Here is a 461373-nt window from a genome sequence, read left to right on the forward strand (position 1 = left end):
TTCCGTCCTCATCGGTAGCCAAAGTTCCATCCTCATTTGTTTGGTAAATAGGTGGAGTTGGTACGAGGAGTTTATTGAAATCAAGAGAAAAAGTCAGCGTATTAAACTGGTCAAGATTTAAAGAATAAGAAGTTCCGAGTCTGAAGTTTGTAGGAATGAAATCTAAATCATCCGCGCTGTTGTATGTGATTTTTGGGCCGATATTGGAGATATTCATACCCCAAGACCACATTCCATCTTTATTTCCAGTGTAGATTTTTTTCTGATAGTATAGCCCTACATCAGCCCCCACACTTACGCCAGGTCTACTTTCGCTTCCGCCCACTGAGGAAATATTTCCAGAGAGATTAGAATGAATAAATCGTGCTGAAATTCCTAAACCAAAGTTTTGTGATAGTTTTCGTGAGTATGTACCCCCAATGGCAATGTCTCTTGGATTGAATTCACCCAATTCATTTCCTAGCCCATCCGTCAGTTGAATATCCCCCATATTGAAATAGCGGAGGTCAAAACCTACTGCGGAAACTTCGTCAATTTTAAAATAACCTGTCAAATAGCTCAGTGACATGTCATTCACCAATTTGCCAAGCCATGGAGAATAGGAAAGGCTAAAGCCCATGCCATCCTCTACGAAAGCCAACTTTCCTGAATTCCAGTGGGCACTATTCGCATCAGGAGTGGTGGCCACACCCACATCTCCCATGCCCGAATGACGGCTGTCAGGAGCGAAATTCAAGAAGGGTACGGCAGTGGTAATCACTCTCCGGTCAGGATCTTGACCAGAAATGATCGTGCTATTTTGAGCAAAAGAGGAAAAAGCCCCTAGTGACATGAGTGTCAAGAGAATCGTATTTCCTAAAAATGATGCCTTAAAATTCATTCAACGATGATTTTTCCGCTAACCGAAGCTTGGGTGTTGTCCACTTCTGAGAATAGCGATAATTTGTAAATATAAGTCCCTTTTGCTGGATATTTCGTTTGGTTCTGCAAAAATATCCATTTGATTCCCTCGATGGTTGAACTCACGCCCACTAAACGTTGAGATTCGCTAAATAGTATATTCCCACCTGTACTATAAACTGAAAGTATGAGCACTAAGTTTTCATCAGGTCTGTTGTGGGTAATCTTGAAATTCGACTCACTAGCGGCTGGGTTCGGGAAAACATGATGCGAAAGGATTTGAATATGCTCACTCCCACTTACAATCACAGTTTGCTCAAGACTCGAAGAGTTTCCAAGATTATCCCAAGCTCGAATCAAGATTTTGTTTTCGCCTTCTTTCAATCCTTTTACCGTGGTGGTTAAGGTGCCCTTTTTAAAATTTTCAGCATCTGCCAGGTAAAGGCCACTGATGATTTGTGGCAGTCCTCCATTTATAATAATCTGCAATTCTTGTCCGGGTATAATTCCTGAAATATTGATTCCGCTTTCATCTTCCAAGTCTAAATCAAGGATGATTTGAGAGGAATTAAATGAATTAGTGGGTTTGGAAATTCCGTTAAAGAGAGCTCGAATAACTGGGCCTTCGGTATCCAAAGGTGCCGTATCTGATCCGCCGACGATAGGAACCTTCCCTCCGAATGCTTCATCGATCCCATTCGCATCACTTCCAAAAATGCGAAGGGCACCATCTCCATATTCATAGTTGATATTGGATGAGATTACAAAATTGGCTCGTAGCATGCCTGATTTGATTTTTCCTTTTCCACGGAAAAGAAGAGCCTTTTCTTCCTGAAATTCAAATGTGGAACTTTCGTCTCCCAAGGTTTTTGAAAAGACTGGCTTATCTCTTAAGTCAATTAAAAAATCTCCATCAAAGCCATTTTGTACAGCGCCCGACAAAGGATCAATTACCTGTGCTAGAAGTTCAATTTCTTGAAATGCAGAAAGCGTGTCGGTCTCTAAACCAGTGCGAACATTTTTTAAAGAAGTAATTTCTATCCCTAAATCAGGGTCGGCAAGCTTCATGCTTGGATCGCCTAAAAGTGAAAAATTGCGATTCAATGCTCCATTTAGACTTTTGTTTTTTGTATTTCGAAAAATGGTCCCCAAATCTTGACTCTCTCCATTGGGTCGAGCAAAGACTTCTTCGATAAAGGCCTCGTTTAGCCTGAAATTCACACTACTGAAAACAGGTCGTCCCGTGGTGAGCAGTCCGATTGCTCCTTTTTCTGGAGCTATCAATAATTCCTCCGCAGCAGATCGTATAAAAGGGCTATCATGTCGTCCAAATTCACAGGTGGCTGTGACCCAAAGCGCCAAATTTTCCTGGGGACCCCAATCTCGTAAATCTTCTAACTGAAAAACTTCTTCTGCTGTTAGGGTAGTTTCATTCCCATGACCGATATAATTCAGCAGCAAGGTTCCGCGGTCTAGCGTCTCTTTTAACGCTTCTTCAGCTTGAGGAGAGTTTTGTCCTGAACCCTGACTTATCTGTTCGAATCGGTCTAGATAAAGTTTGTCTTGGAAATAACTGCGGTGATTTTGATACAGGTATTCGCTATGAGCCTCTGCATCTCTCATGTGGATATTATTATCAGCGTCATCAGCAAAAAACGAGAGGGTTCGCTTCCAATCCCCAGGTGAAGGATTGGATTCATATTGGATTATTTTGTCCACTGCGGCATTGGCTTCAGCCAAGGTGATCACAGGAAGCCTGCCAACTCCAAGTTGCATGAGTTCATCGCCTTCTCTTGACTCGAGCCATTCGCCCTGACCAAAATCTACGAGCCCATAAAAATCGTCTGAGCTAAAAGTTGCCAAGGGATTTAGACTTTCTCTGCTTGTGTAAATGGGGACAAGACTAGGTCTTCCGCCAAGAAGAGACTTCCCATCAAAAGTTCCCTTGCCCAAAATCAGTACATTCTTTAGGCTTTGACCATTTTGAAAGCGTGATGCGATGAAATTCCGAATCCCAACCACATCTCTATTTCCGTAAGAAAAGGAGTCGAATACCTCTTCAACGTCAACGGTCTCTACCTGAATTCCCATTTGACTTTTGTGAGCAGCGAGACGGTTTGCGGCAGGAAGAAGTGATGGATGACTGATAATCAAAAGCTCAGGAGATGCAATGTTATGCATCAAATCCATCTGCACTTCATCACCCAAGGTCAAGGCTTGGACGGATTGAAATTCAAAAACAGCAAGTTTTACAGATGGAATAATGGCCTGATTTTCGAAGTATATTTGTTTGGGATTGAAAAAATCAGTGACATCCCAAACTTCTTTTTGATTGGGGTTTTGCACGAAAACCTGATCTTCCGATTCGGTGTACCAAATACCGTTTTCTAAATTCTCACTTGAGGAAGGTATACCCAAAGTCAAATATTCCATGTAGCCTGAAGAGTTAGGCGCATTGGCAGTGTAGCTCACGCTAACCTCACTAACGCTTTGATCATTAGGGGTAAAAAGTTGATTTAGTGTTTGCGTTCTTCCTTTGATCCCATAAATAGCATCTGGGATTGGGCTGAAAGTAAGGTCTGAGATTCCCTCTGAATCCACCGCAACACTCATTTCCGAGCTGGATAGGGACTGAGCCATAAAGCTCCCTTTGAGCAGCCAAGGGAGGTTATTGCTGCTAGTTTCTTGGAAAGTAAAGACTTGACTCGCTCCAGAGGAAAGTGCCGGGCCGTACCAAGTGCGGCCTGAATTGAGTAGATTTGTTTGCTGATCTCGAATGCTTTTCCATCGATAAAGAGTAGATCCTTGTCCAGTCTGATCTTCTAATTCTAGATGAGCTACTCTTTTTGGATTTTCGGCTATTCCGATTAAATATGTTAAGGTATCTGTCCATTGATGGGCTTCTTGACTCCAGCCTGAGTCTCTCTTTTCCCATCGATTGGGTCCACTGAGGAAGACTAAAATACCATCCTCCGTTTCTAAAATCGGGATTTGGTGAAGTCGAAGATCCTCTGGAGAAAGTTTTTGTGGAAGGCTTCCTGGATATCCAAAAACGGCTATTTGGGAAAGATCAGAGCTAATTTGGGAGAGTTCATCTCGTTCGATTTTGTAGATACCTTCTTCTACAACTTGGATTTTTCTGAAGCTATTTTGAGCATTCAAATCCAGGGCTGTAAAGCCTAGCAAGACCAAACAAAACCAACATCTCCAATTCAAAATCATTTATTTTCTAATCGATTCTCAATAATCGAAAGCAGGATGTAAGCAAGGATTACAAATGGAATTCCAGCCAAACCTAGAAAGACGGCCATCCCTATTCCGAGTGCTATCAATAGATACCTATATACATTGTCTCGGAGGGAAAAGTTTTTGAATTTCAGGGCGATGAGTGGGATTTCTGCAATCAACAGGTAGGACAGGACTACTGCGAGGATTGCTAAGAAGAGAGGAGAGGTGAGCCATGTACCAAGTCTAACCCATTCAGTGGCTAGGAAAGGGAGAGTGGTGATCAAAAGTGCATTTGCCGGTGTAGGAAGCCCGATAAATCGGTCCGTCTGACGGGTATCTAAATTAAACTTTGCTAATCGATATGCCGAAAATGCAGGAACAGCAAGCGTAATGTAAGTAATCCAAGAAGGCTCTGCTGCACTTTCGGACATGGCGTAAAGCACAATTCCTGGTAAAAGTCCGAAGGAAATCACATCTGCTAAGGAATCTAATTGCTTCCCCAATTCTCCTTGAACCTTCAGGATTCTTGCTACAAATCCATCGAGAAAATCCAAGGCTGCACTGATTAGGACAAAATAAGCCCCCCAGTATATTTGTCCGTCGAGGACGTAGATAATTCCTATTGCTCCTGAAAGTAGATTCAAAAGCGTCAGGGAGTTTGGTATGTGGGCCTTGATATTCAATAGCGAGCATTTAACCCGACGAAGGGATTGTTCATGATTTCATAGCCAATGGTTGTCTCAGGTCCATGTCCCGGATACATCACTGCGTCGTGCGGCAATTTGAACAAAACTTCTTTGATTTTTTGCAAAAGTAAATTATGATTTCCTCCTGGCAGATCGGTTCTACCGATACTACCTCGGAACAAGGTGTCTCCGCAGATTCCTTGCTTGCTTGGTTCGTGAAAGAAAACCACATGCCCCGGCGCGTGCCCTGGGACAAATAGGACTTTTAAGGTTTCCTTACCCACTTTGATTTTGTCTCCTTCCTGAAGAAATTGATCTGCCTCAGTTGAACGATAGCCAACAAAACCATAATTAGGAGCATAGACTTCCACTGATTTTAAAACCGATTTTTCATTCGGATGAATCCAGAGGTCCAATCCATATTTATTCTTTGCCCAGGCATTACCTAAAACATGATCCACGTGGCAGTGTGTGTTGAGTAAGTGTGTCAGTTTTATGCCTTCACTTTCAATAAAATCAGCGAGTTCTTGTTGTTCAAACTGGTCGGAGCATCCCGGATCAATCAATACTCCTTTACCCGATTCATCGTAAACCACGTAAGTGTTTTCCTGAAAAGGGTTGAAGGTGAAAGACTTAATTTTTAGCATATGAATTCTGTAATCGAAGCGGACAAAATAAGGAATATTAGACTTAATTTGGGTGATGAAATTTGATTTTTTACTTATTGGACATGGCCTCGCAGGAAGTATTCTTGGCTATCGTTTACTTCAGGAAGGGCAAAGCATACGGATTATTGATTCCTCCGTGGATAATACATCCAGCAGGGTGGCTGCAGGACTTTATAACCCAATCACAGGAAGAAAAATGGTGAAAACCTGGATGGCAGATCAATTATTTCCAGAGATCAAACCACTCTACCAAGAACTTGAAAAGGTCACGAGAAAGACTTTTTTGGAAGAAATACCCATCTATCGCCCTTTTTTGACAGTAGAGGAACAAAATGAGTGGATGGGCAAAAGTGCCGAGGCTACCTTTGTGGATTATGTGAGTCAGGTATTTCAAAAATCAAAAAACCCAGCGATCAAAGATCCATTTGGTGGGGTGATGTTGAGGAATTCTGGCTGGCTCGCCACAGCGAAATTTCTGGAAGCTATGACCGAATTCTATGGTGATATTCTCCGAGAAGAAAAATTCGATGAGACTGACTTAATTCCAGAAAAAGAAGGGTGGACCTACAGAAATGACCTATTTAAGAACGTTATTTTTTGTAACGGACTTGGTGCGCTAGACTCCCGCTTTTTTTCTTGGCTCCCATTTTCCCCTGTGAAAGGAGAGATTTTAGAAGTTTCGCAATCCTTCGAGCCATCATTTATTGTCAATAGAGGAGTGTTTCGGGTAGGCCTCGGGAATAGGCTTCACCGTGTAGGATCCACTTACACCAAACACGATCTGGATCAAGGGCCAACTGAATCTGCTAAAAATGAACTTATCGAGCGCTTGGATGATTTGATCAACGAACCAATTATCCAGATTCAAAGCCATAAATTTGGGATACGCCCAGCGACTCGTGACAGAAAACCTTTTTTGGGTAAACATCCTAGCCATCAAAGCGTTTATTGTTTTAATGGTTTCGGAGCCAAAGGAGTTTCTTTGATTCCATATTTTAGTAAGAAAATGACCAATTATATCTTGAAAAGTGAGCCGTTGGAAAAGGAGGTGGACATCGCAAGGTATTTTAATTATATTTAGACAAATCTATCTTTATCGAATGCGCGATCAGTTTTTACGTTTTTGCTTGCTAGCTGGACTCCTCTTCGCTCCTTTTATCACCCAGGCTCAATTTGATCAGGAAAGATTTGGGAAAAATCGAGTACAGCACAAGCAGTTTGAATGGTATTTCTACTCTTCGAATAATTTCGAAGTGTATTACTACGATCGTGGTGGTGCAAATGCCAAAATGGCGATTGATTACCTAGAAAGTGAGTTCGATCGACTCACCCAAATGATTGGCTATGTGGCTTACACGAAGCCCAAGATCTACATCTATAACTCGCCGGAAGAATTGCTTCAGTCCAATCTGAATTTGAATAAGGATTCATTTAGCGAAGACGGTCAGACGACGTTTAATCGATTAATCGCAGAAATTTCCTACAAAGGGCGCGTAGACCTTTTCAAAGAGGATTTGATTTATGCGACTTCAAAAGTGATTATCGAGGAGATGCTTTATGGATCATCGGTATCAGACGCTTTTCAGGCCAATTTGATTAATAGTTTTCCTGAGTGGTATGTGGATGGAGTGGCTCTTTACCTAGCCAAAGGCTGGGGGAGAGAAATGGACGACTATGCGAGGCATTATTTTGCCGAAACAGAAAATCCAAAGTTGCTCAAATTGAAGCAGCGGGAAGCTGCACTCATTGGGCAATCGGTATGGAATTACATTGCTGAGCGCTATGGCCGCAGGTATATTTCTAGTATTCTTAATTTATCTCGAATTAATAGAAACGAGGAAAATAGTATCGCCAATACCGTCGGTTTGAACTTCGAGACTTTTAAGGAACAATGGCGAGAATACTACACCAACATCAATAAGCAAGTATTTGCAACTTTTAAAGATATTTCCGAGGACAGAGGGATTGTGACTACCTCGCCAAAGGTCATCGGCGCAATTAGTGACATTGAGTTTAGTCCAGATGGCTTGAATCTGGCTTATGTCCTAAATAATGGGGGTAAGTATAAGGTCATTGTCAGAAACCTGTCCAACGGGGATGAGCAGACCATTTATCAGGGAGGGGCGGCTTATGAAGATCAAAATCCCAATTTGATTTCTCCGGTGATCGCTTGGAGAGATTCGGCAAATGTTGCCATTGCATCTTTTAAAAGAGGATTTACCACACTCAGGTTGCGATCAATAGATGGCACTAGTCAGGATAAAATTTTTCTTCGAAATATTACGCAAATTCTCAGCATAGATTTTAATAGTACTGGTCGAAATATGGTGATTTCGGCGATTTCAAATGGCAAGTCTGATGTCTACACCCTAAATACTAGAGGAGCCGGAAAGCGGCTTACGAATGATCGCTTTGACAATGTGACCCCAACTTTCCTGAATGATTCCACGATCATTTATTCCTCGAATTTTGTAGCACTGCCAGACTCCATCACCGATAAAAATCTTAAGCTCTCGGATCTCCCTGATTTTTATAATTTGTATAGAGTAGATGTAGGAGACTCTATTGTGACCACACAGCTAACAAATCTCAACAGCAAAAATTTAAGACCAAAGCGTGTAAACTCAAATTCACTCCTTTTTCTAAGTGACTTGAGCGGGGTGAATAACCTGATGAGGCTGAGTATTGGAAACAATGTCGCCAACCAAATTTCTGCATGGAATAAAAGTGTTGAGGTGTTTGATGTGAGCGGTCGGATGAATAAAATAGCATATGCCGTTCGGGATGGTCGCCAAAGCTTTCTTGTCGTAGAATCGCTTTCCACTGCAGATCAATTCACCCCTAGTACGCCAAGAGTACAGCTCGCCCAAGCCAAAGACCTGAATGAACGAATTGCCGCTAGACGAAGGATAGAAGAGCAGCAAAAGCAAGAGGAGCTAGCTAAAAATCTTCCAGCTGCCAAACCTCTGGAAGAGCTGCCAGAGCTGCCTGCTGTGATTGACACTACTACTAACACTAATACAAGTTCTTCTATCAATGTAGGCCGACTTAGATTTGAAAATAGAAATGGGATTGATACGGATAATTATTCTTTTGATTCGCTCCCAAATCCTGTAGTCAATCGTGAGACATCCTCAGGGTCTTCCAATAAGATCAACCTTCTAGAATCATTTAGAAGGCAGAGTCTTCGCAAACGTGTGGTTGGACCACGTGAAATGGAACCTCAGTTTTTTACCAATAATATAAATACCCGTTTTGTGGTAGATCCTCTCAGAGGTTTTGGGATTATGATGACCGGTAAGATGACTGATCTACTGGATAACCACTCCTTTTATGGTGGTATTATGACTACGTTGGATTTCAGATCGGGAGGGGATATTTTCTTTGAGTATGAATACCTGAAGAGTAGACTTGATTTTAGAGCAAGATTTGATCGTAGGACCATCGAGATAGACGAAGGAGATATCACATTTCAGCGTTATGCCCTGACCAAGATGGAACTTGGAGTGTCTTATCCATTTAACATAAATACAAGGTTTACACTTGCTCCATTTGTTGCCAAAACACAATATTTCAATTTGAATTCTGATTCCTTGATTTTGGGACAAGACCCAGATCAGAATCGCTTTGATGTGAATTATATTGGTGGTAAGGCAGAATTGGTGTATGACCGCACTACTCAACTCGGGCTTTATTCACAAGCTGGCTTCAAAGGAAAAGTTGGATTTACGCATTACCAAGGTTTAAATCATGGGGATCGATCCTTTAGTAATTTCTATGTGGATTTGAGAAATTACCAAAGAATCCATAAAAACATAGTTCTAGCATCAAAACTCTTTGTGGGTTCATTTATGGGGAATAATCCACAGACTTATTTGGTCGGAGGTATGGATAATTGGCTATTCAATGAATTCTATAACCCACCGTCAAATCGACCTGAAGCCTCTCCAGTGAGAAACCCAACGGGTGCGGAAAACTCAAATGTCCTTTTCGCTGATTTTGTAGATCTGAGAGGATATGACTACGATGAAATCCGAGGAAGAAATGTGATCACGTTTACTACTGAATTGCGGATTCCACTCTTTTCTTATCTGACTAGGGGAAATATTACTTCAAATTTTGTTAGAAATTTCCAGCTGGTAGGCTTCTACGATATTGGATCCGCTTGGAATGACGCGGCACCATGGGAGCGTGTAAATGATCAAAATACAGAAGTGATTGATACTGAGGGTTCTCCATTTGAGATTACTTTGAATAATTTCAATAATCCTTGGCTTCAAAGTTATGGAGCCGGTTTAAGAACAGTTCTGCTGAATTACTACGTGAAGTTTGATATGGCTCGACCAATTCGAAATTATGAACGAGAAGATCTGAGATACTATGTAACTTTGGGCTTCAATTTCTAAACTTTTCCCAGATCCATGATCAAATCAATGACAGGGTTCGGTATCGCCGGACATGAGGATGAACATAAGTCCATTCAAGTAGAAGTAAAAACGCTCAATTCGAAATTTCTAGATTTTTCTTTTCGAGCTCCTCGACAGTATTCAGAAAAGGAGACGGAGGTTCGTGCTTTGGTGCAATCTGTTCTTGAAAGGGGTAAAGTGAGTCTGTCTTTGGAGGTGATCAAAAAATCAAGTGATCAGCTTCCTGTTTCAGTGGATGAAAAATTGTTTCAAGACTTTTATAAGCTTTATAAGGGGTTATCAGATTCTGTTGGCTCGGGTGATTCTGAATTATTTAAGCTCGCCTTACAGTCCCCCAATGTGATTACAAACGTGGTGAGGGAAACTGAAGAGACTGAACAGGACTGGATCGAAATTCTTAAAGTGATCAAAGCTGGCCTAAATCAGTGTGATAGCTTCAGAAAAGATGAGGGTAACTCCCTTGAAGAAAAATTGATCGGGAATATTGAGGCAATCCGAGCAGGTTTGACTCAGATCAAACTTGATGAAGGCAGTCGCAAGTCTCGGATTAAGGATAAAATTCGAAATCATTTTTCAGAATGGCTCGATGAGAATCAATTTGATGCCAATCGATTTGAGCAAGAGCTAATCTACTATTTCGAAAAGCTAGATATCACTGAGGAAATTGTCCGACTTGAAACCCACTTGGATTACTTCACCAAATGTCTGAAGGAAGACTCCAATCAAGGGAAAAAATTGGGTTTCATCAGCCAGGAGATTGGCCGAGAGATAAATACCATCGGTTCGAAAGCCAATGATGCGACCATGCAGAAGCAGGTAATCTTAATGAAAGATGAACTCGAGAAAATTAAGGAGCAAACAATGAATGTGCTTTAATCTAGCTTAGATTTTCTGATTAATTTTCCTGGGGTTTTACCCAAAAATTTACCCTGATCTACAACTTTCTCTCCATTTATTATCACAAAATCAATTCCTTCAGGGTATTGATGCGGGTTTTCAAATGTGGACTTGTCAAGAATAGATTTTGGGTCAAAGACTACCAAGTCAGCCATATTGCCAATTTGTATGGTCCCCCTTTCTTGTAGACCAAGCCTTTGGGCGGGAAGACCAGTCATTTTATAAATAGCTTCCTTTAATTCAAGAACCTTCTTTTCTCTTACATAATATCCCAAAACACGGGGGAAGGTTCCGTATGCTCTTGGGTGTGGATGTCCGTCTCCCGGCCTAGAGAGCCTTCCGTCCGAGCCAATCATGGTCATTGGGTGGCGCATGATGTTTTCTACATCTGCTTCATCCATAGCGTGATAAATGGTGCCCGTACCTCCGTTCAATTGAGCTTGAATGACATACTCTGCTCCGATATCGACAGTAGGTTCTTTACCCTCCATTACGATCCAATCATGAAGTGTTTTGCCCTCTAATTCGGGCATCCATTCTACCCTCGAAAATTGAATTCTTCTCAAGTCACTGCCTCCTCGATCATTCAAAATATTCCAAATGATGCCTGATTTGATACTATCGTAGAGTACCTGATTCTTTACTCTTTCAGCAAAATTACCTCCTTCTCGTGCCCAACTTGGAATTAGTACGCTTATTCCGGTGTGACTTGCAGCGTATGGATATTGATCCATCATGACATCAATTCCAAGTGCTCTGGCCGAATCTACCATTGCCAGTGTTTTATTGCTAGCGCCCCACATTTTTACGCCTATGGCTTTATGGTGGGTGAGCACAATAGGGATAGCAGCTTCTTTACCGATTTGAATAGCTTCATCTACTGCCTCCAAAAGCCCGATTCCTTCTTCTCTCAAGTGACTGGTATATATGCCTCCTTCGGCCGAACTGGTCCTGGCTAAAGCAATGATTTCATCCAATTCTGCGAAAGTACCCGGTAAATATTTCAATCCAGTTGAAATACCGAAAGCTCCCGCTGCCATACCTTCCTTTACGAAAGCCATCATTTGAGCTAACTCCTCGTTTGTCGGTGCTCGATCTTCCAGTCCAATTACCTCATTTCGAATAGAATTGTGTCCGATCAAATAGCCCACATTAATTCCAAGGGGAGTTTGATCCAAGGAATCCAAATAGGGGATAAAAGGCCAGGGACTTGATCCATCTGGGCCACCCAAAGCGAAAGTAACTCCTTGCCGTGCATGACTTTCTGCCAATGGCATCTCCAAAAGAGGTTCCAAATGAACATGCATGTCAATAAATCCAGGCGTAACAGCTTGATCCTTGGCATCAATCACTTCTATCCCTTGATCCTCATCAAAATCTCCGATTCCGACTATTTTTCCGTCTGAAATTGCCAGGTCAACTTGGGTAGGATCATTTCCCATACCGTCATAAACCTCTCCATTTAAAATTATTAAATCATACTTATCCGGAGTACATGAAAAAAGTAAAGGGATAAACAGGATGATGAGATAGACTTTTCGCATGATTTAGAAGTTTGGACCATGAAAAATAAGTAATTGTTTCTATTTCTAAAGCCTATGGAGAATTGGCTGATATACAAGCAAAAAGAATTGGACATAAAAAAGGCCCGAATTATCGGGCCTATGTATTTATCTCTTCTGAATTAGCTCAGTTTGAATCGAATTGGAAGTCTCATTCGTGTTCTTACAGGCTTACCTCTTTGCTTACCTGGTTCCCACTTAGGAGCGTTCTTTACTACTTCGACTGCTTCTTCATCACAACCTCCGCCGATACCTCTAAGGACATCAACGTCTTGGATACTACCGTCAGTATTCACAACGAATACCACGATCACAGTTCCTTCAATACCCATTCTTCTCGCCTGAGTTGGGTACTTTAGGTTCTTTCGAAGATATTCATTCCAACCTGCCATTCCCCCTGGAGGGTTAGGCTGAGTTTCCACCACGTCAAAGATCTCATCTGCTTTCTCCACAACCGGAGCTTCTGCAATAACTACTTCTTCGATTACAGTCTCTTCTTGAACGTCAACATCAAAGTTTACTTCGATTTTCTCTTCAATTTCTACTTCATCAGGAATCTCCTGAATGATAGGCTGCTCCACTGGTGGTGGAGGTGGTGGTGGCTGCTCTGTAATTGGAATATCCAATAGCTCCTCAAAGTTATCAGTCACCATTCCAAGGTCCTTTAAAGAACCATCATCAAATGACTTGTACTCAAAGGCAAAAAGAGTAGCTCCCACAGCTACGGCCAATCCCAAATTCAGGAACATTCCTGACTTTTTGGTAAGATCAGCACTTGGAGTCTTTTTTGCTTCCATGATGATTTTGATTAATTATAAATTTCTTCTTTAATCTGAATAACAATTTTAAGTATAATTGATCAGTTATCCAATACTATTTTCTTCTGCGGATGTTTAAAAATGTCAAAAAACCGGCTAGACCTCCGAGTTCGTTGGCTAAAATATCATAAACATCAAATGTGCGAAAGGGAACGAACAATTGTCCCAATTCTAAAACTACCCCCATTAGGATCCCAAAGATGATATAATTCAAACGAATCATTTTGGGGGATAATTCTTTACTAGAAGAATAATTGACTCCAGACCAGATTAGACTTAACAAGCCAAAGCATGCAAAATGAATAGCTTTGTCCTGAAAATCGAAATAATCTACTTCTGGAAACTGATCGCCTGGCGTCAACATGGCCAAGAGTAAGATGACTAACCAAAGTACTCCTAGCAAGAGACGAAGCCAGCGGAATTTATTTCCCAATTAACTCTGTGTATTGATCTGCTGAAAGTAAGCTATCAGCTACACCTTCTGTAAGTTTCACTTTGATCATCCAGCCGCCTTCGTAAGGGGACTCATTGACCAATTCAGGAGTATCTTCTAAGGCTTCGTTGAGTTCTAGAATCTCACCCGTCACAGGCATAAATAGATCCGAAACAGTCTTTACTGCCTCTACAGACCCGAAAATCTCTCCACTGGAAAGGGTCTCGCCCACAGTCTCTACTTCTAGATAGACAATGTCTCCTAGCTCTCCAGCTGCAAATTCTGTAATACCGATTGTTGCGATGTCACCATCGATTCTAACCCACTCGTGGTCTTCTGTGTACTTAAGGTCTTTAGGAAAATTCATTTGTTTGATTTTATAAGCTTTCAAAAATAAAAGGAATCCCTTTAGGATAAAATCTATTGGGATAAATTAAATCTGACTTGTCCACCAAAGGCTGTAGATGACCTGCGGAAGGCTGTAGTGACTTTTGGATCGTTGATCGTTCGATCAAAATAAAGCGTTACACTCAGGTTTTGATTCACAAGGTAGCTGATGGTAGGCCGGATTTGAATATTCAAATTACCATTTGTGATCGTGCTTCCTTCTTCAATTTTTCGCTGCACCTGAATAGTGTTCCCCACTTTTGCGTCCAATCTGAAATCCAAGTCATTTTTCAAAATGGCTTGTTGTCCTCGGATTTTAAAGGGTACCCGCACACCCGCTTTTGTGTAACCAATATTGATTCCAAAGTCTGAACTCTTTTGCTCAGTGACTTGGGAGTTGGAGAAGTTAATTCCCAAATTCCGCTCCTTATTATACTGAATAGCTACATTTAAGCGCTCTTTTGTCAATAAATCGATGCCGATTAGTGGGGAAAAGCGCTCTGATAAAATCACATCATTCAATACATAAACTGGGATGAATTGCCCTGTTTCGTTGACTTCGGTTGGAAGTGGAATGTTTTGTAACGTATTAAATAATTCAAGTCCTTGCTGATATTGGAGTGAACTGCTGAAGTTACTCGCATCATAGGTAGAGGCGTAACCGTGTGTGATATTGATACTAGTGAAAATATCTCGCAACCCCTCAAGCCGTGAAAGACCTCTGTATTCTAGACGCCAGTTAGGTAGAGGCGTTTTTGGGAATGGATTGAGGTTGACTTCAGAAGCGTCTTGCCCTCTGTATGCCGCTAGGAATGAAGGAATAAGTACGTCTTGTCCATTGATCCCATATTGACCACCTCCATTTTGTGCTTCAAGGCGCCCTTGGACAATGGCTCGATTTGATTCAAATTGATCGAAAAGAGGAGAGTTATTTTCCGTATCGTCTGTGGCGAAGGTTGTACCTATCATGATGGTGGTAATCGAATAGGACGATAGTCGCGTTGGACTTATTGAAACGTATTCACCTGGGTTATCCGTAGAGTTTCTAAATATTTCTCTATAGTCTCCTGTTTCTCGTTTCTCTGCATTTAAAGTGATTCTAAAATCTTGAAAAGGCTCCACAATACTTCCAAATCTCAAATTCATAGCTCTAGTTTGAGAGAAGGGTTGTGTGAGTTCAGGGCTAGGCGCCATCAGACCATTATTGGCAAGTTGATTTCGGATAGAAGGGTCTTGACTACCAAACAGGAAGGCAAGGCCCGGATTGGCAAATGCACGGTCCATTCCCAATAATCCTGTGTTTGGCATATAGCCAGGTAAGAAGGTGCCTTCTACGATTCCATAATTGTAGGTGATTTCCTTCACCATCATTGCGAGCTTCATGAGCTTGCTGGTGAATGGTGTACCAATTGTGTCCTCAGCTACGGTTTGACTTCTTCCAGGAATAGGAGGCCTTTTAGGAGCATTGAGAGCGGCGAGTTTTTTGTTTTTGTTATATAATTTCATCAGGTCAAGTTTCCCGATGATACTCTGCTCTCTGGTGTTTTGTATGGTGTTACCGAGTGTATCGCGCTGACCAATAGATCCAGTCAACCAGGTGTAAGTGGTGTTGTATTGATAGTCTGCACGTATCCAGTCTGTAATTGGGGATTTATCAAATGGAATGGCATAGTTTAGGTTTACGCGGTGATTGTAATTTGTTCTTCTTCCAAAACTCCATGCATTGCTTCGTACTGAGTCTTGCTTTTCTTGAGTATCAAGGTCGCCGGTGGGTTCGTCCACGACAGCAAGCACAGACCCAGTGTAATCCATTCGTAAGTTTCTAGTTAAGTCCCAGTTTAAGGAATAAAAACGGTTCATAAAGAAGCTCTTCTGGAAAAGTGGATCTACTCCGGAAGTACTCAGTTGATCATTTCTATACTGAGACCGCAAAAGCCTACGATCCACGTCTAAACGCGCCAGTACCTGAGTAGGGGCGAGATTCAAATTAAAATCCTTGATCAAAGCCAAATTTGGAGAACTCAGCCATTCACTATTTTTGAATGGTTCGATATTTAGCGGCTTTAAGCCATAGCTATACGTGACGTTGGCATTGTAGGTCTTGAAGGTGTAATCTTGGATCTGAGCATTTGTCTGTTTGACCACTCCATAGGAATAAGAAAAAGACAGGTTGCTAAAATCGTAGAAATGCTTTTTTGTCTCAGGATTAGTCTTAACCTTACGAACGTTGGTAAAGGAGATATTTTTACGATTCGTTTGATCCAAGGCCAATTGTCTATAGGCTTCACGCTCTGCATCGGTCTCAAATTTGCCTAAAGCAACCTCAAAAGGAACATCCGGATTTAAGGGATCATATTCTGGTTTCGTCGTTGAGTTGGCCACACTGAAATACATAGGAATACTTACTCCAAGCCCCTCTGGAAGTAATTTATGGATATCCACATTGGTGGAAATATCATACTGTGTGGTGGCTTGTCGGTCTCTTTGAGAAAGTCGGGTTTCTAAGCCTCCAAAGCCTATAGAACTGTGGCGAACAGATGCAGAAACCACGGCGACATCAGCAATTTTAGCATTTACAAAAGCATTCGCCGCCCATCCATTCGACTTTGTAAATCCAGTAACTCTAAGCTCATTGGCCCAAATACAAATGCTTCTGCTTCCTCCTATGCCTGTTCCAGGATTTCTTACCCCAATCATCATGCCTTGGATCTGATTTAATTCGGGCCTTCCCACCACGGTTACTTTGTATTGTCGCACTTGCTGGGAGAATGGGAGGTTTTGGGGAACTTGATTATTGTCTCGTTCCACTTTTACTCCTACAATTTCTTGAATGGCAATATCTATTTCATTTTCAAGTGGCCAAATGGCTCTCGGGTCTCTAGTACCTTTTGGAGTGATGGTCAGAGGAACTTCGATTTCGTAGTAGTTGTCGGTATAATCCGTCCCCAGTCTTAAGAAAGCGGTAATTTCCCCATCCAATGCGTCCTGGCTATCGGCGTGAAGGAACATTTTGATCCGCTCAAACTGTACAATATCTTGGCTGATGTTTCTGAATACAGCGCGGGCATCCTTAGCTCCTAAATCTTCGACGCAGACGCGAAGGGATTGCTCATTAAGTCTTCGTTCCACCGTTGAGGTATTGTCGCGATCTCGATTTATTCCAGGAGGAAGGACGTAAGGACTTTCTGTGTCACTTCCTTGGCTATTCTCCTCAATAGATACCACATCCACAGTTACATTGGAGTTGTCAGGCTCAGGGATTTCGAAAAAGCCTTTTTCAAAAAGAGATTCTTGAAAAACTCTCCACTGGCTACCGATCATTCGGAAGTTAGCCATTCTAAGTACCACCGGCTGCTCAAATTCAGTGAGGTAGGTACGAATCCATCGGATGGACTTGAAGCCTGTGATATCTCCTTGTACACGATCTGGCTGTCTAATTGGAATTCTAAAGAGGTACCAGTCTACATTTTCGCCATTTTCGGTATGAGTGGTTTTATCCACGATATAATTTTGACCTACCACAAGATTACCGGGCTTTAAATCTATTTCGTACTCGTAATAGTTTTCGAGCTCATTGATCGTGTTGTCGGTATTCAAATCTTCATTGTCTGGATTGTTTGAGCCAGATGGAGTGTAGGGGAGATTTTCGTTTGCGGTGACTGGAGTATTGCCTTCCATCCCGTTAAATTTTTTGTATCGCTCTAGGATTTTAATGTCTTGATTATCAAAATTCTCATCGAGATAATACTCAAATCTATCGGCCGAAACGTCAGCCAAAATGTTAGCTCGCGCTTCAGGCGAAACGTTAAGTCGATCTAGAAATCGTTGTTGAAAATAAGTAGCTTCATCGTCATTTCTAAGGCCATCCATACCCACATCTTGATTTACACGAGATTCTTCTGAATTGTCAAAAGCAGGAAGTAAAAACTGTTCACGGGTGATTCGTCCCCATTCATTTTGAAGCGTTTCCGTAGGGTCACCGTCTGCAGGTAGCCCATTTTCGAAAGCGTGACTACCATCCTTGATTACGTCTTCTGAAATATCTCCAAGGTTAAAGTATAGCTTTCCACCCGTAGTGTTGTTTTCATTAAAGATTCCATCCAAGACTCGTCCGTTTTCTCCTTCAATAAAGGGGTCTAAAAGCCAAAACTCGAGATATTCAATATTTGTCCGATCAAAGTCTACCTCGGTTGTTATCGCTCGGGTGACACCGCCATAGTTTCTTTCCGGATTTCGTAGAAGACCATTGAAATCCAACTCAGGGTTGTAATTAAACATACCCCGCTCTGACGGGAAATAAGCCAATTCAAACAAAGGCTCTGGTGTAATGATTACATCCCTATCTTGCTGAGGGAAAATCTCTTGAGGAACTACCCGCCGAACGTAGTGATTTCTACGATCTTCCCTCGTGATATTTGAAGGAACTCCAGGGCCGTTTTCGCGATAAAAAATATTGTCAATATTGTACCAAGCCAAGCGGGCTCTTCTATACGCAAAGCCGAGATTGTCTTCAGTTTGATTGCTCAGGTCGAATTTGTTAGTCGGAGTGGCAGGAGTGGAGGATAACTTCCAGTTTTGATTTGCTGCTCCTCCCAGATTAAAGGGAGTGATAGCTGCCTCAAAATCATCAATGTATGAGGCTTGATCTCCATCCACTTGATTTGAGGTTCCCGGGATCAGGTGCGCAAATTCTCCACTCATGGTGACTATAGATGTTTCCTTAGTATCTGTAAAGGGGAGGGCATCCGCCAATTTGGTCAGCCATCTGGACTCATCTTTATAATTCGCGTCAAGACCCCAAAGGCTGTTTCTCAATGTTTCACTTCCAGTAGCAATCCTTGTGACGTTGGGCCGTTCATTTAAATAAAGAAAGGTACCTCCAAGGTTGAACTTATCACTGGCCAAATAGTCCAATCGAGTCCCTAACAGACTTCTCGTTTGAAAGGAAACCAAGTCAGCTTTTTCAAAACTGATTGATACTTGCTTTCCAGACTGAAGAATGGCATCGTTGATAATGACTAGACGTCCACTATTGTAATCCACGGTAAAGTCCACACCTTCTGTCAAAGGAATATTTCCGGCAGTCACAATCACAGAACCTGGTGAAATATTTAATCCTGGCAATTGGATTTCACTCGCCGAGCCTGCTGTGAATCTGCCTTTTATGAAGTATTTATTCAGGCGAGTTACCAATTCGGCATCTGCCTGCGTGGTTTTATAGAGTGTATCGTAGACATATTTATCCTTCAAAACAGCCTCTGTCGGTAGAAATTCTTTCTCAAGGTTGGAACCGAAAGGTTCTAGAACAGGAAAGATCAAAAGTCCCCTGTTAGAAACAATCGTAAGTCCTTCCACAAAGTCAAAATTCCCGTCAGGGGCAGGGTCATTTTGGGGGTTGAGATTATCCAGACCGGTCAGCCGGATCAGTGGAACGTCTTTGACGTTTTGCCCCTCAAGGAGAGAGGGATTGTCTAGACCAGTACGATCATCTCGGTAGATTACTTGGAGTTGAAAGCCATCTCGAAGAATTTGATTAGCATTTAGGCTGTAAACATTTTTCATCATCAGATCCCAAGTGGGGATTCTGGTGTTGATTCGTGCTGGCCGAAGAAGTTTCATAAAGATCAATTGATCTTCTGCTCTATCCTGATAGTCTTCAGTCAGCTCACCCACTTTATACACTTGACCGTTGTAAGTGTACTCATACGATACCGCAAGGACTTCATCATTCTGGAGTCTTCGGAAAAGTGAGAGATAACCGAGTTGAGGATTGAAAAAGTACTCAGTGGGCTCGAGTTTTCTAGCTCCGTTGATTTGTTCAAAATCGACTCCTTTTCGGATGCCCAAGGAAGATTCCATGGTTCGAGAACCTGTATCAAATGGGCGAAATGCTGGATTTGAAGAGATACTTTGATAAAGATTGTTTGCGCCATTTCCAGCTGGTGCACCGGGGTTTCCACTCCCAATATTTGGGTTTGTAGGATTGGCAATCACTCGACCCTCACCCAAATCAAGAAATGCAGCAAAGTTTCGTAAGGTTTCCGTATTGGAAGCCCGGTTCATGATGTATACCTCAATACGAGTGACATTCACTCCGGAAAGTACTTGTGGAAGTCCTCGGAGCCATCGCTCATAGTTGTCTCTGAAGAAATGCCCTAGAAAAAAGTGTCGATTTTCATCGTATTTCGATGCTTGGATATCAAAAGTCCTTCCTTGTCCATTCGCATCAATTACTAGATTGTCCCTTCGGCCTCGTTGTGTGGAGGCCACGGCGGTGACATTAAGTTTACCAAATTGCATTTGGGTTTTCACCCCAAATAGGTTTTGAGCCCCTTGGATTAGTCGGTTTTGCACCGGCATACTCACGTTTCCGATTTCCACTGATTGAAGAATATCCTCCTCAAAACCGTCATATTCCAGCTTCAATTGGTTTTGAAAGTCAAAGGAATTATTGGAGTCGAAGTTTGCTCCGATCTTTACTTTCTCACCTAGTGATCCATTGACGGCCATCTGGATTTGCTGGTCAAAGTTGAAGCCTCCATTTTGTTGCTGGCGAATGGGTAGAGTGGGGTTGTCTACTCTTCTGAAAATGGCACCAAAATCTAAATTCACATATCCAGTGGGGATAATATTGATATCACTTCCGCCAAAAATCCGATCGAAGGATGGACTCACTGTCAGTGGTGGGATAAGACCTCTGCCTTCTACGGCGCTTTCCCCGTCACCACCTCGGGCTCGTGATCTCCAGTAGTCTTGTCTTACTTTGTATTCTTGGGTTTTAGAAAAAAGGTCAAAATCGTATTCCTGCTCATTGCCTACCCTTGTGCTGTCTAGTTCATCAATTATTCTGTATCGCAAGGTGCTATCTACCTCGACCTTTACATTTTGGTCAATGAGTGGAGCGGGTGAAAAAGGCGACCGAGGCTGTAGAAAGGGATTTCTGTAGGGGAAAAGTGGATTGGTTCTAAGGCTATTCCATAACAAAAAGGAAGGCGATATCCTCCTCAAATTGAGAGAATCAAGTTTGGTGGGAATGGTGTCGGTATTCGTTTCCTGGGCTTGGGAAGTAGAATAGGCAAGCAAAAGCCCAAAAAGGATGAAGCATTTGAGCCAGTTACCGCGAAACCACCTCCTACAAAAAGTCAGTAACTTCCGAAAGTTCAATGCAACTTTATGTTATGGTGTCTTTAAAGATGCCTTAATTAAATCTTCTAACGAAATTTCTCCGTCTGTTTTTTTAAGGACTTGTGCTAAATTTTTTTCTGCTGCTGCTTTCGGAAAACCTAGCGTAATTAACGCTTGTAACGCTTCCTGACGGATTTTATTGTTCGAGTTCAAAAATCCTGTATTCAATTGGGCGTCCGCAGAATTGCTCTTTCCGATTTTGTCTTTGAGCTCTAAAATTATCCGTTGAGCGGTCTTGGCTCCTATGCCTTTGACCCGCTGGATTGTGCCCACATCTCCACCTAAAATTGCAAGTTCGATTTCTTCCGTACTCAGGGATGAGAGAACCATGAGCGCTGTATTTGGCCCTACTCCATTAATGGAAAGCAAAAGCAAAAACATACTTCGCTCTTCTTCTTCCTTGAATCCAAAAAGAGTATGTGCGTCTTCTTTGATATGAAGATGAGTGAGGAGTCGTATTGACTCCTCACTTTTGATTTTAGTATAAGTTTGTAGTGAAATTTTCACCAAATATCCCACACCATTTACGTCAATAATAACGTAAGTCGGGTCTTTAAAGGCGAGCTTTCCTTGGAGGTAAGCGATCATAACTCACTCTTGCTTTGAGCATCCACTACAGCGATTGCCACCATATTCACTATTTCACGAATTGAGCTACCGAGCTGCAGGATATGCACAGGTTTATTCATGCCAAGTAATACCGGCCCAATAGCTTCGGAATTCCCTAATTCTGCAAGAAGCTTGTAGGCGATGTTACCGGATGCCAAATCTGGGAAAATCAGCGTATTTGCTCGTTTATTTTTAAGACTACTAAACGGGTAAATCTCTTTCTGAATTTCTTCATTGATTGCTACATTGGCCTGCATTTCCCCCTCAATTACCAAGTCTGGATAGCGCTCTTTGGCCATTGCCGTAGCTTTGGCGGTTTTTGCTGGAACATCTCCAAGCGCCGAGCCGAAATTCGAATATGAAAGAACCGCAATTCGTGGCTCCACATTAAAGAATCGAACCGCATCCGCCGTTTGGCCAATGATATCTACCAATTGCTCCGCAGTTGGATTTAGATTCACCGTGGTGTCTGCGAAGAAATAGGGTCCTTTTGGCGTATTCATGATGTACATCCCAGCCACTCTGTTGATTCCTGGTTTTACACCAATTGTGTGAAGGGATGGAAGAATGGTTTTGGGGTAATCACGAGTCAATCCAGAAATGAAAGCGTCAGCCTCTCCGGTTTCCACCATTAGGGCGCCAAAATAATTTCGCTGAGTTACCAAACGGTGCGCCTCTGTTTTGGTCATGCCTTTTCGCTGCCGCTTCTTGTAGAGAATATCTCCAAATTTGCTGAGCATCGCAGTCTCTTCATACTGATCGATGATAGTCGCTTGGGTCAGGTCCAATGAATTTTCCTCGATAAGCTCCAATATTTTCTTCTTGTTTCCAAGTAGGATTGGGAATCCAATGCCCTCATCTTTGATGATTTGGGCGGCTTTCAGAATCTTTGGATTATCTGCTTCCGCAAATACCACTTTCTTAGGATTTTTCTTGGCTCTTGCTATCACTACAGACATCAAGCGCTGATCGATTCCTATTCGCTCCTGGAGCTCAAGTTCGTAGGCAGTCCAATCTTTGATTGGGTTTTTCGCCACTCCAGAATCCATGGCAGCTTTGGCAACAGCAGGAGCAATGGTCGTGATTAGCCTTGGATCCAAAGGTTTTGGGATTAAATAAAATCGACCAAATCCTAAACTGTCTGATCCATAAGCCTTATTTACAATATCTGGAACGGGCTCCTTGGCAAGTTTGGCTATCGCTTTGGCGGCTGCCAGTTTCATTTCCTCATTAATGGCCGTAGCTCTTACGTCAAGAGCCCCTCTAAAAATATAAGGGAAGCCCAATACATTATTGACTTGATTAGGATGGTCTGACCGCCCCGTAGCCATGATTAGGTCTTTTCTGGCCTCAATGGCTAGATCGTAATCTATTTCTGGGTCAGGGTTAGCTAGCGCAAAAACGATAGGATTGTCTGCCATCAATTTCAATTGATCTTGAGACACCACATTACCGGCGGAAAGACCAAGGAATACGTCGGCACCTGTAAGTGCATCCGAAAGGGTTAAAATATCTCGATCTGTCGCAAATTCTCCCTTGATATCATCTAGGTTTTCGCGGTCTTGACGAATTACTCCTTCCTTGTCACACATCACAATGTTGGCGCGCTGCACACCTAGAGACATGTAAAAGCGTGTGCATGATACTGCTGAAGCACCAGCACCGTTCACCACCAACTTGATTTCGGAAATGTTTTTATCTACCACCTCGAGAGCATTAAGTAATGCTGCTCCAGAAATGATTGCCGTGCCATGCTGATCATCATGCATCACAGGAATATTCATTTCTTTTTTGAGGGTAGTTTCAATTTCAAAGCATTCAGGAGCTTTGATATCTTCCAGATTGATGCCTCCAAAAGTTGGCTCAAGCGATCTAATGATTTCGATCAGTTTTTTAGGATCCTTCTCGTTGATTTCAATATCAAAAACATCGATTCCGGCAAATTTCTTGAAAAGGACTCCCTTTCCTTCCATCACTGGTTTTGATGCACTTGGCCCGATATCTCCTAGTCCAAGGACGGCAGTTCCGTTACTGATTACTCCGACCAAATTACCTTTGGCAGTGTATTTATAGACGTTTTCTTCATCAGCTTCGATTTCTTTACATGGCTCGGCGACTCCAGGAGAGTAAGCAAGTGCCAGATCCATTTGACTGGATAGAGGTTTGGTGGGTACCACTTCGATTTTGCCCGGACTACCTTGAGTGTGGTAATTCAGCGCATCGGCTTTACGAATTTTGATGGCCATTTTTGGTCAGTTTGTTGGGTTTATTAAGCTCCTTTTTCTTCAGTCCAGTTGATATCGGTTTTCAGTAAAATCGTTTCTATTTCACGCAAAGCATCTCGGTGTACCTCGTTAGGGTAGTACACAAAGCCTTCCATGTAATAAATCCTTCCTTTTTCCTCATCCACCATAAAATATCCCAAGTAGGAACCTCCCATACTTAGGTTATTGGTCTTCCAAGGAGCTCGTAATTCGACCGTAAAATTATCATTTATCACCATGTTTCTGAACCCTGGGATAATTTGTTTTTCAGTCACTACGTACGAGGTGGGGTCTTCCGGATCACCGAAGATATGCTGTCTTGCCACAGAGTCTCTGAGCTTCAGGATGTTCGCTGGGAAAGTTTGCTCCTCACTGACATAGGGTTCTGAGTAAAAAAATAGACTAATGTCTGCACGGTTGGCGCTAGGAGTCGGCTGTCTCAACCACACAAAGTTGTTTTCTGCTTTGGCAATCTGATAGGAGGCGGGAACTTCGATCTGGATACCGAGTAGATCTTTGGTGATTGAAGAGGCTTCAGAGTTTTTCCTTGCCAGAATTGCTTTTTCCAATCGTCCTCTAGCACGAATCTGGAAGAGATTTTGAATTCTGCCTTTATTTTCACGGAGGTTGGTAAGTAGCTCCTCTTCATTATTTCCGAAAAGATACAGTACTTCTTGGCCTATAGCGTATTCATCTTCTACGCGTAAAGTATAGAGGTTTTTATCGGCAAGGGCCCGCTCCTTAGATTCCTTAGTAAATTGAGAATTAATGACCTGAGAACTGGCACTTTTATCATCAAAAGTGGTCACATAAACCAGGTTGGTGGACATTTTCAACATTCTGTTCAGTGCTCTAGGGTCTACCCGGTGAACATTGAACATGCTTTCAGAACGTATCATTCCTGGAATATCTTCCATGAAAATCTCACGTAATTCATCTCCCACAGGTCCAGCCCACTTAGTGGAGTCTATCGCCAAAATAATTTCTCCAATATCCCCTCTCGCCTTTGGTTTGCTGCTATCTGGCCGATCAGATGCATCGCAGGCAAACAATAAAGCCGCAAGAATAAAGCTTCCAATGATGTTTTGTAGAGTTCTCATAGTATTTTGATTTAACAGCTTCTAAAATAACTTAAATATTCCTGAGATGGAGGTCTCATGAGTTAAAGCTTATAAAAAATAGAAGGGCTGTCCTTAGAATTAAGTTAACCGATCACAAGTGTTTGACCCGGTTTGATACTGTTAGATCGGAGATTATTCAACCGTTTCAGATCTTCTACGCTCAGTCCAGCGTGTTTTCTTGAGATCACCCAAAGAGAATCACCTGGCTGTACAACGTATGTTTTTTTGCCATTTGTGGTGCTGGTTTGGGCAATAGTTTGATTTTGAGGAATCGTAGCCTCGATGTAGAGTTTTTGACCCACTCGGATCAAATTTGAGGACAAATTATTCCAGTATTTCAACTCGGAGACTGTTACTCCATGTCGCTGTGCGATGGAGCCTAGCACATCACCTGATCGCACGCTGTAGGTCACAGGCTCTGTGCGAGGGGATCCGTTACTGTCTAGGTTTTGAAGTGAAGCAGAGGCAATAAGGTTGGTTGGCTGATTGTTCAATGAATCACTAATCCAAGCAAGATTTTGATTCAAATAGGCTGCTCGAGTCTTTGGGATCCGGATTGCCATACTTTTATTTTGCTCGGGGACTCTACGGTTTTTGATCGAAGGATTCAATACTTCAAGGTCGGCTACGCAGAGATCTGTAAGCTCAGCAAGCTTCTCCAAATTGAACGCCCTGTTTAATCGTACTTCTGTGGAGGCCATAGAATAGCTTGGCTCTTCCAGATGAAAATTATGATACTCAAGGTGATTTAGGAGATAAAGCATCGCTTGAAACTGTGGGACATACCCGCGGGTTTCACGGGGGAGATAATTGTAGATTTCCCAAAAAGTGGTTTTACCTCCAGATCTTCGGATTGCTTTTCTCACATTACCTGGCCCGCAATTATAGGCGGCCATTGCTACTTCCCAGTCCCCAAACATCCGATAAAGTGATTTCAAATATTTTGCTGCGGATTCTGTCGCTTTGGCTGGCTCCATACGATCGTCTATATCCTGATTGTATGTCATCCCATACATTCTACCTGTCGCTGGCATAAATTGCCAAAGTCCCATGGCACCCACTCTAGATCGGATTTGGGGATCCAATCCCGACTCGATAATAGAGAGATACTTGATCTCAAGTGGCATTTCATGCTGTGCCATGATGGAATCAAACATAGGGAAGAACAGGTCTTTTCTACCCATCACCATTTTCGTGTAGTCTCGATTCCTTACTGCAAAGTATTGGATGAATGAAAAAATACGGTCATTCAGTTCAAAGGCCATTTCCGAATCCATGGCGTCAATTCGTTGTTTTACCTCTTCGTAGGTGAAATCGGGCACGTATTCGTATTGGTAATTGGCGTGGATCACATCAGCTTCTGGATCCACGAGTGGCTTTTCGATGCTTTGACCAAAAACAGAAAACAAAGGCAAAATGAATAGGATTAAACCGAACACTTTGGTGATGTCTCTAGTCTTTTTCATCGTTTTCATGCAGTTAGTTTTGTTAAATAATCGCTGAATGCATATAGTTCGGCTTCTTTGAATGAATTAGAAATCACTTGAAGTCCGATAGGCATTCCATTTTTATCAGCTCCATTCGGGATGGAAATAGCCGGCACCCCAGAGACTGAAGCCTGTACAGTATACAAATCCTCGAGATACATTGCAACGGGGTCTCCACTATGTTCCCCAAACTTAAACGCTGAAGTAGGAGTGGTCGGCATAATAAAGTAATCATATTCCGAAAGCAGACGTTCAGTTTGCTCCTTTATCATACGTCTCACTTTTTGAGCCTTGGTAAAATAAGCATCATGATAGCTTGCACTCAGAACGAATGTGCCGAGCATAATCCTTCTTTTTACCTCCGCTCCAAAGCCTTCACTTCTGGTAAGCTTGTACATACTTTCAAGATTGACTGCATTTGGAGTACGATAGCCATATTTGACCCCATCAAAGCGCGATAAATTTGCACTGGCTTCGGCCGTAGTCAAGATGTAGTAGGTCGGAAGCACATATTTCAAAAGTGGAAACTCTACTTCTTCTACAGTATGACCCTCATCCTTGAGTTTGTCTAAAACAGATTGTGTATTTGATTTAATCTCAGGAGATAAGGCCTCTGATTCGAGGGTTTCTTTGAGATAAGCAATCCTCGTATTCTTGCTAAAATGTAGAAGTTCGCTGAATGCAGGTACAGGCTTTCGGCTGGATGTGCTGTCTTGCTCATCATAGCCTGCCATCACTTCCATAATCAAAGCATTGTCTTTAACCGTATTGGAAAAAACGCCGATCGTATCAAAAGAAGATGCGTAGGCAATTAACCCCCATCTCGATACTCTGGAATAGGTAGGCTTCATACCGACCACGCCCGTAAAGGCAGCAGGTTGGCGAACAGACCCGCCTGTATCTGTGCCTAAGGCGGCAGTAACCATATTGGCTTGAACAGCCACGGCCGAACCTCCTGAGGATCCGCCTGGAACCCGGGATTCATCTGCAGCATTCAGTACACGGCCATGTACAGTATTTTCATTGGAACTTCCCATTCCAAATTCATCACAGTTCAATCGCCCAATGATGATTGCATCTTGGTCGATGAGTCGTTGTATTGCAGTGCTAGTAAATTGGGATTTAAATCCTGAGAGAATTTTGGACGAAGCATTGACTTCATGGCCATCAAAGCAAAGTACGTCTTTGATACCAATTACCATTCCGGCGAGTTTACCGGCTTTTCCTATAGAAATTTTTTGATCTATTTCCTCGGCTCGAGCTAAGGCATAGTCCCTATAAACCTCGACGAAGGCGTTGAGATGCGCCTTCGTCTGAATGGTTTGAAGATATTTTTCGACAATCGACCGACAATCACTCTCCTTATTTCGGAGAGATTTCGAAATATCGTCGAATGTTTCGTTTGTTTCCAATGAGAGGAAAATTATTTATTTCTTCTTGTCTTTTAGACCTTCTTCAAGATCATTTTGAATGTCTTTGGTAGCATCTTTAAATTCTCTGATGCCTTTTCCAAGACCTCTGGCTAGTTCCGGAATTCTTTTGGCTCCGAAAAGAAGTAGGATCACGAGAACGATCAATACGATCGATCCTCCACCCATGTTTTGAAAGAAACCCAATGTATGCATAATCAATTTGTTTTTATGGGATAAATGTAAGGCAAAGATAGAAGACTACTAGGCTTAGACAAAGATATAATGTCTAGCGGTTCATCTTTTTTATGAATATACGACTTTTTGAACTATTTGGATGAAATCCATGAGGAAGGATTCATGATTTCAAGTCCTTTCCAGGTTTGAAAATGAACTTCTGCCTGTCCATCCGGCTGAGTAGCCACCTGACCGATCACATCCTTGGCATTAACCTTTTGGCCTGATTTTACACTCACAGTTTTCAATTTACTGTACATGGTATAATACTCACCATGCTTTATAATGACCGTTCCGCCATAGCCTGGCATGGTCGTGATTTTTGTGACTGTTCCGTCAAAAACACTTCTTACGCTGGATTCGGGCTGTGTACGGATGTCGATTCCGTCATTGTCGATTGTGATTCCCTTTAGCGTTGGGTGAGGATGTGTGCCGTAAGCCTGAGATACAAAACCCGTTTCGACTGGCCAGGGTAATTTTCCTCTATTCCCGGCAAATGAACTGGACAAGGCCGCCGCCTCGGGAGTCATGGGCATGGTGCTACCCGCACTTTTGGTGGTGGTGCTATTTTCTTTTTTGGCAGCGGCCTCTGCAAGTCGAATCTCCTCTTCGATGACTTGCTTGATCATCTTGTTCAATTGTGCCTGCTGCTTTTTGGTTTCGGCTATTTGACCCTGAATCTGCCGCTCTTTAGATGTTAGTGTATTCACGACGCCTTGCTGCTGCTTACGCATTTGTTCTAACTTTTGGCGCTCCTGCTGTGCTTCTGCCAGTACGGCCACTTTCTCCTCCTTTTTGGCATCAAGTACTATTTGTTGAGCGGCTAACTCAGCTGTCAGTTTCTCGATTTGAACGGCCTGTTGTTTTCGACTATCTGCGTACTGTTTGAGGTACTTTAGCCTCATGTAGAGCTGATTGAAATCTGATGAGCTAAATACGAATGCTACGATCGAAAGACCCCGATTCATTTTGGAGGCATTGTAGATCATTCGTGCATACTCTTCCTTCAGTTCCTTCAGTTCTTGCTGATAATCCTTGATTTTGGTTTCGGTCTCATCAATTTCCTGATCGATCAGTTTTACTTCCCGATCAAGAGTATTCACCAGTCTGTTTTGAGTTTGATATTGCCTCGTGAGCGCATTGAGCTCTCCAATGGTCGCGTTTTTTGTTTGAGTAGTTCGCTTAAGAATCAAATCAAATTCCTTGAGCCTTTCCTGAACCTCAAGTTTTTCCTTTTCGAGTTGCTCTCGTGTTTTTTTGGTTTGAGCAAATCCATCCATGCTCCAAGCAAAGAGCGTGAAAAAAAGTATGAAGGCAACTTTGTAAACGCTTCGGCTATGCATTAAAATCTAAACGGAAAGGACATGGGATCATTGTATGGGGAAATGGAAACCCATTCTAAGTTGATGATGGTATTCTGCTGACCGAAGTCAGTTTGGTAAGCCAGTTTGAACAGCACATCGATTGGGAATGGCTGTGACTCCACATCTTGAAAGGTGGGGAAACTGGCTAAAAGCGAGCCTCGATCGTCAATGGAATTACTGACCAACTCGGTGACTTTGCCATGGGTAACGTCCACTTTACTGAAATACCGGACTTCATTCCTTACTTGAGTGAGTTCAAAACTACTGCCTACTCGAGCTAGTCGATCTTGGTAATCGAAAGCGTAAGGAGGGTTGGCCCAAAGTATATTTTGGAAAAGATCAAAAGAAAGCGTCAGACCAAAAATAGTTTTGAATTCGGCATAGGTCATATTGATATCGTCAGTTCCAATCCGATCTTTAATCATGATTTTTTCCTGAGTAATGAGACCTCTGATGGCTTCAACACCCATTCCAGGAGAAACTGTAAACCAAAGTACGGAGTCTTTTTTCGCTCTGAAATTTACCGTGCCACGGGTGATTTTACCTGATTCTTCTTCGATGACTATTTTAGCTTTGGCACTCAAATAATTGTATTCCGCCATTACAGGATCGAAGTCATCCATTTTGGTGGAGCTGGAAAAAACAGTCGCCTTTTTCGAGCATGAGCCGAGAATAAGCAATAGAAAAATAAAGCTTGCACCAAAAAATAGTTTATTCATGGTACTTCTGGTCTTGAATTTTCAACGATAGCTTGTCCGATGCTTCAGGGCTTCCTTCCGCTTTTTTCCAATAGGCCAATGCTTCATTTTTATTGCCTAGATGATATAAAATATCTCCATAATGCTCTAGCATTACGCCGCTAGGCTCATCTTCACTATCAATGGCTCGCTTCATGTATTTTTCTGCCTCAGTATATTCCTTCATTTGAAAAAGTATCCAAGCATATGTATCAAGGAAAGTGCCATTATCAGGAAATCTTGCAATTACCTTTGCCGCCATTGTTCGAGCTTTTTCTAAATTCCGATTTTCTAGGGATAAAAAGTAGGCGTAATTATTCAAAACTTGCTCGTCATTGGGATTGAGTTGGAGCGCTTCCTCAAAATTTTCAAAGGACTCATCCTTCTTGCCAAGGTTGTAAAGCGAGCTACCGAGTGTACCTCTGGCCGCCTGCTCGAGCTGATCGTTTTGTCCAGCGTTGATTTCTATGGCTTTTTCCAAAGACAGCACAGCCGCTGAGTCTTTCTTGATTGCTGACTTTACCACCCCATCATAAAACCAAAAGTCAGGTCTTTTTGGAAATTCATCCACTCCCATGATGGTATATTTTTCAAGGGCATTCAGATCTGCAGATTCACCAAAAGACCCCAAAATTACATCCTCGATTAGCTTTTCATTTTTGGCATTCAGGTTTAGGGACTTTTTATAAAGCTGAATACTTTCGTCTCCTTTATTTTCTTGTTTGGCTCGATCTCCCAAAGCTTTGTAAACCGCCGCGTTCTCAGGGTGCAACAGGGTCATCGAACTTGCCAAGGTGTCCAACAATCGGTTCCGATCGGAACTGGGAATATCAATCAGAATACCTTCAAAAGCCAAGGCTTTGGATTCACCCTCTAAATCTGGATGTGCGAAGCCTCGCAATAAATAGGGCTCTGCTTTTTCTTTTTCCCCTTGATCATTGTACAGCGTGTAAGCTGCCATCTGAAGTTCCGGCTGATTAGGATATTTCTTGATTTCGTCTAATACTACTTCCAAAGCGGCATCAGCGCGGTTGTTGTTGAAGAGAATTTCTACCAAGTTAAGCACGTACTTGGGATTTCCTGGCCGTGCTTCGATCAGCCTTTCACCCTCATTTATTGCACTTTGAAGGTCATTTTTAGAAAGGTATATTCTCTGTTTTTGAAGAGTAATGGGCTCCAAAACCCCATAATATTCTTCAGCTCGATTTAATACTACGAGAGCCTTATCAAATTCCCCTGCTTTCAGATAAAGGGAAGCGAGATCTAAGTTGTATTGCTGATTGTTTTCTCCATCCGCAGTTAGTTGATCGAGGATTTCAGCAGCTTTTAGTGGTTGCTGAAGTCCGGTGTAAATTTCTGCAACTAGTAGCGCGTAATATTTATTTTCGCTGTCCAACTCAACTGCCGTCATGGCATATGGAAGGGCCTCTTTGGGGCGATTTGCCCGTGTAAGAACTTCAGCAATCTTGTATTGGATGGCTGGTTCCTGGGGGCTGAATTCCCTTGCTTTTTGCAGATAAAAATAAGCCTTGTCCAAGTCGCCCAACACCAATTGTTTTTCTCCCTCGAGATAGTATCGACTGGCATTGGCAAAGGCCTCTTTTTCTTTTCTTTCTTTTTTAGAAAGTTTGGTCTGGCCTTGCACATGGCTGAGTGTGCAGAAAAGGGAAAGGATTAGGACTATTGAATATCGAAATTTCACTTATTTCTAGGGTAAATAACTTAAGTGCAAACATAATGCCTTTTGCGGAATGGATTTGGATTTTCTCCATTTTGAGAAAAGCACATAATACTTTTCATGCAACTCAAAATGAATGCGATTAGTGCGTTTTGATCCTTATTTTTTCTTAAACAGAAAAGCCAAGAGATCATTTTTTTCTATCCAAATAATAAGGACTAGGAATAGAATGGCAAGAAGGTTTTTGACAACAAAATCCAGTGCAAAAGACTCCAACGAAAGGTAGAAGCCAACATAGCTAAGTGCAAACCCTAAGATCAGATAAGTTATGAGTTTGCCAGTCGGGTAAGGAATGGGGTAATACTTTTGACCAAAAAAGTAACAAATGAAAACCATTAGAGAATATGAGGCTAAAGTACTCAGTGAGGCTCCCAAAAAACCCATTTTTGGAACCAAAACATAGATTACTGCTAAACTCATTACGGCCCCAGCTAGGGTAATCCATAAGCTGTAGGAAGTCTTGTCTGTAATTTTAAACCAGATGGAAAGGTTGAAATAAACTCCCAAAAGTAAGTATCCCATCAAAAGGGTAGGCACGATGAAAAGACCCGCTTCATATCCATCACTTCGTAAGAAAAGAGGGCCGATCCACTGGAGGTTCACCGAAATAGCGACCATAAGAACAGTGGTGAAAATCACAAAACCATGCATTACCTTGGCATAAAGCGCTGGCGAATTTGGATCCACGGCTTTTTTGAAAAAGAAGGGTTCTGCTGCATACTTGAAAGCCTGAATGACTAGATTCATCAAAATGGCCAATTTGAAATTTGCGCCAAAAATACCAGCGGCTTCACGAGAGCTAAGACCCGGATAGAAATTTTCTGGAAGCAAATACTCAAAAAGTAATCTTGAGACCAACTCATTGGTCACTCCTGCCAAGCCCATAAACAGTAGCGGGAAGGAGTACCTCCACATGGGTTTGACGATTTCCGGGTCTAGACTTAATTTAAAGAAGCCAGCTTGCCACCAGACAAAAGGAATGATTAAACCATTGGCTATCAAATTGGCCAAGAGAATATATTCCACTCCCCAATCTAGGCGATAGCCCATAAATCCATCTGAAATGACTCCTGATTCAATCCACAGTGGAAAGAAAATGATCAGTAGGAGATTAAGCCCGACGTTCAGAAAAATGTTGATGAGCTTTGCGCCAGCAAAAACAAAGGCCTTGTTTTCCAGCCGCAGTCTGGCAAAGGGAATAGCGAGAATGGCATCAAAGCCCAATATAAGGGCCGTCCAGCGAAAGAGATAGGCTTGTCCCGGATAATCCATCCATTCTGCCAAACTCGGTGCGAGCAAATAAATGCTACTGCCTAAGATGAGTGAAGAAAGGCAAAGTAAAGTTTGTGTACTAGAATAGACTTTCTCCGGATCCAGATTTTTTCCTGTTGAAAATCTGAAGAATGAGGTCTCCATCCCGTAGGTGAAAACGATATTCAAGAATCCAATAAGCGCGTAAATTCCTGTGAATGAACCTAGATCATCCTTGCTGAGGTAGGCCGTATAGACCATGATGAGCAGAAAATTGATCGATCGACCAAGGATGCTGCTCAATCCGTAAATGGCGGTTTGCCCGGCCAGACTTTTCAGGTTGCTCATTCGAGGTGGGTATACTTATTCCCCTCGGAAGACTGGCTTTCTTTTTTCCAAAAATGCAGAAGTTCCTTCCACGTAGTCGCCAGATTTTACACATCTAGCAAAACTATTCGCTTCAGTTTGATAGCCGTTTTCCTCCGAAAGGTAGACAGCATTCACACAATCAATAATCATCCCAATTGCTAATGGAGCTTTCTCCATGATGGTTTTCAGCAGGGATTCAGCCATAGCAATAGCTTCATCTTTGGTGGATAGGACATGATTCACTAGGCCCAGCTCCTTTGCTTCCTGTGCATCGATGAGGTTACCCGTCATCATGAGCTCATTTGCTTTACCGCGACCCACTAGCATGGTCAGACGCTGAGTCCCTCCATATCCAGGGATGATCCCAAGATTCACTTCAGGTTGTCCAAATTTTGCATTTGCGGTGGCAATTCGCATGTGGCAAGCCATGGCCAATTCACAGCCTCCTCCAAGAGTATAACCATTGGTAACCGCGATAACTGGCTTGTTGCAGTTTTCGATCATGGAGAAAATTTCCTGACCGTTTTCTGCAAATTTTCTCGCATTCAACTCATTTAATTCGGCGATTTCTCTGATATCGGCACCAGCCACGAAGGCTTTTTCTCCCGCTCCAGTCAGAATTACAGCCTTGATTTCTTTGTTGTCGATGACCTCTTCAAACACGGTTCTGATTTCCTCCAAAGTGGCGAAATTCAGGGCGTTAAGACTAGGTTCTCTATTTATAGTGAGGTACAATACCCCATTCTTGATTTCGGTAAGAATATTCTGAAAGTCGTTCATATTTTATGCTTTCTGTTGCGGACAAATATAAGGTTAGGGTAGTCATTCTCAAATGATGCTCTTAGAAATATCCAAATTCATCAATTTTGTCCAAAGTTTTTTTATGATATCTATAATTCAAATTTAGGATTCCTCATCTATCCGATCCGGCTTTTTTTCTTACTTTTGCACCATCAAATTTTAACCAAATCATCTAAGAAATATGTCTTCCAAAAGAAAAATTACAGTAGCCTATGGTGACGGTATCGGGCCAGAGATCATGAAAGCCACACTGAAAATCCTCGATGCTGCTGGAGCTGATTTAGAATATGACGTCATCGAAATCGGTGAGAAAGTTTATCTCAAAGGTATCAGCTCAGGAATGGAGCCAAAGTCCATCGATTCTTTAAGGGAGACCAAGGTATTTTTGAAATCACCAATTACTACTCCTCAGGGTGGCGGATTTAAATCTTTGAATGTGACCACACGGAAGTCATTCGGGCTTTTTGCAAATGTGAGACCTTGTCGAGCTTTCTCTCCTTTTGTGAAGACGCATTTCCCAAAAACTGATCTTGTGATCATCCGTGAAAATGAGGAGGATTTATATGCAGGTATTGAGCACAGGCAAACAGACGAGGTATACCAGACTTTGAAGCTTATCTCTGAGCCAGGCTCTGAAAAAATCATCCGCTATGCATTCGAATTTGCAAAGAAGAATGGAAGAAAAAAGGTGACCTGTATGACCAAAGACAACATTATGAAGTTGGCTGATGGTCTTTTCCACAAGAAGTTTGATGAGATCGCGAAGGAGTATCCTGAAATCGAAAATGATCACAAAATCATCGATATAGGAACGGCATTGATCGCTGAGAGACCTGAGATTTTTGACGTGATCGTGACCCTAAACCTTTACGGAGATATTATCTCTGACGTGGCGGCTCAGGTGACTGGTTCTGTAGGTCTTGGTGGCTCTGCTAATGTTGGTGCTGAAGTCGCGATGTTCGAAGCAATTCACGGTTCGGCACCAGATATTGCTGGTCAAGGAATTGCCAATCCATCTGGCTTGCTGAATGGCGCGGTGATGATGCTTGTGCACATCGGAATGCCAGAGAAGGCAGAAATGATTGCCAACGCTTGGATGAAGACTCTTGAAGATGGAATTCACACTGGTGATATTTATCAGGAGGGATTTTCAACAAAACGAGCATCCACTCAAGAATTTGCAGATGCTGTGATCGAAAGACTAGGTCAATTGCCAGCGACCATGACTCCAGTTCATTATGATAAGGAGGATTCGAAACCGATGAATATTGTGCTGAAATCTAAGCCTAGAGCCAAGAAAGAATTGATCGGAGTGGACGTTTTTATTGACTGGAATGAGTCAGATCGAGATCCGAATGTCATCGGAGAAGGATTGAGAAAAGCCAATGCTGATGGACTTCAATTGCAATTGATTACCAATCGTGGGGTGAAGGTGTTTCCTGAGGGAATGAGAGAAACCTTCTGTACGGATCACTGGAGATGCAGATTCAAGACAGCAGATCAGAAAGTGATTACGCACGACACTGTTTTGGACCTTTTGAAGCAAATTGAGCAGTTGGGCTTTGATTTCATCAAAACAGAGCATTTATATTTATTCGATGGTGTGAGAGGGTATTCTTTAGCCCAGGGAGAATAAATTTTAGATAATTAAGAAGAAGAAAGGAGTCACCATCGTGGCTCCTTTTCTTTTTCATGGACTAAATGGTAATTTGACCCAGAATGAAAAAAAAGGTCCTCATCATCACCTATTACTGGCCCCCAAGTGCGGGCTCAGGGGTACAGCGTTGGCTGAAATTTGCCAAGTATCTACCTCAGTTTGATTGGGAACCTGTCATTTTCACTCCCGAAAATCCAGATTTTGATTTACAAGATGAGTCGCTGCTTGCAGAAGTTTCGGGGGATTTAGAGGTGATCAAATTCCCAATTTGGGAGCCTTATCAACTCCTAAATAAAATTAGAGGCAAGAAAGAAGCACACCCGGCCCGGGTGATGGATCAGAGTGCAAAGTCCTGGATTGAAAAAGCTTCCATTTGGGCAAGGGCCAATCTTTTGGTTCCTGACCCTAGAGTTTTTTGGGTGAAACCCTCGGTAAAGTTTCTGTTTGAATTGGTGCGGCAAGGGCAATTCCAAGCTATTATCACCACAGGACCTCCGCATAGCATGCATTTGATAGGTAAGGCCCTGAAAGAGAAATACCAAATCCCTTGGATTGCGGATTTTCGGGACCCTTGGTCTGAGTGGGAGTTTTTGGATACTCTCCCTATGAATGCCCGCATCCGAAAAAAGCATCAAAAGTTAGAGCAAGAAGTTCTTCAGCAATCCGATGCTGTGCTCACTATTTCTCCTACTTTTCAGGCGAATTTATCTCGGCTTTCAGGTCGAGAAATCAAGCTTTTGACCAATGGCTATGATCCTAGTGATTTGCCTGTTGGATTCGAAAAGAAAAAGAAGGAGCCAAAGACCTTTCACTTGGTTTACACAGGGATTATTGATGCCATCCGTAATCCCATTCCTTTGCTCAAAGCATTCAAAGAGGAGTTTGGTGAGACTGGTGAAGAAGTTAAATTCTCTTTCGTTGGCCGCGTGAGCGATACTGTTCGAGATTACGTCAAAGCAGATGACTGGCTATCGCAAAAAGTTGAATTCCCGGGTTATGTTGCTCATGAAGAGGTTTTTTCTTTTTATGCCCAGGCAGATGCATTGGTTTTGATTTTGACCAATACAAAAAATGCCAAGGGAAATATCCCAGGTAAACTTTTTGAATACATGTCTACAGGAATCCCCATTCTTGCCTTGGGAGACCCAAAAGGAGATAGTGCCAAAATTCTAAAATCTGCCAAGGCTGGAGCGGTGTATGCCCATTCGGACTTTGCTGGTATTCAAGTCGGGCTTCGCAAAATGGCCGAAGGAGAATCAGGGGAATCCAGCCAGCATGAAATCAATCAATATTCCCGCGAAAATCTTGCAAAATCTTTAGCTCAAATTTTGGATGAAAGTACCCTTTCTTGATCTGAGTAAAATGGATGATTCCTTGAAAGAGGAATTGCAAAAGGCCTTCAAATCCAGTCTTGATTCTGGGATTTTCTCTGGTGGGAAAGAGGTTCAGTCTTTTATTGAAAATCTTAAAAAACAACTTGGGGAAGGGTATTTACAGCCCTTAGGGAATGGGACAGATGCCTTAGAGCTTGCACTGCGGGCCTTGGATATTCAACCTGAGGATGAGGTCATTGTACCTTCCCTTACTTGGGTTTCTACTGCCGAGGTTGTTCACCTCTTAGGAGCCAAACCTATTTTTTGTGACACCGATAATCAAGGTTTGATTTCCACAAATTGGGTGGACTTAGTGACTCCAAAAACTCGGGCGATCATGCCTGTGCATCTCTATGGGAAAATGGTGGATATGGCACCAATGTGTGGTACAGCAAGTAAATTGGGGCTGGCAGTTGTGGAGGATGCAGCCCAGTCCTTTGGAGCTAGTCAAGGAGGTAAAGCTTCTGGAACTTGGGGAGATGTAGGGGCATTCAGTTTTTACCCAACAAAAAATCTTGGGGCCTTAGGCGAGGCTGGAGCTTGCTTCACCAAAAGTCAAGACTTGGCCGAAAGGATTTCCCTTTTTTCAAACCATGGTCAAATCAGAAGGGATGAGCATTTGAGCTGGGGTCGAAATGCCCGGATTGATACCATACAGGCTAGTTTTTTAAATGTTTTTTTGGCCCGTTTTGAGTCATTTCAGAAAAGGAGAAAAACCCTAGCCAAAAACTATCTAGAAGCTCTTGAAGGATATGAGGGATTGTTGCTTCCTGGTGGGGTTTTGGAAGAAGATCACAATGCGCATTTGTTCGTAATCCAAACTACTCGAAGGGATGAATTGAAGGAATATCTTCATTTGCAGGGGATAGGGACTGCTATCCATTACCCGAAGATTCTGCCTGATCTCATTTCTTTTCAGGCTAAAGGGGATTTCTCTATTTCGCGAAAAATCACGGAAACCTGTTTGTCCTTGCCTCTAAATCCCAACATGTCGGATTCAGATCAGGCTTATGTGATCGAAAAAATTCAAGCCTTTTTCAAATAAAAAAGCACCACCTTCTAAAGAAAGTGATGCTTTGTTTTAGTTAATGAGAATTTACCATCTCACGGGGCCGCCACCGTAGACGCCCACGTTCATCGTGGGTGTAAGTCTAGGGCCATATGGACCACCAGTAAAACTCATGCCAACGCCACCGGATACATGCATATTTGAGCAAGCGTGGTATAAGAGACTACTTCCGACGACTAGTGCGATTACTAATATTTTCTTGATCATGATTTCTTAATTAAGGATTATAAACTTGAACAGCCACAGGAGCACCTGTAGGATCTAAAAATAGTGCTGCAGTACCACCTCTGATCTCTGGAGATGGCTCGATTAAGATCGTTGCGCCAGCTGCTTTGGCCTTCGCCACTACATCGTTGACGTCATTTACTCGGATATAGGGAACCCAATGAGATCGTACATTTTCGACCGGGTTCTGCATCACTGAAGCACAGTTTTTTCCATCCATTTGAAGCATGGTGTAGTCAATCCCCATTCCATCCATTTTGGCTGTGCTATATCCGATTAAGTCCGAGTAAAAGCCAATAGATTCCTTGGGATTGTTTGACCAAAGCTCTAATCCAAGAAAAGAATTGATTTTGGCCAAGCCAGCTTCTGGATCTCCATTAGCGAATTTGATAAAGGAAATATTGGCTCCTTGAAGGTCTTGGATAAAGGCGATGGTACCGAGATTTTCAGTGTCGGTGGGGGTTTCCAAAACCGCAGCTCCTCTACTTTTTGCCTTTGCGACAGCTGCACTTACATCAGGAACGGAAATAGAACCAATCCATTCTCCTGTTCCGGATTTGGTTTGATACTTGGCCATGAGGGCTAAGGGTTGATCTCCGTTTTTGAAAATCCAAACTTGTCGATTTCCTTCGCCGTAAGGGACAGTGGTCCAGCCAAATACGGTCTCATAAAACTGGGCAGAGCTTTCAGGATCGGGAGAAGCTAAGTCATGCCACACTACCTTTCCATGGGTGTACGAACTGGTGCTGATCTCACTTTCAATAGGAGGAGAAACTCCAGGGGTGCAAGCAAATCCGACTACGGATATGGCGAGCATGAGTAAAAGTTTTTTCATGAAATTAGAATAAATAAAGCCTAATATAATTTTTTAACTCTGTAGTATCAAGCGAAGCCAATCTTGGCTGTACCGCTTTTCGAAAGGCTTTGCGGAGGCTCGGCAAATCCATTTTTTTTTCTAATTTCCCCAATGAACTTTACCCAAGATCCTGTGTACGTCGCGGGAATGCTTTGTTTGTTTGCTTTTTTAGCAGTGTGGCTCGGCAAATTTAAATGGGGTAAAACTGTAGGTGCACCCATCTTGGTGATTCTAATTACGGCCATAGCTGCAAATCTAAATTTGGTGCCTACCGCCACTTCAGGGCATCCCGTTTATACTGGAGTTTTTTTGTACTTGGCACCTTTGGGTATATTCATCACCTTGCTTGAGGTAGATTTGAAAAGCTTGAAAAACGCAGGTTTGCCCATTTTAATGATGTTTTTACTGGGTGCAGCCGGGACCATTATCGGGGTTGCAGTCTCTTGGTTTTTGGTCCGACCTGAGCAACAAATTGGTGCGCTCTCACATGTAATTGCGGGGATGTTTACAGGGACCTACATCGGCGGAAGTATTAATTTCAATGCTGTGGCTATTCATTATGAATTGAATGAAAATGCTAATCTTTTTGCAGCAAGTACAGTGGTGGATAATTTGATTGGGACACCTTGGATCATAGCCACCCTGATTTTGCCTAAATACTTGCAGTCATTTTTCCCGAGAAAGAAAAAAATCAACAAATCTGCGGAAGATGCACACAAGGTAGAAGAAGAGCGGGTTTCCTTAGCGGGACTCGGGGCTATATTCGGTATGGCTTTTTTGTCTTTGGCGGCCGCCAAAGGTCTTCAGGTATATTACCCCCAAATTCCTGAAATAATCATTTTGACCACATTTGCCTTGATTTTCGCGCAGATTCCGGCTGTGAAGCGATTGAAAGGAACCCAAACGATCGGCTTTTTTCTGATCCTGATTTTTCTTGCCGCGATAGGTAGCCTTTGTGACCTAGGTACCTTACAAGGCTTAGGAGATCTCGCTCCCACCTTGTCCTTATTTGTTGGATTAATTGTCCTGATTCATGGCCTAGTAATTTTTGGGATTGGGGCGTTGTTTAAGGTGGATTGGGATATTATTGCAGTGGCTTCGCAGGCCAATGTGGGTGGAAATACTACCGCCTTGGCAGCAGCTGAAAGTTTGGATCGACCCGACCTCTTGATTCCCGGTGTACTAGTTGGGAGTTTGGGTAATGCTTTAGGTACTTATGCCGGATTTATGGTCGCGGCGATGTTGGGTGGATAAGTTGATTCCAAATATCCCAAACTTGGAAAGACCGCTTCTAAATCCCTATCTTCCTTTTTTTAAACCCAAAAAACTATGGAGGCAAATGCTCTAACTCAAATTTTTTTACCCCTTTCCTTAGCCGTAATTATGTTTGGGATGGGGATTACTTTGAGGACGGAAGATTTCAAAAATATTTTCATCTATCCCAAAGCCGTGACCTTGGGACTGGTGAACCAACTGCTCATTCTGCCGGCTTTGGCTTTTGTCTTGGTGATAGCTTTTCAGCTTTCTCCAGAACTAGCAGTGGGAATGATGATTTTAGCCGCATGTCCTGGTGGTGCCACCTCTAATTTGATCACATTTTTGGCAAAAGGGGATACGGCTTTGTCCGTTTCGCTAACGGCTTTTTCATCGCTAATCACGGTGATAACTATACCGCTTTTGGTCAATTTTTCTATTATTTACTTTATCCCAGGAGGGGAAGAGCAACAATTGAATGTGGTGGGTACGGTGATCGCGGTGCTTTTTATTACCATTATTCCAGTGGCTTTGGGAATGCTTGTGCTAAGAAAATCGCCTGAGCTTGCAATCAAATTACAACGACCATTTAAGATTATTTCCACAGTATTTTTTATCATCATAGTCGTAGCCGCTTTACTAAAGGATCGCGAAAACATTATTTTATTTTTCTCTCAAGTGGGACCTGTCGCTTTGATTCTTAACCTTGGGACTTTGGCCATTGGCTATTTCAGTGCAAGGTTCTTGGGCTTGAGTATCAAGCAAAGTAAAACTATTTCGATTGAGTCAGGGATTCAAAATGGCACCTTGGGAATCACTGTGGCTGCCACACTTTTAGTAAATCCAACCATGGCGATTCCTTCCGCAGTCTACGGACTATTGATGTTTTTGACCTCTTGGGTACTGATTTACATTGGAAATAAACTTGCGGTTTGAGTTCAAACCGTACCATCTTTCTCTCTCAGAATTAGGACTCAGGCTTATTTTGGGCTTTCCCTAAGAAAAATAAAACCGTACCCACTGCGATCAAGACCGAAGTAAGCCAGATGGAGGTCCAACTCACCTGAAGCATTAGCCAAAGACAGGCAAGAATGCCTAAAATCGGGATAAGATACCCTCCCTTTAGAATGAAAAATCCTTTGCCAACAAATCGGGGTCTCAGCACTGGGACAGTGGCGCAGGTCATGATAAATAGGAATAAGCGAGACAACACCGTCATGGCCGCCAAGAATGTAAATGATCCAAAGGCCGCCATCAAAAAAGCAGAAACGCCGAAGAATAAAACCGAATTTGCCGGGGTTAAAAATTTAGGGTTTACAGTTCCAAACCAGGCAGGTAGTGAGTTTTCAATCGCAAGGGCGTAAGTGACCCGAGAAGCAGAAAACATTGAAGTGATAAGATTGGCGATCACAGAAGTCAAGACCCCAATCATCAAAATTATAGCACCTGTATTACCGAATAGTGCAGAGGAGGCATCCAAAAGTGGGGCTGTACTTTCTGCTAAATTTGGAACGGCAGCTTGAGCCACTAATTGAATCAGCATGTATAAAACCACCACAACGACCAAGCCCAAAATCAGGCCTAAAGGCATATCTCGCTCTGGTTTTTTGGCTTCTCCCGCCGGTACCACAGCTCCTTCAAATCCAACAAATGCATAAATCAGAAGCAAGGCGGCAGCTCCTAGATCAGAACCAGGAGGTATAGGCTGATCAAAAGATGGTATTACACTAGGACCCAAAAGAACGAATCCTCCGAAAATCAGTCCGAGCAAAACAGCAAATTTGATGATAGTGAAAAGGGTCATCGACTTGATAGATTCCGACGAACCAAGAATATTGATTAGACTCAAGCCCCCACAAGTCAAAGCCAGGGAAATCAATCTCCCATTTCCTTCCCCTAGTGATGGAAAGAAGTAGGCTATGCTATCGGTCAACAAAACCGTATTTGCAGCAAAAGAAATTAGCCGCGCCAGATAGTAAAGCCAGCCGCCTTGGAACCCCACGAAAGGTCCAAAAGCCATTTTTCCATAACGAATCGGCCCGCCTGTGCCTCGGAAATAACTCCCTACCTCCGCAAAACATAAGATCACTGGAAGCATCAGCAGCGCACAAAAGGCATAAATCCAGACGCTGTATTCACCGGCCAAAGCAGCTGCACCAGACGGCAAGCCAAATATTCCTGCCCCGATTAAGCCATTCACCACCAGCATCCAAACTCCCCAAAGTCCGAGGTTTCTCGGTAATTTTTCGACGATTTCTTGAGCAGAGTTTGTTGGCACGAGGGATTGATTTTTTGAGAATGGGAAGATAATTTAAAAAGGGAAACTACGAAATTTTAAAAATTCGAATCTTATTACGTTTCTAACCAATTCGGAAGTAATCATTTGGGTGGTGAGAAAAATTTAGACGCAGGAATGATCTGATCTGAGATTTACTTAACTTAAGAATCATCACTTTTTTAACCCCATGAATCGAACTTCAACCTATTTAATTCTTGTAACGGCTTATCTATTATTTTCCTGTGCAAAGGAAATCGATAGAAAGGGTCAATTTGAATTGCTACCTAGTCCTAGTGTTCTCACCATGGCTGAGACATCGGGAATTTCACCAGATGATTTAATCGACGAGTTTGAATCGGCAAAGAATCATTTTACCGGAGGTAATAATTTATCTCAATTTCAAGGTGAATGGATTGATTTTGAAATAGATGACCAGCTACAGATCAAGTCAGAAGGCTATGAAATGACTATCACTGAGAAGCAGGTAAGGATTCGGTCCAATGCCAATGAAGGTCTTTGGTACGGGCTCATGACTCTGGGTCAGTTGCTTGAGGATGCCACAGATCAAGGGATAAAAATTCCTTTGGTCCAGATTCAGGACGAACCAAAATTAGATTTCCGAGCTGTTCATTTGGATGTAAAACATCATCTTGAGAAAAAGGAGTATTATTTTGAACTTATGGACCGGTTTGCCGCTCTGAAAATCAATGGAATAATAATCGAAATTGAGGATAAGCTGGGCTATCAACGACAGCCTACCGTGGCCGCACCTGATGCTTTTTCTGTGGCAGACTGGAAAGAAATTTCTGACTATGCAATGGCCAGAAATATACGGATGAGTCCTCTTGTACAAGGGCTTGGTCATGCATCTTTTATCCTAAAGCATCCCGAATTTGCCGATCTAAGAGATGATCCGGCTAGTGATTGGGCTTTCAACCCTCTTGACGAAAAAACTTATGAAGTACAATTTGATCTGTATGAAGATGCTTTGCAGACTTTTAGTCATGCGGATTTTCTCCATGTGGGAGGAGATGAAGTGAATACGACAGGTCGGGGCAGCGGAAAGTCTCCTCTGGAGCTTCAATTGATCTGGCTCAATCGAGTGAGTGAATATGCTGAAAATAAGGGAGTGACTCCGATCTTTTGGGATGACATGCCACTGCAAAATGCAGGGCTTTACAGGACTATTTATGATAGTAATCTCAGTAGCGCTCAGGTGGATAGCATCTGGCAGGAAAGAGAACAAAATCTAAATCAATACGTGGAGATGTTTCCTAAAAACTGCATCTATATGCGATGGAATTATAGCATGCCTGAGTCTCCTGGCAATGCTAAGGCCATGACTTGGTTTACCGAAAATGGCTTTCAAGTCATGGGTGCTACCGCAGGCCAAACCCGCTGGAACCTAATGCCACAGGAGCAGAGCAATGCCCAAAATATTCTGGATTTTGCTAAAAGCTCCATTGCTCAAAATACACGAGGCTTACTACTGACCCTCTGGGATGATGACTCCCCGCACTTTGAGTTATATCAGCGCGGCATTGCGACTTTTGCCGAATTCGCTTGGTCAGGTGATCAGCGATCCATAGAGCAGATGCAGCAGGCATTTAGGCATAGATTTTTTGGGTATGAGCTTTCAGAAAATGAAAATGCTTTCATCGATCTCTTAGAATCTCCCGTGGCGGACTGGAAAAATCTTTTACTCGATCAAAAAGACAGGAATCGACTCAAAAGATTTCCTGAGCAAATAGATGAGGCCTTAATTCCATTTCCAGATTCAAACTCTCCAGGCGAATGGACTCAAAGTAATGCTGAAAAAATAGCCTTGGCTCAAAAGAATTTTGAAAGAGTCGAAGAGGTTCTAGCCAAGATTCAATTTGCGAAACAAAAGGCCAGCAGGAATACCTATGCGCTTGAAGTCTATGAGCAAGTAGCACAGGCAGTTCAATTTTCTAATCGAGCTATACTGGCACTTGCCGAGCTAGATGATCCTTCAGGAGAAAAACAAAACATGGCCAAGTCCAAGCTTGCTGGAATGAATGCCGAGTGGGCTTCCATTGTGTCTAATCTTGAAGAAGTATATGGTAAAACCCGGATCTTAAACAAGCCGCCGAATTATGTGCTGGATCAGGATCATCACATTCACCTGGCCAATCAGGCTCGGGAATTTGCGGATTGGCAATTTTTTGTGGAGCAACTTTTTCTTGAGAAACTTGAAACCGAATTAGCAAAGTAAGATACCGAAAGTATTTCTGGCTTAGATTCAGTTTTGCATTTGGCAAGGTTTAATTAGAGAATTATCTTCACGCCGGGTTAAGGGGATTTCTTAGCTAATCAAAAAACACAATAGCATGGCTTCAGGAATATTTGCGCTTCTAGACGATATCGCTACACTGATGGATGATGTGGCTGTGATGAGTAAAGTGGCGGCAAAAAAGACAGCAGGAATTCTTGGAGATGATCTAGCTGTGAATGCTGAAAAAGCCTCTGGCTTTGTGACAGACCGTGAGCTTCCCGTCCTATGGGCCATTACCAAAGGATCCTTTTTGAATAAGCTGATCATTCTTCCTTTTGCTTTTTTGCTGAGTGCCTTTGTACCGGTGGTAGTCACCGGTATCCTGATTTTGGGAGGGCTTTATTTGGCTTACGAGGGAGCTGAAAAGATTTACGAATATCTCGTGCCTCATGAACAGGCCAAGGCGATTAAAACGGTCAAGGATTTAACCAAGGAGGAGATTCAGGCAGCTGAAAAAGCAAAAGTTAAATCGGCCATACTTACGGACTTCATCCTATCTGTGGAGATTGTGATCATTGCATTGGGCACCGTGGTAGAGGAGCCTATTTCTACCCAAATTATCGTGGTTTCCATCATCGCATTGCTTGCCACAGTCGGTGTTTACGGTATCGTTGCCCTTATCGTAAGGATGGATGAGTTCGGTGTAAAGCTGATTAATCTGAATGAAGAGGATAATAGCATTTCGGATAAAATTGGGCGACTCTTAGTTAGCGCTTTACCGAAAATCATTAAGAGCATGGGAGTGATAGGAACTATCGCTTTACTGCTGGTTTCTGGAGGGATTTTTACCCACAACATTGACTTTTTCCATCATTTGCTAGAAAGCTGGCCATCCCTGATCAAAGACTTCCTGATGGGTTTAGTGATTGGTTTTGTCGTCCTTTTGGTAGTGACTCTGGTTAAAAAAGTGTTTTTCAAAAAGAAACACTAACTCATAGGAAAACCTAAGACTATTCTTCTTTCCGAGTACCCACAAATGTGCCGGTAGCCATACCTCCTAGATTGACAGTGCCCTGGAGTTTTCCATCAATAAATTCTCCGTCATAGACGATAGCATTTCCCTGAATAGAAAACTCTAGATGAAATTTCCCTTCTAGGAAAGTTCCTGTTACATCAGAGCTTCCAAGCTGGCCTTCGTAGGTACCTGAGATTTTACCTTCGGAATCTTGCTTCAGATCGAAAGTAGGGGCTCCACTTCCCATATCAGTTTCCACATTGAAAACCCATTGACCTGAAAGATTGTCTTGTGCCAAAGCAGGAAGCGACAAAATCAAAAGCGTAAGGAGGAATAAGGATGACTTTTTCATGATCTATTTGAGTTAGATTTTTCACTTAATCTAAGAAAGAATCCCGATAAGTATTAGAGTCCTTTGTAGGAATTACTTTTGAATCCTAACTCGGGTAGAATGGGCTAAGAATTATTTGGTAGTCTCACCTCCCATTTCGGTAAATACATGATCTTTTGGCTCCCAAAGTTCAATTTTATTTCCATCCATATCCATAATGTGGACGAACTTCCCGTAATCGTAGGTTTCAATCTCATCGCAGATTACTACACCATTAGCTTTCAAGTTTTCCACAAGCTGTTCAATGTGCTGGACACGGTAATTGATCATAAATTCTTTTCCGGAAGGGTCAAAATACTTCGTGTCTTTGGAGAAGGGACTCCAACTTAAATAATTGATTTCATCAGGTCGATGCGCATTTCGGAATTCGAATGCAGATCCATATTCATTAACAGCTAGTCCCAGATTTTTGGAATACCATTCCTTAGTTGCCTCGGGATTATTTGTTTTGAAAAATACACCTCCTATGCCGGTTACTTTTGGTTTTGAATTGTCCATAGTGTTAAGGTTAGATTGAATATTGCGTTTTATGATGTTTAAGTGTCTTTCTTTAATTCTAAAGCATTTTCACCATTAATTCTTTCATCAATTTATAGCCTACCATCGCAGTCATAGAATTGGTATCTCTCATGGGATTGTATTCCACCAAGTCGGCGCCAATTACTCTCAAAGGAACTTTTTGAATAAAACTGATAAGCTCGCGAGTACTCATGCCTCCCGGCTCATGATGTGAGACACCCGGCGCAAAAGCGGGATCCAAAACATCCAAGTCCAGCGAAATGTATAAAGGGCCTTTGAGCTGATGTAAAAATGCTTCATTAAGATCTTTCATCTCGATTATCTTGACACCATATCGATTGGCTTGGTCACGCTGATGAGTACTGAGTGTCCGTAATCCAACTTGCGTGAGCGAATTGATCCGACCAGTCTCCATAAGCCGTGCGAACGGCGATGCATGGGAAAAGGGATTGTTGTCGAAGTTTTCATAAAGATCCGCATGTGCATCAAAGTGAAGGATATTCAGTCCTTTGTGCACTTCAGAATGCGCGTCGATAATTGGAAAGCTCACAGAATGATCTCCGCCAATTGAAAGCAATCTTTCGCCTGAGGAAATCTCCTTGAAGACTCGAGTACGAATCAATTCAAAGGCCTTTTTGGGGTCGGTACTTTCAAAGGATAAATCTCCTAAATCGGCATAAGTCTCACCAGGAATAACTTCAATTCCATTTTCAGCAAATCGATTCGCTGAGCCTTCCTTATCCATGAGTCGAATTCGATCTGGCGCGTAGGAAGGGCCTTTGAGGAAAGAAGAGTTGGCGTCGAAAGGTATTCCGAGTAGTTTGAGCATGTTTTAAGATAATTGATTAAACTTTCTGCATCTCAATGGGAATCCAGATTTCTTCCTCCGACTCGCTTGAGCCATTTTGATAGTTAGGTCCCAAGACTTCAAAATGGGGCCGATCTGCAAGCGTAAACCCCAACTTGGGTAACCATTCTTGATAAATGTATTGGAAAATAGACGAGTCTCCCGGCATCCCGCGGTAATCAAACACAGCGTACAATCCTTTCTCAAGGATTAACAACCTCAAACCGTTTTGTTCCTTTTCTTCCACCACTGGCACTGCGGCCCATTTGGTGAAAACCTTCATTGGATCGAAGTGTTGAAAATAGTCTTTGGGATAAATCTGAAGCGAAAATCGTTCTTCACCTTTCCGATTTTCAATGTTTTTTATTTTGGGGCCAAAGGATGTCCAAAGCTCCCTAGTTCGATTTTGAACAACACTCATTTCGAGATATTCACCAAGGAGTACTTGTCGATTTAAGGTTTGTATTCGTGGGCTAGGGAATTTCAAAAGAGCTTGTTTTCAAATTATAATTTCTAATCAATCACTTTACTTCCCCACCAGTCGACATTGGGTTGGAAGTCAGGCGCTAGCATTTGCTTTCGCTGATTTTCCAGTCTTTCTAGCAGGGTAGTGCGAAACCTTTCCAATACCATTGAAGATGAGTCTGGACTAAATTCAGGATCGGGATAGGCATAGCGAGCTTGATCTTCCTGCAGACGTTTCATTAATTCCTCCGAAAGTGCTTTGGCTATGTCAGATTGGCTCGCAATTAGGTCTTTTTTCTCGCTAAGATCATTTTCCAGATCGTATAGCTCCTCGCGTCCATCTTCCCAGTAATGAATCAATTTCCACTTACCTTTTCGAATGGTGGAATTTGGTTCTCCTCCTTGATTTCCATAGTGGGGATAGTGCCAGATTAGCGCTCGGGTCTCGAGACTCTGGCCTTGCAATACTTTACTCAAACTCACTCCGTCGATATTTTCGGTGACAGGGTTCTGCCCAGTCAGATCTAGCAAAGTGGGTAAAAAATCAACTCCGCTGGCAGGAGTGTCCAACCGCTCGCCTTTTTGATCCAACCAAGGGACGTAAATCAAATAGGGAACTCGTGTCCCGCCTTCCCACTGATAGCCTTTGCCTCCTCGAAGTGGAGCAAGGTTGGTGGAGTAGTTGTCTCCTGAGACCACGCCTCCATTGTCCGATGTGAAAACAATGATGGTGTTTTCCATTAAATCCAACTCCTTTAATTTATCTAAAACCAAGCCGACGGCATCATCCATGTGCTCTACAAGTCCAGCATAGACAGGATTGTCTTGAGCCTTTCGATAAGGAAGGATTCGCTCCATTTCAAAGCCAGTTTCAGCTATTCCCTTCTGTTCCGCTTTGGCTCTATATTTCTTCCATTTTTCCTCAGTGGTCTGAATAGGCCCATGCACAGCATAAAAGGACATGACGGCCAAAAAGCTTTCAGATTGGTGCTCTTGAATAAATTTGCTCGTTTCCTGAGCCAATCGCATAGAGAGATTCAGGCCTTTTTCCTCGGGGTAATCTTCCATTTGGGGATTGGAAAATGGGGCAAAATAGCGTCCGTTTGCCGGGCTTCCTGCATGAAATCCTCCAACATTGATATCAAAACCATGGGCGGTGGGAAGGGATTGATCTTCTTCCGAACCCAAATGCCATTTTCCTGCAAAGAAGGTTTTGTAGCCAGCCTGCTGAAAAAGCTCTGGAAATGTATTCAACTCTGCCGGCAATGCATGAATATACTCTGGGGGAAGCAATCGTGTATGTCGATTATATCGCCGCCAATCTTCCTTTTCCGGGGCCCCAATCCAATCGGTGATGCCATGTCCAGATACAAAGCGTCCTGTCATGATGCTCGCCCGAGATGGAGAGCAAACGGCGCTGGCCGCATATCCTTGGGTGAAAATGGCAGATTTAGAGGCCAGTTCATCCAAATTGGGTGTTTCATAAAACTCACTACCCATAAAGCCCACATCGGTATAGCCCAAGTCATCCACAAGAATGAAAAGTACATTGGGTTTTGTTGGAGCTTTTTTTTCCTGAGAACCACAAGAAATTAAAAGGGAAACTGCAATGCAGATGATTAGGAAGGTAAAGTTGGCTTTCAAAGGAGGTTTGGGGTAGGTTGTGTTTATGTTTTAAATTACTGAAAATTAGTGACCTGTCTCACGAAACTCTTAAAGCCTATGGGCGTTTAGTATCTCACCATCTGAAACTCGCTTCAAGGCGGTTCTGACTACTCCCATTTCATCTATCTCCACCACGCGGTAACTAGGGAAGGGATTTCCCCAATTGCCTCCAAAATGCCCGGACCAGAAATAGGGTTTCTTTCGGTTCCACATGACTCCATCCACATCATGATCATGCCCGTGAAATACTGCTTTTACATTGTCATAATCAGAAATCAGTTTCAAGAAATCCTCACAAGCCACACCATGTCTTGTCCAGTCATTTTGAGAAATATGGATAAAGACAAAGACATGTTGTAGCATAAAAAGGCTATCCAGCGTTTTGATGGCAAAGTCCATATCAGCACATAGATAATCTCCTGCCACATTCGAGCAATTCAACAAGACAATCCCATACTGGTTGTCAAAGATTTGAAAAGAATTAGGATCTGAGCCCCAGAGAAATTTCCACTCCTCATCACTGATCCGATCATGATTTCCCTTGGATACAAAGTAGGGCAAGCGAAGCCGATCGTACATGCTTTTCACTTGAGGCATAAAGACCGGTTCATCATGAATCAAATCTCCATTGAATACCACAAAATCTAAATTAGCTTCTTGATGAAGCGCTGTGATCAGATTTGTATGCGAGGTCATGAAATCTGTGTCTGGCTGGCCAAAATGACCATCCGAGGCGGTAGCAAATTTGTAGACAGTCTTGAATTCGGAACTATCCTTTTTAAATTCTTCAGCAGATAATTTAGCAAAACTACCCAAGGACAAAGTTCCTCCAAGTGCAGTAAGGCTTTTCAAAAAAGGTCTTCTTTTCATGCTATTGACTTAAATTGATCAACTAATCTTGAATTATAATTTACTCAAAGCCTGGCGGTTTTTTCAAGTGAAAATCAGTTTTTTCTTGAATCAGGGTACCAAATTCCAAAAGAGCTTGCTCCTCAAAGAGGTTGCCAAGCAAGGTGATACTGGTTGGATGATTTTTTGAATCCAAACCAGTGGGAATCGTCAAGGCGGGATGCCCGCTCAAATTAGTGATGACCAATTGCTTGGAGTAATTCGTGGGACTAAGGATCACATCTACAGATGAAAAAACGGGATGAATCGCCTCAATCATCACTCGACGCTGACGATTGGCTTGTAAATATTCCACAGCAGGAATAAATCTTGATTGCCTTAACGAATTTGCACGTGAGCTTTTGCCTTGCTCCACCATACTTGAGGTCTCACCTGATAGTACGAGCTCATCAAAGAACGCCCCTGCTTCTGCTCTCAATATAATATCAAAACCTCGGGTACTGATGGTTTTTGGAAGTTCTAGCTCGATAAGCTCAAATCCCATGTTGCGAATGCTATCCAGCATCGCCAGATTGTTGTCCTTGGATAGAGAGCTATCATTTTCGAAGACTTCTTTGAAATACCCAATTTTTGCCCCTTCCAATTTCGATGTGTTAGAATAGGAAAAAGGAGCAGCGATGGTCATAGGGTCTTTCGGGTCAGTGCCGTGGATGGCATCAAAAACCAAAGCGCAGTCTGCAGCTGATCTGCAAAGTGGCCCAATCTTATCCATGCTCCAAGAGAGTGACATTACGCCTTTTCTGCTTACTCTTCCATAAGTGGGGCGGAGGCCTGTGACTCCGTTTCTATTCGCAGGTGAGGTAATGGATCCCAAGGTTTCGGTTCCCAGTGCAAAGGGTACAAGCCCTGCTGAAGTTGCCGATCCTGAGCCTGCAGATGAGCCACTCGCACCTTGAGTTAGGTCCCAAGGGTTTTTGGTTTTGCCCCCAAACCAAACGTCCCCTCTAGCCAATGCGCCGGATACGAGTTTAGCGATCAAAACTGCTCCCGCGTCATCAAGCTTCTCCACGACCGTTGCAGTCTCATCAATCACCTGATCCCGGTATGGCTCGGCGCCCCAAGTGGTAGGATAATCCTTGACGGCCATTAAATCCTTGGTGCCGTAAGGTATCCCGTGGAGAGGTCCTCTGTACTTCCCTTGAGCCAGTTCTTCGTCCATTTTAGTGGCTTGCGCCAAAGCTCGCTCTTCGGTAATGGTAATTACCGCCTCGAGCTTTTCATCATATTTCTTGATTCGATCCAGAAAGAATTGGGTCAATTCTACTGAGCTGATTTGCTTGGTTTTGATCAAAACCGAAAGGTCGGCTACAGTATAAAAAGCCAAATCTTCACGGTTTTCCGGCAGGAGGACCTTTTCATTAAAGTCGAAATCAACCACAGAGGGACTATCTTTTATTTCAAACCCACTCGGCATAGGGCTGAAAGTTAATGCTGGGATCACTTCATACCTAGGAGGATTAAGTCGCATCGAGTCATAGCCTTCAAGATTGGAATTAAGATAGTCCTGCATGGTAGAGATCTGCTCTGCAGTGAATTCCATACCAAAAATCTTTTGAGCATGCCGGATATCTGACTTGGTGATTCTCGGACTGGAGCAGGAGGCCCAAATCAAAAGTAGAACTGGGACTAGGAAGTGTTTTTTCATAAAAATAAGGATGGATAGGTTTTATTCCTGCTCGGGAACAGCCATGGTGTGGTTGGAGAGCAGGAAGCATTTACCTTCGACTTCCACATAAGTTCGCATGAAATTATAAACAGTGGGGCTTGGGCCTCGGTCTACAATCGTGGTGCCCGTGACCACAGCTGTATTTGCTAGAATAATGACCTTTACATCTTGGGATTTTCGAGATCGAGTATTGTTTTCACCAGTTTCCTTTTGGCGAGTGGCGCGTTGGATGACATCCGACTTATCATCGGTGAGAGAGGCGTGATTGTGAATCCAGATAAAATCCTCGGCAAGCAAAGATTCTAAGAATTCAACATTGGCTTCCAGTTGGGCTCTTTCCCAATCTAGATCAAGAGCTCTTAACGAATTTTCATTCAGACAGGCACTTTGTGAAAAACCGTAAATACTCCAAAACAGAAGTAGAAATAAAACCAAGAAATTTTTTTTCATGGACTGGGGTCGTTTTAAACTTTTGCCAGACAACAGGCCACCTAAAATATAGATTTTGGATCAAGAATCCTCAGTCGCTTTCAAAACCACCTTGCCAATGTGCTTGCCTTCACCAAAATATTGAATCCATTTTCCAGCTTCTGCTAGAGGGTAGGGGCCGTCAATAGTACACTTTAAGGTGCCATTGGTATATCGCTCATTCAGTTTTTCTAAGCCTTGATTTGTTTTAAGAGGAAGAATTTTAAGAGATTTCCCAGAGCCGAGCTCAGCAATTTTGCCTGCGAATAAAAACTGAAGCATTACACCCACAGTACCGCCTATGACTATGCAAGTTCCATTTTGGGTGAGAGATTTTGCAATAGCAAATGGAGATCTGGTAGCCCTACAGTCAAGAATCAGATCGTATTGCTTACCTGTTTTAGTAAAGTCCACCTTTCTATAATCTATACATGTATCAAAACCAAGAGCATTCATAGATTCGAATTTATCCGCCGAATCCACTCCTGTGACCTGGCAGCCAAAGCTTTTGGCGATTTGTACTCCAAAACTTCCGACACCACCGCCACCGCCGTTGATCAGTACCTTTTGGCCGGTTTGGATTTTTCCCAGATCCACTAAGCCTTGCCAGGCTAAAAGTCCTGCATGGGGTAAGGATGCCGCATGCTCAAAGCTCATTCGATCCGGCATTTTTGCCAAAGCTTTTTCTTTCACGCAGAGATACTCTGCAAAACTTCCGAATCCGAACTCGGAGATGTCACCAAACACTCGGTCCCCAATTTTCAGATCATTCACCGACTCCCCAACTTGCTCAATAACTCCTGAAACTTCCATCCCAGGAACTGGGAATTTAGGCTTAGAAATCCCAAAAAACAGACGATAGGCACGTGGCTCTCCACGAACATAGCTCCAGTCAAAGTCATTGACCGCTGTGCACATAACCTTGATCAAGACCTCATCTTTTTTGGGAATAGGTTTGGGGATTTCTTCCCATTTTAGATCGATGGCTTGTCCGTATTTGGAAATCGTGATGGCTTTCATAGCGGGGTTGGTTTAGAATGATCAATTGGCTACCAAGGCATCTAGATCTCTGAGATATATTTTATCCATCTGCACCACGTAGGGATCAAACATTTTCATCCCTGTTGTGTATTTTTCTTTTGCCTTTTTGAGGCTTTCAGAAGAGGCTTTTTGGTCACCTTTTTTGGCATAGGCCAAAGCTAGATAGTAGTTGTTTTCAGCTAGGTCGTTGATTTTTTCCTGCTTTTGCAAAGTTTCAATGGCGGCATCCAAATCTCCCTTTTCAAGATACAGCACACCCAAATGCAGGTAGATGTAAGGGCCAGGTGAATAGTCAGTGTCTTGTAGTTTTTCCTCGATTATTTCTATTGCTTTTTCGCTTTGTCCCAAACCCTTGTAACAAAGTGCTCGAGCGATTTCTAGGTGATAATAGCCATTTTGAGAGGAGCCAATATCGTAGTTCACCAAACTTTTTAATCGCTCAATATCTTCAATCGCCCCTTTGTAATCCCTAAAAAACTGAAATCTACACCAGCCTCGATAATCTAGGTGAGCAGCAGGATCGAGGGACACAGCCTGATCCATCAGCTTTTTCCAAGTGATAAAATCCCCACTTTTGAGGTAAGCTGTGGATTTGTATCGATAGGCCCATGAGAAAGTAGAATCCACAGCCAAAGCGCGATCAAGCGCATCTTGGTATTCAAAGCTAAATTGGTAGTGACCTGCTCGTTCTTCGGCGATTTTACAAGCTTCATATTTTTTCAAGTCGCCTGAATTTTTGTATACCTCGCAGTTGATTTGTCCGTAAAGTTGATTGGCAAAAAGGAGGCAGAAACCTAATACTAGTAATGTCTTCATGGTAAAATCTCTTTGATTTGTCCCTTTTCCATTACAAAGATCAGGTATTGATAGTAGTTGATTGGGCCGTATTCATTTTCTCGAATTGCCCAGCCGCTTAGGTTCTTTGTGATCTCTAGAAGCTGTGCCGTAATGGCTGGATCAAATTCCAGTGGTTGGTAATTTTCATTTGATCCAGTGATTCGAAATCGTCCGGTGTCACCTTCACAGTTTACGATAAATCGAATTCGAATCCAGCCGCTCTGATCAGAATCCACCGGCTTATAGTTATTGTAAAATGCGTCAGCGATGGCTGGCTGCTCACCATCGATATGTAGACCCTCACCAAAATGAAAATATTGGGCAACGTTGTCATCCCCACCGCAAACTTTGAAGTTGGGATCGTCTAGTTTCGGATCAGCATTAATGTCTCCAACCATCCTGTATTCTGGAGATTCAGAACCCCATGCAGTAAGTAGTTGATTGGTTCTTTTGGAATTACATCCTAGACCTAAGGCAAGTAAACCAAATATGAAAAGTCGCTTCATTTCTTAGCTGATTTACAATGGGCGATTATTGATTTTGCTTTTTTCAAAGTCCTCGGTACGTTTGAATTTCTCCTGTAACCCCCAAGTTATTGGGTTCCTTCTATTCTCCAAAAATTCTTTGATGTGGCCAAAGCCAATTTTTACTCCCTGTTTATCCATATTTTTTGGTGGCAAAATAGGCCAAACATTGAACGTCTTTGATTCTGGATGGTTTTATGTTCATCCTTTATAAATCTGCAAGTAGCCCCTATCTATCACGATCGAATCTTTAGCTCTTGCCGATTATCGAGTAGGTAATTCTTTATTTTTAAACGCTTTTTTCATCAATGGAGGATAAGTTTCTCTGACTCCCATTTCTGAATGTTTAAGCACATTAGAAATGGTGAAATTTCCCTGTTCTCTTATCAACTTCCTTCTCGGCCAGCCAATAGAATAGGCCCCCGCTTAATGATCTATATGGTTTTAAGTAATTCGGTTAGATAGCCTTGATCAATCATTTTTTCGGTTTAAAATAGCTTTTCAAGATTTTCCTTTTTGTCGTGTTGAAAGGCAGAAACTGTTAAAATGATGATGAATGGGATGCTTAAGTTTACCATTCTTTGAACAATTAATATTCTACTATTAAAAGTCAAAGGGTGTTAGTTGATTTTTTAATGATTTGAAAAGTTCTGGTTTCTATGTTAGCCCATTTTGTATAAGGCGAATTTTCAAATAATGGCGAGCTAGGAGCACTGATGTCTTTTATCTACTATTATTTTAAAATAAAAATTATTGAAAAAACTAAAAGGCCCAATGAAAGCAAAATGATGCCAAAGATTATTGCGTTTTTCCGCTTTCTTTTTTCCGCTTCAGTCAATAATCTTATTCTTCCATCCCTTATGTATTTGTTTTCGATTGACTGTCCAATTGAAAATCCGAATGCTGTTCCAATTGCGGGTCCAATTCCAATCAAACCAAAATTCTCAGTTATTGCGCTATAAGTGATGCTGAGTCCAGAAAAAATTACGATTCCTAAAACAGTCCAAATTCCAATAAAATGGCCTTCAGGATAGGTTTTTTTGTCTTGCTTAGTATGATTGTCCATGTTGGTAGATTGTAATTAATATTTCAGAGCACCAGCTTTCGTTTTGATTGCTGCTTTCATTTTTTGGTTGCTACTTTTTAAGCATCGGGTTCTATATGAATGGAGATGTGTCCCAAATTCGGTATTTTTCTTTTCAGGAAATCCTTCAAATTATGAGCAATATCATGTCCCTGGGTTACGGAAATTTCACCATTTACAATGGCATGTAAATCCACATGGTATTTCATCCCTGCTTTCCGGATAAAACATTTTTCCGTACCTAATACGCCCTTAACCTTTAGGGATTCAATTCGAATTTCTTCCAATAAATCATCATATAGATGTTCATCCATAATCTCTCCCAAGGCTGGTCTGAAAATCAAGTAGCTATTATAAAGGATAAAACCGGAAGCGAATAAAGCTGCCCAATCATCAGCCGTTTCGTATCCCTCTCCAAAAATCAGGGCAATCGAAATTCCAATAAATGCCATAATAGAGGTGATTGCATCACTTCGGTGATGCCATGCGTCTGCCTTTAGAGAAGAGCTATGAGTTTCTTTGCTTTTTTTAATGACCAGTCTAAATGAAATTTCTTTCCATAAAATAATCCCGCCCAAAACAAATAGGGTCCACGGTTTAGGACTAGTATGCGGCGTTTGGATGTTTTGGATACTTTCGTAGGCGATAATCGTAGCTGATGTGACAAGAAAGGCAACCACCAAAAATGTAATCAGTGGTTCAATTTTGCCATGGCCATAAGGATGATTTTCATCTGCCGGTCGCTTGGCATATTTCAAACCGAATAGAACAAGCAGAGAAGAGAAAATATCCGTGGTTGATTCTATTGCATCCGCTATGAGTGCATAGGAATTACCGAAGAAACCCGCAAATCCTTTAATTAAAGCCAAGCTGGTGTTTCCAATGATGCTAAAATAAATGGTACGGATAGCAGATTGTTCGTTAGTCATTAGTCTTGGGAGGAAGCACAAAACAGCAAAACCTAGTAATTTTAAAGTTAAGGTTTATGTCATTTGTATGTTTAAATCCTTGGCATCCATTTCAGTCTCAATTAAGTTTAAAAACTCCAGAATTCTATCACATCACCCTACTCAAACAATTTTCTGCCCGTGACTATGGCAGTCAGTAAAACCTGTTAGTACCCCTTGTACTTTGAGACGCTTTAGTCCCAGTAGTTAATAACTTTTCAGAATACTGTAATCATTTTAGTTTCTATCGCGATATACTTTTCTATTGAATAGTCTTAATCAGTATGATTCTCCAAATCAGTTAAAAAATCAATCATTTCATTCGTCTTTTGAAACAATTGTCTCTTGGAGTCAAAGAGAAAATTATACATTAAAATTTTTCCTGACAGTGTAGAAAGCATTCTGTCAAGAAACTCATCATCTCTTTTACTGGCCCAGTATTTTTCTAGAAGTGGCCCTTTAATCACCGCTGATTGCATTAATGAATTTTCGCTTTGCATTACCGGGCCTTTTGGATATTGAGAACCTAAAAATATCGAAACGTTTTGATCCATAACTTTTTGTAATTCCAGCTGATCAGCATTGTGCTTTAATATTCTGGACTTAATGTTTTCGTCAAAATATTCAATATTTCCTGTGTTCAATAGCGAAGTGATGGTACTCTTATTTAACTCGTTACTTGGGTTGAAAAATGGAAGATATTCGTATCTCGCTATTTTCACTACTGTATCCATGGTAGCATTAGGATTTGATAATCTCTCATTAAATGAATAAAGTCTAGCCAAATCGCTTTCGATATATTCAATGTCTTCTGCTAATCGAGTGCTATCTAGTTTCAAATCATACAGAAGAGCCTGCTTTGATTATTTCAGAGAATTGTTAATGATCCGATTTTCATTCCAGGTATTAATTTGTAAGGCAATCAATATTCCGATGACCACTAGGATGATTTCTCCTATGGCATAGGTCAAGTACTTGCTGAACTTACCTGCCTGCCCGTCAGATATGTTTTGAGTGAGTAGCTTTTGTCGAATTTTTCTAAAAAAATTTAGCATAGCTTATTGGTTGGTCATAATCAGCGATATCGGTCTTCATGGAATCCGAATCATTTACCTTGCAATAGACCCCGCATTGATACCAGTAATGAGATCAAAACTATCTCCTACAGATCCAACAACGGCATCCTTGCGGCTTAGATCTAGCAAGTCCCTTAAAGTATATAGCGCATTAATTCCTGTACAGTGAGCTCCAATTATTTTCGAAACTCCAAAATTCTTCAGTTTACTTGCTGTCCATTCCAAATGCTCGTCTGAGGCATTGAATAAATGGAATCCCCCAATGATCGCAAAAACCTTTTCTCCTTCGCTATTTGTGGTAATATGATCCAGCGTATTCACCAGACCTGCATGCCCGCATCCTGAAATCAATACTAGTCCATCCCGTGTGTCAATTACCAAGGATTGATCTTCAGCTATAGTATCTTCCACTATACCGCTATCCGTTTCTATTTTACCATTTCCAGACCAGTTCCGCTCATCGTGGATCCGATCTATTGGACCGGTGATCCATACGCCAGGGAATAATTCCTGCTGATTTGAATAAACTATAAACTCAACGCCATCGGCTTCTAATTCTTCTCTAATTGCCAAAATAGTGTTTTCGGAATTTATCCTCTTACTAAAAATGCCTTCCCCTACATGGATTCTTTTGAGCGCATTGGGGTTTTGCTTTTTCAACTCCTTTCTAAGGGTGAGTAGACCCCCAATATGATCCCAATGATTATGACTGAGAAAAACATCTTGGACATCCGATAAATCAATGTTCATTTCTTGGGCATTTTGAAAAACGGTTTGAGGTTTTGCGCCTGTGTCAAACAGAATTTTCCTTCCGTCTACCTCAATTAATGCCGAATAACCCCATTCTCCGACACCTTTTCCATTGACCAACATAGTGGACAATGTGGTGACCTTTAATTTAGAAACAGGTTTATTTTCCTGCTGCGCAAAAAGAATGGTGCTGTTTAATACCATCAGGAAACCGAGCAAAAAATGTTTTCCAATTGTCATGAATTCTATGAAGTTTAATAGTTTCCGGATTTCGCTAGTTTAAGGATTCTGCACGTAATTTTCCCCTCAATTGCGGTTTTAATTATTGTGGATGGATTCGCTTTAGCTGACTCCTATGCAATCAAAGGGAAGCGGGGTTCGTTATTCGTCGAAATTTTTCAGTTTAAAGCTTCAATAGTTCTATCAATATCTTCTATAATTCCATTCAACCAACGCACATCTACTTCTGTGCTTACATAAATGTCGTTTAGCTTTCTGTAAGTCTCTTTATCTTTTAAAAATGAGAGAAATTCATCATCAGATAAATTGTAGTCAGGATGTTTTACTAGGTCGTTTTCTTTCACTAAAACATCGAAGCTATTAAGATAGAGAAAAAGAGTCCTGTTTTCTTCCTTAAAAACAGAATTGATTCTTCTAGCTTCTTTGTAGTTCTCTAAGACTGTCTCATACTCTGCTAAAGCATTAATCTCTTCAGAATTTAATAGTTGAAGTAATCCAGCGGATTTGGCGGAATTTCGTCTGGATTCATCGATTGACATGGACCGAAAAGGCATCATATCAATTGCATATTTTCGGAGGGTATCTGTAGGTAATTTGGTGTTATCACCTGCCGATAAATTTAATATATGGATTACTTTCTTGCGACATGCTTCGGCATATGCCTTATAGTTTTTGAAGAATTCTTTGTTTTCGGATAATTCTGAAATTAACTCTGCTTTCAGTTTCTCCCTTTCCTGCGCATTAACCTTTTCTTGATTGAGATTATTTAACCACAGTGCGATTAAAATCCCAATAACTACAAGAATTATTTCCCCAACAGCGTAGATAAAATATTTACTCAATTTATTTTCAGTCATTAGTTTCTGTCTAATTTTTCTAAAAAAGTTTAGCATTGGTTAGCGGTTAGTCTTAGTAGCTATCGGGATGAAGCATAATACATGTATTCAACAACTCTCACTATTTTAATGTCTGAATTTGGCCTTTTCCACAGGCTAGTGGACTGGTGTTGAACACAAATTATGAATTTCGTCCATTCCATCTAGTGGACTTTGAATATTTTATTGCAAGGAAAAGGATCGAGAAAAGCTATTTCACAAAAAAATCCCCTAGATCGATCTAGGGGATTTGGTGATTAGTATACCTTTTCAGCTTTCTGAATTCAGCCTTCAGAATTCGTTTCTACCCATTTGCAATAAGCTGTACTTCAGTAATTTTCTTCAATTACGGATTTTCGATTATTGCTAAAGTCCTGGATATAGCACGTTCCTGTGAACTTTCAAATATCACAAAAGTTAGGCATGCATTCTGACAATAATAATGCTAAGTCAAAGCATATGTTATAGCGCTTGTTAGCAACTGGGAGCTCTTTAAATGAAAATCATAGCCAAGGTCAGCACCGTACCTGCCAATGCGAAGTAAACTCCTTTTTTGAATATTGACATTTTAGGTGCATACATCCAAAATGCAGAGATGACAAAGAATAGAAGTGATAAGCCAAAAAAGATATTTAGAAAATATAAAGGACTATTGGTAGTTGCCTTATGTAGCCTTTCCATTTTTTCTAATAGAAAAGGGAGTTCCATTTTTTTTACAATGGCTAAACCTGTTTTCTGATTGTAGGATCCATCTTTAAAGAAAAGAACATCACCTTGTTTATCGTCAATGACAACGGCCATCCTCAGTTTTGGGCTTAGTTCACCTCCGCTCAGGTTTGGCTCAAGTTGAGTTTCAACTATATTTTCCGATTTAAGAAAACTAGTTTCTCTAAAAATCATAACGATACCACTCAAAGCGTAGACAGACATGATTCCCGCTAGGAAGAACCCTAAATATCGATGGATAACGCGCATTGAGTTTCTTATTTCTTGGTTACTTTTCATTTAATAGTTATGTTTTCCCTTTTCGTTAAAAGTCCCAGCCTATAAAAAGGCCGTAATTATCAGTGAAGTTTTTATCCGGACCATATTGATCCAAATTGGCCCCAAGACCATAATTTAAGTTTCTCTTTTTCAAGCCAATTCTTAAATACATAAAACTTCTATTATGTCGGCTTTCACCAATACTCTCATTCAATAGTGCCTGAAATCTTGTATAAAGTGACAGGTTTCGGTTTAGAGGTGGCTTAAATTCATACGAGCCAAAGAAGCTCAGGTCATGCTTTCCATCTACCGAATATGATAGGATGGATACTGCCAAAAATTTACGCGAAGCATAGACATGCTTGGGGCCAATAACAGGGGTGAGGCCAACTGCTGCATTAACATTTATTCCACCCATAAAACCAAATCCTTTTCCCAAATCATAAGTAATTTGATTGATAAGGGCGAGGTCATTTTCATATCCATCTTGGTTATAACCAGATGTGTAGGTCGTTAAACTGAAAAGCGAAAATTTGCTTTCCGGACTAAAATCTCGATTTATAATTAGCTGTGAAAACACTGCCTCATTACCAAAAAATATTTCAAAAGGAATAGGTGGTTGCTTATGCTGAGCAAAGCTGTTCAGGGTACTTAATAAAAAGGCTATTAAAACAATTATTAGCTTCTTAAGCTCAAAACTAGCATTCCTCATTGTTGGATTCATTTGAATACAAAGGACAGGAATGAGACAGATAAAAGTGTTGCCATATAGCAACGTTTTGAAAAAGTGATTAGAGTTCAGATTTCAATCTGCTTAGCGTGTATTGTGTAACTCCTAGATAGGAGGCAATGACTTTACTAGATAACTTAGTTAAAATTTTTGGATGATGGGCCATCAGCCATTTAAGTCTCTCAAGCGCAGAATAGCCTTGAAATCCATAGATTTGTTGTTGTGACATGATATAGGCCTGTTCCAGCATGTTTCTATAAATAGAGCTGATCTCTGGTATAGTATTCACTAGAGTATAGAAATCTTGTCTTTTGATCTTCAAAACTTCAGTACTAAGAGCAGTCTGCATAAACTCCTCAGAAGGCTGCTGATTAATAAAACTGGTTAGGGCCGTTCCGAATTTGTTTTCAAAAGCGAAATAGCGGGTCATTTCATCTCCCTCAGGATTTGTTGTATAAAACCGAATGCATCCTGTAATGACAAAATACATATAGTTACAAGTTTCCCCCGCGCGAAGAAGAAATTCATTTTTCTTCAAAATGCCTGGTTCAAAATTTCTTTTTATCGAATCAAATTGCTTTGGGGTTATACCAGCGCCATCGCTTAAATAATTATGTAGTTGTTCAAACACTTACTCTGGATTTAGAAAATGGCGGTTGCTGTCATTTATTTTTCATGCAGCTTGTGAGCAATAATTTTATTCAACTGTAAACCGAACGATAACCTCATTGTCCAAAACAACATTTGTTGACCAAATGAACTCCGCACCAGCACCTTTAAATTTCTCTATGAAATTCATATATGCCATTTTGTTATCTACACCTATTATTTCCTCGGTATAAGTAGTTGCATTTGGCCAATTACTGTCATCGAAAGATGTTTCAAAGGAGTTGGAAGGAATTTCCCAATGTACACCATAAAAAGTAGTTCCATCGTCTACCCCTGTTTCATCGCAGTTTGTAGATAATCTTTTTTCTCCGACTTCTGATAAACAATTCAAATCCTTTATTGGGGAAGCATAAAAGGTTTGCGCTTTCCATTGATTATTGGTTATTGTTCCATCGCTGAAACTCGCTATAAAACCACCATCTCCTGGCTGAAATGATTTCCCCTGTAAATTTTCAGATCCCAACCCTAAGTTTTCTTCCCAGTCAATCAACTTAACAGCAATAGTATATGGCTTATTTACTTTAAATCTAACAACACTAGAGTTGAAAGGTGTGTAAGGAGCGGGGTCAACGGCTATTAGTTGACCATTGATATAGAATTCAAAATAATTATCAGCAAATAAATAACCTGTAATTATTTCACCCTCTGGATCAATTTCGGAAACAGGAATGCTGCTCAAATCCACATCTGAAAATGTACTTGGTGTAACATCATTACATTCATTATATAAATCTGATGCTTTTGTTGCTGTGGTAAAACTATTCTGGGCTGGAACTATCCAAACTTTTCCGCTTTGGTCTTTAATTTCGCCCATAGCAACTACTCTTGTTCTAGGCTGATCACAGGTGAATATACCTTGTACTGTTGTTTCAGCTAAACCTTGAGTTATACTTCCTGTTCCTTTATAGTCTTTAATTTCAGAAATAGGGGCACTGCTTTTTGTGCTACTTTCTTTACAAGCGCTGCATAAAATTGTTCCAATAAGAAAAAGTAGATTGAAGTTAAATTTCATATTTGTTACTTTTTATACTGGTCCTATTATTCTCTAAGGACTATTCAAACCTGCTAAGGACTTGACAAAAGGAGTACAAGGTCAAATTCCTAGGAAACCATAAGCTTAGCATTTCTAATGACCTTTACAATAATGAATTAGCATTTTCAGGGTTTGTTAGCAGACCATCCTTCAATACTCTTTTACCCTAATGGTTTTTACCTATATTTTTCAGTTCTAGCATCTTCAATTTGACCACTCCAATTGAGACCAAAAGCAAAGTCATAAGTATGGCCTTCGGAATCCGAGTAAGCCGTCATGTCTCTTGGGACGTCTTCAAACTGGGCCTCTACGGTTAGCATATTGGCTGGCATCTGAAAAGGTAATAACCCTGAGGGTTCTTTCTTGCCCGAAATGATATCCATTAAAGCTTGATCTTGAACACCCATATGAATCAAGATGGCAAATGCACTCGGTTCAATTTCAGAGAAAATCATGGGTTTAGATATATTTATAACTACAATCACTGGTTTTTCACCCATTTTACTTTTGGTTGTAGTTACCAAGTCCATGTCTGTACTGTTTACAGTTTTTACCGATTTGTCTTTGTAGGTTCTATTCGTGAAATCCTCTAAGGGGCTACCTCCTGCAAGACTGACTTCCCTAGCGGTTGAAGCAGTATACGGACCGTACTGCAGACTAATAGGAACATAACCATTACCTCCTTTTGCTAAGTCTGCTGCATCGTAACCTACACCACCATTTGGGCTTTGGATACCTACCAGTGCAAAGTCAGCATCATTCGGATCATCAACCACATCATAATACTGAGCGATCACCGCCATGTTAAAAGGAGATTCAGTTTTTGCAGGCGTTACATTGCCAAACCAATTAGTGGTTGAGGCTACATAGCGCTGAGGAACATAGACTTTTCGTTTTTCTTTTATGGGTAGTGTGCTTGATTGATTTTTGAGCATCACTATCGAACGTAACTGGGCCTCGAAGCCGGCTTTCATGTATTCTGGGTTTCCAACTATTGTCTTGGTTAATTCAATATTTAAATAGGGATTTTCAAAAAGACCTACTCTAAAAATATTTTTTAATAAGCGTATGGCAGAAGTTTCAAATCGCTTACGCATGTATTCCTCACCATGTTCTTCAACCCCCAATTTGTATGCAGCTATTACAGGCTTCATGTCGTTGTTCCCTCCGAATTGGTCCATACCAGCTTCAATTGCCTTGTAATGACGCTCAGCAACGGAGAGATCTTCTACACCCCAGGGCTTTCCTTGAAATTGGTCAACAGCAGCAGCATCACCGGTTATACCCCAGTCTGTACATAACACACCATCGTAGCCATATTTTTCACGTAAAAGATCGGTGATTAAGTATTTATTAAAACCATTGGCAACGGCTTCTCCTTCACCATCAGAAATAGTGTAATAAGGCATTACAGCAGATGCCATTTTTGTGGCACCATCTAGATTAAAAGCACCTTCAGTGAAGGGTTGTAAGTGATCGCCAATGTTTTTACCTGGATAAACGGCATATGCACCATACCCGAAGTGCCCATCACGTCCACCTTCTTCAGGTCCTCCTCCTGGCCAATGTTTTACCATAGTGTTGACACTTTCAAAACCCCAATCACCTCCTTTAGAAGATTGAAAACCATCTACATAGGCTTTGGCTAAATCAGTTGCTAAATCTGGATCCTCGCCCATTGTACCATCAAAACGGCTCCACCTTGGCTCGGTAGCTAAGTCAATTTGCGGTGATAAGGCAGTAGTAATCCCTAGGGCGCGGTACTCTTTAGAGGCAATATCTCCAAATTGTTTCATCAGTTCAGGGTCGAATGACGCAGCAATCCCTAGTGTTCCAGGCCACATAGAAATGTCACCACCTGCTCCTTCATTGAACTCTGCATATGTATCGCTTCCATGTCTTGGGTCAGAACTTGTATTTACGGGTATCCCGAGCCCCATGCCTTCTACAAAAGCTTGCGCATTGTTGTTCCATTGAGCGGAAACAGCAGCACTTTCAACGCTGGTAATTAACACATGTCGAAGGTTGTCCTCAGTTAAAAATTTCTTTTGGGTGTCAGAAAGGTCACTTGGTAATGCACCACTTTCTTCATAGGATTTACCCCCGTAGCTAGATCCGCGTCTGCCCGTAGCGGGGATTGACTGATGCCCACTATAAAGCATCAACCCCGCAATTTGTTCTATAGACATTTTGGACGCTAAGTCTTCCGCTCTTTGCTGAACCGGTAAACGCCAATCCTCATAATCATCCAATTCACCATTTTGATTAAGGTCTTTGAAGGCATATCGGTCTACAGTCAATAGGCTCACTCCAGAATTGGGGTTATAACCTAACGTGCTTCCGTTTTCATTAATAACGCTGATGAATCCGTCTTTCGACTCTGTGGTGAATCTTTCGCCACAATTGGTGAGCAAAAGGAGAGGTGCAAAGGCAAACAGTATTTGAAATAGATTTTTGGTATTCATAGTTACTTAATTTAAACGGCGAGACCTTAAATTGTCATTATGACAAATTAAAGATATGTATTATTTTGTTACTTTGAAAAATTAGAAGATTTAAGAATCCGTTTTGAGTAAATTTTTAAGAGAGTTAGTAGAAAAGTGTGTCCCAGGTGTATCCCTGGATTGTGTGGTGTTGGGCTATCAGAACAACGTGCTTAAGGTCCTATTGCTCAAGTATAAGGAGCATAATGCATGGGCCTTACCAGGCGGGTTTTTACCACAAGGGCAGGAAATGGAAGAGGTGATAGGTCTGGTGCTGAAGGAAAGGACTGGGCTCGATGGGGTTTATTTGGAACAGTTTAAAACCTACAGTTCCATCAATAGAGGTTGGAATTGTAATGAAATCAGTCAAGAGGGGTTTAATAAACTCAGATCAACTTGGAGTACTGCAGATCGAACTGTTCTTGATCAATGGTTCAATCAGCGGTTTATTTCTACTGCGTATTTTGCGCTAATCAATTGTAATAAAGCTGAGCCGACGCCGGATGCTGTGAGTGAAGAGTGCGCATGGGTTCCAGTGAATGAATTACCCAACCTTGTATTGGATCATAAGAAGATGATTTCAGAAGCGCTGAGTCAGTTAAAAAGACAAATCAATTTTTTACCTATCGGCAAAGAACTTTTGGATCAAAAATTTACCATGTTGGATTTGCAACGGCTGTATGAATCAATTCTTGACCAAAAACTTGATAGGGGGAATTTTCAGCGAAAAATGATGAAGTTAGGTATTTTGACTAGACATGAGAAATTGATGACTGGAGCGCAGAATAAGGCTCCCTATTTGTATAGTATAGACCTTAAAGTATATGATCAACTCATAAAAACGGGGATTAGTTTTGTCTAATAGTCTTATCGCGAACGTTTAGTATAGGCGTATTAAAGGATAAAATCCAACTACTTTCAGGTGCTGCTATACTGAATTAAACACAAAAACGGTTTGAGTATTCACCCAAACCGCTGTTGCTTTTATTTATAATTGAATGCCGTATTATTCAATCACAAAATTTATGAAGAGATTGATTTATCATTAACTTTTAGCAAGAATAGGTGCTTTTTTGCTTCTTCCCCATGCGATGAATGCAGCCACGGTCATCAATATAACGTTCATTCCAATCGCTGAAAATTCACCACGTGTAGCGTGAAAACCTGCTGCCAGTACCATTACTGCGACAAGACCTAAGGCCGCCCAGACGGTTAGAGTGGGCTTGATGCGAAGAAATGAAGGTAGCAATAAACCTAAACCACCGAGAATTTCACAAAATCCTATGAATCTTACCAAGCCGAGTGGGGTTGCTGTAACCCATGGCAGAGCTTCTGCCAATGCCTCCACAGGTTGAGAAGCTTTCATAAACCCAGCCATGATAAACATCGCTGCTAATAATCCTTGTGCAATCCATAATGTGATATGCATTGCTTTGTTTTTCTTTTGTTCCATGTCTTAAAATTTTATAAGACAAAAGTTCAAAAGGCTCGATGGATAAAAAATAAGATATCTTAAGAAATGTTGCTACTTCTTTTTGGCTAGTTTACCACGGGTATAACTGAGGTGTTCAGGTGTCATTCCAAGGTAAGAGGCGATGAGCTTTTGTGGTAGCCGTTGAACCAGGGCAGGGTAAGTTTGTGTGAACTCCAGATATTTTTCTTCCGCTGTTCCGCTTAGAAGGGAAATCAATCGGTTATTTGCAGCAATCAAATTATTGCGAAACTTAAGTCCAAATTCTACCTGCCATTGATGATCCAATTCCTCAAAACTCGGTAGTTCTTCTTTGCTAATCATTTGAACTACTGAATTTTCTATGGCGCTAATGAATATTTTGCTAGGAGTATCTTTTGTGAAGCTTTCTAAATCAGAAATGAACCAATCTTCTGGGGCAAACTGTAGGATGTGCTCTTTTCCAGAACTATCTAACACATAACTTTTCAGACAGCCACTCACTACTCTGTAACCATAATTGCATTTTTGCCCGGGACTTAAAAGCAAAGTTCCTTTCTCTAGATTTTTTGTTATAAGATTTTTAAAGTCCATGTTATGAGGTTGAACTTATGTGCTTAGCTAGAATGAAATTCAATAGTCTCACCTTTGACGAGTTGTGCAATGCCTCCGACGAGCTTAGCGATAAGAAGGCAGAGTAACTCAACTTTGCAAGGCCGCCTGCGGGTACGCACCAAACTGAAAATCCGGAGGAATTCTCAGAAGTAGGCGAGAACTTGGCTGCCAAAAGGCAGGCAAGCAATTACTTATACCCATCCTAAGGCAAGGTTATTTTTCATTAAGAAATTCAATAACCGATTCGGCGAAATCCTCAGAAAAAGGTGTACTCATATGGTCTCCATGAACAAGACTCAATCTACTATTGGGTAATTGTTCTTGTAATTCTTTCGGATTCCCATTATCTAAATCCTCGTCTCCACAAATCACCAAAGTCTCTACCTTAATTGTGTTAAGTTCTGCGATAGTTGTTTCAGGTTGATGGTCCTGCAAATAGCCCATTATTTTAAAGTTCACATCAAGATCTTCTGCAAATTCTACAGCTTCTCTTGTCATTTCATTAGGCTCAGTGCGCCCAGAAAAGACATTTCCAAATTCAACTCGTCTGTGCCAGTTTGGATCAGTAAATCCAATTCCCATTCCCCCAAATACCGCCTTCGTTATCCGCCTGTCTTTCGTAAGTAAGTTCGCAAGCACTATTGAACCTCTTGAGTATCCAACAGCCATATAGTTGTCGGCTCCTAAATGGTCAATTAGAGCTATTAAATCCTTCACTTCCGCATTATTTCTATAGGAATCTTCATTTTGTGGTTTATCAGAATCTCCATTACCTCTTAAATCTGGAATAATAACCCTGTAGCCTTTTTTAATCAGTTGTTTTTTTAATTCTGATTCCTTCCAATTCCAATTTCCATCGACTATAAAACCATGAATTAGTAAAACAATTTCTCCGCTTCCTTGGTCAGAATACGCAATTTTTGTTCCGTCAAATGAGATGAAATCATCTTTGCTTTCCTCTTGTGATTTACAAGAGGCTAAAAATAAAATGGGGATAATTAATAATTTATACATTCTCATTTTTAAAATTGTGGCTAACGGTTTTGTATATGAAAAGTAGCGTGTTTTACTCACGAACTGTTCGAGTTTACCCCGACCTTAAATTTATAAAACATTTTTTCGCTTAAGCCCTTAAATCGTTATTTTTTATATACGTTGTTAGCCTTTCGTTATTTTATTTCATTTTCAATTAGCTTCAAAATAGAGTTCAAATCCTCCATTAAGGGTTCATAATGCGCTTTTTCCATTGCGTTAGTTGTTAGAATAAACATCAAAATATTATTTTCGAACTTCCTTGAATTTAACAGCTCCAGATTGCTAATATTCTGCTCCATTTTTTGCACACCTATTTCTTGGTTTACACCTGTTAGGTCAAATATGGTTCGTAAACTGTTATCATTTGTTCTAAAAATGTCAAGCACTTTTTCTCTTTGAATTCCAAGTTCGTTTTCCTGTTTTGAGACATCTTCTATAGTTGAAATCCAATTTGTCAATTGTATCCTTAAGTCTGTATTTGAAATATCTTTTAAACTCCCAGAGTTTATTATTTCGTTTAAAAGTGAGTTATTTGGATTAAAAGAAATATCAGAGGAAAAAGTATTGAACAATAATTCAGAAAACTGCGTTTCGGATGGTGACTCTATTTTATTGGAAATATATTCTAATAGCTTTTTTGCTCCGTAAAAATTACTCTTGTTTACTTCAATCAATTCACTTAATTTAAGTTTGCTGATTTTAAATTCCGCTCTTAAACCATTCAAATAAGTTTGCTCTTTTTCTTGAATAACCCGATTTTGATTACTGTTATTGATGGCAAGTGCAATCAAAATTCCAATTACGACAAGTACAATTTCTCCGATGGCATATTTCAAATACTTTCCAGTTTTGCCTTCTGAAAGCAAGCTTTGTCTAATTTTTCTAAAGAATCTTATCATTGGTTAGCGGTTTCTGATAATGAAGCACGACCATCTAGTATATAATTTATATCCCAAAGGGTATGGCATATATACCTTGTTGTGCTTCCGTTATCAATTAATTTTTTATAGTATATGGTTCGGTCAAAGTGATTATAGAACTAATAAGCGACATGAGTTCTTCGGACTCTTGGTTTATTTTCCATCTGCTTGATATAAGCCCGAGTTCAGTTCTTCTTCGTTTCATTAACTGTTCTAGTTTTAGCTTTAGATTGAAAGGAATCGATTGGTCGGTGTTTTCCCTGTATTCATCAAAATATGGTTCATTGAGCACAATCTCATTCCAATTATCCCAAAGTTTTTCCAGGGCGTATTCGCTTTCCTTATAGTCTTCGTACTTGTCATTCCAGGTTAAGATCTTTTTTTTCAGAAAGTCATTTTGAATAATATCTATTCTACCAGAATTGATTAAGGCATTAATACTGCTCCTGTTAGGGTCAAAGGTGCTTGGTAAGAATACGCTACCATATATTTTTTTACATCCTTCCAGTTGCTGTCTGTAATGGGGAAAACGTACCTACCCAAACTATCGGCCGTTTTAAATTGATTTCTAAAATATTGTAATCGCTCTTCGAATTGCTTTTTGTTGTTGACAAAATCCGCGTATATATCCGATAGATATGCTTTTTCTATTGCCCTATTTTTTCGTTCTTCATTTGCATTATTGACTTGAAGAGCCAATAATATTCCAATCATAACAAGTGCTATTTCGCCTATTGCATAGAATAAATATTTCTTGAGTTTATTTTCGGATAATAGCTTTTGACGGATTTTTCTAAAGAAATTTATCATGATACAGCGGCATTGATTAATGCATTTTTTAGGTTAATTTAATATGGATAATTCAGTTTCTAGTAATTCAAGGACTTGCTTATTTATGAAGAGAAAATCTCTTACTCTATTTTTTTTTCTGTCCATGCTACTTTCCAATCCCTTTAAAATGGAGTAATAAAAGGGATCATCTAAAAGACTTTGATAACTGTGAGGGATATGGCCCTTATCATCTAATCTGAAGTTCTTAGCTATGTATTCATAGTAGAAACTACCGTTATCAATATCTACCTGATTATTTGTAGCCGAGAGACGCGACAACCTTTGTTCAAATAAATTAATTATCTCTTTTCTAAGTTCGGGGTTTCGTATTAAATGATAACCTCTGTTTTCGAGAGACTTGTATCCCGAAAAATTTAAACCATTCAAGTTATTTCCTCTTTTCCTGTGTGCCTCTTTAAAATATCCTGCAAGAGAATCAGCATAAGGAAGACGTTGATCTATAATTTGTATAATAAGATTTAAAGATTTAGTGGTAGATTCCCAACTTTTCAGACCTTTTAACAAGGATTCATGGTTGCTTTTAGTAGTTGCAATTAGCTCAGTTAATATTTCTTTTTCTATTATTCGATCTTTACGATTTTCATTCCAATTATTAATTTGAAGTGCAATCAAAATTCCAATAACTACAAGAACAATCTCTCCAATAGCGTATTTAAAATACTTTCCAGTTTTATTTTCTAACAGTAAGTTTTGTCTAATTTTTCTAAAGAATTTAATCATTTGCTGGTGGTTTCAGATAATGAAGCACAACGGTCTCACCTATGAGAAGCTGCGTGGGTTAGGGCTTTACTTTGCAAGTACACACCAAGCTGAAAATCCTCGCGGATTTTTAGAAGTAGGCGAGAACAAGCAATTACTTATAGCCATTGTTGTGTATGGTGTTTTATTCAATTTTCGTTTCCATTTTTTATTCTCCAAGGTGGATTAAGACGGTTTTCTCCACCATAAAATAATATGAGTTGATTTCCGTCAAGGTCTTTTAGTCTAGCTTCTCTCCACAACCACATTTGGTCGGTTGGCTCTTGGTCAAATTCAATTCCTTTACTTTTTATTTTATCAACTTGCTCGTCAAGATTTTCACATTCAAAATACACGTAGATTCCATCCCCTTTTGGTAATTCGTCCGTTTGATGAATTGAAAAAGTTGAGTTTCCATTTGGGCATTCAAATCGTGCGTAATGCGGTAGTGATTTCACAATTAATTTAAGTCCCAATTTTTCATAAAAAGGGATTGATTTTGTCAAATCCAATGAAGGAACTGTTATTTGGTTTAGATTCATATTATCTCGGTCGGTTCACGTTACACACGACATCCGTATTTACACAACACCTGCTAGTCTGTTGCGTCTATATCGCCTTTGTCCAGAGTCTTGTGGACTGGTGTTAATACCAAATTAAGAATTCCCTCCATTCCATCTTTGGGACTTTGAATATTTTATTGCAAAGAAAAGGATGGAGAAAAGCTATTTCACAAAAAAAAATCCCCTAGAGCGATCCAGGGGATTTTGTGTTTAGTATACATTTTCAGCTTTCTGAATTCAGCCTTCAGAATTCGTTTCCACCCAATTCTTCGCATTCACAAAAGCCTCCATCCAAGGAGTAAAATCGTCTTTTCGATCACTTGGCCAGTGTGCCCAATTCCAAGGCTTTAAGCTTCGCTCGATATGCGGCATCATAGCAAGATGTCTTCCGTCCTTTGAGGCGAGAGCTGCCGTCGCATAGTCCGATCCATTTGGATTGCCTGGGTAGCTTTCATAGCTGTAGCGCATGGCAAAGTGATAGTCCATAGGATTGGCTGGCAACTGAAATTTACCCTCTCCGTGTGCGACCCATACTCCGAGTCGCTGTCCGCTTAGCGAACCGAGCATCACAGATTGGTTTTCTGGGATAGTCACGTTCACAAAGGCTGACTCAAACTTTTGACTTGCATTGTGTAGCATTTTGGGCTGTACAGGATGCTCCGGATTGACTAGACCTAGCTCGATCATCAGCTGGCAGCCGTTACATACTCCAAGGCTAAGGGTGTCTGGACGTGCATAGAAGTTGTCCAAGGCTTGTTTTGCCTTAGGATTGTAAAGAAAGGCACCTGCCCAACCCTTTGCAGATCCCAAGACATCAGAATTGGAGAATCCACCCACAAATACGATCATTTGAACATCCTCTAGATTTTCTCTGCCCGAGATCAAATCGGTCATGTGTACGTCTTTCACTTCAAAGCCAGCTAGCCATAATGCATAGGCCATCTCACGGTCTCCATTCACCCCTTTTTCTCGGATTATTGCGGCTTTGGCTTTTCCTTTGTTGGCGCGGAAAGGATCGAGTCCAGCTTCTGCAAAACTACCTTTCCAGCCTTCGGCAAATTCATAGGAAAGAGGTTGCAGCTTGTAATTATCAAATCGATTTTTCGCTAAGTCCTCACCACTTTGCTTTCTGTCCAGCAAATAAGAAGACTTAAACCAAATGTCTCGTAGTTCGTCCACGTCGAGGCTGACAGCACTACCGAGCAATTCGATTTTGCCCGAATCAGTGACCGCTGCCAATTCCACATAGTCGATATTGGCCTCGGTAAGGAGTTCTTCCACCGCATGATCGGATGGCACTTGAAGTACGATTCCGGGGTTTTCCGCAAACAAAGCCTTGACCAAATCCTTTTCACCTATCCGGTCGAGATTTACGTCTAGCCCAATTCCTGGGGTAGGGAAGCACATTTCTAGCAATGTAGTAATCAAACCTCCCGAGGAGATGTCGTGTCCTGCCAGGATCCAAGTTTGATCGATCAGGTCTTGCACTGCGGTAAAGGCTTTGGCAAAATACCGTGCGTTTTTCACCGTCGGGGTCTCTTGCCCGATTTTATTGAGACTTTGGTAAAAGCTTGATCCCGCCAGCTTAAGCTCGTCTTTTGAAAAATCTATGTAGAGCAGTCGGCTTCCTAAATCAGGCGTAATCGCTGTTTTTACTGTTTTCTTGATATCACTACATTCACCCACGGTGGAGATAATCACCGTTCCTGGAGAATAGACTGTTTTTCCGTCAGGGTATTTCTGCGTCATGGAAAGTGAATCTTTTCCCGTAGGAATATTTACTCCCAGTTCTATCGCAAATCGAGAAACTTCCTCCACCGCACGATAGAGTCTATCGTTTTCTCCTGGATTTTTGGCGGGCCACATCCAGTTTGCAGAGAGAGAGATTCCAGCCATCCCGTCAGCGATAGGGGCGAAGATCAAATTGGTCAAGGCCTCGGCAATGGCCAATCTGCTGCCAGCTTCTGGGTCTGCCAAAGCAGCCACAGGTGCATGTCCAATGGAGGTAGCAATTCCTTTTTCTCCGGTAAAGTCCAAAGCCATGACGGCCACATCATTGAGTGGAAGTTGGATTTCACCCACGGTTTGCTGAGTGGCTACGCGTCCTGTTACAGATCGGTCCACTTTATTGGTGAGCCAATCTTTGCAGGCCACCGCTTCCAGCTGCAGCACCTCTTTGATATAGTCTTTTATTTGTTCGGGATCATAGCTGCCTTCAGCAAAATGGGCCTCGGAATGACTGTCTTCAAGTATAGTTTTTGGCGAGGAGCCAAACATGTAAGCGAGGTTCCAGTCTACGGGCTTTTCTCCTGTCTTCTGATTTTCAAACTTGAAGTGCATGTCCCCTGTTGTTTCTCCCACGACATAGAAAGGCGCACGCTCACGTTCCGAGATGGTCTTCAGGGTAGCGATGTCTTTTTTTCCTATGACTAGTCCCATTCGCTCCTGTGACTCATTTCCTACAATTTCCTTGGCGGATAGGGTAGGGTCTCCCACAGGGAGTTGATCTATGTGAATGGTACCACCAGTACTTTCTACAAGCTCAGAGAGGCAATTCAAATGGCCTCCTGCGCCATGATCGTGAATAGAAATGATCGGATTGTTTTCATCTTCGGCCATTGCACGAATCACATTCGCCACTCGCTTTTGCATCTCTGGATTGGATCGCTGAATGGCATTGAGTTCGATGGCATTGGAAAGCTCGCCCGTGTTCAAGGAAGAGACGGCAGATCCGCCCATTCCGATGCGATAGTTATCACCACCCATGATGACGATCTGATCACCTGCTTTTGGCTCGGATTTTTTTGTGTACTTGGCATTGGTAAAACCTACACCACCGGCGAGCATAATCACCTTGTCAAAACCATGCTGTTTCCCATCTTCCTCGTGCTCAAAAGTGAGCACAGATCCACAGATCAAAGGCTGACCAAATTTATTTCCGAAATCTGAAGCACCATTGGAGGCTTTGATCAAAATATCCATAGGAGTTTGATACAGCCAAGGTCTAGCGGGTAGATTTTTTTCCCAGCTCCGCCCTTCTTCCGTACGTGAATAGGAGGTCATGTATATGGCCGTTCCGGCCAAAGGAATAGAAGCCGTCCCCCCAGCCATTCTATCTCGGATTTCTCCTCCTCCACCAGTAGCGGCACCGTTGAATGGTTCTACTGTGGTAGGGAAGTTATGAGTTTCCGCTTTCAGCGAAATAACGGTATCAATATCTCGAGTCTCAAAGAAATCGGCCTTATCCTGCGTTTTGGGAGCGAATTGCTGGGCTTTTGGTCCATTGACAAAAGCCACGTTGTCCTTGTAAGCAGAGGCTATTCGATTCGGATTTGCCTTAGAGGTTTCTTTGATCAGTTGAAAAAGAGTTTGTGGTTTTTCTTCCCCATCGATGATAAAGGTTCCATTGAAGATTTTATGTCGACAATGCTCTGAGTTGACTTGGGAAAAACCAAATACTTCAGAATCTGTCAATGGTCGATCCAGTTGCTTCGCCACACCGATCAAATAGTCCACTTCCTCATCGCTTAGGGCCAGGCCTTCAGATTTGTTATAAGACGCGATGTCTTCGATCTGCTTGATGGGTTCTGGCTCCAAATGAATATCGAACAGATCCTGATCGAGTAGGGTATAGGCTTTCTGAAGCATGGGGTCGATCTGCTCACCTTCAGCCATGGGTGTGAATTCTTCGATTCGGATGATTCCATTGATTCCCATGTTGACCGTGATTTCCACGGCATTGGTCGACCATGGTGTGACCATTTCCTTGCGGGGGCCAGCGTAATTTCCAGTGACGGAAGATTTTTCTATTGGGCTTGCTTCGCCAAAAAGCCAGGTTAATTTTTCTTGATCCTCAGCGGTGATGGGATGTGAGGTTTGAACAGCAAAAATGCGTTTTTGGGGTGATTCAAAGAAGAAAATCATGCGTCTGATCTGGTAAGTTGCAAAGGTAAGGATTTGTCCTATGAGATGGAAATGAGGAGCTTTATTTTGCGCTGCTTAGGGCTGCTTTTTCAGGTCCTCGGCCACAGTCGCTTGGATAAGTTGCCCATGCCCCACGGGGAATAAGGTCAAGGTAGCATGAGGAAGTTTTTCCAGAAAGCGATTCATATTGGCTTTAGTGATCATGGCATCGTATTCACCAATGCAAATCCGGATCGGAGTTTTCGTTTTTCTAGCATTTTTAATGATTTGCCCAAGGTCCAATTGAATTCTCCCGAATACTTTCCAAACAAAAAAGATTTGCGCCCGTTTGGACCGTGTTTCCATTTGTGTGGTGATAAACTTATGAATGCTTTTCTCGACCATGCCAGCTTTTTGTAGGCCTTCAAAGATTCTGAATACTCTTTTGGGTTTAAAAATCAGCCTCTTAAATAAAGGTGAAATGAAGGTCGGATAATTGGCTGTGCTGTACCATTTGCCTGTCTTGATCCCATCAGGACCGATGAGGAGTAAGCTTTCCACTCGCTCGGGCATCAGCTCGAAAGTGAGAAGACTGATTTTTCCGCCCATACTGAATCCTATCAAATGGAATTTGCTGAAGGACTCTTGCTCCTGGAGTAGGGTGATGATTTTGACCCAGATAGTTCGAGTGAGTTCAACCTCAGGATTGTTCCAAACGCTACGTCCATGATAGAACATGTCTATGTAGATAAATGTATCGGCCTCGGAGCGGATTTTCCCGAATTCCAGCATATCCTCATGGCTTTGTCCAAAGCCATGAAAAAGTAGGGTTACGTTTTGACCTTGACCTTCTCGCTCATAAAAAAGTTTGCCCCAAGGGCTACTCAAAAAACTCATTCGAACAATTTTGATTTCATACAAAAGTAGAGAGTTTTAAAAATTTTTGAAAATCAGAATCCTGAGTGTCAGAATAATATTTTGCTATATATCTTCATTACACATACATATTTCTGTTTTACGTCATATTCTAATGTTACCTCAATATAAAATTTTTGAAAAAAACTGCGGAAACTTTGAACTCTTTAGTAGTTTCCATAGTTTTGCTCCCGAATATCGACAAGAGATGAGAGACAAAATTTTAGATCATGCGATTGAGCAATTCACACGTTTTGGCGTGCGAAGCGTTACGATGGATGATATTGCTAGGAATTTAGGTATTTCGAAGAAGACCATTTATCAAGATTTTACAGATAAAAAAGACTTGGTGAATTCGGCATTTCGAAAAATGCTTTCCCAAGATCATCAGCACCTTTCTGCTATGCTTGATGGGGAGGATGGAGTCATCGAAAACTTGCTCTATACTTCCCAAGCCATGCGCGAGCGCATGACGGATCTGAACCCGATGGTGATCATTGAAATCCAAAAATACTACCCAGAGACCTGGGGGATTTTTCAGGATTTCAAAGAAAATGTGATCCGCAGAGATATTTTCAACGTGCTGGAGAAAGGAAAGAAACTGGGCTATTTCAGACCGGAGATTGATAGCGATATCCTTTCCAGAATTCGGGTCAATCAAATAAACAGTGTGTTTGAATCTCAGGAGTTTAGAGATGGTACGATTAAGATAGTGGATGTGCAGCTAGAGATGATGGACCATTTCCTTCATGGGATATTTACTGAAAAAGGCCGAGAGGCTTACAAGTCGAAAAAAGAAAACAACCCAACTGACAGAGTACTATGAAAAACCTATTTGCCCTCCTATTGGTCTTGTTGAGCTTTGGGAGCTATGCACAATCACAACAGGAAGTTATCCCACTCACATTAAGTGAGAGTTTGCAATATGCGTTAGAGAATAATGTAAATGCAAAGAATGCCAGATTGGAAGTGTTGGTCGCAAAGGCTACAACTAAGGAAGAAACATCCAAAGGTCTTCCTCAGATCAATGGGTCTTTCAATATCAATTACAATCCTCAGATTCCTGTTGTTTTCCTTCCAAACGAACCTCCATTCGGCGATCCTAGTATCCCTGGCGATGTTATTCCGGCTAGATTTGGCGTGAGCTATCAGTCTGGGCTTGGAGTGACAGTCAGTCAGATGATCTTTGACGGGTCCTTCTTTGTAGGACTGAGAGCAGCAAAAACCTTTGCAGAATTGACTGAGTTTGACCAACTCAAAGTGGAAAACGATGTGATTGAAGCAGTGAAGAAAGCCTATTATGGGGTTTTGGTAAATGAGCGAAGAATCGAGCTTTCGGAGGCTAACCTTGCTCGTATAGATTCTTTGTTAGAAGAAACCAAAGCATTGAATGAGGCAGGTTTTACGGAAAAAATTGACGTGAGCAGAATTCAAGTCCAAAGAAATAACACTAGTACAGCACTCTCACGAGCAATAACTGCATATGAAATCAGTAAGCAATTGTTGAAAATCCAAATGGGTCTACCTAAGGAGTACGACATTCAAATCACGGAATCTTTGGCCGAATTAAACCCGGAAGAAGAACTGAATGAAATTCTTACGATGGAAGGGTTGCGCAGGGTAGAAGAGGATCAAGTGCAAAAAAGCCTTGAGTTGACCAATCTGGACCTCAAGTACAATCAATCACAGTACATGCCCACCTTGTTTTTCAATGGAAACTATCAGAGAAGTGGTGCAGGGAATTCCTTAAGCACCACCTTTGAGTCGATCAATTGGTTTGGTAGCTCCTTGTTAGGAGTGACATTGAATATCCCGATTTTCGATGGATTGGCCAAGAGTGCAAGGATCCAGAAAAACAGGGTTCAAATGCAGCAGTTGGAAAACCAGCGGTCTTTCCTTCAAGATAATATTGCATTGGAGATTTATCAGGCAAGACAGACTTTGGCAAATGACCTAGATATCCTTAAAGTCCAGCAAGATAATATGGCGCTTGCCCAAGAGGTATTTGATATAGCAAAAATAAAATATAACGAAGGCGTGGGGTCCAACATAGAAGTGGTGGATGCTGATGCAGCTTTGAAAGAAGCAGAGATCAATTTTCTCGCCGCCCTGTATGATGGATTGATCGCCAAGGTAGATTTAGAGAAAGCTTTGGGGATTTTAAAATCAAATTTGAATTTCTAACCAACAACCTAATCCGGAGGAATCATCTTCCGTTGTAGATCACAAACATTATGAAAAAGTCTTTAACTATTTTATCTGTACTCGCACTTTCTTGGGTTGTTTATTCCTGTGGAGGTGCTTCAGAAGAATCTCCTGCAGAGGCGAAAATTACACAGTTGAATGAATTGAAAAATCAGGTAAATGCGCTCAATACGCAAATTCAGGATTTGGAAAAAGAGATTGCTGCTATTGATCCAGAATTTGCGAAGGCAAATAAAAAGTCCATCCTCATTACCACTGCCAATGTAGAGCAGGGAAACTTTGAGCATTTCGTAGAGCTTACGGGATCTGTGCTTTCTAAAAAGAATGTCAGCATCAGCTCAGAAACAGCAGGGACAATCCTTGAGATCCCGGTGGTAGAAGGTATGCGAGTGGACAAAGGTCAAGTTTTGGCCAGAGTAGATTCGGAGTCGATCACTAGAAATATCGATGAGTTGAAGAATAATCTAGATCTCGCTACCACTTTATTTGAGAAGCAAGCGAGACTTTGGGAGCAAGAAATTGGTACAGAGATCCAGTATTTGGAAGCTAAAAACAGAAAAGAGGGCCTAGAGCGAAGCTTGGCTTCTCTAGAGACTCAACTCGCTAAAACCATCATCCGGGCGCCTTTCGCAGGGACGATAGAAACGGTCAATGTTCGGCTGGGTGAATTGGTGCAGCCAGGTATGGCTATGATCCAATTTGTGGGAGATAGTGACCTGTATATCGAGGCTGATGTGTCTGAGAGTTACATCGGGGTTTTAGACAAAGGCGACTCAGTAATGGTTTACTTCCCAAATCTTGATCGTCAGGTAGCCACCAAAGTTTCTTCTGTGGGAGCGATAATCAATCCAAATAACAGAACATTCAAAGTTGAGGTGTACTTGCCAAAAATCGAGAATGTAAAGCCTAATATGATTTCTGTTCTTAAAATCAAGGATTACGAAAACGTTAATGCTACGATTGTACCTAGTCATTTGATTTTGAGTGACAATCGTGGTGATTACGTCTTCGTGGTGGAGGACGACATGGCAAAGAAGAAATATGTGAAAAGAGGGCAGACCTTTGATTTAAAAACCGAGGTGCTTTCAGGCCTTACTCCAGGCCAGATTTTGGTAGACAAAGGTTTCAGAGAGGTAGGAGATAATTTTAATGTAAACATTGCACAGTTGTAATTATGGCTGAATCAACTAAATCAAAATCAACCAGAGAGTTTGGACTGTCCAGTTTGAGTGTGGACAATGCCACCTCTGTGGTGATTTTAACTTTAATTATTTCTGTTTTGGGTTTGGGTGCTTACCGCACCATGCCCAAAGAGAGTTTTCCTGAGATCGTCATCCCAACGATCTATGTGGGTACTCCCTATCCCGGCAACTCGCCGGTGGATATGGAAAACCTGATTACACGACCTATCGAAAAGGAGCTCAAGTCTTTGAATGATATCAAGGATATTAAGTCTACTTCGGTTCAGGATTTTTCTTCTGTGGTAATTGAGTTTAACCCGGGTATTGAGATCACAAAGGCGCTTCAAGACGTGAAGGACGCGGTGGATAAAGCGAAGAGCGAGTTGCCTTCTGATCTAGATCAGGATCCAAATGTGCTCGAGGTAAACACTTCTGATTTCCCAATTATGAACGTGAATATTTCGGGGGACTACTCGGAAGCTGAGCTCAAAAAGTTTGGAGAATATCTTGAAGATGAAATTGAAAAACTGAGTGAGATTTCTAGTGCTGACCTAGCGGGTACCGTGGAGCGAGAGATTCAGATTAATGCCAATCCTTACAAAATGGAGGCAGTAGGCGTGAGTTTTAATGATATCTCTCAGGCTATTCAAACTGAAAATGTGACCATTTCTGGAGGTAGCATCAAAGCAGGTGATTTCCAGCGTACTTTAAGAGTGGATGGGGAGTTTTCTGACCCGATGCAGCTCAACGATATCATTGTGAAGACAGATCAACAAAAGATCGTTTATCTCCGTGATGTGGCTGAGGTCAAAGACACCTACAAGGAGCGAGCTACTTATGCACGAAGCAAAAACTTGCCCGTGGTTACGATTAATGTGGTGAAACGTTCTGGTGAAAACCTATTGAACGCTGCGGATAAAATCAAAGAGCTGATCGACGAGACCAAGCTCAATCGATTCCCGCAGGACTTGGAAATCACCATCACCAATGACCAATCCAAGCAGACTAGACTTCAAGTAAGTGATTTGGAGAACTCCATCATTTTTGGTGTGATCCTCGTGGTCTTGGTCTTGATGTTTTTCTTAGGCTTTAGAAATGCATTATTCGTGGGTATTGCGATTCCGCTGTCCATGTTTATTTCTTTCTTGATTCTGAATTCCTTTGGAATCACCCTCAATCTAATGGTGCTATTCTCTTTGATTTTGGCACTGGGGATGTTGGTGGATAACGGGATCGTGGTTGTCGAGAATATCTATCGACTCATGTCAGAGGGCAAATCTGCAGTCCAAGCAGCAAAAGAGGGTGTAGGCGAGGTAGCCTGGCCTATCATCACATCTACGATGACCACTTTGGCGGCCTTCTTGCCCTTAGCATTTTGGGATGATACCATTGGGGAGTTTATGAAATTCCTTCCCATCACCCTGATTATCGTTTTGTCCTCGTCTTTATTCGTGGCTTTGGTGATCAACCCGGTATTGACCTCTCTTTACATGAAAGTAGAGGATATTACCAAGGTGAAGCCAAAGCAAAGAGGGATTATTGTTTCTGGTGTATTTCTGGTACTTTCTACTTTGTTTTACCTAGTGGGTTGGACTGCATTTGGGTCATTGATGGCTATTGCATGCGTTCTGACCTTGTTCAACCTCTTTGTACTCCGAAGTGCAATTAGATGGTTTCAAACCATCTTTCTGGTGAGGTTGGAGAATATGTATGAAGGTATTCTTACTTATGCTTTAGCAGGTAGAAAACCGATTGTATTTTTTACCGGAACCTTCGTGATGTTGATTGCCACTTTGATGATTTTCTTCGTGAGATCTCCAAAGGTTCTTTTCTTTCCAGATAATCAGCCACAGCTCATCAATGTCTTTGTGGAGTTTCCAATTGGAACAGACATCGAGGCTACCAATGACTTTGTGGATATCATGGAAGATGAAGTGATGGCGGAGTTAAGTGAATATCAAAATATCATTGAGTCCGTGATTACCCAAGTAGGGGAGGGCACGGGTGATCCTACTGAGGGTCCATCCAATGAAGCAACTCCTCACAAGGCTAAAATTACTATCGGTTTTGTGGACTATATCGACAGACAGGGTATCAATACCAACCTAGCCATGGAGAAGATTCGGACTTTGGCTGAAACTTATCCCGGAGTATTGATTACTGTGGATAAGCAGCGAAATGGCCCTCCAGTAGGAAAGGCGGTAAACCTTGAATTTGTTGGAGAAGATTACGAGCAGTTGATTGCATTTGTAAATCAGACACGTGAGTATATCGAGCAGCAAAACATTCCGGGTATTGAAGAATTGAAGACTGACCTTTCATTGGGAAATCCAGAATTGATACTCAATGTGGATCGAGATAAGGCCCGAAGATTTGGACTTTCTACTTCTACTATCGCCACGGATTTGCGAACCTCACTTTTTGGTCTCGAAGTATCCAAATACAAAGAGGGAGAGGACGATTATCCGATCCAGCTGAGATTGGATGAGGATTATCGATATGACATCAATGCTTTAGTCAATAAAAAAATTGGCTTTAGAGATAAATTTGGCACCAAGCGAGAAGTTCCAATTTCGGCAGTAGCTAACATTGAATACGGATCTACTTATGGCTCTGTCAAAAGAAAAGATCTAGAAAAAGCGGTTACGGTATATTCTAATGTTTTGGATGGGTATAACCCAACTGAGGTGAATCAGACCATTCAGTCTCTATTGTCTAGCTATCCTGTTCCTGATGGGATTTCATTGAAATTTACTGGAGAACAAGAGGAGCAGGCCAAGTCAATGCAGTTTTTGGTGAGGGCGCTTTTGATTGCAGTTTCTTTGATTTTCTTGATCATCGTGGCTCAGTTCAACTCTGTGACCACTCCATTTATAATTATGGCTTCTGTAATTTTGAGTACTATAGGGGTATTCCTAGGCTTGACCATATTCAATATGGAGTTTGTGGTGATTATGACTGGAATCGGGATCATTTCCCTTGCAGGTGTGGTAGTGAATAATGCAATTGTTTTGATTGACTACACCAATCTTGTCCGAATTAGAAAGCGTGAGGAGTTGGGGATAGCAGATAATGATACACTTTCTTATGAAGATTTGATGGCTAGTATCATTGAGTCTGGAAAGACAAGACTACGTCCTGTGCTCTTGACGGCTATTACTACAGTACTTGGATTGATCCCGCTGGCGATCGGTATGAATATTAATTTTGGAAGTTTGTTGTCTTCTTTTGACCCTCAGTTTTACATCGGAGGAGATAACGCAGATTTTTGGGGCCCAATGGCATGGACTGTCATTTTTGGGTTAACCTTTGCGACCTTCCTTACGTTAGTGATCGTACCAGTTATGTATTTGCTAGCGGATCGAATGAATATGAAAATTCGTAAGCTGAAAGCTTAACTGAATTAAGGTTGGTGGTTTTTTTTATTAACCTCCGGGACATTGTTCCGGAGGTTTTTATTTGTCTCAAACTTCAATTTGAAGGGTTTATTCCATAATTTCGATGTCCCAAATATATCAAAAGATGGAAGAACAAAAATGGTACGTGATGTATACCACATCGCGCTCAGAGAAGAAGGTGGCTGATCGACTGGAGGAAAGAGGCTGGGAAGTTTATTTACCTATCGTGGAGGAACTTCGGCAGTGGTCAGACCGAAAGAAGAAGGTGAAGAAGGCTCTCTTTAATGGGTACGTTTTTGTGAAGACTAGGAGAAATCAACTCTGGGAATGTCTTCAAGTACCGGGCGCCGTCAAATTTGTGCATTTTTCTGGACAGCACGCCACGATGCGGGATGAAGATATAGAAGTGATCAAAAGAGTAGTATCCACCGGGGTAGATGTGGAAACTGATGGGACGGAGATCGAGCCAGGAGAACAAGTAAAAGTGATTGCTGGTCCCCTTCAGCACATGACTGGGGAGTGTATAGAAAAAGGAAATAAGGACTACTTCGTCATTCGAATCCCAGGGATTTATCAAAATATGCTGATAAATGTCCCTAGAAAATACCTAGAAGTACTGCCTGCTAAGAAGCAAGTGAGCTGATTATCGCTATCTGGTTTTTGGGATAAAATATCTGCGGTAAACGATCTGGGCTTGGAAAAGATGGTCTCCAAACCTATTGAAACCAATATTTCCGTCTAGATTATCTGTAAAAGTAAAGAGCATGGTGCCCTCGCCTGCAATGTCAGAATAAGGTCCTATTTTGAGGCTTAAGCCAGCACGAACTGGTACAAAACCCGTTGTGATGTTATTGCTCGTGGGTCGCTCTTCTTCACTAAAAGATTTTTTCTGATCCGTTTGGGTGTACATGATTCCCAAACCGGCTCCACCGTAAAAATTGACTTTGCTTCTGTAGATGTGATTATCGAAGGAAACTAAGTTAAATGTGGGCATCACATCAAAATAGATGGATGAGCCCTTGGCAGTGAAAGAGGATCCGGTAGCAAACCAAGCATCGCGGATTTGAGTAGATGGATTTCCTCCGTTTTCGATCCATTGAACCCCCAAAGTAGCTCGAAGGTCGATTACAGAGGTCATTTTCTTGATCAAGGATGCCGATATGGAGGGTTTTATCGCAAAGTTTAAAGCCCGATATTGACCACCATTATCCAAATAGGCAAAAGAAGGTCCCACCCCAAACGAAATAATATGATCTCGTGAAACACGCTCCTTGTAAAAATTCTGTCCGAAAGACGGTAATGCACCAAGGAACAAAAAGCCAAGCGTTAATATGAGGAGGAGTTTTTTCATCTTTTGAGCCAGAATGTGGCCTATGCAGTGGTGCGAGAAAATCGCAATAAATATGCCAGCAAAGGTAAGTTTCTTTTTTCTAAAACTCGATTACTGCCTGTTTATTGTATTTCAGCTTTCCTCAAATGCTTTTTGAATTTCATCTTCTGTAGTTTTGAGTTTGTCCTTGCAAAACTTAACGAGGCCTGAGGCTTCTTTCACCATACTGGAAAGTTCGTCCACACCTTTTTTGCCTTCTTCCAGCTCAGATAAGATCTCTTCTAGTCGAGCCAAAGCTTCCGAATAACTTCTTTCAGCCATGATTTTCAATGCTTTTAATGATACTCTTAATTTTATTTTTTGAAGTATAGGTGTCCAGTTCTTGACCTACTTCAAGTGGCAGGTTGTCTACCGGGACCCCATTGATTTCTGTTCGTGAATAGCCTCGCTTCAAAATAGATCTGGGATCCAGCTGGGATAGACTTTTTTTGATCTGTGTGAGTTGGAGTGCGGACCTCTGCTGAAGTCCAAGAGCACTTTTCTGCAGATTTTTTTCGAGGTGTGTCAAAGTGCTTTTTTGGGACTCAAGATTTGACCGCATGGTTGATTTTAGCCGCTTTTCTAAGCTTTGCAATTTATCCGTGGAGCTAGAATTTAGTCTTAAACCAAGTGATTTTAAGCGCTGAAACTGACCCTCCAAAAGTGTTTGCTCTTGTCGCAACTGACCCTGAATCATTCTCTCGAGCCGCGTCCATTGTATTCTCAGATTATCTTCAAATTCGCGGAAACTACTCAGAATAAATTCTGCAACAGCCGTGGGCGTCTTCAGTCGTGTATGGGCCACCAAATCTGCAATAGTCTCATCCCGTTCATGACCAATCCCCGTCAGTACCGGGAGTGAAAAAGTAGCGATTTCGCGAGCTAGATCATATTGATCAAAACAATCCAAATCTAATTGTGCACCACCACCTCGAATAATCACTACCGCCTCAATGCCCAAACTATTTTTCTGAGCTCCAATGCGCTTAAGAGCTTCAGTGATGCTAGCACTGGCGTCATTACCCTGCATAGCAGCCGGATAGAGCTTATGATATATTTTAAATCCTGATGAATTGCGATCAATCTGCTGCACGAAATCTCCATAGCCAGCTGCGGTTGGGCTGGAAATGATGGCGATTTTCTGCAAAACTTCTGGTAGAGTCTGGCTTGCGTTCAAAGTGAGCAGGCCCTCTTGGGTAAGTCGATCAATAGTTTCCTGCCGTAATCTAGCTCGCTCCCCAAGAGAAAAAGAGGGGTCGATATCTTTGACATTGGCACTTAGGCCATAAAGTGGATGAAAGCTTACTGCCACCTGAGCCAACACTTTCATTCCTGTTTTCAGATGAGTACCCGTAGCGGATTGAAATCGTTCAGCTATTTCACGGTAAGCAAAAGACCAGAGATTTCCGCGGATTTTTGCTAGAACGGTATTCCCTGCCTTTTCTACTAATTCAAAGTAAGCATGCCCCGCACCAGCTACTCGAAAATCAGTCAATTCTCCCACCACCCAGTAGGTCGGCTCGAGTTGGGTTTCGAGTGCCGATTTGATGAGTTGATTTAACTCAGATATGCTGATGGAGGAATGCAAGATTTAGGCGAGAGCTTTGATTTTTTGATCGAGACCTTCACTGGCACGGAGCATAGGTGAGCGGACCTGATCCCCACAAATCCCTAGATGCTTCAACAGATTTTTAATACCTACGGGATTCCCTTCCTGATACATTAGCGCATTGAGATCCACCAGATCAAAACTTGCTTCCTTTTGCTCTTCAGCATTTCCATGCGTTAATTTCTTAAAGGTTTGTGGTAAGGCATTGGCCAAAACAGAAATAATTCCTGCTCCACCTATGCTTTGCAATGCCACAGTCATTACATCATCTCCTGAGATCAGCAGAAAGTTCTCCGGCTTTTTTGCGGCAATTTTCAAGCATTGCTCCCAATTTCCGCTGGCTTCTTTGATTCCAAAGATATTTGGATGATTAGCCAAGGCAAGGGTGGTGTCCGCCTCCATGTTTGACATGGTTCTTCCAGGAATATTGTACAATAAAACTGGAACCGGAGCTGCATCTGCGATCGCTGTGAAGTGCTGAATTATCCCTTGCTGTGTGGGTTTGTTGTAATATGGACTTACGGAAAGGATAGCAGAAATGCCCTCAAAATTTGTGGATTCAATTTCACTCAGAACTGCTGCAGTGCTATTGCCACCAAGTCCAAGCATCACAGGAACTCGCCCAGCACAGAATTCCACGCTTTTTCGAATGACTTCTTTTTTTTCGGCTGAGGTCATAACTGGAGCTTCACCTGTGGTGCCAAGCACTACCAGATAATCCACACCACCCTCAATGGTATGGTTGATCAGTTTCTCTAATCCATCAAAGTCAATGGAAAAATCCTTATGAAAGGGAGTGACCAATGCCACACCAGTACCTCTAAATTTATTCATTTCAATTATTTTCAGTTCGAAAGATAAGCCTTCGAATTCATTCTAAAATCTCTTCTATTCACAACAAACAAGTAGGATTAATCCCTGTTTGGTAAACTTCTATTTCTTTAAATTCTCAGAAAGGAATTTGGTTCAAATTTATCGTAGAAATCCTCAGGACTCGATCATTTTTAGAAAATCAGCTTCCGAAACCAAAGGAACGTTCAATTTTAGCGCTTTTTCTTTTTTGCTTGGGCCCATATCTGCCCCTTCAATGATGAAATCCAGATTTTTGGAGACTGAACTAATGTACTGGCCTCCATGTGCCTCAACAAATTCCTTGATTCCATCACGTGAGAAATTCTCTAGCTTTCCACTTGCAAGTATTCGTTTGCCTGCGAGTTGATTTCCGAGCTTTTCATTTTCTTCTCCGCTCATTTCGAAGTTCAAACCATGAGCCCGCAGTTCTTCCAAAATTCTCAAGTTGTCAGCATCTGCAAAGAACTCCTCTAAGCTTTGAATGAGAGTTTCGCCCACTCCGTTGATCTCGAGTAACTGCTCCTTGCTAGCCTTTTTCAAGTCTTCTAGATTTCCGAAATGCTTTGCTAAAAGCTTTGCTGTATTTTCTCCAATATTTCGGATTCCGATGGCGAAAAGCACTTTGTCAAAAGGCTGAGCCTTTGAGGCTTCGATCCCCTCCAGCATATTTTTGATTACTCCCTCTTGGAAAGTGTTGGCTTTCAGTTTTTTGATTTTTTCCCTAAGCTCCTCGCTGAGAGGAAGGTCCAGCTCGAGCATGATTCCGTGGACTGTTCCTTTTACTTTACTGAGTGAGATCAGCTGATCCAAGGCAGCGCGTCGACCGAGTAAGAGATCTAGAATCAGAGCTACAGGCACAAAATCTTCCAACTTCGGAAATTCCGGATGGCTTTGAAGATGGGAGATCAAATAATCAATCATCCCTGTATTGCTCGGGACTTTCTTTTTCCAGACCCGGATTGCCTGCTTGAATTCCAGCAATTTAGCATTTAGGGGAACATCTGCTTTCGCTTGAAGGAAGTCATTGATCTGCTTGAGCGAAATCTGATCCGTCAGGGCAAATAGGGCTTTTTCTAAACTAATATAAAGCAATCCTTCACCTTCTTTTTCGTATTGATCCTGAGACATTTCAAGCCCCAAAAGATCTGATTTTTTATCCTGAAGGGTGTACAAGTCTGCATAGCTTCGGATGAATTTCCGCTCTAGCAAAGCCCGAATACGCTCGGTACCCATGGAGTCAATATCCATAGCCCGCTTGCTAACGAAATGCTCTATTCTTCCTAAAACCTGTGGGGGGCAAGCTTTTGCATTCGGGCAAAAGTGTTTGGCTTCGCCTTCCTTACGGATCAATTCAGTCTGACACTCCGGACAATGCGTGATGTAGGAAATCGGTCGGGCATTGGCTTGCCTAGACTTAAGCTCCACACCTGTGATTTTTGGAATGATTTCTCCACCCTTTTCCACATGTACAAAATCACCTGTGTGAAGATCGAGCCGCTCGATTTCATTGGCGTTGTGAAGCGAAGCTCGCTTGACGGTGGTGCCAGCTAAGGAAACAGGAGCGAGATTGGCCACTGGGGTGATAGCTCCAGTTCTCCCGACTTGATAGCTAACTGATAGAAGTTGAGTCACGGCACTTTCGGCCTGATATTTATAAGCGATAGCCCAGCGTGGGTTTTTGGCAGTGAAGCCCAACTCCTCGCGCTGATCGTAGCTGTTTACCTTCAGTACTACTCCATCAGTCTCAAGTGGAAGATCAAAACGTTTTTGATCCCATTCTTCGATATACGTGATGACTTCGTCTATGCTCGAGACTTTTCGATAAGTCTGGGACACATTAAATCCCCATTTTTCAATCAATGAAATGGCCTGATCATGGGTTTCTACGCCAAGATCATTGCCGAGCAATTGGTAGAAATAGCAGTTTAGTCGCCGCTTTGCTACCACCGAACTATCTTGCATTTTGAGAGTCCCGGAGGCAGTATTTCTTGGGTTAGCGAGCAAAGCTTCACCTGCAGCAGCTTTTTCAGCATTGATTTTTTCAAATTCAGAAACTGGTAGAAAAATCTCTCCACGGACTTCAAACTTCGTAGGAATATTTTCTCCCTTTACCTTCAAAGGAATATTTCGAATAGTTTTGACGTTTTCGGTGACATTGTCTCCCTTAAATCCATCCCCACGTGTGACTGCACGGATCAATTCTCCATTTTCATAGACCAAGGATATTGCGACTCCGTCAAATTTCAATTCACAAAAGTATTCGTAATCCGAGCTTCCGAGGCCTTTCTCCACACGCTCGTCAAAAGCCTTGAGATCTTCAACGCTATAGGTGTTTCCCAGTGAAAGCATGCGCGTTTCATGCGCCACAGTTTCAAATTCCTTGGTAATCGTACCACCCACACGTTGCGAAGGGCTATCAGGCTGAAGAAGATCGGGATAGGCTGTTTCTAGAGCGATGAGCTCATTTAGAAGTTGATCGAACTGAAAATCCGAAATTTCAGTTTTACTTTCCTGGTAATACAGGTGATTATGGTGGTTGATTTCTTTGCTCAACTCAGCAATCCGAATTTCGGCTTCTTGTTTTGTCATGAGGAATAAACTTGGGCGGTAAAAATACAATTTGAGCCAGCAAGGAACAATTAATCAAACACTCAAATTTCCGCTCCTGCAGGATTAGATTCCATACCCTGTGATTTCCTATATTTGAATTGAAGATTTCATCTATGGTCAATAAAAATAGTATCGAAACCAAGGTTTTGTCCCAAGCATATGAGCTCTTCTTGAGCAAAGGGTATAGACATACCACTATGGATGATTTGGCTTTGGCACTTGGGATGAGCAAAAAAACGCTCTACAAGTACTATCCCGGAAAACTCGAGCTTTTAGCTGCTTCCTTCGAAATGCTCAAAACCAAGCTTTCTTCGAAAGTAGAAGCCATTTCGGATAATAAATACATCCCATTTCCTCTTAAGTTGAAATCTACGCTGACTACCATTGCAACGTATTTGGCGCCGATCAATCCTGAGCTTTTTGAGGATCTTCGAGAAGTGGCTCCGGAGGTGTGGGAAGGACTCAGTGAATACATTAACGAGTCTGCTTACGTTCGTTTTCATCAATTGATTCTTCAAGGAGTGGATCAGGGCTTTGTCAATCCCCAGCTGAATATTAGCCTAGTGGTCATGCTTTATGCCTCGGCGGTGCAGTCTTTGATTGATCCAAAATTCAGGTCTCAATTCCCTCAGCTAATCCAGGATGGAATGAACCTTTCAACGGCTGAAGTCTATGATCAGGCGGTTTCCATTATTTATAAGGGGATCTTGACGGATGAGGCCCGTGAGGAATTTATGAATGGCTAACCAAGCCTTTGGCTGAAATTTCTATCTTTGCAAGCGAATTTAAGACCCTCACTCGCCGCAGCAGGCGATACATTTTCCTATGAGTACAAAAAATTTTAAGCGGTATACCGTAACATCGGCTTTGCCCTATGCCAATGGTCCTTTGCACATCGGGCATTTGGCTGGTTGCTATATTCCTTCGGATATCTACGTTCGGTATTTGCGAAGCAAAAAAAGAGACGTGGCCTATATCTGTGGGTCCGACGAGCACGGAGTAGCCATCACGATCAAAGCCAGAAAAGAAGGTAAAACACCTCAGGAAATCGTGGATCGCTATCATGAGATGATGAAGGCGAGCTTTCAGGAGTTTGGGATCAGCTTTGACGAATACTCAAGGACCTCTGCGCAAATCCACCATGAGACAGCTCAGGAGCTTTTCAAGGATTTGTATGACAAAGGGGAATTTCTAGAGCAGACCACGGAGCAATACTTTGATGAGGAAGCAGGACAGTTTTTGGCGGATCGATATATCGAGGGCACTTGTCCACGATGTGGTTTTGAGGGTGCTTACGGAGATCAGTGCGAACGATGCGGAAGCTCACTCAGTCCCACTGAGCTGATCAACCCCAAGTCAAAATTGAGCTGGTCCACCCCAGTTTTAAAGGAAACCAAACATTGGTTTTTGGACCTCGCACGCTATGCGGATTTTTTGAAAAAATACATTCTCGAAGAGCATCAGGAGGATTGGAAAAATAACGTGCTTGGACAGTGTAGATCTTGGCTAGAGGCGGGAGATGGACTTCAGGCTAGATCCATGACTCGGGATATGGGCTGGGGAATCCCCGTGCCGGTCGAGGGAGCAGAAGGTAAAGTGCTGTATGTATGGTTTGATGCACCGATCGGTTATATTTCCGCCACCAAAGAATGGGCTTCTCGTACTGGAAAAAACTGGGAAAGCTACTGGAAAGATGAGGATACCAAGCTGGTGCATTTCATCGGCAAGGATAATATTGTGTTTCACTGTATTATTTTCCCTGCCATCCTAAAGACTCACGGGGAGTTTATTCTCCCGGACAATGTACCGGCCAACGAATTTTTGAATCTAGAAGGGGACAAAATCTCAACCTCCAGAAACTGGGCCGTTTGGTTGCACGAATATTTGGAGGAGTTTCCGGGCAAGCAGGATGTTCTGCGCTATGTGCTTACGGCTAATGCGCCTGAGACGAAAGACAATGATTTCACTTGGAAGGATTTTCAATCCAGAAATAATTCTGAGCTAGTGGCCGTATTCGGTAATTTTATCAATCGTGCCGTTGTGCTGACTCATAAGTATTTTGATGGAGTGATTCCAGGCAAAGGAGAGCTTGTAGGAGTTGATGAGGAGGTATTGGCCGAGCTTCAGGCCTTCCCTGAAAAAATTGCTAGTTCCATCGAGCGATACCGATTTAGAGAAGCATTGGGCTTGATGATGGATTTAGCGAGGTTAGGAAATAAATATTTGGCAGATACTGAGCCTTGGAAGACGATCAAAACAGATCGAGAGCGTACGGGCACCATCTTGAATATTGCTTTGAATATCGCTGGAAGCCTAGCCATTGTAGCAGAACCATTTTTGCCATTCACAGCCCAAAAGCTCGTGGATCTTTTTGGGATGCAGGAGATAGACTGGGAAAATGCGGGAGATGCAGATTTACTGAAGAATGGGGTGGCTCTAGGTCAGATGGGCTTATTATTTGAAAAAATCGAAGACGAAGTAGTAGACAAACAAGTACAAAAACTCATGGATGCGAAAAAAGAAAATGAAGCGGCCAATGCACCAGCTGCGCCGACGAAAGAGATCATTACCTACGACGATTTTGCTAAGCTGGATATGCGTGTGGTGACCGTGCTAGAGGCTGAGAAAATGCCGAAATCCAAGAAGCTGATCAAGTTAAAGGTGGATACTGGTTTAGGTCATCGAACCGTCTTGAGTGGTGTGGCGGAGCATTTCGAGCCAGAGTTCCTGATCGGCAAGCAAGTAACCATGCTGATCAATCTGGCTCCTCGTAAGATGATGGGCATCGACTCCGAAGGCATGATCCTGATGGCTGAAGATAAGGATGGAAAGCTTAAGCTGTTGACGCCACATGAGGCGACATCAAGTGGTTCAACGATTTCGTAGAATGATCGTCACTGCGAGCAAAGCTTGGTAGTCTGAATTTTTAGAAACAAGAAACAAAGACCTGTCTACGAGTGATCGTGGGACAGGTCTTTTTGTTTTTAGGAAGGATGGAATTCTTCCAATTTTGAATGATTAATTGATCCTGCTTTCATCAATAATTGCCCAATGTCAATGCAGTGGTCGTTTCTTAATCATTCCTCCCTTGGTGTCTTTTATGGGATATTGGATCACAAATGCTTTGGGATCGAGTTTATCAATCTCCGACAGCATTTTGGTCACCTCTAGTCGGGTAATTACACAAAAAAGCACCTTCCGATCCGGGAGTAGTTTGGCGTTAGCTCCATAGCCTCCATCGGATTTGAGCACAGTTACCCCTCGACCTAGATCGTGAGAAATCATAGATTTGATTTCTTCCGAATACTGTGACATGATCATCACTCCTAGATATTCTTCGACACCATTGATGATAAAGTCCACGGTCTTGGATGCCGAAAAGTAAGTAAGCATGGAGTACATGGCTGTTTCCAAATTCACAAAAAAAGCGGCTACGATAAATAAACAAACGTTGAAAACGGTGATAAAATCCCCTACGGTAAGACTGGATCTTCTGCTTACCGAAATTGCCAAAACCTCCGTACCATCAATCACTGCTCCCCCTCGGATGGCAAAGCCTATTCCACTACCCAAGAAGAATCCACCAAAAACGGCGATAAGCAACTTATCGGCTGTGATAGTGGGGAGTTCTATAAAGTGAACCAAAAGAGCCAAGCCGAAAATGGCAAGAGTGCTTTTTACGGCAAAGATGACGGATACTTGCCTTGCTCCAAGGAGGATAAAGGGTAGATTCACCAAGATGATCAATACGGAGAGATTGACTGGCGTAAGCAACTCTAGGAGCAGGGACATACCCATGGCCCCTCCATCAAAAAAGCCATTGGGTAGTAAAAATGCTTTTAGGCCAATACTGGCCATCACCACTCCGATCATGATGAAAAGAGCATCTTTGACATGCCTCCATAAAGTCACGCGCTTTACCCAATTGGCATCTTGTATTTTTAGTAATCGCTTTACCATTCCTTAAAGGTATTAATCTCAAGTCAATTTTATCGCAAAAAACTTAGCCTTCAATTTTTGAAGAAAACACAAATTCTCGTCTGATTTATTGAATAGCTTATAAAAATTGGCCTCTAGTTTTTATTTTTAACTAATAAGTATATCTTTTCTTCCCTAATAATTGAGACAGACTATATGAAGACAGAGGGATATAAATCAGGTGAACATCACGATGAAATGTTTACCCCAGAAGGAGAGATTAGGCCACACTACCTAGAGTTTTGTGAGACCCTGAAGAAGACTTCGCCAAAAAAAATGAAGCACTTGCAATTTTCTGCCAATCAAACCCAGCGGGCCATGGGAATGACTTTCAATGTGTACCATGATAATCAAGGTTTGGAGAAAATACTGCATCTGGATATTATCCCCCGAATCATCCCAAATTCCGAGTGGAGAAAACTAGAAGCAGGGCTAAAGCAGCGAACCAAAGCACTCAATATGTTTCTCCAGGACATTTACAATGAACGCAAAATCTTGAATGATGGAATTGTTCCCTCCGAATTGATTTTGCAGAGCAAAGACTACCTGCAACCTTGCGTAGGTCTTACTCCCCCTAAAGGCATTTGGTGTCATATTACAGGGACCGATTTGGTAAAAGCTAAGGATGGAGAGTACTATATTTTAGAGGATAATCTCCGATGTCCTTCCGGCGTGTCCTATATGCTGGAAAGTAGAGAAATTATTAAAAGGGTATATCCTCAACTCTTCAATTCTCGCGGTGTTATGCCCGTATCGGATTATCCGGCAAAACTTCTGAAAATGCTTCAGAATCTTTCTGACAAACCTAAGCCTGTGGTTGGAGTATTGACCCCTGGAATTTACAATTCGGCTTACTATGAGCATTCCTATCTTGCCTTGCAAATGGGAGTGGAGCTGGTAAATGGGGTGGACTTGATTGTGGAAAACAATATTGTTTACATGCAGACCACTCGTGGGTTGGAGCAAATTGATGTATTGTACCGTCGCATCGACGACACATTCTTAGATCCCTTGGCATTTAATCCAGATTCCATGCTGGGTGTTCCAGGACTTTTTGAAGCCTATAAGGCTGGGAATATTGCTTTAGCAAATGCGCCTGGAACAGGTGTGGCAGATGACAAGGCGGTCTATGCTTATGTACCAAAAATTATAGAGTATTATCTGGGTGAAAAGCCCATTTTGAATAACGTGCCCACTTTCCTCTGTCGTGAGGAAAAAGATAGAAAATACGTTCTGGACAATATCGCCGACCTTGTGGTCAAAGAAACCAACGCGGCCGGTGGCTACGGGATGCTTATTGGTCCAAAGGCTACGAAGGAGGAGCATGAGAAATTCAAGAAATTGATTGCGGATAATCCGACCAATTACATTGCCCAGCCCACTTTGTCCTTATCTACTGTCCCCACACTTACGGAAGAAAAAATTGAGGGAAGACATGTGGACTTACGCCCCTATATTTTGTACGGTGAAGAGATTGAAGTGATTCCAGGGGCATTGACTCGGGTAGCCTTGAAAAAAGGCTCACTTGTGGTGAATAGCTCCCAAGGTGGAGGAAGTAAGGATACTTGGGTTTTATATTAATATTTAAATCAGAAAAACATGCTAAGTAGAGTAGCAAACCATATTTACTGGCTAGGAAGATACCTAGAGCGGGCTGAGAATTATGCACGTTTTATCGATGTGAATTTTAATCTAATGCAAGATCTGCCTGTAGATTTGAAGGAGCAATGGAAGCCATTGGTAGCAGCCACAGGAGATCTTGACCTTTACCTAAGGTCGCATGATACCTTTGAGAGCAAACAGGTGCTTCATTTTTTAACATTTGATCAGGAAAATCCAAACTCCATATATTCTGCGGTGAAAAGCGCCAGAGAAAATGCGCGGATCATTCGAGAAAATCTTAGTAAAGAAACTTGGGAGAAGGCAAATGAGCTGTACTATCTGCTGAAAGAAGGAGAGGAGAAAAAGATCTGGAAAAAAGAGGACCCTCGTGCATTTTACGAGAAGGTGAAAAATCAAATTTTATTGATTTATGGCATTGCAGATAGTAGCGTGGCGAGAGTGGAGGGTTGGTATTTTCGTCAGCTAGGGCAATATCTGGAGCGCGCAGATAAGACCTCCAGAATGCTGGATGTCAAATACCATATCCTATTGCCTTCAGAGCAAGAGGTTGGGACACCGCTTGACTTTTTGCATTGGATGGCCTTGCTAAAGTCCGTCACTGCATTTAATACCTATCGTCGCGTCTATGGCAATATTGAGCCATCGAATGTGGTGGAGTTTTTGGTCTTGAATAAGTTTTTCCCCAGATCAATCTATTTCTGTCTGCGCGAAGCGGAAAAATGCCTACATCAAATTTCTGATAACCTTGGTGATGGATATAAAAACAGTGCAGAACGAGCTATTGGAGAGCTTCGGTCCAAATTGGAATTTGCAGAAGTTGGAGAGATTATTGACTTTGGCCTGCATGAATACTTGGATAATCTTCAAGTAAAAATCAACACAATCTCTGATGAAATAAATCGCAACTTCTTCACGATAAGGGATAACTTTGCGCAGCAATCAAATCAACAAGAATGACATTTTGCCTCGGGATAAAAACCAAGGAAGGAATAGTGGGGCTTTCCGACACACGAATCACCACTGGAAGTGAGACCACCTCTTCAAAAAAGGTCTATACGGTAAATAGAAAAAAGCATTCGTTTTTTATCATGACTTCTGGTTTGAGATCTGTAAGAGACAAGGCCATTACCTATTTTTCTGAAGTGATCCAGCGAAAGGATGATTCCTTTACAAAACTTTACCATGCGGTAAATGAATTTGGGAATCAGGTGCGGATCGTGGCCAAAGAGGACAAACAGTATCTAGAAGATTCCGGCCTTAGTTTTAATGTATATTCTATCATTGGAGGACAACTAGAAGAGGACACCGAACCCAAACTATACCTACTTTACCCACAAGGCAATTGGATCGAAATCCGAAGAGGGACTCCCTTTGTGATCATAGGAAATGGAGGCTTTGGTAACCCTGTTTTGCGAAGGTCGCTCTCGTACGACAATAGCCTTGAATACGCCTTAAAATGTGCTTTTCTAGCCTTCGATGCCACGAGGATTTCTGCAAATGATGTGGATTTTCCCATTGATACGGTGGTTTTGGCGAATGACTCTTACCACATCGCTGAGCAACGCTTTGAGCAAAAGGAATTGGAGCACATCTCAAGTTTCTGGAACGATCGCCTAAAAAAAGCAATTGAGGAACTGCCTGCAGAGGTGTTAAAACAGGCATTGGAAGGAAGCTCCATCTCAGTGCCCCAAGAATAAACTAAATGAAACTCGCTATACAGCATCTTACCCGATATACCTATGGAGGACCAGTGGTGTTGGGCATGCACAAGCTGTTTTTGGTTCCGCAGTACCGTTCATTTCAGAAGGTCCTAAAAAGAGATTTGATCATTTCACCAATCCCTCAGGGTAAGGCCGTGAGAACCGATATGGTCGGGAATTCCTTTGATTTAGTTTGGTTCGATCAACCCTGCTCAGAACTGGAGATTCGAAGTGATCTACTTATTTCTTGTCAAGAATTTAACCCTTTCGCATTTATCATTGATCCAGAGTTTATTCTCACCTATGATCAGAATTCATCTGGCTTATTTTCCTATTCTGATGAGACCGTTGAATTAATCTCGGCTTATGTGCATTCGGAGATTGGGGACAATGGGAAACAAATAGCCAAGGAGTTTTTTTCGAAAGCCTCAGATTTGCTGAGCTTCTTGGTTGACCTTACCAGCTATGTGCATACCGATTGGGAGCACTTGATCCGAGAGGAGGAAAACCTTTGGACAGCCGAAAAAACTTTTAAATCCAAAACAGGCTCCTGCAGGGATTTGGCTTGGATGCAGATGAACTTACTTGGCACTTTAGGCTTGGCCAGCCGATTTGTAAGTGGGTATGCATTTAACCCAGAACTTTCCACTGGTCATGAACTTCACGCTTGGCTGGAAGTCTATTTGCCCGGGGCGGGCTGGGTAGGAATGGATCCTAGTTTGGGATTATTGACCGACCATAGCTACGTCCCACTGGCGTTTCATCCAAGACCAGAAAATACTTTGCCTGTTCAAGGCAAATACGGAGGGCAAACAGATTCAAAGCTTTTCACCGAGGTATCTATCCAAAAGGTAGGAGATTAATCTGCAAATACTCCATTGGTTGGCTTTTCGAATAGGGACTCATCAAAGCCCTCATCGAGTAAGAGTATGTCTGCGAAACTCACCTGATATCGAACTTTAGTGGTCTCATTATTTTCTAGAGTATAGCCTGTGAGAATTCTTGGGAAAATAAGTCCATTTGCATTTCGATAGTCGTCATATTTCAATGCACTTAGACTTGGATTTGGATTGCCAAAAAAGGTCACCGTGTAAAGTAAATATTCGAGTCTATTCGTCTCTGGATTGATGAGCATAAAATATTGGTCTTCTGGGCTATCCCCTTTGTCAGAGTCAAATTTTGCTGCAAAAGTTGGATAGGAAATGCCGTTAAGGGCGCGATTTTCAACCTTAGTCACAGTCACTCCCGGATCCGTGAATACGTAAGGAATGGCATAAAAATAGAAATAAAGGTTGTGGTAAAAGCGAACAGAATTCCCGCCGAAGGACTCTCGATTTGGGCTGATCCATGCCTGTTCTCCATCAAACCCAATCTGGAAATTGTCCGCATCTATTCGCGTTTTACGAGTATCTAGATTGATGAAATGCGTTTCCTTAGTCAAGTTCGTTTCATGGATCATTTGATAACTCATCGCTTTCGCCTGATAAAACTGTTCCCAATCTCCATGGGCTTCAAGAACTTTTTCGAATTCAGGATCCAAAGTGGGTAAGGTTTTTTTCTCTTGAGAACATGCAGATAGAGTGACGAGTAGAATGAAAACCGGGATGAACTTTCGCATAGCTTAAAGGATTGAAATCGAAAGATAAAAAGACTTCAGATGCCAAGTAGAGTTGGGCCGACTTTTACCTTAATTAAAATTGATCTAAACAAAAATTATTCTTAGAATTGATCTAAATAGTAATAATTCTTTTTTAATTTTGACTCGAATTAATCAGAACTTCAAACCGATTTCACTATGTCCACTAGTTCTTCTGGCCTCTGGAAAAAAGTACGAAACATCTTCAATCAAATTCACCTTTATGCCGGACTGGTTTGCGGACTTATTGTTGTCGCAGTTTGCTTCAGTGGCACGCTTTACGTGTACAATACTGAGATTCGTGAATTTTTTGATTCTGAACTTTATTTCGTGGAGCCTAGCGGAGATCGGATGTCGGCAGAAGAGATCAAATCCAATTTGGAATCGGAATTAAATAAATCCGTCACTCAGGTTTTTTGGATGGAAGATGCAGATCGGGCTGCTCAATTTACTTTACTCGGCGAAGGAGAAGAGGGGAGAGGAACTACCTTCTATGTTAATCCCTTCACAGGCGAAATTCTCGGCGACAATACTACGAGAACGGCTACCCAAGAGTTTATGAGTTCCATGTTTAGCCTGCATCGCTGGTTACTTTTGGACCGCGTGGAGGCGCCAATTCTCGAAAGCATGGGCAATCGAGATTTGGGTAGATTGATCAATGGTATTTCCACGACACTTTTCTTACTAGGAGTGCTTACAGGGATTGTGATTTGGGTTCCCAATAAATTAAAAAACTGGAAGCAGGGTCTGAAAATCAAATGGTCGGGAAATTGGAAGAGAGTGAATCACGATCTGCATAATTCATTGGCATTTTATTCTCTTATCGCTTTGTTTTTGATGTCGGCTACGGGGCTTTTTTGGTCCTTCAACTGGTATCGAGAGGGCTGGCAAAAGACTTGGGATACTTACCAGAGTGAAGCCGAGCGAGAGGCGGAGCGAAATAAGCCGCAGCCTGTCTTTGAAAACCCCAAATCTTTTACCCTAGATGAGATCATCGCCGCGACAGAAAGTCACTTGGGCTATGTGGGTAACACCCGCATTTCAATTCCTTCGGATTTGACTAAAACTATCGACGTCCGACAATACAAAACCAATTTGACGGCATCTCCTGGTTCGGATAATCTAAGTTTATCTCCCGAAGATCTTGATTTGGTTGAGGCTAGCCTATTTAGTGAATTGCCAGTCAGACAACAGATTGGCAGATCAGTTAAGTACCTGCACACCGGCGAAATTTTTGGTCAAGTGTCCAAGTTCATTTGGTTCTTGGCTTGTTTGATTGCCACCTCTTTGCCGATCACCGGGACTTTGATTTGGTGGAATAAACGAAAGAAAAAGCCATCTTCTTCCCGAAGAAAAGTAGGACGTTCCTCAACAAGGAAAATGGAAATGGCTTGAGGCTACTTTTCCGCCAACTTGCCCCTTTATTTAGTCCATTTTTGAATAGCGATTCATTCGTGTAAAAGTGACTTTTGTCTTAGTACGCCAGTGATTTTTCATTCAACTTTAAGATTGTAACTCAGTCTTATGTTGGAAAGAATCATTTCTTGGAGTCTAAAAAATAAACTCATCATCTTTTTGCTGATCGCAGCGTGGGTAGGGTTTGGAATATATGCGCTTACCAAACTATCTATTGGAGCGGTCCCTGATGTGACCAATAACCAGGTCCAAGTCATCACCACTTCTAGAAATTTAGCCACAGAGGATGTAGAAAAGTATCTCACTTATCCAGTGGAATTGGAAATGGCGAATTTACCTGGAGTGAAGGAAATCCGCTCCATTTCTAAGTTTGGTCTTTCTGTGGTGACTATTGTTTTTGAGGATGATATGGGGACTTATCTCCCTCGTCAGTTAATTGCAGAACGAATCAAAATTGCCCAAGAACAAATTCCTGCCGGATTTGGTCAGCCATTTATGGGTCCGATTTCCACCGGTTTGGGAGAAATCTATCAATATGTGATCGATGTCAAGCTGGGATACGAGGATCAATATTCTATCACTGATTTACGCACCATTCAAGATTGGGTAGTTCGTCGTCAACTCTCAGGAATAGAAGGAGTGGTGGAGGTCAATACCTGGGGCGGATTTCTCAAGCAATATGAAATTGCAATCAATCCAGAACGGTTGAAAGCTATGCACGTGAGTTTGACAGAAGTTTATGACGCCTTACTCAAAAATAATTCGGTAGCAGGTGGAAGCTATATCGAAAAATCCAACGAGAGCTTTTTTATCCGAGGGGAAGGACTTGTAGAAAGTCTGGAGGATATCGGAAATATTGTGGTGGAGGTAAGAGATGGGGCACCCATTTATATTAGAGATCTCGCGAAAGTAGGTTTTGGTCATGCTAATCGCTTTGGAGCAATCACAGCAAATGGAGAGGGAGAAAAAGTCCTAGGTCAGGTGATGATGTTGAAAGGAGCTGGGTCAAAAGCCACCATTGATCGAGTGAAAGAACGTATCGCAGAAATCGAGCCTACCCTGCCTGAAGGGGTCATCATTAATGGGTTTTTGGATCGATCTGAATTAATTGGACGTACTACTTTTACCATAGCCGAGAATCTGATTTTAGGCTGTTTAATCGTGATTTTTGTAGTGGTCCTGCTTCTTGGAAATATCCGCTCAGGATTGGTCGTAGCATCTGTGATACCCTTGAGTTTGTTATTCGCGATTTCCCTCATGTACATTTTTGGAGTTGATGCGAATTTGATGAGCCTTGGGGCAATTGATTTTGGAATTATAATTGACGGTGCCGTAATCATTGTAGAGTTTATCGCCTTCCAATTCACAAAAATTGGTGGTGATTTTAAAAACCTGAGTGCTGAACAGATTCGATCCAAGAAAGACGGAGTGGCACTCGAAGGCGCATCCAAAATGATGCACTCAGCAGTATTTGGCCAGATCATAATTATCATCGTATTCATTCCGATTTTAAGCTTAAGTGGGGTGGAGGGGAAAATGTTTAGACCCATGGCTGAGGTTTTTAGCTTCGCGCTGATTGGAGCCATGATCCTAGGATTGACCTATATCCCCGTAGTCTCTTCCTTGTTTTTGAAAACCACACCTCCCGGACCAAAGAATATCTCAACGCGAATTATCAAGGCAATTAATAAAGCCTATGAGCCTGGAATTAAATGGGCATTAGATCATTCTAAGGCTGTTTTAATCGGGGCGTTTGGCTTATTGCTCGTTACGGTTTTTGTTTTTTCTAGGATGGGTTCTGAGTTTGTTCCTACGCTGGATGAAGGTGATTTTGTGATCCAACCTGTATTAAAAACAGGTACTACACTTACGAACACGGTGGAAACAATGACGCAGATTGAAACTATTTTGAAACAGTTTCCAGAAGTAAATCAGATCGTGACGAGAATTGGGGCAGCGGAAATCCCAACCGATCCCATGTCCATGGAGGAGACCGACGTAATCGTCACATTACACCCCCCGTCTGAGTGGACAACTGTGGAAACCAAGGATGAACTTGCAGAGGTCTTCAAAGAAGCACTTGAAATTATACCTGGATTGGAATTTGAATTCACTCAGCCCATCGAAATGAGATTTAATGAATTGATTACGGGGGTGAGGGCTGACTTGGCGATCAAAGTGTTTGGGGAAGATCTGGATATTTTGCTCCAGACTGCTGAAAAAATTGAAGCAGCCATACAGAACGTCGAAGGCGCAGCAGATATCATTCTCGAGAAAGTCGATGGCTTACCTCAGATGAAAATAGAATACGATCGATCTAAAATTGCCCGATATGGACTGAATATCGAGGATGTAAATCAGGTCGTCACCATGGGATTCGCTGGCCAAACAGCTGGAAAAGTTTTTGAGGGTGAGCGACAGTTTGACTTGGTGGTACGCTTTGAAGAAGATTTCCGTAAGGATATCAGCAATCTAGACAATGCGTCAGTTCAAGTGCCTTCGGGTGGTTTTGTTCCACTTTCTGAATTGGCCAAGATTACGTACACTAAAGGCCCAGCAAAAATTTCCAGGGACGATACGCAAAGGAGAGTGGTAATCGGGGTAAATGTTAGAAACCGTGATTTACAATCCGTGGTGAATGATGTTCAGGAAATAGTGACTACTCAGATCGATATTCCCGAAGGTTACCGGGTGGATTATGGCGGACAGTTTGAAAATCTTGAGCAAGCCAGAAATCGTCTGCTCATCGCTGTTCCGATAGCTCTGGTCTTGATCTTTTTGCTTTTGTACTTTGCTTTTTCTTCAACGCGGGATGCCATCATGATTTATTCGGCTATTCCACTTTCAGCAATTGGCGGGGTGTTTTTGCTTTGGTTCCGAGATATGCCATTTAGTATATCGGCTGGAGTTGGTTTTATTGCCCTTTTTGGTATTGCAGTATTGAATGGGATCGTGCTTATCGAACATTTCAAATCCATGGAATCAAAATTCACCAATCTCAAGGAACTTGTGTTTGTCGGAGCCAAGGAAAGATTACGCCCTGTTTTACTGACTGCATCGGCTGCGGCAATGGGATTTTTGCCTATGGCGATTTCTACGTCTGCAGGGGCTGAGGTACAGCGTCCTTTGGCCACGGTGGTAGTTGGAGGTCTATTTACAGCTACATTTCTCACGCTTTTTGTCCTACCTGTCCTTTATGTGATGTTTAAAAAATCGGATTCAAAAGGTGATTCTCTCTCAAGTGCAGGCACGAGCAAAGTCGTAGTAACCCTTCTTCTTTTGCTTTGCGGAATTCCAGCTTTGGCACAAGAAAATGCGGAGTCTATTACCTTAGAAGAAGCTTTGGAATTGGCTGAAAGTCGAAACCTTAAAATTCAGGCAGCAGACAAAGCCATCGAATCTGCCATGGCCCGACAGGGCGCAGGATGGACTCTGGACAAAACCCGTGTTTATTACGGTTTTGACCAAAATGATATCGCTGAGAATGGTATCTACAACCGTGTTTGGGGAGTCACCCAAAACTTCGCTTTTCCAAGTCTGTACAGTGCCCAAAAGAACCTTTTACAAGATCAGGCCATGATTCGAGGGTATGAATCAGAATTGGAGAAAAGAAAAGTGAGAGCAGCAGTAAGCAAGGCTTATCTCACCGTTCAACATTTCCAGAGTTTGGTGGATCATTATGATTTTTTGGATAGTCTCTATTCGGTGTTTGCCAATGCAGCAAATCGCAGATTCGAAACAGGGGAGACCAATTACTTAGAAAAGTTGACAGCTCAAGGAAAGCTGCAAGAGATCAAGCTGAAAAAGTCAGAGGTTGCCCAAAACTTTGAGGTTGCCCTAGACGAATTGAAAATGGAATTGAATTGGGAAGATGAGCTTTCTGTCAGCCGGGAATTAACTGATCTCCAACTACAAGAATTGCAGGATTGGGAAGAGCATCCCGGGGTGAAATACTATGAGGGGATTACAGCTCAGGCATATCACCAGACGACTATAGAAAAGCGAAAACTGCTTCCAGATATTTTTGTTGACTATTTTCAGGGTACCAATCCGGGTGCTGGGGCTGCGACCTATCCTGGATTTCAGGCGGGTATAGCTATTCCTCTCTTTTTTGGAGCACAAAAATCAGAGATAAAATCTAGCCAACTTCAGCAAGAGCAAATTATGCTTGAAGCAGAAAGCTACCAAAATAGCCTTCAGACCAAGTATGGCCAGCTGCAGGCACAACTTGCTCAGCAAGAAAAAGTCATTGACTATTTTGAGCAAGAAGGAAATGATCTCGCTGCGCAACTTATCCAGCAGGCCCAACGATCCTATCAGGAGGGACAAATTGATTTCCTCGAATACGCTATGCTTCTGGAAAATTCCAGAAATATCACCCTACAGTATCTTGAGAGTCGCTACGACTATCAACTCAATATTTTAAAAATGAATTATCTGATCGACTAATGAAAACCAAGCAATTATCCCTCCCAGCACTAGTTCTGCCTTTGGTTTTATTCCTAAGTTTTGCCTGTGGCGAAGCCAAAAATGAAAATGAATCGCTTGTATTAACTGAAGTTGATGGCACCTATATCGAGCTGAGTACAGCACAATTCGAAACCATGAAAATGCAGTGGGGTAGGCTGGACTCTGGGCAATTTTCAGAATCGATCACCGTTCAGGGTTCCGTTCAAGTCCCCGTTGAAAGCATGCAGGAGGTCAGCGCTTTTTATGGAGGGTATGTAAGTGGAATGGAATTACTTGAGGGCCAAGAAGTCAGAAGAGGTCAGGTTTTATTTTCGCTGGAGAATCCTGATTTCATTCTTTTACAACAAGATTACCTGGAAGCTAAAAGTCAATTGGCTTACCTCCAATCAGAATACGAGCGGCAAAAGACCCTTTACAGTGAGCAGATTTCTTCGCAAAAGAGCTATCTCAAAGCAGAGGCCGATTATCAGGGGACAAGAGCCAAGGCCGAGAGTCTCAAGCGTCAGCTTCAACTTTTGAATATCAATGCAGATGAATTGAAGCCTGAGACCATGCGGTCAAAAATCCCGATTTATTCACCCATTTCTGGATTTGTCACCAAAATCAATGCCGTGCCAGGGATATTCATCCAGCCAACAGATATTGCTGTAAGCCTCATTAGCAAGGAGCATTTGCACATGGAGTTGATGGTTTTTGAGCGAGATGCTACCGTGATCAAAAAAGGGCAACAAGTAAAGGTCAGGATTCCCGAAGTTTCCTCCGAAGTGATGATGGCCGAAGTTTTTATGGTGGGTCAGTCCATCAATGAAGCTCGTCAAATCAATGTTCATGCACATCTAAAAGATGAATCCAAAGAATCACTTTTGGTTCCTGGGATGTTTTTGGAAGCTGAAATCCAGAAAGATGCCAAGGCTGGATGGGCTATTGATCAATCCGCGGTGCTGGAGTCCGAGGGTGAAACGGTAGTTTTGGTACTTCGTGAAAAGACGGCTGATTCATATCGACTTGAGCGCGTACAAGTGGTCACTGGGCAAAAAGAAGGAGATCGAATCGAAATTTTATCCATGGAAACCCTATCGCCAAAGGATGACATTTTGATAAAAGGAGGCTTTAATTTATTGTAAATTCAGGCTGCATGGTTGAGTGTAACCTACAAAACACTTACTTTATGGTGGATGAAAAATAAATACCCACTGTTCTGCTTATTTCTTTTGGGAATAATTGTGACGTCTCAAGCGCAGAGTCATAAAACAGAAAATATTTTTCTCATCACTTTGGATGGGATGCGTTGGCAAGAAGTTTTTGCAGGTATCGATCCGCTGCTCTTAAATGATACCACGGTTCTGGCAGACCCTTCAGAATTGACCAATCTGTTTTGGGCAAAAGACAAGGCAGGGAGGAGAGAAAAGCTCATGCCCTTCTTATGGAACGTATTTAAAAAAGAGGGCCAAATCTATGGGAATCGAGCCTATGGTAACCTCGTAGACAATGCCAATAAGCTTTGGTTTTCGTATCCTGGGTATAATGAAGTTCTTTCTGGATTTGCTGATGACGAGCGAATCACGAGTAATGACAAGATCAATAACCCCAATGTCACCTTTCTGGAATACCTTAATCAAAGAGATGAATATAAAGGAAAAGTTCGTGCATTTGGCTCTTGGGATGTTTTTCCCTACATCATCAATGCCGAAAGAAGTGGAATTCCTGTCAATGCAGGCTTTACGACAGCAACTAATCCTTCTGAAACCGAAAAACTAATAGCTAGACTTCAATCTGAAATCCGCGGTCCTTGGGGCGAGGTAAGATTGGACCCATTTACCCATCACTTTGCACTTGAGACTATCAAAGATGAAAAGCCGAGCATCGTGTATATTGCCTATGGCGAAACGGATGACTGGGCTCATGGAGGGAATTATGAGCAGTATATTTTAGCAGCTAGGCAGACCGATCAGTATATTCAGGAACTCTGGGAATATATTCAAAGGGATGCAAAATATGCAGATAAAACTACGATGATTATCACCACAGACCATGGTCGGGGTGTTGACGCATCTAGCTGGACGGGTCACGGGGCTAGAATTCCTGAGGCTGGTCAGATTTGGATGGCTGTAATAGGCCCTGATACCCAAGCCCAAGGAGAGATGAAAAAGAAAGGGCAATGGCAATCTGCGATGCTGGCTCGCACAATTTTTACACTTTTAGGATTGGAGTATCCAGACGAAAGTGCTGCGCCAGAAATAAAGGAAATGATAAATTAAGTGCTACAGTATATTTTGAATCAGCGTCTATTTTCCCGTGAGACATTACTTTTGGTTTTTCTCACCTTTTCGGCTTTTGGAGTATTGGCCCAGAACTCATACAGAAATGAACTGGGAGGAAGAATCACTAAAACTCAATTTGAAGAGCAAATTTTGACAGGGCCCTATTTTGGAGTACCGGGTGATCAGGAAGGAGAGATGGTTTTGGTATACCGAATGCCTGTGGGCAAAGTAGAAAACCCGGAAATTTTTTACGAAAAAACGGGTAATCAGGAAGCTTTTTCCCAAAGCAAAAATCTGATCGTGGTTTATTATCCAGGTCCAGATGAATGCAATTCCAATAGCGGTGACTTTGATGCAAATGCCATGAAAAAAGCAGCTAAAAGTCTAGATAAGTGGGCCGAGAAGCACAATGCTGTTGCGCCAATCTATGTTTATAAAAATTACGGGGGGTTGTTGGCATACGAGGAGTTTATGAATTGGCAGGCTGACCCTGATGGGGTTTTTGAAGCAGAGTTTTTCAGCTATCCTTACCCTTGCAAAAGCTTTGTAGTGCTCCATCCCAGTGGGGAGTATCGAGCGATTTTTGGTGATTTCCCCCTTTCTCAAATAGAGGTGGCTTTAAAGAAATTGAACCGTGCCAATCGATAAGACAGGAATCAGACTAAAGAAGGCTCATAAAGAAAATTTAGATTCTCTTTTGGAATTAGCTAGGCTCGCTTTTTTACAGGCATTTACAGAAAATAACAAGCCTGAAAATGTAAAATCCTATTTAGCTACTGCTTTTTCCATAGGTCAATTATCGAAAGAATTGGACGAAAAGGCCTCTTTATTTATGCTGGCAGAGCTTGATGATGAAATTGTCGGATATGTGAAGGTGAATTTGACACCAGCTCAAACTGATATCCATGATCCGGAAAGCTTAGAGATTGCGAGGTTATATGTTTTGGAGCATTATTTGGGTTTGGGTGTTGGAAAGATATTATTGGATTGGGCCATAGACTTTGCAAAGCAAAATCAAAAGAGATACGTTTGGCTCGGAGTCTGGGAGCATAATCCTCGTGCCATCCGATTTTATGAAAAAAATGGTTTTTCTAAATTTGGAACTCATCCCTTTCCCTTTGGGGATGAAATACAAACAGACCTTTTGATGAAAAAGACTTTATGAGAAACATTAAGGCAAACTTTTGGGTGGTCCTTATCGCGATTTTTGGATCTATGCTTTATGTTCATACCCATGATTTTGGGTATAGTGGTGACGATGGGATTTATTCCCATTTCAATCGAGTCACCAAGGAGGGCTTGGATAATTGGCAGGAGCTTTTTGAGTATGGCTCTATGAATTTTATCCAAATCAATCCTGTAAATTCCAGTATTTACCGACCACTTACTTTGCTGACATTTGGCCTCGAAAATGAGCTGGCAGGTGGTTTTTCGGCCCCTATTGGGCATCGCGTAAATATTGTTCTTTATGCATTGGTCTTGATGGTGATAGGCTGGCTGTTAGTTCGGCTGGTGCAAATCAGAAACCTTCCCATTTGGCTCGCACTAATGATTTTGTTGCTTTATGCGGTACATCCTATCCATTCTGAAGTGGTGGCATCGGTAAAAAGTAGGGACACCTTGTTATGTTCGCTTTTTGCTTTTTCAGCTATTCTCATTTGGGTGAATAGTGGTCCCAAACCGAAGGTTTTTCAGCAAATTATTGTTGCTGTTTTCTTTTTTTTGTCCTTGATTTCAAAAGAAGAATCCATTCCATTAATGGCTCTAGTAGCTGCAATCAGCTATTTCTTTTTTCAGAAAAGTCTGAAAGATTCGATTTTTTCAGTAGCTCCTTTTTTGATTCCTGTAGTGACTTACATGGGGATCCGCGCGGTAGTTCTTGACGAAGCTATCACCATTTACAATTCGATGATCAATAGCATCCTTTATGGGACTACTCCTGGGGAATTGCTAGCAACCAACTTCTACATTTACATACAGTACATCAAGCTGTTATTCTTTCCACACCCGCTTTCTTGGGATTATTCCTTTAGCCAGTTCACCGTTCAGAGTTTTGCAAATCCGCTGGTTTGGTTTAGTGTTTTGTTCTTCGGAGGGTTACTATTTGTGGCTTATAAAGGTTTCAAAACGCGTAATTTATTCAGTTTTGGAATTATATTTTACATCGCTACTTTTTCCATTTTTGCCAATTTAAGCAGAGCCTTAATTATCGGTTCTAATTTGGGTGAAAGGTTTCAGTTCATTCCTTCACTCGCATTTTGTTTTCTAATTTGCTATGGACTTTTCAAACTCAGTGATAGATTTTCGACTTTTAAAAAGCCACTATTTATAGGGGTCGTTTTACTTCCGATTGTCCTCGCATTTTCATGGAAAACAGTGGATCGAGCCAAGGTATGGGAAAGTAATCTAACGCTTTCAGCCTCAGGAGTGAAAACATCGCCAAAAAGTTGGCGAACGCATATGTTTTATGGCGATGAACTTCGTCAAAGAGGAAGCAATGTGCTCAGGTCTTATCCTGATTCTGCTAAAATGTATTTTGCTGAGGCGGTGAAGGAATTGGACAAAGGCTATGAGATTATTGCTGGAAAGGTGGGTGTGTCCCAATTTTTAGGATCATTAGCCGAATCATATCTGGGGCTGGGTGATTCTACAAAGGCTATTTCAATATTAGAAAGAAGTACGATAGAAAACCCTAATTCATCCTTCGCATTTATCAAGCTAGGATATGTGGAATTAGCACGAAAGAATGTTCCTCGAGCCGAGGAATGGTTTATTAAAGGCTTAAAGGCGCCTAATCCTGATTATTTCGGTCTATATAAGGCTCTTGGGACGCTCTATGATAGGGAAAATGAAAATTTGAGAGCCATTGCAGCTTTCAAGAAAGCTTTAGAATACAGTGATGATAGGGAAGTAAAACGGGCATTAGGCTTTTTGTATTTCCAAGAAGGTGACGAGAAAACCGCAAAGACTTACTTTCCTGAGGACGAGGACATAGATATGGATGAGGTCCGTTTCATTAAGGATTTGAAATTGGCAAACCTTGCTTTCAAAAAAGAGAATTATCAAGAATCTGTCGTCCTTTATGCCTCTATACTAGATCGATTTGAGGAATATGGTGGATCAGAAAAATATCCAAAGTTTTATGGTGCCTATGGCGAATCCCTGATTGAAACAGGGGATACCATTCAATCAAAAAACTACTTGCTGAAGGCATATGATTTAAATCCGATCGAACCGGTGATTTGTATGAATCTAGGGGTTATATCATTTTTTCACGATAAGGATTATAATGAAGCTGCTAGATATTTCAAGGAATCAATTGATGCAGGAATTGGTGATCTTTATTCGGCTTGGGTAAACTTAGGTTCAAGTCAAATAGTGGCTGGAAAGGAAGCCGATGCCGTTGAGTCTTTCGAAAAGGCATTGGAAATTAAACCCACAGTCTTAGCTGTGAAGAACTTATATCTTTTGAATAAAAACCTAGGGAACCAAGAGCAGGCGAAATATTACTTGAGCTTATTACAGCCTTCGACTGTTACCCAATAACTTTCCATTTCAAGAAAAGATGGATTTCACAATAGTCCTTTGATGGGCTTTTTCAGAGTTGAGAAAACTAAGGCTTATGATAAGGGTCTAAGCTAAAAGAATGATTCTTTTTTAGATAGAACTGTGGTTATATTTTCAGTTTGCCACCAATCTCCAGTACTTCGTGGGAGATTCCTTCTTTAGTGGCAGCTTTTCTAAAATTCTCAGGATCCTCGGTGTTAAATTCAAACATGTGATAATGATGTGGGATCACCATGCCGCCTACTTCTTTTCCAAAAGCCGCGGCCTCGGATGCACTCATGTTTCCAGCCACTTTTCGTTCAGGTTTATTACCATTGATGGGCAGGAGCAATACATCTGGTTTGAAGCTAGCTACTCTTTTTTCCAAACCCTCATACCAAAGGGTGTCTCCTGAATGATAAATGGAATAAGGGCCAATCTGAATCACATAGCCAAGATATTTATGAAATCCATCTTCGTTTTTGTCCAATTCATTGTGAGCCGAAGGAATCGCATTTATAGCGGTGGCTTCATTTAGGAAGTAGCTTTGCCGATCAGTCAGTCCAATTGGGAAGTTTGGATCGCAACCTAGTCTTTCGACTACGAAATCTCGATTCGCCTCTGGAATCACGAATCGAATCTTTGGATTTGCTTTCAAAATTGGCTTTAAAGTTTCTGCATCCAAATGATCGGTATGATTGTGTGAGGAGGTCACCAAATCGATGAAATCGAGCTTCTCCGGCGAAATCACCAACTCACTCATGCGCACATGAGGTTTATCCGTCTGCGCGTATTTTTTGGTAAGGCTGCCGGAAAGGTAAGGGTCTAGCAGGAGATGAACGCCACGCCATTGAATCAAGAATCCGCTTTGCCCTAGCCACCAAATTCGTAAACCTTCGACTTCTTCAGCCGTTGCCTTAATTTCTGCCAGTAGCTCGTCGTCTTTTTTGATGGGTTGAATCATATCAATAGCCAGATGGATCTTCTTTGGATTGTTTTTGCCCTGAACTCAGTCCTAATCGTGTTTTAGCCTCTTCCAAAATAGCTACGGTGGCCGATGCACCCAGGCGAGTGCAACCCATTTCACGGACTTTGAGTAATCCGTCTAGCGTACGCACACCTCCGGCTGCTTTGATCTGCACTTTTGGTCCACTGTATTTCCGCATGAGGTTGAGGTCATGTTCGGTGGCGCCTTGATAGCCGTATTTACCATCCGGACCTTTGACAAAGCCATATCCTGTACTTGTTTTTACAAAGGCTACACCGATTTTACTACATATTTTGCAAAGCTTGATTTTGAATTTGTCCTCAGGGAGAAAGTCATTTTCGAAGATCACTTTCAGGATTGCTCCCTTTTTTTCGCATTCTTTATTGACGGCTTTGATTTCCTTTCGCACATACTTCCAGTCTTCGCCAAGTACTTTTCCACAGTTGACTACCATGTCGATTTCCGTGGCTCCATCCTTGCAGGCCTGCCGAGTTTCTAGAACCTTCAGCTTGGTGGTGTTATTTCCATGAGGAAAACCAATCACTGAGCAAACTTTGACCGTTGAGCCCTTGAGAATTTTGGCGGTTTCTTTTACGAAGTAAGGTTTCACACAAACAGCCGCCACATTGTACTCCAAGGCAAGCCTACACCCCTCTTCCAATTCCCGATCTGTCATAGTCGGATGAAGCAAAGAATGGTCGATCATTTTTGCGACTTCTTTTAAGGTAAAGTTCATGGGAAAAATTTAAAATTTGAAAATTAATAATTTAAAATTAAGTGGTTAAAGCTCATTTGAAAGTCTAATTCCTTGCTATTTACTTTGGGATTTAGAATTCTGGAATTCAAGCACCTGAATTTTTTTCTTCCAACATCCAACATCCAACATCCAACTTCCTACCTCCTCATCTCCTTCGCTCCTTGGCACATTGCCGCAAGTTTGCGTTTGGCCGCCCAGCGGGCAGTTTGACTAAGTCCGCAATCAGGAGCCACTGCTAGTTTTTCGGCAGGAACATACTTCAGACAAGCTTTAATGCGCTCTTTTACATCCTCAACCGTTTCGATGTAGTAGTTTTTCACATCAATTATTCCCACGGCCACGTCCATTTTTTCTGCGAAAGCAGCCAAAAGCTCAATTTCATCAAACTCGCGATTGGCCATTTCTACATGGATTTCGTCCACATTAAAGTCTAGAAAATCAGGAAGCATGGGGTGCAATTTTCTATATCCCACTGGCCTTCCTTTGAAGTTCCCAAAGCAAAGGTGAGTGGAAAGTCTTGCCTTACCCACAGCAGCAGCTACAGTCCTGTTGAAAATATCTACAAATCGCTTGGTGTCCTCCTTGTAGGCATAGCATGACATCGAAGGTTCATCCACTGTGATTTCGGTGCAACCTGCCTGTACTAGATTTGCTATTTCTTCATGTACCAAAGGCAAAATTGCCTCAGCAATATCAAATCTATCTTTATAGATTTTGCCGTCTGGGATCATTCTGCCGGCTAGCGTGTATGGGCCTGGGATGGAGGCTTTCAACGTTGGACCAGCTGGAGCAAGTCTTGCCAATCGCTTAAATTCTTCCACTGCGCCGAGGCCATTTGGTGCGGAAAGTGGCTCGATGATGGAGTGCTTTCCTCGCTGATCGTGTGCGGGAGGGCCAAATTTTCGGGTTTCGTCATGATTGGCTTGAAGGCCTTTGAGAAACCCATAAAAGGAAAGATTGAAATCCAGTCGAGTTTGTTCTCCGTCGGTGATCACATCTAATCCGGCATCTACTTGATCTTTGATAGCAATACTTACCGCATCATCGATCATCTCTTCTATGTCTGCTTTGCCAAATTGATTGAGATTTTTGGAACCAAACTCTAGCCATCCTGGGAAAGGATAGGAGCCGATGACAGTGGTGCGAATTGGGTTGGGTTGCATTTTGAATTTTGAAGTTTAAAATCTGAAGTCTGAAATTTTTTAATACTGTGCTGCTTTTGCAGAAGCAGTCGTAAAGATGAAGTTCAAAAGTCCACCTACTGGTGAAGCGGGATAACACGGAGCACCGGGCATCCAGCACCTGCCACCTCTCACCCCACTATCTCTTTCACTTTTCCGCTTTCTTTATGTCTGACGATGGTCACTTGGTCGCCATTCGGGAGTTTTTCGGTTTTGATTAGCCAGTGGTCTGCATCATATTCCTGAAAGACGGAAGGTTTAGTAACACCTGTTTTCCCACGCCAAACCTTCAAGTCTACCGGTTCCCAAAGCTTGGTTTTTGCAGATTTATATGCGGCATCGATTACAGCATTGACCACATAGCCATCGTAGAAAGTTTCTTGAGGCTGAGTGCCTTTTTCAATCGCATCAAACATGTCGATAAACATATTGGGATAGCCCAATTCATGAGCTTCATCGCCCACTGGGAACTGCCAGCCTTTATCCACTTCCGCTTTTTCAGCTACATAGCCTTTGCCTTCGCCGGAGGTGAATATTTCAAAGCCCGTACGCAGCCAGGAATTCACCCAAATCGTGCCCTCTGTACCCATGACTTCGTCTCGCAGGTCCATTCCACCTCGGAAAGTCCAACTGACTTCAAATTGCCCGATCGCGCCATTTTCATATTTCACCAATCCTATCGCATGATCTTCTGCATCGATCGGCTTTACCTGCGTATCTGCCCAGCACATGACCTCAAGAGGTCGGATGTCTTTGCCAATGAAATTCCTGGAAATCTCAATACAGTGACAGCCCAAATCTACAATGGCTCCACCCCCCGCAGCCTCCAAATCCCAAAACCAGTCTGCATGCGGACCCGGGTGAGTTTCCCTAGATTTCGCCCACAGCACGCGGCCAATCGCTCCATCCTGAACAGATTTTAATGATTTTTGAAATTTTGGGGTGTAGCAAAGATCTTCGAGATATCCTCCAAAAATTCCTGCTTTCTCCACGGCTTCCAGCATGCGCAAAGCTTCTTCCGCCGTTCGACCCAAAGGCTTGGTGCAGAGTACAGACTTTTTGTGTTTTACACAAAGCATCACTGCTTCTTCATGGAGATAGTTTGGAAGTGCGATAATCACAATCTCCGCATCTTGATGCGAAACTGCGGCTTCCATGTCTGTGAAGGCTGCTGGTACCTGATAATCTTTTGCGAAGCGGTCCACAGTGGTCTCAGATCTAGAGTAGACTACTTTGACCTTGTCCTTGGATCGTCTGCCTACAAGTGATTCAGCATAAAACCTTCCGATAAACCCTCCGCCGAGGATGCATAAGTTTGCCATAGGTTTAATTTTTTGGGTTCAAGTCATTGAATATATCTTTCTTATGCTAAAAGATGAAGTTCAATTGAAATTCATTTTGCGGAATTTGGATCAGAAACGTAGGAGGGAACACCATTTTCCGCATACATTTTGGCGATTCGGTGGCCGTGTTCGTCATAAGCCGCTTGAAAAAGTGAAGCCGCCTTTTCAGCTCCGACCACGGCTCCTGCAGTCAAAACTTTTGGTGGGTATCCAGCCTGAGTCAATAGACTTGCCACTTCAGCTTTGATGCTGTTGATCAGCATACAAGATCCCACGGTAGATCCAGGAGCCACAGGTGTTTCCAATCCATCTATCTGCACCATCGCATCACCAATCGGAGCGCCAGAGTCTAGGACAAAATCACAAAAGTCTTGTAATTTTTTTCCGTCCGATTTTTTAGAAGTGGAGGCTTCTGAGTGTTTTTTAGAGATTAAGCCAACCGTTTTGATGCCCTTGGACTGGAATATTTCAGCCATTTCAATGGGCACGATATTACAGCCTGAGGAAGAAATGACTAAGGCTGAATCATTTTCTGATAGATCGAAATTTCTTAGGATTTGTGAGGCAAAATTTGGTACGTTTTCTAGAAACATGGCTTGCCGCTGTCCGTTGGCACCTACGACCAGGTTATGAAAAGTCAATGAAAGCTCCACAATGGGATTGAAGCCAGGAAAAGAACCATACCGAGGCCACATTTCCTCAACCATAATTCGGCTGTGACCAGAACCAAAAACATGGACCATTCTGCCCGCCAAAATGGATTTAGCAAAGTGCTCTGCCACTTGTTGAATAGTTTTTTCCTGTTGGCGAACTCCGTCCAAAAGCTCTTGGCATCGATCTAGGTAGGTTTGTGTATAACTCATAAAGTGTGGTTTTAGGTTTAGGCCTCCAAAAGTGCAAATCCAGCAGCGCCTATGGCTCCTGAGAAATCCGAGAATTGAGCCTTAAGAATTTCAGTTTTTTTGCCCTCTGGGCGAAATTCAAACTTATCGATAAACTCGCCTAATGGTACAAAAAGGGCATCATTTGCGTGGGTGAGTCCACCAGCTAATACGATGGCTTCGGGAGAGAAAATATTGGTCAAGGAACAAATACCAAGAGCCAAGGTACGCATCATATCCAGCCACATCCATGTGGCAAAGGTATCTCCGATTTTATAGGCATCTAGTAGCTCATAGGTACTTTTGAAAGTGCCATGACTCCGTTTGGAGATAGAATAGTTGCCTAGTGCATACTCCAAACTCCCTGGCATCCCCAAAATACTCAGGTCATCTCCACCAGATTGGATAGCGGTATGTCCGATATGGCCTGCCATCTGAGCCCTTCCTTGGTAGAGTTTTCCGTCAAGGAGAATACCTCCGCCAACGCCAGTTCCTAAAGTAACTAGAAGGGCATTTTTCATTCCTTTCATTACACCAAAAGCTGATTCTGCCATCAAGGCGGCATGCGCATCATTCAAAACTTTGGTTTCTACTTCGAGGTATTTACTCCAGTCAAATCCCTCCAATCCAGGTAGTTTGTTTGGGAGGAAGCTAATCTGTGAATTGCTTGCATTGGCCAATCCGGGAGCGGAAAGACCAACTTTGAGCGGAGTGTCCTTTACAAAGCCTTGTAATTGTTCGTGAACCTGCTTGATATTTTTTTGCCATACTCCATCAGTCTCTCCTTGAGTCGGTTGACGAACTTGATGGAGAATTTTTCCCGTTTCATCGATGATTACTCCCTTGATATTGGTACCGCCAAGGTCAATGCCTATTGCTTTTTTCATGAATATTGTCCCTCGGTCAGGTGCCAGCCTCCATCGATATGCAGGATCTGACCCGTTGTAAATTTAGAATCATCGGAAAGAAAAAATACGGCTGCTTGGTCCAGATCGGAAGGCTTTCCGACCCTTCCTCCATCCAAAGGCATTTTAGATGCCGAGAATTTCAAGATTTCTGGATTTGTCATTGCCCGCTGGGACATAGGGCTTTCGACTAGGGCTGGCGCCAAAACATTGATGCGGATATTTTGGCTGGCATAATAGGCTGCGGTACTTACAGTCAGACCTTCCACAGCGGCTTTTGCTGCAGCATAAGCGTGGGTAACAAAGTACTTCGGTGATGGCGAAAAGGATAAAATCGAACCCAAATTCAAAATTGATCCTCCATACCCAAGTTCTTGAAATGCCTGAATGGCAGCTTGATTTGAAAGCATAAGAGAGGTGAGGTTGAGATGAAGTGTTTCATTCCAGCCATCTAAAGTCAGCTCATGGAGCGGACCATCACCAAACTTTCTCCCACTTCCCCCAGCCACATGATAGATCCCATGAAAATCCCCAAACTTTTCAATACAAGCTCGAATGGCTGATTTTGCTGTGTCCTCTCTTCGCGCATCTGCGCAAAGTACAATGGTGTCTGGCAGCGTCGAAGTGGCTTGTTCACAGCTATCTTCATCCAAACCTACTAAGACCAATTGAGCTCCTTCTTGTGCCAAGGCCTTGGCAGCAGAAAGTCCAATACCCGATGTGCCGCCGATGATTACTAAGGTTTTGTTTTTAAGTTTCATTTGAGATGATGAAGAAAAGAAAGCAGTGACCTCATAAATGGATCACTTTCTAATTTAATGGAATAAAATTTCTCATCAAGTTCATCAAGGGATTACCGAAGTGGTATTTCAAAAAGTATCAGTTGAAGATGCCAGAGGATTAGAGTTAATGCTGATAGGCTTTCCCTTCCTCTAGCTCTTGCTTTGGATAGCCTTCGAAATAATATGGGATAGCTATACCTCTTTCTTTTGTAACAAAAAAATGCAAGTGCGGTCCAGTTGCGTAGCCTGTCTGCCCCGAAAAACCAATATGTTGGCCCTTATTCACAAAATCGCCCTCAAGGACCACAGAGCCTTGGTATTGCAAATGAAGGTAGGAAGCAAATGTTCCGTCTTCATGGAGTATGATAATTTCATTCCCTGAAGCCCCATATTTCGGTCCCCCACGTTTCGTAAACCAATCGATCACTTTTACTACTGTGCCTTCACGGGCAGCAAATACTTTTTCTCCTTCATCCATCTGAAAATCTATGGCAAAGAGGGATTCAGAAGTATTGTGAGTTGCTTTGCCTCTCCACCCTTGACTGACAGAGACAGCTTTTCCTTTTTCAAATGGAAATCGGTAAGGGTAATCCAAATCCACTTTTGTGAGATCAGGATGTCCCATGTGATAATCAATCCGATAATTTATTTGTATGCTTCCTGATTTCTTACCAATAATGATTTTAGGATGAGACATCAATACCGCGCTATCCAGAGGTTCAATCAAAAAGGACTTTTCATCTTGATTTTTGACATCTAAAATCACTTCTAATGGTGCGTAAAGTTGATTCACAGCTACCAGAAATGCCGTATCTCCTTGATCAACCCACCGGATTACTAGATCATCTTCAAAACCTTGTGGCTCATCTTTTTCCTTTTGTGCGAAAGTAGAAAAGCTGGAAAAAAGAATGCTGAGAAGTAGAAAAGGCAATCTATAATTCAAGGACAAATGGGTTTGATTCAGAGTACAAAGAATTTAACGCTAAATCTCCTCAGCTGGTATGGACTAGTAGAAACCCAGTCTATCCAATCCCACTTGAACTTCGGGTGCAGCCATAAATAGATTCCAACCTAATCCACTTCGGTGATTTTCTATCATGGTCACCATAGGTCCCTGATCGATGGCCAAGTATCTCTGGGGAAAAAAATCATGATGAGGGCTCATGGCGTCGTAAAAGCCATATTTACCAAACACTTTTTCTCCATAATTTTCATAGAGATTTCTAATCACTTTCATGCTCTCCTCAGGAGTATAAACGATCGAAGATACAGCGGCCGTGGGTGAAATCACACCTGTGTCATTTCCAGGTCGATGGGCATCGTAGAAATTGATGGAGTAAGATGCCGTCAAGCCCCACAGATCTTCTCCATACCCTTCGAAATTGCCCGAGTTATTAATGCACCAAGCACGATTGATAAGGGTGTGATTTCGATTCTCCTGCCAGTAGTCGGCATATTGATCCTTTAGGTTTTTGGGATTGAGGCTCAAATAGGAGTAATGGGCCCAAAAAAGTGGTCCTCCATATTCCTCAGCACCGTTATGTTTGAGCTGCAAGGGAAATCCAAAAGGTGAAACTCCAGTAGCCTTGATTCCACCACTACGCGCCCATCCTTCATGGTAGGCAGCGGGATCAATGGGATGAGTAGGGGAGGCTGCCGCCAAAATGTATACGATCAGGGCTTCATTGTACCCCTCAAGAGCAAAGTTCATTTCCCAATCAAAATTTGGTGACCAGTGCCAATAAAGTACATTTTGGCCACCTTGAGTGTGAAAATTCCAGTCCATTTCTCTCCAAAGGAGATCTATTCTATTTGCCAGTTCTTTTTCTTCGGCTGACCCATCTTTGAAATACTCTCTAACCGTAAGCAGGCCTTGGATTAAGAAGGCTGATTCTACCAAATCGGCACCATCATCTTTGGGTGAAAACGGCTTTACTTTCCCGGTTTTGCCATCTAGCCAATGTGGCCAGATTCCATGCCATCGATCAGCCTTTTCCAAAAAGCTGACCATTCTTTCAAATCGATTCCTTGCCTGATCTCGTGTGATCCAACCTCGCTCAATGGCCCCCAGAATACCGATCATCCCCATGCCGGTTCCTCCTGTGGTGACGATATGCTGATCGTTTGCTGGATAGATTCCATCAATGTGGATTCGCTCGGGCGCCATTCCCGAATTGGGCTCAGCCCCATCCCAGAAATACTGAAAAGTGGCGTAAGCAACCGTATCTAAAAGCTGTTCATCGCTCAGAATTGGCCTTGGAGTTTGATCTTGAATGGGATTTCCGGCAGATTGGCAGGAAAGTAAAATCACGGAAAGCAGAAAGAGGTAGGCTGAATTGAGCATTATACTAATCGAGTTTTATGCTTAAGGTAAATAATTGATTTGAATTCGAGTGAGGGACTAGTACTTTTAGAAAAAAAACATGAGGTTAAAACTGTTTTTTCTATCACTATTGATATCTGTCCAGGGCTTTGCACAGCAGAATTCTGAGCCAGCTGTAATTCTAATTTCTTTAGACGGGTTTAGGTACGATTATGTTGAAAAATTCCAACCTGAAAATCTCACTAAGTTTATTCAGAATGGAGTGGCGGCGAAATCTTTGATCCCGTCTTTTCCTACCAAAACTTTTCCCAATCATTACACGATCGCTACTGGCCTTAGACCTGAGCATCATGGAATCGTCGATAATTCTTTCTATGATCCTACTAAAGATCAAACCTATGCTATCAGAAACAGGGAGGCGGTAGTGGATGGCACTTGGTATGGAGGTACACCCCTTTGGGTACTTGCGGAACAAAATGGAATAAAGGCTGCGAGTTATTTCTTTGTTGGTTCTGAAGCAGATGTGCAAGGCGTCCGACCAAGTTATTATTATGATTACGATGGAAGGATAAATAACCTCACTCGGGTTTCTGAAGTTTTCAAATGGCTTCAAATGCCTGATTCCCTCCGTCCTCGGATGATTACCTTGTATTTTTCGGATATGGACGATGAGGGGCATGCTTTCGGTGCATCCAATGATCAGAAAATATCTGATAAGCTGGAAGAACTTGATCGGGTTCTTGGGGCTTTGTTTGAGGGAGTGAAGAGTCTGGATCAAGATGTTAATATTATTATCGTCTCCGATCACGGGATGGCAGATGTGACGGTGGATAGCTATTTACCTCTTGACCAAATCACCGAAGGAGTAAAAGGGCGAGTGGTGAATAACGGTGCATTGGCGCATATTTATTTAGAAGATCCTTCCCAAAAAGAAGCTGTAATCCGAAGTGTTGATAAAAAGGCAAAGGGTTTCCGGGTATTTGATCCTGCTGAAGGAGATTATTATGGTGATGTCTCAAAACATGGTGACCGCATTGGAGATGTGGTCGTCTTAGCAGATTTGGGATATTATTTTATGGAAAATGAGGAATATCGTGAAGTAATCGCACGTCGGATGCAGATAGATGGGACCGCTATAAGAGGAACTCATGGATTTAGTAAGGAGTATGAAGAAATGCACGGTATTTTTTATGCTCAAGGTCCGCAGTTGAAATCAGGTGTAGAGATCGATTCCTTTGATAATATCCATGTTTTTCCACTGATTTGTGAGATTTTGGGATTGCCTGTTCCCGCAGATATTGATGGCAAAATCGAAGTTTTAGAGCCACTTCTCAAAGATTAAAATGGACAGAGCTACGATAAAAAGTAGGAAAGAGGTTGATTTCTTGGTTCGCCGATTTTATAAAGCAATTCGAGTTCATCCCACGCTAGGGCCTATTTTTAATAGGGTTGTTCAGGATTGGGATCATCACCTAGTGCATCTGTCGGATTTCTGGGAAATGATTTTGCTCAAATCTGGCCCTGGTGAGGCAAAATTTAACCCTACGAAAGTTCATCGAGAAGTAGATGCTAAGGTGGATCACAGCATAGACCAAGTCCACTTTGGGAATTGGCTGGAGCTTTGGTTTGCAACCATTGATCGGTATTTTGAGGGTGAAGTTGCCGACTTTGCAAAGGAGCATGCTCGCAGGATGGCTCATATGCTTTTTATGCGAATTTGGGAAGCTCGCTAAAACTAAATCTCTATGTACTCTATACTAAGAATTCTAATTCTAATATGCCTTTTTAATCCTGTGTATTCCGGATTGGCACAAGGTGACATCTCGCTCTTCAATGGTTCAGATCTGAGTGGCTGGTATATGGACGTTCCTGACCTGGAGGTCGATAGTTCATTGCGAATCCCATTTATTGTTCGGGAAGGTTTATTGGTAAGTTTAGGCACACCGCAAGGCCATCTTATCACCGAAAGTAGCTTTGAAAATTATGAACTTGAATTGGACTATAGGTTTGCAGGAGAACCTGGCAATTGTGGGATTCTGGTCCATGCTTCTGAGCCCCGAGCTTTGTATAAGATGTTTCCTAAATCAATCGAAGTCCAGCTGATGCATGCAAATGCAGGGGATTTCTGGTGCATTCAGGAAAATATAGAAGTGGAAAACATGGAAGCCCGAAGGGGCCCAAAAGAAAATTGGGGTGTAGTCGAAGGCAAGGAAAGAAGAATTCTAAACCTAACCGATGATTCCGAAAATCCACTCGGTGAATGGAATCACGTTCGGGTGCGGTGTGAAGGACGAGAGGTTACGGTTTGGATCAATAATGAATTGGTTAATCAAGGGTTCAATGCCACAGCCTTACGGGGCCAAATTGCATTGCAGGCGGAAGGAGCGGAGGTAGAATTCAAAAACATTCAACTGAGAAAAATTCAGCTTCCTTAAGTCGTCGGAGCGGGGCTTTCTTCAGGCGAAGCTGGTCCGGTGCCAGGAATAAATCGAGGTACTTTTTTCTGGTAATTTGCATATTCTGGATATTTCGAAGCTGAGATTTCCTCGCTGAAATTTGAGCTGCCTTGAAAAAGTATCAGCAAAAGAAGACAACCTACAACAGACCAATTGAGAATTTGTCCAGAGGTAATCACCGAGAAAAAGTAAAAGCAAACCCAAATTCCTTGTTCGCCTAGATAGTTTGGGTGTCTGGAAATGGCCCAAAGTCCCTTGTCCAGAAAGCCTTTCGCAAAATCCCCATGCAATAGTTTTCCTTCACGTATGAGTTTCCACTTTTCAGACTGATACTTCCAGTGCTGTTCATCGGAGATGGTTTCGATAATCAAAAACCCAAGGAAGCCCAAGGAAACCAATAAGTCGGTCCAGCCAAGAGTTTGATCATCAAACTGAAAACTGACGAGCATCGGCAAAGTGAAAAGCAAAATCAAAACATTCTGATAGCCCGAAATGAAAAACAGATTAAAAAGCGTCCATTTCCATTTGGGCTGAAATTCTGGTTTTTTACGTAAGATCTCCCATCGATAATCCTCTTCTCCTTCCCAAAACTTCCAGCGATAGGCTCCCTTTCGGGCAAAGTTATACGTAAGTCTTGTGCCCCAAGCAGTTACCAAAAGTGCCATCAAAATCATTCTTGGGGTAAAGTCCCCATAAAAAGCCATTACCCAAGCATAAATAATCGGCAGAATACTCCAATACTTGTCGACTTGGCTATTATTACCGGTAAGCTCTCCCACGATGAAGCAGTATGCGATGGCAAATCCGCAAATCCAGATCAGTACCTTGAGGGCCTCCCATACTTCGGGGCTTAAGGGTGTTCCAAAAAGATAGGTGAAAACTGGGACTACCAGTAAAGTGAAAATTAAGATAATGGCGGTTTGAAGGATTTTCATTCTCTTTCGGAGTCAAAATGGGTTAAATAGAAAAGAAGTTAAATTTAGAAAAGACAAAATTTAATTCCTTCCTTTTCGAAGGATAGGATTTTTGTCTATAGAACTTGGGAATAATTAAGTATCTTTCTTCGTCTTTTTCAAAGAAAGTCTGAACCAAAGTTTTTATTGTTACTCGCAATTTTTTAAAATTAAAAATGGAGAAATATCTATCGATCATCAACAAACGTACTTTTATTGCTTTAGCGATCACCTCAGTTGCCGCTTTTATCACGATTACCTTTGAATTTGAGTACAATTTTGATCTGACGATGATCAGTATTGCTATTATTTTCCCTTTGGTCTTTACGATTCGAAGTGCCTTTAAAAGGAGAGAAAAGGCCTTAGAGTTTCTGTCTCGATTCAGAACCGGTTTGATTACAACGGATGCGAGTATTCAGGCTAACACCAAAATCACTTTAGCAGACAGAAAGGAAATTCGAAGCTATATCCTTGAATTGTCCAAAATGCTTGTGTTGTATCTTGGGCCTGAGCCCTTGCCTATGGAGAAGGTGCGAGCCGCAGCGACTAAAATCACCAATTTTATAGACCTGAGAAGGGAGATTTTTAAAATGAGTCCATCATTAAAAATACATGGATTTATGCGGGACGTTTACATGGGGCTGGAAGCTACGGCAGGCATCAAAGAGCATCATACTCCGACAAGTATTCGCGCTTACTGTTTGGTTTTTATTTACTTATATCCCATTATTTACATCCCATCTTTGTATTTTAGGATGAACTCGGGAAATGCAGACTTTGATCATTGGGTTCTGTACTTCCTAGCCATGTTTTCTACGTTTATCTTGATTTCGCTTTTCAATGTTCAGGAACAACTCGAAAATCCATTTGATCAGCAGGGTCTTGATGATATTTTGCTTGATGAATTTGAGATCAAAGAGGAAAACCTTGTAAGTATCAAGTGATCAGTTGATTGAATCTTTAAATTTTATAATTATGAAAAAGTACTTTTCTTCGATTTTCGCCGTTTTTTTAGGAGCCTTGTTTTTTCAGCTCCAAGTTTCTGCCCAAGAAATGCCCGAATTGTTTTCCACAGAGGTGCCTCTCGAAATTCAGATGAAATTTTCCATCAAGGACTTGAGAAAGCAAACAAACGATTCGGTCTATATGGATTCTTTTATGTCCTATAAAACTGAAGATGGGACTTGGGATTCTCTCGAAATAGAGATTCGAACCCGTGGAAATTTCCGATTGAATAATTGCTTCTACCCTCCGATTCGATTGAAAGTGAAAAAGGGTAATAAAAAGGGAACCCCATTCAAAGGTCAGAAAGGCCTGAAGGTGGTCTTCCCATGTACCAAAGTGAAAAATGCAGGCGACTTTGTGGGTAAAGAATATCTGGCCTATAAGCTCTACGAACAAGTAACCCCATATTACTTTCCAACACGACTATTAAAAATCAGCTACATTAATGAGGACGACAGAAAGCCTGAAGTGCAGGAGCTGATCGGTTTTATCATTGAGGATGATGATCTGGTGGCAGAGCGATTTGGTGGGACGATCTATGATGAAAAGAAAATAGGCCCCAGTTTTATGGAGGACTCCGCCTCTGTGCGTCATGATATGTTCCAATACATGATTGGGAATACTGATTGGTCCAGTTTATTTGGTCACAACCAGAAAAATCTTCGATTGGAAGGGGATGTATTCGTGCCTTTAGCTTACGATTTTGATATGTGTGGCTTGGTGAATCCACCTTATGGTCAGGTGAGTAATCTAGTAGATATAGAAAAAATCACGGACCGACTATATCGAGGGTTTTGTAGAGATCCTGAGCTGATGCAAACCGTAAGGCGAGAATTTTTGGCAAAACAAGAACCTATTATGCAGTTGGTCCAAGATCAAGTCTATATGGATGATGGGGATAAGAAATTGGCTACGTCTTACCTAAAAGATTTCTTCCGAGTATTGGAGTCTGATGCAAGATTCGAAAATGAGATTTTAGGAAATTGTAGGAGCTATTAGGTTCAAGTCAGACGTAATCTGTATTTGCTAAGTAACCCAGAAAGATTACTCAATTCAAAATTAGCTCCGCGTATTCGGTTTATTTCTGGATCAATATCGAAGTTTTGAGCGTTTCTAAAATCGGTTTTTTCTAAAACGGTGCGATCAAATATAGCCCCAGTCAAGTCTGATCCCTGGAAACTTCCCTGACTCAGATCAGCTTGGGTGAAGCTCGCTTCTCGAATTCTACAATTTTCCATCTTGGTTCCTTTGATGCTCAAATTGAAAAAACTACAATAATCAAGTTGACAAGTATCGAAGTTGAATTCCAATAAAAAGGGATTGCAGGTGTGAAAGTGAATGCCCAGCATCTTACAGTCTTTGAAGGAAACTTGCTGAAAACCTGTTTTGAAAACCTTGATATTGCTTAAGTCACAGCTCACAAAAGAGCAATGTTCAAAGCGGAACCCACTGAGATCTAAACCTGAAAAATTGCATTGGGTAAACTGGCATGACTCATACTCACTTTTTTCTAAGGGCTCTTTAGAAAAGTCTTTGTTTTTAAAGCTTTGGTTGGAATGGTAAGACATTAAAGTGATAAGTTCTTAGAAAAGTGGTCGAGATTTTCAGTATCTCGTAAATCGTATTTCGTAATTCATAAATCTACAACCCAGCTAAATCCCACTTACGAATCGTATCTTGAATTAAGGCTAAAACTTTTGTATTGACTTTTTCAAAATATTCTTTGGCTTGAGCTTCGTCAAAATTGGGAAAGCCCTGTCCTGCCTGATACAATCCAATACTTGAAGGAAAGGGGACGGCTGACCAGCTTTTATTTTGGGGATAAGCTGTGGTCATATCTTCTGTGTATTTTTCTGGATGTACCAAACTTGGATCTATGGCTTGGATGTACGCGGTTTCATTCAGTCCGGCATGACCTCCATCTTCGCCAAAGACCTCCATTGTGACATCTGAGGCATAGGACCACCAATTGATCACCAAAGTTCGGACTCCCAACTCATTTGCGACTTCGCCCGCCACCTCTTGCAAAACGGCCGTTTGTCCTCCTCCGTGCCCGTTGAGGATAATAATGTTTTTGAAGCCGTTTCGACTCAGTCCTTTCAGTATATCTCGGATAAAGGGTCGGTAAGCTTCTTCGGTGATTTGAAAAGCTCCAGGATAATTTGCCATAGAGCCAGTGATTCCATAATTCAGCGTAGGAGCTATCAGTGCATTGAGTTCATCTGCAAGCTCCAGAGCCATGGCTGTAGGGGTGGTATTGTCTGCTCCGTTATTAGCCACTCCGTGTGGTTCTAATGTGCCAGTAGGGAGAAGCACGGTATTGATTTTTTCAGGTACAAACTCCGCAAACTCCATCCAATTGATTCGATCCATTTCCCGTGTGGAGGGATTTTGTTGTGCAAAGCAGAAGGAATTTAGGGAAAATAGTAAAAGAAATGTTTGGATCACTTTCATAAAAAAGGGTTAGAATGGCACTACTAGTGGAAAGGTAAGAAATGACAGCAACTTAGGCGAATTTGATATAGTAAAGCGCGCAAGGATTTAATTCCTCGCTTCGTACCAGATCTGGGAGATCAAAGTCTTTGAGATAGCTTAAACCTATCTTTTGCATGACTCGGATGGAGGCAAGGTTAGAAGCTGTAGCTAAGGAATAAATGGTTTTGACCCCAATGGATTCTCCAAATTCCAGACAGCGTTCGGCACCTTCGGATGCATAGCCTCGATTCCAAAACCGCTTGTCCAATCTCCAACCGATGTCTACACAGGGAGTGAAATCTGCATCAAAGGTCTTCCAGCCCAAGCCAATCATGCCTATGAATTCACCGGTTTCCAACAAATCCACCGCAAAATAGCAGAAGCCTCGATCGGCATAAGTTTGATTCATTCGATCCATCATAGCTTTGGACTCTTCTTGGGAGAGTGGTTTATCAAAAAAGCGCATGGTTTCCTCATCAGCATTCATTTCTGCGAATTGAGGTAGATCTGATTCTTGCCAAAGGCGAAAACCAAGTCTGGGAGATGTGAAGAGGTAGGAAATGGACATTGCTTTTGGTTTGGTTCAATAAACTGATTCTTTAATCTATTAACAAAAAAATGTCATTTGAAATAGAATGGGGAATTCATACCTTTTCCAAATCTCCCCTTACTCTGGAATTTTTGATCCTTTAATTTATGACTTGGGAACTATTCAAAATCGGCCTCTTTGGCCTAGGGCTTGTGCTCACAGGCTATGAAATACTTTCGAAATGGAGAAAGAAAAAAAGGCCTTTGTATCGTGAGATTGTCTTATTTGTCCTGTTTTTTAGTTTGATATTGGGGGATACCCTATGAATTTGAAGTAACGGTCACGAAGTGAGTGTCCTAATATGATTCAATTACTTCTCCTCCTTTAATGCCTTCCCCTTACCTATTGGGATTGTCACATTCAAAAAGAAAGAGCTGTTTTTTAAATTTGGTGCGGGTTTGTAAATATCTGTGAGTCCTAGATAATATTTGACCCCTATACTCATGCCATTGCCTTGCTGAAGCTGATAGCCGGTGCTGGCAGTCAGCCCAAAATCCAGGGTACTGAAATCGTCTTTATTGTTTTCGCGAATTCTGATTTCCCGTCCTGCTTCATCCGAGTTAAACTCAACCCACGTTTTATTCCTCAACCCAACTTGTGGTCCAAAGGCCGCATAGATATGGTTTTTGAATTTGTACTTGACTAAGGCAGGAACATAGAAGTAATTGATCACTTGTTTGTATTCGCCTGAGGTTGACTCAGGTAGAACGCTCAATAAAGTCAAGTTTTCGTCGGTCAATTGATCGGCCCCCACTCTGGATTTTACCAACACTCCAGTATTCAAGAACCATTGGTTTTTCATCCGAATATCAAAGTAGAATCCAAGATTGAAGTTTCGGAGCGAGGAACTGCCCTCCAGACCATTTAGATTGGACCAGTTAAACCCTCCATCCAATCCAAACTCTAAATCCTCTGAGTTTAATTTATCTCCCAAGAGCAAAGAGATTAAAACTTGAGATTGGGCTTGATAGCTAAAACAATAAGCCAGTAGGAGTATTGCTAATTTTTTGAACATCAATCCTTCAATTCTACGATGACTTCAATTTCCACGGCAATATTATTTGGCAAGGCTGCTACGCCCACAGCTGATCGCGCATGTTTACCAGTTTCGCCAAACACTTCCACCATCAAATCTGAAAAGCCATTGATTACCTTGGGATGATCGGTAAAGTTAGGTGCAGAATTGACCATTCCTAAGACTTTTACAAACTGCTTAATCCGACTTAGATCACCACCTGTGGCTGCTTTGAGTACAGCAAGGATTTCTACGCCGGTTTCCCGAGCAGCCTGATAGCCTTCATCTAAGCTGAGATCCTCACCCACTTTTCCATAGACATCTGGTCCATTCCCTGCTAAGTATAGAACATTTCCTACTTGTCTCCATTTTACGTAGGTCCCCATAGGCTGCCCGACTTCCGGTAGATTCAGTCCGAGCTCCTTGATTCGCTGGTCTGGAGTCTGGGCTTGGGAAAGGGAAATCAACCCAAAAAAGAAAAGTGGCAGGAGGGCAAGTTTAAGATTTTTCATGAGTTCTTTGGTTTTAGATAATCTAAGCTAAGATTTTCTCTCTATTTTTAATTTTCTGTAGATTAAATTATCCATGTTATGTCTACCAAAGTCGAAATTTTAGAGTTTACCAAGGACTTAAGTCCCTTTTTCAAAGAAATAAACCTACCCTGGGTAGAAGGTCTTTTCTCGGTGGAACCTGTTGATCAGGCACAGTTTGATCATCCTGAGGAGGTTATCATTGGGAAAGGGGGGACCATTATTTTTGTAAAAATAGGAGAGAATATTGCGGGTACAGTGGCTTTACAAAAAGTGGAGGATGGTGTTTTTGAAATGATCAAAATGGGTGTAAAGCCAGAATTTCAAGGGCACGGATTAGGAAGGGTTTTGGGAGAGACGATCATCGAACGAGCCAAAGAACTGGGAGGACATAAACTTGTGCTCTACAGCAATACGAAGCTAAAAACTGCTTTGAACCTTTACGAAAAACTAGGGTTTCAATCTGTCGTTCCAGAAGATGGTAAATACTGCCGATGCGATGTGAAAATGGAGATGGACATAGGATCACGTTAATTGGGTGATTTTTTTCATTGTTGTACCTGACAATGATCATAGTGTTTCAAGGTGGGTTTTTTGATTTTGAGGCTGAAACCATCCCAGAAAACTTATGAAAACGATAGTAGTTCCTTTCGATTTTTCCAGCTATTCGCTAGAAGCAGTTAAAACTGCTCAGAAATTAAGTGCTAAGTCTGGAGCGGAAATAATTTGTGTCACGGTAATCCCATCTGAAGTTGATTGGGAAAAACTGTCTGAAGAAGCTAAAACCAAATATCCAGATCTTTTGGAGCAATATGAGGAAGCCAAGGAGTTACTACCTGGTTATATTCGCGACATAGCACCGGCTAAAGTTCCGATCCTTCAACAGATTAGAATTGGAATGCCACATGAACTCATTCTCCGGGTAGTCGAAGAATCAAAGGCTGATCTATTGGTTTTGGGGGCTCATGGTAAGGGATATACCGAGGGGAATTTTATCGGCTCTACTCTTCAGAAAGTTTTAAGAAAATCCACTTGTCCGGTTCTCGCTGTCAAGGAGGCGATGAATGGTAATGATTTCAAAAAAGTTGCTTTTGCTTCGAATTTTGGTCCTTCTTCAAAAAATGCTTTTGACAAAATTAAATCCTTGATAAAGGTATTTAGAACCAGTGTACACTTGCTTTATGTGAATACCCCTGAGCACTTTGCCTCTTCTGATGAGATTGCTCAATCAATGAATTCATTCACTCATGGTAATGAAGAGATAGTTTTTCATCAACATGTATTTAATGACAAAGAAGTTGAAAATGGTATCATCCACTTTACTTCAAATCATGACATTGCTTGGGTTGTTCTGGTTTCAGGGAAAAGGAGCTCTTCTTCGTCCTATCTAATTGGAACTACAGAGACCTTACTTTATAAAAGTAAGCTTGGCGTTTTAAGTGTAACTGTTTGATTTACCAGAATCGGAAAGCCTTTTCGTACACTCGGTTTCGAAAGATAAAGTTGTCCCAGATATCTTTGGAGAAATAAATTTCAACACCCAGGTTTATCGTTAGATATCCATCAAAACGCTCCTCAAGTCCAGAGCCTCTACGGACTCTACCACCATTCCTTAGGATTTTATCCACATCAGGTTCTCCGTTGTCATCCAGGAAATTTGGATTACGGATTGCCAATCGGAGTCGGTCTGGATTATTACCAGTAACGTAATCATCGACAAGGTCGAGATAGAATTCACTGACATTATAGGCAGAGATGTCATCCATATAGTCTGTGAATGTCCATCTGTAGCTTCCCTCTAGGGTTAAATCCATGTAAACATTGAGTTTGTATTTAAACCCCAGTCCTGTGGGGATAACAACAATATATTTTTCGTATGGATTATTTTCCAATTGGTAGGGGCGCAAATCTACCCATTCACCTCGGAGCTGGGTTTCTGGATTGTTGGTGGACATGCCTAGTCCAGCAAAAAGATAGATATTCCAGAGCTCTCGGGTAATGTTATTCACCTTCACAGGCTTAAAATAATACTCGATAGTGCCATTAATTTCCCAGTTCTGGGCACGGAAATTTAGATTTCGTGGATTTCTATTACTTCTAGGATCAGCAGGAGGGTCCTGTCCAGACATCTTGATGTACGAAAAATTCCCCTTGGCACGGAGCTTAGTACCGAAAGTATAACTTATGTTGACGTTGGCATTCCAATCAGGTTGAATCCCTTCTTGGTACTTCCAAAATGAATATAACTCTCCAAGATATTGGGTGGGACCAATGCTCGCCCCAAATGACCATGGCTCTTCAAATCTAAACCGGTAAAAGCTTTGAGAGTATGCCGACGCTGATGCCAGAAATATGACTAGAAAAACAAATTTTTTCATTATCCGAAGACCGTCGGGGGGTATTAATGCTCAATAAAGTTGAAAATTATACTATTTCTCCCACTTTTCAAATCCTGACTTCAAGTGAATATCGCGCTGTGGGAAAGGTATTTCCACACCTTCTTCACCAAAGCGTTTGAAGATTTCAAAATAAAGTTGACTCTTCAAGACCTTTGGTCGATCTATAAACTCAGAGGTCCAAACTCTCAAGGTAAAATTGATACTACTATCTCCATAGTCGTTAAAAAGCACGTCGGGCTGAGGGTTGTTTAGGACTCCAGGATTTCCTTTGGCCACCTCCATTAAAATCCGTTTTACCTTCTCAGGATTCTCTTTGTAGGATACTCCTACAGGAAAATTAAATCTGATATTTCGGTCATTATGAGACCAGTTAATAACCTGGCTATCAATGAATTGAGAATTAGGTACAATAATACTGATATTATCATTGGTCACGATCATAGTGGATCTTGCTGAGATTTTGATCACATCACCCGAGACATCTCCTACTTCGATTCGGTCTCCGATTTTGATCGGTTGCTCAAAAAGGATGATCAGTCCACTAATGAAGTTGTTGGTGATATTTTGCAGACCAAAACCTATACCCACACCTATGGCACCGGCTAAAATACCGAAAGCACTAAGGTCTATTCCGTTGGTTTGAAGTATCGAAAAGACACCTGATAGGATCAGCACATACTTGATCATGATGCCGATCGTTTGTCTGGTACCTGTCTCGAATTGGTAGCGGCTTAGGACTTTATTGACTATAAATCTCCTGATCCATTCAGAGATCACGAAAAGGGCAACCAAAGAAATAACCAAGGTCAAAATCAACCCAATGGTCAGTTCGGTATCCCCAAGATGTAGCAGACTGTAGTTGAAAATCCCGCTCAGCCAGTCCATGACACTTTCGGCTTTTTCACCTGCGATCTCATTGATATTTTGCTTCATGTACTCCTTCCTTCTTACTTTTTCTTTGCTAAAGCTACCGAATATAATGCCAATTCCATATTTCAAGGTGCTTTGAAAATTCAATCATCCAGCTTTCCCAAAATATTTGGCTAATTAATCTAAATTTGAACCATGAGTAAACAATGGGAAGATATAGAGCATAGGCTCAAGCTCCGCAACTTAAAGCTATCGGATTATCAAGATGTTCTTGAGATCATGGTTTCGATTTATAAAACCGAAGAAGGTGTTTGGTCCAAGAGCGAATTTCGTAATCAATTGAAGGTTTTTCCGGAGGGACAAATCTGCATTGAGGATAATGGAAAGGTCGTAGCTGCTGCGATGAGTTTGATCGTGGATTATGGTAAGTTTGGCGACAATCACACCTACGATCAGATCACAGGTTTTGGAAAATTTGACACTCATGATGAAGACGGTGACACGCTTTACGGGACGGATGTTTTTGTGCATCAGGACTACAGAGGCATGCGAATCGGTCGTCGACTTTATGATGCTAGAAAGGAACTTTGCGAAAATCTAAATCTTCGATCAATTATCGCAGGAGGAAGAATTCCAGGCTTTGCCAAATATGCCGATCAGCTCACTCCGAGAAAATATATCGACCAGGTCAAAAACAAGGAAATTTACGATCCTGTGCTTTCATTCCAGCTTGCGAATGAGTTTCACGTGAGAAAGGTGATTACCAAATACTTGCCTTCAGATGCTGATTCCCGTGCTTATGCCACGCTTTTGGAGTGGATCAATATTTACTTTGACAAGGATGAAAAGCTCATCGGTAATACCAAGTCCAGCGTACGACTCGGTCTTGTACAATGGAAAATGCGGCGGTTTGCCAATGTGGATGAGTTGATGCAACAAGTGGAATTTTTTGTGGATACCGTGTCGGGATACAAATCTGATTTCTGCCTACTTCCAGAGTTTTTCAACGCTCCATTATTGGCGGAGTTCAATGACATGGATGCTTCTGAAGCCATCCGAAATCTAGCCGATTATACGGATGAGATCGTCTCCAGAATGAGTGAGTTGGCTGTTTCCTACAATGTCAATATCATAGGAGGTTCTATGCCAGAATATGATGGTAAAAAGCTGCGAAATGTGAGTTATCTCTGCCAAAGAGATGGAAAAGTTGATAAGCAGTACAAACTTCATGTGACCCCAGATGAGGCTTCGTATTGGGGACTTCAAGGAGGAAATGGTATTCGAGTTTTTGATACAGATGCAGGAAGGATAGGTATTTTGATCTGCTATGATGTAGAGTTTCCTGAATTGGGTAGAATTCTCGCAGAGCAGGAGATGGATATTCTTTTTGTGCCTTTCTGGACAGATACCAAAAATGCCTTCCTTCGAGTCAGTACCTGTGCAAAATCCAGAGCCATAGAAAACGAGTGCTACGTTGCCATCACTGGCTCTGTAGGCAATCTTCCAAAAGTGGAAAATATGGATATTCAGTATTCACAGGCAGCGATCTATTCGCCATCTGACTTTTCCTTTCCCCATGATGCGGTAGTCGCTCAGGCTTCTGAAAACGCAGAGACCACGATCGTAGCAGATGTGGATCTGGGGCTTTTGACTAAGCAGCGTAAGGCTGGAAGCGTTCGAAACCTGGAACAAAGACGATTAGACTTATATTCGGTTCAATGGAAGCAGAAAAAATAGTAAATCAATATTTCGAGTCCGTTTCATCCGAAGTTTTGGCTCGAGCCAAGCAAATCAAACTTCTGATTACGGACATAGATGGAGTCCTCACTGATGGTGGGATCATTTATGACAACGAGGGGATGGAATTCAAGAAATTCAATGTAAAGGATGGCCTCATTGTTAAGCATCTACGGAACAACAAAATACTAGTGGGAGCAATCACTGGAAGGAATTCACCCGTTGTTGAGAATCGATGTGAGGAATTGAAATTTGATTTTCACTATCATGGAGTAAAACAAAAAGGGGCAAAGCTCAAAGAAGTACTGGAAACTTTAGAAATTGAATACGAAGAGGTGGCTTATATTGGTGATGATTTAATTGATCTGCCGATTTTGACTCAGGTCGGTCTGGCCGTATCGGCCAGAGACGCCATGGATTACATCAAACCTGCGGTCCATTTTGTATCAAATTTTGATGGGGGAAAAGGGGTTTTCCGTGAAGTAGGCGATCTGATTTTGCATGCAAAGGGGCTTTTGATTCCTATCTTACAATCCTACCAAAACCAAGGAAAATGAATAAAACAACACATGAAATGATCATTGCCGACAAGTATAATCTTGGCGGCGATAAGCCAGTTCTTTTCTCAGGACCATGCGCAGTGGAGAGTTTTGATATTTGCATGGAGATTGGTTCCAAAGTAAAAGGCTGGGCCGATCAGTACGGATTTTCCTATGTTTTTAAAGCGTCTTTCGACAAAGCCAATCGAACTTCATCGGGTTCATTTCGATCTATTGGGATGGATAAATCCTTGGCTGTACTTGAGCGAGTGGGGAAAGAACTTCAGGTACCCTTGGTTACAGATATTCACGAAAGCTATCAAGCCAAAGAAGTGGCCGAGGTAGTCGATGTTCTTCAAATCCCCGCTTTCCTTTGTCGGCAAACAGATTTGCTACTGGCAGCAGGAAATACTGGCAAAGCAGTTAAGATCAAAAGGGGACAATTTATGGCGCCCGAAGACATGAAATTTGCTGTGGACAAGGTGCGATCCACTGGAAATGACAATGTCTGCCTGACCGAGCGCGGTTTTTCTCTAGGCTATCATAATTTGGTAGTGGATATGAGAGGCTTACCGATCATGAGACAGTTTGCACCAGTTGTTTTTGATATTACGCATTCCGTTCAGCAGCCTGGCGGACAAGGCGGAAGTAGTGGAGGACAGCGTGAATTTGCACCCATTCTGGCCCGAGCAGCGGCCGCAACGGGCATCGATGGATTTTTCATCGAAACCCACCCAGAACCTGCAAAAGCACTCAGTGATGGACCAAATTTGATTCCTCTAGATCGTATGGGAGGATTTTTGGAAATGCTCCATGAAGCGTGGACGTTAGGAAGAAAATATCAAGATTTTAAAGTTCAATAGTTGTGAAACATTCAGTCATTCTCTTCGCTGTATTTATATTTTTTGCTGTCCAAAGTTATGGTCAAGTTAACCTTGAAGTGGAGCTTCGAGCCCGCTTAGAGCATGTTTTGCCAGAGGAAAAAATTCGAGTGAATTCGGATATTCTTGAGTATTCGAATCAGATTCACGGCTTTTATGCTAATCAAGCATTTCAGCCTGTTTGGCTTTCCAATGGGCAATTGAGGAGTAATGCCAAAGAATTTATTCAAATATTGGACGAGGTGAAGTATGATGGCTTAGATCCTCGATTTTATCATCAAAACTTGATTTTGGCCCTAGTTCAGTCCATCCAAAATGGAAACGAAGGAAATTTAGTTGATTTAGAGCTGATTTTAACTGATGCATTTTTTCAAGTCACCAAGGATTTGCATCAAGGAAAAGTAAATTATGAGCAATTTGAAAAGGATTGGGAAATCAAACCTAAGGTTCCTCGATTTAATTATTCGGATTTGCTCCTTCAAGCCAAAAATGGTGCTTCTTTTCCATCAATTTTTGAGAAACTTTACCCTGATTTCAAAATGTATTCCCATGGTCGCGAGATCATCAAGAATCTTTATGCATTGGATCAGAAATATCCCGACTCTTGGAAAGATATCTCCTTGAGAGGAGCTATTCGCGTGGGTGAGGAAAACAAAATTTTACCAGACATGCGACAAAGGTTGGCATTTTGGGGCTACATGAATGATGAGCATTTGACCCAGAATTTGCTATATGATTCTACTGCGATGCTGGCGATTAAGGCCTTTCAGAAGCGAAATGGGATGGAACCAGATGGAGTGGTGGGTAAGCTGACTATCAATGCACTTAATCAATCTCCAGCCGACCTGATCGATAAGGCTGCAATCAATATGGAACGCCTTCGGTGGCTTCCTGATACTCTTAAGACGGGCCCTATGGTCTTGGTAAATATTGCTAACTATCAATTGGACTTCCTCAATGATCTAGACACACTTTTGAGTGAAAGGGTAATCGTGGGTAAGCGCTTTCATGAATCACCGATTTTTCAAGGCGAAATGAGCTATATCGTTTTTAGTCCATATTGGAACTTACCCACATCTATTACAAGAGGTGAGATTCTTCCCAAAGCTCGAAAGGATCCTGGGTATCTGGCTTCGAAAAACATTGAAATCGTCGACAATTCTGGTCAAGTCGTTAGTCCTGAAAGTGTGGATTGGAATTCCAAAAGCTTCCCCTACAGGCTGAGACAAAAGCCTGGAGAGACTAATTCACTGGGGTTGGTCAAGTTTATGTTCCCCAATAGTCACAGTGTCTACATCCATGATACCCCTGCAAGAAGTTTGTTTGCAAGGGAGGAACGAGCAATGAGTCATGGCTGTATTAGAGTTCAAAATCCATCGGATTTTGCTGCTTTGCTATTGAGAGATAAGCCAGAGTGGACTGCCCAAAAAATCGATGAGGCGATGCATCAAAGCACCGAGAAAACAGTCTATCTTAAGGAGAAAATACCTGTGGTTTTGCTTTATCTTACTTTTTGGGCAGATGGTGCAGGGAACGGTCACTTTCGCCCGGATGTTTATGAGCGGGATGAGGAGCTTTTGGCTGCCCTTCGTAAATAATTAGGAATTTAAAACTTCAGAGCCTGAAAGGTAATTTTCGTCATTCCCATAGGCGAAAAGAAGGCTTCCTTCCTTGATGAGGTCAATCAAATCTCTGGAAATTTCATTTGGAACAGCTGGACAGCCCAAGCTTCTCCCTAGCCTTCCGGTGCGACTAGCAAACTCCTCGCGAGCATAATCTGAACCATGGATGACGATGGCTCGGTTACGCGCTTGGCTATTGAATTTTTCTTCCAACCCATCAAGTTTTAAGGAATACCCGTGTTTTCCGTAATAGGTTTCAGCTGTTTTGTAGAACCCTAAACTGCTTTGGTAGGACTCAGGTCGGTTGGAAAAGCGGGTGGCCATAAGATCACCAGAGTTTCGCCCATGTGACACTACGGTATGGCTTAATATTTTCTCCGCAATAGGATCAATTACCCACATCCTTCTTTCTGTGGATGGCAGGCTGAAATCAATAATCGTCAAAATTTCTGATTTTAAATCCTTTTGAAGTTTGGTCCAGCCAGCATAGGCCAAATCAAATACTTCCTTGTTTGGCAAAGGATATTCGCTGACTTGAAGGTTTTGATAAAGAATCTCTCCCATATTCAAAGGTTCGGCTTGAATTTCCATTTGATCTTTGGAAGTGATAGGAAGAACGGCAAAGCCAAATAATGTGGTAAATAGAATAAATCGAAGCATCATAATTTTTCAATGTGCAAATTTAAGACCCATTTGATGAGAATAAAATTGCTATATATCAATAAGTTAGGCTGTCGGAATGGGTGATTGGCAGAGTCCATTTGGGGTAAATTGAACTCTGAGCCGCAGCTTCGTTGTTTTAACGGAAGAGACGAAATTTTATTTTGTAACTTCGCCTTTCAAATTTTAACAACAATTCACTGGTCCAGAGAGATTTGTAAATTTTGTTTAAAGAAAAATGAAAATAATTAAACAAAAGTTCAAAAATCTCTGTTCAAGAAAGCAATGAGAGTATCAGTATTTCGAAAAGAGCATTTTAACGCCGCCCATAGGCTTCACAATCCAGCTTGGTCTGATGAAAAAAATAAGGCGGTTTTCGGGAAATGCAATAACCCAAACTATCATGGTCACAATTACGATATGATAGTTGAACTGATTGGCGAAATCGATCCTGAAACAGGCTATGTGTACGACATGAAGCTTTTGAGCGATCTGATCAAAGCCGAGATATTAAATAAATTTGACCACAAAAATTTAAACTTAGATACCGAAGAATTTCGAAATCTTAATCCAACTGCCGAAAATATGGCGGTGGTAATTTGGAAAAAATTAAGAGCGAAAATTGACGATAAATTTGAGTTGAAAATCAGACTCTATGAAACAGAAAGAAACTTTGTTGAGTACAATGGACATTGAGTTATCCAAGGAACGAATGGAAGAACTAGGAGAGGAGCATGTAGGCACAAGCCTTGAGACTCCCTTAAGAGAGGATGCATTCGAAATGGATGACGACCTTAAAATCGAATTGATCGAAAAGCATTTTCGCGAAATAATGAATATCATGGGCTTGGATCTTTCAGACGACAGTTTGAAGGGTACGCCGCACCGTGTAGCTAAGATGTATGTGAAGGAAGTTTTCAGTGGACTTAATCCTAAGAATAAACCAGCTGCCAAGCTTTTTGAAAACAAATACAAGTATAAAGAAATGCTTGTTGAGAAGGACATCACGTTCCATTCCCATTGCGAGCACCACTTCGTGCCGATTTATGGAAAGGCACACGTGGCATACATTTCCAACGGTGATGTGATTGGCTTGTCCAAGATCAATCGAATCGTACAGTATTACTCCAAAAGACCTCAAGTTCAGGAGCGGCTTACCATGCAAATCGGGAATGAGCTGAAGGAAGCTTTGGGAACTACCGATGTGGCTGTGATCATGGATGCCTATCATATGTGTGTAAGTTCACGAGGCGTGCAGGACACTAACAGTTCTACTGTCACATCATTTTACTCAGGAAAATTTGAGCATGATGAGCAGGCTCGCAACGAATTCTTGAAGTACATCAATTTAGAAAAGTAACAAAAACTCATAAGGACTAAACCAACATGAAAAAACCGGGTCGATGACTCGGTTTTTTTGTGTATTGTCAAACAATAGCCTGCAACAAAAGCTTTATAAATCAATGAGTGAGATAATGAAAAATAAGAATTTTGTAATTGTAGGAGGGAACTCTGGGATCGGTAAAAGTATCTCAGAAAACCTCAGAAATGAAGGAGCAACCTTGTATTTGTATTCGAAAAGTGGGGAAGGTACACATCCTTTGGATGTGACTCAAGAACCCTTTGAAATGGAGGGATTACCAGAGGTGATCGATGGGGTAGTTTATTGCCCTGGGACCATCCAACTCAAACCTTTTCACAGAATAGGACTCGATGCTTTCAAAGAAGAAATGGAAATCAATTTTTTTGGGGCGGTTCGAGTATTGCAAGCTTGTTTGAAAGGTCTTAAAAAATCTGAAAGTGCTTCAGTAGTTCTTTTCAGCACAGTTGCTGTACAGATGGGTATGGGTTTTCATTCTGGTATTGCCTCGGCAAAAGGCGCAGTGGAAGGTTTGACACGTTCTCTTGCTGCCGAATGGGCACCTCAGAAAATCCGAGTGAATGCAATAGCTCCCTCTTTGACGGATACTCCTTTAGCTAATCAACTTTTAGCGTCGCCAGAAAAACGAGAGGCATCTGATAAGCGACATCCTCTTGGCAGAGTGGGGACTCCAGAGGACATTGCCGCAGCGAGTCGATATCTTCTTTCGGAAGAATCTTCCTGGATGACCGGCCAAATTTTGCACCTAGATGGTGGGATGTCGGTAATTCGTTAAACAATTTTGGTTGAAAATGGTAGTTTAATCGGGTATTGTCCCGAGATGAAAGATTCGTGAATAATGAAGACACCGCCTGAGTCATTCCTTCTTTTTAAGGAAGAGTTAAAGAAAGTCCAGCTTGAAAAAGTTAGACTCAAGAATCAGTATGAGTCAAAGCTGGCAGAAATGAATCAAGAGCTATGTCGGCTCAAAGAGCAAATTCAATCTCAACAAGCAATGCTCCGTACCACCCTGGAGTATGCAGAAAATCTTGAGAACAGTTTGGGTAAGTTTAAAGAGGAGTTGAATACTACTCAAGCCCACCGTAATAATGGAGTTTACTAACTAATTCTGACGAAAATGACAGATGTACTTACTCATTCAGAAATCGATAATTTTGATTTAGTGCTCGATTTGAGAGATGCGAGCGTCTATACTAGTCAGGGTCACAAAATTATTATTTGTCGCCTCAACAGGGATTATGTGGCCATCGAAGAGTTTAAAAATGTATTTCAGCAAATCGCGGAAATAGTGAAGGCTGGAGACTATGAAAAATTCATCTTCGATAAAAGGGCACTTCGGGCCTTTCATCAACCAACTATGGAGTGGTATTTCATCCATTGGAAAAAAGAAATGCTGAAGCATGGTGTGAAAACCCACCGAAAAATTCTACCTGCAGAAAAGTGGTTTGAAAAAATGGTGCAGATAGCAAAAGCTCAAATTTTGGAAAACTACCCTGATAACATCATTGATCAGTTGGATATTCAATATTGTCAATCCATCGAAGAGGCGATTTCCAAATGACCAGGCACTTTGACTATGATGAAATGATGGAGCTGGATTCTTTCTACAGAAGAAACCTCATCAATTGCTTATCAGGATATAAAAGTCTCAATCTGATTGGTACTCAAAGTAAATCTGGGGAGAGTAATCTGGCGCCCTTTTCACAAGTTTTTCATGTGGGTGCCAATCCACCCATGGTAGGCGTGCTTTTCAGACCGCATACCGTAAAGCGTGATACGCTTGAAAATATCCTCGAAACCGGATTTTTCACCTTGAATCATGTTACCCAGGAGTTTTATAAAGAGGCGCATTGGGCCTCAGCACGATGGGAAGGATCAGAGTTTGATGGCACAGGGATTCAGTCAGAATTTTTGAATGGATTTGGGGCACCATTTGTGAAAAATAGCCCAGTGAAAATTGCTTGTGAACTAGTCGAAAGCCAAACGCTTAAAGTCAACCAAACAGTTTTGGTCATTGGTAGCATCTCCCATATTTTTTTGGAGGAAAAAGGGCTTCGATCGGATGGTTCCATTGATTTGAATGCGATGGATACAGTCACCGTTTCAGGTTTGGATGAATACCACCGAGGGGAGAGGTTGTCAAGATTGAGTTACGCCAAGGCTGATCAAGCAGTCCAAGAAGTTTAGAGAATTCGAAATTGATTTCCTAGCTTAAAGGATCAACCTAAACCATAACTTTTGTCACTTCTTGAACTCACCAAATCTGGTCTTTATTGTCCTCAGGCTGATGTTTACATAGATCCTTGGAGGCCAGTGGAGATGGCTATTTGCACCCATGCACATTCTGACCATGCGAGATGGGGTATGAAGCATTATTTAGCTCATCATGACTCGGCTGAGGTAATGAAACTTCGGTTGGGAGCTGACCTGAGTTTAGAAACCCTAGGTTACGGGGAAAAGTTGGTAATAAATGGAGTTCAAATTTCGCTCTATCCAGCAGGTCATATTCCTGGTTCGGCTCAGATACGCCTAGAATACGGTGGAAAAATTGCAGTGGTAAGTGGTGACTATAAAGTGGAGGACGATGGCTTATCAGAAGCTTTTGAGCCAGTCCGCTGTCATGAATTTGTTTCTGAATGCACCTTCGGGCTTCCGATTTACAAATGGGAAAGCCAATCAGAAATTTTTAATCAAATCAATTCTTGGTGGAAAGAGAATGCTACAGCAGGGAGAAATTCAGTTCTTTTTGCTTATTCCCTCGGGAAAGCGCAGCGAATCATTCAAAACTTAGATCAGGAGATTGGTGAGGTGTATGTTCATGGGGCAATTTGGAATACAAATCAAGCCCTTATCAGAAATGGAATTGAGCTTCGCGATGTGAAATTGGTGACGGCAGATTTACCTAAATCGGCCTACCAAGGAGCCTTAATTATTGCCCCTCCTGCTTCCATGAATACCCCATGGATGAAGAAATTCACTCCCTATCAAACCGGTATTTGCTCGGGTTGGATGGCCGTTCGAGGGTCAAGACGAAGGCGAGCCGCAGATCGTGGTTTCATTTTGTCAGATCATGCTGATTGGGAAGGATTAATCTCGGCCATCGAAGCGACTGAGGCTGAAAAAGTCTATTTAACACATGGAAATACAGCTAGTTTTGGTCGTTTTCTCAAAGAAGAGAAGGGTTTGGATGCATTGGAATTGAAGACACTTTTTGGGGAAGAGGACGAAAGCTAAAAAATAGCTCCTTTTTAAATATGCTTATTTTTCCTGAATTGTATAGCCCATGTCATTTCAGGGTACGAGCGAAAATTTGGGTTATTCTTTGCGGGTTTGAAAGTGTGAAAAACTTTCACGATCTTGACTTTGGACCAAAGCAAGATATTGAAATATAGAGCTTTAGCTGTGTTTTGTGCTCATGGTCTAATGTATTAAGCTTTTGATGTTTGGTACTAAAGTTTGCAACTCTAAAAATTAAGCTATGAGCTATCCTAGTATTTTTAATGACGTCGTAGGCCCAGTGATGAGAGGGCCATCCAGTTCGCATTGCGCCGCGGCCTTAAGGATCGGCAGAATCTGCCATGACTTGATGGGTGGGGTGATCTCAAGTATTGAAATAGATTTTGATCCAAATGGATCTTTGGCTACGACACACAAGGATCAAGGCTCTGATATGGGTTTATTTGGAGGCTTTCTAGGATGGGAAGCCTATGACGAGCGATTGGTTGAATCAGAAACACATTTGGCGGGAGCAGGTATTCAGGTGAAAATAAATATCAAAGACCTCAAGTACGATCATCCCAATACCTACCAAATCACCTTAAAGAACCCATGGGAAACTCATCAGGTTATTGCCAATTCCACAGGAGGTGGAATGATTGAGGTGATAGAAATTGATGGGGTGGAGGTTTCCTTGGCTGGAGATCAATTTGTTACTGTAGTCTATTCTAGCGATCCTCCAAAACTCAATGAGTACCTTCGCAGGTCTGGAATCGGTGAGATGATTGATGTGGAACTAGTAGAGGATGAACTTTTAATTTTTACTTCATCAAGTTTTTTGGATGCTGTTTTGATTGATGTGCTCAAAGAAATTCCAGGGGTAACTCAGATCAAGCAAATCAATCCAGTCCTTCCGATTTTGGCAGTAAAGAACCTAAAGGTGCCCTTTATCACCTGCGAGGAAATGCTGGAGTACAACAAGGATAAAAATCTGAGCTTGTGGCAGCTGGCAGTACGATATGAAAGTATTCGAGGAAATATTTCAGAGGAAGAGGTACTTTCTAAAATGGATGAGATTCGAGTGATTCTAAAAAATGCAGTGGAAACTGGACTCAAAGGAACCAAGTTTGAAGATCGGATTTTAGGACCCCAATCTGTGAATTTCAAGTCCATGATGGAAGATAAGAAATTGATTGATGGAGATGTTTTAAACAGAATCATCATGTATGTGTCGGCAATCATGGAGGTAAAAAGTTCAATGGGTGTCATAGTCGCAGCTCCGACGGCAGGCTCCTGCGGTGCGATGCCTGGAGCTGTTCTTGGTGTCGCGGATTCTTTGGGATTATCGGATGAGGATACCGTCAAAGCTTTAATGGTAGCTGGTTTGATTGGAGTGTTTATAGCAGCCCATTCTACCTTTGCGGCTGAGGTTGGTGGATGTCAAGCGGAATGTGGATCTGGGTCTACCATGGCTGCAGCCGCAATTGTGAGCTTGGCAGGGGGAAATCTGAATCAGAGTATTTCTGCCGCTTCTATGGCTTTGCAGAGTTCTTTGGGAATGATCTGTGATCCCATTGGTAACCGAGTGGAAGCTCCGTGTCTTAATAAGAACGTGATGGCCGCATCAAATGCGCTGTCTTGTGCAAATATGGCTTTAGCGAGTTACGATCATTTGATTCCGCTCGACGAGGTAATTGAGACCATGTATGAGGTGGGAAAAAGTATTCCAAATACTTTGAGATGTACGAATCTGGGTGGGCTATCCATCACCAAAACCGCTAAAGAAATTGAGGCTAAACTTGCCCAAAAGCATTTTTATAAAAGCTGTTAAGGAGCCCGAACACAATGCTCAAAAAAAGAGAAGTGGAAAATCCGTTTTCCACTTCTCTATTGATTTTTAAGACTCGTAGACCACTGGGTCTGGGGAGTTGAACCATTCTCCATACTTGTCTCGATGTATTTCTTCCACTCTATTTCGCTTCACTTTGAGCGTAGGTGTCAAGAGTCCGTTATCTACGGACCAATCCTCTGACATGACAATTACTTTCGAGATTTTCTCGTAACTCTCCAGTTTGGGATTGAGATCTCTGACCGTACCCATCAGTGATTTTTCCAGTTCCGATTTTCCTTTGGACTTTCCTGCTTCCGAAACAACCACCAGCGCTAGGGGCTGCGGAATACCGGTACCCACAATACATACTTGGTCTATATCTCCATTTTTCAATAATTCCAGTTCGATTGGTGCTGGGCTGATATACTTTCCCTTATCTGTTTTAAATTGATCTTTGATTCGCCCAGTAATAGTGAGGTATCCATCATGATCAAATTCTCCAATATCACCTGTTTTCAAAAAGCCATCTTGGGTAAACATCTCAGCAGTTTTCTCTGGTTCTTTGTAGTAGCCTTTCATTAGGCAATCACTCTTAATAAGAATTTCGCCTTCTGCCGATAATTTTGAAGTAACTCCGGGCAGTGGCCTTCCAACTGTGCCGAATTTATTAGCGCCCGGTAAATTGAAATGTGAGAGGATACAGTCTTCTGTCATTCCATAGGCTTGATTGATTTCTATTCCAAGCTTCGAATACCATTGCATCAAGCTTACTGCGATTGGGGCAGCACCCGAAAAATTAGCCGCTGATACGGATAGGCCAAGCTTCTTTCGAATCTTCTTCTTTACGATGTTACCCAAAATCGGCAAGCCAATCAGTCTGTCCAGTTTCTTTTGAGGCATTTTTTCCAGAATCTTTTCTTGGAATTTTTGCCAAATTCTGGGTACACCAAAGAAGGTGTCGGGCTGTACAGAAGCTAAGTCTTCGCCAAAGGTTTCAAGTGACTCAGGAAAGCTTACCTCGGCACCTCGGTAGACCGCAGAGAGCTCTATCCCGGCCCTTTCGGCAATATGAGTCATTGGTAGATACGAGAAGTATCTTGGTTGATTTGGTAATTTGATCACGTCTCGTGCAGTACTCAGCAAGGTATTAAAAGTACCAACTGTATGCATCACCCCTTTTGGACTTCCTGTGGTTCCTGAGGTGTACATGATGGTCATGAGATCTTCAGGTTTTTGTTCAACCAATCCTTGGATGGGTTCATTACTAGCTACTAGCTGATCCCATTCATATTGTTCGTTGATGTCATAAAGCTTCACACCAATGATTGGAATGTCGGGAATGCCTGATTTCTGTTGACTATAATCGTCCAGCTTGCCAACAATAATGGCTTTGGATTCACTATGTACCAATATTTCATGAATGGACTCTGCGCCTAAGGTCGGATAAATGGGGATGGATATGCATTCTGCCATCATAATGGCGAGATCTGCCATGATCCAGTGTGCACAGTTCTTGGAAAGAATTGCTACATGACTTCCCTTGGAAATCCCCATTCCATGGAGAGCTGAAGCTATTTTCCGAATTTCTTGATCTGCTTCTTTATAGGTGTATTCCTTAAAAACTCGATTGATCGGTTGTCTCAGGAACGTTTTGTTTGGTGTAGTATTTACCCAATGTGCGAAGGCCTCTAGTGGACTATTAAATGTTTCCATATATCGGTTATTTTAGGTTATTAGAAATATAAGGAAAAAAAAACCGACAATAGATCAGAACTAGTTCGACGGACTTGATCCTAGTTGATAAATGGTGTTTTGAATAGATCCAGAAACGGTTTTTCCATTTTCATTAGATAACTCATAGGTGATTTCCATTCCCCATGTCGGCTTTATATCTGGTATGGTCAAAAGAATCGTGCGATTGTCTCTGCTGAGAGATGCATTTGCAACGCTCAAGGGTTTTTCATTGTAATGCTTGGATCCATACTTCCTTGAACGCAAAAGATCCCATATTTTAACTCTGTAATTGCTGATTTCACTCACACTTTCACGATCGAGATCATCGCTAAAAGCCAACTCAATACCTTCGCTAGAAGCCTTGATCCCTATTGGGATTGACAAAGGTTGGTCTACTTTCCGAATTCTATAAAGACCTCCCAATTGCGGTTGAGTGGATCCCCAAGCGGATAAGCCACATAGGTACAATTGCTCATCACCGGGATTAAATCTGCCACGCATCACACCCGTAGAGAATCTGGGTATTGGGAGCTCAACTATGCCTCCTTGTACCTGATTTCCAATAGTCTCGTGAGGGATGACGAAAATTTTCCCGTATCCGTATGAGAAGTTTAAAAGTTTTCCATTGAGGGCTCCCCATTTTTTACTGTTAACCCAAAGAAGCTCGGAGGGAGATTGATCTATATCACGGTCTACCCATACCATTGGTAGCTCCATGCCGCTTTCTGTACTATCTTCGGGGGGATTATATCCAAACATATTCCCATAAAATCCACCTTCTTTTACCCAATTGATCCGATTCATGGGATTCCAGTGGCCTTCCTGATCTGTGACAATGAATGTGCCGTCAGGATTGATACAAACACCATTTGCGGCTCTAAATCCCGTGGCAATTATTTCACTTGAACGTCCATCTTTACTCACGCGCATCAATGTGCCGTGCTGAGGAACAAGGGCCTCTCGAGCGTGCCGTCCGCTTTTAGCGTAGTAAAAATTACCTTTCTTATCCACTTGAAGACCCATTGCAAATTCATGGAAATGGTCTGTTACTTGATGATCGTTGTTGAAGCTTTCATAAAAGTCCGTCTCTTGGTCTCCGTTCAAATCATGAAGTTTAACCAATTGATCCCGACAAGTCACAAAGATTTCTTCATCCACTATCTTAATACCTAGGGGTTGGAATAAACCCGAGGCGATTCTTTGCCAGGATAATTCTCCTGAATTTTCTAAAAAGCCCTCAACAAGCCATATATCTCCATCAGTGGAGCAGATCACGCCTTTGTTTGAGTCTTTAAAGAAGTCAAGACCACTTAATCTAAATTGATTTTTCCATGGACTGTCGAAGGGAGGATTCATTATATCCACCTGAAATGGACCTTCTTGCTCCCCTTTTTGAATAGTTGTTGTCAATTTTTGGGGATACCTTTTAGAACCGCCTTTAATCATGTTCCTTAAATCTTCTGGGCGAGATGAAAATTGAGCAAACTCTTTGAGTTCAGAGCTTTCTGCCCGCGAAATCAATATTTTGATTTGCAACGCCTGATTTGGCTTGACTTCCAAAACCTTGAATTCGCCCTGATCTTTCAAGATGGCTCCTTCACCAATCAATACCACGGAGGTTCCCACTTTTGCAACTCTCATTTTAAGGGCTTTCCCTGTTGGTGAGATGTTCATTGTTCTGGAAAAAACAGGGGTGTTTCCAAATAACTCAAGCCCAAAAGTTTCTAAGACCTCAGCTTGGTCTACGGTATACGATACGATTACCCGATCATTATACTGATATAATCCCTTAAAATGAGTCCATTCGCGTGGCAAAGGCCCAAATTTCCGTTGGTCTCGGGCCGTAAATCTTGGATCATCAAAACTTCCAGTTTGCGGGTTTGCCCATGCTGGAGATACAGGATTTTCGAAATGAAGATCCCCTATTGTCCTTGGGGATATGTTGTGCCTTCCATTGAATAAAATAGCTTCCCAATCTATAAAACCCTCTCCAGTCCATGCACCTGCCACCCGCATCAGATCATGGTCAAACAGGATCCAAGCCTTGCCTGCTGCAACTCCCCCTTTACCTTCATCAAGTCTAATAGCAATCCCTTTGTATGCAAAATTTGAATTGATGAGATTTTCATCAGGCAAGGGGGCGGGACCTGAGGATCGTTCCCTTGGAGGGGTATTAGAACCAGCTAATTCGTATGTGTTGATCAAAAAATTACCATAATCCATTTCAGCCCAAGGTTTAAATTCTTTGGCAGCCGGTCCTGTGGTACTACCAGAGGGTAGGCTTACAAGGTATGTCGAGTCCACTTCGAAATATTGGTTCGGGTTTTTTTCTTTTAAGAATTCCTCCCTTAAGTAATGGATTAGATCATATTTTTCTACAGGTGTCAAATTGACTTGCGGAGGCATAGATCCATATCCTCTTGTCAATGTTTGATAAATTGAATATGGATCTTTACCAACCTTGAATTCATCCTTCCAAAACTTGAAAGCGTTAGGGATGGAGCCTTCTTGTTCAGGATTACCATGGCAATTGAAGCAGATGTTATTGTAAATATGTTCTCCAGTCCGGATGGATTCTCCCTCGCGATCACCCCATGCAGCAAGCAATACTTGATGATCTATATCTTTTTCGTAATCTGCTAGGTCAGATTCTGATAGAATAAATCCATTATTTAGATTTGATTCTTTTTTCTGTGACTGAGTGTTGCAGCTATAAATTAGACCAAAGAATAGAAGAGAGATAATTCCAAACAGTAATCTTTTCATAATCAAGTCGTTTTCTATAATCAATGGCCTTATAATTACGGGATTTTTTTTGTGATGAATTATTAATTCATCCGAAATCTCAAACCTTCGTACTTAGAACTATTAAAAAATTTGCATATGAAGAATGCTTATTTGGGTATCGCTGTCCGGCTTAGGTGAGTTTTGTTAAATTGGTAGAAAGGGCAAAAAAGTGAATTACAATTCAAAGCTTATTACTTTCCGAACAACCATTGAAATTATGATGAAAAAAATCATTATCCACTCGGCTTTGTTTGTCATCCTGATTGCTTGTACCTCACAAGAAAGGGAGGTGCCTAGTAGATATTTCAATGCGGTGACAGGGACTCATGATTTAGATTCTTTGGGACTAACTCTAATCCACGAACACATGCTTGTGGATTTTATCGGGGCTGATTCTGTTTCTCAGGATCGTTACAATCGTGAAGAAGTGATCGCCAAAGTTTTGCCTTATTTGCTTGAAGTGAAGCGATTTGGAGTAAAATCTATTTTTGATTGTACTCCTTCTTTTTTGGGCAAGGATCCTGAACTACTCAGGATATTAAGCGAGCAATCTGGGCTTATGATTCTGACGAACACCGGCCTCTATGGGGCTGTGGATGGGAAATATCTCCCTGACTACGCCTTTTCGGAGACTGCAGAGCAACTTGCCCAACGCTGGATTTCAGATTTTGAAAATGGTCTGGAGAGTGCAGGAATTAAGCCTGGCTTTATCAAGATTTCTGTAAATGCGGAAAATCCGCTGCGAGAGGTGGACGGCAAGCTTGTGCGAGCTGCTGGGCTAACTTTTCAGAAGACTGGTTTACGAATTGTCTCTCATACAGGTCCTTGGTTTGCGGCTGCTCAGGAAGTGGCGATTTTGCAAGAAATGGGAATTGATCCTTCGGCTTTTGTCTGGGTTCATGCTCAAAATGAATCCGATTTCGAGAACTTCAAAAAAGCAGCAGATTTGGGAATCTGGATTTCCTGGGATGGGATTGGTTGGGAACTTGATTCCTATATTGATCGATTACTTTTTGCCAAGGAGAATGATTTTCTAGATCATGTGTTGATTTCTCATGATGCAGGATGGTACAAGCCCGGTGAGGAAAATGGAGGAGATTTTCAGCCTTTTACTGCGATATTCACAGATTTAGTTCCTGAATTGGATGGAAGAGGGTTTACTAAAGAAGATTGGAAAATGCTTCTGATCGATAATCCCAAGAGAGCATTTGGTTTAAGAAGTCAATAAGGCTAAAGTTGCTTCAATAGCTTTCCAGAGAATGCACTGAGTTCCTCTTGGGTACTTTTGATTTCATTCACAGAGGCTATATCCACAATTCCTTCTAAGCTGGCCAAGTACCAATCCGTCCAGGTTTGTAAGATGATTTTTTCTTCTTCAGGATCTTCACCAGCTTGGATAGCTTTTTGACTCAATTCAAACTCTGTTTGAAGTCTGGATTTTGCAGCCTGCAAAATTAATTTAGCCATTTGAGAGGCGGTTGATTCATCGGCATTCAAAAGGGTGTAGGCGCTGACTAAAGCTCCCGTAGCCACATTTTTCAGTGTTTCTTGAGATACTTTATCCAATCTGTCATTATCCGTATGATAAAATTGATCCGTAAAGTGCCAAAGTAACAATCCTGGAATATTGGCATTCAAAAAGGGTGTGTGATCACTTCCTCCCTCAAAAGGATTAGTTTCCACCTGCCAGTTCGCATTCTTTCCTTGATTTTGAAATACGTTGAGAATAAAGTCATTCAAGTAATGAGGCTTCATATCCTCCACCTTCAGTGGACGACCTCCCCATTCGGTATGTTTATCCTCACCTCGAGTCCAAATGGCGCTTGGATCAGGCATTTTCTCAATTAGAAATGTGCCCCCAGTAACATCCGTGTTTTCTCCTACCATATCCAACGAGATCCCCCATTTAATTTCAGTTTGGCGTTTTTCTTTTTCTTCAACATACCTTCTGGTGGAAATGATCTCGTCACCCCAGAGAAAAGTTAGAGTCCGAGAAAGATCGAGCTGGCCGGATTCAATCAAGTTTGCTGTCAGTGTTGCCATTTCCAGCTGGGCGCCCACTCCTGATGCGTTGTCGTTCGCTCCTGGTTCCTGGATATGTGCAGAGAACATCAAGCTTTCCAAGGGCTTTTGAGATCCTTTCACCTGAGCAACTAAAGTAAGTTCCTCCGATTCATAGATTTTGGTCTGAAGCCGCACATCCAATTCTACTTTTCCTTTGACCAGCGCCATTTTCAGTTTTTCTTTCGCTTCATAGGAAAGTGCAATTGCCCATTTTTCCTTGCTTTTTTCATATCTCAAGCCTCGGAATTGAATAGAGGTTTGATTTTTTTCTGGCTGCAGGTATTCGGGATTATCATAGGTCAATATCCCTGCGACTCCCTCTATAGCACTCAGTCTTCTATAGGAAAGCTGATCAGAAAAGAGAATTTTGCCTTCCAAGTCTATCTCATTTAGATCCTTCAAAGTGGAGATATAGATTACCTCGGCTTGAATTCCAGAGTCTGGTGTTGAAGACGAAAATTGATACATCATATTTCTATTGCTCGAAAAATCTAGCAAAGGATTTTCTTCGCCAATGATCTTCAGGCTTGCATCAACAGGTTCCCATGTTGGGCCTGACATAGGTCTTTTTTCTATTCGGTAGGTAAATCTTGTATCAGCATTGGCCTTTTCTTCCAAAACATACCCTGCTTTTTCTAATTCGGTAGCCAATAAGAATACGGTTTCATTAAAACCAGTATTTCCTGCCAGTCTCCAATATTTTTCTACGAAAGACACTGTTTCATAGGCTTTTTGGCCAGAAAATACCGGGCGGACAAGGTCGAAGTATGAATAGGTGGCAGGTAGGGATTCTTCTTGAGCATAGCTCTGCGATACTATAGCAAGGGATGCTAGGAAAAAAACAAGGAGATGACGCATATTGGATTTAGGATTTAATAGGCGGTGAAAATCTTTGGAAAATTAGTGTGGATAAATCACAAAAAAAACACCCGAAAACTAGCTTAGGTTTTTCGGGTGTACTGATCTACCAAGTTTTGATCCTAATGTAGCATTCAGTTCTTCTGCGTGGCAGGGAATAAAATGTTGTTTTCTAAGTGTACGTGCAGGTGCAGATTGTCTTCAAATTCTTGAAGCATTTTATAGGTCACTTTATAGGTGGTACAGGCATCTGCTGGAGGAGTATAATTCGAGGTGAGTTGGGATATCTGGCGAAATATATCTCCGGCATTTTCGTGTTCGGCTTCCATTACGGCGATCAAATCAGCTATTTTACTTTTTCTTTCTTCGAAAACAGCATAGATGTCGCTAGCTTTTTTGATTTCAGGGAAAAGGAGCTCTTCTTCTTTCTCCATATGCTGGAGTAGTTCTTCGGAAATTTCCAGGAATAGAGATCTAATATCACTAAGCTCGGGATGTCGACTACCATGTACTTTCACAAGTTTATCCAAAAATCCCTGTATGGCCGGAATATTTTCTCTTACGAAAACATGATGCGTACGCTCGATATAGGTGGCTAAAAGGTCTAGTGGCCATGATTTATAGTCTATGGATTGAGCTCCGCCTTGACTGGATTCGATTTGGAGTTCTGATAAGATTTTATCCAAGGATAGTCCTTTAGTTTCGCAAACTGTATCGAGGGGTTTATTACCTCCGCAGCAGAAGTCGATGTTGTATTTCTTGAATATTTTGGCATTTCGGTAATCGTCTTTTACCCAAGCTCCAACTTCTTTTTTTTCTAGGTTTTCTACTGACATATTAGTTTCTATTTATGTTATTGAGAAAGGTCTTTTGTGTTGCCTGTGATTCTGCCAGCTCTGCCACCGTGGTAGATTGGAGCATCTTTTTCAGTTGCTTTCGAATCTCTTTAAAATTCTGGTGTAGAGGGCAGGGCTGGTTTTCTTTGCATATTTTTAATCCGAGTCCGCAACCTTGGAATACTGCATTACCATCTATAAGTGAGACGACGTCAGCGAGGCGATTGGCTTTGGCCTGCTCCTCTGTGATGTAAAAACCTCCATTGGGCCCTTTTGCTGAGGAGATAATATCTTGTTTTACTAATTTCTGTAATGTTTTGCCGGTAAAGGCAAATGGAGATTCCACTGCGGTAGAAATATCTGTAACACTGACTCTTTCTCCATTTTTTGATTTTTCGGTCACGTAGATCAATGACCTTATCGCATATTCGCAGGCTTTTGAAAACATAGCACAATATCTGAATTTTAGATGACATCAGAATAAAAGATAAATTTGTCCGAAATATGATCTTTATCATATTAGTTCCCAGACTTCCCCTCTACATTTGGTCTCAAAGCGGAAGAGATATTCTCTTTTTAGCCTTCTGACGTAATTAATTAAAAAGAACCCAAACTTAAAACACTATGAAATCATTAAGTCGAATACTTTATGCGATGGTTCTAGGCTTACTTATAAGCTGCGGAGGAGGAGAGTCTGGTAATACTAGCTCTCAGGCCACCACTGAGGTGGATAATAGTCAATCTGACGTACCTGCATCACAAAGAATCACCTTAGACGAAAAAGGGGTAGGCCCTATTCAGAACCTGATCTTAGACCCAGAGATCGATCCTGAGATGGTGGCTTCCGGAGCGGCTATGTTTAAAACCAACTGTAGCGCATGTCACAAAACTGACAAACGATTTATTGGTCCTAATCCCACAGGTATAATGAAAAGAAGGAGTCCGGAATGGATTATGAATATGATCCTCGAGCCCCAGCTTATGGTGGAAGAAGATCAGTGCGCAAAAGACTTATTGATAGAGTTTAACGGTGCAGCCATGGCAAATCAAAACATGACTGAAGAGCAGGCAAGAGACATTTTAGAATATTTTAGAACACTTGAGTAAAGAAATCATGAAGAATACATGCATTAAAATTATCCCATTTTTAGTAGTGGTAGGGCTTATTTTCAGCTGTACTGGCTCATCCACTTCTCAGGAATCTGGGAGTGATGCCACTACTGATGACTTAAAAGAAGCCGGTCAGGCCTTTATCGAGGACGATGAGTCGGTGCCCAATGTATTACAAATAGCCATAGGCTCTCCCGACCATACCACGCTTGTGGCGGCTGTACAAGCTGCGGACTTAGAAAATGCCCTGGTCAATGCGGGGCCATTGATGGTTTTTGCGCCTACTAATGCGGCTTTCGATGCGCTTCCAGCAGGAACGGTGGAAGATCTACTGAAGCCAGAAAATAAAGAAACCTTAGCGACTATTCTGAAACATCATGTGACCGCCGGTAACTACGATAAGGAATTCTTAAAGAATTTCGATAAGCTCGGACAGGCCGATGATACCAATGTCACGGTGGAAGTCAAAGGTGATGATGTTTTCATCGGAGGCGCTAAAATAATAGCGAGCATAAAAGGAGGAAATGGAATTGTCCATGTGGTCGATAAGGTCATTCTTCCTGAAGAATAAGCACCAACCCAAAACCTAAACATTTAAATTAATAACCAGCATTATGAAAAACGTTAAATATCATCTTTTATCCCTTCTCGGGATGGCTGTACTCCTAGCCGGCTGTGGTAATGGCAGCGGCTCTAATGGAGCACTGAATTCCAGTGCAGCGGAAAAAGTTTATGTGGCTCCTGGTGAGCAAGACGAATTTTACGCCTTTATGTCAGGCGGCTATAGTGGTAATCTGACCGTTTATGGCCTGCCTTCTGGCCGGATGTTTAAAGAGATCCCGGTTTTTTCGCAGTTCCCTACTTCAGGATACGGGTATTCTGAAGAAACCAAGCCCATGTTAGAAACATCCTTTGGCTTTGTTCCGTGGGATGATGCTCACCACCCCGATATTTCGCAGACTAATGGTGAGTTAGACGGTCGGTGGATTTTCATCAATGGAAACAATACCCCTAGAATTGCTAGAATCAGTCTTACGACGTTTGAAACGGAAGAAATAATCGAGGTTCCAAATAGTGCGGGAAACCATAGCTCCTCCTTCATTACCGAAAATACGGAATATGTGGTGGCAGGTACTCGTTTCTCTGTTCCTATCCCTCAGCGAGATATGCCTATCAATGAGTACGAGGGTAATTTCCGAGGATCACTTTCATTTATCAGCGTAGACCCTGAGCATGGACACATGGATATTAAATTCCAGTTGATGATGCCTGGTTTTAATTACGATTTATCGCACCCAGGTAGGGGAGATTCTCACGGCTGGTTCTTCTTTACTACGTATAACACCGAAGAAGCAAGCACGCTACAAGAGGTGAATTCATCTCAAAATGACAAGGATTTCATCGCTGCGGTGAACTGGAAAAAGATAGAAGAGTATGTGAATAATGGTGGAGGTACATTGATGCCTGCTGAGTATGCTCATAATATCTATGATGAAGCGACTCATACTGCCACGACCACGATGAAAAAAGAGGTGCTTACTGTGGATCCTCTTCAGGTTCCAGGGGCTGTGTTTTTCCTCCCCACTCCCAAGTCTCCACACGGATGTGATGTGGACCCTACAGGTCAGTATATCATAGGCAATGGTAAATTATCAGCAGACCTTACGATACACTCCTTTGATAAAATGATCGCTGCGATAGAAGGTGAGAAATTCGACGGGGAAGCTTATGGTATCCCGATTTTGAAGTTTGAGGATGTGCTGGCAGGAACTGTGAAGAGTGGTGGTTTAGGGCCATTGCACACGGAGTTTGATGGAGAGGGTAATGCTTACACGACCTTTTTTATCTCTTCTGAGGTAGTGAAGTGGAAGTTAGGTACCTGGGAGGTCATCGATAGAAAGCCTACCTTTTATTCAGTAGGTCACCTCATGATTCCTGGTGGTAATTCAAGAAAGCCATTTGGTAAGTACGTGGTAGCTATGAATAAGATCACCAAAGATCGGTATCTACCCACAGGTCCAGAAATGGAGCATTCTGCGCAGATCTATGATATCACGGGTGAAAAGATGGAGCTACTGTATGACTTCCCTACACATGGTGAGCCTCACTACGCGGCGGGTATTCCTGCTGAAATGTTGGCCTCCAAATCCAAAAAGATTTACAGATTGGATGAAAACAAACATCCCGCTGCTGTCCTAGATCCCTCACAGGCTAGAGTGGAACGAGACGGAAACGAAGTTCATATCTATATGTCCACCATTAGAAGTCACTTTACCCCGGATAACATAGAAGGAATCAAGGTGGGCGATAAAGTGTATTTCCATATCACAAATCACGAGCAGGATTTTGATGTGCCTCATGGCTTTGCCATCATCGGTCAGAATACTTCAGAGCTTCTGATTATGCCTGGGCAGACAAAGACCTCTGTATGGGAGCCTAAGAAGGTAGGCGTTTGGCCTTTCTACTGTACTGACTTCTGTAGTGCTCTGCATCAGGAAATGCAAGGATATGTTCGCGTATCACCTGCCAATTCTAATATCGAATTGAGCTGGTCATTAGGGGGGGACTAATATAAAATAGACCTGGGAGTACTTTGTCCATCAAGATGGAAGTGCTTCCGGGTTCTACTTGATTACCCGATACTTTTATTGGTACTCTGAGACTTTTCCAGCTGTTTTACACAGCTGCCTGGGAAGTATTGACCAAAAAATAACCTAACCCACAATCCAATGAAGAAGGCAAGTATCCTTATGATGATAGGCTCCGTCCTAGTTTTAGGACTATTTCAGTTTCCCATGTGGAATATCATGCTGGGAGCCCCACAATACCCTGAGCCATTAGGTATGAATATTCATATCGATGGAATCAGAGGCATGAGTGAATTTGATATTCAAAATATCGATGGCCTCAATCACTACATCGGGATGAAAACACTTCCCAAGCCCGAGGAGATGTGGGAGTTCACCGTTTTTCCAATCGTAGTGGGAGCGATGGCTGGTTTAGGCATACTGATCGGGCTTTTAGGCTATCTTGGGAAGTTATCTTATGGATGGTTTTTGGGCTGGCTGGTGCTGATGTCTATTTTAGGAGCTTTAGGTATGTATGATTTCAACCTTTGGATGACAGATTATGGAACAGACCTAGACCCTAATGCCATCATGAAGCTCCAAAACCCTGACGGCACACCTATGAACTATAAACCGCCTCTGATTGGACATAAAAAACTATTAAACTTTGACGCTTATTCTTATCCACGCCTGGGCGGGTATCTACTTTTTCTTGGTATGGCGCTTACGGGGGTAGCATTCCTTGTAGGGAAAAAAGCTAAAAATTGACTCATGAAAAATTTAACTCTTTGGCTGCTCCTGAGCAGTGCTTACCTATTATTTTCATGTAATACCGGGCCTCAAGCGATTCAGTATGGATCGGAAGGATGCCACTACTGTAAAATGACCATCGTGGATAAAATCCATGGGGCAGAACTCGTCTCTGATAAGGGAAAGGTATTTAAGTTTGATGCCGCAGAATGCATGGTGAACTTCTTTGAGGATGAACCACACTTTGCCATGTCGGGAGCCTATACAAATTACTATGAGCAGCCTGAAGAGCTTTTGCTAGTCGAGGAGGCTACGTTTTTGATTAGCCCTAATCTCCCCAGTCCTATGGGGGCTTTTTTGACCGCGTTTCGTCAACGAGAAGTAGCCGAACAGGTCAAAGCCGAAAAAGGAGGGTATCTGTTTTCTTGGGAGGAATTGAAGAGAGAGTTGTCGAAACCATGATTCTAAAAATTTTAGTCTTACTACACATTTTGGCAGCGACGATTTGGACAGGAGGCCACCTCATCTTGAGTTTAGGTTTCCTTCCAGCAGCACTTCGCCAAAATGATATCCGAATCGTTCGACAATTTGAATCACGGTACGAGGGAATAGGGATTCCTGCTCTTATCGTGTTGCTGGCTACAGGGATATATTTTATCAGGGTTTATGCTCCTGATATATTTCTTTTTGATTTATCAGATCATTACACCCGGCATTTATTAATTAAACTGCTCCTACTAGCAGCCACGGTGACTCTAGCAATCCACGCGAGGCTGGTCCTCATCCCTAAGGAAAAGTTAAGGCCGCTTGCCTATCATATCGTGGCGGTGACTATACTTTCGGTGCTGTTTGTGGTAGTAGGTTATAGTGCACGAGGAGGAGGCTTACTGTAATGATAAAATATTCAAGGATCATATTTATCAGCCTGTTAGTTCGGCTGTTTGCGTTTTCGGTAGGGGGATTTGCGCAGCAAATAGAAGTGTGTCCGGATTGTACCTTGAAAACTCTGGAGGAGGGCATAGCAGCCTCGAATTCTGGTGATACCCTATGGGTGAAAAAGGGGGATTATAAAGAATTCAATATTTTAATCGATAAGCCTTTGACCATCATAGGGGAAGATTTTCCGGTAATCGATGGGGAAGATCAGGGAGAAATTATCAGAATCGTTTCTGACAGCGTAACCATCGACGGTTTATTCATCATTAATGTAGGTACCAGTTATACAAGTGATTATGCCGCCATAAGAGTGGTGGAAAGTGAAAACTTCCTCATTCAAAATGTGGTGCTTGAACGACTGTTTTTTGGCATCTACATCGAAAAGTCAAATAACGGAAGAATCTATCATAACAAGATAATCGGTGATGCTCAAGACGAGTATAATTCCGGAAATGGGATCCAATTATGGTATTCTAATCACGTGGTAGTGGAGAAAAATATCGTTCAAAAAGTAAGGGATGGAATTTACCTCGAATTTTCCGATCATGTGACCATCGTAGATAATTTAAGCACCGAGAATCTACGTTATGGCCTTCATTTTATGTTTTCCAATGACGATGAATACCTGGATAATACCTTCGAAAATAATGGAGCAGGTGTAGCCGTCATGTTTTCGAAAAGGATAAAAATGTATAATAATACCTTTCGTAAGAATTGGGGCGCGGCGGCCTTCGGTATCTTGCTCAAAGAAATCAATGACGCAGAAATTCATGGAAATATTTTTGAAGAAAATACGGTAGGCATCAATATCGAAGGCTCAAACAGAATCACCTATCAGAATAATACTTTCTTGAGAAATGGCTACGCAGTAAAAGTGCTTGGGGCATGTTATGATAATAAATTTTCGGAAAATAATTTCCTCTACAATTCATTTGACCTGGGGTATAACGGCAAACTCAATGAGAATGAGTTTCGGAATAATTACTGGAGTAGTTACACTGGCTACGATCTAGATAAGGATGGGATAGGAGATGTTCCATATCGCCCGGTGAAGCTTTTTTCTTTTATCGTCAGCAAGACACCTGAAACGATTTTGTTGATGCGGAGCCTGTTTATCGATATCATCGACTTTTCTGAAAGAGTCTCACCCGTATTTACCCCAGATAACTTAATCGATGCTCAACCTACAATGCGACCATACAAATGATTTCTATTCAAGGATTACATAAGAAATTTGGAAAAAATGAAGTCCTAAAGGGTGTGGACCTGGAGATTACAAGTCAAGGAATCCTGGCTGTTTTAGGGCCGAATGGTTCAGGGAAAACAACACTGATCAAGTCCATCCTGGGTATGGTGATTCCTGATAAGGGGGACATCCGTGTAGGCGGTAGTCAAGTTCGAAAAAACTGGAAGTATAGAGACGACATCGATTACCTTCCGCAGATTGCAAATTTCCCTGCAAATTTAAAGGTAAAGGAGCTGGTCTCGATGATTAAAGATCTACGTGGGAAACGCGTGGACGAAAGTCAGCTTATCGAGACCTTCGGTTTGGAGGAATTTCTATCCAAAAAACTTTCCACGCTGTCAGGTGGTACCAAACAAAAGGTGAATCTAGTCCTCACGCTTATGTTTGACAGTCCGATAATCATCCTGGATGAGCCTACCACCGGGCTCGATCCCGTGGCACTTATCCGGCTAAAGGATATTATCCAAAAAGAGAGAGAAAAGGGGAAGATCATACTGATTACCTCGCATATAATGAGTTTCGTGGAAGAAATGGCGGATGGGATTATCTTCTTGCTGGAAGGAAAGATTTATTTCGAGGGAGATATCGAATCGCTCAAGGCCCAAACCCAAGAATCCAATTTTGAGAGAGCAATAGCCAACTTACTGACTGAAAAAAATGCTGAAAATACTAAAATATAGCTTTTATGATCTGATGAGAAGTAGATGGACCTACGTTTACTTTTTATTTTATTTGCTTTTGGGCAGTGTGCTATTATTTCTCAATAATGACCTCTCTAAAGCCGTCATCACGCTGATGAACGTTATCATTATTCTAGTCCCACTTATCGGGACAGTCTTTGGGATCATGTATTATTATAATTCCAAAGAATTTACTGAGTTACTTCTAGCCCAGCCTGTAAGGAGGTCGTCTATTTTTATTGGACAATACCTGGGTGTGGCCCTGTCACTATCCCTGAGTTTGATCCTGGGTATCGGTATCCCATTTCTCTTGTACGGGCTTCTTCAGTCCAATGAGATTTGGGACTTTGTTTTGCTTTTGGTCACAGGTGGTTTTTTGACGCTTATCTTTTCGGCGCTGGCTTTTAATATCGCGATTTATAATGAAAATCGGATTATGGGCTTTAGCTATGCGATTCTCCTCTGGTTATTTATGGCGGTAATCTATGATGGCCTGTTTTTACTTTCCCTGATTGCCTTCCAGGATTACCCTTTAGATAACTTTTCTATCGGGGCGACGCTTTTTAACCCGATTGACCTTTCCAGAATCTTGATCCTGCTGAAACTGGATATCTCGGCTTTGCTGGGCTATACTGGGGCAGTCTTCCAAAAATTCTTTGGGACAAATCAAGGTTTTATACTGGCTTTGAGTGCCTTATCTGTCTGGACCCTTCTTCCTATTTTGAACTTGAACCGAAAAAGTATCAAAAAAGACTTTTAATCGAGTCCTCGTGCTAATTTGATTCGCTTTTACGCATATTTTCTCACAACACTTCCTGAATTTGATTCGCCTGATTACCTTTGCGCATGGCAGAACAAATCTTGATCCTCGATTTCGGTTCTCAGTACACTCAGCTCATCGCTAGACGAGTAAGAGAACTGAATGTTTATTGTGAAATCCACCCTTACAACAAAGTCCCTGAAATCACGGCTGATGTCAAAGGTGTTATCCTTTCTGGAAGTCCATGCTCCGTGAGAGATGAGGGCTCACCGGATTTAGATTTGGATGTGCTTCGAGGGAAACTTCCGCTTTTGGGAGTATGCTATGGATCTCAATTGCTGGCACAAAAGTATGGTGGTGAAGTTTTGCCTTCAGAAATCCGAGAATATGGCCGGGCCAATCTTTCACATCTAGATACCCATTTTGACCTACTCAAAGAAATGAGCCACGGTTCTCAAGTTTGGATGTCTCATGGTGATACCATTAAGGAATTACCGGTTAATTTTGAAGTGATTGCGAGTACGGACTCTGTACGCGTGGCAGCCTTCAAAGTGAAGGAAGAAGAGACTTATGGGATTCAATTTCACCCTGAAGTAACACATTCCACAGAAGGGAAAAATTTGCTTAGAAATTTCGTTGTAGGGATCTGTGGTTGTTCTCAGGATTGGACTTCTGACGTTTTCATTGATTCCACTATTGCAGAGCTTAAGACTAAGATTGGATCTGATAAAGTGGTCATGGGGCTATCCGGAGGGGTAGACTCTTCCGTAGCCGCCACATTGATTCATCGAGCCATTGGTGATCAGTTGACCTGTGTTTTTGTAGACAATGGATTGCTTCGCAAAAATGAATTCGAAGAGGTTTTGGACTCCTACAAGCATATGGGGCTAAACGTCATCGGTGTAGATGCCAAACAAAAGTTTTACGATGCATTGGCGGGACTATCTGAGCCAGAGGCAAAAAGAAAGGCCATTGGAAAAGCGTTTATCGAGGTTTTTGATGACGAAGCGCATAAAATCGAAGGTGTGAAGTGGCTAGGTCAAGGAACCATTTATCCAGATGTGATCGAGTCAGTATCGGTGAAAGGTCCTTCAGCGACTATCAAGTCGCACCACAATGTCGGTGGACTTCCTGATTTCATGAAATTGTCGGTGGTGGAGCCATTAAATACGCTTTTCAAAGACGAAGTTCGAGAAGTAGGAAGAGCTCTGGATATTGTGGAAACCATTATTGGAAGACACCCTTTCCCAGGACCAGGATTAGCCATACGAATCTTGGGAGACGTAACCGCAGAAAAGGTTGCGACGCTTCAGGAGGTTGATCATATTTTTATTAAAGGCTTGAAAGATCATGGACTTTATGATGAAGTTTGGCAGGCAGGTGCCATGCTACTTCCGGTGAATTCTGTTGGTGTCATGGGTGATGAACGGACGTATGAAAAGGTCGTGGCACTAAGAGCTGTGGGCTCTGTGGATGGGATGACAGCCGACTGGATTCATTTACCATATGAGTTTTTGGGCAAAATGTCCAACGAAATCATTAACCGTGTAAAAGGAGTGAATCGGGTGGTGTATGATATTTCTTCTAAGCCACCAGCAACCATCGAGTGGGAATAAACCACATGGTAGGCTTGAAATTTGTAAATTTTAAGAACCCGAGAAGCAATTTTCGGGTTTTTTAGTTTCTTCCTTCCCTTTACGGCCCAAACTTTGGGATTGAAAATTATGGGTTAAATTTGTCTTGAATTGCAACATCCTTTTAGCTTCCCCTCCATGAGAAGAATTCTTGTACTTATTTTCTTGATATGTTTTGGCCTTTCGGCCCAGTCTCAAAATTCGGTTCCGGTAGATTATCAAAATGCTTTGAATCAGTTGCAAGCAAAAAATTATGTGGCTGCTATCCCCGTTTTTCAAAAATACTTAGATGCCAGTTCCTATGGCCAATTGGCGGATTATTCTGCATATCATTTGGCGGAGGCACAGCTTGGATTGCAGGCATATTCCAAGGCGATTCCCATTCTTCAGCCTTTTGCTTCTAAATCTTGGAAAAATCAAAACGAGTCCAAGTACCTTCTTTCTTTGGCGTATTTTGGAAATGATCAGAATCTTGAGGCTCTGCGCTTGATTAAGGAGATTAAAGATGAAGAAATTTTAAAGAAAGCCGAGAATGCTAGCTTTGAAAATCTAAAAGCTGCTACACCGAGTTTTCTGGTTTCTAATTTGGATGAATTTAAGGAAAATGGAGGCTACCGGGGTGCGCTGAGAGTAGTACTTTCTTCCTCAACGGTTCTTTCAGCCACAGAGCGAGCGGCATTCTTTGAATTGAATGCCCAAAATGCTAATGACCCTTTGGCTAGAGACTTGATTTTGGATATTGCGGTGATGCTTCCATTCACTGGTAATGGATCGAGCGAAATTGCTACCGATGGCTTTGTCTACGAATTGTATGAAGGGATAGATTTAGGGGTTGAAGCGTTGAAGGCTCAAGGTGTAAAAATCAATGTCAGGACATTTGACACGAAGAGAGATCTTAATCAGGTTCAACAAATATTGAATGACCCGGTATTGAGTAGGTCTGACATTATTTTAGGACCAATCTATCCGGATGAAGTTGAGTTGGTCAGTGCGTTTGCTGAAAGCAAACAAATACCAATGGTTCATCCTCTTTCAAATCTTGCTGATCGATTTGAAAATCGAAAATTCACATATCTTTTTAGGCCTTCAGTAGAGTATTTGGCAGAGGGGATTGTGAGCTCTTTGAAAAAGCAAAATTGGGGCGATTCGGTAGCCATAGGTTCTGGTGGGAGTTCGCGTGATGTCAGATTGGCGGAGATTTTATCACAAAGACTGCCTGAGGAGGGATTTAAAATCGTGAGGAATGAGCGTGTTACCCCGAATAATATTCGAGACTTTTTGCAAGGAATTGGCATTCGATCTAGTTTGGATAGTGTGGCTGTAGATGCCAATCAGGTAATTCTGCTGACTGATAACCCAAATATTTCCCAGCCGGCATTTTTCCTGATGGAATCCGTGACTTCGACTGTACCCATTTTGGTGATGGACTCATGGCTAGGATTTAACTTCACCAATTTTGAAATGCTTGAGTTTCCCAATTTCTATTTTATTGGAAATAATTCGGTCAACTTCATGGGGGAGGCAATGCAAAACTTTAGAAACGGGTTTTATGAGCGATACAGTATATATCCTAGCGTAAATGCATCCACTGGCCGAGAGTTGGTTTACTGGGTGGCGGCAAACCTATCCGACTCCAAAGGGTTTGACTTTAGGAAGAACCTAGATCAAGCCGCATTTCAAAATGGGAGATTGTCTTGGGGCTTCAATTTCCAAAACAGTAATTCCAATCAATATGTCCCCGTCTTCAAATTGGAAATGGGCGAACTGAAACCACTAAACTAACCAATGAATATTTCTGAGAGTAAGCGGCTTTTTAACGAAGCACAAAATTTTATACCCGGAGGGGTTAATTCTCCTGTGAGAGCCTTTAAAGCAGTGGGAGGAAATCCACTTTTTATCAAAAAAGCAAATGGAGCCTATCTCTATGATGAGGATGGCAATCAGTATATCGAATTGATTAATTCCTGGGGTCCTATGATTTTGGGGCATAATCATCCGATGATTCGTGAGGCTGTGATTAAAGCGATGGAGGAGGGGACTTCTTTTGGTGCTCCTACTGCCAAAGAAGTAGAAATAGCCGAATTGATCGTCTCCATGGTACCTTCCGTGGAGAAAGTGAGAATGGTGAATTCTGGAACGGAGGCGACCATGTCTGCCATCCGAGTTGCAAGAGGATATACCGGAAGAGATAAATTCATCAAGATGGAAGGCCATTATCACGGCCACGGTGATTCATTTTTGATTGCAGCAGGTTCGGGAGCGATGACTATGGGTGATCCTGATTCGCCAGGGGTGACCAAAGGAACAGCAAAAGACACCCTGCTTGCGCCTTACAATAATTTAGAAGCCATTGAGAAGCTAGTTGAAGCAAATCGAGGGGAAATAGCAGCTCTTATTTTGGAGCCAGTACCTGGAAATATGGGGCTTTGTCTTCCCAACGAGGGCTACTTGCAAGGCCTTCGAGACATTTGTACTCGGGAAGGAATTGTCTTAATTTTTGACGAAGTCATGACAGGGTTTAGACTTGCCAAAGGAGGTGCTCAGGAGCTTTTCGGGGTGACACCTGATATGACTACCCTCGGAAAAATCATTGGTGGAGGAATGCCAGTGGGAGCTTACGGAGGTAAGAAGGAAATCATGGAGTTTGTTTCACCTTCGGGGCCAGTTTATCAAGCAGGTACGCTTTCTGGTAATCCTATCGCTATGGCAGCTGGATTGACTATGTTGAATCATTTGAACAGCCATCCAGAAGTGTACACTCGATTGAATGAAATTGGGCAAAAACTGACCGACGGAATCGGCAAAGTAAATCAGGAGTTAGGGCTAGATTACACCATAAACCTACTTGGAAGCATGTATTCCTTGTTTTTCACTAATGAAGAAATTCATGACTTTGAAACGGCAAAAAAAGCAAATACAGGGATGTTTGGGAAGTATTTTCAGGCAATGCTGCATCGCGGTGTTTATTTGGCACCAAGCCAATTTGAGAGCCTTTTCCTTTCTACAGCGCTGACTGATGAGTTGATCGAAACTATCGTCACCGCACACAAATCAAGTATTCAAGAAATTCATAAAAATCAATAAAAATGGCAGTAACCGTTTACGGCATAAAGAATTGCAACACCATGAAGAAGACTTTTGACTTTCTTCAGGAAAAAGGAGTGGATTTCAATTTCATTGATTACAAGAAGCAAAAACCTACCAAAGAATTGCTCAAAAGCTTTCTCGAAAAGACAGAGCTTTCTAGCTTGGTGAATAAGAAAGGCACGACTTTTCGAAAAATGTCCGATGAGCAAAAAGTAGCTTTAGAGAAAGAGGAGACGGCTTTGCCGATTTTGATTGAAAGTTCAAGTATGATAAAGCGTCCAGTGATTGTTTATGGAGATGGTTCCCTTTCGCTTGGTTTTGATGAGGAGGTTATCTCTTCGAAGATTTCTTAGTAAACAATCGTGTCAGTTGCCAATTTTGGTAACATGAAATCCCCGGTTTCCAATTCAAAAGAAAGTTTGACTTTCTCTTGGCTGGAGGCCGGGGTTTTAAATGCATAGACTTTTTCTAGAGATGGGTGACCGTCTAAAAGCCTCAGGTTTTCAATACTGATGTTGCTTGAATTCAGATAAATAATTTTCAAGTTCTGGTTATTGATCAGTAGCTCAAGATTCTCACCCGAAAGAGGGAGACTATTCAATTTGAGTATGGTAAGGTTTTCTAAAGTCTGAAGGGATTCAAGAATTTTGGAGGATGCTTTGGTTTCGCTTAGGTCCAAATAGGTAATATGACTGGATATACGATCTAAATAGCTCCAATCTTGATCTTGAAAGTCTGGGAAGTTGAGACAGCTAACCCGAAATAAGGGGCTGGCCAATGAGATATTCTCAATGAAAAATCCTCTTTCACGAATTTTTGAAATGCTATCTTCTGATACTTTTCCCAAAGTAGTTTCTGGATAAAATGGAATCTCTTCCCTTTCAAAAAAAGCCGAGACCAAGCTACTTGGTACTTTCGCTTCTCCTAGAGTTTTTTCCATTGATGCACCGCCTTCAATCCATGTTTTAATTAATTCGATTTCTTCCTTTTTAGGCTGTCTCTTTTCCTTAGGAGGCATGTGATCCTCATCTTCTTTGGGCAAGACCAGCCGGGCAAAAAGTGCGCTATTGGTTAAATTTCCATGAACCAAAACTTCTCCATTCTCTCCTCCGGAAAGTAGGCCCTTGGCCGTGGTGAGGTCTAATTCACCTTTTCTGTTTCTGGGATTGTGGCAGGATGTGCAGTTGTGATTGAGGATGGGCTGGATAGCACCTTCATAAAAAGCCAATTCCTCCCAGTTATCCTCTGGTAATTGGAGTGGTTTTGATTCTTCAAACTCCAACCCTAAACTTGCCTTTAACCCAGGAGGTAAAACTTCGATAAGATAGTCGTCACCATGGGTGATATTGCCACCAAAATGGCCAGTTGCCATGAGTAGCAGTAAGAGCCCAGCACTTTGAACTCTCAATCTGTTGTCTATTTCGGGCTGTTTCCGAAACTGGAAATAAAGCCATGCCGAGATGGCAATAGTGCTCCATCCTAGGATCAAATGAATTTGAACAGTTTCCCAAGAGTAGCCTTCATATCTATATTGCAAAAAACCGGAAATACCGGACAGTAAAGCGAAGCATGTGCCCACCAAAAATGCGATAGGAATTACGCCTTTAAATGAATTCTTTTCTTTCCCTGAAATGAAGATCAAAAGCACAGCAAAGAACAGGATGCCAATCGGTAAATGAACAAACAGTGGGTGAAACCTTCCGAAAAGGGGTAACAAGAATTCCATCTGATCAGGCTAAAATAGATTGAATCAATTGGCCTTCTACATCAGTAAGCCTGAAGGGTCTACCTTGAAAGTCGTAAGTAAACTCCTCATGGTTGAAACCCATGCGATCTAAGATTGTCGCATGAATGTCATGAACCGATACACGCTCATCTACCCCGCTAAATCCAAAATCATCGGTAATCCCATAGCTAGCCCCTTTTTTGATTCCGCCACCCGCCATCCACATGGTGAATGCTTCTCCGTGATGATCACGACCTTTCCAACCCTGAACCTTACCCTCACGATTTTCTTGCATGGGTGTACGTCCAAACTCTCCTCCCCAAACCACCAATGTTTCTTCAAGAAGACCTCTTTGCTTGAGATCGAGTAGTAAAGCTGTTACAGGTCGGTCGAGTTCTCGGCATTTATTTCGCAAGCCAAAGTCGACTGAAACGTCTTTGGCAGTGCCATGCGTATCCCAACCCCAGTCGTATAGCTGGACAAAACGAACACCTTTTTCAACAAGTTTTCGAGCCAGCAAGCAATTATTTGCAAATGATTCTTCACCAGGTTTGGTACCATAAAGCTCATGAATAGATTCAGGCTCGTCATTGATATTCATCACCTCAGGTACTTCGATTTGCATCCGATAGGCCATCTCGTATTGGTTAATTCGTGCCAAAGTTTCTGGATCTCCAAAATCTTGGAAGCTCTCCTCATTGGCAGCATTGATCGCCTCAATGACTGATTTTCTCATATTTCGGGTCATTCCTTCAGGGTCTTGAAGGTAAAGGACGGGATCACCTTTGGATCGACATTGCACTCCTTGATAGACGGATGGTAAAAAGCCAGATCCCCAAACACTTTTTCCGGCATCTGGAGTTTTTCCTCCTGATGTCAAAACCACGAAGCCTGGGAGATTTTGATTTTCAGTTCCAAGGCCATAAGTCACCCAGCTACCGATACTAGGCCTTCCTAATCTTGGACTACCCGTTTGCATAAATAGCTGAGCGGGTCCATGATTGAATTGATCGGTGTGAACAGCTTTTAAGAATGAAACTTCATCCACCACGGTAGAAAAATGTGGTAAATAATCAGAGACCCAAGCCCCTGATTCTCCATGCTGTGCAAACTTGGCTTGTGGCCCAAGAATACTCGGCACTCCTCTAATAAATGCAAACTGACGGCCTTCAAGTAGGGATGCTGGGCAGTCTTTTCCATCGTATTTGACAAGTTCAGGTTTATAGTCAAATAGCTCCAACTGAGAAGGAGCTCCGGCCATATGGAGATAAATGATTGATTTTGCTTTTGGGGCAAAAGGTGGTGGTAGCGGAGCCAATGGATTCAGATCTCGTTCTGAAAGGTTCAATCCAGCTGGTTTTTTCGGGTTACCCGGCTCGCATCCAAATAACAAAGGAGCCATCGCAAGCCCTCCCATTTTGGTTACACAATCCATTAGAAAGTGTCTTCGGGTTTGGTTTTGCAGTTTTTGCTGCGAAAGTTCTGCTAAAAGCCTTTCGAGTTGATTCATATCAGGGCTTGGTTAGAAATTCATCTAAATTCAACAAAGCATTTGCCACCAAAGACATGGCTGCTTGCTCTGGGCTTACCACTTCATCTTGAATACCGAAGAAATTACTTAGTAGTTCAGGTTCTGCTTGAAAAGACTCAAGGCCTTCCGCATATAAAGAAGCCATCGCCTCTAATTTTGATTCGGAGATTTCCGTCCAGACAAGCTTCTTGTAGCCGAAAGCGATGGATGTTTTAGGGTCATTTGGTGCTTCAGCAACCATTTCCTTGGCAAGGTGAAATGCCGCCTCTAAGAATACAGGATCATTTAGAGTCACCAAAGCCTGCAGCGGTGTATTTGTTACAATTCTTCTACTTAGACATACTTCCCGGCTTCCAGCATCAAAAGTCGCCATGGAAGGGTAGGGGCTTGTTCGCTTGAGGAATGTGTAAACACCACGTCTGTATCTGTCTTCGCCCTCAGCTTCCACCCAAGATTCTCCGTTGTATACTGTCTGCCAAATTCCTTCGGGCTGAGGAGGCATCACGGGTTTTCCATACATTTTCTTGCTCAGCAAATCACTTACTGCTAAAGCTTGGTCTCGCACCTGTTCTGCCGAAAGTCTAAATCTTGGGCCACGAGCATACCATTTATTCTGTGGGTCTTTTGAATAGATTTCTGGAGTAATGGCTGAGCTTTGTTTGTAGGTTTCGGAAGTGACAATTTCTCGAATGAGGGCTTTCATACTCCAATCGTGATCGTGCATGACTGTCCAGGCCAAATAATCCAACAATTCTGGATGTGATGGCGGATCGGATTGAGTTCCCATATCTTCGAGCGAACTCACGATTCCTCTGCCAAAAAGCTGATCCCATATCCGATTGACAAATGTTCTTGCCGTTAATGGGTTTTTCTTATCCACTATCCACTTTGCGAAGCCTAGCCGATCATTCTGAATTTCGGTCTCGATTGGGTTAAGGTTGTCAGGAAGAGATGGGTTTACCCGATCACCCTTGATCATCCAGTTTCCTCGCTCGAAAACGTTTGTCTCTCGAGTCATGTAGGCAGGATTCTCAATCAAAATGGGGAGTGTGGTTGGATTAGAATTGATCAGCTTATCCCAAGAATTTTGAATAGCTTGAAATCCACTTAATTCCTTGCCAGGTAGGCTGGGTACAAAGGCAAACCAAACCACAGTAATAGCTGTTTGCTGGGGTTTTGCATTTGGGCTATCCATCTCTAGGTACAAATCATTCATTCCTTCAATCCGTGGGAATGGGATGGTTCGGGTCTTTGTACCAGAACTATTGATCGAAATTTTGCTCAAAATTTCGCCTTCAGGACCGCCATTTCTTATCGTTAATGTACTTCCCTCAACTCCAGACCTGTAATTCATCAGGAGTTGGTCTGCACCCTGTGTGTTTATATTTCTAAGATAGCAGGATCCGTTATCCTGCATTCCTAGCCATTTAGTATCAATGAGCTCAGCATTGACATACTCTTCGGCAATGTGAGAGGCATATTTCGGTTCTTGGAAAGTGAGGAAATTTTTCACTTGCCTTGCAGCATTTTCTCCTTTTTCATCTTTTACCCAAGTGACAACCTTTTCGAGTTCCATTTGATCTTCAGGATCATAGAATCTCAGTTTTGGCTCCTCATCATGTGTGTCTTCGTCTCTGCTATTATTAAAGTAAGCCGCTGATTCATAAAACTCCTCATGTCGAATTGGATCATAAGGATGGCTATGGCATTGCACACAAGCCATGGTCGTACTTTGCCAAACTTCATAAGTAGTACTGACTCTATCCAAAACGGCTGCCACTCGATACTCCTCATTGTTGGTGCCGCCTTCGTCATTATTCATGGTATTACGATGAAAGGCTGTAGCAGTCAATTGGGCGATGGTGGGATCAGGTAAAAGGTCTCCGGCTAGTTGCTCAACGGTAAACTCATTGAAGGGCTTATCTTCATTGAAAGCTCGAATTACCCAATCTCGATATGGCCACATGGTTCGCTTGACATCTCTTTCATAGCCCTTAGTGTCAGCATATCTGGCTAGATCCAGCCACCAAGCAGCCCATTTTTCACCATAAGATGGTGAATTCAAAAGTTGCTCAACGGCGTCTTCATAGTCTAATTGCCCAGATTGAACAGCCTTCATCAATTCCGTGGTGGGAGGCAAACCAGTAATGTCAAGTGCAGCCCTTCGTAAGAGTAAATTTAAATTAGCTTGAGGAGAGGGCTTTAGTCCTAATTGGGCCAATTTTTCTTGGATAAAAATATCAATAGGTTTGATTGGTTGGTCTACTTGGCCATCCACAAGTGAAGCCTGGCTAGCGGTATTGGGTAATTTTGGCTTAGAAACAGGGATATAAGCCCAATGCTCTCCCCATTCTGCTCCTTGCTTAATCCATTTTCTCAAAAGATTTATTTCTTCTTCAGAGAGGGGCGGCTTTTGATAGGGCATTCTAATTTCTGGATCAGAAGCGGTAAGTCTTTTGATCAATTCACTCCCATTGGGATCGCCAGGTATGATAGCAGGATGACCAGATTCGGTGTTCGCGAGAGCTTCTTGTTCAAAAAGAAGTGAGAATCCACCATTCTTTTTGACTCCTCCATGGCACGTGATACAATGCGTATTGAGAATGGGCTTGATTTGAGTGCTGAAATCCACTTTCTCTTCTTGATTCCAAAAGAAATATAGAAGGGTAAATCCAATTACCGAAGAAAGAAGTATGGCAAGTCTGGAGCGAGTCATTTTTATGTTATAACTAGCTCAAAATAGGTAAATATTTAGGTATTTAGAAATTCTGACTTTCATAGGGCTATTTCAAAAAGGATAAAAAAAATCCCTCAATTCGATCGAGGGATTTAGATGATATTAGAACTTGTAATTTGGAAGATTTTCAAGAATATCTTTAGTCATTGCGTCTAGATCAAAATCAGGTTTCCATCCCCAATCTTGTCTGGCATGTGAATCGTCAATGCTATCTGGCCATGAGTTGGCTATTTCTTGACGAAAATCGGGATGATACTCTATTTCAAATCCTCGGATATGCTTTTTTATACTTTCGTAAATCTCCTCTGGGGAAAAAGTCATGGCAGCAAGATTGTAGCTCGATCGAATCTTTACAGCTTCTCTAGGGGCGTTCATTAGGTCTAAAGTTGCTTTGATTGCATCAGGCATGTACATCATCGGGAGTAACGTGTCCTTTTCCAGAAAACAATCGAAAGTCTCGCCAGCTAGGGCTTTATGATAAATATCAACGGCGTAATCTGTGGTTCCTCCTCCCGGAAGCGATTTATAGCCAATCAATCCAGGATATCTTAGGCTACGGACGTCTACACCATATTTATTGAAGTAATACTCGCACCAACGTTCACCCGCTTGTTTAGAAATGCCATAGATCGTGTTGGGTTCCTTCACACAATACTGAGGGGTGTTAACTTTTGGTGTATTTGATCCAAAAACAGCAATAGAAGATGGCCAATACACTTTATCCAATTTGTATTCGCGGGCAATTTCTAAAATAGAAAGAAGGCTTTCCATGTTTAGATTCCATGCAAAAAGTGGCTTTTTTTCTCCTACTGCAGACAGAACAGCAGCTAGGTGATAGATTTGCGTGATTTTTTCCTTTTTGACCAAGGATCGAAGGCGGTCGCTATCCATTACGTCCAATGCTTCAAACCGGCAATATCCAAATTTCGCTTGTGAAGATTCTTGTAAATCAGTAGCGATAACTGAGTCTCCACCAAATTGATCGGCTAAGGCTTTGGTGAGTTCAGAGCCGAGCTGGCCTCCAGCTCCTATAATTAAGATTTTTTCCATGAAATTGCTTTCAAAGTGACCCAACAGACAGCTTCGGGTTTTTGTTTATATTTGGGTTTGCAAGGGCAAAACTAACAAAAAACAGTTCATCTCGAGGGATTTTTGACAAATGGGAATCCTTGAATTTTAAGAAATCAATTTAATTTATGTACGATACTTTAAAACCCAAATTAGAGAAGGAGTTACGCGAAATAGAGGAGGCTGGTCTTTTCAAAAAAGAGCGAATTATCACCTCTCCTCAAAGTGCAAATATTACCATAGCCGGTGGTAAAGAAGTGTTGAACTTTTGTGCCAACAACTACTTAGGTCTATCTTCTCACCCTAAGGTAATCGAGGCTGCTAAGGCTACGATTGATACACATGGCTTTGGACTTTCTTCGGTACGATTCATCTGCGGTACTCAAGATATACATAAGACACTAGAGAGAAAGATTTCGGAATTTCTCGACACCGAAGACACCATACTCTATGCTGCTGCATTTGATGCAAACGGTGGTGTGTTTGAGCCTATTCTTGGTCCTGAAGATGCTATTATTTCTGATGCTTTGAATCACGCGTCAATTATTGATGGAGTGAGGCTTTGTAAGGCTATGCGATTCAGGTATCAGCACAATGATATGGCGGACTTGGAAAAGCAGCTTCAGGATGCAGATGCTAAGGGAGCTCAACAAAAAATTATTGTGACAGACGGAGTCTTCTCAATGGATGGTACAATCGCTCAGTTGGATAAAATTGTAGAACTAGCAGAAAAGTACCATGCCTTAGTGATGTCGGATGAGTGCCATTCTACTGGATTTATGGGTAAAACAGGCCGTGGAGTTCATGAACACTGTGGAGTAATGGGAAAAATAGACATCATTACGGGTACTCTGGGAAAAGCTCTTGGAGGAGCATCTGGGGGATTCACTTCTGGTAGAAAAGAGATTATTGAACTTCTTCGTCAAAGATCTAGGCCTTACTTGTTTTCGAATACTTTAGCACCTTCGATCACCGGTGCGTCGATAGCTGTATTGGATCTACTTTCTGAGACCACTGAACTCAGGGATAAGTTGGAATCCAACACAACTTATTTCCGTGAAAAAATGAATGCTGCAGGCTTTGATATTAAGCCAGGTAGCCACCCGATTGTACCGGTAATGTTGTATGATGCGGTTTTATCTCAAAAGATGGCAGAGAAGCTATTGGAGAAGGGGATTTATGTCATCGGATTCTATTATCCAGTAGTTCCAAAAGGACAAGCTCGTATTCGAGTTCAAATATCTGCGGGTCATGAGCGAGAACATTTGGATCAAGCTATTGCAGCTTTTATAGAAGTTGGAAAAGAACTTGGAGTAGTTTAAAAAAATGAAAAGGCCAAATTCAATTGAATTTAGGCCTTTTTTATGACTTGCTAGTCATTGCCATTTTTCGCTTTTTCATGGCTTCATAAGATTCAAGATTTTCAAATCTACTATCGATTTCTACGTTGTGGAGATAATCATTCAGTATTTCTCGAAGATCTTGGAAGGAAAGATTGTGTAGCACCTTTCCGTTTTTGGCCATGGAAATCTGACCAGTTTCTTCAGATACAATCAAGATGATGGCATCCGTAGCTTCTGACATGCCTATCCCTGCTCTATGCCGTAGGCCGAACTGTGCGGGAACCTCGCGCTCCGTAACAGGCAAAATACATCTCGCGGCTTTGATTTTTCCTCCATGGATAATCACAGCACCATCGTGAAGCGGAGAGTATTTATTGAAAATGGAGATGAGTAAACGTTTGGAAAGATCTGCGTCCAAGATATCGCCACTCTCCGCATAAAATTTGAGCTCTGTACTTTTAGAAATCACCATCAGAGCTCCTGTATTTCCTCCCGCAAGGGTTTTCGCAGCATCAACAATTGGTGAAATATTGAAATTTCTCACTTCTCTTTTCTTCCAAAAGAAAAGTAGATTTTTAAGAGCATTGTCTTCAGATAAAAGCGAAGATCGACCTATCAAAAGAAGAAATTTTCGAATTTCTGGCGCAAAAATAATGATCGCAGCTATCACACCTACTCCCATAAACTGACCCAGAATAGATGATAATAACTCCATCCGGAGAGCTCCAACGAGAAGATAAATCAGATAGATGGAGAGGAATCCCAAAAAAATCTTGATGGCAACACTTCCCTTCAGCAGCTTATAAATTTGGTATAGCAATGCAGCCACCAAGCCAATATCTATCATACTGACGATGGATACTTCTAAGAATCCAATTTTGAATAAAAGGCTCAAGGGTAAAGTTTCTTATATAGTTCTATCGTTTCTTTAGCTTCTTTAACGTCATGGACTCGCAGCAAGTTCGCACCTTGACATAATGAATACATATGTAAAGCTGTGCTACCGTTTAGTGCTTCATCCGCTGCCACTCCGAGCGTTTTGTAAATCATTGATTTTCTAGAAACCCCAACCAACAGAGGTTTGTCTAGGGTTTTGAAATGCTGAAGATTTTTCAGCAGATAAAAATTCTGATCTACAGTTTTGGCGAATCCAAATCCTATATCAATAATAACATCATTAATGCCAAATTTTTTACAATCCTCTAATTTTTCAGAGAAATAGTACAAAATATCTTGAATTATGTTGTCATAACTCGTGTGATGCTGCATGGTTTGGGGATTTTCCCGCATATGCATGGCAATATAGGGCACACCAAGATCGCCGACTGTCGCCATCATTTCAGGATCAAGTTCACTTGCAGAGATATCATTGACGATATGAGCGCCACTGCATATGGCTTCTTTTGCAACTTTTGACCGAAAGGTATCAATTGAAATAGTGGTTTCGGGAAACTCTTTTGAAATCCACTCAATTGCAGGAATGACCCTGTCTATTTCTTCATTAATAGAAATCTCACTTGCACCTGGACGCGTACTATAGCCTCCTAAATCCAAGATATCGACTCCTTCTAGGATCATTATCCCGATTTTCTCTTTGAATAAATCTGAATTTGCAGAAGTCCGGCTGCCCTCGTAAAAACTATCCGGTGTCAGATTAATGACTCCCATGATTTTGGGTCTATCCCAGATGCTTAACCTTCCACCCAGATTGACTGTAATGTTTTGCGGAAATGGCTTATCTTCGATTTTTAATCCTAGATCCAAAGCTGAAAAATTAATTTAATAAAAATTGGAGACCCAAACGAGCAACGAATATACAGAAGTAATCAGCCGTTGTAAAGAGCTCTTTCGAAAGAAAACCATAGATTATGGTACGGCATGGCGAGTTTTGAGACTTTCGTCGATCACAGATCAAATTTTCATTAAAGCCCAGCGGATTCGATCCATACAAGAGAAAGGTAGTCAGAAGGTTGATGATCCCATTATTGACGAATTCGTAGCCATCGTGAATTATTGCCTCATCGCCTTGATTCAGATCAGTCTTGCTGACGAAGAGGACTTGTCTATTTCATTCGAAAAGCTTGAACCGCTATACGATCAGTGGGCACGTGATACCAAGGGACTTTTGGAAAACAAGAATCACGATTATGGGGAAGCTTGGAGGGACATGCGAGTCAGTTCAATGACCGATATCATATTGATGAAACTACTCCGAGTAAAACAGATTGAAGATAATCAAGGAACAACTTTGGTCTCTGAAGGGATAGAGGCTAATTATCAGGATATGATCAATTACGCAGTTTTTTGTCTAATCAAATTAGGGTATCATGGTTAAGGAAGGATTTCTTTGGACACTTCGAATCTTAGTAGGAGGTCTTTTTATTTTTTCAGGTTTGATCAAAGTGAACGACCCTGTGGGTACTTCCATTAAACTTGAAGAATATTTCGATGTGTTCTCCAATGATATTGCGGGTTTTTTCTTTTACCTCAAACCGTTTGCACTGTATATCGCTGTCTTTCTTGTGGTCATCGAAGTGGTACTTGGAGTGATGTTAATCTTGGGAGTGAAAAGTCGGTTTACAGTATGGTCCCTTGCGGGAATGATCGTTTTCTTTACTTTTTTGACCTTCTTTTCGGCCTATTTTAATAAAGTGACAGACTGCGGCTGCTTTGGTGACGCCATCAAATTAACCCCATGGGAGTCCTTCTACAAAGATCTCATTTTGGTAGTGTTGATTGGGATACTTTTTCTTTTCCAAATGGACCTGCCGAAAAGTTCTCCCAAATGGGCCAATGTATCTGTTATGCTAATCGGTATCATAGCCCTTTCACTTTCTATTATTGCCATTCGCAATCTCCCTTTTATTGATTTTAGAGCGTATAAAGTTGGTGTGGATATCGAACAAAACATGCTTCCTTCCGCACCGCTTCAATATGATTATGTGATGAAGAAAGGAGAGGAGACCCTAGTGTTTGATCAATACCCCAGTGACGAGAGCTTAGAGTTTGTAGAAATGAAGCTAAAAAACCCTGAAGCACTTCCAAAAATCTCGGACTTTGCAGCTTGGAATTCCGACGGAGATTTCTCACCGCAGCTTTTTGTGGGAAATAAGCTCGTATTTCTAGTCAGCAATTATTTGAAAATGAACGAGGCTTCGCTCGTCAAATTCGATGAGCTTTTCAGCAATTTAAGTAATGCACCGATTGAGCTAGTGGTTATGGCTGCTGCTACGGAGGAAGAGATCGGTGCTTTGATCACCGAAAGAAATTGGAATGCAACGGGGGTACAAGCTGATGCCACTGTGGTAAAAACTATGATCCGTTCTAATCCTGGGCTTATGGCCATTAAAGAAGGAGTAGTGATTGGTAAATTTCACTTTAATAATGCTCCAGATGCTTCTTCAGTTCTTGATTTATTTGTGAAATGAAAGTAGTACTTGTTGGACTTCCTGGCTCTGGAAAGAGTACTTTTGGAAGACAGTTGGCTAGTGCATTGCAAGTTGATTTTTATGATCTCGATCAGTTGATCGAAGCGCGCCAGCATCTTTCAATTCAAGAAATTTTCACTCTGAAAGGTGAGGTGGGTTTTAGGAGTATTGAATCCGAAATTCTGCGAGAGGTTATGAATAGAGACGATTCATTTGTCTTAGCTTCCGGGGGTGGAGCACCCTGCTTTCACGAAAATATGAGCCTCATCAATTCCTTAGGGACTTCGGTTTATTTGGATCTTCCATTAAAATCCATTGCCAGTAGACTTAGTAGCTCAAGGCAATCCACCAGGCCCATGTTCGCCGGTTTGGGGAAAGAAGATGTTTTGCTAAAACTTCAAGATCTGATCAAGGAGCGTGAGGCTTTTTATAATCAGGCAAAAATAAAGCTCAGCGGAGAAGACTTTTCCGCTGAGCTATTGATTTATGAATTGGCGCGGGAGCTTAAAAACTAATTCCGAAAGTTAGGTATCCTGAAGTAATACTGTTTTCCAGAAATGTGGATGGTCCAATATTATTATTATTCTCATCCAGCACTTGGTAGCTTCGATAGAGGCCATCATTTTGTTGATTGATTAGGGCAAAATCAATAGATATGTTTTTAATTCTTACGCCCACTCCACCCGAGATTTGCTGAGTGCTTCGATCAATATCAGAGTCAAGGAAAGGATCCCCAAATTGAGCATATCCACCACGAAGCCTAAACTTATCTATAACAAACTCTGCCCCCACACGGAAGTTGATAGTGCTTCCGTAGAGATTATTGATCACATCATTGTCAGGAGAGGTGTTAAAATCATTCGAGTTTAAATTAGCATTGCTATAGTCTACCCAATCTACATCGGCACTGATAAAGCCATTTTTTCCAAGGAAGAAAGTGGTACCACCACCAATTCTTAAAGGGGTGTTGAGATTATATCGGTTGAGAAATAAATCAGTCGCAGCCTCTTCAGTTCCTAAGACAATATCCTCGGGTTCAAATAGATAATTGTTGTAATTAGCGACGGTGCTCGCTCCATATTCTTCATTCAGCTGATACCAAGTGGGGCTTTGGAAATTGAAGCCGATATTCCAGTAGTCTATTGGTTTATAGATTACTCCAAAATTTAAATTTACTCCCGTACCATTGATGAACAAGTTTTCCGCAACCGAAGAGTTGAGAAGTGGTTCATCAAAAAATTCTTCAGAATAAATTTTTCTTGAGCTAAAAGACAGAGTCCGAATTCCCAAGGAAGCGCCTACAAACAACTTATGATTAAAATTGGCACCATAAGCAAAAGTCATTTGACTAGCGCTCCCTTCTTGTACGATAGATTCGTCCTGAAATGGAAAGCCAAGTACAAATGAATCGTACGTATCTGGGTTGGGAATTGGGTTTCCGTTTTCGTCAGTTGTAATCGGATTAATTTGGTAAGTCAAATAGGCAAGGCCAGTTAAACCAAAGGATTCAATCTGACTTTCGCGTACACCAAATGCATCTTGAATGTAAAAGTCAAGGATAGAAGTCTCACCTATTTCATCACTAAAGTATCCATATTCAGTATTAAAGTTTGCAATTCTTTGGAAACTAATACCAAAAGAACCACCCTTAAACCCACTTGAATTTAAAATATCGTTTTTAGGATTGGCCATCACAAAACTCAAGTTTGGAACATAGAAGTTTGGTGTGGAATATGATCTCTGTTGACCCAAAAACGTGGTGTTCACAGAGGTGTTGGTATATCCCAATGTGGCGCTAGCTTCAGATGATCTGAAAAAACCAAGTCCTGCGGGATTTCCTGATATATTAGAGACATCACCTCCCAGTGACCACTGTGTGCCTCCTATGGCCATTATCCGGGCTGAGCCTGATGGATTGTTTTGGCTGAACCGCAATGCATCTTCAAAGTATCCGCTCTGTCCAAAAGAACTTTGTAATATAAAAAAGCTGAATACTAGAGAAAGAAGGAAAATTCTCATTGGATGAATTTTTGATTTATTTATAAAACGGAAAATAATTACGGAAAGGTTTATTTGAGCAAAAAAAAAGGGGAATTAATTTCCCCTTCCTCCGCCTCTGGATCCTCCTCCAGAGCTGCTACGTGATACACCTGAACTTCCTCCGCTGGATCTACTTCCACCAGTGGACATACTTCCACTAGATCTGCCTGAACTTGGAGGAGGACTATAAGTCGATCTTGTCGATGTTCTACTTGGTGTGCTATATCTTGTTGTTCCCGTATTACTACGTGAGTTGGTACCTGAATACGATCTACTGTATGAGTTTGAGGATCTACCATAGGTCGGAGTAGAAGCGGATCTTCTACTGTAAGATGGGCTTGATCCTCGTGACATACTTCCCGTATTCGGTGAATAAGCTGATCTCGAATCTCCTCTTGAATAAGCAGATCTAGGAGACGTAGCTGATCTAGTAGATGGCACCGCAGTACTTCGTCTAGTCGCATTGGTACGGCTCGAAGCGGCCGAATTCACATTTCGACCGGTTGAACTTGACAGTCTAGATCTTGAAGAATTGTAGTAATCATTCTGAGAAGAGCTAAAATCTCTAGCTGCAGTCCTAGCTGAGCTTGAATTCACGACACTTCTGTTTGAATTAGTCCCAGCAGCTGCAGCATTTCTTCTCGCTTCTGCTCTTGCCGTATTTGGAAGGGCCGCAGAGCTAGAATTACCAGCAAGTGAAGCTCCTCGAGTAGGTCTTGGGCCACGAACAACTTGTCTGCCACCCAGTTCTCCGCCAGGAAGAACATAAATAGGAGGACCATAACCATATCCAGGATAACCCCATCCAAAGCCAGGTGCTCCCCAACCGTACATGGGCATTCCCCAACCGTAAATTGGCATTCCCCATCCAAATCCAGGCATTCCCCAGCCGAGGCCGATGTTTGGTCCCCAGAAGGGTGAACCCCATCCGAAGCCAAATCCAATACCCACACTCAAACCTGGTCTGAAACCCCAAGAAGGACCCCAGAAAGGATCATAAAAACCACCCATTCCCCATGGGCTAAACCCTCCCATGAAGCCGATGTTCATGGAAAAGCTTGGATTAAATCCAGTGTTGCCTAGCGGTGCAGAATAATAGTTATTATAAACGTCAATATTAGGATTACCTTCTTCCTGAATTCCAGTGCCTTCATCAAAATAAACCATATCGTCTCCTTCAGAGGGGACATCAGCTTGATATTTTGCGATAAAATCTGGGTTTACATTTTTTGAGCTAAAATTTTCTTGCTCGAAAGACTCAGCAGGGATACTAGCCAATGATTCGAATGAATCTGGATTATTGTTTTGTACAGCATATTCTGTGGCCAGTTTAAGATCTGAAGCCATAAAATATACATTGTCAGCACCAGTGGTTGCCATCTGACTTGAACTGCACGAGGCTAGTATCACAGATGCTGCTACTAGGGAACTGGAAAGGATATGAATTTTCTTCATTGGTAACTTTGGTTGACTCTTTACTTATACGAGTTCAAGGGGCTAGGGTTATTTTTTTGACTTATATTTGCCCAGCATATTTAAGCAAAAATAACATCAATTCCTGTTTCCACAAATAATAATGAGTAAAGGACTTCCAAAACGTAGCGAAGATTATTCCCTTTGGTACAACGAGTTAGTAAAAAGAGCAGACCTTGCCGAAAATTCAGCTGTTAGAGGCTGTATGGTGATCAAACCTTATGGGTTTTCGATTTGGGAAAAAATGCAAGCTGAACTTGATCGAATGTTTAAAGAGACCGGTCATACGAATGCTTATTTCCCACTTTTTATACCGAAATCTTATCTCAGCAAGGAGGCCAGCCATGTGGAGGGCTTTGCAAAAGAGTGCGCTGTAGTCACTCATTATCGTCTTAAAAACTCAGATGATGGTAAAAGTGTCATTGTAGATCCTGATGCGAAGTTGGAGGAAGAATTGATAGTTCGCCCAACATCCGAAACCGTCATCTGGAGTACCTATAAAAATTGGGTTCAGTCATATCGAGACCTGCCACTTTTGATTAATCAGTGGGCCAATGTGGTAAGATGGGAAATGCGCACTCGCTTATTTCTACGAACTGCGGAGTTTCTCTGGCAAGAAGGTCACACTGCCCATGCCACAGCTGAGGAAGCAGTAGAAGAGACTGTCCAAATGATGAATATTTATGCCCAGTTTGCTGAAGAATTTATGGCTCTTCCCGTAGTGAAGGGGATCAAAACTGAGAGTGAGCGATTTGCTGGTGCGGTAGAAACTTACTGTATTGAGGCAATGATGCAAGATGGGAAAGCACTTCAAGCTGGGACGTCTCATTTTCTTGGACAAAATTTCGCAAAAGCTTTTGATGTCAAGTTTGCCACTAAAGAAGGTGGTCTAGATTACGTTTGGGGTACCTCTTGGGGTGTAAGTACAAGACTCATGGGTGCATTAATCATGGCTCACTCAGATGATAATGGGTTGGTTTTACCTCCTAAATTGGCTCCTTTCCAAGTCGTAATAGTTCCGATTTACAAAGGGGATGAAGAGTTGGCACTGGTTTCTGAGAAAGCGAATGAAATAATGGCTGAGCTTAGGAAGGTAGGTGTTTCTGTAAAATTTGATAATAGAGATACGCATAAACCAGGATGGAAATTTGCCGAATATGAACTCAAAGGAGTACCAGTAAGAATTGCTATAGGACCTAGAGATTTGGCCAATAATACTATTGAAATCGCAAGACGAGATACGCTAACTAAAGAACAATTTGACCTTTCAACGCAGCCTATAGCTGAGAAAATATCTAGTCTCCTCGAGATTATCCAGAATGATATTTACAATTCTGCGCTCTCATTTAGAAATGAAAAAACCACTGAAGTAAATTCTTGGGAAGAGTTTAAAGATGTTTTAGAAAACAAGGGAGGATTCATTTCGGCCCATTGGGATGGAACCCCAGAAACCGAAGATAAAATCAAAGAATTGACAAAGGCTACCATTCGATGTATACCAATTCATCATGAAGAGGAGGAGGGGAAATGTGTCTATTCTGGCAAACCTTCGAGTAAACGTGTGTTGTTTGCAAAGTCTTATTAATAATTAACCCGGTTGATCCGGGTTTTTTTTGGTTTGATCCATTATTTCTCATTTGGAATCGCCTATTTTAGAGAAACAAAATTTCTACTCATTTGACAATTCTTGTCCTTTCTACACTTTTGATCATTGGACTTATCCTAATCCTCGCTGAGGTGATATTCGTCCCTGGAACCACATTTGTCGGAATTTTTGGCCTTGTGATTAGTTTAGCTGGAGTGGCTTTTGCTTTTGCTAATTTTGAGTCAGGGACAGCCTGGTTTATTACGGGAGTGGCATTTCTTCTGAATTTCGCAGGCATAGTCTATGGCTTTACTTCTGGTGTTTGGAATAAATTTGCCCTGAAGAATACCCTTAAGGGAGGAACCTTTGATGGAAGAACTGGCGGGCTGTATTTGGGTATGGAAGGAAAAGCTATTTCGGACCTGAAGCCAGTCGGAAAGGCATCTTTTGGGGATAATATTTATGAGGTTAAATCTGAGGGTGGCTTTATCACTGTCGGATCAAAAGTGGAAATCATTAAAATTGACAACAATATAATTTTAGTTAAATAGCTATGGATCTTTCAAATTCAACATTTGTACTGATTGCGGCGTTTGCCGGGGTCGTTCTTTTCTTTATTTTTCTGTACTTCGTTCCAGTTAATCTCTGGATTACAGCACAGTTTTCAAACGTCCGTGTTGGCCTTTTGGAATTGGTTGGAATGAGGATTCGAAAGGTGCCGCCAAGCGTCATCGTTAATTCTATGATTACAGCAACCAAAGCAGGACTAGAATTGACAACTAATGACTTGGAAACACACTTCCTTGCAGGAGGAAATGTCCCCAATGTCATTCGAGCGCTTATTTCAGCTGATAAAGCCAATATTTCGCTCAGCTTTAAACAGGCTACAGCCATTGATCTTGCCGGCAGGGATGTCTTTGAGGCTGTGCAGATCTCGGTAAACCCTAAAGTGATCAACACGCCAAATGTGGCTGCTGTAGCAGCGGATGGGATACAATTGATCGCTAAGGCACGAGTGACTGTGCGTGCAAATATTGCTCAGTTAGTAGGTGGAGCAGGTGAGGAGACTATTTTAGCTAGAGTCGGTGAAGGAATTGTGACCTCCATTGGTTCGGCTGCCAATCACAAAAGCGTTCTTGAAAACCCAGATAAAATTTCAAAACTCGTATTGGAGAGGGGCTTGGATGCGGGAACAGCATTTGAAATCTTATCCATTGACATTGCGGATATTGATGTGGGGACCAATATTGGTGCAAAACTTCAAATCGATCAGGCATCTGCCGATCTGAAAGTGGCTGAAGCCAAAGCGGAGGAGCGTCGAGCTATGGCTGTGGCCCTTGAGCAGGAGATGAAAGCGAAAAATGTAGAGATGCGTGCGAAAGTGATTGAAGCTGAAGCAGAAGTACCTAAAGCACTTGCAGAAGCATTTCGATCTGGTAATCTTGGAGTTATGGATTATTACAAAATGGAAAATATCAAATCGGATACTTCGATGAGAGACTCCATCGCCGATTCCGATTCGAAATCGGGTTCCGGATCGAAAGGAAAATAAAAAATAAAGGGGCCTAAGCCCCTTTATTTTTCTTCTTTTTGGAATTTTCTGGGGTTGCAATCACGACAGGAACAAATTCGCTTTTGAGTAAAATCTGATTGTTTTCAACGTCAAGGATAATTTCGTCATAAGCGATTGGCAAAACAATTTCGCCTTTGTCATTGGACATACCCACCTGATTCTCTTTGGTAAGTAGAATCATATTTTGGGAGATACTTTGAATCGCATCAAATTCAACGTTCAGGATTTCATTTCCGTCGCGATCGATCATTCCTGTACTCCCATTCACTTCTACTATGAACAAGTCATTTTCCAGCCTCATCATATTATCAAATGGCTTGGTGGTGAGCTCTTGACCGGATCGATCAATCAATACTTTCGTTCCATTCTTTTCAGCGATGGCAACACCATTTTTGAAGGGTTTTATGGAACTCCAATTCGGAGCAGTGATGACATCTCCTGAGTAGTCTAGAATTCCAAAATTCCCGGCATTGGCATAAGAAGCCCGTCCTTCAGAGAGCAACTGAATTTCATCAAACTCGGGTTGAATCTGCCAGTGACCGGTACTATTCAAGCCCCCCATTTTTCCTTCTTTTTGAGCTGGAAAAAGATTTTCGGATCCTGGGAATATTTTATCAACTTCAGCAATTGGGCGAATCAGCCAGCCTTTTTGTCCTAATAATCCAACCTTTTGGTCACGTAAATAGACATTGTAGGATTCATCACCCACAGGTATTACTTTGTCAAGTCCCACAGTATCCAAAAGAATACCATCCTCATCCATTACTCGTCGCAATTTCCCATGAATGTATTCTAGCATCAAATCTCCTTCACGGGTGATCTCATGAAAGCTATTATACCGGATGTCGCCATTCTTTTCTGTGCCTTCTATCAGAAGATATTGGCTCTCATCAAAACCATAAAAGAAATTGCCTTTGTTGTGCTCCAACCTATCCAAAACAGGCCTCAAAATGTAATCTCCCTCGCGATTGATGAGCCCCAGACCAGTTGTTTCTTTGGCCAGAAGAAAGTCGCTTTCATTCTCGCTAAGCATTTCATACGGTTTGGTTGGGAACTTGGATAGTGGTAAATAATAGGCACCGTTTCTTTTGGTAATCACCATTCCCGTATGGGTGATTTTAGCCTCTTCCAGCTCGCCGAGTGATGTTGTCTTACCGGATCCTCTCTCAAATAAAAAGTACTCCTTTCCTTTTCGCGCTAGTAGAAAGTTGAAATAAGTCTGAATCTCATCATATAGGTTGTCGAGATTCTTCTGTCCATATTCATGGTATGCGCCTAAGCCATCTTGGCCTTTTACAATGATCCAAGGTGCAAGATATTGATAGACTTCATCTGCTTCTATTTTGACTGAAGGTTTTAAGTCGCCGGAAAGTAGAAAAAGACTACTGTCCATATGTCCAATTCTAACCGTCTCACTCAGAAGTTCAATGTGATCGTAAATAACTCTTGATTGCAATTCGAGTTTTGAATTGTAGACTTCCCAAGACTGTGCCTGAGAGAGCAAAGAAGTGATAATCAAAGAAAAAGTGAGCAGGGTTTTCGTCATGTTTTTTTTCATAGAAGCATTTATTTCTTCAAACTGAAAATGACCAAAAGCTTCCTTTTGGTCATTCTACTCTATTTTTTTTCTTGATTTAATTTGAGGTTTTCTCTCTATTCAGATCAAAAATATCTGAAATGATTTCGATCATTTCTTCTGCCTGATCTTTTTGGCATGCTGCTTTCAATTGCACTACGGGCACTTTCAAAATTTTCTGCATCATACTTTTGGTGATGCGGTCCACCATTTCAAACTCCTTCTTGTCGGCTTTCTTCAAGAATCTGCTCAGCTCTTCTTGTCGAATTTGCTCAAGAGACTCCTTCAACTTGTTAATGGTCGGAGAGACCATCATTTCTTTCTTCCAACTGTAGAATTCTTCAATAGTTTCCTCGATGATTTCCTCTACACGTGGAATAGCAGCGAGACGTTTTTCAAGTGCTTCACTTGTTTTGCTTCGAATATTATCCACATTGTATAAAATCACACCTGGAACGTCTTCTACGGAGGTTTCCACACTTCTAGGAACAGAAAGATCTACAAAAAGCTTATAGCTGCGAATATCAAAACTCTTGATTATTTCTTTGGTGATGAAAGGATCCTTTCTCATAATGGAGGAGACCACCACATCAGCTTCTGCCATAGCTTCATGACAATTTTCAAAATCTACTACTTCGAAGTTTAATTCTGCCGCGAGTGCTTCCGCCTTTGATCTTGTTCTATTGGTCACCTTGATTTTGGCGTCAGGGAGATAGATCATGTTTTTGGCCACATCCTCACCTATTTCTCCAACTCCTATCAGGAGAATTCTAGGCTGGAAAGTATTGGCAGTAATGCTCTCAATTAGTTCAATGGCTGCGTAAGAAAGTGATGCAGCTCCATCTCGAAAGCTAGTTTCTTGAACGATTCGCTTATTGGTAAAGAATACCGTATGCATCAACCTATGCAAGAAAGGTCCCGCCATATCCAGATCTGCCGAAGCCTGATAGGCTCGCTTCACTTGGTTTGAAATCTGGATGTCACCGATTACTTGAGCTTCAAGACCCATGGAAACTCGGAACAAATGATTGATTGCATCACGGTCCGATTCGAAAATCTCAAAATAATTCAGATAGCTGACAATATCAGGAAGTCCCTTTTCTAAACCAACCAATTTGATGATCTCTGTGCTCAGGTCTAGCTCATGACTATAATATACCTCAGTACGATTACAGGTTGATAGAATCAAGGCATCTCCCAAACTGAAGAAGTCCTTCAATTTCAAGAGGATACTGTGAATCGCCTGCTCATCAAGAGCAATGATTTCTCTGATCTGAACTGGTGCTGTTTTATGGGATAAACTTAGGGCTCGAAACTTATTCTGCATACTAGCTTACTTGACCTTCAAAGTTAATAGAGAAAGGGCCTTTCTCGTTCATTTTGCCAATTCAAGTCTTTAATTTGGAATCTATCTAAATAAAATTTCCCTACTTGACTGGATAACTCTTTCACAAACCAAATGGTTCTTCAAAAAATTCTTTTATTTTTATAGTTATGCTTCAGCGTTATATTTTTTGGTTAAAGTCAAATTTCGGATTTTCGAGGAAAGAATCGAGAGGATTTCTGCTTGTGGTTCCGGTTCTCTTGATTTTTTATGCAGTGCCAAAGCTTGTTCAAAAGCTAAATCAAGGTTCCTGGGTGGTAGACGAGCAGCAGACAATGATCGATTCTCTTTTGACAGCAGGCTGGAAATGGGAAGAATCAGGTCCAACCTTCAATCGCCAAGACACCGTGAGTAAAAAAACTGCTCCTACGTCGACTGGTATTCAGATGATCCCATTTGCTCAGGCAGACTCCATAGTTCTTCAAATTGTCCCCGGAATTGGACCAACTTTGGCCGGCCGAATAATTAAGTACCGAGACAATCTCGGTGGGTTTCATTCCAAAAGTCAGCTAAATGAAGTCTACGGTGTGAAAGAGGAAGTAGGAGATCTGGTTTGGGAATACTTTGAATTCCAATCAGCTATCACTAATAAACTTAAAATCAATCTCTCTGACATCCCTGAAATAGCCACACATCCCTACATAAATTATGGACAAGCCAAGGTCATAGTTGCTTATCGCGAACAACATGGACCTTACGCGAATCAAGAAGACCTGCAAAAAATCAGGATTTTTACGCCGGATTGGATTTCAAAAATCGCCCCCTATCTGGATTTTAGCACAGAAAGTAATTAGCCGATCGATCATAAAACGCCACTTTTCTTCCATATTTGTGAGATGAAAAATGAGTCCAAGATTCAGCTGCCTAGATTGAATTTGCCAGAGATTAACCCAAAGCTATCTGAGCAAAAAGAAGGGGTTTGCATCTGGGACGAAATTCGAAAGAAAAACCTACTCCTTACTCCTGAGGAATGGGTGAGGCAGCATTGGGTGAGTTTTTTGATCAAGGATTTGAATTTTCCCAAAGGGCTTATTTCCCTAGAGAAAGGCCTGGTGTACAATAAACTTCAGAAAAGAACAGATATCTTGGTTTTAGATCGACATGGTAAACCTTACCTCCTGATCGAATGTAAAGCCCCAGAAATACCTATATCCCAAAAAACCATGGTGCAAGCCGCAGTCTACCATCAGGAGTTAAAGTCCGAGTTCTTGATTCTTTCTAATGGAATCAAACATGTTAGTCTGAGATGGGATTTTCAGAAAAAAAGCTTCGAACAATTAAAAAATTTTCCAGTAACTCCTGAATAATTGATTTTGTTTAACTGATTTTTATCAGTCTTTTTTTATATTATGCAAAATTAGTTAAGAGTAAAATTCCCATGCCTACGAATACGACTAGCACCCCTTGTGAACTTTGCGCAAGTCGAAAACATTCCTTGTTTTCAGAGCTTAGCGAGCAACATATTTGCACCATTTCAGAACAAAAGAATTCCATTTCCCACAAAAAGGGTCAGATTTTATATTATGAGGGCACAAAGCCTCTAGGAATTTTCTGTATCAAATCTGGAGTTGTCAAGGTTTACAAAACTGCTTCAAATGGCAAGGAGCAAATCATTCACCTTGCTAAAGGTGGAGATTTCCTAGGATACACGGCATTACTCGGAGAAGAGAACTATGGCAATTCGGCCATGATTATCGAAGAGGCAACAATCTGCTTTATACCAAGGGAGTCCTTTCTCAGCACACTTTTTTCTAACACCCCATTTTTTAAGCGGATCACCAAGGCATTGAGCCATGAGATCGGTGTGATGGAGGAAAAGCTAACTGACTCCACCCAGAAAAGCATTCGGGAGCGATTGGCTTTTGTACTCTTGCAGCTCTCTCAATCCTTCGGAGTGGAGGGGGATAGCAATCGTAAAATTGACCTCATTCTAAGTAGAGAAGAAATAGCGGGTCTAGTGGGCACGGCCACAGAGTCCGTCATCCGCTTGCTTTCAGAGTTTAAAAAGGATAAGCTGATCCAACTGGAAGGAAAGCGAATTATTATCAAAGACCCCAAAGGACTGGCGAGGCTCTCTGATTTTTATGCTTAACTGAACCTCAGAGAGATTTTACGAGTTAAGATGCTAACCGCTTTGCATTTGTATGAAAGTTCGATTAAAGCTCCTATTATTTTCAGTTTTACTTTTCTTTTCCACTTCTCTTTATCCAAATCTGGGAGAAATCAGTGCGCAAAGCCTGGCCTACAAAACGCTTTTGGGTACCCTCTATGACGATGATTTCCCAGTGATTCATCCTGAAAATATCCAGAACCTGTCCTCGTATCAGGTCCTCGATACTCGAGAGAAAAATGAATATGAAGTGAGTCATCTCAAAGATGCGATTTGGATTGGCTTCGACACTTTTGAGCTAGATGAGCTTCAAAAACTGGACAAGTCTAAACCAGTTTTGGTTTACTGTACGGTAGGAGCAAGGTCCCAAGAAATCGGAAAAAAGCTTTCTGAACTCGGTTTTTCAAACGTATCTAACCTTTACGGAGGAATTATTCATTGGGTGAATGAGGGGAATCCAGTTTATCGAGATGCTTTGCAAACTGATCAAGTTCATACTTATTCAAAGACTTGGGGCATCTGGCTCAACCGGGGTGAAAAGGTGTATGATTGATACTTTGGTCAATTTGACGACACTGTAGCCGAACTTTGGCGATCCCCCTACGATTAGTGGTTTATATTTAACCCATAACTCATGAAAATTTCACAATTCTTCGTTTTTCTCTTTATCACCCTATTTTCACTTGCATGCCATGGGTCAGCACCAGGTATGGTGGGCACTTCTGCCCCTGATCATCAGATTTGGGACGCTTTGCTAAAAAAGTATGTGGCTCCAAACGGGGATGTTAATTACAAAGGCTTTATTTCAGAAAAAGCTAAATTAGAAGAATACCTGAACCTAATCAGTAACAACGCTCCAGATAGAAGCACTTGGTCAAAAGATGAGCAGCTAGCCTATTGGATTAATGCCTACAATGCTTTTACGGTAAAGCTTATCGTGGACAACTACCCTGTAAAGAGTATTCGTGATCTAGGTCCCTCCTTGAAAATCCCTTTGATCAAAGATGTTTGGCATTATAAATTCTTCAAAATAGGTGGTCAGGAGTCGAGCTTGGATGAGATTGAGCATAGTATTCTGCGAAAGGAATTTGAAGAACCGAGAATCCATTTTGCCATCAATTGCGCTTCCGTGTCATGCCCTCCATTACTGAATGAGGCTTTTAAGGCTGATATAATTGAAAGCCAATTGCAACGAGTGGCTAAAACTTTTATAAATGATACAAGTAGGAATAAAATCACAAAAGATCGAATTGAGATCTCTTCGATTTTTTCTTGGTTCAAGGGGGATTTTACCAAGAACGGAAGTCTAATTGATTTTTTGAATCAATATAGTACAGTCAAAATCAGTCCGAATGCGAAGGTTTCTCATCTAGATTATGACTGGAATCTGAATGAATAGTCTTCGGATTTTGTAACTTCCAATTCTAACTTATCCCGAGCTTATCATGTCCACCCAGCGACACGTGGCTATCATCGGCAATGGTATCGCCGGTGTAACCTGCGCAAGACATCTGCGAAAAGCAGATGAGCATGTCAAAATCACCCTCATCTCCGGGGAGTCTAAATATTTTTTCTCGAGAACGGCCCTGATGTATATCTATATGGGGCATATGAAATTTGAGCATACTCAGCCTTATGAGAATTGGTTTTGGGAGAAAAACCGAATCGATCTCAAGCAGGCTTGGATCAAAAATGTGGATTATTCAAACAAGACTTTACATTGTGAAAATGGGGATAGTATTTCCTATGATCAGTTGGTTTTTGCAGTGGGCAGCAAGCCCAATAAGTTTGGATGGCCAGGTCAAGATTTAAAGGGCGTTCAAGGATTATATTCCAAACAAGACTTAGAAAACATGGAAGCAAACACTGCCTCGAACGTGAAGCGTGCGGTGATTGTAGGAGGTGGATTAATTGGGATAGAAATGGCCGAAATGTTGGCTTACAAAAAAATCCCCGTCACCTTTTTGGTTCGTGAATCTGGTTTTTGGAATAATGTGTTACCGAAGGAGGAGTCAGAATTAGTGGATAGACATATTCAAGAGCATCATATTGATCTCCGCTTGGAGACAGAACTCGAGCAAATAATCGGTGACTCGGCCGGCAAAGTGAAAGCTGTGAAACTCAAAAATGGAGAAGAAATCTCATGTGAATTCGTGGGGCTCACTGCTGGAGTATCTCCAAATATTGATTTCTTGAAAAATACAGAATTGGGAACTGTTCGAGGTATCAGGGTAAACCGATATTTTGAAACCAACCAACCCGATGTCTACGCAATCGGTGATTGTGCAGAGTTTGATGAAGCACCAGCAGCAGATCGAAGACCCATTGAGCAGGTTTGGTACACCGGACGAATGCATGGCGAAACCTTGGCCCAAACCCTTTCCGGCAAACGAACCAAATATCAGCCAGGGATTTGGTTTAATTCTGCTAAATTTCTCGATATCGAATACCAAACCTATGGAACAGTGCCACCGCAATTTGAAGGATTGGGTGTTCAGTCCTTTTACTGGGAACACCCAAATGGCAAAGTTTCATTCCGAATGTTGATGAATTCAGACGGGCAAATTTTAGGAGTCAACAATTTTGGATTTAGACTCCGACATGAATTCTTCGACCGAGCAATAAAGGAGGGCTGGTCAGGTAAGAAAGTAATTCAGAAACTGGATAAAGCGAATTTCGATCCGGAGTTTTTTGCTCCATACTATCAGCTTATTCAGAAAAAGTATCTCGAAGATTTTGGCGGAGATTTCAAGGTTTCTAAGTCCTCATTTATTCAAAAATTATTCGGAGCTAGAGTATGAAAATAATACAAAAATTAGGCTTAGTAATGTTTCTTATCGGTTTGGGGACTTTCATACTCATGCCTTTTCTGGGAACATACACCCTGACTGAGAAGCAGGTCATTGCTCAAACAAAAGAGATTCATCAAGAGAAAATGTCGGAGATTTTAGCGCCGATGTATGGTGTGGAATATGGAAGTAGTTTCTCCTTTTTGTCAGATTTCCATTCCTATTTCGGGAGCTATAATGATGAATTGAAAAGTCAATCCCTTTGGGATCAAGTGATCTGGGACGATTACAGTTTTCATTTGGCGCTGGCCTCAGTTAAAGGTCCCGTTAAATCAAATCCATGGCTTTTCTTTGCTCTTTGCATAGGAATGGCTGTGATCGGTGGTCTTTTTTATAATCTTCCAAAATACCAGGGCGAACCTGCGGGGATCAAGAATAATGGTATTTATCATTCAGCCATGAAAGCGAGAGGCTGGTTAGGGATGATCACAGGTACGTTTTTGATTTTGTTTTATGTCTTATTGTATTGGTTTCCAGCTTATTTAGCGAATCCTGTGCTGATGGTGAGTCCCTTAAGTGAGATTCTCAGTGGGAATCCGGCTAGTCAATGGTTCCTCTATGGCACTATTTATACACTAGCGATTGGGGTAATGGGGGTGCGAATGTTTCGAAAATATAGAGGCAATAAGTACCAGCAACTTAGGACTGCGTCAGTAATTTTTTTCCAAACGGCTTTTGCCTTTTTGATTCCGGAGATTTTAGTCTTGATGAATCAACCCTATTTTGATTTTAAGAATATCTGGCCTCTTGATTATGACTTCTTCTACAGCTACAATATTGATACTTTGACTAGCTCGGGTGGGATAGGCCTATTTATGCTTATGTGGGGAATTCTCCTCATTATCATAGGAGTCCCATTGTTCACTTATTTCTTTGGCAAAAGATGGTATTGCTCTTGGGTATGTGGCTGTGGAGGCTTAGCAGAGACCGTCGGCGATCCCTATCGTCAGCTTTCGGATAAATCCGTAAAAGCTTGGAAGTATGAGCGATACATTATTCACGGCGTCTTAGTATTGGCTGTTGTGATGACGGCTTTGACTCTCATCAATTATTTCTCTTCCTTTGCGCTGCTGGGCAATGTCACCAACCAATTGCATTCTTTTTATGGATTTGCCATCGGGGCTGCATTTGCTGGGATTGTTGGCACAGGCTTTTATCCCTTCATGGGGAACCGAGTTTGGTGTAGATTTGGTTGTCCACTCGCCGCCTATCTGGGATTGGTTCAGCGGTTTAAGTCCAGATTCCGCATCACTACCAATGGTGGTCAGTGTATTTCTTGTGGAAATTGCTCGACTTACTGTGAAATGGGAATTGACGTACGCTGGTATGCTCAGCGCGGCCAAAATATCGTCCGTTCGTCCTGTGTGGGTTGTGGGGTTTGTTCAGCGGTTTGCCCAAGAGGGGTATTGAAGTTAGAAAATGAAAATGAAGAGAATCGAATCAATGATATGCCTATCATTATTGGAAACGATTCGATAAAGTTGAATGCCTAAATGTTTTTCCTGTATTTCTTGATCGGAGTGTATGTCCTTGGCATGCTCTTTATTTTCTTTTACAGTCTTGTCCAAGGACAATTGCTTTTTCATTTTTTGAAAGCGCGAAAGGAGCACTCTGCCGCATTGCCTGTAGAAGGTCAGCTACCCAAAGTGACTATTCAGCTTCCTATTTTTAATGAACTTTATGTTACAGACAGATTATTAGATGCTGCCGCAAAAATCAACTATCCTAAGGAATTGCTTCAAATCCAAGTGTTAGATGATAGTACGGATCAAACCATGGAATTAATCCAAGAACGGATTAAATTTTATCCTGAGGTCAATTTTCAATATATCCATCGGGAGGACAGAAATGGCTTCAAGGCAGGTGCTCTGAAAGAAGGACTAGAGCAAGCTACTGGCGAATTCATTGCGATTTTCGATTCAGATTTTGTTCCAGACCCTGATTTTCTATTAAAAACGGTCCCGCATTTTTCAGACACAAATGTTGGCTTAGTGCAAACTCGTTGGACGCATTTGAACCGGGAATATTCCCTTTTGACCAGACTACAAGCTTTTGCCTTGGACGCACATTTTTTGGTGGAACAGATGGGAAGGAATCATCAAAATGCCTTTATCAATTTCAATGGGACAGCCGGAATCTGGCGAAAGGAATGCATCCTTGATGCCGGAAATTGGCATTCGGATACATTGACAGAAGATTTAGATTTGAGCTATCGAGCTCAGAAAAAGGGATGGAAATTCGTTTACAGGCCAGAAATTGAATCTCCAGCCGAACTCCCACCTATCATGTCGGCTGTCAAGTCACAGCAATTCCGCTGGACCAAAGGAGGTGCGGAGTGTGCATCCAAGCATATTAAAAGTGTACTCACTGGCAATTTTCCATTTCACACCAAGGTACACGCATTTGCGCACCTCTTCAATAGTAGCATATTCATAGCCATTTTACTGGTCAGCTTATCGAGTATTGGGGTTTGGTGGGCTGGTGTACAGGGATTGATTCCAGAGACCCTTTTCAAATGGGCCGGAATATTTATGATTGGTTTTGTCCTGATTGCTGGGGTTTATTTGGTCTCCTTTTTTTACGGAAAGAAGAGTTTTGCTCAAAGCTTTTTGGGAGCCCTCTGGCAATTACCGCTTTTCCTATCCGTATCTATGGGGCTAGCTTTGCACAATGCTCAGGCGGTATGGGAAGGACTAACAGGAAAGAAATCACCTTTTGTTCGTACACCAAAATTCAACTTGGAATCAGGTAAAATTGACTTGAAAATGAATCGATACTTACCTCATAAAATCCCAGTTACCACTTGGTTCGAAGGCTTATTTATGCTCATTTTCATGGGCATGGTTGGGTTGAATATTTGGGCAGGCACCTTTGCCATGCTTCCTTTTCACCTTATGCTGGCTGTGGGCTACGGACTTGTTTTTGTTTCCTCATTTCAGGCTTACGGTCTGGGCAAATAAATCATGAAGGTCAATCAACCTATTATAGATGTTATTATTCCTGCTTTCAATGAAGAGCAGTCTATCCCCTTAGTGATTCGAGATATCCCTGACATCGTTCGGTATGTGGTGGTTGCTAATAACAATTCCACCGATCAGACAAGTCAGGTCGCCGAAAAGGCAGGTGCTGTGGTGGTTTTTGAACCACAAAAAGGATATGGAAAAGCATGCTTAACTGCCATGGGTTGGATCAAAGAGCAGGAAGTGCAGCCAGATATTGTTGTGTTTTTAGATGGAGATTATAGTGATTATCCGCAGCAATTGACCGATTTGGTGAACCCAATTCTCACGCAGGGTGCTGACATGGTTATTGGCTCAAGGGCCTTAGGTCAGAAAGAAAAAGGCTCAATGACACCACCTCAAATTTTCGGGAATTGGCTTGCTACTCGCATGATGCGAGTGATGTACGGTGCAAAATATTCTGATTTGGGTCCTTTTCGAGCGATTCGTTGGAAGAGTCTACTGGATTTGGGTATGGAAGATCAGAACTATGGCTGGACCATAGAGATGCAAATCAAAGCGCATAAAAATGGGTTAAAGTCTGTGGAGGTCCCAGTCGATTACAAGCAACGAATCGGGGTGTCCAAAGTCAGTGGGACTGTGAAAGGCGTTTTTGGGGCAGGGTATAAAATAATTTTCACCATTTTTAAATATTGGTAATACGCAGAAACTATGAGAAATGTATTTGGAATGCTACTTCTGTCCGTGCTTTTCGCATGTGGGGAGAAGCAAAGGACGGCTGTTGACGAATCTCAATTTGCAAGTTATTGGTATCAAAATAAGGCAGAGATCAATGTCTATGCCTTGGATCAGGTGCGATACGGAGAAATTCGCAAGGGAGAGGCCGTTATGATTTTTGTGACAGAGGATTTTTCTACCAAGAAGCAGGTCAAATTGGATAATCCCCAACGTAGCCCTTCGGATGCTCGAAAGGTTCTGAAGCTGAACAAAACTCGTGAGTTTCAAACGGGAGTGTACCCTTATAACACCATGCTTTCTGTATTTACGCCGGTTTACGAGGAGTTAAATTCTCCCAAAGTCGTGGCTAGTGTTACCGAGTGGTGTGGCCAGTCCTTTACACAGATGAATTGGCGTAATAGCAATTACAACGTGCAGCAGTTTTCTTATTTCGAATCCGAGGGAGATCAAGATTTGAAGATCAATGCTCAAAGCGAAGATGAATTGTGGAATCTAATTCGACTGAATCCGGATCTGATTGAGGAAGGAATTTCAAGATTGATTCCAGGATTGGTTTATCAGCGATTTTCTCATGTCAAACTTCAAGTAGAAAATGCCTCAATTTCTAAAACTAGCGTCAATGCATCAGTGGAAGAAGTACAAGTGGAATATCAGGATCTCTCTAGAAAACTGAGTATTCGCTATCAAAAATCTTTTCCTCATGAAATTTTAAGTTGGGAAGAATCTGAGGTAAGCTCAGCTGGAGATACGCTCGTGACTAAGGCTATTCGAAAGAAAAAACAAATGCTGGACTACTGGAATCTGAACTCTAAATCTGATGAGGAACTAGCTAAGTCCTTATCCCTATGAACAAGACAAGCAACATTGTTCTAGCTTTAATTTTAGGGCTTTTGTTGCTTTTGGGGTCGCTTTACCTTGGTTATTTTGTGTCTAGGGAAGAATTCTGGACGCTGTTCGGTGTTTTTTCATTGCTCTTTGTTGGTGCTGGTTTTTTTATCAAACTTTATGGGAAATCATGGCAGTGGATATTTTTTCTTGGTCTGCTCATTCGGTTGGGTATGCTCCTCACTTTCCCAAAACTCTCTGATGACTATGCTCGATTCCTCTGGGATGGAGAGTTGGTTCGAATAGAACAAAATCCCTATTCCGAGATTCCAAGAGAATGGTTAGAAAAGAATCAAGACCTGACTAATCCATTCCTTGACAATCTTTTTGAATTGATGAATTCAAAGGATTATTATTCAGTCTATCCACCTTCCAATCAGCTCATCTTTTGGTTGGGAAGTTTGGGAGCAAAAATGGATCCTTGGCAAGGTATTGTTTGCTTGAGGATGATGATTTTGATTGGAGAAATAGGCCTTTACTTTATTTTTCTAAGCCTGATTAAGAAAGTGAATATTGTGCCAAGTAGGCTGGGTTGGTATTGGCTGAATCCTCTGGTGATTTTTGAATTGACAGTCAATTTGCATTTTGAAGGACTGGTTTTGCTCACCTTGATAGCTACTCTTTTGTTTTTGCAAAAAAAGAAAATACTTCTTTCTGGATTGATGGTGGGTTTGTCAGTGGGCCTCAAACTTCTTCCGCTGATTTTGCTTCCAGCTCTGTTTTTTTTCGTGAAAAAGAAACAGCTTATTCCGTTTGTTCTAGGCCTCTTTGGAATGCTTTTTATCTGTTTTGCACCGCTGATGTACGGAGATTCTCTATGGAATTTCCTCCAAAGTGTAAGACTGTATCAAGGTAAGTTCGAGTTTAATGCATCCGTTTACTACCTTCTTCGAGAGGTCGGGTTTTGGATTCAAGGATATAATACGATAGCTACACTCACCAAAATTTTGAGCGGATTGACGATGGTGTTGATTCTATGGCTTAGCTGGAGTCGAAGTGGGAAAGGTTTTAAAGAATTGATTCATACCTGGATGTTAGTGTATCTTATTTATTTGGTTTTGCAACCTGTGGTACATCCCTGGTATATCATTCCGGCTCTCGGGCTAAGTCTTTTTACTCAGTCTAAGATTTTTCTGGCATGGAGCTGGCTAATCATTTGGTCTTACATGGCGTATTCAAATCCAGAATTTACCGAAAACCCTTGGATCTTGACTTTGGAATATTTACCGCTTTTTATACTGATAGTTTCCGAATACTTTCGCCCTAGAAAGGATGAAAACCTTACCCAAAATCTGAGTCTATGAAATGCCCGGTTTACACTTTGATTCTTGCTCTTTTGATTTTTGGCTGCGCCAAAAGTCCTGAACAAGAGGCGATTGAAATCCTCAAAAAATCAATTGAGGCTCATGGAGGCCAAGAGAAGTGGGAGAGTGTGAGTAAACTCGAATTTCAAAAATGGGCTCAGCTGTTGGATGAAAATGCCAATATTGAAAGCGAGTCAGACCAGCATCAGGAATTCAGACTAAAGCCGAGCTTTGAAGGCAGAATTACCTGGGAAAAAGATAGTCTTACTCATGTCTCGAGTTTTGATGGCCGTAACATGTTTTATCGAATCGGAGACAATGAGATCAAAAATGAAGGATTTTTAGCCCAGAAAAAGAATGATATGGACGCGGCATTCTATGTGGTGGCGCAACCTTGGAAACTTTTGACAGATCCCGGAGCAACTTTTTCTTTTTTAGGCAAAGTGCCATTTAACGAAACCCAAGAAGTGCTTTCAATCCAAGTCAATTACGGTCCGGATGATGACGTGTGGTGGTATTATTTTGATCCAGAAACCTTTTTGATGGTGGGAAACGAAGTGCAACTGGATGATCATCGTAGTATGATTGTCAACGGGGCCCCGGAGTACGTGGATGGGTTCGTTTTCCATGGCATTCGGGAGAGTTTTCGGGTAGACCAAAACAGCCGTAAATTGTATCTTCGTGCCAGATACCGCTATTCAGATTACTCCTTGAGTTATTAATTTCAGACAAGGAATCAGTACTTACAATAGATACTAGTCAAAACACATTCACAATTTAAAACCATGCGACTCACTCATCTTACATTAATCTTTGTATTTGTATCCATTCTTTCGGCTTGCGATCAGCGCACCGAGGCGGAGAAGATTGTGGGCAATGCCATCGTCGCTCATGGTGGCGAGAAATACATGAGCGCAAAAATCTCATTTGATTTTAGAGATATTCACTACACTATTTTCAAAAGTCCCACAGCTTTTGAATACACTCGAGAATTCACAGACTCACTTGGGAATCAAATTACGGATTTATTAAACAATGAGGGCTTTGTGAGAGAGGCAAATGGTGTAGCTGTAGATACACTTACCGAAGAAAGAATTGGAGCCTTTTCTAGATCTGTAAACTCGGTGGCATATTTCACTTTTTTGCCCTACGGGCTTAATGATCCAGCGGCGATCAAAACCTATGAGGGGATCACCGAACTTGACGGAGAAAACTATCATTTGATTCGTGTGACCTTTAAGCAAGAAGGAGGAGGGGAAGACTTTGATGATGTGTTTCTTTATTGGATCGGTGTAGATGATTTTTACGTGGATTATTTGGCATACAGCTATCATACAGATGGCGGAGGAGTTCGCTTTCGTACCGTTAGAAACGTTCAGGAAGTGGGAGGCATTCGCTTCCAAGACTACCTTAACTGGAAGCCCGAGGATAAAAACACTCCAGTAGATAAAATGCAGGAACTTTACATTTCCGGAGAATTAGAGTTACTTTCAGAGATCAACCTAGAGAATATAGAAGTCAATTAAACTGCTGATGTCATGAATCCTCAAAAGCTTTCTTTCACTAATCAAAGAGGATTCGAGCTTTCGGCAGATTTGTACTTGCCTGTAGAGAGTCATCCTAAGTTTTATGCGATTTTTGCTCATTGTTTCACCTGTTCTAAAAACTTTTCAGCGGTCACCAAGATCTCTAATGCACTTTCTAATGAGGGAGTAGGGATTCTCAGTTTTGATTTTACCGGCTTGGGTAGGAGTGAAGGGGATCTGGTGGATTCTTCCTTTAGCTCCAATGTCACGGATCTTTTGGATGCTGCAAAGTACCTTGAGGAGCATTATCAAGCCCCACAAATGCTGATTGGGCATTCCTTGGGTGGTGCAGCCGTGCTTTATGTAGCAGCGGAACTACCGAGTATTCAAGCTATGGTCACGATAGGAGCTCCCTCGTATCCGGCTCATGTCAAGCACTTGTTCAAAGGTGGATTGGAAGAATTGGAAACTAAGGGTTCAGCCGAGGTGAGCATAGGAGGAAGACCTTTTCGGATTGATAAGCAGTTTGTGGACGATCTTGAGCAAAAGCCATTGGCGATATTTCTGAAGAAATTGAAAAAATCCCTGCTCATTTTACATTCTCCTCAAGACGAAATCGTGGATATCAGCAATGCCGCTGAAATTTATGGAGCTGCTTTTCATCCCAAAAGTTTTATTTCCTTGGATGGTGCTTCCCACCTGATCAATAATGTGGATGACAGCAAATACATTGGAGAGGTAATTGCGTCATGGAGTGGCAGATATGTGGAAGTCACCAAAATTGAAGGTCCTATTCATGATTTGGAAGGACATCAGGTGCAGGTTCGACTTTCTGGTTCTGGCTTTACCACTGAGGTAAAAACGCCCTTCCATCATTTGACTGCCGATGAGCCTCTTGAGGTAGGTGGATCCAATTTAGGGCCAACTCCTTATGATTTACTTATGGCCTCTTTGGGTACTTGTACTGCGATGACTTTGCGCATGTATGCAGATCGAAAAAAGTGGCCTTTAAAAGAAGTGGAGGTATTTCTCAATTTCGAAAGCACCCATAAGACCGATTCCGAAAACCCAAATGACTCCAAATCCAAAGTTGGACAATTTACTCGTTTGATTAGACTGGAAGGGGATTTGGATAAGGATCAGCAGAACCGACTAATGGAAATTGCAGACCGATGTCCAGTACACCGTACGCTGCACGAAGAAATCGCTGTGGTTACTGAGCAAATTTGAGATGCTGAATTTTGGAAAAAAATATCTCTTCAGTTCAATCGGGTTAATCCTAGTGCTATTTCTGGGAATATATTTTTTCCCCGAGGAAGACGCCCCTCTAGTCCAAGCTGAGCAAAAATGGAAAGGTGTCTGCTGGGTTGGAACTCGTGATTCACTCTCTGGCGGTGAGTTGGAACTTCTTCATCAAACCGGTGCTAATGCCCTTTCACAAACCCCTTTTGCTTTTCAGTCAGATGTTAATAATCCAGAAATCCGATGGAATGCCTATAATGATGGCAAGTGGTGGGGAGAGACAGCTCGTGGGATAGAAACTACCTTGGATCATTCAAAAGAGTTGGGTATAGCCAATATTTTGAAGCCACATATTTGGGTCAGAGGTAGCTGGCCTGGTGAAATTGAGATGCTAAACGAGGGGGACTGGGAGCTTTGGTTTGAAAATTATCTTGGCTTTATCATGGACTATGCGCGACTCGCTGAAGAACTTCAGATTCCAGTGCTTTGCATCGGGACAGAGCTAGAAAAAACCACACATCGAACAGAAGACTGGCGAAAAGTCATTTCCCAAATCAGGGAAGTCTATTCTGGAGAACTCATCTACGCGGCAAATTTTACAGAGTTTGAGAAAATTGAGTTTTGGGATGATTTAGATTACATAGGGATTCAAGCGTATTTCCCTTTGAGTAAAAATCATAAACCCACACTCGCCGAACTCAAGAAAGGCTGGGTAGACCCGATCAAAAAAATAGAAAAGTCCGTACGCCAATTTCAAAAACCAGTGGTCTTCACAGAAATCGGGTACTGTAATACGGTGGATGCGGCAGTTGAGCCTTGGGTGTGGCCTAATGAGCGGAAGGAAGTGGAGCTCTCAGAAGAAGTGCAAGCTCTCTGCTATCAAGCATTTTTTGAAACTGTTTGGGAAAAGCCATGGATGTCTGGGGTGTTTTTCTGGAAGTGGTTTCCAAAAGCACACAATCAAAATCCAGATTTTACTCCGCAAGGCAAAAAGGCCCAGGAAGTCATGACTGCATTTTTTTTACAGGATTAGAAATCAGATTTTTAAGTGATAAAAGTCATTCTTTTTTGAGTAGATATAGATTAGGTTCGTACTGAGTCTAAAGCTCGATTTAACTTAACCAAACTCAATAAAGCATGAAAAAAAATATGGGAAGTATCGACAGAGGCATACGCATTTTAGTGGCTGCCATTTTGGTGATTTTGTTTTTCTCAGGGCAGATTTCAGGTCTGATCGGAACGATTGCACTCGTAGTTGCAGGGATTTTTCTTGTCACTAGTTTCGTGAGTTTCTGTCCACTCTATGTTGCTTTAGGATTGAAAACGTCCAAGTCCTAAACTCTCATTACAATTCAAGTTGAGCCAGCATCTTTAGGATGCTGGCTTTTTTGTTTTTTGGTTGGGAGGTTGTACCAAAATTTTATTAAATAGGGATAGAAATTACCATCACCCTTATGAAAAAGAACGAAAGAAGAGAGTTTATCAAATCCACAGGTTTGGCCGGTCTGGGTCTTTTTGGAGCAAGTTCAGCAATGGCAGTTGATTTTGAAAATCTACCTAAACAGGCCCATAAAGGGTTGAAAAGGGTTCAATCTTTCAATATGTGTGGCTTTGCAGCGCCAAAGTTGGATGTTGTTCGAGTCGGTATTGTGGGGTTGGGGATGCGAGGGCCTGGAGCTGTGGATCGCTTGAGTAAGGTAGAAGGTGTGGAAATTCGAGCCCTTTGTGATTTGCTTCCTGATAGGGTAGCTAAGGCAAAAGATATGCTTGCTAATACCAGTCACCAACCGGATGGTTATTCAGGCAATGCCTATTCCTGGAAAGAAATGTGTGATCGAGATGATCTAGACTTGATTTATATCGCAACCCCATGGGAATGGCATACCCCTATGGCTGTGTTCGCTATGGAGGCGGGTAAACATGCCGCAGTGGAAGTGCCCGCTGCAAGAACTCTAGATGAGTGCTGGCAACTCATAGAAACATCAGAAAGGACCCAAAAGCATTGTATGCAACTGGAGAATTGTTGCTACGATTTTTTTGAATTAATGACCCTAAAGATGGCTCGCGAAGGCTTTTTTGGTGAGGTAGTTCATGCAGAAGGCGCGTACATCCATGATTTACTTTGGCTGAACTTTGATAAGGAAAAAGGCTACCAAGGCATGTGGCGGCTTAAAGAGAATTACAGAAATGGCAATCTTTATCCTACACATGGTTTGGGTCCCATCTGTCAGATTATGAATATCAACCGTGGTGATCAGATGGATTACCTGACGTCTTTAAGTTCCAATGATTTTCAGATGAAAAAAGAAGCCCAAAAGCTTGCTCAGGAGGACTTGTTTTGGACGGAATTTGCCGCTAAAAACTACCGCGGAAATATGAACACAACGGTAGTGAAAACTAAAAATGGTAAAAGCTTAATGATACAGCATGATGTAACTTCTCCACGACCTTATTCACGTTTGCATGTAGTGAGTGGTACGGAAGGTTACGCCCAAAAGTATCCTACCCAAAAGGTCTCTAAAGGTCACAGTTGGATGTCAGAGGATGAAATGCAAGAATTACAGAAAAAGTACACTCCAGAGATTGTCCAGAAAGTTGGAGATCTAGCCAAGGAAGTTGGAGGCCATGGGGGTATGGATTTTATGATGGATTGGAGATTAATTGATTGTCTCCGCAATGGTCTGCCGCTGGATCAGGATGTATACGATGCTGCCTTATGGAGTTGCATCAGCCCACTGAGCGAATGGTCGGTATCCAATCGGTCAAATTCAATTGACGTCCCTGATTTTACAGCAGGAAATTGGAAGACTAATAAGCCGGTACCGATTACTCTGAGAGGCTAACTCCGCTGTAGGTCATTACTTTTCTTCCTGAGGTTTTCTATTGACCAGTCGAAGAGTGGCCATGACCGGATAATGGTCTGAGAAATCCACATCTTGCAGCACTTCATAGCTTACTAATTCGAAGTATCTTGAATCGTAAAAAATATAGTCAATTCGCTTTCCTTCTTCACCCACATAGGTCGCTTGAGTGTTTCCAGCTACAGCGCCCGCATCCTTCCAATATTCTGGGATGCTGTCATAGATTGGAGACTCGGGATCAAAATTCAGATCACCGGCCCAGAAGGCAGGTCTGTCTAGTGAGTCGGCATATGCGATTATTTCTTTGAGTTGTGCTAATCTATTTTCCTCAAATTCATGGCAGAGATGAGTTCCTCCAAAATAGAGTTCATCTTCAGATTTGAGTTCGATTTTAGCCCAAGCCACCGCACGAGGTTCTCCACCCGCTGGGTTAGAAAGCTTTTGGGTTTTGTTTTCCAATCGCTTTTTCATGAGCAACCCTTCACCATAGGCCCCGCCATCAAAGACCATTGCTCCACCAAAATAGGTGCGGTACCCGGTCTCCCTCATAAGCTTTGTCATCATATCAACCGGTTCACCAAAAAGTAGGGATGATCTTGTAGTCATGCTGTCCACTTCCTGCAATGCAATAACTTCAGGCTGCTTTTGAATGATCAGATTGATCAGTTCTGGGAAATTTGATTTGGTTGTATCAGTTGAAGAAGGGACAGGTTTCTCTCCATGGTAAATATTATAGGTCATAACCTTAAATTCCTGAGCCAAGCAGAATGGTCCACAAAGAATCCATAAAAAAAGGAAAAGAGATTTTTTCATTTCTTAAAAATAATTGCGTCTAATTCAGCAGCCAGTTGAGCTACTTTTTCAGGCATTTTCTCAGCAAGGTTTTCATATTCTCCCTGATCCAAACGATAAAGTTGGGGCTTTTCACTAAAGCCTGTCTCAATTTTTGGACCCCAAGGTACCATATCTGGCCCCTTGCCGGGCGGAATATACTTAAATCCCTCTTCACTTACATAAGTTAATACATTTTGAATAGCTTCCTGTACCAACCCTTGTCTACCAGATTGAGATTTTCCCAGTAGTAAATCTATGTGATTCTCACTATCCACAGCAGAATTCGGGTCAAATTCGACGGAAAGTAAACCAGCAAAACTCGCAAGTAAATCCACTTGACTAAAGATATGATTTCGACTTTCTCCTTTTGGAATCCCCGGCCCAAAAACTACAAATGGAACTCTAGTCCCTCCTTCAAAAGCACTATACTTTCCCCCTCTAAGTCCACCCGTTGCGTCATGATCTGCTATCAATTCAAAGGCTTGGTCCACGTATCCATCGTCCCATACAGGGCCATTGTCGCTAGAAAAAAGTATTAAGGTTTGGTCCAAAAGATCCTTCCTTTCTAAATAGTCCAAAAGTGCCCCCACAGCCTCATCCAGCTGTATAATAACATCTCCCCGAGGGCCAAAATCACTTTTTCCTTGGAAGCGTTCATGGGCGATTCGTGGTACATGGATGTCATGTGTGGAAAAATATAGGAAAAAGGGATTCTCTTCTGCCTTATCCATGAATAAAAAAGATTCGCTAACCAAGCGATCAGAAATATCCTCATCTCTCCAGAGTGCCGATGTGCCTCCTGTCATATAACCAATTCTACTTATCCCATTGGTGATGGTCTGGTCATGCCCATGGGAATACATCGTGGTGAGGAGTTCCGGATTCTCTTTTCCCGTAGGCCAATCTCCGATTTTCTCTCCATAGCTCACTTGGATGGGATCTTTGGGATCTAGGTTTACAACCCTTCGATCTTTTACAAATACGGTTGGTATACGATCACCAGTGGCTGGAATCAAAAAAGCATGATCAAAACCTATTTCAAGTGGCCCAGGTTTAATTTCACCGTTCCAGTCTGGGCCCTCTTTTCCGCCCAATCCTAGATGCCACTTTCCTACCACTGCAGTTTTATAACCAGCTTTTTGGAAAACACTTGCCAAAGTTTGCCGACCAGCCGAGATCAGCGCTGAGGCATTGCCTGGGGCCACACCTCTCCCTTTGGCGCGCCAAGCATATTCACCAGTGAGTAAACTATATCGCGAAGGAGTACATGTCGCAGCAGTACTATAGGCATTGGTAAGTGAAAGCCCATCTTTAAACAGTCGGTCGATATTTGGAGTAGGGATTTTTCCTCCACAAAAGGAAATATCACCAAAACCTAAATCATCCGTGTATATGAGAATCACATTGGGTTTAGATTCTTGACTGTAAATCCTTGGAGCATAAAAAACCAGACATAACAGGTAGATAAATAGCAAGGGCTTCTTAACTTGAGTCATTTCGAAGATTGTGGTGTATAAAAAAAATGCTTGGAGTTGAGTTTACCTAAAATTACGAAGAAAGCCAAGACGAAACGTTTTTTGGGCTGGGCTTTGGTCTTTGCTCTGGTACTTTTTGGCTTGCTGAAAGGGTTAGAATTTACTCTTGAAAACCAAATAGAAGGCCTGATCAATACCAATGAAGATCGAAAGTATGACCTTCGTTATAAAAGTCTCAACCTTAACATTTTGACTACAAAAGTGAAATTGGAAGGGGTTTCTATTGTTCCGGTGAATCCAGACAGTACAAAAAGTTTTGTCTCTGCAAGTCTAGAAGAAGCTCAATTAAATGGAGTTGATGTATTTAAGTTTCTTACTTCGAAGGTTTTGACCATTGACGAGTTAAATTTTTTGGCGCCAAATTTTTTACTCACTTTGGCGGGCGGGCAAGAAAGCTCTCGAGGATCCAGTGCTTTTCAGGATCTCTTTAAGGATATCATCTCGCGAGGTGAAATCAAAAACTTTAGCATGAAAGGAGGTAATGCAGAATTATACCTTGCAAGTGATCCTTCTAGGAAAATCGGATCATTCAATAATTTCAACATTACGGCTTCTGATCTCTCCACCGATGCGGTTCAGTTGAATCATGCCATTCCTTTTCAATTTGAAAACATTCATACATCTCTAGAATCATTTACTTATGAATTGGACTTTGGAAGGCATCTTTCTTTCGATTCTTTTGACTTCTCATATGCAGATCAGGAGCTAACCATTTTAGGCTTGAAAATGGGCTTCGAAAATACTTGGCAAGACCAAGCAAAGCTGATAGGTTACCAAACCGATATTATTGATTTTAAATTGGGTTCATTGAAATTCAAAAAACTAAGTCCGAGCGCGTCGCTTTACGACTCTTTGGTTTTTGTTAGTGAAAAGCTGGAATTAGATTCTCTAGTCCTTAAAGACCGTAGAGATAAAAATATTCCTAGGCCCAAAGATGAAATAAAAGAAAACTTTGCTGCTTTGCTTAAAAAGCTGAATTTCCCATTGCTCATCGATACTATAAAGATCACCAATTCTTCGGTGGAATATTTCGAAATCAATGAAGGAAGTACAGAAGCCGGGGTTCTTTTACTATCTGAGTTGGATGCTACAATATTAAATGCCACTTCTATGGATTCATTGGAGGCCATCAGACCCTTGGAAATTGCCCTAACAGGAAAGCTCAACGAGGCTTCAGATTTTTCCCTAAACGTCATTGAAAATTATCAAGATTTGTCATTCTCGGTTGATCTAGAAGTAGGGGCCATGTCTATGAAATCTTTGAATACTACTCTAGTCAACCTTGCTTCTATAGAAATCAAATCTGGCCAAATGACCAGCCTCAAGCTTAGGATGGATGCAGGCACGTATTCGTCCCGAAATCATTTTTCTATCCAATATTCAGGCTTAGATTTTGATCTTTTGAAAAAGGATTCCCAAGCAAAAAACAAGCTACTTTCGTCTGTTTCTAAGGTTGCATATTTTCAATCTTTTCAAAAAGGAGATAAGCATTGGAACGATCCCAGCTATACTACCAAAAGGAATCGCTATCGTGGACCAATCAACCTAATCTGGCTCAGTTTGAAGGAGGGCTTGTTAAAGACTGTTCCAAGAGGAGCAGCAAGGGCGTTGCTGTAGATTCAGAGCTGACTTTTTTCTAGAGTTACCAAATTGATTTGTCTAAAGTTGTCATGCGGATTGCTGGCGTCAATTAGGAACCTCGCTTGGTCTTATTGATTAAAATGATTCGATCGATTACAAAAATCCTCGTCCTAATCCCCTTTTTTATTAGTTTCGGATAATGGAAAATATATCCACTAACCGACTTGAGCTGGCTGCTCGATTTATCAATCACACCAATGCACCTGTATTCCTCACAGGAAAAGCGGGAACTGGCAAAACTACTTTTCTGAAGGACCTCGCTAGAAGTACCCACAAAAGTCATGTGATTGTAGCGCCAACCGGAATCGCAGCGCTCAATGCAGGTGGGGTTACAATACATTCTCAATTTTTGTTTCCGCTGGGATTCTTTCTACCAGTTCGGGAGCCAGAAGGTCATTATTCAGATCAATATGGTTGTTTTACCCAGCATACATTGTCACGAAGGCATCCGATCAATGCCTCCAGAAGGCAGGTGTTGAAGTCCATAGACTTGCTCGTGATCGATGAGGTAAGTATGCTGAGAGCTGATGTTTTGGATGCGATTGATTATCGACTGCGCAGCATCAAGCGAAATTTCAAGCAACCCTTTGGGGGAGTTCAATTACTGATGATTGGGGATTTGTATCAGTTGCCTCCAATAGTGAAAGATCAGGAATGGTCTGTGTTGAAAAATTTCTATAAAAGCATTCATTTCTTTGAGTCCAAAGCCCTGGCCGAATCCGGTATGGTTTACTTGGAACTGGATAAGATATTTCGACAGCAGGACGATACTTTTATCAGGTTACTCAATAACCTCAGAGCCAATCAAGTCACCAAGGAGGATGTGGATTTGCTCAATTCCCATTTGAAATCGCCGGCCGAAATCAAAGATATCCGAGATTGCATCACCCTGACCACGCATAATTACAAGGCAGATCAAATCAATCGTGAGCGATTAGACGCGATCCAAAAGCCATCGCATTATTATGAGGCCGAAGTGACTGGAGATTTTCCCGAAAGCTTATACCCACTGCCCGCGTCTCTTGAACTCCGTGAGGGTGCCCAAGTTATGTTTATCAAAAATGATTCCTCTGGCGAAGGTGATTATTTCAATGGAAAATTGGCGCAGGTCCAAACTCTCAAGGAGGATGAAATTGAAGTCGTGATGGAAGGGGCTAGAATTTCTTACACCTTGAAAAAGGAGAATTGGGAAAACAAAAAATACCTAGTGGATCCTGAAACCAAAGAGCTGGAGGAGGAAGTTGTGGGTACATTTTCACACTTTCCTATAAAGTTGGCTTGGGCTGTCACCGTCCATAAAAGCCAAGGACTTACTTTTGATCGTGCTGTGATCGACGTGGGTCGAGCTTTTGCCCCTGGGCAAGTTTATGTGGCACTGAGCCGTTTACGTAGTTTGGATGGTTTGATTTTGCAAACACCAATTCAGGATCATGCCTTGCACTCAGATTCACAGGTACAGCAGTTTACAAGTCAAGCAAGTTCCCAAGGAGACCTTTTAGAGATTTTGCAACAAAATCAACAAGCGTACCTCCATGAGTTATTTTCTCAAGTATTTAGCATAGACAGTATTCTCCAAGATTTAGCGTCGATGCAAAAGAAGCAGGAGGGAAGCATGGAGTTTGAAGATCCAGAAATGCAGACAGCCTTACCAAATCTTCTTGCTCAGCTAAGTGAGCAGCGTACAGTTGCACATCGCTTTACTCAGCAGCTGCGTGCTATTTTGGCGAAAAATGAACTCAAGCAGCTTCAGGATCGATTGATTAAAGGTACCGATTACTTCAAAGATTTTCTGGAAACGTCCTTGCGGCAATTGCTTAATCATCTTGCAGAGGTGGAGCGATTTAGTCGAACCAAGACTTACGTGCAAAATCTTGAAGAACTCGAAATTGCCTTGCTTAAAAAATATGGGGATATAAGTAAAGTACAGTCTTTAGTTCAGTCTATTCTTACTGGATCCAAGACCAATGAGCTGAAAAAGCTTGATGAAGAAAAACAAAGACTTCGACTCCGACTCTGGGAAGCAGCTAAAGCCAAGGCTCAAGACAATCCAAAATTTGCTCAGAATAAAACTGGGAGAAAAAAATCGGGTAAGCCAAACTTGAAGCGGAAAGTCGGTGAGACCTATGAAATCACCTTTGAAATGATCGCTGAAGGAAAGTCCATTGGGGATATTGTAATTGCAAGGGGGCTTGCCGAGTCTACGATTAAAGGACATCTTGCTCGCGGCATCAAAGAAGGGAAGGTTAGCCTTGATGATTGCTTGCCTTCAGAGGTGATACTCGAGATCCGGAGTGCGATGGATGAAAACAAAACTGTAATGGCTCTCCGCACACATTTTGCGGCTAAATATGACTACGGAACCATCCGAATGGTCGCGGCTGGGGCTCAGGTAGAGTAGAGTGGACTGGTTAAATTTTGGTCAAATTGAGAAACTACCTTATTGGCCATCCTGCTGTTTTAGAAATTTCTTTTTGAGCTTTTTTAGATCAATGCGGGCGACATCTCGTGTACTTTTTGAGAGAAATGGGTCAAGCTCATCAGCATTCAACGAGAAGGTTTTGTCACTAAATGCAAAAGTGATAGCCCCCATGTTGATGAATGTTTTCCAAGGAATTTCAGGATCAAATTCAAGATTATGTTGATAAACGTTGTAATGTGAATTGGCGGCCACACCGATTTGGGCGGTTTGTCCTGGTGCAAGTTTAAACCGTACTTCTGATCCCTCAAAGACGATTTTTTTTTTCTCTTTAGCTTCGCTGATTTCGACTTTAGTCTTGAAAAAACCCCTTGGATCATTAATGGAATAACTGATTTCCCAGATCTGTTCTGTGGTATTTCTGATTTGAAAAAAGTGTCTCCATGAACAAGCCTGTAAGCAAAGAATCAAGCAAAGAAAAGGAAAGGTTTTGGCTATTCTCGACGTCATAATTTCTTACTCCTAGCTGGTCCAATGTTTTTTTACATCCCAAATGCCGTTCTCAAATCATTCCACTTTGTACTCTCCCTTTAGTCGCTTCAATTCATCTTGCATTCTGGACACTTGGTTTTGCATTTCAGGAGCTGAGTATACGTTGTTCATTTCTTTTGGATCGTTTTGGAGATCATAAAATTCCCACTCGTCCGATTCATAGAAATGGATGATTTTGAATCTTCCGTCAAAAGCCCCTTCATGCTTTTTCACTGAGTGCGCACCTGGATATTCATAGTAAGCATAATAAAGGCTTTTTCGCCAGTTTTCGGGCTGTTCGCCTTTCATTATAGGGAGTAAGCTCATTCCCTGCATGGTCCCTGGATCGGCAGTTTCGGTGATATCTAGAAAGGTCTGTGCAAAATCTAGATTTGAGACCAGCGCATCAGAAGTGCTACCTGCGGGAATCACTCCCGGCCATGACATTAAAAGTGGGGTACGGAAGCTTTCTTCATACATAAATCGCTTATCAAACCATCCATGCTCGCCAAGATAAAATCCTTGATCTGAGGTGTAAACGACCAATGTGTTCTCATCCAAGCCATTTTCCTCTAGGAAATCCAAAACGGCTCCCACGCTTTCGTCCACTGCCCGAATGACGGCAAGATAGTCGCGCATATAGCGCTGATATTTCCATCTAACAAGGTCTTCTCCAGAGAGATCTGCTTTTTCAAATTCGAGGCGAATTGGGTCATAAATTGCATCCCAGGCTTTTTTCTGTTCAGCATTCATTCGACCAGCTGTTCGCTTGTAGGTGTTATTGGATGAGTCTTCAGGAGCCCACATCTTCAAGTCATACTTCAGCTCCATAGTTTTGTCAATGGTCATATCCTGATCTCGAGCAGGGGACGTGCGCGTAGCATAGTCGTCAAATAGATTGTCAGGCTCAGGAAAGGTTACGTCTTCATACAGAGCCAATTGATTTGGCCCTTTTTCCCATTCTCGATGTGGAGCTTTATGCTGCATCATTAGCATAAATGGCTTGCCACTTTCTTCCTGACTCTTGAGCCACTCGAGCGATTTGTCTGTGATGATTTCGCTGACATATCCTGTCTGCTGAATAGTATCCGTAGCAGTGATAAAGTCAGGATTGTAATAATGGCCCTGTCCGGGCAAAATGTCCCAATAATCAAATCCAGTAGGTACAGACTTTAAATGCCACTTTCCGATTAATGCGGTCTGGTAGCCATTAGCTTGAAGCAGTTTTGGGAATGTAGTCTGGGAGCCGTCAAAAGTATCATTATTGGTCAAGTGACCATTGGCATGGGAGTGCAAACCCGTGAGCACGGTGGCACGGGAGGGAGCACAAATGGAATTGGTCACGTACGCTCGATTGAAACGCATTCCATTTTGAGCGATTCGGTCGATATTTGGAGTAGGAGCGAGGTCCTTTAATCTACTTTCGTATGCCGAAATGGCCTGAAAGGCATGATCATCCACAAAGACAAAAAGGATATTTGGTTTCTGTGATTCCTCCTCCACTTTCTCAGCACAGGAAAATTCAAAGCAAATCAAAATGGATAGAATGGCCAATCGATTAAAGTACTTCATAGGGCTTTTTGAGTTAGGTTTTTAAGGATAATACTGGGGTGATTTATCGTAAATTAAAGAAGCGGGTTGCCTCTTCTGTGGTCATTTCTGGGTTAAAATTGCCATCATCGTGATGATCCCATCTTTGTAATTCCCAAGCCGAATATTTTCATTGGGACTGTGTTGATTGTTGTCAGCATTCACCGTGGGTACCGTAATGGCAGGTATGTTGAGAGCCTCCACAAAAGGTGAAATAGGTACTGAACCGCCTGAGATCCGGATTTGAACAGGTTGCTTGCCAAAAGCTCTTTGCATAGCAGCTCGAAGCAATGCCGCAGCGTCTGAGTCCATGGAGGTTCGGAATGCTACATAGGATATGGATTTGTTGAGCTGGGCTATTTTGGGATATTTCATCCGCTCCTCCTTACTTGGTTCATGGTCAAGGATTGTAAAGCCTTGGTTTTCAATGTGGGTTTCAATTAATTGAAATAGGCGATTAGGGTCTGATTCTGGCACCAGACGGATATCTATTTCTGCCAAAGCAGTGGCTGGTACTATGGTTCGGGTTTCCTTACCCACCCAAGCCGAACTCATGCCACGGATGTTGAGTGAAGGGTACTGGATATTTTCCTGGTAATAAGACCCCACTTGATCAATTCTAGCAATTTGAAGTCGATCGCGGATTGCATCTTCATCATCTGGCACTGCTGCTAGAATCGCTTTTTCTTCCTCAGAAAGTGTGATACCATCATAAAAACCGGGAATTACCACTCGGCCATCAGGGTCTTTCATTGAAGCCAAAAGCTGAGCTAGAAGTAAAGCTGGGTTTGGAGCATAATTTCCAAAGTGACCACTATGCTGAGGGACTACAGGACCGTAGGTAGTTAAGGTCATATCCGCAATTCCTCGAGCTCCGTAGGTGAGGGTAGGTTCATTGCTAATATGCCTAGGTCCATCGATGATGATCATTTGGTCAGCTCTGAGTTTTTCTCGGTGAGTTTTTACAGCCACCGGCAAAAGTGGAGATCCTTGTTCTTCCTCAAAATCCAAAATCAATTTTACATTAAAATCAGGCGAAATTCCCTCCTCACTCAATGCATCCCATGCAGTCAAAAACATGGCAAGGGGTCCCTTGTCATCCGAGGTCGAGCGGGCAAAAATCCGCCAGTCAGCATCATATTCATTGGTCAATCTTTCCATGGGGATAGTTTTCCATTCCCCACTAGTTGACATTTCTTTAAGTACTGGAGTGTATGGATCATCTTGGTCCCATTTACTTCGATCCACAGCCTGCCCATCCACATGCACATAGAATAGAAGGGTCTGGGATGCGCCAGTTGATTTTTTCTCTACTAAAAGCAAAGGAATTCCACCTGTTTCCAATTCCTGGATTTCAAATGATCGTGAAGCAAATTGAGCTTTACACCAATCTATATTTGGTTTGATTTGTTCGGGGTAAGCAGCGTCATTAGGTATGCTTACCAGCTCGGTGAGAAGAGAAAGCCCATGCTGCCAATTCTTGTCAGCCAAGTTCTCTAAAGCAGCTTGATCTGGGTTTTGTGCAAAAAGATTTCCTGAAAAAAGGAAAAATAAGAGGAGTAGATTTCTTTTCATTTCTTAAGTAGAACATGGAGTATTTGAAGATAGGAAAAAAAAGATAATCCATTCATTTGGAGGATTTTAATAGTATGCTTTTTCAAAGAAAAAATCAGATAGTTCTTTCTTTTACCCACGTTCAGTTAGACCTTCCTTCTCAGAATCATCGATACCTTGTCAAGAAATCTTAAATCTCTTTAGGCATTGAAACATAACTCCTTCACCCACCATTCCCGTAGTGCCTGTTATAATTATTTTAATTCCATTGACCATTTCTAAGGAGATTTTTTTTGAGACCCAATATTACCAAAGACACGACTGTTCTCCTAGGAATCTCACGTAAACAACTAAAAATCAAAAAGATAAAAATGTAAATGAATTTATTTTTAATGAGTATAAAAATACTATTAACCGATTATAAGTGCTATATTATTGTACACCACATTTTTTTATGATCCCAAAAGTCTGATTTTATCTCTAACCCAAAATACTTTTATATGAAAAATCAAAATAGTAATACTCGAAGAAATTTTCTTGGAACACTCGCTCTAGGTTCTGCTTTCGGAGGACTAACTGGATTCACGGCTCCCATTGCTAGTGAACATGAAATCTCCTCTGGAAAACCAATAAATGAAGCAGATGAATGGTTTAAAAAGATTAAAGGAACTCACCGTATAGTTTACGATGGCTCCACACCTCATGATGGATTTCCCATCATTTGGAACTGGGCCTTTTACTTAACTAACAACCAAACAGACAGTCCTGATTCTGATATTACGGCCATGACGGTGCTCCGACATACGGCTATCCCATTTGCACTAGAAGATAGACTTTGGGAAAAATATAAGTTAGGGGAAGTGTTCGCTGTGAATGATGCATCAACCGGTGCACCTTCTTTGAGGAATCCATATTATGATCCGAAAGAAGGGGATTTTCCAATGGCTCAGATTCAAGGAATTAAAGATCTTCAATCTAGAGGGGCGATGTTTTGTGTTTGTGATCTAGCCATCCAAGTATATAGCGGAGGGATAGCTGGGCAAATGAATTTGGATTCGGGGGATGTTTACCAAGATATGATTGCTGGAGTTTATCCAGGAATTCAATTGGTTCCCTCTGGAGTATGGGCCTTAGGAAGGGCGCAAGAACATGGATGTGCTTATGTATTCGCAGGAGGTTAAACAAAATGATGATGAAAAAGCTAATATTTCTTCTCCTTGGGTTCTTGATGGTCACAATTTGTATTGCTCAAACTCAACCTGTAAAGATTGTTTTTGATGTTACCAGTGGGGAATCCGGCGTACACCAGTCAGCCATGAGGCATATTTCCACGATGTCTACTCAATACCCTGATTCAGAATTTGAAATGGTAATCTATAGCAGCGCTTTAGATATGGTTCTGAAAGAAAAGTCTTCCGTTTCAAAGGATTTGGAGGCTTTGGTTAAAAAAGATAATGTCACTTTCAAAGTTTGCCAAATGAGTTTGGATCGGTATAAGCTGACTTCCTCTAGTTTAATTCCTGGAGTAGAATCGGTCCCAGATGGCATCCTAGAAATTGTAATGAAACAACAACAAGGATGGGCGTATATCAAAGAAAGTAAATAACGAGGATTCATGACACAAATAAAGGCCTGAGAAATCAGGTCTTTTTCCTTTTAAAGGAATTTTGCTTTTTCCAGCAAAAATGCAAACAGAAAATTCATTTTATCAGCTGAGTTCGGGAGCATGCTAAACTCTTTATTCTACAGAGGAGTAAAATGAAAAATTTAGGCTCTCTGCCTTTTCTTTACCAAATTGCTTTTCAAATTTTGAGCAATTGACTTCCAAGGTTCTTTTCGTCACCCCACCATTTACCCAGTTAAATACACCTTATCCGGCTACAGCCTATTTGAAGGGGTTTTTGAATACGTTGGGTACGGAATCCTTTCAAATTGATTTGGGTATCGAGGTGATTTTAGAGCTTTTTTCAAAAAAAGGTTTAACGCAGATTTTTGATCAAATAGAGACTGAAAAACCTGAGCTTTCTGAAAATGCCTCGAGAATTTTTAGACTTAGAGAAAACTATTTGCAGACAATTAATCCGGTTATTCTTTTTCTACAGGACAAAAATCCAACGCTGGCCTATCATATTGTGGAGGGAGATTTTTTGCCGGAGGCAAGTCGATTTGAGCAGTTGGATGATTTGATTTGGGCATTCGGTACGCTTGGAATTCGGGACAAGGCTCGATATTTCGCTACACTTTATTTAGAAGATATTGGGGATTTGATAACTGAAGTGATCGACCCACATTTTGGCTTCAGCCGCTACGCGGAAAGGTTGGGGATGTCTGCCAGTAGTTTTGATGAGATGAATGAGTCTTTGCAGGCTGAAAGTGGCTTGATAGATGGCATCATGCTCAAACTGCTTCGTGAAAGAATCGATCAGGTCAATCCAAATGTAATTGCCTTTTCTGTTCCATTTCCAGGAAATCTGTATGGAGCCTTGAAATGCGGACAGTTTATTAAATCACAATTCCCGTTGATTTCTGTTTGGATGGGTGGAGGATTTCCAAATACTGAGTTGAGATCTTTGAAGGATCCACGCGTGTTTGATTATGTAGATTTCATCACTTTAGATGATGGAGAGGCGCCTGCACGTTTGCTTTTGGATCATTTGGAGGGTAAAATCAATCGAGATCAGCTCAAGCGGACTTTCGTCCGCGAAGACGGTCAAGTAAAGTTTTATACCAACTCCAAGGAGAAGGATATAGCTCAGCGAGATGTCGGTACAACGGATTACAGTGATCTGAAATTGCAGGATTACCTTTCAGTGATAGAGGTGGCAAATCCTATGCACCGGCTTTGGTCAGATGGACGATGGAATAAACTAACCTTGGCCCATGGTTGCTACTGGGGAAAGTGTACTTTTTGTGATATTTCGTTGGATTATATTGGAAGATATGAGCCAATTACGGCGGAAATTCTTTGTGATCGGATCGAGCAAATCATCGAGCAAACTGGGCAAAATGGATTTCATTTCGTGGATGAAGCGGCTCCTCCTGCTTTGATGCGAGATTTGGCGATTGAGATCTTACGAAGAAAACTCACAGTGGTTTGGTGGACCAATATTCGTTTTGAAAGTAGTTTTACTATGGATCTGTGCAGGCTTCTTCGGGCATCCGGATGTATAGCTGTGTCAGGGGGATTGGAAGTCGCGTCTGATCGCCTACTTGAATTAATTAAAAAGGGAGTAACTGTGGCTCAAGTGGCTCAGGTCACACGGAATTTTACCCAGTCTGGTATCATGGTCCATGCCTATCTGATGTACGGCTTTCCAACCCAAACTACTCAAGAAACGATCGACTCATTGGAAATGGTTCGTCAGCTTTTCGAAACAGGAGTCCTCCAATCTGGGTTTTGGCATCGTTTTGCAATGACTGCCCATAGCCCAGTAGGAATGAGTCCTCAATCTTTTTCTGTTAAAAATCTTAGCCCAGAAGGTACTTTTGCAAACAACGAATTGAGTCATGAAGATCCTACTGGAGCCAATCATGATGAATTTGGAGAGGGGCTAAGAAAATCACTTTTCAATTACATGCATGGAGTTGGCTATGATATCCCTCTTCAAGATTGGTTTGAAACCGAAGTTCCTGAGACCAGTATAGACGAGGAGTATATCTCGCGAATTCTTAACCAAGCTACTGATTTGAATTACAAGGATCATCAGCGAATGATCTGGATTGGAGAGCAGCCGGAGCTTGTCGTTTTTGAAGAGGAGGGAAGTAGCGAACTTATTTTCTCTGGAAAAAAAGAGGACTTTTTGGTAGAACTACCTGCTGAATTAGGGATTTGGGTCGCTGACTTGCTTGAAAGAATTTCTTACAGAAAAAAGTTACAAACCATTCGCCAAGCTCGTGAAAGCTACGAGACCGAACTCGGGAATTTCCAAGAATTGGTGGAATCAGAAGTCTGGGAAATCCTTGCCGAGCATGGACTTTTGATCTTGTAGAATTAAGATTTCAACTTGACGAGAGGATAGTTGAGGCCGTTGACTACATTCCTCACCACTGCATATTTATCTAAGCTTTTGAAGAGATCAGTGAGATTTCGGAAGCCATAGGTTCGTGGATCAAAACTTGGGTCGATTTTTCTCAAGGCGGCTCCAATTTTAGCAATATGCACTTCCTCGTCCTCATCAGATGCGATTTCGAAGGCTTTGCTGATCACTTTGAGATCGAGTACGTCACTTTCTTCCTTCTCTTCCTTGTCTTGTGCCTCAGAAGCTTTAGGGATTTCTTTTTCGCTGGAAGTTGTTTTTTTAGCCTTAGGCTTGGTGGAGCTAGTTACTAAGTTTTCTGCATAAGTGAAAATCTCGCAAGACTGTACAAAGGCCTTTGGCGTAATTCTTCGGCCTATTCCCATCACAAACATGCCTGATTCTCGAATCCTTTTGGCAAGGCCAGTGTAGTCGCTGTCACTCGACACGATACAGAAGCCTTGGACACTTTGGCTATGTAGAATGTCCATCGCATCGATGATCATGGAACTGTCGGTTGAGTTTTTCCCTGTGGTGTATGAAAACTTCTGAATGGGGCTAAAAGAATGCTGGTTGATAGTGTCTTTCCAGCTATTCATTTGTGGGGTGGTCCAGTCACCGTAAATCCGTCGGATCGTGGCTTTTCCATATTTTGATACTTCAGAAAGTACCTCTTTTAGTAATCTAGCTTGAGCGTTATCGCCGTCAATGAGGACGGCGATATTGAATTTAGTTTCTTGCATTAAATAAAGTTTGAATAAGTAATTTCCTCAATTAAGAAAGTTTTTCCTTGAAGAAATTTATGCTTCTTTCCCATGAAAGTTTGGCAGCCTCTTCATCATATCTTGGCGTTGTATTATTGTGAAACCCATGATTAGTATCAGGATAAAAATAAGCTTCATAATCAATCCCATTCGCTTTAAGCGCTTCTTCATAAGCTGGCCATCCTTCGTTCACACGAGTGTCCAAGCCTGCATACTGTAACCTAAGAGGAGCTTTGATCTGAGCGGCCTCTTCTGCAGTCGGCTGTCCACCATAATAAGGAACAGATGCGCCTAGGTCAGGAAGTCTTACAGCCATCATATTAGAAATCCAGCCTCCAAAACAGAAACCAACCACACCAACTTTACCGTTGCAATCTGGGTGGTTCTTCAAATATTCAAAAGCCGCCATAAAGTCTTCTAGCATTTCATAGCGATCACGCTTGCGTTGCATTTCTCGGCCTTCGTCATCATTTCCAGGATATCCACCTAGCGGTGTCAGAGCGTCGGGAGCGATGGAGATAAATCCATCTACCGCAGCTTGGCGGCCAGTATTTTCTATGTAAGGATTCAATCCTCGATTTTCATGAACGACTACGATACCAGGCTTTTTACCACTTCCTTTCGGTACAGATAAAAGGGCTTTGATTTCTCCACCGCCTTTGGGTGAGTTGTACATGATGTAATCCGAATCAATTCGCTCATCATTGGGTGAAATAGTTTGCGTATCCACATAATTTGGCATCATGGCTGACATAAGAGAAGCCACTGTAATCCCACCAACAGCGTAGGCTGAAAGCTTCTCTACAAATGTTCTTCGATCAATTTTATTATGGGTATAAGCATCATACAGATCGAAAACTTCCTGCTTGATTTCTTCTTTTTTCATGGTTTTGGCAAAGTTTGATTTTGATAAAAGGTACAGAATTCAGCGGACTTTAAATATGCCTTTTTGTATGAAGGGGAGATAAGAAAGACTTATGGATAAAAATACAATGGATTACATTCCGCGTGAACCTTGATTTAATGGGATGTTCATTCATAAAAGAAGGAATTTTGTCTCAATGTTTTTTTAGTATATTCACGACATTCAATATTGTTTTAATGGAAAATACTGATCCTGTAAAGAAAAAGAAGTCGAAGTCGGATAAAACTTCAAGAGAAAGGCAGACTTTTTATCGAGTAGCTTTTAGTAATAATGCCCAACTTCTTAAAATCGCGGACAATAAGGCTAATATCATTATCAGTATCAACGCACTGGTGATTTCATCAATGATAGCTTTGGTTGGTTATGGATCTCTAAGTAACGATATCGATATGACTGACGCTTTCACGTTCGTTCCAATGATTCTTTTCTTGGTGATGAGTCTTTCTTCTACGATCATTGCAGTTCAAGCAGCGAAGCCCAAAATTCTTGGAAAAAATCAGCTAAACGCTCAAGTCAAGAGAAGCGTAATTTTCTTTGGGTCTGTTTCCACTTTTACCAAAGATGAATACCTTGACGAAATCACAAAAACTTTGAAATCAAGGTCAGATATTCAGGAGCAAATGTCCACATCGCTGTATTATCAGAGTATGGTCTTGAATCAAAAGTACAAGTTGTTGAGGCGTGCATATCAGGTCTTTAGTATGGGGCTTGTGGTTGGCGTATCCGCGTTTTTGATTCAGTTGTTGAGTTGATGGAATTAGCTCACTTGATCTGAATTTTATAATGTCGAGCTCTCAGAGTCTCGTCATCTTTGTAGCCTTGATATTCGAGCACGATTAAATCCTGACCCGCTTCAAGGGTATTGAAACTCCAAATTTCTATTCCCATTTCGGCCGAAGATCGAGTCTTGGTGACTTCGTAAATTACTCCTGCTGAGTCTAAAAGCGTTACATCTTGCTTGTTTGTCCAATTCCAAGTGTATCCAGAAGATCGATTGGAAGGAAGTTCAATGTAGATTTTCTCTCCTAGCGTTGCCTCAATAGTTTCAACTGAAACCTCTGGTTTGGTGCAAGAAGAATTTATCAAGCTCAAAACCATAAAAGCCAAAAAAAGTCTCAATGTTGCGTTTAAACCAACTCTTATATTTGAAAAAATCATCTGACTATGAGTTTATAGAAAACAAAGAATTAGAAGATACCGATTTCTCTTCGGTTTTCCCATAATTTTCAAGTCCTAAATCTACTCTCTAAAACGGAAAATTTTCAATAGGTGTATTTGACTAATACACGTTTAGTGATTTTTTGATCATCAGGAGCAATCATCATTTCCGGGCTCGCATCAGACATCATGCTGGCTACTCTCATTTTTATTTGTGGAGGAGAGCTTTGTTCTAAAGTGACACGATGCACGCGAATGGATCGAATTCCTAATGTAGTAGCAATTAGTTGTGCTTTGCTTTCCGAGTCCTTCAAAGCCTCTGTGAGTAGTGCGTTTTCGAGCGAATTTCTGGTTTCTTCAGAAATTTGAAAATGTAAATTAAAACTCATATCCCCCGAGTTTTGAATAGTTTCTACGATTTTTTGAAGGTCTTCATTCTTGCTTCCAGTTACTATTCTAAGGGTTTGACGGGCCACATAGCCACTGTCTCTCGATTGTCCACTTCTGTAGATTCGATTGAGGTCTACGGAATAGCTATCGGCTATCAATTGGTAGTCCTTAATCTTATTTTTTTTTAGTCCATTCGCTAGATTTTTAGTCTTTTGATTTAAAATATCCACCGCTTCAGAAACTTTCATCGATTTCTCTTCCAGTACAATAGTGAAAACGGCCTGATCAGGTGCCATTTTTCGCTCGCTGTATCCTTCTACTTCAATAAGTGGGATGGACATGTCATCTTGTGCAAAAGCAACAATAGACGAAAGGAGAAAAGTAAGGGTCAATAAATATTTCATAAGGTCAATTATTAGTCTTATTCACTCAATCAAATGTGAAGCCATCTTTGGTTATTATATAATAAAATCGAGATTTTGAATCTTAAAAAAACTAAAGGCGAACCGTAGGATATCCTACGGATTCCTTTTCTATTTCCATTCCAAAACTTCGATATCACTTAATTCTGGACCACCACCACGTTTTGCAGAGCCGGCAGCTACGTAAAGTTTACCCTTGTAATAGACTAAGCCTGTACCATGCCTACCTTGATTCAAATCTGGGAGGTTGGACCATTCACCAGTCTTCGTATTCAGAACTTCCACTTCTGAATGGGACAATTCTTGGGTATTGCTCTCTCCATTCATCACTACCAAAAATTTTTTGTACCCAATAGAGGAAGTTCCGCCTTTTGGAGTGGGGAGACCATTTGTCTCAGTGTGCCAAGTTCCTGTTTTGAAATTGTAATAATCCACTTCAGAAATGGTTAAGTCTAGTACCTTACCTATCGCTGCATGTGAAGTTCGCCCTCCGGCCACATAAGCCCGATCTCCGACCATCACTGCCCCAAAGTGATCTCTTGGTCTCGGCGCATCCGGTAATACGGTCCAAGTGTCTGTTTTGGGATCATACTCATCAAACCAGGCCACATGCCCGTCATAATGTCCATCGATGATTCCACAGACGAGGTAGATTTTTCCTTTTCTGGAAAAAACTCCCACAGACCCTCGGAGTCTTTCCTCAGGAATCTTTGGTCCTTCTCTCCAGGTATTGGTTTTAGGGTTGAAAATCAAAAAATTTGGTATTGGTTTTTCATGTGGATAGCCACCTGTAAAGGCTCCAACAACATAAATTTCTCCTTCAAATGCCAAGGCTTGAAAGTGATGAAAGTTCATGGGTACTTCCGCCAATTGCTTCCAGGTGTTAGTTTTGGGGTCAAATTCCTCGACAGGTTTATCCACTCTTCCACCCAAAGCATAAAACTTCCCATCTAGCTCCACAAAAGAGTTTTCATGTCGCGAGGAGGCTTCATTAGTAGTCTTTAGTACTTCCCAGCTCCCTTGCTGCGCAAAGCTGAAAATGGCGATAAATGCAAATAGAACTGTGAATACTGCTTTCATGGCTTGGTTTTTTTGACTCTTGAAAGTACAAAAAATCCTGAAGGCATATGTCCAGAATAGCGGTTTAAGCCAAGTTCTTATTTTTCTAAGTCTAGAATATCTCTGATTTTATTGATTTCTTGAAAATCGGCGTGAATTGAAGAAGCGTCCCCATTAGCCACCTTCTCTCGAATCTCACTCAAATTGCTGATGTAACCGTCCAGGGCGGCTAAGATGTTGTCCTTGTTTTCAGTCAAAATGGGTGCCCACATCGCAGGGCTTGACTTGGCAAGTCGGACGGTAGAAGCGAAACCAGATCCAGCCATATCAAAAATATTTTTATCATCCTCCATTTTCTGTAACACCGTCTTGCCGAGCATAAATGAAGAGATATGGGACAAATGCGAAACAAAAGCCAAGTGTCGATCATGCTCTTGTGGGTCCATAAACCGCAGTTTTAGATTCAAAGCATCAAAAAGTTCGTATGCCTTTTCCTTCAAGTGCAAATCCGTTTTTTCTAATTCACAAAGGATCATCACTTTTCTGTCCAAAAGCTCTGCAAAGGCAGCGCGAGGTCCGGAATATTCCGTTCCAGCTATTGGGTGAGCAGCGAGGTACTGTGCCCTTTTCGGGTGATTTTCAAGAGCTTTGCACAAGTTCTCTTTGGTCGATCCCAGGTCAATGACCAAGGTTTCATTTCCAATGTTTTCAAGGGTACGCTCCAATAAACCCACCAGGGTATCACCTGGGGTGGCTAAAATCACCAAATCTGCGTCAGGATCCGGAAGCTCTTGGCTGGAATCAATCATACCTAAGGTATGTGCTTCGTGCAGGTTTTGAGTACTGATATCCCAACCGGTGATGGTCAATTCAGGGAATTTTCTTTTGGCAGCTAGTGCAAAGGAGCCTCCTAAAAGGCCTAAACCGGTAATGTGTATTTTTTTCATTTTGATGATTTTTTCTTGATTCGTTGAATCGCTTCTTGAATTTTGTACTCTGGCTGGCAAAGCGAGATCCTCACGTAGGATTCGCCCGATGGGCCAAAAATTTTGCCAGGGGTGATAAAGATTTGGTCTTCGTAAAGCAACTTATCTACAAGTTCTTCCGCGTTTTGATCCGATGCGACCTTTCCCCAAACGAAAAGCCCGGCTTGATCTTTTTGGACGCTCAAATCCATTAGTTCTGCTAGTTTCCAAATCAAGGTTCGACGTTTGGTGTAGATCTCATTGAGTCGATCAAACCAATCTGGCCCTAATTTTAAAGCTTCGATTGCTCCTTTTTGGAGACCATAAAACATTCCAGAATCTTGATTACTTTTTACTCTGATCACAGCATCCACCCAGTCTTTTCGCCCGCAAAGCATACCAATTCTCCATCCGGGAATATTGTAAGTTTTGCTTAGGGAGTTTAGCTCCATTGCATGAGATTTCGCCTCCGGCAAAGAGAGGATACTCTGAGGTTGCGGATTCAGAATATGCGCATAGGGATTGTCGTGGACGAGTACGATATCATGTCGTTTGGCAAAGGCCAAAAGCTCTTTGAAAATCGCCTGATTGCCTTGTGCACCAGTGGGCATGTGGGGATAGTTGATCCACATCAGCTTCACTCGGTCCAGTCCTTTACTTTCCAAATCTTCAAGGTTTGGACGCCCAGATTGGTTTAAATCCAAATAATAGGGGCTGCAAATTCCGCCCAAAAGCTGTGTCACCGAGCCATAGGTTGGGTAACCAGGATCGGGAATCAATACCTCATCGCCAGGATTTAAAAAAGCCATGCTGATGTGCATGATTCCTTCTTTAGAGCCTGCTAGAGGTAAAATCTCTGATTCAGGATCAAGCGTTACGTTGAAGTTTTTGCTGTAATAAGAAGCCATCTCAGCCCGAAGCTCTGGTAGGCCTTGGTAGCTTTGATATCCGTGGATTCGCTCATTGGAAGCAGCATTTTTGAGCGCTTCGATGACTTCTGAGGCCGGCGAAAGATCCGGACTACCGATTCCTAGGTTAAGGACTGGCTTTCCCTCTTGAATAAGCCGATTGACCTCCCGCAGTTTTTTGGAAAAATAATATTCCTGAGAACCTTCCATCCGTGCTGCAAACCCCTTCATTTCTTTCCAACTTTATATGTCCCAAAAATTTTCACTTCTCCAAACTCGGATTGGATTCGTTTCATGCAATGCTCAAACAAGGCTATTTTCTCAAAAACCGCATCAATGAAAAAAGCATATTCCCAAGGTTTTTCGATTACGGGAATAGACTGAATTTTACTGAGATCCAAACCTTCCTCGTGCATACACGTGAGCATCTTGGCTAGTCCTCCAGATCGATTCTCAATCGTGACTTTAATTGAAGCTTTTTGATGATACTGCTGCTGAATTGCAGCTTTTTTCTCTAGTAAAATAAACCGAGTAAAATTGCTCTTCACCGTTTGAATGTCTTCAGCCAAAATCTCTAAGCCGTAAATTTCACTCGCGATACGCCCTGCAATGGCAGCTTTGCCTAAGGGTTTTTTCTTTGAAATATCTTGAGCTACAGACGCGGTGTCTATTCCAGCCAATTGCTTCATCTGAGGATATTTTTTCAAAAATACTTTGCATTGCAGCAAAGCCATGGGATGGGTTTGTACTTCCACAATATCTTCAATCTTTTGACCTGGTAAGGCCATCAATTGATGAGAAATAGGGAGGTAATGCTCTCCGGAAATGGAAAGACCGTGTCGATCGATAAGATCGTAATTGGGTAAAATAGCCCCGGCAATGGAGTTTTCTATGGCTATCACACCATGACTGGCTTCTTCATTTTCGACAGCCTGAGCCACTTCCTCAAAGGAATCTTTGTACAAGATATCTACTTCGGTGCCAAATTCATTCAATGCCACTTGATGGTGGAATGATCCCGGGATTCCTTGGATAGCAACTTTGGGTTTATTACTCATCAGACAGGGTTTCAGTGGCTATTCCCAAGCCTTGGCAGTGTTTCCAAAAACTAGGATAGGATTTATTGACCACCCTTGGATCTTTAATAATCACGTCCGTCTTACTGATTAAAGGCATAAATGCCATAGCCATTCGATGATCATCATAGGTTTCTATGGTTACTTCTCGTGGCATGGTAGCAGATGGGATTACTTCAAAAACTTCATTTTCTCGTTCCACTAGGTTTGCATTAAACTTGGCTAGTTCTTGTTGCAAGGCAAAAATCCTATCGGTTTCTTTGATTCTTAGACTTTCCAGCCCAGAAAATTTAGCATTTTGGCCAAGGATGACACAAGTAACCGCTACGGTTTGAGCTAGGTCTGGACAGTGTGTGAAATCAAATTCTTTTAAGCCTGTCACATTTTGCTTTTGGAGCAAAACTCCTCCAGGCTTGAATGAAGACTTTACCCCCAAACAATCCATGATTTCAACAATCTTGGAATCACCCTGCAAGCTATTTTCTTTCAATCCCTCCAAGAAAAAACTTCCCGCATCCGCACAGGCTAAAAGGCTAAACCAGTAACTCGCGCCTGACCAATCGCTTTCTACAGCAAAAGTGGTGGATTGATAGCTTTGATGTGGAATTTTGATCACACGATCTTCCCAAGTATAGTTAATCCCAAATTGAGCCATAAGCTCCAAGGTCATTTCGATGTAGGTCCGAGATCCAACTTTCCCTTCCAACTCCAATTCAAGTCCCTTAGGAAGGAGAGGCGCAATCATGAGCATAGCGGAAATATACTGGCTGGAGACATCCCCGCGAATTGAAATTTTCGATTCATTTTGCTCTGTAAATCCATTGATGGCAAGTGGAGGATAACCTTCAATTCCAAGATAATGCACATCTGCACCCACACTTCTTAGAGCATCGACTAAGATGCCGATAGGTCTTTGGCACATTCTATCTGTACCCGTCATTACCTTTTGTCGATTAGTTATGGCTGTATAAGCGGTCAGGAAGCGCATGGTTGTACCTGCATCTAGCACATCATAAACTGGAGGATCCTTGGACAATAAGCGGATCATGGTCTGCGTGTCCCGAGCCTCCGCAAGATTCGAGATTTGGTTTTTGCCTTCAGTCAAGGCATCAATGACCAACACTCGATTGGACTCGCTTTTGGATGAAGGCAAAGGAATGGACTGAGCTGCAAATTCACTTTTCTGCTTTAATCGGATGGCAGACATATGGTTGGCTTAATGAGGTAAGTTTTGATAAAAATTCAGGGCTTGAACGATCTGGGTCCGAATCACCGGGATGTTGTATTCGCATTTTCCTATTTCTGAAAGCAAGGAAAAAAGAAGTGTGCTTCCTTCGTTTTTTTTGTCCTGCAAGCATAAATCGACAATACTTTCTAAATCCTGATCCGGAAGAGTCACTTTGCCATACACATGGATAAATGAATCAACGATTAGTTTTAGATCTCTTTCAGGCATTCCATTCATCTGGCTAGAAAGAAAGCCCTCGCATATCATTCCTATGGCAATGGCTTCACCATGGAGGAGATGCTGAGAGGAATCCAAGTAAAAGGTCTCCACGGCGTGTCCGATCGTGTGCCCAAAGTTTAGAATCTTTCGTAGTCCTGCTTCTTTTGGGTCTTGAAGCACAACATTCTTTTTAATTTCTACTGAATGCTTGATCAATTTCCTCCAGTCGGAATTTTCCCAATCTTGAAGATTCAAACTTTTGAAATAAGCAGCATCATGAATCAGGCCATGCTTCATGATTTCCGCAAAGCCAGAACGTAATTCCTGAAGTGGAAGTGTACCTAAAAATTCATCGGCAATGATCACAGCTTCTGGTTCGTTGAAAACACCAAGATGATTTTTCAAGCCATTGAAATCCACGCCAAGCTTCCCGCCGACACTCGCATCAACTTGCGATAGTAGGGTAGTGGGGATATTGATAAATCGAATTCCACGCTTATAGATAGAGCTACAAAATCCACCCATATCCGTGATCACTCCGCCTCCGATATTGATTACTAAAGCCTTGCGATCAAGGTGTGCTTCCGTCATTTTGGTCCAGATTTTCTCGCAAGTAGCAAGCGTCTTGTTGCTTTCCCCTGGAGAGGCCACAAAAATACTTGCCTCGTTGGAAATGAGAGATTGGACCTTAGGCAGGCAGTACTTTTGACTATTTTCATCGCAAATCACAAAGAGCTGCGAATGAGGAATAGACGAAAGGCACTGCGCTAAATCTTGGGATATAGATTCGGAAAATAGAATTGGGTGCACGCTGTGAAAAATTTCAGAAGGCAAAAATAATGGTCTCAAGTTCGAAAACCTGAGACCAAATATGATTTATTTTTTAATTGGGGCAGCTTCTCGGAGTTGCTTTTCTTGACGCTTCACAGACTCTTCATGGATACAGTACAGAAGCTCTTTCATGAATTTCTCGCTGAGCTTTTTCTGAACTCCCTTCTGAGTTCTGCTTTCCATCACTTCCTTCCATCGATCTGACTGGAAGACGGTGAGGTGATTTTCTCGCTTATGCTCGCCAATCTGATCGATCACAGCGAATCGCTCCTGCAGGATATCTAGCAATTGATCATCCATATGATCCACTGCACGGCGTAGGTCGTTAAGTCTTTCGCTTGGCTTTTGGCTTTCCATTGGGTTTTTGAAATCAATGGATTGCAAAATTTCCTTCAGAGCCCGAGGAGTTACTTGTTGTTTAGCGTCAGACCAGGCATTATCAGGGTCATGATGCGTTTCGATCATCAATCCATCCAAACCAAAATTCATGGCTCGCTGAGAAATCTCTAGAATCCCGTCTCGCTTTCCTACGATGTGACTTGGGTCATTAATCACTTCCATTCCTTCCCAAACTCGCTTCAAGTGGATAGGCATGGACCAATTTGGCTTATTTCTGAATCGCTTGTCATAGGCGTCAGAGAATCCGCGGTGAATGGCTGCTAGCTTATCGATCCCGACTGCATGCATTCGTTCGATTGCTCCCATCCAAAGGTCCAAGTCAGGATTCATTGGGTTTTTTACCATTACTGGTATATCTACTCCCTTAAGAGCTTCAGCGATTTCTTGAACTGCAAATGGGTTAACGGTGGTTCTTGCCCCGATCCAAAGCACATCAACCTTATTTTTCAAGGCAATTTCTACATGTCCTGCATTTCCAACCTCAGTGGTTACTGGGATATTTAAATGATGTCTCACGATTTCCATCCATTTAAGTCCTTCTTCACCGATTCCTTCGAAGCTTCCTGGTCTAGTTCTAGGTTTCCAAATTCCAACTCTGAAAAGTGAAGGGATAACATTCTCTTCTATCATGCCTTTACAGATGCTTTCGATCTGCTCGGGAGATTCGGCACTGCAAGGGCCTGCGATGATTAGTGGAGAATTCAATCCGAGTCCCCAGTCTTTGATTTGCTTGTGTGGTTTCATGGTCTTGAGCATTAAATGAAAAAAGCCCGACTCTTTCGAATCGGGCTTTATGTGTTTATATTTTTTTTAGTTTTTGGCTAGACAATACACAGCTCCGATTCGATGTTGGCTTCGAAAGTAAAAGTAGAAGAAGGTAAAATAAATCGCTGCTGCTAATAACATGTTCCAAATGTATATTCCCAATGTTTAAAAACAAAATTAATTTTTTGGCATTTCATTGCGTTTTGTTCAAGCTTTCAATGGTTTCATTACTTTTTTTCTAATTCATCAAAAAAAATAAAGCCAAATCAGCATAAAATTCTGTATAAGCTCGATTTAAAGAAATAATAGATCGAATTGAAATATTTAATAAAAATTAGAATGTTCAGTTGAGTAATTGTGCCTTATTCAAAATTCTTTAAACTGCTGTTCCGATTCTCGTAAGAGAAGGATCTAAAATAAATATTGAGAGCTCCCATAATCTGGACGTACCTTTGTCCTATGTCCACATCTACTAAAAGCCAAGCCGAAATTCTCTCTAAACTTGGAATCACTGCCTTGAACCCTATGCAGCTGTCTGCCCAAAAGGCTATTCGATCGAGCGAAGAGGTGATTTTGCTTTCCCCAACGGGAACTGGTAAGACCTTGGCTTTTTTACTTCCATTGATTGAGAAATTGGATGAAAATATCTCCGAAATCCAATTAATGATCATAGTACCGTCTCGTGAACTAGCGATTCAGATCGAACAAGTCATTCGAGAAATGGGGACGGGATTTAAAGTCAATGCAGTGTATGGAGGTCGGGCAGGGTCTAAGGATCGCATCGAAATTAAACATAGACCAGCAATTTTGGTAGGTACTCCAGGTCGAGTATCTGATCATTTGCAGCGAAATGCATTTGAGACCCAATTCATCAAAACCTTAGTGTTGGATGAGTTTGACAAATCCCTTGAAATTGGCTTCGAGGTGGAAATGAAAGCTATCCTGGATTTGCTACCTAAAGTGAAAAAGAGAATCTTGACTTCGGCGACTCAAGGTGTTCAAATCCCAATATTTGTTCACTTGAAAGCTCCCGTAATCCTAGATTTTTTGGGAGAAAAAATCAGTGAACTTCAGGTTAAACTTGTGCTTTCTCCAACAAAGGATAAACTGGAAACCTTGATTAGACTTATTGCTCATTTGGGCAATCAGAACGGTATAATCTTCTGTAATTTTAAAGATGCGATCCAGCGAACCAGTGATTACCTCACCGATAATGGGATCTCCCATGGCACCTTTCATGGAGATATGGAGCAGCAAGACAGAGAGCGTTCCTTGATCAAATTCCGGAATGGAACGCATCAGATTTTGCTTTCAACGGATTTGGCCGCAAGAGGCATAGATGTCCCGGAATTGAATTTTATCATTCATTATCACTTGCCGAATAGAGAGGAAGAATTTACCCATAGAAATGGGCGTACAGCTCGGATGAATGCCAAAGGCACGGCATTTATTTTACATTATGAAAAAGAAAGACTATCTGACTTTGTGGGGAAACCTTCTATTGAGAAATTGAGCAACCGTCCACTTCCTGCACCTTCGGAGTGGTCCACCTTGTTTATTTCAGGTGGACGAACCAACAAAATCTCGAAAGGTGATATCGCAGGATTGTTTATGAAGCAAGGTCACCTGAGTAAAGATCAATTGGGAGTGATTGAGCTAAAAACTGACTGCGCTTTCGTAGGAGTAAAAACCGAACAGATCGAAAAACTCCTTCCAAAGGTCAATCAGGTGAAGCTAAAGGAGAAAAAAGTTCGGGTCACGCTGATCTGAAAAAAGCAATTCTACTACACTTTCTCCATTCGTAGATTAATCCACTTTATCCAGAATCTCAGTTTGTTTTTTAACGGATTCTTGATGTATTAGAGCAAATAGTTCTTGGATGAGCTCTTCGTTAATTCCCATTTCTTGACCCCACACCGGTCTAGTCTCAAAGATTTCTTTCCAACGATCTAGATCCAAAACAGCCACATTATTCAATTTTTTATATTCTCCGATTTTCTCGATTAGAGTCATTCTTCGATGGATGGCTTCTAGTAGTTCATGATCTGCCTGATCAATCTGAGCACGGATTTCTTCCAGCTGATTTCTCATTTGTACCCCTTCGAAATGAATGCTTCGAGTTTTCAGATTTTTAAGCATTTCTCCAAGTGCCTGAGGTGTCAATTGCTGTGCGGCATCTGACCAAGCCAAGTCAGGCTGGTGGTGAGATTCGATAAGAAATCCATCAAAACTCAAGTCCAGCGCTTTTTGTGCAATGATTTGGACTAATGAGCGCTTGCCTGCAATATGACTAGGGTCACAAATCATTGGAATTTCTGGGAAGGTTCTTTTGAAATCTATAGGGATCTGCCACATGGGGGAATTTCTGTACACTTGCTCCCGGAGATTGCTGAACCCTCGGTGAACCGCAGCAAGATCAGTGATTCCAGCTTTCTGAAACCGTTCAAATGCACCTTGCCATAAACTTAAATCTGCATTGATGGGGTTTTTGATTAGTACCGGTACTTTTGCTCCTTTTAAGCTTTCTGCTATTTCTTGCACGGTAAACGGATTTGCCGTGGATCGAGCACCTACCCAAAGCATATCCATATCATGCTTCAGTGCTAATTCTACATGGTTGGCAGACGCTACTTCGATGGCGAATTTCACCCCAAATTCTTTTTTGGCAGCCTGAATCCAGGGCAACGCTATTTCACCAACTCCTTCGAAGCTACCTGGTCGTGTCCGTGGCTTCCAAACTCCTCCTCGGATCCAAGAGATTCCCTCTTTTTTCAACTGGCCCACTGTGGTCATCAATTGCTCAGGAGTTTCTACGCTGCAAGGTCCAGCAATGACGAAGGGAGCCTCGTTTTGCTTGGATTTATTTGAGGGAAAGAGTTCAGTGATCATTGGGTTTGTTTTTGGGTTTAACTAACGGATTTAACATTTCGTTCGATCTTCGACAGGCGTTCGCTCGGGGTAGAAATTGCTTTTTCAATATTCATAACAATTAAGAAGTTGAAGTGGTTTTTTTGATATCTTTGCGACTTTATTTGCATGCTATGGCGGTAAAACCCAAAATTTCTTTTGAAAACCTTGAAGTGGCCTTTGCCTCGAAGTCTGACTCTGAGCTTCGTCGTACCCATCTTGTTTTCGCTCTTTTGAACAATAAGCTGATCTCTGACATAGGGATTGCATTGACCAATATTTCGTTCAAAATCGGCCTTCCTGTCAAAGGGATTATGAAGCAAACGATGTTTGGACATTTTTGTGGAGGTGAAACCATTGCCGAAAGCATTCTTGCGTGCAAAAAATTAGCTGAATTTGGCATAGAGTCTATCCTCGACTTATCCGTGGAAGGAAAAGGAGACGAGCAAAGTTTCGACAAAACAACTGAAGAGATTTATCAAACCCTAGTCGAATCAGCCAAAACGGACTACATGCCTTTTGGGGTATTTAAGGTTACGGGCCTTGGCGATTATCAGCTGATGATCAAATACCAAAACGGAGAAGAATTTACGAAATCTGAGTCCGAAGCTTTTGAGCGGATGCGTGGGAGAGTGGATAAGCTTTGCAAGGCTGCACATGACCTAGGATTGAAGATCTTGGTAGATGCAGAGGAGTCTTGGTTTCAAAATACCATCGATGATCTGGCTTACGAGATGATGGATAAGTATAATCACAACCGCTGCGTGGTATATAATACCTATCAAATGTATCGCCATGACTCACTTGAGAGATTGAAAAAGGCACATGCTATCGCAAAGGAAAAAGGCTATTTCTTTGGTGCAAAGCCAGTACGAGGGGCCTACATGGAAAAGGAACGTGAGCGCGCTGAAGAAATGGGCTATACCGATCCCATCCAACCTAACAAGGAGGCAACAGATCGAGATTACGATTTAGCGCTCGATTATGCTGTTGAAAATGGAGTTTATCTCGTTTCCGGCTCGCATAATGAGAATAGCAATCTTCATCTCACCGAACTGATGGATCGCTTTGATATTGATCCGGATTCAGATCGAGTTTTCTTTTCCCAGCTATATGGAATGAGTGATAATATTTCATACAACTTAGCCAATGCTGGCTACCGAGTAGTGAAATATGTTCCTTATGGCCCTGTAGAAAAGGTGATGCCCTACCTCACTCGACGTGCTTCAGAAAACAGCAGTATTGCAGGACAAAGCAGTCGGGAATTTCAATTGATCAAAAAAGAAATAGCTCGCCGCAAGGCGAAATCATAAACAAACCTAGTGGGTGAATATCTTTTGCCCCAAACCTAATATTACAAGATGCAGCATCTGAACGAACAAGAAATCGAAAGGAGAAAAGACCGAGAGGAATTGATGAAATTAGGAATCAATCCCTATCCGGCTGAAGCTTTCCCTATCAATGTCAATTCGGCTGATATTCATAAAAATTACGAAAACCGAAAGACTGACTACAAGGATATTTCCATTGCAGGAAGATTGATGAGCCGAAGAATCATGGGTTCGGCATCTTTTGCGGAGATTCAGGATGCTACGGGAAGATTGCAGATTTACGTTCGACGTGATGATATCTGCCCAGGTGAGGACAAAACGCTTTACAATTCTGTTTTCAAAAAGCTACTAGGAATAGGAGATTTTATCGGGGTGAAAGGCTACATGTTCACCACTCAGACGGGTGAGATTTCATTACACGTCACCGAGCTGAAAGTTTTGTCTAAATCCGTGAAGCCGCTACCCGTGGTGAAGCGTGATGAGGAGGGAAATGTTTACGATGGGTTTACTGATCCTGAGTTGCGATATCGTCAACGTTATGTGGATTTGACGGTGAATCCAGAATATAAAAAGACCTTTGTGACTAGAGCAAAAATCATCTCTCAGATGAGAAGATATTTTGACGATCATGGATGGCTAGAGGTGGAAACCCCCATTTTGCAGGCAGTTCATGGTGGTGCAGCTGCTCGTCCATTTGAGACGCATCACAACACCTTAGATATGCCGCTTTTCTTACGAATAGCGAATGAGCTTTATCTAAAAAGGTTAATTGTCGGTGGATTTGACGGAGTATATGAGTTTGGTAAGATGTTCCGAAATGAGGGAATGGACCGAACTCACAATCCAGAATTTACTTCCATGGAAATCTATGTAGCCTATAAGGATTACATCTGGATGATGGAGATGGTGGAAGAATTGATTGAGCAAGTGACACAAACTATCCATGGCAAAACCACTATCAAGGTTGGAGCGAACGAAATTAGCTTTGCGGCTCCTTACCGACGATTAACCATGTTTGATTCTATCAAAGAATACGCTGGAATTGATGTGAGTAAGATGGATGAAGCTGAGTTGAGAGAGGTGTGTAAGAAGCTTGCAATAAGTATTGATGATACAATGGGTAAGGGGAAATTGATCGATGAAATCTTTGGAGAGAAAGTCGAAGCCAATCTGATTCAGCCAACCTATATCACAGACTATCCTATTGAGATGACGCCTTTGGCGAAAAAACATAGGACTGAGCCCGGTCTAGTTGAGAGATTTGAGCTTTTTGTCAATGGAAAAGAAATCGCCAATGCCTACACAGAGTTGAACGATCCAATTGATCAGCGTGAGCGATTTGAAGATCAACTGAAACTTGCTGCACGAGGTGATGATGAGGCTATGGCCATGGATGAAGACTTCCTTCGTGCATTGGAATATGGTATGCCCCCAACTTCTGGGTTGGGAATTGGAATCGATCGATTGACCATGCTGATGACTGATAATACCACGATTCAAGAGGTGCTTTTCTTCCCACAAATGCGACCTGAAAAGAAGGCGGTGGAAATGAATGAAGAGGAAAAAGCAGTTTTTGAGCAGTTGAAAGGAAATAGTCCGATGGAGCTTTCTGCACTGAAGGATCTTGCTGGTTTGAGTAATAAAAAGTGGGATGCTTCGCTAAAAGGTCTTCGAGCAAAAGGGGTAATCGATATCAAAAAAGAAGGAGAAACTTTGACCGTATCTCTTTTGGATTAAACCAGACATAAAAAAGCGAAAAACCGAGCTGAAAGCTCGGTTTTTTTATTTCGTCTTGGGTGAAATGTACTTTGGTAAATTGAACTCCAAGTAAATATTTAAGCTCAAATCAGAGTTTTGGGTCAGAGATTAATCGGTTTAATTTTTTTACTTATCCATGGATCCAAATACTTGCTTGAGTAAGTCAGATTTCCTTGCCGCCACGTTATTTCGGATTTTCAATTCTTCTTTCGCTATCTCAATAAACAGTCCATCTATGGCCTTTTGGGTGACGTAGCCAGTGAGGTCGGTATTTACTTTTTTCACAAAAGGCACTTTGTTATACCGCGTTGTTACATCCTCCCAATATTTGGTTGCGTCGACTTTTTTAAGGCTGTTGTCGATAACGGGAGTGAATTTCACCGTAAGGCTGTCATTTGTGGATGATTTGAAATAGGAGGTCGCAGCATCTTTTTCTCCGGTTAAAATTGCTTTTACATCCTGAATGCTCATTTGCCGGATAGCACTTTCAAAAATTGGTTTGGCCTCGAGAGCAGCATCTTCAGCAGCCCGGTTTACACTGACGATCACTTGATCCACCATCCAGTCTAACCCCAGAGAACGAAGCGTATTTTCAATGTTTTTTGCCTCAGGAGGGAAGATGATTTTCACATCCAAATTACTAAGGTATCCATCTGGACTATGCAATCGGTCTGCTGCGATATCCGTCGCTACAGCCAAGGCTTCTTTTAATCCTGCATTCATTTGTTCATTGGTGGGTTTGAAAATGCTTTGACCAATTGAAAAATGATTTATTCCCGATAGAAATATGCAGATAAGGATAATTTTGATCGAATAAGTTTTTTGGAACATGGAGATGATTTGAAAGGGTTTATCCCAAGAACGGAATTTCACAGGATAGGATGTGTGATTACTCAATTGATCTTGAATAAAAATTTAAACTGTATTCGATGATCTGTTAGGTACTTTTTTCTCTTTCATATCTTATGCTTATGTTTAACTAAACCTATTAAACACCAGCTCATGAACCTCAGACTTAATTCCGAATACGGAACCTTACGTGCAGTTTTGATGCACAGACCAGGTAAGGAAATTGATCGTCTCACCCCGTATAACAAGGATTTTTTACTTTTTGAGGATGTTCCCTATCTGGAAGCCTTGCAAAAGGAACATGATTTTTTTTCAAACCTAATCAAAGAGTCCACAGGTGCACATGTGTATCAGCTTCGTGAGCTTTTAATACGAGTGCTATATGATAGAGAATTGCTGTTTAATTTGATGAGTCAGGCGCTTGCCAAGGCTCGTCTGACGCATTGGGCCGAGACTATTTTGGACCGATATTCTACAGCTGAGTGCGCCGGACTCTTAACAGCAGGGATCAAAATCCATGAGTTGAAACGTAAAATTCCAAAGCTAGAAACGGGTGAACTGATGGATTCTGCTTTTGCCATTAGCCCTTGTCCAAATTTGTATTTTCAGAGAGATCCTATGGCACTTACTCCAGGAGGAATTATTTTTTCAAGTATGAAAATGGAGGGGCGGCAGCGTGAAGCCGATTTGCTGCGTACGATTTTCGAAAATCATCCCGATTTTAAAGATCATATTACTACTGCTTATTCACCTGTTGGGTTACATCAGCCTCCGAGTATTGAAGGGGGAGACGTGATCGTGATTTCTCATGAGGCAATAGCAATTGGGAACTCTGAGCGCACTGATGCCAAGGCCATTTATGCTGCCGCAAAAGTACTCATTGCTGAAGGCACGGTAAAGCGGGTTTATGAAGTTCATTTGCCCGAAAAAAGAAACTATATGCATTTGGACACGGTGTTCACCATTTTGGATGAGAACCTTGTTTTGACTTATCCAGATGCTTTGAATTCTGTTTTGCAAACTTCTCTCTACACTTTCAAAGATGAAAAGGATGGAAAGGTTAACATCAAACGCGAAGTGTTGCAGGAGTCACTTTTAACGGTTTTGGAGCGAGAAATACCTCATCTTGAAATTTTACATACTGCCGATGGAAATCCAGATTATTCTCTGCGTGAGCAGTGGTTTGATGGAGCAAATGTGTTTGCAATTGGACCTCGTCGTGTGATTTCGTACAACAGAAATATTCACACCAATCGAGCTTTGAGAGATTTGGGAGTGGAGGTTTTGGAGATTCCATCCTCTGAGCTTTCCCGAGGACTGGGAGGCCCCCGATGCATGACTATGCCTCTGAGCCGAGCAAGAGTTTAGAAAGTTGATTTTGTAATTACTAAAGCCTTTGTCCTGAATGGGAGGCTTGTCAGACTGAGCGTAGTCGAAGTCTATTGGTATGCAATTAAGCATATTCAATCCTTTATAACTGACGAAACCAATACGGTAAAAGCTATTTATGAGACAGTCTTTCACTTCGGCGTATCTCAATCGAAGAAGGATCTTCGTCTCGATACTTTCAAATCCTGCAGAATGCTTGATTTCACACGAATGTCAATATTGTAGGAGGTAAATCGCCCAAAAGGAATCCAATTCACATTCATCTGCCAGCAATGTAGATCCCTGGCAATACCGATCATGGATTGAGTGATTGCTTGAGCCTGAAGGTCAAATCCAGTGTTGAAGTTGATTTTCCATTTTTCTGAAATAGAAATATCCCCACTCAGGTTGACGCCTTGTACGGTATTGACAAAACCGTTGACGGCTTGGCTGTAGCTCAGGTTGTATCCAATATTTAGATTCCAGGGAATATTCCAATCTATGTATTGACTTGGATCGGTGACAATTCGGTTGATTTCACTTTCCACGAATTCGTTCATTACTCCTCCCTGCTGCAAGAAATTATTGGTGACTTCATCTCGGACTTCCCCTGGAGTACTCGCACTGCTCGGGTTGAGCGAAATATTCATGTTTAGTGATGCATTCCTGATCGTTCCTATGCCTTGTCCATTTTTCCAGGCAAATTCATTTACTCTGCGAACGCTGGTGGCTTCCCCATTTACAAATTCCCGTGTGGCATATGGATCCAGAGTTGTGGACACGTTTACAGAAAGCTTCCGATTAAAGAAGCTCGTTCTGGCACTTATGGTAAAGGGTGCCAGATTGAATGAATCGGCTGCAAAATTATAGCTGGTATTGAGATTTAGGGTTTCTAAAAGGGGGATTTTCTTGGTGGTCGCTTCAGCTGTATCTGACTTATTTCGAATTTTTGCTTCCACCACACTTCGAATATTAAGGCTCATTGCTCGAGACTCGCCAAGTGGTGCACCTCCATAAATGAAGCCTTGATGTCTAGAGTAAAGCCTACGATCTCCTTCATTGTTGATCTGCACATCCTGATAGTAGCCAAAGGATGGATTGGAAAAATCAGGGGTATAGCTGAAGCCTATAGAAGGTTGGATGTGCTGCCGGATGGTTTGAAGTTTACCGTTTCCTTTGAAATTGAAAAAGCCGTAAATATTGGTATTTAGATTGAAGGAACTGGTGAAAAAGCTTACTCGATTGAAGCCGTCTTCCTCGATTCTGTCCACTCGTTCTTGAGCAGGATTATAGAAATAATTAATTCGCTTCAGATACCAAAGCTCTGAATAGTTCATGGAAGCTGTGCCTGTGAAATGCTTGAAAAGCCTGAAATTCGAACTAATCGGAATTTGATGTCTGGCGCCATTTCGCGCATTTTCGAGCAATAGTCCAAGATTAGCAACGGTAAATGGGATTAAATCAGGAGAACCATTATTGGGAACAAATTCATTCGATACACCAAACTCCTGCTCCACCTTGTTGGTGATGGAGTTTTGCATGTTAAAATTGTAGGAGAGATTCAGTGTTTTTAAAGGCTCGAATTGCACATTCTTAAATGGACTCTGCCGATTCATGTTCAAAGAAACGGTAGGAAGGTCCACTCTGACTTCTCCCGTTTGCACACTTTGAGAATGCCGCATATTCGCAGACATTGAAAAGGGAGTATTCGCAAAAGTTTTGGAATAGGCTACGTTTGAGGTGAATTCCGAGGAGGTATTGGTTTGAAAGTTATTTTGGCTGATGATATTGTTAAAGTAGCTCGTGGTTCCTGCATTTACAGAGGCTGAGAAGCGGCTATTCCCTCGAGTTTCTGGCGCGTGATTCCACTGAATTCTGAAGGTATTGTAGTCCACAGGATTAAGCTCAGTTTCAGGTGATTTGAACTTCTGGAAGTCCAAATTAAAGCCACCACTAAACTTGTATCGCTTTTTGTAAACAGCCTGAGATTTCAATCCCCAGCCACCATTAGAATAGATATCACCTGTAATTCTTGCGTGGATGAAATCATTGATCGCAAAATAATAGCCAAGGTCACGGAGGAAAAGCCCACGTACTTGTTCATTTCCGTAGCTGGGGAAGATGACGCCCGAGGCCTTTTCTTCAGGGGTATTGGGAAGGAGTCCAAAAGGAAGACCTAAAGGGGTAGGAATTCCATTGAAATATAGATTAAATGGTCCAGTCACCACTTGCCCATCTGATACAGATTTTATTTTCTTAGAAGAAATATGCCAGTGAGGCTCTGTGAGCTTACAGGTGGTATAATAGCCGTGACTCAGATATACGCTTCCGTCTTCTGTTTTTTTGATTGTTTCACCTCTCAGGATACCGTCTTGTTGCTCGGTGACGACGTCTTTGATAATTGCTTTTTGGGATTGGAAATTGTACCTCATTTCCTTTCTGATTTCATAGACGGTTTCCCCTTCTTTAAAAAATGGATTTCCGGTTACATTCCCAAGGCTGTCAGTTACTCCAGATGCATAAACTTCCGATTTGTTCATGTCAATGATGATCAAATCGGCGTCGAGCCGCATCTCACCATATTCAAACCATGCTTGATTATAGAGATAAACCTTGTTCTCCACAAAGTCAGAGATGATACTATCTTCAGCAAAATAGACGATATCACTCAAAATGGGACTTGTGGGCATAATTTTTGCCTCTGCATCCAAGGACAAAGTATCTGCAGGCAAAGTCAGCGTATCTGCACCGATCGCAGGATTATCCAAGGTATCCGGAAAAGTTAGTCTTTTCTCCACCGGGGGTTTTCCAGACTCCTGAGCATCAACACCATGACTGAAGCAGAGGATGGTCGCGAAGGTGAAAAGAAGGAACTTTAAATGCTGCACAGGTTTTGCGCTTTGTTTGATTTTGAGTGAAATTTGGTGTAAAGTTAATTGTATTGCCCTCATGGAAAGACCCAGAAACAAAAAATTTATCCTTAGCATTCTTTTAGTTATTCCTTTTCTATTTGGAGGATTTATTTCCAATGAAACGATGATGCCGGCATTTAGGATGAAAAAAATCGTTTTAGATGCAGGTCACGGTGGAAAAGACCCAGGGAATTTGGGGTCAAAGTCTCGTGAAAAGGATATTAATCTTGCTGTTACTTTATTGGTAGGGAAGTATATCGAAGAAAATCTGCCCGACGTAGAGGTGGTCTATACCCGGAAGGATGATAGCTTTCCAACATTGAAACAAAGGCCTCAAATTGCTAATAATAATAAGGCAGATCTTTTTGTGTCCATTCATTCCAACTCCGCAGCAAATAAGTCTGCATATGGTACGGAGACCTTTGTAATGGGAACCAAGCATTTCGAAGCCAATTTTGATATTGTCAAGCGTGAAAACTCGGTGATGCTCTTGGAGGATAATTACGAAGAAAACTATGAGGGATTTGACCCAACATCGCCAGAGTCGTACATGCTTTTTAATTTGGCTTCTAAAGTGAATTTTGAAAATAGCCTTTCACTTGCCGATCAGATCGAAACGCAATTTAAGGATCGAGTAGGAAGAAAAAGTCGTGGAGTTAAGCAAGGTCCATTTTACGTGCTTTGGACACCTTCTATGCCTTCAGTGCTCGTAGAGCTTGGCTTTCTTTCGAATAGTACGGAGGAAAGATTTCTGATGAGTCGGCAAGGCCAAGAGTATATGGCATCAGCCATTTACAGATCTATCCGAGATTATAAAGAGAGAATTGAAGCGAATTAATTTCGCCGATTATATAAATGAATTAGCCCTTTATCTTCAAAATAAAGGGCTTTTTTTATCTTCGCCTATGAACAGATTCTGTAATCCATCTGTTTCGATTACAAACCCAAATATAATCCATGAAAGCCAACTCAAATTCCACTTTGACACATCAGGAATTACTTCAACACCTCGCCGATAAACTTGAGAATGTAAAGCTCGGGGGAGGCAAAGCTAGAATAGAAAAAGAACACGCCAAAGGTAAACTTACAGCTAGAGAGCGAATCGATTACCTTCGAGATGAAGGTTCAGAGTTTCTTGAAATCGGTGCTTTCGTGGCAGATGGGATGTACGAAGAGGAGGGAGGTTGTCCATCTGGAGGTGTGGTCACGGGAATTGGTCAGGTCTCCGGAAGAATGTGTGTCATTGTCGCCAACGATGCGACGGTAAAGGCAGGAGCGTGGTTCCCGATTACAGCAAAGAAGAATCTTCGCGCTCAAGAGGTGGCCATGGAAAATAGACTTCCGATCATTTACCTGGTGGATAGTGCCGGAGTTTTTCTTCCAATGCAGAATGAGATTTTCCCAGATAAAGAACACTTTGGTCGGCAGTTTCGCAATAATGCAAAAATGTCTGCGATGGGAATTGTACAGGTAGCGGCAATTATGGGTAGTTGCGTTGCTGGTGGAGCTTATCTCCCCATAATGTCTGACGAAGCTTTAATCGTGGACAAAACAGGATCAATATTTTTAGCAGGTTCTTATTTGGTGAAAGCCGCAATCGGCGAAAACGTGGATAATGAAACTTTGGGCGGAGCCACTACTCATTGCGAGATTTCAGGAGTGACGGATAATAAATACCATACCGATCAGGATTGCTTGGATGCGATTCGCAGTATTTTCTCCACCCTCGGCGCTAATGATAAAGCTGGATTTGATCGAATTGAATCGGAGCCTCCAGCCATTTCCGTAGATCAAATGTTGGATGTTTTCCCAGAAGAAAGAGTGAAACCCTATGATATGCTGGAGGTACTCAAGGGAATTGTCGATGGTGGGAAGATCGAAGAGTATAAGAAAGACTATGGCAAAACAATCATTTGTGCCACAGCTCGAATTGATGGCTGGGCTGTGGGAATAGTTGCTAACCAGCGCAAAATCGTAAAAACTTCGAAAGGGGAAATGCAAATGGGTGGAGTGATCTACTCAGACTCCGCAGATAAAGCAGCACGATTTATCATGAATTGCAATCAGCGAAAGATCCCATTGGTTTTTATTCAAGATGTCAGCGGATTTATGGTAGGAAGTAAGGCAGAGCACGGAGGAATCATCAAAGACGGCGCTAAAATGGTCAATGCCATGGCGAATTCGGTGGTGCCGAAGTTTACGTTGGTTTTGGGAAATTCTTATGGAGCAGGTAACTATGCCATGTGCGGCAAAGCCTATGATCCGCGTTTGATTTATTCTTGGCCTACGGCCCAAATGGCTGTGATGTCAGGTGCATCCGCGGCCAAAACTCTTTTGCAAATCAAGGTAGCATCTCTTAAGAAGAAGGGTGAAAAAATCACTCCTGAGGCGGAGGAGAAACTTTTGCAAGAAATCACCGAGAAATATAATGAGGAATTGAGCCCTTTTTATGCTGCATCGCGTCTTTGGGTGGATGGGGTAATCCATCCTGAGGAAACCCGAAAGGTGATCAGTATGGGAATCGAAGCGGCAAATCATGCTCCCATTACAGAAAGATTTAATGTGGGTGTGATCCAAACTTGATCGTTTTTTTTTTAACTTCAATGCAGACCTAAAAAAGTTTAGCGTATTGATGGAATTGAATCAAAAAGAACTAGAGGCCTTAGTCTCGCTGCTAGACGATACGGATATGGAGGTGAAAACCCATGTTCGGGATCGAATCATTTCTTTGGGTTCGGATATCATTCCCTTTCTCGAGCAAAAATGGGAAAGTAGCTTTAATCCAGATATTCAAAAAGAAATCGAGGATTTGGTTCACGACTTGCAGTTTTCTGTACTAAAGGAAAGGCTGGAGGATTGGAAAAATTCAGAGGATCAGGATTTGCTCACTGGACTTTGGATCCTAAATACCTATCAGTATCCAGATATAGAATTTGAAAAGCTTCATGCCGAAATGCATCAAATCTACTTTGAGGTATGGACAGCATTCAAGAATGGCTTAATGCCTTATGAGCAGGTCAAAGCGATCAACGGCGCACTTTTTCGAAATTTGCGTTTTTCAGCCAATTCAAAAAACTTCCATTCCCCTGCCAATAGCATGCTTTCAGCTGTTTTGGAGTCCAGAAAGGGGAATCCAATTACCCTTTGCACCATTTATTATTTAGTAGCTCAAAAGCTAGGTCTTCCGATTTACGGGGTAAATCTCCCTAATTTGTTTGTTTTGGTTTACAAATCAGCCGATTCTAATTTTTACATCAACGCTTTTAATAAGGGGTTGATTTTTAGTAGGAAGGATATTATGAATTATCTAGACCACCTGAAGATCGAACCCAAGGAAGCTTATTTTGAGCCCTGTACCCACCTAGATATTCTAAAGCGATCTCTTCGGAATTTAGCGCACTCTTTTGAAAAGCTAGGTGAAGTCGATAAGGTCAAAGAGATTCAGGTTCTTCAAGAGATTCTCGAGAATTAGAAGGTTTTCACGTTGCAACCCATCGCTCTAACTTGTGGCGGTCCGGGCTTTTGACCTTTTAAAATTTGATTGATCGCTCGCTCAAAGTAACGATCTGTCACGCTACCTTCGGCTTGAGGATTATTGTCAAAAGCTCCACGGTAAGCGATTTCAAAGCCATTTTCCCCATTGGTGATTAAAATGACTTCAGGTATTTTGGTGATCTTAAAGTATTTCGTCCATTCCTGTTCGGGATCTAGAAGATAGGGGACGGAAATGCCGCTTTCTTGCATAAAAGTCTTGAGTGTTTCTGGAGTCTGATTTTCCTCCTTGCTCGGGTTAATTAGATGAAAGGCAAAGCCCTGCGAGCTATATTCTGATATCAAAAATTTTAGTCGGTTAGCGTACATGTCTGCAAATGGGCATTCCATGCTGTGCGAAATTAGGATTAAACCCTTGTTGATCGGGATTTCCCCCAGAGTGATCACTTTTCCGGAAATCACGTCAGTAGTGCTGAGATCCTCGATTCTTTGCGAGAATCCCTGAAATGTGATCGAAAGGAAAAGTAGGATAATTAAAATAGTTTCTTTCATAGCTGCCATTTACCAAATAGTATAGGTTAAAATTAGGTTTTCCATTTTGGAAACCTGAATGGTGTAGGTGTGTTTTTCGTTAGGAAGGCCCACAATTTTGCCTGTGATTTTCTCAGAATTTATATCAAAAGGGTCAAGCAGGATGTTTTCCCGAAAGGAAACTCCCCGTTTGCCTTGGCACTTGAAAATAGACTCTTTGGCCGACCAGGCCATGGTATAATGATGAGGATTCTCCTCCAAAAAATCTAATTCTGACTTGCTCAAAAAACGAGGACCAATCCGTACTACTTTTTCCCGAATGGGTTCAAGATCAAGACCAACGGATTTGTCGGTATGATAAATAGCTGCTGCCAAGCCCAAGGTATGTGAGAGCGAAACATGCCCCTCTCCATTCATGCTTTGGCTTTTTCCGTGCTTATCTTTGTAAAATCCGGGATAAGGCAGGCCTAGACAGTCTAAGGCCTGATAAATGGCCAGACGTGATGAAATCCACTCCTGTTTTTTCTTAGGGTGCGAAATATTTGCCATGGACAGCTTTTCACGAAAACTCAAAAAACTTAACGATTCGGGCAATTCTTCTCCAATAATCTTAGTGGCTAAGGCCGACGAAGCGTCAATTTTTTCTATTTTTGTCTGCATAGGCTAGAGTAAAAATTACAGTCAGTTTCGAAGATAACCAAAAATGCAAGTAAACAAATTACATACGCTAACGGGACATAATGACTGCATCTATGCACTGTGTGAGGGGAGCGATCCCCGTTATTTTTATACTGGGGCAGGCGATGGAATGGTAGTGGAATGGGATTTGGATCAACCAAAAGATGGTAAATTGATCGCAAAACTAGACCATTCGGTCTATGCTCTTGAAGTGGACAAGGAGCGAAACCTCTTGTTTATTGGGCATAATTTTGAAGGTATCCATGTTATCGACCTGAATGAAAACAAGGAGATTTGGTCTTTGAAAATCACCGATCAAGCCATCTTTGATATCAAGGTTTTTGGAAATGAAGTCTATGCGGGAACAGGGGACGGTGTTCTGGTGATTTTGGATATCGCCGAGCGCTCGATCAAAAAGCATATTAAGCTGAGCTCCAAGAGCGTTCGAGTCATGTCCATCGCTCCCAAGAAAAGGCATCTGGCTATAGGATTGAGTGATCATACCATCAAGGTTTTGGACCTTGCAAATGATTTCAGACCAATTACCAATCTCACGGGTCACAGTAACTCCGTGTTTGGTTTAGCGTATAGCCCAGATGAAAGTTTTCTGGCCAGCGGTTCACGTGACGCACATTTGAAAATCTGGAACACCACAAATTACACATTGGATGAAGATATTGTGGCACATATGTATGCCATTAATTATCTATATTTCACGGAAAATGGTAAGTATCTGGCCACCTGCTCCATGGACAAGTCTATTAAGGTTTGGGATTTTGAAGAGCGCAAACTCAAGAAAGTCTTGGATAAAGCAAGAAGTGCTGGCCATGGCACCTCTATCAATAAAGTGATCTGGAGTAGTTACACAGGACAGCTGATTGCTGTGTCTGATGATCGTTCCATATCGATCTGGCAAATAGAACCGATTCTTATATGAAAATCACCCCAACCGCCATCAGGCAAAAAACTTTTGAAACCAGCTTTAGAGGCTATGAAAAAAAGGAAGTTTCAGATTTTTTAGTAGAAATAGCCGAAATCGTAGATCAGCTCCACAAAGAAAATATTGAGCTGAAGTCCAAACTTCAAAATACCGAGATGGAAGCTAAGCGTCTGAAAGACGTGGAGGACTCCCTCTTTAAAACGTTAAAAACGGCTGAAGATACTGGTGCGATGATTATTGAAGAGGCTAATGAGGCTGCAGATCAGATTATTGCTGAAGCCAATCAACTCGCCGAAAAAAGTACCGCTCAAGCCAATGAACTCTACCAATCGGCGCTTGCCAAGGCTCAAAAGCAATCCGATCAACTTATTGGAGCTGCAGAAAAGAAGGCTCAAGACACCATCATTGAGCTTCGAGAAAGTATGGGTGACTTGGTTCGATCCTACGAAGGACTCGTTGAGCAAAGAGAAGCCCTTGTCAAGAGCCTCCGTCGTATCACCCAAGATTCTTTAAATCAAATTGATCTTTCAGAAGCCCATTTTTCTCGTCTAGATGCGAAGGCCTATAAAAGGGCAATTGAAGATTTAAGTCGCTCCAATGCCTTTACTTTTGCGAACCTCGAAAACCTCGTACCGAATGAAGAGGAGGTGGATCAGGAAGAAAAGGAGATTTTAGATCAGCAAATTGAGACTGTAGAGGATGAAGTGTCGAGCTCAGAGGAACAAGAAGTGACACTCGATGAAAAGGAGGAAGAGGTACTTGCAGATGAAGAGGATCAGTCTGAAGACGAATCTGAGGCTGAAAATAGGGAAGTGGAAGAACCCAAAGCCCAAGTCTACACTGAAGAGCAGGAAGCGGAAGTAGAGGAAGATATATCGGAGTCAGAAGAATCAGTCAAAAAGACCACCACTCCTCCAAAAGACGATAAAAAAGACTCTGATCCCTCGGCTTCTTTTTTTGATCAACTTTAAATCATGGGAAAAGTCTCTCTCGAAGGAATAGAATTTCACGCCTACCATGGAGCTTTCCCAGAAGAAGAGATTCTGGGAAATCGCTTCACGCTAGATCTGGAGCTTACGACTGATTTTTTTAAGGCTATGTCTGAAGATCTCCTCCAAGAGACCGTAGACTACGGAAAGTTGTATGCGCTGATCAAAGCTAGAATGGATGTTCGGGTGAAACTTCTAGAGCGTCTGGGCTATCTGATTATCAAAGACATTTTGAGCGCCTATCCCCAAACGGAAAGTGTGACTTTGACCCTGAAAAAGCATCATCCAGCACTTGGGGGCTTGGTGAAGTTTTCTGCCGTCACGGTCAAATACCCTGAAGATTTTCAGAAGGACAGCTAGCATGTATACTCAGGCTGAAATCAGCGCGATTCGAAAGAAATTTTGGGTGGCATTTGGGCAGTATATGAAGCCAGTGCCCAATGCTCAGGGAAGACGCATTAATTGGCCAAACTACAGAACTGGAGTCAAAGACATTTATTTCCGGATGAAAGCTGAGCGAGATTTTGCCTCAGTGGGGATAGAATTGGGGCATTCAGATCCAGAACTTCAGGAATTGTATTTTGATCACTTCGGGCAGCTAAAAAAAATCTTAGAGAGCTCAACTCAGGAGAATTGGGACTGGAAGTTACTTTCTCCCAATGAAGTAGGCCAACCCGTATCTAGAATCGAAAAAGTAATCACTGGCGTGAATGTATTGGATGAAGGGACCTGGCCAGAAATTATCTCCTTTTTGAAGCCTAGAATTATAGCGTTAGATGAGTTTTGGGATTTGGTCAAGCCGGGATTTGAAGAATTTTAAAACTGCCCTTTTTGATAGGTAAAGGATTCCGTCATCTCTTTGCCGTTTTCGGTCAGAGCCAAATGAAGCTGAATCACATCACCCTTTCGAATCATCGTAAGTCCATCAAACCAAACTGAATTTGGTCCGGTTTCAACCAACCTAAACTCCGTCCATTCTCCCTCTTCCTCCCAGGCGCTCAAGTCTGGATTATAGTGTCTGAGCTTTAGGGTAAATGAATCGCCTTCCTGGACAAGGTTCATGAATTCAGAAAAAACCAATTTGCCTTCAGACCAAAAGCGAAATGTTCCAATCATGTGGCCGTCTACAGCCGGCATCCAAACCTCCTCGGCATCTCCTCCAAAAACCTCACCTTCCCAATACCCAACCAACCACTCGAGCTCATCTAAGTTTCCAATTCCGGGGTTTTGTCCTTCTTCTAGTTTTTTGACCTGAGCTTGCCCTAGGTTAAATATGAAGAAAATGCACAAAGAGATAAGGGAGGTTTTCATAGCTAGGTGGGTTGAAAGCTATGAAAATAATGAATTATTCTTGATCATGCCTCTTTGGCAGGTCGGCATTTACAAAAGTGAAGCCTCTGGCCTCATCTCCTTCAAAAAAATCAATTTGCATTCCCATCAAAAACATGTAGTGTCGCTTTTCAATCAAAACGGGGATTCCTCGAATTTCAAATTTCTGATCCTCCTGCTTTGGCTTGTCAAACCCCAAAGCATAAGACATTCCACCGCATCCACCACCCTTTACTCCAACACGTAAGAAATAGTCTGTGGGAATATTTTTGTTTTCCATGATGTTCCGAATTTCAGCTTCTGCCTTTTCGGTTATTTTTATGGGAATAATCATGCGTTTGAAATCAATTTGGCAGGGATTTGGTTCGTAGTACTTGGCAATTTATTAATTCAAATGGCTATTATTGGCCGAATTTAATGCAGATATTCGTTTATTAACAATAGCAATGAAGTACCTCTACGACATATTAATCATAATCTTACCCGCTGGAATCGTCCTTTACGGAATGTATTTGATCGTTGTCTCTTTTCTTTCTAAAGAAAGAGAAAAAATGCTGGTGGATCTGAAGACTCAAAATACTCAAATCATTCTGCCTGTAAGGCTTCAGGCGGGCGAGCGATTGTGTTTGCTCCTGGAGAGAATTACACCAAACAATCTGGTGCGACGTGTAAATACTTCAGAAGTTACCGCAGGGGCGCTTTATGGACAATTGGTCCATGAAGTTCGAGAGGAATTTAGTCATAACTTCAGTCAGCAGGTTTACTTTTCGGAGGAAACTTGGGAGGCCGTGAAAATGGCAGTTGAAGATGTGATCACCATATTAAATCAAAGTCGCCAGCAGGTCGAAAACGATGCGAGTGGTCTGGATTTGGCAAAGCATATTTTTGCCATTTCACTAGATCGGAAAAGTGATGCAATAGCTTTTGCGCTACGGAAAGTGAAATCTGAAATTCAATTATATTTTTGATGATGACCTTGAAAAGCAAGAGTACTAATATGCTCGAAAAAGCGAAGGAGCTTTTTGGAAAGCAAGCTGAACGAATAGCTGCTCAACCCAAAAAATTGCAAGAGCTTTTGGGGCAAGTGGGACAGAAAATCGGCAAGATGGCTCGAGATCCGCGAATCCAGAAATTGGTAATGCCTCTGGCTGTATTCACACGAATGATCAAAGCGCATTATGCGGGTGAATATTCAATTGCCACAAGTACTCTAATATTCATCATCTTGGGAATGGTATACTTTATTTCACCTATTGATATTATTCCTGATTTTTTAGGAGTTTTTGGTTTTGCTGATGATGCCTCTGTAGTTTTGGCCATTTTTGCTCGTCTGAAAGACCAAATTGAGGAATTTTTGGAGTGGGAGAGAACTTCTAAGGAGTAGGGGCTGTTAACCCCAAAACTTGACCAATTCATGAACACGGATTATCAGACGATCACCCCTAAGGTGATTGAAAATGCATTTACATATTCGGAGTATCGAGCACTTATAGATCGTTTACTTTTAGAGAAAAAAACGACAGGAACCAATCATTCGGAGGCATATTTAGACTACACTGCGATGAATAACCGCCGTATGGATCGTTGGGACAAAACCACCAAAATACCTTCTGAATTAGAAGAGTTGGTAGCTCAAATCCAAGAAAAACAGGTTTGGTTAATCATAACGGAAGGCTGGTGTGGAGATGCTGCGCAAAATATTCCCTTTATTCAAAAACTGGCAGACCTTTCAGATTTCGTAGAGGTTAGGTATATCTTGAGAGATGAGAATATAGAAATCATGGATCAATATCTTACCAACGGAGGAAGGTCTATACCAAAGCTTATAGCATTGAATGAAGATTTATCTGAGGAGTTTTTTACTTGGGGGCCAAGGCCTGAGTTTCTTCAAGAGCGGCTACGCCAGTACAAATTGGATCCACAGGGTGTGAGCAGTGCTGATTTCGCCACCGGAACACATCTTTGGTATGCCAAGGATAAAAACCGTAGTTTGGCTAAAGAATTCCAAACCTTGATTTCAACTTATCTTTCTAAATGAGAATTGCCATTCTATCTGGTACGTCCGGTTTAATCGGGATGCAGCTTTTGCATCAGCTGTTAAAAAACCCTTCCTACGATTACATCATCAGCATAGGGCGACGTGAGCTTGCTTTGAAGCACGCAAAGTTGATTCAGCTCAAAGGGGATTTGCTAAAGGTTTCAGATTGGAATTTGGGAGAAATGATCGTTGAAAAAGACCTGGGTGGAGAACACCAAGACTTGAGATCTAAGTTAGAGTCTGGTGATTGTCAGATTGATTCTTTTTGTTCTCTTGGTACTACAATCGGAAAGGCGGGGTCCAAAGAAAAATTCAAATCCATTGATCAAGATATGGTTTTGGCCATCGCTTCTTGGGTGAAATCTATTGGTGGAAACCAATTTTGCTATGTATCTGCTTTGGGAGCTGATTCGAATTCGGGAGTTTTTTACAATCAGGTAAAAGGACAAGCGGAAGATGGACTTAAAGATTTGAATTTTGATTATTTGGGGATTTTTCGACCATCACTTTTGCTTGGAGAGAGAAAGGAATTTCGCTTTGGAGAGCAAGTGGCCACTGTGCTGATGAAGCCATTGGTTTGGCTTAAGGTCTTAAAAAATATCCGTCCAATCTATGATTATCAAGTAGCTAAAGCAATGGTGCAAAAAGCTCTGGATACTGGGAAAGCAAAGGGTGTAGAAATTATCAATTCTGGTCAAATGCAAGATCTTACCACATGAAATTAGTCGTTCAAAGGGTTAGTGAAGCCTCAGTCACGATTGAGGGCATCCGTAAATCTGAAATAGGTGAGGGTCTCTTGGTATTAGTGGGGATTGAAGATTCTGATGAGCAGGAGGACATAGATTGGCTTGCAAATAAATTGGTAAACCTTCGGATTTTCCCGGATGAAAATGGAGTGATGAACCGCTCTTTGTTGGAGATTTGGGGGGATGCTTTATTGATTTCTCAATTCACACTTCATGCGAGCACCAAAAAAGGCAACAGGCCTTCTTATATCAAAGCTGCTAAACCCGAAATTGCAGTTCCAATTTATGAGAATTTCATTTCTAAAGTTGAGCTTCTTTTAGGGAAAAAAGTGGGTACCGGAGAATTTGGAGCGGATATGAAAGTTGCCCTGATCAATGATGGTCCTGTGACCATTTTGATAGATTCAAAGAATAGAGTTTAAGCTCTCGAGTGTCATTTTATTTCTTAATTTGGATAACCTATCCAAAATTTTTAGCCCTTTGTCAGCACCAGATGTATTGATTTCTATCCACCAAGCCAGTAGTACGGCTATGGGTAAATCGATTTTAGAAAACCTGAATTTTGAAATCCGAAGAGGAGAAACTTGGGCTATCATTTCCCCCTCTGGAGAAGAACAAACTGGGTTTCTTCAGACTTTACGTGGCAAGACAATTTTGCGGAAAGGTCAAATCAGCTTTCCTTTTGCTCAGAAGTATTTGGGAAAAATGAATGAGCTAGGAGTAGCTCATAGCCCTCAGGATTTGATTTCCCATGTATCCCAAGAATACCAATTCAGAAATAAGTCCAATCTTCAAAATTTCTATTTCCAGCAGCGTTTCAATTCTTCAGAAGTCGATGAAGCTCTAAGCGTTAGGGAGTATTTAGCGTCTAATTCGTCGAATCAAGATGGATTTTGGACCTTAGAAAAGGTAAGCAAACTCCTAAATCTCGAAAGTTTGCTTAACCAGTCTATTTTGAAATTATCAAATGGGGAAACGAGACGCCTAGCCTTGGCACTTGGGCTTTTGCGACAGCCTTTGATCTTCTTGATGGATCAGCCTACTACGGGGCTGGATGTGCAGAGCAGGATGAATTTTGGTGTGTTTTTGGAAGAAATTACTACGGCTGGGGTTCATGTGATTTTAACTTGCTCCCCAGAGGAAATTCCATCTGGAGTGACGCATGTCGGCAAGCTCTCGAAAGATGGACTTGAAGCTTTCAAGATTCAGGAGTTTAATAAACTAGAACAGGAAGGGATCAATTTTCCATTTGATCAAGACGAACTGATAAGCCTCAGCAAAGCTGAAGTAAATGATTCGGTTCAAGTGATTCGTCTTTTAAATGTCAATATCAAATACGGGGATAAGCAAATCCTGAAAGATCTTTCCTGGGAAGTGAATTCAGGTGAGCAATGGCAAATCAAAGGGAAAAACGGATCTGGAAAATCCACCTTGATTTCTTTATTGATCGGAGAAAACCCTCAGGCCTATGCCAATGATATTTGGCTTTTTGGGCGAAAGAGAGGCTCCGGGGAAAGTATCTGGGATATCAAAAGGCCAACAGGTTTTGTAGCTCCAGAGCTGGCTCGTTTTTTTCCAACCAATCAAACATGCAGAAAGGTGATTCTATCGGGTTTGTTTGATACCATGGGGCTTTTCAAAAAAGTCACCAGCGAACAAGAAAATTTGGCCGATCGTTGGATAAGACTTTTTGCTTTGCAATCAGTATCCAATGTGCCCATTCAGCGACTTGCAGCAGATCAACAGCGATGGACCTTGCTTGCCAGAGCTTTAATCAAAAGACCCAAATTATTGATTTTAGACGAAGCTTCTCAAGGTCTAGATGATCGGCAAAGGGGTGTTTTTAAAGAAACCATCGACGCAATTTGTAGGGAGACTGACTTGACCTTGATTTATGTGAGTCATTATGATTCGGATGTGCCTGAGATGGTAGATCGTGTTTTGGATTTAGGATAGTTCAAAGAGGAACTACTTGGACGTTGATCTTGATGCGATAAGCTATCTTGTTTTTTAGGCAATAAAAATATTTTTCAGGTCTGATTTAAATGCTTAAAATTCCCAGAAAGAATTCGCTTTCAGTTTGTTAAAGGAGGCTGATACTCTTTTAAGTTCTGTTTGAAAGAAATGCCTTTTATTTTTTTTGAGTTGATTTTCTATTCCTTTTTCGCCTTTACCTGTTCTCTTCTGAAAATTGTGATATCCCTAATCAAGTCCAAAGGTATAGGCTGATCCAAAGGAAATTGAATTGCGCCTTTGGAGGTTTTATAGGGTTCTAATTCCTTTTTGAAGGCAACGATTGCTTCGGGATGGGGGTAAAACCCGATATGTTTTTTCATTACAGCATAGTAGACCAAAACCTCTGAAGTCTTGAATGCGGGCATGTGATAACTGATTACCTCCTTCGCATTCGGGACTACTGCTGCAATTGTCTCACGGATAGATTGAAGTTTTTCCTGTATGGTCTCCGTTTGCCAGCTAAAGTATTCTGCCACAGATGATGCTTTGGGATTCATTAGGTTTTCTTTATCTAAAATTGATCTATTATCGTAACTCCTGTGTCATGAAATTTATTCATTTCCATTAATGCGGTTGCAGCATCTTCCAGAGTTATGGATCTGCCAATTAATAATTCCGGGTTCATTCTTCCTGCCGTGATCATTTGAATCATCTCAGGATAGCGATGGGATTGCATGCCATGACTTCCTAAGATTTCCAATTCGTTCGAAAGGACCAAATTCATGGGGACAGCACTATTTTTTTGATTACCAAGCAAAAGACCTACCTGAATGTGTTTTCCGCGCTTTCGTAGACAAGAAACAGAATTGAAAAGCGTCTGAGGATTTCCAAGCGCATCTATCGAAACATGGACTCCACCTTTGGAAATTTCACGAACCACTTCTGCCACATTCGAATTGGAGGCATCAATAGTGGCAACTGCTCCAATTTTTCTGGCTAATTCCAATTTTTCCTTATCAATATCAATTGCGATGACCTGCGCTCCTAATGCATTTGCAATCATAATCGCTGAGAGGCCAACACCCCCGCATCCATGAATAGCTACCCACTGGCCGCCGGTTACTTTCCCTTGGTCTACTACAGCTCGAAATGAAGTCGCAAATCTGCAACCCAAGCTTGCCGCTGTTTGGAAATTCATCGTCACTGGAAGCTCCACTAAATTGATATCTACTCGATCTATGGATACATATTCCGCAAAAGATCCCCAATGCGTAAATCCGGGTTGTGATTGGTCATCGCATACCTGATGATTTCCTGATGCGCATTCTGGGCATTTCCCACAGCCAGCCACAAATGGTACGGTCACACGATCACCGATTTTCCAGTTTTTTACTTCAGTGCCCACAGCCTGGATGATGCCGGAAAATTCATGTCCTGGTACATGGGGCAAAACAATATCCTCATCATGACCCATCCAGCCATGCCAATCACTTCTGCAAAGTCCCGTGGCCTTCACCTGGATAATGACTCCATCTGGCTTGGGATCGGGTTCTCTGACGTCTTCTATACTCGGAATGGATTGGAAGGAATGATATACAATTGCTTTCATTTAGTGGGGATTTGAAACAAGGGTGATCAAAATTTATTTTTTATAATCCTTACCGATTAAGCTTTCCAGAACGGATTGCTGCCAGATTCGGAGTTCTTCTTGCAGGTTTTGCGCTAGCTCAGGATAATCTTTAACGATATTTTTCGACTCCGACTGATCTACGCTCAAATCAAACAATTCCAATACTGGTCTACCTTCATCGTCCTCTTGAATCACCAATTTGTATTGGTTGTCTATGATAGCCCGTGCTCCCAAAAAGTCCGAAGGAATAATCTCAGTTTGGATATAATTTCTAAAATCTCGGGTCGCTTTTCCGTTCATCAACTTGACCAGGGGTGAAGTACCCTCTTGAAGTTTGGGATCTATGTAAGTGGCTGCAGTTTGAGGGTTTTGGGGCCTACCATTCCAAAACTTCATAGTCCTTGGCCTGGGTGTACTTGCCCCTTCAAGCCAAGGCAAAAGGCTGATTCCATCGATTGGACGATTAGGAAGTGGTATTTCAAGAATGTCGCAAATAGTGGGGAAGACATCGGATGAATTCATATTTACATCTAAAATTAATGATTCATCGATTTTATTGGGCCATTCCAAGACGCTCGGAACTCTAATACCACCTTCATAAATACTCCCTTTTTCTTCACGAAAAGGCACCGTAGCATTGGCTTCTCGAGGAGTGCCATTATCCCCAAAATACCAAAATAGCGTGTTCGATCGTAGATTTTCTTCTTTTAGGAAACCTCTTAACTCGCCTATGCTTCGATCCATAGCGGTGATCTCTGCAAATCGCTCTTGAAGGACATCGCGTTGAAGCCTTTCCACAGGTGAACCTGTTTCATTAGAGGTGAGTCGCACCGTTTTGGTGGCAAAGGTGTCTGGAAGGTCTTCGTAAAGGCCCAGATCTTCTTCTAGGCCGCTATAGGGCTCATGCGGAGATCCATACCAAATCACCACAAAAAAAGGCTTTCCTCCGGCTATGGATTGCTTGATGAACTTTTTGGCTTCCCTTACCAAAATCTCTGAGCTTTCTCCTTCAAAAATTTCTGGATCAGCACCGTTTCTAGAAAGCGCGGGGTTCATTTCAAAGAAATTATCATGAGAAAGCCACTCATCGAATCCAAGAGCACCGGGATTGGTAGGCGAGGAAGCTTTCACAGGACCCACATGCCATTTTCCAAAATGGGCAGTCGCATACCCTTGGCTTTGCAGGAGTTGAGCAATACTAATCTCTTCAGGGCGGATAGAAAAGCCGGGAGTGAAGGTTCCGTAACGGTTGGGATGTCTGCCTGTCAAAATACTTCCACGGGTCGGAGAGCAAACTGGCGAAGCCGAATAAAAGCGATTCATTCTCACTCCTGTTTTTGCAAGTTCATCCAAGACTGGTGTTTTTAAATAGGGATGCCCATTATATCCCGTTTCATCCCAGCCATGGTCATCTCCTAAAAGCAGAATGATGTTGGGTTGGTTTTGGCTTTGCCCTTCACTGATAAAAGCTAAACCCAAAAAGCCAAAGATTAAAAAAAGACAAAATGTAGTCGTTTTCATTTGTTTGGTAGATCTGTCTTTAAGTTAAATCAAAATTTTGATGGATTGGCACCTTACAATTCAATTTGAAAATCGGATTTTAAAAATCTCTTGTTTAGCTTAAGGTCTGTACACATCAAAAGTCCCATGTCAAATCGACGTCAGTTTATTCAAAAATTAAGTATTGGAATGATCGCACCGAGTTTGGCCCCTGATTTTTTGACTATAGAAAGGACTAAATTTAAGATAGACTCTGCGCTTCCTCCAGAGGATTTTTGGAAGGAGTTGCGAAAGGAGTTCCCGCTGACTCAGGATCGAGTTTATTTGAATAATGGGACTTTTGGACCGTCTCCAGCTGTGGTAGTGGAGGCTTTGAAAGACAGTATTGACCAAATCTACACCTCAGGAGAATACGGGAATTTTAATGCCGAACGGCAGAAACTTGCGGCTTTTGTCGGAGTAAAAACTTCTGAACTTTGCCTTACTCATAATACTACTGAAGGGATCAATATCATGACTTGGGGTCTACCGCTCAAAGCTGGAGATGAGGTGATTCTTACCACACATGAACATGTGGGTAATGGGCTTCCTTGGCTCAATCGAGCAAAGTTGGATGGAATTGTGATTAAGACCTTCGAACCGAGAAACACTCAGTCAGAAAATTTTGAAGCAATCAAAAGTCTATGTGGATCAAAGACCAAGGTAATTGCCGTGCCCCATGTGACTTGCACCACTGGATTGGTATTTCCCATTAAAGAGATTTCTCAATGGGCCAAGGCTAAAGAGATATTCACGGCAATTGATGGGGCCCATGGGGCAGGGATTTTTGATCTGGATTTGAAGGATTTGGGTTGTGATTTTTATGCCGGATGCTATCATAAATGGATGCTTGGACCCATTGGCACAGGGTTTTTGTATGTGAGGGAAGAGCTTTTAGATCAATTGCAGGCAATTCATGTTGGAGGGTATTCTGATTCTGGATGGGATATCACCACTAATCCACCCATCATTCAGGGCTATGCGCCCACCGCACATCGCTATGACTATGGGACGCAGAGCCGACCTCAATATGTAGGTGCTGCAGCAGCTGCAGATTTTCACGAGGCCATAGGAAAAGAACGAGTGGAAAAAAGGATCCGAGAATTGAATGAATATCTTTATGCGGGACTTAAGGAAATGAGTTTGGAATTGAGTCTTTTGACCCCGGAAGAACCAGAATCTCGAGTGGCGATGGTTTCTTTCAAGCCCAAGAATAAAGACTACCAAGTGGTTGCTCAGTCTCTAGTCAAAAGTAGCTTTCGGATTCGTCAAGTACCTGAAAGTGGTGTGAACGCTATTCGCGTTTCTACGCATATTTATAACAGTAAGGAAGAAATCGATGATTTTATCAAGGCTTTGGAAAGCCAGTTGAGTTAAATTATGAAACAGGAAAATACAGAAATTACCTTGGCAGAAGCCCAAGAAAAAGTTGATCACTGGATCAAAACAGTTGGCGTGCGCTACTTTAATGAACTTACCAATATGACAATCCTGATGGAGGAAGTAGGGGAGCTAGCACGAATCATGTCAAGAACCTACGGAGAGCAATCCTTCAAGGAGTCCGACAAGGGGAAAGATCTGGGAGATGAAATGGCTGATGTGCTTTGGGTGCTTATTTGCCTAGCAAATCAGACCGGGGTGGACCTTACTCAGGCACTTCAAAAGAACTTTGAGAAAAAAAATATTCGAGATCTGGATCGGCACAAAAACAACGAAAAGTTAAAATGAAAAACCCTGACAGAGTCAGGGTTTCGTTTTAGTTTTCTTTCAGAAAATTGTAGATCTCATCTTTCAATCGAACACGCTCAGATCTTTTGTGATTGAGTGTTTCATCCGAAGCTGGCTCGGCGTCAGACTCGATTCGATAGATTTCATGGTCCAGCTCATCGTAGTGCTCATAGAGCTTTTTAAAGTGAGTATTATCCACTTTCATGGAGTGAATTTTTTCCTCAAATTCAGGAAATGCCTCAATTAGGTTATGCTTTTTAATCATTGGTTTATCATTTAGTTTCTCGAACCAATACTACTACCAAACCATTGTAGATTATATGACAAAAGTCAGATGGAGTAAAAAAACATTAATTTTTCTCAGAAACTTTGGAAGTACTGAGTCAAATCCATTTCACTACTTCAGATTCCACTTTCGCAACAGATGGATACAAATCCAATGTTAGACAGAAATCAATATCCGACTCGATATTGTGATTTTGAAGCCTTTTTGCATGTGAAGCTTGGGATAAAAAACCTTTGAGATTGTGGCCTTCTTTTTCAAAAAGTGCTTTCATAGCTAGCGCACCATCTTCTTCAGAAGTGTGCGTGGCTTCAAGGCTTTTTGCCAAAGCTCCTGCATACAGAGAATCTTCTAGATTAAAACGTCCTTTCCAGCCTGCGCAGTGGATCAAAACATCTTGATCTCGAGATTGTAAATAGGAAACTGTCGCTGAAAGATTAGGAAATGCTCCAATTAGGATTTCATAGGCTCCTTGAGATTTGGAAATTGCCAAGGTGCCATTCGTAGTGGTCATGGCAAGTTTTTGACCTGCATATTGGTTATTGAGATAGGCCACAGGAGAATTGCCTAATTGAAATCCCTCGGCAGTAACTCCATTTCGTTCGCCTGCGATTAGATAGCCTTCACTACCCATATCTCGACACTCTTCTAGGCTCGCAAAAGTTTTGATTTCTGTGATGCCATTGGCTAGGGCAGCAACCATCGTAGAAGTGGCTCGAAAGATATCCACCACAACGACAATTTTACCTTCTAGGTCGTGGAGATGAATCAACTCAGGACTAAAGCAGATTTCAACCTGTCTCATCCTCTGTAGAGTGGGAGTTTTTCGACGATTGCCTTTAGATTTTTATTTCTCACCTGAACGAATATTTCGCATCCTGGCTTCGCAAAGTCAACTTTCACATAGCCAAGTCCGATTCCTACGTTCATGCTTGGGGACATGGTTCCGGAGGTAACCTCACCGATTAATTCACCACCAGCATCTACGATTGGGTAATGACCTCTAGGAATTCCTTTTTCCTGCATGATGAAGCCAACCAATTTTCGAGTCACTCCAGCTTCTTTTTGGGCTTTTAAAGCTTCAGAGTTTGTAAAGTCTTTGGTGAATTTGGTGATCCAACCCAAACCAGCTTCTATGGGCGAGGTGGTATCCGTGATGTCATTTCCATACAAGCAATAGCCCATTTCCATTCTTAGGGTATCTCTAGCTCCTAGACCAATAGGTTTAATATCAAAGTCTTTTCCTGCTTCGAAAATGGCGTTCCAGACCTCCTCGGCATCTTCGTTTTTCACATAAATCTCAAAACCTCCGGCACCGGTGTAGCCCGTTCCAGAAATGATCACATCTTGCTTACCAGCAAAATCACCAACTGTGAAATGGTAGAATTTAACACTGGACAAATCTACTGAAGTCAAAGACTGCACGGCTTCGATAGCCTTAGGACCTTGAACCGCAAAGAGTGAGAGCTCATCAGAAATGTTAGTCAATTTGGCTCCCATGGTATTGTGCTGATTCACCCAATTCCAATCTTTTTCAATGTTGGAGGCATTCACTACAAGCATGTATTTCTCCTCAGAATAGCGGTATACGATCAAATCGTCCACGATTCCACCGGTTTCATTTGGGAAGCAAGAGTACTGAGCTTGGTAATCCACAAGCTTTGAGGCATCGTTAGAAGTCACTTTTTGAATAAGGTTCAAAGCCTCCGGGCCTTCCACTAAAAATTCACCCATGTGCGATACATCAAAGACGCCGACTCCATTTCTTACACAAAGGTGCTCTTCCTTGTCCGAGCTGTATCTTACCGGCATATTGTAGCCAGCAAAAGGCACCATTTTGCCGCCTAGGGCTATGTGCAGATCATTGAGTTGGATGTGTTTGATGTTTTCTTCCATTTTAGATGGGTTTTAAGATTTGCTGGCAAATGTAAGGATTGCCTATCGTTTTCAGGAATCCATTCAAGTAAAATCACATTTCTCGATTAAAGTTTGGTCGGCAGAGCCATTACGGCAAAAAAAAACAGCCCGAGGGCTGTTTGAAGATTTTATGTGTACTTAGACGGAGAAACTTTCCCCGCAACCGCAGGTTCGATTTGCGTTGGGATTGACGAATTGAAAACCCTTACCATTCAATCCATCTGTAAATTCAAGGGTTGTGCCTGCGAGATAAAGTAGGCTCTTTCGGTCCACCAGTATTTTAACACCCTTGTCCTCAAATACATGGTCAGTCTCAGCTTGCGTGGCATCGAATCCCAAGTCATACATTAGACCTGAGCATCCGCCACCTTTTACGGAAACTCGAATATTTTCATTTTCGGCCCGGCCTTCTTCTTTCTTTAGCTCCAAAATTCGCTCTTTGGCTTTGTCGGAAACGATTATCATATCTTTGTAAATTAAATTCTAAATTCAGTCAGAGGGAAAACAGACTGACCCTCTAAATAATTCAAACAAATATAAGAATTTTCGAGATGAGGAAAATTGAGCATATTGGAATTGCTGTCGCCAACTTGGATAAATCAAACGAGCTTTTCTGCAAACTACTGGGTAAGCAACACTTCAAGACTGAAATAGTCGAGGGTGAATCAGTTGAAACCTCCTTTTTCCAGGTGGGAGATGCCAAAATAGAATTACTGCAAGCCACCAATGCAGACTCTCCAATCGCAAAATATTTAGATAAAAAGCCTGAAGGAGTTCATCACATCGCCTTTGATGTAGAGGATATCCATGCCGAAGTGAAGCGATTGAAGGGGGAAGGTTTCGAAATTTTGAATGAAACGCCCAAGGAAGGTGCAGATAATAAATTAGTGGTATTTTTGCATCCGAAAAGCACCAATGGCGTTTTGGTGGAATTGTGTCAAGAGAAAGTTTGATCTCACACCATGGACCTTTAAAGGGTGACTTTGAATTTGTAAATCAAAATTATGTCTGAGAAAAGAACAGAAATTGGGAATTTAGGAGAGTTTGGCCTGATTGACCATTTGAATAAAAATGTAAAAGTTAAAAATGCCACTTCGGTAAAAGGGATAGGAGATGATGCGGCAGTGATCGATGCAGGGTCGGAAAACGTGAAAGTAGTAACCACCGATCTTTTAATTGAGGGAGTGCATTTTGATCTATCGTATATGCCTTTGCCTCATATGGGTTTTAAGGCAGTGGCAGTAAACATCTCTGATGTAGCGGCAATGAATGCCGTACCCAAGCAGATCACCGTAAGCATTGGGTTGTCCAATCGATTTTCCGTAGAGGCGGTAGAAGCACTTTATGAAGGAATTCATGCTGCCTGCGAACATTATGGAGTGGATTTGGTAGGTGGGGATACTACGGCCTCACGATCAGGATTGGTCATTTCCATTACCGCTATTGGGGAAGCTAAAAAGGATGAGGTGGTCTATAGAGACGGAGCCAAGGCAAATGATATTCTGTGCGTCACTGGAGATCTTGGAGGGGCCTTGGTGGGCTTACAAATTCTTGAGCGTGAAAAGCAGGTATTTTTGGCAAACCCTGAAATGAAACCCGAGCTAGATAAGTATACGCTGGTAACAGGTAGACAGCTCAGACCTGACGCCCGAATGGATATTATCCACGAGCTAAAGGAGCTAGGTGTGAAGCCTACCTCCATGATGGATATTTCTGACGGATTAGCCTCTGAGATTTTCCACATTTGTAAAGCCTCAAATGTGGGAGCTACTATCTATGAGGATAAATTACCGATAGATAAGCAGACCTTTGATACCGCAGTAGAACTCAATCTTGATCCCATCACTTGCGTACTCAATGGAGGAGAAGATTATGAATTGCTTTTCACTATTTCCCAAGAGGATTTCCCTAAGCTTGAAAAGCATGCGGATATCCATTTCATTGGCCACATCACAAAGCCAGAAGAGGGGAAATACCTAGTCACCAAAAGCGGAACTGCTGTACAGATTAAGGCGCAGGGTTGGAAACATTTTTAAGTCCAAGATTCTAGATCTAGGATATTTCAATTCATATCCTTTAAGTCGTTAAAGAAACCATCAAGGAGTGGTTGATCTTGGGTTCCAAAGTAGATTAATTTTCAATTGAAATAAAAAGAAATAATTAATTGATTATCACAAATTAAAAAGTCTCTAGTGAAATAATCACTAGAGACTTTTTTAATGGCCTCCTGGAAAGTTTAATCGTTCGGATACGGAACGTAAACAAAGCTCGTGAAGGCGCCATCCATGACAAACAAACAACAGAATTCATCTGGATCCTTATACGCTTTTTTGAAGTCTTCGAGGTTTTCTTCCGCGATTAATTTTCGCTGTACAAACTCATCCACGTAGGTAATGAAATAATTCCAATCGAGGTCTTTTTCTTCTTTACCGAGGAAGATTTTGCCTATAGGCTGAATCTCTTTTGAGATAGGAAAAATGGGATAATCTGAAAATTTCCTGGATCGAATCTGATAAGAAGCTTCCTTTAAAACGTCTGAGATTTTGACAAAATCAGCGGTGATAGTTCCTAAATATTTTCCGCTTAGTTCGGGATCATTAAAATCAGAAATCATTTTTTTAGGGTTAGGCGTACTACATTTTCTACATGGTAGGTCTGTGGAAACATATCCACGGGCTGTACCTTTTCTACTTTATATTTTTCATCCAAAATGGCTAAGTCTCTTGCTTGGGTCGCAGGATTACAAGAAACATAAACGATAGTGGGAGCTTCTAGTCTCAGGAGCATTTGCACCACCTTTTCGTCCATTCCGGCCCGTGGGGGATCAGTAATGATCACGTCTGGAGCAGCATGGCTAGAGATAAATTCCTCATTGAGGATGTCTTTCATATCTCCCGCATAGAAAAGGGTGTTTTCTATAGCGTTGATTTGAGAATTGATTTTTGCGTCAGCAATAGCCGCTTCCACGTATTCCACTCCAATAACTTGCTTGGCTTGTTTCGCGACGAAATTCGCTATGGTACCGGTGCCTGTGTACAAGTCATAGACGATTTCATCTCCTTTGAGGTCTGCAAATTCCCGGGCCACTTTATACAATTCATAGGCTTGCTTGGAATTGGTCTGGTAAAAGGACTTTGGTCCAATTCGGAACCTCAAGCCTTCCATTTCTTCCTCGATGTAAGCTTTGCCGGCAAAAGTCACCAAGTCCAAATCATGGAAGGTCTCATTGCCTTTCGTATTGATTACATATAGCAAGGAAGTAATTGACGGAAATTTCTCCTTCAAAAAATTCATCACCAGATCAATTGACTCCTGGTCAAGTTCTCCGAACTGGACAATCACCATCGTTTCATCGGTGCTGGTCGTACGAATGATCAGGTTTCGAAGTAATCCAACCTGATTTCTGATATCGTAGAAGCTCAGTTTGTTACCTAAGGCGAAGGTGCGAAGTTCATTTCTGACGTCGTTGGAGATTCCTCCTTGAAGATAGCAGTGGTCCACATCCACGATCTTGTCAAACATTTTTGGGATATGAAAGCCAAGGGCATTTCTGTCGAAGTCTTCTTCTGACCGAATTTGGTCAAGTGTTAGCCATTTTTTGTTAGAAAAGGTAAAATCAAGCTTGTTTCGATAGTATTGAGTTTCGCTAGAACCTAAAATGGGTAGGACTTCTGGAAGTTCCACTTTGGCGATGCGCTGAAATTGATCCACGACCTGCTGCCGCTTGTAGGACTTTTGAAGGTCATAATTGATATGCTGCCATTTGCATCCCCCACAAGTACCAAAATGTGAGCAAAAGGGCTCGATGCGGTCCTTGGAATAGCTGTGGAATTTTACTGGTTCGCCATCCATAAAGGTGCTTTTACCTCGGGTAATCCGTACATCCACCTCGTCGCCTGGCGCTACTCCAGACACAAATACCACCTTTTCGTCATGATAGCCTAGGCATTTGCCTTCGGTAGCTATTTTCTCGATTTTGAGGTTGGTGATGACCTTATTTTTCATTTTTCGCGACATGGTCGCAAAATTAGGGAAAAAGGAAGAAAGGGATTGAGAGTTTTCACCTTCTCTTAAATCTTTTCGAAATGATCGGAGAATAAAATCTAAAAAAGTATCAATTCCCTATCTTTGAAGTAGGAATGAATAATCAAGCTTATAAAGATAAAGTAGTCATAATCACGGGTGCTACATCGGGAATAGGTGAAGCTTGTGCTGAGGTTTTCGGAAATGCTGGCGCAAAAGTGGTAATCACTGGAAGAAATCAATCTAAACTAGATGCGACTTCGAAAAAGCTACAGCAGCAGAATATTGAGTTTTTACCCATTTTGGCGGATGCAGCCCAAGAAGAGGATAACCAAAAAATAGCCGCTGAGACTCTAGCTGCCTTTGGTAAAATTGACATTCTGATCAATAACGCGGGAATCTCCATGAGAGCACTTTTTGAGGAAATGGAGATGGAAGTTTTTCGCCAAGTAATGAATATTAATTTCTGGGGGACCGTCTATGCAACCAAATATTGCCTTCCTTCCATTATTGAGAATAAAGGTTCGGTCATTGGGGTTTCTTCCATCAATGGTTTCCGTGGGACTCCAGCTCGAACGGCCTATACGGCTAGTAAATATGCCATGAACGGCTTTTTCGAATCTTTACGGACCGAAGTGATGAAAAGGGGAGTGCACGTGATGATCGTAGCCCCGGGTTTTACTGCTTCGAATATTCGTAATAATGCGCTCAATGCCGAGGGCAAGGCCCAAGGCGAATCTCCTAGAGACGAATCCAAGATGATGACATCTGAGGAAGTGGCTTTAGCAATTTTTAAGGCGACTAAGAAACGCAAGCGAGATCTTGTGCTGACAACCCAAGGAAAGCTCGCTGTCTTTTTCAACAAATGGATTCCTGGAATCATGGATGGAATTGTGTTTGATCTAATGGCTAAAGAGCCCGATTCTCCTTTGAAATAAATGGAAGGCTCCATTTTTCAAACTCTTCTCAATAGACTAACTGATCTTTCCACAAAGAACAAATCTCTTTACCTGCCCAAAGTGCAAGGCAGTGGATTTATAGATTTGCAGGGGTTTGATTTTTTGAATGGAAGCCCTGCTTTTGAGATTCTGCGTAAAGTCATTCAAGAGAAAAAGCAAATTCCTTTAATTCCTGAGGTTGATCCAAGGCTAGGGGCGGTGAATGAGTTGGCCAAACAACTCTCGCGGATCACCTTCCGTGATCAGCTCATCCAAGAAGAGACTGGGGAACAGAGCCTTTATTTAGGCTGGCCCTTCGTGGAGGGAAAGATGCTAAATGGTCAAGTTCTCCGCGCTCCGATTCTTCTCTGGTCTATCGAATTGGGCAAAAAGGATGGGGAATGGAGCTTATCCTTACAGGATTCTTGTCAATGGAATTCGGCATTTTTGCTAGCATATTCTCATGGATATAGTCTTAAACTCAATACTGAAAATCTTGAAGAGAGCCTAGATAACTTGCCCAAAGATCCGCTAGAGTTCCGCACTGCACTCCGACAGATCCTCGAGGAAAAGTTTGCGGTTCAAATCGGTTCAAGCCTATTTGAGGACCGTATCACTCCATTTCCAAATTCTCAAATCTCCGTTGACTCTCATAAATTTCAAGATGGAAGGCTAGCGGTGAAATCCTATGCTGTTTTAGGTCAATTTGCTCAAAAAAACAGCTTTTTATTTAAAGACTATGAGGAGCTAAAGTCAACAGCTACTTCTTTAGAGTCTTTTCTGGAATCTGAATTTCAAGTAAGAGGAAATGGAAAAGTCATCCGCGAGGAGCAAACTTTCACGGTTTTTTCAGTGGATGCTTCACAGGAAAATGTCTTACACAAGGTGCGACAAGGGAAAAGCCTAGTCGTTGAGGGCCCTCCAGGAACAGGCAAGTCTCAGTTGATCGCCAATCTCGTTTCTGACTATACAGCTCGAGGTAAAAAGGTATTGGTGGTGTCTCAAAAAAGAGCTGCCCTTGATGTAGTCTTCGAGCGCTTGGAAAAACTCGGAATGGGCGATTTTTTGGGCTTGGTTCATGATTTTAGGGCTGATCAAAAATCACTTTTTCAAAAATTAAAGAGACAGATTGAAGCCATAGAAAGCTACCAAGAAGCGAATCGAGGCTTGGATGCCATACAGCTGGAGCGCGAAATCTCGGTACTCTCTTCCACTATTGCTCGGCTTTCAGATAAGTTTGAATCCCTACGAGAGGAATTATTTGAAACAGAGTCAAGTGCTTTACCAATCAAGGCTATGTATTTAGAAATCGATACTAGTGGAGAAGTTTTGGATGGTTGTGATGCAGAATTAAAATCTTTTAAATATGCCGAAGCTCAGTCTTTTGAGCGAAATCTTAGGATTTTCATGGCTTACCATGAACAGTTTCAAAATAGCTTTTGGGAGGATCGGGTTTCTTTTTCAGACTTTGGTTTGCAGCAGTATACCAAGATCAATTCATTACTCGCTCAGCTCGAAAACTTCCCAAATGAGTCCAGAGGGGATAAAAGGCTTCGCAATTTTCAAGAGATAATTATCTCTGGAAAGGTTTTAAGTGAGTCTCTTGGAACATTTCTAAGTTCAGTCCGGGCCTTTGATAACTTAGGTCTTTTGGAAGCTTATCTTCTAAAACCTAGCGAAAGAAAGAATGCTCTAAAAGTCAAAGAATGGCTTATTGAAAAATTGAATCAGGTTCAAAACTTAGTTTTACCCATACCACAGGAACTAGAGAAAATTGAAAAAGAATTGTTGGAAGTAGCTGCCTTGCGGAAAAGTTGGTATGGGAAATTGGCTCTTACATTTCGGCACCAAAGCTTTCCACAGCTCAACCAATGGCTGGGATCTGGAGGTTTGAGTTGGAATCTAGGAAATCTAAATCTAGCGCAGGAGACTTTTGATAAGTTCACCGATATGCAAAGGGAGCGTACCAGCCTTCCTCAGATTGAGGGTTTTGAAATCTCCTTGCTCAAAGCCGAAACTTGCTTGGATTTGCTAAAGTCCTCTGAGGATCTTTATAGACTTTGGCTGAAGGTAGATGGGCTAGACAGTTATTTGAGTCTAAAGAAAGATAATTTGGATGGAGTAGGATTCCTTTTTGCTTTGGAGGAGTTACGATCCGATTTAGTGCAGTTTGAAAGTGAAGTTGCAGCGTGGAGGATTTACTTCAAACCTGAACAAATTACTAAGCTCCTTTGGGGGAAAGAAAAAGCTTCCTCGTCGAACCTACTCCAAACATGTACAGATCTCACAGCATTCGATCAATTTCTGGAAAGTTTAAGTCACAATGAGCGGACTCTTATGCATGAATTGCAGGCACAATTCCCAAACTCTGAGTTGACAAGCTTAACCAAGATTTTTTGGAATTCGTGGTATTCGACCTGGATTTCAGAATTAGAAAGGCGGAATCCCATTTTGCTGGAGGCAGGGAGTGTGAAGTTGACACACGAAATGGACGATCTCAAAGAGGCTATTTTAGAAAAGCGGAAGCTTTCTCGATTTATGACCTTGCTTCGACTTCGTGAGCAGATGACTGACGCCTTGGAGTATAATCGCCTCGGCAATAGGCTTACCTATAGAGAGTTACTGCATCAAGTGAGTAAAAAGCGTCAAAAATGGCCAATACGAAAGCTTTTAGAAAGTTTTAGTGAGGAGATATTTAGGCTTTTGCCCTGCTGGTTGGCTAGTCCTGAAACGGTTTCTGCGCTTTTCCCGCTGGGGCAAAAATTCGATTTGGTGATTTTCGATGAGGCATCTCAATGTCCGGTTGAAAAGGGACTTCCTGCGATGTTGCGTGGAAATCAACTGGTGGTGGCTGGAGATTCTAAGCAGTTGAGGCCGTCGGATTTTTATCAAGTCAAGTGGGATAGCGAAGAGGAGGGCTTGGATTATGAGGCGGAGTCTTTATTGGAGTTGGCTGGAAATTACTTCGAAAAAACTCTGCTTCGTGGACATTATCGATCGGCCGACCCGATTCTAATTCAATTTTCCAATCTAAAATTCTATGATGGTCGATTGGAGATTTTGCCGGATTTTGACGTTGCCATGGCTGCTAAGACACCTTTTTCCTGGGAAAAAGTGGAAGGGATTTGGGAGAATCAGCGAAATCGAACCGAAGCGGATCGTGTGATAGAAGTGGTGAAGTCGATTCTTAAAAGTTCTCCAAGTGATTCAATTGGGATTGTGACGGGCAATTATTTTCAGATGGAATTGATCAGTGAAAAGCTGTGGGAAAATGGAATTTCTGGAGAGCATATCAAAGTGAGAAATATAGAAAACGTTCAAGGGGATGAGTTTGATCAGGTGATCCTTTCTTTGGGCTATGCCTCAAATCGTGAGGGTAAATTGGTTACCAATTTTGGCTTACTGGGCAAATCTGGTGCTGAGAATAGATTGAATGTAGCGATCACCCGAGCACGAAAGCATATGCATATTATTTCAAGCATGGAACCTGAGGATTTTCGGGTGACGCATTTGAAGAATCCGGGTTTGGCTTTGCTGCAAGAATTTTTGAGTTATGCCAAGTCCCAAGCTGAAGCCCCAAGTTTAACCACGTTAGGAGATGTTCATCCCAAATTCGAAGTGAATTGGAGTCTGAAGAATAAATTGCTGGAGAGTGAATCGAGTTTCAAAGCGCAGGTTCCTTCTTCGGTTATGGACCTTGTGAAGGTTGAAGGCAACTCCCAGATGGCGATTTTAACGGATGATCAACGTTTTTTTGATTCTCCCAGTGCTAAAGCAGCTATGGCCTATCATCCTATTTTACTCGAGTCAAAGGGCTGGAAATGGGAGTGGAGGTGGAGCAGGTTATGGAAGTCAGAAGTCTAAAGTAAGAAAGCTGAAATTTCGGTAGGTAATCTTCTTCTTTTTTTACCTCGAAGATTCTGGTAATCCTAGTTAGTTTGGGTAATTGCTATGGGCAGTGAGGATATTTATTTCAGAAAGCTAAGGTTATAAGGCCGGAATCCTTGTAGAGAACTTTTGAAGGTTCTATGAGTTTAGAATTTTTTTGATTTAAACTTTTTTCATTTTAAAATGAATGATAAATCATGCATTAAAGTAAAATTAACATGTTAATGTATGATTTTTCACTCACAATAAATATTAATTTTAGTATGATATTTCATTCATTAAATAGTATATTTGGGCTTAATGAATGATTTTTAAGTCATGGATTATCATCAATTAAGCGATAGTGCTATTTTAAAGCAGATCGGCACCTTTGTAAAGTATCACCGGATGGAGCAGCAGCGCTCGCAAGATCAGCTTGCCACAGATGCAGGGATCAGTCGATCCACGCTGAGTCTTCTGGAGCGTGGCGAAAAGGTCAATCTTATCACTTTGATTCAGGTGCTTCGCGTATTGGGTCAGCTGCATTGGCTTGCTGAGTTTGAGGTCCAAAAGACGATCAGCCCCATAGAATACATAAAGCTCCAAAAAAAATATGAGCGTCAGCGCATTCGTAATTCAGGTCTGGCGGCTGATAATCCACCTTCAGAATGGTAATTGCAGCGGAGATCTGGATTTGGGACCAACTGGCAGGAGCTGTACTTTGGGATGAGTCTCGTCAAGTGGGGAGCTTTGAATTTGACTCCGGTTTTCTGAGGTCAGGGTTGGATCTTGCACCTGTGATGATGCCTTTGTCACAGGGCAAACGCGTTTATTCATTTCCGGAGCTAAGGAGAGGTCGAACTGAGGAATTCGACACATTTAAGGGTTTGCCGGGGCTTTTGGCCGATATGCTTCCAGACAACTATGGCAATCAATTGATCAATGCCTGGTTGATCCAAAATGGTCGCCCGGCTAATAGTCTTAATCCCGTTGAGCAACTTTGCTTCATCGGGAAGCGTGGAGTGGGGGCTTTGGAAATCAAACCAACTCTGCGAGAGGAAAAAGCTAAATCCAGTCCACTGGAGATCGATAGCTTGGTGGGAATAGCTACTAAAATTCTGAATTCCAGAGAGGGTTTTCAGTCAAATCTGACTGGAGAGGAGCAGTCGGCTTTATCTGATATTTTGAAGATCGGAACTTCCGCTGGTGGAGCTCGCGCAAAAGCGGTGATTGCCTTTAACCCGAAAACCAAAGAGGTGAAAAGTGGTCAGGTAAAAGCACCAAAGGGATTTACCTATTGGATTATCAAATTTGACGGAGTTCATGATTCTCAATTTGGTGCGTCGGTAGGCTATGGTCGAGTGGAAATGGCCTATCACCTGATGGCAAAAGCTGCTGGCATTCGAATGAATGAATGTAGACTTTTAGAGGAAAATGGAAGAGCACATTTTATGACCAAGCGCTTTGACCGACTGGATGATGGATCAAAAATCCACATGCAAAGCCTTTGCGGAATTCGTCATTTTGATTTCAATCAGGTGGGCTTTTATAGTTATGAGCAAGTTTTTGAGACCATGCGAATGCTGCGAATCCCGTATCCGGAGGCAGAGGAGCTTTTTGTCCGAATGGTATTTAATGTCTTGGCCCGAAACTGTGATGATCATACCAAGAATTTCGCCTTTCTAATGGATCAGGAGGGGAGATGGTCACTTTCTCCCGCCTATGATATTTGCTATGCCTATAGACCTGGAAGTATTTGGGTCAGTTCCCAGTCTCTGATGGTTAACGGAAAGCGTGAGAATGTCGGAGATACTGATTTCCTCGAAGTAGCCCGACAAATGAATATCAAAAAGCCGGAGGAAAAGATGGAACAAGTGAGGTCCGCTGTCGGTAGATGGGTTGAGTTTGCAAAAGAAGTGGGTGTACACACGTCGCTTCGTGATTCCATTCAGTCTAATTTACTCGCCTAAATATATCCAGTCACTTTATAGACTACTATCCCGATCCATTCCTTAAAGAGTTTGGTCCAATACTCTAGTGAAAAGGGATCAGGAAAAAAGAGGGAAGGAATATCGTATTTCACATCATGGGAGTAGTAGTCGGTAGGGAAAGTGGTGGTTTTCAGACCTACCTTATCAAAGCATCCTTTGGCTCGATACATGTGAAAGGCTGAAGTGATCAAAACAAAATTCTGATCAGTCGAAATCCCCTTTTTCTCCAAAAAATTCTCGGTAAACTGTGCATTCTGAGCGGTATTTTTACTTTGATCTTCGATCAAAATATCTGATTCCGGCATTCCGGTCATCAGCAAAAATCTTTTCAAAACCTCTGCCTCCGTCTGGGGATTGGAAGGATTTAGCCCTTGGCCTCCGGTGATCAGGATTTTTTTGATTTTGCCCATGCGATAGAGTTGTAGGGCATGGGTGATGCGGTCGGCGCCTTTGTTGAAGAAGGTGCGGTCATAGGCGGTTTTGCTCAGGTTGGTGACTCCCGTAAGGACGATACCGATTTCATGATTTTCTATTTCTTCGAAAGACTTGAAATCGGGCTCCCAAGCCAATAAGGCCAGATTGGAAAGGAAAGGATTGGTAAAAAAGAGCAAAAGTCCAATGCCTGTCCAAAGCAATTTTTTTCCCCATTTTCGGCGGAGGAAAGTGATTCCAGCCAAAAGAAAAATCAGGATAATGGTCAGTGGCATTGCCAAAAAACTGAGAAACTGGGAGAGGTAGAAGAACATGAAATTTTAGATCGTGGTACACAAAGAAAGGAGGGAAATGGGCAATTATCAAACTCGATGGATAATGTTCGTACCGCACGAGATCGTTTACTCTTTATTATTGAGTTTGGCCATTGATATTCGATCATTTCATTTCTTTAATCTATCCAGAAAGCTATTTTTGATCATGCTTTCAAACCAAACGAACCTAGTACCTCAATTGGAAAAATTGGCCACCCAACTCGAGGGCAATTTGCAGTTTGACCAACTTAGTCGCACCCTTTACGCCACGGACGCCTCCGTCTATCGGGAGATGCCCCTCGCAGTTGCTTTTCCCAAGTCAGAGGCTGATATCCAAAAATTGATTCAGTTTGCCAATGAAAACGGGACTTCCCTGATTCCGCGGACGGCTGGTACTTCCCTCGCCGGACAATGTGTGGGAAATGGGATTGTGGTGGATGTCTCCAAGCATTTCACTCAAATCTTGGAATTCAATAAACAAGAACGCTGGGTTCGCGTACAGCCGGGAGTCGTTCGTGATGAATTAAACCGCTATCTCAAGCCACATGGCTTATTTTTCAGCCCCATCACTTCCACTGCCAACCGAGCGATGATTGGTGGGATGGTGGGGAATAATTCTTCGGGGACCACCTCGATCGTTTATGGGGTGACGCGGGATAAGGTTATTTCCTTGAATACGATCTTGAGCGATGGGAAAAAGGTCGTTTTTGGAGAGGTCACTCAGGATGAGTTCGATAGGAAATGTGGCCAAAAAGATCTGGAAGGCACGATTTACGGGCAGATTTTCGACGAACTCAATAACCCTGCAGTTCGTGAGGAAATCCACGCCCAATTTCCCAAAAAGTCCATCCATCGCCGGAATACCGGCTATGCTGTGGATGAATTGCTGAAAGCAGAGCTTTTTGAAGGCAAAGAAAAATTCAACTTCTGTAAACTTCTGGCGGGTTCGGAGGGTACGCTAGCCTTTACCACCGAAATCAAAATCAGCTTGGATCCACTTCCCGATCCAGTGGAGATTGTTGTCGCTGCACATTTTCAAACGATCAGCGAAAGCATGAAGTCCGCGCAAGTGGCCATGAAGCATCCGGCTACTGCGGTGGAACTGATGGATAAAATCATCCTCGACTGCACCAAGGAAAGTATAGAATATTCTAAAAACCGATACTTTGTTGAGGGAGACCCGGAAGCGATCCTGATGATCGAGTTTCGGGGTAAAACGCTGGAAGAGGCGATGAGCAAAGGAGAAGCTTTGGTCGCAGACCTGAAAAAAAGCAAGCTCGGCTATGCCTATCCCATCATTGAGCCCGAAAAAGTAGCTTCGGCTTGGTCGCTTCGGGCAGCAGGTTTAGGCCTTTTGGCCAATATCCCTGGAGATCCTAAGGCGGTGGCCTGCATCGAAGACACCGCTGTGGATATCGCGGATTTGGCAGATTACATCGATGAGTTTGACCGTATGATGGTGGATTTCAATCAAAAGCCGGTTCACTATGCGCATGCGGGTGCAGGGGAAATCCACCTTCGTCCTGTTTTGGACCTAAAAACCAAAGAGGGCGTCGAGGATTTTTACCAGATTTCTTTGGCTTCGGCCAAACTGGTGAAGAAGTATCAAGGTTCGCTTTCCGGGGAACATGGAGATGGACGGGTGCGAGCCGCCTTTATCCCACTGATGGTCGGGGAAAAGAATTACGAGCTTTTCCGAAGGATCAAATACACTTGGGATCCAAAAAACATCTTCAATCCCGGCAAAATCGTGGATGCAGCTCCCATGAATCAATTCCTTCGCTATGAGCCAGGAATGCAAACTCCGGAACAAAATACGGCCATCGATTTTTCCCATGTCGGAGGTATTTTGCGTTTGGCAGAAAAATGCAACGGTTCGGGTGACTGTCGTAAACTTCCGGGTTCCGGTGGCACCATGTGTCCAAGCTATATGGCCACGCGAAATGAGAAAGACACCGTCCGTGGCAGAGCAAATACACTTCGGGAGTTTTTGACTTTGGATAAAAAGGAAAACGCCTTTGACCATCCTGAAATCAAAGAGGCCTTGGATCTATGCTTGAGCTGCAAGGGTTGCACGGCTGAGTGTCCATCCAATGTGGATATGGCGAGCATGAGGGCGGAATTTCTCTACCAATACCAAAAATCAAACGGGATTCCCCTTCGATCCAGAGCTTTTGCTTACATCAATGAATTAAATGAGCTGGGTTCCAAAGTACCAGGAATCGCCAATTTCTTTTTGAAAAATTCACTAACAGGAGGGCTGATGAAGTCTATTTTGGGCGTGGCGCCAAGTCGTCACTTGCCGGAAATCAGTTCGATCAGCCTCCGAAAGTGGTACAAAAAGAATTATGCTTCTCTTTCGGCGCCAGCGAAACCCATCAAGTCGGTGTACTTCTTTGTGGATGAGTTTACCAACCACAACGATACACAGATTGGGATCAAGGCGATTTCGCTTTTGAAAAAGCTAGGCTATGAGGTCAAAATCGTAGACCATGCCGAAAGCGGCCGCTCGGCTCTATCCAAAGGACTTTTGCCGAAGGCGAAAAAACATGCTGAGACCAATGTGCGAATTTTAGAGAAACTGATTGATGGTGATACGCCCTTGATCGGGTTGGAACCCTCGGCTATTTTGAGCTTCCGGGATGAGTATCCGCGACTTGTTTCTCCTGATTTGGTGCCTGCGGCAAAGAAATTAAAATTTCATGTGAAGTTGATCGATGAATTTCTCAGTCAAGAATTGGCAGCCGGAAATATCAAAGCCGAGTCTTTCACCTCCAAATCCCAGAAGATCAAGCTTCACGGACATTGCCATCAAAAGGCGCTTTCCTCGCTGACTTGGACGCAAAAAATTCTTTCTCTCCCGGTAAACTACACCGTAGAAACCATCCCAAGCGGCTGTTGCGGAATGGCAGGTTCATTTGGCTATGAAGCGGAGCACTTTGAAGTTTCTCAGCAAGTAGGAGAGTTGGTGCTATTTCCTGCGGTGCGAAAGTCGGATAGTGAAACCTTGATCGCTGCTCCCGGTACGTCTTGTAGACATCAGATAGCCGATGGTACAGGGCGTAAGGCTGTGCATCCGGTGGAAATCCTTTGGGACGCTTTAATTTAAAATTACCCAAATACCTTACGTAAAATGTATTCTGTGCATCTTGCCGCTAACCGGGCAGTGGCTTGATCTTGATCAAAAGTGGGATTTAATTCGACCACATCTAAGGAAATGAGCTTTTTGCTAGAGGCAATCAAATCAAAAATCTTAAACGCTAAGTCTGGATTGAAACCTAGAGGGGAAGGTGCAGATACGCCGGGAGCATAGGCAGAAGAGAATCCATCCAGATCTATACTGAGATAAACTTTGTTTACAGAGTCTAAAAACCAAAGAATTTTTTCTTGAATCAGATCCCACTTGTTTATTTGGAATTCTTCCATTTCTATAAAGGTTGCCTTGGTTTGCTTGGCAGTTTCGAAGAGTGAACTGGGATTAGCAGCTCGTTGGATTCCTAGGCAGAAGTAATGAAAATGAGAAGAATGCTCCTGCGAAAGTTGATAAAATGGTGAGCCGGAATGTCCCTGATTATTGACCTTTGGCCTTAAATCAAAATGTGCATCCAAATTGATAATACCTAGTTTTTCATCTTTACCTTTTAGATAGTCAAATATGCCAGTGGCGTGTGCGTAAGCTAAATCATGTCCGCCTCCAAATAGCACGGGAAAATGTTTGGTGCGGAGTAGGGAAGACACAGACTTGGAAATAAGGGCATGACTAGATTCCATTTCCTGATTTTCGGTTTGAATCGTGCCATAATCTAATATTTGTGTTCCCTTCTTCAGATGGTAGGCAGTGCTTCCCATAACCTTTCGGATAGCATCAGGACCTAAAGCTGCTCCAATTCTGCCACCATTTCTATGGACTCCCTCGTCTCCTTCGTAGCCGAGAATTCCAATTTTTTTTGAATCGCTGGATTCATTGAAGGCTAAATCATTTACAGTAATAATGGCCTGATGCCAGTATTCGATGGTTTCAGCGGGGCGGCCAGTCCATAGCGAGGGGGCAGGGTTTTGGTGAAGTGGAATCATAGAAAAATCAAATAATTTTATTCACAATCTCCTCATCAACCAAGCTTGGAATCGTGACTTTTAATGTTGGAGTACGTTCCATTTCTCGCTGAATAGCTTCCAAGGAACCTGTATTTCGTGCCCAAGCCCTTCGTGCGATTCCATTATTGACATCGTAGAAAAGCATATTTTTCAACTTCTCTGAGGCTTCAGGAGAGCCATCTAAGACCATTCCGAATCCACCGTTGATGACTTCTCCCCAGCCAACACCTCCACCATTGTGGATGGAAACCCAAGTAGCGCCTCGGAAGCTGTCTCCGATTACGTTTTGAATGGCCATATCAGCCGTAAATTTGCTTCCATCGTAAATATTACTGGTTTCACGGTAGGGGGAATCTGTCCCACTGACGTCGTGATGATCTCTTCCTAGGACTATCGGAGCGGAGATTTCTCCTAGCTCTATTGCTTGGTTAAAGGCTTCTGCGATTTTTGCCCTGCCTTCTGCATCGGCATAAAGAATTCGAGCTTTGGATCCCACAACCAAATTATTTTGCTCCGCTTCTTCTATCCAAGTAATGTTATCCTGCATTTGTTGTTGTATGGATTCAGGTGCCTCTTCCATGATTTCTTTTAACACTCGTGCAGCAATTTGATCTGACTTTCTTAAGTCTTCTACTTTTCCAGAAGTACATACCCAACGAAATGGTCCGAATCCATAATCAAAACACATTGGCCCTAGATTATCCTGCACGTAAGATGGGTATTTGAAATCAATTCCGTTAGCTGACATTACATCTGCTCCTGCACGTGAAGCTTCTAAGAGAAAAGCATTTCCATAGTCAAAAAAGTAGGTTCCTTTTGCCACATGCTTATTGATGGAGTCTACTTGTCTTCGAAGACTTTCTTGAACTTTTACTTTGAAGAGTTCAGGATTTGAGGCCATAAGTTGGTTGGATTCTTGGAAAGAAAGACCCACTGGGTAATAACCGCCTGCCCAAGGATTGTGAAGGGAAGTCTGATCCGATCCTAATTCGATGAAGATCTCTTCTTGATCAAATCGCTCCCAGACGTCTACGATATTTCCTATGAAAGCAAGCGAGATGACCTCCTGATTTCGTTTGGCGAGCTGAACTCGAAGAACAAGCTCATCAAGGCTTTCGATCAATTCATCCACCCAACCTTGAGCATGTCTTTTTTTCGCAGCGGTAGGATTAACCTCTGCACAAATAGTAATGCACCCGGCAATATTACCAGCTTTCGGTTGTGCACCACTCATACCACCAAGCCCGGCTGTCAAAAAGATCTTTCCATTCGGTTTTTCTCCCCTTTTCAATTTTTTCCTAAAGGCATTCATTACCGTAATAGTAGTGCCGTGGACGATTCCTTGTGGCCCAATGTACATAAATGAGCCTGCAGTCATCTGTCCATATTGGGTTACGCCTAAAGCATTGAATTTTTCCCAATCATCTGGTTTGGAGTAGTTTGGGATCATCATTCCATTCGTGACCACCACTCGAGGTGCTGAAGGAGAGGATGGGAAAAGTCCCATAGGATGGCCTGAATAAAGGTGTAAAGTTTGAGATTCTGTCATTTCTGACAAATACTTCATGGTGATCAAGTATTGAGCCCAGTTTTGAAATACGGCTCCATTGCCTCCATAAGTGATCAATTCTTGGGGATGCTGTGCGACTGTAGGATCTAGGTTGTTTTGGATCATCAGCATGATCGCTGCTGCCTGGTTTGATTTTGCGGGATACTCTTGAATCGCTCTGGCATGCATCGCATAATCCGGCTGAAACCGATACATGTAGATTCGCCCAAAATCCATTAATTCTGTTAAAAATTCCGGTGCCAGAGTGTCATGCCATTCTTTTGGAAAATATCGAAGTGCATTGGCAAGGGTAAGTTTTTTCTCCTCAGGTGAAAGTATATTCTTGCGTTTGGGTGCATGAGAATATTTGGGGTCAGGCTTTTTTTGTGGAGGAAGAATAGATGGGATTCCTTCTTTGATTTTGTCTTGGAAAGTCATGTTAAATCAGGTTTTTCGGGTGTACTTTTTCCCTCGTTTCCAAACTTGAGCAGGCTTCAATTGGCCCTGCTGATATAGAATTTCACGATAATCAGAAGTAGGGAAAAGATTGACGTCTGCAAGCTGGTTTGATGCCAGTTTACCTCTATCATGGAGGCCTAGAGCTGCGGCAGCTCTAAAAGTGATTCCTGCGAATACCTCGGCTGTACTGAGTTTCTCAAATGTGGCTAAAATTGAAGCTTGGGTCAGTAAATCTCCCATAGGGGCAGATCCAGGATTCCAATCAGAGGCTATAGCGAGAGCTCCTCCCTGATCCAAAATTTTACGTGCGGGTGTAAATCTGCAACCCAATCCTAAGGAAGCTCCAGGTAAAGCCACGGTGATAGTTTTTGAGTTTGAAAGTAATCTGATTTCCGCCTCACTAGAGGCCTCCAAATGATCCGCGGAAATGGCACCAAGTTCAACTGCAAGTTTGGATCCTCCGGTTGAAAATTGATCAGCATGAACTGTTAAATCCATTCCCAATCTTTTTGCTTCTTGTAGAAAGGGAAGAATTTGGCTAGGTGAAAATGCGGATTCTTCCACAAAGGCATCCATCCGGCTGCAGAGTTTTTCTTTAATTAAAACCGGGAAAAGCTTCGATACCAAATCAAAAAGGTACTCTTCACGAGAGCCTGACCAGTCCTTTGGTAAGGTATGAGCTGCTAGGCAGGTAGGGATGAGGTCTGCTTTGGTACGATTGTTTGCTTTTTGGATCGCACTCAGAATCTTCACCTCTTGCTGTACATTCAAACCATATCCGCTCTTTACTTCAATGGTTGTTACTCCTCTTTCTAAATGCACATTGGCCCGATCTACAGTAATTCGGGCAAGTTCTGTAACAGATTTTTTTCGAGTTTCTGTGACTGTATCCCAAATTCCTCCGCCTGCCTTGGCAATTTCCAAATAGCTTTTTCCAGCGTTTCTCATAGAAAAGTCTTTGGCTCTAGACCCTGCAAAACAAATATGGGTATGACAATCTACAAATCCGGGCAAGGCGACAAACTCGCCGTTGAGGTCATAGCGTGTGACTTGATTGAGGTCGATTTTGCGACGCAATTGTTCGAAAGTTCCAATCTCCACAATCCTATCATCCTTTATCCAGATTCCTGCATTCGAAATGATCCCAAGGTCACTATCTGATAATTTCCCCGATATGGGAAGATTTTCTAGAGTGACTAATTGTTTGATTGGACCAATTAATTTTTGATTTTTCATTTAACTCTCTGATTTAGAAATCAAATAATTCTGCCCACTTCGTGCGATAGGGGATTTTTTCTTTAATCGACACAGCTTCTGCCAACTCCTTCAATTCTCCAGTACGAACCAATTCTATAGCAACTTCCAAATCTTCGCTCATCACACGGTCTACGGTGACAGGGTCGATTTTTGATCGAACGAAGTCATAAATATGCTGCAGGATAGGACCTGATGTTAATGGCTGATGAAAGTCCATCGCCTGAGTGGCATAAAATAGCTCGATTCCCAAAATTTTCTCCACATTTTCAATGACTCGCAAGGCTTTGCGACCTCCAATACTGCCCATACTGACGTGGTCTTCTTGGCCCAATGAAGTCGGGATAGAGTCCGCAGAGGCAGGAAAACAAAGCCCCTTGTTTTCGGAAGCCAGAGCTGCAGTGGTATACTGTGGGATCATAAGACCGGAATTTAGCCCTGTTTCTTTCAAAAGTAATTTTGGAACACCAGGTGTGTCTCCTTCGATGGAAAGGTAAATTCTTCGATCTGAAATATTACCAATCTCTGAGGCAGCAAGGCATGCATAATCCATGACCATGGCTATGGGTTGTCCATGAAAGTGACCACCAGAAATAGTATGAGTTTCATCGAAAACCACAGGATTGTCTGTTACTGAATTGATTTCAATCTCCAACATTTCCTTGAGATGCAGCCAGGAATTCCAACTGGCACCATGAACCTGTGGCATGCAGCGAAGAGAATACGGGTCTTGAACTCTTGCACAATGAAGATGAGAGTTAACTATTTGAGAATCTACAAGCAAGTTTGATACAGTTTCCGCTACGTGTTGGTTGCCTGCATAAGGTCGAAGCGAGTGTAATTCAGCAGCGAATGGTTTTACAGAACCCATAAGTCCTTCAATCATCATGGCCCCGGTGATGCTCGCTGTGGTGAGTAGATTATGAAGTTTTTCTACGATTTTAATCCCATGGGCTGCCATAAACTGGGTACCATTAATCAATGCGAGCCCCTCCTTAGGGCCGAGTTGAAGTGGACTGATTCCAAAATTCTTTAAAAGGTCAGCTGTCTTATAAACCTCGCCTCGGTGCCATACCTTACCATAACCTATCAAAGGGAGGAAAAGATGTGAGAGAGGAGCCAAATCCCCAGAAGCTCCCACTGAACCCTGAATAGGCACAAGTGGTATGATATCTTCTTGTAGCATCCAGAGAATTCGTTTGATAGTTTCTAGCCGAATACCTGAGAACCCTTGAGCAAGTGCATGAATCTTCAACACCATCATCAATCGGGCTATTTCGATATCTATGGGTTCGCCTACTCCCACTGCATGGCTTTTGAGTAAGTTTTCTTGTAGGGTTGTGGTTTGTTCAGCAGAAATAATTCTGGTGCAAAGCGGACCAAAACCCGTGTTGATCCCATAGACTACTTGTTTTCCCTTCGCAATTTTTTCAACTGCCAAAGCAGATGTCTCTATTTTATCACAAGTTTCTTGATCGAGTACCCCTTCAAGAGTTTTGCGCGAAAGCGCCAATGCCGTAGAAGACTTTAGGTTTTCTTTGCCGTAAAAGAATTTTTTCATGGTGGAACCGAAGTGTTCCACAAATTTAAAGCTTCTTATTGATGCCTATTGATACTATATTTGTTGTATTATGATGCTTTTAAGTTATCAATGGAACTACGACATCTTCTTTATTTTCAAGCTGTAGCCGAGGAGTTGAACTTCAGGAAAGCAGCTGATCGATTATTTATTTCACAGCCTGGGTTAAGTCGTCAAATCAAGCAACTGGAGCAGGAACTCGAGGTGCAGCTTCTTGATCGAAACAGAAAAAAGGTGCAGCTAACTACTGCTGGTCTGTATTTATTAGAAGAAGTAGACTTTCTAATTAATCATTTAGAGACCGTCAAGGTCCAACTCAAGGAGATTGAAGCCGGTAAACTAGGTGAATTAAGAATTGGTTTTTTAGGGTCGGCTGCAAATCATATTTTACCCAGTTTATTGGCAAAAATAAATGTCCACGAATCGGGTATTAGTACCTCCTTGGAAGAGTTGAGCAATGGCGTTCAAGTGGAATTGATACAAAAGGATAAAATTGATTTGGGCTTTGTGAGGTTGGAGTCTGCTCCTGAAGGCTTGGAGATGAAGTCGGTATTGCGGGATACCTTTTCCATTGTTATACCCGAGGAACATCCCATTCAATCGCAGGATTTCCAATCCATCGATCAATTTTCGAAAGAATCTTTTATTCTCTTTTCCAGTGATTATAGTCAATATTATTATGATCAGATTATTGGAATTTGCCGAGATGCAGGATTTTTCCCCACCATTCGACATAAATCCGTCCATGCCTTGACTATTTTCAGGCTTGTTGAGCAAGGCATGGGGGTAGCTATTGTACCGAGTTCACTTAAGGAAGGGTATAAGTTGAAAGTTCGGTTTTTAGAGATTCCGAATATTCGTCAATACACAGAGCTTTCAGTAATTTGGAAACCTGATAATCGAAACCCTGCACTTAGTAGGGTTCTTAAGCTAATTTGATTTTTTTAGCTTTGGACTTCTATTTCATGATTCCGTCAAAATTATCTAAAAGATCTATTTTAGTCCACAGAAGCGAATGTCGTGGAAATGTCGGGTTAAATCCGACCTATTTTCGCCTTTTGTCCCAAATCAATCCGAGAAATTGCCATGGTTAATCAAAATCTCATAACTATGAAACAACCAGAATTAGGTAAAAAAATTTCGGAATTGAGGAAGGCTAAAGGGCTTACTCAAGAAGAACTCGTGGAGAAGTGTAATCTGAATGTTCGCACAATCCAACGAATCGAAGCTGGGGAAGTATCCCCAAGAAGTTATACAATCAAAGCTCTTTTTGAGGCATTGGACTACCATATGGAAGCTCCAATAGAGCGAGACGATTTAGCTGATCAAAAAACTCCAAATTATCTGTATGCTGCCGTTGGGTCAGCCGTTCTCTACTTCTTTCTTTCGATGCTGGAAATAGGATTTGAGCAGGAATTTTTGGGAGGAGAGGCCTCAATAAGCACAGGCTCCTTTGCCATGATTAAGACGGGCAGCTATCTTTTTTATGTGATTTTCCTGTTGGGTTGGGTTCGCCTCTTGAATTTCTTTCCTAATGGCATCTTGAAAATTGCACTTTGGCTAATGATAGGAGGGAATGCGATCTGGTATACCGTAGACATGGTGGCGTTATACGGTAACTGGTTTTCGATTGGAGATTACTACATGCTCAAAGTCAGTTCCTTTGGCTTTTTGTATGCATTCCTTGGCGCGGGATATCTCGGGTACAAAGGACAGTTTTCTTCGGTGGCACTAATCATGGGAATTTTGCTCATTTTATCTGGAGTTTTGCTCTTTACAGGTATTGGAGCGTTTCTGGCTTTGATTCCATGGACGATAGGCGAAATTGTGCAAATTGGTCTTATGGTTTATTTAATTCAAAAAATCGGGAGAAAGAATTCTCCCGATTCTTCTCCTCGAACTATTTCATAAACAGGATATTTACAAATTTTTTTTTTAGTTTCGAGAAAAACTATTCTCGAATGAAACTGTGCAGTAGAAACCCAATTTTAGCCCTTCTTTTTTTTATTCTAGTGAGCTGTGGAGGCTCCGATTCACTTGATCCTGTTCCAACTCCCTTACCGTCAAATCTTCAGGTGACTGTCGATTATATTGGTGATGGTATCGTCAAGGTAGATTTTACGGCTACCAATGCGGTGTTTTTTAAAGTGAATTTTGGTGATCCCGGTTCATTACTAGCTAAGGTGGATGGCAATTCCGCAACGCATCAATACAAGGATAAAGGTGAATTTACCATTGTTGTTCAGGCGCATTCTGAAGAAGAAAAATTCGTGGTGGATACCGAAAAGGTGATCATGAATAATGAGAACCTTGGTTTGGATCCGAATACGGGCTTTACGACACCAGATTCCTATCCAGGTTACGAATTGGTTTGGCGAGATGAGTTTGACTCCCCAACGATTTCTGATGATTGGACCTTTGAAATCGGCGATGGATGTCCAGATCTATGCGGCTGGGGTAACGATGAATTGGAGTACTATAAAGCCGAAAATACTTCCATCAAAGATGGCTTCTTAGTTATCACTGCTAAGAGAGAAAGTGCCGGATCAAGACAATATACCTCTTCACGATTAATCACAAAGGGTAAGCAGTCCTTCACCTACGGACGAATTGATATTCGTGCAGTTATGCCAAAGGGACAAGGTATGTGGCCTGCACTTTGGATGCTTGGGGAAAATATTGATGAGGTAGGATGGCCGAGATGTGGCGAGATTGATATTATGGAAATGGTGGGTGGTACCCAAGACAATAACGACGGGACCGTTCATGGAACAGTCCATTGGGACAATGCAGGAAGCTATGCGAATTATGGTGGGAGTACGGAATTGGAATACGGAACTCTAGCCGATGAGCCACATGTGTATTCGATCATTTGGGATGCGCAAAAAATTGTTTGGCTTCTGGATGATGTAGAATATCATGTCATTGATATCACTCCAGCAGGTTTGGAAGAGTTTCATAAGCCTCACTTCTTCATCATGAATGTGGCAGTGGGAGGCAGATGGCCAGGTAACCCTAGTCCGAATACGCTTTTTCCACAAGATATGCGAGTAGATTATATAAGGGTATTCCAAAAACCTTAAGAATAGAAGCTCTCCGAAAGGAGGGCTTTTATTTTAGCCTTCACCTCAGACAGAATCCTTGCGTTCATTTCACTGTCGGTGCTAACCTCGATTAATTTCGGCTTGGAGCTTGGGGAATAAAAACCATTCAGTGCAAGCTCAAGTGCTTCTCGGCTTTCTACCTGCTGATACTCAAATCCAAACTCCTGCGATATACTAGCCGCAGTGAGTCGTTGCTTGGTTTCAAAATACTCTTCTAATTCTGGTTGTTTGGCTGGGCCATCAATCAGTCTAAAAATTCCACCTGCATGATTGTTGAGTAAAACTATTCTCAAATTAGGCATGGAGTAATTGTGCCAAAATGCATTTCTATCATAAAAGAAAGCCAAATCTCCTGTAATCAAAGTGATGGGTTCTTTGGTGGTGAAAGTGCAACCCACGGCCGTACTGTTACTTCCATCTATCCCACTTGTGCCTCGATTGCAGATGATTTCTTGAGATCTTTTCCCCAGAAAATTCAAATACCTCACAGCCATACTATTGGCTACATGGATTTTGGAAAAGGGTGGGATGCGACTTAAAATCTGATGGAATGCTGGATACTCGCCAAACTCGCTTTCCTGAAGTACTTGGGGTAATTGATTCCTTGTTTGGTTTTCGAGTTTTTTCCAAGAGTCAAAAAAGACTTGATCATTCTCTGGTAATGATCCAAGAAGCCATTCTAGAAATTCGTCAACGTCTGAAGAAACTATTCTGGTTAATTTAAGGAAGGTGTCCTTCGCTTGTCCATCCGACTGGATATGCCAATGCTCTGCTTTGGTAGCGCGGAGAAATAGCTTGAGCGACTTGGAAATAATGGAGTTCCCAAAGCTTAAAATAAGGTCGGGTTGAAGTGGGTCTGAAAATTCCTTTTGACCAAGCCAATGGTCGTGAAGGGAAATGGTTTCTTCCGACTGCATATTGGAAATCGTGTCGGTAAGAACCATAAGCTTTTTGGTTTTGGCGAGTTGGTCCAAAAGTGAGCTTACTTTCCGGTCGGGTTTCCCTTGTCCACAGACCAATACAATTCGTTGAAAGCCTGATAGGGTGAGCGCTAGTTTCTTTTTGGTGTCCGGGCTTAAACTGGTCTTTGATTTAGCCACTTTGATGAGTTTCACCTCAGGAAATCTGTAGTCTTCATTTTCTTCAGGATAGAAAGGCTCCTTCAATGGAACATTAATATGGACAGGTCCCTGTGGGAAAGCTTGAGACAAATTGATTGCATCGTTCGTGATCCGATCAGCATGCCATAGACTTTGATCTGAAGGATTGGTGCTGGGTAGTGAAAAACTAGCCTTCACGTGCTTCCTGTAGACGTTTTCCTGAAAGATGGTTTGTCCATCATACTGATCAATCCATTCTGGTGGACGGTCTGCGGTAAGTATCAGTAATGGGATTTGCTGAAAGTATGCCTCTGCCACTGCCGGAAAATAATTCAGAGCAGCAGAGCCGCTGGTACAGACGAGCACGACGGGTTTTTCCAATTGCTGCGCCATTCCCAAGGCAATAAAAGCTGCGGATCGCTCATCAGAAATAGTACGAGTATGGATTTTGGTATGCCTGACAAAGGCTAAGGTCAAGGGTGCACACCGAGAGCCAGGCGAAAGAATCGCGTGCTCGATGCCATGTTCTGCACAAATTGAAACCAAGTTGACAACTGACTGGATGATCATTGGTCGGGATTTTGGAGAATACGACCGATATTTGCACACTTCAGCTCTGTTTCTTCCCACTCAAGTGTGGGGTCAGAATCTTCAGTGACTCCAGCACCGGCAAATACGATAGCCCGATCTGATTTGAGAGAGGCTGTACGCAAATTGACATAGATTGAGGACACCTGATTTATATTGATTGGGCCGAGAAAACCTGCGAAAAATTCGCGGTCGAATCCTTCTTTTTCGCGAATAAAATCTAAAGCAGGTTGCCTTGGCATTCCGCAGACTGCGGAGGTAGGATGGAGTAATTTTAGCATCACAGAACCCAACTGTGGGAAGTTAGTTTCCTTCATGTTTACCTTAAAATCAGAACGCAAATGAAGCAAAGTCCCAGCTTGAACGGTTTTTGGGCCATGTTCTTCGTACTCTCTCAATCGGATTTTCTTAAAGCAATCCACAATATATCTACTCACAAGAGCTTGCTCTTCAATCTCCTTTTGAGTCCATGCTACAGACTTGATTGGATTATCACCATTTGCTGGTTGAGTTCCGGCTAGGGACATGGTATAAAATTGATCTTCTTTAGTTTCGATCAAAACTTCAGGAGAAGCTCCCAGCCAAGTCCCGATTTTCGGCAGATGGAAAAAATTCACAAAGGCATTTGGGTATTTGCGAAGCAAAGCTTCAAAACTTTTGACAAGATCGAAATCTGAATTCAAGGGAATCGTTTTTGTCCTGGCTGGAACCACTTTTTCGAAAAGGCCTTTTTGGATGCCTTCCTTGACTTCATTTACTAAGCCTTCAAAATGCGATTGCTCCTCGCTGTAAGCGCTTTCAAAGTTTTTCGAAGCACTGGAATTGGACTTAAAAATTTGAAAAGGAACAGCATCTTGATTTTGATGCTCGATTAGTTCTCTCAAGAAGTTAGGCATATCTGATAATTCCAATGGCTGGCTCAAATCAAACCTATGATAGTGTTCAGCTTCAATAAAAAAGGCTTCTTGATTTTTCTGATCTGCGAAGGGATGAATAATAAAGCCTGGAGGAAGTGATTCAATTTCCAGATTCACTTTCTGAATTTCTTCCTTCGGGCTATAAATCAATTCAAGGGCGTTTGATTTAGGCTTACGCCAAATAGCAAAGGAATCGTCTCCTTCAAAACCACCCGTGAAAATGGCTTGAAGAAGTTCTTGAATTTCGAATACTTGGGTGCTCGTGGAGTTGATCATGAATGATTAAGGATCGCCATAGTCAAGCGAGAGACGCAGGAGAGCTGATTTGCTTCATTAAAGATTTTTATTTCCCAGATCTGTGTAGACTTACCTAGGTGAATGGGTTGAGTGATTCCTCTCACCAATCCGGATCGTACGCCTTTTACATGATTTGCATTTATTTCTAGTCCTACCACGCCTTGACCCCGATCTACGGTTAATGAGGCTGCCACACTGCCTAGCGTTTCCGCCAATACAACATTTGCTCCACCATGTAACAAGCCCATGGGCTGTTTAGTTTTATCATTTACAGGCATGGTAGCCTCGAGAAAATCGTCTCCGATTGCGGTAAATTCTATGCCTAAATAACTGACCATTGTGTTTTGGCTGCCTTTATTTAAATCCGCCAATGAAGGCTTTCTCGAAAATACCATGAAAAGTCGTGTAAATGAGCTTATTTTGACCTAACAAAAATAGAGAAACTTGATTCCAAAAAAAATTTACTTAATCCGTCACGGGCAGACCGATTTCAATCTGAAAGGAGTGGTACAAGGAAGCGGAATTGACGCACCGATCAACGAAACAGGGAGGGCCCAAGCCAATGCATTTTTTCAAGCGTATCAGCAGGTGAAATTTGATCACTTATACCATACAGCTTTGATTCGTACTCGACAATCCATTCAGGATTTCATCTCTCTTGGAATACCTACGACTACCTTACCAGAACTCAATGAAATTTCTTGGGGGAAATATGAGGGAACTCCCATGACACCTGAAGAAGGGGAATACTATAAGCACATGCTCAATCAATGGCGCGAGGGAAATCTAGACTATGCGATAGCAGAAGGTGAGAGCCCAAACCAAGTGGCTAAGCGAATGAGAGCTGGGATCAAGAAAATATTAGAAGGACCAGGAGAAACCGTTCTAGTCTGTATGCATGGCCGGGCAATGCGTATATTTTTAAGCGTGATTTTAAATTACGACCTCAGACATATGGATAATTTTGAGCATGCTAATCTATGCCTGTATGTATTGCAGCAATTGAGGGATGGATCTTTTAAGCTTGAGCTTGCTAATGAGCAAACTCATTTGGTAAGCCTTTAAGGCTTTTGAGCATTTTTGTCGCCCTTTTTCTTTTGTAGCGATTCCTCATGGGCAAGCAACAATTGATTCTTGAGCTCTTGAGTTTCTGAAAGGTCAATCATTCGAAAAGCAATGTCTTCGAGTTTGATGTTTACCTTCTTCTCATTGCGGATCAAAAATTGCCCGATGAAACAGGCATCAAAATTCCCATCAGGGGTTTCGATAAAAAGTGCTAATTCGGAGTTGCCTCCGTAAGATTTGGTTTTGAAAGCTGCAAATTGAGATTCAAGGTCCTTGAGTGAAAGCTTTAGCGCCTTTAATTCTTTTTGCTTGAAAAGAAAAAGGAATGTTTTGGAATCTCCTTCTCCGGCCATTGAGGCAAAAGAGATTAAAAGACAGCCGATAAGTATTCCTAACTTTTTCATATCCTTAAAGAAGCAAAAGATCAGGCAGAATCGCAAGATTAAGCCCTTTCATACCAAAAAAAACCTCGAAAATGTTCGAGGTTTTACTATTATGCTTTTTTAGCTCGTGTAGTTCGTTTTCTCTTTGGAGCTGGTTCTTCTTGGACTTCTTCTTCTACGCCCACGAGGATTCTTCCGCAATGCTCACACACAATAAGCTTTTTCTTTTCTCTAATATCTGCTTGACGCTGAGGAGGAACAGTGTTGAAGCAACCTCCGCAAGCACCTCTCTGTACCATTACTACGGCAAGACCGTTTTTAGCGTTTTCGCGAATTTTAGCATAAGACTTAGAGAGTCTTTCGTCCACTTTCTTTAGTGCTTTTTCTCTTTCGGAATTTAACTTACTTTCCTCAGACTCGCTTTCGGCTATGATGGTATCAAGCTCACTCTTTTTCAGATCAAGATCTTTTTGTCTATCGTCAAGTGTAGCTTTCAATTCATCCAAATCAATCTTTTTCTGATCAATTCTTAGTGCCGTTTCGGTGATTTTTTTCTTCGCTACCTGAATCTCAAGATCCTGCAATTCCAATTCCTTGGTAATGGCATCGTACTCGCGATTATTTCTCACGTTCATCTGCTGCTCCTGATACTTCTTGATCAGTTTCTCAGATTCTTTGATTCCTTCTTTGAAAGATTTGATTTCATCTTCAAAAAGACTGATTTCACTTTCAAATTTCTCTAGGCGAGTTTGGTACCCGGCTATTTCATCTTCCAAATCTTGCACTTCTTCTGGCAAGGCACCTCTTACTTTGAGGATGGCATCGAGCTTAGAATCAATGCGTTGTAGATTAAAAATAGCGTCGAGTTTTTGTGCTACTGTACTTTCCATGTACTATCGGTAGGATGTGGGATTGGTAACTACTTTTGTCAAATAGAGTGCAATATTAGGAAAATTTTGTGACAATAGCTCTCCAAGTAATTCTTTTGTAAAAATTTCACTTTCATAATGCCCGATATCACATAGGACGAGTTGTCCCTCTGCATCAAAAAACTCATGATATTTTATATCCGATGTAATGAATACATCTGCACCTCGAGCTTTAGCTGTGCCGAGTAAAAAGATTCCAGCTCCTCCGCAGACGGCGATTTTGCCGACTTTTTTTCCTCTTAAAGCCGTATGCTTGAGCATCGTCAGATTCATTTTCTCCTTGAGATAATCCAAGAAATCTTCTTCATCCATTGGAATACTCAAATGTCCTATCATCCCAGCTCCTACTTCCTGATTTTCATTTTCTATAGTCTGTAAATAATAGGCCACTTCCTCATACGGATGCGCTTTTTTCATGGCTTGGATAATCTTATTCGAAAGATGACTTGGTAGTACGACCTCCACCCGAATTTCCTCCACCGACTCTGCTTTGCCATGGCTACCTATATATGGGTCTGTATTTTTTAAGGGAGTGAATGTTCCTATTCCTTCGGTCTGAAAGGAGCAGTCCGTATATTCTCCTATTTGTCCTGCACCAGCGCGATAGATTGCATCAAGAGTGATTTGCTTTTCTGGTTTCGGAACAAAGAAAACCAACTTGTTCAGGATATTTTTTTTAGGCTGAAGAATGGTGGTTGCTTGTAAGCCCAGCCGATCTGAGATTCGCTTATTCACCCCATGGGCAACATGGTCTAGATTGGTATGAATGGCATAAATGGCAATATCAGACTTTATGGCCTTGAGAATCGTGCGCTCAACATAATTTTTGCCTGTGAGGCTTTTCAGACCCTTGAAAACAATGGGGTGGTGAGCGACAATCAGATTTGCCCCCAAAGAAATAGCCTCATCAACTACGGACTCGATACAGTCTAGACTGCAAAGAATCCCTGAACAGTCCCAGCTTGGATTTCCTGTGATCAATGTGGCATTGTCGTAGCTTTCCTGATAGGCGGGTGGGGCTACTTTGGAAAGGTAGGAAATGATATCGCTAATCTTATATCCCATTATTTTTACGTTTATTTGATCAAAAATACTAATTCTCCTGAATGGGTAGCCTTGCTTTTTTACTTTATCCTTTTGCAGTTCTTTATGATGGTGTCACGGCCATCCGAAATTGGTGCTATGATCGAGGAGTGTTCAAAGTCACTAAATCACCCATTCAAAGTATTCTCGTAGGGAATTTAAGTGTGGGTGGTACCGGGAAAACACCAATGGTAGAATACTTGATTGAATTACTTCATGACTCTAGGTCACTGGCCACATTGAGTCGAGGCTATGGAAGAAAAACCAAAGGGTATATTCAAGCCAATAGCAACTCAAGCCCGAATCAACTAGGAGATGAGCCCTTTCAGATTTATCAAAAATTTGGACAAGAAATCACAGTTCACGTTTGCGAGGATCGGTTAGAGGGAATTCTTCAAATTCAAGCAAATGCTCCTAGTACAAGTCTCGTAATTCTGGATGATGCATTCCAGCATCGGAGAATAACTGCGGATCTAGCTGTGGTCTTGACCACATACGATAAACCTTTCACTCGGGACCTCTTATTGCCAATGGGGCGACTTCGTGAATCACGAACAGGAGCTTGTCGGGCCGATGTGATCATAGTGACCAAATGTCCGGAAAATCTAAAATCAGAGCAGAAAAATACCCTGAGAAAAGAAATTCAAAATTACACCCAAAAAAACACCCCGGTACTTTTTTCAAGAATAGGGTATGTAGCTCCCTATGCATTGACTGAGCATGCAAAGTGGTCTGATCAAGTGATTTTGGCTAGCGGAATAGCCGATGATAGTTCATTGGAAAAATACATTTCGCGTACATATGGTTTGATCGATAAAATAAGCTTTGGTGATCATCACGATTTTTCGAGATCAGATTTAGATGCCCTTTCCAAGCTTTGGCGCAAGCATAAAGACCAAAATCCGGTAATTCTAGTTACCGAAAAGGATGCGGATAAAGTTAAATCCTTACTCGAGGAAGGATTTCTACCAGAAATTCCGATTTTTGTGCAACCTATCAAGATCCAGTTTTCCATAGAAGATGAAACCATTCTTCGGGATTTGATCGCTCAAAAGGTTAATTGAACGCGTACATTCTGTGAAAAAAGTCTCCATCATTTTATGGTGTTTGTTTCTTTGCTTGAGTAGCACATATACTTTAGCACAAGTGCCTATTCCCAGAAATCAGACACGAGAGGCAAATCCTAATCAACGACTGAACCGAGAACTTGTGGAAGGGGAAGAAGGAGAGGAGCAAGAGGGTCGCAGAACACTTCTGGATGATAGCACTCGGATGGTTTTCGGGCCAACCACCAGTTTGTACTTTTACGAAAAGGATATCAAGCGAAATCAGTTGGTCCTTTACCCTCAGGATACATCATTGTTTAATTTTCATAATTACGATCCTGTGGCCAAAAGCGGCTGGAAATATCAGGACCTTGGAAATATAGGGAGTGCTACACAGCCCATTTTCTATCAGCTTCCTGACATAATCGGTGCCACATCAGGTTTTCATGCCTACGATCTCTATCATCGGGCACCTGAGAAGATGAAATATTTTGATACCAAGTCTCCGTTTACCGAGATGTCGGCATTTTTTGGTGGGGGTAATCGAAATATGCTGGATATAGCCTTTGCGAGGAATATTAATCCAAGATGGAATGTGGGTTTTAATTTCCATACCATTCGGGCTAGAAAGACACTGAACCCCAATGCTAGAGATGATAACATGGTGGAGCAGACGGCTTATTCTCTGCATACGAATTATCGATCCGAAAACGGAAAATATTGGGTCTTGGCAAACTTTTCAAGAACCCTCCATCGGGTAAATGAAATAGGAGGGATTATCCCACCAGAGGTGGATAGTACTTCTATTTACTTCACTTACGAAGATGCCAAAGTTTGGCTTCGGGCCTCTCAAGCCAGAGATCTCCGCCAAGACTATCATTTTTATCATGAATATAAGGTGAAGGATGGCTTGCAAATCTACCATATTTTTGATCGAAAAAAGCAGGATCTACTCTTCTTGGCTGATATGGCTAGCTCAGATACGCTCTATTACCCTTTGGTCGGGATCAGTGAAAGGGATACCGCGAGAAATCAAAATGACTTTGCCGAGTGGCGAAATGAGGTTGGATTTAAAGGTACGTTTGGAGGCTTTTATTATAATGCTTTCGTAAAATTTCGAAACGGCAGAATGAAAAATGTCCGTTTTGAAGAGGATGAAAGATTTGCTGAGTTTTTCATTGGAGGAGAGTTGATCGGTAAAATTTCCGAAAAGTGGAGTATTAGTGCAGATGGGGAATATCTACTCCCAGGAGCCTTCAGAATACATGGTCTATTTTCCTCTCCTTGGCTGGATGCAGAATATACCAAGGCGCTATATAAACCGAATTTGATGCAGCAAAATTACCAAGGCTATTTTCTGAACTGGACCAATGACTTCAGTAACATTGGGGTGGATCAAGTCAAGGGAACGATCAAAATTAGCTTTGATAAAATCCGGATCAGGCCTTCCTTGACTCTAAATCGGATTAATAACTACGTGTATTTTGAGGTAAATGGTGAGTCAACACAGTCTTCTGACGAGGCATTTATGCTCCAACCTGGGCTAATCGCCAATTTTCAGATCGGAAGAAAATTCCGATGGGATAACGAAGTGATTTTTACCGAAGTAACAGGAGATGGAAGTGATGCCTTCCGAATTCCTAGTTTTTATGCCAATACCAAGTTCTATTTTGATAGCCCATTATTTGATGATAATGTCTATGTACAGTTGGGACTGGATATTCGCTATCATTCGGATTACTTCGCGGATTCCTATTTTGTAGGGACGCAGCAATTTAATTTACAGAATGATTTCAATGTATATGCCTATCCGGTCGCAGATCTTTTCCTAGATTTCAGAATTAATCGAACGAGAGTGCTGGTGAAATACAACCATTTGAATAGTGGCTTTATGTCTCAAGAGGGGTATTTCGTGACTCCTGATTACACCGGATATCGATCTTTTCTTGATTTAGGTATTACATGGTATTTATTTGATTAAGAATGAGTTGGGAAGAAAGCACACGAGAGAAAATGCTCAATTTGAAATTGCCCACTGATCCACGGTGGGTCAATGTTGCTCAAATGCAGATTGAGGATATTTTGGTGGATCATGCTTATTGTGAGCAAAAGGCGGCCTCTTCGTGCATTAGTTTGATTTTACGTTTTCATGACTTAACCGAGTTGGTGGATACCTTAACGCCAATCGTAGCGGAGGAATGGGGACATTTTGAGCGGGTCATGGAGCAATTGAAAAAGCGAGGGATGTCTTTCGGAAAGCCTAGGAAAGATGAATACGTGACGCAGTTGGCCGGTTTTGTGAAAAAGGGAGGAAATCGAACACAGCAGCTGGTAGAAAATCTTCTGATGAATGCACTAATCGAAGCGAGGAGTTGCGAACGATTTAAACTTCTATCAAAAGGAATCCCTGATCAGGAACTCCAAAAATTCTATTATGAGTTGATGATTTCTGAGGCAGGACATTATGTGACCTTTCTCGAATTAGCTCGGCATTACCAAGATACAGAGCTTGTCAATGCACGATGGAAAGAGTGGCTTAGCTTTGAAGCTGAGGTGATTTCTGAACTCGAGCTACGTGGAGATCGTATGCATTAAGTCATTCGTACCTAAGACATTTAATGTTGCCCTTTCTTGTAAAAAAAAGCGATCTAAATCTCCTTTTGGGCTAATTTCGCTATACTTACGTTTGAAAACTTTCTTACTGACACCAACTGTTTCAATACTGGACACTCTATGAATTTGTTCCTAAATGTACGCGAAGCCCTCAATGCCGTCAAGGTCAATTTGCTTCGTACGGTTCTTACAGGTGCCATCATCGCGATAGGTATCTCATCCCTAGTCGGAATGCTCACAGCAATCGACGGAATCAAAGCTCAAATTGCAGATAGTTTTTCAGGCTTAGGTGCCAATTCATTTGACATTAGAGATAAGGGAGCAAGCGGCGGTCGAGCCGTAGTGGAAGGGAAATCAGAGAAGACCTATCCAAAACTAACCTTTCGTGAGATGCGGGACTTCAAAGAGGAATATGCCTCTATTGGACGATCTACACTATTTTTCAGAGTGAGTGGTGCTGCTGAGGTAAAGCGAGGATCAATCACTACTAATCCAAATATTCGGGTAACTGGAGCTGATGAAAATTACATGGATATCAAGGCAATTAAGCTGGAGAAAGGAAGAAATTTCAGTAATGTGGAGCTTCGATATGGAAATAATGTCTGCATCATAGGAAAGGATCTTGCGGAGACGCTGTTTGAAGATAATGAAGAGGTGATCGGAGAAAAGATTACTTTTTTGGGAAATAAATATCAGGTCATTGGTCAGCTGGAGGAGCAAGGTGGAGTTGGTAATGACTCAGGTGCAGATCGACAGATTTTGATTCCATCACTAAATGGAAGTAGGCTGGATAGAGGAGGAAATTTTACTTATCGAATTACAGCTGTAGCCTCTGATCCTCAAAAGATCGATTATGAGATGGGGCAGGCCGTTGGGATCATGCGAAAAATTCGACAAGATCCCGTTATTCAGGAGGATTCGTTTGATTTGACCAAAAGTGAGTCCGTAGCTGAGAGTTTGGAAGAAGTGGCTGGATATCTGCGAATTGGAGGATTTGGGATAGGTTTTATCACACTTTTGGGAGCGTCAATTGGACTGATGAACATCATGTTGGTTTCAGTTACTGAGCGTACAAGAGAAATTGGAATAAGAAAAGCCCTTGGTGCTACACCACTTAGAATTCGGCAGCAATTTTTGATTGAAGCCATTGTGATTTGCGTGCTGGGAGGACTCTTCGGGGTTATTCTGGGAATTAGTATCGGCAATGTGATTGCTAATTTTATTGGTCCGGGGGGCTTTATTATTCCTTGGCTTTGGATAGTGATTGCTTTTTTCATTTGTGTGATAGTTGGCCTGCTATCAGGATTTATTCCAGCATTTAAGGCGTCTCGACTTGACCCGATTGAGGCTTTGAGATACGAGTAAAGAAATTATTCTCCCATTTAATCTTGGGTGTACCGAAAGACCATAGCTTCGATTTAGCTGTGGTCTTTTTTGTTTATCCTTTTTTAATTTTTTTATGAAAGTCTCCTATCAAAGCCCTATTTTTCAAATATGAATACACATCAATACGACGCTATTGTGATTGGGTCAGGTATCAGCGGCGGGTGGGCTGCTAAGGAATTTTGTGAAAAAGGGTTGAAAACCTTGGTTTTAGAGCGAGGGAGGGATGTTCAGCATTTGAAGGATTATCCTACCATGACTTCCGCACCTTGGGAAATGCCACATCGGAATCAAATTCCAATAGCACAAAAACAGGCAGAGCCTGTGGTGTCACGGTGCTATGCGTTTAAAGAAGATACTCAGCATTTTTTTGTAAAAGACTCCGAACACCCCTATGTACAAGACAAGCCATTTGATTGGATTCGTGGATACCAAGTGGGAGGGAAGTCCTTAATTTGGGCGAGGCAAACCCAGCGTTGGAGCAGGTATGAGTTTGAAAGGCCTGCCAGAGATGGCTACGCGATCGAATGGCCCATTTCTTATCAAGATCTAGCACCTTGGTATAGCCATGTGGAAAGATTTGTGGGGATTTCAGGTAATTATGATGGCTTAGAAACACTTCCCGATGGGGAGTTTTTGCCTGCTTGGGAATTAAACTGTGTTGAAAAAGAGCTGCAAAAAAGAATCAAGGAAGCCTATCCAGATCGTGACCCAATTGGAGGTCGCTGTGCGCATTTGACCAAGCCAAAGGAAATTCATTTGGCCCAAGGAAGAGGCCAATGTATGGCACGAAATCAATGTTATCGTGGCTGTCCATTCGGAGGATATTTCAGTAGTAATTCAGGGACTTTACCTTATGCGGCAAAGACAGGAAATCTTACCTTAAGACCTGACTCTGTGGTGCATTCATTGATTTGGGATACGGAAAAGGAAAAAGTGACTGGAGTTCGGGTCATTGACCGAATCACCAAGGAAGCAAGGGAATACTTTGCGAAGTTCATTTTCTTGAATGCAGCCACGCTTAATACCAACCTGATTTTACTTAATAGCACCTCTAGCCGATTTCCAAATGGATTGGGGAATGACTCGGGTGTTTTGGGGAAATATGTGGCGTTTCATAATTATCGTGGCTCTATGGGAGCAAGTTTCGAGGGTTTCGAAGATGGATACTACTTTGGCCGAAGACCTACAACCATGATGATGCCCAATTTCCGAAATGTGAAAAAGCAGGATATGGATTTTCAGGGTGGATATATGCCTTTTTTTAATGCGGCTAGGCCTGGCGCTGGGCATGCCTTGGATGTGCCTTTGGGTAAGGAATTTAAAGAGGCAAATACTGTCCCCGGACCTTGGCAGGTGTGGATGATGATGCAAGGAGAAACTGTCCCAAAAGAATCTAATCAAGTAAGCTTGAGTGCAGATCAAAAGGATGAATGGGACATGCCTTTGCTGAAAATAGATGTAGGCTATGATGAAAATGATGAAAAGATGCTGGCTGACTTTTATGCTCAAGGTCAAGAAATGCTAGCTGCAGCTGGCTGTACAAATATTAGGACTTCGGATAGCGGCCAAAACCCAGGCCTCGATATTCATGAAATGGGAGGAGTGAGGATGGGTAAGGATCCAAAAACATCCATGCTGAATGGAAATAATCAGCTGCATCACGCACCCAATGTCTTTGTGACGGATGGTGCCTCAATGACTTCAACTGGCGTACAAAACCCTTCGCTCACCTTTATGGCATTGACTGCTAGAGCAGTTGATTATGCTGTAAAGCAATTGAAAAGGGGAGAAATCGCCTGATTGACCGCTGGAGTAAAAATCAGGTGGTTTAACCTGATTTTTTGCATTTTAAGATTTGAAAATCATCAAACAAGGTAATCCTATGAAAACTAAATTACTGAACATACTACTCATTTGTCTAACCCCTTTTTGGCTACAAGCCTCAGATATCAAACCTCTTTCACCTGGGAGTTACCATTTGATTATAGAGGGATTTGACTGGGGACCTGCAGTGAATAAAATTGTGATTGGGTTGGATGAGGTGACTAATCAAGTTAATGCATCTCAGTTCGAGGTCTTTGTAAAACGCAGCAGTAAACTTGGAGAAATTCCTGAAAATCAAACTTCGGGAAAGCGTCCAATAGTCTATGCTTATCCCTCAGATGAAAAAGGAAATAGAGTAGCGGAAGGTAATCATGCTACGCTAGTTCTGGCTGTAAGTCCAGTCGATCCTTTGGGGTCTGCCATTCAGTATTTGCGCATGGGAAATAGAAGTAGCAATACATGGATAGACTATGCGGTGACAGTCGTCGACGCTCGATCTGGGGCCACTTGGACAGAAGAGGCTGGTAGAACCCGACCTATTGTAGATGACTTTGATCTGAATGGAAAGTTTACCCATGAGGATATCACGCTGCCATTTGCCTCTTTTTCTCCAAAAAACTTATCCAAGAAGGCTCCTTTAATTATCTGGCTACATGGTGGAGGAGAAGGTGGATCAGACCCAACGATTGCCTTAATGGGAAACAAAGCTTTTAATTATGCCTCCCCAGAGATTCAAATGCTATTTGGAGAAGGGGCTCATGTTTTAGTGCCTCAAGCACCAACTTTTTGGATGCAGGCTACAGATGGAATGACTCGTGGTCAAACCGAAGATATTTATCATAAAGCTCTATTTGCTCTGATTGAGGATTATGTGTCTAAGAATCCACAAGTAGACCCTTCGAGAATCTATGTAGGTGGATGCTCTAATGGAGGCTATATGTCCCTAAAATTGATCTTTGAGCATCCCAATTATTTTGCGGCAGGTTATATCAGCGCTCTGGCTTACCACAATGAATTTGTTACGGACGACATGGTGAAAAGCATAAAAAATGTCCCAATTTGGTTTGTTCATTCTAAGGATGACGGAGTTACCAAGCCCGATCAAACCGTAGTTCCATTCTACAATCGGCTTATGGCTGCTGGTGCCAAGAATGTCCATTTTACCTTTTATGATCATGTGACTGACATTACAGGCTTTTATGGAGGAGAGGATTATCATTACAATGGCCATTGGTCATGGATTTACTCGCATGCCAATTTAGCCCGAACTGACCTAGATGGATCTCCAGTAATGCTAGATGGTAGGCCAGTGACTATCATGGAGTGGATGGCTGCCCAGCGAACCAAATAAAAAAAGCCGGACTCTCCGGCTTTGAATAACATTTGTTCCTATTTCTGATTTACTATACCAAGTCAGTCTTTCGCGGATCAGGACCGTATTCATTTTTGCCTGGCTGACCGTTAGCAGCTGCTAGCCATATGAATCCTATAAAATTCACTGGTGGTGGGATCAAAAGGTATAAAGAATATTTCCAATCCATTCCAATATCATGGAATCGCTTGATGGCTTGAATAAGTAAAATAATGATAGATGCTATGAGGATTATTGAAAACGAAAAGAAAATCGCCCAAGCTTGACGATGATAAGATTGCCACATCATCATTAAGCTCAAAATATTAGTAAAGTAAAACACCATAAAAAGGGTGAGGTATTTTCTTCTTGTTATTCTTCCCTCGGGTTTAAGAAAGTTAGTCATAACTATATAACTCGTCAAAAGGAGAAATGTTTGAAATTTATCAAAATTAGCAGGTTTTGGCACCAAATGAACTCTATCATAATCCTAAAAAGTAGCCCTATAAATCTAAACTTTATCTTATGATTGAGCCTTCTCAGTTATTTTTGGATTCTACATTTTCTAAAAAGTCAGAGCGAAAGGGTAGTCTTTGCGAGGAATGGTTGGACGCTCTTTATTACCAGAAATTTTTCAAACTTTTTGTACCCGAAGTTTATGGAGGTTTGGGAATGGAGCTAATCCCAGCGCTGAAAATCGAGGAAGAACTTGCTTTCATAGACGGTAGTTTGGGATGGACGACCACCTTATGCGCTGGTGCAGGATGGTTTGTTGGCTTTATGGGAGATCAGCTGCGCGAGGAGGTGTTTCAAGATCCAAAAGTCTGTCTTGCGGGAAGTGGATTTGTAGGTGGCAAAGCCAATAAGATCGAAAATTATTATCATATCCATGGAAGCTGGACTCATGCCTCTGGAGCCTTACATGCCACTCATTTTACAGCCAATTGTGAAATGTTGGAAAATGGAATTCCTGTTTTAGACTCATCTGGTAAAGCAGTAGTAAAGGCTTTCATTCTTGCTGCCTCCGAAATTGAGATTTTAGATAGCTGGAAATACATGGGGATGATTGCGACTGGAAGTCATGCTTTCAAGGTGGAAAATCTGAATATCCCGATCAATCGATGTTTCGAAATTTCACCTGAGAAAGCCAAGTTGGACGATCCCATTTATCAGTTTCCCTTTCTTCAGTTTGCTGAGGTAACTTTGGCAGTAAATATCCTTGGTATCACACGTCATTTTCAGGAACTAATAAAGGAAAGCTTTGATGTTAGAAAGCAGCATGGTACGTTCAGGGAAGATCAGCTGGACTATTTTGACCAAGTATTTTCCGCTGAAAACAATAGAATCAAGTTGCTAAAAATGGAGTTTTATGAAGTGGTGCAATCTGCCTGGAATGAATTAGTTAATCATGGCGAGCTCTTTGATGAGAAGTTGAAAAACGTGAGTCAAGTCAGTCGAAGGCTAGTTCAAACTTGCCGAGAGTCGAATGCAAAACTTTTTCCATTTGGGGGCTTACACGCAGCCAAAACCGACACAGAACTGAACCGTGTTTGGAGGGACTTCAATACGGTGAGTCAGCATTCTTTATTGACTTTTCCATTTTCCTAAGACTAGTGGACAATTGCGATTTTAAATTTCGATGCTATTTCTCGATAGTAAAAAGCAACACGAAGGTAAATAGACCTGTAAACAAGAGTGCGTAAAAGAGGTAGGTCAGAAAAAGCAACAGAATCTTGCGAGTAGTGCTTAGGTTTTGGAAAATCTGAAAATAGCTCCAAATATTAAAGGCAAAGCCTAAAAGTAAAGGAATGGTAACAAGGTCACTATGGATGTGGACAATAAGGCTGAAAAGGAAGTAAATCAACATTTGAATCCCTCCGATATATAGATTGATCACCAAGTGCTCCACATAATTATATCCCGATTTGTGAAAACCAAGAAATGAGGCAATTGAAAATATTGGGATTAAGATCAAATAAGAGTAAACTTGATTATTGCCAATCCATTCGAAAATTTCACTTTGTGAAGTTTGTTTTTCGTTTTCTTCCGCTCCGCTTTGGAACCCAACAAAAAAATCATTCAGAAACGTATCGTGACCGAGGAGATAGTTTGCCAAAACATAAATCGTGGTGCAAAGAATCAGAAATGATAGTGGTTTGAAGTGCTGAACTCTATGACCCTCAAGGATGTGCCTGATGGTAGTACCTGGCCTTAAGGAAAGTTCTTTGGCTGTGTAGAAAAAGCCTCTATTGATCTGGAAGATGCCATCCCAAATCTGATCCATCAAAAATTGAAAATCTAATCTCCTAACCCTTGAGCTTTGACCGCATTGGTTGCAGTAATTTCCAGTAAACTCATTTTGGCAATTTTTACAATTCATTAGGTGGATTCAATCTTTATATCAAGTCATTATAATAATATGACTGGTTGTCTAATCTCCTTTTTTCTTCAGCACTAGCATAGTCCGATTAGGAATGTAAAGGCTTACTTTATTTTTTTTATCCGTTTTATAACTGATCCGACTATCGAGCCTTTCAAATCCACCAAATCTTTTTTCATCACTATCCAAAATAATCTGATAATTTCCAGCCTTTGGCATTGTGATTTCAAATCCAAACAGCGATTCATTAGGGTTGAACGAAAAAACGAAAATCAAGCCAGCTCGCTCAAAGGCCAGTATTTTCTTATCTGCGTCTAGATGGAGTTGTGTTGCATGTGCTGACTCCAACAGGTGATAGTCTTTGACCAGTTTGATCATGGCCTGATCCCATGCGAAAAGCTGACTGTACCTTAGTAAGGGCTCATCCACCAGTGACCATTGTCTTCTGGCATATTGATAGCTCCAGTCATTTCCCTTTCTGGGAAAATCAACCCATTCGGGATGGCCAAACTCATTGCCAATAAAATTCAAATATCCCTCACCACCCAAGCTAATGGTAATCATTCGGATCAGTTTATGAATGGCCACTCCTCGATCCACCACGAGACTCTCCTGCAGTACAGACATGCTGGTGTACATTTCTTTGTCCATCAGCCAAAAAGCAATTGACTTGTCTCCCACCAAGGCCTGATCATGGCTCTCTGCATAGGCGATGGACTTTTCTTTTTTCGGGCGATTGGTAAGTTCGTGCCAAAGCTCAAACATATCCCACTGCTCATCGAGCTTGTGCTTTAAGGTTTTGATCCAATAATCTGGGATTCCCATGGCCAGCCTAAAATCAAAACCTATTCCGCCATCTTTAATCTCTCGACATAGGCCCGGCATGCCGCTGACCTCTTCTGCGATGGATATTGCATCGGGCTTGATTTGATGAATCAGGGTATTTGCGAGCTGCAAGTAAAGCAAGGCGTCTTCAGCCACTCCATCATCAAAATAAGCCGCAGCGTCACCAAAGCTCTGGTGTCCATGGTGCTCATAAATCATCGAAGTGACTCCGTCAAAACGAAATCCGTCGAAATGGAATTCTTCAAGCCAGTAACTGATATTGGAAAGGAGAAATTGCTGAACCTCCTGCTTACCGTAATTGAAAAGCTTAGAGTCCCAGCCCTCGTGATGGCCTTTTTCTCCAGGATGAAAATATTGATCAGGGGTCCCGTCAAATTCATTGAGTCCCTCATTGACATTTTTTACCGCATGAGAATGTACGATATCCATCACTACGGCTATACCCATTTGATGTGCAGTATCGATCAGGGACTTTAAATCTTCGGGTGTCCCAAAACGTGAGGTGGGAGCGAAAAAATTGGAAACATGGTAGCCAAATGAGCCATAATATGGATGCTCCATGATGGCCATCATTTGAATAGTATTGTATCCTGCCTTCGCAATTCTAGGAAGAATATTTTTTTCAAACTCTTTGTATGTTCCTACACCCAGTTTTTCCTGAGCCATCCCAATATGGCATTCGTAAATGCAGGGTTCTTTGAAAAGTTTTCGAGGTGAAAAGTCTTGATCATTCCATTCGTACGCTTCAGCAAACCAAAGCTGCCCAGCAAAATCGTGTGACTCTTCATCTTGAATGACCCGCGTGATGTAAGCTGGAATACGATCTAGTGCGACGTCATTGGCTCCAATGATGTGAACCTTGACCTTAGATCCGTGTGTAAATGTGTGTTTGTATTCAGTTTCGGAAAGGAAAATCTCCCAATAACCTCTTGGATTTTTTTTCAAAGGATGACTATACCGATCCCACCAATTGAATTCCCCCATTAGGAAAAGTTGCTTCGCACCAGGAGCCCATTCCCGATAGATCCAGCCTTTTCGCCATGGCTCGTAATGAATTCCGAAATAACGATGATTTTGTGCAAACTCAACCAAACTTCCAAATTGGTGATTGATCTGCTTTTGAGCATCTAGAAAACGGGAATGCCGAGCCTCAATTTGGCTAGCATAAGGCCTTAGCCATTCCTCATCCTTGATTAGGGTCAATAGGGGTTTTTCTTTCACAAAAAGTCATTTTTCCTGAATTGAATTTAGGAAAAAAGACGAGGAATTTACTTTAAAACACAGGGCTTTGACAAAAAATACATCTTAGTGTTTTTCATATACAAACTCCGGCTCCCGTACCTCCACATTTCCTTGATCATCGATTTGGTCCAAAGTGACCAACTTTAGCTCATTGACTAGCATAGGATCATACTTGGCTGCCACTCGAATATAGTTTTCGGTAAAGCCGTGAATTTTGCCATCCTGAACATCATCTTCGAAAAGAACCGTGAAGGTTTTCCCAAGATTCTCCTCATAAAACTTTCTTCTTTTCTTTTCAGAAAGAATACGGAGCATTTTGGAGCGCTCACTTCGCTTTTTCATGGGGACTACCTCATTCATTTCAGCAGCTCTTGTATTTGCTCGCTCTGAGTAGGTGAATACATGCAGATAGGAGATATCTAGTTCATTTAGAAACTGGTAGGTCTCTAGAAAAAGTTCGTCCGTTTCACCTGGAAATCCCACAATTACATCCACTCCGATGCAGGCCTGAGGCATGAGAGTTTTAATCTTATTTACCCGATCCTCATAAAGTTCGCGTAGGTATCGTCTACCCATTTTACGCAGAATGGTATTCGAACCTGATTGTAGCGGGACATGGAAGTGAGGCACAAATCGCTTGGAATCGGCAGCAAAAGCTATGATTTCATTGGTTAGTAGGTTTGGCTCAATGGAAGAGATTCGGATTCGCTCGATACCCTCTACTTCATCAATGGCTCGAACAAGATCCTCAAACCGCTCATTTCTCTTTCCTTCGACTATGCCGAAGTCTCCAATATTCACCCCGGTCAAAACCACTTCTTTTACCTCAGTGTTGCCGATTTCTTTGGCGGACTCAAGAACGGAGGCTACTGTATTGCTTCGACTTTTCCCTCTCGCAAGAGGGATAGTACAAAAAGCACAACCGTAGTTGCATCCATCTTGCACCTTTAAGAAAGTGCGCGTTCGGTCGTTAATGGAATAGGCATTGTTGAAGTCGGTGGCTTCCTGAATTTCTGAAGCAAGCACCTTGACTTCTTGTTCCTTTGCGAAATCATCTAGCAGTTCGATCAATCGAAATTTCTCCGCTGCGCCAAGGACTGCATCCACACCTGGAATCTCAGAAATCTCACGAGGTTTTAATTGAGCATAGCATCCTATAATAGTGACATAGGAATTCGGGGAGATTTTCTTGGCCTCTTTGACTATTTTCTTACACTTTTTGTCTGCATTTTCGGTAACCGAGCAGGTGTTGATAATGAATATGTCAGGGTTTTCCTCGAAAGCCACCTTTTGGAATCCTTTCTCCTCAAACTGTCTACTAATAGTAGAAGTCTCGGAGAAATTCAGCTTACAGCCCAATGTATAGAATGCTACCTTCTTCACTTCTTCTTGTCCTAATTTATAAAGGCCCAAAGTTAAGGAAACCTTGGGGATTTTTATTTAGGATCTCATTTTATCAAATTGCCTCAATTTTTAATGAGGAGGGTCTTTTTTTATCAAAAAATCATCAAAACATATAAAATTTTAGAAATTTCACTTCAAATTTGGATCAAATCGTGTTTCAATCCAGTATTTTTCTATTTTTGTAGGTATAATTTTAAACCACAATTTGTAGCAATGGCAACATTAAGACAGCAAGCCTTATCCATGGTGCAAGGGCGAAAGCGAATTACCGCAACTCCACCATCTCACAAAATCTCAGACTACTTTGGCGTCAATACGTTCAGTACGGCTCAGATGAAGGAATCATTAGCTCCATCCGTATTTAAGAAGGTGATGGAAGCGACCAATAAAGGGAGCAAAATCGATCCTTCCACTGCGGAAGAGGTGGCTTCTGCTATCAAAACTTGGGCACTTTCTAAAGGTGTCACGCACTATACCCACTGGTTTCAGCCGCTTACTGGATCCACAGCTGAGAAGCACGATTCATTTTTTGATGCGCTAGCAGGCCTGGAGAAATTTAAAGGTTCTGCCCTTGTTCAGCAAGAGCCAGATGCGTCATCTTTCCCAAATGGTGGGATTCGATCTACTTTTGAAGCGAGAGGATATACTGCTTGGGACCCAACTTCTCCGATTTTTATCTTCGAAAACACACTTTGTATTCCAACGATCTTCGTTTCCTATACTGGGGAAGCGCTTGATTACAAAACTCCTTTGCTGAGATCTATCGATGCAGTGAATGAGGCAGCAGTACAGATTTGCCAAATGTTTGATCGAAATGTGCGCAAGGTTCAGCCTTCTCTGGGTGTGGAGCAAGAGTATTTTGTGATTGACAAAGCTCTTTACTCAGCGCGACCAGATTTGGTAATGGCCGGTAGAACGGTGTACGGACACAATCCTGCTCGTGGTCAGCAGCTTGACGATCATTACTTTGGAAGTATCCCTACAAGAGTGAAAGACTTTATGGTCGAATTTGAGATCGAAGCATTGAAGTTAGGAATTCCAGTTTCCACTAGACACAATGAGGTGGCACCAGGTCAATTTGAAGTGGCACCACTTTTTGAAGAAATTAACAAGGCTACCGATCACAATCAGCTTTTGATGGATGTGATGGAAAAAGTCGCTGAAAAGCACGATCTAAAAGTACTTCTTCATGAGAAGCCTTTCGCTGGATTGAATGGTAGCGGTAAGCACAACAACTGGTCATTGATTACAGACACTGGGGTAAATCTGTTCCAGCCTAGCAATTCTGCTAGAGAAAATCTTCAGTTTTTGACCTTCTTCGTGGGTACCATCAAAGCAGTACATGATCATGCAGATTTATTGAGAGCAAGCATTGCTTCTGCAGGAAATGACTACAGACTCGGTGCCAATGAGGCACCACCGGCAATCATCTCTACCTTCCTTGGAGCTACACTTACCGACGTCCTTGATGAACTTGAGAAAAACGGAAATATCAAGATCGAAAAAGGTGACAACATGTATATGAAACTAGGGATCTCCAAGATTCCTGAGATTATACTAGATAACACCGATCGAAATAGAACGTCTCCTTTTGCCTTCACTGGAAATAAGTTTGAGTTTAGAGCAGTAGGTTCTCAGGCCAACGTGGCAGGACCAATGACCGCATTGAACGTGATTGTGGCTGATACCTTGAAGACCATGGCAGCCGATATCGAGAAGGAACTTGCAAAAGGTAAGGAGAAGAAAATCGCAATCGTCGATGTACTGAGAAAGTATATTAAAGAGAGCAAAAAGGTTCGATTTGAAGGTGATGGCTACTCTGAGGAGTGGGCGGCTGAAGCAAAGAAAAGAGGCTTATCTAACTTAAAATCTACTCCTGAGGCCTTGGATGTTTACAAGGAGAAGTCAGTCAAAGAATTATTTGAGAGACATGGTGTCATGAATGAGATCGAGCTTCATGCACGTCATGAGATCATGCTTGAAAACTTCATCATGAAGGTGCAGATCGAGAGTAGAGTAATGGGTGATTTGGGATTGAATCACATAATTCCTACTGCGATTCTATACCAGAACAAGTTGATCCAAAATGCTAATGGTCTGAAAGGTCTTGGCTTGGATAATTCTGCTGCAGTGGAGACGATAAAAGAGGTGTCTAAGCATATTGAGTCTTTGAAAACCAATATCACCGCAATGACTGAGGCAAGAAAGAAATTGAATTCTGAAGATGATATTGTGAAGAAAGCGAAGGGCTATCAGTCCAAAGTAAAAGAAGGGTATTTCGAGAAAATCAGATATGCTGTTGATAAGCTAGAGCTTTTGGTGGACGATGAGTCTTGGCCACTTGTGAAGTACAGAGAGATGCTATTTATTCGATAGTCTAATCTTTTCCTAATTCTAAAGCCATCCGATCGGATGGCTTTTTTTTGACCAGACGTTTATAGTGACTTAAGGTTCCATTGTGTTGTGCCAAATGATCAGCATCAAGGTAATTTGGAAAAAATTTTGGTTGACTGAAATATGAACTTGCTCTACAAAAAAATGAAGCTTATGAAGGTTGTAATTAGAAATAAAACCTAAAGGAATCATTACTTTTTTAAAAAAATTAGATAAGAGGGTGAAATTTATTAAAAAAAATAGGCGAATCCTTTTTGAAAAGAGTTTTCATTTTTTAGCTTTAGTAATTAAACCATCTGTGAAGTTGGGTTTTTGCAGTCAGTACTTCTTTAGAACTCTAATTTCCAAGTGCTTTAGATAAGTGTTTTTTAATTTTGACCAAACAACTAGAATGGCAAAACATCTACTAAATTATTTAAGTACCCATTCCGGGGATTCGGAAAACCAAATCAATTTATTTCTAACCTTTTATTATCAGCTATGAGAAAAGTTTTTACAATTGCTTTTGCTCTGGTTCTGATGGCAAGTTTGTCCTTTGGGGCATATGCCCAGACTAGGGTGCTGAAGGGGACCGTGACGGCTTCGACCGACGGACTGCCTATGCCGGGAGTGACGATCCTGGATAAAAACAAGCAAAGTGGTACCACCACAGATGTGGATGGTCAGTATTCCATTTCTGTAGATGCTAGCACCGTCTTGGTGTTTTCATTTATTGGATTTGAAAGTCAAGAGTTTACCGTAGGTAATCTTACTGAGTTGAACGTGACTCTTAACGAAACTGCAAGTGAATTGAGTGAATTTGTGGTTACTTCTTTCGGTATGGAGCGAGACAAAAAAGCGCTTGGCTACTCTGTTACTCAATTGGATGGAGACAAATTTACGGAGTCACGGGCTATTAACGTTGGTAATGCCTTGACAGGTAAAGTTGCTGGTGTGAATGTAACCCCGCCAGCCACTGGTGCCGGTGGATCGACGAGAGTAGTTATTCGTGGTGGTTCATCTCTTGGAGGTAACGATCAACCATTGTACGTGGTCAACGGTATTCCCATTGAATCAGGAAACCTTGGTAACGCCGGTATGTGGGGAGGTAATGACTCAGGTGATGGGCTTTCTGCCATCAATGCGGATGATATCGAGAGTATTTCTGTTTTGAAGGGTGCTACCGCAGCAGCGCTTTATGGTTCTAGAGCCGCTAATGGTGTGATTCTAATCACAACTAAAGGAGGGGCGGAGAAAAAAGGAATTGGTGTTGCCATTAACTCTAACTTCACCATGGACCGAGTGCAAGATTTTACAGAATTTCAACGCATTTATGGTCCAGGACAAGATGGTGAAAGACCTGGTACAATAGATGATGCCTTGAATTTTGCTACAAACGGATGGGGAGACAGATATGATGGTGCTAATTCGCTTCAGTTTGATGGCGAGCAACGCCCATATGCTTTTACAGGAGAAGACTTTAATGATTTCTACCGTACAGGAACCACCTGGAACAATTCTGTTGCACTTTTCGGAGGTGATGCGAAAACGACTTACAGATTTTCATATTCAAACCTCATGAATGAAGATGTACTACCAAATTCTGGTTTTGATAGAAATGTGGTAAACATCAATGTGAATTCGAAGCAAGGTAAATTCACGTTGGCTGTATCTGGTCAGTATTCCAAGCAGACTGTAAAGAATAGACCAAGACTTTCAGATTCTCCAGGAAATGCGAATTTCTCAATGACCTTAAAGCCAGGTAATATTCCGCTTGATGTGATGAGAGGAGATCCTAATAAGCTTGGTGCTAGACCAGACGGACAAGAATTGAGATATCAGGGTAATGTCTTCCAGACCAATCCATATTGGACTGCACATCAGTGGGGTAGAGAAGATAATACGGATCGTATTTTCGGAAACATGTCCCTTCGTTATGATTTCACTGATTGGTTATATATCCAAGGTAGATATGGAACTGATTTCCAAACTAGAGATGATTTCTCTTACACCGCTTATGGAACCGCCTTTAAGCCATTAGGTGATTATAATACAACTTTGAGAACTATTCGAGAGAATAACGCTGATTTATTTATCGGTTTTGACAAGGCTTTCGGAGATTTCAATCTGGACGGTTTCATAGGAGGTAACATTCGACGAAACACTTTTGAAAGCACCGGAGGTGGAGGTAACGACCTTGTAGTACCTTTCTTTCACTCGGTAACTAATGTAGCTGCTCCTCAATATAGATATGGATTCTCAGAGCAAGGAGTGAATTCCTACTTTGCATCTGTGAATATTGGGTATAAGAATATGATCTTCTTGAACCTTTCAGGTCGTGAAGATGCATTCTCTACCTTATCTCCTGATGATTTCAAAGTATTATACCCAGGTGCATCTTTGAGTGCAGTGATAAGTGATATGGTAGAAATGCCAGATTTTGTGACTTTCATGAAGCTTAGAGGTGGATGGGCACAAGTAGGTGGTGGAGGTCCAACACCTTATCAGCTTAACCTTAACTACGGCCTCGTTGGTTCAGGGCACTTGGGTGGTAACTTGGGTACTATTAGAAATGGCTCGATCCCTAACTCTACTCTGTCTCCTTACATCACGACAGAGGTAGAAATTGGTGCTGATTTCAGATTCTTTGATAATCGAGTGGGACTTGATTTTGCTTATTATGATAGAAAGACCACTGACGATATCTTGAATACAGGTATTTCTGCGACATCTGGTTTTGGCTCTACTACGGTGAATATCGGTGAGCTTCAAAACAAGGGAATTGAATTCTTATTAAATGTCACTCCTATAGTTTCTGGTGATTTCAGATGGGATGTTTCCTTCAATTTTGCCCATAACGTTTCCGAGGTGCTTAGTCTTGGTGTGAATGCGGCAGGTGAGCCAATTGAGTTGATTAACTTAGATGAATCTCGAGTAAGGAGAGAAAGAATCGCTCATATTGTAGGTGAAGAGCTAGGTATGATTACTGGATTCAAACATCAGACAATCGATGGTCAGAAGGTTTACAATGACCAAGGTTTTCCAGTAACTACCCCAGGTTATGAAACCATTGCTAGAGGACGTCATCCTACTTCAGGTGGTTTGAATAATAATTTCTCCTACAAGGGGATTAATTTAATGTTCTTGATTGACTTTAGAGCTGGTGGATCCATGATGTCCGGTACTAATTATTTTGCATACACTCAGGGATTGCATGAGAACACTCTTATTGGTCGTGATGGAAGCTTAACTGTCACAGGCGTGACTCCAGAAGGCACACCTAATACTTGGACTATTCCAGCTGAAGATATAGATCAGTACTGGGTAAATTATGCCAGAGTTACTGAAAATGTAGTTTATGACGCTAGTTTTGGTAAGCTGAGAGAATTCTCATTAGGCTATACTTTCCCAAGATCATTTATTGAGCGTACACCGTTTGAGTCTTTGTCACTATCTCTTGTGGGTAGAAACTTGGCTTTATTGTGGTCTAATGTTCCTAACCTGGATCCAGAAGCGGCTTATTCTACTTCAGGAAATTCTCAAGGTTTGGAATTCTTCGCTGTTCCAGCAAATAGAAGTTTCGGATTTAATTTGTCAGCGAACTTCTAATCTGAAGGTTTAACCTAAAAAATGTACAAAATGAAAATATTTAATAAAATAACTGCTCTTGTGATGTGCGTTGCCATGGTGGCCACATCCTGTAGCGATGAGGATCTCCTTGACCTGAACCTTGATCAGAATTCAGTGACAGAGATGGATATGGCATTCCTTTTCTCTTTGTCTACTTTGAGAATAGGTGGAGAGTATGAAAATACTCGAGCAAATATGCTTTATGCAGCTACTATGATTCAACATACAGCATCTGTTGCGGGCTATTTCAGTGGAGATAAATATTTCTACAACGCTGGCTACAGTGGTGCCTATATGGAGCGCCATTTTACTGGTGTCGTAGGTCCACTTACTCATGTGATAAACATGACAGCGGAAGATCCAAATGAAGCAAATGTCAACGCTGCTGCCACTGTAATGAGAGTCTTTGACTTGCACCGAATGACCGACATGTATGGAGATATGCCTTATTCAGAGGCAGGTCAAGGTTTGGAAGGTGAGCAATTCTGGTTTCCAGCTTATCAATCACAGCAGGAAGTCTATACCCAGATGATTGCTGATTTGAGAGCTGCTAGAGACAAGTTTTCAGAATCGGCCAGAAGCCTAGGAAATCAGGATTATCTATACTTTGGTGATTTGAATAAGTGGAGAAAATTTTCAAATGCATTGCTAATGAGGATAGCCATGCGCATGAGCAATGTAGATCCTTCTACAGCCCAGCAAGTGTTTACCGAAGCGAATTCAAATACATTCGAGTCTAATGATGATATCGCATTCATTCACTACACTGATGGTCCAATTGGTGAGAACCGTAATGGATTGAATGATGGTTACTGGAACACTTATAAGTACTCTAGGGATTGTAAAATTTCTGCGACATTTATTGATTGGATGAAAGCCAACAATGATCCTAGATTAATGATTCTATCTGGAGGAATTGGCAATCCTGAAGATCCTAGTACTTGGAATACTGATCCTGCGGCACAGGTGGGGATGCCTAATGGATACACAGGAAATACCATTCTCAATGTTCTAGATCCTGATCAGGCAGCTGGCTTCCAGGAAAGAGGAAATCAAATTTTCTCAATGTTGAATCTTAAATATTTGGATTGGGCTGATCCTTACTACTTAATTTCCTACGCTGAGGTTGAGCTAATGAGAGCCGAAGCAGCCGTGAAAGGATGGATCAATACGGATGCATCATCTCACTTCGCTAAAGGCGTGACTGCGGCTATTACTTCTTGGGTGGAGTTCGATCCCTCATTCGCTAGAACTGGACCTGAGATTCAAGCTTACATTGCCGGACGTGGATTCGATGCTGCATCCAATGAGGATAAGTTAAGACTGATCGGAGAAGAGTATTGGGCAGCAACTTATCTCAATGATTTAGAGTCTTGGGCAAATTGGAGAAGAACGGGATATCCAGAATTGACTCCAACTCAGGACCCCAACGCCTTTGAAGGAAATTTCATTCCTAGAAGATTGAGATATTGGGAGTCGGAGATTGGTTCTAATCCTGACAATTACCAATCTGCTATTGCCAGAATGGGAGGAGATACCTTCGCTACCAGAGTATGGTGGGATGGAGGAAATTAATTCATCCATTACATAAATTACATACTGATAGAGGTTTTGATTCATTTCAAAACCTCTATCTTTTTTCCTTTAATTCCTGCTAAATTAAGTCAAGGATCTAACCGTGACAATCTATTTACCTTCAAATTCTATGAAAAATCTAGTTTTGACCTTTGCCCTTTTTTTTGCCAGTTTTTACACTTTTGCCCAAGAGAAATACGACCTTATCATCGTGGGCGGTGGTGCGAGTGGAACAGCTGCAGGTGTCGCTGCGGGTCGTGCTGGAGTCAGTGTATTGATTATTGAGCCCACCACGTGGCTTGGAGGGATGTTGACAGCTGCAGGTGTGTCTGCTATAGATGGGAATCATAGGCTTCCTTCTGGGATCTGGGGTGAATTCAAAGGGGAATTGGAGGCCTACTATGGCGGTGCGGATAAGCTTGCCACAGGATGGGTAAGTAATACACTTTTTGAGCCACATGTGGGAAATGAGATCCTCCATAAAATGGCTAAATCTGTGAGAAGCTTAGAAGTGAGCTTCGAAAGCGATTGGCAAAGTGCTGAATATACGAATGGGCTTTGGTCAGTGACATTTACCAAAGGTGGAGAAGTCAAAAAAGCTCAATCAACACTTCTAATCGATGCCACCGAGCTAGGTGATGTAGCGGCCTCTCAAGGCCTACCATACCGCCTGGGAATGGACGCTAGGGATGAGATTGGCGAAAGCTTTGCCCCGGCAGAAGCCAATGATATCATTCAAGATTTGACTTTAGTGGCTACTTTAAAAGATTACGGTCCAGACGCCGACATGACTATTCAAAAGCCTGAGGGATACGACCCTGAGCTTTTTGCCTGTGCTTGTGCACATGCTGATCCAATCACAGATGAAGATCCTACTTTGGACTGCGGCAAAATGCTTGATTACGGTAAACTTCCAAACGGTAAATACATGATCAATTGGCCGAATTGCGGAAATGATCATTATGTAAATCTTGTGGAACTGACTCCAGAAGAACGATTGAAAGAAATTGAAAAAGCGAAACTTAGAACCCTTCAATTTGTCTATTACATTCAAAACGAACTTGGATTCAAAAATCTAGGCTTGGCAGATGATGAATATCCTACCGCAGATCAAATGCCTATGATTCCCTACCATCGAGAGTCTAGACGGTATTATGGGTTGGTGGACTTTACTTTGCCTTATGTGCGCACTCCTTACAATGCTCCAAATCCACTTTACCGAACTGGAATAGCAGTGGGTGATTACACCATAGATCACCATCATAAAGAACGCCCAGATGCCCCAAACATAGATTTCATAAAAATTCGGGTGCCTTCTTACAATGTTCCTTTGGGAGCCTTGATTCCCAAGGATCATCCAGCATTAATCCTGGCCGAGAAAAGTATATCTGTGTCAAATATCGTCAATGGAGCTTCGCGACTTCAGCCGGTCGTTTTGGGAATAGGTCATGCGGCTGGAGCCTTAGCCGTGGTGGCTTTGCGAAATGGTAAAACTCCTGCTGAAATTTCAATTAGGGCTGTTCAGAAGCAGTTATTGTTACAAAAAGCTTACATCATGCCTTTCATAGATGTGAGCTCTGAGATGCAAAGCTTTGGGGCTATTCAAAGGGTAGGGGCCACGGGAATATTTAAAGGAGAGGGTGTGCCCTATCTTTGGGCCAATCAAACTTGGTTTTACCCAGAAAGAGCAGTGACCGAATACGAGTTGATTCAAGGTTTAAAGCCACTGTATCCTAGTTTACAAACTTTCTGGGGGGCGTCAGGAGAGTATTTGACGTTGAGTAGATTTATAGAGCTACTCCAACTAGTGGATAAAGACATTAACCAAGCAGTAGTGTCTGAGGCATGGGACCAAGGAAGACTTGAAGGGAATTTCTTTGATGGTTTGGTTCTGACTAGAGAGCAGGCGTCAGTACTTTTGGATCGGTTGCTAGATCCTTTTGCTAAAGAGATAAACTGGCAAGGGGAGGTGACTGATTAAAGTGCCTTTGAGTAATAGCTTTCTATTCATTAATCTTTTCCCAAATAAAATCACCGATCTTTTCCCCCTGTTTTATACCTTCTTCAATCGCATCACGGAAGTGAATACCACCATAGAGCCTAGAAATAGCTGCCTCTTCGGAAGCTTGTAAAAATGATGAAAAAGACCTTTCAGGTAACCCGAAATAAATTTCTGAAGTGTCCACAAAGTCAAAATTATCCCCAAAATAGCCGGTAAGGATTACGGCTGAGGCCCGACTGATGACGGAGTGTCCTGAAGTATACTCCGGGAATGGGGGAGTCTGAAGGAGCGGTCTCCAAGTCCGGTCTAGCTCCTCATTGATTACAGTTTCTGGTCGAATACGATCTGTTTCATATTTGGCTTGCCAACAGGAAATAAAGGCATCGTGGAGGGTCATTCCTACTAAGGCATGGATATAAGCTGTTTCCGCAAAGCTTAAATTCTCCTTGACGGCGGCAATCCCAGTAATACCCATCCAGTGACCTCCAGGGCTTATTTTTTTGATCCCTATAGCCATGTGTCCTGTCACATCCACCATAAATGGATTACAATCCCAAAAATTGGCAATGAGCTTTTCTTTATCAGAGAGATTTCCAGTGACTTCGATGATTTCATCCAACTGGTTCCTAAAGCTACTGCCTTTATTCATATCAAAAGGAGCCATCGGTGCTGGTTGGAAATCTTCGAGATTCTGTAGATAGAAGGGTTTAATCGTCTTCCATTCCGGCTCCACTGCAGATATATAAGCCGGAGGGGTGGGGTACCACTTCCCCTTTTCCTTCGTAGGCGAATACCGAGTCAAAGTTGATAGCTGTAAATAGCCATCAGCATTCGCAATTTTCATTACCGCATCAGCCACCTTTTTCGAGAAATCAATATGCCTTTCAACTTCATTTTTTTTGATGATTTTGGATTTTAAGGCTTTTTTTATCCAAGCTTCCTTTTTGTCTTCAAGTAAATAGCCAGAAGGCATTATGGCCTGGCCCACAGAAAGCATGGCATAAATAGCCGCAAATTCCGGTGAGCCCAACGAGGTAGATTCTAGTCCGAAATCATCTAAATAAGATGAAGCCAGGATATCAGCATGATCGAATTTTCCACCGGAATTTTGGATTACCAAATAGCTCGCTAGGGTAGAATAAGCATAAATTCGAGCAGCTACGGGAGGGCTAGCAACATCCGTTACCATCACCTCGGTGATGTGAAATAATTCCTCTGCGTAGGTTTCTGGCCAAGAATTAATTTTCTGGGCGTGGAGGATAGCCGTGGAAAAAAAGAAGACCCCAGCCAATAGCAGTATGATGTACTTTTTATTCATTGATCTTGTAAGCCTTGGCTGGCTGTTGGTTGATACCAAAAACGAGGATGGGTTCTTGACTTAACTTCAGAATTGACTTGATATCGCCTTTGATTGCTAGTCCTGATTCATAGGGACCAAGTGGAGTGAATTCACCCTTTCCATCCCCTAATAGTACCAAACCGAAACTTGAATCAATCATCCCAATTCGGATTCGATTAAAATTTTGATTACCTCCTAAAATTAAATCCATATTTCCGTCTTGATTCAGATCAACCGGAAGAATACTGTAGACAGGAAAACTCTGTGCCAGCATGGGTAATTTTTTGGGGGCGAAACGCCCATTTTCATTTTCGAGATAATAAGAACTTAAAGTATTGGCCTCTAACATCTGTGCTTTTTCCAGTTGCTCACTTGAAAAGAGATCGTTCATTGTTGCTTTGGAATAGGAGCCATAATCCGTGAATTTACTTCGCATCGATACCATTTGATCCAAGAGCTCATCCCTGCTCGGAAAAGGGTACGCCCCATCTCCTACAAAGCATTCCAGAATAGGGTCAATGGACCCGTTTTGATCAAAGTCTGCTGAATAAAGTCGAAGGAGCTTATCTTCGCTTGCTTCAAATTGAGAGTTCAAACCGAAATTTCCAGCAATCAAATCTAAATCTCCATCCCCATCAAAATCTGCTGATGCTAGACTGCTCCACCATCCAGAAAGGTTTGTTTCAAGGTAACTTGAGGTTTCATCTTCAAAACCACTTCCAGTATTAATCAAAAAAGTAAGAGGCGTGAATTCCCCCGCTAAAACCAAATCTTCAAGTCCATCGGAATTTAGATCAAGAAGGGTTGAACTTGTAATTAGTCCCAGTTTGCCCAAATTAGGCAAAAGGCTTTCTTCTCCTAGGCGAAAACTTCCTTTACCATCATTGAGCAGAATAACGCTTTTGGGCACTTCAGGATAACGGCCTGGCAATAGTCGTGCACCAACAAATATATCCAAGTATCCATCTTGATTGATGTCTACAAACTGAGCCGTTCCCGTGGCAAATTTGTAGTCTGGAAGTGCGGATGTGACGAGTTTACCTTTTCCATCATTGAGATATAAGCGATCGCTGAGCCAGTCATCCGAGCTCAAATAGTCATGAAACCCTCCGCTTCCGAGGAATAAATCCTCAAGACCATCCCCATTGACATCGCCAAAAATAGCTACGGCATCTGTATAGTTTTCTTCACTTCTAAAGCCGGAATATGGTTTCCAAACACCATCAATATAAGTTTTAATCTCGGCAGCTTGGCCTTTGGTACCACCAAAGAAAACCTCGAGATGACCATCTCCATTCAAATCGACTGAGGCCATAGTTGGAGCAATGTAACTTGGCATAGTCACCATCAAGGGCTGACGTTTGAAATCATTAAACCCTACTATTCCAGAGATGAATTCCGGTCCTTGAATTTCAGAGAGTAGGGGCGAGGATATATCTACATCCTTCGATGGGTTGCTAGATTTTTGTTCGATTCCTAAGAGCTGATTGGCTTTCACTCCAATTAAGGATTGAATAGTCCCATCTGGCCAAGTAATCGTCAATTCTGAAATTTCGTTAACACTTCCAAGTCCAAAATGAAGAATAGGCGAAACACTTGATTGAAATCCACGGACAGGTTGATTTTCTACCTTTTGGAGGGTATTTCCAGTTCTCAGTTCAACTTTGGCTCCTACGCCAAAAGTATTTGATCCTGATGCTTTCAGTCTAATTTTCAAATAATTTTGGCCCTCGCTCTTATTTTCATAAATACTTGGAGCGTCATTCAGATTGCTGATCACTAGATCTAGGTCCCCATCATTGTCTAAATCGGAATATACTGCCCCACTTGAGAAACCAGGAGTATCAAATCCCCAATCTTTAGTTCGATCTGCAAAAGTCAGATCTGCTTGATTTTCAAAAATGTAATTATGAACTGGCGTCGAGGTCATGCTGGTCACCAAGTGTAGGGTATCTGCTTTTTCTTTGGCCACAGCCTGCTTGAAATAATAGTCTCCTTTATACTTTAGGAAGTCTCTATTCGTATAGTCTCGAAAGTAACCATTGGTGATCAACAGGTCTTTATTACCATCATTATTGGCATCAAAAAAAAGGGCAGACCAAGACCAGTCTGTGTTAGAGATATTTGCCATTTGACCGATTTCAGAAAAAAGACCTTCCCCCTGATTTAGTTGGAGCATATTACGCATATTTTGATGATAGAAGCCACGTTCGATCATCAAGGAATATTGCTCATAATTTTCAGGTCCATAGAGTAGTTTCTGCCTTTCATTATCTTCTGGTAGCATATCCAGGGTGTAGATATCCATCAACCCGTCGTTGTTGACATCTGATATGTCAGCCCCCATGGAGAAGTGAGAGATATGCTGGAAATAATCTGCAGTAAGATCCTTAAAAGTACCATCTTGCTGATTGATATAGAGGTAATCCGGCTCGATGTAGTCATTGGTCACTAAAAGATCGGGAAACCCATCCTCATTTACATCAGCTGACACCACTCCGAGGCCAAAACCCAAGGCATTGCCTTTGATGCCTGCACTTTCGGATATATCTATAAACTTTCCTCCATCGTTCCGGTAGAGCTTATCCCCTGCATAGGGATGCCTCACAGCTCTTGCTTGGTCAAACTCGATTTCTGTGATTACCTGAATGTGGTGATTTAGTAAAAAAAGATCTAAGTCTCCATCTCGATCAAAATCAAAAAATAGACCCTGAGTTGAATTTGATGGATCGTCAAGTCCATAGCTCTTTGCTTCATTAATGAATGTGAAGTCTTTTTGATTGATCCAAAGCTCGTTTCTGCGGCTTTCTTCATCACCTTTTCCCGAGAAGGATACATAAATATCTAGCCAACCATCTCCATTTACATCGGCCATGCTGACGCCTGTAGTCCAAGAATCCTTTCCAGTAACTCCTGCCGCTTTGGCCCGATCTTCAAATCTCCAGTCTCCAAGATTTTTGTAAACCTTGTTTGAAGACATATTTGCCGTGAAAAACAGATCCTCAAGACCATCATTATCTAAATCACCTACTGCCACCCCGGCACCATTGTAAAAGTACTCATAACGAAGGATGTTGTTTTGGGCGTCCTCTTTGAGAGAGTTTTTAAAGTTGATTTTGAGCTTTTTTGCGCTCAATTCATTGAAAAGTGGACTTTTAGAATTTTGTCCCAAGGCATCGCCCGATAAAAGGATGAGAAAAATCCCAATCCCTTTAAAGAATGATAGAAAATGGGGTTTTATGCTACTTTCCATTGGTATTCTTCAAGAGAGGCCTTTATACTTTATTCGATGATATCTTCGAAAAGTTTCTCGTTTACTACGGCTACACCACCTAATAACCCCACATCTTCTCCAAGTTTGTAAAGGGAGAGCTGAGTTTTTTCACGCGATTTTGCCATGCTATAGATATTCAAGGCTTGCTGGATAGGTGTAATCAGGTATTGATCTGCTTCGGCTACTGATCCACCGATGATGATTAGTTCAGGATTTAGAAGTTGGATCAACATTGAAATCCCTCTACCTAAGTCAAGACCGGCTTCTGATAGCAGTGTGATAGCGCGCTGATCTCCTGAGAGAGCTGCCTCTACAACTAAAGATGGCTCTATTTCTCCGTCATTTTCTTTGACTAACCTTGCTAAAATACTATCAGGATCCAGTTTGATGGCTTCCATGGCATTTTTAACAATGGCTGTACCAGAGGCCACAGCTTCTAAGCAACCCTTTTTTCCGCAGCTACAGGTAACCTCCCTTGACTCGAAAATGGGTGAATGACTAAACTCACCCGCAAATCCTGAGGCGCCGCGATAAAGCTTTCCATCTATAATGATACCCAGTCCGATTCCCCAGCCAATAAATATTCCCAATACATTTTTGTATTCGATACCTGTTCCAAACTTAAACTCAGCCAAGGTCATCGCCCTAGCATCATTTTCAAGAAATATTTTTTTCTGAAAGCGCTCTTGAAGATTTTCCAGCAAAGTTTTTCTACCAAATCTTAAGTAAGTATAGTTAACTCCACCAAGGGAATCGATCAGCCCTGGCATTGAAATCCCCATAGCGATGACCTTTTCATTTGGAATACCACTTTTGGTAATGAAGTCTTCTATTTTATCACAAATATCATCAAAGGTCTCCTTGTTATTATTCAGGTTAACCCGATGACTTTTTTTGTCATTTACGAGCTTATGATTACAGGAATAAAGCCCAAGATTTAAGTTGTATTTGGAAAGGTCAACCGATAAGACATAAAATGCATCTGGCGCCAATCGATATAGATCAGGCTTTCTGCCACCCTGAGATTCGGCCCGGCCTTGTTTGATGACTTCTCCCGAACTCATCAGATCAGTAAGTAAAGAGTTAACCGTAGGAAGTGAGATGCCTACTTGGTTGCAGATCTCACCAGCCGTGTTTGCTTCATTCAAAAATAGGTTTTTGATGATCTTGATTTTATTGACATAGCTTTTGATTTCTACTACGCCATCGAGCCGGGAGATGGCTTCTTGGGGATTAATTAGGTGCATAGGTTGGACTTTGCTTCAATTAAGCTATTTTTTGATACTCAAAAAAATACTTAATTAAAAAAATACACAAATTGGGTTGCTGTTATTAAATACTTTTTGAATTATTGACATAAGTTGCATTGAGTTTGTGAAAAGATTAGTGAAAATCTGTTACAATCAGTCATTGAATTTCGCATAACCCATTGAATTACAGATATGAAGAATTTAAACCTTGATTTTGCCTTAGATAAAGCTGAAGTTTTCGACAAAATTCGAAAGTCCATACAAGAAATGGAGCTGAGAATTACAGCTGAAGATCAAGATCGGCCATGGGGTGGTTTTTTTGTTTTGGATGAGAGCCAGATTTTGCTATTTAAAAAGTATTTTTTTGAAGAAGTGGAATTAGATGAAAAGCAATTGAAACTTAAGCTAAGTCCAAAAATACTGGTAGTTGGCCCAGCTCAGCGACTTTCATGGCAGTATCACCATCGTCGTGCGGAGCTATGGAAATTAGTTTACGGAAAAGCAGAAATAGCCAGAAGTGCCAGTGACAAACAGGAGGGTCCTGTGGCTATGGAAATGAATCAGGTCATTTCTTTAGAAAAAGGGGAGAGGCATCGATTAGTTGGTGCTAATGAATGGGGTGTAGTGGCTGAAATCTGGATGCATACCGATCCCGAAAATCCTTCAAATGAAGAAGATATTGTACGGGTTTCTGATGATTATGCTAGAAAATAGAAAACCCGAATCTCGCGATTCGGGTTTTTTAAAAATTAATTTTTGGTCGTCCGTAGCTCAATCACCCTTAAAATAAAATGTACTTCATAAAAAATGTTCTATCGGACTAGCTCAAACAATATGACCTTAATGTAGTCAAAAAAGTTTGAAATCCAAATTATAGTATGTGAAATTAAGGATTTGACCAAATTAGTCCTTAAGCTGGTCGATTTTTTTCGCTATTTCTTCCGCCTCTGCCATCAATTTATCAGACTGGGTACGGTTGCTGTGAGATACCTTATGCGCTTCAGATAGTTTTTTTTGGTAGGCGTCTTGAAGCTTTTGTTTCTCTGATTTCTTTTTGAATAGTCCAAACATGGTAAGTCTTTTCTTTTCTCAACTATCCAGGTAGGAAGAAGGTTTGAAATTAAAATATGGTTGGGATGGTAACAGCTGATTCTTGCTCTTCTTTGATCTCATCATTTTCGTAATTGATGATATCTGAAAGTCTTCCTGAAGAATTAAAGTATCTCCACGGACCTTCCTTCTTACCATCGACCATTACTCCTTCGGATGCTTTCCTGCCATTTTCATGGTAAAAAGTCCAATTTCCTGAAGCTTTGCCATCTCTCAGTACACCTTCTGACTCTTTTTGGCCGGAAACGTAATACGTAATGCGAGTGCCATTCCCATCTTTTAGGGTTCCTTTGTCTAGGGTTTTATTTCCATCGTAGGTATAATAATCCCCAACGTTCATCAATCGACCATTGGACCAGGTTTCTTCTTGGGTCAATTGCTTGTTGTCATAAAAAAGACCCCAAAGGCCGTCTTCGAAGCCCAGTTCATACGAACCTACAGATTTCAATTGTCCGCCATCGTAGTAGTAAAACCACTGGCCTTGCTCGAGACCTAGCGTGTATTCCCCTTCAGCGATTAGAATTCCTATTTTATTGAAATACTTCCAAAGCCCTGTTTTTAGATCGTTTCTATACTCACCTATGGAGTAAATCTCCCCATCAGGGAAAAAGCTTTTCCAAATGCCAGTTTTCATACCGTTGGCATATTGACCCGTAACAGATACTTTACCCGATTCATGGTATTCCTTGTATTCTCCTACTGGTACTCCTAATTCATAGGTTTTGCGTTTTGCTAGTTGTTTGTTAGGATAGTATTCCTCCCAATCGCCCACTGCGATACCCAAGTCGTACCGCTCTATTCGCGCAAGGCGTTTGTTGTCATAATAGTATTTCCAAGTACCAACCCGTTTTCCTTCGTCATTGTAATATTCCTCCGCTTCAAGGTTTTTTGTCCCGGGAAAATAGGCTTTCCATTCACCTACTTTTTGTCCTGCCTTGAATTCCCCTTGCTGTACTATCATACTTCTATCAAAGTATTCCGTGAAAGTGCCCTCCATAAGGCCTTCCTTGTATGTTCCTTCGATTACTAATACTCCGTCGTAATCATATTCCAAGTATGGGCCATTTCTTTCTCCCTTTAGATAAAATTCTCGGATGGCCACTTCTCCATTGTCATGAAAAGTAATCCATTGACCAGTCTTTTTGCCATTGTCATAGGATCCCTGAATGAAAACTTGACCTGGATCTATGTACTCGGGTTTACCTGTCCTGCCATAGTATTCTACCCACTCACCGACTAGAATACTATCACGGAGAATCATCTCACGCTTCAGGGCGCCAGCAGCGTCAAAAACTTTTACTGGCCCATTAATAACCCCGTTTTTATAATTGGTGATAAGGTTGACTTTTCCATTTGGATTGTAGCCAGTCCAGGTTGATTCGCGTAGGCCATCTTTAAATTGACCCTCAATCAATAAGGTATTTGTTTTAGGATTGTAATACTTCCAAAGACCTTCTCGTAAGGACCCTTTTATCAGACCCGTTGCCATAAGGCTGGAATCAGCATTATACTGCTTTACCATCCGAGGTTCTTGAGCAAAAACGTTTAGGCAGATCGTAAAAAAAAGGATTGACAGTAGATATTTCATATATGCAGCAATCAGCAAAAACGTTGATCTTTGCCTTAATTATGGGTTAAGGGTGAAAAAACTTGAATACCGCTAATTGTACGGAAAATATTAAACGCAGTTTAAAAATAACCGAATTCTCCCATTATACCACACTTCGATTCAGGATATCCAATATTTTTATGGTGCTGTTTGCTATGCGCGTTCGCATTTCCTCTTTCGAATGATTGGCCTCTATCGCTTTAAACCAAGTTTGAAGTCCAACCGGAGTTATTTCGAATGATTTAGGATTAGTGTAAAGTTTCTCTAGAATCATACCGGGATAGTCAAAAGGATCATCTGCTGTAGAGTATTTTAGTTTTTGATTCAAATAATCAAGGGGCAAATTAGCAATACGACCTGCGCCCAAATATACAATGAGGTAAAAACCATGACCAAACCAGTTTAGGACACGGATATTTAGTCCATTTTTAGGATCAAAATCTCGAATTAAATCCAAAACATGATAGGGGTATCCGACTAGATTGTTCCCTTGGCTCAGCTTTACTCCTTTAGAATTTGGGTGATGTCGAACCAATGGATGTGAGGCAAGTGTGTTCCCTAATTCAGAAAACATCGCCCACATCTGTGATTTCAGTCGATTTTGTCTTTTGATGAGCTCTTGGTTCATCCACAGGTCTAGGTCCAGGCGCTCATTTTCCATTACTTACCAGCGAAGTAGTGCTGATGCCCAGGCAAACCCAGAACCAAAGGCTGCCAAACAAAGCAGATCACCTTCCTTAATTTTCCCTTGTTCCCACGCTTCACTCATGGCAATAGGAATAGTTGCCGCTGTGGTATTTCCCTTGTTCATAATATTATTAAAAACCTTTTCGGCGGGGAGTTCAAGTTTTGCTTGCACATATTGGCTGATTCTCAAATTTGCTTGATGAGGGATCAATAAATCAATCTCAGATTTGTCGATTTGATTGTGTTCTAAGGCTTCATTTATCACCTCCATAAAGCGAACTACCGCATGTTTGAAGACTGCATTTCCATTCATTTTTAAAAAGAAATCTCCTCGATCAATCATTTCCTGAGATACTCGAATTTTCCCACTCGAACTTGGCGCGATGCAGTAGAGCTCTTCTGCATATTTTCCCTGTGAATGCAAATGGGTGGATAAAATCCCTGAATTTTCAGATTCCGTAGCACCCAATACCACAGCACCAGCTCCATCAGCAAAAATCACCGAACTTGATCTTCCTTCATCACTCTTGTCAAGGGCTGAGGATTGGATTTCTGCACCAACCACCAAGACCTTTTTGTACATCCCAGTCTTAATAAACTGATCAGCTACAGAAAGTGCATAAATGAAACCAGAACAAGCATTACGAATGTCTAAAGCGCCAATCTCCCTAAAAGGAAGCTCTCGCTGGAGCAAAACACCATTACCAGGCAAAAAGTAATCTGAAGTGATGGTGGCAAAAACGATGAAATCAATTTCTTCAGCACTGACTCCTGCTCGCTCCATCGCCATGATGGAGGCTTTCTTTGACATGCTGGTCACAGTTTCTTTTCCCGGAGTGTACCATCGTCTTTCTTCTATTCCCGTGCGCTCTACAATCCACTCGTGATTTGTATTCATCATTCCAGAGAGCTCGTCGTTAGTCACCACTCTTTCCGGAACGTTGTGTCCCACACCTAAAATCTTCGATCTATACATGCCTTTTGGGTTTATTTCTTGGGAAGTAAATATCGGAAGTAATAGCTGCTAAGCAAAAATGGATTCTAGATTTTGATGAAAGGGATTATCCGAAAAGCGTATAATTACCGTGCTGATCGGCGGGAGAAGCTTTTTTTAGTAGACTTGGATAATCATTCTGTACCGAGTTGACCGAGGGAGAAACGGTAAAACTTATCATTTTATCCTCTTCGTAGGGTTTTAATAGTGCCTTGAGCTCTTCGGGAGAAGAATAGTTGTCGAGCCATTTTTTTTCGTCCTCACGATTCAGGATAACCGGCATCCGATCGTGGACTTCGCTTACCAATGAATTAGGAGAAGTGGTTAAAACGAGGAAGGTATGCTGGACGTCTCCGTTTAATGTTTCATATTCTTCCCAAATCCCAGCAAAAGAAAAAAGTCCTTGATCAGCCAAAGCAAACCGATAGGGGATTTTCGTTTTCTTTCCGAGTCTTTTCCACTCATAAAATCCATCCGCTGGAATAATGCATCTTCTACTTTTGAATGAAGATTTGAATGAAATTTTTTGATCTACGGTTTCAGCCTTGGCGTTAATTAATTTTTGAGACACAGGCTTGTTTTTACCGAAATCAGGAGTGATGCCCCAATAAAAAAATGAAAAACCTTTTGGGCTTTGAGAGGTGATAACGGGAACGAGCTGAGTGGGAGCTATGTTATAGCGTGGATTGAATTCTGCCAACATTTCAGCCTGAAATCGCTCTTCCAGATCTTTTTTATCTTTTCCTAAGGAATACCTTCCACACATGTATGCTCGTGATTTATTTTTTCGGAAGTTAATCTTCTCTACTTACAAATTCAACTGCTCGCTGCTCTGAATAATAAGGTTTTCCTTCTTTTCCGGAAGAAAACCCCACATGACCTCCATACTTCGGAAATTCGAACCAAACTTGATTCAGATCTTTGGCAAGAGTAGCTGGAAAGCACTGCGGGCTGAGGAAGGGATCATTCTGGGCATTCAAAACTAAAGTGGGAATATCGATTCCATCCAAGAAAAATAATGCGCTATTCATTGCGTAGTATTCGGCTGCATCGGCAAATCCATGGAAAGGCCCGGTAAAGAAATCATCGAATTCTGAGAGTGTTTTTACATTATTCAAAACCTCCAAAGGGATTTCTCCTGGATGATTTTTTGATTTGTCAATCACTTTTTTCTTTAGACTTTTCAAAAATCTTCTGGAATAGAGAAAATTTTCTTTTCTCGAAATTTTCTCACAGGAGCTCGCCAAGTGTAGTGGCACAGAGACGGCTACAGCCGATTTGATTTTGGAGCTTCTTTCCCTATCCTCACCGAGATATTTCAAGGTGAGATTTCCCCCTAAACTAAAGCCGACTAGAGAGACTTTATCGTAGGCCTTTTGAGCATGCTCGATGACACGATCTAGATCATATGTGGCACCAGAATGGTAAAAGATCACTTTTTTATTTAATTCAGGTCCACACCCACGATAATTCCAAGTGAGCACATCAAAGCCGGCAGAGAAAAATGCCTTGGCCATACCCAACATATAGGGGCGATCACTGCTTCCTTCTAGGCCGTGACTGATGATGACTAGATGTGGATTATTATTTCTATACCAATCCAAATCCAGAAAATCTGAATCAAGTGTTTCAATTCGTTCATGAATGGGTGGATCTAGCTTCACTTTCCTAAAAAGGGCTGGATAAATCGTCTCTAAATGGCCATTGAAAAGCCATTTGGGTTTTTGGTAGTCGCTTTTAGTAATAATGGGCATGTGTGTAGAATGTGAGACTCACAAAAAGCTCGAGTCGGAAATTAAGTTTATTATTTGAATAAAGACTTTATTCAAACTATTTTTGGTCACTTCAAAAACTGAACCTGAGAGGAAATAAATATGGCCGAAATAATTAGAATGCCAAAAATGAGCGACACCATGGAAGAAGGAGTGATCGCTGCATGGTTGAAAAAAGTAGGAGATACAGTAAAGCCAGGAGATATTTTGGCTGAGGTGGAGACTGACAAAGCCACCATGGAACTGGAGTCCTACGAGGAGGGAGTACTTTTACATATAGGTGTCAAGGAGAAAGACTCTGTTCCTGTGGACGGAATCATTGCGGTGATTGGTGAGAAAGGAGAATCTTTTGAAGAATTAATTCAAGAGTCTTCCAATGGAGAAGCAAAAGAGCCTGCGGCTGAAAAAGGTGAGGAAAAAGTGGAATCTGAAGCTGCGACTCCCAGTCCTGCCGCTGAAAAAATAGATACATCGTCTATCGCAGCTACGGTGATTACCATGCCCAAAATGTCAGATACGATGCAGGAAGGGACTATTTCTGCATGGCTGAAGAAAGTGGGCGATGAGATCAAATCTGGAGAGGTTATCGCGGAAGTAGAGACTGACAAAGCTACAATGGAGCTAGAGTCTTACGAAGATGGAACTTTGCTTCATATTGGCGTAGAAGCTGGAAATAGTGTGCCAGTTGATGGCGTAATTGCTGTTATCGGTGAAAAAGGAGCTGATTTTGAGACTTTGCTTAAAGCTCAGAAAGCTGAAGGCAAGTCAGAAGAAAAACCTACTGAAGCACCAAAGAAAGAAGAACCAAAACCAGCTGCAGCTCCGCAGACAAATTCTGCACCAGCAGCGGCTCCGGCAGCGGTAACTTCTGATGGTGATCGAGTAAAAGCTTCACCTTTGGCCAAGAAAATGGCTGAAGAGAAAGGAATAGATATTCAGCAAGTTGCTGGCTCAGGAGAAGGTGGACGCATCGTAAAGCGAGATATTGAAAACTTTGTCCCATCTGCCGCCCCAGTAACTGCGTCAGCGTCTACTGCGCCTGCATTGGGTCAGGAGAGCTACCGAGAAGAGAATGTCTCTCAAATGAGAAAAGTAATTGCTAAGCGATTAGCTGAAAGCAAATTTGGAGCTCCTCATTTCTACCTTACCATGGAAATCAACATGGATAAGGCTATAGAGGCAAGAAAGAGCATGAATGAAATTTCACCAGTGAAGATTTCCTTCAATGATATGGTGATCAAAGCATCAGCTGCCGCTCTTCGTCAGCATCCAAAAGTCAACTCTAGCTGGCTCGGGGATAAGATTCGTTATAACGACCATATCCATATCGGAATGGCTGTGGCTGTTGAAGAAGGTTTATTGGTGCCTGTGATTCGATTTGCAGACAGCAAGTCTCTATCACAAATTTCAAATGAAGCCAAGTCACTGGGTGGAAAAGCGAAAAATAAAGAATTGCAGCCGAAGGATTGGGAAGGGAATACTTTCACCATCTCTAACCTAGGAATGTTTGGAATCGACGAATTTACAGCGATCATCAATCCACCGGATGCTTGTATTTTGGCTGTAGGCGGGATCAAAGAAACTGTCATCGTTTCTAACGGAGAAATGAAAATTGGAAATATCATGAAGGTGACTCTTTCCTGCGATCATAGAGTAGTAGACGGTGCGGTTGGTTCAGCATTCTTACTGACATTAAAGAGTCTTTTAGAAGACCCTGTGAGAATTTTGATCTAATTCAAGTTAATTAAACTGTCAAAAAGTCCTGATTTCAGGGCTTTTTGCTTTTAGTACAAAAATTGAGTCTAGAGAAATATGATGGAAAGAATAAAATCAACGACGGTTGTGGCCATTCGGCACAATGGTGAAGTAGTAATCGGAGCAGATGGACAAGCCACGCTAGGAAATACCGTAGCTAAAAGCAGTGTTAAAAAGTTGAGAGTGCTCCAAGGCGGTAAAATCGTAACAGGTTTTGCTGGATCCACGGCGGATGCTTTTACACTTTTGGAAAAATTTGAAGAAAAACTAGGGGCTTTTGGGAATAATATGAAGCGAGCTGCTGTGGAATTAGCCAAGGAATGGCGCATGGATCGGATGCTCAGCAAACTTGAAGCAATGATGATTGTGGCGGACCAAGACGATATTCTGATCATTTCGGGTACTGGTGATGTGATCGAACCGGATTTGGAAATAGCGAGTATTGGATCAGGCAGCATGTATGCACAATCTGCGGCTCGGGCCTTGAAAAAATTTGCTCCACATCTTACCGCAGAAGAAATGGTACGTGAAAGTCTACATATAGCTGCTGACGTCTGTATTTACACCAATCACAATCTTGTCATTGAGCAGGTGAAATAGCCCGTAAAATCATATAAAATTTATTAAAGGAGCTTTTGGCTCCTTTTTTTATGCTTTTGAAAACTTGTAGTCCTATTTGGGTGTTACCTATTTGAATTTCAATAGTAAGAATGGAAACTAAAGCAACAAGAAAAACAACCAAAAAAGATTATCGGAAACTTATCCTTGAAGGATTTAAGCATGAGGTTTTGGAACATGGAACCGTGCCGAAGTCGATTTTCAAGTTTTCTAAAAATCTTAAAATGAAAGAAGAAGAGTTTTATACTTACTTCACTTCATTTGAAGCTATCAAATCTGCGATTTGGCTAGAAATTTTTGAAGAGACGATCCAGCAGGTGGAAGGTCAAGAGGTATTCAAGGAGTACAGTGCACGAGAGAAATTCTTGAGTTTTTTGTTTACATGGATTGAGGAGCTGAAAAAAAATAGATCCTATCTCTTGAGTCTTTATGCTGACAAAAAATCGAATGTCACTCAACTCCCAGCAGAGGTGAAAGCATTTAAAGAACGTTTCAAGGATTTCGCTAACGAAATCATTCTAGAGGGAAAAGAAACTCAAGAAATTGCAGATCGGCCGATTTTGAGTGATAGATATGATGAGGCTCTTTGGATACAAGTTTGGTTTGTCTTTCGCTATTGGATGGATGACCAATCTCCTCGTTTTGAGAAGACGGACGCTGCCATCGAAAAATCTGTGAATTTAGGATTCGACCTGATGGGCAAGAGCGCACTGGATTCTTTCCTCGACTTTGCAAAATTCATTTACCAATCTAAATAATCCGAAATGGCTACGAAAGTAAATGAACAGGAGGCCATACCGGTTTCAAAAGTTCAAAGGGCAACCAAATTCTTTACCACAGGCGCCAAAGTAGGTGGCAACTACGTGAAGCATTATGCCAAAAAAATGGTGAACCCCAGTCTTGAAAAAGACCAGCTTCATCAAGATAATGCTACGGATATTTATAACTCATTAAGTCAGTTGAAGGGCTCCGCGCTTAAAGTGGCTCAGATGATGTCCATGGATAAAAATCTCCTTCCAAGAGCATATCAGGATAAGTTTACTATGGCTCAGTATTCAGCCCCACCGCTTAGTTATCCCTTGGTGGTTCGAACTTTTCGCCAATACTTTGACAGGACTCCGGAGGAAATGTATAATACTTTTACTCGATCTGCAGTGAATGCTGCCTCCATTGGTCAGGTTCATCAGGCGACTATTGGGGAGAAAGTATATGCGGTCAAAATTCAGTATCCAGGTGTTGCTGACTCGGTGAGCTCGGATTTGAAATTGGTTCGTCCATTTGCGCTTCGTCTTTTAAATATGAATGAGCGAGAATTAGATCATTATATGGCAGAGGTGGAGGAGAAGCTACTCGAAGAGACGGATTATGTTTTGGAGGTGCAGCGCTCTCGTGAGATCTCGGAAGCTTGTTCCCACATTAAGAACTTATTCTTTCCAAAATACTATGACGAGCTTTCTTCAGAGCGTATCATCACCATGGATTGGATTCAGGGAGATCATTTGAAAGAATGGCTCGAGACAAATCCAAGTCAGGAATTGAAAAACCAAATCGGACAAGCACTTTGGGATTTTTATCACCATCAAGTGCATAATATCATGCAAGTGCATGCTGATCCGCATCCGGGTAATTTCATAGTAAAGGATGATGGGGTACTTGGAATTATTGATTTTGGCTGTGTGAAGGTGATTCCTGAAGATTTTTATCGAGGGTATTTTGCCTTGATCAAAAAGGATTTACTGATTAAAGAAGATGAGCTGAATAAAATCTTTTATGACCTAGAGTTCATTTCAGATAAGGATTCAGCAGTAGAAAAGGAATATTTTAAGTCTGTGTTTAAAGAAATGATTTCTCTTTTGGGCAAGCCATTTCATGTTGATGAATTTGATTTTGCAGATGACGCATTCTTTGAGCAAATCTTTGCTTTGGGAGATCGAATTTCAAACGATAAGATGTTCAAAAATTCTAGACAGGCTCGAGGATCCAGACATGGGCTGTATATCAACCGAACCTATTTTGGACTTTACAATCTACTCAACCAGCTTCAGGCGAAGGTGGTTACTACTAAACCAGATTGGTTGAAATAAAAAAAGGAGGCATTTGCCTCCTTTTTTTATTTAGAATAAGTCACTCGGTAGATGGCTCCGACCATATCATCTGAGATGAGGAGACTTCCATCTGGGAGTTCCTGAACATCCACCGGTCTACCCCAAACCTCCTGACTTGCATTATCTAACCAGCCAGAGATAAAAACCTCTTCAGAGGAAATAGTGTTATTTCCATTTTTCTGGGCAATAGTTAAGTTATATCCAGATTTTTTACTTCGATTCCAAGACCCATGCTTTGCGATGAAAATTTGATTTTTGTACTTCGCAGGGAACATGTCGCCTTCGTAAAATCGCATACCCAATGGAGCAACATGCGCTCCTAGTTTTGCTGCAGGCTTTATGTAGTTGTTTTGATCTTTATTTCCCCCAAAATCAGGATCTTTAACCGTCCCGGCGTGCCAGTAAGGATACCCAAAATGTTGATCTGCTGCGGTCGCCACGTTCAGCTCACAATCTGGTATATCGTCGCCCATCATGTCGCGACCATTATCTGTGAACCACAGATTTCCCGTGGTTGGATCCCAATCAAAGCCTACTGAGTTACGGACTCCATGCGCGAACACTTCTGGTTTAGGATTAGGTTGATCTACATCTAATCTCGTGATGCTCGCAAAAATCTCATCTTCTGATTCACAGATATTGCAGGGTGCTCCCACGGGAACATACAATTTACCGTCAGGACCAAAAGAAATGAACTTCCAACCGTGATGGCCTTCAGTGGGATACCCATCAAAAACCACTTCATAAGTCGGATTCGAGAGATTTTTCTCAATGTTTCGAAACTTCAAAATTCGGCTTACTTCTGCTACATAGAGGTCTCCATTTTTTATGGCTACCCCATTTGGCATTCTGAGCCCACTTGCCAGCGTGTAGCGCTTGTCTGCCTTTCCGTCTTTGTTAGTGTCCATAAGTGCATAGACTTTATCTTCTTGTCTATTTCCGACGAAGACAGTACCATTTTCTGAAATGGTCATCGAGCGAGCATTGGGTACATCTTCTGCCCAAACTTCAATTTTGAAGCCATCCGGTAAGCGAAGTTTTTCCAATTCTGCATCCGCTTTTGCTGATGAGATGTCTACAGAATTTTGACCTGGGATGACGGGCTGAACAGCCATATCTTTTGACTCGCCATTTTGACAGGAGTAATACAGTAATGTGCTGGAGATCAAAGCCCCTAGAATATAATTAGATCGTTTCATTTCAAGTTGAATTAGATATTGAAGTTAATCATTTCATATTATTTGGGAAGAACAACTTTATCAACGGGTTAATCTTTATTTTTACGTCATGCTTTCGATTAGTAACCTATCCTATTTTATCGGCGGGCGCCCGCTTTACGAAAATGCCAATCTTCACATCAAACCTAAAGATAAAATAGGTTTGGTGGGTCAAAATGGAACTGGCAAGTCCACTCTTTTAAAGATTATTCATGGAGATTATCAGCCAAGTGCGGGTGAGGTGCAAAAGGCGAAAGATTGTACTATTGGGTTTCTAAATCAGGATTTGCTCTCGTATCAATCAGATGATAGTATTCTAAATGTGGCATTGGAGGCTTTCAAAGAGACTCTTGGTCTCCAGGAGGAGATCGATGCCGTCTTGAAGCAAATGGAGACTGATTATTCGGAAGAGATCATGAATAAGCTTGCTTCACTTCAGGATCAGTTTGAAGCCAACGAAGGATATACGATCAAGGCCAAAGCAGCAGAGGTTTTGGCGGGGATTGGGTTTTCCTCGGCGGATTTAGACCGTCCGCTTCGGACCTTTTCCGGTGGTTGGAGAATGCGCGTGATGCTTGCAAAACTTCTATTGGAGAAGCCTGCACTTTTGCTTCTGGATGAACCTACTAATCACCTGGACTTACCTTCAATCGAATGGGTGGAAAACTACCTCAAAACGTATGAAGGTGCTGTTGTGGTGGTTTCTCACGATCAAACATTCCTAGATCATTGCATCAGTAGTACTGTTGAGGTGGCCAATAATTCCCTTACTCTTTATTCTGGGAATTACTCTTTCTACAAAGAGGAAAAGAAGGAGCGGATGGAAATCCAGCAAAACGCCTATGAAAATCAGCAACAGATGATCAAGCAGACGGAGCGCTTTATTGAGCGCTTCCGTGCCAAGGCCACCAAGTCAAATCAAGTGCAGTCGAGAATCAAAGCCTTAGACCGAATGGACAAGGTTCATGAGGTGGTGGATGATCAAGTTTCTGTGAATTTTAAATTCAAATTTTCTCAAAAATCCGGTCGTGATGTGGTGGTTTTGGATGAGGTGTCCAAAGCCTATGGAGATAATGTCATTCTTGATCGAACCACTGCCCGAATAGAGCGTGGAGATAAAATTGCTCTGATTGGAGCCAATGGAAAGGGTAAATCAACGGTCTTGAGAATAATCGATGGATCTGAAAAGTTTGAAGGAGAGAGAACTCAAGGGCATAATGTGATTAAAGCGTTTTTTGCCCAACATCAGCTTGAAGCCTTGACTTTGGATAATGAGATTATTCAAGAAATGGTCCAAGCCGGAAGTAAAAAGACTGAAATGGAGTTACGGAATGTGTTGGGCTGCTTTTTGTTCACCAATGAGGACGTCTTTAAAAAGATCAAAGTGCTATCAGGCGGCGAGAAATCACGGGTTGCCCTAGCTAAAACGCTTATTTCTGAAGCGAATTTTCTTCTTCTTGATGAGCCAACCAATCACCTGGACTTCCAGTCTGTAAATATTTTGATTCAGGCTTTAAATCAATATGAAGGTACTTTTATTACTGTTTCTCACGACAGACATTTCATAAAGGGCGTTGCAAATAAAATCTGGTATATCGAGGATCATGAGATCAAAGAATATCCAGGGACTTACGAGGAATATGAGTTTTGGAGTGCCCAGCAGAAGGAAAAATCAATTGCCACAAGCACGCCTAAAAATGCAGAAAAGAAGTCAAAGCCAAAGGCCCAAGTACAAGATCAAAGTGAGTTGAAGCAGATTAAAAATGACTTGAGAAAGCTAGAAGAGGAGCTGAGTACTCTTGAATCTGAGATAGAAAAGATGGAAGAAATGAAAGTTGGTTTCGAGTCTCAACTTGCCGATTCCAACTTATATCAAGACGAATCCAAAGCCAAAGAGGTCACTGATTCTCATGAATTGATCACGAGCAAAATTAAGCTAGCAAATCAAAGTTGGGAAAATCTCGTGGACAAAATTTCAGAACTTCAGGAAAGTGTTTCCTTGTCGAATTGATTATCTTTTGAAATGCGATTCTTACTTTTCTTTTTATTCATTAGTCCTTTTTTGGCGTCAGCTCAAAATGAAAATAAGGTTTATCTAGATCATATTCAATCTGTTAGATTATTTCCTTTAGGTACTGAAGTGTATGGACAATTAGATTCTCCGGTTGTTCCATTAGGAGGAGGGAGACCTTTGGTTTTACTTTTTGATGATATCGCTTATGACCCGGAGCACTACTCTGCCAAGTTGATTCATTGTGATGCAAATTGGGAGAAATCTCAGCTGAGAGATAATGATTTCCTGACTGTTTTTAATGAGTTCAATATATTGGAATATGCCTATTCAATGAATACTCGATTTCCATATATTAACTACAGGTTTGAAGTTCCAAATGTCACAAAATCAGGAAATTATATTCTTAAAGTCTATCGTGGACGTGATGAGTCTGAAGTCGTGCTGACTAAAAGATTTATGGTTTACGAAAACCTCTTTACAGTGGGTGCAGCGGTAGTACCTCCAACGGAAACTGAAAAACGACTTCAATCTCAGCAAATCAATGCGATCGTAAACTATTCAAAAGGAGAGGTAATGGATCCTGCCAATCAAGTGAAATTGGTGATTCGACAAAACCAAAGATGGGATAATGCCAAGATCATGAAAAAGCCCACATTTTTGAATGAGAGCTCCAATATCATGCGATTTGAAAGCTTTGATGGAGAAAATACCTTCATGGCCGGGAATGAATTTCGATTTGTCGATCTGCGATTTATTCGTGCGACAGGGGTAAATATAGCAGATATCCAGGTTCAAAAAGACCGGATCGATGCGATGGCTACTATCGATGAGCCTCGAATTCGAGAGAGTTATTCTCAGTATTTAGACTTGAATGGGCAGTATATAGTTTTTACAAATGACAGACCTTCAGGAAATCCGGAAATTGAAAGTGAATATATTCTGACCACTTTCAATCTTTCCATTCCAAAGACTGATCAGCCGGTTTACTTACTCGGCTCCATGACAAATTGGGGTAAATCCGAGCAGAGCGAAATGGTCTGGAATGACGAATTCAAAGTTTATCAAAGTACTATGTTGCTCAAGCAAGGTTGGTATGATTACCAATACGCGTACAAGAATAGCGATGGCGAATTTGATACTTTGCCTTTCGAGGGGAGCCACTTCGAAACTGAAAATGAGTACGAAGTCCTTGTTTACTTTCGAAACCTTGGGTCGCGTTATGACCAGCTAGTCGGTTACGTTTATCTTCAGCCGAATCGTCGAAGACTATAAAAAAAACCTCCCAATTGGGAGGTTTTGATTAATCTTCTGATTTATCTTCCGTCGAATCCTTTGATTCGTCAGAGTCTGCCACATTTTGTCTTTGGCGTTCGGTAGGCTTGTAAGGCACAAAGCCTTCTCGTTTGAATTTATAGGTAGTGGTTCTTTCCCCAGATGGGTGATTTGCTAAATCAAGCATTCCAAATCCTTTATGGGTGAAAGCGCCAAGTCCACACTTAAACACAAAGTCTTGAACTTCAGGGGCTGCATACAAGGTGAATGGGAGCGTATAGCCACGTACTTCGTACTTCACGTCCATATCATAAACAGCGTAAATTCTTGCGAATTTTTTCTGCTGCTCCTTCAAGCGATTGACATAAACCATGTCTGGAACAACTTGAAACTTGAAGAAAGATTCCATTTGCTCTGGGGTATACCAGCCTGATTTTTCCATACGGGTCAGGGTAGATTCATAGAGCAAATCTGAAAATTCATCAGTGTCCGGATTGATAAATCTCTTTCCTGCTTCTTCGTTGAAAGCTGGAGTGATGAGTACCAATGGCGAGATACAAACAAATTTATTGGATGGCTCCAAAGTAGGCTCTATCTCTATTTCGGTATACTCTGGCACCAAAATCAAATTGCCAAGCTCGATCTTCGACATGGAAAATACTTGCTCTAGCATGTAGTCCATAAACTCTTCACTTTCAGCAGCAAGAACTAGGGTGACTAGGCTGGAGTAATAATGAAGACCACTTCTACTAATCTTGGTTTGCCCTTTCAGGCCGGAGAAGTTGAAGTAATGATAGTTAAAGAACTCTTCTCTACCACCTTTTACAATGAGCCCTTTTAAGAATTGGGCTAGGATATACTGATGGTGAAAAGGTAAAAAGGAACCTTTGTTTTTTAGGGAAAATATTAGTCTGACTCTCACAACGATTAAAAATATTGAGATGATTAAATATTGAAAACACGTTTAGGGTGATAAACGAACGGTAAAAGTACGTTTTTTTTAAATAAAATGTTAGACGTTGAACCTAAAATGCATTATATCACCGTCTTTCACGATATATTCTTTCCCTTCAATGGCTATTTTACCATTTTCTCTACAACCGGCCTCAGTTCTAAATTTTTCGTAATCTTCTAGTTTGATCACTTCTGCCTTGATAAATCCTCGCTCGAAATCTGAATGAATTACTCCTGCTGCTTGTGGAGCTTTCCATCCTTTTTTGATGGTCCAAGCGCGAACCTCTTGTGGTCCGGCTGTGAAATACGTGATTAGATCTAGTAAAGCATACGCTGCTGCTATCAATTTGTTCAGACCGCTCTCTTTCAATCCATACTCTTCCAAGAACATAGATTTTTCTTCAGGATCATCAAATTCAGCAATTTGAGATTCTATGGCACCGCAAAGCACTACGACTTCAGCATTCTCATCTTTCACAGCTTCTTTCAATTGATCTACAAAGTGATTACCGTTCTGTATGCTCTCCTCATCCACATTAGCAACATAGAGCACCGGTTTGATCGTGAGCAATTGCAAGTCTTTGATAAAGACAGCGTCTTCTTTGTCTAAATCTACAGCTCTTGCATTTTTGCCTTCTTTGAGAGCGGTTTGAAAAGACTGTAAAATGGTGAGTTCATGCTTGGCTTTCGCATCACCTGATTTGGCTATTTTCTCAATTCTTTGGATTCGTTTTTCTACGGATTCCAAGTCTTTTAGCTGGAGTTCGGTGTCGATGACTTCTTTATCAAAAAGTGGATCTACAGAACCTGCCACATGGACGATATTTTCATCTTCAAAGCATCGAATCACATGAATTACAGCATCAACTTCTCTGATATTCGCCAGAAATTTATTTCCTAGACCTTCTCCCTTGCTAGCTCCTTTGACCAGGCCTGCGATGTCCACAAATTCAATTACTGTTGGGAGTAATTTCTGAGGGTTCACTAGTTTTTGAAGTACTTCAAGACGCGAGTCAGGGACAGTTACCACTCCGACGTTTGGTTCGATTGTACAAAAAGGAAAGTTTGCTGCTTCAGCTTTTGCGCTGGAAAGCGCATTGAAAAGGGTGGATTTTCCCACGTTGGGAAGTCCTACGATGCCACATTGTAAGGCCATGGACTGATTTATTTTATTTTAAATATTCTGTAGGATCTATACCCTTGGTAGAATTCCATAATGGCAACCCTAAAAATGGTATAGACCGGAATGGCAAAAATCATCCCGACTACCCCGGCCAATTTTGCCCCGGCAAAGATAACAACAAATATTTCAAGAGGATGTGCTTTCACAGATTTTGAAAAAATCATGGGCTGTAAAAGAATATTATCAGTGACTTGTACTACTCCGAATACTGCCAGTATTTTAAAAATCAGGTAATTAAGCTGTGCGCCTGATTCGTAATCACCCGTAGAAATACCGACAATTATTCCAAATGTGGAGCCAAGCAAGGGTCCGGCATAAGGAATTAAATTGGCAACTGCGGCAAACAAGGCAATGGTCAAAGCATAGTCTACGCCGACAATGGTCAATCCTAGACTCGCTAGTGAGAATATGGCCAAAACTTGGAGTAAAAGGCCAGTAAGGTAGTTTGAAAGAAGCTTTTCTATCTTGGTAATAGTAGCCACTGAAAGCTCAAAGTATGGGTTTGGGATTAGGTTGAGGAAGTTTCTCCTCAAAAGGCCATTTTCCAAGAGTAAGAAAAATGTAATAAAAGCCACAGCGAGGAAGCCAATCAGTACAGTGGTCGTAGTGTTGATGATCCCACTAATGAATTTGCCAACATTGATATTACTGATGGCCGCGATGAAAGTATCCTTAATTTCCTCAAAAAGTAATCCTGGTTTGTTTTCAAGTAATTCGTATTTGAATAGGAAGATTTCAACTTTTGAGATCGGTACTTTGATAGTTTCATAGATACCCTCAAGATCCAATTCACTGAGTATATTAATTTGATTGTTGATCAGGGGGAAAAAAAGAAAGGAAAGCAAAATCAAAACGGTGATGATAGCTGAATAGGATAAAATAATGGCAGTCCATCGAGGAATATGCTGGCCAAGAAGGTGAAAGTCGTTCAGCTTATTTGTCAAGGGCCTGAGAATGGCCGAGATAATTAAGGAAATAACAAAAAAGAAGGTGATATCAGAAAAATACCAACCAAAAAGCCCAAAGAGGACGATAAATAAGAAGGTGTAAATGAAGAATTTCTGCATGCTGAACTAAAAAGGAGGCCGAAGCCTCCTCTAATATACTAGTATTTCTAACCTTTTGTAAAACTAAAACAAAAGCTTACAAATCCGAATTATTCCCATCTAAGTTCCTTGTTGTATTCGCCTTCGTCTTCTTCGTTGGAGAACTGCTCAAAGTCATAATCTGGCAGTAATTCATTTTTAACATGGTCCACGGACTCATTAAGCGCGTCCACAAACTTTAGGAAATCTTCCTTGTACAAGAATATTTTGTGCTTCTCATAGCTAAAGTTGTCGCCGTTTTGCTTTCGCTTACTTTCGGTAATGGTTAAATAGTAATCGTTGGCTCTGGTTGATTTGATATCGAAAAAGTAAGTTCTTTTTCCTGCCTTCACTTTTTTAGAGAAAATTTCCTCTCTGTCATAACCTCTTTGATCTTCCACAGTGCTGTAATTTTGTTGGGTATAAATTAATGTTGCCGCCTAAGTTAAAACATTTAGGCAGGAGAATTCATCGATTTAGGCTAAATTTTTTACCTCTTAAGCTCAGATAAGGAGACAAAAAGCCAAAAACCGGAAATGAATCTCTGTTTTTGATAAAGAAGTGGGAAACTATTCCTGATGCAAATATGCCTTCTTGGCCAATAATTCCTCCTCAGACTCTGGGTGATCAGGATCATCTACGCAGCAATCTACAGGACAAACCGCGGCACATTGAGGTTCTTCATGGAAGCCATTACACTCTGTGCATTTTGAGGTAACGATGTAATAAAATTCATCTGAGACTGGCTCCTGCTTTTCGTTACCTTGTACCACTGTACCATCGTCAAGGGTAACCTCTTTTAAAGCAGTTCCTCCACCCCAAGTCCATTCTACTCCACCTTCATATATTGCCGTATTTGGGCATTCTGGCTCGCATGCACCGCAATTGATGCATTCGTCAGTAATCATAATAGCCATAATCTATTCAAAATTTTGAGTGACAAAAATACTAAGCTTAAAACTGACAGGCAATAAAAAAGTTGTCACACTAACGAATTTAAATCGATTCTTTCAAGACTTGGTTCTATTTAGGTAACTTTGGCCATCAAGAATTGAATATGGTGTTAGAGCAAACAGTCGAAGCATTACAAGCCCTCAAGGGTGATATGATTAAAATTTTGGATGAAGAAAATCCAGAATTATTTATCAGAGCAAAAAACCAAAACAACTGGTTTACGCCCATAGCATGTGCAAGTGCTTTTAAGGGAATTATTCAAATGCTTGATCTAGAAGAGCTGCAAAATTGGCTATCAAATTACGATGTGAAGACTCAAAAATCCCCAAAATCTATTGGGGTATTGATGGCTGGCAATATTCCCTCTGTTGGTTTTCATGATTTAATGTGTGTTTTGCTTTCAGGCCATAAAGCTGCGGTGAAGCTGAGTACCTCAGATTCTGTGCTTATGCTGTGGATTATTGAGAGACTCATTGAAGCTAACAAGGGTTTGGAAGACTTCATCTCGGTGGAGCCAATGCTCAAGAATAAGGATGCCTATATCGCCACTGGTAGTGATAATTCATCTCGATACTTCGATTACTATTTTGGAAAATACCCACATATCATTAGGAAGAATCGGACCTCCATTGCCGTGCTCACCGGAGAAGAAACAGAAGAAGAAGTTTTGAATTTAGGCAAAGATATTTTCACCTATTTCGGATTGGGTTGTAGAAACGTATCCAAAATTTACGTGAAGGATAAAATAGATCTACAATCACTCCTCGGCTACCTTGAAACTTACAATTGGGTTGCCGATCACCATAAGTACTTTAATAATTATGAGTACAATAAATCTATTTATCTGGTGAATAAGACCCCTCATTTAGATAATGGATTTGTATTGCTCAAAGAGGACTCTCAACTGGTTTCCCCGATCGCGGTACTTTATTATGAAGTATACGATACTGACAAAGATTTGAAAAATAAACTAGAGCGTGATCGAGAAAAAATTCAGTGTATAGTAGGAGGGGGACAGAATTACATTCCCTTTGGTGCAGCACAATATCCCTCAGTTTCTGACTACGCTGATGGGGTAGATACTATGAGTTTTTTAACTCAGCTTTAACTTTTTTCTTGCGCGTATTATTTGCCGATTTGGTCAGGGTGATGCAAAAAGTGGAACCTTTACCCAGTTCAGAAGTAATGGTCAAACTGCCGTTGTTTTTCTTCAGGTATTCACGAACCAAAACTAAACCGAGACCAGTCCCTGATTCATTATTTTGACCTTTCGTTGTAAAACTGATTCCGTTTCTAAGTTTTTCTAAGTTTTCGGGGGTAATACCAATTCCAAAATCCTTGATGCAGATTTTGACATCTTCTTGAACAATTTCAGAGCTGAGATGAATTTCGCCTTCTGGTTTCGAGAATTTAATGGCGTTATTGATCAGATTCCTTAGTACCAAATCGATCATATTTTTGTCTGCAAAGACCCAAACTTCATCCTCCGTAGTAAACTTAATTTTAACTCCTTTTTCCTTCGCAATCCGGTCCAACAAGTCCCTTTGGCTTGCAAGAGCTTTGAGTGAGTCAAAGTTTTCGGGGAACCGCTGTTCTCCTCGCAATTGAGAACTAGACCAAGCGAGCAAATTTTCCAAAAGTACTGAGACATTGGTCATGTTCTTGGAAATTTCCGGAATCAAGTCTACAAACTCTTCCTTGGATATGAGACCAGTTTGGGTTAAGTGGATCAATTCGGTCACTCCAAAAATTGGCCCTTTTAAATCGTGGGAAATAATGCTGAAAAACTTATCCTTCAGGTCATTCAATTGACGCAGATCAGCCGTTTGGGTTTCCAGTTTTTTCTTGATTTCTACCTCAGCAGTGATATCATCAAACAATAGCACCATTCCGGTCAAAGAGGAATTTTTATCTTCAATTGGAATAGCTTCAATTTGGACGATTTTGGATTTACCATTGACAAGTAATTCGGTATCCAAAGTTCTGACAGTTGAGGTGTTCAGAAGTTCAAGAATTTCAGGATATGCTTTGAATACGCGTCGACTATCAAAAGTAGATCGCAGTTCTTTCTCTTTGGGATTAAACTGATTCATAAATGGATTGAAATCCACAATCAGTTTCTTTTCGTCTAAGACCAAAACTCCTTTCGTAATCGCTTCCACAACCTTGTCTCGGGCAATGGGTTTAATGCTGAATAAATTATACTTCAATACAGCCACGCCCACTATGATGTAGGTGAAAAGGAACGCATAAGTGGTCAGGTCTATTCCATCATATGGTACGAACAATTTTGTCTGATAAAGTAAATTGAAAAATATTGGGAACGCTCCCGCGGCAAAGATGATCCGAGTCTGATTTTTATGCAACGGATCGGCAAATTTAAATCGCTTCCAAAGTATCAGAATACCAAAAGTGAAAAGTAGATAGGCATAGAGGACATTGAAATAATACCAAGGCCCTGGGGTGATTTTTAGAAGTGGAAAGGGTCCATTGAGATTAATTCCTACTTCTCGGTAATGGAGGTGGTGAAAGGAGTTTGTAAACACCAATAACATCGTGATTACAGGGATGATAAACATACTGATGATCAATACCTTATTCCTTTGGGGCTTATAATCTGTATACCTTAGGCAAAAGTAGACCCAAAAGGCTGGAGCAAGTGCAATACCTAGATATTGAATTTTGCCCCATAGAAGCATGTCTTCTAGGTTAAGGCTTGCAAGCTCGAGGCCGTAAAAAAATCCCCAAATGGACACAGAAACCATGGTGAGAGCCACCCATCGCACTAAATCCTTCAATAAAAATGCAATGTATATACAGAGCACGCCGACAAGCGTACTCGATATCAATAGTGTAACGGAAAACGGATTAAATACTAATTCCATTCAAATCCTTCAGTCGATGCAGCGGTAATTCTATTTGGTGTTTTTTACCGAATAACTCTTAATATTACTGCTTTATTTTATCACATAAAAATAAGCTTAGTTTTGAAAAATAAGCTATTCCCTTCATCTATCGTGAATCCCTTTTTCATAGTCATTTTATTGACGATGATCTGCATTATTTTGAGTGTGAAAAGCTTGAGCTCCCTCGAGCAAGGGGTAATAAAAAATTTTTTAATCACTTTGGAATTTTGGCGAAATGGGTTCTTTAGTTTGCTCGGGTTCACCCTCCAAATGATGATGATTTTGGTTTTTGGGTATTGCCTAGCTATCTACAAACCGATTTATTCTTTCTTGCGTAAGCTCGCAGACCTCCCTCAGACCCATATTTCAGCAGCTGTTTTTATTGCAGGTATAGCCATGATCGCCGGTCTATTGAATTGGGGTTTTGGTTTGATCGTTGGAGCTCTGCTTGCTCGATTTGTAACGATTGCCTTAAGAGAAAAGGGAGTTCGGGTTCACGCCGGGCTTCTTGCCGCATGTGGTGCCTTGGGCATGGCAGTGTGGCATGGCGGTTTTTCAGGTTCTGCTCCGCTAAAGGTTGCCGAAAAAGACCACTTTTTGGAAGAGATGATTGGTGTGATCCCAATTTCTGATTCTATACTCTCTTCCTTCAATAGTCTAGTGACGTCGGGTTTATTTCTGGCTTTTGTCATAACGGCTTTTATTTTGGCTTCGGTTTCAAAGAGCTCCTATTCTCCGACCCACGCTATTCCACTTCGTGCTATTCCAACAGGAGATGGCCCTTCAATTGCGAGATGGGTGGGGATTTTGATGTTGCTAATTGTTGGCGTCGCTGCCTTCCAACCCAAAGAAACCTTGGCTTCTTTCTTTGATTTGAACTTGGTTAATTTTACGCTTTTTGCTTTGGTTCTCGTTGTGTATAAATCATTAGATAGATTTACCGAATCAGTTGGCGAAGGGATCAAAAGTTCAGTTGATATTTTTATTCAATTTCCTTTTTATGCCGGAATATTGGGAATGCTGAGTGATTCTGGCGTTTTAAGCTCTTTTTCTACCTGGGTTTTTGAAAATAGCAGTGCAGAGTCTCTACCGGTGTATACTTTTGTTTCAGCGGCTGTAGTTAATTTTTTTGTTCCTTCAGGAGGTGGTCAATGGGCCGTTCAGGGTCCCATTCTTATGGATGCGGCAGTTTCGCTTCACTTACCTTTAGGGAAAATGGTCATGGCGTTTTCTTACGGAGATCAAATCTCTAATCTTCTCCAGCCTTTTTGGCTTTTGCCGCTTTTAGCGATCACAGGGGTTTCTGCGGCTAAAATTTTGAAATTTTCATTTTGGTTTTTTCTGGTTGGATTTATTTATGTCCTTGGAGTAATGTTTTTCCTGTTTTAGGGAACTTTGCTTTTAATATTCATTTTAAATTGATGTGAAGTGCCTTATAGCCGTGATTTATGGCTCGTGATTGTGCCGTCAGGTTAGTATATTTGCACTTCGTGAAATCAATTGAGTTTTTAATTCACTAAACAACTAATTTATGGCTTTTGATATTGACATGATCAAGGAAGTATATGCTCGATACCCTCAGCGTATCCAAGCAGCACGAAAGGCAGTAAACAAGCCACTTACCTTGACAGAAAAAATTCTTTATGCACACTTATCCGAGGGAGAAGCTACTGAAGCTTACCAAAGAGGTGGCTCCTATGTAGACTTTAAGCCTGATCGCGTGGCCATGCAAGATGCCACGGCACAGATGGCTCTTTTGCAGTTTATGCAGGCAGGTAGAGATCAAGTCGCTGTTCCTTCCACGGTGCATTGCGATCACTTGATCCAAGCTGAGGTTGGAGCTGCAAAAGATTTGACAAAAGCCAAGGACAAAAACAAGGAAGTATTTGATTTTCTAGCTTCTGTTTCAAATAAATATGGAATTGGCTTCTGGAAGCCTGGGGCTGGTATCATTCACCAAGTAGTATTGGAAAACTACGCTTTTCCAGGGGGGATGATGATTGGAACAGATTCACATACACCAAATGCTGGTGGTCTTGGTATGGTTGCTATCGGTGTAGGTGGAGCAGATGCCTGTGATGTGATGGCTGGTCTTCCTTGGGAGCTGAAATTCCCAAAACTTATCGGTGTCAAATTAACTGGCAAGATGTCTGGTTGGACAGCGGCCAAAGACGTAATCTTGAAAGTGGCAGGTATACTAACCGTAAAAGGTGGTACAGGTGCAATTGTAGAATACTTTGGAGATGGTGCGAGATCTTTATCAGCAACTGGTAAAGGCACCATTTGTAACATGGGTGCAGAAATCGGCGCAACTACTTCGATTTTTGGATATGATGACAAGACTGCGGCATACCTTGAAGGAACTGGTCGTGCTGACGTGGTAGCTCTAGCAAATTCAATTGCAGAGCACCTTACTGGAGATGATGAAGTCTATGCAAATCCAGAAAAATATTTTGATCAAGTAATTGAAATTAATCTTTCAGAGCTTGAGCCACATGTGAACGGACCATTCACTCCCGATTTGGCTTGGCCAATTTCCAAGTTTGCTGCTGCTGTTAAAGAGAATGGCTGGCCAGCAAAACTTGAAGTTGGTTTGATTGGCTCATGTACCAACTCTTCTTATGAGGATATTTCTCGAGCAGCCTCGTTGGCAAAGCAGGCGGTTGATAAAAAATTGGTCGCTAAATCAGAGTACACCATCACACCTGGGTCTGAGCAAGTTCGATTTACTGTAGATCGAGATGGTTTCTTAGATACCTTTGGTAAAATGGGTGGTGTCGTTTTGGCTAACGCTTGTGGACCATGTATCGGTCAGTGGGCCAGACATGGGGCTGATAAGCAGGAGAAAAATTCCATTATCACCTCATTCAATAGAAATTTTGCGAAGCGTGCGGATGGTAATCCAAATACACATGCTTTTGTCGCATCTCCAGAAATAGTAACTGCTTTGGCAATTGCGGGAGATCTTACCTTCAATCCATTAACTGATAGCTTGACTAATGAAGAGGGTAATCAGGTGAAGCTTGATGAACCACGAGGACTTGAATTGCCTCCTAAGGGATTTGCCGTGGAAGACGCTGGTTTTCAGGCTCCTGCTGCTGATGGATCTAAAGTTAAAATCCAGGTATCCCCGACGTCTGATCGACTTCAATTATTGGATTCTTTTAAGCCTTGGGAAGGTACGGATTTGAAAGGTCTAAAGCTTTTGATCAAGGCTAAAGGCAAGTGCACCACAGATCATATCTCAATGGCAGGGCCATGGTTGAGATATAGAGGTCATTTGGATAACATTTCTAATAATATGCTGATTGGTGCAGTCAATGCATACAATGATGAGACTAACAAGGTCAAAAATCAATTGACTGGTGAATATGGCGAGGTACCAGCTACTCAGCGTGCATATAAAGCTGCTGGCATCGGATCAATTGTCGTGGGAGACGAAAACTATGGCGAAGGCTCATCTCGAGAGCATGCTGCTATGGAGCCTCGATTCTTGGGAGTAAGGGCAATCTTAGTGAAGTCTTTTGCAAGAATTCATGAGACGAACTTGAAGAAGCAGGGCATGCTTGCTTTGACTTTTGATAACCCAGCGGATTATGAATTAGTCCAAGAAGATGATTCTATTGACATCCTTGGGTTAACGACTTTCGCCCCAGGTAAAGGTCTTGAAGTAGTCCTAAATCACGCTGACGGATCAGTTGATAAAATTAAGGTAAACCATACCTATAATGAAGGGCAGATCAAGTGGTTTGAAGCAGGTTCTGCATTAAACTTGATCAAACAAGGCGTTTAAAAGTCTTTTCCTCAATTACTTAAATACCGCAATCTTCGATTGCGGTATTTTTTTGTCAAAAAAATCAATGGATGACCCTTAAAGTTTCATTTTTCAGAAATCAATTTTTTGTATTTATAAAACATAATATTTGATATAAAATACAAAATAGTGTATGTTTGCTACTGTTTGTAACGCTAGAATTCACCTATACTTTGTTAGGAACAGAGCACATGCCAGAAAAGGGGGTCAACAGTACTTTTAAAAAAATCGTCTATGAGTCATCAGAGATGGTTTTTTTGGCGGATGACACATACCCCTACACTATTTTTTATGGAAACGAGCTCTTCGAGAAGGAGATCGGCGATAAGCTAGAGCAGCGTAATTTAGTAGGCCTTGGGCTGGATGTTAACTCATACATTTTCAAAGAGGAGCTAGTTTTGGAGGTTAAAGAGAATGAGTATTCTTTCTCTTTGGAATTACCTCATGAAAACGAATCAAACTATTTTCTTTTTTACCATGGAAAACCACTGGAAGCAAATGAAACTCCTACGAAAGCCGAAGCTATAGAATATGTTCGTTCTAACCCAGATGCTATCATCATAGGCGAGTTTGATTTTATAACTTTTTTGAATGCCACGGCCCTGAATAAAATAGGATTCAAATACGAAGAATTAGTTAACACAAGTCCAATAAATTTGATCCATCCAGAGGATCAAAAGTCCTTTAATAAGGTTTGGAAAAAAGCGAAGGAGGCACAATCCACTGAGGAAGCTACAGCTCGATTTCAAACAAAGGAAAATTCTTTTGTTTCCCTAGATTTAAAGATTTCTTTCTCAGGTGAGCGCTTCTTTATTACCACTTTTACTAAGCAGGCCGTTCATATCATCAATCCTGCTGATGCAGTTCAGAATCGACTCATTCAGTCCTCGGCGGACTTGGCAGAAGTTGGAAAATGGGAATATGACTCGGAAGCCAATTCTTTTCAACTGGATGAAATAGCTCGCCAAATGCTTGAACTTCCAAAGGTTGTTAAACTCGATAAAAAGAAAATCGATAAGCCCATAAGGAGTGCGTTTAAATCACTGGTAAAAGGCTTTACCAAAAATGACCAAGGTGAGACATACTTGGAGCTGATCGCTCCTAAAAAATTCAAGGTTGCCTGGGAACATTACATGGTAGATCTAAACCAAAAAAAGATCGCTGGAATAGTATGGAATGATACTACCATTCAAGAGGCGAAATCTGAATTAGATTTTTTCCAAACCCTATTCATGGATTCCCTAGAAGCGATGATTTTGCTTACCGAATCTGGGTTGGTACGTCTTATAAATTCCGAAGCAAAAAAGCTCTTTGATTTTGACGAATCAAACTCACCTAAGTTTTTGGAAGATTTTTCCCCTTTTGTTTTAGATGATGAGCCTGTTAAATCTTGGATCGAAAATCCTACCATTGAGGGGGTGGAAATACTTACGAGTATAAAAAACCATCAAGGGGATGCATTGAATCTAGCGATTAAGTCAAAGCGGATAGCATCAAATAGGGAGACTTGTATTGTAGTTTCATTTAGAAACGTCACAGAGAAAATTAGCTTAGAGCGGTCCTTGGAGGACAGCACTGAATTTTTGATGAACCTTACAGACCAAGTGCCAGGTGGGCTTTATCAAATGGTGCTTTCAGCCGAAGGGGAAATTCGCTTTGCCTTTTTGTCAAAGGGTATCCGTTCTGTACTCGGGATTTCTTCAGAAGAGGCTCAAAGTCTCAAGGATATTGGTACGGCAATGTCAAATGTTCATCCTCAGGATTTGCCAAATGTAATCATGACGTCTGTGGCTTCGGCTAGAAAGCTTGAGCCATGGCTTTGTCAGTTCCGAGTAAAAATTGGTGATTCGGGAGAATATCGATGGGTGCTTGGAGCAGCACGACCACAAACCCTCGATACGGGAGATATGGTTTGGTATGGCTATTTGACAGATATTAGCCAACAGAAGGAATTTGAAGAAAAACTAGACGAAGCCAAAAAAGCTGCTGAAAAGGCAAATCAGATTAAGTCCGATTTCCTTTCCATGATCAGCCATGAGCTCCGAACACCACTAAATGCAATTTCTGGGTCGGTTTATTCTTTGCTTCAAGAATCTCCAACAGATTATCAGAAAAATGCTTTAAATACCATCAACTTTGCAGTGGATAATTTGATCATTATGATCAATGATTTGCTAGATTTCCAGAAAATTGAGGCAGGGAAGCTACATATGGAAAATGCAAGTTTCAATCTTTCCGAACTGCTTAATCAGATTATCAAAGGCCTAACCTTCCACGCACGTGATAGTAAAAATAAATTGCAGCTCGATTTAGATCCTCGACTTGATCTTTTGGTGAAGGGGGATAAAACGAGAATGTCACAGGTGTTGAATAATTTGATCACCAACGCTTTGAAATTCACAGATCGAGGTATTGTTGCTGTGAAAGTAAATCTCCTGTCAAAGTCTGATCAGAAGGTTCGAGTATATTTTGAAGTTTTGGATAATGGTATTGGTATAGCTAAAGAAGATCAAAGTAAGATTTTTGACGATTTTGATCAGGTGAAGCCAACCTTCAATAAAAAGTATGGAGGTACTGGTCTTGGGCTTTCGATTACCAAGAAATTACTATCCATCATGGGAAGCGAAATCCATTTGGAATCTGAAGTAGGAGTGGGTAGCAAATTCTATTTTGAAATAGACATGACCTTGGCCAATGAGGAAGAAGGGCCGAGAACTATCCTTCCTTTGAAGCCTGTACTTCCAGAAAAATTACACTTGTTGATGGCGGAGGATAATGAGGTAAACGCTTTGGTTTTGGGAAAAATCATTTCCAAATGGGGTCATACCTACGACCGAGTGGTTAACGGTTTGGAAGCAGTAGCGGCTATGGATGATCCGACCAAGTACAATTGTGTACTTATGGATATTCAAATGCCAGAGATGAATGGTTTTGATGCAACAAAGGCCATCAAAGCTAAATTTGAAATTCCTGTGATCGCACTAACAGCAGCTGCGAAATTAGAGATCATGGAACAGATACAAGAATGTGGTTTTGATGGTTTTGTGGCCAAGCCTATCGATGCTGCTGAATTACATGATGTAATCAAAGAAGTGGTTGGTAAATATCACTCTAGGTCTTGAGCCTTGAGGTAATATTCATTGACTAAATCCATGTCTGGATAGTTGGTTGACAAGTCCTGTAAGTAACTAAGCGCACTTGTTTTATCACCTTTTAAGACATAATAGATCCCTTTATTTCTCAAAGCGTAAGGGTTTTTGGGGTCTAGTTTGATGCTTTGATTAATTAGGTCTAAGCCTTCTTCCAATTCACCTAAGAAGAGCAAGTACAAGCCTTTGTTATTATAAAAATAGGGCTGTCTACTGTTTATTTCGATTGCTTCATTTACTTCAGATAAAGCCTCAGATACTTTCTGTTGATCAAAGAAAATCATGGATCGGAGATTGTAAATATTGGGCTCCATTGGATTTAATTCCTCGGCTTTTTGGATCAAGTCTAAAGCTGTATCGTAAAACTTTAAATAGTACAGAAGGGTTGCCTCATTGACTAGAAGATCAGAATTTTCAGGGTTTAATTCTCTAGCTTTGGCGAAAGACTTCAATGCATCCTCGTAGCCTTTTAATTTTTCCTGGGTAAGTCCCATGAGGAAAAACGACTGCCAATTGTTCGGGAAATTTTTAACAAGCACATCGGCATCTTCTCGGGCCTTGTAGAATTCGCCATTATCCAAATAAGCAAGGCCTCTTTGAAAATAGGCTTCCTCGTAATCCGCGTCAATCTGTATGGCCTTGGATAAATCCAAGATCGTCTCCTGAAGTTGATTTAGCTCAAGATGCGCCATAGCCTTATTGTAATAAGCATCTTTGTAAAGACTGTCAATATGAATTGCTTCACCATAAAACTCCAAGGCTCCTTTGGCATCATTTTCCTCCATCTTTTCATTTCCTTTGAGAAGGAACCGGCCCTTTTTGTCTTCCTCAGAATCGCAGCCGAAGATGAGGAGTACTACACAGAAAAGTAAATTAGTTTTCTTCATCATCGGAAATTTCTGCAACAGTTTCAACCTTAGACTTCTCCTCACCAAAAAGTGTGGCAAATGGATAGGTTTCATCATTCAATTCGAATATTTCTCGCATAATTGCCATGCCTGGAATAATTAGGATCATTCCTGCGATTCCCCAAATTGTGCCCCCAACGAGAAGACCTAAGAAAGTGACGAATGCATTCAGATTGACGTTACTACCCACAATTTTTGGAGTAAGAAAGTTGCCTTCGACCATTTGGATAAGTTGGAAAGTGGCTAACACCGCTATAGGATAAAAAATGCTATCCTTTGTTAGGAAGGCAAAGGTGATAGGTAATAAGGATCCTATCAAGGGTCCTACATAAGGAATGATGTTTAGGAAGGCTGCAATCATACCAAAGAAAACGGCATGTTTTATTCCTAAAATCGTGAGACCTGTAATGTTCAAAATTGCTAAAATACCCATGACCTTTACCACCCCGATAATGTAGTTCTGAATCAGTTTTTTCAGGCTTCTGATCCGGGTTTTCACAAGTTCTGGTTCTTTGTTATGATAAATTTGAATAACTACGGTACATAAATGATCACGGTACAAAAGAAAGAAAAACATAAATACCGGTATTAGAACGATTCCGGTAAGAGACCCAACTGTTTTCAAGGCGAAACCTGAAACGCTACTGCTATTTTCAGCTAGTATGGATTTAATGTAGTCGATGTTTGCCTTATTTCTTAATTCTTCATCTACACCAATATTTTCCACTGTCCAATTATCAATTGAATTGGCATATTCCTGTATTCTGTCGCCCACATTGTTATCAAAATCATTTGTGAAGCTAGAAATAGTCGAAATAATGAAGGTTACGATACCGACTAAAAGCAACATCATAATCAACAAGGATAAAATAGAGGAAAGAACCCTTGGCGCTTTTTGTTTTTCAAACCATTGACTTAATGGATTGAACAGGATGGCAAAAAAACCTCCCATCAAGATGGGAACTAGTAAGGGCTTACCTATGATCATGATGTAAACGATCACGCAAATCAATAGTAAGACTGCTAAAACCTTTACATGAGGGGGAGCGAAATTTTTGAATGTGATCATAACTATTAATTTTGTTCTATTAATCCTGCACGCTTGAGGAGTGCATCTTCCTTTGGGTCTCGACCTCTAAATCTAGCGTAAAGAACAGATGGATGCTCAGTTCCTCCGGCAGAAAGCACATGATTAGCAAAAGCTTCAGCAGTCTCTGCATCGAAAATGCCTTTTTCTTGAAATAATTCAAAAGCGTCAGCATCGAGTACCTCCGCCCATTTATAGCTGTAGTATCCAGCGGCATACCCTCCTTGGAAAATATGGGAAAAAGCTGTACTCATCATGGTGCCTTCGACTCTCGGCAAAAGATCTGTTTCTGCCATGACAGACTTTTCAAAGCGCTCGACATCCAAGTCCTCTGACGGTTCCTGACCATGGAAGCCCATGTCCAAAAGCCCAAAACTAACCTGTCTCAGGGTTTGATATCCTTGCTGATAGTTTGCCGAATTTTTGATTTTCTCGATCAGTTCCTCAGGTATTTTTTCTCCCGTTTCATAGTGCTTCGCAAAGAGATCCAAGCATTCTTTTTCGTAGCACCAATTCTCAAAAATCTGTGAAGGAAGCTCCACGAAGTCCCAATAGACACTCGTTCCTGAAAGTGATTGGTAAGTTCCATTGGCGAGCATGCCATGTAAAGCATGTCCAAACTCATGGAAAAGCGTGGTCACTTCATTGAATGTGAGAAGGCTAGGCTTCGTTTTAGTGGGTTTGGTGAAATTACATACGATGGAGACATGTGGGCGATCATTCAGTTCACCATCCCTCCACTGTCCTTTGAAGCTTGTCATCCATGCCCCGTTTCGCTTTCCAGCTCTGGGAAAAAAGTCTGTATAAAAGATCGAAACGAATTCGTTGTTGCGATCAAATACCTCATAGACCTTTACATCTGGGTGGTATGTAGGGATTTCTTTATTTTCTTTAAATGTGAGCCCGTAGAGCTTGCTGGATGTATCAAAAACACCTTGAACAACATTTTCCAATTTGAAATATGGCCGTAATAGCTCGTCGTCTAAAGCGTACTTTTCTCTTTTCAACAATTCAGAATAGTAAGCAAAATCCCACTTTTCTATTTTGTCTATGCCGTCCAGTGCTTTGGCAAAAGCACTGAGTTCCTCTAGCTCTAAATGGGCCTTGGGTTTGGCTTTTTTAACCAGTTTCCGCAGAAAATCTTGTACTGCTTCTGGACTTTTTGCCATCCTTTCCTCTAGCACAAATGCGGCATGCGATGAATAGCCCAGCAAACTGGCGCGTTCATGACGGAGTTTGATGATGTCTTTGATAATTTGTCGATTATCCAGCTCATCTCCTTTGCAAGCTTTTGTCCCTGAAGCCATGAAAAGCGTCTTTCGAAGTTCTCTGTTTTTGGCATAGGTCATGGCTGGAATATAACTGGGGTAATCCAAGGTAAAGCCCCAGGCTCCTGGATGTCCCTTGTCTTCGGCAATTTGTGCCGCCGCCTCTTTGATACTTTCTGGGAGCCCGTCAAGGGCGCTTTCATCTTTTTCTAGATGCAAGAATCGATTCGTCTCTTCGAGTACATTTTCTCCAAATTTCAAACTGAGTTGCGCAAGTTTTTGATCAATGCCTCGCAGTTTTTCTCCTTCTGCTTTACTCAGTTTTGCTCCGTTTCGGACAAAAGACTTATATGTTTTCTCGAGTAGAGTTTTCTGCTCCGGGCTTAGTTCGAGATTTTCCATTTGTTCAAAGACCTGCTTTACTTTTATAAAAAGGTCTTGATCGAGCAAAATATTGTTGGAATGTTCTGTGAGAATCGGTGCAATCTCTCTTGCTAGGGATTGAATTTGATCATTCGTCTCTGCTGAGTTGAGATTGAAAAAAATACTGCTTACCCGATTTAATGCTTGCCCAGCACGATCTAGTGCTTCGATCGTATTTTCAAATGTGGATTGACTTTGGGTTTTTATTTCTTCGATTTCCTTTTGAGCGGCTTCAACTCCCTTTTTGACAGCAGATAAAAAATGCTCCGGTTTGATCTGATTAAATGGAGCGGTGTCGTATGGAGTTTGGAATGGCTCAAGTAATGGGTTGGTCATGGATTAGTATCATTTTCTTCAGGCATCTTCCATTGAGGATTCATTAGATGGCCTGCCAGTTTTAATTCTTTCTTTAGTTTTACAAGTTGGGTCTCAAAGCTATCCCACATCCATTTGGGGTGGGGTATGGAATGTGCCTCACTGATGGCTTTCTCATAAGCCTCAAAATTGCCTAGCCCAAAGTTAGCCTCTGCTTTATTAACAGCAATCCAAAATCTCTGTTTTTGAAAATATTCTGAAAGTTCCTCGGACTCCTCAGATTTTGCAGAATCTTCCGAAGTATGAGCCGTTTTCTGTTCTAGTTTGGCTTGATCACGATCGCATAGATATAGGACTCGCTTCCAAGTTCGCTTAGCGATCACCAAATCAGCCACACGTTCTTCATCAGTGTGGTTAAGAGCTGAATTCACACGATAAATACAACAGATTGCTAAGTTGATCCCGTGGTAGCGATTATTTAAGAGATAATAGCTTCGCTGAAAGTACAAAATGGCATCTTCAAGGTGATTTTCTCCATCACCGATTTCATAGAGTTTTTTCTTTAATGTACCCGCTGTACCTACCGTTTCAGGGTCATTGGAATGCGCCAAATTTATGTCAGCAAGCAGTTCAAGCGCTTTGTAAAGTGAATCTTTAAGACTAGGCTCAGCAGCCTTATAAAGGCAAAATGCCAATCTGTGGATCAAGTATGAATCAGTCTGACTTTTACCCTGTGAAGAGAGTAACTTAGCTGATTCGAAAAGGTCTCTAGCTTTGCTAAACTCATGGTTAGCAATTGCTTTTTCTCCCTCATCGATTAAGTACGATAGCGCTTTTCCCTTTCCTGAGTCTTGATCATCTGTTATGGCTTTGGGAGATGCGGCTTGTTCTGCGATTTCTTTGGCGAGTTTTGGAGGCACCAAAGAATGAAGGTAGGTGTACACCGGGCTGTCAGATTCTTGTGTTTGGAGTACGGTGTCAATTTTTTGTCCCAAGGCTTTTCTGAACCTCCCCACTTCTTCAAAATCAATTGCATCACCCAAGTGAGTGTAGCTGGTAATTAAAATATGATTTAGATCGAAGGGGTAGACAAGCTTGTCCTCGGATATCACAATGGTGGTGTATGGCCTTAGCGCATGTCTAACGCCTAGCTCATAAAGTGCGTTTGGATTTGAAGTAGAAAGATCAGCGATGACCAGGTCTGCCTCCAGCAATTCCTGATACATTTTTACATCTATTGATCCGGAGTGAATGATCTCATCCGCTCGGACACAGGTGATCCCGCGTTCCTCCACCACAGGCTTGATCAAAACACGATAGGACTTGTTTAGGTCTAGTTTTCGGCCATTGACATAATCGGTTTTGGTGCCAAAGCCCATGACTACGAAGCATCTTTTTTTTGGCATTTTTTCTCTTTTTACTGAAAACTCAATATAGCTTTTCTTTTACTCAATTTTTCCATGCATAAAGCAAAAGGGCCAGCATGGCTGACCCTTTGGACAAATCAATAATTATTAGTAATCGAAATCACAGCTCATGATATCACTACCTATGGGAGATCCATCTGGAACTTTGAGCATTTCCTGTGGGCTGATTTCCATTGGTAACTCCAAGAACGCTTCAATTTTATCGGAAAGGTATTGTGAATGGGACATGAAGTTTATGTTGTCACTACCTCGATCAGTCAATGAATTTGCTCCTCCACTTGCTAAACTCGCCAGAGTCATACGAGCAAAGGCTCTCACAGTAGAGGATACGTCTTGGTTTTTTGCCAAATTGATGAAGCTATCGACCAATTTAGACTCTGTCATTAGCTTGATTTCGAAGCGAGTTCCATCCGGATACGAATCGGCAAAGACCTGTTGAATAATTCTGCCGTAAATATCTTCTAGTCCAGGAAGGGAGGGGTCCTCCAAATTCTGAATGTAAACTCGATTGGCTCTTCCTGGCTCGAAAAGGAAGCTAAAGGTCAAATCTACCACGCTTTCTGCTGGAGCAATTGGGTCGAAAATTGGTCCTGTTCGTGAAACAAATGTTTCTCTGTTTCTGCTATAGCCAGGAGGTCTTGGTGGAATCAAATCCCGAATGCTTTGCGGTACATCTAGCTGATTTGGACTGATGGAATAGAGCAAGGCAAACATAGCCTTGGACTGAGATTCCGCCGGAATCCATTGATGATCAGGTTGATTATCGCCTTTGATTCTGTAATTAAAATCCATTCCACCAATCATTTTGGTGGTGGCTTCCACTTGAAATCTGTGCATCAAAAAGAGGGGAACCAAGACTTCCTCCAGGGTAGCAAGTGGTTCGCCATTCCTAATGGCATTGAGGCCGAAAGTTTTCAGTTTTTTCTCTCGCAAAGTCAACATTCTCATTAGCTCCTCGGAGGCAGTGCTGCCATTATCCCAAAGATGAGAGCGTGGGTGAACTCCGCTGGCATCACGTGAGTCTGAATCGGTGATAAATTCATGTCCTGCTTCATAGGTGTCAACCAGGGTTTTATTCAAATAATCTTCCTCAGAAACTCCAGCAGGAGGATAGCCATATCCATATCGGATGGCCCACTTGTCCCATTCTCCGATCTTGTCGTCGTAGGCATTGGAGAAGTCCAGTTCTCCTGAAGCATTTTCGGTGATTAGAGGATAAGGATAGTCCATTACAGACGATCGCTGATCCGCAGAGGTGGCATAGCTATGACTCAAGCCTATGGTATGGCCAATCTCATGTGCTGAGAGTTGTCTCAATCTAGCTAGGGCTAACTCCAACATTTTTGGATCTGGGACATCGCCGTTTTCATACGGCTGAATTAAGCCTTGAGCGATTAAGAAATCTTGTCTGACGCGAAGTGAACCCAAAGAAACATGGCCCTTGAGGATTTCTCCTGTTCGTGGATCACGAACACTCGCTCCATAAGACCAGCCTCTGGTGGATCGGTGCACCCATTGAATGACATTATAGCGTACATCCATTAGGTCCATTCCTTCGGGTGCTAATTCAACGCGAAAGGCATCGATAAACCCAGCGGCTTCAAAGGCCTGATTCCACCAATTTCCACCTTCAATCAATGCCGAAGCCACCGGCTCAGGCGTACCACGATCCAGATAATAAACGATTGGCTCCACTACTTCAGAAACGGGAGCATCTGGGTTTTTCTTCACTAATCTGTGTCGAGCGATAAATCTTTTCATTATTGGCTCGGAAATAGGAGTGGTGAAGTCCATGTATCCAATAGATCCATACCCTGCTCGTGGATCAAAAGCCCTAGGCTCATAATCGTCGTCTGGAAGCTGGATAAATGAATGTCTCTGACGCACGGTAACCGCATCGGGACTAGGAGTCACGCTTCGAAGATATCTACCTGTAGGACTACCAACCAGAGTGATGGTGGCCTCTACCTCAGTGTTTTCAGGGAAATTTTTTGTAGTGGGATAATATAGACCACTTCTGGATTCATCTGTACGATAAGTGCCTTCACGGCCTCTAGCTAGTCGTTCCGACACGCCATGCGCATCCTGTAGGTAGAATTTTGTGGCATCTAGAATGAAATGGCCATCTTTATTTTGAGCTATTTCAAAACCCCAAATAATCGATTCGGCAAATGCTTCATCTATTGATTTTACCTCGTACGGGTTTTCAGAATAGGCCCTGAAATCATAATTTTTGTGAACCAAAAAGAGCCTATTGCCAGATCGCCTAAATTCTACAATCCTTGTATCTCCGAGCTGCCCACGATCCAATCCAATATCATTTGAGCCGATTCCGGCGGTGAGAGAATTCACATATAGAAACTCTTTGTTGAGCTCGGTGATATCTAAGTAAATTTTTCCTTTTTCTTCATCTAAATAAAAATCTACGAAGCCTTCCATTTTGGTCATTTTGGATAGGTCTAAGCCTTGTCCAAAACTTAGGGCCAGTACAGAAAAGAGGAGTGAAACGGTAAGAATAGCTTTTTTCATAGGTCAAAATTTCTTTTATTAAACTTAGAAAAAACCACTGCTTTTTTCAGACCATTGATGGAAATTATTTGAATAGATTATATCTGAGCAGGAAGCTGGTCTCGGTCTGGGTATTGCCATCAATAGTTCGAAGGCCCGAACTGATTTCTTCTCGGTCTGTGAAGATGGTGCGCGCAAATCGGAGATATAGGGTGATTCTAGCAGTTGGATTGAGCTGGCCAAGGAGATAATATCGCATTCCTTGTCCAGAGAAAGCCGGAAGTGAAAATGCCCACAATACATTGTTTTCGAATGCGTAGAGGCGATTATCATAATTGTCCGTTTCAAAAATCGCTATCCGGCCAGTGAGTCTCCAATTCGACTGCTGGAATCGTACATCTTGAAAAACCATGAGACCATTACTTTTTTCCTGATTAAAGTTTATCCTACTGAACAATACCCTGGATCGTAAATAGAGATTTTTGGTGGCTTGATACTCCACGCTGAAAATGCCATTGACTTTGTTCAATGCAGCGAGCTGATAGGTAAGTTGTCTCTGGCCATCATCGGGAAGGTTCCGGTCTTTTTGTTCCTGCCTGATTTGCGCAAAAACTGTTAACGAGCGATTGGGCTGAAAAGTCAGCCGCGAAAGCCATTCATATCCTGAAGAGGGAGCATAAGCCCGGAATCGAAGCCATGGAAATTTGAAAAAGTCATAGTAAAAATTCCATCGCCATTTTTTAATTGGGCGGAGTTCTAGGCCTAGATATACGCCACTTTCATTTGTTGGTCTTGTGCTTTCTGCGAAGGCATTGGAATAGAAACTGTGAAAGCTTGGATCATATTTTCTCCATAGTAACGAAAAACTGACCTGTCTGCTCAAGCTGCTTATGAAACCCAAAACGCTCCCATGCCCACCTGATGATGAGATGGCAGTTTCACCGAAAAGAAAAGTGTTTTTCAAATTATAATTGAAATAAACACTACTAACCGTATTTTGATTTCCAGCAAAATCAAATTGGTTGTCAGGTCTTGGAGTTCTTTGCCATGGCCTATCAAAGCGAGTGTAAAGTCCGTTTATTCCAAGGGAGAGGTCATTCTTGGCATATTGAACGTTGAAACCAAGGCTTGTTTCTTTGAGCGTGTTTTTGGTTTCAATCTCCGAGGGCGTACGGTGTAGTCCGGATTGATTGATGGAGCTGAATGATTCACGTTGATCTAAACTGTCCAGCTCATTTTGGATTCGACCGTCTCGGGAGACATGTGAAGTGATAAGAGTTGCTGAGAGAGAAGGGGAAAAGTTATAAGTACCGCCAACTCCCCTGAAAAATCCAAATTCCAAAGCAGCGGTATATGGTAGTAATCCAGCGCTACTACGCCGAACGGTGGGCACGGTTTCAGCACCTTTTCCCAGCGTGTATCCAGCTCCGAAAACCAAACCTTGGCCGAAGGCAACTTGATAATCTCCGATTTGGATAGATCTCCATTTGCCCACTTGATACCGAGCAAAGTGGAAGGAAACGAAATTGAAACCATATCGTCTCGTTCTCCGATCCCAAATGAACTGTTCGCCGGCATCCTTGTCTAATGTGAAACCAAAGCTAAAATCCCGAGATTTTTGAAGCCTAAAACGAACATAAAGCTCATTTGCATCTCCGAGATATCGACTGGAGATTCTGCCCGTGCTGCTGGTGTCTGGTGGAGTGAATCCTCGTCGAGTCTCCCAAATCCGCCTATGTCGGACCAATAGATACGCCTGACTGGCATCCTCAATGCGATCAAAAAAAGGTTTCGAATGATTTATGGCAGACCCTATGGTAAGGAAGGGAATCAGCGTTTGGATCAGAGGCAAATCAAATCCCGGAATGGCTTGAAGTTCATAAAGACTGAGTAAAGGGCCATTGCTCTTTCGGTAGCTTAAAAAATTTGATAGCTGCGCAGGAGTAAGTAAATACGTGGCTTGGAGAATTTCGGCCGTAGCCTGATTGATATCGATGGGATTTTGATAAAGCTGAAAAAGTGCCTCGTAGATTCCTTCATAATCGATGTCTTCATCCTGAATTGGAAAGAGCCTTTCGATAAATTCTTCCAAATCTATTTCAGCCCGCGGAGGTTCTTGTCCAAAGGCGAGGCTTTTTAATAAAAATTGAAAGCCAAAAACGATAAGTATCACTCTTGCCATCTAAATCCCAAGCTTAAGTGATGAGTGCTTCCTAAGGCGGTATTTTGGCCAAAGGCATAATCGATATCAAATTGTTTAGGATGGAGACCAATTCCAAAGAATAGATCACCGGGATTGGTTTTAATCCCAGTTCTTAAGCTGACCCATTCCTGAAGCCTATATTCTATCCCTGCTCGTACAGAGGCACTAGTCTCTAGGCCTTTCTCAAGTTCCAAATGGAGTTGCAGGTTATTAATGGGAATATAGCTAAAGCCTATTTGCACGATGGTAGGTAGTCTTTCGACCGACTCCCGACTTATTTTTGCTCGGTTTAGATTTGAGAAATTGGCACTTAAAAATACCTCTGGACTTAATTCGGCCACTCCACCGATCGTGAACAAAAGGCTATTTCCAGTCCCAAATCCTTCAATCTGAGTCAGGAACCAGTCCAACTTGGCTCCGAAGGATACTATCCCAAGCTGATTTGAAAATCCGAGTCCAAAGCTTTGCTGATTGAATAAATTGCCGCCAAACCGACTTATTCCCATGCCTACGCTTCCCCAGGAGTTTTTCCAATGGGATGCTAGGCTCACCGTTTGTAAATCTTTGAGTCCAAATCTGGAATCATAACCAACAGCTACCCCTGATTCATCGACTCTTGCCAGTGTGCCGATATTATTGAAATAAGACCAAGAATCAGGGAGAAATAGACGCACAGATCCCATACCGTGACTTCTTGCTCCATGGGTTTGGGAAAGCAAGGCACTTTGTGAAAGCGATTGAAAAGTACCTCCTAGGAAGAAAAGAATAAAAAGTAAAGTCCTCATCTTCAACACTTAAAAAGAAGAGGAAGTTAGTTAAAAAATATTTAACTTAAAAGTGCTTTGTTTAAAATGGAGCTGAGAAATTAAAGAAAAAGTTGGTCTCACCATTATTGTTCAAGGACAATTCAAATCGAAAGACCGCGTCATAAAATCCAACCAAGTCTATCCCTGTTCCATATCCGAAAAGATATTGATTTGTTAGCCTTGCATTTTCAGGGATATTATTTCTGTCTTTCACATATCCATGATCGAAGTTGGCACTCCAATAAAGTCTTATCGGAACGGTGGAGAATTGCTCCAGTTTGATCAGTCTACTGATGTCTATTTGCCAATCCACAAATTTCCATCGCAAGCTATTTTTATGCGTGTAGAGTTGTTGACCTTCAATTACATTCAACTCATACCCACGAATAAAGAATGGGTTATATCCAATCCCTCGGACCAAAGTATAAGGCTGTGAAGCGCTGAGAAACCAATTTGCGGTAAGGCCGGTATTAAAGTGAAATTTATCGTTGATTTTGAAATATTTGTTTGCTGTGATACTTACTTCCACTTCATCTAATTCGTCGACAAAGAAAATCCCATATTTGGTCATGGATAATTGAAGCAGTTCTCCATCAGTCGCGTAAGCTACATTATCGCGGCGATCGTGTCTGAAAGTGTAGGTTGCAAATAGATATCTCAGTTTGGTTTCTCCAGTTTGGAAATACTCAGGGTTTTCTCTGAGTACGTCTGGGTTTATGGTGGTGTTATTATAACCCAGAGTGAAGAAGTGGAAATTGTAAAAACTTCGCCGATAAGTGTATTGCAATGTGGTTAGGAAATTTTTCCGTAAGATCTCCTCCTGTTCATTGGTATAGAAAACTTGCCTGTTGAATTCCGATTTAATGGGGATAGTTTTTTGCTCTGCAAAATTCAGCCGGAAAGCCAGGCCGTGTTTCTGATTTTTATCAATATAGGGTTTGCTATACCGCAAATCTAGCGCGCGCGTGAATCCAAGCTGCCCAGCAAATCGAAGCTTTTCATTTCGTCCTCCTACATTCGAGTGACTGAGTCGTAAACCAAAATTCACTCGGGAAAAATCTCGATTTTGGTTAGTCCACCATTCAGCAAAATTCCGGTCTGCTAATTGGAAAATAATGGATGGTAAAATATACCATCGTTCCTTCACAGTGATCAAGATTTCAACTTCTTGTTCTCCCGTGAAAAGAGGAGTTATTTCTACAGAAGTGAAGAGTCGGAGGTTATATATCTTGTTTTGATCTGCGATCAAAATCTCAATGAAAGTATCCCAGTCGTAATCAAAATCTGTAATGAAATCCAGTTCCCGGAGAATGATGTTTTTTCGGGTTTTCTCGTTTCCCACAACATATATATTGTTAACCCGGACCGTTTCAGGTGGGTTGGCTGGTGTAGGAATTTCGGGCAATTCATTTTGAGCAAAGGCCGCAGGGCCTAGCAAAGACAGAAAAATCAGGCCTAAAAGACATAGTATAGCGCTATTTCGAATCTTTATTTTCAAAGTTGAATGGTATTTCCTTTTTTTTGTTAACCTTATATCTACATCGAAGGATTATGAAATTGAGTGTAATGATTAGAAAAGTGGCGATTTTTCCGGTTTTGGTCTACCAATACACCATATCTCCACTTTTTCCCGCTAGCTGTAGATTCTCCCCAACATGTAGCCAATACATGAAAGAAGCCATCATCAAACATGGTGTTTTCAAAGGTGGGGCCCTTGGGCTGAAGCGAATCGCTAAATGTCATCCATGGGGTGGGCATGGTCACGACCCAGTCCCTTAACTTTTTTCAGGTTTTAATCCCATTTTCAAAGCACGAGCAATCAAGAAAATACCAATAGCTACTAAGGGTACACTCAAGATTTGTCCCATGTTAAACTGAAGGGAATCTTCAAACTCAACCTGATTCTCTTTGAAAAACTCCCACACAAATCGCATCCCAAAAACAGTCACAAGGAATATTCCGAGAAGGATTCCATTTGGCAACCGCTCTTTGTATTTATACCAAATCGCAAATAGAATCAGAAATATCACGAAATAGGATAGCGACTCGTAGATTTGGGTCGGGTGCTTGGCTCTGCCAAATGTTTTTACTGTGGCCAGATAGTAACTGCCCTTGTCTTCTATACTCAGATTTAACGGTGCCTCAACAGGTTCTGCAAGGTATTGCTTGCTTGAGTTGAATTGAGTTAAGGCGTACTTCAAATCTCTTCTTAGCGTATTTTCTAGGTCTTCTAAGGAATATGATCCTTTGTTTATTTCAAAAGCGATATTCAATGGAACGATTCCGTTGCCGGTCAATTCGCTTGCTCGATCTGCTGGTTTGTACGGATCGATGGAAATGATCGGAACCTTAAGTGTAGAAAGCAGCTCTTCGGTATGCCAAGCATATACAATTCCATTGTCGCTGAGAGTGTCTTTTCCTCCAATCTCGGAGTTCATTAGATTTCCAAAACGAATTAAAGCACCAGTCATCGCGGTGACGATTACAATGCGATCCACGACCCATAAATAGTCTTGTCCGGGGGTCCTTTTGGCATACAGCCAAAGCGCAAATAAAATACCGATTGCAGCACCATGTGAAGCTAGACCTCCTTCCCAAACTTTGAGAATTTCAATTGGGTCTGATAAATATCTCGCTGGCTCATAGAACAGCACATGGCCGAGACGTGCACCGATGATGGTGGCAAGTACCATGTAAATGGTAAGTTTGTCTACTAGCTCAGGGTTTTGACCTTCCTTTTTGAAGAAGTAAATCATCACTTGCTGAGAAATGATAAAGCCTAAGGCAAACAGAATACTATACCATGGTGGTCTTTCCCAACCTGGAATGATAGAAGGGCTGGGGTCCCAAACGATATAGGATAAAATTAATTCAAGCATGGGTTTTAATTGATATGATCGAGTTCTTCAAGTTCTTCGGCGTATCCTCCAGATAGAATTGGGAATCGATACCAGGTTTTTGGATCTACATTGAATTCATCCAAGTGAAAAGAGGGAGCTAGTCTTTCTCGCTTCCATTGATTTCGGGACCAAAGTTGAAAGAATTTTTTGATATATCCTTTCAAAATCCCTGGTTCGAGTCCAAGACTTTCCTGAAGAGTGAAATATATTTCGATTGGACTCATTCTTTCTCGAATAGCCAATTGTTCTATTTGTAACAAAACGGGATATGGCATGAGGTCCTTTTCGTCTGTTTGGGTCCGTTCAAGAGGACGAAGTTCAGCTGTGGGCTGAAGGCTATTTACACGACGCAAGCCACTATGGCCAAGGGTTTTTTCAGCCCACTGTAGCCAATGAATAATGAAAGTCTTACTTACGGCTGCGATTGGTGAAATACTCCCACTCGTGTCTCCATCCATGGTCGTGTAGCCCACATCACCCTCACTTCGATTGGATGTAGCCATAAGAAGGGCATTATTTAAGTTTGAAAGCATCCAAATAATTGGAGAGCGGGCTCGGGCTTGAATATTTTGTAAGGTGATATCGTCTCGTTCCCAAGTCAAAGGCCTTCCGATTGCTTTTTCAATTTTGTTGCGATATGAGTTGACCTCTTCATCAATATCCCATCGATAGAATACCGCGCCAAGACTTTCTGCAAGTTCTTTTGCACTCAAATGGGTATCCTCAGATGAATTTTTGGTGCCTTGATAGGCCGTGGTCAAAATCTTGGAAACAATGGTTTTTTGATCTGAGCCTTCGGCTAAAGCTAATCCTGCTTTTTTCAAAAAAACTTGGTTCCCCAATTGGCTTTTACCCCTTTTGACCATTTCTGCTACCAACACCGCACAAGTGGAGGAGTCTGCGCCGCCACTTAAAGACAAGACAAAGCCTTGACTTTTGCTCTTACGCATGTAATCAAAAAGCGCAAGACTGGCTGCTTGAGCAAATTCCTCCTCCTTAGCATGAACGGGTTCAATTTGCTGTTCTTTTTCCTCAAGATAAAAAGAAGTGACTACCGTGTCTTGAAAAGAGAGGAGAGGAGCTCTACCTAGCAATTTTCCTGATTTGGCCAGCATGGTTTCTCCGTCAAAAATCATCCTTCCGGATTCATTGCCTAGGAGATTTACATAGCAGTAGTAGCAGTCAAATAAGCGAGAACTCTCTATGACCAAATCAATTCGTTCCTGGGTTTTGCCCATTGCAAAATGACTCGCGCTGGGATTGAAAATGAGATCTACCTTTCGGTCGCGGAGACGATAGCCCGGCCTGACCTCACCTCTCCATGCATCTTCACAAATCTCAAAGCCATAGCTCACATTTTTCAAAGAAAATATTTGATCACCAAAGGGAATTTGCTCTCCAAAAAAATCAAATTCGATCAGTTTATGGGCCTCCCAAGGTGTGAACCATCGGAATTCGTAATGAACTCCATCGATAGCCATGTATTGTTTCGGTACAAATCCTTTGAGAACTTGATTCTCAACGATGGCCACGGTATTGAAAATGTCTTTTCCTATTCTAACAGGGAGTCCTACAGCAGCAGTAATCCCATCTGTGTGGGGAATTAGGCTAGCTAATTGGCGAAGCGCCTTTTGAGGAAACCACTGGCTTAAAAACAAGTCTTCACTCCCATACCCGGTGATGGCAAGCTCCGGGAAGCACACCAGATCGGCGCCGCTTTTTTTTGCCTCATTCAAACCGTCTAGAATTCGGTCAAAATTACCTTTCCAGTCTAGAGGGGTTTGATTTAGGGAAATAGCTGCAATCTGTAGTTTATTCATAAGTCCTCCTCAGGGCGGTAAATTTACTCCTCAATCCGCAATATTTAGTACTTTACAAGCATTTTCACTGGCATTTTGTTCTGCCTTTTTCTTGTTTGATCCCGTACCCTTTGCAATTTCCTCCCCATCAATTTCGAGCGCAACGGAAAATTCCTTGAGTCGTTGATTTCCAGTTACTCCGAGTAGTTTGTAATGCACTGCCTTATTCTCTTTTTGACCCCATTCAATGATCTTACTTTTATAATTGATGGTGGTATTGACGGCCTCTTGGATATCAAAATGAATGAGCAGGCGTTCTAAAATGAATTTCCTTGTGAAATTATAGCCCTTATCTAGATATATGGCTCCAACTAGAGCCTCGAGCATATCTCCATAGAGTGATTTGCTTTGGGTGAAGCTCCTTCCATCTAGCTCTTGGGAGAAAAGCTTTTTCAATCCTATTTTCATACCCACGGTATGAAGCACTTCCCGATTGACCAACTTTGATCGAGTTTCTGTCAAAAAACCCTCGTTTCGATAGGGGTATTTCAAATACAAATAATCGGCTACCACGGCGCCGAGAACGGCATCTCCTAAGAATTCCAAGCGCTCATAGGAAATTTGGAATCCATTAGAAGTGGATTCTTGTAGTCCGGAAGGCGTAATGGCTAGTCGGTAGAGGGCAATATTAAAAGGCTTGCTTCCAACCATCATTTTGATGGTGGAAGCAAGCCTTTTGTCTTTTTTATTTAATACTAAATGCTGAAGACCAAGTTTTTGAAGAAATCTCAAAACTTGAATCAGCTATGTTTTTTGAAAATCACCGAGCAATTGTGTCCTCCAAAACCGAAGGTGTTGCTCAATGCATAGTTTACATCGCGTTGTTGTGCTTTGTTAAAAGTTAGGTTTAAGCCTGAATCCAAGCTTTCATCATCTGTGAAGTGATTGATCGTAGGCGGGATCAAGTTGTCTTGCAAAGCAAAAATACAGGCCAAGGACTCCACAGCACCGGCTGCACCAAGGAGGTGACCTGTCATGGATTTTGTACTGCTGATATTCACTTTGTAGGCATGATCTCCAAAAACCTTTTGAATCGCTTTGGTCTCACTCACATCGCCTAGTGGCGTGGAAGTTCCATGCACATTGATGTAATCTATTTTGCTCGGATCAAGATTGGCGTCTTCAAGGGCCAACTGCATCACACTACTAGCACCAAGTCCTTCGGGATGAGGTGCCGTCATGTGATAAGCGTCCGCAGACATTCCTCCACCTACTATTTCCGCATAGATTTTTGCTCCTCTAGCTACCGCATGTTCATATTCTTCCAGAATCAAAGCTCCGGCACCTTCTCCTAAGACAAATCCATCTCTGTCTTTGTCAAATGGTCTGGATGCTGTTTCAGGAGAATCGTTTCTTTGAGAGAGGGCTTTCATTGCATTGAATCCACCGATTCCGGCTTCAGTCACTGCAGCTTCCGATCCACCACTGATGAAAATATCAGCTTTACCGAGTCGGATATAGTTGAAAGCATCAATGAGTGCATTGGTTGCTGATGCACATGCAGAAACAGTTACAAAGTTTGGACCTCTGAATCCGTATTTGATAGAGATAAAACCTGCACTGATATCCGCAATCATTTTTGGAATGAAAAAGGGATTGAATCTGGGAGTGCCGTCTCCTGTGGAAAAAGCAGTCACCTCATCTTGGAAGGTTCTCAACCCCCCAATTCCCGAGCCCCAGATTACACCTGCTCGAGCGAGATTAATCTTTTCGAGATCTAACCCAGAGTCTGCCATAGCTTCATCAGCAGTGACCATCGCATATTGGGTGAAAGGATCCATTTTACGGGCTTCCTTTCTATCGATGAAGTCTTCTACATTGAAGTTTTTGACTTCACAGGCAAATTGGGTCTTGAAAAGTGAAGCGTCAAAGTGAGTAATTGGCGCGGCACCACTTACACCATTAGCCAAAGCTTTGCGGAATTCCGCAGCTGTATTGCCTATTGGTGTAAGTGCACCTATGCCAGTTACTACTACTCTTTTTAAATTCATAGAATGAATTTATGAATGTTATTTTACGTTCGCTTCAAGATAAGAAACAGCTTGTCCAACTGTTCCAATTTGCTCAGCCTGATCATCTGGGATAGAAAGATTGAACTCTTTTTCGAATTCCATGATCAACTCTACAGTATCCAATGAGTCAGCTCCCAAATCGTTGGTGAAGCTAGCTTCCATTGTTACTTCAGATTCTTCTACGCCAAGTTTGTCAACAATGATGGCTTTTACTTTTTCTGCAATTTCAGACATTTCGTGATCAGTTTAATTTTTATAACTGCACAAAGAAATATATTTAATGGCTAATTGACAAAAAATTGATTCAAGTAAATTTGAAAGGCCCCTTTCAGCCATGTTTGATCCATTTATATTTTTAACTTTACAATTCACTTTTTTCTTCCCCCATGAAGAAGACCAAACTACTTGTAGAGCATTCATATGATTTTGATTTGTTGGGCCTGGTCAGCCCTGTGAAGGATTACAAATTAGCTTGGGGAATCAATGAGTCATTAGGAATAAAACTGATTATGGAGTCAGACTTAGAAATCGAGTTTGTTTCTTCAACAAATCTGAAAATCTCCCAATATTTCCTTTCTTTACCCTTTGGATTCATCCAATTGCTAAAGAATAAGTCTTTAAATTCCGCAGATCAAGTCGCATATTTGATCCCTGAACTGAAGAATGTGGACTTCTTTTTGGTCATCCAAGACGAAACTGGACAAGCTAGTGCTGATGCTTTTATCCAACAAATTGCCAAGATCCCATACATTCAGACAGTGATGAAGCTGGATGTAAATAAAATTAAATCAAAAGAGAACTTGTTAACCTATTAATAACCCATGAATAGATCCAATTTTAATAAAACAAAAATACTTGCCACCATTGGGCCTGCTTCTAATAATGCCGATATGATCAAGAGTTTGGCGACTGCTGGAGCCAATGTTTTTAGACTTAATTTTTCTCATGGCACTCATGATATCCATCAAGAGGTCATTCAAATCATTCGAAAGATAAATAAAGACCATAACGTTCACCTCGGGATACTTCAAGATCTACAAGGCCCCAAAATCAGAGTAGGAGAGGTTGAGAACAACGGCGTGGAGATAATTCCTGGTCAGCCTATCACCATTACCAATGATCCTGTAGTGGGCACTAGTCGCTTGGTAAGTACCGTTTACCAAAACTTACCTCAGGATGTGGTAGAAGGTGATCGTATATTGATCGACGATGGGAATCTCGAGTTGTTGGTGAATGATACGGATGGTAAAAATGTCAACTGTACCGTAGTGCACGGTGGAATTTTGAAATCTAGAAAAGGGATAAATCTTCCCAATACTAAAGTGAGTGCTCCATCCTTAACTGAAAAGGATTTAGAGGATTTGGAGTTTGGATTGGCTCAAGATGTCGATTGGATTGCATTATCCTTCGTACGATCTGCTGAAGACATTCTTGATTTGAGAGAGCGAATTCAAGCGGCAGGGAAAGATTGTAAGATTGTAGCCAAAATTGAGAAACCTGAGGCCTTAGAAAATATCGATGCCATTATCGAAGCTACTGATGCGATCATGGTCGCTCGAGGTGACCTTGGTGTAGAGGTGCCTCAAGAAATCGTACCACTTTGGCAAAAGAAAATGGTGGAGAAGTGTAAGCTTGCTTGCAAGCCGGTGATCATTGCTACCCAGATGATGGAAAGTATGATTTCAAATCCTAGACCCACTCGAGCAGAGACCAATGACGTAGCAAATGCTGTCCTCGACGGAGCAGATGCTGTAATGCTCTCCGCAGAAACAGCCTCAGGTAAGTACCCAGTGAATGCAGTAAAGGCTATGAGTAGCATTATTGCCTACCTGGAGCAAAATGCCTCTATCTATAATAATCTGTACAAGATCCCAGAAACGGATGAAACCTTCTTAAGCAATAACCTTATTTTGATGGCTTCTAGGCTTTCAAGGAATGTGAGTGCCAAGGCAATTATTGGTATTACTTCGTCTGGATTTACAGGCTTTAGACTTGCGTCACATCGCCCATCAGCGAGTATTTTCATTTTCACCAGAAATCAAAAGCTCCTTACGCAGATGAGTTTGGTTTGGGGCGTGCGCAGCTATTTGTATAGTAGCCAAGTTAGTACGGATGCTACCTTTGACGATATCGAAAATACCTTGAAGAAAGATGGTCATGTCAATTCTGGCGACATCATAATCAATACAGCAAGCATGCCACTGAAGGAAAAGGGTAGAACCAACATGCTCAAGATTCATCTAGTGAAGTAAATATGTATGGTTAGCCAATTAATCAAAGCCTCACTCGTGAGGCTTTTTTTATTAAGAACCATTAGAATAGTTTAAAAAAAAATAATCACTCCTCAACTTTGGTTTTTATGATTTAAATAATGACTCAGGACCTTTGGGCTCGATCATGACCACATTTTCCTTTTCTACTACCACAGCCCCTGGTGGGCTACCTTTTACTTTCCTCACGTACTTGGCTTGTATATAAATTACTGGAGCTAAAGTCTGAGTTTTACTTTTGGAATAATAAGCTGCCAAAGCTGCAGCGGTATGGAGTACCTTTTCGGGTGGTTCGGATAGCTTGCCTGTTTTGATCAAAACATGGGATCCTGCCACTTTACGTGCATGAAGCCACCAGTCGTTTTTCTTGGTGTAATTTCTCAGCATTTCATCATTCGCCTTAGCAGATTTTCCAACCCAGATAGGATAGCCATCCATCTCAAAAATCTTAAATGGCAGCGGAGCTTCTTCTTTTTTGCGGCTTGGGTTTAAATCCTCTTTTTTAAGATATTTTTTCAAATCTCTGCCATGCTCGATAGCATTGATCTCCGAGAGGGAATCCTCAAGATCTTGCAGCCTAGCTTCTTTTTGAGCGATGTTTTTTTCAAGTTGACTCCATTCCAACTTTCGGTTTTTATTCTTTTTATAAAGCTTTTCTGCGTATTCCTGGGGCTTTTGATTGGGCTTTAGGCTTACCTCGATTTGAGTATTAGAATAAAAGTCATGAAGAACCGCCTTCCCATTCTCAAATAAATACAAATTGGCCATGATCACATCGGCTAGTTGGGAGGGAGGAGGACTTTTCTTCAGTTCATCCAGCTTGGATATGGCCTTTTGGAGGTAAGCTTTGGTCCGTTTTATTTCGTCAGAATACTCCTTACTTATGCGATTTTTTTCACGCTCAAAGCCATTTTTGACGACAGCAAAATAATTCAACTCATTACAGGCTTGTACTGGATTGTTTGCTTGCTTTTCGAATTTCCCTTCGGGCAAAAGTGAAATATCATAAGAATCTCCCTGCTCGACGATATAATACAGGGGGCTTTCTAAATAATCTAGCAAAAGCTGCATCAATTGCCATTTTTCCGAAATGGGCAATTGAGGGTAATCTCTAGACTTGAGCCAGGCTCTGGGAATGGCCCCCAGAGAGGGTAAAAATTGCGATGCATTTCCTTCCAGTCTTTCAAACTCCTCGTAAGAAAGGTCCAAGTTTTTTTCCAAAAGATTTGGATCTAAGGTCTTGTCTTCGATCTGATTAGTGAGGAAAATTTCTTTCGGTAAAGGATCTATTTTAGTATAAAAAACCACATTGCTACGGTTGCCATGCATTTTGAAGAGCAATCGATCTCCACTTCGAAAATGTATAAAAAAGGATCGGTCAAATTTGACTTCCTGAATACTTTGGATTCGCTGACCGATAAGATCTTTATAGAGGTCTCTTGTGTTTTGTTTTGCTCGATGAAACTTTTCCGGAAAAGAAAGGACGACAGTGGGAGGCTTTAGATGTAGCCTGATCCAAGGTGCTTGATCAATTTCGAGAAGCAACTCTCCCTTTCTTTGCGAAAAACAAGAGAGAATCTCTTTTCCTACATAAATCTCAGTAATCTGTGGGCATAAGAATTTGAAAAAGTGGTAATTGAGATGCATCAGTTCAAAACTACCTCTAATCCATCATAGCCCAGAAAAATTCCATCAGGCAGGCTTTGTTCTACTTCGTCGTGCATTCCGAGCCTATGTGAAATATGTGTAAAAAAGGTTCGCTTTGCACCGATTTTCTGAGCCATTTCTATCGCTTCTTCCAAGGTAAAATGAGAAATATGAGGTGCTTTTTGCAAAGCATTTAAGACGAGAACGTCCAAATTTTTCAGCAAGACCAGGGTTTCCTCAGGGATGTTGTTAGTGTCCGTGATGTAGGCAAAGTCTTTTATTCGAAAACCATATACCGGAAGCTTGTAATGCCAGACTGGAAGCGGGATTATTTCAGTTCCTCCAATTTCAAAAGGTGCATCATTTATTTCAATGGCCTTGATCTGAGGTACGCCAGGATACTTTTTGTCACTGAAGACATAGGCGAACTCAGTTTTGATTTGCTCCAAAACCTGTTTTCTTCCATAAATAGGCATGTCTTTTTTTTGCACAAAATTGAAAGGGCGGATATCATCTAGGCCGGCTGTATGGTCCTTATGCTCATGGGTGTAAATGATCGCATCTAGATTTTTTACCGATGCATTGAGCATTTGCATCCTAAAGTCAGGCCCTGTATCCACCACAAGACTTTTGTCATCCACTTCCACATGTATGGAGGCTCTGAATCGTTTATCTCTGTAGTCCAGTGACTTGCATACCTCGCATTGGCAGGTAATCACAGGGACGCCTTGAGAGGTGCCAGTTCCTAAGAATTTTACCTTCAAAACTTCAGCGTGGTTTGGCCGAGTTTTTCGAGAAAATCTTGATCGGCTTTATTTTGAAAATCTTTAGGGTTGAATTGCAACTGAGAGAGGATATCTATCAGTGCATTGATTTTTCCTTCTAGTGGAAAGTATTTATTGATGATGACAATCTTCGTTTCATTGAGAATACAGTAGCCAGACTTGAAGTTTCCTTTTTCATATCTCAGCATATACTCAGATGCTGCAAAGAGATTTTCCAATTTATCCAAAAAGTGCTTGGTGTATTTTATAGTCATTTACTCTTTCAGTGTGTTTTTTACCGTGGCTAAAAGTATATCGTAATTTAATGGTTTTTGGAGAAAATCATTAAAACCCATCGTACGATACTCTTCTTTGGTGAAATTTTTCAAATTCCCCGTTACAGCGATAATGGGGATCTTTGATTTTACCTCGTCATCGGAATTTCGAATTTGTTTTGTGCACTCGATTCCGTCCATTACAGGCATAGAAATATCCATCAAAATCAAATCGAAGTCGCCTTTTTCCAAAAGTTCTAGGACTTGCTTGCCATTTTTGGCCGCTTGGATTTCATAGTTTTCAAAGGCTAGGACATTTCTAGTTAAATTAATAATTACTGAACTATCCTCTCCAACCAATATTTTTTTCGGGTGACTCATATTTCAAAGATTTGTGGGGTGATAAGGGTTATTTCCAGATCTTGAATTTCTCTTTCCAACTCAGGAAGTAAATCCTTGGTCTCTTTAAGCCTATTGTTTCTGGCAAGCTCCTGTGCTGAAGTGGCTAAATGATGAATTTTCTCAGCTCCCAAAGTTCCAGAATTTCCCTTTAATGTATGCAGATTATCTGTAAATTTTTGTTGGTTATGTTCAATGAGGGCTTCTTTTGCCTCACTCAAGATTGTTCTAGCTTCTTGAATAAATACCTGAAAAATCTCAATTATTTTTTCTGAACTGTTGTATTTCAAAAGATCCTTGAGAACCCCTGGATTAATTAGTGGTATATTTTCTTTCGAAAGGAGTTGCTGGGGAGGCATTTCAATCGCCTCTGCTACGATTTTTAGGATTTCTTTTGCAGATGCAGGTTTTTTAATAAAGCCGCTAAAGCCTAGTTCCTTGTATTGCGCAGGCCGTAAGGTAATGGTTGAACTCGTAGCCAAAACCGGAATACTTAAGTTTGGGTATTCCAGGCAGTATCTCCCGTCATATCCATCGATGTGGAGGTCCATAATTATCATGTTTGGAGAATCCGAGATTAAATACTCACTAGCCTCGGCAAGCGAATTGGCTATTTTTAATTCATAAAATTTTCCTAATAGGTTTTGAAAAATTTTTTGATGAAGCATCACATCCTCGATGATCAGAATCTTGTTTGCAGACTTCTTTCTATTTTGCATGATCAAATCTTTAACTATTGGCAGTGCCTTATTCAAAAAAATACTTAATCCTGATCGTTGGTCCCACGGGCGTAGGCAAAACTGATTTGTCAATAAAAATAGCTAAAAATTTCCGAACAGAGATTGTTTCATGCGATAGCCGTCAATTTTACAGAGAGCTGGAAATTGGTACGGCAAAACCTTCGTCTGAAGAATTGAGTGAAGTAAAGCATCATTTGATCAATTCACTTTCCATTGAGGAATCCTATGATGTTAGAAGGTTTGAAACGGACGCTTTAGCTATTCTTGAGGGCCTTTTTGCTGACAGAAAATTTGTGGTCATGACTGGGGGTTCAGGATTATTTGCTGATGCAATAGCCAAGGGTTTTGACCACATACCAGATCTGGACCCAGATTTAAGAGAGGAATTGATAGCTCAGTATGAAGAATTAGGGATAGCTTATTTGCAAAATGAACTAGAGCAAGTGGATCCAGATTATTTTGAAATTGTGGATCAAAAGAACCCTCAGCGGCTGATGCGGGCGCTCGAAGTCTACCGAGGTACAGGAAAGCCTTTCAGTTCATTTCGGACGAAAGCCCAAGCAAAAAGGCCTTTTGAGGTCATTTGGATAGGCCTAGAGCTGGAAAGAGATTTGCTCTATCAGCGCATTGACCGTCGAATGGATGGAATGATTAAAAGGGGTCTTTTTGAAGAAGCAGAGGGTTTTTTTGATAAAAAATCCTTGAATGCTTTACAAACGGTGGGTTATTCTGAAATTTTTAGGTTTCTGGAAGGAGAATATGATAAAGAAGAAGCGATCAGGCTCTTGAAGCGAAACTCAAGACGCTATGCCAAGCGGCAACTGACCTGGTTTAAAAAGAATAAAGAGATAACGTGGTTTACCCCTTTAGAGGTAGATGAAGTTATCTCTCATGTTGAAAGTCAGGCTATAGATTGAAGTCCACTGATTTTAGCCACCCAATTGTAAGGAGCTTTCTTGATTAAATTATTGTATTGAACTCGGTTGACTTTTAGCTCCCGAATAATATTGAGCTCTTTTTTGCCGATTTTGAGCTTTTCATCTTTCGACTTGAGCTTATCAAAAAAGTCATTTAAGGTGGCACTTTCATCGATCCAGGAAGTCAGTTTTGACTTGAGCTTAAGGTCTTGCAGGAGCTCATGATGTTTATTGAGCTTTCGCTGCATGGAGTTTCTTACAGTTAAGAAGAAAAGGAGGCATGCACCTCCAAGCGTAATGAAAATAGGGATAAAGCCCATATTAAATACTTAAAATATCGATTAGTCTTAGATGATCTCTTACAATAGGCTTCTCTCGGCCGATACAGTCTCCAAAAGGTGTGAAAACAACCTCTTGATTTGTTACACCAGCCATGCAGTTTTGCTCTCCAGCAATCAGCCCCTCTACTGCTGCCATGCCGCATCGGCTTGCTAACACGCGATCTCTGGCGGTTGGGCTTCCTCCTCGCTGAATGTGCCCAAGTGTAGTCACTTTGAACTCCTTGCTGGAGTCGGCTATTTTTTCCTTGATTTTGGTCATGATGGTTTCAGCGCTACCTTCATCATCGCCTTCGGCCACCACGATTACGCTTGAAGTTTTGGTTTTACGAAGATTTTTAAGAGCGTTCACCACGGAGTCGAGATCTGTTTTGGTTTCCGGTACCATCACAAACTCAGCACCTCCTCCTATTCCAGATTCCACAGCGATAAATCCTGCATCCCTTCCCATTACTTCGATGAAAAAGATCCGATCATGCGCTGCTGCCGTATCACGGATTTTGTCAATCGCCTCTAGAGCCGTATTCACTGCTGTATCAAAGCCTATGGTATAATCGGTGCCGTAAATATCATTGTCAATGGTCCCTGGGCAACCCACAGTTGGGATTCCATACTCTTCGAAGAAAAGCTTGGCACCAGTGAAGGTTCCATCTCCACCTATAGCCACCAAACCCTCGATCCCATGCTTCTGGAGCTTTTCATAGGCTTTTTGCCGTCCTTCCTTGGTCCGAAACTCCTCTGATCTAGCCGACTTCAGTATGGTTCCTCCGCGTTGAACAATATTACTCACAGAGTGGGAATACATGCGCTTGATATCCCCTTCGATCATTCCTTCATAGCCGCGATAGATTCCATATACCTCCAGGCCCTTGTAGATAGCCGTTCGAACCACTGCTCGCACACAGGCATTCATACCGGGACTATCTCCGCCTGATGTAAAAACTGCAATTTTCTTCATCTGAATAGGTTTAAGAAGTCAAAAATAGGAAATCTAAAAGGATTCCAATACCAAAGATTGTTTTTAAAAGGTTAATTAAAAACCATAATTTCGAGATCGAAAAGATTCTCCTTTTAAAACTCTTATGAAGTACATTGCTCTCGCCTTTTCTGGTTTTTTCATCTCTGAAATAGGACTGGGAACAATGTCATTTACTCTAGATCAGAAAGAGAATGAGCAGATCATTGATTTGGCACTGGCCAAAGGTATCAACTTTTTAGATACGGCGGATTTGTACCAAAAGGGTGATGTGGAGCGCATGCTGTCCCATTGTCTCAGGGGAAAAAGAAATCAGTTAATACTAGCCACAAAAGTGGGGAATGTCTGGAATTCGGATAGAAAATCGTGGCATTGGGATGCAAGTCCAAAGCATATCCGGATGGGGCTAGAGGAAAGTCTTAAGCGTCTTGGTACTGATTATATTGATCTGTATCAACTTCATGGGGGCACCATTGAGGATTCTTGGGATGAGATCATGGAGACCTTTGCAGAATTAAAGAAAGAAGGGAAAATTCGTGCTTTTGGTGTATCAAGCATTCGGCCTAATGTTATTAGAAAGCTTTCTTCATTTTCAGGTGTTTCTACTCTGATGTGCCAGTATTCATTTTTGGATAGAAGGCCGGAGGAAATGATTTTACCTACCATAGAATCCGGCTCAATGAAAATGTTAGCGCGAGGAATTTATGCCAAAGGTCTTTTAATCAATAAACCTCCACAGGAGTACCTAAACTATTCCCAGCACAAGGTGAAGGAATTTTGCGATTACTTGAAAAGTTTAGGGGTCAAGAAGGAATCCCTGGCCCAGCGTTTTGTACTCCAAAAGCCTGCAGTGGCCTCTGCTGTAATTGGAGCTCGTACATTGGATCAATTGCAAGAAACGCTTTTAGGCTATGAGTCTTTGGACCAAGTCACCCCAGAAATTATAAATAAAATCCGAAAAAAAGTACCAGTTAACTTCTATGATTCCCACCGGTAAATTCAGGTTTTGATCCCAGAAAATTATTCCTATTCTTTGCTACACGACCCCAACAAAAATAATTATGACTAAAAAATTACTATTCGTAATTCTTACTGCTTTCGTCTTCTCCTGCGGAGGAAACGGCGGTTCTGAAATGGCCAAATGGGAGGCTCAGGCTTCAAGAGTGGAAATAATCCGCGACGATTTTGGAGTACCTCATATTTATGGTCAATCCGACGCAGATGCTGTTTTCGGCTTGCTATATGCGCAATGTGAAGATGACTTTAGACGAGTGGAGCGGAATTATATCTGGGCCACAGGAAGACTGGCTGAGCTGGAAGGGGAGGAGGCAATCTATTCAGACTTGAGAGCCAATATGTACATGACCCAAGCTGAGGCCATAGCCGCTTATGAATCGGCTCCGGATTGGTTAAAAGAACTTTGCGTGGCTTTTGCAGATGGAGTGAATTACTATCTAGCCACCCATCCTGAGGTTGTGCCTCAAGTGATTACCCGCTATGAACCTTGGATGCCGATGTTTTTCAGCGAGGGCTCCATAGGGGGAGATATTGAGCAAATTCCAACTCGGGGGATTAAGGCTTTTTATGAAAATGAGCCTACAATGGCTTATTTGGATGAAATAAAGGAAGCTGCCCAATGGGAAGTACTCGAGGAGCCCGCTGGATCAAACGGAATTGCTGTCAATGGTGAAATGACGGAATCTGGTAATGCCATGCTTTTGATCAACCCACACACTTCTTTCTATTTTCGACCAGAAGTGCATGTGGTCAGTGAAGAAGGATTGGACGCTTATGGTGCTGTGACTTGGGGGCAGTTTTTTGTTTACCAAGGGTTTAATGAGAAGACAGGCTGGATCCATACTTCCACACAGGTTGATTTTATCGATGAATTTGTAGAAGAAGTAAATACGGGTCCTGATGGTAATTTGGTCTATGCATATGGAGATGAGCAACGAAATGTGGAGACTTATGAGGTGGTCCTAAATTATAAAACAGATGAAGGACTGAAAAACAAAGACTTTACCTTTTACCGAACACATCATGGTCCGATTACTCATAAAATCGAGGATAAATGGGTGGCAACAAAGATTAATTGGGATCCAGTCAATGCTTTGATCCAAAGCTATAGTCGTACCAAGCTTGGAAACTATGACGAATTTAGAGAGATGATGGATATTCGTACAAATTCGTCCAATAATACTGTATTTGCTGATTCTGAAGGGAATATTGCCTATTTCCACGGTAATTTCATCCCCAAGCGCAGTACAGAATTTGATTTTGGTAAACCTGTGGATGGAAGCGATCCAGCAACTGATTGGAACGGATTACATACAGTCGATGAAAGCATAGTCATCCTGAATCCAGGTACCGGATGGATTCAAAACTGTAATTCTACTCCTTTCACAGCAGCGGGGGAATTTTCGCCTATAATGGCTGATTATCCAACCTACATGGCGCCAGACCGTGAGAATTTCAGGGGGATTCATGCGGTACAGGTCCTAGAAAAAACCAGCAGTTTAACTCTTGACAGCTTCTTGGATTTGGCTTACGACCCTTATCTGCCAGCTTTCGCAGCATTGATTCCGGAATTGATTTCAGCATATGATGCTGCTGGAAGTGAGAACAAAGAGGAGATCGAGATTCTTCGTGATTGGGACTTCAAAACGGCGATAGATTCTAAAGCGATGACCTTGGCTCACTTTTATGGGATGATGTATGCCCGTACGGTAGGGTCCTTAAATCGCTTCATTGATCATCCAACCGTAGCGGGAAACTACGACCAACCTTCTAATGATTTGCTCGTCAAAACCTTCGACGCAAGTATTGATCAATTGGAATCTGATTTTGGGTCAGCTCAAATTCCGTGGGGAGAAGTAAATAGATTTCAAAGATTGAGTGGGGCGATTGATGCGAACTTTGATGATGATCAGCCTTACGTACCTGTAGGACTTGCGTCCGGAACTTGGGGAGCTCTTGCAGCTTATGGTGCACGACCTACCGAGACTACGAAGCGACTCTACGGTTATCGAGGAAATAGTTTTGTTGCTGTAGTGGAGTTTGGCGAGAAGGTCCGAGCTAAAAGTATTTTGGCTGGAGGCCAAAGTGCAGACCCTAATTCTCCTCACTTTGATGATCAAGCACAAATGTATGCCGATAAAAATTTCAAAAAGGTGGCCTACTACAAGGAAGATGTAGAAAAGCGGATGAAAGAACGATATCATCCAGGTGACAGAAAATAAAAAAAGCCGGGTTGATCCCGGCTTTTCTATTTTTAAAAGGGTAGATCTGCCTCGGCCTGCTGAGCCTTTTCTTTTCGATCACCCATCAATAAAACCTCATTCACGACTACTTCTGTCACGTATCGTTTAATGCCATCTTTATCCTCATAGGATCGATTGGCTAACTTACCTTCAACACCTATTTCAGATCCTTTATCGGTGTACTTTTCTAGGATTTCTGCGGGCTTGCCCCAGATCACGAGGTTGTGCCAGGTGGTGTCTTCCACGCGCTCTCCTTTTTGATTTTTGTACACCTCATTCGTGGCTAGGCTCACGTTTGCCACGCACTTTCCATTGTCTAGTCTTTTGACTTCTACTTTGTTTCCAAGACGACCGATTAGCTGGACTCTGTTTCTTAAAGCATTCATAATTGTATTGTTTTAGGTTAGAATTTGTTTTGTGATTTTCTTTTGCCGAAAACCAATGATCCAAAGTTGCAGCATGGGCTAGCATTTAGTCGGGAGTTAAGTATTTGTATCCGTTTGTTGTCGTTTGTTGTCGGATAATCGTGTCATACGTTCATTTTAGGCTTATTTTGTTTTTCAGAAAAATCAGAAAAAAATGTCTCAAAAAGTGGATAAACGGTTTTTGGTCTTTAGAAATTGACCCATTTTTACTTCAAGCAGGTAGTATAACTATGAATTTTGAAGGGAAGACTGTATCTTTTTCTGAAGAAAAAAATCAATGGAAAGCAAAGAAAGAACTTGTTTGAACTGTGGCGAAGTCATTAAAGGACGAGTTGATAAAAAGTTTTGCGATGATCAATGCCGTAATAACTATAACAACTCTCAGAAAGCCATCAGCACGAATTTGATCCGAAATGTAAATAATGCCTTGAAAAAGAATCGAATGATTTTGCGGGGGATGATACCAGAAGGTGAATCGGTGGGTAAAACCACAAAAGACCGTTTGATCAGGCAAGGTTTCCAGTTTAAATATTTCACCAATACTTACGAAAACAAAAAGGGTAATATCTATGTGTATTGCTATGACTACGGATATTTACCTTTGGATGGAGATTGGTATTTGGTAGTAAAGGATAAGGACAGCTAATCAAAAAATGGGATGGAAGTAAAGCATCAATCGGATGGTAGAAAGGGGTCTTTCTATATGGATGAGGATGGGAAGAAATTGGCGGAGATGGTCTATGTAATGGCTGGTTCGGAAAAAATGATTATTGAGCATACCGAAGTTGGCGAAAGCCTGAAAGGACAGGGGATAGGCATGCAGCTCCTAGAGGCCTTGGTAGAGGAAGTTCGAGTGACTCACATCCGAGTTTTACCACTTTGCCCCTTTGCCAAAGCAAGTTTTCAAAAGAGGCCAGATCTGCAAGATGTATTGGTTTGAGAATTGATGATTTTTGATCTTACTTTTTAATCCTAAATTCATGCAGTGCTATCCGACCTGAATTTCACCCAACTTTCTTTTCTGTGCCTTGCCGGCTTTATCCTCGGTCTTTCAAAATCCGGGATCAAAGGGATTAGCATAATTATCGTTGCCATTTTGGTTTTTGTCTTCGGGGCTAAAACATCCACGGGGATCTTGCTTCCCATGCTTATCGTCGGTGATATTTTTGCAGTGATCTACTACCATCGCCATGCCCAATGGAAATACATGTGGAAGCTTCTCCCTGCTATGGTTGTTGGCGTGGTGTTGGGAACTTGGGTAGGAGATATCGTTCCAGAGGAGGTCTTTCGTAAAAGTATGGCGGGTATTATTTTATTATCCTTGATCATGATGATATGGTGGGAAAACCGTGCTTCCAAGAGAGTACCGGACAGCGCAGCTTTTGGAGGTGTGATGGGGCTGACGGCTGGCTTTACAACGATGGTAGGAAATTTAGCCGGATCCTTTGCCAACTTGTACTTTTTGGCCATGAAGCTTCCGAAGAATGCTTTCATTGGAACTACGGCTTGGCTCTTTTTGATTATTAATGTTTTCAAAGTCCCGTTCCATATTTTCAGTTGGGAGACGATCAATTTAGACTCGATATGGGTGAGTTTGGTCAGCGTGCCCTTTATATTTATCGGTCTCTTTTCTGGAGTGAAGATTCTAAAAAGAGTCAATGAAAAACACTTTAGGAATTTCATTTTTCTAGCTACAGGTGTTGGTGCGATTTTGATATTTTTCACCTAATAGCGGCTATCCAAATAGCCAGAATGCTAGTATCCAAAAGGTGAGCAATAGAAGAATTAGGAAATAAAGCACTTTGCTTTTCCGGACGGTCTCAGATCTTTTTGATTGTTGATGAATAATAGCGTCCCTGAGATCACTCGGGTTTGATCCTTCGATTTTTCTTGACTTTGGAGAAGAAGTCCGCTTAGGCCTAATTTTTCTGAGATTACAATTTTCCTTTGAGGCATTTATTGCATACCTTCTGAATCTTGCTCCACCGGTTATAATATCCAATTTTGGAATAAGTTAAGAAAAAAAACAACTTATAGTTGAATGGCTAACCATCGATCAGAATTTTAATTGGATCATTTCATTCTGGGCTGATTTTCCTATCTTCCAAAACTAAACAACCGAATAATTCTAAAGATGTGAGCAGTTGCGTTTTAAATGTTTTTTGTCAAATATTCTTTAATACGCTGGTTCCTTACTGATAAAAAACTCCAACCATAAATTTTGAACTATGAAGAAGAATCTACCTATTCTGTTTTTCGCACTAATTGTAGCGGTGGTATTTTCACCTGAGGCCATTGCTCAGGAGAATGAAACTAAAGAAGATCCAAAAGCCGAGGTTTTTGAAAGCAAGCAATCTGTCACGATAGATGGGAAAACTATAGCCCTCAATGCAAAAGCAGGAACGATGGAGCTCAAAGATGAAAATAATGAGCCAATCGCCTTATTCGGCTTTACTGCATATTTCAAGGAAAATGCAGGCAAGGATAGACCGATTGTGTTTGCTTATAATGGAGGACCTGGATCTTCCTCTTATTGGCTACATATGGGCATCATGGGGCCAAAACGGATTGTGGTGGATGATCCGAATTATAATCAAGCAGCACCTTACGAGATTGTAAATAATGAATTTTCGATTTTGGATGTGGCAGATGTGGTGATGATGGATCCAGTAGGTACTGGTTTAAGTGTACCGATTGGTGAGGCTACAGGAAAGGATTTTTGGGGTGTCGATCAGGATATCCGGAGTGTGAGTTTATTTATCATGCAATTTTTGAAAGAGCACGATCGGTTAAATTCGCCCAAGTATATTTTGGGCGAAAGCTACGGTACATTTCGTAATGCCGGGGTAATGAACTACTTGCTTGGCCGCGGCTATGCTTTGAATGGAGTGATTATGGTTTCTGCAGTTTTTGATTTGAGAACGCTGTTTTTTGCTCCTAATGAGGATATTTCGCACGTAGTTTACCTTCCGACCATGGCTGCTACTGCCTGGTACCATGATAAGGTCGCACAAAAAGGAGAAGATCTTCCGAGCTTTCTAGATGAAGTTCGGGAGTTCACAGAAAATGAATATGCACCTGCTTTATTTAAAGGAAATAGAATTACCACAAGCGAGAAAAGCTCAATTGCGTCGAAGCTCTCGGCTTATACGGGGATTGATGACGAGGTTTGGTTGCGTGCAGATCTGAAAATGAATGCAGGAGAATTCTTTCAAGAATTACTTCGTGAAGAAAGAAATACAGTAGGAAGATTGGATTCTCGATACAAAGGAATGAATCTCGATCCTATGTCGATGGATTCATTTACGGATCCACAAAGCGATGCTATCTCACCAGCCTATACCATGGGATTTTTGGATTATTTCCACGGGGCTCTTGGCGTAAGTAAGGATTGGAACTACTCTACCTCTGCCTATGCCAAGGAAGGATTCAATTGGGATTGGAAGCATGTAGGCAACGATGCATGGGGAGCCAATGCTTCTGTGACTACTCTGCCTGATATGACTCAAGCACTTAGCAAAGATCCTAATGTCAAAGTTTTGATCATGAACGGATATTATGATTTGGCTACCGTTTTTTATGGGGTAGAACATTCCATTTCACACATAGACTTACCACAATCTGCGTTGGATCGAATCATTATGACTTATTATGAGGCGGGCCACATGATGTATACGGATCTTCCTTCTGCTCAGCTCTTTAGAGATGATTTGAAGAATTTTATTGAAGATACTCTGAGAAAGTAAATGACAAAATCTTCCTATTTTATGAAGAGGTTTAAAGGTTTCATTCTTTGTCTTGCCCTCACGTTTAGCATTCCTTTCGCAGCCCTTTCTCAAGGAGTTAATTCTTATTTTCCTCCAACTGATTCTCAAGATTGGGAAAAAGTACCTTTAAACAGCTTGGGGTGGGACAATGCTTCCCTAGCTGAATTGCTTTCTTGGCTGCCTACCCAAGGTACTCGTTCTTTTATGATAGTGAAGGATGGAAAAATAGCAGTTGAGGAATATTGGGGAGCAAAACTCACTGGTATGGGCAATATGGATGAAGAAGCCATGTGGTATTGGGATGATGCCGGCAGGACTTTGACTGCTGCTCTCGTGGGAATTGCTGAGAAGAATGGTTTCTTGAAAATTAAGGACCGAACGTCAAAATATCTAGGAGAGGCATGGTCATCTGTGCCCGAGAAGCGAGAAAAGGAAATCCGAATCTTAAATCAATTATCCATGTCCACTGGGCTTGACGAGCGGATTGAGGACCCCAGAGATACCTCAACAGAAGCTTTGAAGTTTTTTGCGAAGGCAGGTGAGCGATGGGCATACCATGATGCACCTTATACACTTCTCATGAATACCCTAGAAAATGCTACCAATCAGTCCATATCAGCTTTTTTTAAAGAGAGGCTTGCGACGCAGATTGGGATGAAGGGCTTCTGGCAAGAAACTGGTGGTGATCTAGTGTTCTTTAGCGATGCTCGGTCTATGAGCAAGTTTGGACTTCTGCTCATGAACGAAGGCGAATGGGAAGGAAATCAGATTTTAGATAAAAAGTATGTGCAAGCCATGACCTCAAGTTCGCAGCAAGATAATCCTGGATATGGATTTCTTACGTGGCTCAATTCAGGCGATGTGTTTAAATTACCTGGAAATCAAGTGCCAAATAAAGGGAAAATGATTGCTGCTGCACCGGAAGATATGTTTATGGCTTTGGGCAAAAATGGACAATTGCTCATGGTGATTCCTTCTCAGGGTTTGGTCATAGTCCGGCAGGGTACTTATTCCAATGATTCGATAGTTCCACAGCGCTTGCTGCAAGATTTATGGCAAAAGTTAAATCGGGTAATCAATTGATTTGATGAAAAAATAAATCAGAAGGATGGGAATTACTCGCCCATAAACTCCCCAAGTTGCTCTCGCAGCTTTTCAATAGTGAGCGGTTTTTCGAGGAAACCGCCTACGATAGGGTATTCCTGAGCTTTGAGCCTATCTAAAAAATCTATAGAGCTGGATAAAATAATGATATGATCATTTCGATCTGCAAATTTTTCAGCATAATGATCCAAAAATTCCCAGCCATTCATTAAGGGCATGTTTATATCCAGAAGAATTAACAATGGTTCTTCAGGGGATAATTCTGTGATATGGTCCAAGGCCAAAATTCCAGAAATAAACTCATCGATTGATTCACCAAGGTTTACTTTTGAAATCAGTCTCTTGTTGATGAGATTGTTTATCGGATCATCATCTACTAGTAAAATATTTTTAAAGTGCGCCATTCAAGGCAAAAATTTATGTTAAGTCAAATCAAATTACGATTTTATATCAAGGAGGAACAAATATTACCTCCCTTTTTTTAAATAGATTTTATAGAATTCTATAAAAAAAAAGAGAAGCCATTTTGGCTTCTCTTAATACTTTGGTTTAGAAAGAATTACATCATTCCTCCCATTCCACCACCTCCCATTGGAGGCATAGGAGCACCACCTTCTTCTTTTTCATCCGCCACTACACATTCAGTAGTAAGGAGCAAAGCAGCGATGGATGCAGCATTCTCTAGTGCAAGTCGAGTAACCTTGGTTGGGTCAATTACACCTGCTTTGAAGAGATCTTCATACTGATCTGTTCTAGCATTGTATCCAAAGTTTCCTTTCTTCTCGCGAATTCTATTGATTACTACAGATGGCTCACCACCGGCATTTGATACAATAGTACGAAGTGGAGACTCGATGGCTTGACGGATAATATTGATACCAGTGTCTTGGTCTTCATTAGATCCTTTAAGATCATTAAGTGCGGCTGCAGCTCTGATTAGTGCTACACCACCACCTACTACAACACCTTCTTGAACGGCTGCTCTGGTTGCATGAAGGGCATCATCCACACGGTCTTTCTTCTCTTTCATTTCTACCTCTGTCGCTGCACCGATATAAAGAATCGCTACACCACCAGAAAGTTTGGCAAGTCTCTCCTGAAGTTTCTCACGGTCGTAATCAGAAGTTGTCTTCTCGATTTGAGCCTTAATTTCAGAAATACGTCCTTTGATTGCGTTAGAATCACCAGCACCGTTTACTACAGTAGTGTTGTCTTTGTCAATGTTGATTTTCTCAGCTCTACCAAGCATATCAACTGTCGCATTTTCAAGCTTGAAACCTCTTTCTTCAGAGATTACAGTTCCGCCTGTTAGGATTGCGATATCCTCAAGCATAGCCTTTCTTCTGTCACCAAAACCTGGTGCTTTTACGGCAGCTACTTTCAGTGCTCCTCTGATTTTGTTGACAACCAAAGTAGCAAGCGCTTCTCCGTCTACATCTTCAGCGATGATCACAAGTGGCTTACCTGACTGAGCTACTGGCTCTAAAACTGGAAGTAATTCCTTCATTGAAGAAATCTTCTTGTCGTAGATCAAAATGTATGGCTGTTCAAGTTCAACCTCCATTTTCTCAGTATTAGTCACAAAGTATGGAGAAAGGTATCCTCTGTCAAACTGCATACCTTCTACAGTTTTAACTTCGGTTTCTGTTCCTTTTGCTTCCTCTACGGTGATTACACCATCTTTACCTACTTTGTCCATGGCGTTTGAAATCATGTTACCGATTTCTTCGTCATTGTTAGCAGATACAGTCGCTACTTGAGCGATTTCTTTTGAAGTGGAGATTTGCTTTGAGTCAGCTCTCAGTTGAGCTACTACTGCGGTTACAGCTTTGTCGATTCCGCGCTTCAAGTCCATTGGATTGGCACCAGCAGCTACGTTTTTGATACCTACACTGAAAATAGATTGTGCAAGTACAGTAGCAGTAGTGGTTCCGTCACCAGCATTGTCAGCAGTTTTTGAAGCTACTTCTTTTACTAGCTGTGCACCCATGTTTTCGATAGGCTCTGAAAGCTCAATTTCTTTTGCTACAGATACCCCATCTTTAGTGATGGTAGGTGCTCCAAATTTCTTATCAATAATTACGTTTCTTCCTTTAGGACCCAATGTTACTTTCACTGCGTCCGCCAATGCGTCTACCCCTTTTTTCAATTGGTCTCTTGCACTGGTGTCGAAAAATAGTTGTTTGGCCATTTTCTTAATTCTTTAAATTAGTTAGGTTAAATTTTACAGGATCGCGAAGATATCGGCTTCTCTCATGATGAGATAGTCTTTACCTTCCACATTGAGTTCAGTTCCGGAATACTTTCCGTACAAAACACTGTCGCCAACTTTTACCGTTAACGGTTCATCTTTTTTACCATTACCGATAGCAACGACAACGCCCTTTTGTGGCTTTTCCTTTGCAGTATCCGGGATGTATAGTCCGGAAGCGGTTTTTTCTTCAGCAGCTGCTGGCTGAACCAACACTCGGTCTGCTAGTGGCTTGATGTTAACGTTTGACATAGATTATTTTTATTTAAGGTTAGATTAAAATGTATGAGCTAGGTAGCACTTCTTGTGCCAATCAACCTTAACCAAAAAACACTGACAAATAGACTGATTTACTCTGTCAGGATAGGAGTATTAACAATTTTTCGCTGTCAAATTTTCTTTTTGATTGTGGAATTATGGCAGTTTTTTTAAATTCTGTCCAAAGTATCGAGCCTATGAAAAGTCTACCCAAAAATTGGATCACGGAAGGAACAATTGATTTTGAATTCAAAAAATATGAATTGCTGGCTTATTTGAAATCTTCCAGCCAGTCTTTCCAGTCTTTGAAAATCTATCCTCCCTTGGCAGACCTTATTGAGCATCATCGACTCCTTGAGGAACTCAAAAATGGCAAGGATGCAGTACGGAATCTTTTTCCTAAAGCGATCAGCCACCTGGATTTTAATTCTGGGAAAATAAGCTATTTCTCTAAAGTTCCTGATGATGCAATCATGGAGGAAATCAATCAGATTGGAGAGTTTGCCCGACCCAGAATCAAAAAGAAAATCGATGAAGGAATAGAAATTTTCGAATTCGTAAAAGATCAACTCGAATTTGAGCCGGTAGGAATTTTACCCATTTACAAGAGAGAGGGATATCTGATGCTTACCAGAGAGTCAAACGCTGAAGTTTATGTTTTTAGATATAAATCCAGTCTTCTGGAATACGCTGGTGATCGGTTCAGAAACATCAGCTTCTGGTTGATTCAAACCTTCACCAGAAGTTTAGCCCAGACTTTCGAACACATCAAGCTTAAGTTAATTCGAGAAATTAAAGAGTTACCTAATCCAGCTACCTGGCGGATTCATAGTCAGCAATATTTTCCACTGGAAGAAACACTGCTCCCCATCAGTAAGCGCTTATTGCTTAATGCAGTGGCGGCTAATGAAACTTAAGAAGGTTGTAATTCCTTCTTTTCTTCATTTGAGCTATCTAACACGGCTTTTTCGCGCTCTTTTCGGGTTTTGATCACCTCATCAGCCGGCCTTCCAAACAAAATTCTTCTCCCTTCACTGAAGGATTTTGCTTGACCCAGATCCCTTACAATATCCGCCCACTCATGAAATACAAGATATACGGGATTGTAAGAGGTTACCGGCTTTGTTATGCCATAAGTTGGTCGCTCAGCCTCAGGCATAAAAGTCCCAAACATACGGTCCCAAATAATAAAAGTGGAGCCGTAATTTTTATCTAAATAATGCTCATCGGATGCGTGATGCACTCGATGGTGGGAGGGAGTGGTGAAGAAAAACTCAATTGGTCGTGGAAGTTTGGTAATATACTCCGTGTGGATCCAAAACTGATAAAGCACCGCAATCTGATGACAGATAAAAAAGACAAACGGATCAAAGCCCATTAGCATAACGGGAATAAAGAAAACAATTTTGATATGTTGAGTCCAGCCTAGTCGGAAAGATACGCTGAGATTGTATTTTTTGGAGTTGTGGTGGGTGATGTGTGTCGCCCACCAGAATCGCTGCTCATGTGCTACACGATGTGCCCAATACCTTGCAAAGTCAATGGCAAAAAAGCATAAGATAAAAGACCACCAAGTGGCTGGTATTTTGAAAGGAGCCAGGTTGTAAAAGAATACTGCAGTACCGAAAGTGGCAAGTTTGATCAGAGCGCTAATACCAACATTGACTAAGCCGATGGTCGAAGCTGCGAAAAAGTCTTTTTTGTCGTATGTATCTTTTTTTTGATACCAGCTGACTCCCCATTCGATAAAGACAAGGGCAAACATCACTGGCGCGGCCCAAAGGATAATATTAGGCCAAGATTCAATGTTCAGATCCTCAAGGCTGACATAAGGTGAATTCATAAAGGAAGGTAATTGTACTAGAAAAATGATTAATACTTAAGCTTCTAAATTATTAATTATTTTTTGATTAAGACCCCTAAAAACAGAAAAACCTGCCATGAGACAGGTTTTTTCTTTAAGGTATTTATGTCTTAGTTTCCTGTAGTATCGATAGGAGTGATTTCGTTAGAAGTACCTTCCTCTGCTGGTAGCAAACTTTCGGTGTCTCCAAATGCAGGAGCAACTACTTGCTGTTTGGCGTTATCAATATTTGGTGAAGAGAATTGGTTTGCTTCTGGACTCGTATAAAATGCAGATGAAACCAAGGATAATACTAAAATGGCTATTGAAAGGACCCAAGTGGCTTTTTCAAGAACATTTCCTGTACGTGTCACTCCCATGATTTGAGAAGCACTACCGCCAAATGCCGCGCCTACGCCCCCTTTTGAGTTTTGTCCTAAGATCACAAGGATCAATAGAACGGCCAAAATCATGATGACAGAAATTAATAAAGTAAACATATAGTTGGGTGTTAATCTTTCAGTTTTTCAATTAAGTCCGCAAAGTAAGCCTTTTTCTCTGGGAATTTCAATAAAAGCTTCTCATAAATTTGCCGGGCTTGGTCCACTTTTCCTTGCTGAGTTAATAGTTTAGCAAGTGGTTCTGAAATAAGATTATTATTCACCACGGTACTACTTTCAGCAAGATTTTCCTTGTTTTGATTCAGCTCTATTTCTTTGATTGCAGCAAGCTTGATTGATTTTTTACTAAAGGCTTTGATTAAATCACGCTGCTCAATGAGATTTGCATCTTTGATCGGCTTTTTATCTTTCTTTTTGATTGTCTCGATCAACTCATCATTCTTGGCCCTTCTTCTTCTTGGCTTTTTGGGGGGAGCAACGCCTTTCATGTTTGCGTCAAGTTCACGCAATGACTTGGTACGTAACTTCGGATTATCCGAAGATTTGGAATTAGGAAGGAGGTCAGAAGTCTCTTCTTCTTCATTTTGGTCATTTGAAACTTCAGACAAAATTGATTTTAACCAAGCACGATCGGAGGTGTTGACAGCTGCAAAACCTACTGAAGCCGCTTCAGCTCCCGTAGACTTATTTGACTCAAATTTCGCTGAAAGAATATGAGGGATAAGGAAATACGGGAAAGATTCTTGCAGCTTGACGGCTTTAAGATAGTCTGTTTTACTGAGGATCTTTTTGCTTTTTGCAAGTTCCAAAAATTGATTGGAATTCATTCAAGTTTGATTTTAGCTTACCAATTAGCAACGGTGGCGGTGAAAATATCTTGCAAGATGTTTTCGAAGATTTCTTCTACCAATTGACTTTCTACATCTAGCAAGGTAACTGATCTTGGGTCATAATCCTGAAAAAATGAGAAGGTTCTTCTTAAGTTTTCTTCTTCATTGGTCGTGTTGATGTATTCTACTTCGATAGCAATCGTCAATCTCATTTGTCCTGCACGGTCTGGAACATTAGCATTTCCACTAGAAACCGCAGATTGCGGGGTGAGCGTGTATCTGGAAATAGCTCCTGCAAACTGCAAATCTCCATTTGTTCTTGTCAATTCAAGACGAGTATTTCGTTGGTAAAATTCCTTCAAGGATTCCGTAAATCGTTGTTCCATGTTAGCGGGTCCGCCACCGGAATCGTTAAAGAAATTCTCTACCGAAAAGGTCTTTACCTGCTCATAGTCGATAGTGGTACCGCTAAACCCATATTGAACCGAGCATCCGCTAAATACCAATAGACTCCCGAAAAGATATGCGGTAAGCAGCTTATTGATCGATTTCATACTGCTTGATTTTGCGGTAAAGGGTTCGCTCCGAAATCCCAAGATCTCCTGCAGCATATTTTCTTTTGTTGTTATGCTTTCGGAGTGCTTTTAAGATCATTTCTCGCTCCTTCTTTTCTAGTGAAAGTGAATTATCATCTTCCTCATGGATGATGTCTTGAATTCCTTCCTCTTCATAGGCCTGAGAGTCTGAAGGGTTACTTTTATTTGAATCCAATACCAAAGGCACTTGATAACTAGGAGTGGAGGGTTCACGCTCGCTTCTCGTCAGGCTGGTATTGTCTAAATCTTCGAAAAGATCTTGATGCTTATTGATGATACTTTGATTCAGCCCGCCACTTTGATAGCTTTCAAGGACCAGTTTTTTCAGCTCGTTCATATCCTTTTTCATGTCAAAAAGGACTTTGTACAAGAGATCTCTCTCGGAGAAATCTGAAGAGTCTCCTCCCGTTGATCTCCCAGTTAAGGCCATGGGTAATCGAGATCTGTCGGCTGGTAAATATTTTGATAAAGTCGCTGCATCCACTTCACGCGTTTGCTCAAGTAATGAAATCTGTTCGGCGAGGTTTTTCAGTTGTCGGATGTTTCCAGGGAAGGCATAACTCATCAAAAGTTTCTGCGCATCCTCATCTAGCGAAATCGGTTTTACTTGATACTTTTCAGAAAAATCTGAAGTAAACTTTCTGAAAAGCAGGACTATATCTTCTCCTCTTTCACGAAGTGGTGGAACGTAGATGGGCACCGTGTTTAAACGATAATAAAGATCTTCTCTGAATTTCCCTTTCTCAACAGCCTTGATCAAGTTCACATTGGTGGCGGTAATAACCCGAACGTCTGTTTTTAATACCTTGGAGGAACCTACTTTGATAAATTCTCCATTTTCCAAGACACGAAGTAACCGTGACTGTGTGCCAAGTGGCATTTCACCAATCTCATCTAAGAAAATAGAACCTCCATTGGTGACTTCGAAATAACCTTTTCGCGCTTCATGGGCTCCGGTAAAAGATCCTTTTTCATGCCCAAAGAGCTCTGAGTCTATCGTTCCTTCAGGAATTGCTCCGCAGTTGATAGCAATGAATTTCCCATGCTTGCGAAGACTCATTGAATGGATAATTTTGGAAAAACTCTCCTTACCACTTCCACTTTCGCCTGTAATCAATACAGTCATATCCGTAGGGGCTGCCTGAATGGCTACTTCAATGGCATGATTCAGAAGCGGGCTATTGCCAATGATTCCATATCTCTGTTTTACACTTTGTATTTCCTGAGATGTGATCATGCTAATACTGGGTTGATTTCAAGGATTTCTCCGAAAAGGGTAGCTGCTGTACAGTCGGTGATTTTGACTTTGATGTAGTCTCCAATTTTAAAGTCTCCTGCTGGCACGATGACCATTTTATTTGCAGAAGTACGTCCCTTGAATTGCTGATCAGAACGCTTGGAAGTGCCTTCAATCAAGATCAATTGGGTAGTGCCAACATCCAGTTTGTTTCTTTCAAGTGAAAGCTCGCTTTGTTTTGCTATCACTTCAGCCAATCTTCTTTTTTTGGTCTCCAAAGGAATGTCATCTTCGTACTTCTTAGCGGCCAAAGTTCCAGGGCGTTCTGAATAATAAAACATGTATGAAAAATCGTATTTGACGATATCCATCATGGTCAATGTCTCTGCATGCTCCGCTTCGGTTTCCGTACAGAATCCGGTGATCATATCTGAAGAAATCCCACAACTTTCGCCCAAAATTTCACGGATTTTAGAGACGCGCTCCAAGTACCATTCGCGATCATAAGTTCTATTCATCAGTTTTAGCACTCGGCTATTTCCACTTTGCACAGGAAGGTGAATGTACTTACAGATGTTGTCATACTTTTTCATAGTGTAGAGCACATCATCTGTAATGTCTTTCGGGTGAGATGTAGAAAACCTAACGCGAAGTTTTGGGTCCACTAAAGCCACCATTTCTAGGAGGTGAGCGAAGTTGATTACTTCTGAAACCTGATCTTCCTGCTTATTCAATCTGGCTTTATTGTTTTCCTCAGGAGACCATTTGTAGCTATCCACGTTTTGGCCAAGAAGGGTTACCTCTCTGTATCCTTGCTCAAAAAGCTCTTGGGCTTCCTTTACGATTGAATGGGGGTCTCTGCTTCGCTCTCGTCCTCGAGTGAATGGAACCACGCAAAACGAACACATATTGTCACAGCCTCGCATGATAGAGATAAATGCAGTCACGCCATTCGAATTCAATCGAACTGGAGCGATATCCGCATAAGTTTCTTCCCGAGAAAGGAAGGTGTTTACCCCTTTATTTCCTTCTTCCGCCTGGCTCACCAAATTGGGTAAATCACGATAGGCATCCGGCCCCACTACCACGTCAACGATTTTCTCCTCTTCGAGCAGCTGATCTTTTAGACGCTCCGCCATACATCCCAGTACACCAATGGTCATTTCTGGTCGAAGTTTCTTCACAGTATTGAATTGACTCAAGCGCTTGCGGACAGTTTGCTCAGCCTTGTCCCGAATCGAACAGGTATTTAAGAAGATGACATCTGCTTTTTCGAAATCGGAAGTCGTGTCAAAGCCATTTTCTTTCATGATCGACGCCACTATTTCTGAATCAGAAAAATTCATCTGACAACCGTAACTTTCGATGTATAGTTTTTTGCTCTTGCCGGTAGACTCCTCTGCTGTGGTTTTAAAGTCACAGGCTTGGGCTTCTTCTGCCGGAAGTATGTCAATATCCTTGATTAAATTATCCATGGTAGTTGGTTCAATGTGGATGCGAAATTAACAAAATACAGACAAAATGGCAGTTTGAGAATCTAAAAATTTCTAATCTTCTGTGGATTCGAAGGGAATAAGTAACTGCTTGCCAAAATGCACGTGTTCTTCTGTGATATTCAAGTTAGAAAGCCCGAGCCCCAGCAGCCTTACTGGTTTTGGGATTTCCTCTTGATTTAGAATCTCAAAGGCTAATTCTTCGATTTGCTTTTTATCTGGGTATTGTTCGAGCGTTCGACTTCTTGTTTGGACGCTGTAGTCGTTGTACTTGATTTTTAGAGTAATGGTTCGGCCATTGATTCCACTTTTTTCGATTCGTCTGATTAGCTCCTTGATGATGGGCAGCAGACCCATTTTCATATCCTCTAGGGAAATCAGATCTTGGTCAAACGTATTTTCGGCGCTGATTGATTTTCTGATTCGGTTGGGCTGGACCTCAGAGAGATGGACTCCTCGAACGATATTGAAATAATGAAGGCCTGATTTACCAAATTTTGTGGTGAGAAACTGAAGTGAAAATTGCTTCAAATCTGCTCCACAGTGAATGCCAAATCCCTTCATTTTTTCGGTAGTAACTTTTCCTATTCCAAAAAATCGCTCAATTGGAAGCTTCTCTAAAAAGGCCTCTGCATCTTGGGGTAAAATGACAGCCTGACCGTTGGGTTTATTTATGTCAGAGGCAGTTTTAGCTAAAAACTTGTTGTATGAAACTCCTGCAGACGCATTAAGTCCTGTCTCTTCCTTAATGGCTTCTCTAATTTGTCGAGCTATTAAAATTGCTGATTTGATGTCTTTTTTGTTTTCGGTGACATCAAGAAATGCTTCATCCAAAGATAAAGGCTCCACGAGATCTGTGTATTCGTAAAAAATATCCCGAATGATTAGGCTGATTTCCTTGTATCGGTCAAATCTTGGCTTGGCAAAAATTAGATGTGGACACTTTTTCACTGCAAGAATCGAAGACATTGCTGATCTCACTCCATATTTTCGAGCTTCATAACTTGCTGCGGCTATCACTCCTCTCTCCGCATTACCACCCACAGCCAGAGGCTTTCCTCTCCATTCAGGTTGATCCAATTGCTCCACCGAAGCATAAAAGGCATCCATATCCACATGAATGATTTTTCTGATTTCCGAGGCCTGAATCATACCATGCAAGGTAAATAATGCTTTGGAGATAAAATTATGAGGTAAAAAAAAAGCGATAACCTAGATTATCGCCTTTCCATTGGGTAGTTGTAATTTTTAGTCTGCAGCTACTTCAAGTTGAAGAGATACAGTGTTGTAGATGAATCTATCTTTCACTTTATCTGCAGTGGCTGATTCGTCTTGATAAGACAATCCCCAAGCAGTTCTGTCAATGTTAAATCCGGCTTTAGCCATTACTTTTCCATTTTCTAAACTCACTGCTGCTGGAAACTTAATGTTTTTTGTAGTTCCTCTCATGGTTAAGTTTCCGCTGATCCAATGGGTTGGAGCTTCTGGAGAAAGTTCTGAGGCTGCCAATGGAGTGTTTTCTGTAGCGAACTGCTCCACATCTTGGATTTGGTCATCACCTGTGAAAGGCTCTACTCCGGTAATTTCGAAAGTAGCTGTAGGATAGTTCTCAGCATCGAAGAAGTCTGCAGATTGCAAGTGGCCCCAAAGTTTGCCGTAGCTGTCATCCGTCTCCTCCATATCTTCGATCTTCAATCCAGTGATATCGAAGGTGAAAGTTCCACCGGCTAAGGTATTTCCTTCTACTACTAGTGTTCCTTCGGTTGCTGGAATTTTACCGAAATGCTGTCCAGTCGGCTTGTATCCTCTCCAAGCGATCATAGTCGCCTCTGGCTGGATTGTTAAAGTTTGACCTTCTGCCTCAGCCACTTCTTGGGCTTCAGATGTTTCCACAGTTTCTGTGGGTTGACCGCATGCGAAAGTAAAAAAAGCTGCCGCTGCGAATAAGCTGGTTTGTTTGAATGACTTCATAGTTTTGAATAATTTCAATATTTGTTGTATATACATGGAAACAAACAATGTTTGAAAAAGTTCGAGCTTCAATATTTTTTTTTGGATTTTTATTTTCTCAAAAATGTAAAGCTAAATGGCGCTAATAATGACAGTAAAAGGGAAGTCTCCAGTTTTTGGAAAAGAAAATTGGCTGGCTCCAAACTCCACCATAGTAGGTGATGTGGTCCTAGGCGATCGATGCACTGTATGGTTCAATGCAGTGATCAGGGGAGATGTTCATGAAATCCGGGTAGGGGACGACAGCAATATTCAAGATGGGGCCGTAATCCACTGCACTTATCAAAAGGCTGGTACATACATCGGAAAGCGCGTATCGATTGCGCATAATGCCGTCGTTCATGGATGTACTATTCATGATGATGTTCTGATTGGAATGGGGGCCATTGTTATGGATGGTGCCGTTGTGCATTCAGGTTCTGTGATTGCAGCAGGAGCAGTTGTACTTGCAAATACCATTGTAGAAGCAGGATCTATTTACGCCGGCATGCCCGCTAAAAAAGTCAAAGACATCGGAGAAAATATGAAAGAAGTAATAGCAAGGACAGCGAAAAACTATCCTGAATATTCCAAATGGTTCTCCTCTGATTCGGATTGAAACACGATAGTTGATGTTCAGAGATTAGAATCAATTTCAACTATATCTAATTTTGGATATAATAAATCGCGCTTTAAAGACAAAAAAGTATTTTTTATCCTTTTTTATTTCAATTTATTCGATGATTTTTCGTATTTTCGGTCTTTGTTTTTAACCTAATCAAAGAGCGAATGGCTTCTGATTTTTTTGGGAAAAAGTGGACTACTTGGATTCTTGTACTGCTTTTTTTTACGTTCAATTATTTTTTGACTAAAACTATGCCAGTGGATTTAGTTTTGGATTTGAAATTCCTTTATAGCCCTGAGGTCCTTTATAACTCGCTTAGTCAAATGGGGGAGCAAGGCAGAGATAACTATTTTAAGGGTATTTTATTTTTGGATATGCCATACCTATTGGTCTATGGAATTCTTTTTTGCAAAATCTTAAAAAACCTTTGGTCAGGGACACATTTGTATTATTTAACCCTTGGCATTGCTTCTGTCGATTTTGTAGAAAATGTTTTTATGATGTACCACATTCGTTCTTTTCCAGCGGTTTCTAGAGAATTGGCTTTCATGACATCAGGACTTACAAGTATGAAGTGGCTTCTGGTGATGATTCTTTTTACTTTGATAATTACAGGGTTACTGAGAAAAATTTTTTGGGTTGCAGAGAAAAAGGAGCAAGTTCATTAAGTATTTTTAGGTTGGGTTTTGGAAAGGACAAGGAAAAGTCGACCTTTGCGAACTTATTCAAATTCAAAGAATTAGCTAACCCGATCTAAATATGAAAGAGGAGTATTTTAAATGGTTTTCTCCACACCTTCAGCGAGACGTTCAGATGTTGGTTTTTGGCCATGCTGGGTATCCTGTCGTAGTTTTCCCAACTTCTAAAGGTTCTTTTCATGAAAACCGTGACATGGGTTTAGTTGATTCAGCGAGATGGTTTATTGATCAGGGGCTTATTCAGATTTTTTGTCCAGAAAGTAATGATGCCCAAAGCTTCTACAACCGCAATATCCATCCGCACGACCGGATTCAGCAGCATGTGGCTTATGACAAAATGATTTGTCACGAAATCGTGGAGCGTATTCGATTTAACACACCAGTCGCTAAAGTGGTGATGGCAGGGGGAAGTTTTGGTGGATACCATGCGGCAAATTTTGCTTTCAGACATCCAGGTTATGTTAGCCATATGTTTAGTATGTCAGGAGCATTTGATATCCGTAATTTCATGGATGGGTATCAGCACGATGATGTTTTCTATAATAGTCCTTTGGAATTTCTTCCAAATCTAACTGACTATGAGTTGTGGAATATGGACATCGTTTTAGGTACATCTAATTGGGATATTTGCTTTGATGCAAATCTTAAACTTCATGAAGTGCTAAAAGCCAAGGGCCTCCCACATTGGCTGGATGTGAGGCAGAACCGCGAGCATGATTGGCCTGTGTGGAAAGAAATGTTTCCACATTACCTTTCAAGAATAAAATTTGACTAACTGATTTAAAAAAATCTATCATTATATTTTAGGATGAATATGAAAAAAGTAGGAATACTCTTTGGAATGGAGGATACATTTCCTCAAGCCTTTATTGACCGAGTAAACGAGCTTGACGGTAAAAAAATCGTAGCAGAAGCCGTTCAAATTGACAAGGTGGTACAAAATGAGCTGTGCAACTACGATGTAATCATTGATCGAATTTCACAGGATGTACCTTTTTATCGTGCGTTTCTGAAAAATGCAGCATTGACTGGCACTGCCGTGATTAATAATCCATTTTGGTGGAGTGCAGACGATAAGTTCTTTAATAACGGGCTAGCAGATCAGCTTGGAGTTCCTTTACCTAAAACCGTGCTTTTGCCATCAGCTGAGCATCCTCAGGACACTACGGCAAAATCATTTAGAAATTTGAAAGCTCCCCTAGATTGGGATGGAATGTTTGAATACATCGGATTTCCGGCATACATGAAGCCTTATGCGGGCGGAGGCTGGAAAAATGTCTACAGACTAGAAAACAAAGAAGAGTTTTTCAGAACTCACCCAGAGACTGGACAGCTTGTGATGCTTTTGCAGGAAGAGATCGTGTTTGAAGAGTATTTCCGAGTTTATTGTCTAGGTGGAAAGGCTGTTCGAATTATGGAATATGAGCCAAGAAATCCTCACCACTTGCGCTATGTTGTGGATCGTGCTCCTTCTAGTAAGAAATTGTTGAACACCGTAAAAGACTACACTAAGCGACTTTGCACTGGCCTTGGGTATGACTTTAATACCGTAGAATTTGCCGTGAAAGACGGAGTACCTTATGCGATTGATTTTGGCAACCCAGCTCCAGATGCAGATGTGAATTCTGTAGGTCAAGAAAATTTTGATTGGGTAGTAGAGGAAGCTGCAAAAATGGCTATTAGCTATGCAAAGGCTCATAATCCTGGCAAAATCAATTTGACTTGGGGAACCTTCATGAAGGATGCCCTCAAGGATGCCAAAAGATTTTAATAATCCATTAACCTGATTTTCGGATGAGTTCTACCAAAAAGTTACCACTATTTACCTTAGGTGTAGAAGAAGAGTACCAAATCATAGATCCAGAGACTCGGGATTTACGATCTCATATGTCCAAAATTGTGGAGGGAGGTAAAATTCATTTGCGTGAGCAAGTGAAAGCCGAAATGCACCAAGCTGTGGTGGAAGTCGGAACCAATATCTGCAAAAACATAGGCGAGGCTAGAAAGGAGGTCGGTTTTCTTCGGGGTCAGGTGGCTCAGTTGGCTTCCAGACAAAATCTTCTGGTGGGAGCGGCAGGAACTCATCCATTTTCAAAATGGCAGGATCAGGAAATCACCGACGATGAAAGATATCATCACATTGTCAACGAGCTTCGTGATATTGCGCGGTCCAACCTGATTTTTGGACTTCATGTTCATGTGGGAATTGAGGACAGAAATACGGCTCTCCAATTAATGAATCAAGCCTGCTATTTTCTTCCACACATCTTTGCACTATCCACCAATAGCCCTTTCTGGGAAGGAAGAAATACCGGGTTTAAGGCATTTAGAGCTAAAGTTTTTGCGAAATTCCCAAGAACTGGCCTTCCCGAATACTTCGATTCGGTACAATCGTACGACAATTATCTCGAGACCTTGGTCAAGACAAATTGTATTGATAATCCTAAGAAGATTTGGTGGGATTTGCGTATGCATCCATTCTTTAGCACCATTGAGTTTCGGATCTGCGACGTTTGTCTGACACTTGATGAGACGATCTGTATTACAGCACTTATTCAAGCTGTTGTTGCGAAGCTTTACAAACTTCACGTAAAGAATACCAGCTTCAATATCTACCGGATTGCACTTATTCGTGAGAATAAATTTAGAGCAGCCAGAAACGGTTTGGAAGGCAAGATGATCGATTTTGGAAGAAAGGTAGAAGTACCGACCCATGAGTTGATCGTAGAATTGCTTGAGTTTATCGATGACGTAGTTGATGAGTTGGGTAGCAGAGAAGAAGTGGAATATGTGCATACTATTCTCAAAAACGGAACCGGGGCTGATCAGCAACTTGAAGTTTTTGAAAAAACGCAAGACCTCAAAGCTGTGGTGGATCTCATCACAAGTAAATTTCAGCAAGGCATTTAAAAGGTATATCCTATCTTTGAATTAGAAAATAATACCAAAAAAAAGTGGGTAAGAGAAGATTGAATCTAGCGATTTTAGATATGTATGACGGCGAGCCAAATCAAGGTATGCGCTGCATTATAGATATTGTCAAAGGATTTGGCACAGAGTTGAATTACAAAATATTTGATGTCCGAGGTAAGGCCGAAATACCTGAAATTCGGGACTTCGATCTCTTCATTTCTACAGGAGGTCCAGGTAATCCTCTTGAAGGCGATAATAACTGGGATTTAAAGTTTTTTGACTTCTTAGATCAGATATGGATCTGGAATCAAAATGACCCGATCAAAAAACATATATTGTTTATCTGCCACTCTTTCCAGATGGCCTGTAAGCATTTTGGGCTAGGAGAAATTAGCAAGCGAAAATCTACTTCATTTGGTGTTATGACCATTCACAAAAGTCCGGATGGTATGGAGGATCCACTTTTCGAAGGATTGGATAATCCTTTTTGGGCGGTGGATAGTCGGGATTATCAAGTACTCAAGCCTCACAAAAAGAAGTTTAAGCTACTAGGGGCAAAGATTATTGCCCTTGAAAAGATCAGAAATCACGTGGAGTATGAAAGAGCTTTGATGGCTATTCGATTTTCAGATGAAATGGTAGGAACCCAGTTTCACCCTGAAGCTGATCCCGTGAGCTTCTTGGCACATCTCAAAAAGCATGAGGTTCGTGAAAAAATCATTGAACTGAAGGGTAAAGCCAAATTCCGGTCTATGCTTGAGGACTTGGTGGATGAGAATAAGGTCTACAAAACCAATGAAACGCTCATTCCAAATTTTCTTAGACAGTCAATAGCAAAAATAGTCGCGGATAAGGAAGGCGCTTTGATCTAAATCTTTTTGATTCACAATCTATGATTTCAACTCTACGAGCCAAATTCAATCAAGCCTTTTCAACTCAAAAATATGCTGAGTTTTTGGGTAGTATTGCCGCTGACTTCAATAAAGCTCCCACATTTAGAGTAGCAGAGTCCCCTTTTTTTATTTCCAAAGAATTAAAAGCTCAACTGCTTGAGGCAAGCGAAGAAGTGATCGATTTTATCGCTAGTCCAGATTTCAAACAAAAAACACAAAAAGCCCTTGATTTGACCATAAACGTCCCAGGAGAAGCTAGTCATTCTCAGTTTTTGGCTATTGATTTTGGAGTTTGTGAAGAAGATGGGAAAATCGTCCCAAAGCTAATTGAGGTACAGGGATTTCCCACAATTTTTAATTTTCAGCAAAACTTATTTGAAAAATTCAAGGCAGCTTATCCTTTTCTTGAGGAAACTACCCCTTATCTGAACGGGTATGACGCTACATCTTATCTTGAATTGCTGAGGCGTATTGTGCTCAATGGTCACGAGCCTCATGAAGTCATTCTTTTGGAAGTAGAGCCTGTCAAGCAAAATACTAGCATTGATTTCTTTTATGCTGAGCGAGATCTTGGGATCCCGATCGTTTGTGTCACAGAAGTGCAAAAAGAAGGAGATCACCTTTATTACTTCAATGCCAAGAAGGAAAAAATTCAGGTGAAGCGGATTTATAATCGAGTGATCTTTGACGAACTGGATGCCCGTAAGGATCTAAAAATGAATTTCAAATTCACGGATAAACTAGATGTAGAATGGGCTGGACATCCCAATTGGTATAATCGAATTTCGAAATTTATTTTACCCTTTCTCTCAGGGCCCTATTTCATTGAATCAACACTTCTAAGTGAACTGGATGAAATTCCTTCAGATCTTGAAAACTATGTTCTGAAACCGCTTTTCAGTTTCTCAGGGGCCGGGGTAGTATTTCATGTGACGCCAGAGGACATTGAGCGTGTGGAGCATCGGGATCAATTTATTCTTCAAAAAAAGGTAAGCTATGCCCCAATCCTCGAATCTCCTACCGGTAAAGTCAAAGCTGAGATTCGAATATTTGCTATGTGGCCTTTGACGGATGCTCGACCTACCTTGATCGGAAATTTGGTTCGACTAAGTCGAGGTGAAATGATCGGTGTCAAATTCAACAAAGACAAAGACTGGGTAGGAGGAACAATCGGCCTATTCGAAAAGTAGGGTCTGTCTATTTTGGAGACCAGGTAGCAGGATTTTCTCTCCAGCTAGCTAAAGATTTCAGAACTTCCTCGTCGATATAGTTTCTTTTTACGGCTCTTGGAAGCATGGCTTCATAGTGACAAAGACAGATGAGCTCAATCCCTGCCTTGTCGAAGTTTTCGGCAGCCAAATCGAACCCATAGCTAAAAATGGCAACCATTCCAAGAACTTCGAAACCCGCATCTTTTAGATCCTGTGCGGCCTTCAGCGAGCTTCCTCCAGTAGATACCAAATCTTCTACCACCACCACTTTTTGACCAGGAGTGACCTTTCCTTCGATCATGTTTTCCATGCCGTGACCTTTGGCCTTGGATCGAACATAAACAAAAGGAAGATCTAGATCATTTGCCATTAAAGCTCCTTGAGGAATCCCTGCTGTAGCTACTCCGGCAATCGCTTCTGCATGTGGGAAAAAATGCTGAACACTCCTTACAAGCTGCTCCTTAATCATATTCCGCACCTCAGGAAAAGATAGTGAAAGTCGGTTGTCACAATAAATTGGAGATTTCCATCCAGATGCCCATGTGAAGGGTTGAGAAGGTTGTAATCTAATGGCTTGAATCTCAAGAAGTTTGTCTGCTACTTCAGCGGCTACGTTTGGATCTAAAATTTTCATACTCAAAAATAAGGGAATATGACTTCCGATCTTTGTGCCAACTCTTTTTTTTATGCATTTTTGAAATAGTTCCACCCAAGCAAATTTTTAAAATCAGCGCATGCGAATTTTTATCAATGACAAGCCATTAGATATCCTTTCTTATAAAAAGCTAGGAACGAAGACTAGGTTTTCAAGGGTTTTTACATCAGATGTTAAGCTTGATGATGTAACGGATTGGACAGAGGATGTCCTCTTTGAGGAACCTGACGAGACTTTGGTGATCAAAATACTTTATCTGCTGCGAACTAGAAAATTAAAGAAACTCAACTCGATTACCTTGGTTTCCAAAGATAAGAAGCACTTAAAGTCATTTATAAAAAGTCGATTTCTGATTATCAAGGCAGCTGGTGGAGTGGTGCAAAGAGGGGAGGACTGCTTGCTTATCCATAGGTTTGGAAAGTGGGATTTCCCGAAAGGGAAATTTGAAAAAGGAGAAAGCCCGGAGCAGTGTGCGGTCAGGGAAGTGGAAGAGGAATGTGCTATTGTGGCACGAGCAAATGATCACCTCTGCAACACTTGGCATACTTATACCAAAGATCGTAAGAGTATCCTTAAAAAGACGTACTGGTACACGATGACTTGTCTTTCAGATGTAGGAATGAAGCCACAAAAGGAGGAAGGGATTGACGATATTCGATGGTTTGACGAAAAAGGTGTACATAAGGCGCTAAAGACCTCTTATCCCTCTATGCGCTATCTCTTTCAGCGAAGTCTGGAAGAAAAATATGCTTAGAGCTCATAGGGTAAAAACTCCTTGACATCACCACCATATCGATGTACTTCACGGATGATAGTAGAGCTAATGGCCGCAAACTGAGGCGAGGTGATGAGGAAAACCGTTTCTAAATCTTCGTTGAGATAGCGGTTCATTTGACTGATCGTATTCTCATACTCAAAGTCCGTGGTATTTCTCAGGCCCCTTACCAGGAAATTGGCGTTGTGCTTTTTAGAAATAGTAGAGGTCAATTCATTATAAACCAAAACTCGCACTCTTGGAACGTCAACGTACACCGATTCGATTTTTGAAACCATCAAATCAATATCAAAATACCGGTTTTTTTTGGTCGAATTGTACCCAATCCCAATGATGACTTCATCAAAAATATCCAAACTTCGCATCACAATGTCGTGATGCCCTTTGGTGTAAGGGTCAAAAGATCCGGGAAAAATCGCAATTTTTTGCATAGCTAGTCAAATTGCCAAAAAGCCTCAAGGATTCCAAAGTTTTCTGCTGCATCCATTCCAGAATGTAAATTCTGGTTGGGCTTAGGTTCTGAGGAGAGGTATTGATGATAAAATTGCTTTCCCCATTCCTCATCACTTTGAATAGAGTCGCTTTTACCAATGACAGTAATTCTAGCATGAGCGGGATGATATCCATGCTGGGACATGAGAGCGCGAGGATATTTCACAAGATCTTCTTGCGTGTTTAGGTCAAACATCCCAAAGGAAACGAGCTCTTGATCTGTAAAGCAGGCAGCATACAATTTCGGTCCGATCAAATTGACAAGGATCTCTTGACCAAGAAAATTTTGACGCTGATGAAAGAGGTATGAGAGAAAACTTGACGCTCCATGATGGATGGCTACTTCTGGATACTTGGCTAGAAGTGCTTGATAGATCTCGTAAGACATCCCTCCAACAAGTTGAATCTTTCCGCTTTCTAGCCCAGATGAAAAGTGAAAAGAATCTTCATCTTGCTCTTTGGCAAAATTCAGATATGTTTTTTCTTCCCCTTTGGTAAAAAGAGCTCCAGGGACAAGCACGAAATTCCCGGAATGAGGAAAAACTTTTAATGGAACCGAAAGGGACAAAAGCTCATCTGAGTCTAATAACTCAAGGATCTTTTCGGCTTCAACCTCGTACTTGTGGATGGCAAGAATAGCTTCATTTTGATCCTTTGCAAAAATAAAGATTGACTCAGGGTACAAAAAAAGTGATAAGCTCGCTGTAGAATCTACATTAAACTTATCACTCTTGGATACTGTAAGGTGTTTTTCCAATGTGCTGGAGATTATTTCCAGTTACCTTCAGTGGAGGCATCAGTTCTTGAGCCCACTTTCAATGCTTTTTCGTTGTTATTCAACTGTCGCTCTGGATTGATCGGAGCTGGATCACGAATCTCAAATACGTTAACGTCGTAGGAGTTTCTTTCGATTTGGTCAGCGAAGAATTCGAATCGCTTTCCTCCAGAACCTGGTACCACAACAAGTGCTTCTAAATTGAAGTCAGGATATTTTGTTTCACTGAACAATGAATCCATTACTGCGACAGAACCAAGGGTGTCAAATTCTACGGTGATTTCTTCCTTACCGTATTCTAGAAGTTTGGTAGTCTCTGTACGCTGTACGATCCAAATTTTACCATCCTGGATGAAATTCTTCAGAGAATCCCAATTGTCTGCATACACTCCATTAGAAGCTTGGTAAGCTAGCTGAGCATCTCGAAGCATTTGAAGTTTTTCGATTACAGCAGCTTCGATCAGTGCAATTCGCTTTTCTGCTTCTACTACGTCATCTACGCCTTTCCAAAGGAGATAACCTAGGCCCATGGCCACTACAAAGAATACAAGGGATAATACTTTAGTAAGATTCATTTCGGTTGATGTTTAAAATCTTTTAGGGTTGTGGTATTTTAGAACGTGCTATTTTAGAGAAATATTCCCAAAATTAAAATATCCTGTCCACTTTCCTAAGTCCTTTAGTGATTTAATTCTCCAAAAGATTTGATGAAGGGCATTTTCAGGGAGTGAATGGAGTTCGTCGACGGTCATCCATCGGAGTTCTGTGAGAATTTGTTCGGCAGATTCCAATTCAGGATCCATTCCCAGTTTCAATTGGCCTCCAATTTTTTCTACCAAAAAAAAATGTTCCATAGCATGCAGAGGAGGATCCAGATATTCGTGGACAAAAAGATAGTCACCCACTGCCACTTCAAGCCCCGTCTCTTCAAGAAATTCCCTTTTCAGATTATCGGGGGCAGATTGGCCGTAGACCATACCACCTCCCGGTACGGACCAAAATTCCCGATCCTCAGACATCATGTGTTTGATCATCAAGAGTTTTTCATCCTGAATTAAAATGCCATTTACACGGCTTCGGAGATGATTGCCAAATTTTGATTCGATTTTCTTGCTGATCTTGTCCTGAGCCATTTACATTCGTGGTAATGGATAAAGATAGGCAACCCCAAGTTTTGCCCTCACAGTATTTGAGAAAAAGTTTTCCCTTTTCACCCACGGATGGGCAGGCTAAGTTTTTTGCCAAGATGGATGGTTTTTTGTTCCAAAAGGTAGAAGATTCCCCTGTTTTCGTGCTAAAAGGTTATGCAGGAACAGGAAAAACTTCAGTGATCTCAGCACTTGTCAAGGTGTTGCCAAAGTTTGGACTACGGAGCCTGTTATTAGCCCCAACAGGGCGAGCGGCCAAAGTCATGAGCAATTACAGTGGGAGAAATGCTTTTACCATTCACAAAATCATTTATAAGCCAAAGGGAGAAGATGGTAGTCTTTCGGGAGGATTTATCCTTCAGAAAAATTACTTCAAAAACACCGTTTTTATTGTGGATGAATCTTCCATGCTTTCGGATGATGGAGGGATGTCTGGGACTTTACTTGGAGATTTGATTCGGTATGTGTTTGGAGGAGAGGGAAATCGGCTCCTACTCCTCGGAGATACCGCTCAATTGCCGCCCGTGGGATCTACTCTGAGTCCCGCCTTGGATCCTGGTTATTTGCAGCGACAATATCGTCTTCAGCCTGAACATATTGAACTTTCGGAAGTGATGAGACAGGAACTAGAGTCTGGTATACTATTCAATGCTACTGCCCTTCGAAATCAATTGAGCAAAGAACCCCCCGTCATTCATATCCAAACGGCAGGGTTTAAGGACATCTTTCGAATGACAGGCGAGAGACTTGAAGACGGCATTCGATATGCCTATAACAAATATGGATCGGAAAATTCTGTCGTCATCACCAGATCCAATAAAGCAGCTGTTCAATACAACCAATACATCCGTCGCGTGGTACATTTCTTCGACGAGGAGATCGATAGTGGGGATCTGATCATGATTGTCAAGAACAACTATACCTATATGCAGGAGTCGGAAACGGTGAATTTTCTTGCTAACGGAGATATGGCAGAGGTAATGAAGATCCGTCGATTTGAGGAAATGTATGGGTTGCGTTTTGCCACTTTGGAAATCCGATTGTTGGACTATCCGGACGAGCCCCATCTTGAGGCGAAGGTAATTCTGGATACGCTCCATAGTGATACACCAGCATTGACTCGTGAGCAGTATAGAGAGCTTTACCGACAAGTCTCAGAAGACTATGCGGATGTGGAGCGGAAGGTTGAGCGACAGGAATTGATTCGTAAAGACCCATACCTTAATGCGCTACAAATCAAATTTGCTTATGCGCTCACTTGTCATAAGGCGCAAGGAGGGCAGTGGGAGAGTGTTTTTGTAGATCAGGGATATGTGCCACAAGAACAAGTAGATACTGATTTTACCCGCTGGCTTTACACTGCAGTGACGCGTGCAAAACAAGAGTTATTTCTGGTCAATTTTGCATCAGCTTTTTTCGGAGGAAATGTGGAATAGAGATTAAGAGGATTCGGGATTAACAAATAGTTAGCTTTAATAAAACTCATCACACTCCTTGCATACCGACATCCCAATTTCCCGTCTTATCCAGCATATTTTAACATAAAAATTTCAAGCTTGGCGCGGTTTCTGTAATTTTGATGTAGGAATAAAAAGTTGAATATTTGAGCTGAAAAGAAAACAAACCAAGAAATGCTTAAAGGAAGGGGACTTATAGATTTCTCTCATTCTTTGAAGCATTCGATTTGACATTAAATAACCATTACAACAAATGAAAAAGCTAGCATTATTATTCTCAGTATTTACGTTCGCCTTGGTTTTTAGCGCTGCTGCGCAAGAACAAGCCGCTGGAGCCATGATCACTTTTGAAGAAAAGTCAAAGGATTTTGGAGATATCACCCAAGGAGACAGAGTGTCTCATACGTTTGTATTGACCAATTCTGGAAGTGCTCCATTGATTATTTCGAATGTCGCAGCGACCTGTGGCTGTACGGTACCTAAGTGGCCAAAAGAGCCGATCGCTCCTGGAGCAAAAGCTGAGGTGGAGGTTTCTTTCAACTCAGCAGGCAAAATGGGAAAACAAAATTCAGTAGTTCGGATTTACTCTAATGCTTCTGAGCCCATCGAAAAGATCTCATTGATCTCTAATGTGCTTCCAAAGACACGTTAATCTACAGAATGACCAAACCAGAGCTCGCCCAAAAAGGCGAGCTTTTTTTGTTTTAAAGTTACTTTGGTTTTTCAGGTTTGAGATTTCTAGGCCTTTGCAAAAGCCCAAAATGAACCTCTTGTGATGTAATCTGGTTTTTTCCAAAACCCCAACACCATGGCAAGGAAAGCTGAGCGCAAAGTCACAATCAAAGACGTCTTTAAAAAAATCATTTGGCCAAGAAGAAAGCATTTGTTTCTTGGGCTTTTTTTGATTGTGATCTCAAGACTTGCAAGCCTGGTTTTGCCTGGGGCAAGCAAAATCCTCATCGATGATGTTATCCCTTCCAACGATTTGAATATGCTCAAATGGCTCATTGGCGGGGTCGTTTTTGCTATCGTCATTCAGGCCAGTACTTCGTATGCTTTGACACAGATCCTCAGCGTCGAAGCTCAGAATTTGATTTCTAAACTTCGTTCTCAAGTCCAAGCTCACATTATCAAACTCCCTATTCGTTTTTTTGATAATGCTAAAACTGGCGAACTCGTATCCAGAATAATGACCGATGTTGAAGGGGTACGAAATCTGGTGGGTACAGGCTTCGCTCAAATGATTGGTGGTGTCCTGACTGCAGTGATTTCGCTTTTCCTTTTGATCAATATCAGCCCTTTGATGACTCTGTACGTACTGGTTCCAGTTATTATTTTCGGTTTGGTGTCTCTCAAGGCCTTTGGAAGGATCCGGCCAATCTTCCGAGAACGTGGCAAGCTTAACGCAGAAGTGACAGGTCGACTTACGGAAACGCTCGGTGGAATCCGCGTAATTAAAGGATTCAACGCCGAATCTCAAGAGGTGAAAACCTTTGAAAATGGGGTCGAGCGACTTTTTCTTAATGTCAAAGCCAGTCTTACAGCCACTAGTTTAGTGACTTCGGCTGGTGCACTTTTACTAGGACTGGCTTCAGCTGGGATTATGGGAATTGGAGGCTATATGATCATGCAGGGCGATTTGACTTTTGGTGATTTTCTGGCTTTCACTTTATATCTGGGCTTTATGATCGCGCCGATTGTGCAGATGTCGAATATTGGCAGTCAGCTCACCGAAGCTTTTGCAGGCTTGGATCGTACAGAGGAAATCATGAATACACCTCTGGAGTCCGATGACAAAAGACGTGTGCACGAACTCGAATCTTTTCAGGGTAAGATGGAATTTCAGCAGGTTTCTTTTTCCTATGAAGAAGACAAGGAGGTGGTTAAAGGGATTAGTTTCACCGCCCCGGCTGGGAGTGTGACTGCTCTTGTTGGCTCCTCAGGTTCAGGTAAAACCACGATCGCCGGTTTGGCAGCAACATTTCTCAATCCCGATTCAGGAAAAATTCTTTTGGACGGTTATGATCTGGAGACGGTCACTTTGGAGTCATTTAGGGCTAGACTGGGGGTCGTGCTCCAAGATGACTTTCTCTTTGAGGGAACGATACGGGAAAACATACTTTTTCCACGACCTGACGCTTCCGAAGCTCAATTGCAGGATGCCGTCAAGGCAGCTTATGTAAATGAATTTTCGGATCGATTCGAGGATGGCTTAAATACGCTGATAGGGGAGAGAGGCGTGAAGCTTTCCGGAGGACAGCGACAACGAATAGCCATTGCCAGGGCAATATTGGCAGATCCTAAGATATTGATACTCGACGAAGCCACATCAAATCTGGATACGGAATCGGAAACCCTCATTCAGGCATCGCTAGCTGATCTGATGAAAGGTAGGACTACGTTTGTTATTGCTCACCGGTTAAGTACCATCCGTAGAGCGGATCAGATTCTCGTAATCGAGCAGGGAAATATTGTAGAGCGAGGTACGCACGAAGAGTTAATCGCGAGCGAAGGCAGATATTATCAGCTTTACACCTATCAGGCAAGGATTTAAAAGTCTGCATTGTGAGAGTTGGAGAGAGAATGGATAACAGGGATTAGCGAATAGAGGTTCTCAGATCTAGAAGTTCCTTCTCCAATTAATCCCAAGAAGCGATTAATTTGGCCACCTCAGCTATGGTCTCGGTCTGATGAAAATTAGGGTGATTGATTTGATGTTCGATTTGTTCGTGCCCCCAAGTGATATGATAAGGAATATGAATGGCAAATCCACCGAGCTCAAGAACAGGGAGGATATCTGATTTTAGGCTATTTCCTATCATTACAAACTCCTCTGGTTTCACGTCCAAGTGCTTGATCAGCTTGTTGAAGTCCGCTGCTTTCTTCTCACTCATGATTTCGATGTGATGAAAATGAGACTCTAGGCCTGATTTTTTGAGTTTACGTTCTTGATCTAGCAAGTCTCCCTTTGTCGCCAACACCAGTCTATAGGTACCGTTTAATTCTTTCAAGACCTTTTCGACTCCAGGCAGAAGTTCAACTGGTTTTTCTAGCATATCTCGCCCTATTTGAATTACCTTTTCCGTAAATCCATAGGGCACTTTGCCGTTAGTGACCTCCAATGCCGTCTCAATCATCGAGAGCATAAATCCTTTGATGCCGTAGCCATAGGTCGATAGGTTTTGAATTTCCTTGACATAAAGTTCCTTGATCGCAGCATGTCTTGGAAGGTAGTCCTCCAGCAATCCGGCAAATTTCTCTTCCGCTTCGCGAAAAAAAGGTTCATTCACCCAAAGGGTATCATCTGCATCGAAAGCGATTGTTTTGATCATCTTTTTTCTTCTTTAATCCTGCATGGTTTTAAGCCAGGTCAAAAGCTCATTTCGCCAGTTTTCTACGGTTCCCTTGCCAAGCCCAAATGCAAATCCATGTCCTCCGGTAGGGTAGAGATGCATAGATGCGGGCACACCTGCGTCAGTCAGAGCTTCGTAGTACAAAAGACTATTTCTAACGGGGACACCTTTATCGTCTTGTGCATGGACTAGAAACGTTGGAGGAGTATCTGCATTCACATTTAATTCTCCCGAGAAACGGTCCAAAAAGTCCTGACTTGGGTTTTCTCCAATCAAAGCCTTGCTAGAACCAGAGTGTGCCGACTTATCACGAAATGAAATTACAGGATAAACCAAAACGGAGAAATCTGGCCTAGCCGAAAGCTCATCGATGGTGTCTTTTGGCAAATCCAGGTCATGGTCATATTGGGTGCTGAGGGTAGAAGCCAGATGTCCTCCGGCTGAAAAACCCATTACGCCGACCTTTTCTGGATTTATACCCCATTCTTCAGCATTGTACCTCACCATCCTCATAGCGCGCTGTGCATCCAGTAAAGGCACTTCCTTTGGGTCGGTAAGCGAAGGTGAATCAGGCAATCTGTATTTCACAACAATTCCAACGATCCCTTGAGTATTTAACCATTTGGCGAAGTCTGTCCCCTCCCAGTCATAGGCCAGAATCCGATAACCACCTCCTGGAAAAATCAGTACTGCCTGACCATTTCGAATGGATTTTGCAGGGAGATATACTTCTAAAGTTGGTGTCTGAACATTGCTGATCCGGACGATATCCTCTTGCACGATTTTTTCCTTTAGTTCCACTTCCTTCTGAAGTGGAGGTGTTCCCTCCCAGAGAGGGATAATATGATTTTGAGCAAGTAGCATATGGCTTGAGAATAGAGTCAGAAGGGTGAAAAAAAGCTTTTTCATATCATGAATTGATTATTTCATTTGAGATTTTGACGTTTCTAGAAGATTTATCTAAAAGCTTTTTCTTAATCTTATCCAGTATGTTGGGTGACTTGTGATTCGTTTTTGCTGAACTAATTAGATACATTTTTTACACGAAGGCTGAAGAGCAAAACCATCATAAAACAAAACAGTGGTAGCAAAAAGGAGAAATTTACTTCCGGAACGCCCAAAATCAGAATATCATCGTAATTACTTCCCCCCAAATCGAGAATCATACCTTGAAGTGTAGGCATGATTGCACCACCTACGATTGCCATTACCAAAAAGGCTGCTGCGAATTTTGAATCTTCTCCCATGCCTTCCAAGGCAATTCCATAAATAGTAGGAAACATCAAAGACATCGCAAAAGAAATGGCCACCAAACTGTAAAGCCCTGGCATTCCAACCAAGAAAATCGCTCCTAGTGTGAAAATCATAGCCATAGCCGCAAAAATCGCGAGCAACTTTTGAGCGGATAGATATCTTAGGAGCCAGGTACAAATCCAACGACCAACCAAAAAGACTACCAAGGCGGCATAGCCATAGTTGACCGCACTAGCATTCGAAATTCCGAGTACTTCAGCGTATTGATAGATATAGGTCCAAACCATAATCTGCGCACCGACATAAAACATTTGCGCCAGCGTCCCGCCTACGAAGTTTTGATTTCTGAACAGCCGACGCATGGTAGGCATAAAGTCAATTTTACTACTTTGATCCTTGTTTTCTGGCATTTTCACCAAGGCAATAAGTACCAGAATCCCCAAAACCACCAAGCCCAAAATCACATATGGGTCACGTATAATCATCAGGTCTGATGCCCTGATCAGCGCTTTTGAAGACTCGTCTAGGCTATCGAAGATGATTTGCCCATCAGTATTAGTTTCATTGGATTGAAGAGAATTGAGGATAAATTGCTTTGCAACGAAAAGCCCCGCCAGCGCTCCCATTGGATTAAAAGCCTGGGCTAGATTTAGTCGTTGAGTGGCCCTTTCGGCGGGACCCATGGATAGAATATATGGGTTGGCCGTAGTTTCCAAAAAGGCGAGTCCAAAGGTAAGGATGTACAGGGAGGCAAGGAAAAACCCATAGCTTTCCCATGCTGCGGCCGGATAAAAAAGTAATGCTCCGAACCCATAAAGTCCTAGCCCCAATAGAATCCCGGTTTTGTAAGAATATTTTTTGATGAAAATGGCTGCAGGTAAGGCCATGGTGAAATAGCCCCCATAAAAGGCCAATTGTACAAAAGAGGCTTGAGTATTATTGAGTTCTAGCACCCGCTTGAATGCCGCCACCATGGGATTCGTGATGTCATTGGCAAAGCCCCACAGCGCAAAAAGGGAAGTGATCAGAATAAAGGGGAGCAGGAGCTCTTTGGGTACTAAAGCGGATTTTTTACTCATAAAGCTCGATCTAAGTGGGTATAGCCGCCATCTACATGAATATGCTGTCCGGTGATATGACTGGCTTTTTCGGAAAGTAGGAAAACGGCCATAGCAGCGATTTCTTCTGGCTTCGTCATGCGGTTTCCCAATGGGATTTTGGAAGTAATTTCAGCCAATTTTTGCGTAGACTGCTCAAAAGATTCAATCCAATTTTGGTACATGGGAGTCATCACTTCAGCCGGAATGATGGCATTTACCCGGATGGAATAGGGGAGCAGCTCCACAGCCCATTCCCTAGTCAAAGCAAGTATCGCTCCCTTAGCTGCGGTATAGCCGGAGGTATTTCCCTGGCCAGTGAGTGCAGTTTTGCTGCTGATGTTGACTATGCTTCCTTGGCTTTTTTTAAGCCATGGCAAAGCAAAATGTGACAATTCATAATAATGATTGAGATTCTTGCTCACCGAGGAAGCAAAGGTTTTGGGATTCCCCTTTTCTAAACCTACTCCGTCATTTACGCCCGCATTATTTACGAGTCCGGCAATACTTCCAAAGGTCTGAATGGCCAATTCCACGGCTTTTTTGGAATCTTCTTCACTAGAAAGTAAGGTTGGTATTTGAATCCCTCGACTACCTTCCAAAAGCTTTGCTCCAGCTTTTTCGTCTGGATCGATAATGACGGGTATGGCTCCTTCTTCCAAGAGTGCGGTGACAATGGCTCCTCCGATACCTTTGGCTCCTCCGCTGATTAAAAAAACTTTGTCTTTGAGATTGAGATTCATGCTTTAATTCTGGGCCGTTCAGATAAGTTAGGGCTTTATTCCATAAAATTCCATGGCAGTGCCACCCATGATCTGTGCTTTTTCGCTGGGTGATAGGGGAGCGATAAATTCAGAAATCACCTCGGCTACCTGGGAATAGCTTCCTGCTAAAAGGCAAACTGGCCAATCACTTCCAAACATCAGTCTTTTTGGCCCGAAAAGCTCCAATGCAGTTTCCAAATAAGGTTTGAAGTCTGAGGCTGTCCAGTTTTTCCAATCTGCCTCAGTCACCATTCCTGAAAGTTTGCAGTAGATATATTCCCGTTCGGCAAAGAGACTCATTTCCTTTTTCCATTCTCTCCAAATGCCAAGCTTGATCTGTGGTTTGGCGAGGTGGTCAATCACGATGGCTTGTTCCGGGGACTTTTTGATCAGTTGAAAAGCAGCTTCAAGCTGAGAGGAATAAACCAATAAATCATAGGTATAGCCTCGTTTCCCGATTTTCGCCAAGCCTCGAATAAATTCAGGTTTTAGAAAATACTCTGGCTTTTTGGATTGTAGCACTTCCCGGTAGCCCTTGAGTTTAGAATTGGAGGAGAAAGCATCGAGATCTTTTTCCAAATCATCGCGGCTGAGATCTGCCCAGCCTACTACAGCTTTTATTTTTTTCTCTTCCGAGGTTAAATCTAGAAGCCAAGCGGTTTCTCTGAAGCTTTCTTCTGCCTGAACCACGACGGACCCATCGATTTCATTTGAATCAAGTTCAGGATATAAATTTTCTGGTAGAAAAGTATGTTTAATCGCACCCATGCTTGAGTCAATCCAGGTTTGCTTGGCTGGATCATACTTCCAAAAATGCTGGTGCGCATCTAGTTTCATGCTTCAGGGTCGTTCATAGCCACTTGTCTGGCCTTTCCTAGACCTTCAATTCCCAATTCGACTACATCTCCATTTTCAAGATATACAGGAGGCTTAAGGCCCATACCCACTCCTGATGGAGTCCCAGTAGAAATCACATCGCCAGGGAGCAAGGTCATGTACTGACTCAAATGAGAAATGATTGTTGGAATATCAAAGATCAAGTCAGAGGTATTGCTGTCTTGAAGGATTTTACCGTTAAGCTTAAGCCAAAGACGGAGATTGTGAGGATCGGAAATCTCATCTTTGGTGACCAATAGTGGTCCTAGTGGTGCGAAATGATCCGCACTTTTTCCTTTTACCCATTGCCCGCCATGCTCTAGCTGAAATGCTCGTTCGCTGACGTCATTGTGCACGCAATAGCCAGCCACATAGTCTAAGGCATTTTCGGTGTTGACGTATTTCGCTCTTTTCCCGATAATTACCGCCAGTTCCACTTCCCAGTCAGTTTTCTCGGAGTCTTTTGGGATAAAAATCGGATCGAAAGGTCCGCAGAGCGATGAAGTGGCCTTCATAAAAACAATAGGTATTTTCGGCACTTCCATTCCTGCTTCTTGGGCATGTTTAAGATAGTTGAGCCCGATACAAATAATTTTTGAGGGTCTGGAAATAGGGGAGCCAATTCGCTCATTGGGAGGAACTTCAGGCAAAGTGGCCTCGTGAACCTTTAGCCAATCTTTTAACCTATTTAAGCCATCATTGGCAAGAAATTCTTCGGTCCAGTCCTCTCCAAATGTGGTACAATCTAAGTTTCTACCGTCCGCGGTTTGAATGGCTGGGTTTTCCTTGCCAAATTCTCCAAATCTTAAAAGTTTCATACGTCTTGTAGTTTAAACTTTGAGGCCTTTAAAGCCTCCATCAATATTATAATCTGCTCCGGTAATAAACCCTGCTTCATCGCTACAGAGGAAATAGGCTAAATCAGCAATTTCCTTTGGCTCGGCCATACGTCCGATGGGCTGGGTGGCAGCTAATTTTGCAAACATTTCTTTTTCCTGCCCTGGGTAGTTTTTTGCCAAAAAACCATCTACAAAAGGTGTGTGAACTCTTCCTGGGGAAAGGCAATTGCAACGAATGCCATCGCTAACATAATCTCGAGCAATACTCAAGGTCATGGAAAGCATGGCGCCTTTGGTCATCGAATAGGCAAATCGATCGGGGAGGCCCATGGTAGCTGCCACGGAGGCCATATTGAGAATGGCACCCCCACCAACAGCTTTCATTTTTGGGATCACCTTTTTGGTAACCAAAAAAGCTCCTTTCACATTCACCTCATACACTCGGTCAAAATCCTCTTCAGCGGTGTTTTCTACATTTCCGATATGAGAAATCCCAGCATTATTGATGAGAACGTGTATTCCACCTGTGATTTCATCGATGGCACTTTCTACAGAAATGCTGTTGGTAATGTCGCAAAATAGGAACTTGACCTTTTGACCTTTTTCTTCCAATTCTGCTTCCACGGCCTTGCCACTTTCTTCCTGCATATCGATGAAGAAGACATTGGCGCCCGAGTCAGCAAATTTCTTAACGATTGCCAAGCCAATTCCATTGGCCCCACCAGTGATCAGTATGTTTCTTTTTTTCATTATGTACTGGATTTAGTCCAAGGTGACGATTTGCCTTGTTTTCACCGATTCATCACATGCAAAAGCTATTTTAAGACTATTCACTGCGTCTTCCAAATGATCGGTCAAATCCTGATCCTGCGTAATGGCATTTAAAAAATAAGCTTGCTCTCGATTACAAAGCTCCTGATGGCCAGGTTCATCCTTCATATCGATCCAAGTGTCGGCCTTGGTGAAATTATTTTTTTCATCAATATCCGCATGATGTACGCGAATCGATTCTGTCTTGGTATGGCTATCCACATCGTCTGATTTACCACTTGCTCCTGCATCCTTAGCAACGATAGATACCGATCCCTTTGGTCCAAAGACATCCTTTACAAAGAAGGCGGTCTCCGAAATCATGGGCCCCCACCCAGCTTCATACCAGCCTACCGATCCATCGTCAAAACGAATTTGGAGTTGGCCGTAATTGTAATTGTTCTTTGATATGTCCTCTGTTAACCTCGCTCCAATTGCAGAAACTGAGAGGGGTTTTGATCTGGTCATTTGACACATTACATCAATGTAATGCACACCGCAATCCACGATAGGGCTCAAACTTTTCATTAGATTTCGATGCACGTCCCACATGTAGCCTTGGCTTTGTTGATTCAGATTCATTCGCATGACTAGAGGCTTACCAAGTTTTTGGGACTCTTCGATAAACCGAATCCAAGAGGGATGATGTCTCAAAATATAGCCTACGACTACTTTTTTGTTCTTTTCTTTGGCTTTTGCAACTATTCGTTCGCACCCTATAATGGTATCAGCAAGAGGTTTTTCTATAAAAATATGGCAATCTGCGTCTAGCGCTGCTAAGGCAAATTCTTCATGCGTATCTGGATACGTGGAGATACAAACGGCATCTGGTTTAGTTGTGGTTAGAGCTTCTTTCAGGTCTGTGAAAAGGGGGTAATTTGCACCTAGAGTTTGATTGAGTTTTACTTTACTTTCACCTCGTGCTCCCAATCCACAGATATCAAACTCAGGCATGTCGTGATAAGCCCTAGCATGGGAGGCTCCCATATTTCCGCAGCCTACTACTAAGATTCGTATAGGTTTATTGGTTGTCATATTAATTTAATTCTTCGCGTTTATTTGCCTTTGAGTTTCTCGAAATCTCTTTTACTTAAATATAAGATGTTGATATCCAATGTAATGTCAGTTTCAGGCTGATCAATGCTATCACGCGGTACATTGACGATTTGGTCCACAATATCCATCCCCTTAATTACCTCTCCAAAAACGGTGTAGTCTCCATCCAATCTCGCTAAACCTTCTTTGTTTTGGACGATGTAAAATTGACATCTAGCGGATAGTTTGTCCGGATTCCCATCTCTTCCAGCACCCACAGCTCCATACACGTGCTTGATATCCGGATGAAATTCTGGTGCTAATAAATACTCCGGATCATTAAAACCTTCAGGTGTGTCAGGACAGCCACCTTGGGCAACAAAGTTTGGGATCACTCGATTGAAAGTGAGCGAATCCCAATACCCTGCCTCTGCAAGTTCAATGAAGCTAGATTGATGATTTGGGGTGCGCTCATCAAGGGAAATCCATATTTCTCCAAGGGGAGTAATGATTTGGCCAACGGGAATGTCCCCCTTTTTTTGAGCGAATGCGTTAATGCAAAAAAAGAAAAGGACAGCTAAAAGAATTTGGTTTTTCACGGCTGATTGATCATTTGGATACTTTCTTTGTTTTTCACAGGATTAGCATACATAGCGAGGAAGTTTTCACGGGTAACCGGGTCCTCAGTCTGTACTTTTTCTTTAAATCTCTGAAGAAAAGCTTCCTTTTCCTCAGCATTATAGCGATCGCTGTACCTATCAGTTTCATTGAGGAGATCAAAAGCGATGTATTTACTCGGCCAGAGTTTGTAGCCTTTCCAGATTTTATGATCGATCAAAAGAGAAAGCTCGGCAAACTTTTCGCTCAGATTTATTTCTTTTTGATTGATCTCTTCTATTTCATCATTGATTACCCCACTCACATGGATATGAATATGCTTTTTGGTGCCCATGATTCCTCTAAGGAGATTTAAGAAATCCTCATTTTCACTTTTTATATATTTCTCATCCCGAGCCTTTGCCAGAAGTTCAGGCAGTTTTAAAATATCGGTAGGATCATATTCATAAGAAATAGAGACGGGCACCACCTTAATTTCCTTAAATGCATCGAAAGGATTTTTACCTAGATGGGACAAGGTGAGCATTTTCAATACTCCCTTTTGGGTTAAGTCGTTCCCGTCCTTACTCCGCCCTTCACGCTGTGCAGTCCAAACGGAGCGGTTTTCATGAATCAAAGAATTACGGATATAAGAGGAAACTTGAATAGAGCTTTCTAGAAGTCTTCGGCCCTGAGCACCTCTTTCGATAGTGAAGTTTCGATTGAGTTTACTAAGGGTGTTAAGGAATGGTTTTTTCACCAAATTATCCCCGATGGCGCTCGTGGTGAGCACTAGTCCATTTTCATAAAGGCAGCCATTTAAAAGGGAGGTGTCCAGAATGATGTCGCGATGGTTGGAAATAAATAGATAAGCTGTATTGGGTTCAAGATTTTCGAATCCAGAGTAGCTCAATCCATCTGAGCTTTTTTCCAAAACCTTTTTTAATCCGGGATAAATAAAGTTGATCTGAAAATCTCGAAGTGAATGGGTATGAAGCATTTGTCTCTTCCAATCTTGATTTCGATCGTCTGGAAAGGTAAACATCATCATTGCCTGAAGCATAGGGTCGTCAATAATGGAATGAATAGCTTTATTTACTTCCGAGTCATAAAAAGGACGAATGGTATCGAATGTGTGCATGGGTGACTAAACGTGTTAGGAAGTTGAAGTTAAAACCTCCAAGATCAATTTCGTTGTCTTTGGCTACTTTCTTTCTAAATACTTATCGAAAAAAGCAAGGTGCACGGGTAAGGCTTCGGTCCAATATGGCCAAGTGTGTGCCCCAGGCCTCTCGATATATTCATGGTTTACTTCATTCTCCAGTAATAGCTTATGAAGTTGTCGATTGGTCGATATCAAGAAGTCGTCTACTCCGCAGTCGATGATCATAGCAAGTCCATTTGTCTTCATTTCCTGAACGAGACCCACCGCAGTGTATTTGCTAAAAGGAGCGTCGTAATTGATGGGGCCCAGCATCATGGCCTGTCCTTCTCGGCGCATGTTTTTGAGCCCATCTCCAACTTCCCACATTCTTGTGTCTATATTCATTACCCCACTCATAGAGCCAGCGGCGATAAATAATTCTGGGTTTTTCGCACTTAAGGTGATCGCTCCATGTCCTCCCATCGAAAGCCCGGAAATGGCTCGAGACTCTTTTTTGGCTAAGGTTCTGAAGTTTTGATCTACATAAGGAATAAGCTCAGCCGTAATGTAAGTTGCATACTGCACCGAGTCGAGTAGGGGACTATCAAAGTAATAGCTCGATGGGCCTACACCTGGTGTTACAATAATCAGATCGTATTTATTGGCCATTTCTGGCACTAATCCAGGCTGAGTGACTTTCCTATGCCAATCATCAAAAGCGCCACTTCCGCCATGAAGCAAATATAAAACGGGGTAGTTTTTTTCACTACTTTCGTAACCTTCCGGAAATGTGACTGCTACTTTCAGTTCCTTTTTCATTGCCTCACTCGGCACAGAAACTGTATCTACTTGTGCCTGTCCAAAGGCGTAAAAGGACAGTAGAATCCCTAGGGTAATTAATTTGATTTTTTTCATCGTATGTTCACTTTACCTGACTTTTTCATTGTTTCTTTTGCTTCAGTAGATAGGGTCCAATCATTTTCAAAATACCCTTCGGCCAAAGGTTGATCAATGGACTTCTCGAATAAGATGTAATCTTTGAATTGCGGTAGGACGCGGTGCGTTAGGGATACAAATGGATAACCGGTTTCTTTCAGATTGGCCCACCAATTCAACCCTGAGTTGATCACTACGTAGTTTTCACCTTGAGGATAAATATATAGAAGGCCCGTCTCCCCATCATTCTGAGCGAGGTGTATTGGGAGGATGTCCTTCATTCCTGCAATCATTGAATTGGTATTGGCATCTCCAAAAAGAATCAAATTGGCATCTTCTAAGTCACTTGGCCGGACTTCTTTATCCGATATCACCCGTGGGAAAAACATCATCCGTCCGAGAAACTCCCCTCTGTAGTTGGACCAATTGGCTGCCTCAAGAGCATCAGCCCGCCTTTTTGCAAGCTCTTCATCCGATGGGTTATCTAGTGTTCCAAATACATAAACATGTCTTTGGCTAAATGCGTCAAATATAGGTCCTTCAAGCCCCCTACGTTTGGAAAGAGATTTTGATTCTTTAATGCCCTGATTCCAGCCCGTTTCATCCTTGTAAAGATGGAATTCAGGTGAAGGAGCAAGTTGCTTAGTTTCTCCGTCGATACGAATGGTTAGTGGTTTACTATCGTTGTAGTCAGGATGCTTTGCCAGATCCAAGGAAAAGGCTAGGAGATTGGCAGTGGTGATATTCAGGCTTCCATCATTTTGAAATGTGGCCTCGATCTCAGCGAGTTTCCCTGGTGCTATTTCTGTGAATTGTACCCAATAAGCCTTGTCGTATTTCAGTTGCTTGGTAGCAAATTTGACCTTCATTGGGTTTGGATTTCGGGTGTAGGAATCAAACCAATCGAAAATAAACCCATCTGCATAGGCATTCACCCAACTATCATGGAGTACTCCTGGATACTCAACATACGAGACGTCTGTCCCCTCTGCTTGCATTCCGGAAACAAGTCGTTTGGTCCCTTCAGCTGGCACTACTGGATCAGCTCCTCCTTGGAAAAAATGAACTGGGTAATTGAATGAGTTTCCTAATAACTCCATGGCTTCCATAGGCGGAGCCGGGCAAACTGGCGCGATGGCCGCCCAGATATCTGGTCTGGTAAGTCCCATCCAGACGGTACCGCCACCTCCCATGGATAGTCCAGTAAGGTAAATTCGGTTTTCGTCAATGGTGAATCGCTTTTTAACGTCTTCAAGTATCTGCATCACATCATGCTCAGCTACTCCTTGATAGCCTGCAGTACCCCGTGCGTAAGGTGCTACGACGATGTAATTCACATCTTCCCATTCTGGAAAATAACGGCTAGCTTCCACGTCAGTCTCACCTTCGGCATTACTTTTTCCAAATACTCTTCTTAATGCCAATCGATGATTGGAACCTGCGCCATGAAGCATCACCATTAGGGGGTAAGCGTTTTTTTCGTCGTAGTCCTTTGGAATGTAAAGTGCGTAGGGCTGCTCGGTGTCGTCTAGGTCAGAATGGATGGTAAGAACCTGAGGCCCGGCAGCTAATTTTTGAGAAAAGGCAGGCTGCCAAAGTAAAATGCCTAGCAAAAAACTTAGAAATAACTGTCTCATTTTGGGTGTGTTGGGTATTGAATTATTCTCAATCTAAAAAATATTCATCATTTCTAGATGAATCTTTGATGCCCTGACTAGTTTGTGGATGATTGGTATTTTGTATATTTCATCAACCAGCATTGAAATCTTGGAACGTAGAAAATTACAAAATTGGGCATATGGGCTGATTGTTTTGGTTTTAGGAACTATCGTCCTGAAGGAAGGATCTTTCTTGTTTGTCCCTTTGGTTTGGGGAGTGTTCTTTTCATTTACCCTGTATCCTATTGCCAATTGGCTCGAGCTCAAGCGAATCCCCAGGGGAGTAGCTATTGTTCTTAGTATTCTACTTTTTACAGTTTTCGTAGTAGGGGTTTTTTACCTTTTACTCAATCAGATGATCGGCCTGATTAAGGAAATTCCAGAGATCGGAGAAAACCTCAAAAGTAAACTTGGGGACTATTTTGAACAGATCAATACCTTATTCGGTGGAGGTATAATTGCGGATAATCGATCTACAGAAATCTGGTCCTACTTGAGCCCAGAAAACCTTAACAAGACACTTTTTGCCACGGGTAAATCGCTTACACTAGGGGGGATTATTCCACTTTATGTTTTTTTATTGATGTACTACAAAGACTTTTTTGCTGAGTTTTTGGCGAAAGTTTCCAAAGGTCCCAGCGACAAAGTGCTCAATTGGGTGGGACAATCCGGATATGTGATCCAATCCTATTTGGCAGGCATGTTCAAGGTCACCATTATCGTAGGCTTATTAGCTGGACTTTTCTTTTACTTCCTAGGAATAGAGTATTTTATTCTCTTCGGGGCATTTATAGCCATTATGAATTTGATCCCTTATGTGGGTGTATTTATCAGCTCCTTCTTTGCGATTCTCTACGTGTTCCTCACCAGCGACTCCTATACAGAACCTATCTTAACATTTGGGGTGCTTTGGGGGATTCAACTTTTGGAAAACAACCTCATCACACCTTTGGTGGTGGGTTCTCAAGTGAAAGTGAATGCACTCGCTGTAGTTTTAGCTATCCTATTGGGTGGCTGGCTTTGGGGAGTCTCAGGCATGGTGCTTTTCATCCCGCTAGTGGGTGTACTGAAGCTGACGCTCGAACGAACCCAAGGGATGGAGGCCTACGCTTACCTTCTAGGCGATGATGTGCCAGTGACGGAAGCCAATGAGAATTACCTGAAAATTCTCAAGCGAAAATTAAAGAAACCCAAAGATTAGTCTTCGGAGCCAATTAATCCCAGAAATCCGCATTTTCAATCCCCACTTCCTTGGCTTTAAACACAGGATCTTTGCCCTCCTTTTTCTGACGTCTATAGTCGTCCAAGGCTTTCAGTGCAGGCTTTCTAAGAAGAATAATTGCGATTACGTTGATCCAAGCCATCAAACCCACACCAATGTCGCCAAGCATCCAAGCAGCTTCAGCCGTTTTGATGCATCCATAGAATGTAGCTCCTAGAATTAAAACTCGTAGAGCATTGAGTGACCATTTATTCTTGGTTTTTCTTGTTAGATAACTCAAGTTGGTTTCAGCGATATAGTAATAGGCTAGAATGGTGGTGAATGCAAAAAACAGCAAGGAAATAGCAATAAACCCTTGACCCAAGGCAGGAAACTCTGTTGCTACTGCATACTGTGTGTACTCTGGCCCAAACTCCACTCCTGGAAGATTCTCTACCAAAAAGCCTCCTTCCGGATTCACTACGTTGTATTGCCCAGTAAACAAAATCATTAAGGCTGTGGCGGTACAAACAAAGATCGTGTCCACATAAACAGAAAAAGCCTGAACCAAGCCTTGCTTAACCGGATGACTTACTTCTGCGGCGGCTGCGGCGTGTGGTGCGGTACCTTGCCCAGCTTCATTGGAATAGATTCCTCTTTTCACCCCCCATGCTATAGCCATACCAAAGACTCCACTAAAGGCTGATTCAAGATTAAAAGCAGATTTGATGATTAAACCAAAAATGGCGGGAACTTCAGTAATATTGATTCCTATGATCACCAGAGCCATAAAAATGTAGGCTGCTGCCATAATAGGCACCACAATCTCAGCGACGATACTGATTCTCTTTACTCCTCCGATAATGATAATTGCCAAACAAGCAGTGATGAAAAATCCTGTATACATGGGGTCAATACCAAAAGCATTTTCTGCGCTAAGGGCGATGCTATTACTCTGTACTCCAGGCATAAAAAGGGCTGTGGCTAAAATAGTAGCAAAAGCAAAAAGCATGGCGTACCACTTGACCTTCAATCCTTTTTCAATGTAATAAGCTGGCCCACCTCTATACTGTCCATTATTGACTTCCTTGTAAATCTGGCCAAGAGTTGATTCCACAAATGCTGATGAAGCTCCCAAAAAGGCGATAACCCACATCCAAAAGATAGCTCCAGGACCTCCCATGGCAATAGCGGTGGCCACTCCTGCGATATTTCCTGTTCCCACTCTTCCAGAGATCGCTATGGCAAAGGCCTGAAAGGAAGAAACCCCTTCTTTGGATGATTTGCCTCGAAAGAGAAGACTGATCATCTCTCGGAAATAGGTGACTTGTAGAAATCGGGTTCGGATAGAAAAATAAATGCCTGCTGCCAGGCAAAGTACAATTAGCGCATTACTCCACACCACGGCATTAATGCCTTCAATAATCTCGTTCATGTTGGTTTGTTTTCAGATGGAGGATTATATGCTTTTTTCGAACCAAAATAACCTCCAATGAATTGAATTGACATCTGCGAAAGTAAGAAAAAATAATAGGATTGCTTTTCCCAGTTGGGATATGGTAGGGTGCATTTTATGTCAGTTGTATATTCTTTACAAAACCGGCGCTTCTTCATTTGGCATGTTTACAAATTGTCAAATCAATCTGTGGTGGGTTTATGTTTCAATCCTCCCTGACCCATCTTTTCATTTTCGGATAGCATTCATAACTCGTTAGATTCATCCAAACCAGTAATGGCAACCCTCTCACTTGTCCGGTTTCATATTCCTGAAGCAAGTAGTCAGCTTCTCCTTTATAACCTCCATCATGGAAAACTTCCTTTGCTGGAATCTCTAAATGCTTTGCTGCAGCAAATGACCAAGCCATCACTCCCATTTCATCATCCTGCATAGGAGATCTGAATGCTTTTACGTTTCCAACTATGGTTCTCCTCTCTTGGGCCGTCATTAAGGCAATATGTCCAGCTTCATGAAGAACATCACCTGGATAAAGAAGTTTTTCTCTGTCTAGGATGATTACACCTCGATCGATTTTCAAGCCAGGTAAAAAAGTGCCATCTTCTAGTTTTTCTTCACTAAGTGTAATCCCTATTTCAACTATAAAAGAAAGAATTTTATCAAGATTGTTATTCATAGTCTTTAAATTCGATCTAACCAGATTCCAGTATTGATTAAAAGGGAAATATATGAAAGTTATTTTTTTTACGAATTCGGATTGGGCGATCCCTACTTTAACATGGCTAAAAAATGAGAATAAATTAGAAGCGGTGGTTTCGGCTAAAGTGTCTGATGGATTAAATCCAAATATTGAAATCTTTTGTACTACTGGTCAAATTGAAATCATGCATTGGGGTAATATTGAGGAGGTAGTTGCTGGATTGAAAAATCATGACTATCAGATGGGTCTTATGCTAGGATTCAAGGACAAGATTTCTAAAAAGGTCTTAGAACAATTTACCCACGGCATCATAAATATTCACTTTGGTGAATTACCACTGTATGCAGGGCCTGATCCTTTATTCTGGATTCTCAAGGAAGGAAGGAAGCAAGTTAGAGTGACTGCTCATAAAATAAATGAAAAGTTTGACGAGGGTCTAGAGGTCTTAGGGAGAGAGGTTCCAGTTTTTCCTGGCGAACCATATGGAGTTCTTGGCGGTCGTTTATCCCACCTTATTCCATCACTCCTACCTGAAATATTCAGCAAAATTGAAGTAAAGGGTCTAAAGCGAATATCCTCCAATCCGAAACCAAAATCAAAGCCTAATTCCGAGGATATTATGATTCGATGGAAAGATCATACTTCGGAAGAAGTAGAGAATTTGGTGAATGCTTGCAATCCAGCTTACGGAGGTGCGATTACCTTTTATAAAGGCGCACAGCTAAGAATTTTGGAAGTAAGCCCTGCTGATCTTGAAAATCAAGGGATATTTAGTGCAGGTGGTATCGTTTATTCTGACTCTACTTATGGGATTTTTGTTTTATGCTCAGATTTCAAGTGTTTGCGTGTAAATCTCCTCAAACTAGAAGGTGCTTACATTTCTTCTCAAAAATTTGCAGCACTTGGTGTCAAAGCCCATGAAAGGTTTGAATAGCTGATTTATGTATTCTAATGACATTTTATATTATTCAAGAGTTTTTACATTTAATTTTTTTTAAATATTACCATATTTTATTTAATTAATTTAATTAGATCCTTTAGGATTTATTATAGATAAATGTCATATTAAAGAATAATATTTTTAGCATATGACATTTTCTAGAAGGTTATTTTTAAAGAATTTTATCGCTGCTTCAGCACTATCTACAATGATTTCTACACCCTCGGTCGTTTGGGCCCTGGGGAGAAATTCGAAGGTTAGTTGGTTGCCTTTTGTTGGTGAAATGAATTTGGGAGGTTCAAACTCTTTAAGGAATTTAGTTTCTCAAACCGGCTCAATTCCGATTCGACTTGGGTTAGGCTCGTACACTTCTATTCGTAATGAGATAAACCAGAAATATACTAAGTCCTCTCCACTGATATTCAATTTCGACCCGAAGCTTTTGGAATATCCAATCGAGGAACTAGAAGAAATAGGGTTGGAACATTTTGAAATTATTAATTCAAACTTAAACAGAAATGGGCATCCCATTTTTGAAAGTTTAAAAGATTATACTCTGATTCAAGCATGTGGGGAACAGATCGGAGTCATGGGAATTGCTTTTACAGGAAGTAATCAGACCGTATCCACCATATTAGCCACAATTCAAAAGAAAAGTCAGGAATTACGTACAATCGGATGCCAGCGGGTACTTTGTCTTCTTGAAAACCCAGAGGGACTATTCCCTTACTTATCCTATAAGGATTTTATAGAAAGTAGTGAGGGCGTTAATTGGTTTTTTACCTCGTCCACAGAAAAGAAATCTCCTGAATTCTTAGCAGTTAAGAACAGAGATGGTAACGAGGTCTTTATTCAAGTGCAACCTATACAGCCGGCTGTGATAGGGGTGGTGCATCAGGATTTTGATACACAGACTTTTGATTTCAATATAGTAAATACTTAAATAATTTTTCTATGGAAGGTACAATAGGAGAAATTCGACTTTTTGGAGGTAATTATTCCCCAAGAAATTGGGCTGATTGCTCGGGACAGCTGATTTCTATTTCCCAGAACACAGCATTATTTTCAATTTTAGGAACAACTTATGGAGGAGATGGGAGGACAACATTTGGCTTGCCAGACCTTAGAAGCAGGGTGGCTATCGGTGAAGGTACTGGCCCAGGCCTTCCTAGTTTCCGCATAGGGCAAAGAGGTGGGTTGGAGCAGGTCCAACTGAATGTTGCTAATCTACCCACTCATAATCATACGATAAAAGTAAGTTCCACTGCCGGGGATAATTCTGACCCCACAGGGAGATATTCGGCAAAAGCTCAAACCGAGGTGGAGCGTGGAGCCACTCCTGTACCGGTGGATTCATATGGCAGTGTGGCCAACCAGATACCAATGGCATCGAATAGTGTCGGTAATGCTGGAGGTAGTCAACCTTTTAGTGTCAAGAATCCTTATTTGGGTCTAAGATATATTATTTGTCTTTTCGGGACTTTCCCTTCCAGATCATAATTTTTCAACTCTAGATAAAAAATAATGGAACCAACATTAGCAGAAATAAGAATATTCGCTGGCAATTTTGCTCCAAGAGGATGGGCACTCTGCCAGGGGCAACTTTTACCAATTAGCCAAAATCAAGCACTGTTTGCCTTACTAGGGACGATATATGGTGGAGATGGAAGGACAACCTTCGCCTTGCCAGATTTAAGGGGAAGATTTCCTAACTCTCAGGGACAAGGTCCTGGATTATCCAACATAAGGCAAGGTGAAAAGGGAGGTATAGAAACAAAAACTCTTAACTTAAATGAATTGCCTTCGCACAATCATTCAGTGGTTGCCAATAATACAACGGCTAGTACTTCAGACCCGTCTTCTGGAGCTCCCGCTCAGGCGCAGACGGTAGCAGAGAGGGGGCAAACACCAACTCCAGTTGATATGTATACTAATACTTCTAATGCTCAAATGGCTCCGGATACTATTTCCCAAGCCGGGGGTGGACAGTCAATTTACATCAGAAATCCTTTTTTGGGTTTACATTATATAATTGCTTTACAGGGCATTTTCCCAAGTAGAAGCTAATTTTTAACATTTAAAATAAACGTCGTTATGGAAGGAATGATTGGAGAAGTAAGACTTTTTGGAGGAAATTTTGCACCTCGTACCTGGGCATTCTGTGAAGGTCAGCTACTAGCTATAGCTCAAAACTCGGCTTTATTTTCCATTTTAGGAACAATCTATGGTGGAGATGGTCGCACCACTTTCGCTCTTCCCGATTTAAGAGGAAGGGCACCGATTGGTGTAGGAACAGGACCTGGGCTTTCTAATATTCGCGAGGGTCAAAAAGGAGGTCAGGAATCACATACATTGAATGTATTGGAGATGCCCCCTCATAACCATCCAGTGAATGTAAGTAATCAAGTGGCTGATCAAAGATCTCCAAGTGGAAAAGTCTTTGGGAAGGCAGAAATAGAAGTAGAGAGAGGGGCACCATTAAAACCTGTTGATGCCTATAATTCTGCTGGCAATACCACCTTGGGGCCTATAGTAGGAAATACTGGAGTGAGTCAGTCCTTCTATCTCAGAAATCCTTATTTAGTAACCAATTATATCATCTGCCTTGAGGGATTATTTCCAAGTAGATCTTAAAACGCAAATATTTCATCCCTAAGCCTAATTCCATGGTACGATCTTTTTCATTTCTGACAAGTCTAATTTTTTTCTTAACTACTTTTCTGGTACAAGTAAGTGCCCAGACTACAGTAACCTTTGATGAAATCACGACAAATACTGCAATTTCATTAAACGGTACAAATTCTTATGTGAATACTGGAGTCAGGTTTGAAATATTTTCTGGATCAAACGCTAATGCATGGGTTAGTAGCTCAAGTAATGGTTTTAATGGCACTCGAGCCCTTGATGATAATAATTTAGACGTTGGAGGTGTTACAGGTTGGAAAATCACAAAAGCAGACAACTCTGATTTTCAGCTTTTAAGCATTTGGCTTCAAAATGGATGTGGGTTATGCTCCGCATCTGGTACTATTAAAGCCTTTAAAGACAATGCTCAAGTTGGTGCAACTGTAAATGTTAATTTTGATAGCAATACAACTGGGTCAAAAAACTTTGCGACAAACACTGATTTTAATGACGTAGATGAGATAAGAATAGAGGGGACTGATTTATATGTTCTGATTGATAATTTTTCATTTGGTCCTGCCCTGAATACAGGAGTGACTGATCCCCCTGTGGTTACGGATATTTCTCTAGTGGGAAATCCTCTTACGACCGCTGCATCTGTAACCTATGCCGTTACTTTTTCAAAAAATGCGGTTAATGTGAGTTCAGATGATTTCCAACTCACTACTGCGGGTACTTCAGGAGCCGTAGGAGCAGTGAGCGGAAGTGGTTCTTCTTATACTGTTGCAGTCAATAATCTGGCAGGATATGGAACTGTCAGGCTTGATCTTAAGGCCAGTACTGATATCCAAAATGATAATGGTAACAGCGGAACGCCGGCATTCACCTCGGGTCAAATACATTTTGTAGGACCTTGTTTTGTAGAGACTTTTGAGACAGAGACGGACGCCGCGACTACTTTCAGTGATAATGGTGAGACTTTTAATCTTGGCACAGGGCTGGAAATAGAAAAAAGAAGTGGGTTTGGCGCAGGGCCATCTTCTGGGTATGTAATAAATAACAATACTGCTGGATCATTCTCCATTACGGGTGCTGCGGAATTTACCATGAAAACTGTGGATATTTTTCTTTCTAATGGTATTGGCTCCAACCCGACTGATGTAGGAACATTGACCGTCGAAGGTAAAAATGGAGGTGTGAGTCAATTTATCATCACTAAAAACTCAGGATTCCCTACCACCACGACCGATAACAATGGTTTCTTCACCTTGGACTTCGCCACAGATGGAGCAGCGAATTATAGAAATACCAATGTGGATGAACTCGTCTTCACCATATCAGGAGGATTCATAGAACTTGCCATTGATAACTTTAATTTCTGCGAGGCAGCAGCGGCTACAGATACTCAAGCACCAGCCGTTCAGAGCATCGATTTAGTAGGCAATCCTGTATCCACATCCGCAGCCGTGAATTATGAGGTAGTTTTTGATGAAGATGCAGTAAATGTTACTACGGATGACTTTGAATTAATCACGACAGGTACGGCTACAGGTGCAATTACCAATATTTCTGGTTCTGCTTCTAATTACATTGTTTCCGTCACTGGAATCAGTGGAGAAGGAAGCTTGAAAGTAAATCTTAAGGCAAATACAGATATTGCTGACGGGCTTGGAAATACCCCGCCATTTGATTTTTCAGGAGGCCAAGTTCACCTAGTAGGCTCATGCTTTATTGAAACCTTTGAGTCCTTTACAAATGCTCAGACAGCTTTTACTTCTAATGGAAAGGACTTCACACTTACAGGTCCTTGGGCAATTAAATCTCAGTTCGGCTTTGGGGCCGGTAATTCAAACGAGTTTATTGAGAATAGTGGCACAGGTACGTATGTAATAAACTCCATTTCAGATGCAGTGAGCTTTAAAAAGATAGACTTCTACCTTTCCTCAATCGTTGGCGGAGCCACCCCTACAGATGATGGAGAGATTATTATTACGGCATTTGAAACCGGGAATGCGACCCCTCTTTATTCTATAGCCAAAAACACAGGATTTCCCACGGCTACTTCAAATGGAAACAACGGGTTCTTCACCCTTGATTTTATGACAGATGGAGCAGCTGATTACAGTGAAATTTTTGTGGACAGGTTGGAAATTACGGTTTCTACCTTCGTCTATGTGGCTGCAGATAATATGCAGTTCTGCTCAGATTTTGAAGCACCGACGGGTTATTCAGTGACGATTGATCAGGATCCGATTACCGCTGGAAATGCCAATAATGCAAGCTTTACATTTGCTGGCGGTGAGCCTGGAGCCACATATGATTACGAATTTACAAGTACCGGTGGAGGAACGGCGGTGTCTGGGACGGGTACTTTAACTACTGCTACAGATCAGATTACTGGAATTGATTTAAGTGGTCTTGGAGCCGGTACCGTGACATTAACGGTGGTGCTTACTGATACTTCTGGAAATCAGGGTGCAGAAGTGGATGATAATGTTCAAAAGATTCTCACTCCAGAAGTGATCTTAAGCTCTTCTTCTAATAGCATTATTGAGACAGGAGGAATCGCGATATTGACTGCGACACTTTCTTCAGCCACAATAGCTAATGAAACTATAACAATCACCTACACTGGTACGGCCTTAAATGGGGTAGACTATTCCGGAAGTTCGACCATCACTGTTTTTTCAGGTAATACGACAGGGTCAATCCCTATTACTTCGATAGGGGATGATATTGTCGAATTAGATGAAACAATAATTGCAGCTATAACAGGTACATCTACCGCCTCTATAGGAACACCTGCTTCTCAAACCATAAACATCACAGATGATGATGTGGCCACCCTCACAATCGCTGATGTTAGTGGGAATGAAGATGATGGAGCTATCACTGTAACGGCCACTTTGGATAATGCAGTAGATGGTGGATTTGATGTGGATGTAAGTACTGCAGATGGTACCGCTACTACAGCTGACAGCGACTATACAGCAGTTATTGGCCAAACATTAACCTTTGTAGGAACATCCGGTGAAACACAGACATTCACTATAACGCCTACGGCTGATGCTACATCAGAACCCAATGAAACGGTAGTTATTGGGATGAGTAACCTAGTTCCCGGATCTGTAGCTAGTGGGGATCTAGATATCACGGATGGGGCAACTGTGACTATTTTAAATGATGATAATATCTTCTTTTCAATCAATGATCCTTCAGTTACAGAAGGTAATGCTGGTACCACTGCGCTAACCTTCACAGTATCCTTAAGCGAACCTGCTCCAGCTGGAGGTGCGACAGTCGATTACTCTGCATCTAATGGAACAGCAATACCCGGATTGGATTATACTTTAGCAAATGGAACATTGAGTTTTGCAGCGGGAGAAACCAGCAAGACAGTTGACATTAGCATTATTGGTGATCAAATTGTGGAGGTTGATGAGACCCTTCCTCTGTTGCTTTCAAACCCTACGGGTACTAATGTCACCATCGCTGATGGATTAGGGACAGGAACCATCACAAATGACGATCAAGCCACGGTAACAATAGCAGATGTGGCAGTAAATGAGGATTTGGGAGCAGCCACCATAACTGTCTTCCTGGATAGTGAAGTAAATTCATTCTTCTCCGTTGATGTTAGTTCTGCAGATGGATCCGCTTTGGTGGCTGATGGAGATTATTCTGCTGTTTCGGCCACTTTATTCTTTGGGGGTACAGCAGGCGAAACTAAAAGCTTCGAGGTACCGATCGGAATTGATGATGTAGTCGAGCCTGATCAAACAGTTTTAATTTCGATGAGCAATCTATTAGCGGGGACTTTGTCCGGGAGTATTGATATAACTGATGGAGCTACTTTGACTATTCTAAATGATGATCAGGCATCTGTCACCATCGCTGATGTAAGCGGAAACGAGGATGATGGGGCGATCACGGTAACGGCTACTCTAGACAATGCAGTTGATGGAGGTTTAGATGTGGATGTAAGTACTGCAGATGGTACAGCCACAACAGCAGATGGAGATTATACCGCTGTTACGAGCCAAACCTTAACCTTCGCTGGTACAGCAGGAGAGACACAAACCTTTTCGGTGACCCCAACCGCAGATGCAACACCAGAGCCAGATGAAACGGTTATTTTGTCAATGAGTAATCTTGTTTCACCGGTTGTTACCCCTGGAGATATTGATATTACTGATGGGGCGACTGTGACCATTCTCAATGATGACATCAATGCTCCGAGTACTCCGGATTTGGTACCTTCCAGCGACTCGGGTGTGAGTGACAGCGATAATATTACAAATGATAATACTCCAACATTTGAAGGTACTGCATTACCAAATTCCACTGTTACTCTGAATAGTAATATTGATGGGAATGTAGGTGCCACCACTACTGACGGATCAGGAAATTGGTCAATAACTTCTTCGACCTTGTCTTCGGGAGTTCATATCATAACAGCTATAGTTACTGATCTTGCTGGTAATTCAAGTCCAGCCTCTCCTGGTTTAGAAATAACTATCGATACAAAAGCTCCTACTCCAATAGTCATTAATGGATTAACTATCCAGGTAGATTTTAATGGAAATTCTCCGGCTTTACAAGCAAGTGATTTCTTGGCAAGTCCTTTATCAGATGATTACTCTGACCCTTCAAATATTCAGTTGGAATTAGATAAATCCATGTTTGATTGCTCGAATGTAGGAGTAGCACCAAATGATGTTAGAATAACTGCAACCGATGAAGCTGGTAATTCTGACTTTGCAGATACTTATGTACTTGTCCAAGATAATATAGCACCTATAGCAAAGGCTAAAAATATCATAATGAATGTTGATGCATTTGGATCTGTGACCTTGATACCAAGTGTAGTTGACGATGGATCTAGTGATAATTGTAGCATCTCGTCAAGAACATTAAGTAAATCTGAATTTACAGGAGCTGATGTGGGACCAAACAACGTGACCTTAACTGTCTTTGATGCTTCAGGAAACCAGTCTAGTGCTGTCGCAGTGGTGACTGTTGTTTTGGTTCCAAAAGTATTGACAGTCACAGCAGATCCTGAACAATCTAAAATCTTCGGAATAGCAGATCCAGTATTAACTTATTCTGCAACTGGCTTTGTAGGAACAGATACTGAAGCGATTTTAACTGGATCCCTTTCAAGAACTGCAGGAGAAACTGTAGGTACTTATGGAATTAACCAAGGAGACTTGAGTGCTGGTCCTAATTATTCAATCAATTTTGTACCAGCAGACTTTGAAATCATTCGGGCACCGATCAACGGAATAACCTTTACCGATGACGACTTTGTCTTCGACGGCACTTCCAAGTCACTTGCAATCACCGGTACATTACCGGCAGGAACATCTGTAGCTTATACCAACAATGGCAGAACCAATGTAGGTACCCAGGAAGTGACAGCCACGATTAGTGGGTCGAATTACACCGACCTGGTGCTAACGGCAGATTTGACCATTACACCTGCGACGATCACGGGTATCACGTTTGTCGATGGCAGCTTTGTCTTCGACGGCACGGCCAAGTCCCTTGCGATTAGCGGAACATTACCTACAGGAACCTCAGTAAGCTATGCGAACATTAGCAGAACGGATGTAGGTACTCAGGAGGTAACCGCTACGATTAGCGGGTCGAACTTCACCGATCTGGTGCTCACAGCTGACCTGACTATTACCCCGGCGACGATCACGGGTATCACGTTTGCCGATGGAAGCTTTGATTTTGACGGTTCGGCCAAGTCATTGGCGATCTCGGGGACACTTCCTGCGGGTACTTCGGTTGCTTATACGAACAACAGCCGAACCAATGTGGGAACCCAGGAAGTGACCGCAACGATTTCTGGTTCGAACTTTACGACACTGGAACTGAAAGCTGATTTGACGATTACTCCGGCAGGAGTGACAGGAATCACCTTTGTCGATCGCAGCTTTGTCTTTGACGGAATGGCCAAGTCATTGGCGATCTTGGGGACACTTCCTGCGGGTACTTCGGTTGCTTATATGAACAACAGCCGAACCAATGTGGGAACCCAGGAAGTGACCGCAACGATTTCAGGCAGCAACTTTAATACTTTGGTATTGACTGCTGATCTGACGATCACGCCAGCAGTGATTACTGGAGTCACCTTCGATGATGGCACCTTTGTCTTTGACGGCACGGCCAAATCATTGGCGATCTCGGGTACCCTTCCTACAGGTACTTCGGTGGCTTACACCAACAATAACCGAACGGATGTAGGAACCCAGGAAGTGACGGCCACGATCACAGGATCCAATTACAATACTTTGATCTTGACTGCTGATCTGACGATCACACCGGCTACAGTTACGGGAATTACCTTCGCAGACGGCAATTTTGTCTATGACGGCACGGCCAAGTCATTGGCGATTTCGGGTACCCTTCCTACAGGTACTTCGGTGGCTTACACCAACAATAGCCGAACGGATGTAGGAACCCAGGAAGTGACGGCCACGATCAGCGGCCCGAACTTTACTGAATTGGTACTTACAGTAGATCTGACGATCACACCTGCCGATCTGAGTGTGGTGACCGATCCGGATCAGAGCAAACTGTTTGGACAAGAAGAACCTTTATTGACTTATACGGCGACAGGCTATGGAGCAGGAGATGATGAATCCATCTTTAGCGGAAGCTTGGTTCGAGAAGCCGGTGAGGCAGTAGGCTTCTATACAATCAGCCAGGGAAGTTTGGATGCAGGAGCAAATTATACCATCACCTTTGCGGGTGGAACCTTTGAGATCATCACGAATGACAGTGATGGAGACGGGGTACCCGATGATGTGGAAGAAATGGATGACACAGACCCAACCGATCCGACTGACTTTAACGATAGTGACCAGGATGGTGTTCCAGACTTTGTAGAAGAAGAGGAGGGAACCGATCCGGAAGATTCCACTGACTTCAAAGATATGGATGAAGATGGAGTTCCGGATTATGTAGAAGATCAGCAAGGAACCGATCCAGAAGATTCCACTGACTTCAGAGATTCAGATGAAGATGGGGTGCCGGACTATGTAGAAGAACAGGAAGGCACGGATCCGAATGATGGGGAAGATGCAAAAGATTCGGATGAAGACGGCGTACCAGATTACTTAGAAGATCAACAGGGCACTGATCCGACCGATCCATCAGACAATAGAGATTCGGATGAAGATGGTGTACCGGATTATGTGGAAGAGCGAGAGGGCACCGATCCTGACAATGGCTCAGACTTCACAGACACAGACGAAGATGGCGTACCGGATTATGTACAGGATAGATCGATTGTGGAGTATGTAGCTCAAAGCATCACAGTTGCTTGGGGTACTGCAGCGACTGATCTTGATCTTACTACGGAAGTGATAGGAGTGACAGGTAAGGGCGAGTTCATCAACCTGGAAGTGACTTGGGATTTGACCGGATACAATCCATTGATTCCGGGAACCAATAACTTCAGAGGAGAGACGATGCTCCCAGCGGGTATTCTGAATACCTATGAGATTGATCCGATCCTTTCCATCACGGTAGAAGCGAAGCCAGCTCCACAGGATGTGAATCTGAGTGCAAGTAGTTTCATTGCGATTCCGGATCAATTCTTCCAGGAAATCGGCTTCTTCAGCGTCATTGATCCTACAGACGATATCCATGAGATCAGCTTGATCGATGGAGCAGCAGACAATGAATACTTTGAGATTATTGATGGTATTCTATTCTGGAGCAGTGCAGATCAAGTGGCAGGACGGGTAGACTTCACGATCAGCGTGAGGGTGACCGACCGGGCAGGCAATGTGTTGGATAAGACTTTTGCGATTCAGCGCCTACGAACGCCATTAGATCAACTGGATGTTCCGAACACCTTTACTCCAAATAATGATGGAGCAAATGATACCTGGGGGGTTCCTGCTTTGAGGTACTATAGAGGTGTACAGATCCAAGTGATCGAGATGGGTAGCGGAAACAGAGTCTTCTATACTGAGGATCCGGATGTACGCTGGGATGGACGCATCAATGGCAATGACCCTGTAGTGACCTCCTATGTTTGGGTGATCACAGTAGAGGAAACAGGCGAGGTGCGAAGAGGAGTTCTTAACCTCTTGAAACAGTAAATAGAGTTAGGGGTTGGTCCCGGAGAAAACCCTGTTCCAACCCCATTTTTTAAATAGCACAACTTAGATAAAATAGAGAGCATGAAACGATTCAACTATATACTCGCAGGCCTATTGATGGTGGGAATAGCTTTTCAGTCCATTGGACAAACACGAAAATATGTTTCCAACTTCAGTCACTTCCAGAGTTACTTCAATCCGGGCTTGACCGGCTATGAGGGGAGTACGGTAAGAGGTTTTGTCAGGAATCAGTGGTCCGGTATCGAGGGGGCACCGCGAAGCTACTTTATCAGCGCGGAGCTGGACTTCGGGGAGCTTTCAGGAGAGATGGACCCTGCATTGATGGGCAAGAATGCACTGTCGGTGAATATGCTTCAGGATACCTATGGAGCCTTTCGAGAGACTGAATTGATCGTGGCCTATGCGTCAAGAGTGAGACTGACCGAGAAGCACAACCTTCGGCTGGGAGCAGGACTGAGTTATCAGAATATCCGACTGGATGGAAATGCACTGACCTCGGAGGATCTAAATGACCCTACTTTAAGTCAATACCTTGGAGGCTTCTCAGACATGCAGGTGGTAGATTTTAATATTGGATTGGCACTGACGCATGCCAAGTATTACGTATCCTATGGAATCCATCGAGTGGCGGGCGGAGCGATCATATCAGGAGATGAGTTTATCGATAGCTATCCCGCTTCGAATATCATTCAGGCCGGATACCGAGAATCGTTGAGTCCAAATGTGGCGGTGATCTTCAACGCCTACTATCGAACGCAGAAAGACATCAACGACAACGTGGAGCTGAACCTAAAGGCTTTGCTTATGGATCGGGTATGGGTTGGAATGGGGACGAGGATCAATTCAGCCACCAACGTACAGATGGGGATCTTGACCAAGAGAATCCGAGTAGGCTACTTGTTTGAGTTTCCTGTGGGAGGAGGGTATAACCTTCCGGGGAATACGCATGAATTCACAGCCGTCTTTAACCTGTTTAAAGACAATAAGAGAAGAACTGATAATGAGGTATTGATTTGGTAAGAGGAAAATACAAGGACGCAAAAAAGCCATACGATAATCACCTATCGTATGGCTTTTTTGATTCAATCTTTTAAAGGAAGAGCGATTCCCTTAAATCTAGAAAGACTGCCCTGTTCCTTGATTAATTTTTGATCTTGCGAATGGGCTTTTTCCTACAATCTCCCTCTTCTTTTTACCAGTTCCTTGCGGATTTCATTCGCTTTATCTTCAGAGATGGTATAATTCCACATCACCACTACCGCCAGAAGAGCAGTAGTAATTGGGACGATCACATCAGCAATTCTAAGTTGGGTTAAAGTCTCCATGGTTTGGGTAGCTTCATTTTGGTCCCAACCTACGATAGATAAAATGAGTCCACTGATTCCAAGGGCCAAAGCAGATCCGATTTTTACCATCAGCCAATACACTGCTCCGAAAGTCCCCTCTTTCCTTGGCATTCCATTATTCAGCTCGTCCAGATCACAAAGGTCTGCAGTCATACTCATCATTAGAGTGAAAAGGCCGCCAATTCCAAAGGACATGAATGGAATTTGGATAAACATCACCCAAACGACATCAGGGTTGAATCCCCACCACTTCATACCGTAGCCTATTACAGAAATGAGTGTAGAAATGATAAATGCATTCTTCTTACCCCATTTTTCTGCCATCTTGGTGATCACTGGAATTACCAGAAACATCGTTGATGCGGCAGCCATGGTGTTGTACCAAGCTGGCCATTGTCCTGCTGCCCCGTAGTCCCCATTGAACATGTAATAAACAATGATAAATAATGAAAACTGCGCAACGATCTGAAAGCCATTAAACACCAAAAATGTAGCCCCACAAACTCTGAGAAACTCCACATTGATGAGGATTTCTTTCATTCCCTTGAAAAGTTTCAGCATGTTTACCTTAAAGTCTTTGAAAGACAAATTAGACTGACCTGTGAGATTGGTTTGGTCTATTTCCTTACAGAAAATCGCTGGTAGCACCGCGAGCACTAGACAAACCAGACCTGTAATCACCGCGACTACTCGGACTCCTTCTGTTTGTGTAGGGAAAATATCCGGCTGCGCAATTACCCACCAAATCCAAGGGGCGATCATCCAGGCGATCTGACCAATAATTTGAGAAGAGGCCATGAGCCTTGTGCGCTCGTTGTAATCTGATGTCATCTCGTACCCCAAGCCTATAAGTGGGGTGGCAAAAATGGTATACCCAATATAAAAGACAAAAGAGAGCAACAAGATATACCAGAAATGAAAGCTGCTGGAATCTTCTGGGTTTAGCTGCCACATGATCATAAAGGTGATACCCGTGATGAAGGCACCTAACATGATGTAAGGTTTTCTACGACCCCATTTAGACCGTGTGTTATCCGTGATATAACCCATGATCGGGTCAGTGATCGCATCAAGAAAACGCGGAATAGAGGATAACAAAGCTGCATCCAGTGGGTCCATTTTGTATGCCACCACGAGATAATACATAAAAGCGCCGAGAGCTGCAGGGAAAAGCTGATTAGCAAGGTTTCCTGCTCCAAAGGCAAACTTTTGCACTAATGGGACTATATCCTCCGGTGCGGTTTTATACTTGGACATTTTGGGTTTGGTTAGGGTTTATTTGATTTGATTTCAGTTTTTGGAATAGATTTCTTTGACCACTTGAAATGCTTCTTTTTTATTCCGGTCTATATCCACTATTCCCCAATATTCTTCATTAGGAGAGCCGTCATATGGTACTCCACTACTATTTGGAGCCCAGCCTCCTGGGTCTAAAGTATCTGGATTTCCAGCTTTCCAAAGTTCATCGTTGAAAGCAAATAAGGTCACACCAAAGCAGATGTCCCGATGATTGAAAACACTTTCTAAAATATTCTTTGTGGCATCTGCCTGAGCTTTTTGATTAGGGCCTGCTTCATAGCCCAATTTTGAGATGGTCATGTAACTATCTCCACCAGCTTCAGAAAGATACATGGGTTTATCACTAATTTCTTTCCACTCTTGAAAAATATCAGTCGGATCATCCCAGCGATACACATTCATACCCCATACATCAATGTTTGGGCTCATTGACAATGCTAATGAATCTGGAAGCTCCCCATGTGCAGTAGTAACTGGCCGACTTGGGTCTTTTTCATGAATTAATCCGGCTGCATCATTCATGGCTCGATACCAATTTTTCATATCACCGTCAAACCATTGTGGGTGGTAATTGTATTCATTTCCTAATTCCCACATCAATATGGCCGGGTGATCTCGGTACATTTCTATATAGTCGATAAAGCTTCCTGAGAGAATGTCATAAACACCTTCTTGATTGTATCCAAAACCAATGATTACTTTTAAATTTTGCTTTGCAAATTCATCTAAAACCCACTGCTCTTGAATAGGGGAGTAGACTCGAATTGTATTAATTCCAGCCTCTTTCATCAAAGCCAAATCTTGATCAAGTTGATCAAACACTCGATCATTGGAGCCTTTGGGGACAGGGTTATAGCAAATTCCTTTGACAACAAAGGGATTGTCATTAAGCAGTATTTGTCTACCTTCTATACGAATGGTTTCGCGACTTACAGGTGATTCGCAGGCTCCGAAAAGCCATATCGAGCTATTTAAAAGAAAAATACAAAATGAAATAAACCGACTTTGTCTTAGAGGATTATCTTTCATTCTCAGCGTTTTTAATAGGTGGTGGAAGAATACTTTTTTTCAATTCATCTAAGTTGCCATCAAAACTCTTGATGATAGGGTTTCCATTTCTGGTCAGTCCGTTAAAAATCCCAGCATCTACCTCGTCCCATAAAGGATACTTGGCGTGACCATTTAGATCAATCAGCCCAAAATGATTTTCTGAGCCATTGGGGTTTTGGCTATCCTTCCATTGCTCGTCAAAGGCTTCAAAATAGAAACAAGTAATTCTTTCCTCATTAGTCCACTCCCTCATGAGATCATAGTACAGCCCCTGTTTGAATTCGTCCGTGGCTCGGGAACCTTTAGGTCCATAAAAACCATCTGATATTGTAGCCCAGCCTGTTTCACCGATGTGTAAGGGCTTTTTGATCCCTAAGGTAGCCATGTAGTTTTTGACGCTGTCATACTGAGATCTTGCAAAATCCCTCGCTCGGATCATAGCATTTTTAATACGCTCTTCATCACTTTTGATGGAATCAGCTTGAGAATCTCGCCAGAAATCCGGGTTGTAATGGGTATTGTGATAAGGATAGGTGTGCATGGATACAAAGTCTACCGCCTCATACAAAGCCGCCAACTCTGGAGTGTGATAAGAGGAATCACCACCTCCCCAAGAGGAAAAATCATCCGAACTGGTGATCCATAAATCTTTTGGAAGCTCACCTTTCGCCTTGAGGTCCTGTAAATAGGTCACCCATTTCAAAATAACTGCTGGCTGTACATAGTAACTTTCAGCCCAGCGCACCATAGCTTCGTTCCCCACGGCGATGGCCTTGACTATGTCTGGGTATTGTTTTGCTAGGGCTACAGCTCTACCAATCTCTCCTTCATTTTGAGGGCTTTCCTGAGTGTGATCAGGAGGGAGGTCAGACCAGGCATTTAGGCAATCGATCCAAGCTCCCATCATCACGTACATCTCAAAAGAAGGGTCCTCTTGCTTTAATTCAGAAATGGCTTTTAAAAGATTGGGAGTCTGAGCGAGCTGAACATTGTAGGTACGTAGGATCCGAATTCCCATAGCTGAAAGGATTTTCAAATCTTCCTTCAACTCCTCATTGGTAGGTTGGACATCCCTTGTTTTTGCACGATAACCTCCATATGAAATAGCCTGATAATCAGGATTTCCTAGAATTTCATTTGGAGCTTTACTTTCTGGTATTTTTTCTTCTGTTTGACAGCCGAAGATCAAAGAAAGGCTCAGGCAAAAAAGAAAAGTAATGGTTAATCGCATGCTTTTAGGCCTTAATATAAACATGGATTTTTTGAATTTCACCCTTGCGGTCAAAAAGTGATTGACTGACTGATTTTCCTAGATTTAAAGAAGAGGAGGATTGGGATGAACCCGTTTTATCCAAGATTTCTATTTGATTTTCTGAAGCAAGAGAATAAACGATTGGAACCTGACAATAGGTGAACGCAAGGCTATTTGCCGGTAGGGTCATTTCTTGTTCATTTCCAGTCAGATCAAAATATTTAAAATTCGAAATGGAGTCCATGAATTCTGATCGATTCAAAAGACGTGGTTCGAAATAGATTTCTTGATTTTTGACACGAATTCCTAATTCTCCAAAACGAGTAAGGACATCTTCTTTCACTTGTCCAGTCATTCCTGGTTGTTGAGCACCTTTTCCTCCGGGGGTATGAGAATATGGGTCAGTAGGGAATGCTCCATATTGCTCAGGGTTTTTATGCACGCCTATGCCGTCGGTGATTTCATAATAATGATCAATCAGCTTTTGAACAACTTCATCTTTTTCATTTGATTCTATTGCCCTAAAACAGCATTCTTGAACAGCCAGGGCGAGTTTGGATACCATGTGCCAGTACACCGATCCAAGTCCTTCATATCCATAGAATGTACCTGATCTTCCGGTAAATGCCTTGTGATTAAACACCTCTTCAAAAACATTCAACAGGAGACTTCTTTCCTTGCTAACTAGGGATTGATATTTTTCGTCCAAACGGTCCAAAGATTGGCTCAGGCTAGAGGCATTATTGAAATTTCCATTGAAGTGGTAATCCCCTTTCACATCCCTTTCTATGACTTCAAGATTCCCATCTTTCAATAAGGTTTGGAGCAAATGAGAATTTTGAATACTTGATTCAGGGATGAGATTTCTGTTGACAAAAAGTGGAAGTTGTCTATTGGGATAAAGTAAATAGGTGTTTTGATCTGGTCTATAAAGTTTACTTTCTCGGAGCGAGTCGAGCAATTTGACAGTTTCCAAAGAAGAAAGATATCCAGAGCTGAGTACAGCAACCTGACCTTCGAGCATTTCACTCAAAAAAGAAATCGAGGCCTTTTCATCACTTTCTATAGTGAGCAAATTATAAGAGTGATAAAGATTGTCAGCTCTCAGGTTTGCTTTGATGGACTGCTCTAGGAATGCTAAACCAGATTTGATAAAATGAAGTATTGATTCTTTGGAAATAGAGGTTTTTTCTCCTGAAAATCCCTTGTCGTAAATCGATAGCCTGTAGCTACTCCCTGCGGCCCCAAGACCATCCATTATGGATTTCCTTTGGGTATCAGAGATTTTTGCATCAAGTAGCTGCTTATTGCTTTCAAAAACCTTATTTATCTCTTTATAAAAGGTATTCAACTCATCAGAAATTTCGATTTCTGAAAAGCTTGTAGATTTTACCGTCTGATCTAAAAAGACGAGGAATCTGCGCAGATAGTAAAGCGTTACCATGGATACACCATTTCCCACCAAGGCATTATTGGCATCATTCCATTCAGGCCTTTGGGTGTTCATCCAAATACCGCCTTCTGGAATCAGGTTTGAACATTTGGAGAGAACTGTGGCTAACAGTTTTTCCATCATGTTTATATGATGAATTTTTCCAGATGCATCGGGTAGTAGAGCTCCATCTGCACCCATTTCCTCTCGTTTTATTCGAATTTGATGATCTTCTTTTTCATCAAAGTCAATGGTATCCTTAGGGTTTTTGAGGATCTCTTGGTATGATTTTATTTTGTAGGGGACATTGGCATAGACGAATATTTCTTGATTGAAATAGCTTCCCAATTGATTTGGGTAATGGTTTTCAATGAATTCAAGAAATTTCAGAAGATAAATAATCTGATGATCTCCCCAATAGCCGATGTAAGACCAAGGATCATCCGGTTCGATTGTCTCCCAGTCAAATCCATCCTTAGTCACACGATAGGGATTGTATCCTTCGAATGTTGATGCATTCAAAAACTTAAAGATCATCCCATGGATAAATTTGGGATAGGAGTGGGCTAGCGCTTCCCAGTTCTGAAAAATATCTCTCCAGTTGCCCTGATAGTCTAAGACCTTGGACCCATCCACTTCGCTTTTGGTATTGATGGAAAACTTATTCCAAGGCCGGCTCGGATCCCCGTGCCTTCTACTGAACTTTAGGGGCAAGTACTCCATGCCAAGTCGCCTAAAGTCTTTATTGTCGGTCTCCTGAACTATCTTCATTAAGTCATCCAAAAAGAAAGTGTTAGGCATTTGAGAAAGCTTCTCCCTTACTTCTTTAAAAATCTGATGGTTCGCTTTTGACAGGTAATCTGAGAAATCCTTTTTTTCTATGGTGTAGTTATCATCAAAGATACCTCCACGCATAATATTGAACATCACATTGGCGAAATGACGCGTGTTTTTACGGTGATCGGAGCTCAATTGACTCCCATCCGCAGCGAATGTAAGTTGTCTAAGATCTTTGGTTCCCAAATGAATATCATCTTCGATTTGGGTGATCAGGTCTTCATTAAATTTGATTTTCTCGGAGAGATTAATGACTTCCGTAGGACCTTTATTTACATCTGCGATAATGTACCAAGTGCTGGAGGTTTTGGCTTCAAGCTCTAAGCTAGAATGTACAAAATAGGCGCCTTTTTCGGCCCGAATATCAGTTTCTTGGGTAATTCCTTTTCCTTTTCTAAATGAAGCCAGTTGTAGGCAGGAAAGTAGCTTTTTAGATTTATACAAGCCCGTACTCCAAACAACATTGGTTTTCAAAGCTTCACTGGGTTCGGCCCTGTCTACTATGATCGCACTTAATGTCAATAAACCAAGCCCGGATTCTTCGATGAGCTCAATCTTCTTGTAAGCATCGATTAGGTTGCTACTAGTTTGCTGGAGGTCTGGGTCCACTCCGTATGGAAGAAGATTTTGAAGTCCATCAAGTAATTCCACTTGGATGGCTTGATCAGAATTGTTGACCAAGGTGCTTGTTTTGATAAAGCCAAATCGGTCGCTCGAGCTCCACTTGGATCTAAAGGTTAAATCCAGGTCTTTGTTGATCTCTTCGAAAATGATCTTATTTCCAAATTCGTTTTTGTAGAGATTTCTTCGGATGTCATACACTCCGGTGTATCTGTCGGAGTGAGGCTCCCAAAGTTTTATTCCATCAGGTGTAGAAACTCGGAAGATGGTTTTGCTTCCAGTGGTTTCATACGATTCGCTGATTTTATCATCTGTGTAATATGGGAATAAGGAATATTTATTATTCCTTCTCCCAGCCGTAAGTCCACCTGAACTGGATATAAACATCCAATGATCCGAGTGGCTCACAATACTCATGAAAAAGGGTCTTAATTTATCGCTATCGGGAATCTTGTAAAACCCTTCTCCGTCGATTAGAATATACTCCATAAGAACTCAAATGAATTTTTTAAATCAGCCCCCTAAGTAAATTATTCCTAGCTTGACATCAAAAAAAGATTCACATACAGACCTATACTTCGTTTATTAATTAATTCATAGGGTTTGATCGAATCATAATTTTTTCTATCCATAAAATCGGGAGAACCTAGGGACTGCCAAAGGTATTAAGGGTTTGGTATAGTGGGGTATGAATAAAAAAAAGCCCCAGAATTATCTGAGGCTTGTTGTCGGGGTGGCAGGATTCGAACCTACGACCTCCTGCTCCCAAAGCAGGCGCGATACCGGGCTACGCTACACCCCGAAGGTATCATTGATGTTGACTTGAAACTTTTTTCAAGTGGCGCTGGATTTGAAAACAACCTTATAGATAAAGTGAGGATGTTTATCGGGTCACGCTAAACCGTTTGTTGTATCAAAACTGGTAGAGGGTGGGGGATTCGAACCCCCGGTACGGTTTGACCCGTACGACAGTTTAGCAAACTGCTGGTTTAAGCCACTCACCCAACCCTCTTGATTCAATTTAAGTGTGTCAAACGCCTTTCAATAGACTTAGAAACACATCATTTCCTCAATTGAGATGCAAATATATACGAATTGACTATAGATAAAAAAGTCTTTTTTTGATTCATTCGAAAGTATCGCGAAATTTTTCAAAAGGGCTTAAGAATCAGGTAGAAGGAAAAGTAAAAAATACCCTGTACTGGGTATTTTTTTCTCATTCTCGGCTTTTACCTTTAAACAAAGATTGAATATCATGTTGATTCAAAGTCATTCTGCCAAATTTTTAATCGAGCTCAATAAAGAGAATTCAGAGTGTCTCACAGTGAGATGTGATTCTGAATTGGAGCTGTCAAGGCTTTTTGGTTCGTTGAGAGTTGAAGACTCAAACGATTTTGAATATCCTTTCTTTGTGAAGACTTGCAAACAAGAATATTCGGATGCGCTCATACTTTTGGTCAAAGAAATTGACTATTCAGAGTTTTCCATTTTAAATTTTTAATTTTTTTTAGTTGAGAGTGAAAAATGCTTTTCAGGGATGAAAAGCATTTTTTGCTTTTTGATTTACTTTTTTAATATTTTAATCAGAATATGATACTGAAAATCAATGTTTTACACATAATTTATTTGCCCTGAAGGGCTTTTTTTTTAAATAAATTTTCTTAACCTTTCGATCTGAAATTTGTCTTAAAGCTAAACTTGGACGCGTTTTCTATGATCAGTTCTTCAAATATCGAACAACTTACTCCCGATTTCCTTTTGGATTCCGGTCTAGTTATGTTGGTGGTTTTGGACATAGATGGAAAAGTCTTAAGCACAAATCATTTGCTTTCTGAAAAGTCTGGTTTGAAGAGGGATAGGATGTTTGTGGAGGTTTTACCTGCGCAATCAAAACTAGATTTTGAAAGAATTCTAGATGAAATCATTCTGTCGCCAAAGAAGAATTATCACCTGAGTTTTGAATTTAATCATCAATTCAGTGAGGTGACCTGTCTAGGTTCTTGGGAGTTTTCAGTGGTGACGGATTCAGAAATGGATATTATGGGTATTGTGGGTGTTGGTATTGATCCAAATGTCTTGAGTCCAAAGGTTAAGATTGATGGCCTAGTTGATTTATTAGGTTTGGGTCGGATCACATTGGATTCTTCCTTTAGAATCTTGGATGGTGACCTAGACCAACTGCAGAAACTTGGCTTGACTTCAAAGGATGCGGTTGGGATGAATATTCTCAATCTTTTTCCTCAACTGGGTCTTGAGCGACTACTTAGCGCTAAGGACGAGAAGGAAAGCTTTTTTAAGACAGAAGTTAAGTTTGGATCGCAAAGATTTAAGCTGTTAGGAATTAAGGAGTTTGAAAAATATCATTTATTCTTTAGCGAGTTAACTTTGGCAGAATCGGAAATATTTAGTGTTCGGAAACCATTCAGTCGTGCGCAGATAGCGGCCATTCCTGGCGCCGTTTGGGTATTGGATGCAGAGGGAGTCGTCATTCAACAAAACGTTCGGGCTTCTAAATTCTCAGTAGAGAATTTACGTCATGAATCCGCCGTAGGATGTAAATTCAAATTTAACGGTGCAGAATTTTTTCAAAAATTTAAAGCCTTCCAAGCTGGTGAAAATGCTGATTTCGTATTTAATCAAAAGGTTGAAGTAGTGGAATCAAAGGCTTTTTCGGTTCATTTTGGAAGACTCTATGACCAAGCGAGCGAGACAACATTTATACTTTTACATGTGAATGACTTGGCTCTGAATCCTATTTTGCAACGGCTTCAGCAAGAAAACATACGACTAAAGGAAATTGCGCTGCGACCTTCGCATGTTCTTCGTTCTCCACTTTCTTCTATGCTTGGGCTTCTAGATTTGATTGATCCAGAACAATTGGATATGGAAAACAAAAAGTATTTTTCTTATCTCAAACCATTAGCGACAGAACTCGACGAGGTAATTCGCAATAATGCCAAGAGAACCAGTACTCTTGACTAGTATAAACCTTTAAGGTCTAATAAGTTGAACTGTGGGGGAATTTCAAATCCTCCTGAGCTTAGGCGTTCAGAAGAAATAAGGAGATTTCGGGTACCTAAGAATGAGATACCTTCTGTCTGGCCTAGACTTAGCGGACTTCCGATATCCAATCTGCGCGCGACTCCCCCAAAGAAATCTCCTACCTGGAAGTCACGAATGTACCAGACAAAACATTGGCTTGAGATCCCACTTAGTTTATATCCCAAGAGGACTAAAGTTTGGCTTTCTTCGTCATAATCAGCAGCTGAAACCAAGCCATTTACATCTAATCCATTTACTTTCACTGCTACGTGAGTTCCTGTTTCGCTTGGAAGTATATAATGATTTGACCTTAGATCCCCTCGATTTTTGGTAAATAAGCTAAGCTCCCCATTAAAATAAATGAAGCCTTCGCAATCAAAATTATGGTTAGGGTTGGAACCTGAGAAATCTATTTGATCTTCATACGAAAAATGGATTTTTTCTGCCTCTACTTCACTCAGAGATAAGAGATCAGTCCATCTGATCTTCAGAATATTCAAATCGGTTCGATTTCCAGTATTGTTGCCAAAGTCTCCAATGAAAAGATGAGTTTCGCTTTGTGCCAAATCCTCCCAATCTGTATTGGTTGCATTTATCACACGAATGGTTTTGATTACATCTCCGGTTTCTGGATTCAGTTCGTAAATCTCTGCATTATTGCCCCCATCATTGATGGAAAAGACCCGTCCTTGAGAGATTGCGAGGCCAGAATTTTCATTCTGACTGGCTGGAAGTTTGGCCAAAGGTCTTGTATTAAGGCTTAAGGGATAGCCGTCGGAATCAATAGCAGTTGTTATTCCTCGAAAAGTAAACCCTTCTGTCTGGAAGGAATTATTTATGGATCCTTCAGGGTATTCCAATTCTAAATTTTCATGCAAAAGATAGTCTGGGGTCCAATAACGTCGAAAGGATATAGTGCCAGATTTTGGTGCCAATTCAAACCCAATGGGACTTTTGGGATCAGAATAGGCATAGTAAAACCCTTGTTTCTCAGCAAGGTTTCTGCTGGCATCTAGAAGGAGTGGGGCTGCTCTGAGACTTGTTGTCGGAATGGTAAAAAGTCCGGATGTCGTTTTGGCTTGAATGCTGAGATTGGTCTCAGGGTTGGATATTTGAACTTGTTCTTCTATCGAAAAAGAAAGGTAATCCACCGCTTCGGTACTATTACTTTTTCCTGTCAAGGAATAGGTGCCAAAGGGCAAGAGGATAGGTTCTGAACTTTCAATATCATTTGGATTTAAATTAAGCGAATACTGTTTTCCATCTGATTGAGACTCAAAGTTCAAGACGAGGTTTGGTTCCAAAGGATGATTCCATTCCACATTTTCAAGTTTTCTGGAATCAGGGGAAAGATCGTCAAGGATGATTTCGAGTTGTGTGATTTTCACAGTGCTCAAGGGGCTTGTTTCGGGATCCTTTTTGTCACAGGACCCTAAAGCAAAAAATACATACGCTAAGCACAAAAACTTCAATTTCCTCATGGTGCTACTAAAATATGAATTGTAAGTCAAAGGTCTTGTTTTTGACCGAAGGAAGATTTTTTAAATACTTCTATGAAATAATTCGAAAAAGAAAAACAATGGGATTACACAAAAAGTTGGACAAACAAAACAAGGAGAGGTATGAGAGAATTATTAGAAAGAATAAACAACAGTGAAGCGGATGAATTCTTAGTGGAGAGTAACGAGGGATTGTTGATCCCTGACGCCATTTTCATACGTCATGCAGGTTCTTTGCTCAAGGTTAGATACTCTGATATCCTTTGGCTCAAAGGAGATGGTAACTATACTACGCTGGTCAGTAAAACGGGAGTCTATTCCGTACGAAATATTCTGAAGGACTTTGAGACCGCATTGCCGAGCAAGGAGTTTCTTAGAATTCACAAAAGCTATATCGTTCGGATCGAAGAGATCGAAGCGATTAATGTAAAGGAAGTGAAAGTCCAAAAGGACTTGGTTCCGGTGGGACGTACATATTACGCCAATTTGATCAATGGAATCCAGAAGCTAAGTTCTGGTAATGATTAATCTTTAAGCCAAAGAAGACTGCTATCACCATAACTCAGAAAACGGTAGTCATTCTCTAAGGCCTCTTGATAGACTTTTTTCCAATCGTCTCCAAGGATTGTGGCGATCAAGAGGATGAGTGTGGAGCCCGGCTGGTGAAAGTTTGTAATCAGTCCATTTACTACCTGATAGTCATATCCAGGGAAAATAAATATCTCAGTACTACCCAAAAGAGTTTCCAATCCCTTTTCATCCATCAATCTGATGATTCGATCAAAGGACTCAGCTGGGCTGGGTAATACCTCTCGATGCTCATAAGGGAATAACTTTTCTATTTGGAGTTCCTCACCCTTACCTTCCAATAATTTAACCCCATACCAATAAAGGCTCTCTAAGGTTCGAACAGAGGTCGTTCCAACGGCAATGATTTTCCCCAGACTTTGCCGCACGTTGATCAAGGTTTCCTTGTTGACCAAAATTTGCTCACTATGCATGGGGTGTTCTTGAACCTTGTCCACTTTGATTGGTTGAAAGGTCCCCGCACTTACATGGAGCGTGACCTGGGTTTTTTTAATACCCTTTTGCGCTAGCGCCTCAAAAACCTCCTCGGTGAAATGCAGTCCTGCAGTGGGAGCAGCGACAGCTCCCTCTTTTTGAGAATAAATCGTCTGATATCTCGCCTTGTCATCTTCATTCGGTTTGCGATTGAGGTATGGGGGAAGCGGTACTTCACCACTCGCCTCAACGAGATCTACGAATGAATATTCTGGATTTGACCAGCTGAATTCTACCCATTTTTTGTCTCGATCGACCAATTTAGCGTTGAGCGCAATGCTGACATGATCGATTTGGAGCTCACCGCTTAAAATTTCATCATCCTTCCACTTTTTGGCATTTCCGATCATTGTTTCAAAAGTCACCGGATCCTTTGATAGCATCACTTCTGGAATTACCGTGCTTGGTAAAACTGGCTTCAAAAGAAATATTTCAATTTTGGCTCCTGTGGCCCGCTGAAAAATCAACCGAGCGGGAATCACTTTGGTATCATTGTACACCAAAAGGCTTCCAGAAGGTATTAATTCAGGAAGATTATAAAATTGGAAATGATCGATCTTTCCGGATTTATAGTGCAGCAGCTTCGAATGATCCCGCTTTTCTAGAGGGTATTTGGCGATTCTGCTATCAGGGAGTGTATATTCGTAATCTTTAAGATCGATTTGGGGGATTTTGAACATCTGCGTCATAAATTCGGAGTGCAAATATATTCTCCATGTCCCTTTCTGCCTAGTAACCCTTTGATTTCATGAGCTCAAGCCAGAGAATTAGCTTTTCATTCATCAAACGAACCTTGAATTTTACATTTGATGCTGGTACCTCGCGAGGTGTCCTTCGTCAGCGAGATGTTTATTGGATCAAGGCCGAATCAGAGTGCGGGACAAGAGTGGGGTGGGGTGAGGCTGCACCATTGATTCACTTAAGTCTTGATTTTTTATCTGATTTTCAGGAGGTTTTAGATCAGGTGTTAAATCAATCAAGCAATGAAAGTTGGAGCTTGAAACCCAATGAATTTTTGACTCAAGTACGTGATTTGGTTCCTTTTCATTTGCCCAGTATCCGTTTTGGCTTGGAATCTGCCTTACTGGATCTCCATTTTGGGGGAGTGAAAAAGTACTTCGAAAATGGGTTTTACGATAGTAATGAATCCATTCCTATCAATGGATTGATTTGGATGGGGGAAAAGGAAATGATGCTTCGTCAAATAGATCAGAAGTTGTCGGAAGGTTTTAGCTGTATCAAAATGAAAATCGGAGCCATTGACTTTGACCAAGAGCTCGAACTACTGGGTTATATCCGACAAAAATTTGATAAAGATGAGATTACGCTTCGTGTAGATGCCAATGGAGCTTTTTCTGCAAAAGATGCTCCACACAAACTCCAGCAATTAGCGGATTTGGACATTCATAGTATTGAGCAGCCCATTGCCGCTGGTCAAATTAGGGAAATGAAGGAATTGTGTAAGATTACTCCCTTGCCAATAGCCTTGGATGAGGAGTTGATCGGAGTAGAGGAGAAAGCGACACTATTGGATGAAATTCAACCTCAGCATATTATTCTGAAACCTACGCTGGTAGGAGGCATTTTGGAAACTCAAGCTTGGATAGAAGCGGCTGAGGAAAGAGGGATCGGTTGGTGGATGACGTCTGCTTTGGAGAGCAATATTGGGCTGAATGTCATCTCTCAGCTAGCCTCTACTTATGATCCAGTAATTCCACAAGGACTGGGAACAGGTAAATTATACCATAACAATCTGCTTTCACCGCTGACTATTGCAGAGGGCAAAATTAAATACAACGCACAGGTGGAATGGGAAAGCGTAAGCTAAAACTAGTTCAACCCAAAGAGATAAATCGGACTATTCAATTCAATTTTGAAAGTTGTGGGCTCAAGAAGACCAGTCTCTACATTCCGCTCAAAAACCACAACATCATTGCTAGCTTGGTGCGCAGACAGCAAATATTTACCATCTGAGGTCAAATTAAAGTTTCTTGGCATGATGCCACCTGAGGAGATCTGTTGGATACGCTGATACTGCCCAGTTTCATTTTTTGTGAAAACAGAAAGGGTGTTAGCATCGCCTCGATTCGAGGCATAGACGAATTTTCCGTCAGGTGAGTATCTCACTTCTGCAGCGCCAATAGCACCTTCGAAATCTTCATCCAGCAAATCAAGTCTTTGCGTCAAATCCAGAGTTCCCGCCGAATAACTATACACATTCAGCTTTCCTGTCAATTCTTGCAAAACGATTACTTCCTCGCCATTGGGAGAAAAAACACTGTGTCTTGGTCCATCTCCAGGCTCCATTTTTATGATTTCTTTTAGACTCAAGGGTTCTGGTGTGTCCCTGTCAAATCTATAAACTCGGACTTCATCAGTTCCTAAATCTGCTGCGAGCAGATATTTTCCTTCTCGATCAAACACGGTGCTGTGTACATGGGGAGCTTCTTGACGACTGGTATTCACACTGCTTCCTTCATGTTCAAGGGTTTGGACATGTTGCAAAACTCCAGTGTCCGTAATGCTATAGATAGTAAGATTTCCTCCGGAGTAATTGCCTGCCACGAGATAATCTTCATTTGGAGATAAGGCTAGATAACACGGAGCACCACCAAAAGTATTGGCCTTGCTAATGGGCGTGAGACGGCCATCACCATTTTGACTATAGTTCATCACTCGTCCACCATTTTCAATGGCTATTTCCTCTAGGGTAAAAACCATGTCATTGGTTTTGTTGGCGATTACGAATGACGGGTTTTGGATAGAATCAATTAGAACAGTGGTTTTGAGTCCAAAGGAGTTGGGAGAAAACTCTAGAAGATACACCCCATGGGAAGGGTTTTCTGTGTATGAACCTACTAAGAAAGAGTAGGTCTTTTGTTCAGTAGATTGAGTCATTTCTTGGGGAGGATTACCACAGCTTTGGGCGAAAAGCCCCACAGCAAAAAGGAAGGGTACAATTTTCTTCATCGTTAAAATTACGGCATTGGTAGCTAAATTTCATCATTTGATGGCTCTTTCTATTTTTTTAACAAATAAGAATAAAAGCAAATAACTTCTTGCCAAATTCTCAAGTATATCCCGATTTTCCCTAAAAAATTGTAATTTCAAGAAGTCTTGAAAACAAGTCAAAATGAATAAAATATACGATACCGAAGTCGCAAAACGATTTACAATTTACAATAGCCTTTTCCTAGACTTGCCATTTGATGACATTTATAGAACGGGCACATTACTTCCGATTCTTGGCACCCACTGTCAGGAAGGATTTGAAAAAAATTTCTCTCCTCGAGAAATAATCACACACTTTTTTGAAGAATTGATGCCGAATCGGACTTCGGAAGAACGGCAGCAGCTGCTTTTTCAGATGATTCAATATGTAGAGCGTCAAGTGGTTCTTTTTGACTCCATAGAAGACTCGGCTTATGAAAAAATAAATGATCTGAACGGGAAGGGGTCGATCAAGGCATTGGTGGCCCGAGTGGAAAATGATCGTAAAAAAGCAGAGTTGATAGAAAAACTGAAGACCTTTTCTGTTCGCTTGACCTTGACAGCTCACCCCACGCAATTTTATCCTGGGAATGTCTTGAGTATCATTACAGATTTGGAACAGGCGATCCGAAAGGATGATCTTGGTAATATCAATCTCTTACTTCAGCAGCTTGGAAAGACTCCTTTTATAAACCGAACGAAACCATCACCCTACAGAGAGGCTGTCAGTTTGATCTGGTATCTGGAGAATGTCTTTTATCAAAGTATCTCCGATATCATGGCACGTTTGCTTTATTCATTGGATCAGCCCCTGCATGAGTGGGAAAACCCTGGACTATTTAAGATTGGGTTTTGGCCGGGAGGAGATCGAGATGGAAATCCCTTCGTAACCCATGAAACAACCATTCAAGTTGCTGAAAGACTGAAAAAATGGGTGTTGAGATGCTACTACCGTGATCTGAGAGTGCTTCGCAGAAGACTGACTTTTCAGCATGTAGAGGAGATTATGATTCGAGTAGAGACGGGTATTTATAACACGCTGTTTGAAGGGATTGAGGTATACAAGTCTAAGGAAGAGGTACTCGAAGAACTCTTCATGGCAAGAAAGGTGCTGGTAGAACATCACAATGGTCTTTTCTTGGAAGTTTTGGACCAGTTTATTCTGAAAGTGAAAATCTTTGGGTTCCATTTTGCATACATGGACATGCGACAGGATAGCCGGAAGCATGATGCCCTTTGGGATGAGGCTTTTGATATTTTGGGTAAGAAATGGGGGAATTCCGAAGAGGAGCAAATTGAGCAAATTTTTGCAGTGAGCAAGCTTCCAGAGATTTCTGATTTCAAAGATGAATTCCATCAGGAAATGCTCAAATCCATCCAGAGTATTGCAACGGTACAGCAAGGGAATGGCGAGGATGTTTTGAACCGCTACATCATCTCCAATAGTCAATCTGCTAAACATATTTTAGAAGTATTTCAGCTCAATCAATTATTGCTTGCGAGTGATCAGGGGGATTTGTCTTTGGATATCGTTCCACTTTTTGAAACAATCGATGACTTATCTGCAGCACCTGATATTATGCGATTCTTGTATCAATTTGAGCCATATCGCCAGCATCTGGCGAAAAGAGGAGATAAGCAGACGATTATGCTTGGTTTCTCTGATGGCACAAAGGATGGGGGGTATCTGACTGCAAACTGGTCTATTCTCAAAGCAAAAGAAGAGCTTACCAAGGCTTCGCAGGAAAATGGAATTACTGTAGTCTTTTTCGATGGTAGAGGAGGACCACCAGCTCGAGGTGGTGGGAATATGCATAATTTCTATGCTTCGATGGGCAAAAAGGTGGAAAATGCAGAAATCCAAGTGACCATCCAGGGCCAGACAATATCAGCAAATTACGGTAAGCGAGTTTCTTGTACCTATAATTTCGAGCAACTTTTAAGTGCCGGAATGGAAAACCACCTCTATTCTGACGAGGAGCGCAATCTCAATAATGAGCAAAGGAAGCTGATTCAGGAGCTAGCCGATGAGGCGTATGAATCGTATAAAGATTTTAAGAATGATCCGAAATTTGTTCCCTATTTGGAGCACGTTACTCCATTGAAATATTTTGGGTTGACCAATATCGGGTCTAGACCACTCAAGCGTGGGAAAGGCGAGGGATTGAAGTTTGAAGATTTGCGGGCGATTCCATTTGTGGGTTCTTGGGCTCAAATGAAACAAAATATCCCCGGATTTTATGGGGTTGGAAAGGCCATTGATAGATTAGATGAGCAAGGTAGGATTCGAGAGGTTAAAGATCTGTATGATCAAAGTCTTTTCTTTAGAGCCTTACTTGGTAATTCTATGCAATCCTTAAAAAAGTGCTTTTATCCAGCCACGGCTTATTTGAAGGATAATGAGGAGTATGGACAATTTTGGGAGAAAATGTATAAAGAGTATACGCTTTCCCTAGAAAAGCTTGCTGAGGTTTCTGGACAAGGAGAGCTGATGGAAGACAATCCTGTTAGCAGTGCTTCTATTGAAATTCGTGAGCGAATCGTACTTCCATTGATCACCATTCAGCAGTACGCCATTCAATCCATGCTTGAATCAGGTAAGCCTGACAAAATCATGCAGCGGTTGATACTGCGAAGTATGTTTGGGATTATCAATGCGGCAAGAAATGCAGCGTAACAAAAAAGGCCATCAATTTGATGGCCTTTTTTGGTATGGGATAATTTTATATTAGTCTTTAGAAATCAGACCATCTTTGATCAATTGGCCTACAACCAGTTGAGAAAATGTAGACGAGAATGCTTCTATTGAAGAAGGGTTTGTAGTTTCCGACTGAGCAGACCACACTAGTTCTTCCGTCTGTACATCGTAAAGGTTCATTTCAATGTAGTAGTTCTTGTCAGTGGTATAGTATCCCGGATCGTACATAACAGGGTTGTAATACGAATAATATCCGTAGAATCGGCCATAGTATCCGCCATATCCCATAGGAGAGTACATGGTGGTGCCAGGTACATATCTAGTTTCTGACGTCTGATCGAGTAACGCTACCGTAAGGATGGCATCAGATCCTGTTGCCTTGATCTCTTCTAATATTCTATCCTTGTCACTCGCCTGAGCTTTGTATCCTGGAGCAATGATATCGAATGAGCTAATTGCTTCGATTTTCTTTTGTTCAAGGAGATTATCAATGTCTGTTTCGATGGTATTTCTAGCCACAATATTATCTGTAATAGCAGTGACGAAAATACTGTTGTATCCTTCAGTAGGTGTGTTTGGACCAGTCCAAGAACCAAGGATTTTTGTACTTGGAGAACAAGAAGCTACGGCAAAACAAATGATTGCCACGAGCATTAAATTGATTTTTTTCATATAAGTGTATTAGTAATTAGTTGTCTATTTGGTCGAAAAGCTCTGACACAGCTTCCTGAGCAGCTCTTTGCTTTTTATCGGTTTTCTTCGGAACGACTCTAGAAGCAGTACCTGCCCAAACTACCTTATTTGACATGCCTTCGACAAGGTGCATGGTAAGTGTACCTTCTTTGTAAGTATTGACTGGTACTTCTCTACTCTCCCAAGTATAGTTGCGCTGGCCACTGTACATAAAAGGATCTGTGGCAAGGTTTGTTGTTCTGGTTTGAACCTTGTCTTCCACCACTATACCTAAATTTATTTTTATGTCAGGAGATGAGGAATCTTGCTTCAGACCTCTTTCGGTCATTTGTCTATTGATTTCCTCTTTAAGAAATTCAAGATTTGCGTCGTAGTCGGCGAGCTTTTCATCCGGTCCATCAACAGTGAAAAAATCGAATGACTGATATGCAGAAAGATCAAAATCTGCAAATTCATCGCTTAAGGTGCTCGTGGAGCTGCAGCTCGTCAGAATCATCAGCAAGAGAGCTCCAATAATTATCTGATACTGTCTCATTCTATGGTGTCTTTTTTTAATTAAACGTTGTGAAATTAATCAAAAAACAGTTGTGAAATTAATCAAAAAACAATGAAGTGAAAATTATCAGATAGGGTTGGTTCTAAATAGAATGAAGTATTCTTAAATAGTAAATTCAATTCTCCATCTATTTCAATTAATTCAAGAAATTGGTTTTAGACTTCATTAAAGATAATGCCAATAGGGGAAAAAAAATGAGCCAATTAGCTGGAGTAATATTTACTCTTGCCTCTTGGCTCATTTTAATTCTTAAAATAGGATTAGTTGCTAAATACTATTCCAAAGTTCAATCCTAGATTGGACTGACCTGCAAGTCCGTTCGTTTCAAATGACTGAAAGTATTTTGCTCCAAATCTAAAGCCTACACCTTCCGACGCTTGATATAGCAATCCGAATTCTGGGCGAAGGGCAAATTGCCAATACGTGTTTTGGGATGTGAAAATACCCATGTCGATTTGGCGATCATGAGCGACTGTACCCAGACCTAGACCAAAATAGGGTCTGAGTGCCTCGCCAGTCATCACGTAGTAGTTAGCAGTGATCATAATAGGCCAGTTGTACTGATATCTATATTGCACACCAGATAGAGAGGCGGTTCCTTCGGTGTACACTTGATTTGCTTCCTTTTTATACAATGTGGTATGACCAACTTCTCCTCCTATAGCCCAATATTTATTGACAAATTTCTGATATTCCAAGACAAAGCCCCGACCACTAATTTGATCGATGTAGTCATTGGTATTTCCTAGTGGGACAGTCACGGCGTAATTCATTGAAAACAAAGAATTTTGTGCCAAGCTTGCATTTGACACGGTCATGCAAATAATTGCGAGAATAATTATGTGTTTTTTCATGATTTACTTGGCTAGATAAGGTGACTGTTCGAATGCTTGATCAATCGTCTGAGTGATTCGGGTACTAATGGTATTGACATTCCCCTCAAAAAGCCCATTCACGATTCCTGTCCATACTACTGGAATCTTATCCGTTGCAGATTGGTTCTTTGGATCAGTCATTTGAATAAACATAGACCCGGTACGAATTCTTGTCACCGTAGGAGGGAAGTATCCCGGATATCCCCAACCCCAGCCAGGAATCCATCCTGGATAATACCAGTTCCAATACCACCAGTCATAATAGAAGTAAAGCTGATCTGTCTGCATTGCAGAAGGCAAAATGATCAAATCTGGATTTGCGCTTTCATCTACTTCAGTGTACCCATAGTTTCGCATATTTGACTTAATAGTCTCCAGAATTGCATTTGCATATATAGGATCTACAAATTCAGGTTCCCATCCAGGCTCATTTGGAGCATCCTCCTGATCGATTTTGATTACCTCATCAGGAATGGAAAATGTTCCCTTGGACTCAAATGCGAAATTTGGGTCATAATTGGTATAGACGATATCTAGTTCGTCTACATATTCTGCACCGTCTGGAGTACAAGCCGTAAAGACCAGTAGCGCCAAACTGGCAAGTATAAGTTGGTTTATTCTTTTCATTTTTATTAGTTAATTAAATTCGTCAATAAATGGTAGCTCTTGTTGCAAGGCGTTTCGAATGGTATTATGAATGTAAATATCGATTTGTAAAAACTTTGCTGCATCTATAGCTGAAGTCACTTTCTTGAATTTCTTGTAGTACTTGGCGTGAAGTTTACTCAAGGCTACATCATTTTTCAATGAACGTCCTGCAAATTCATCTGCCTTTTCATTGTCAATCGACTCATAGGCATTCAGATAGTCATTGATAAGCTTGATACGGTCTCTAGAAAGAGCTTGTCTTTCATTCTCATATTCTTGATAGACATTCCAAAAACCAGGAGACACGCTTTCTGGAAGGTCCATGTATGCATCTACGATCATTTTCTTATCCATACCAAAGGCACTCTGGATCAATGTGATCTCATCATCGACGGTGTCTTGTGCCAATGATATTCCAATGGACATCAAAAGGCACATGCCTAGTGTGATTATTTTTTTCATAATAAGTACTATTAAAGGTTATTTGTAATGTAAATTTAAATGAATCTTACCGTTTTGGGTTTAAAAAAAGAGGATAATCGAAAAGATTCAAAGGTTTTTGTCGGTTCACCAATGGAATTAAAAGGTCTCGTTAATATTTAAGTAAAATCCAGAGTTTCCTTTTTGCCCAAAAGCATAATCAGCCGAAATTGTAGTTCGATTTTTTTCATTGATCATTACTCGAAACCCGACCCCATAGCCAGGATTGATTTTACCTAAAAGCTTCTCGTTGTCTATTCGACTTGAAAAACTGGCCGCATTGACGAAAACAGTACCTCCAAAAGTGTTCTTATTTCTCTGAAGGGGGAAACGGTATTCGGCTTCGGTGTAAAGTGCCGATTCTCCACGAAATCTTCCTTGCGCATATCCTCTCCCTGATCTCCCAAACATATCGTATCCTATGGAAGGTAGCGCCATGTAAGGTAGGTTTCCTGAAACCAAGAAATTGCCATAGCCCCAAACACCTATCAAGTGTCTTTTACGCTGTTTATTGAGAGGGAAATAGTGTCTATAGTCTAGCAAAAGGCTGGATGAGGATTGATCAGATCCAAGAAACGAAGGATTGATCTTGTAGCTGATCAGAGCGAAATTCTTTTCATAGGGCGAAACGGCAACATCCCTATTTTCCATCACTGCGTTTAAAGTAATTCCTGAAATGGTGTAGCGCTCAGTATCAAACCCGAGTTGGTCATTGTAGAAATCATGTGAAAAACGGATTTCGGAAGGGAGTTCTTCTTCTACAAAGTTTTCAATCTTCGAATAGACGTCCAAATGATATCCAACACCCAAATAGAATTTGGATGTACCAACTCTCTTTAAAACTGTCTCATAGAATCGAATCCAAGAGAAATCCATCTGCTGCTCACCCCAATATACTCCAGGCTGATTCGGGCTTTCTGTGGGATCATTCGGTGTACTACTTCCCAAACCGAAAGTGGGCTGTGAGGTGATAAAATATCTCCAGTCCCCAACTAAAATCCATTCATCTTCATTTAAGAAAATGTTACTTCTTGAACTGATTAACCATTGCTTTTTGGTGGTATAAAGGATATTGCCTACTAGATTAGAAAGTTTGGTGGTGGCTGGATCACCCATTCTCCAAGTAGCCGACGGAGCCACTCCAAAAAGCCACCCGTTCGCTGGATTGGATCCAATCGCAGGTAATGGAACGAGTTTGAAATCATTGAATTTATTTGCTCGATAGGAGGTATCACCTTGACCATAAGCAGTTGTCGCCAGAAGAAAAATTGCTAAAGCAAAAAACAGGTTTTTCATGTTGTCAATGGTTTTATTATTTAACCACCTATTTGTCAAAGCTAGGGAAATTAGGCGTTATGAAACAAAAAAGTCGATATCTACTGCGATATCGACTTTTTAATGCTTTTGGAATTGCTTATTTTCCTTGAGGGATTCTGAATACTAGCCCTCCTTCAAAAGCAAATTGATACATACTAGAGTAGCTGCTCAATCCAGCACCAGCTCCACCAGTACCGAAGTAAAAACCACCTCCAACAGATTGTACAGCAGACATTAGGGAGGCTTGCACACGTAGCGCTACATTATCCGCAAGCCAAAAATTACTTCCCCCTCTGAAATTCCAAGCAAGCTTTGTCGCACTGCTGCTTCGTCCATTGTCGGGATTGTCCAGACCAAATATAGCCATACCTATTCCCCCTCCCGCAAATGGTTCGACAACCTCATTTACCGGGAAATATTTGGTACCATTTACAAAAATCCAATTAATCGCTAAATCAAAATCAGTAAACTGGATTTCACCATTTAGGATTCCACCATCACGGTAAGTAGTAGGAGCATTGGTATTTTGTCTTAGGTACTGTAGTTCTATGGCTCCTCTTTGCGGAATATGAAATTCAAGTCCCGCACCCCATCTGAAGCCGTCTTGAATGGTTCCGTCATAATAGGAGCTATTTGAAAAATAAGAATCCACCCGATCTTTGAAGACATAGCCAGCATAAGTGTTTAGTCTTATTTCTTGTCCAAAAGTGACTTGGGCAGCCAATAATAAAACTAGAGAAAGTAATATCTTTTTCATTTGTAGTTATTTAAGAATAGTCAAATATAAGGGATTGAATTAATGTATGATTATTCTGATAAGAAGCTATCGCCTAATTTGATAGAATTATGACACTATTATTTGGTGCTTCTAAATCCAGGAAATCTCCAATTCAGATTGAGTAAGAATTGACTTCTCTTTCCAAAAACACCCATTTCAGAGCGTAGCATCCAGTTTTTATTAAACTGATACTGGGCTCCGAAGATGAGATTGAAAGGTGCTGCAACCTCTTTTTGGATGGTATAGTCAATCTGACTATCGGTCGGAATGTTACCGGCTGCTTTCTCAAGTTCAGCAATAATCTGCTTGGCAATGATACGTTGTGCTGGAGGCAAACCATCTGCCCAGTTATTGAGGGCATCTATGGTATTCCCACTTCCAAACCCTGGAAATACATCAGTGATACCAATACTTCCTTTTGTGTCATTATTGATTTGTTGGTAAAAAGTACCTGCCCAAATCTGTAACCCTCTCTCTGGATTTTTATAATCTGGAAAACTTAATCCAACTCTCAGGCTACTATTGAATGCAGGAACGGGTTCTACGACTACTTCAACATCTGCAAAATTGTAATTATTATCCCAAGCCACCCATACTGGACCTACACCCCCGGTGAGTGTGGCTCCTAAGCCAAAACTTGATACACTGAAGTTTTGACTAGTTTCAAACCCCACTGGACTTACTAGTGAGACATCCGTCTGGGTGGTGCCACCGCCCAAAATACCATACAAGTTTAGAAAGGGGAGAACCCAAACATCAGGGCGAACCGTGTAAGCATTGGTTGTGGCTATGGTGGGGCCGAATCCAATGACATTACTAAAGTCAATCTGCTCACTGCCGTTAAATCCAATGCGAGTTTCAGTAATATTGATTTGCTGTGTTTGAGTGAAATATATAGCGCTTAATCCATAAGCGTAAGGTAGATCATATCCTTGTTTGTAAGCTCCTTTACCCAGAATGGGTAACGCAAACGGATAGTCGTAATTTCTAAGACTATCGAAATAGTCGTCGTAAGTCTCATTAAATACTTTTTGAGCTCCCTGACTATAAGCATTCTCGAGACTGAAAGAGAAAAATAAAAAAGAGAGAATAAATGGAAGATAATTGTACTTTATCATGATTGGTCTAGAAACAAAAACGTGATCAAATCCTTAACCTGATCACGTTTTATAGGTTCAAGCTAATTTTAGTTTTTGGGATAAATTGTGGCCCAATCGGACTTCATGTCAACAACAGTCCATCCATTGGCTGCTGCTTCGTCAAGACCCTTATTTAGTCTTCCTATTGGCGACTCGCGATCGTAGGCCCATTCGCGATCTCCATCTGTGTGATGGATATAAACCTGAAGCGATTTGCCGGAGGTGCCGAAAGAATACTGAAGCATAGCTAGGTCGCCATCTGAGTTCCCAAATGCAGCATTTGGTCGTTTGCCGATGTGCTGATGAATAGCAACTGGCTTTCCTTCTTTATCGTCGATAAAGTTTAATCCATCAGTTTTGATGACTTGTCCCTTGCCATCAACTAATTCGAATTTTGCTTTTAATGAACTTCCAATTACCTGTTCAGAGGGTATACCATAAACCTCTT

Annotated in this window: 403 protein-coding genes and 2 tRNA genes (2 of these 405 cut by a window edge); 179 read left to right on the forward strand and 226 right to left on the reverse strand. The window is 41.7% G+C overall.

Annotated elements, in window-relative coordinates:
* The 4 genes in view from porV to ACFOSV_RS09555 are tightly spaced (at most 2 nt apart) and all read right to left on the reverse strand, a layout consistent with a single transcriptional unit that may run on beyond the window.
* A protein-coding gene (gene porV, locus ACFOSV_RS09540; RefSeq protein ID WP_377905778.1) for a type IX secretion system outer membrane channel protein PorV crosses the window boundary here: on the reverse strand, positions 1-880 show its 5' portion. The gene continues 332 nt to the left of window position 1, outside the view; the window shows 880 of its 1212 coding nt (coding positions 1-880); it begins with the start codon at positions 878-880; the stop codon falls past the left edge of the window.
* Entirely contained in the window at positions 877-4116 is a 3240-nt protein-coding gene (gene porU / locus ACFOSV_RS09545) for a type IX secretion system sortase PorU (RefSeq protein WP_377905779.1), read from the reverse strand. The genes porV and porU overlap by 4 nt, the downstream gene beginning before the upstream one ends.
* Before the next feature lie 2 nt (positions 4117-4118).
* Positions 4119-4811 carry a CDP-diacylglycerol--serine O-phosphatidyltransferase gene (pssA, locus tag ACFOSV_RS09550; protein ID WP_377905780.1) on the reverse strand — a complete coding sequence of 231 codons (693 nt, stop codon included), beginning with the start codon at positions 4809-4811 and terminating at the stop codon, positions 4119-4121.
* Complete coding sequence (locus ACFOSV_RS09555) at positions 4808-5461, reverse strand: MBL fold metallo-hydrolase (protein ID WP_377905781.1); 654 nt, start codon at positions 5459-5461, stop codon at positions 4808-4810. Before ACFOSV_RS09555 ends, pssA begins: the two co-directional genes overlap by 4 nt.
* Before the next feature lie 55 nt (positions 5462-5516).
* Here ACFOSV_RS09555 and ACFOSV_RS09560 point away from each other — a divergent pair, with 55 nt between their 5' ends.
* Genes ACFOSV_RS09560 through ACFOSV_RS09570 form a run of 3 tightly spaced genes read left to right on the forward strand, consistent with a single transcriptional unit; the run spans position 5517 to position 10785 of the window.
* Entirely contained in the window at positions 5517-6563 is a 1047-nt protein-coding gene (locus ACFOSV_RS09560; RefSeq protein WP_377905782.1) for an NAD(P)/FAD-dependent oxidoreductase, read from the forward strand.
* Positions 6564-6582: 19 nt separating this feature from the next.
* The gene (locus ACFOSV_RS09565) at positions 6583-9888 is read left to right on the forward strand and encodes a biopolymer transporter Tol (RefSeq protein ID WP_377905783.1); all 3306 of its coding nucleotides are present in this window, start codon (positions 6583-6585) and stop codon (positions 9886-9888) included.
* 15 nt (positions 9889-9903) lie between these two features.
* Complete coding sequence (locus ACFOSV_RS09570) at positions 9904-10785, forward strand: YicC/YloC family endoribonuclease (protein WP_377905784.1); 882 nt, start codon at positions 9904-9906, stop codon at positions 10783-10785.
* Here ACFOSV_RS09570 and ACFOSV_RS09575 read toward each other — a convergent pair.
* The 16 genes from ACFOSV_RS09575 to ACFOSV_RS09650 all read right to left on the reverse strand — a co-directional run bounded on the left by ACFOSV_RS09575 (position 10782) and on the right by ACFOSV_RS09650 (position 34557).
* Entirely contained in the window at positions 10782-12350 is a 1569-nt protein-coding gene (locus ACFOSV_RS09575) for an N-acyl-D-amino-acid deacylase family protein (RefSeq protein WP_377905785.1), read from the reverse strand. The two genes, ACFOSV_RS09570 and ACFOSV_RS09575, sit on opposite strands and share 4 nt — an antisense overlap.
* A gap of 140 nt (positions 12351-12490) precedes the next feature.
* Positions 12491-13165, reverse strand: a complete 675-nt coding sequence (locus ACFOSV_RS09580; protein WP_377905786.1) for an energy transducer TonB — start codon at positions 13163-13165, stop codon at positions 12491-12493.
* A gap of 76 nt (positions 13166-13241) precedes the next feature.
* Positions 13242-13619 (reverse strand): VanZ family protein, encoded by a 378-nt coding sequence (locus tag ACFOSV_RS09585; protein WP_377905787.1) that lies wholly within the window; start codon positions 13617-13619, stop codon positions 13242-13244.
* Complete coding sequence (gene gcvH, locus ACFOSV_RS09590) at positions 13609-13986, reverse strand: glycine cleavage system protein GcvH (protein WP_377905788.1); 378 nt, start codon at positions 13984-13986, stop codon at positions 13609-13611. The genes ACFOSV_RS09585 and gcvH overlap by 11 nt, the downstream gene beginning before the upstream one ends.
* A gap of 53 nt (positions 13987-14039) precedes the next feature.
* On the reverse strand, positions 14040-21014 hold the full coding sequence (sov, locus tag ACFOSV_RS09595; protein WP_449224151.1) for a T9SS outer membrane translocon Sov/SprA: 6975 nt from the start codon (positions 21012-21014) through the stop codon (positions 14040-14042).
* Between the two features lie 168 nt (positions 21015-21182).
* Positions 21183-21779: a Holliday junction branch migration protein RuvA gene (gene ruvA / locus ACFOSV_RS09600; protein WP_377905789.1), complete on the reverse strand. Its 597-nt coding sequence runs from the start codon at positions 21777-21779 to the stop codon at positions 21183-21185.
* The gene (locus tag ACFOSV_RS09605) at positions 21776-24046 is read right to left on the reverse strand and encodes an NADP-dependent malic enzyme (protein ID WP_377905790.1); all 2271 of its coding nucleotides are present in this window, start codon (positions 24044-24046) and stop codon (positions 21776-21778) included. The genes ruvA and ACFOSV_RS09605 overlap by 4 nt, the downstream gene beginning before the upstream one ends.
* 23 nt (positions 24047-24069) lie before the next feature.
* On the reverse strand, positions 24070-25164 hold the full coding sequence (locus ACFOSV_RS09610) for a DUF4837 family protein (protein WP_377905791.1): 1095 nt from the start codon (positions 25162-25164) through the stop codon (positions 24070-24072).
* A gap of 104 nt (positions 25165-25268) precedes the next feature.
* Positions 25269-26660 (reverse strand): LysM peptidoglycan-binding domain-containing protein, encoded by a 1392-nt coding sequence (locus ACFOSV_RS09615; RefSeq protein ID WP_377905792.1) that lies wholly within the window; start codon positions 26658-26660, stop codon positions 25269-25271.
* On the reverse strand, positions 26657-28084 hold the full coding sequence (gatA, locus tag ACFOSV_RS09620; protein ID WP_377905793.1) for an Asp-tRNA(Asn)/Glu-tRNA(Gln) amidotransferase subunit GatA: 1428 nt from the start codon (positions 28082-28084) through the stop codon (positions 26657-26659). The genes ACFOSV_RS09615 and gatA overlap by 4 nt, the downstream gene beginning before the upstream one ends.
* A 15-nt stretch (positions 28085-28099) precedes the next feature.
* Positions 28100-28297 carry a twin-arginine translocase TatA/TatE family subunit gene (gene tatA, locus ACFOSV_RS09625; protein WP_377905794.1) on the reverse strand — a complete coding sequence of 66 codons (198 nt, stop codon included), beginning with the start codon at positions 28295-28297 and terminating at the stop codon, positions 28100-28102.
* A gap of 113 nt (positions 28298-28410) precedes the next feature.
* A complete protein-coding gene (locus ACFOSV_RS09630; protein ID WP_377905795.1) occupies positions 28411-29661 on the reverse strand; it encodes a murein hydrolase activator EnvC family protein in 1251 nt (416 codons plus the stop codon).
* The gene (locus tag ACFOSV_RS09635) at positions 29661-30401 is read right to left on the reverse strand and encodes a DUF4292 domain-containing protein (RefSeq protein WP_377905796.1); all 741 of its coding nucleotides are present in this window, start codon (positions 30399-30401) and stop codon (positions 29661-29663) included. The genes ACFOSV_RS09630 and ACFOSV_RS09635 overlap by 1 nt, the downstream gene beginning before the upstream one ends.
* Positions 30394-32121 (reverse strand): tetratricopeptide repeat protein, encoded by a 1728-nt coding sequence (locus ACFOSV_RS09640; RefSeq protein WP_377905797.1) that lies wholly within the window; start codon positions 32119-32121, stop codon positions 30394-30396. Before ACFOSV_RS09640 ends, ACFOSV_RS09635 begins: the two co-directional genes overlap by 8 nt.
* A gap of 135 nt (positions 32122-32256) precedes the next feature.
* The gene (locus tag ACFOSV_RS09645) at positions 32257-33756 is read right to left on the reverse strand and encodes an oligosaccharide flippase family protein (RefSeq protein WP_377905798.1); all 1500 of its coding nucleotides are present in this window, start codon (positions 33754-33756) and stop codon (positions 32257-32259) included.
* A gap of 15 nt (positions 33757-33771) precedes the next feature.
* A complete protein-coding gene (locus tag ACFOSV_RS09650; RefSeq protein WP_377905799.1) occupies positions 33772-34557 on the reverse strand; it encodes an enoyl-CoA hydratase/isomerase family protein in 786 nt (261 codons plus the stop codon).
* 202 nt (positions 34558-34759) lie between these two features.
* On the opposite strand from ACFOSV_RS09650, the gene ACFOSV_RS09655 reads away from it, so the two are divergent.
* The 3 genes from ACFOSV_RS09655 (at position 34760) to ACFOSV_RS09665 (ending at position 38653) form a co-directional block, all read left to right on the forward strand.
* Positions 34760-36214 carry an NADP-dependent isocitrate dehydrogenase gene (locus ACFOSV_RS09655; protein WP_377905800.1) on the forward strand — a complete coding sequence of 485 codons (1455 nt, stop codon included), beginning with the start codon at positions 34760-34762 and terminating at the stop codon, positions 36212-36214.
* A gap of 83 nt (positions 36215-36297) precedes the next feature.
* Complete coding sequence (locus tag ACFOSV_RS09660; RefSeq protein ID WP_377905801.1) at positions 36298-37587, forward strand: glycosyltransferase family 4 protein; 1290 nt, start codon at positions 36298-36300, stop codon at positions 37585-37587.
* A complete protein-coding gene (locus ACFOSV_RS09665) occupies positions 37568-38653 on the forward strand; it encodes a DegT/DnrJ/EryC1/StrS family aminotransferase (RefSeq protein WP_377905802.1) in 1086 nt (361 codons plus the stop codon). The genes ACFOSV_RS09660 and ACFOSV_RS09665 overlap by 20 nt, the downstream gene beginning before the upstream one ends.
* Positions 38654-38704: 51 nt before the next feature.
* Here ACFOSV_RS09665 and ACFOSV_RS09670 read toward each other — a convergent pair whose 3' ends face one another.
* Both ACFOSV_RS09670 and ACFOSV_RS09675 read right to left on the reverse strand, forming a co-directional pair.
* A complete protein-coding gene (locus tag ACFOSV_RS09670) occupies positions 38705-38884 on the reverse strand; it encodes a hypothetical protein (RefSeq protein ID WP_377905803.1) in 180 nt (59 codons plus the stop codon).
* Between the two features lie 10 nt (positions 38885-38894).
* On the reverse strand, positions 38895-39737 hold the full coding sequence (locus ACFOSV_RS09675) for a VOC family protein (RefSeq protein ID WP_377905804.1): 843 nt from the start codon (positions 39735-39737) through the stop codon (positions 38895-38897).
* A gap of 132 nt (positions 39738-39869) precedes the next feature.
* Between ACFOSV_RS09675 and ACFOSV_RS09680 the strand changes: the two genes are divergently transcribed.
* Together ACFOSV_RS09680 and ACFOSV_RS09685 are read left to right on the forward strand one after the other, a co-directional pair.
* Positions 39870-41012 (forward strand): DUF819 family protein, encoded by a 1143-nt coding sequence (locus ACFOSV_RS09680; protein WP_377905805.1) that lies wholly within the window; start codon positions 39870-39872, stop codon positions 41010-41012.
* A gap of 75 nt (positions 41013-41087) precedes the next feature.
* The gene (locus ACFOSV_RS09685) at positions 41088-41948 is read left to right on the forward strand and encodes a bile acid:sodium symporter family protein (protein ID WP_377905806.1); all 861 of its coding nucleotides are present in this window, start codon (positions 41088-41090) and stop codon (positions 41946-41948) included.
* A 31-nt stretch (positions 41949-41979) separates the two neighbouring features.
* On the opposite strand, the gene ACFOSV_RS09690 is transcribed toward ACFOSV_RS09685, so the two are convergent.
* Positions 41980-43290 carry an APC family permease gene (locus tag ACFOSV_RS09690; RefSeq protein ID WP_377905807.1) on the reverse strand — a complete coding sequence of 437 codons (1311 nt, stop codon included), beginning with the start codon at positions 43288-43290 and terminating at the stop codon, positions 41980-41982.
* A gap of 187 nt (positions 43291-43477) precedes the next feature.
* Between ACFOSV_RS09690 and ACFOSV_RS09695 the strand changes: the two genes are divergently transcribed.
* Both ACFOSV_RS09695 and ACFOSV_RS09700 read left to right on the forward strand, forming a co-directional pair.
* A complete protein-coding gene (locus ACFOSV_RS09695) occupies positions 43478-45526 on the forward strand; it encodes a family 20 glycosylhydrolase (RefSeq protein ID WP_377905808.1) in 2049 nt (682 codons plus the stop codon).
* 115 nt (positions 45527-45641) lie between these two features.
* On the forward strand, positions 45642-46517 hold the full coding sequence (locus ACFOSV_RS09700; RefSeq protein ID WP_377905809.1) for a DUF808 domain-containing protein: 876 nt from the start codon (positions 45642-45644) through the stop codon (positions 46515-46517).
* Positions 46518-46536: 19 nt separating this feature from the next.
* On the opposite strand, the gene ACFOSV_RS09705 is transcribed toward ACFOSV_RS09700, so the two are convergent.
* The 22 genes from ACFOSV_RS09705 to ACFOSV_RS09810 all read right to left on the reverse strand — a co-directional run bounded on the left by ACFOSV_RS09705 (position 46537) and on the right by ACFOSV_RS09810 (position 66726).
* Complete coding sequence (locus ACFOSV_RS09705) at positions 46537-46893, reverse strand: hypothetical protein (protein ID WP_377905810.1); 357 nt, start codon at positions 46891-46893, stop codon at positions 46537-46539.
* A gap of 111 nt (positions 46894-47004) precedes the next feature.
* Complete coding sequence (locus ACFOSV_RS09710; RefSeq protein WP_377905811.1) at positions 47005-47430, reverse strand: VOC family protein; 426 nt, start codon at positions 47428-47430, stop codon at positions 47005-47007.
* Between the two features lie 58 nt (positions 47431-47488).
* Entirely contained in the window at positions 47489-48280 is a 792-nt protein-coding gene (gene speB / locus ACFOSV_RS09715) for an agmatinase (protein WP_377905812.1), read from the reverse strand.
* 16 nt (positions 48281-48296) lie between these two features.
* Complete coding sequence (locus ACFOSV_RS09720; RefSeq protein WP_377905813.1) at positions 48297-48785, reverse strand: GyrI-like domain-containing protein; 489 nt, start codon at positions 48783-48785, stop codon at positions 48297-48299.
* A gap of 26 nt (positions 48786-48811) precedes the next feature.
* On the reverse strand, positions 48812-50407 hold the full coding sequence (locus tag ACFOSV_RS09725) for a sulfatase (protein WP_377905814.1): 1596 nt from the start codon (positions 50405-50407) through the stop codon (positions 48812-48814).
* Positions 50408-50476: 69 nt separating this feature from the next.
* Complete coding sequence (locus ACFOSV_RS09730) at positions 50477-51298, reverse strand: metallophosphoesterase family protein (RefSeq protein WP_377905815.1); 822 nt, start codon at positions 51296-51298, stop codon at positions 50477-50479.
* A 40-nt stretch (positions 51299-51338) separates the two neighbouring features.
* Positions 51339-52982: an amidase gene (locus tag ACFOSV_RS09735; RefSeq protein ID WP_377905816.1), complete on the reverse strand. Its 1644-nt coding sequence runs from the start codon at positions 52980-52982 to the stop codon at positions 51339-51341.
* Between the two features lie 21 nt (positions 52983-53003).
* The gene (locus tag ACFOSV_RS09740; RefSeq protein WP_377905817.1) at positions 53004-53453 is read right to left on the reverse strand and encodes a nuclear transport factor 2 family protein; all 450 of its coding nucleotides are present in this window, start codon (positions 53451-53453) and stop codon (positions 53004-53006) included.
* A 60-nt stretch (positions 53454-53513) separates the two neighbouring features.
* Positions 53514-54491 carry an NAD(P)-dependent alcohol dehydrogenase gene (locus tag ACFOSV_RS09745; RefSeq protein ID WP_377905818.1) on the reverse strand — a complete coding sequence of 326 codons (978 nt, stop codon included), beginning with the start codon at positions 54489-54491 and terminating at the stop codon, positions 53514-53516.
* Between the two features lie 21 nt (positions 54492-54512).
* A complete protein-coding gene (locus ACFOSV_RS09750; protein ID WP_377905819.1) occupies positions 54513-55328 on the reverse strand; it encodes a tetratricopeptide repeat protein in 816 nt (271 codons plus the stop codon).
* Positions 55325-55855, reverse strand: a complete 531-nt coding sequence (locus ACFOSV_RS09755) for a hypothetical protein (RefSeq protein WP_377905820.1) — start codon at positions 55853-55855, stop codon at positions 55325-55327. Before ACFOSV_RS09755 ends, ACFOSV_RS09750 begins: the two co-directional genes overlap by 4 nt.
* A 751-nt stretch (positions 55856-56606) precedes the next feature.
* Positions 56607-56939: a hypothetical protein gene (locus ACFOSV_RS09760; protein ID WP_377905821.1), complete on the reverse strand. Its 333-nt coding sequence runs from the start codon at positions 56937-56939 to the stop codon at positions 56607-56609.
* Positions 56940-57016: 77 nt separating this feature from the next.
* On the reverse strand, positions 57017-57886 hold the full coding sequence (locus tag ACFOSV_RS09765; RefSeq protein WP_377905822.1) for a cation diffusion facilitator family transporter: 870 nt from the start codon (positions 57884-57886) through the stop codon (positions 57017-57019).
* 293 nt (positions 57887-58179) lie between these two features.
* Positions 58180-58743, reverse strand: a complete 564-nt coding sequence (locus tag ACFOSV_RS09770) for a hypothetical protein (protein ID WP_377905823.1) — start codon at positions 58741-58743, stop codon at positions 58180-58182.
* A 24-nt stretch (positions 58744-58767) separates the two neighbouring features.
* The gene (locus ACFOSV_RS09775; RefSeq protein ID WP_377905824.1) at positions 58768-58959 is read right to left on the reverse strand and encodes a hypothetical protein; all 192 of its coding nucleotides are present in this window, start codon (positions 58957-58959) and stop codon (positions 58768-58770) included.
* A gap of 54 nt (positions 58960-59013) precedes the next feature.
* Positions 59014-59970 carry an MBL fold metallo-hydrolase gene (locus tag ACFOSV_RS09780; protein WP_377905825.1) on the reverse strand — a complete coding sequence of 319 codons (957 nt, stop codon included), beginning with the start codon at positions 59968-59970 and terminating at the stop codon, positions 59014-59016.
* A 158-nt stretch (positions 59971-60128) separates the two neighbouring features.
* Positions 60129-60827, reverse strand: coding sequence for a hypothetical protein (locus tag ACFOSV_RS09785; RefSeq protein ID WP_377905826.1), 699 nt, complete (start codon positions 60825-60827; stop codon positions 60129-60131).
* A 510-nt stretch (positions 60828-61337) separates the two neighbouring features.
* Positions 61338-61850 carry a hypothetical protein gene (locus tag ACFOSV_RS09790; protein ID WP_377905827.1) on the reverse strand — a complete coding sequence of 171 codons (513 nt, stop codon included), beginning with the start codon at positions 61848-61850 and terminating at the stop codon, positions 61338-61340.
* Positions 61851-61875: 25 nt separating this feature from the next.
* Positions 61876-62541 carry a hypothetical protein gene (locus ACFOSV_RS09795; RefSeq protein WP_377905828.1) on the reverse strand — a complete coding sequence of 222 codons (666 nt, stop codon included), beginning with the start codon at positions 62539-62541 and terminating at the stop codon, positions 61876-61878.
* Between the two features lie 79 nt (positions 62542-62620).
* Positions 62621-63190, reverse strand: coding sequence for a Crp/Fnr family transcriptional regulator (locus ACFOSV_RS09800; protein WP_377905829.1), 570 nt, complete (start codon positions 63188-63190; stop codon positions 62621-62623).
* Between the two features lie 66 nt (positions 63191-63256).
* The gene (locus tag ACFOSV_RS09805; protein ID WP_377905830.1) at positions 63257-64240 is read right to left on the reverse strand and encodes a hypothetical protein; all 984 of its coding nucleotides are present in this window, start codon (positions 64238-64240) and stop codon (positions 63257-63259) included.
* 197 nt (positions 64241-64437) lie between these two features.
* Entirely contained in the window at positions 64438-66726 is a 2289-nt protein-coding gene (locus tag ACFOSV_RS09810) for a glycoside hydrolase family 3 protein (RefSeq protein WP_377905831.1), read from the reverse strand.
* 103 nt (positions 66727-66829) lie between these two features.
* Between ACFOSV_RS09810 and ACFOSV_RS09815 the strand changes: the two genes are divergently transcribed.
* The gene (locus ACFOSV_RS09815; protein ID WP_377905832.1) at positions 66830-67606 is read left to right on the forward strand and encodes an NUDIX hydrolase; all 777 of its coding nucleotides are present in this window, start codon (positions 66830-66832) and stop codon (positions 67604-67606) included.
* Positions 67607-67789: 183 nt separating this feature from the next.
* On the opposite strand, the gene ACFOSV_RS09820 is transcribed toward ACFOSV_RS09815, so the two are convergent.
* The 9 genes from ACFOSV_RS09820 to ACFOSV_RS09860 all read right to left on the reverse strand — a co-directional run bounded on the left by ACFOSV_RS09820 (position 67790) and on the right by ACFOSV_RS09860 (position 77717).
* Positions 67790-68197, reverse strand: coding sequence for a DoxX family protein (locus ACFOSV_RS09820; protein ID WP_377905833.1), 408 nt, complete (start codon positions 68195-68197; stop codon positions 67790-67792).
* Between the two features lie 72 nt (positions 68198-68269).
* Positions 68270-68788 (reverse strand): Crp/Fnr family transcriptional regulator, encoded by a 519-nt coding sequence (locus tag ACFOSV_RS09825; RefSeq protein ID WP_377905834.1) that lies wholly within the window; start codon positions 68786-68788, stop codon positions 68270-68272.
* A gap of 234 nt (positions 68789-69022) precedes the next feature.
* Complete coding sequence (locus ACFOSV_RS09830) at positions 69023-69883, reverse strand: alpha/beta fold hydrolase (protein WP_377905835.1); 861 nt, start codon at positions 69881-69883, stop codon at positions 69023-69025.
* 95 nt (positions 69884-69978) lie between these two features.
* A complete protein-coding gene (locus ACFOSV_RS09835; protein WP_377905836.1) occupies positions 69979-70743 on the reverse strand; it encodes a DUF6090 family protein in 765 nt (254 codons plus the stop codon).
* 447 nt (positions 70744-71190) lie between these two features.
* Entirely contained in the window at positions 71191-71574 is a 384-nt protein-coding gene (locus ACFOSV_RS09840; protein WP_377905837.1) for a DUF6090 family protein, read from the reverse strand.
* Between the two features lie 33 nt (positions 71575-71607).
* On the reverse strand, positions 71608-72336 hold the full coding sequence (locus ACFOSV_RS09845; RefSeq protein WP_377905838.1) for a DUF6090 family protein: 729 nt from the start codon (positions 72334-72336) through the stop codon (positions 71608-71610).
* Between the two features lie 167 nt (positions 72337-72503).
* Positions 72504-72896 (reverse strand): VOC family protein, encoded by a 393-nt coding sequence (locus ACFOSV_RS09850; RefSeq protein WP_377905839.1) that lies wholly within the window; start codon positions 72894-72896, stop codon positions 72504-72506.
* A 258-nt stretch (positions 72897-73154) separates the two neighbouring features.
* On the reverse strand, positions 73155-76841 hold the full coding sequence (gene purL, locus ACFOSV_RS09855; protein ID WP_377905840.1) for a phosphoribosylformylglycinamidine synthase: 3687 nt from the start codon (positions 76839-76841) through the stop codon (positions 73155-73157).
* 75 nt (positions 76842-76916) lie between these two features.
* The gene (locus ACFOSV_RS09860; protein ID WP_377905841.1) at positions 76917-77717 is read right to left on the reverse strand and encodes an alpha/beta fold hydrolase; all 801 of its coding nucleotides are present in this window, start codon (positions 77715-77717) and stop codon (positions 76917-76919) included.
* Between the two features lie 226 nt (positions 77718-77943).
* Here ACFOSV_RS09860 and ACFOSV_RS09865 point away from each other — a divergent pair, with 226 nt between their 5' ends.
* The 5 genes from ACFOSV_RS09865 to ACFOSV_RS09885 all read left to right on the forward strand — a co-directional run bounded on the left by ACFOSV_RS09865 (position 77944) and on the right by ACFOSV_RS09885 (position 85162).
* Positions 77944-78561 (forward strand): TetR/AcrR family transcriptional regulator, encoded by a 618-nt coding sequence (locus tag ACFOSV_RS09865; RefSeq protein WP_377905842.1) that lies wholly within the window; start codon positions 77944-77946, stop codon positions 78559-78561.
* A complete protein-coding gene (locus ACFOSV_RS09870) occupies positions 78558-79919 on the forward strand; it encodes a TolC family protein (protein ID WP_377905843.1) in 1362 nt (453 codons plus the stop codon). The genes ACFOSV_RS09865 and ACFOSV_RS09870 overlap by 4 nt, the downstream gene beginning before the upstream one ends.
* A 50-nt stretch (positions 79920-79969) precedes the next feature.
* Positions 79970-81112: an efflux RND transporter periplasmic adaptor subunit gene (locus ACFOSV_RS09875; RefSeq protein WP_377905844.1), complete on the forward strand. Its 1143-nt coding sequence runs from the start codon at positions 79970-79972 to the stop codon at positions 81110-81112.
* Between the two features lie 2 nt (positions 81113-81114).
* Positions 81115-84519, forward strand: coding sequence for an efflux RND transporter permease subunit (locus tag ACFOSV_RS09880; protein WP_377905845.1), 3405 nt, complete (start codon positions 81115-81117; stop codon positions 84517-84519).
* Positions 84520-84643: 124 nt separating this feature from the next.
* Positions 84644-85162, forward strand: a complete 519-nt coding sequence (locus ACFOSV_RS09885; protein WP_377905846.1) for a UpxY family transcription antiterminator — start codon at positions 84644-84646, stop codon at positions 85160-85162.
* A 6-nt stretch (positions 85163-85168) separates the two neighbouring features.
* Here the strand turns inward: ACFOSV_RS09885 and ACFOSV_RS09890 are convergent, their stop codons facing one another.
* The 5 genes from ACFOSV_RS09890 to ligA all read right to left on the reverse strand — a co-directional run bounded on the left by ACFOSV_RS09890 (position 85169) and on the right by ligA (position 90938).
* Positions 85169-85870, reverse strand: coding sequence for a hypothetical protein (locus ACFOSV_RS09890; RefSeq protein ID WP_377905847.1), 702 nt, complete (start codon positions 85868-85870; stop codon positions 85169-85171).
* A gap of 111 nt (positions 85871-85981) precedes the next feature.
* Positions 85982-86170, reverse strand: a complete 189-nt coding sequence (gene xseB, locus ACFOSV_RS09895; RefSeq protein ID WP_377905848.1) for an exodeoxyribonuclease VII small subunit — start codon at positions 86168-86170, stop codon at positions 85982-85984.
* The gene (xseA, locus tag ACFOSV_RS09900; protein ID WP_377905849.1) at positions 86163-87476 is read right to left on the reverse strand and encodes an exodeoxyribonuclease VII large subunit; all 1314 of its coding nucleotides are present in this window, start codon (positions 87474-87476) and stop codon (positions 86163-86165) included. Before xseA ends, xseB begins: the two co-directional genes overlap by 8 nt.
* Positions 87477-87479: 3 nt before the next feature.
* On the reverse strand, positions 87480-88331 hold the full coding sequence (dapA, locus tag ACFOSV_RS09905; protein ID WP_377905850.1) for a 4-hydroxy-tetrahydrodipicolinate synthase: 852 nt from the start codon (positions 88329-88331) through the stop codon (positions 87480-87482).
* Positions 88332-88484: 153 nt separating this feature from the next.
* Entirely contained in the window at positions 88485-90938 is a 2454-nt protein-coding gene (gene ligA, locus ACFOSV_RS09910; protein WP_377905851.1) for an NAD-dependent DNA ligase LigA, read from the reverse strand.
* 134 nt (positions 90939-91072) lie between these two features.
* Between ligA and ACFOSV_RS09915 the strand changes: the two genes are divergently transcribed.
* Both ACFOSV_RS09915 and metG read left to right on the forward strand, forming a co-directional pair.
* The gene (locus ACFOSV_RS09915) at positions 91073-91705 is read left to right on the forward strand and encodes a TetR/AcrR family transcriptional regulator (protein WP_377905852.1); all 633 of its coding nucleotides are present in this window, start codon (positions 91073-91075) and stop codon (positions 91703-91705) included.
* A gap of 79 nt (positions 91706-91784) precedes the next feature.
* Positions 91785-93845 carry a methionine--tRNA ligase gene (gene metG, locus ACFOSV_RS09920; protein ID WP_377905853.1) on the forward strand — a complete coding sequence of 687 codons (2061 nt, stop codon included), beginning with the start codon at positions 91785-91787 and terminating at the stop codon, positions 93843-93845.
* Between the two features lie 168 nt (positions 93846-94013).
* Here the strand turns inward: metG and ACFOSV_RS09925 are convergent, their stop codons facing one another.
* Entirely contained in the window at positions 94014-94919 is a 906-nt protein-coding gene (locus ACFOSV_RS09925) for a YitT family protein (protein ID WP_377905854.1), read from the reverse strand.
* 174 nt (positions 94920-95093) lie between these two features.
* Between ACFOSV_RS09925 and ACFOSV_RS09930 the strand changes: the two genes are divergently transcribed.
* From ACFOSV_RS09930 to ACFOSV_RS09945, 4 genes are read left to right on the forward strand one after another with little or no spacing between them, the layout of a single operon-like run.
* A complete protein-coding gene (locus ACFOSV_RS09930; protein WP_377905855.1) occupies positions 95094-96518 on the forward strand; it encodes a circularly permuted type 2 ATP-grasp protein in 1425 nt (474 codons plus the stop codon).
* A gap of 18 nt (positions 96519-96536) precedes the next feature.
* Positions 96537-97517 carry an alpha-E domain-containing protein gene (locus ACFOSV_RS09935; RefSeq protein WP_377905856.1) on the forward strand — a complete coding sequence of 327 codons (981 nt, stop codon included), beginning with the start codon at positions 96537-96539 and terminating at the stop codon, positions 97515-97517.
* The gene (locus ACFOSV_RS09940; RefSeq protein ID WP_377905857.1) at positions 97514-98257 is read left to right on the forward strand and encodes a peptidase; all 744 of its coding nucleotides are present in this window, start codon (positions 97514-97516) and stop codon (positions 98255-98257) included. Before ACFOSV_RS09935 ends, ACFOSV_RS09940 begins: the two co-directional genes overlap by 4 nt.
* A gap of 5 nt (positions 98258-98262) precedes the next feature.
* Positions 98263-99123: a transglutaminase family protein gene (locus ACFOSV_RS09945; RefSeq protein ID WP_377905858.1), complete on the forward strand. Its 861-nt coding sequence runs from the start codon at positions 98263-98265 to the stop codon at positions 99121-99123.
* Here ACFOSV_RS09945 and ACFOSV_RS09950 read toward each other — a convergent pair.
* A complete protein-coding gene (locus ACFOSV_RS09950; RefSeq protein WP_377905859.1) occupies positions 99120-99878 on the reverse strand; it encodes a DUF6503 family protein in 759 nt (252 codons plus the stop codon). The genes ACFOSV_RS09945 and ACFOSV_RS09950 overlap by 4 nt on opposite strands.
* Before the next feature lie 177 nt (positions 99879-100055).
* Here ACFOSV_RS09950 and ACFOSV_RS09955 point away from each other — a divergent pair, with 177 nt between their 5' ends.
* The 7 genes from ACFOSV_RS09955 to ACFOSV_RS09985 all read left to right on the forward strand — a co-directional run bounded on the left by ACFOSV_RS09955 (position 100056) and on the right by ACFOSV_RS09985 (position 111589).
* The gene (locus tag ACFOSV_RS09955) at positions 100056-101291 is read left to right on the forward strand and encodes a PepSY-associated TM helix domain-containing protein (protein WP_377905860.1); all 1236 of its coding nucleotides are present in this window, start codon (positions 100056-100058) and stop codon (positions 101289-101291) included.
* A 129-nt stretch (positions 101292-101420) separates the two neighbouring features.
* Positions 101421-105761 carry a CusA/CzcA family heavy metal efflux RND transporter gene (locus ACFOSV_RS09960; protein ID WP_377905861.1) on the forward strand — a complete coding sequence of 1447 codons (4341 nt, stop codon included), beginning with the start codon at positions 101421-101423 and terminating at the stop codon, positions 105759-105761.
* Positions 105761-106906, forward strand: a complete 1146-nt coding sequence (locus ACFOSV_RS09965) for an efflux RND transporter periplasmic adaptor subunit (RefSeq protein WP_377905862.1) — start codon at positions 105761-105763, stop codon at positions 106904-106906. Before ACFOSV_RS09960 ends, ACFOSV_RS09965 begins: the two co-directional genes overlap by 1 nt.
* Positions 106907-106957: 51 nt before the next feature.
* On the forward strand, positions 106958-108040 hold the full coding sequence (locus ACFOSV_RS09970) for a sulfatase-like hydrolase/transferase (RefSeq protein ID WP_377905863.1): 1083 nt from the start codon (positions 106958-106960) through the stop codon (positions 108038-108040).
* A complete protein-coding gene (locus ACFOSV_RS09975) occupies positions 108041-108691 on the forward strand; it encodes a hypothetical protein (protein WP_377905864.1) in 651 nt (216 codons plus the stop codon).
* The gene (locus ACFOSV_RS09980; RefSeq protein WP_377905865.1) at positions 108678-109208 is read left to right on the forward strand and encodes a GNAT family N-acetyltransferase; all 531 of its coding nucleotides are present in this window, start codon (positions 108678-108680) and stop codon (positions 109206-109208) included. The genes ACFOSV_RS09975 and ACFOSV_RS09980 overlap by 14 nt, the downstream gene beginning before the upstream one ends.
* Positions 109205-111589 (forward strand): tetratricopeptide repeat protein, encoded by a 2385-nt coding sequence (locus ACFOSV_RS09985; protein ID WP_377905866.1) that lies wholly within the window; start codon positions 109205-109207, stop codon positions 111587-111589. The genes ACFOSV_RS09980 and ACFOSV_RS09985 overlap by 4 nt, the downstream gene beginning before the upstream one ends.
* A gap of 127 nt (positions 111590-111716) precedes the next feature.
* Here the strand turns inward: ACFOSV_RS09985 and ACFOSV_RS09990 are convergent, their stop codons facing one another.
* The 9 genes from ACFOSV_RS09990 to ACFOSV_RS10030 all read right to left on the reverse strand — a co-directional run bounded on the left by ACFOSV_RS09990 (position 111717) and on the right by ACFOSV_RS10030 (position 120770).
* Positions 111717-112553, reverse strand: coding sequence for an MBL fold metallo-hydrolase (locus ACFOSV_RS09990; RefSeq protein ID WP_377905867.1), 837 nt, complete (start codon positions 112551-112553; stop codon positions 111717-111719).
* Between the two features lies 1 nt (position 112554).
* Positions 112555-113313: a deoxyribose-phosphate aldolase gene (gene deoC / locus ACFOSV_RS09995; protein ID WP_377905868.1), complete on the reverse strand. Its 759-nt coding sequence runs from the start codon at positions 113311-113313 to the stop codon at positions 112555-112557.
* A gap of 158 nt (positions 113314-113471) precedes the next feature.
* Complete coding sequence (locus ACFOSV_RS10000) at positions 113472-114497, reverse strand: methionine synthase (protein ID WP_377905869.1); 1026 nt, start codon at positions 114495-114497, stop codon at positions 113472-113474.
* Between the two features lie 149 nt (positions 114498-114646).
* Complete coding sequence (locus tag ACFOSV_RS10005; RefSeq protein WP_377905870.1) at positions 114647-115837, reverse strand: Gfo/Idh/MocA family protein; 1191 nt, start codon at positions 115835-115837, stop codon at positions 114647-114649.
* Between the two features lie 71 nt (positions 115838-115908).
* Entirely contained in the window at positions 115909-116721 is an 813-nt protein-coding gene (locus ACFOSV_RS10010) for a sugar isomerase domain-containing protein (protein ID WP_377905871.1), read from the reverse strand.
* Positions 116722-116738: 17 nt separating this feature from the next.
* Positions 116739-117626: an ROK family protein gene (locus tag ACFOSV_RS10015; protein ID WP_377905872.1), complete on the reverse strand. Its 888-nt coding sequence runs from the start codon at positions 117624-117626 to the stop codon at positions 116739-116741.
* Positions 117623-118405, reverse strand: a complete 783-nt coding sequence (locus ACFOSV_RS10020) for an SDR family NAD(P)-dependent oxidoreductase (protein WP_377905873.1) — start codon at positions 118403-118405, stop codon at positions 117623-117625. Before ACFOSV_RS10020 ends, ACFOSV_RS10015 begins: the two co-directional genes overlap by 4 nt.
* A gap of 145 nt (positions 118406-118550) precedes the next feature.
* Positions 118551-119369, reverse strand: coding sequence for a M23 family metallopeptidase (locus tag ACFOSV_RS10025; protein ID WP_377905874.1), 819 nt, complete (start codon positions 119367-119369; stop codon positions 118551-118553).
* 63 nt (positions 119370-119432) lie between these two features.
* Positions 119433-120770, reverse strand: coding sequence for a glucoamylase family protein (locus ACFOSV_RS10030; protein ID WP_377905875.1), 1338 nt, complete (start codon positions 120768-120770; stop codon positions 119433-119435).
* Between the two features lie 79 nt (positions 120771-120849).
* Between ACFOSV_RS10030 and ACFOSV_RS10035 the strand changes: the two genes are divergently transcribed.
* From ACFOSV_RS10035 to ACFOSV_RS10045, 3 genes are read left to right on the forward strand one after another with little or no spacing between them, the layout of a single operon-like run.
* Positions 120850-122091, forward strand: a complete 1242-nt coding sequence (locus ACFOSV_RS10035; protein ID WP_377905876.1) for an alkaline phosphatase family protein — start codon at positions 120850-120852, stop codon at positions 122089-122091.
* 1 nt (position 122092) lies between these two features.
* Positions 122093-122482, forward strand: a complete 390-nt coding sequence (locus ACFOSV_RS10040; protein ID WP_377905877.1) for a group III truncated hemoglobin — start codon at positions 122093-122095, stop codon at positions 122480-122482.
* Positions 122483-122494: 12 nt separating this feature from the next.
* Entirely contained in the window at positions 122495-123184 is a 690-nt protein-coding gene (locus ACFOSV_RS10045; protein ID WP_377905878.1) for a 3-keto-disaccharide hydrolase, read from the forward strand.
* Here the strand turns inward: ACFOSV_RS10045 and ACFOSV_RS10050 are convergent.
* A complete protein-coding gene (locus ACFOSV_RS10050; protein WP_377905879.1) occupies positions 123181-124140 on the reverse strand; it encodes a DUF1295 domain-containing protein in 960 nt (319 codons plus the stop codon). The two genes, ACFOSV_RS10045 and ACFOSV_RS10050, sit on opposite strands and share 4 nt — an antisense overlap.
* 194 nt (positions 124141-124334) lie before the next feature.
* Between ACFOSV_RS10050 and ACFOSV_RS10055 the strand changes: the two genes are divergently transcribed.
* Both ACFOSV_RS10055 and ACFOSV_RS10060 read left to right on the forward strand, forming a co-directional pair.
* Entirely contained in the window at positions 124335-125102 is a 768-nt protein-coding gene (locus ACFOSV_RS10055) for a hypothetical protein (RefSeq protein ID WP_377905880.1), read from the forward strand.
* A gap of 31 nt (positions 125103-125133) precedes the next feature.
* Positions 125134-126162, forward strand: coding sequence for a hypothetical protein (locus tag ACFOSV_RS10060; RefSeq protein ID WP_377905881.1), 1029 nt, complete (start codon positions 125134-125136; stop codon positions 126160-126162).
* Between the two features lie 2 nt (positions 126163-126164).
* Here ACFOSV_RS10060 and ACFOSV_RS10065 read toward each other — a convergent pair whose 3' ends face one another.
* From ACFOSV_RS10065 to ACFOSV_RS10085, 5 genes are all read right to left on the reverse strand, one after another.
* Positions 126165-126731 carry a pentapeptide repeat-containing protein gene (locus ACFOSV_RS10065; protein WP_377905882.1) on the reverse strand — a complete coding sequence of 189 codons (567 nt, stop codon included), beginning with the start codon at positions 126729-126731 and terminating at the stop codon, positions 126165-126167.
* A 73-nt stretch (positions 126732-126804) separates the two neighbouring features.
* Positions 126805-127617, reverse strand: coding sequence for a creatininase family protein (locus ACFOSV_RS10070; protein ID WP_377905883.1), 813 nt, complete (start codon positions 127615-127617; stop codon positions 126805-126807).
* A gap of 52 nt (positions 127618-127669) precedes the next feature.
* Positions 127670-128206: a GNAT family N-acetyltransferase gene (locus ACFOSV_RS10075; protein WP_377905884.1), complete on the reverse strand. Its 537-nt coding sequence runs from the start codon at positions 128204-128206 to the stop codon at positions 127670-127672.
* Positions 128207-128537: 331 nt separating this feature from the next.
* Positions 128538-129242 carry a porin family protein gene (locus tag ACFOSV_RS10080; RefSeq protein ID WP_377905885.1) on the reverse strand — a complete coding sequence of 235 codons (705 nt, stop codon included), beginning with the start codon at positions 129240-129242 and terminating at the stop codon, positions 128538-128540.
* Positions 129242-129754 (reverse strand): RidA family protein, encoded by a 513-nt coding sequence (locus ACFOSV_RS10085; protein ID WP_377905886.1) that lies wholly within the window; start codon positions 129752-129754, stop codon positions 129242-129244. The genes ACFOSV_RS10080 and ACFOSV_RS10085 overlap by 1 nt, the downstream gene beginning before the upstream one ends.
* Before the next feature lie 78 nt (positions 129755-129832).
* Between ACFOSV_RS10085 and ACFOSV_RS10090 the strand changes: the two genes are divergently transcribed.
* Both ACFOSV_RS10090 and ACFOSV_RS10095 read left to right on the forward strand, forming a co-directional pair.
* On the forward strand, positions 129833-130306 hold the full coding sequence (locus ACFOSV_RS10090) for a GNAT family N-acetyltransferase (RefSeq protein WP_377905887.1): 474 nt from the start codon (positions 129833-129835) through the stop codon (positions 130304-130306).
* Positions 130307-130400: 94 nt separating this feature from the next.
* Complete coding sequence (locus ACFOSV_RS10095) at positions 130401-131225, forward strand: universal stress protein (RefSeq protein ID WP_377905888.1); 825 nt, start codon at positions 130401-130403, stop codon at positions 131223-131225.
* A gap of 1 nt (position 131226) precedes the next feature.
* Here ACFOSV_RS10095 and ACFOSV_RS10100 read toward each other — a convergent pair whose 3' ends face one another.
* Together ACFOSV_RS10100 and ACFOSV_RS10105 are read right to left on the reverse strand one after the other, a co-directional pair.
* Entirely contained in the window at positions 131227-132150 is a 924-nt protein-coding gene (locus tag ACFOSV_RS10100; RefSeq protein ID WP_377905889.1) for a hypothetical protein, read from the reverse strand.
* A 51-nt stretch (positions 132151-132201) separates the two neighbouring features.
* Positions 132202-133056 carry a mechanosensitive ion channel family protein gene (locus ACFOSV_RS10105; protein WP_377907292.1) on the reverse strand — a complete coding sequence of 285 codons (855 nt, stop codon included), beginning with the start codon at positions 133054-133056 and terminating at the stop codon, positions 132202-132204.
* A 180-nt stretch (positions 133057-133236) separates the two neighbouring features.
* Between ACFOSV_RS10105 and ACFOSV_RS10110 the strand changes: the two genes are divergently transcribed.
* Genes ACFOSV_RS10110 through ACFOSV_RS10125 form a run of 4 tightly spaced genes read left to right on the forward strand, consistent with a single transcriptional unit; the run spans position 133237 to position 137796 of the window.
* Positions 133237-134778 (forward strand): GNAT family N-acetyltransferase, encoded by a 1542-nt coding sequence (locus ACFOSV_RS10110; RefSeq protein ID WP_377905890.1) that lies wholly within the window; start codon positions 133237-133239, stop codon positions 134776-134778.
* The gene (locus ACFOSV_RS10115; protein WP_377905891.1) at positions 134760-135335 is read left to right on the forward strand and encodes a KdsC family phosphatase; all 576 of its coding nucleotides are present in this window, start codon (positions 134760-134762) and stop codon (positions 135333-135335) included. The genes ACFOSV_RS10110 and ACFOSV_RS10115 overlap by 19 nt, the downstream gene beginning before the upstream one ends.
* On the forward strand, positions 135332-136180 hold the full coding sequence (kdsA, locus tag ACFOSV_RS10120) for a 3-deoxy-8-phosphooctulonate synthase (protein ID WP_377905892.1): 849 nt from the start codon (positions 135332-135334) through the stop codon (positions 136178-136180). The genes ACFOSV_RS10115 and kdsA overlap by 4 nt, the downstream gene beginning before the upstream one ends.
* A gap of 2 nt (positions 136181-136182) precedes the next feature.
* A complete protein-coding gene (locus ACFOSV_RS10125; RefSeq protein ID WP_377905893.1) occupies positions 136183-137796 on the forward strand; it encodes a L,D-transpeptidase family protein in 1614 nt (537 codons plus the stop codon).
* Here the strand turns inward: ACFOSV_RS10125 and ACFOSV_RS10130 are convergent, their stop codons facing one another.
* Positions 137797-138483 (reverse strand): murein L,D-transpeptidase catalytic domain family protein, encoded by a 687-nt coding sequence (locus ACFOSV_RS10130; protein ID WP_377905894.1) that lies wholly within the window; start codon positions 138481-138483, stop codon positions 137797-137799.
* Between the two features lie 282 nt (positions 138484-138765).
* Here ACFOSV_RS10130 and ACFOSV_RS10135 point away from each other — a divergent pair, with 282 nt between their 5' ends.
* The 8 genes from ACFOSV_RS10135 (at position 138766) to ACFOSV_RS10170 (ending at position 144908) form a co-directional block, all read left to right on the forward strand.
* Complete coding sequence (locus ACFOSV_RS10135; protein ID WP_377905895.1) at positions 138766-139176, forward strand: 6-pyruvoyl trahydropterin synthase family protein; 411 nt, start codon at positions 138766-138768, stop codon at positions 139174-139176.
* Positions 139136-139840 (forward strand): GTP cyclohydrolase I FolE, encoded by a 705-nt coding sequence (gene folE, locus ACFOSV_RS10140; protein WP_377905896.1) that lies wholly within the window; start codon positions 139136-139138, stop codon positions 139838-139840. The genes ACFOSV_RS10135 and folE overlap by 41 nt, the downstream gene beginning before the upstream one ends.
* Positions 139841-139955: 115 nt before the next feature.
* On the forward strand, positions 139956-140636 hold the full coding sequence (locus ACFOSV_RS10145) for an SDR family NAD(P)-dependent oxidoreductase (protein ID WP_377905897.1): 681 nt from the start codon (positions 139956-139958) through the stop codon (positions 140634-140636).
* A 63-nt stretch (positions 140637-140699) separates the two neighbouring features.
* The gene (locus ACFOSV_RS10150) at positions 140700-140963 is read left to right on the forward strand and encodes a hypothetical protein (RefSeq protein WP_377905898.1); all 264 of its coding nucleotides are present in this window, start codon (positions 140700-140702) and stop codon (positions 140961-140963) included.
* 15 nt (positions 140964-140978) lie between these two features.
* Positions 140979-141422 (forward strand): hypothetical protein, encoded by a 444-nt coding sequence (locus ACFOSV_RS10155; RefSeq protein WP_377905899.1) that lies wholly within the window; start codon positions 140979-140981, stop codon positions 141420-141422.
* Positions 141419-142048 (forward strand): flavin reductase family protein, encoded by a 630-nt coding sequence (locus ACFOSV_RS10160; RefSeq protein WP_377905900.1) that lies wholly within the window; start codon positions 141419-141421, stop codon positions 142046-142048. Before ACFOSV_RS10155 ends, ACFOSV_RS10160 begins: the two co-directional genes overlap by 4 nt.
* Before the next feature lie 51 nt (positions 142049-142099).
* Positions 142100-143095 (forward strand): ligase-associated DNA damage response exonuclease, encoded by a 996-nt coding sequence (locus ACFOSV_RS10165; protein WP_377905901.1) that lies wholly within the window; start codon positions 142100-142102, stop codon positions 143093-143095.
* A 244-nt stretch (positions 143096-143339) separates the two neighbouring features.
* Positions 143340-144908, forward strand: coding sequence for an L-serine ammonia-lyase, iron-sulfur-dependent, subunit alpha (locus ACFOSV_RS10170; RefSeq protein ID WP_377905902.1), 1569 nt, complete (start codon positions 143340-143342; stop codon positions 144906-144908).
* A gap of 66 nt (positions 144909-144974) precedes the next feature.
* Here ACFOSV_RS10170 and ACFOSV_RS10175 read toward each other — a convergent pair whose 3' ends face one another.
* Both ACFOSV_RS10175 and ACFOSV_RS10180 read right to left on the reverse strand, forming a co-directional pair.
* Positions 144975-146621, reverse strand: a complete 1647-nt coding sequence (locus ACFOSV_RS10175) for an AMP-binding protein (RefSeq protein ID WP_377905903.1) — start codon at positions 146619-146621, stop codon at positions 144975-144977.
* A 60-nt stretch (positions 146622-146681) separates the two neighbouring features.
* Complete coding sequence (locus tag ACFOSV_RS10180) at positions 146682-149408, reverse strand: DUF6797 domain-containing protein (protein WP_377905904.1); 2727 nt, start codon at positions 149406-149408, stop codon at positions 146682-146684.
* 238 nt (positions 149409-149646) lie between these two features.
* Here ACFOSV_RS10180 and ACFOSV_RS10185 point away from each other — a divergent pair, with 238 nt between their 5' ends.
* Entirely contained in the window at positions 149647-150657 is a 1011-nt protein-coding gene (locus ACFOSV_RS10185) for a phosphotriesterase family protein (RefSeq protein ID WP_377905905.1), read from the forward strand.
* A gap of 2 nt (positions 150658-150659) precedes the next feature.
* Here the strand turns inward: ACFOSV_RS10185 and ACFOSV_RS10190 are convergent, their stop codons facing one another.
* The 3 genes from ACFOSV_RS10190 to ACFOSV_RS10200 form a co-directional block, all read right to left on the reverse strand.
* Entirely contained in the window at positions 150660-152351 is a 1692-nt protein-coding gene (locus tag ACFOSV_RS10190; protein WP_377905906.1) for a M28 family peptidase, read from the reverse strand.
* A 134-nt stretch (positions 152352-152485) separates the two neighbouring features.
* Positions 152486-153187: an iron-sulfur cluster repair di-iron protein gene (ric, locus tag ACFOSV_RS10195; protein ID WP_377905907.1), complete on the reverse strand. Its 702-nt coding sequence runs from the start codon at positions 153185-153187 to the stop codon at positions 152486-152488.
* Position 153188: 1 nt separating this feature from the next.
* The gene (locus ACFOSV_RS10200) at positions 153189-153635 is read right to left on the reverse strand and encodes an RrF2 family transcriptional regulator (protein ID WP_377905908.1); all 447 of its coding nucleotides are present in this window, start codon (positions 153633-153635) and stop codon (positions 153189-153191) included.
* 176 nt (positions 153636-153811) lie between these two features.
* Between ACFOSV_RS10200 and ACFOSV_RS10205 the strand changes: the two genes are divergently transcribed.
* The 13 genes from ACFOSV_RS10205 to ACFOSV_RS10265 all read left to right on the forward strand — a co-directional run bounded on the left by ACFOSV_RS10205 (position 153812) and on the right by ACFOSV_RS10265 (position 166310).
* Positions 153812-154294, forward strand: coding sequence for a c-type cytochrome (locus tag ACFOSV_RS10205; protein WP_377905909.1), 483 nt, complete (start codon positions 153812-153814; stop codon positions 154292-154294).
* Positions 154295-154301: 7 nt separating this feature from the next.
* Complete coding sequence (locus ACFOSV_RS10210) at positions 154302-154868, forward strand: fasciclin domain-containing protein (RefSeq protein WP_377905910.1); 567 nt, start codon at positions 154302-154304, stop codon at positions 154866-154868.
* Between the two features lie 43 nt (positions 154869-154911).
* Entirely contained in the window at positions 154912-156867 is a 1956-nt protein-coding gene (gene nosZ / locus ACFOSV_RS10215) for a Sec-dependent nitrous-oxide reductase (protein WP_377905911.1), read from the forward strand.
* Between the two features lie 159 nt (positions 156868-157026).
* Entirely contained in the window at positions 157027-157632 is a 606-nt protein-coding gene (locus tag ACFOSV_RS10220; RefSeq protein ID WP_377905912.1) for a hypothetical protein, read from the forward strand.
* Positions 157633-157635: 3 nt separating this feature from the next.
* Complete coding sequence (locus tag ACFOSV_RS10225) at positions 157636-158076, forward strand: nitrous oxide reductase accessory protein NosL (RefSeq protein WP_377905913.1); 441 nt, start codon at positions 157636-157638, stop codon at positions 158074-158076.
* On the forward strand, positions 158073-158507 hold the full coding sequence (locus ACFOSV_RS10230) for a CopD family protein (protein ID WP_377905914.1): 435 nt from the start codon (positions 158073-158075) through the stop codon (positions 158505-158507). The genes ACFOSV_RS10225 and ACFOSV_RS10230 overlap by 4 nt, the downstream gene beginning before the upstream one ends.
* The gene (locus tag ACFOSV_RS10235; protein WP_377905915.1) at positions 158507-159757 is read left to right on the forward strand and encodes a nitrous oxide reductase family maturation protein NosD; all 1251 of its coding nucleotides are present in this window, start codon (positions 158507-158509) and stop codon (positions 159755-159757) included. Before ACFOSV_RS10230 ends, ACFOSV_RS10235 begins: the two co-directional genes overlap by 1 nt.
* Positions 159754-160476 carry an ABC transporter ATP-binding protein gene (locus tag ACFOSV_RS10240; RefSeq protein ID WP_377905916.1) on the forward strand — a complete coding sequence of 241 codons (723 nt, stop codon included), beginning with the start codon at positions 159754-159756 and terminating at the stop codon, positions 160474-160476. Before ACFOSV_RS10235 ends, ACFOSV_RS10240 begins: the two co-directional genes overlap by 4 nt.
* Positions 160454-161236 carry an ABC transporter permease gene (locus tag ACFOSV_RS10245; RefSeq protein ID WP_377905917.1) on the forward strand — a complete coding sequence of 261 codons (783 nt, stop codon included), beginning with the start codon at positions 160454-160456 and terminating at the stop codon, positions 161234-161236. Before ACFOSV_RS10240 ends, ACFOSV_RS10245 begins: the two co-directional genes overlap by 23 nt.
* 86 nt (positions 161237-161322) lie before the next feature.
* Complete coding sequence (guaA, locus tag ACFOSV_RS10250) at positions 161323-162852, forward strand: glutamine-hydrolyzing GMP synthase (RefSeq protein ID WP_377905918.1); 1530 nt, start codon at positions 161323-161325, stop codon at positions 162850-162852.
* A gap of 156 nt (positions 162853-163008) precedes the next feature.
* Positions 163009-164652, forward strand: coding sequence for an amino acid ABC transporter substrate-binding protein (locus ACFOSV_RS10255; protein ID WP_377905919.1), 1644 nt, complete (start codon positions 163009-163011; stop codon positions 164650-164652).
* 3 nt (positions 164653-164655) lie between these two features.
* Complete coding sequence (gene hemL / locus ACFOSV_RS10260; protein WP_377905920.1) at positions 164656-165954, forward strand: glutamate-1-semialdehyde 2,1-aminomutase; 1299 nt, start codon at positions 164656-164658, stop codon at positions 165952-165954.
* 2 nt (positions 165955-165956) lie between these two features.
* Entirely contained in the window at positions 165957-166310 is a 354-nt protein-coding gene (locus tag ACFOSV_RS10265; protein WP_377905921.1) for a Spx/MgsR family RNA polymerase-binding regulatory protein, read from the forward strand.
* On the opposite strand, the gene ACFOSV_RS10270 is transcribed toward ACFOSV_RS10265, so the two are convergent.
* From ACFOSV_RS10270 to ACFOSV_RS10285, 4 genes are all read right to left on the reverse strand, one after another.
* Positions 166307-167683, reverse strand: a complete 1377-nt coding sequence (locus ACFOSV_RS10270) for a c-type cytochrome domain-containing protein (RefSeq protein WP_377905922.1) — start codon at positions 167681-167683, stop codon at positions 166307-166309. The genes ACFOSV_RS10265 and ACFOSV_RS10270 overlap by 4 nt on opposite strands.
* Before the next feature lie 4 nt (positions 167684-167687).
* Positions 167688-169193, reverse strand: coding sequence for a DUF1501 domain-containing protein (locus tag ACFOSV_RS10275; RefSeq protein WP_377905923.1), 1506 nt, complete (start codon positions 169191-169193; stop codon positions 167688-167690).
* A gap of 1 nt (position 169194) precedes the next feature.
* Complete coding sequence (locus ACFOSV_RS10280; protein ID WP_377905924.1) at positions 169195-171930, reverse strand: DUF1553 domain-containing protein; 2736 nt, start codon at positions 171928-171930, stop codon at positions 169195-169197.
* A 123-nt stretch (positions 171931-172053) separates the two neighbouring features.
* Complete coding sequence (locus ACFOSV_RS10285; protein ID WP_377905925.1) at positions 172054-173001, reverse strand: NAD-dependent epimerase/dehydratase family protein; 948 nt, start codon at positions 172999-173001, stop codon at positions 172054-172056.
* 146 nt (positions 173002-173147) lie between these two features.
* On the opposite strand from ACFOSV_RS10285, the gene kbl reads away from it, so the two are divergent.
* Positions 173148-174341, forward strand: coding sequence for a glycine C-acetyltransferase (gene kbl, locus ACFOSV_RS10290; protein WP_377905926.1), 1194 nt, complete (start codon positions 173148-173150; stop codon positions 174339-174341).
* A 40-nt stretch (positions 174342-174381) separates the two neighbouring features.
* On the opposite strand, the gene cdaA is transcribed toward kbl, so the two are convergent.
* Both cdaA and folP read right to left on the reverse strand, forming a co-directional pair.
* Positions 174382-175257, reverse strand: coding sequence for a diadenylate cyclase CdaA (gene cdaA, locus ACFOSV_RS10295; protein WP_377905927.1), 876 nt, complete (start codon positions 175255-175257; stop codon positions 174382-174384).
* Positions 175254-176126: a dihydropteroate synthase gene (gene folP / locus ACFOSV_RS10300; RefSeq protein ID WP_377905928.1), complete on the reverse strand. Its 873-nt coding sequence runs from the start codon at positions 176124-176126 to the stop codon at positions 175254-175256. The genes cdaA and folP overlap by 4 nt, the downstream gene beginning before the upstream one ends.
* A 25-nt stretch (positions 176127-176151) precedes the next feature.
* On the opposite strand from folP, the gene ACFOSV_RS10305 reads away from it, so the two are divergent.
* Genes ACFOSV_RS10305 through ACFOSV_RS10315 form a run of 3 tightly spaced genes read left to right on the forward strand, consistent with a single transcriptional unit; the run spans position 176152 to position 178305 of the window.
* Positions 176152-176697: a DUF1599 domain-containing protein gene (locus tag ACFOSV_RS10305; RefSeq protein ID WP_377905929.1), complete on the forward strand. Its 546-nt coding sequence runs from the start codon at positions 176152-176154 to the stop codon at positions 176695-176697.
* A complete protein-coding gene (locus ACFOSV_RS10310) occupies positions 176690-177790 on the forward strand; it encodes a BT_3928 family protein (protein ID WP_377905930.1) in 1101 nt (366 codons plus the stop codon). Before ACFOSV_RS10305 ends, ACFOSV_RS10310 begins: the two co-directional genes overlap by 8 nt.
* Positions 177787-178305 carry a shikimate kinase gene (locus tag ACFOSV_RS10315; RefSeq protein WP_377905931.1) on the forward strand — a complete coding sequence of 173 codons (519 nt, stop codon included), beginning with the start codon at positions 177787-177789 and terminating at the stop codon, positions 178303-178305. The genes ACFOSV_RS10310 and ACFOSV_RS10315 overlap by 4 nt, the downstream gene beginning before the upstream one ends.
* Here the strand turns inward: ACFOSV_RS10315 and ACFOSV_RS10320 are convergent.
* Together ACFOSV_RS10320 and ACFOSV_RS10325 are read right to left on the reverse strand one after the other, a co-directional pair.
* The gene (locus tag ACFOSV_RS10320; protein WP_377905932.1) at positions 178295-179809 is read right to left on the reverse strand and encodes an OmpP1/FadL family transporter; all 1515 of its coding nucleotides are present in this window, start codon (positions 179807-179809) and stop codon (positions 178295-178297) included. The genes ACFOSV_RS10315 and ACFOSV_RS10320 overlap by 11 nt on opposite strands.
* A gap of 75 nt (positions 179810-179884) precedes the next feature.
* Positions 179885-181285 carry a hypothetical protein gene (locus ACFOSV_RS10325; RefSeq protein ID WP_377905933.1) on the reverse strand — a complete coding sequence of 467 codons (1401 nt, stop codon included), beginning with the start codon at positions 181283-181285 and terminating at the stop codon, positions 179885-179887.
* A 121-nt stretch (positions 181286-181406) separates the two neighbouring features.
* On the opposite strand from ACFOSV_RS10325, the gene proS reads away from it, so the two are divergent.
* The 3 genes from proS to floA all read left to right on the forward strand — a co-directional run bounded on the left by proS (position 181407) and on the right by floA (position 184440).
* Positions 181407-182888: a proline--tRNA ligase gene (proS, locus tag ACFOSV_RS10330; protein WP_377905934.1), complete on the forward strand. Its 1482-nt coding sequence runs from the start codon at positions 181407-181409 to the stop codon at positions 182886-182888.
* Positions 182889-182980: 92 nt separating this feature from the next.
* Positions 182981-183439, forward strand: coding sequence for an NfeD family protein (locus ACFOSV_RS10335; RefSeq protein WP_377905935.1), 459 nt, complete (start codon positions 182981-182983; stop codon positions 183437-183439).
* A 2-nt stretch (positions 183440-183441) separates the two neighbouring features.
* The gene (gene floA, locus ACFOSV_RS10340; RefSeq protein ID WP_377905936.1) at positions 183442-184440 is read left to right on the forward strand and encodes a flotillin-like protein FloA; all 999 of its coding nucleotides are present in this window, start codon (positions 183442-183444) and stop codon (positions 184438-184440) included.
* A gap of 13 nt (positions 184441-184453) precedes the next feature.
* Here floA and ACFOSV_RS10345 read toward each other — a convergent pair whose 3' ends face one another.
* Both ACFOSV_RS10345 and hemA read right to left on the reverse strand, forming a co-directional pair.
* Positions 184454-186007 carry a WG repeat-containing protein gene (locus ACFOSV_RS10345; RefSeq protein WP_377905937.1) on the reverse strand — a complete coding sequence of 518 codons (1554 nt, stop codon included), beginning with the start codon at positions 186005-186007 and terminating at the stop codon, positions 184454-184456.
* An 88-nt stretch (positions 186008-186095) separates the two neighbouring features.
* A complete protein-coding gene (hemA, locus tag ACFOSV_RS10350) occupies positions 186096-187364 on the reverse strand; it encodes a glutamyl-tRNA reductase (RefSeq protein ID WP_377905938.1) in 1269 nt (422 codons plus the stop codon).
* A 272-nt stretch (positions 187365-187636) separates the two neighbouring features.
* On the opposite strand from hemA, the gene ACFOSV_RS10355 reads away from it, so the two are divergent.
* The 17 genes from ACFOSV_RS10355 (at position 187637) to ACFOSV_RS10435 (ending at position 203878) form a co-directional block, all read left to right on the forward strand.
* Positions 187637-188215, forward strand: coding sequence for a ComEA family DNA-binding protein (locus ACFOSV_RS10355; RefSeq protein WP_377905939.1), 579 nt, complete (start codon positions 187637-187639; stop codon positions 188213-188215).
* A gap of 42 nt (positions 188216-188257) precedes the next feature.
* Entirely contained in the window at positions 188258-188728 is a 471-nt protein-coding gene (locus ACFOSV_RS10360) for a type I restriction enzyme HsdR N-terminal domain-containing protein (RefSeq protein WP_377905940.1), read from the forward strand.
* Between the two features lie 71 nt (positions 188729-188799).
* Positions 188800-189513 carry a Crp/Fnr family transcriptional regulator gene (locus tag ACFOSV_RS10365; RefSeq protein ID WP_377905941.1) on the forward strand — a complete coding sequence of 238 codons (714 nt, stop codon included), beginning with the start codon at positions 188800-188802 and terminating at the stop codon, positions 189511-189513.
* A 52-nt stretch (positions 189514-189565) separates the two neighbouring features.
* Positions 189566-190084 carry a rhodanese-like domain-containing protein gene (locus ACFOSV_RS10370; protein WP_377905942.1) on the forward strand — a complete coding sequence of 173 codons (519 nt, stop codon included), beginning with the start codon at positions 189566-189568 and terminating at the stop codon, positions 190082-190084.
* 81 nt (positions 190085-190165) lie between these two features.
* On the forward strand, positions 190166-190930 hold the full coding sequence (locus ACFOSV_RS10375) for a DUF547 domain-containing protein (RefSeq protein WP_377905943.1): 765 nt from the start codon (positions 190166-190168) through the stop codon (positions 190928-190930).
* A gap of 46 nt (positions 190931-190976) precedes the next feature.
* Positions 190977-192332: an NAD(P)/FAD-dependent oxidoreductase gene (locus ACFOSV_RS10380; protein WP_377905944.1), complete on the forward strand. Its 1356-nt coding sequence runs from the start codon at positions 190977-190979 to the stop codon at positions 192330-192332.
* Positions 192329-193873, forward strand: a complete 1545-nt coding sequence (locus ACFOSV_RS10385) for a 4Fe-4S binding protein (protein WP_377905945.1) — start codon at positions 192329-192331, stop codon at positions 193871-193873. The genes ACFOSV_RS10380 and ACFOSV_RS10385 overlap by 4 nt, the downstream gene beginning before the upstream one ends.
* Positions 193874-195340, forward strand: coding sequence for a cellulose synthase family protein (locus ACFOSV_RS10390; protein ID WP_377905946.1), 1467 nt, complete (start codon positions 193874-193876; stop codon positions 195338-195340). It begins immediately after the preceding gene.
* 3 nt (positions 195341-195343) lie between these two features.
* On the forward strand, positions 195344-196039 hold the full coding sequence (locus ACFOSV_RS10395) for a glycosyltransferase family 2 protein (RefSeq protein ID WP_377905947.1): 696 nt from the start codon (positions 195344-195346) through the stop codon (positions 196037-196039).
* 12 nt (positions 196040-196051) lie between these two features.
* On the forward strand, positions 196052-196927 hold the full coding sequence (locus ACFOSV_RS10400; RefSeq protein WP_377905948.1) for a hypothetical protein: 876 nt from the start codon (positions 196052-196054) through the stop codon (positions 196925-196927).
* Positions 196924-198267 (forward strand): glycosyltransferase 87 family protein, encoded by a 1344-nt coding sequence (locus ACFOSV_RS10405; protein WP_377905949.1) that lies wholly within the window; start codon positions 196924-196926, stop codon positions 198265-198267. Before ACFOSV_RS10400 ends, ACFOSV_RS10405 begins: the two co-directional genes overlap by 4 nt.
* Positions 198264-198989: a hypothetical protein gene (locus ACFOSV_RS10410; RefSeq protein ID WP_377905950.1), complete on the forward strand. Its 726-nt coding sequence runs from the start codon at positions 198264-198266 to the stop codon at positions 198987-198989. The genes ACFOSV_RS10405 and ACFOSV_RS10410 overlap by 4 nt, the downstream gene beginning before the upstream one ends.
* 63 nt (positions 198990-199052) lie before the next feature.
* Positions 199053-199793 (forward strand): DUF6503 family protein, encoded by a 741-nt coding sequence (locus tag ACFOSV_RS10415; RefSeq protein WP_377905951.1) that lies wholly within the window; start codon positions 199053-199055, stop codon positions 199791-199793.
* A 12-nt stretch (positions 199794-199805) separates the two neighbouring features.
* Entirely contained in the window at positions 199806-201023 is a 1218-nt protein-coding gene (locus ACFOSV_RS10420; RefSeq protein ID WP_377905952.1) for a bifunctional alpha/beta hydrolase/OsmC family protein, read from the forward strand.
* A gap of 1 nt (position 201024) precedes the next feature.
* Entirely contained in the window at positions 201025-202068 is a 1044-nt protein-coding gene (locus ACFOSV_RS10425) for a glycoside hydrolase family 113 (protein ID WP_377905953.1), read from the forward strand.
* A 104-nt stretch (positions 202069-202172) separates the two neighbouring features.
* Entirely contained in the window at positions 202173-202373 is a 201-nt protein-coding gene (locus ACFOSV_RS10430; RefSeq protein ID WP_377905954.1) for a YgaP family membrane protein, read from the forward strand.
* Positions 202374-202489: 116 nt separating this feature from the next.
* Positions 202490-203878 carry a Gfo/Idh/MocA family protein gene (locus ACFOSV_RS10435; protein ID WP_377905955.1) on the forward strand — a complete coding sequence of 463 codons (1389 nt, stop codon included), beginning with the start codon at positions 202490-202492 and terminating at the stop codon, positions 203876-203878.
* Positions 203879-203893: 15 nt separating this feature from the next.
* Here ACFOSV_RS10435 and ACFOSV_RS10440 read toward each other — a convergent pair whose 3' ends face one another.
* Together ACFOSV_RS10440 and ACFOSV_RS10445 are read right to left on the reverse strand one after the other, a co-directional pair.
* The gene (locus tag ACFOSV_RS10440; RefSeq protein ID WP_377905956.1) at positions 203894-204709 is read right to left on the reverse strand and encodes an endonuclease/exonuclease/phosphatase family protein; all 816 of its coding nucleotides are present in this window, start codon (positions 204707-204709) and stop codon (positions 203894-203896) included.
* Entirely contained in the window at positions 204706-206226 is a 1521-nt protein-coding gene (locus tag ACFOSV_RS10445) for a sulfatase-like hydrolase/transferase (protein ID WP_377905957.1), read from the reverse strand. Before ACFOSV_RS10445 ends, ACFOSV_RS10440 begins: the two co-directional genes overlap by 4 nt.
* Positions 206227-206262: 36 nt before the next feature.
* Here ACFOSV_RS10445 and ACFOSV_RS10450 point away from each other — a divergent pair, with 36 nt between their 5' ends.
* Complete coding sequence (locus ACFOSV_RS10450) at positions 206263-207882, forward strand: hypothetical protein (protein ID WP_377905958.1); 1620 nt, start codon at positions 206263-206265, stop codon at positions 207880-207882.
* Positions 207883-208045: 163 nt separating this feature from the next.
* Positions 208046-210304 carry a helix-turn-helix domain-containing protein gene (locus ACFOSV_RS10455; RefSeq protein WP_377905959.1) on the forward strand — a complete coding sequence of 753 codons (2259 nt, stop codon included), beginning with the start codon at positions 208046-208048 and terminating at the stop codon, positions 210302-210304.
* Positions 210305-210343: 39 nt separating this feature from the next.
* Here ACFOSV_RS10455 and ACFOSV_RS10460 read toward each other — a convergent pair whose 3' ends face one another.
* The 3 genes from ACFOSV_RS10460 to ACFOSV_RS10470 all read right to left on the reverse strand — a co-directional run bounded on the left by ACFOSV_RS10460 (position 210344) and on the right by ACFOSV_RS10470 (position 214018).
* Positions 210344-210832, reverse strand: coding sequence for a hypothetical protein (locus ACFOSV_RS10460; RefSeq protein WP_377905960.1), 489 nt, complete (start codon positions 210830-210832; stop codon positions 210344-210346).
* A 57-nt stretch (positions 210833-210889) separates the two neighbouring features.
* The gene (locus ACFOSV_RS10465; protein ID WP_377905961.1) at positions 210890-212425 is read right to left on the reverse strand and encodes a sulfatase family protein; all 1536 of its coding nucleotides are present in this window, start codon (positions 212423-212425) and stop codon (positions 210890-210892) included.
* A gap of 81 nt (positions 212426-212506) precedes the next feature.
* The gene (locus tag ACFOSV_RS10470) at positions 212507-214018 is read right to left on the reverse strand and encodes a M20/M25/M40 family metallo-hydrolase (RefSeq protein ID WP_377905962.1); all 1512 of its coding nucleotides are present in this window, start codon (positions 214016-214018) and stop codon (positions 212507-212509) included.
* Between the two features lie 479 nt (positions 214019-214497).
* Between ACFOSV_RS10470 and ACFOSV_RS10475 the strand changes: the two genes are divergently transcribed.
* The 3 genes from ACFOSV_RS10475 (at position 214498) to ACFOSV_RS10485 (ending at position 217986) form a co-directional block, all read left to right on the forward strand.
* Positions 214498-215178 carry a Tat (twin-arginine translocation) pathway signal sequence containing protein gene (locus ACFOSV_RS10475; RefSeq protein WP_377905963.1) on the forward strand — a complete coding sequence of 227 codons (681 nt, stop codon included), beginning with the start codon at positions 214498-214500 and terminating at the stop codon, positions 215176-215178.
* A gap of 11 nt (positions 215179-215189) precedes the next feature.
* Positions 215190-215603 carry a DsrE family protein gene (locus ACFOSV_RS10480; protein ID WP_377905964.1) on the forward strand — a complete coding sequence of 138 codons (414 nt, stop codon included), beginning with the start codon at positions 215190-215192 and terminating at the stop codon, positions 215601-215603.
* Positions 215604-215814: 211 nt separating this feature from the next.
* Complete coding sequence (locus tag ACFOSV_RS10485) at positions 215815-217986, forward strand: B12-binding domain-containing radical SAM protein (protein WP_377905965.1); 2172 nt, start codon at positions 215815-215817, stop codon at positions 217984-217986.
* 2 nt (positions 217987-217988) lie between these two features.
* On the opposite strand, the gene ACFOSV_RS10490 is transcribed toward ACFOSV_RS10485, so the two are convergent.
* Positions 217989-218756 (reverse strand): NYN domain-containing protein, encoded by a 768-nt coding sequence (locus tag ACFOSV_RS10490; protein ID WP_377905966.1) that lies wholly within the window; start codon positions 218754-218756, stop codon positions 217989-217991.
* Positions 218757-218787: 31 nt separating this feature from the next.
* A complete protein-coding gene (locus ACFOSV_RS10495) occupies positions 218788-219663 on the reverse strand; it encodes a dienelactone hydrolase family protein (protein ID WP_377905967.1) in 876 nt (291 codons plus the stop codon).
* A gap of 215 nt (positions 219664-219878) precedes the next feature.
* Between ACFOSV_RS10495 and ACFOSV_RS10500 the strand changes: the two genes are divergently transcribed.
* Complete coding sequence (locus tag ACFOSV_RS10500) at positions 219879-220454, forward strand: Pycsar system effector family protein (protein ID WP_377905968.1); 576 nt, start codon at positions 219879-219881, stop codon at positions 220452-220454.
* A gap of 10 nt (positions 220455-220464) precedes the next feature.
* Here the strand turns inward: ACFOSV_RS10500 and ACFOSV_RS10505 are convergent, their stop codons facing one another.
* The 9 genes from ACFOSV_RS10505 to ACFOSV_RS10545 form a co-directional block, all read right to left on the reverse strand.
* A complete protein-coding gene (locus ACFOSV_RS10505) occupies positions 220465-220860 on the reverse strand; it encodes a protease inhibitor I42 family protein (protein ID WP_377905969.1) in 396 nt (131 codons plus the stop codon).
* Positions 220861-220964: 104 nt separating this feature from the next.
* Positions 220965-221654 (reverse strand): SIMPL domain-containing protein, encoded by a 690-nt coding sequence (locus ACFOSV_RS10510; protein WP_377905970.1) that lies wholly within the window; start codon positions 221652-221654, stop codon positions 220965-220967.
* A gap of 129 nt (positions 221655-221783) precedes the next feature.
* Complete coding sequence (locus ACFOSV_RS10515) at positions 221784-222752, reverse strand: Kelch repeat-containing protein (protein WP_377905971.1); 969 nt, start codon at positions 222750-222752, stop codon at positions 221784-221786.
* Positions 222753-222829: 77 nt separating this feature from the next.
* Complete coding sequence (locus ACFOSV_RS10520; RefSeq protein ID WP_377905972.1) at positions 222830-223678, reverse strand: prephenate dehydrogenase; 849 nt, start codon at positions 223676-223678, stop codon at positions 222830-222832.
* The gene (locus tag ACFOSV_RS10525; RefSeq protein ID WP_377905973.1) at positions 223675-224835 is read right to left on the reverse strand and encodes a pyridoxal phosphate-dependent aminotransferase; all 1161 of its coding nucleotides are present in this window, start codon (positions 224833-224835) and stop codon (positions 223675-223677) included. The genes ACFOSV_RS10520 and ACFOSV_RS10525 overlap by 4 nt, the downstream gene beginning before the upstream one ends.
* The gene (locus tag ACFOSV_RS10530; RefSeq protein ID WP_377905974.1) at positions 224832-225662 is read right to left on the reverse strand and encodes a prephenate dehydratase; all 831 of its coding nucleotides are present in this window, start codon (positions 225660-225662) and stop codon (positions 224832-224834) included. The genes ACFOSV_RS10525 and ACFOSV_RS10530 overlap by 4 nt, the downstream gene beginning before the upstream one ends.
* A complete protein-coding gene (locus tag ACFOSV_RS10535) occupies positions 225655-226887 on the reverse strand; it encodes a 3-phosphoshikimate 1-carboxyvinyltransferase (RefSeq protein WP_377905975.1) in 1233 nt (410 codons plus the stop codon). The genes ACFOSV_RS10530 and ACFOSV_RS10535 overlap by 8 nt, the downstream gene beginning before the upstream one ends.
* Before the next feature lie 9 nt (positions 226888-226896).
* Complete coding sequence (gene aroB / locus ACFOSV_RS10540; RefSeq protein ID WP_377905976.1) at positions 226897-227937, reverse strand: 3-dehydroquinate synthase; 1041 nt, start codon at positions 227935-227937, stop codon at positions 226897-226899.
* A 66-nt stretch (positions 227938-228003) separates the two neighbouring features.
* Positions 228004-229101 (reverse strand): chorismate mutase, encoded by a 1098-nt coding sequence (locus ACFOSV_RS10545; RefSeq protein ID WP_377905977.1) that lies wholly within the window; start codon positions 229099-229101, stop codon positions 228004-228006.
* Between the two features lie 480 nt (positions 229102-229581).
* Here ACFOSV_RS10545 and ACFOSV_RS10550 point away from each other — a divergent pair, with 480 nt between their 5' ends.
* Positions 229582-230892, forward strand: a complete 1311-nt coding sequence (locus ACFOSV_RS10550) for a DEAD/DEAH box helicase (protein WP_377905978.1) — start codon at positions 229582-229584, stop codon at positions 230890-230892.
* A gap of 36 nt (positions 230893-230928) precedes the next feature.
* On the opposite strand, the gene ACFOSV_RS10555 is transcribed toward ACFOSV_RS10550, so the two are convergent.
* On the reverse strand, positions 230929-232011 hold the full coding sequence (locus tag ACFOSV_RS10555; protein ID WP_377905979.1) for a chorismate mutase: 1083 nt from the start codon (positions 232009-232011) through the stop codon (positions 230929-230931).
* Between the two features lie 152 nt (positions 232012-232163).
* Here ACFOSV_RS10555 and ACFOSV_RS10560 point away from each other — a divergent pair, with 152 nt between their 5' ends.
* Together ACFOSV_RS10560 and lysS are read left to right on the forward strand one after the other, a co-directional pair.
* Complete coding sequence (locus ACFOSV_RS10560; protein ID WP_377905980.1) at positions 232164-233342, forward strand: proline dehydrogenase family protein; 1179 nt, start codon at positions 232164-232166, stop codon at positions 233340-233342.
* Positions 233343-233390: 48 nt separating this feature from the next.
* Entirely contained in the window at positions 233391-235097 is a 1707-nt protein-coding gene (lysS, locus tag ACFOSV_RS10565) for a lysine--tRNA ligase (RefSeq protein ID WP_377905981.1), read from the forward strand.
* A 147-nt stretch (positions 235098-235244) separates the two neighbouring features.
* Here the strand turns inward: lysS and ACFOSV_RS10570 are convergent, their stop codons facing one another.
* A complete protein-coding gene (locus ACFOSV_RS10570) occupies positions 235245-235841 on the reverse strand; it encodes a DUF4197 domain-containing protein (RefSeq protein ID WP_377905982.1) in 597 nt (198 codons plus the stop codon).
* Positions 235842-236120: 279 nt separating this feature from the next.
* Here ACFOSV_RS10570 and ACFOSV_RS10575 point away from each other — a divergent pair, with 279 nt between their 5' ends.
* Complete coding sequence (locus tag ACFOSV_RS10575) at positions 236121-237335, forward strand: arginine deiminase (RefSeq protein ID WP_377905983.1); 1215 nt, start codon at positions 236121-236123, stop codon at positions 237333-237335.
* A gap of 167 nt (positions 237336-237502) precedes the next feature.
* On the opposite strand, the gene ACFOSV_RS10580 is transcribed toward ACFOSV_RS10575, so the two are convergent.
* Entirely contained in the window at positions 237503-240223 is a 2721-nt protein-coding gene (locus tag ACFOSV_RS10580) for a putative LPS assembly protein LptD (protein WP_377905984.1), read from the reverse strand.
* 61 nt (positions 240224-240284) lie between these two features.
* Here ACFOSV_RS10580 and ACFOSV_RS10585 point away from each other — a divergent pair, with 61 nt between their 5' ends.
* The 3 genes from ACFOSV_RS10585 to ACFOSV_RS10595 all read left to right on the forward strand — a co-directional run bounded on the left by ACFOSV_RS10585 (position 240285) and on the right by ACFOSV_RS10595 (position 243719).
* A complete protein-coding gene (locus ACFOSV_RS10585) occupies positions 240285-241085 on the forward strand; it encodes an N-acetylmuramoyl-L-alanine amidase family protein (RefSeq protein ID WP_377905985.1) in 801 nt (266 codons plus the stop codon).
* Between the two features lie 119 nt (positions 241086-241204).
* The gene (locus ACFOSV_RS10590) at positions 241205-242830 is read left to right on the forward strand and encodes an acyl-CoA carboxylase subunit beta (protein ID WP_377905986.1); all 1626 of its coding nucleotides are present in this window, start codon (positions 241205-241207) and stop codon (positions 242828-242830) included.
* 49 nt (positions 242831-242879) lie between these two features.
* Positions 242880-243719 carry a transglutaminase-like domain-containing protein gene (locus ACFOSV_RS10595; protein ID WP_377905987.1) on the forward strand — a complete coding sequence of 280 codons (840 nt, stop codon included), beginning with the start codon at positions 242880-242882 and terminating at the stop codon, positions 243717-243719.
* On the opposite strand, the gene ACFOSV_RS10600 is transcribed toward ACFOSV_RS10595, so the two are convergent.
* Both ACFOSV_RS10600 and ACFOSV_RS10605 read right to left on the reverse strand, forming a co-directional pair.
* On the reverse strand, positions 243716-244291 hold the full coding sequence (locus ACFOSV_RS10600) for a redoxin domain-containing protein (protein ID WP_377905988.1): 576 nt from the start codon (positions 244289-244291) through the stop codon (positions 243716-243718). The two genes, ACFOSV_RS10595 and ACFOSV_RS10600, sit on opposite strands and share 4 nt — an antisense overlap.
* 9 nt (positions 244292-244300) lie before the next feature.
* Complete coding sequence (locus tag ACFOSV_RS10605) at positions 244301-244930, reverse strand: 4'-phosphopantetheinyl transferase family protein (protein ID WP_377905989.1); 630 nt, start codon at positions 244928-244930, stop codon at positions 244301-244303.
* Positions 244931-244973: 43 nt separating this feature from the next.
* On the opposite strand from ACFOSV_RS10605, the gene ACFOSV_RS10610 reads away from it, so the two are divergent.
* From ACFOSV_RS10610 to ACFOSV_RS10625, 4 genes are read left to right on the forward strand one after another with little or no spacing between them, the layout of a single operon-like run.
* Positions 244974-245885 carry a WD40 repeat domain-containing protein gene (locus tag ACFOSV_RS10610; RefSeq protein ID WP_377905990.1) on the forward strand — a complete coding sequence of 304 codons (912 nt, stop codon included), beginning with the start codon at positions 244974-244976 and terminating at the stop codon, positions 245883-245885.
* Entirely contained in the window at positions 245882-246859 is a 978-nt protein-coding gene (locus ACFOSV_RS10615) for a DivIVA domain-containing protein (protein WP_377905991.1), read from the forward strand. Before ACFOSV_RS10610 ends, ACFOSV_RS10615 begins: the two co-directional genes overlap by 4 nt.
* 3 nt (positions 246860-246862) lie before the next feature.
* Positions 246863-247237 carry a dihydroneopterin aldolase gene (gene folB, locus ACFOSV_RS10620; RefSeq protein ID WP_377905992.1) on the forward strand — a complete coding sequence of 125 codons (375 nt, stop codon included), beginning with the start codon at positions 246863-246865 and terminating at the stop codon, positions 247235-247237.
* A 1-nt stretch (position 247238) separates the two neighbouring features.
* Positions 247239-247697 carry a DUF4268 domain-containing protein gene (locus ACFOSV_RS10625; protein ID WP_377905993.1) on the forward strand — a complete coding sequence of 153 codons (459 nt, stop codon included), beginning with the start codon at positions 247239-247241 and terminating at the stop codon, positions 247695-247697.
* Here the strand turns inward: ACFOSV_RS10625 and ACFOSV_RS10630 are convergent.
* Positions 247694-248188 (reverse strand): DUF6265 family protein, encoded by a 495-nt coding sequence (locus tag ACFOSV_RS10630; protein WP_377905994.1) that lies wholly within the window; start codon positions 248186-248188, stop codon positions 247694-247696. The two genes, ACFOSV_RS10625 and ACFOSV_RS10630, sit on opposite strands and share 4 nt — an antisense overlap.
* Positions 248189-248222: 34 nt before the next feature.
* Positions 248223-248540, reverse strand: coding sequence for a HesB/IscA family protein (locus ACFOSV_RS10635; protein WP_377905995.1), 318 nt, complete (start codon positions 248538-248540; stop codon positions 248223-248225).
* Positions 248541-248652: 112 nt separating this feature from the next.
* Between ACFOSV_RS10635 and ACFOSV_RS10640 the strand changes: the two genes are divergently transcribed.
* The 6 genes from ACFOSV_RS10640 to ACFOSV_RS10665 are packed head-to-tail and all read left to right on the forward strand — an operon-like array spanning position 248653 to position 252946.
* Positions 248653-249174, forward strand: coding sequence for a DUF7935 family protein (locus tag ACFOSV_RS10640; RefSeq protein WP_377905996.1), 522 nt, complete (start codon positions 248653-248655; stop codon positions 249172-249174).
* A complete protein-coding gene (locus tag ACFOSV_RS10645; protein ID WP_377905997.1) occupies positions 249174-249590 on the forward strand; it encodes a YkvA family protein in 417 nt (138 codons plus the stop codon). Before ACFOSV_RS10640 ends, ACFOSV_RS10645 begins: the two co-directional genes overlap by 1 nt.
* Positions 249591-249620: 30 nt before the next feature.
* Positions 249621-250244 (forward strand): thioredoxin family protein, encoded by a 624-nt coding sequence (locus ACFOSV_RS10650; protein ID WP_377905998.1) that lies wholly within the window; start codon positions 249621-249623, stop codon positions 250242-250244.
* A complete protein-coding gene (locus ACFOSV_RS10655; protein ID WP_377905999.1) occupies positions 250241-250963 on the forward strand; it encodes an oxidoreductase in 723 nt (240 codons plus the stop codon). Before ACFOSV_RS10650 ends, ACFOSV_RS10655 begins: the two co-directional genes overlap by 4 nt.
* The gene (gene dtd / locus ACFOSV_RS10660; RefSeq protein ID WP_377906000.1) at positions 250960-251412 is read left to right on the forward strand and encodes a D-aminoacyl-tRNA deacylase; all 453 of its coding nucleotides are present in this window, start codon (positions 250960-250962) and stop codon (positions 251410-251412) included. The genes ACFOSV_RS10655 and dtd overlap by 4 nt, the downstream gene beginning before the upstream one ends.
* A 58-nt stretch (positions 251413-251470) precedes the next feature.
* Entirely contained in the window at positions 251471-252946 is a 1476-nt protein-coding gene (locus ACFOSV_RS10665; RefSeq protein ID WP_377906001.1) for an ATP-binding cassette domain-containing protein, read from the forward strand.
* Positions 252947-253143: 197 nt separating this feature from the next.
* On the opposite strand, the gene ACFOSV_RS10670 is transcribed toward ACFOSV_RS10665, so the two are convergent.
* The 3 genes from ACFOSV_RS10670 to ACFOSV_RS10680 are packed head-to-tail and all read right to left on the reverse strand — an operon-like array spanning position 253144 to position 256097.
* Entirely contained in the window at positions 253144-253503 is a 360-nt protein-coding gene (locus ACFOSV_RS10670; protein WP_377906002.1) for an iron chaperone, read from the reverse strand.
* A 14-nt stretch (positions 253504-253517) separates the two neighbouring features.
* Positions 253518-254555 (reverse strand): zinc-dependent alcohol dehydrogenase family protein, encoded by a 1038-nt coding sequence (locus tag ACFOSV_RS10675; protein WP_377906003.1) that lies wholly within the window; start codon positions 254553-254555, stop codon positions 253518-253520.
* A 33-nt stretch (positions 254556-254588) separates the two neighbouring features.
* The gene (locus ACFOSV_RS10680; RefSeq protein ID WP_377906004.1) at positions 254589-256097 is read right to left on the reverse strand and encodes a sulfatase family protein; all 1509 of its coding nucleotides are present in this window, start codon (positions 256095-256097) and stop codon (positions 254589-254591) included.
* Positions 256098-256223: 126 nt separating this feature from the next.
* Here ACFOSV_RS10680 and ACFOSV_RS10685 point away from each other — a divergent pair, with 126 nt between their 5' ends.
* Together ACFOSV_RS10685 and ACFOSV_RS10690 are read left to right on the forward strand one after the other, a co-directional pair.
* Complete coding sequence (locus ACFOSV_RS10685) at positions 256224-257492, forward strand: aminotransferase class V-fold PLP-dependent enzyme (protein ID WP_377906005.1); 1269 nt, start codon at positions 256224-256226, stop codon at positions 257490-257492.
* A gap of 3 nt (positions 257493-257495) precedes the next feature.
* Complete coding sequence (locus ACFOSV_RS10690; RefSeq protein ID WP_377906006.1) at positions 257496-257843, forward strand: nucleotide pyrophosphohydrolase; 348 nt, start codon at positions 257496-257498, stop codon at positions 257841-257843.
* A 28-nt stretch (positions 257844-257871) separates the two neighbouring features.
* Here ACFOSV_RS10690 and ACFOSV_RS10695 read toward each other — a convergent pair whose 3' ends face one another.
* The 4 genes from ACFOSV_RS10695 to ACFOSV_RS10710 all read right to left on the reverse strand — a co-directional run bounded on the left by ACFOSV_RS10695 (position 257872) and on the right by ACFOSV_RS10710 (position 260508).
* Positions 257872-258108 (reverse strand): YdcH family protein, encoded by a 237-nt coding sequence (locus ACFOSV_RS10695; protein WP_377906007.1) that lies wholly within the window; start codon positions 258106-258108, stop codon positions 257872-257874.
* 118 nt (positions 258109-258226) lie between these two features.
* Complete coding sequence (locus ACFOSV_RS10700; RefSeq protein WP_377906008.1) at positions 258227-258931, reverse strand: 2-phosphosulfolactate phosphatase; 705 nt, start codon at positions 258929-258931, stop codon at positions 258227-258229.
* Positions 258928-260022, reverse strand: a complete 1095-nt coding sequence (gene gcvT, locus ACFOSV_RS10705) for a glycine cleavage system aminomethyltransferase GcvT (protein WP_377906009.1) — start codon at positions 260020-260022, stop codon at positions 258928-258930. Before gcvT ends, ACFOSV_RS10700 begins: the two co-directional genes overlap by 4 nt.
* 159 nt (positions 260023-260181) lie before the next feature.
* Entirely contained in the window at positions 260182-260508 is a 327-nt protein-coding gene (locus ACFOSV_RS10710) for a HesB/IscA family protein (protein ID WP_377906010.1), read from the reverse strand.
* Between the two features lie 86 nt (positions 260509-260594).
* Here ACFOSV_RS10710 and mce point away from each other — a divergent pair, with 86 nt between their 5' ends.
* Positions 260595-260996, forward strand: coding sequence for a methylmalonyl-CoA epimerase (gene mce / locus ACFOSV_RS10715; protein WP_377906011.1), 402 nt, complete (start codon positions 260595-260597; stop codon positions 260994-260996).
* A 51-nt stretch (positions 260997-261047) separates the two neighbouring features.
* A complete protein-coding gene (gene thiL, locus ACFOSV_RS10720) occupies positions 261048-262079 on the forward strand; it encodes a thiamine-phosphate kinase (RefSeq protein ID WP_377906012.1) in 1032 nt (343 codons plus the stop codon).
* A gap of 200 nt (positions 262080-262279) precedes the next feature.
* Here the strand turns inward: thiL and ACFOSV_RS10725 are convergent, their stop codons facing one another.
* Together ACFOSV_RS10725 and rlmD are read right to left on the reverse strand one after the other, a co-directional pair.
* Positions 262280-262657, reverse strand: a complete 378-nt coding sequence (locus ACFOSV_RS10725; RefSeq protein ID WP_377906013.1) for a hypothetical protein — start codon at positions 262655-262657, stop codon at positions 262280-262282.
* Complete coding sequence (rlmD, locus tag ACFOSV_RS10730) at positions 262654-264060, reverse strand: 23S rRNA (uracil(1939)-C(5))-methyltransferase RlmD (protein WP_377906014.1); 1407 nt, start codon at positions 264058-264060, stop codon at positions 262654-262656. Before rlmD ends, ACFOSV_RS10725 begins: the two co-directional genes overlap by 4 nt.
* Positions 264061-264182: 122 nt before the next feature.
* Here rlmD and ACFOSV_RS10735 point away from each other — a divergent pair, with 122 nt between their 5' ends.
* The 4 genes from ACFOSV_RS10735 (at position 264183) to ACFOSV_RS10750 (ending at position 270841) form a co-directional block, all read left to right on the forward strand.
* The gene (locus ACFOSV_RS10735; protein ID WP_377906015.1) at positions 264183-265004 is read left to right on the forward strand and encodes an SDR family oxidoreductase; all 822 of its coding nucleotides are present in this window, start codon (positions 264183-264185) and stop codon (positions 265002-265004) included.
* Positions 265005-268868 (forward strand): AAA domain-containing protein, encoded by a 3864-nt coding sequence (locus tag ACFOSV_RS10740; protein ID WP_377906016.1) that lies wholly within the window; start codon positions 265005-265007, stop codon positions 268866-268868.
* A gap of 342 nt (positions 268869-269210) precedes the next feature.
* Positions 269211-269546 (forward strand): helix-turn-helix domain-containing protein, encoded by a 336-nt coding sequence (locus ACFOSV_RS10745; protein ID WP_377906017.1) that lies wholly within the window; start codon positions 269211-269213, stop codon positions 269544-269546.
* Positions 269540-270841: a type II toxin-antitoxin system HipA family toxin gene (locus tag ACFOSV_RS10750; RefSeq protein WP_377906018.1), complete on the forward strand. Its 1302-nt coding sequence runs from the start codon at positions 269540-269542 to the stop codon at positions 270839-270841. Before ACFOSV_RS10745 ends, ACFOSV_RS10750 begins: the two co-directional genes overlap by 7 nt.
* Here ACFOSV_RS10750 and ACFOSV_RS10755 read toward each other — a convergent pair.
* Positions 270838-271608, reverse strand: a complete 771-nt coding sequence (locus ACFOSV_RS10755) for a YdcF family protein (RefSeq protein ID WP_377906019.1) — start codon at positions 271606-271608, stop codon at positions 270838-270840. The two genes, ACFOSV_RS10750 and ACFOSV_RS10755, sit on opposite strands and share 4 nt — an antisense overlap.
* 166 nt (positions 271609-271774) lie before the next feature.
* Here ACFOSV_RS10755 and ACFOSV_RS10760 point away from each other — a divergent pair, with 166 nt between their 5' ends.
* The gene (locus ACFOSV_RS10760) at positions 271775-274717 is read left to right on the forward strand and encodes an FAD-binding and (Fe-S)-binding domain-containing protein (protein WP_377907293.1); all 2943 of its coding nucleotides are present in this window, start codon (positions 271775-271777) and stop codon (positions 274715-274717) included.
* 2 nt (positions 274718-274719) lie between these two features.
* Here the strand turns inward: ACFOSV_RS10760 and hutG are convergent, their stop codons facing one another.
* Genes hutG through hutH form a run of 4 tightly spaced genes read right to left on the reverse strand, consistent with a single transcriptional unit; the run spans position 274720 to position 280526 of the window.
* Positions 274720-275682 carry a formimidoylglutamase gene (gene hutG / locus ACFOSV_RS10765; RefSeq protein ID WP_377906020.1) on the reverse strand — a complete coding sequence of 321 codons (963 nt, stop codon included), beginning with the start codon at positions 275680-275682 and terminating at the stop codon, positions 274720-274722.
* Positions 275683-275689: 7 nt separating this feature from the next.
* Entirely contained in the window at positions 275690-277690 is a 2001-nt protein-coding gene (locus ACFOSV_RS10770; RefSeq protein ID WP_377906021.1) for a urocanate hydratase, read from the reverse strand.
* Positions 277691-277696: 6 nt separating this feature from the next.
* Positions 277697-278947 carry an imidazolonepropionase gene (gene hutI, locus ACFOSV_RS10775; RefSeq protein ID WP_377906022.1) on the reverse strand — a complete coding sequence of 417 codons (1251 nt, stop codon included), beginning with the start codon at positions 278945-278947 and terminating at the stop codon, positions 277697-277699.
* A gap of 13 nt (positions 278948-278960) precedes the next feature.
* The gene (gene hutH / locus ACFOSV_RS10780; RefSeq protein ID WP_377906023.1) at positions 278961-280526 is read right to left on the reverse strand and encodes a histidine ammonia-lyase; all 1566 of its coding nucleotides are present in this window, start codon (positions 280524-280526) and stop codon (positions 278961-278963) included.
* A 90-nt stretch (positions 280527-280616) separates the two neighbouring features.
* On the opposite strand from hutH, the gene ACFOSV_RS10785 reads away from it, so the two are divergent.
* The 3 genes from ACFOSV_RS10785 to ACFOSV_RS10795 all read left to right on the forward strand — a co-directional run bounded on the left by ACFOSV_RS10785 (position 280617) and on the right by ACFOSV_RS10795 (position 283627).
* Positions 280617-281483 carry a LysR family transcriptional regulator gene (locus ACFOSV_RS10785; RefSeq protein WP_377906024.1) on the forward strand — a complete coding sequence of 289 codons (867 nt, stop codon included), beginning with the start codon at positions 280617-280619 and terminating at the stop codon, positions 281481-281483.
* 171 nt (positions 281484-281654) lie between these two features.
* Positions 281655-282455: a helix-turn-helix domain-containing protein gene (locus ACFOSV_RS10790; RefSeq protein WP_377906025.1), complete on the forward strand. Its 801-nt coding sequence runs from the start codon at positions 281655-281657 to the stop codon at positions 282453-282455.
* Between the two features lie 50 nt (positions 282456-282505).
* A complete protein-coding gene (locus ACFOSV_RS10795; RefSeq protein ID WP_377906026.1) occupies positions 282506-283627 on the forward strand; it encodes a glycoside hydrolase family 16 protein in 1122 nt (373 codons plus the stop codon).
* Here the strand turns inward: ACFOSV_RS10795 and menD are convergent.
* From menD to ACFOSV_RS10810, 3 genes are read right to left on the reverse strand one after another with little or no spacing between them, the layout of a single operon-like run.
* Positions 283624-285318, reverse strand: coding sequence for a 2-succinyl-5-enolpyruvyl-6-hydroxy-3-cyclohexene-1-carboxylic-acid synthase (gene menD, locus ACFOSV_RS10800; RefSeq protein ID WP_377906027.1), 1695 nt, complete (start codon positions 285316-285318; stop codon positions 283624-283626). The genes ACFOSV_RS10795 and menD overlap by 4 nt on opposite strands.
* Entirely contained in the window at positions 285315-286529 is a 1215-nt protein-coding gene (locus tag ACFOSV_RS10805; protein ID WP_377906028.1) for a chorismate-binding protein, read from the reverse strand. Before ACFOSV_RS10805 ends, menD begins: the two co-directional genes overlap by 4 nt.
* Positions 286526-286945: a hotdog fold thioesterase gene (locus tag ACFOSV_RS10810; RefSeq protein ID WP_377906029.1), complete on the reverse strand. Its 420-nt coding sequence runs from the start codon at positions 286943-286945 to the stop codon at positions 286526-286528. The genes ACFOSV_RS10805 and ACFOSV_RS10810 overlap by 4 nt, the downstream gene beginning before the upstream one ends.
* Before the next feature lie 49 nt (positions 286946-286994).
* Here ACFOSV_RS10810 and ACFOSV_RS10815 point away from each other — a divergent pair, with 49 nt between their 5' ends.
* On the forward strand, positions 286995-287615 hold the full coding sequence (locus ACFOSV_RS10815; RefSeq protein WP_377906030.1) for a histidine phosphatase family protein: 621 nt from the start codon (positions 286995-286997) through the stop codon (positions 287613-287615).
* On the opposite strand, the gene ACFOSV_RS10820 is transcribed toward ACFOSV_RS10815, so the two are convergent.
* From ACFOSV_RS10820 to ACFOSV_RS10830, 3 genes are all read right to left on the reverse strand, one after another.
* Complete coding sequence (locus tag ACFOSV_RS10820) at positions 287612-288019, reverse strand: hypothetical protein (RefSeq protein WP_377906031.1); 408 nt, start codon at positions 288017-288019, stop codon at positions 287612-287614. The genes ACFOSV_RS10815 and ACFOSV_RS10820 overlap by 4 nt on opposite strands.
* 89 nt (positions 288020-288108) lie before the next feature.
* Complete coding sequence (locus ACFOSV_RS10825; RefSeq protein WP_377906032.1) at positions 288109-288888, reverse strand: zinc ribbon domain-containing protein; 780 nt, start codon at positions 288886-288888, stop codon at positions 288109-288111.
* A 3-nt stretch (positions 288889-288891) separates the two neighbouring features.
* Positions 288892-289992: a Nif3-like dinuclear metal center hexameric protein gene (locus ACFOSV_RS10830; RefSeq protein WP_377906033.1), complete on the reverse strand. Its 1101-nt coding sequence runs from the start codon at positions 289990-289992 to the stop codon at positions 288892-288894.
* Positions 289993-290033: 41 nt separating this feature from the next.
* Here ACFOSV_RS10830 and lpxK point away from each other — a divergent pair, with 41 nt between their 5' ends.
* From lpxK to ACFOSV_RS10860, 6 genes are all read left to right on the forward strand, one after another.
* Entirely contained in the window at positions 290034-291074 is a 1041-nt protein-coding gene (lpxK, locus tag ACFOSV_RS10835) for a tetraacyldisaccharide 4'-kinase (protein WP_377906034.1), read from the forward strand.
* Positions 291075-291087: 13 nt separating this feature from the next.
* Entirely contained in the window at positions 291088-293037 is a 1950-nt protein-coding gene (locus tag ACFOSV_RS10840; RefSeq protein WP_377906035.1) for a putative porin, read from the forward strand.
* 2 nt (positions 293038-293039) lie between these two features.
* The gene (gene miaE / locus ACFOSV_RS10845) at positions 293040-293651 is read left to right on the forward strand and encodes a tRNA-(ms[2]io[6]A)-hydroxylase (RefSeq protein WP_377906036.1); all 612 of its coding nucleotides are present in this window, start codon (positions 293040-293042) and stop codon (positions 293649-293651) included.
* A 138-nt stretch (positions 293652-293789) separates the two neighbouring features.
* Positions 293790-295034, forward strand: a complete 1245-nt coding sequence (locus ACFOSV_RS10850; protein WP_377906037.1) for an ABC transporter permease — start codon at positions 293790-293792, stop codon at positions 295032-295034.
* 129 nt (positions 295035-295163) lie between these two features.
* On the forward strand, positions 295164-296855 hold the full coding sequence (locus tag ACFOSV_RS10855) for a GMC oxidoreductase (RefSeq protein WP_377906038.1): 1692 nt from the start codon (positions 295164-295166) through the stop codon (positions 296853-296855).
* Positions 296856-296937: 82 nt separating this feature from the next.
* Positions 296938-298230, forward strand: coding sequence for a prolyl oligopeptidase family serine peptidase (locus ACFOSV_RS10860; RefSeq protein WP_377906039.1), 1293 nt, complete (start codon positions 296938-296940; stop codon positions 298228-298230).
* Between the two features lie 52 nt (positions 298231-298282).
* On the opposite strand, the gene ACFOSV_RS10865 is transcribed toward ACFOSV_RS10860, so the two are convergent.
* A complete protein-coding gene (locus ACFOSV_RS10865) occupies positions 298283-298636 on the reverse strand; it encodes a DUF805 domain-containing protein (RefSeq protein ID WP_377906040.1) in 354 nt (117 codons plus the stop codon).
* 119 nt (positions 298637-298755) lie between these two features.
* Between ACFOSV_RS10865 and ACFOSV_RS10870 the strand changes: the two genes are divergently transcribed.
* Positions 298756-299838 carry an acyl-CoA dehydrogenase gene (locus ACFOSV_RS10870; RefSeq protein ID WP_377906041.1) on the forward strand — a complete coding sequence of 361 codons (1083 nt, stop codon included), beginning with the start codon at positions 298756-298758 and terminating at the stop codon, positions 299836-299838.
* Between the two features lie 34 nt (positions 299839-299872).
* On the opposite strand, the gene ACFOSV_RS10875 is transcribed toward ACFOSV_RS10870, so the two are convergent.
* The 3 genes from ACFOSV_RS10875 to mtaB form a co-directional block, all read right to left on the reverse strand.
* Complete coding sequence (locus ACFOSV_RS10875) at positions 299873-300514, reverse strand: DUF3667 domain-containing protein (RefSeq protein ID WP_377906042.1); 642 nt, start codon at positions 300512-300514, stop codon at positions 299873-299875.
* A gap of 147 nt (positions 300515-300661) precedes the next feature.
* A complete protein-coding gene (locus tag ACFOSV_RS10880; protein ID WP_377906043.1) occupies positions 300662-302677 on the reverse strand; it encodes an alpha-amylase family glycosyl hydrolase in 2016 nt (671 codons plus the stop codon).
* 84 nt (positions 302678-302761) lie between these two features.
* Complete coding sequence (gene mtaB, locus ACFOSV_RS10885) at positions 302762-304081, reverse strand: tRNA (N(6)-L-threonylcarbamoyladenosine(37)-C(2))-methylthiotransferase MtaB (RefSeq protein WP_377906044.1); 1320 nt, start codon at positions 304079-304081, stop codon at positions 302762-302764.
* A 234-nt stretch (positions 304082-304315) separates the two neighbouring features.
* Between mtaB and ACFOSV_RS10890 the strand changes: the two genes are divergently transcribed.
* The 4 genes from ACFOSV_RS10890 (at position 304316) to ACFOSV_RS10905 (ending at position 313661) form a co-directional block, all read left to right on the forward strand.
* On the forward strand, positions 304316-306478 hold the full coding sequence (locus tag ACFOSV_RS10890) for a glutamine synthetase III family protein (RefSeq protein ID WP_377906045.1): 2163 nt from the start codon (positions 304316-304318) through the stop codon (positions 306476-306478).
* A gap of 498 nt (positions 306479-306976) precedes the next feature.
* Entirely contained in the window at positions 306977-310084 is a 3108-nt protein-coding gene (locus ACFOSV_RS10895; RefSeq protein WP_377906046.1) for a SusC/RagA family TonB-linked outer membrane protein, read from the forward strand.
* A 30-nt stretch (positions 310085-310114) separates the two neighbouring features.
* Positions 310115-311680: a SusD/RagB family nutrient-binding outer membrane lipoprotein gene (locus ACFOSV_RS10900; protein ID WP_377906047.1), complete on the forward strand. Its 1566-nt coding sequence runs from the start codon at positions 310115-310117 to the stop codon at positions 311678-311680.
* Positions 311681-311810: 130 nt separating this feature from the next.
* Positions 311811-313661 carry an FAD-dependent oxidoreductase gene (locus ACFOSV_RS10905; RefSeq protein ID WP_377906048.1) on the forward strand — a complete coding sequence of 617 codons (1851 nt, stop codon included), beginning with the start codon at positions 311811-311813 and terminating at the stop codon, positions 313659-313661.
* A 22-nt stretch (positions 313662-313683) separates the two neighbouring features.
* On the opposite strand, the gene ACFOSV_RS10910 is transcribed toward ACFOSV_RS10905, so the two are convergent.
* From ACFOSV_RS10910 to ACFOSV_RS10920, 3 genes are read right to left on the reverse strand one after another with little or no spacing between them, the layout of a single operon-like run.
* Positions 313684-315000 (reverse strand): vanadium-dependent haloperoxidase, encoded by a 1317-nt coding sequence (locus ACFOSV_RS10910; protein ID WP_377906049.1) that lies wholly within the window; start codon positions 314998-315000, stop codon positions 313684-313686.
* Entirely contained in the window at positions 314993-318274 is a 3282-nt protein-coding gene (locus tag ACFOSV_RS10915; protein WP_377906050.1) for a VCBS repeat-containing protein, read from the reverse strand. Before ACFOSV_RS10915 ends, ACFOSV_RS10910 begins: the two co-directional genes overlap by 8 nt.
* 29 nt (positions 318275-318303) lie before the next feature.
* Positions 318304-319542 carry an ROK family protein gene (locus tag ACFOSV_RS10920; RefSeq protein ID WP_377906051.1) on the reverse strand — a complete coding sequence of 413 codons (1239 nt, stop codon included), beginning with the start codon at positions 319540-319542 and terminating at the stop codon, positions 318304-318306.
* A gap of 195 nt (positions 319543-319737) precedes the next feature.
* On the opposite strand from ACFOSV_RS10920, the gene ACFOSV_RS10925 reads away from it, so the two are divergent.
* Positions 319738-320259 (forward strand): phosphoheptose isomerase, encoded by a 522-nt coding sequence (locus ACFOSV_RS10925; protein ID WP_377906052.1) that lies wholly within the window; start codon positions 319738-319740, stop codon positions 320257-320259.
* Positions 320260-320448: 189 nt separating this feature from the next.
* Here the strand turns inward: ACFOSV_RS10925 and ACFOSV_RS10930 are convergent, their stop codons facing one another.
* The 6 genes from ACFOSV_RS10930 to ACFOSV_RS10955 all read right to left on the reverse strand — a co-directional run bounded on the left by ACFOSV_RS10930 (position 320449) and on the right by ACFOSV_RS10955 (position 325699).
* Positions 320449-320616 carry a Lacal_2735 family protein gene (locus ACFOSV_RS10930; protein ID WP_377906053.1) on the reverse strand — a complete coding sequence of 56 codons (168 nt, stop codon included), beginning with the start codon at positions 320614-320616 and terminating at the stop codon, positions 320449-320451.
* A 49-nt stretch (positions 320617-320665) separates the two neighbouring features.
* Positions 320666-322243, reverse strand: coding sequence for a toxin-antitoxin system YwqK family antitoxin (locus ACFOSV_RS10935; RefSeq protein WP_377906054.1), 1578 nt, complete (start codon positions 322241-322243; stop codon positions 320666-320668).
* 124 nt (positions 322244-322367) lie between these two features.
* Positions 322368-322925 carry a hypothetical protein gene (locus ACFOSV_RS10940; RefSeq protein ID WP_377906055.1) on the reverse strand — a complete coding sequence of 186 codons (558 nt, stop codon included), beginning with the start codon at positions 322923-322925 and terminating at the stop codon, positions 322368-322370.
* Positions 322926-322928: 3 nt separating this feature from the next.
* Positions 322929-323927 carry a 3-oxoacyl-ACP synthase III family protein gene (locus tag ACFOSV_RS10945; protein WP_377906056.1) on the reverse strand — a complete coding sequence of 333 codons (999 nt, stop codon included), beginning with the start codon at positions 323925-323927 and terminating at the stop codon, positions 322929-322931.
* 85 nt (positions 323928-324012) lie between these two features.
* Positions 324013-324711 (reverse strand): SOS response-associated peptidase, encoded by a 699-nt coding sequence (locus ACFOSV_RS10950; RefSeq protein ID WP_377906057.1) that lies wholly within the window; start codon positions 324709-324711, stop codon positions 324013-324015.
* Positions 324712-324739: 28 nt separating this feature from the next.
* Positions 324740-325699, reverse strand: a complete 960-nt coding sequence (locus ACFOSV_RS10955) for a YheT family hydrolase (RefSeq protein WP_377906058.1) — start codon at positions 325697-325699, stop codon at positions 324740-324742.
* 120 nt (positions 325700-325819) lie between these two features.
* On the opposite strand from ACFOSV_RS10955, the gene ACFOSV_RS10960 reads away from it, so the two are divergent.
* The 4 genes from ACFOSV_RS10960 to ACFOSV_RS10975 all read left to right on the forward strand — a co-directional run bounded on the left by ACFOSV_RS10960 (position 325820) and on the right by ACFOSV_RS10975 (position 330174).
* Positions 325820-327451 carry a pyruvate dehydrogenase complex dihydrolipoamide acetyltransferase gene (locus ACFOSV_RS10960; RefSeq protein WP_377906059.1) on the forward strand — a complete coding sequence of 544 codons (1632 nt, stop codon included), beginning with the start codon at positions 325820-325822 and terminating at the stop codon, positions 327449-327451.
* Between the two features lie 81 nt (positions 327452-327532).
* Positions 327533-328072, forward strand: coding sequence for an ATP-dependent protease subunit HslV (gene hslV / locus ACFOSV_RS10965; RefSeq protein ID WP_377907294.1), 540 nt, complete (start codon positions 327533-327535; stop codon positions 328070-328072).
* Between the two features lie 110 nt (positions 328073-328182).
* On the forward strand, positions 328183-328848 hold the full coding sequence (locus ACFOSV_RS10970; protein ID WP_377906060.1) for a TetR family transcriptional regulator C-terminal domain-containing protein: 666 nt from the start codon (positions 328183-328185) through the stop codon (positions 328846-328848).
* A gap of 6 nt (positions 328849-328854) precedes the next feature.
* Positions 328855-330174 carry an ABC1 kinase family protein gene (locus tag ACFOSV_RS10975; RefSeq protein ID WP_377906061.1) on the forward strand — a complete coding sequence of 440 codons (1320 nt, stop codon included), beginning with the start codon at positions 328855-328857 and terminating at the stop codon, positions 330172-330174.
* 26 nt (positions 330175-330200) lie between these two features.
* On the opposite strand, the gene ACFOSV_RS10980 is transcribed toward ACFOSV_RS10975, so the two are convergent.
* Entirely contained in the window at positions 330201-331394 is a 1194-nt protein-coding gene (locus ACFOSV_RS10980) for a PQQ-dependent sugar dehydrogenase (RefSeq protein WP_377906062.1), read from the reverse strand.
* 88 nt (positions 331395-331482) lie between these two features.
* Between ACFOSV_RS10980 and ACFOSV_RS10985 the strand changes: the two genes are divergently transcribed.
* Both ACFOSV_RS10985 and ACFOSV_RS10990 read left to right on the forward strand, forming a co-directional pair.
* A complete protein-coding gene (locus tag ACFOSV_RS10985; RefSeq protein WP_377906063.1) occupies positions 331483-333423 on the forward strand; it encodes an ABC-F family ATP-binding cassette domain-containing protein in 1941 nt (646 codons plus the stop codon).
* 12 nt (positions 333424-333435) lie between these two features.
* The gene (locus ACFOSV_RS10990) at positions 333436-334698 is read left to right on the forward strand and encodes a type IX secretion system plug protein (RefSeq protein WP_377906064.1); all 1263 of its coding nucleotides are present in this window, start codon (positions 333436-333438) and stop codon (positions 334696-334698) included.
* Between the two features lie 28 nt (positions 334699-334726).
* Here ACFOSV_RS10990 and cas6 read toward each other — a convergent pair whose 3' ends face one another.
* The 5 genes from cas6 to ACFOSV_RS11015 form a co-directional block, all read right to left on the reverse strand.
* On the reverse strand, positions 334727-335620 hold the full coding sequence (cas6, locus tag ACFOSV_RS10995; protein WP_377906065.1) for a CRISPR-associated endoribonuclease Cas6: 894 nt from the start codon (positions 335618-335620) through the stop codon (positions 334727-334729).
* A gap of 90 nt (positions 335621-335710) precedes the next feature.
* Complete coding sequence (gene ychF, locus ACFOSV_RS11000; RefSeq protein ID WP_377906066.1) at positions 335711-336808, reverse strand: redox-regulated ATPase YchF; 1098 nt, start codon at positions 336806-336808, stop codon at positions 335711-335713.
* Between the two features lie 8 nt (positions 336809-336816).
* Positions 336817-337902 (reverse strand): AI-2E family transporter, encoded by a 1086-nt coding sequence (locus ACFOSV_RS11005; RefSeq protein WP_377906067.1) that lies wholly within the window; start codon positions 337900-337902, stop codon positions 336817-336819.
* 89 nt (positions 337903-337991) lie between these two features.
* Complete coding sequence (locus tag ACFOSV_RS11010; RefSeq protein ID WP_377906068.1) at positions 337992-338321, reverse strand: DUF3276 family protein; 330 nt, start codon at positions 338319-338321, stop codon at positions 337992-337994.
* 168 nt (positions 338322-338489) lie between these two features.
* Positions 338490-338837 carry a 4Fe-4S binding protein gene (locus ACFOSV_RS11015; protein WP_377906069.1) on the reverse strand — a complete coding sequence of 116 codons (348 nt, stop codon included), beginning with the start codon at positions 338835-338837 and terminating at the stop codon, positions 338490-338492.
* Positions 338838-339025: 188 nt separating this feature from the next.
* Here ACFOSV_RS11015 and ACFOSV_RS11020 point away from each other — a divergent pair, with 188 nt between their 5' ends.
* A complete protein-coding gene (locus ACFOSV_RS11020; protein WP_377906070.1) occupies positions 339026-339982 on the forward strand; it encodes an acyl-CoA reductase in 957 nt (318 codons plus the stop codon).
* On the opposite strand, the gene ACFOSV_RS11025 is transcribed toward ACFOSV_RS11020, so the two are convergent.
* Entirely contained in the window at positions 339957-341759 is a 1803-nt protein-coding gene (locus ACFOSV_RS11025; RefSeq protein ID WP_377906071.1) for a sensor histidine kinase, read from the reverse strand. The genes ACFOSV_RS11020 and ACFOSV_RS11025 overlap by 26 nt on opposite strands.
* A 132-nt stretch (positions 341760-341891) precedes the next feature.
* Here ACFOSV_RS11025 and ACFOSV_RS11030 point away from each other — a divergent pair, with 132 nt between their 5' ends.
* From ACFOSV_RS11030 to ACFOSV_RS11040, 3 genes are all read left to right on the forward strand, one after another.
* Positions 341892-343169, forward strand: coding sequence for a TIGR00366 family protein (locus ACFOSV_RS11030; protein WP_377907295.1), 1278 nt, complete (start codon positions 341892-341894; stop codon positions 343167-343169).
* 142 nt (positions 343170-343311) lie between these two features.
* Positions 343312-345573, forward strand: coding sequence for an aconitate hydratase (locus ACFOSV_RS11035; protein WP_377906072.1), 2262 nt, complete (start codon positions 343312-343314; stop codon positions 345571-345573).
* Between the two features lie 158 nt (positions 345574-345731).
* The gene (locus ACFOSV_RS11040) at positions 345732-348716 is read left to right on the forward strand and encodes an ATP-binding protein (RefSeq protein ID WP_377906073.1); all 2985 of its coding nucleotides are present in this window, start codon (positions 345732-345734) and stop codon (positions 348714-348716) included.
* On the opposite strand, the gene ACFOSV_RS11045 is transcribed toward ACFOSV_RS11040, so the two are convergent.
* The 8 genes from ACFOSV_RS11045 to ACFOSV_RS11080 form a co-directional block, all read right to left on the reverse strand.
* Positions 348701-349630, reverse strand: a complete 930-nt coding sequence (locus ACFOSV_RS11045) for a tetratricopeptide repeat protein (RefSeq protein ID WP_377906074.1) — start codon at positions 349628-349630, stop codon at positions 348701-348703. The two genes, ACFOSV_RS11040 and ACFOSV_RS11045, sit on opposite strands and share 16 nt — an antisense overlap.
* Complete coding sequence (locus ACFOSV_RS11050) at positions 349617-350720, reverse strand: AI-2E family transporter (protein WP_377906075.1); 1104 nt, start codon at positions 350718-350720, stop codon at positions 349617-349619. Before ACFOSV_RS11050 ends, ACFOSV_RS11045 begins: the two co-directional genes overlap by 14 nt.
* Before the next feature lie 5 nt (positions 350721-350725).
* Positions 350726-352765: a M3 family metallopeptidase gene (locus ACFOSV_RS11055; protein ID WP_377906076.1), complete on the reverse strand. Its 2040-nt coding sequence runs from the start codon at positions 352763-352765 to the stop codon at positions 350726-350728.
* Entirely contained in the window at positions 352762-354150 is a 1389-nt protein-coding gene (locus tag ACFOSV_RS11060; RefSeq protein ID WP_377906077.1) for a tetratricopeptide repeat-containing protein, read from the reverse strand. The genes ACFOSV_RS11055 and ACFOSV_RS11060 overlap by 4 nt, the downstream gene beginning before the upstream one ends.
* A 108-nt stretch (positions 354151-354258) precedes the next feature.
* The gene (locus tag ACFOSV_RS11065; RefSeq protein WP_377906078.1) at positions 354259-356700 is read right to left on the reverse strand and encodes a zinc-dependent metalloprotease; all 2442 of its coding nucleotides are present in this window, start codon (positions 356698-356700) and stop codon (positions 354259-354261) included.
* 64 nt (positions 356701-356764) lie between these two features.
* Positions 356765-358861 carry a ComEA family DNA-binding protein gene (locus ACFOSV_RS11070; protein WP_377906079.1) on the reverse strand — a complete coding sequence of 699 codons (2097 nt, stop codon included), beginning with the start codon at positions 358859-358861 and terminating at the stop codon, positions 356765-356767.
* The gene (locus ACFOSV_RS11075; RefSeq protein ID WP_377906080.1) at positions 358849-359667 is read right to left on the reverse strand and encodes a hypothetical protein; all 819 of its coding nucleotides are present in this window, start codon (positions 359665-359667) and stop codon (positions 358849-358851) included. Before ACFOSV_RS11075 ends, ACFOSV_RS11070 begins: the two co-directional genes overlap by 13 nt.
* A gap of 61 nt (positions 359668-359728) precedes the next feature.
* The gene (locus ACFOSV_RS11080) at positions 359729-361180 is read right to left on the reverse strand and encodes a hypothetical protein (protein ID WP_377907296.1); all 1452 of its coding nucleotides are present in this window, start codon (positions 361178-361180) and stop codon (positions 359729-359731) included.
* Between the two features lie 74 nt (positions 361181-361254).
* Between ACFOSV_RS11080 and yidD the strand changes: the two genes are divergently transcribed.
* Positions 361255-361467 (forward strand): membrane protein insertion efficiency factor YidD, encoded by a 213-nt coding sequence (gene yidD, locus ACFOSV_RS11085; RefSeq protein WP_377906081.1) that lies wholly within the window; start codon positions 361255-361257, stop codon positions 361465-361467.
* Here yidD and ACFOSV_RS11090 read toward each other — a convergent pair.
* From ACFOSV_RS11090 to ACFOSV_RS11110, 5 genes are read right to left on the reverse strand one after another with little or no spacing between them, the layout of a single operon-like run.
* Entirely contained in the window at positions 361464-362567 is a 1104-nt protein-coding gene (locus ACFOSV_RS11090) for a prolipoprotein diacylglyceryl transferase (protein ID WP_377906082.1), read from the reverse strand. The two genes, yidD and ACFOSV_RS11090, sit on opposite strands and share 4 nt — an antisense overlap.
* A gap of 5 nt (positions 362568-362572) precedes the next feature.
* On the reverse strand, positions 362573-364408 hold the full coding sequence (gene nadE, locus ACFOSV_RS11095) for an NAD(+) synthase (protein WP_377906083.1): 1836 nt from the start codon (positions 364406-364408) through the stop codon (positions 362573-362575).
* A gap of 30 nt (positions 364409-364438) precedes the next feature.
* On the reverse strand, positions 364439-365179 hold the full coding sequence (gene rnc, locus ACFOSV_RS11100) for a ribonuclease III (RefSeq protein WP_377906084.1): 741 nt from the start codon (positions 365177-365179) through the stop codon (positions 364439-364441).
* Between the two features lie 8 nt (positions 365180-365187).
* Complete coding sequence (gene fabF / locus ACFOSV_RS11105; protein WP_377906085.1) at positions 365188-366438, reverse strand: beta-ketoacyl-ACP synthase II; 1251 nt, start codon at positions 366436-366438, stop codon at positions 365188-365190.
* 18 nt (positions 366439-366456) lie between these two features.
* Positions 366457-366693 carry an acyl carrier protein gene (locus ACFOSV_RS11110; RefSeq protein WP_289998118.1) on the reverse strand — a complete coding sequence of 79 codons (237 nt, stop codon included), beginning with the start codon at positions 366691-366693 and terminating at the stop codon, positions 366457-366459.
* Between the two features lie 152 nt (positions 366694-366845).
* On the opposite strand from ACFOSV_RS11110, the gene ACFOSV_RS11115 reads away from it, so the two are divergent.
* Together ACFOSV_RS11115 and pyk are read left to right on the forward strand one after the other, a co-directional pair.
* Positions 366846-367274 (forward strand): IPExxxVDY family protein, encoded by a 429-nt coding sequence (locus ACFOSV_RS11115; protein ID WP_377906086.1) that lies wholly within the window; start codon positions 366846-366848, stop codon positions 367272-367274.
* A 6-nt stretch (positions 367275-367280) separates the two neighbouring features.
* A complete protein-coding gene (gene pyk, locus ACFOSV_RS11120) occupies positions 367281-368711 on the forward strand; it encodes a pyruvate kinase (protein ID WP_377906087.1) in 1431 nt (476 codons plus the stop codon).
* A 105-nt stretch (positions 368712-368816) separates the two neighbouring features.
* Here pyk and ACFOSV_RS11125 read toward each other — a convergent pair whose 3' ends face one another.
* The 5 genes from ACFOSV_RS11125 to ACFOSV_RS11145 are packed head-to-tail and all read right to left on the reverse strand — an operon-like array spanning position 368817 to position 372533.
* Positions 368817-370376 carry an NFACT RNA binding domain-containing protein gene (locus ACFOSV_RS11125; protein WP_377906088.1) on the reverse strand — a complete coding sequence of 520 codons (1560 nt, stop codon included), beginning with the start codon at positions 370374-370376 and terminating at the stop codon, positions 368817-368819.
* Positions 370376-371140: an MBL fold metallo-hydrolase gene (locus tag ACFOSV_RS11130; RefSeq protein ID WP_377906089.1), complete on the reverse strand. Its 765-nt coding sequence runs from the start codon at positions 371138-371140 to the stop codon at positions 370376-370378. Before ACFOSV_RS11130 ends, ACFOSV_RS11125 begins: the two co-directional genes overlap by 1 nt.
* The gene (locus tag ACFOSV_RS11135; protein ID WP_377906090.1) at positions 371137-371415 is read right to left on the reverse strand and encodes a hypothetical protein; all 279 of its coding nucleotides are present in this window, start codon (positions 371413-371415) and stop codon (positions 371137-371139) included. Before ACFOSV_RS11135 ends, ACFOSV_RS11130 begins: the two co-directional genes overlap by 4 nt.
* The gene (locus ACFOSV_RS11140) at positions 371416-371796 is read right to left on the reverse strand and encodes a response regulator (protein ID WP_377906091.1); all 381 of its coding nucleotides are present in this window, start codon (positions 371794-371796) and stop codon (positions 371416-371418) included.
* Positions 371793-372533, reverse strand: coding sequence for an Hpt domain-containing response regulator (locus tag ACFOSV_RS11145; RefSeq protein ID WP_377906092.1), 741 nt, complete (start codon positions 372531-372533; stop codon positions 371793-371795). The genes ACFOSV_RS11140 and ACFOSV_RS11145 overlap by 4 nt, the downstream gene beginning before the upstream one ends.
* A 23-nt stretch (positions 372534-372556) precedes the next feature.
* On the opposite strand from ACFOSV_RS11145, the gene miaA reads away from it, so the two are divergent.
* A complete protein-coding gene (gene miaA, locus ACFOSV_RS11150) occupies positions 372557-373471 on the forward strand; it encodes a tRNA (adenosine(37)-N6)-dimethylallyltransferase MiaA (RefSeq protein ID WP_377906093.1) in 915 nt (304 codons plus the stop codon).
* Here the strand turns inward: miaA and ACFOSV_RS11155 are convergent.
* Complete coding sequence (locus tag ACFOSV_RS11155; protein ID WP_377906094.1) at positions 373456-373791, reverse strand: hypothetical protein; 336 nt, start codon at positions 373789-373791, stop codon at positions 373456-373458. The two genes, miaA and ACFOSV_RS11155, sit on opposite strands and share 16 nt — an antisense overlap.
* A 1-nt stretch (position 373792) precedes the next feature.
* Entirely contained in the window at positions 373793-374767 is a 975-nt protein-coding gene (gene pfkA, locus ACFOSV_RS11160; protein WP_377906095.1) for a 6-phosphofructokinase, read from the reverse strand.
* A gap of 124 nt (positions 374768-374891) precedes the next feature.
* Here pfkA and ACFOSV_RS11165 point away from each other — a divergent pair, with 124 nt between their 5' ends.
* Positions 374892-375782 (forward strand): aldo/keto reductase, encoded by an 891-nt coding sequence (locus ACFOSV_RS11165; RefSeq protein ID WP_377906096.1) that lies wholly within the window; start codon positions 374892-374894, stop codon positions 375780-375782.
* Positions 375783-375846: 64 nt separating this feature from the next.
* Positions 375847-378024 (forward strand): penicillin acylase family protein, encoded by a 2178-nt coding sequence (locus ACFOSV_RS11170; RefSeq protein ID WP_377906097.1) that lies wholly within the window; start codon positions 375847-375849, stop codon positions 378022-378024.
* Positions 378025-378056: 32 nt separating this feature from the next.
* Here ACFOSV_RS11170 and ACFOSV_RS11175 read toward each other — a convergent pair whose 3' ends face one another.
* Entirely contained in the window at positions 378057-378431 is a 375-nt protein-coding gene (locus ACFOSV_RS11175) for a single-stranded DNA-binding protein (RefSeq protein WP_377906098.1), read from the reverse strand.
* Between the two features lie 316 nt (positions 378432-378747).
* Here ACFOSV_RS11175 and ACFOSV_RS11180 point away from each other — a divergent pair, with 316 nt between their 5' ends.
* From ACFOSV_RS11180 to ACFOSV_RS11200, 5 genes are all read left to right on the forward strand, one after another.
* Positions 378748-379116: a DUF2116 family Zn-ribbon domain-containing protein gene (locus ACFOSV_RS11180; protein WP_377906099.1), complete on the forward strand. Its 369-nt coding sequence runs from the start codon at positions 378748-378750 to the stop codon at positions 379114-379116.
* A 12-nt stretch (positions 379117-379128) separates the two neighbouring features.
* On the forward strand, positions 379129-379410 hold the full coding sequence (locus ACFOSV_RS11185; protein WP_377906100.1) for a GNAT family N-acetyltransferase: 282 nt from the start codon (positions 379129-379131) through the stop codon (positions 379408-379410).
* Positions 379411-379455: 45 nt separating this feature from the next.
* The gene (locus ACFOSV_RS11190) at positions 379456-380199 is read left to right on the forward strand and encodes a sulfite exporter TauE/SafE family protein (protein WP_377906101.1); all 744 of its coding nucleotides are present in this window, start codon (positions 379456-379458) and stop codon (positions 380197-380199) included.
* A gap of 499 nt (positions 380200-380698) precedes the next feature.
* Positions 380699-382216: a S10 family peptidase gene (locus ACFOSV_RS11195; RefSeq protein WP_377906102.1), complete on the forward strand. Its 1518-nt coding sequence runs from the start codon at positions 380699-380701 to the stop codon at positions 382214-382216.
* A 21-nt stretch (positions 382217-382237) separates the two neighbouring features.
* On the forward strand, positions 382238-383320 hold the full coding sequence (locus tag ACFOSV_RS11200) for a serine hydrolase domain-containing protein (RefSeq protein ID WP_377906103.1): 1083 nt from the start codon (positions 382238-382240) through the stop codon (positions 383318-383320).
* Positions 383321-383352: 32 nt separating this feature from the next.
* On the opposite strand, the gene ACFOSV_RS11205 is transcribed toward ACFOSV_RS11200, so the two are convergent.
* The 3 genes from ACFOSV_RS11205 to ACFOSV_RS11215 all read right to left on the reverse strand — a co-directional run bounded on the left by ACFOSV_RS11205 (position 383353) and on the right by ACFOSV_RS11215 (position 385844).
* Positions 383353-383745: a response regulator gene (locus ACFOSV_RS11205; protein WP_377906104.1), complete on the reverse strand. Its 393-nt coding sequence runs from the start codon at positions 383743-383745 to the stop codon at positions 383353-383355.
* 155 nt (positions 383746-383900) lie between these two features.
* A complete protein-coding gene (gene groL, locus ACFOSV_RS11210; protein WP_377906105.1) occupies positions 383901-385532 on the reverse strand; it encodes a chaperonin GroEL in 1632 nt (543 codons plus the stop codon).
* A gap of 33 nt (positions 385533-385565) precedes the next feature.
* A complete protein-coding gene (locus ACFOSV_RS11215; RefSeq protein ID WP_377906106.1) occupies positions 385566-385844 on the reverse strand; it encodes a co-chaperone GroES in 279 nt (92 codons plus the stop codon).
* 203 nt (positions 385845-386047) lie between these two features.
* Here ACFOSV_RS11215 and ACFOSV_RS11220 point away from each other — a divergent pair, with 203 nt between their 5' ends.
* On the forward strand, positions 386048-386767 hold the full coding sequence (locus tag ACFOSV_RS11220; protein WP_377906107.1) for a hypothetical protein: 720 nt from the start codon (positions 386048-386050) through the stop codon (positions 386765-386767).
* Here ACFOSV_RS11220 and ACFOSV_RS11225 read toward each other — a convergent pair.
* The 8 genes from ACFOSV_RS11225 to ACFOSV_RS11260 all read right to left on the reverse strand — a co-directional run bounded on the left by ACFOSV_RS11225 (position 386764) and on the right by ACFOSV_RS11260 (position 394221).
* Positions 386764-387693 (reverse strand): sterol desaturase family protein, encoded by a 930-nt coding sequence (locus tag ACFOSV_RS11225; protein ID WP_377906108.1) that lies wholly within the window; start codon positions 387691-387693, stop codon positions 386764-386766. The genes ACFOSV_RS11220 and ACFOSV_RS11225 overlap by 4 nt on opposite strands.
* A 131-nt stretch (positions 387694-387824) precedes the next feature.
* A complete protein-coding gene (gene secG, locus ACFOSV_RS11230; protein WP_377906109.1) occupies positions 387825-388193 on the reverse strand; it encodes a preprotein translocase subunit SecG in 369 nt (122 codons plus the stop codon).
* A gap of 11 nt (positions 388194-388204) precedes the next feature.
* Positions 388205-388921, reverse strand: coding sequence for a hypothetical protein (locus ACFOSV_RS11235; RefSeq protein WP_377906110.1), 717 nt, complete (start codon positions 388919-388921; stop codon positions 388205-388207).
* A gap of 17 nt (positions 388922-388938) precedes the next feature.
* Positions 388939-389478, reverse strand: a complete 540-nt coding sequence (gene lptE, locus ACFOSV_RS11240; RefSeq protein WP_377906111.1) for an LPS assembly lipoprotein LptE — start codon at positions 389476-389478, stop codon at positions 388939-388941.
* Positions 389462-390757 (reverse strand): sigma-54 interaction domain-containing protein, encoded by a 1296-nt coding sequence (locus ACFOSV_RS11245; RefSeq protein WP_377906112.1) that lies wholly within the window; start codon positions 390755-390757, stop codon positions 389462-389464. The genes lptE and ACFOSV_RS11245 overlap by 17 nt, the downstream gene beginning before the upstream one ends.
* Positions 390754-392232: a tRNA (N6-isopentenyl adenosine(37)-C2)-methylthiotransferase MiaB gene (gene miaB, locus ACFOSV_RS11250; RefSeq protein ID WP_377906113.1), complete on the reverse strand. Its 1479-nt coding sequence runs from the start codon at positions 392230-392232 to the stop codon at positions 390754-390756. Before miaB ends, ACFOSV_RS11245 begins: the two co-directional genes overlap by 4 nt.
* Positions 392233-392304: 72 nt before the next feature.
* Positions 392305-393402, reverse strand: a complete 1098-nt coding sequence (dinB, locus tag ACFOSV_RS11255) for a DNA polymerase IV (RefSeq protein WP_377906114.1) — start codon at positions 393400-393402, stop codon at positions 392305-392307.
* 96 nt (positions 393403-393498) lie between these two features.
* Positions 393499-394221, reverse strand: coding sequence for a YceI family protein (locus ACFOSV_RS11260; protein ID WP_377906115.1), 723 nt, complete (start codon positions 394219-394221; stop codon positions 393499-393501).
* 115 nt (positions 394222-394336) lie between these two features.
* On the opposite strand from ACFOSV_RS11260, the gene ACFOSV_RS11265 reads away from it, so the two are divergent.
* The 7 genes from ACFOSV_RS11265 to ACFOSV_RS11295 all read left to right on the forward strand — a co-directional run bounded on the left by ACFOSV_RS11265 (position 394337) and on the right by ACFOSV_RS11295 (position 400558).
* Positions 394337-394858, forward strand: a complete 522-nt coding sequence (locus ACFOSV_RS11265) for a gamma carbonic anhydrase family protein (RefSeq protein ID WP_377906116.1) — start codon at positions 394337-394339, stop codon at positions 394856-394858.
* Between the two features lie 257 nt (positions 394859-395115).
* Positions 395116-395532 carry a hypothetical protein gene (locus ACFOSV_RS11270; protein WP_377906117.1) on the forward strand — a complete coding sequence of 139 codons (417 nt, stop codon included), beginning with the start codon at positions 395116-395118 and terminating at the stop codon, positions 395530-395532.
* 91 nt (positions 395533-395623) lie between these two features.
* Positions 395624-396337, forward strand: coding sequence for an esterase family protein (locus tag ACFOSV_RS11275; protein WP_377906118.1), 714 nt, complete (start codon positions 395624-395626; stop codon positions 396335-396337).
* Positions 396338-396376: 39 nt separating this feature from the next.
* Positions 396377-397333, forward strand: coding sequence for an ATP-grasp domain-containing protein (locus tag ACFOSV_RS11280; protein ID WP_377906119.1), 957 nt, complete (start codon positions 396377-396379; stop codon positions 397331-397333).
* Between the two features lie 23 nt (positions 397334-397356).
* Complete coding sequence (locus ACFOSV_RS11285) at positions 397357-398472, forward strand: carboxylate-amine ligase (RefSeq protein ID WP_377906120.1); 1116 nt, start codon at positions 397357-397359, stop codon at positions 398470-398472.
* Between the two features lie 80 nt (positions 398473-398552).
* Positions 398553-399347: a type 1 glutamine amidotransferase gene (locus ACFOSV_RS11290; RefSeq protein ID WP_377907297.1), complete on the forward strand. Its 795-nt coding sequence runs from the start codon at positions 398553-398555 to the stop codon at positions 399345-399347.
* A 20-nt stretch (positions 399348-399367) separates the two neighbouring features.
* A complete protein-coding gene (locus ACFOSV_RS11295) occupies positions 399368-400558 on the forward strand; it encodes a hypothetical protein (protein ID WP_377906121.1) in 1191 nt (396 codons plus the stop codon).
* A 7-nt stretch (positions 400559-400565) separates the two neighbouring features.
* On the opposite strand, the gene pyrE is transcribed toward ACFOSV_RS11295, so the two are convergent.
* The gene (gene pyrE, locus ACFOSV_RS11300) at positions 400566-401213 is read right to left on the reverse strand and encodes an orotate phosphoribosyltransferase (RefSeq protein ID WP_377906122.1); all 648 of its coding nucleotides are present in this window, start codon (positions 401211-401213) and stop codon (positions 400566-400568) included.
* Between the two features lie 100 nt (positions 401214-401313).
* Between pyrE and ACFOSV_RS11305 the strand changes: the two genes are divergently transcribed.
* Positions 401314-401988 (forward strand): NUDIX hydrolase, encoded by a 675-nt coding sequence (locus tag ACFOSV_RS11305; protein ID WP_377906123.1) that lies wholly within the window; start codon positions 401314-401316, stop codon positions 401986-401988.
* Here ACFOSV_RS11305 and coaD read toward each other — a convergent pair.
* From coaD to ACFOSV_RS11325, 4 genes are read right to left on the reverse strand one after another with little or no spacing between them, the layout of a single operon-like run.
* Positions 401985-402440 carry a pantetheine-phosphate adenylyltransferase gene (gene coaD, locus ACFOSV_RS11310; protein WP_377906124.1) on the reverse strand — a complete coding sequence of 152 codons (456 nt, stop codon included), beginning with the start codon at positions 402438-402440 and terminating at the stop codon, positions 401985-401987. The genes ACFOSV_RS11305 and coaD overlap by 4 nt on opposite strands.
* A gap of 2 nt (positions 402441-402442) precedes the next feature.
* A complete protein-coding gene (locus ACFOSV_RS11315) occupies positions 402443-403258 on the reverse strand; it encodes a DUF3822 family protein (protein ID WP_377906125.1) in 816 nt (271 codons plus the stop codon).
* Positions 403259-403269: 11 nt separating this feature from the next.
* Entirely contained in the window at positions 403270-403851 is a 582-nt protein-coding gene (locus tag ACFOSV_RS11320; RefSeq protein ID WP_377906126.1) for a hypothetical protein, read from the reverse strand.
* A gap of 48 nt (positions 403852-403899) precedes the next feature.
* Positions 403900-404409 (reverse strand): NUDIX domain-containing protein, encoded by a 510-nt coding sequence (locus tag ACFOSV_RS11325; protein WP_377906127.1) that lies wholly within the window; start codon positions 404407-404409, stop codon positions 403900-403902.
* A 14-nt stretch (positions 404410-404423) separates the two neighbouring features.
* Between ACFOSV_RS11325 and ACFOSV_RS11330 the strand changes: the two genes are divergently transcribed.
* The 3 genes from ACFOSV_RS11330 (at position 404424) to ACFOSV_RS11340 (ending at position 408435) form a co-directional block, all read left to right on the forward strand.
* Entirely contained in the window at positions 404424-405860 is a 1437-nt protein-coding gene (locus tag ACFOSV_RS11330) for an ATP-dependent DNA helicase (protein WP_377906128.1), read from the forward strand.
* A 274-nt stretch (positions 405861-406134) separates the two neighbouring features.
* Positions 406135-406533: a DUF1573 domain-containing protein gene (locus tag ACFOSV_RS11335; RefSeq protein WP_377906129.1), complete on the forward strand. Its 399-nt coding sequence runs from the start codon at positions 406135-406137 to the stop codon at positions 406531-406533.
* A 156-nt stretch (positions 406534-406689) separates the two neighbouring features.
* Positions 406690-408435: an ABC transporter ATP-binding protein gene (locus tag ACFOSV_RS11340; protein WP_377906130.1), complete on the forward strand. Its 1746-nt coding sequence runs from the start codon at positions 406690-406692 to the stop codon at positions 408433-408435.
* Between the two features lie 85 nt (positions 408436-408520).
* On the opposite strand, the gene ACFOSV_RS11345 is transcribed toward ACFOSV_RS11340, so the two are convergent.
* The 12 genes from ACFOSV_RS11345 to ACFOSV_RS11400 all read right to left on the reverse strand — a co-directional run bounded on the left by ACFOSV_RS11345 (position 408521) and on the right by ACFOSV_RS11400 (position 420223).
* Positions 408521-409213, reverse strand: coding sequence for an HAD family hydrolase (locus ACFOSV_RS11345; RefSeq protein ID WP_377906131.1), 693 nt, complete (start codon positions 409211-409213; stop codon positions 408521-408523).
* Between the two features lie 12 nt (positions 409214-409225).
* Complete coding sequence (locus ACFOSV_RS11350) at positions 409226-410143, reverse strand: alpha/beta hydrolase (protein WP_377906132.1); 918 nt, start codon at positions 410141-410143, stop codon at positions 409226-409228.
* A gap of 113 nt (positions 410144-410256) precedes the next feature.
* On the reverse strand, positions 410257-411567 hold the full coding sequence (fucP, locus tag ACFOSV_RS11355) for an L-fucose:H+ symporter permease (protein WP_377906133.1): 1311 nt from the start codon (positions 411565-411567) through the stop codon (positions 410257-410259).
* Positions 411564-412328 carry an SDR family oxidoreductase gene (locus ACFOSV_RS11360; protein WP_377906134.1) on the reverse strand — a complete coding sequence of 255 codons (765 nt, stop codon included), beginning with the start codon at positions 412326-412328 and terminating at the stop codon, positions 411564-411566. Before ACFOSV_RS11360 ends, fucP begins: the two co-directional genes overlap by 4 nt.
* A gap of 27 nt (positions 412329-412355) precedes the next feature.
* Complete coding sequence (locus ACFOSV_RS11365; RefSeq protein ID WP_377906135.1) at positions 412356-413186, reverse strand: amidohydrolase family protein; 831 nt, start codon at positions 413184-413186, stop codon at positions 412356-412358.
* Entirely contained in the window at positions 413183-414043 is an 861-nt protein-coding gene (locus ACFOSV_RS11370; RefSeq protein ID WP_377906136.1) for a fumarylacetoacetate hydrolase family protein, read from the reverse strand. The genes ACFOSV_RS11365 and ACFOSV_RS11370 overlap by 4 nt, the downstream gene beginning before the upstream one ends.
* Positions 414044-414055: 12 nt before the next feature.
* Positions 414056-414814, reverse strand: a complete 759-nt coding sequence (locus tag ACFOSV_RS11375) for an SDR family NAD(P)-dependent oxidoreductase (RefSeq protein ID WP_377906137.1) — start codon at positions 414812-414814, stop codon at positions 414056-414058.
* A gap of 12 nt (positions 414815-414826) precedes the next feature.
* Positions 414827-415909 carry a Gfo/Idh/MocA family protein gene (locus ACFOSV_RS11380; protein ID WP_377906138.1) on the reverse strand — a complete coding sequence of 361 codons (1083 nt, stop codon included), beginning with the start codon at positions 415907-415909 and terminating at the stop codon, positions 414827-414829.
* 20 nt (positions 415910-415929) lie between these two features.
* Positions 415930-416508, reverse strand: a complete 579-nt coding sequence (locus ACFOSV_RS11385) for a peptidylprolyl isomerase (RefSeq protein WP_377906139.1) — start codon at positions 416506-416508, stop codon at positions 415930-415932.
* On the reverse strand, positions 416505-417647 hold the full coding sequence (locus tag ACFOSV_RS11390; RefSeq protein ID WP_377906140.1) for a 1-acyl-sn-glycerol-3-phosphate acyltransferase: 1143 nt from the start codon (positions 417645-417647) through the stop codon (positions 416505-416507). Before ACFOSV_RS11390 ends, ACFOSV_RS11385 begins: the two co-directional genes overlap by 4 nt.
* 63 nt (positions 417648-417710) lie before the next feature.
* Positions 417711-418565: an alpha/beta hydrolase gene (locus tag ACFOSV_RS11395; protein ID WP_377906141.1), complete on the reverse strand. Its 855-nt coding sequence runs from the start codon at positions 418563-418565 to the stop codon at positions 417711-417713.
* The gene (locus ACFOSV_RS11400) at positions 418562-420223 is read right to left on the reverse strand and encodes a carboxylesterase family protein (RefSeq protein WP_377906142.1); all 1662 of its coding nucleotides are present in this window, start codon (positions 420221-420223) and stop codon (positions 418562-418564) included. The genes ACFOSV_RS11395 and ACFOSV_RS11400 overlap by 4 nt, the downstream gene beginning before the upstream one ends.
* Before the next feature lie 130 nt (positions 420224-420353).
* Here ACFOSV_RS11400 and ACFOSV_RS11405 point away from each other — a divergent pair, with 130 nt between their 5' ends.
* Positions 420354-421445: an AI-2E family transporter gene (locus tag ACFOSV_RS11405; RefSeq protein ID WP_377906143.1), complete on the forward strand. Its 1092-nt coding sequence runs from the start codon at positions 420354-420356 to the stop codon at positions 421443-421445.
* A 13-nt stretch (positions 421446-421458) separates the two neighbouring features.
* Here the strand turns inward: ACFOSV_RS11405 and ACFOSV_RS11410 are convergent, their stop codons facing one another.
* Complete coding sequence (locus ACFOSV_RS11410; protein ID WP_377906144.1) at positions 421459-422880, reverse strand: alanine/glycine:cation symporter family protein; 1422 nt, start codon at positions 422878-422880, stop codon at positions 421459-421461.
* Between the two features lie 226 nt (positions 422881-423106).
* Entirely contained in the window at positions 423107-423577 is a 471-nt protein-coding gene (locus tag ACFOSV_RS11415) for a hypothetical protein (RefSeq protein ID WP_377906145.1), read from the reverse strand.
* Between the two features lie 52 nt (positions 423578-423629).
* On the opposite strand from ACFOSV_RS11415, the gene ACFOSV_RS11420 reads away from it, so the two are divergent.
* The 7 genes from ACFOSV_RS11420 (at position 423630) to ACFOSV_RS11450 (ending at position 436330) form a co-directional block, all read left to right on the forward strand.
* A complete protein-coding gene (locus ACFOSV_RS11420; protein WP_377906146.1) occupies positions 423630-424535 on the forward strand; it encodes a methionyl-tRNA formyltransferase in 906 nt (301 codons plus the stop codon).
* Between the two features lie 448 nt (positions 424536-424983).
* Entirely contained in the window at positions 424984-425484 is a 501-nt protein-coding gene (locus tag ACFOSV_RS11425) for a hypothetical protein (RefSeq protein WP_377906147.1), read from the forward strand.
* A gap of 11 nt (positions 425485-425495) precedes the next feature.
* Entirely contained in the window at positions 425496-426041 is a 546-nt protein-coding gene (locus tag ACFOSV_RS11430) for a phage tail protein (protein ID WP_377906148.1), read from the forward strand.
* 24 nt (positions 426042-426065) lie between these two features.
* The gene (locus tag ACFOSV_RS11435; RefSeq protein ID WP_377906149.1) at positions 426066-426608 is read left to right on the forward strand and encodes a phage tail protein; all 543 of its coding nucleotides are present in this window, start codon (positions 426066-426068) and stop codon (positions 426606-426608) included.
* A gap of 27 nt (positions 426609-426635) precedes the next feature.
* Positions 426636-427175: a phage tail protein gene (locus tag ACFOSV_RS11440; RefSeq protein WP_377906150.1), complete on the forward strand. Its 540-nt coding sequence runs from the start codon at positions 426636-426638 to the stop codon at positions 427173-427175.
* Positions 427176-427207: 32 nt separating this feature from the next.
* A complete protein-coding gene (locus ACFOSV_RS11445; RefSeq protein WP_377906151.1) occupies positions 427208-435289 on the forward strand; it encodes a Calx-beta domain-containing protein in 8082 nt (2693 codons plus the stop codon).
* Between the two features lie 81 nt (positions 435290-435370).
* Positions 435371-436330 (forward strand): PorP/SprF family type IX secretion system membrane protein, encoded by a 960-nt coding sequence (locus ACFOSV_RS11450; RefSeq protein ID WP_377906152.1) that lies wholly within the window; start codon positions 435371-435373, stop codon positions 436328-436330.
* A gap of 152 nt (positions 436331-436482) precedes the next feature.
* On the opposite strand, the gene ACFOSV_RS11455 is transcribed toward ACFOSV_RS11450, so the two are convergent.
* From ACFOSV_RS11455 to ACFOSV_RS11480, 6 genes are all read right to left on the reverse strand, one after another.
* Entirely contained in the window at positions 436483-437913 is a 1431-nt protein-coding gene (locus tag ACFOSV_RS11455) for an MFS transporter (RefSeq protein WP_377906153.1), read from the reverse strand.
* A gap of 33 nt (positions 437914-437946) precedes the next feature.
* On the reverse strand, positions 437947-438984 hold the full coding sequence (locus ACFOSV_RS11460; RefSeq protein ID WP_377906154.1) for a glycoside hydrolase family 2 TIM barrel-domain containing protein: 1038 nt from the start codon (positions 438982-438984) through the stop codon (positions 437947-437949).
* Entirely contained in the window at positions 438974-440236 is a 1263-nt protein-coding gene (locus ACFOSV_RS11465) for a glycosyl hydrolase family 17 (RefSeq protein ID WP_377906155.1), read from the reverse strand. The genes ACFOSV_RS11460 and ACFOSV_RS11465 overlap by 11 nt, the downstream gene beginning before the upstream one ends.
* Before the next feature lie 4 nt (positions 440237-440240).
* Positions 440241-443636, reverse strand: a complete 3396-nt coding sequence (locus ACFOSV_RS11470; RefSeq protein WP_377906156.1) for a hypothetical protein — start codon at positions 443634-443636, stop codon at positions 440241-440243.
* A 239-nt stretch (positions 443637-443875) separates the two neighbouring features.
* A tRNA-Pro gene (locus ACFOSV_RS11475) sits at positions 443876-443949 on the reverse strand.
* Positions 443950-444067: 118 nt separating this feature from the next.
* Positions 444068-444159, reverse strand: a tRNA-Ser gene (locus tag ACFOSV_RS11480).
* Positions 444160-444860: 701 nt separating this feature from the next.
* On the opposite strand from ACFOSV_RS11480, the gene ACFOSV_RS11485 reads away from it, so the two are divergent.
* Positions 444861-446129 carry a hypothetical protein gene (locus tag ACFOSV_RS11485; RefSeq protein WP_377906157.1) on the forward strand — a complete coding sequence of 423 codons (1269 nt, stop codon included), beginning with the start codon at positions 444861-444863 and terminating at the stop codon, positions 446127-446129.
* Here the strand turns inward: ACFOSV_RS11485 and ACFOSV_RS11490 are convergent.
* On the reverse strand, positions 446126-447586 hold the full coding sequence (locus ACFOSV_RS11490; protein WP_377906158.1) for a hypothetical protein: 1461 nt from the start codon (positions 447584-447586) through the stop codon (positions 446126-446128). The two genes, ACFOSV_RS11485 and ACFOSV_RS11490, sit on opposite strands and share 4 nt — an antisense overlap.
* 225 nt (positions 447587-447811) lie before the next feature.
* On the opposite strand from ACFOSV_RS11490, the gene ACFOSV_RS11495 reads away from it, so the two are divergent.
* The gene (locus tag ACFOSV_RS11495; RefSeq protein ID WP_377906159.1) at positions 447812-448216 is read left to right on the forward strand and encodes a LytR/AlgR family response regulator transcription factor; all 405 of its coding nucleotides are present in this window, start codon (positions 447812-447814) and stop codon (positions 448214-448216) included.
* On the opposite strand, the gene ACFOSV_RS11500 is transcribed toward ACFOSV_RS11495, so the two are convergent.
* A complete protein-coding gene (locus tag ACFOSV_RS11500; protein ID WP_377906160.1) occupies positions 448213-449430 on the reverse strand; it encodes an S-adenosylmethionine:tRNA ribosyltransferase-isomerase in 1218 nt (405 codons plus the stop codon). The genes ACFOSV_RS11495 and ACFOSV_RS11500 overlap by 4 nt on opposite strands.
* A 68-nt stretch (positions 449431-449498) precedes the next feature.
* Between ACFOSV_RS11500 and menC the strand changes: the two genes are divergently transcribed.
* A complete protein-coding gene (gene menC / locus ACFOSV_RS11505; protein ID WP_377906161.1) occupies positions 449499-450578 on the forward strand; it encodes an o-succinylbenzoate synthase in 1080 nt (359 codons plus the stop codon).
* 2 nt (positions 450579-450580) lie between these two features.
* On the opposite strand, the gene ACFOSV_RS11510 is transcribed toward menC, so the two are convergent.
* A complete protein-coding gene (locus ACFOSV_RS11510) occupies positions 450581-451720 on the reverse strand; it encodes a lactonase family protein (protein WP_377906162.1) in 1140 nt (379 codons plus the stop codon).
* 163 nt (positions 451721-451883) lie between these two features.
* Between ACFOSV_RS11510 and ACFOSV_RS11515 the strand changes: the two genes are divergently transcribed.
* Entirely contained in the window at positions 451884-454418 is a 2535-nt protein-coding gene (locus ACFOSV_RS11515) for a phosphoenolpyruvate carboxylase (protein ID WP_377906163.1), read from the forward strand.
* Positions 454419-454469: 51 nt separating this feature from the next.
* Here ACFOSV_RS11515 and ACFOSV_RS11520 read toward each other — a convergent pair whose 3' ends face one another.
* From ACFOSV_RS11520 to ACFOSV_RS11560, 9 genes are all read right to left on the reverse strand, one after another.
* Positions 454470-455111, reverse strand: coding sequence for a hypothetical protein (locus ACFOSV_RS11520; RefSeq protein ID WP_377906164.1), 642 nt, complete (start codon positions 455109-455111; stop codon positions 454470-454472).
* 16 nt (positions 455112-455127) lie between these two features.
* The gene (locus ACFOSV_RS11525) at positions 455128-455667 is read right to left on the reverse strand and encodes a DUF4136 domain-containing protein (protein WP_377906165.1); all 540 of its coding nucleotides are present in this window, start codon (positions 455665-455667) and stop codon (positions 455128-455130) included.
* 281 nt (positions 455668-455948) lie between these two features.
* Entirely contained in the window at positions 455949-456542 is a 594-nt protein-coding gene (locus ACFOSV_RS11530; RefSeq protein ID WP_377906166.1) for an outer membrane beta-barrel protein, read from the reverse strand.
* Positions 456543-456545: 3 nt separating this feature from the next.
* Positions 456546-457190: a DUF4136 domain-containing protein gene (locus ACFOSV_RS11535; RefSeq protein WP_377906167.1), complete on the reverse strand. Its 645-nt coding sequence runs from the start codon at positions 457188-457190 to the stop codon at positions 456546-456548.
* Positions 457191-457199: 9 nt separating this feature from the next.
* Positions 457200-457673 (reverse strand): hypothetical protein, encoded by a 474-nt coding sequence (locus ACFOSV_RS11540; RefSeq protein ID WP_377906168.1) that lies wholly within the window; start codon positions 457671-457673, stop codon positions 457200-457202.
* A 117-nt stretch (positions 457674-457790) separates the two neighbouring features.
* Positions 457791-458987 (reverse strand): BamA/TamA family outer membrane protein, encoded by a 1197-nt coding sequence (locus tag ACFOSV_RS11545; protein WP_377906169.1) that lies wholly within the window; start codon positions 458985-458987, stop codon positions 457791-457793.
* A 118-nt stretch (positions 458988-459105) separates the two neighbouring features.
* Positions 459106-459765 (reverse strand): porin family protein, encoded by a 660-nt coding sequence (locus tag ACFOSV_RS11550; RefSeq protein ID WP_377906170.1) that lies wholly within the window; start codon positions 459763-459765, stop codon positions 459106-459108.
* A gap of 98 nt (positions 459766-459863) precedes the next feature.
* Positions 459864-460904, reverse strand: a complete 1041-nt coding sequence (locus ACFOSV_RS11555; protein WP_377906171.1) for a hypothetical protein — start codon at positions 460902-460904, stop codon at positions 459864-459866.
* 68 nt (positions 460905-460972) lie between these two features.
* Positions 460973-461373, reverse strand: partial view of an HAD family hydrolase gene (locus tag ACFOSV_RS11560; protein ID WP_377906172.1) — the 3' end only. The gene runs 616 nt beyond the window's last position; the window shows 401 of its 1017 coding nt (coding positions 617-1017); its start codon lies off the right edge, out of view; the stop codon is at positions 460973-460975.

Source organism: Algoriphagus namhaensis (assembly GCF_042649705.1).
In the GTDB taxonomy this organism is placed as follows: domain Bacteria; phylum Bacteroidota; class Bacteroidia; order Cytophagales; family Cyclobacteriaceae; genus Algoriphagus; species Algoriphagus namhaensis.

Coding starts and splice junctions, on each gene's coding strand:
- ACFOSV_RS09555 (WP_377905781.1), bottom strand. CDS start 5,461: ATGCTAAAAATTAAGTCTTTCACCTTCAACCCTTTTCAGGAAAACACT.
- ACFOSV_RS09560 (WP_377905782.1), top strand. CDS start 5,517: ATGAAATTTGATTTTTTACTTATTGGACATGGCCTCGCAGGAAGTATT.
- ACFOSV_RS09565 (WP_377905783.1), top strand. CDS start 6,583: ATGCGCGATCAGTTTTTACGTTTTTGCTTGCTAGCTGGACTCCTCTTC.
- ACFOSV_RS09570 (WP_377905784.1), top strand. CDS start 9,904: ATGATCAAATCAATGACAGGGTTCGGTATCGCCGGACATGAGGATGAA.
- ACFOSV_RS09575 (WP_377905785.1), bottom strand. CDS start 12,350: ATGCGAAAAGTCTATCTCATCATCCTGTTTATCCCTTTACTTTTTTCA.
- ACFOSV_RS09580 (WP_377905786.1), bottom strand. CDS start 13,165: ATGGAAGCAAAAAAGACTCCAAGTGCTGATCTTACCAAAAAGTCAGGA.
- gcvH (WP_377905788.1), bottom strand. CDS start 13,986: ATGAATTTTCCTAAAGACCTTAAGTACACAGAAGACCACGAGTGGGTT.
- ruvA (WP_377905789.1), bottom strand. CDS start 21,779: ATGATCGCTTACCTCCAAGGAAAGCTCGCCTTTAAAGACCCGACTTAC.
- ACFOSV_RS09605 (WP_377905790.1), bottom strand. CDS start 24,046: ATGGCCATCAAAATTCGTAAAGCCGATGCGCTGAATTACCACACTCAA.
- ACFOSV_RS09610 (WP_377905791.1), bottom strand. CDS start 25,164: ATGAGAACTCTACAAAACATCATTGGAAGCTTTATTCTTGCGGCTTTA.
- ACFOSV_RS09615 (WP_377905792.1), bottom strand. CDS start 26,660: ATGAAAACGATGAAAAAGACTAGAGACATCACCAAAGTGTTCGGTTTA.
- tatA (WP_377905794.1), bottom strand. CDS start 28,297: ATGCATACATTGGGTTTCTTTCAAAACATGGGTGGAGGATCGATCGTA.
- ACFOSV_RS09630 (WP_377905795.1), bottom strand. CDS start 29,661: ATGCATAGCCGAAGCGTTTACAAAGTTGCCTTCATACTTTTTTTCACG.
- ACFOSV_RS09635 (WP_377905796.1), bottom strand. CDS start 30,401: ATGAATAAACTATTTTTTGGTGCAAGCTTTATTTTTCTATTGCTTATT.
- ACFOSV_RS09645 (WP_377905798.1), bottom strand. CDS start 33,756: ATGAGCAACCTGAAAAGTCTGGCCGGGCAAACCGCCATTTACGGATTG.
- ACFOSV_RS09650 (WP_377905799.1), bottom strand. CDS start 34,557: ATGAACGACTTTCAGAATATTCTTACCGAAATCAAGAATGGGGTATTG.
- ACFOSV_RS09655 (WP_377905800.1), top strand. CDS start 34,760: ATGTCTTCCAAAAGAAAAATTACAGTAGCCTATGGTGACGGTATCGGG.
- ACFOSV_RS09660 (WP_377905801.1), top strand. CDS start 36,298: ATGAAAAAAAAGGTCCTCATCATCACCTATTACTGGCCCCCAAGTGCG.
- ACFOSV_RS09665 (WP_377905802.1), top strand. CDS start 37,568: ATGAAAGTACCCTTTCTTGATCTGAGTAAAATGGATGATTCCTTGAAA.
- ACFOSV_RS09670 (WP_377905803.1), bottom strand. CDS start 38,884: ATGATCAAGAAAATATTAGTAATCGCACTAGTCGTCGGAAGTAGTCTC.
- ACFOSV_RS09675 (WP_377905804.1), bottom strand. CDS start 39,737: ATGAAAAAACTTTTACTCATGCTCGCCATATCCGTAGTCGGATTTGCT.
- ACFOSV_RS09680 (WP_377905805.1), top strand. CDS start 39,870: ATGAACTTTACCCAAGATCCTGTGTACGTCGCGGGAATGCTTTGTTTG.
- ACFOSV_RS09685 (WP_377905806.1), top strand. CDS start 41,088: ATGGAGGCAAATGCTCTAACTCAAATTTTTTTACCCCTTTCCTTAGCC.
- ACFOSV_RS09695 (WP_377905808.1), top strand. CDS start 43,478: ATGAATCGAACTTCAACCTATTTAATTCTTGTAACGGCTTATCTATTA.
- ACFOSV_RS09700 (WP_377905809.1), top strand. CDS start 45,642: ATGGCTTCAGGAATATTTGCGCTTCTAGACGATATCGCTACACTGATG.
- ACFOSV_RS09705 (WP_377905810.1), bottom strand. CDS start 46,893: ATGAAAAAGTCATCCTTATTCCTCCTTACGCTTTTGATTTTGTCGCTT.
- ACFOSV_RS09710 (WP_377905811.1), bottom strand. CDS start 47,430: ATGGACAATTCAAAACCAAAAGTAACCGGCATAGGAGGTGTATTTTTC.
- speB (WP_377905812.1), bottom strand. CDS start 48,280: ATGCTCAAACTACTCGGAATACCTTTCGACGCCAACTCTTCTTTCCTC.
- ACFOSV_RS09730 (WP_377905815.1), bottom strand. CDS start 51,298: ATGAAAAGAAGACCTTTTTTGAAAAGCCTTACTGCACTTGGAGGAACT.
- ACFOSV_RS09735 (WP_377905816.1), bottom strand. CDS start 52,982: ATGAAAAAACACTTCCTAGTCCCAGTTCTACTTTTGATTTGGGCCTCC.
- ACFOSV_RS09740 (WP_377905817.1), bottom strand. CDS start 53,453: ATGAAAAAAAATTTCTTGGTTTTATTTCTACTTCTGTTTTGGAGTATT.
- ACFOSV_RS09745 (WP_377905818.1), bottom strand. CDS start 54,491: ATGAAAGCCATCACGATTTCCAAATACGGACAAGCCATCGATCTAAAA.
- ACFOSV_RS09750 (WP_377905819.1), bottom strand. CDS start 55,328: ATGAAGACATTACTAGTATTAGGTTTCTGCCTCCTTTTTGCCAATCAA.
- ACFOSV_RS09755 (WP_377905820.1), bottom strand. CDS start 55,855: ATGAAGCGACTTTTCATATTTGGTTTACTTGCCTTAGGTCTAGGATGT.
- ACFOSV_RS09760 (WP_377905821.1), bottom strand. CDS start 56,939: ATGGACAATCATACTAAGCAAGACAAAAAAACCTATCCTGAAGGCCAT.
- ACFOSV_RS09765 (WP_377905822.1), bottom strand. CDS start 57,886: ATGACTAACGAACAATCTGCTATCCGTACCATTTATTTTAGCATCATT.
- ACFOSV_RS09775 (WP_377905824.1), bottom strand. CDS start 58,959: ATGCTAAATTTTTTTAGAAAAATTCGACAAAAGCTACTCACTCAAAAC.
- ACFOSV_RS09780 (WP_377905825.1), bottom strand. CDS start 59,970: ATGACAATTGGAAAACATTTTTTGCTCGGTTTCCTGATGGTATTAAAC.
- ACFOSV_RS09785 (WP_377905826.1), bottom strand. CDS start 60,827: ATGACTGAAAATAAATTGAGTAAATATTTTATCTACGCTGTTGGGGAA.
- ACFOSV_RS09790 (WP_377905827.1), bottom strand. CDS start 61,850: ATGAAAAGTAACCAAGAAATAAGAAACTCAATGCGCGTTATCCATCGA.
- ACFOSV_RS09795 (WP_377905828.1), bottom strand. CDS start 62,541: ATGAGGAATGCTAGTTTTGAGCTTAAGAAGCTAATAATTGTTTTAATA.
- ACFOSV_RS09805 (WP_377905830.1), bottom strand. CDS start 64,240: ATGAAATTTAACTTCAATCTACTTTTTCTTATTGGAACAATTTTATGC.
- ACFOSV_RS09810 (WP_377905831.1), bottom strand. CDS start 66,726: ATGAATACCAAAAATCTATTTCAAATACTGTTTGCCTTTGCACCTCTC.
- ACFOSV_RS09820 (WP_377905833.1), bottom strand. CDS start 68,197: ATGGAACAAAAGAAAAACAAAGCAATGCATATCACATTATGGATTGCA.
- ACFOSV_RS09825 (WP_377905834.1), bottom strand. CDS start 68,788: ATGGACTTTAAAAATCTTATAACAAAAAATCTAGAGAAAGGAACTTTG.
- ACFOSV_RS09835 (WP_377905836.1), bottom strand. CDS start 70,743: ATGATAAGATTCTTTAGAAAAATTAGACAAAGCTTGCTTTCAGAAGGC.
- ACFOSV_RS09840 (WP_377905837.1), bottom strand. CDS start 71,574: ATGATAAATTTCTTTAGAAAAATCCGTCAAAAGCTATTATCCGAAAAT.
- ACFOSV_RS09845 (WP_377905838.1), bottom strand. CDS start 72,336: ATGATTAAATTCTTTAGAAAAATTAGACAAAACTTACTGTTAGAAAAT.
- ACFOSV_RS09850 (WP_377905839.1), bottom strand. CDS start 72,896: ATGAATCTAAACCAAATAACAGTTCCTTCATTGGATTTGACAAAATCA.
- purL (WP_377905840.1), bottom strand. CDS start 76,841: ATGATTTTCTTCTTTGAATCACCCCAAAAACGCATTTTTGCTGTTCAA.
- ACFOSV_RS09860 (WP_377905841.1), bottom strand. CDS start 77,717: ATGAGTTTTTTGAGTAGCCCTTGGGGCAAACTTTTTTATGAGCGAGAA.
- ACFOSV_RS09865 (WP_377905842.1), top strand. CDS start 77,944: ATGAGAGACAAAATTTTAGATCATGCGATTGAGCAATTCACACGTTTT.
- ACFOSV_RS09870 (WP_377905843.1), top strand. CDS start 78,558: ATGAAAAACCTATTTGCCCTCCTATTGGTCTTGTTGAGCTTTGGGAGC.
- ACFOSV_RS09875 (WP_377905844.1), top strand. CDS start 79,970: ATGAAAAAGTCTTTAACTATTTTATCTGTACTCGCACTTTCTTGGGTT.
- ACFOSV_RS09880 (WP_377905845.1), top strand. CDS start 81,115: ATGGCTGAATCAACTAAATCAAAATCAACCAGAGAGTTTGGACTGTCC.
- ACFOSV_RS09885 (WP_377905846.1), top strand. CDS start 84,644: ATGGAAGAACAAAAATGGTACGTGATGTATACCACATCGCGCTCAGAG.
- ACFOSV_RS09890 (WP_377905847.1), bottom strand. CDS start 85,870: ATGAAAAAACTCCTCCTCATATTAACGCTTGGCTTTTTGTTCCTTGGT.
- xseB (WP_377905848.1), bottom strand. CDS start 86,170: ATGGCTGAAAGAAGTTATTCGGAAGCTTTGGCTCGACTAGAAGAGATC.
- dapA (WP_377905850.1), bottom strand. CDS start 88,331: ATGAATAAATTTAGAGGTACTGGTGTGGCATTGGTCACTCCCTTTCAT.
- ligA (WP_377905851.1), bottom strand. CDS start 90,938: ATGACAAAACAAGAAGCCGAAATTCGGATTGCTGAGTTGAGCAAAGAA.
- ACFOSV_RS09915 (WP_377905852.1), top strand. CDS start 91,073: ATGGTCAATAAAAATAGTATCGAAACCAAGGTTTTGTCCCAAGCATAT.
- metG (WP_377905853.1), top strand. CDS start 91,785: ATGAGTACAAAAAATTTTAAGCGGTATACCGTAACATCGGCTTTGCCC.
- ACFOSV_RS09925 (WP_377905854.1), bottom strand. CDS start 94,919: ATGGTAAAGCGATTACTAAAAATACAAGATGCCAATTGGGTAAAGCGC.
- ACFOSV_RS09930 (WP_377905855.1), top strand. CDS start 95,094: ATGAAGACAGAGGGATATAAATCAGGTGAACATCACGATGAAATGTTT.
- ACFOSV_RS09935 (WP_377905856.1), top strand. CDS start 96,537: ATGCTAAGTAGAGTAGCAAACCATATTTACTGGCTAGGAAGATACCTA.
- ACFOSV_RS09940 (WP_377905857.1), top strand. CDS start 97,514: ATGACATTTTGCCTCGGGATAAAAACCAAGGAAGGAATAGTGGGGCTT.
- ACFOSV_RS09945 (WP_377905858.1), top strand. CDS start 98,263: ATGAAACTCGCTATACAGCATCTTACCCGATATACCTATGGAGGACCA.
- ACFOSV_RS09950 (WP_377905859.1), bottom strand. CDS start 99,878: ATGCGAAAGTTCATCCCGGTTTTCATTCTACTCGTCACTCTATCTGCA.
- ACFOSV_RS09955 (WP_377905860.1), top strand. CDS start 100,056: ATGTCCACTAGTTCTTCTGGCCTCTGGAAAAAAGTACGAAACATCTTC.
- ACFOSV_RS09960 (WP_377905861.1), top strand. CDS start 101,421: ATGTTGGAAAGAATCATTTCTTGGAGTCTAAAAAATAAACTCATCATC.
- ACFOSV_RS09965 (WP_377905862.1), top strand. CDS start 105,761: ATGAAAACCAAGCAATTATCCCTCCCAGCACTAGTTCTGCCTTTGGTT.
- ACFOSV_RS09970 (WP_377905863.1), top strand. CDS start 106,958: ATGAAAAATAAATACCCACTGTTCTGCTTATTTCTTTTGGGAATAATT.
- ACFOSV_RS09985 (WP_377905866.1), top strand. CDS start 109,205: ATGAGAAACATTAAGGCAAACTTTTGGGTGGTCCTTATCGCGATTTTT.
- ACFOSV_RS09990 (WP_377905867.1), bottom strand. CDS start 112,553: ATGATTCAACCCATCAAAAAAGACGACGAGCTACTGGCAGAAATTAAG.
- deoC (WP_377905868.1), bottom strand. CDS start 113,313: ATGAACTTTACCTTAAAAGAAGTCGCAAAAATGATCGACCATTCTTTG.
- ACFOSV_RS10000 (WP_377905869.1), bottom strand. CDS start 114,497: ATGCAACCCAACCCAATTCGCACCACTGTCATCGGCTCCTATCCTTTC.
- ACFOSV_RS10005 (WP_377905870.1), bottom strand. CDS start 115,837: ATGGCAAACTTATGCATCCTCGGCGGAGGGTTTATCGGAAGGTTTTAT.
- ACFOSV_RS10010 (WP_377905871.1), bottom strand. CDS start 116,721: ATGAGTTATACACAAACCTACCTAGATCGATGCCAAGAGCTTTTGGAC.
- ACFOSV_RS10015 (WP_377905872.1), bottom strand. CDS start 117,626: ATGAAAAAAGCAATAGGCATTGACCTTGGCGGTACCAATATCAAGGGA.
- ACFOSV_RS10020 (WP_377905873.1), bottom strand. CDS start 118,405: ATGAAACTTAAAAACAAAACCTTAGTAATCATCGGCGGCACATCGGGT.
- ACFOSV_RS10030 (WP_377905875.1), bottom strand. CDS start 120,770: ATGCTCAATTCAGCCTACCTCTTTCTGCTTTCCGTGATTTTACTTTCC.
- ACFOSV_RS10035 (WP_377905876.1), top strand. CDS start 120,850: ATGAGGTTAAAACTGTTTTTTCTATCACTATTGATATCTGTCCAGGGC.
- ACFOSV_RS10040 (WP_377905877.1), top strand. CDS start 122,093: ATGGACAGAGCTACGATAAAAAGTAGGAAAGAGGTTGATTTCTTGGTT.
- ACFOSV_RS10045 (WP_377905878.1), top strand. CDS start 122,495: ATGTACTCTATACTAAGAATTCTAATTCTAATATGCCTTTTTAATCCT.
- ACFOSV_RS10050 (WP_377905879.1), bottom strand. CDS start 124,140: ATGAAAATCCTTCAAACCGCCATTATCTTAATTTTCACTTTACTGGTA.
- ACFOSV_RS10055 (WP_377905880.1), top strand. CDS start 124,335: ATGGAGAAATATCTATCGATCATCAACAAACGTACTTTTATTGCTTTA.
- ACFOSV_RS10060 (WP_377905881.1), top strand. CDS start 125,134: ATGAAAAAGTACTTTTCTTCGATTTTCGCCGTTTTTTTAGGAGCCTTG.
- ACFOSV_RS10065 (WP_377905882.1), bottom strand. CDS start 126,731: ATGTCTTACCATTCCAACCAAAGCTTTAAAAACAAAGACTTTTCTAAA.
- ACFOSV_RS10070 (WP_377905883.1), bottom strand. CDS start 127,617: ATGAAAGTGATCCAAACATTTCTTTTACTATTTTCCCTAAATTCCTTC.
- ACFOSV_RS10075 (WP_377905884.1), bottom strand. CDS start 128,206: ATGTCCATTTCCTACCTCTTCACATCTCCCAGACTTGGTTTTCGCCTT.
- ACFOSV_RS10080 (WP_377905885.1), bottom strand. CDS start 129,242: ATGTTCAAAAAATTAGCAATACTCCTACTGGCTTATTGTTTTAGCTAT.
- ACFOSV_RS10085 (WP_377905886.1), bottom strand. CDS start 129,754: ATGAAAAATCTTAAACTTGCCCTCCTGCCACTTTTCTTTTTTGGGTTG.
- ACFOSV_RS10090 (WP_377905887.1), top strand. CDS start 129,833: ATGTCTACCAAAGTCGAAATTTTAGAGTTTACCAAGGACTTAAGTCCC.
- ACFOSV_RS10095 (WP_377905888.1), top strand. CDS start 130,401: ATGAAAACGATAGTAGTTCCTTTCGATTTTTCCAGCTATTCGCTAGAA.
- ACFOSV_RS10100 (WP_377905889.1), bottom strand. CDS start 132,150: ATGAAAAAATTTGTTTTTCTAGTCATATTTCTGGCATCAGCGTCGGCA.
- ACFOSV_RS10105 (WP_377907292.1), bottom strand. CDS start 133,056: ATGGACTGGCTGAGCGGGATTTTCAACTACAGTCTGCTACATCTTGGG.
- ACFOSV_RS10110 (WP_377905890.1), top strand. CDS start 133,237: ATGAGTAAACAATGGGAAGATATAGAGCATAGGCTCAAGCTCCGCAAC.
- ACFOSV_RS10115 (WP_377905891.1), top strand. CDS start 134,760: ATGGAAGCAGAAAAAATAGTAAATCAATATTTCGAGTCCGTTTCATCC.
- kdsA (WP_377905892.1), top strand. CDS start 135,332: ATGAATAAAACAACACATGAAATGATCATTGCCGACAAGTATAATCTT.
- ACFOSV_RS10130 (WP_377905894.1), bottom strand. CDS start 138,483: ATGATGCTTCGATTTATTCTATTTACCACATTATTTGGCTTTGCCGTT.
- ACFOSV_RS10135 (WP_377905895.1), top strand. CDS start 138,766: ATGAGAGTATCAGTATTTCGAAAAGAGCATTTTAACGCCGCCCATAGG.
- folE (WP_377905896.1), top strand. CDS start 139,136: ATGAAACAGAAAGAAACTTTGTTGAGTACAATGGACATTGAGTTATCC.
- ACFOSV_RS10145 (WP_377905897.1), top strand. CDS start 139,956: ATGAAAAATAAGAATTTTGTAATTGTAGGAGGGAACTCTGGGATCGGT.
- ACFOSV_RS10150 (WP_377905898.1), top strand. CDS start 140,700: ATGAAGACACCGCCTGAGTCATTCCTTCTTTTTAAGGAAGAGTTAAAG.
- ACFOSV_RS10155 (WP_377905899.1), top strand. CDS start 140,979: ATGACAGATGTACTTACTCATTCAGAAATCGATAATTTTGATTTAGTG.
- ACFOSV_RS10160 (WP_377905900.1), top strand. CDS start 141,419: ATGACCAGGCACTTTGACTATGATGAAATGATGGAGCTGGATTCTTTC.
- ACFOSV_RS10170 (WP_377905902.1), top strand. CDS start 143,340: ATGAGCTATCCTAGTATTTTTAATGACGTCGTAGGCCCAGTGATGAGA.
- ACFOSV_RS10175 (WP_377905903.1), bottom strand. CDS start 146,621: ATGGAAACATTTAATAGTCCACTAGAGGCCTTCGCACATTGGGTAAAT.
- ACFOSV_RS10180 (WP_377905904.1), bottom strand. CDS start 149,408: ATGAAAAGATTACTGTTTGGAATTATCTCTCTTCTATTCTTTGGTCTA.
- ACFOSV_RS10185 (WP_377905905.1), top strand. CDS start 149,647: ATGATGAAAAAAATCATTATCCACTCGGCTTTGTTTGTCATCCTGATT.
- ACFOSV_RS10190 (WP_377905906.1), bottom strand. CDS start 152,351: ATGCGTCATCTCCTTGTTTTTTTCCTAGCATCCCTTGCTATAGTATCG.
- ric (WP_377905907.1), bottom strand. CDS start 153,187: ATGTCAGTAGAAAACCTAGAAAAAAAAGAAGTTGGAGCTTGGGTAAAA.
- ACFOSV_RS10200 (WP_377905908.1), bottom strand. CDS start 153,635: ATGTTTTCAAAAGCCTGCGAATATGCGATAAGGTCATTGATCTACGTG.
- ACFOSV_RS10205 (WP_377905909.1), top strand. CDS start 153,812: ATGAAATCATTAAGTCGAATACTTTATGCGATGGTTCTAGGCTTACTT.
- ACFOSV_RS10210 (WP_377905910.1), top strand. CDS start 154,302: ATGAAGAATACATGCATTAAAATTATCCCATTTTTAGTAGTGGTAGGG.
- nosZ (WP_377905911.1), top strand. CDS start 154,912: ATGAAAAACGTTAAATATCATCTTTTATCCCTTCTCGGGATGGCTGTA.
- ACFOSV_RS10220 (WP_377905912.1), top strand. CDS start 157,027: ATGAAGAAGGCAAGTATCCTTATGATGATAGGCTCCGTCCTAGTTTTA.
- ACFOSV_RS10225 (WP_377905913.1), top strand. CDS start 157,636: ATGAAAAATTTAACTCTTTGGCTGCTCCTGAGCAGTGCTTACCTATTA.
- ACFOSV_RS10230 (WP_377905914.1), top strand. CDS start 158,073: ATGATTCTAAAAATTTTAGTCTTACTACACATTTTGGCAGCGACGATT.
- ACFOSV_RS10235 (WP_377905915.1), top strand. CDS start 158,507: ATGATAAAATATTCAAGGATCATATTTATCAGCCTGTTAGTTCGGCTG.
- ACFOSV_RS10240 (WP_377905916.1), top strand. CDS start 159,754: ATGATTTCTATTCAAGGATTACATAAGAAATTTGGAAAAAATGAAGTC.
- ACFOSV_RS10245 (WP_377905917.1), top strand. CDS start 160,454: ATGCTGAAAATACTAAAATATAGCTTTTATGATCTGATGAGAAGTAGA.
- guaA (WP_377905918.1), top strand. CDS start 161,323: ATGGCAGAACAAATCTTGATCCTCGATTTCGGTTCTCAGTACACTCAG.
- ACFOSV_RS10255 (WP_377905919.1), top strand. CDS start 163,009: ATGAGAAGAATTCTTGTACTTATTTTCTTGATATGTTTTGGCCTTTCG.
- hemL (WP_377905920.1), top strand. CDS start 164,656: ATGAATATTTCTGAGAGTAAGCGGCTTTTTAACGAAGCACAAAATTTT.
- ACFOSV_RS10265 (WP_377905921.1), top strand. CDS start 165,957: ATGGCAGTAACCGTTTACGGCATAAAGAATTGCAACACCATGAAGAAG.
- ACFOSV_RS10270 (WP_377905922.1), bottom strand. CDS start 167,683: ATGGAATTCTTGTTACCCCTTTTCGGAAGGTTTCACCCACTGTTTGTT.
- ACFOSV_RS10275 (WP_377905923.1), bottom strand. CDS start 169,193: ATGAATCAACTCGAAAGGCTTTTAGCAGAACTTTCGCAGCAAAAACTG.
- ACFOSV_RS10280 (WP_377905924.1), bottom strand. CDS start 171,930: ATGACTCGCTCCAGACTTGCCATACTTCTTTCTTCGGTAATTGGATTT.
- ACFOSV_RS10285 (WP_377905925.1), bottom strand. CDS start 173,001: ATGGAAAAAATCTTAATTATAGGAGCTGGAGGCCAGCTCGGCTCTGAA.
- kbl (WP_377905926.1), top strand. CDS start 173,148: ATGTACGATACTTTAAAACCCAAATTAGAGAAGGAGTTACGCGAAATA.
- ACFOSV_RS10310 (WP_377905930.1), top strand. CDS start 176,690: ATGGTTAAGGAAGGATTTCTTTGGACACTTCGAATCTTAGTAGGAGGT.
- ACFOSV_RS10315 (WP_377905931.1), top strand. CDS start 177,787: ATGAAAGTAGTACTTGTTGGACTTCCTGGCTCTGGAAAGAGTACTTTT.
- ACFOSV_RS10320 (WP_377905932.1), bottom strand. CDS start 179,809: ATGAGAATTTTCCTTCTTTCTCTAGTATTCAGCTTTTTTATATTACAA.
- ACFOSV_RS10325 (WP_377905933.1), bottom strand. CDS start 181,285: ATGAAGAAAATTCATATCCTTTCCAGTTCCCTAGTAGCAGCATCTGTG.
- proS (WP_377905934.1), top strand. CDS start 181,407: ATGAGTAAAGGACTTCCAAAACGTAGCGAAGATTATTCCCTTTGGTAC.
- floA (WP_377905936.1), top strand. CDS start 183,442: ATGGATCTTTCAAATTCAACATTTGTACTGATTGCGGCGTTTGCCGGG.
- ACFOSV_RS10345 (WP_377905937.1), bottom strand. CDS start 186,007: ATGACGAAAACCCTGCTCACTTTTTCTTTGATTATCACTTCTTTGCTC.
- hemA (WP_377905938.1), bottom strand. CDS start 187,364: ATGCAGAATAAGTTTCGAGCCCTAAGTTTATCCCATAAAACAGCACCA.
- ACFOSV_RS10360 (WP_377905940.1), top strand. CDS start 188,258: ATGAAAAATGAGTCCAAGATTCAGCTGCCTAGATTGAATTTGCCAGAG.
- ACFOSV_RS10365 (WP_377905941.1), top strand. CDS start 188,800: ATGCCTACGAATACGACTAGCACCCCTTGTGAACTTTGCGCAAGTCGA.
- ACFOSV_RS10370 (WP_377905942.1), top strand. CDS start 189,566: ATGAAAGTTCGATTAAAGCTCCTATTATTTTCAGTTTTACTTTTCTTT.
- ACFOSV_RS10375 (WP_377905943.1), top strand. CDS start 190,166: ATGAAAATTTCACAATTCTTCGTTTTTCTCTTTATCACCCTATTTTCA.
- ACFOSV_RS10380 (WP_377905944.1), top strand. CDS start 190,977: ATGTCCACCCAGCGACACGTGGCTATCATCGGCAATGGTATCGCCGGT.
- ACFOSV_RS10385 (WP_377905945.1), top strand. CDS start 192,329: ATGAAAATAATACAAAAATTAGGCTTAGTAATGTTTCTTATCGGTTTG.
- ACFOSV_RS10390 (WP_377905946.1), top strand. CDS start 193,874: ATGTTTTTCCTGTATTTCTTGATCGGAGTGTATGTCCTTGGCATGCTC.
- ACFOSV_RS10395 (WP_377905947.1), top strand. CDS start 195,344: ATGAAGGTCAATCAACCTATTATAGATGTTATTATTCCTGCTTTCAAT.
- ACFOSV_RS10400 (WP_377905948.1), top strand. CDS start 196,052: ATGAGAAATGTATTTGGAATGCTACTTCTGTCCGTGCTTTTCGCATGT.
- ACFOSV_RS10405 (WP_377905949.1), top strand. CDS start 196,924: ATGAACAAGACAAGCAACATTGTTCTAGCTTTAATTTTAGGGCTTTTG.
- ACFOSV_RS10410 (WP_377905950.1), top strand. CDS start 198,264: ATGAAATGCCCGGTTTACACTTTGATTCTTGCTCTTTTGATTTTTGGC.
- ACFOSV_RS10415 (WP_377905951.1), top strand. CDS start 199,053: ATGCGACTCACTCATCTTACATTAATCTTTGTATTTGTATCCATTCTT.
- ACFOSV_RS10420 (WP_377905952.1), top strand. CDS start 199,806: ATGAATCCTCAAAAGCTTTCTTTCACTAATCAAAGAGGATTCGAGCTT.
- ACFOSV_RS10425 (WP_377905953.1), top strand. CDS start 201,025: ATGCTGAATTTTGGAAAAAAATATCTCTTCAGTTCAATCGGGTTAATC.
- ACFOSV_RS10430 (WP_377905954.1), top strand. CDS start 202,173: ATGAAAAAAAATATGGGAAGTATCGACAGAGGCATACGCATTTTAGTG.
- ACFOSV_RS10435 (WP_377905955.1), top strand. CDS start 202,490: ATGAAAAAGAACGAAAGAAGAGAGTTTATCAAATCCACAGGTTTGGCC.
- ACFOSV_RS10440 (WP_377905956.1), bottom strand. CDS start 204,709: ATGAAAAAATCTCTTTTCCTTTTTTTATGGATTCTTTGTGGACCATTC.
- ACFOSV_RS10445 (WP_377905957.1), bottom strand. CDS start 206,226: ATGACTCAAGTTAAGAAGCCCTTGCTATTTATCTACCTGTTATGTCTG.
- ACFOSV_RS10455 (WP_377905959.1), top strand. CDS start 208,046: ATGGAAAATATATCCACTAACCGACTTGAGCTGGCTGCTCGATTTATC.
- ACFOSV_RS10460 (WP_377905960.1), bottom strand. CDS start 210,832: ATGACGTCGAGAATAGCCAAAACCTTTCCTTTTCTTTGCTTGATTCTT.
- ACFOSV_RS10465 (WP_377905961.1), bottom strand. CDS start 212,425: ATGAAGTACTTTAATCGATTGGCCATTCTATCCATTTTGATTTGCTTT.
- ACFOSV_RS10470 (WP_377905962.1), bottom strand. CDS start 214,018: ATGAAAAGAAATCTACTCCTCTTATTTTTCCTTTTTTCAGGAAATCTT.
- ACFOSV_RS10475 (WP_377905963.1), top strand. CDS start 214,498: ATGAAAAATCAAAATAGTAATACTCGAAGAAATTTTCTTGGAACACTC.
- ACFOSV_RS10480 (WP_377905964.1), top strand. CDS start 215,190: ATGAAAAAGCTAATATTTCTTCTCCTTGGGTTCTTGATGGTCACAATT.
- ACFOSV_RS10490 (WP_377905966.1), bottom strand. CDS start 218,756: ATGCAAGAAACTAAATTCAATATCGCCGTCCTCATTGACGGCGATAAC.
- ACFOSV_RS10495 (WP_377905967.1), bottom strand. CDS start 219,663: ATGAAAAAAGAAGAAATCAAGCAGGAAGTTTTCGATCTGTATGATGCT.
- ACFOSV_RS10500 (WP_377905968.1), top strand. CDS start 219,879: ATGGAAAATACTGATCCTGTAAAGAAAAAGAAGTCGAAGTCGGATAAA.
- ACFOSV_RS10505 (WP_377905969.1), bottom strand. CDS start 220,860: ATGATTTTTTCAAATATAAGAGTTGGTTTAAACGCAACATTGAGACTT.
- ACFOSV_RS10510 (WP_377905970.1), bottom strand. CDS start 221,654: ATGAAATATTTATTGACCCTTACTTTTCTCCTTTCGTCTATTGTTGCT.
- ACFOSV_RS10515 (WP_377905971.1), bottom strand. CDS start 222,752: ATGAAAGCAGTATTCACAGTTCTATTTGCATTTATCGCCATTTTCAGC.
- ACFOSV_RS10520 (WP_377905972.1), bottom strand. CDS start 223,678: ATGAAAAAAATACACATTACCGGTTTAGGCCTTTTAGGAGGCTCCTTT.
- ACFOSV_RS10525 (WP_377905973.1), bottom strand. CDS start 224,835: ATGAAGGGGTTTGCAGCACGGATGGAAGGTTCTCAGGAATATTATTTT.
- ACFOSV_RS10530 (WP_377905974.1), bottom strand. CDS start 225,662: ATGAGTAATAAACCCAAAGTTGCTATCCAAGGAATCCCGGGATCATTC.
- ACFOSV_RS10535 (WP_377905975.1), bottom strand. CDS start 226,887: ATGTCTGCCATCCGATTAAAGCAGAAAAGTGAATTTGCAGCTCAGTCC.
- ACFOSV_RS10545 (WP_377905977.1), bottom strand. CDS start 229,101: ATGAAACCACACAAGCAAATCAAAGACTGGGGACTCGGATTGAATTCT.
- ACFOSV_RS10550 (WP_377905978.1), top strand. CDS start 229,582: ATGTCCACATCTACTAAAAGCCAAGCCGAAATTCTCTCTAAACTTGGA.
- ACFOSV_RS10555 (WP_377905979.1), bottom strand. CDS start 232,011: ATGATCACTGAACTCTTTCCCTCAAATAAATCCAAGCAAAACGAGGCT.
- ACFOSV_RS10560 (WP_377905980.1), top strand. CDS start 232,164: ATGGCGGTAAAACCCAAAATTTCTTTTGAAAACCTTGAAGTGGCCTTT.
- lysS (WP_377905981.1), top strand. CDS start 233,391: ATGCAGCATCTGAACGAACAAGAAATCGAAAGGAGAAAAGACCGAGAG.
- ACFOSV_RS10570 (WP_377905982.1), bottom strand. CDS start 235,841: ATGAATGCAGGATTAAAAGAAGCCTTGGCTGTAGCGACGGATATCGCA.
- ACFOSV_RS10575 (WP_377905983.1), top strand. CDS start 236,121: ATGAACCTCAGACTTAATTCCGAATACGGAACCTTACGTGCAGTTTTG.
- ACFOSV_RS10585 (WP_377905985.1), top strand. CDS start 240,285: ATGGAAAGACCCAGAAACAAAAAATTTATCCTTAGCATTCTTTTAGTT.
- ACFOSV_RS10590 (WP_377905986.1), top strand. CDS start 241,205: ATGAAAGCCAACTCAAATTCCACTTTGACACATCAGGAATTACTTCAA.
- ACFOSV_RS10595 (WP_377905987.1), top strand. CDS start 242,880: ATGGAATTGAATCAAAAAGAACTAGAGGCCTTAGTCTCGCTGCTAGAC.
- ACFOSV_RS10600 (WP_377905988.1), bottom strand. CDS start 244,291: ATGAAAGAAACTATTTTAATTATCCTACTTTTCCTTTCGATCACATTT.
- ACFOSV_RS10605 (WP_377905989.1), bottom strand. CDS start 244,930: ATGCAGACAAAAATAGAAAAAATTGACGCTTCGTCGGCCTTAGCCACT.
- ACFOSV_RS10610 (WP_377905990.1), top strand. CDS start 244,974: ATGCAAGTAAACAAATTACATACGCTAACGGGACATAATGACTGCATC.
- ACFOSV_RS10615 (WP_377905991.1), top strand. CDS start 245,882: ATGAAAATCACCCCAACCGCCATCAGGCAAAAAACTTTTGAAACCAGC.
- folB (WP_377905992.1), top strand. CDS start 246,863: ATGGGAAAAGTCTCTCTCGAAGGAATAGAATTTCACGCCTACCATGGA.
- ACFOSV_RS10625 (WP_377905993.1), top strand. CDS start 247,239: ATGTATACTCAGGCTGAAATCAGCGCGATTCGAAAGAAATTTTGGGTG.
- ACFOSV_RS10630 (WP_377905994.1), bottom strand. CDS start 248,188: ATGAAAACCTCCCTTATCTCTTTGTGCATTTTCTTCATATTTAACCTA.
- ACFOSV_RS10635 (WP_377905995.1), bottom strand. CDS start 248,540: ATGATTATTCCCATAAAAATAACCGAAAAGGCAGAAGCTGAAATTCGG.
- ACFOSV_RS10640 (WP_377905996.1), top strand. CDS start 248,653: ATGAAGTACCTCTACGACATATTAATCATAATCTTACCCGCTGGAATC.
- ACFOSV_RS10645 (WP_377905997.1), top strand. CDS start 249,174: ATGATGACCTTGAAAAGCAAGAGTACTAATATGCTCGAAAAAGCGAAG.
- ACFOSV_RS10650 (WP_377905998.1), top strand. CDS start 249,621: ATGAACACGGATTATCAGACGATCACCCCTAAGGTGATTGAAAATGCA.
- ACFOSV_RS10655 (WP_377905999.1), top strand. CDS start 250,241: ATGAGAATTGCCATTCTATCTGGTACGTCCGGTTTAATCGGGATGCAG.
- dtd (WP_377906000.1), top strand. CDS start 250,960: ATGAAATTAGTCGTTCAAAGGGTTAGTGAAGCCTCAGTCACGATTGAG.
- ACFOSV_RS10670 (WP_377906002.1), bottom strand. CDS start 253,503: ATGAATCCCAAAGCATCATCTGTGGCAGAATACTTTAGCTGGCAAACG.
- ACFOSV_RS10675 (WP_377906003.1), bottom strand. CDS start 254,555: ATGAAAGCAATTGTATATCATTCCTTCCAATCCATTCCGAGTATAGAA.
- ACFOSV_RS10680 (WP_377906004.1), bottom strand. CDS start 256,097: ATGAAAACGACTACATTTTGTCTTTTTTTAATCTTTGGCTTTTTGGGT.
- ACFOSV_RS10685 (WP_377906005.1), top strand. CDS start 256,224: ATGTCAAATCGACGTCAGTTTATTCAAAAATTAAGTATTGGAATGATC.
- ACFOSV_RS10690 (WP_377906006.1), top strand. CDS start 257,496: ATGAAACAGGAAAATACAGAAATTACCTTGGCAGAAGCCCAAGAAAAA.
- ACFOSV_RS10695 (WP_377906007.1), bottom strand. CDS start 258,108: ATGATTAAAAAGCATAACCTAATTGAGGCATTTCCTGAATTTGAGGAA.
- ACFOSV_RS10700 (WP_377906008.1), bottom strand. CDS start 258,931: ATGAGACAGGTTGAAATCTGCTTTAGTCCTGAGTTGATTCATCTCCAC.
- gcvT (WP_377906009.1), bottom strand. CDS start 260,022: ATGGAAGAAAACATCAAACACATCCAACTCAATGATCTGCACATAGCC.
- ACFOSV_RS10710 (WP_377906010.1), bottom strand. CDS start 260,508: ATGATAATCGTTTCCGACAAAGCCAAAGAGCGAATTTTGGAGCTAAAG.
- mce (WP_377906011.1), top strand. CDS start 260,595: ATGAGGAAAATTGAGCATATTGGAATTGCTGTCGCCAACTTGGATAAA.
- thiL (WP_377906012.1), top strand. CDS start 261,048: ATGTCTGAGAAAAGAACAGAAATTGGGAATTTAGGAGAGTTTGGCCTG.
- ACFOSV_RS10725 (WP_377906013.1), bottom strand. CDS start 262,657: ATGATTTCTGATTTTAATGATCCCGAACTAAGCGGAAAATATTTAGGA.
- rlmD (WP_377906014.1), bottom strand. CDS start 264,060: ATGTCGCGAAAAATGAAAAATAAGGTCATCACCAACCTCAAAATCGAG.
- ACFOSV_RS10735 (WP_377906015.1), top strand. CDS start 264,183: ATGAATAATCAAGCTTATAAAGATAAAGTAGTCATAATCACGGGTGCT.
- ACFOSV_RS10740 (WP_377906016.1), top strand. CDS start 265,005: ATGGAAGGCTCCATTTTTCAAACTCTTCTCAATAGACTAACTGATCTT.
- ACFOSV_RS10745 (WP_377906017.1), top strand. CDS start 269,211: ATGGATTATCATCAATTAAGCGATAGTGCTATTTTAAAGCAGATCGGC.
- ACFOSV_RS10750 (WP_377906018.1), top strand. CDS start 269,540: ATGGTAATTGCAGCGGAGATCTGGATTTGGGACCAACTGGCAGGAGCT.
- ACFOSV_RS10755 (WP_377906019.1), bottom strand. CDS start 271,608: ATGTTCTTCTACCTCTCCCAGTTTCTCAGTTTTTTGGCAATGCCACTG.
- ACFOSV_RS10760 (WP_377907293.1), top strand. CDS start 271,775: ATGCTTTCAAACCAAACGAACCTAGTACCTCAATTGGAAAAATTGGCC.
- hutG (WP_377906020.1), bottom strand. CDS start 275,682: ATGATTCCACTTCACCAAAACCCTGCCCCCTCGCTATGGACTGGCCGC.
- ACFOSV_RS10770 (WP_377906021.1), bottom strand. CDS start 277,690: ATGACTTTCCAAGACAAAATCAAAGAAGGAATCCCATCTATTCTTCCT.
- hutI (WP_377906022.1), bottom strand. CDS start 278,947: ATGAAAAATCAAAAATTAATTGGTCCAATCAAACAATTAGTCACTCTA.
- hutH (WP_377906023.1), bottom strand. CDS start 280,526: ATGAAAAAATTCTTTTACGGCAAAGAAAACCTAAAGTCTTCTACGGCA.
- ACFOSV_RS10785 (WP_377906024.1), top strand. CDS start 280,617: ATGGAACTACGACATCTTCTTTATTTTCAAGCTGTAGCCGAGGAGTTG.
- ACFOSV_RS10790 (WP_377906025.1), top strand. CDS start 281,655: ATGAAACAACCAGAATTAGGTAAAAAAATTTCGGAATTGAGGAAGGCT.
- ACFOSV_RS10795 (WP_377906026.1), top strand. CDS start 282,506: ATGAAACTGTGCAGTAGAAACCCAATTTTAGCCCTTCTTTTTTTTATT.
- menD (WP_377906027.1), bottom strand. CDS start 285,318: ATGATCATCCAGTCAGTTGTCAACTTGGTTTCAATTTGTGCAGAACAT.
- ACFOSV_RS10805 (WP_377906028.1), bottom strand. CDS start 286,529: ATGATCAACTCCACGAGCACCCAAGTATTCGAAATTCAAGAACTTCTT.
- ACFOSV_RS10810 (WP_377906029.1), bottom strand. CDS start 286,945: ATGGTATTTTCGAGAAAGCCTTCATTGGCGGATTTAAATAAAGGCAGC.
- ACFOSV_RS10820 (WP_377906031.1), bottom strand. CDS start 288,019: ATGAAAAAGTTAGGAATACTTATCGGCTGTCTTTTAATCTCTTTTGCC.
- ACFOSV_RS10825 (WP_377906032.1), bottom strand. CDS start 288,888: ATGGAAAGTACAGTAGCACAAAAACTCGACGCTATTTTTAATCTACAA.
- ACFOSV_RS10830 (WP_377906033.1), bottom strand. CDS start 289,992: ATGGGATATAAGATTAGCGATATCATTTCCTACCTTTCCAAAGTAGCC.
- lpxK (WP_377906034.1), top strand. CDS start 290,034: ATGGGTAGCCTTGCTTTTTTACTTTATCCTTTTGCAGTTCTTTATGAT.
- miaE (WP_377906036.1), top strand. CDS start 293,040: ATGAGTTGGGAAGAAAGCACACGAGAGAAAATGCTCAATTTGAAATTG.
- ACFOSV_RS10850 (WP_377906037.1), top strand. CDS start 293,790: ATGAATTTGTTCCTAAATGTACGCGAAGCCCTCAATGCCGTCAAGGTC.
- ACFOSV_RS10855 (WP_377906038.1), top strand. CDS start 295,164: ATGAATACACATCAATACGACGCTATTGTGATTGGGTCAGGTATCAGC.
- ACFOSV_RS10860 (WP_377906039.1), top strand. CDS start 296,938: ATGAAAACTAAATTACTGAACATACTACTCATTTGTCTAACCCCTTTT.
- ACFOSV_RS10865 (WP_377906040.1), bottom strand. CDS start 298,636: ATGACTAACTTTCTTAAACCCGAGGGAAGAATAACAAGAAGAAAATAC.
- ACFOSV_RS10870 (WP_377906041.1), top strand. CDS start 298,756: ATGATTGAGCCTTCTCAGTTATTTTTGGATTCTACATTTTCTAAAAAG.
- ACFOSV_RS10875 (WP_377906042.1), bottom strand. CDS start 300,514: ATGGATCAGATTTGGGATGGCATCTTCCAGATCAATAGAGGCTTTTTC.
- ACFOSV_RS10890 (WP_377906045.1), top strand. CDS start 304,316: ATGGCAACATTAAGACAGCAAGCCTTATCCATGGTGCAAGGGCGAAAG.
- ACFOSV_RS10895 (WP_377906046.1), top strand. CDS start 306,977: ATGAGAAAAGTTTTTACAATTGCTTTTGCTCTGGTTCTGATGGCAAGT.
- ACFOSV_RS10900 (WP_377906047.1), top strand. CDS start 310,115: ATGAAAATATTTAATAAAATAACTGCTCTTGTGATGTGCGTTGCCATG.
- ACFOSV_RS10905 (WP_377906048.1), top strand. CDS start 311,811: ATGAAAAATCTAGTTTTGACCTTTGCCCTTTTTTTTGCCAGTTTTTAC.
- ACFOSV_RS10910 (WP_377906049.1), bottom strand. CDS start 315,000: ATGAATAAAAAGTACATCATACTGCTATTGGCTGGGGTCTTCTTTTTT.
- ACFOSV_RS10915 (WP_377906050.1), bottom strand. CDS start 318,274: ATGGAAAGTAGCATAAAACCCCATTTTCTATCATTCTTTAAAGGGATT.
- ACFOSV_RS10920 (WP_377906051.1), bottom strand. CDS start 319,542: ATGCACCTAATTAATCCCCAAGAAGCCATCTCCCGGCTCGATGGCGTA.
- ACFOSV_RS10925 (WP_377906052.1), top strand. CDS start 319,738: ATGAAGAATTTAAACCTTGATTTTGCCTTAGATAAAGCTGAAGTTTTC.
- ACFOSV_RS10930 (WP_377906053.1), bottom strand. CDS start 320,616: ATGTTTGGACTATTCAAAAAGAAATCAGAGAAACAAAAGCTTCAAGAC.
- ACFOSV_RS10935 (WP_377906054.1), bottom strand. CDS start 322,243: ATGAAATATCTACTGTCAATCCTTTTTTTTACGATCTGCCTAAACGTT.
- ACFOSV_RS10940 (WP_377906055.1), bottom strand. CDS start 322,925: ATGGAAAATGAGCGCCTGGACCTAGACCTGTGGATGAACCAAGAGCTC.
- ACFOSV_RS10945 (WP_377906056.1), bottom strand. CDS start 323,927: ATGTATAGATCGAAGATTTTAGGTGTGGGACACAACGTTCCGGAAAGA.
- ACFOSV_RS10950 (WP_377906057.1), bottom strand. CDS start 324,711: ATGTGTGGAAGGTATTCCTTAGGAAAAGATAAAAAAGATCTGGAAGAG.
- ACFOSV_RS10955 (WP_377906058.1), bottom strand. CDS start 325,699: ATGCCCATTATTACTAAAAGCGACTACCAAAAACCCAAATGGCTTTTC.
- ACFOSV_RS10960 (WP_377906059.1), top strand. CDS start 325,820: ATGGCCGAAATAATTAGAATGCCAAAAATGAGCGACACCATGGAAGAA.
- hslV (WP_377907294.1), top strand. CDS start 327,533: ATGGAAAGAATAAAATCAACGACGGTTGTGGCCATTCGGCACAATGGT.
- ACFOSV_RS10970 (WP_377906060.1), top strand. CDS start 328,183: ATGGAAACTAAAGCAACAAGAAAAACAACCAAAAAAGATTATCGGAAA.
- ACFOSV_RS10975 (WP_377906061.1), top strand. CDS start 328,855: ATGGCTACGAAAGTAAATGAACAGGAGGCCATACCGGTTTCAAAAGTT.
- ACFOSV_RS10980 (WP_377906062.1), bottom strand. CDS start 331,394: ATGAAACGATCTAATTATATTCTAGGGGCTTTGATCTCCAGCACATTA.
- ACFOSV_RS10985 (WP_377906063.1), top strand. CDS start 331,483: ATGCTTTCGATTAGTAACCTATCCTATTTTATCGGCGGGCGCCCGCTT.
- ACFOSV_RS10990 (WP_377906064.1), top strand. CDS start 333,436: ATGCGATTCTTACTTTTCTTTTTATTCATTAGTCCTTTTTTGGCGTCA.
- ychF (WP_377906066.1), bottom strand. CDS start 336,808: ATGGCCTTACAATGTGGCATCGTAGGACTTCCCAACGTGGGAAAATCC.
- ACFOSV_RS11005 (WP_377906067.1), bottom strand. CDS start 337,902: ATGCAGAAATTCTTCATTTACACCTTCTTATTTATCGTCCTCTTTGGG.
- ACFOSV_RS11015 (WP_377906069.1), bottom strand. CDS start 338,837: ATGGCTATTATGATTACTGACGAATGCATCAATTGCGGTGCATGCGAG.
- ACFOSV_RS11020 (WP_377906070.1), top strand. CDS start 339,026: ATGATTAAAATTTTGGATGAAGAAAATCCAGAATTATTTATCAGAGCA.
- ACFOSV_RS11025 (WP_377906071.1), bottom strand. CDS start 341,759: ATGGAATTAGTATTTAATCCGTTTTCCGTTACACTATTGATATCGAGT.
- ACFOSV_RS11035 (WP_377906072.1), top strand. CDS start 343,312: ATGGCTTTTGATATTGACATGATCAAGGAAGTATATGCTCGATACCCT.
- ACFOSV_RS11045 (WP_377906074.1), bottom strand. CDS start 349,630: ATGAAGAAAACTAATTTACTTTTCTGTGTAGTACTCCTCATCTTCGGC.
- ACFOSV_RS11050 (WP_377906075.1), bottom strand. CDS start 350,720: ATGATCACATTCAAAAATTTCGCTCCCCCTCATGTAAAGGTTTTAGCA.
- ACFOSV_RS11055 (WP_377906076.1), bottom strand. CDS start 352,765: ATGACCAACCCATTACTTGAGCCATTCCAAACTCCATACGACACCGCT.
- ACFOSV_RS11060 (WP_377906077.1), bottom strand. CDS start 354,150: ATGCCAAAAAAAAGATGCTTCGTAGTCATGGGCTTTGGCACCAAAACC.
- ACFOSV_RS11065 (WP_377906078.1), bottom strand. CDS start 356,700: ATGAAAAAAGCTATTCTTACCGTTTCACTCCTCTTTTCTGTACTGGCC.
- ACFOSV_RS11070 (WP_377906079.1), bottom strand. CDS start 358,861: ATGGCAAGAGTGATACTTATCGTTTTTGGCTTTCAATTTTTATTAAAA.
- ACFOSV_RS11075 (WP_377906080.1), bottom strand. CDS start 359,667: ATGAGGACTTTACTTTTTATTCTTTTCTTCCTAGGAGGTACTTTTCAA.
- yidD (WP_377906081.1), top strand. CDS start 361,255: ATGATTAGAAAAGTGGCGATTTTTCCGGTTTTGGTCTACCAATACACC.
- ACFOSV_RS11090 (WP_377906082.1), bottom strand. CDS start 362,567: ATGCTTGAATTAATTTTATCCTATATCGTTTGGGACCCCAGCCCTTCT.
- nadE (WP_377906083.1), bottom strand. CDS start 364,408: ATGAATAAACTACAGATTGCAGCTATTTCCCTAAATCAAACCCCTCTA.
- fabF (WP_377906085.1), bottom strand. CDS start 366,438: ATGAATTTAAAAAGAGTAGTAGTAACTGGCATAGGTGCACTTACACCA.
- ACFOSV_RS11110 (WP_289998118.1), bottom strand. CDS start 366,693: ATGTCTGAAATTGCAGAAAAAGTAAAAGCCATCATTGTTGACAAACTT.
- ACFOSV_RS11115 (WP_377906086.1), top strand. CDS start 366,846: ATGAAGAAGACCAAACTACTTGTAGAGCATTCATATGATTTTGATTTG.
- pyk (WP_377906087.1), top strand. CDS start 367,281: ATGAATAGATCCAATTTTAATAAAACAAAAATACTTGCCACCATTGGG.
- ACFOSV_RS11125 (WP_377906088.1), bottom strand. CDS start 370,376: ATGCATCTCAATTACCACTTTTTCAAATTCTTATGCCCACAGATTACT.
- ACFOSV_RS11135 (WP_377906090.1), bottom strand. CDS start 371,415: ATGACTATAAAATACACCAAGCACTTTTTGGATAAATTGGAAAATCTC.
- ACFOSV_RS11140 (WP_377906091.1), bottom strand. CDS start 371,796: ATGAGTCACCCGAAAAAAATATTGGTTGGAGAGGATAGTTCAGTAATT.
- ACFOSV_RS11145 (WP_377906092.1), bottom strand. CDS start 372,533: ATGCAAAATAGAAAGAAGTCTGCAAACAAGATTCTGATCATCGAGGAT.
- ACFOSV_RS11155 (WP_377906094.1), bottom strand. CDS start 373,791: ATGGGCTTTATCCCTATTTTCATTACGCTTGGAGGTGCATGCCTCCTT.
- pfkA (WP_377906095.1), bottom strand. CDS start 374,767: ATGAAGAAAATTGCAGTTTTTACATCAGGCGGAGATAGTCCCGGTATG.
- ACFOSV_RS11165 (WP_377906096.1), top strand. CDS start 374,892: ATGAAGTACATTGCTCTCGCCTTTTCTGGTTTTTTCATCTCTGAAATA.
- ACFOSV_RS11170 (WP_377906097.1), top strand. CDS start 375,847: ATGACTAAAAAATTACTATTCGTAATTCTTACTGCTTTCGTCTTCTCC.
- ACFOSV_RS11175 (WP_377906098.1), bottom strand. CDS start 378,431: ATGAATGCTTTAAGAAACAGAGTCCAGCTAATCGGTCGTCTTGGAAAC.
- ACFOSV_RS11180 (WP_377906099.1), top strand. CDS start 378,748: ATGGAAAGCAAAGAAAGAACTTGTTTGAACTGTGGCGAAGTCATTAAA.
- ACFOSV_RS11185 (WP_377906100.1), top strand. CDS start 379,129: ATGGAAGTAAAGCATCAATCGGATGGTAGAAAGGGGTCTTTCTATATG.
- ACFOSV_RS11195 (WP_377906102.1), top strand. CDS start 380,699: ATGAAGAAGAATCTACCTATTCTGTTTTTCGCACTAATTGTAGCGGTG.
- ACFOSV_RS11200 (WP_377906103.1), top strand. CDS start 382,238: ATGAAGAGGTTTAAAGGTTTCATTCTTTGTCTTGCCCTCACGTTTAGC.
- ACFOSV_RS11205 (WP_377906104.1), bottom strand. CDS start 383,745: ATGGCGCACTTTAAAAATATTTTACTAGTAGATGATGATCCGATAAAC.
- groL (WP_377906105.1), bottom strand. CDS start 385,532: ATGGCCAAACAACTATTTTTCGACACCAGTGCAAGAGACCAATTGAAA.
- ACFOSV_RS11215 (WP_377906106.1), bottom strand. CDS start 385,844: ATGTCAAACGTTAACATCAAGCCACTAGCAGACCGAGTGTTGGTTCAG.
- ACFOSV_RS11220 (WP_377906107.1), top strand. CDS start 386,048: ATGAAAAGTCTACCCAAAAATTGGATCACGGAAGGAACAATTGATTTT.
- ACFOSV_RS11225 (WP_377906108.1), bottom strand. CDS start 387,693: ATGAATTCACCTTATGTCAGCCTTGAGGATCTGAACATTGAATCTTGG.
- secG (WP_377906109.1), bottom strand. CDS start 388,193: ATGTTTACTTTATTAATTTCTGTCATCATGATTTTGGCCGTTCTATTG.
- ACFOSV_RS11235 (WP_377906110.1), bottom strand. CDS start 388,921: ATGAATTCCAATCAATTTTTGGAACTTGCAAAAAGCAAAAAGATCCTC.
- lptE (WP_377906111.1), bottom strand. CDS start 389,478: ATGAAATCGATCAATAAGCTGCTTACCGCATATCTTTTCGGGAGTCTA.
- ACFOSV_RS11245 (WP_377906112.1), bottom strand. CDS start 390,757: ATGATCACATCTCAGGAAATACAAAGTGTAAAACAGAGATATGGAATC.
- miaB (WP_377906113.1), bottom strand. CDS start 392,232: ATGGATAATTTAATCAAGGATATTGACATACTTCCGGCAGAAGAAGCC.
- dinB (WP_377906114.1), bottom strand. CDS start 393,402: ATGATTCAGGCCTCGGAAATCAGAAAAATCATTCATGTGGATATGGAT.
- ACFOSV_RS11260 (WP_377906115.1), bottom strand. CDS start 394,221: ATGAAGTCATTCAAACAAACCAGCTTATTCGCAGCGGCAGCTTTTTTT.
- ACFOSV_RS11265 (WP_377906116.1), top strand. CDS start 394,337: ATGGCGCTAATAATGACAGTAAAAGGGAAGTCTCCAGTTTTTGGAAAA.
- ACFOSV_RS11270 (WP_377906117.1), top strand. CDS start 395,116: ATGCCAGTGGATTTAGTTTTGGATTTGAAATTCCTTTATAGCCCTGAG.
- ACFOSV_RS11275 (WP_377906118.1), top strand. CDS start 395,624: ATGAAAGAGGAGTATTTTAAATGGTTTTCTCCACACCTTCAGCGAGAC.
- ACFOSV_RS11280 (WP_377906119.1), top strand. CDS start 396,377: ATGAAAAAAGTAGGAATACTCTTTGGAATGGAGGATACATTTCCTCAA.
- ACFOSV_RS11285 (WP_377906120.1), top strand. CDS start 397,357: ATGAGTTCTACCAAAAAGTTACCACTATTTACCTTAGGTGTAGAAGAA.
- ACFOSV_RS11290 (WP_377907297.1), top strand. CDS start 398,553: ATGTATGACGGCGAGCCAAATCAAGGTATGCGCTGCATTATAGATATT.
- ACFOSV_RS11295 (WP_377906121.1), top strand. CDS start 399,368: ATGATTTCAACTCTACGAGCCAAATTCAATCAAGCCTTTTCAACTCAA.
- pyrE (WP_377906122.1), bottom strand. CDS start 401,213: ATGAAAATTTTAGATCCAAACGTAGCCGCTGAAGTAGCAGACAAACTT.
- ACFOSV_RS11305 (WP_377906123.1), top strand. CDS start 401,314: ATGCGAATTTTTATCAATGACAAGCCATTAGATATCCTTTCTTATAAA.
- coaD (WP_377906124.1), bottom strand. CDS start 402,440: ATGCAAAAAATTGCGATTTTTCCCGGATCTTTTGACCCTTACACCAAA.
- ACFOSV_RS11320 (WP_377906126.1), bottom strand. CDS start 403,851: ATGAATCTTACTAAAGTATTATCCCTTGTATTCTTTGTAGTGGCCATG.
- ACFOSV_RS11325 (WP_377906127.1), bottom strand. CDS start 404,409: ATGGCTCAGGACAAGATCAGCAAGAAAATCGAATCAAAATTTGGCAAT.
- ACFOSV_RS11330 (WP_377906128.1), top strand. CDS start 404,424: ATGGATAAAGATAGGCAACCCCAAGTTTTGCCCTCACAGTATTTGAGA.
- ACFOSV_RS11335 (WP_377906129.1), top strand. CDS start 406,135: ATGAAAAAGCTAGCATTATTATTCTCAGTATTTACGTTCGCCTTGGTT.
- ACFOSV_RS11340 (WP_377906130.1), top strand. CDS start 406,690: ATGGCAAGGAAAGCTGAGCGCAAAGTCACAATCAAAGACGTCTTTAAA.
- ACFOSV_RS11345 (WP_377906131.1), bottom strand. CDS start 409,213: ATGATCAAAACAATCGCTTTCGATGCAGATGATACCCTTTGGGTGAAT.
- ACFOSV_RS11350 (WP_377906132.1), bottom strand. CDS start 410,143: ATGAAAAAGCTTTTTTTCACCCTTCTGACTCTATTCTCAAGCCATATG.
- fucP (WP_377906133.1), bottom strand. CDS start 411,567: ATGAGTAAAAAATCCGCTTTAGTACCCAAAGAGCTCCTGCTCCCCTTT.
- ACFOSV_RS11360 (WP_377906134.1), bottom strand. CDS start 412,328: ATGAATCTCAATCTCAAAGACAAAGTTTTTTTAATCAGCGGAGGAGCC.
- ACFOSV_RS11365 (WP_377906135.1), bottom strand. CDS start 413,186: ATGAAACTAGATGCGCACCAGCATTTTTGGAAGTATGATCCAGCCAAG.
- ACFOSV_RS11370 (WP_377906136.1), bottom strand. CDS start 414,043: ATGAAACTTTTAAGATTTGGAGAATTTGGCAAGGAAAACCCAGCCATT.
- ACFOSV_RS11375 (WP_377906137.1), bottom strand. CDS start 414,814: ATGAAAAAAAGAAACATACTGATCACTGGTGGGGCCAATGGAATTGGC.
- ACFOSV_RS11380 (WP_377906138.1), bottom strand. CDS start 415,909: ATGACAACCAATAAACCTATACGAATCTTAGTAGTAGGCTGCGGAAAT.
- ACFOSV_RS11390 (WP_377906140.1), bottom strand. CDS start 417,647: ATGCACACATTCGATACCATTCGTCCTTTTTATGACTCGGAAGTAAAT.
- ACFOSV_RS11395 (WP_377906141.1), bottom strand. CDS start 418,565: ATGAAAAAAATCAAATTAATTACCCTAGGGATTCTACTGTCCTTTTAC.
- ACFOSV_RS11400 (WP_377906142.1), bottom strand. CDS start 420,223: ATGAGACAGTTATTTCTAAGTTTTTTGCTAGGCATTTTACTTTGGCAG.
- ACFOSV_RS11410 (WP_377906144.1), bottom strand. CDS start 422,880: ATGAACGAGATTATTGAAGGCATTAATGCCGTGGTGTGGAGTAATGCG.
- ACFOSV_RS11415 (WP_377906145.1), bottom strand. CDS start 423,577: ATGAATAACAATCTTGATAAAATTCTTTCTTTTATAGTTGAAATAGGG.
- ACFOSV_RS11420 (WP_377906146.1), top strand. CDS start 423,630: ATGAAAGTTATTTTTTTTACGAATTCGGATTGGGCGATCCCTACTTTA.
- ACFOSV_RS11430 (WP_377906148.1), top strand. CDS start 425,496: ATGGAAGGTACAATAGGAGAAATTCGACTTTTTGGAGGTAATTATTCC.
- ACFOSV_RS11435 (WP_377906149.1), top strand. CDS start 426,066: ATGGAACCAACATTAGCAGAAATAAGAATATTCGCTGGCAATTTTGCT.
- ACFOSV_RS11440 (WP_377906150.1), top strand. CDS start 426,636: ATGGAAGGAATGATTGGAGAAGTAAGACTTTTTGGAGGAAATTTTGCA.
- ACFOSV_RS11445 (WP_377906151.1), top strand. CDS start 427,208: ATGGTACGATCTTTTTCATTTCTGACAAGTCTAATTTTTTTCTTAACT.
- ACFOSV_RS11450 (WP_377906152.1), top strand. CDS start 435,371: ATGAAACGATTCAACTATATACTCGCAGGCCTATTGATGGTGGGAATA.
- ACFOSV_RS11455 (WP_377906153.1), bottom strand. CDS start 437,913: ATGTCCAAGTATAAAACCGCACCGGAGGATATAGTCCCATTAGTGCAA.
- ACFOSV_RS11460 (WP_377906154.1), bottom strand. CDS start 438,984: ATGAAAGATAATCCTCTAAGACAAAGTCGGTTTATTTCATTTTGTATT.
- ACFOSV_RS11465 (WP_377906155.1), bottom strand. CDS start 440,236: ATGCGATTAACCATTACTTTTCTTTTTTGCCTGAGCCTTTCTTTGATC.
- ACFOSV_RS11470 (WP_377906156.1), bottom strand. CDS start 443,636: ATGGAGTATATTCTAATCGACGGAGAAGGGTTTTACAAGATTCCCGAT.
- ACFOSV_RS11485 (WP_377906157.1), top strand. CDS start 444,861: ATGATCAGTTCTTCAAATATCGAACAACTTACTCCCGATTTCCTTTTG.
- ACFOSV_RS11495 (WP_377906159.1), top strand. CDS start 447,812: ATGAGAGAATTATTAGAAAGAATAAACAACAGTGAAGCGGATGAATTC.
- ACFOSV_RS11500 (WP_377906160.1), bottom strand. CDS start 449,430: ATGTTCAAAATCCCCCAAATCGATCTTAAAGATTACGAATATACACTC.
- menC (WP_377906161.1), top strand. CDS start 449,499: ATGAGCTCAAGCCAGAGAATTAGCTTTTCATTCATCAAACGAACCTTG.
- ACFOSV_RS11510 (WP_377906162.1), bottom strand. CDS start 451,720: ATGAAGAAAATTGTACCCTTCCTTTTTGCTGTGGGGCTTTTCGCCCAA.
- ACFOSV_RS11515 (WP_377906163.1), top strand. CDS start 451,884: ATGAATAAAATATACGATACCGAAGTCGCAAAACGATTTACAATTTAC.
- ACFOSV_RS11520 (WP_377906164.1), bottom strand. CDS start 455,111: ATGAAAAAAATCAATTTAATGCTCGTGGCAATCATTTGTTTTGCCGTA.
- ACFOSV_RS11525 (WP_377906165.1), bottom strand. CDS start 455,667: ATGAGACAGTATCAGATAATTATTGGAGCTCTCTTGCTGATGATTCTG.
- ACFOSV_RS11530 (WP_377906166.1), bottom strand. CDS start 456,542: ATGAAAAAACACATAATTATTCTCGCAATTATTTGCATGACCGTGTCA.
- ACFOSV_RS11535 (WP_377906167.1), bottom strand. CDS start 457,190: ATGAAAAGAATAAACCAACTTATACTTGCCAGTTTGGCGCTACTGGTC.
- ACFOSV_RS11540 (WP_377906168.1), bottom strand. CDS start 457,673: ATGAAAAAAATAATCACACTAGGCATGTGCCTTTTGATGTCCATTGGA.
- ACFOSV_RS11545 (WP_377906169.1), bottom strand. CDS start 458,987: ATGAAAAACCTGTTTTTTGCTTTAGCAATTTTTCTTCTGGCGACAACT.
- ACFOSV_RS11550 (WP_377906170.1), bottom strand. CDS start 459,765: ATGAAAAAGATATTACTTTCTCTAGTTTTATTATTGGCTGCCCAAGTC.
- ACFOSV_RS11555 (WP_377906171.1), bottom strand. CDS start 460,904: ATGATAAAGTACAATTATCTTCCATTTATTCTCTCTTTTTTATTTTTC.